Below are 451,445 nucleotides of genomic sequence, written 5' to 3'. Positions count from 1 at the left end.
GTCACCGCCAACGCCCCCGCCCGCGCCTTCTACGACCGCCTCGGCTTCCACGAGATCCCGGTCGCCGACCCGGGCCCCCTCACCTACCTCGGCCGGAGCACGGCCCGGGGGTGACGTCCCCGCACGACGACGGCGGCCCGGACGGGAATCCGTCCGGGCCGCCGCCGTTCCTCCCGGCCCGGGCCTGTCAGCCCTGGCCGTCGCGACCGGGGAAGGCCGCTAGAAAGCGATCTTCCAGCCGTTGAAGGTGCCGGTGTCACCGCGGAAGTAGTCGCCGACGCGCAGCGTCCACGTGCCGTTGCCGAGGCTGGCGGTGTTGTTCACCGTGAACTTCACCGGCCCGTTGTACGGCGTGCAGCTGCTGTACGACTCGTACTTCAGCACCCGCGTCGTCCCGTTCGGCTGGACCAGGGTCAGGCGCAGGTCCTGCGAGCAGGTGTGCCTGATGTCCGCCGTGACCTCGAACGTCGAGTTCGGGGAGCCGGAGAGGGCGACCGGGATGCTGGTCTCGTCCTGGTAGCCGTCCAGGATGTCGAAGGGCGTGTCGTTGGTGAAGACCCGGCCGTCACCGGTCCCGCCGACCGTCAGGGTGTAGACGACGGAGTGGCTGGCCGAGGCGCCGGTCCCCGTGAGGGTGATCGGGTAGGCGCCCGCCGGGGTGCTCGCGGAGGTCGTGATCCGCACCGAGGAGCTCTCGCCCGCCTTGACCGTCGCCGGGTCGAAGGCCACCGTGACCCCGGCCGGGGCGCCGGAGGCGGTGAGCGCGACGTCCTGGACCGCCCCGCGGGTGACCGCGGTGGCCAGCGTCGCGGTGAGCGAGCCGCCCGCCTGGACGGTGCCCGAGGACGGGTTCACCGAGACGGAGAAGTCGTCCTCCTCACCGCCGCCGTCGCCCACGGCCAGCTTCCAGATCCCGTACGCCGCGGCGTCGGAGGCCCGGTCCAGGACCGTGGTGCTGATGTTGCTGATGGTGTCGCAGGACCGGTGGTAGCAGGGGTCGTACGACTGCCCTGCCGTACCACCCCACTTGGACGCCTGCGCCGAGGTCTTGGTGGCGCTGGCGCCGGCGGCCACACCGGAGGTGGCGATGCCCGCGTTGCGGAAGGACGCGTCGTCGGAGCGGTTGGCGCCCTCGGTGTTCTCCTCGGGCCGGAGGTTCAGCCCGTCGTAGAACTCCTTGAGGTAGCGCGCGGCCTCGGTGTTGATGTTGTTGATGAAGTAGCCGCCGTTGGTCGAGCCCACCATGTCGTAGTTGTGGTAGAACTTGATCTTGCTCCGATCGGCGGCGCTGAGCGAGTTGACGTAGAACTCGGAGCCGTTGAGGCCCTGCTCCTCGTCGGTCCACCAGCCGAACCGCACGTGCTTGGCCATCTCCGGCTTCTTCTCCGCCAGGGTCAGCGCGACCTCCAGCAGGGCCGACGAGCCCGAGGCGTTGTCGTTGATGCCGGGGCCGGCCGAGACGCTGTCCAGGTGGGCGCCTGCCATGATGACCTGGTTCTCGTCACCGCCGGGCCAGTCCGCGATCAGGTTGGGCCCGGACCCGCTGGTGCAGCCCGAGGTGCAGGGCTGCCTGCGCACGGTGTAGCCGGCGGCGGTGAGCTTCTGCTCGATGTAGGAGACCGACGCGGTGTAGCCCGCTCCGGTGGACCTGCGGTTGCCGCCGTTGTTGGTGGCGATCGTCTGGAACTGCTGCAGGTGCGCCCTGACGTTGTCGATGCTGATGTCCGGCGGATCGACCGGGCCGGGCCCGCCGTCGTCACCGACGGTCAGGGCGAAGGTCGCGGTCTTGCTCGTGGAGGGGCTCGTGGCCTTCAGGGCGATCTGCGAGGTTCCCTCCGGGGTGCTCGCCGATGTGCTGATCGTCACCGTGGAGCTCTGGCCCGCCGTGATGGAGGTGGGGCTGAAGCTCACCTGGGTGCCCGCGGGCGCCCCGGTCGCCGACAGAGTCAGAGTCTCCGCGTTGCCCGAGACGACCGCGCTGGAGAGCGTGGCCGTGGCCGAGCCGCCCGGCTCGACGCTCCCGGAGGACGGGGCGACCGAGACCGAGAAGTCGTTGCCGGTGGGCTGGCAGGTCGGCTCGCCGCTCTGCGCCGGGACGTTGATCGCGCTCCAGGCCGCCTTGGTGGCGTTGAACTCCGTGCAGCTGCCCGGGAACAGCGTCTTGGCGGCGTTCAGCGTGGCCACCCGCGCCTTGGCGTGGTTCCAGGGGATGGTCTTGGTGTTCAGGCCGCCCATGAAGATCTGCCCGGCCTTCTGGATGCCGATGCCGGTCAGCGTCGACGGGCCGGAGCAGACGGTGCTGGCGGGCTTGCCGGGCGGGTTGGTGCCCTCGGCCAGCAGGTAGAACCAGTGGTTCTGCGGGCCGGCCGCGGCGTGCACCTCGGTGTTGGGGATCGAGGAGCTGTAGCAGTTGGGGTCGCCGAGCGCGCCCGGGTTGTACATGTTGCGGATCGGTCCCTGCCCGACCAGGTTGACCTCCTCACCGACCAGGTAGTCCGGCACGTCCCTGCCGTTGACGTAGTGCTCGGTCAGCGCGCCCAGGATGTCGCCGGTGGACTCGTTCAGGCCGCCGGTCTCGTTGCCGCTGCCCGCGCCGCCGCTGCCGGAGTGCTGGAAGACCGCGTGGCCGTACTCGTGGGCGACCACGTCGATCGGGGTGGCCTGTTTGGTGTTGGCCTGGTTGTGGCCGTAGTTGGTGTAGGAGCCGTTCCAGAAGGCGTTGACCTGGTTGAGCCCGACCCGCGCGGGGAAGGCGCCGCCGCTGCCGTTGAACCCGTTGCGTCCGAACCACTGGCGCAACATGTCCCATTCCTTCTGCGCCGCGTACATCGCGTCGACGCAGGCGGTCTCCAGGTCCGTGCCCGAGCCGTTGCCCCAGTTGTCGTCGGTGCCGGTGTAGGCCGAGCCGTTCTGGCCGCCGCAGCGCAGGCCCGGACGGGTGGTGTCCGTCATGGAGTAGGAGCTGCCGGAGCCGGAGGTGGTGAAGGTCACGTTGCCGTTGTAGTGGCCGTTGCCGGTGCCGGCCTTGACCTCGTCCACCTTGTCGATGACCGCGCCGGTCTTCGCGTCCACGTAGACGTGCAGCACGCTCGGGGCCTCTTCGCCCTGACCGGTGACCAGCACCTCCCAGGCGAGCCGGGGCTCGGCCGCGGCCGCGTGCACGACGAGGACCGGTTTGGCGGCGGTCTCGACACTTCTGAGCTCGCCGCGCGCGGTGGCGGTGGCGGTCCTGGCGCTCACCGCGGGCCGGGTGTCCACGGTGATCTCGGCACGCTGGCCCGAGGCGAGGCTCTCCACCGTCTCGCCGCTCTGGTCCGTCACGACGACCACGTCGCCGCCGTAGACCGGCAGGCCGTCGTAGACCCGCTTGTAGTGGATGTACTGCACCCCGCGCGTGCCCGCGGTGGTGCGCACCCGCTCGAACCTGTCCTCGGGTGCCCTGCGCAGCGTGGCGGACTGCGCCGCCAGTGCCTTGTCGGCGCTGGCGATCGCGCGCCTGCGCTCCTCGGGGTCCGGCGGCGCGAAGGCCTCCCTGGTCTCCTGCACGTCGCTGAGCGGCACCGGATCCGTCGCGTCCGGGCCGGGCGCGACGGATGTTCCGGCGGCGCCCGCCGTGCCCACGAGCATGGGCGTGGTCAGGGCTGCGAGGGCCAGTACCGCCGCAGCCCCCAACTTGACCTTGGTCTTCACTCTGGATGACTCCTTTCACGCGTCCCCTGGGGGGTGTCGGGGACGGAGGAGCCGTGGCCGGCCAGGGCGTGTCCAAGGTGACATCGACAGCACCTGACACAGAACCCCCCAGACCTCCATAGGTTCGGCCTATGGGCCTCCCACCGCGCAGGCGAAGGGGTCCTCCGCCGAGATGCGCCGTTCGAGCCACTCCGCGTACCGGGGGACCTTCGCGGCCTCGCTCCAGTAGGTGCGCATCACCGCGCTCACCAGCGAGACCACGGTCCCGGCCGGCAGGCCGTACGGGGTCCAGCCGAGGACGTTGCGCATCAGCAGCGGAGAGCCCGCCAGCGGCCGGATGACGATGCCCGGCTGCTCCCTGGAGGTGGGCAGGAACAACCCCACGCACTTGCCGGCCTTGATCAGGTCTCGGGCGAGAGGGCCGTTGACGGAGAAGGACAGGCGCGGGGTGAAGCCGTACCGGTGGCAGACCGCCCAGAAGTGCTCGCGGTACCCGATCTCGGCGTTCGGCTGCATCGCCCAGCTCTCCTCCGCCAGGTCCGCCAGGTCGATCTCCTCCCGCCCGGCCAGCGGATGCGAGGCCGCGAGGCCGACGAAGAGGGGCTCGACGGTGGACGCCTCGTACACCACGTCCGGAGACGAGACCAGCTCGTGACCGGGGTAGTCGGCCAGCACGGCCAGCTCCAGCCGCCCGGCCTCCAGGAGCGCGGGCAGGGTGTCGAGGCACTCCTCGGTGCGGATGGTGAAGTTCCCCTCGGGGAACAGGTCGTACATGCAGGTGCTGACGTGACCGGCCAGCGCCGTGTCCGCGCACCCCACCCGGATCACCGGGTTTCCGGCACCCCTCTCGACGTAGTGGCGGGCGTCGCGTTGCAGGGTGTCGAAGGCGTGGAGCATCGAGCTCGAACGCTCGATGATCCACTCACCCAGCGGCGTGGGGCGGCTCCCCTCGGGGACCCGCTCGAAGAGGCGTCCTCCGAGCATGCGCTCGATCCGCTGGAGCTGCCCGGCCAGGGACGGCTGGGACAGCCCGAGCGAGGAGGCCGCCTTGGAGATGCTGCCATGCCCGGCGATGGCATGGACGACCCGAAGATGGCGCACTTCCAAGTCCATGCGGCCATGGTAAAGAAACCCGTGACGCCGCCGAAGGTGAATGTGAATGACATTTTGACAACATCGAAAGTCCGATGTTAAGTCGGGATTAATAACCGTTCTCGTTGCCCGCCGACCATTCTTGGACCGTTCCCGATACCAGGATCAGGCAGGCCGACGACGTCGTGGAGGACCTCCGGCCGCCGCCCCGGCAGCGGATGAACGCATCGGGAGAGTGGGCCCGGCATCGGGAAACCCTTTTTATCGGAGGCCGCTTGTCAGTCCCGCAATAAAGCCCGTCCACCGCCTGCGCGGCCGGGGACGAGACGTCGGCCGCCATTTCAGGTAAGACGGGCGAACGGACCGGACAGCGCCGCCCACTGCAGCAGCATGATGGTCTTCCCATCGGCGATCTCCCCGGTCCCGATCATCTCCAGCGCCTTCGCGAACGGCAGCTCCACCACCTCGATGTCCTCGCCCTCACCGGCCACCCCGCCGCCCCGGGAGGTCCTGGAGTCCGCGTCGTACGGCGCCGCGAAGAAGTGCACGCGCTCGGTGATCGAGCCGGGGCTCATGTAGACGTCGAAGACGTGCTGGACCTCACCGATGTCGTATCCCGTCTCCTCGGCCGCCTCGCGCCGGATCGCGGTCTCCGGGTCGTCGTCGTCCAGCAGTCCCGCCGCGGTCTCCAGCAGCATGCCGTCGGGATGCCCGTTGACGTAGACCGGGTAGCGGAACTGCCGGGTCAGCAGCACGGTCTCCCGCTCGGCGTCGTAGAGCAGGACCGTGGCGCCGTTGCCCCGGTCGTAGGTCTCGCGCTCCTCGACGCTCCAGCTGCCGTCCGAGCGCCGGTAGTCGAACCTCGTCTTGCGAAGCACGTACCAGCTCGACGACAGGAGCTCCACCTCCCGCACCCTCACCCGGGGGTTGCCGGTCAGGTCCAGTCCCACCCGGTCCAGCCCGGTACGGCCCCGCCGGTCGGGCACGTCGACGCCGGGCGTCCCGCCGGACAAACGATCTTCTGCTCTCATGCCTCCAGCATCCCGCAGGGCGGGACCCGGGGAACTCGTCCGCTCCGGATCAGGCGGCGCCCTCCGGCGGGATCCTCTCGGCCGCCGCGTCGCGGCGGGAACCCGGCGGGCTTCATCTCACGTGCAGGAGGGAGACCCCGGGGACCCTGTCCCGCCACGGCATGGCCTCCTCCAGCCGGGCTGCGACCCGCAGGAGCAGGTCCTCCCGTCCGTAGGCGGCCACCAGCTGCACCCCGATCGGCAGCCCGTTCCCGCTCCACCCCAGCGGCAGGCTGATCGCCGGGTGCCCCGAGACGTTGAACGCCATCGTGAACGGCCCGTAGTCGAAGATCTTCGCCAGCCGCTCGTCCAGCGCGGGGTGGTTCTCCTCCTCGTACCGGAACGTCCCGTGCGGCACCGGCAGCTGCGCCAGCGTAGGCGTGACGAGCAGGTCGTGCCCGGTGAAGAACGCGCCCACCGAGCGCGTGACCTGGTTCTGGGCGTGGAAGCCGACGATCAGGTCGAGCGCGCCGGTCTCCCTCGCGGCCTGGAGCAGGTGCCGGGTCGGGATCTCCAGCATGGCCGGGTCCGGCTCCCTCGGAGCCAGCAGCATCGTGGAGGCGATCGCGACCCGCTGGGCCGCCATGGCCCGCACCGTGGCCGGCCAGTCGACCGCCGGGCTCCCCTCGGAGACCTGGTGCCCCATCCCCTCCAGCACGGCCGCGACGGCGGTCGTCGCGGCGGCCACCTCCGGATCCACCGGCGAGCCCGACCACGAGGCGGTGGTCACCGCGACCCGCAGCCTGCCGGGGTCCGCTCCGGGCTCCGAGACGTACGGCCGCAGCGGCGGCGGCGCGGTGTACTTGTCGCCCACGCCCGGCCCGTGCACGGCGTCGAGCAGATGGGCGGTGTCCCGGACCGTCCTGGTCAGACCGAACTCGTAGGCCATCCCGAACATCGGCTCGCCCATGTCCGGGCCGCTGGTGACGCGCCCCCGGCTCGGTTTGAGGCCCACCAGGCCGCAGCAGGAGGCCGGGATGCGGATCGAGCCCGCGCCGTCGCTCGCGTGGGCGAGCGGTACGGCACCGGCCGCCACCAACGCCGCCGCCCCGCCGCTGGACCCGCCCGGCGTGCGCTCCAGGTCCCACGGGTTCCGGGTGATGCCGTACCTGGCCGACTCGGTGACGAAGTCCACCACCATCTCCGGCACCGTGGTCACCCCCAGGGTGGCCAGTCCGGCGGCCCTGAACCTCTTCATCAGGTCGGTGTCGTACGGGGCCGCGATCCCCTGCAGGGCGCGGCTGCCGACGGAGAACGGCACGCCCTCGGCGACCGGGCCGTGATCCTTGATCAGGAAGGGCACCCCGCCGAACGGGCCGTCGGCGGCGTGGTCGAGCGCGGACGCGAACACCGGCACGGTCAGGCCGTTGACCCTGGCGTCGGCCCATTCGAGCGCCCGCCGCGCGGTGGACTCGACCTCCGCTGCGGTGACCTCGCCCTTGCCGATCAGCTCGCGGAGCCCGACGGCGTCGTACTGCGCGTACTCGTGAAGTCTCATGGCGCGTTTCCCGTCCGCCGGAGAACCCGGCCTGGTCTCGCGGGACGCCGGCGCCGGGGAACCCCCCGCACCGGGGGCCGCGGCCTCCGCGCCGGACGGCCTTCTCCGCGCATCATGCTCGCCCGGCGGAGAGCGCGTCCAATGGTTTATCCCGCGGCGCTCACCGCCGTCAGTGAGCATGACGCCGGAAATGCGCGCCTCGCACTTCGGGCTGGGCGCGGGCTCTCGTACCATGACGTGGTGCACCCCCTCATCCGTTCCCTGTGGAACGAGCCACGTCCCCCCGACCCTCCGCTGCGGGTGTGGCGGGACTGGGTGCTCGTGGGAGCGCTCGTGCCGATCGCCGTGCTCGAAGGAGTGCTGCGGCCGGATCTTCCATGGCGGGTCGTCTCCGTGGCGGTCACCGTCGGACTGGTGCCCACGTTGCTGTGGCGCCGGACCAGGCCGCTGCTGGTGGTCGCGATCGTCTTCGGCACCACGAGCCTGGCCCCGCTGGTGACGGGCGGCGAGTCTCCGGAGACGTACACGATGGTGTACCTCCTGATCCTGGTGTACTCGTTGTTCCGCTGGGGTTCCGGACGCGAGGCCGCGATCGGTCTGTCGGTCATGCTCGTCGCGGTCTTCCTGTCGATCGTCTCCGGCCGCCTCGTCTCCGCCGACGCGGTCGCCTCGTTCGCCGTCGTGTTCTCGGCCGTCGCCCTGGGCGTGGCGTTCCGGTATCGGGCCGGGGCGAGGATGCGCGAGCTCGACCAGGTCAAGCTGCTCGAACGCGAACAGCTCGCCCGCGACCTGCACGACACCGTCGCCCATCACGTCTCGGCGATGGCGATCCGCGCACAGGCGGGTCTCGCCACCGCGGCGTCACGCCCCGACGCCGCGGCCGAGGCGCTCCACGTGATCGAGGCCGAGGCGGCACGGGCCCTCGCCGAGATGAACACCATGGTCCGCGTCCTGCGCCAGAATCGGCCGGCGGACCTGGCTCCCGGCCGGCGCATCACCGATCTCGGACAGCTCGCGAGCCGAGGCCAGTCCGGTCCGTCCGTCGACGTGGAGATCTCGGGCGACCTCGACGACCTCCCCCCGTCGGTCGGAGCCGCGATCTACCGCCTCGCCCAGGAGTCGATCACCAACGCCCGGCGGCACGCGCGTCACGCCACCCGCATCGAGGTCCGCGTCTCCGCCGACGACACGTCGGTGCACCTGCGCGTGAGCGACGACGGCGACAGCGGCCTCATCCGCCAGGCGGCGTCGCCGGGATACGGGCTCATCGGCATGATCGAACGCGCCGATCTCCTCGGCGGTACCTGCGTCGCCGGCCCCGGCCCCGACCGAGGCTGGACAGTGACCGCCGTGCTGCCCCGGACCGGGGCCGCGACGTGAGCATCCGGGTGATCGTCGCCGACGACCAGGAGATCGTCCGTACCGGGCTCGTGATGATCCTCGGTGCCCAGCCGGGCATCGAGGTCGTCGGCGAGGCCGCCGACGGGCGGCGGGCCGTCGAGCTCGCCCGTCGCCTGCGTCCCGACGTGTGCCTGTTCGACATCCGCATGCCCGGCATCGACGGCATCGAGGCCACCCGCGCCCTCGCCGGACCGGCCGTCGACGATCCCCTCGCCGTCGTCGTCATCACCACTTTCGACCTCGACGACTACGTCTACGCCGCCCTGAGGGCCGGCGCCCGGGGTTTCCTGCTCAAGAACGCCGGCGCCGACCTGCTCTCCCAGGCCGTCCGCGCCGCCGCCGACGGCGACGCGCTCATCGCCCCGAGCATCACCGCCCGGCTCCTCGGGGCCTTCGCCCGCACCGGGCCCGCCTCAGCGCTGGGGCAACCCGTCGAGGCGCTCACGGACCGGGAGGAACAGATCCTCGCCACCGTGGCACGCGGACGGACCAACAGCGAGATCGCCGACGAGCTTCACATCTCTCTCAGCACCGTCAAATCCCACATCGCCAGCCTGATGGCCAAGCTCGGCGCCCGCAACCGCGTCGAGATCGCCATGTGGGCCTACGAGACCAACCGCGTCTAGGACGTCTCCGGCGGGTCGGCGTCCGCTGAGCCGCCGGAGACGCCTCGGCGCCGGTGGAAGCGGTCCTGCGCCGCCAGTACGTCATTGCCGTAGGCCGCCGCACACGGCGGCCTCACCGAGGCGGCGGGGTACGGCCAAGGCCGTACTGCTCGCCGTACCCGCTGACGCCGCACCGCAGTCGGCCGAGGAGCTGGCCCCGGGGCTCGCCGGACGGACCGTCCGGCCGGTCACGCGACCCCTCGGACAGTCCTCGGAACCGCCCCGGCCGGTCTCCTTCGGATGATCCACTCCGCCACGATGAGGTTGATCAGCCAGCCGGCGCCCATGAGCAGCGCCCGGGGGAACTCACCGGGCGTGCCGACGATCATGAACCAGGGCGCATGGGTCAGCACCTGCGTGCCCGCGCCCATGCCGATCGCGTAGCCGCGAATCATCCAGGCGCGGTGCCGGGCGATGTCCCGTCGCCGGATCGCGGCGAGGCCGAGGGCGATGGACAGGACCATGGCCGTGCCGAACACGAGCCGGAAGGCGGTGAGGAGATCGCCGTCACCCTCGATGCGGGGATAGAACAGGGTCATCCACAGGCCCGTGAACGCCGCGACGAGTCCGCACGGGACCAGCAGCCGCCCGGAGGCGCGGTGCCAGCCGGGCCTCCGGCGGCGGAACCCGGCAGCGAACTGGAAGGCGCCCAGGACGCTGTACAGCACGACACTGATGATGTGCAGCACCACGGGAAGGGGCGCCGCGAAGAACCGCGCGTTCTCCGGTGTGATCGCCGCACCGCCGGTCAGCTCGGTCATGCGTACGGCACCGGCGACCATGGGAACGGCGCTGAGCACGATCAGCGCGGCGGGAACGAGCCACCCCGCCCTTGCGGAGGAGGCCGTGGCGGGAGTCCCCGCCCTGCCCCGGTCATCCGTCAGCAGGCCGCCTCGCGGGGACGGCGGGGACTGCGGGGACACGGTGCGCCCCGTCGTGCTCTCGTCGGTCATGACTCGATCGTGACGGCTGAGGCGCCGGCGGTTCATCGATAGAACGGTCCGATCCGAACCCGCCGGTCGTCCATCAATCAGGCGTACTTTCGGCTGATGAGCTCTTTGTGCAGGCCTTTTACGCTGATTTCCGTGCCACGCCGTCGATGGCGAGTGCGGCGGTCCCGATGGACCCGCGCCACGGCTGACACCCGCAGTTGATGAGGAGAATGTGATGAAGGCGTTCGTCCTGCGCTCGTACGGCTCACCCGACGCTTTGGAGCTCACCGACATCGACGATCCCGTCCCCGGCGACGACGAAGTGCTGGTCCGGGTGCGCGCCACCTCCGTCCAGCCCTATGACTGGCACCTCATGAGAGGGCAGCCGTACGTCGCGCGTCTGATGCCCGGCGGCCTGGGGCTGCGCAGGCCGAGCATCAGCATCCTGGGCGCCGACGTGGCGGGGCAGGTGGAGGCGGTCGGCAAGGACGTGACGCGGTTCCGCCCCGGCGACGAGGTGTTCGCGATGCCCAAGCAGGGCGGCTTCGCCGAGTACGTATGCGTCCGGGAAGACGAACTGGCGCCGAAACCGAAGAATCTGTCGTTCGAGCAGGCCGCGGCGGTGCCGCTGGCGGCCAACACCGCCCTGGTGGGCCTGCGCGACCGGGGACGGATCCAGCCGGGGCAGAAAGTCCTGGTCAACGGAGCCTCGGGAGGCGTGGGCACCTTCGCCGTACAGATCGCCAAGGCGTTCGGCGCGGAGGTCACCGGCGTCTGCAGCACGCGGAACGTGGACCTGGTCCGGTCGATCGGCGCGGACGAGGTCATCGACTACACCGAAGGCGACTTCACCCGGAACGGGCAACGCTACGATCTCCTGCTGGACGTCGCGGGAAGCCACTCGGGATCGGCGTGCCGGCGGGCGTTGACCCCCAAGGGGACCTGCGTCACCGTCGGAGGACCGGCCGGCCGATGGCTGAAGCCCGTCGACCGCATATTCCTGAAGCTCGCGGCGTCGCCGTTCGTGTCCCAGACAATGGTCATGGCGGACGTGGTCCGGTGCACGGGGAACGAGAACAGGCAGAACCTGATGACGCTGACCGGGTTCATCGAAGACGGAAAGATCCATCCGGTCATCGACCGGAGCTATCCGTTCGCGGAGATTCCGGCGGCCATCGGATATCAGGAAGAGGGGCACGCCCCGGGGAAGGTCGTCATCACGATCTGAGCACCCCGGACCCGGAGGAAGTCCCTGAGGCCGGCCAGGTCCCGTCGACGTCGGTCACGACGGGTGGTCCGGCCAAAGGCCCGACCGCGGCGTGCTCCACAGCCGCACCGTGCCGTTCGTTCCGGGAGCGGCCAGCAGGTGACCCTCGGGGTGGAAGGCCAGCGAAGGGACGTAGGTGGAGCCGCTCAGTGGTCGCCTGACCGGCCGGACGGTCCCGGTGTCCCACAACCGCACCGTGAAGTCGTCACCGCTGGTCGCGAAGAACCGGCCGCTGGGGTGGAAGGCCACCCCCCACACGTAGTCCCCGAGGTGGCCGGTCAGCGGTTCCCCCACGGGACAACCGGTCGTGACGTCCCACAGCATCACCTGGTTCTCGTCGTAGCCGACACTGGCCAGCAGGCGTCCGCCGGGGTGGAAGGCCACTCCGTGGAAGGGCCCGCTGCGCCGGTTCGGCAGGTGGCCGAGGAGCCGGCCGGTGGCACAGTCCCACAGCTGCAGGGCGAGTCTTGCGGTGGTGGCCAGCAGATGCCCGTCGGGATGGAGGGCCATCGGGCCGGCACCGTCCAGCGGTTCACCGGCGGGTTGGAGCGTGTCGGTGTGCCACAACCGCGTCGTACCGCCTGCGCTGGCCAGTAAGCGGCCGCCGGGGTGGAAGGCCAGTTCGGTGACGCCGTCGGTGCGGCTGTGCAGGAGCCGGCCGGCGGGCCGGCCGGTGGCGGTGTGGCACATCCGGATGGTGCCGTCCGACCAGCCGGTGGCGATCAGGTGGCCGTCGGGATGGAAGGCCACCGCCCAGGCCTGCTCCGCGGGGTCGGTCACGGGCCGGCCGACGGCACGGCCCGTGGCGGTGTCCCACAGCCGTACCTCGCCGTTGTAGTCGGCGACGGCGAAGCAACGGCCATCGGGATGGAAGGCCACATCTGCAGGGTTGCAGGGGCCGATCTGAAGATCCCGGTAGGCAGGGGTCATACCGACCAGAGGATAGCCCCGGCCCGGCCGGTATGACGGGCCGCCGTCCACCGGAGCCGGTGTACCGGCCGTCCCCGCCGGCGGGCCTGCGCCTGCGCCATGAGCGTGTCGTGGCCTACCTGCGCGACTCGAGGCGGCTGATGGACGTGAGCATCTCGGTCTCGCCGGGGCGGTAGCCGAGGTCCTGGAACAGGGTCAGGGCCTGGGTGAAGTGGCCTGCCGCCTGGGCGTAGTCCCCCTCCTGTTCGTATGCCGTGCCCAGGTTGCCGAGGACGGTGGCTTCGCCGGCACGGGTTCCGAGGTCGCGGAAGAGGGTCAGAGCCTGGTGGAGGACCTGGCGGGCTTGGTCGTGGCGATCCCGGCGGCTGTGGACCAGGCCCAGGTTGCCGAGGACTATGGCCTCGCCCCGCCGTTCGCCCGTCTCGCGGTAGAGGGACAGGGCCTGGTCGTAGTGGGCGTGGGCTTGATCGATGTCTCCTGAGTCCCAGGCGACGTCGCCGAGACTGCAGAGGGCGCGGGCCTCGGCATGGCGGTCGCCCGCCTGGCGGGCGAGGGCCAGGGCTCTCGGGGTGTGGAGATGGGCCTGATCGTGACGGCCGAGTCTCGCATGCATGACGCCCTGGTTGAGGAGGGCCTGGGCCTGGGTGGACGGGTCGTGGGCGGCGTGGACGGCGGCATCGTAGAGGGGCAGGGCCTCGGCGTGGTGGATGTGGCCGTCCAGGTACGCGTAGAGGGTCGTGGCCAGGTCGGTGGTGTGATGCGGCCGGTCGGCGGCGGCGTGGATACCGGAGGCGATCAGGTTGGCGCGTTCGGCGTCCAGCCAGGTGGCCGCAGTGGCGGGATCCTCCAGGAGGGGGCCGTCCGCACGCGGCGCGGACGGCCGGAGGTGCCGGGAGTACGGGAAGAGCTGGTCCATCGCCATGATCGCGGTGCGGAGGTAGTGCTCGGACAGGCGGCTCAGCGCGTCAGAGGCTTCGTCCGGTGCGGCCAGAGCACGGGCGTGGTCGCGGAGCAGGTCGTGGAAGGTGTACCTGCCGGGCTCGCGCTGCAGGAGCATGTGGGCGTCGAGGAGTTCCTCGAGGAGTTCCTCCGCCTCGTAGACGTCCGTTCCGGCGAGGGCCGCCGCGGCGTACGGGTCGAAGTCGCGCCCGGCGTGGACGCCCAGCAGGCGGAACATCCGCTGCCCGTCCGGGGCGAGCTGCTGGTAGGAGAGGGTGAAGGCGGCGGCGACTCCCCTCTCGCCGGTGGAGAGCTCCGCGAGTCTGCGGCGCTCGACGCGTAGACGGCCCGCCAGGTACTCGACCGTCCACTGCGAGCGATGGTGGAGGCGGGCCGCGGCGATGCGGACCGCCAGGGGCAGGAACCCGCAGAGCTGGAGCACGTCCAGGACGGCGAGGGGCTCCTTGCCGGCGCGTTCGCCGACGATGCCGCCGAACATGGCGATGGCGTCCGCCGCGGGGAAGACGTCCATGGACAGGGCGCGGGCGCCGTCCAGATCGGTGAGACGGCGCCTGCTGGTGATCAAGGTGAGGCTCCCGGGCGTGCCGGGAAGCAGGTGCCGCACGTGTTCGGCGTCGGCCGCGTTGTCGAGGATCAGCAGGACCCTGCGGCCGGTGAGTTCTGTACGCCAGAGAGCGGACCGCCCGGCCAGGTCGGCGGGGATGCGGTCGGCGGGAACGCCGATCTGGCGCAGCAGGATCTCCAGCGCCGCGATCGGGTCGAGCGGCGGCTGCCCCACCGTGTGGGCGCGGAGATCGACGAACAGCCGGCCGTCGGGGTAGAGCTCGGCGAGCCGGTGAGCGGTGTGGACCGCCAGCGTCGTCTTGCCGATGCCGGCCATCCCGTCGATCGCGTAGATCGTCCCCTCGCGGGCCTCACGGGTCAGATGGTCGAGCTCGCTGTCGCGTCCGGCGAAGTCGGGGAGGTCGTAGGGCAGGAACGACGCCTGCTTCGCCGGTGCCTGGGGCGCGTCGTCGGTCAGGATCGCCTGTTCCAGAGCGGTGAAGGCACGGCTCGGGTCGAGGCCCTGCTCGTCGGCGAGTCTCGCGCGGAAGGCGCGGGCGACGGCGAGCGCGTCGGGCTGCCTTCCGGCGAGGTGGAGGGCGCGCATGAGATGGCAGGTGAGCTTCTCGCGCAGCGGGTGATCGACGATCTGCGCCGCCAGATCGTCGATCACGCCCTCGTGACGGCCGAGGGAGAGTTCGAGCTCGGCGAGCCGCTCGAACGCCGACAGGCGCCGCTCCGTCAGCAGAGCCCGGGCGTCGGCGGCATAGTCCGCGGTGACGTCGGCGAACGGCTCACCACGCCACAGGGCGAGGGCGGCGCGGATCCGCTGCGGGTCCTCGACGGCTGACAGCGCCCCGGTGAACTCGTCCAGGTCGAGCTGTCCCGCCTTCGGGACGATCACGTACCCGGCTTCCCGGGTCTGCAACACGTCCGCGGCCCCGGCCTGACGGAGCACCCGCCGGATCGCGGTGATGGCCGCGTGGATCTGGGAGCGGGCCGTCTCCGGGGGCGTCGGCCCCCACATGGCGTCGATCAGGCGGTCGCGGCTGAGCACGGCCCTGGCGTGGAGCAGCAGATAGGCCAGCACCGCACGGTGCCGAGGCGCCAGCCCGGCCAGCCGGACTCCGTCAACGGTGACCTCGACCGGGCCGAGGACCGTGAATCGCACCCCCACGCCCCAACCCCGATCCTGCGTGCATCGCGAACGAATCGCGAATCTATCAGTCCGCTCCCGAAGGATTCAGGGCATGCAAGGACTGCCGCTGATCGATCCGGAAAACGCCGCAGGCGCGGCGCGAGCCCAGCTCACCGCCGCCCGGCGGGTGCTGGGCATCACACCGAACCTCACCAAGGCGATGGCCCACAGTCCCGTGGTCCTCGCCGGCTACCTGGCCGCCGTGGACGGACTGCGGAACGGCCGCCTGACACCGGGCGACCAGGCGGGGCTCGCGCTGCTCGCCGCCCAGCACCATCGAAGCGAGTACGCGCTCTCGATGCACACGTTCCTGGCCGGCAAGGTCATCGGCCTGACCAAGTCCGAGCTCGCCGCCGCCCGGCACGGTGAAGGCTCCCCCGTCCTGGCGTACGCCGCCGCGCTGCTGCGCGGCGGCACCGTCCCCCAGGCGCATGGCCTCTCCCCCGCCCAGGCCGTGGAGGTCATCGCCCACCTGGCGGTCAACCACTTCACGTCCTGCTTCACCACCGCGGCACGCGTCCCTCTCGACTGGCCGCTTGTCACCCTCTGAGACGCGGTACCCCGCGCCTCCCCTACCCTCGTCGCGACAAGAGGAGGACACACCCATGCCAGCACCCAGAACCCCGCAACAGCGGCTGAAGGACACCCTGCACCGCCTCGAGAACGACATCGACGTCTGGGTAGCCACCGCCGATCCCGAAACCGGCGCGCCGTACCTGGTCCCCCTGTCGTTCCTGTGGGACGGCGAGACGCTGCTCATCTCCACTCCCACGTCCAGCCGTACGGCTCGCAACCTCTCCGCCACCGGCGAGGTCCGCCTCGGCCTGGGGCCCACCCGTGACGTGGTCATGATCGACGCGACTGCCACTCCACTGCCGGCGGCCGACCTCCCCACCGGCACAGGCGACGCCTTCGCCGCCAAAACCGGCTTCGACCCCCGCCGGCTCAAAACCCCCTACCTCTACTTCCGCATCGAGCCCCGTCGCGTGCAGGCCTGGCGCGAAGAGAACGAGCTCGAGGGCCGCGGCCTCATGAGCGACGGAGACTGGATCGTCCCCTGACCCGGGCGTTCGGTTCCGTGCGACGGCGCAGGAGGCCAGGCCGTCATCGGCGGCGGACGGCGCCGCCGATGACGGGCGGAGGCCCGGCGGAAAATCACGCGGACTCTGATCGGAGCCTGACGCCTTCGGCTGAACCGCCGGTAACGGGAGCCCTCGAAGACCCTCCGGCTGTCCTGCGGCTCCGTCGGAGGGAGTGAAGGCGATGCCGGTCCCCGGACGGGAAACCGTATGCGGCCGGGGCGGTCAGCGGTTCGATGAGCCGATGCTCTGGCCGTAGCGGAAGACGCCGTCCGGGTCGTACCGGTGTTTGATCCGTACCAGGCGCTGGTAGTTGTCGCCGTAGTAGGCGCGCGCCCAGTCGGACAGGGTGGGGTCGGGGAAGTTGACGTAGGCCGATGAGGTGTCCAGTTCGGTGCGGAGCCTGCGGTATACGGCGCCGGCCTGACGGCGCAGGCGTCGTGCCGTCTCCCGCGGGGTGGCCGGGGTCCATTCGGCGCCGATGTCGATCACGAAGGTGGCGTCGCGATGGGCGAAGGCGGTTTCCCTGGGGGCGACGTCGCCGACCCGGCCGCCCATGGCGAACAAGGTGACATACCCGCCGGTGCCCGAGCCGCCGGGTTGCCAGTCGGTGACGGCCTCGGCGATGGTCCGCACCGTCCGGTCGGGCAGCCAGCGGCCGGGCATCAGCGAGTGGGAGATCATGGCGGTCCGTTCGGGCCGCATCATCAGGTAGTCCTGTGCGGACCAGAACTGGCGCTGCTCGATGAAACGCCGGGACGGAGCGAGGTTCAGCAGCGGTGCCAGCAGGTGGCGTGTCGTCGCCTCGGTGCCCAGATACTGGCCCAGCAGCGTGATCGAGGCCGGGTCGGTGCCGGATCGGGAGAAGCCGATCCGGCAGTCGAAGCGGCCGGCCCGGTCCTGCTGCAGGATCTCCTGCACCGCGTCCATCACTGCGACGGCGTGGCGGGGGTCGATGGTCAGATCGAAGACGGTGGCGGTCTGATCGGTCACCGGGACCGCGTCGAAGACGAAGGAGGTGTTGATGCCGAAGTTGCCGCCGGCGCCGCCGCGGCAGGCCCACCACAGATCGGCGTGCTCGCGCTCGCTGGCTCGCACCAGGGATCCGTCGGCCAGCACCACCTCGGTCTCCACCATCCGGTCGCACGTCAGGCCCCATCTGCGGTCGTTGAAGCCCAGCCCGCCTCCCAGGGCCAGCCCGGCCACGCCCACGCCGGGGCAGCGGCCACCGGGGAAGTACAGGCCGCTGGCCCGGGCGCGGTAGACGTCGGAGTTGGTCGCCCCGCCCCCCACCAGCAGGCGGCGGTCACGGGCGCGGACCCCGTCGATGCGGCGCAGGCTGATCAGCAGGCCGGTCGTGGTGGAGTATCCGGCGTAGTTGTGGCCGCCCGAGCGCGCCGCCAGCGGCATGCCGTGGGCGGTGGCCCAGCGCAGGGCCGCCTGCACGTCGGCGGAGGTGGCGCAGGCGACGACGCCGGCCGGGAGGACGTCGGCATAGCGCAGGTTCCACGGTGTGGACAGGCGGGTGTAGGCATTGCCGTGGGGCCGGTACAGATCCGCTCCGGGGCCGAGGGCGCGGCCCAGCGCGCGCCAGGCGGCCTCGTCGACCGGCGGTGGTGCGGGTGCCGGCCGAAGAGGTGATGCGGCGGTGGCCCGGGCGGGGACCAACGTCGCGGCGAGGCCGGCGGTGGCGGCGGCTCCCCAGCGTAGAAGATCGCGTCGGTTGTACATCATTCTCCCTGTAAGTGGTCGTGTCCTGTCCATGCGTCCGCGTCCGGCCGGCGCCGGGAGGCGGCCGGGGGCCGGGGGAGCAGAAGGGCTGGGACGCGGCGACGAGCAGGGCGCGGCGCGCTCGGTGACGGGCGGACATGGTGTAGCCGTATCAAGACCTCAGTCCACGCGGACACTCCTTGTCATGGATTGACTACTGTAAGTGACTAACATGTGACCGGATCGATCAGATGCCCGATGCCGCCGGGGCTGTTGAAAAGATGCTGCCGGTGCTGGCGGTCCGCCTCCCGCAACGGCTCCGAAGCCTCCGCCCGCCCCCTCAAGCCGTCTCGGACAGAGACCACCCGCACCGCTTTCCCGCACAGTTCGCCCATGTCGTCCCCATCGGACGTCAGGACGACGGCCGGGCGTACCGAGCGCAGTGCGGTGGCCGCGACCACAGCGTCACGACCACAGCGTCAATGGCGTACTCGCGACCGTGCACGCGCGCATCTCGAAGAAGCTCGATCGCTCGCGAGGAGATGCCCTCCGCCACCGGCTCGATCTTCAGCCGGGACAGATGCCGGTCGGCCCCGCACCACTCCGCGAGCCCCCGCAATCGAGAACGACGGTGGCTGAGCTCGAAGACACGTTGACCTTGGCAACCGGTCCGTCTCCCGGGGCGAAATCTCGCTCAGGCACGCCCGCAGGAGCGGTTTGCCACTCCAGGCGGCAAACTGCTGATCCTCGCTCCAGGCGACAACCGGCCGCCTACGCGGGCCTACCCGTCGCCGGACGTCAACCCCACCGGACAGGAGACGCCGGTGCCGCCGACTCCGCAGCGGCCGCCGGGCTTTCGAACAAGTACGGCCGGTGGCGGTAGGGGCACTTCGCGGAGGAAAGCCGGGCGGCGATGTCTCTATCCGGCTCGGAGGGCGGCGACAGACTCGACGAGCCCCGCCCTCTCCGATGCGTCAAGCACGTCGTCCACGGTTTCCGGTGGGTTGACCCGCGAGTCTGCGATCTGTTGCACGCAGGCCCATACAACCCTTCCGTCGAGATCGATTTGATCCAGAACGAAGTCATCGGGCGACCTGGCCTCAATGCCCCACGCGACCAGGTTCTCTGCGGGGAAGTCCTTGAGGTTCGATGCGACGATGATCTGCGCTCCCGATTTGATCGCCGCGGCCAGCGCGTGCCGATCATCGGGATCGGGCAGCTTCAGCCCTTCGATCAGCGGCTCATGCCCTTCCACCAGGCAGTCCCGGACAGCCGCGTTCATCAGAAGGCGGAGCTGGGCGAACTTCTCCGCCGGGATGTCGGGGCGGTTGGCGGCGAGGTTGCGCTGCATCTCGTCGAGGATCCCGGTGGCCCATCTGGCCTGCAACCGTCCGGCCATGGCGAGCCGGATGAGCAGGTCGCGCAGCGTGTTGCCGTACAACACGTTCGCGTCGTAGACCACCGTGAAGGTCCTGGTCAGATGCCCAGCTCTTGCCCCAGCGCGGCAAGCTGATCAGCGGCCGCCCGGCGCTTGGCGTCGTCGCGGCGCTTGTACTCCTGGAGGTCTTCGTAGGTGATGCGCCGATGCTTGCCGATCAGCCGGAAGGGGATCTCCCCCGTCTCCAGGAGCTTGATCAGGTAGGGACGTGAGACGTTCAGCATGTCCGCCGCCTGCTGTGTCGTCAGCTCGACGTGGGACGGGATGACCGTCACTCCGCGTCCTTCGGCCGCTTGGGCGAGGATGAAGGCGAGCAGGCTCACGGCCTCGCGCGGCAGGATCAGCGGATCCTCCCCGCCGTGCTCGCCAGCGACGCGAACGGTCGGCTGCTCGGGATGGCGCATGAGATGGTCCTTGATCCTCCGCACGGAGTTGGGATTTTTCCCGAACACCGAGGCACTGGAGAGCACCAAAGGAGGCCAGGCCGCAGCCTCAGACCGAGGTTGAAGTCTTGCGAGCCGGGATGGATGTGCTAGGTGACCGGCTGTCGGCCGGGTGGGACATCCAACCGCTGAGCCGCAGACTGCCCGATGCTCGCTTCGATGCTCTCTGGAAGGTGACAGCACCGGACGGAACCTCTGTCGTGCTGGTCGTGGAAGCCAAGCGCGCGGTGGAGAGGCGTGACACCGCTACGCTGCTCCAGCAGTTGAATGCCGCGACGGACGAGCATCCAGGCAGCCGTGGGGTTGTCGTCTCCCGATACCTGTCGCCACCCGTGCGTAAGCGGCTCTCGGAGGCCGGCCTGTCCTACATAGACGCGACAGGGAACATCACCCTGAACGTCTCTCAGCCCGGTCTATACGTTGCAGGTCGAGGGGCCGACCATGATCCGTGGCGCGGTCCCGGAAGACCGCGCGGCACGTTGAAGGGCGCTTCCGCGGCGAAGATCGTGCGTGCACTGTTGGACCATGAAAGAACGTGGGTGATCCGTGAGCTGATCGACGCCGCTGACGTATCCACTGGGTCGACCTACCGGGTGATCGAGTTTCTCGAGAGCGAGAACCTGGCAACGCGGACCAACTCGGGTGCAGTCGTAGTTCCCAACTGGTTCCTTCTAAGGAACTGATCTACTCACCTGCCGACACGATGCCCACGGGGCAGGAGACCCCGGTGCCGCCAAGACCGCGATCGCCATCCTCAGGAGTCGGTGTCTTTAGGGTGGCGGGGCGAGGCGTAGACGACCCAGACGGTGCGGGTGTCGTCATCGATGACGTAGCGGACGCGCCCGCCGCTGGTGACTTCGAATTCCCACTGCTCCAGGTCGTGGCCGTTATGGCGATGGGTTGCCAGGTCCCCGCGAAGCCGGTGCCGATGTTCGTGGTCTGCCCGGGAGCGGGGGTCGGCGCGCAGCGCCTCGAAGCAGCGGCGGGTGTTGGCCAGGGCGTGTCGGCACAGCTCCTCCCAGCCTTTAACCGCATCACCGGTGCCGAACCGGATGTCCCATTCGCCGTCGGGTGGCGGGACCGTGACCCGGTCGCCGCGTTTGGGACTCATGCGGTGACCTCGACCGCTCCGAAGTCGCCGCTGGTGGGTTTACGGGCCTGGGCGTAGCGCGTGGGGTCGGCTTTGATGCGGGCGGTGGCCCGCCAGCCCGCGATGACTTCCTGGGCGGTGGCATCGACCTCCAGTTCCGCGGCGTCGGAGAGGGCCTCGACCAGTTCCAGGGTGAAGGAGCGCAGTTCGTCGGAGGTCAGGTGGCGGACCCAGGGGAAGACGTCGGGCATGGCGATGACCAGAGTGCGGGCGGTCGGGTCGTGCTTGAGAAAGGCCAGGAACAGACGTGAGGCCGTGGCCAGGGTTTGTCCGCGCTGGTCTTCGCGGTCGGCGGCGGTCAGGTAGAAGTCCGGGGCGTCGCGGTGGGTGATGCGCACGCGGCCCAGGCGGGCGGCGCGTTCGGCGACGGCGCGGGGGTTTCTGGACAGGTCCGAGAAGGTGACGGCGTCGGCGTTCTGAGAACTCACCTCACCATCGTAGGTCAGAACACATTCTGATAAGCGGTGAAGCATGCAGCGTGCACTGACGGTCTCGCCTACCAACGCGCCAAGAGTTGTCAGAAGTCGGAGGCAGGTCTGTTGAGATACCTGAGCCGTACGGCCCGGCTGTCTCATAGAGGGGTCACATAGCTTGACGTTGGTGCCACCGATGCCGCAGCGACCCATGTCAACCGGCTTCGAGGCCGTGTCCCGACCTGTGAGCACGAGTACGGCTACCGCGGGTTCGAGCGGAACTCCGCCCAGAGATCGACAGCTTTCTCCAGATCGAGCGCCGCCACCTCCTCGCGGGTCATGCCCACTGTGTAGATCAACCGATCGGCGAGCCAGCCGGGAACCGGCTCCCGTGCGGGCGACTCGTCGACATGAAGGTGATCGGTCAGGGCTCCGAGACGGTCGACGACCTCGCCGAGACGGACAACTTCAGGGCGTGAGCCACCCGCTGCCCGAACCCGCGCCTTGGCTTCGGCGTACACCTCGGCGTCGGCCCTCTCCCCGACGGCCCAGATCTCGCAGACCTCGATCACCTTGTCATCGGTGATCCGATAGACGACCCGCCAGGTGTTCCGGCCGACGACGAGCTTGCGGAATCCAGTCAGCTCCCCGCCGAGCGGGTAACCAGCCTCGGGGTTCTCCAACAGCAGGAGGATCTTCTTGAGGATTCTGGGTACGACGTCCGGGCCGATTCTACGGAGATCGTCGATGGCCGGATCGGTGAATACGACGTCGGACACCGTCAGTCGTCCTCATCCGGGATCGCGGCCAGCGACTCCCGGGTGTGACCGAAGGCGGAGAGCACGTCGTCGATCGGCGTCCGCCGCCCGGTGCCCGTGGCCGCCCGCACGAGCACCAGCGCCAGATCACGCAGGTCCGCCGCGGCCTCCTCCAACTCGTTGAGACGCCGCATGCTCACGACGGCGGCAACCGGCTGATGTCGGCGGGTCACTATCAGATCGGCTCCCTGTTCTGCGTCCGCCACCAGCCGGGCTACTCCGCGTTGCGTGGCCTCGGTGACGGAGAGTTCAGCCGCATGGTGGAGAGCAGTCATACAAAAACTATATAGAAAACTATACAGGATAGCCAATGCTGCGGACAGAGCCTCGATGGGCGAGCGCAGACAGGAGATCAGACTCTCGCGACCGCTTCGACATCAGCCCCCTCGACACCCGGAAAACGAACGAGACCCTCACACAGCCCTGAGGCCGTACGAGGGTCTCCCTCTTACCGTGCTTACTGCTCCGAGCTCGTCAGGCCCGTCTGGCAGGCCCACTCGGATGGGTCCCCTAGCTTGACGTTGGTCCCGCCGATGCCGCAGTAGCCGCCGGGGTTCTTGAAAAGATATTGCTGGTGATACTCCTCGGCGAAGAAGTAGTCGCCGGCCGGGGCGATCTCGGTGGTGATGCGGCCGTAGCCGGATTCGGCGAGCACCTTCTCGTAGGCGTCCCGCGAGGCGAGGGCGGCCTTCTCCTGCTCGGGAGAGTGGGTGTAGACCGCCGAGCGGTACTGGGTGCCGACGTCGTTGCCCTGGCGCATGCCCTGGGTGGGGTCGTGGGCCTCCCAGAAGACGCGCAGCAGCTCCTCGTAGGAGACCTCGGCCGGGTCGAAGACGACGCGGACGACCTCGGTGTGGCCGGTCAGGCCGGTGCAGACCTCTTCGTAGGTGGGGTTGGGGGTGTATCCGCCCGCGTAGCCGACCGAGGTGGACACGACGCCCGGGGTCTGCCAGAACTTCCGCTCGGCGCCCCAGAAACAGCCCAGGCCGAAGTCGGCGACCTCGGTGCCGTCGGGGTACGGCGGCGCCAGCGGGGCGTCGAGCACCGCGTGCCGCGCGGGCACCGGCATCACCGCCTCGCGACCCGGGAGCGCGTTCTCCGGGGACACCATGGAAGTCTTGTCCTTGCCGAACAACCAGCCCATCGCGAACCTCCTCCTGACACCTTCTCAGACCTGCACAACCGTGCCCAGCCTCCTGGTGTTCCCGTTAGCAGTGCTAAATTATTGAAGAAGCATTGCTAACTTGTGTTAAATAAGGTAAGCAGTAAAAATAGGTGACATGCCTGAATCGCGCCGAGGTGTCCTGTACGGCATCGCCGCCTACGCCATGTGGGGCCTGTTCCCGCTGTACTGGCCGCTCCTGAAGCCCTCCAGCGCTCTGGAGATCCTGGCCCACCGCATGGCGTGGTCGCTCGTCGCCGTCATCGCCATCCTCGCGGTCCGGCGGCACTGGTCCTGGGTCCGGGAGCTCCTGCGCACCCCTCGCAAGCTCGGCCTGCTGGCTCTCGCGGCGGCGATCATCACGGTCAACTGGGGCGTCTACATCTACGCCGTCAACACCGGGAATGTCGTCGAGAGCGCTCTGGGCTACTTCATCAATCCGCTGGTCAGCGTGCTCTTCGGCGTCTTCCTGCTCAAGGAGCGGCTGCGCCGCCGGCAGTGGGTCGCGGTCGGCCTGGGCGCCCTGGCCGTCGTCGTGCTCACCCTCGACTACGGCCGGCTGCCGTGGATCGCGCTGGTGCTGGCCGTCAGCTTCGGCACCTACGGCCTGGTCAAGAAGACCGCCCGGGTCGGTGCGGCGGAGAGCATGGCGGTCGAGACGCTCGTCCTGCTGCTCCCGGCGCTGGGGTACATCCTCTACCTCGGGCAGCAGGGCACGAGCACCTTCGGCTCCGCGGGCACGGGGCACGCGCTGCTGCTGGCGGGGGCCGGGGTGGTCACCGCCATCCCGCTGCTCGCCTTCACCGCCGCCGCGATCCGGGTGCCGCTCACCACGATCGGCCTGCTGCAGTACATCGCCCCGGTGCTCCAGTTCCTCTGCGGCGTGCTCGTCGTGCACGAGACCATGCCGGCGAGTCGCTGGGCCGGGTTCGCCATCGTCTGGCTGGCCCTGTCGGTCTTCACCTGGGACAGCCTGAGCACCGCACGTGAGGCCCGCCGTACCGAGCGGAAGCAGCCGGAGCCCGTCCCCGCCTGACCCCGGAGAGGTCAGCCGGAGCGCTCGACCACGTAGTCGCAGAGGGCGAGGTAGGCCGCGCGGGCCGGGATGTCCGGCAGGCCGGACAGGTCGGCGCGGGCGCGGTCGGCCCAGGAGACCAGCTCGGCGCGGGCCCGGTCCATGGCGGGGTTGGCGCGCAGCAGGCGGAGGGCCTCCTCGACGTCCTCCTCCGCCACCGGGCCGGACAGCAGCTCCCGCAGGCGGGCGTCCTGCGGGTCGTCCCCCGACAGCACGTACAGCACCGGAAGCGTGGGGATGCCCTCGCGCAGGTCCGTGCCGGGCGTCTTGCCCGACTCGGCCGACTCCGAGGCGACGTCCAGCAGATCGTCGCTGAGCTGCCAGGCGACGCCGATGGCCTCGCAGGCGCTGGTCAGCCGGGCGACCACGTCGGGCGAGGCGCCGCTCAGCATCGCGCCGAAACGGCCGGAGGTGGCGATGAGGGAACCGGTCTTGTCGGCCAGCACATCGATGTAGTGCCGGACCGGGTCCTGGTCGCGGGGGCCGACGGTCTCGCGGATCTGGCCGCGGACCAGGCGGGAGAAGGTCTGGGCCTGGATCCGGATGATGTCCGCGCCGAGGTCGGCGAGGATCTCGGAGGCCTGAGCGAACAGGTAGTCACCGGTCAGGATGGCCACGGTGTTGTCCCAGCGGGCGTTGGCCGAGGGAGAGCCCCGGCGGACCGGGGCCTCGTCCATGACGTCGTCGTGGTACAGCGTCGCCAGGTGGGTCAGCTCGATCACCACCGCCCCGGGCACCACGCCCGGGGCGTCCGGCGAGCCGAACTGGGCGGCGAGCAGCACGAGCATGGCCCGGAACCGCTTGCCGCCCGCCTCGATGAGGTGTTTGGACGTCTCCGTGACGAAGGCGTCCTCGCTCTCCACCGAGGAGCGGAGCAGCTTCTCGACCTGGGCCAGGCCGGTGGCCAGGTCCTGCGCCAGCCGCTCGTCGACGAGCGGCAGATCAACAACCGGTGGCGCAGCCATGAGTTCTAACTCCCTAGCGAATGAACAGTGCGGAGGCGGCCTGGTCAGCCAGGTTCAGCACGGGCTCCGGGAAGACGCCCAGCACTACGGTAGCCGCTGCCGCGAGGGCGACCACAGCCGAGGTGCCGATGGTGGGCACCGCGACGGTCGGGCCGTCTGCGGCCGGCTCGCTGAAGAACATCAGCACGATCACGCGGACGTAGAAGAACGCGGCGATGGCCGAGGTGACCACGCCCACGACGACCAGAGGCAGCGCGTCTCCGGCGACCGCGGCCGAGAACACCGCGTACTTTCCGAAGAAACCACTGGTCAGCGGGATGCCCGCGAAGGCCAGCAGGAAGAACGCGAAGATGCCCGCCAGCACCGGGGCCCGCTTGCCGAGCCCGGCCCACCGGGACAGGTGCCCGGCCTCGCCGCCCGCGTCGCGGACCATGGTGACGACCGCGAAGGCGCCGACCGTGGTGAAACCGTAGGCGGCCAGGTAGAACAGGATGGCCGACAGCGCCTCCCGGTTCTGCGTGGCGGCACCCGTGGCGATCACACCGGTGAGCAGGAAGCCCGCGTGCGCGATCGACGAGTAGGCGAGCATGCGCTTGATCTCGGTCTGGGTGATGGCCAGGATCGCGCCGACGACCATCGTGAGGATCGCCACGCCCCACATGACCGGCCGCCAGTGCCAGTCGAGGTTGCCCAGGGCGACCCAGAAGACCCGGAGCACGGCACCGAAGGCGGCCACCAGGACGGTGGAGGCCATCAGGGCGGTGACCGCGGTGGGCGCGCCCTGGTAGACGTCGGGCTTCCAGGCCTGGAACGGCGCGGCACCGATCTTGAACAGCAGGCCGACCCCGATCATCGCCATGCCGATGAACAGCAGGGTGTCCTGGCCGGCGACCGTGCCCAGCGAGGCGCTGATGGCCCTCAGGTCGATCGAACCGGCGTAGCCGTACACCAGGGCCGTGCCGTACAGGAAGAAGGCCGAGGAGAACGAGCCGAGCAGGAAGTACTTGACCGAGGCCTCCTGCGAGAGCAGGCGGCGACGGCGGGCCAGACCGCAGAGCAGGTACAGCGGGAGGGACAGGACCTCCAGGGCCACGAACATGACCAGCAGGTCGTTGGCGGCCGGGAAGAGCAGCATGCCGCCGACGGAGAAGAGCAGCAGCGGGTAGACCTCGGTCTGCTCGTAACCGTGGCGGACCGCGTCCTCCTCGTCGCTGCTCCCCGGTACGGCCGCCGCCTGCGCGACGAACTGCTCGTCGTCGTTGATCAGCAGTGTGCTGACGAAGGCCAGGATGAGGATGATGCCCCAGATGAACAGGGCGGGACCGTCCACCGCGACCGCGCCCATGGCCGCGGGCGTGGTGGGGACGCCGTCCCGGACGGCCTGGAGGATCGTCAGCAGGAACGCGCCGACCAGCGCCAGCAGCGTCAGCGGCACGTGAATCGACTTGCGCAGGTAGCGAGGTGCGAACGCCTCGACCAGCACGCCGATGACCGCCGCGCCGAAGACGATCAGCATCGGCGCGAGCAGGGCGTACTCGATCGTTGGCGCCTCGATGGTGCCGCCGTTCACTGGCCGGCCCCCTTCTTCTCAGCGACGGTGGGGGCGGGGCGCTTGTCCAGCACCTGGGCGCTGTCGAGCGTCTTGTCCACCGCGGGGTTGATCACGTCGAGCACCGGCTTGGGGAAGAACCCGAGTGCGATGATCACCGCGATCAGCGGGGCCACCACCCACTTCTCCCGCCCGTCGAGGTCGGTGAAGCCCTTGACCGGTTCGGCCGTGGGACCGTTCATCGTGCGCTTGTACATCCACAGGATGTAGATGGCCGCCAGGATCACGCCGAGCGCCCCGATGATCGCCGGGATCGCGTAGCGCTCGTAGGTGCCGTTCAGGACCATGAACTCGCTGACGAACGAGGACAGGCCGGGCAGCGAGAGGCCGGAGAGTCCCGCGATCAGGAAGGAGCCCGCCAGCAGCGGGGCGATCTTCTGCACGCCGCCGTAGTCGGCGATCTGGGCGGAACCGCGGCGGTAGATCAGGAACCCGGCGATCAGGAACAGCGCGCCGGTCGAGAAGCCGTGGTTGACCATGTAGAGCGTGGCGCCCGCCTGCGCGTTCTGGGTCATCGCGAAGACGCCCATGGCGATGAAGCCGAAGTGCGAGATCGAGGTGTAGGCGATCAGGCGCTTCATGTCGGTCTGGCCGATGGCCACGACCGCGCCGTAGATGATGCCGATCACCGAGAGCGCGATCACCAGCGGGGTGAAGAACTTCGACGCGTCCGGGAACAGCTCCAGGCAGAAGCGGAGCATGCCGTAGGTGCCGACCTTGTCCAGCACGCCCACCAGCAGGACCGCGGCACCGGCCGGGGCCTGCGCCGCGGCGTCGGGCAGCCAGGTGTGGAAGGGCCAGAGCGGGGCCTTGACCGCGAAGGCGATGAAGAAGCCGGCGAACAGCCACTTCTGCGTGGTCGGGTCCTGGATGACCCCGACCAGCTCGGGGTACATGAAGGTGTTCTTCTCGGCGATCACGTAGAGCGCGATCACCGCGACCAGCATGAGCAGGCCGCCGAAGAGCGAGTAGAGCAGGAACTTGACGGCCGCGTAGGACCGCTGCACGCCGCCGTACGACCCGATCATGAAGTACATCGGGATCAGCATGGCCTCGAAGAAGACATAGAACAGGAAGACGTCGGTCGCCGCGAAGACGCCGATCATCATGGCCTCCAGCACCAGCAGCAGCGCGAAGTAGGTCTTCGCGGAGCGCCGGGGCGGGATGGCCTCGCTCTTGAGGTCGCGCGCCTGGATGACGCCGTCGGCGTCGTGCCAGGAGGCGAGGACGACGATCGGCACGAGGACCGCGGAGAGCGCGATCAGCACGAGCGCGATGCCGTCCACGGCGACGCCGTAGTGGACCCCGAAGCTGGGGATCCAGGCGTACTTCTCCTCGAACTGGAAGCGGTTGCCGTTGGGGCTGAACTGGACCGCCATCGCGATGGTCAGTGCCAGCACGACCAGCGAGACCAGCAGCGCCACTTGTTTGGCGAGCTTGTCACTGCCCTTGGGGAGCAGCGCCACCCCGACCGCGCCCACTGCGGGCACGGCCATCAGGATCGAGAGCCAGGGCATCACATGTTCCCTACGTAGAGCAGCGCGCCAACGACGGCGGCGGCACCGAAGAGGATGGACAGCGCGTACGACCGGACGTACCCGGTCTGCACGCGGCGCAGCCGCCCGGAGGTCCCGCCGATCCCCGCGGCCAGCCCGTTCACCAGGCCGTCGACGCCCCGGTTGTCGAAGAACACCGCGATCCGGGTCAGCCACTGGCCGGGGCGCATGAGCAGCGCCTCGTTCAGGGCGTCACCGTACAGGTCGCGGCGGGCGAAGGCGGTGAGGAACGAGCCGCGCGGGGCAAGGGCGGGCACCTCGGCGGCGCCGTACCGGAACCAGGCGAAGGCGGCGCCGACGGCGACCAGCGCGAGCGTGGCCAGGGCGGCGGTGCCGACGCCGAAGACGTGGGGCGTCGGCACCGGGTCGGGCAGGCCGACCGCCGGGCTCAGGAAGGTCATGAACCGGTTGCCCAGGACCAGGAACGCGCCCAGGCCGATCGAGCCGACGGACAGGATGATCAGCGGCCAGGTCATCACCGCGGGCGACTCGTGCGGGTGGGCGTCGTCGGCCCAGCGCTTCTTGCCGAAGAAGGTCATGAAGACCATCCGCGACATGTAGAAGCCGGTCAGACCGGCGCCCAGGACGGCGAGCCAGCCCAGCACCGGGTTGTGGTGCATGGCCGTCTCGATGATGCCTTCCTTGGTGTAGTAACCGGACAGCAGCGGGAAACCGATGATCGCCAGGTAGCCGATGACGAACGTCACGGCGGTGATCTTCATGACGGAGAACAGCCCGCCGTACCGGCGCATGTCGACCTCGTCGTTCATGGCGTGCATGACCGAGCCCGCCCCGAGGAACATGTTGGCCTTGAAGAAGCCGTGCGTGATCAGGTGGCCGATGGCGAAGGCGTAACCCGCCGGGCCGAGGCCCGCGCCCAGCATCATGTAGCCGATCTGCGACATCGTCGAACCGGCCAGGCCCTTCTTGATGTCGTCCTTGGCACAACCGATGATCGCACCGGCGAGCAGCGTGGCGACGCCGACGATGGTGACGGCCAGCTGCGCGGTCGGGGCGGCCTCGAAGAAGGCGCCGGACCGGACGACCAGGTAGACGCCTGCGGTGACCATGGTCGCGGCGTGGATGAGGGCCGAGACCGGGGTCGGGCCCTCCATCGCGTCCAGGAGCCAGGACTGCAGCGGGAGCTGGGCGGACTTGCCGCAGGCGCCGAGCAGGAGCAGCAGGCCGACGGCGGTCAGCGTGCCCTGCGAGGCCTGGCCGGTCACGTCGGCGGTGAGGTCGCGGAAGGCCAGCGAGCCGAACGTCGTCCAGATCGTGAAGATCGCGATCAGCAGGCCGAAGTCGCCGACCCGGTTGACGATGAACGCCTTCTGGGCGGCGGTGGCGGCGGTGGGCTTGAACTGCCAGAACCCGATCAGCAGGTAGGAGGCGAGACCCACGCCCTCCCAGCCGATGAACAGCCCGATGTAGTTGTCCGACAGGACCAGCAGGAGCATGGCCGCGACGAACAGGTTGAGGTAGGCGAAGAACCGGCGGCGGTCGTGGTCGTGCGACATGTAGCCGATCGAGTAGATGTGGATCAGCGATCCCACACCCGTGATCAGCAGGGCGAAGCTGATCGACAGCGGGTCGACCAGCATGCCCAGGTCCACCATGCCGGGGATGAACTCGTACAGGCTCATCCCGCGGCGGCGCTCGCCTTCGGGCAGGCCGAGCAGCTCCACGAAGGAGGCGACGGCCACCGCGAACGCGCCCAGCGACATCAGCACGCCGAGGAGGTGGCCCCACTTGTCGGTACGGCGCCCGCCCAGCAGCAGGATCGCGGCACCGAGCAGCGGCAGCGCGATCATCAGCCAGGAGACCCCGATCACCCCACCGGAGTGCTGGACGATCTCAGCAGGAGATTGCACCGGGCACCCCTCAGTACTTCAGCAGGTTGGCGTCGTCCACGGACGCCGACCTGCGGGTTCGGAAGATCATCACAATGATGGCGAGGCCGATCACGACCTCCGCCGCGGCCACCACCATCACGAAGAACGCGATGAGCTGGCCGTCCAGGTTGCCGTGCTGCCGGGCGAAGGTGACGAACGCCAGGTTGCACGCGTTGAGCATGAGCTCCACGCACATGAACACCACGATCGCGTTGCGCCGCAGCAGCACGCCGACGCCGCCGATCGCGAACAGCAGCGCGGAGAGCACCAGGTAGTGGGTCGTCACTTGCCGTCCTCCTCCTGAAGCGCGTTCTCGTCCTGGAGCGCGTCCTTCACCTGGATGGGCTTGTCGCCCTCGACCGGATCCGCGTCCCTGGCCGCGTCCTTCTCCAGGACCTGCCTGATGAGCGCGGCCTTCTCCGGGTCGGTCGGCGCGAAGCCCTCCTCCAGCTCGTGCCGGGCGAGCACCCTGTTGATGGAGGTGGCGGCCACCGAGCCGTCCGGCAGCAGGGCCGGCATGTCGATGGCGTTGTGCAGGGCGTAGGTGCCGGGGCCGGGCAGCGGCGAGGGCTGCGGACCGGCGAAGCGGGCGCGGGCCAGGTCGCGCTGGGTAGCCTTGGGCCGGACCCGCTCGCGGTGGGCCAGCACCATCGCGCCGAGCGCGGCGGTGATCAGCAGCGCCGAGGTGACTTCGAAGGCGAAGACGTGCCTGGTGAAGATCTCCGCGGCCAGCGCGGGCATGTAGCCGTCCCTGCCGGTCACGACCCCGCCCATGCCCGCCGCCGGGCCGAACACCACGTTGCCGATCGCCAGGGCCAGCAGGAGCGCGAAGCCCAGTCCCGCGACGATCGCCCAGAAGCGCTGTCCCCTGATCGTCTCGACCAGGGAGTCGGAGGAGTCCACGCCGACGAGCATCAGCACGAACAGGAAGAGCATCATGACCGCGCCGGTGTAGACGATGATCTGCACCGCGGCGAGGAAGGGCGCCTCCTGGACGGCGTAGAGCACGGCCAGCGAGAGCATGACCACACCCAGCATCAGGGCCGAGTAGACCGCCTTGCGGCTGAAGACGAGCCCGAGGGCGGCGGATACGGAAACGACCGCCAGCACCCAGAACGTGATGGTCTCACCCATTGTTGCGTCCCAGCCGGTAGTAGTCCTCTTCGGTCTCGCCGAGACGCATGGCGTGGGGCGGCGCCTCCATACCCGGACCGAGCGGCGCGAGGAGCATCTCCTTGGTGTAGATGAGGCTCTCACGGGTCGAGTCGGCGAGCTCGTATTCGTTGGTCATGGTCAGCGCACGGGTCGGGCAAGCCTCGATGCACAGGCCGCACAGGATGCACCGCAGATAGTTGATCTGGTAGGTGCGCCCGTAGCGCTCGCCCGGCGAGAAGCGCTCGGTCTCGGTGTTGTCGGCGCCCTCGACGTAGATCGCGTCGGCCGGGCACGCCCAGGCGCACAGCTCGCAGCCGACGCACTTCTCCAGACCGTCGGGCCAGCGGTTGAGCTGGTGCCGGCCGTGGAAGCGCGGAGCCGTGGGCCGCTTCTCCTCGGGGTAGTTGACCGTCTCGACCTTCTTGAACATCGTGTGGAAGGTCACGCCGAACCCCTTGATGGGGTTGAGCCAATCAGTTGCTCCCACTGGGAACCTCCGCTGTCTTGTTTGCGCGCGTCTCCGCAATGGCCGCCGCCGCCCCGCGGTAGTGCGGCAGGTCCAGCGGAGGCACCGGGAAGCCGCCGGCGGCCGGCTCGGCCTGGAGTTGCTCGAACTCGGCCTCGACCTGCGCGGCCCTGCTCTCCTTGCGCCGCTGCAGGACGGTGTCGAAGCGCAGCCAGATCGCGAAGCACCCGACGACGACCAGGGCGCCCAGGATCATCACCATGGTCCGGTCGACGCCCTCGATCTGCAGGGCGCGCACGGTGGCGACCAGCAGGATCCAGCCCAGGTTGACCGGGATGAGGATCTTCCAGCCGAGGGCCATGAGCTGGTCGTAGCGCACACGCGGCAGCGAGGCGCGGCACCAGATGAAGAAGGCGAACAGGAGCACCATCTTCAGGAAGAACCACAGCAGCGGCCAGTAGCCGGTGTTGGCCTCCGGCCAGAAGGTGGTGATCGGAGCCGGGGCCCGCCAGCCGCCCATGAACAGGGTGATCGACACGGCCGAGACCACGAAGACGTTGACGTACTCGGCGAGCATGATGACCGCGAACTTCAGCGAGTTGGAGTACTCGGTCTGGAAGCCGCCGACCAGCTCGCCCTCACCCTCGGGCAGGTCGAACGGGACGCGGTTGGTCTCGCCCAGCATCGTCACGATGTAGATCAGGAAGGACGGGAGCAGCAGGATCATGTACCACGAGGGCATCGGGATGTCGAGGCCGCCCAGCGAGAGCGTGTTCCCGCTCGCCTGCGCGGCGACGATGCCCGAGGTGGACAGGGTGCCCGCGAACAGGAACACGCCCACGAACGACAGGCCCATCGCGATCTCGTAGGAGACCACCTGCGCGCTCGCGCGCAGGCCGCCCAGCATCGAGTACGGCGAGCGGGAGCCCCACCCGGCGAGCACGATGCCGTAGACGCCGATGGAGGCCATGGCCAGCACCAGCAGCACCGCGACCGGCAGGTCGGTCAGCTGCAGCGGCGTCTCGGTGCCGAACAGGTTGACCTTCGGACCCATCGGGATGACCGAGAAGGCCATGAAGGCGGGGACCGAGAGCACGACCGGGGCGATGAAGTAGATCACCTTGTCCACGGTCCGCGGCATCAGGTCTTCCTTCAGACCCATCTTCAGGCCGTCGGCCACCGACTGGAGCAGGCCGAACTTGCCCGCCCGGTTGGGGCCGTACCGGTTCTGCATGCGGGAGATGAGCTTGCGCTCGAACCACACGCCGAAGAGCACGCCCAGCATCAGGACGATGAAGATGACCGCGGACTTGAAGATGACGATCCCGATGGGATCCTTGCCGAAGTCGTCGAGGGTCGGATCGGCCGGCGCGGCCGCGAGAAGAGACCATGCGTTCATAGGTCGCTCACCACTCCCCGTTCGCTGCGCGGGCCGCTCGCACCTCGCGGACCGCTTCGCTCACTGCGTCGGGTTCTCTCCCGCCCATGCTCATGAGGCACTTCCGATCTTGACGATGTCACCGGCGACGGCGCGCAGGTCGCGGGTGACCGAGCAGCCGCCGGAGTTGGCCGGCAGCCACACCACCCGGTCGGGCAGGTCGGCGATCCGCACCGGCAGGCTCAGCGAGCCCCGCCCGGAGGTAACAGTGATCTTGTCGCCGTCGGCGACGCCCGCCTCGGCCGCGGTGGCCGCCGACAGCAGCGCCTCGGCCACGGGAGCGGTGCCCGCGAGGTACGGCTCGCCGACCTGGAGGCGGCCGTCGTCGAGCAGCCGGTGCCAGGTGGCGAGGACGGCCTCGCCGGCCTGCGCGGTGGCGCCCGCCCGGAAGCTCACCCGCGGGGCCTCGGCCCGCGCGCCGCGCCATGCGCCGATCGAGGCGAGCTCGCGGCGGGCGGCGGCCGGGTCCGGCAGTCCCAGGTGCACGTCCATGTGGTCGGCGATCGCGGAGATCGCCCGCAGGTCGCTCATCACCCCGGGGACCGGCAGGGCCTCCTCGAAGGTACGGCCGCGTCCCTCCCAGTTGACGAACGTGCCGGACTTCTCTGCCACGGCGGCGATCGGCAGCACCACGTCGGCGCGGTCGGTGACCGCGCTGGCGCGCTGCTCCAGGCTGACGATGAACGGCGTGTTCTCCAGGGCCGCCAGGGCGGCCTCGGGGTCGGCCAGGTCGTAGGGGTCGAACCCGGCGATGACGAGGGCGTCGAGGTCCTCGTGCAGCGCCGCCGCCAGGATGGCGGAGGTGTCGCGCCCCGGGATGTCGGGCAGCGAGGCGACGTTCCAGGCCCGGGCCACCTCGGCGCGGGCGGCCTCGTCCGCGACCGGACGGCCGATCGGGAGCAGGTTCGGCATCGCCCCGGCCTCGACGGCCCCGCGCTCGCCGGCTCGACGCGGAACCCAGGCCAGCCGGGCGCCGCTCGCCTCGGCGAGCCTCAGGAGGGCGGAGAGCGCACCCGGGGCGGTGGCGAGCCGCTCGCCGACGAGGATGACCGCGCCGGGCTGCTTGAGCGCCTCGGCGGCGGGCGAGTCACCGGAGATCAGGGCTCCGATCGCCTCGGCCTCGGCACCGGGCACCGCCGGGACGAGCGTGCCGCTCACCTTGGCCAGCGCGGGGGTGGCGAACGGCGCGACGGCGAAGACCTTCAGCCCCTTCTTCCGCCACGCCTTGCGCAGCCGCAGGAAGACGATCGGCGACTCCTCCTCGGGCTCGAAACCGGCCAGGAGCACGGCCGGGGCCGCCTCCAGGTCGCGGTAGCGCACCTCGATGCCCTTGCCCGCGACGGCGTGCGCGAGGAACTGCGTCTCCTCGGCGGAGTGCGGCCGGGCACGGAAGTCGACGTCGTTGGTGTGGAGGGCGATCCGGGCGAACTTGGCGTAGCCGTACGCCTCCTCGACCGTGGCCCGCCCGCCGACCAGCACGCCCGCGCGACCGCGGGCCGCCGCGAGCCCCTTGGCCGCGGCGGCGAGCGCCTCGGGCCAGGAGGCCGGGACGAGGAAGCCGTCCTCGTCACGGATGAGCGGGGTCTTGAGCCGGTCGGGCTGGGTGGCGTAGGTGAAGGCCCAGCGTCCCTTGTCGCAGTTCCACTCCTCGTTGACATCCGGGTCGTTGCCGGCCAGGCGGCGGGTGACCCGGCCGCGGCGGTGGTCGGTCCGGAGCGAGCAGCCGCTGGCGCAGTGCTCGCAGGCGGTGGGGGTGGAGACCAGGTCGAACGGGCGGGCCTGGAACCGGTAGGAGGAGCCGGTCAGCGCGCCCACCGGGCAGATCTGGATGGTGTTGCCGGAGAAGTAGGACTCGAACGGCCTGCCGTCGGCGGTGCCGACCTGCTCCTTGGCCCCGCGCTCGAAGAACTCGATGAGCGGGTCACCGGCGATCTCGTCGGAGAAGCGCAGGCAGCGGGCGCACTGCACGCAGCGCTCGCGGTCCAGCAGCACCTGGGTCGAGAGCGGAACCGGCTTGGCGAAGACGCGCTTCTTCTCCTCGAAGCGGCTCTCGCCCTGGCCGTTGGACATGGCCTGGTTCTGCAGCGGGCACTCGCCGCCCTTGTCGCAGACGGGACAGTCGAGCGGGTGGTTCATGAGCAGCAGCTCCATGACACCGCGCTGCGCCTTCTCCGCGACCGGGGAGGTGAGCTGGGTCTGGACCACCATGCCGGGGGCGACCTCGATGGCGCAGGAGGGCTGCGGCTTCGGGAAGCCGCGGCCGTTGCCCGCGTCCGGGATCTCCACCAGGCACTGGCGGCAGTTGGCGGCCGGCTCCAGCAACGGGTGGTCGCAGAAGCGCGGGATCTGGATGCCGAGCAGCTCCGCCGCCCGGATGATCAGCGTTCCCTTCGGGACGCTCACCTGGAACCCGTCGATGGTCAGGGTGACCAGGTCCACCGGCGCCTGCGCCGGGGTCGTCGCTTCCACCGTCATGGCGCCTCCTCCGTCGGCCCCATGACCGAGGTGCTGTGCATATTGGCTCCCTCGCTCCGCTCGCTCATACGATCTCCCCGCCTGACGGCTCGGAGTCCGCATTCGCGAACGCTGCTGTGCCCGTTGGCTCGCTCGCTCCGCTCGCTCATACGACCTCCTCGCCTGACGGCTCGGAGTCCGCATTCGCGAACGCTGCTGTGCCCGTTGGCTCGCTCGCTCCGCTCGCTCACTTGTACCCCCACGCCGTGGAGGGAGCGTGATCGAACGGGCAGCCGCCGATCTCGAAGTGCTTGAGGTACTCGTCGCGGAAGTACTTCACCGACGAGTGGATGGGGCTGGTGGCGCCGTCGCCCAGGGCGCAGAAGGAGCGGCCCAGGATGTTGTCGGCGATGTCGGTGATCGTGGTCAGGTCCTCCTCGGTGCCCTGACCCTTCTCCAGCCTCTTGAGCACCTGCTTGAGCCAGTAGGTGCCCTCCCGGCAGGGAGTGCACTTGCCGCAGGACTCGTGCGCGTAGAACTCGGTCCACCGCATCACCGCACGGACCACGCAGGTCGTCTCGTCGAAGATCTGCAGGGCCCGGGTGCCGAGCATGGAGCCCTTGGCGCCGACCGACTCGAAGTCGAGCGGCACGTCCAGGTGCTCGTCGGTGAAGATCGGGGTGCTCGACCCGCCGGGGGTCCAGAACTTCAGCCGGTGGCCGGCGCGGATGCCGCCCGCCATGTCGAGGAGCTCGCGCAGCGTGATGCCGAGCGGGGCCTCGTACTGGCCGGGGCGGGTGACGTGGCCGGAGAGCGAGAAGATGCCGAACCCGGCCGACTTCTCGGTGCCCATGCCCGCGAACCACTCGGCGCCGTTGGCGACGATCGAGGGAACACTCGCGACCGACTCGACGTTGTTGATCACAGTGGGGCAGGCGTAGAGGCCCGCCACCGCCGGGAACGGAGGCTTGAGACGGGGCTGACCGCGATACCCCTCCAGCGAGTCGAGGAGAGCCGTCTCCTCGCCGCAGATGTAGGCGCCCGCGCCCGCGTGCACGACCAGCTCGAGGTCGTAGCCGGTGCCGAAGATGTTCTTGCCGAGGTAACCGGCCTCGTAGGCCTCGCGCACGGCCGCGTGCAGGCGGCGGATGACGTGCAGGACCTCGCCGCGCACGTAGATGAAGGCCTGGTTGGCACGGATGGCGTAGGACGTGATGATCACGCCCTCCACCAGCGAGTGCGGGTTGGCCATCATCAGCGGGATGTCCTTGCACGTACCCGGCTCGGACTCGTCGGCGTTGACCACCAGGTAGTGCGGCTTGCCGTCGCCCTGCGGGATGAAGCCCCACTTCATGCCGGTGGGGAAGCCCGCGCCGCCGCGGCCGCGCAGCCCGGAGTCCTTGACCGTCTGGATGACGGCGTCGGGGTCCATGCCCAGCGCCTTCTTCGCGGCTTCGTACTCCCCGTAGCCCGAGAGCTTGAAGGAGTCGGGCCGGTCCCAGTTCGCGGTGAGGACCGGAGTGAGAGTCGTCATGCCTCAGGGGCCTTCCATCCGTTGGCCTTGGCGACCTTCAGGCCCTCCAGGGAGGCTCCGGCCGCCGAGGGGCCGTCACCGGCCAGGTCGTCGGTCAGACCGGACAGCACCCGGGAGGCCTCCTTGAAGGTGCACAGCTTCTTCGGGCCGCGGGTCGGCGACACGTCCTTGCCGTCGCGGAGGTCGTCGACGAGCTGCTTGGCCGAGGCGGGGGTCTGGTTGTCGAAGAACTCCCAGTTGACCATCATCACCGGGGCGAAGTCGCAGGCGGCGTTGCACTCCAGCCGCTCCAGCGAGATCTTGCCGTCCGGGGTCGCCTCGTCGTGGCCGACGCCGACGTGCTCGGAGAGCTCCTCCCAGATCTGGTCGCCGCCCATGACCGCGCAGAGCGTGTTGATGCACACGCCGACGTGGTAGTCGCCCATCGGCCTGCGCTTGTACATCGTGTAGAACGTGGACACGCCCACGACCTCGGCCTTGGTCAGGCCGAGCATCTCGGCGCAGAACTCCTGGCCCCGGTCCGAGACGTAGCCGTCCTCCGACTGCACCAGGTGCAGCAGGGGCAGCAGGGCCGACCGCGTCCTGGGATAGCGGACGATGATCTCCTTGGCGTCCTGTTCCAGACGGGCACGGACCTCCGGCGGGTAGCTCCCGCCTGCGGTCACGCTCCCCTCCTCGCCCGGGCTCAGGACCGCGACCCCCTTCTCAGCGGGGTCCAGGGTCGCGCTCCCCCCGTGACTCGCGAAGCTCACGGCACTCTTCTCGGACTCGCCACCCGTCTCCAAGGTCGCGCTCCCCTCCTCGCTCGCTCCGCGGGCCGCCTCGTCCCTCGGCTGACCGCTCCGCTCACTCGTCGGCTCGCCGCCCGTTCCCAGGGTCGCGCTCCCCTCCTCGCTCGCTCCGCGGGCCGCCTCGTCCCTCGGCTGACCGCTCCGCTCACTCGTCGGCTCGCCGCTCATCGGTCCACACCTCCCATGACCGGGTCGATCGAGGCCACGGCGGAGATGACGTCGGCGACCATGCCGCCCTCGCACGTCGCCGGTACGGCCTGCAGGTTCGTGAACGACGGGTCGCGGAAGTGCACGCGGTACGGCTTGGTGCCGCCGTCGCTGACCACGTGGGCGCCCAGCTCGCCGCGCGGGGACTCCACGCTCGCGTAGGCCTGCCCCGCCGGGACCCGGAAGCCCTCGGTCACCAGCTTGAAGTGGTGGATCAGCGCTTCCATCGAACCGCCCATGATGTGCGCGATGTGGTCGGGCGAGTTGCCGAAGCCGTCGGGACCGAGAGCGAGCTGCGCGGGCCAGCCGATCTTCTTGTCGTCCACCATCACGCGGCCGCCCTTGAGCGGGCCGGAGAGCCGGTCGAGGGCCTGCTCAATGATCTTGAGCGACTCCTCCATCTCGGCGATCCGGACGAGGTACCGGCCGTAGACGTCGGCGGTCTTCTCCGTCGGGACGTCGAAGTCGTAGGTCTCGTACCCGCAGTAGGGCTGCGACTTGCGCAGGTCCCAGGGCAGGCCCGCGGCCCGGAGCATCGGGCCGGTGATGCCCAGCGCCATGCAGCCGGTGAGGTCGAGGTAGGCGACATCCTTGGTCCGGGCCAGGTAGACCGGGTTGGCGTCGAGCATCTTGCGCATGTCCTTGATGCGCTTCGGCATGACCTTGAGCAGCTCGGCGACCTTGTCCACGGCGCCGGCCGGCAGGTCGACGGAGACCCCGCCGGGCCGGATGTAGGCCATGTTCATCCGCAGGCCGGTGATGTACTCCATCACGTCGAGCACCATCTCGCGCTCGCGGGAGCCGAAGAGGAACGGCGTGGTGGCGCCCAGCTCCATGCCGAAGGTGCCGATGGCCACCATGTGCGAGGAGATGCGGGTGAGCTCCATCGTCATCACGCGGATGGCCTGGGCGCGCTCGGGGATCTGCTCGGTGATGCCCAGCAGCCTCTCCACGGCCATGCAGTAGGCGGTCTCGTTGAAGATCGGCGAGAGGTAGTCCATCCGGGTGACCAGCGTGGTCCCCTGCGTCCAGGTCCGGTACTCGCAGGTCTTCTCGATGCCGGTGTGCAGGTAGCCGATGACCGTGCGGGCCTCGGTGACCGTCTCGCCGTCCAGGTTCAGGACCAGGCGGAGCACACCGTGCGTCGACGGGTGCTGCGGGCCCATGTTGACGACGAGCTGCTCGTCCTGCTGGCCGCTGAGCGTGCCGACCAGTTCGGTCCAGTCGTTGCCTGAGACCGTGTACACCTTGCCCTCGGTCGCCTCGTCGTAGGGGGCGCTCACTTGTAGGTCCTCCTCTGGTCCGGCGGGGGGATCTCGGCGCCGCGGTAGTCGACCGGGATGCCACCGAGCGGGTAGTCCTTGCGCTGCGGGTGGCCGTCCCAGTCGTCCGGCATCATGATCCGGGTCAGCGCCGGGTGGCCGTCGAAGACGATCCCGAAGAAGTCCCAGGTCTCTCGCTCGTGCCAGTCGTGCGTCGGGTAGATCGACACGGTCGACGGGATGTGCGGATCGGCGTCCGGGCAGGACGCCTCGACGCGCAGGCGCCGGTTGTGCGTGATCGAGCACAGGTGGTACACCGCGTGCAGCTCCTCCCCCTCCAGGTGGGGGTAGTGCACGCCGGAGACGCCCAGCGAGAGCTCGAAGCGGAGCGCGGGGTCGTCACGCAGGTGCCGCATGACCTCCGGCAGGCGCTCGCGCTTGACGTGGAAGGTCAGCTCGCCGCGGTCCACGACCACGCGCTCGACCGCGTCGGCGAGCTCCTCGCCGAGGGCGCGCTCCAGCGCGTCCGCGACCGCGTCGAAGTAGCCGCCGTAGGGGCGGGGGGTGGACAGCCGGGGCGCCCGCCGTACGACCAGGCCGCCGTAACCGGAGGTGTCACCGGAGTCCTGGGCCCCGAACATGCCCAGGCGGGCGACCGGCTCCTCCGGCACGCCGGGGAGGTTGTCGGTGCTCATCGGTCGCTCACCACTCCTCATTCGCTGCGCGGGCCGCTCGTGCCTCGCGGACGGCCCCGCTCATCGCGCCGGGGCTCATTTGGCGTTCCCCTGGTCGATCAGCGGCAGCGTCCGGAGCGCCTGCAGTTCGAGCTCGTCGATCTGCTTGGCGCGGTGCGCGCCGAACTTCATGTTCTGGATCTTGTCGTGCAGTTTGACGATCGAGTCGATGAGCATCTCGGGCCGCGGCGGACAGCCCGGCAGGTAGATGTCGACCGGGACGACGTGGTCCACGCCCTGCACGATCGCGTAGTTGTTGAACATGCCCCCGCTGGAGGCGCAGACACCCATGGCGATGACCCACTTGGGCTCGGCCATCTGGTCGTAGATCTGGCGCAGGACCGGGGCCATCTTCTGGGAGAGCCGGCCGGCGACGATCATCAGGTCCGCCTGACGCGGAGAGGCCGAGGCGCGCTCCATGCCGAAGCGGGCCAGGTCGTGCTTGGGACCGCCGGTCGACATCAGCTCGATCGCGCAGCAGGCCAGACCGAAGGTGGCCGGCCAGACCGAGTTCTTGCGCGCCCAGCCGGCCACCTGCTCGACCGTGCTCAGCAGGAAACCACTCGGGAGTTTCTCTTCAAGTCCCATAGTCCTAATCCCAGTCCAGGCCCTTGCGGCGCCACACGTACGCGTACGCCACGAGCACGGTGACGATGAACAGCACCATCTCGACCAGCCCGAACATCCCGAGCTGGTCGAAGGCGACCGCCCACGGGTAGAGGAAGATGATCTCGATGTCGAACACGATGAAGAGCATCGCGGTGATCATGTACTTCAGCGGGAAGCGCCCGCCGCCGACCGGCTGGGGGGTGGGCTCGATGCCGCATTCGTAGGCGTCGAGTTTCGCGCGGTTCCAGCGCTTGGGTCCGGTGAAGGGCGCGATCGTCACCGAGAAGATCGCGAATCCCGCCGCGAGAACGGCGAGCACCAGGATGGGTGCGTACAGCTCCATCGCTACGCCTCCTCTCCCATCTCCACGCGCGCCGGCGCGTAGCTCGTCACAGTGGTGTGTTTCACAAGTCTAGGCAGGGCGATCATCTCTGCTCGCTCCGGGTTTGCATGTTTTGTGAGGTCATGCCGGTGGCGCGACCTTGGACAGAGCGTTGATGATCCTGTCGGACGCATCGCCTCGCCGGTCGGTGAGATTAGCAAGCAGCTTGAGAGCGAAACGCATCAGCGAGGGATGCGGCAGGGCGTGGCGGGTGGCGAAGTTCATCACCCCGCGCCGCCCGATGAGCTCCACGAAGCCCCGGCCGAGCGTGAAGTAGCCGCCGTAGGCGTCCTTGAGGATCTGCGGGTAGGCCCGCAGCACCCGCTCGCGCTGGGCCGGTGTGGGCCTGGCCAGCGCCTGGACGATGGTCTCGGCCGCGATCTGGCCGGTCTCCATCGCGTACGCGATGCCCTCCCCGTTGAACGGGTTGATCATCCCGCCCGCGTCTCCGACCAGCACCAGGCCCCGCGTGTAGTGCGGCTGGCGGTTGAAGGCCATCGGCAGCGCGGCACCCCGGATCGGGGTGGTCATGTTCTCCTCGGTGTAACCCCACTCCGGAGGCATGTTCTTGACCCAACGTTTGAGCAGGTCACGGTAGTCCATGCCCTTGAAGGAATCGCTGGTGTTCAGCAGTCCCAGGCCCACGTTGGAGGTGCCGTCGCCGACCCCGAAGATCCACCCGTAGCCGGGCAGCAGCTGGTCGCCGTCCCACAGCTCCAGCCATGTCTCCAGGTAGTCGTCGTCATGGCGCGGACTGGTGAAATAGGTCCGTACGGCGACGCCCATCGGGCGGTCCTCGCGCTTGTGCAGCCCCATCGCCAGGGAGACCCGGGTGGAGTTGCCGTCGGCCGCGACCACGAGGCGGGAGCGGTAGGTTACGGTGCGGCCCGCTGACGGACCATCGCTTCCGTCCGCGACACGGGCCGTCACGCCCACGATGTGCCCGCTGCGCTCGTCGAGGATCGGGCCGGTGACGTTGACGCCCTGCAGCAGCCGGACCCCGCCCCGCACGGCGTTGTCCGCCAGGATCTCGTCGAAGTCCTGGCGGGTGCGGACCAGGCCGAAATCGGGATAGCTCGACAGCTCCGGCCAGTCGAGCTCGAAGCGGAGCCCGCCGCCGACGACGCGCAGGCCCTTGTTCCTGACCCAGCCGGGGGCGTTGATGTCGATCCCCATCGCGATGAGCTGCTTGACCGCTCGGGGCGTCAGCCCGTCGCCGCAGACCTTCTCACGGGGGAATGTGGTCTTCTCGAGCAACAGGACGTTCAGTCCGGCCTGTGCGAGATGAAAAGCGGTCGTCGACCCGGCGGGCCCGGCGCCGACGACGATGACGTCGGCGTCAGCCTCAGCGAGACTCCGCTGTGGGGCGGCTGGCACGGTCACGGGACCTGTCCTGTCCTACACGCTTTGACGGCCTCGGGGTAAGGGGCCTTTCGTTCCTTTGTGAAGGTCTTCACAAACTTGTCGGGCGGCAGTCTAACGCCTTCCGGGGGCCTGATGTCAGGCGGGTTCAGCGATCACTTACCTTCATCGCCTCCCCCTCTTCGATCTCCTCGCCGCTGCCCAGGCCGGGCGCACGAAAACCCCCGCCGGCCGCTGAACGGCTGCGGGGGTTTTCGGTCGAGCGGGTCTCAGACGTCGAACTCGGCGTTCCGCACTCCTGCCAGGAACGCCCGCCACTCACCCGGCGCGAAGGCCAGCACGGGACCGGCCGGGTCCTTGGAATCCCGGACGAACACAGGCCCGCCGGTGGAACGGGCGACCTCCACGCACTCGTTGTTCGTGGAGCTGAGGCTGCTCTTCACCCAGGAGACGTCGTCCGGGCTGTACATGGTCACGCGGTCTCCACAGGTGGTCGGAGCCTGCTCGGCAGTGGTGCGCTGAAAGAAACCCTTCTCTTCTACACGAGCCGAGCCTCACTCCGAGCATGATCCATAACACTCGGTGTAACATATCAGCAACGGAGGGGTAACTTTATGGATTCCCTCGTTGTGAAGCGTGAGACGCCAGGTACCTCACGCCCTGATTCAGGCTGATTGGAGATGTTTAAGGAAATTACTCCATGTTCCGGGGGACAGAATGAGAAACGGCCCTTCCGGATCCTTCGAGTCGCGTACGGCGACGCGCCCGTCCACCAGGACGCCGACCTCGACACACTCGTTGCTCATGCCACTGAGACTGCTCTTGCGCCACACGATCTCTACAGAGGTCGCCGACTCCATCACCACTCCTTGCTCTGAGAGCAAGGAGGACATACCCCGGCCGGAAGGTCAAAAATCATTCACGTTCAGTTCTCGCGGTGCGCCTCCCTCGCGATCAAGGCGAGAGATTCCTCCGGGGACAGGGCCTCCTCCATCATCTGCCGGAAGAGCTGATCGAAGTAGTAGGTCTCATCCTCGTCCTCCCTGAAGGAGGCGTCATAGGCGTTCTCTATGAAGACGACATCACCGTGCAGGCTCCCCAGCCGCTCCCTCTCCGGAAACCTCAGAAGCACGAAGCGGTCGGGTATCGCCCGGTGATCGGCGCTGAGGGGGAGCACGCGCACGGCGACGTGAGGGCGGTTCGCGAGTTCGAGAATGTACTGCAACTGCTGTCGCATCACCTCTTCGCTGCCGTACCGGCGCCGGAGAGCCGATTCGTCGATCAGCGCGGAGAAATGCAACGGCGGATCATCGTCCAGCAAACTCTGCCGGTGTATCCGGACATCGACCAGCCGTGAGATCATCCGGTTCGCCTTACCCGGTGACAGGGTGACGAAAGGCAGTCCCCCCCTCATCGTCGCCCTCGCGTAGGCGGAAGTCTGCAGTAGTCCGGGCAGAACGAGACTCTGCCAGGTCACCATCGAAGCCGCGCCCGCCTCCAGGCCGATATACGTCGAGTAGGACTCCGACAGCACGTCCGCATAGCCTTCCCACCATCCCCGCTCCTCCGCCTCGAGCGACAGGGCGAGCAGGAGGTCGCGCCATTCCGGAGGCGAGCCGTAGAGGTCGGCCAGAGCGGCGACATCGTCCTTCTGCGCCCCCACTTGCGCATTCTCGATCCGGGAGATCTTGGATGTCGACCAGCCCAGACTCCTGGCCACCTGGCCGCCGGTGAGATGGGCGTCCTCGCGGAGTCGACGCAACTCTGCGGCGAGCCGGCGTCGGCTGACGGTGGGGCTGACTTCGCGCGCCACTCAGCTCTCCTCACGAACAGTCATCAAGTGGTACCCGCTGCGCAAGCTCACAACCCTCACCGACAGGGTTGAAACAACTTCCGGAGGGCATTCCTTAAGTAATCCCAGCGGGAATTGCATCGAACATCCCTGAGGGACACCCTCACAGTAGTACCCCGGACCGATACAAGAGGTGCACGTGGCCAAGAGGGGCGAGAAATCTTCGATCGGGGGAGCCGCACGGTCCTCACGCGGCCGGGATCCTCCCCGCCCCGGGCCCGCCTCGGACCAGGCCCCTCCGGATCGAGCCTCGGACCGGGCCCCGCCTCGGACCGGGCACCCACGCGAACGGGCGGATGGCTGCGACCCATCCGCCCGGAATCCCGCAGCCCCCTCATCTCATCAGCGACGGGAACAGGAGCCGTGGAACATGTCCAACGCTACTCCATCACCACAGCCCCGCAAGGGGTTACTGAACCGCCTCACCGAGGCGGCCGACCAGAGGATCTGGGACGAGGACGACGGATTCGCCGAGCGCAACGGCTGGAAGGCGACCAGGGCGAGCCTCTTCGTCCGCCGGTACCGGGACCCGCGGTTCAACCGGCCCGCCCAGGACCCGGACAGCGGCAAGGAGGAGATCCCGATCCTGCCGAGCGGCGAGGGTGGCACCCCCCTCACCGCGACGGGGAGGACCGGCAGGAAAGGCGTTCTCACCGGGAACCGCCTCACCCGGACCGGAAGCCGCAGAGGGAAGGCCCTTCTCGCGGGGACGGCCGGAGGCCCGCGGCTCGCGGGCGGCTTCCATGGTTAGCGGCCCGCCCCACCGGCCGGGCCACCGTCACTACCCGCCCGTCCTCCCGGCGCGGGGCCCGCTGGCCTGGACCGGGCGGATCATCCGCTGGCGCGTCGAGATCATCACCGGCTCCGGGCTCCTCTCCCTGGTCTCCCTGCTGCCCGACCGGCCCGGGTGGATCCCCGTCTACCTGCTGCCGCTCGTCGCCGCGGTCGGCTGCCCGCCGGCCCGCCGGGCGGCGGGAGAGCGGGTGCGCGGCCTGGTCGTCAGGCATCGTTTCCAGAGGCTGTGCCTGACGGCCCCGCTCAGGACCCCGCAGGGCCGGCTGCCGCTGGTGCTCGGCACCATCCCGCACCGAGACGGCCGGGTGGAGATGTATCTGTGGTGCAGGACGGGGATGAGCCTCGAACTGTTCGCGGACCACATCCCCGAGATCAAGGTCGCCTGCTTCGCCACCGAGGTGACCGTCCGCCCCCACGGACGCTGGGGGCACGTCCTCATCATCGAGTTCCGGCGGTAGCCACAGAAGAGGACCCGAGGCAACGGCGCCTCGGGTCGGACCCGACGGGCCTCCTGACGCCCGAACCCGTCGGACGCTCCCGGACTCAGGCGCCGGGCTTGTAACCCCGGTGCAGGGCGACGATGCCGAGCGAGAGGTTGCGCCAGGCGACCCTCTCCCAGCCCGCCCGCTGGATGATCCGCGCGAACTCCGCCTGGTCCGGCCAGGCCCTGATCGACTCGGCGAGATACTCGTAGGAGTCGGGGTTGGAGCTGACCGCCCTGGCCGCGACGGGGAGCATCCTCATCAGGTACTGCGTGTAGACCACGTCGAAGGACTTGACCGTCGGGCGGGAGAACTCGCAGACCACCAGACGGGCACCGGGCCTGGCCACACGCAGCATCTCGCGCAGCGCCTGCTCGGTGTCGCTGACGTTGCGGATCGCGAAGGAGATCGTCACCGCGTCGAAGCTGTCGTCGGCGAACGGAAGGCGCAGCGCGTCCCCCGCGACGAAGGTGACCCCGCGCACCCCGCCACCGGACAGGCCCGACCCGCCACGCCTCTCGACCCCGGTGCGGAGCATGCCCAGCGAGAAGTCGGAGGCGATGGCCCGTGCGCCGAGCGTGGTGAAGGCGTCGGTCGAGGTGCCGGTGCCCGCGCCCAGGTCGAGCACGAGCTCACCGGGGCCGGCGTCGACCGCGGCCGCGGTGGCCTTGCGCCAGAACCGGTCCTGCCCCAGGGAGAGAAGGTCGTTCATCAGGTCGTAGCGCCGGGCCGTGCGATCGAACATCGAGGCGACCTCGTGCGGTTGCTTGTCCAGCGAAGCGCGCGTCATGAGGACAAGCCTAGGGCTGACAGGACAATCCACGGAAAGTAGCGACGTGACTACCAGGAGTCTGCTAGAACTTGGCGAATGTTTGCCAGAACCGTTCCCGTCCTGGCCGCGACCCTGCTCCTGACGGTCCCCGGCGGCGTCGCCGCAGCCGGCTCCGTCGAACACCCCAGCGTCGTCTCGGCCAATCCGGTGGACACCACCCCCCATGTTCTCGACGGGATCGTCAACGCCATCGCCCTGGTGGGCGGCACGGTGGTGGTCGGCGGATCTTTCAGTGAGGTGAGCGACGCCGGCAACTCCGAGGTCCTGATGCGCGACAACATCTTCGCCTACGACCTGGCCACGGGGCGGGTCCTGCAGAACTTCGCACCGGAGCTCAACGGCCCCGTCCACGCCCTCGCCCCGGGCACCGGCGGCACCGTCTACGCCGGTGGCGGGTTCACGGCGACCGACGGGAGCACGACACGCAAGCTGGTCCGTCTGCGGCTGGCCGACGGCGCCCCGGTGCCGACCTTCGGCGCCCACGCCTTCGGCGGCTCGGTCACGAGCATGCTCCGGCACGGCTCCCGGCTCTATCTGGGAGGGGACTTCACCCACATCGGCCGGGTCTCCCGTACGGCTCTCGCCCGGGTGGACGCCGTCACCGGCGCCGTGGACCCGAACTTCACGATCAAACCGGGAGCACCGAGGAGCGCCCGGGTCAAGGTGTACGCGATGGCGCTCAGCCGAGGGCGGCTGGCGGTCGACGGCAGTTTCACCACCCTCGACGGACTCTCCCGCCCCCAGCTCGGCCTCGTCGACGTGAGCGCCTCGCGCGCGCGGGTCGCCGGCTGGCGGACCGACGCGTACGCGGCGGACTGCATGCCCGCCTTCCCCAGCTACGTCAGGGGTCTGGACTTCTCCCCCGACGGCAGCTACTTCGTGGTCGTCACGAGCGGCGGCCCCGGCGGGCCGCGGAAGATGTGCGACACCGCCGCACGCTTCGAGACCCGCGGCCGGGGCACCGTCCGGCCCACCTGGGTGAACTTCACCGGCGGCGACTCGCTCTACTCGGTCGCGGTGACCGGGACGGCCGTCTACGTGGGCGGGCACCAGCGCTGGCTCGACAACCCGCGGGGCAGCGACTCCGCAGGACCGGGCGCAGTGGAACGGCAGGGGATCGGGGCGATCCATCCGGTCACCGGTCGGGCCCTGCCATGGAATCCCACCAGGGAGCGCGGAATCGGCGTCAAAGCCTTTCTCGCCCATCCAGGTGGATTACTGGTCGGTAGTGACACAATCCAGCTCGGCCGCGAGTACCATGCCCGGATCGGCATGTTCCCGTTGCCGTGATCACTCCCGATTCTTGGCGATCCGCGCGCTCAGTGCGTCGCGCTGCTTGGACAGCAGGACATAGCTGACCACGCCGCTGACGAGGAAGGCCGCGACCAGCAGGATGAAGGGTTCACGCAGGCCCAGCAGGTAGAGCACGCCGATGCTCACAAGCAGCAGGCCGAGCCGAGATGCGCTGTAGACGAAAGCGGGATGCACGCATCGAGGCTACGGCACGCCGTCCACGGTGTGGGCAGCACGACGCGGAGCAGTGGGCTCTTCGCATCCGGCACGAGCGCTGCTAGTGTTCCCAACACATCAGTTACGTAAAGAAACACCCACGAGAGTCTCAAAGAGGCTCTATCATATAACAATCGGGCAGTCAGTCGATAACAACCCGTGATCTTTGATGGAAAGCACGGATAAATCAGGCTTCGCTCGGCACACTGGTTACCTGTCCGCCCGCTGGCAGGAAGCGGGATGCGAGGGGGAGAGATTGTGGAGAGTAGCAGCGAGCGTCTGCTGACACCTGGAGAGGTTGCCGCCCTCTTCCGGGTTGACCCAAAGACGGTTACGCGCTGGGCCGCGGCAGGCCGCATCAGCAGCATCCGTACCCCCGGAGGGCACCGGCGCTTCCGCGAGTCGGAAGTGCACGCCCTTCTTCGCGGTGAGGACGTCCTGACGGCCGAAAGGCCGGCGGGCGAGTCTCCCCGCGTCTGACGGCTCATGACGTCACACCATCGGTGATCCTGCGCGCCTTACCCGGAAGCCGCAGGGTCACCGTGGAGTCACCCGGCGTTCCCGGCTGCCCTGTTCGGCTCCGGCCGTCCTGCTCGCCGGTCCGCCCTAGCCGTCCCGTTCGGCCTTGAAGGCCAGGAACTCCCGTTCCAGCTCGTCGTTGTCGTCGTGCCACCTGCGGCGTCGTTCTGCCATCTCCTCCTCCGTGAGCGACTCGGGCAGCCAGCGGTCGTACTCCGGGTCCCCCGGGGAGATCTCCACGTACGCGTTGCCGATCAGACGCCCGTCATCGCTGGACAGGCTCTGCGGCACGCGCAGGGTCCCGTCAGCGAGCCGGATGACGTACATCCCAGATCACCTAGATTCCGTAGCGCCGATTGAAGAACAGCATGACATCGAGTGCCGTCCGGGTGTCCCCGCCCAGCATGTCCACGAGGGCGGGACGCTGACGGGAGGCGATGGCGGCGAAGGCGTCGGCGAAGAACTCCCTGCGGCCCAGAGTCCCCGGCTGCAGGTGGAAGGACGAGGCCAGGACGGGAGCGCAGCGCTCGTAGAGGGCGACGAACTCCGGGGAGTCCGAGACCCAGTCCTCGTGCGGTGCGTCCACGTCGTCCAGGGCGTGGCCGATCTCGTGCATCATCACGTCGGGAGTGGGTGAGGGCCGGTCTCCCACCACGACCTTGCGGTCGCCGTACGCTCCCGCGCAGATGTCCCAGGTCGCCCGGCCCGAGGGCAGCGGCGCACCGCGGAGGTAGCCCATGTCGTCCAGGTCGGGCACGCCGCCCTCGCCGACGTAGATCCCGTCGAGCCCCTGGGCCAGTCTGGCCTTCAGCCCGTCGGGCAGCCGGGCGAGACTCTCCACCGCCCGCACGACCTCCGGAGGCGGCGGCCCCTTCCGGACGTCCCACTGGCGGTGCAGGATGCGCTCCAGCATCCCGCAGTGCCGCAGGCCGTCGCCCAGGTCCGGGGTGTCGGGGGAATTGGGCTGGGCCCGGGGGCGCTCGTCGACGAGTTCGAAGTCGCGCCAGGTGTACTGGGGGCGGTCTCCCTGCGGAGCCGCCACGGCCCGCATCCGCCGCTCCGGATCACGCGGGACCTCGCGCGGAGCCTCCCTGACGGCGCCGTCCGTCCGGTGCGCCGGCCCTCGCTGCCACCATCGCCGCCGGTGACGGCCCCTGTCGGTGGTCATCGCGTCTGATCACACGGCTGCGTCATCACGCCCCCTGGGAAAGCGGCACCGGGTTCCACCGTACGGGGTGGATCTCCACACGTCATCCCGAATGCCGGTCACGGACGCACCTGTTCCCGGAATGGCTTACAGTTCGGGCATGTCCGTGCTTCTCGGTCTGGCTCTGCTCGCTTTCTGGCTCTACTGCCTGTTCGACGTCATCACCACGCCGGACGAGGACACCAGGAACCTTCCCAAGATCCTTTGGGTGCTCATCGTGGTGCTGACGCCCCTTGTCGGCGGCCTGTTCTGGTTGCTGCTCGGCCGTCCCCTCGGTCCGCGCGCCCCACGCGCGGTCTTCCGTGACGGCACCGCCCCGAAACCGCGCCCCCAGGCCCCGAAGGGCCCGGACGACGACCCCGACTTCCTCAAGGACCTCGACCGCCGCCTGCGCGACGAGGACTGAACCTCCGGGCGGAACCCCGGCCGAAGCGCCGGCCCGGCTCCCTGCTGCGCGCCCGCCGACTCGCCGCGGGCTCAACGCCGGACCGCGCACACGTCCCGGTAGGCCAGGCCCGGGAGATGCGTCCGCCACTCGTCGGGGGTCAGTGTCCGTCCGGCCCGCGCGCAGACCGCCGCCGCCACCGGCTCGGGATCGACCGGATGCTCGATCCGGGTACCGTCACGGTCCAAGGTGACGAGCCGGGAGCCGTCCGCGGTGAAGGTCATGCCGACCAGCTCCCCGCTCCCCACGGCGAGCGCCCCGCCCAGCCGCCTGCCGGTGGCGATGTGCCACAGCCCCACCGTCCGGGGGCCGGACATCACCGCGATCACGTCTCCCGCGGGGGAGAAGGCGGCCGACGCCTCCACGTCCTCCTCGACGCGGACCCGGATCACCGGCCCCATCCGTCTCCTGCTCCCGGTCCCCCACACCGAGACGCGCCCCACGGAGTCGATGACGGCGAAGCGTGAACCCGTCCGGTCGAAGGTGAGCGAGCTGCTGCGCATGCTGACCGGCGGGCCGTACGGCGCGCCGGTCGAGGTGTCCAGCAGCCTCCGGTCGCCGAAGGTGACCGCCAGGGCCCGGCCGTCCGGGGTGAACACCATCTCGTCGGAATCCTGCTCGCGCCGGACCCAGCGCTGCCGGCCGCCGGGCACCTCCCACAGCCGGACCTCGCCGCGCATCGGCTCGTCGATGAATCCGCTGATCTGGGCGGCCACCATGGTTCCGGTGACGTCCACCGCCAGCGCCCCCACGGCGAGTTCCTCCCCCGCGGACAGGACGGCGAGCCGCCGGAAGGTCGCGGTGTCCCAGACGGTGATCTCGCCCGTCGTCCCCGCGCTGACCACCAGGCGCCTGCCGTCGCCGCTGAAGACCATCGTGGCGAACTCGTCCGTCGTTCCCTTCCCCAGCTCCAGGGTGGCGACAGGGGTGCGCTCGTGCGCGTCCAGGAGCTGGACCCGGCTCTCGCCGTACTCCTTGACGGCGGCCAGGCGCCAGTCGGGGCTCAGCACCGCCTCTCCGGGCAGTGCCCGCCCCCGGGTGGCGGCACCGGTCACAGAAGAGAGGTCCAAGGCCGTGACGCCGTCCTCGACGAGATAGCGCAGCGTGTGCCCGTCCGGGTCGAATGCCGTCGAAGGCCGTTCCTCCGTACCGGTCCTGTGCGTCAGCAGCAGCCGCCGGTCCTCCAGCCGCCAGATCCTGATGTCGCCGGCCGAGTCCACCGCCGTCAGGAACCGTCCGTCGGCGCTGAACCGCAGGGGCCCGCCGTCCCCCCGGCCGGAGAGGTGAGCCGTCATCGCCCCGGTGGCCGTGTCGTACAGCTCCACCCGCTTGGCCTTGCCGAGCGCGACGGTCCGGCCGTCCGGGCTGTAGGCGACCGGCGAGGAGCACTGGCAGTCGGCGCCCAGCGGGGTGGCTCGCAGCGTGCCGAGGTCGACGATCGCCGGCCGGCTCTGGAAGCCGCCCGTGACGAGGTGGCGCCCGTCGGAAGAGATGTCGGCGTATGTCCCGAGGACGGACGCCGACGTCTCCCGCGCCTCACCGGTCCCGGTGTGCAGGACGCCCGACAGCCCCTGCCCGCCGTAGACGGCGACCCAGTCCTCGGAGTGGCCGAAGGAGACGCCGAGGTCGAGGTCCGCCTGGCCGGGATAGACGCGTGCGGGACCGTGCGGCCTGCCGGTCGCCACGTCCCAGCTCCGGATCTCCTCCCTGCCCACCGTGACCAGAAGCCTGCCGCCCGGGCCGAGCACGATCTGACGCAGGTCGTCGTCCACGCCGGAGAAGCTCGTGATCTGCCGGCCGGACCGCACGTCCCAGAGGCGGACCCGGCCCTCGCTCGCGCTGGCGAGGATGCGCCCGTCGCGGCTGAGCGCCCGCACCGTCCGCACCGAGGTGGACGGGTCCCGGAACGCGGCGATCTCCCTCCGGGAGAGCGAGCCGGTCAGCGCCGCCCGGGCCTCGACCACATCCGGGTCCAGCCGCCAGGCGGCCACGCTCAGCAGCATCGCCCGCACCGGGTCCGACACCCGCAGCGACTCGGCCGTGGCCGCCAGCTGGCGGGCCTGGGCCTCATCGCGCTGGGCGGCGATGGTGACGGCGCGCTCGTCGGCCATCCTGCTCTGCCGTACGGCGATCGCCCCCGCGACCAGGGCGGTCACCAGCAGCACGGCCAGCGCCGAGGCGACCAGGCGGCTGCGGCGGGCCCGGCGCCGGGTCAGGGCGACCCCGGCCTCCAGGAAGTCCCGCTCGACCGCGCTGAGCGTGATGTTGCGGCGGCCGGTGGCCGCCCAGCTCATGGCGCTCTCCAGGGTGCCGCCCTGGAACAGGTCGCCGACCTGGCGGCCCTGGGCGTGCCAGCGCCACGCGGCGGCGAGGATGTCCCGGTGCGCCGCCAGGCCGTCCCAGTTGGCCCGCACCCACTGCCGCAGCCGGGGCCAGGCGAGCGGGAGCGCCGGTCGCGACAGCCACAGCTCCTCCTCGTCGTGGGCGATCAGGTAGGCGAAGGTCTCCACCAGCCGCCGGATCCCGGCCGCCTCGTGCTCCGGACGCCCGTCCAGCAGCTCGGCCCAGCGCGCCCGCCGTGGGATCTGCTGACCGTCCTGGGTGACCGTCACCAGCCGCAGGAAAAGCTCGGGAGCCAGCTCGCGCTCGGCCGGGCCGAGGGCGGCGTAGGAATCCTCGGCGAGGACCCCCAGCCCGGGATCGGCGGAGTCCGCACGGACCAGGGCGCCGGCGTCGCTGCCCGCCATGAGCAACCGGGAGGTGTCGAGCCTGCCGTCCTGACTGGTCAGCGCGAGCAGCAGGTCTCTGGCGGTCGGCCGGGTCTGGGGATCCTTGGCGAGCGCGGCGGCGACCAGCGGGCGCAGCATCTCGGGCAGCGCGTCCAGCCTCGGCTGGACCGACAGCACCCGGTGCATCACGGCGCCCAGCGTCTCCGCCTGGAACGGGTCCGCCCCCGTCGCGGCGAACAGCACGATCCCGCCCCAGGCGAACACGTCGGCCGCGGTCCCCGCCCGCTCTCCCGTGAACACCTCGGGAGCCATGTAGGTCGGCGTGCCCGACACCACCCCGGTCGCGGTCAGCGACATGTCCGCCGTCCGGGCCACCCCGAAGTCGATCACCCGTGGACCGTCCGGGCCCAGCAGCACGTTGTCCGGCTTCAGGTCACGGTGGATCACCTCCGCGTCGTGGATCGCCGTCAGCGCCGTGGCTATCGCCGTCGCCAGCCGGTGCAGATCGCCCCCGCCGAACAGGCGCCCCTCGTTCACGGCCCTGCGCAGGCTGGGGCCCTCCACGTACTCGGAGACGATGTACGGCCGCGCCCCGTCCAGATCGGCGTCGATCACACCCGCCGTGCAGAACGAGGCGACCTTCCGCGCGGCCGCCGCCTCGCGGCCGAAGCGGTGCCGCAGCTCGGCGTCGGTCCCCGCGTCACCGTGCAGTACCTTGATCGCCACGCGCCGTCCCCCGGCGTCGTAGGCCTCGTACACCACTCCCTGGCCGCCGGCGCCCAGCCGGCCGGCCAGCCAGTAACCGCCCAGCCGCTGCGGATCCCCGTCGATCAGACCACCGCTCATCGCACGCTCCGTTCCCACGCTCTTCGATGAGCCGGCGAGCCGTATGGTTCGCCCGGAACCGGGATTTTCGAAGACGTCCGCGGACGGCCGGCGGAACGGGGTCCGTCCGGCTCGCGCGTGCGGGGCGGATCCGCAGCCTGGTGATCCGAACCTCGGACAGGCCCTAGTCGGGGAGTTCGGCGTAGGAGTGCAGGCCCTCGAAGAAGATGTTCACGCCGATGAGGTTGAACAGCAGGCTGGCGAAGGCGACGAGCTGCACGGCCGTGGCGGCCTTGCCCTTCCAGCCGGCGGTGGCGCGGGCGTGCAGGTAACCGGCGTAGACGATCCAGGTGATGAACGCCCAGATCTCCTTGGGGTCCCAGCCCCAGTAGCGGCCCCACGCCTTGTCCGCCCAGAGCGCACCGGCGATCACGGCGAAGGTCCAGATCGGGAAACCGATCACGATGGCCCGGTGCGCGACCCGCTCCAGCTCCTGCCGGGTCGGCAGGTGGTCGGCGGCGTCGTGCCTGATGAGGAAGATGACCCCGCAGGCCCCCGCGACGATGAACAGGCCGCTGGCGATGATGGCCGCCGAGACGTGGATCGCGATCCAGTAGGAGTTCAGCGCGACCATGGCGGGCCCCGCCTCCACGTGCAGGGAGTGCACGGCGTAGCCGAGCCCGAGCCCCGCGGCGGCCGAGACGGAGGCGCCCAGGAACCGCACCGGGTAGCGCAGCTGCATCAGCAGGAACGCGCCCATGGCCGCCAGGCACATCGCCACCACGAACTCGTACATGTTGCCCCAGGGCCACCGGCCCGTCGCCAGCCCCCGGGTGAGGACGGAGCCGAGGTGCACGGCGAAGCCGATCCAGGCCAGGACGGTCGCGACCGCTCCGGCCCGCATCACCCAGGAGGGCGGGGCCTTCTCCGCTCCGCTCCCCGCGCCGCCGCTCCGGCCCGCCTCCGCGGGGGCGGCGGCCGTACCCGTCCCGGCGGATGCGGCGGCCGCACCGGCCGCGACGAGCGCGGGCTCGGCCGCCTGCGCCTCCGAGCGCTCCTCCGTCTTCGCCGGGGAGGCGGACCGGGCCCGGCCGAAGGCGAGGTCCAGCGCGTAACCGATCATCGCGATGGCGTAGAGAACCACCGTCGCCAGGATGAGCTGGTCGCTCAGCGCGGCGAGACCGGGATCGACCTCAGCGGGCATCCTTCACTCCAGGGTTCGAGCCGTGATTCAGGGCGGCGACGATCCCGGCGAACTCCTCGCCGAAGTCACCGCCTTCGGTGCGGGTGAGCCCGCCCGCCTCCGCTCCGCCGTCCCCGACCCGCACCCAGACCCGGCGGCGGCGGATGGTCAGGGAGAACACCACGGCGACGGTGGCCAGGCCGGCGGCGATCAGCGCGGGCAGGCGCCCGGGGTCGTGGGTGATCTGGAGGGCGATCCACTCCTTGACGCCGGTGAACTCGATCGAGCCCGCCCCGCCCGGCAGGTCGAGCTTCTCGCCCACGGCCAGCGGGTCGGCCTTCATGGTCAGCGGCTTCATCTTCTTCAGGATCTCGGCCGGGATCTCGTAGACCGACTGCGGGACGCCGTTGCGCATGCCGAGGTCGCCGGCGAACGCGCCGTACACCTGCACGGTCGGGTTGGCGGTGCCGGGGAAGATCGAGGTCCATTCCCCGCCCGCGGTCGGCACGGTGGTGGGCAGGAAGGCGGCCAGGATGCCGAGCTGCTCCGGCCGGGCGTCCGGGATCTTGATGACGCACTCGGAGGCGAAGGTGGCCGGCTGGACGACCAGGCACGGCACCGCTCCCTCCAGGACGACCTGCCCGCTGCCGTCGGTGATCCGGAAGGTGGGGGCGTACCCGTGGTCGATCAGGTAGGTCAAGGTGCCGTTCACGTCGAGCGGCTCGTTGACCTTGAGTTCGTACTTCCGCTCGGGGGCCCCCGGGCTGTCGGTCACCGCGAGCGTCGCCGCGTAGTCGAGCGCCTGGCCCCGCTTCTCGCCCTTGGCGATGTAGGTGGCCTGGAAGTCCTCGAGCGTGAACGAGAACGGCTCCAGCGACTCGGCGTTCACCTGCTGGCCGGGTGTGTACCGGTCGTAGGTGGCGACGGTGTTGGCGAAGCCGTCGCCCTCCACGACGAGCACGTTGCCGCGGTAGCCGTACAGCGCGCCGATCCCGACCGCGACCAGCAGCCCGACCAGCGCGACGTGGAACAGCAGGTTGCCGGTCTCCTTCAGGTATCCCTTCTCCGCGGCCACCCAGCCGGGTCCGGTGACGACCCGGAAGCGGAGCCTGCGCAGCCGCCCGGCCGCCTCCTCGACGGTCAGGTCCGCGTCGAGTACGGCGTGCTGGGGCAGGCGGGAGAGGTTGCGCGGCGCTGCGGGCGGCTTCCTGCGCATCTCGCGCAGGTGGGCCGTGGTGCGCGGGAGCACGCAGCCGATCAGCGAGACGAACAGCAGCAGGTAGATCGCCGCGAACCAGGGCGCCTTGAAGACGTCGAACAGCCAGAACCGGTCCAGCCACTCGGCGAGCTCGGGGCTGTCGGAGTAGTACTGCGCGACCTTGCCGTCGGAGACGCCGCGCTGCGGCCAGATCGAACCCGGGATCGAGGCGAGGGCGAACAGGAAGAGCAGGATCAGCGCGGTACGCATCGAGGTGAGCGTGCGCCAGAACCAGCGCGCCCAGCCCACGGCGCCCAGCTTCACGGGCCGGACCTCGTCCGGCCTGGTCTCGGTATCGGTAGCAGTCATCAGATCACCGGCTGGAATCCGCCGATCCACCCCTGCATCGTCGCGACGAGCTCCGTCCAGAGACCGGTGACGAGCAGCAGGCCGACGGCGACCAGCATGGCCCCGCCCACCCGGGTGATCAGCTGTGAGTGGCGGCGGACCGCCTTGAACGCGTGCAGCGCCCTGCGGTAGGCCAGCCCCGCGGCCACGAACGGCAGGCCGAGCCCGAGCGCGTAACCGAAGGCGAGGAGCGCGCCGCGCCCGGCGCTGCCCTCGGTCACACCGAGGGTGAGCACGACCCCGAGGGTGGGGCCGATGCAGGGGGTCCAGCCGAGGCCGAACACCACGCCCAGCAGCGGCGCCCCGGCGAGCCCGGCGGCCGGGAGCCGGTGGACGCGGACGTCCCGCTGGAGGCCCGGGACGAATCCCATGAAGGCGAGCCCCAGCACGATCGTGAGCGCCCCGAGCACCCGGGTGATGCCGTCGATGTTGCCGAACAGCACCGCGCCCAGTCCTCCGAGAAGCGCCCCCTGGGCCACGAACACGGCGGCGAAGCCGAGGACGAACAGCACCATGCCCAGGGTCATCCGGCCCCGGCGGGGGTCGGTGCTCATCCCGGTGACGTAGGACAGGTATCCGGGGACCAGCGGCAGCACGCACGGCGACAGGAACGACACCAGCCCGGCGGCGAGTGCGATCGGCAGCGCGAGGGCGAGCGAGCCGCTCGCCACCGTGCCCACCAGGTCGGCGCTCATCGCGGCGGCTCCGCTCGGCGGCGTCGGAACGGCTCCGGCCTACTTCTCATCGCTGATCCTGGTGACCGCGTCGAGCAGGTCGGTGTATCTGACCGCGCCGAGGGCACGCGCGGCGATGCGGCCCTGGCGGTCGATGATCAGGGTCGAGGGGATGGCCGCCGGGGGGACCGTGCCCTGGAAGGCCAGTGCGACCTTGCCCGGCTGGTCGAAGATGCTGGGATAGCCGGGCTTCTGGTTCTTCTCGAAGGCGAGCGCCCTGGCCTTGTCGTCCTTGAAGTCGACGCCGAGGAACTCCACGCCGTCCGCCTTGGTCCTGGCGGCGACGTCCGCCAGGACGGGGGCCTCGGCCCGGCAGGGCGCGCACCAGGAGGCCCAGAAGTTGATCACGACGACCTTGCCCTTGTGCGCGGCGAGCGAGGCGGTGCCCTCGGTGAGGGTCGGCCCCTCCACCGCGGGGGCGGCCTTGCGGTCGGCGGCGGCGAACACGGTGATCTTCCCGTCCCCCGCCACGAAGCGGGTGTCCCCCGCCTGAGGCTGCGACGCCTGGCTCCCGGCGCACCCGGCCGTGGCGGCGGCGACGACGAGCAGCGCGGCGGCGGCGAACGGTTTGGCGCGCATCGGTGGAAGGATCTCCCTGTACTACAGCCGGTAGAGCAGTCACTCTACCGGCGGGGTCACGCGCCCGGCACAGTGGGGCGCTTGACGAGCGCGGCCGCCGGCTCGCCGTACCCCACGCTGGCCAGGCGGTCTCCTTCGAAGGTGAAGCTGGTCAGACTGGCGAGCCCGCACTGCCTGCGGCGCGGGTCGTGCACCAGGCGCCGGCCCTCCGCGGCGAGCCGGATGATCCAGATGGGGAGCTGGTGACTGACCAGCACCGCCTCGTGGCCGCGCGCCGCGGCGCGGGCGGCGAGGACCGCCCCGCGCATCCGCGCGACCACCTCGGCGTACGGCTCGCCCCAGGAGGGGCGGAGCGGGTTCCACAGGTGACGGTAGTGGCGCGGGTTGCGGAACACCCCGTCGCCGTTGCCCACGCAGACGCCCTCGAAGACGTTGGCGGCCTCGATGAGCCGCTCGTCGAGGCCGACCTCCAGGCCGAAGGCCGCGGCGAGCGGGGCCGCGGTCTCCTGGGCCCGCTCCAGCGGGGAGGAGAAGAGGGCGACGACGTCGCGTCCGGCGATCGACTTGGCGACGGTCTCCGCCATCAGCCTGCCGTTCTCCGACAAGTGGTAGTCCGGCAGCCTGCCGTACAGAACGTTGGCGGGGTTGTGCACCTCGCCGTGGCGCAGGAGATGAACGACAGTGGTCTCAGCCATGGTGCCGACAGCCTACCCATTGGTAGGGAGCACCGACACGGAGACCGGCCCGCCCGCGCGGTCCGGGGCCGGCTGGGGCTGGAAACCGGCCGAGACCGCCTTGAGCGCGTCGACGGCGGCGCGGATCGCCGGGCGGCGGGCCGCGTCGCTCCGCCAGACCGCATAGATCCTGCGGATCGGGCGGGGCCGGACCGCGACGGCCCGCACTCCCTCGGGGAAGACACCCCGCCCGAGGCGGGGGACGATCGCGCATCCCTGTCCGGCGGCGACGAGGGCGAGCTGGGTCGGATATTCGTCGGCCATGCAGGTGATCTCCGGCTCCAGTTCGGCCGCGCGGAGCGTGTAGACCAGCCAGTCGTGGCAGACCGTGCCGGGCGAGCCGCTGATCCAGCGGTCCCCGTACAGCTCGTGCAGCTCGATCTCGGCGCGGTCGGCCAGGGGGTGGCCCGCGGGCAGGATCACGTCGGCCACGTCGTCGAAGAGCGTCGCGCGGGACAGGCCCTCGGGAACGGCCATCGGCCGGTTCACCCAGTCCTGGATCACCGCCAGGTCGAGCTCGCCCCGGGACACCTCGCGGAGCTGCCGCTCGGGCTCCCGCTCGTGGAGCCGGAGCCCCAGGTCGGGGTGGCGCTCCTGCAGCCGCATCAGGGCCTGCGGGAGCAGCCCCCGGGCGGCCGTGGGGAACGCGCCGATGCTCAACCGCCCCACCACCGCTCCGCGCAGCGCCTCGAAGTCCGCCTCGGCGGTCTCGACCAGGGCGAGGATGCGCTCGGCGTGGTCGGCCAGCAGTCCTGCCGCGTCGGTCAGCCGCACCCCGCGCCCGTTGCGCTCCAGCAGGGTCGCGCCGGTCTCCCGCTCCAGCTTGGCGAGCTGCTGCGAGACCGCGGAGGGGGTCACCATGAGCGCGTCGGCCGCCGCGCCCACCGATCCGTAGACGGCCACGGCATGCAGGGCCTTCAGCCGGTTGAGATCCAACATGTAAGCGATCCTAAACGGTGGGACGAAGGAATTCTTGCTTGTGCTGAACTATCCAGAAAAATCATGCTGAGAGGATGCAGACCCGCCACCTCGCGCTCGCCATCGGCCTCGCCGCCGTCTGGGGATTCAACTTCGTCGTCATGGAGGCCGGCCTCAGGCACTTCCCGCCGCTGCTCTACGTCGCGCTCCGGTTCGGCCTGGCGGCCTTCCCCGCCCTGCTGTTCACCGGCGGGCCCGGGGTGCCCTGGCGCAGGGTCCTCGCCGCCGGGGCCACGCTCGGCGTGGCCCAGTACGGCCTGCTGCTCCTGGGAATGCGCGCCGGCATGCCCGCCGGGCTCACCTCGCTCGTCGTCCAGGTCCAGGCCGTCTTCACGGTGGTGCTCGCGGCCGCCCTGCTGAAGGAGCGGATCACCGCCCGCAGGGTGACCGGGATGGCGGTGGCGTTCGCCGGGCTGGCGCTGGTCGCGGCCGACCTGGGCGGCGGCGGACCGGTCGGCGCATTCCTCCTGGTCGTCGGGGCGGCCTTCGCCTGGGGCGCCGGGAACATCGCGGTCAGGAAGGCCGCACCGCCCGACTCCTTCCGCTTCATGGTCTGGCTGAGCGCGGTCGCCGCGGTGCCCATGGCGGTGCTGTCCCTGCTGGTCGAGGGCGTGCCCCGGCTGGAGTTCTCCGTCGAGGGCAGCCTCTCGGTGCTCTACGTGGCGCTGGTCTCCACCCTCGGCGGTTTCGGCGTCTGGGGATTCCTGCTCAAGCGCTACGACGCCTCGGTGGTCGCCCCGTACAGCCTGCTCGTCCCGGTCTTCGGCATGTCCTCGGCCGCCCTGGCCACCGGCGAACCGGTCTCGGCGGCCAAGCTCGCCGCCGCCGTCCTGATCCTCTCCGGCGTGCTGTACGCCGGCACCCGCTCGCGCCGTACCGTTTCCCTTGGGAGCAGGCGGAGAGACAATGCGGAGAGGGCAACGGAAGCGGTCTGAATGAACACTCAGGGTGACGGAGACGATGCTACGGTGACCGACGTGAGCAGCGCGCTTGAATACTGGCCGGCCCCGCCCCCATGGGGATGGACCGCCGACGACCTGGACCGGCTCCCGCCGGAGGGACCGAACGGCGAGCCCGACTTCTTCAAGCACGTCGAGTTGATCGATGGAGCCCTCGTCTTCATATCCCCCCAGAAACGCTTCCACCAGCGCATGATCCGTGGTCTCACCGCGGCCCTCGGCGACCTGGCCCCCGAGCAGATGTCCGCCGTGGACCAGATGGACGTCAAACTCGGCCACCGTACGCGTCCCTGCCCCGACGTGCTGGTCGTCGACGCGGCGGCGGCCGACGACGACGAGCACACCTGCTACACCCCCGACGAGGTCCGCCTCGTCGTCGAGGTGGTCTCCCCCGAGTCGGAGGAGCGCGACCGCAAGACCAAGCCGGCCCGCTACGCCGAGGCCGGCATCGCCCATCTGTGGCGGGTCGAGAACAACGACGGCAAGCCCGTCGTCTACGTCTACGAGCTCGACCCGGCCACGTGCGCGTACGGCCTCACCGGCATCCACCACGGCCGGCTGACCGTCCCGGTCCCGTTCCCGATCGACATCGACCTGGACGCGCTGCCCCGCTAGGAGACCCGCGCCCCGACCGTCCGCCGCGAGCGACCGGCGGAACCGTCACCGGGCGGGGGCCGGGGTGATCTGGAACAGCGCGGCCTTCCACTCGCCGTCCCGGCGGACGAACGCGGTGGTGGCGAAGACCCTCATGGTCTGCTTCTCGGTGCCGTTCATCAGCACGTCGATCTCCACGGTGCTGGTGTGCACCGCACCGTCCTCGCCGAGCGCGACCACCCGGTGGTCGCTCTGCTCCGTCCGGGTGTAGGGATTCCGGTTCTCGGCGAAACCCCGCAGGATCGCCTCGCGGTCGTCCACCAGACCCCACTGCGAGACGCTCAGCGGAGCCTCGACGAGGAAGCGGGCGTAGAACTCGGCGTCGCCGTTCCGGTTGGCCTCCCACGCCTTCTCGCTCAGCTCGATCAGTGTGCTCTCCAGGCTCATGGCGTTCCCCTTCTCGCTGACACCGGTTTAACCGGTGTCAAGTGTTACACTGGGCACGTGGACATGGCAAGCGGCATGGAACTCACCGCCCTCGACGGACAGCGCTTCAGGTTCGACGCCGGGACCCTGAGCCTGGAGTTCCTCCTCACCGGGGGTGAGGGCGAGCTGGCGAGATGGGAGCAGCTCCACCGGCCCGAGGACCTCGCCGCCTGGATCCCCCGGTCCAGGCTCGGCGTCGGCGGCCCGGTCGAGGTCTCCGCAGAGGAGCTGGCCGCCGCCCGGCGGTTGCGGGCTGCCGTCCGGCGGCTCGCCGCCGGGGCGGCCGGGGGTTCGCGCTCCTTCGCGGCGGCCGACCTTGCCGCCCTGAACGAGGCCGCCGCCGCACCGCCGCCCGCTCCGGTCATCGAGCCCGATCTCACCCGCTCCTGGGCTCCGCCCGTGACCGGGGCGCAGTTCCTGTCCGCGGTCGCCCGCGACGCCATCGCACTGTTCGCAGGCCCCGCCCTGGACCGGGTGCGGATGTGCGAAGGCGACCGCTGCTATCTGCTGTTCCTCGACACCTCCCGCCCCGGGGCACGGCGCTGGTGCTCGATGGACCGCTGCGGGAACCGCCACAAGCTCCGCACCCGCCGCGACAGGAATCCGCCCGGCTGAGAGACCGGCCGGCCCCTCCCCACCGTCGCAGGACGGCACGCCGGCGATCACGCTCGGGAGCGGATCGGAAATCTCTCGCGGTGAATGCTAAGCAGGCCCGGCAGGCGGCCGATGAGAACGGTGCGCTGACCGGCCCCCGCCGGAACGGTCCGCGCATGGCTTGTCACCGGACCATGGAGGGTCTGCCATGCCAGCCGTCATTCGCGCGCTGAGTACGCTCACCGTGGCCGCCGCGGTGGTCACCGCCGGCCTCGTCGTCTGCTCCCCCGGCACCCCGGCCGCCCGTACGGCCGCCGCACCGGCCCCCGTCGCACCGACTCCCTCCGCTCGGACTCCGGACGCCCGTCCGGTGAGCGCGCCTCCCCCCGCCGGAACCCGTCCTCCGACGCCGGAGGACGGCCCGGTGAGCGCACCCGCCACCACGGCCGTCCCTCCCCGCGGCGGGCAGCCGGCACCGCCCGGACCTCGTCCCCGCCCCCGCCCCCGCGAGGACTGGAAGCCGCGGGACCGGGCCGGCCTGACCGGCCCGGTCTCCGAGGTCGTCGCCGACGCGCCGGAGCGCGGGCCGGTCCGCGTCGTCACCCTGACCTCCGACTCCGCCGGACGACCGAAGATCACCGTTACCACCGCCGAGGACCGCCGGCAGGCCACCGGAGCGGTGCTCGACGCCCGCACCGCGCCCGACGTGCTCGCCGTCACCGTCGACTCGAAAGTCTCCGTCGCGGACGAGCCCCGCCCGGTCACCGCCGCCGACCCCGCCGAGGGCACCGCCGCCGACCCGACCGAGGGCGCCGCCGGCACCGCCGCACCCGGACCGACGGCGGCGGCGGCCGCGACCGCCAACGACACGTTCCGCTACGTCCAGTGGCCGCTGGACCGGCTGTCCGCAGAGGCCGCGTGGACGTCGGCGACCGGCACGGGACAGACCGTGGCCGTCGTCGACACCGGTGTGGACGGCTCCCACCCGGACCTGACCGGGGCCGTCCTGCCCGGCGCCGACCTCGTGACGAGCGGCGGCGACGGGCGCACCGACCCGAACGGGCACGGCACCCATGTCGCCGGCACCATCGCCGCGAGAGCGGGCAACGGCCTGGGGGTCGCCGGTCTCGCGCCCGGTGCCAGGATCCTGCCGGTCCGGGTGCTCGACTCGGAGGGTAGCGGCTGGAACTCCGACGTCGCCCAGGGGATCGCCTACGCCGTGGACCACGGGGCGACCGTCGTCAACCTGTCGCTGGGCGGTCCCCAGGACGACCCCATGCTGAAGGCCGCGATCGACTACGCCCTCGGCAAGGACGTCGTCGTGGTCGCCGCCGCGGGCAACTCCGGGCGGGACTGCGCGACGCTCTCCAGCCCGATGCCCGGGGTGAACTGCGGCAACCCGACGGAGTACCCGGCCGCCTACCCCGATCTCATCACGGTCGCGGCCACCGACGAGACCGATGCCCGCGCGGTGTTCTCCGGGTACAAACCCTACGTCGACCTGGCCGCCCCTGGCGTGGACGTCGCGTCCACCTACCCCTCGGGCCGGTACGTCTACATGGACGGCACCTCGATGGCCACCCCGCACGTCGCCGCCGCCGCGGCGCTGATCCGCGCGAGGTTCCCGGCGATGGGGGTCTCCGAGGTGGCCGCCCGGCTCGTGGGCACCGCGCACGACCTCGGCGCGGCCGGCCGAGACGACTTCTTCGGCGCCGGCCTGATCCAGCCGCTCACCGCGGTCACCGCGGCCGACTCCGGCCAGCCGACCCCCACCCCCGATGCGCCGGAGGAGCCTGCTCCCCCGGCGGTCACCGACACCGAGCTGAGCGTGTCCGGCACCACTCTGGCCCCCGGACAGGCCGTGAAGATGACCGTGACCGTCCAGACCGCCTCCGGCGCCCCGGTCACCGGTCCCGCCCGGCTGTGCATCCGCAGGATCAGCGCCTCCGCCCACACCTGCGCGAACGTGGCCGTCCACGACGGCACCGCCGCCATCTCACTGCGCGTGAACGCCGGGATCCTCGCATACGCGCGGTTCACCGGTACCGCGATCGCGCAGGCCAGCACCAGCCCGACCGCAACGGTCCTGGTCCGGCCGAGGGTGACGGCGGCGGGCGGAAAGCAGCGGCTGGCCTTCAGGGTCGACTCGCCGCAGAAGCAGCGCGTGCGGGTGCAGCAGTACTCCCGCGGCGGGTGGCGCACCGTGAGAACGGTGACCGTCTCACACGGCGCGTACCACACCGTCGGCAGGCTGTCCCGCGGCACGTACCAGGTCGTGGTGCCCGCCACCGCCGACCTGCTCCCGGTGACGTCCGCGAAGATCAGCGTCCGGTGACCATCCGCGACGCCGGGAGAGAACGCCCCCGGCCCATGGGGCCGGGGACCGGGTCCGCCGAACCCGCTCAGAGCGCCTGGGCGGCGGCTTTGGCGGCGATGGGGAGGGCCTCGGCGATCCGTGACAGGGCCTCGTCGTCATGGGCGGCCGACAGGAACCACGCCTCGTAGGCCGACGGGGGCAGGTAGACGCCCTGCTCCAGCATGGCGTGGAAGAAGGCCCGGTAGGCGGCGGTGTTCTGGGTCTGCGCCGTGGCGAAGTCGGTGACCCGGTCCTCGGTGAAGAAGACCGAGAACAGGCTGCCCGCGCGCTGCAGGCGGTGCGGCACCCCGGCGGCGGCCAGCGCGTCGGCGGCGGCGCGGCCGATCACCAGGGCGGAGGCGTCCACCCGGTCGTAGACCTCGTCGTCGCAGGCGCGCAGCGTGGCCAGACCTGCGGCGCACGCCAGCGGATTGCCGGACAGAGTGCCCGCCTGGTAGACCGGGCCCTCGGGGGCGAGATGGGCCATCACGTCGGCCCTGCCGCCGAACGCCGCGGCGGGCAGGCCGCCGCCCATGACCTTGCCGAAGGTCATCAGGTCGGCGTCCACCGGGTCGAGGCCGTACCATCCTGACCTCGACACCCGGAAGCCGGTCAGCACCTCGTCGACGATCAGCAGCGCGCCGTGCGCGGTGCACAGCTCGCGAAGCTTGGCGTTGAACCCGTCCACCGGCGGGACGACGCCCATGTTGGCCGGGCACGCCTCGGTGATCACGCAGGCGATCTCGCCGCCGAACGCGGCGAACGCCTCGGCCACGGCCTCGACGGAGTTGTACGGCAGGACCACGGTGTCGGCGGCCGAGGCGCCGGTCACCCCGGGGGTGTCGGGCAGGCCGAAGGTGACCAGGCCGGATCCGGCCGAGGCGAGCAGGGCGTCCACATGGCCGTGGTAGCAGCCGGCGAACTTGACCACCTTGGAGCGGCCGGTGAAGCCGCGCGCCAGCCGTACCGCGGACATGGTGGCCTCGGTACCGGAGCTGACCAGCCGGACCTTCTCCACCGGGGCCATCCGCGCGACGATCTCCTCGGCGAGCTCGACCTCGCCGGGCGTGGCGGTGCCGAACGAGGTGCCCTGGGCGAGCGCCTCCTGCAGGGCCTCGACCACGTCCGGGTGCCGGTGCCCGAGGATCATCGGCCCCCATGAGCAGACCAGGTCGACGTAGCGGTTGCCGTCGACGTCGGTGATGTACGGCCCCTGGCCGGAGGCCATGAACCGGGGCGTGCCGCCGACGGCGCCGAAGGCGCGGACCGGGGAGTTGACACCTCCCGGGACGATCTCGCGGGCGCGGGCGAACAGGTCCTCGGAGTTCTCAGTACGGCTCACCGTCCCAGATTACGGGCCGGAGGGCCGGGTTCCCGTCACGGGTTCACAGTGACGGCGCGGCCGGCCCATGGAACGGGAGGACCGCCGGTAACGGGAGAGGAGAGCTCAACCTCGGCGAGGCGCTCGCAGGCGTCGGCCGGGTCACTCGCAGGCGTCGGCGAGAACGTCGAGGATGCGAAGCGGGTCGGGCAGCGGGCGGCCGTCCGGGGCGCGGAGCCAGGAGACCGGCTGGCCGGTCGGCAGGACGGAGGGCGGAGCGAGGACGTAGCTGTCTCGGCAGTGCCAGCGCAGGCCGGGCATGTCCTCGATGGCCGAGGGCCCGTAGTCGAGGGAGCAGGACCACCACTCGTCCTCGTCCTCGGAGGTGTTGCGGGTGGCCACATAGAACAGGACCCGGTCACCGTTTGCGGCGACCGGGCCCGAGGCCGCTCCGGCGGAGTCCATGGCCGCCAGGGCGGTGAGCCCGGCGGCCAGCGGTACGTCGAAGACGTCGAAGACGCGTCCCGTGGGAAGGACCACGTTCGCCTCGGGCTCGCTCTGCCACCAGTGGGTGAGCAGGGCGGGGTCGGTCGTGGCCTGCATCTGCCAGGCGCGCGAGAGCGGATGGTTGCCCGCGTCGGGACAGCCGACCCGGTCGCAGGAGCAGGCGCGCGGACCGTTCCTGAGCGGCCGCGCGCCCAGGCAGCTCGCCCAGCCCAGCGAGGCGTACTCCAGCACAGACGTGATCATCTGTTGTTTCGGATGAGCCCGTCGTCTGGTGCGACGAGCCAGCGGTACCCCCACCATTGCGTCCTCCGTCGTCCGCGTTCCCGCGTCATACCCGGATGCGGTGACATATCCGTCTTTTGGTTGACAAAGGGAGACACTCAGAGGTCTACGCCACCTAGGACACATCCGCACCGGTCTTCGCACTCTAACGCACGCTTCCCACCGACAGGTGGCAAACCCCCAGTTCTGGGCATGTGCGAAGCATCTCACCCCTCTCCCAGAGAGCGCCCGCAGCCCGCTCGGGGGCGCCAGCGTCGCCATGAACACAATCCCCGAGCCGGCCGTGCGCAGCACGCCCCATCAACACAGCCTGCGCGCCGCCTCGGTCGCCCAGTAGGTGAGGATCATGTCGGCGCCGGCGCGGCGGATCGCGACCAGCGACTCCATGATCGCCCTGTCCCGGTCGATCCAGCCGTTCGCCGCCGCGGCCTCGATCATGGCGTACTCTCCGCTGACCTGGTAGGCCGCCACCGGCACGTCCACCAGGTCGCGAACCTGGCGCAGGATGTCGAGGTAGAGCAGGGCGGGCTTGACCATCACCGCGTCGGCGCCCTCGGCCAGGTCGAGCCGGACCTCCCGCAGCGCCTCGCCGACCGGGCCGGCGGGGTCCTGCTGGTAGGCGCTGCGGTCACCGAACTGCGGCGCGCACTCGGCGGCGTCGCGGAACGGGCCGTAGAGCGCGGAGGCGTACTTCGCCGAATAGGCCAGGACCGGGACCTGCTCGAAGCCGTTGCCGTCCAGCGCCGCTCGGATGGCGGCGACCTGGCCGTCCATCATCCCGCTCGGCGCGATGACCTGCGAGCCCGCCCGTGCCTGGGCCACCGCGACGGCCGCGTAACGCTCCAGGGTGGCGTCGTTGTCGACCTCGCCCGCGGCCGTCAGGATTCCGCAGTGGCCGTGGTCGGTGAACTCGTCCAGGCAGGTGTCGGTCATCACGACCATCGTGTCGCCGACGTCGGAGACCAGGTCCGCCACCGCCTGCTGGACGATCCCTGCCGGGTCGTCGCCGGCCGAACCCCGCGCGTCCTTCACCGCGGGGATGCCGAACAGGATCAGCCCGCCGACCCCCGCCTCGGCCGCCTCGTGGGCGGCCTTGCGCAGCGAGTCACGGGTGTGCTGGAACACGCCGGGCATCGAGCCGATCGGGTTGGGCTCGCCGATGCCCTCCTTCACGAACATCGGCAGCACCAGCTCCGCCGGGTGCAACCGGGTTCCGGCCGCCATCCGGCGCATCGGCGCGGTACGGCGGAGCCTGCGGGGACGCGCAGCGGGGAACTGGGCGGTCATGACGGTCTCTCCCCTGGGATCATGTGGCGCGACGGCCGCCTGGCGCGGCCGTCACTTGGCGCGGCGTCGGGCTCCTCGCCTGTTCTGGGAGGGCCTGCGTGGGACGTCTCCGGCGGCCAGTGCGGCCTGCCGCTGCTTGGCACCATACTCGGCCAGCGCGGCTGCGAGGGCCGAAGCCGACGCCTTGTCGGCCATCACGTCGACGCGCAGGCCGAACTCCTCGGCCGTCTTGGCGGTCTGCGGGCCGATCGCGGCGATGACCGTGACGTTGTGCGGCTTGCCGGCGATCCCCACCAGGTTGCGCACCGTGCTGGAGGAGGTGAACAGCACCGCGTCGAAGCCGCCGCTCTTGATCGCCTCGCGGATCGGGGCGGGCGGCGGGGCCGCGCGCACGGTCCGGTAGGCGGTGACGTCGTCGCACTCCCAGCCGAGCTCGGTGAGGCCCGCGACCAGCGCCTCGGTGGCGATGTCGGCACGCGGCAGCAGGACCCGGTTGATCGGGTCCAGCATGGAGTCGTACGGCGGCCACTCGGCCAGCAGGCCCTCCGACGACTGCTCACCCGAGGGCATCAGATCCGGCTTCACACCGAACTCCACCAGGGCGCGAGCGGTGGCCTCGCCCACGGCGGCGACCTTCAGCCCGGCGAAGGCGCGGGCGTCCAGGCCGTACTCCTCGAACTTCTCGCGGACGGCCTTGACCGCGTTGGCACTGGTGAACGCCACCCACTCGTAGCGGCCGGTGACCAGTCCCTTGATCGCCCGGTCCATCTGCTGCGGGGTCCTGGGCGGCTCCACGGAGATCGTCGGAACCTCCTCGGGCACGGCGCCGTAGGAGCGCAGCTGCTCGACCAGGCCCGCGGACTGCTCCTTGGTCCTGGGCACCAGCACCCGCCAGCCGAACAGCGGCTTGGTCTCGAACCACGAGAGCCGGTCGCGCATGCCGACGGCCTCGCCGACCACGATCAGCGCGGGCTCGGTCATCCCGGCGTGCTTGAGGTCGGGCGCCATCCGGCCGAGCGTGGTCACCACGGTGTACTGCTCCGTCGTGGTGCCCGCGCTGCTGATCGCGACCGGAGTGGAGTCCGGACGGCCCGCGGCGACGAGCGCCTTGCCGATCGCCACCGCTTCGGCGACCCCGTTGTAGATCACCAGGGTGCCCGCCCCGGCCGCGTGCGCGCTCCAGTCGTCGACCATCGTCGCGTCCACGACCCTGAACTCGGGCACCGACACCGCCGCGGGGATGCCCGCGTAGGTGAGCACCGCCGTCGCCGGCGGAACCCCCGGCACGATCTCGAAGTCCACCTCCGCCCTGACGCAGGACGCGACCTCCTCGGTGATCGAGGAGAAGAACATCGGGTCGCCTGCGCACAGCCGTACGACGCCGCGTCCCGCCTTGGCCGCGTCGACGGCCCTCAGCGAGACCGCGCCTTCCTCGGCCGCGTCGACGATCTCGACGCCCTCCCGGCAGTGGCGCAGCAGCGGGCCGTACGCCTCCTGGTCGAGCACGACGGCATCGGCCTTCGCCAGCAGGTCGGCCCCGCGCAGCGTGAGCAGGCCCTCGTCACCCGGTCCCGCGCCCACGAAGGCGACGAACCCGGCGGGGTGCTCGAAGGTGGTGCTTCCGGAGCTCAATGTGCTTGCTCCCCTATCAACGTGCCTGCCCCTTCGGCGATCATCTCGGCCGCGAGGTCGCGACCGAGATCCATGGGCGCCGAAGAGGTCCCGGCGGTGGACTTGCGCACCGCGTGACCGCCGTCGATGGCGACGACGGCCGCGGTCAGGTTCAGATCTTGCCCGTTGACGGTCGCGTACGCACCCACCGGAGCGGCGCAACCCGCCTCCAGGGCGTTGAGCACGGCGCGCTCGGCGGCGACGGCGGCGCGGGTGACGGGGTCGTCGAGCACGCCCAGCAGCTCCAGGAGGTCGGCCCGGTCGGCCCTGACCTCCACGGCCAGCGCACCCTGCCCGGGGGCCGGCAGCATCTCGTCGACCTCGAAGAGCTGGGCGACCTCGCTCTCCCGGCCGAGTCGCCGGAGCCCGGCCGCGGCCAGGACGACCCCGTGCAGCTCGCCGGAGGTCACCTTGCCGATCCGGGTCTCACCGTTGCCCCGGATCGGGACGCACTCGATATCAGGACGGAGCATGCGAAGCTGGGCGATTCTTCGCGGTGATCCCGTGCCGATCCTCGCACCGGGCGGCAGATCGGCCAGCTTCGCCCCGGCGACCAGGGCGTCCCGGTGGTCGTCGCGCGGCGGGATCGCGGCGATGACCACGCGCGGATCGGGCGTGGTGGGCAGGTCCTTCAGCGAGTGCACCGCGAAGTCGACCTCGCCCTCGATCAGCTTGTCGCGCAGTGCGCTGACGAAGACGCCGGTCCCGCCGAGCTGCGTGAGGTCGGCCTTGGTCACGTCGCCGAAGGTGGTCACGCCGACGAGCTCCACCGCCCGGCCGGTCAGCTCGGTGAGGCGGGCCGCGACCAGTCCCGACTGCGTCGTCGCCATGAGGCTCCGGCGCGTTCCCATTCGCAGGGCCCCCGTCACCGGTCCACCTCCATGTCGATCGTCTCGACGCGTCTGACCGCGTCGGGCACCTTCGGGTTCAGATTGAACAGCTCTCGCAACGCTTCCGCATAATGATCGCCCGCAGGGGACTCCGCGAGCTGTTTGACACGCACGGTGGGCTCGTGGAGCAGCTTGTCGACCACGCGCCTGACGGTCTGCGCGACCTCGTCGCGGATCCGCCCGTCGATCTCCGGGACCCGTCCGACGAGCCGCCCGAGCTCCGCCTCCACCACCTCGGCCGCCTTGCTCCGCAGCGCGATCACGGTCGGCGTCACCCGCGCGGCCCGCTCGGCCGACAGGTAGGCCGCGACCTCCTCGGCGACGATCCCGCGCACCGCGGTCACCGCCTCGGCGCGGCCGCCGTCGTCGGCCCCGGTGTCGGCCGCCCCCTCCTGCATGGACTCCAGGTCCACGAGGGTGACGCCGGGCAGCCGTCGTACCGCGGGGTCCACGTCCCGGGGCAGGGCGAGGTCGAGCAGGAACGTCTCTCCGGGCGTGACCATGTCCGCCGTGATGACCACGTCGGTGGCACCGGTGCAGGAGATGACCAGGTCGGCCTCGGCGAGCTCCGCGGCCAGGTCGCCGAAACCGGCCGCCCGGCCGCCGACCGTCTGCGCCAGCCGTACGGCGCGCTCGTGGGTCCGGTTGACCACCACGATGTCGGTGACGCCCGCCCGCTGCAGGGTCGCGGCCGACAGGGCGCTCATCGAGCCGGCGCCGACCACCAGGGCCCGCCGGTCCCGGAGCGGGCCGAGGACGCGCTCGGCGAGGGTCAGGCCCACGCCGACGAGGGACGCGCCGGCGCGGTCGATGCCCGTCTCGGCGTGGGAGCGCTTGCCCACCCGCAGCGCCTGCTGGACGAGCTCGTTGAGTGTCGTGCCGAGCGTGCCCTGCTCCTGGGCGAGCCTGAGCGCCTGGCGGATCTGGCCGAGGATCTGCCCCTCGCCGACGACCATGGAGTCCAGGCCGGCGGCGACCGAGAACAGGTGCTCGACGGCGCGGTCCTCGTAGTGCACGTACAGGTGGGGCGCGAGCTGCTCCACCGGAACGCCCGAGTGCACGCTGAGCAGCGTGGAGACCTCGGTGACCACGGCGTGGAAGCGGTCCACGACGGCGTAGACCTCGACCCGGTTGCAGGTCGAGACGACCATGGTCTCCGCGACGCACCCGGTCTGCTGGACGTCGTGGAGCAGCTTGGCCAGCGCGTCGCCGGAGACGGACACCCGCTCCAGCAGGGCCACCGGGGCCGTCCGGTGGCTCAGCCCGACAACGATCACGCTCATACGGCCTCGCTCTCCTCGGCCTGCGGCTCGGAACCCGCGCTCGCGAACACGCCGCCGGGCACCCCGCACCCGTCCGGCACGCGGCGGCCTTCTCTCGCCCTGTGTGAGATCACAGGTCCACCGCCTCGGGCCATTCCTCGGCCATCGCGGGCCCCCCAGTCATCCGATCCGTCTTGCGTTGCTCGTGGAACGCGAGGATCTGCAGTTCAATCGATAGGTCGACCTTACGGATATCGACGCCTTCGGGCACGGAAAGCACGACGGGGGCGAAGTTCAAGATGCTGGTGATCCCCGCGGCGACGACCCGGTCGGCCACCTGCTGGGCCGCCGCGGCCGGCGTCGCGAGCACCACGATCGACACTCCCCGCCGCCTGATCACGGCTTCCAGCTCGTCGATGTGCTCCACATTCAATCCCGCGATACGGTCGCCCACCACTTCGGGGTCGGCGTCGAGGAGCGCGGCGACCCGGAATCCGCGGGAGACGAAGCCCCCGTAGTTGGCCAGGGCCCGCCCGAGGTTGCCGACCCCGACGATGGCCACGGCCCAGTCCTGGGTCAGGCCCAGCTCGCGGGAGATCTGGTAGATCAGATACTCGACGTCGTAGCCGACTCCGCGCGTGCCGTAGGAACCCAGGTGGGAGAGGTCCTTGCGGAGCTTGGCCGAGTTCACGCCCGCGGCGACGGCCAGGTCCTCGGAGCTCACGGTCGCCAGACCCCGCTCGGCCATGCCGTTCAACGCCCGCAGGTAGAGCGGCAGCCGGGCGACGGTCGCCTCGGGGATGCCACGTTCACGGGCTTGGGACAGACGGCGGATCACGTGCCGGAGCTCCAGGGGGACAGGCGACCGGCGCGGCCCGGACGCGACGGATGACGAGGTGAGGCCACTGTCATCCAGGTTAGTCCCTTTGTGAACCGATGCACAAAGTGAGTGTTCAGTGGCCGGTGCTCGTACGGCCGTGCACGCGACGGCAGGTGCGACGCCGGGCGGTCCCTCACCGCGCTAGCGTTGCGGGCATGGCACCGCAGGACCACCGCATCACTTTGCTCGGAAAGCCCGGCTGTCACCTGTGCGACGACGCGCGGGCCGTGATCGAGCGGGTCGCCACGGATCTGGGCGTCCCCTGGGAGGAGCGCGACATCACCGCCTCCGAGGAGGACCAGGAGAAATACTGGGAGATGATTCCCGTCACTCTCGTCGACGGCGTCCAGCACGACTTCTGGCGCGTCGACGAGAAGCGCCTGCGCGCCGCGCTCGGCGCCTGACACCGGCCTCGCGGATCCCGGGCGGGATCCGCGAGGCCGGTGTCAGATCTTGAAGGCCATCGGCAGCGGGAGCACCTTCGCCGCGTTCACGTTGAGCTCGATGACGTTGGTGGCGAGCACCATGTTCTGCCGCTCGGCGACGAACCGCTCCACGTGGGCCTGGCGCTGGTGGTCGGCGTAGGCGACCTCGTCACGGTAGATCTCGTAGACGATGCGCTGGAGCGGGGCGGACTTCACCGAGTGGCAGGTGTAGACGAGGGTGTCGGGCTCGCCCTGGCGGACGGCGTCGACCGTCTCCTCGGCCAGCCGGTCGAACATCTCTCCGGTGCCGTCGATCAGGGTGAACACGGTCAGCAGGCCGAAGATGCTCGGCGACGGCCGGCTGGAGCCGTTCGCGCCGCCGGGCCGCTCGGCGACCGGCCCCGGATAGGCCGCGGCCGGCGAGGTGCCGAACGCCTGGTCCGCGGGCATCGGGCGGAGGCTGGCCGCGGGCTGGACGCCCGGCTGGGCACCGGGCTGGACGCCCGGCTGGACGCCGTAGCCCTGCTCGCGCCTGCCGTACTCACCGGAGGCGATGTCGGGAATGCCGTACTCGCCGGTCACCGGACCGTTGAGGGGCGGGTCGGCGGGCGGCATGCCGAACTGACCGGTCATCGGGAGGTTCCGGCCGCGGTCGTCGCCGCCGGCCGGATGGCCGGCGGACGGCATGCCGTACTCACCGGCCATGAAGGTGCCGGTGGCGGGGCCGCCGAACGGGTCGTCGCGTGGCGGGTCCCCCTGCATGCGCGCCGCGTAGTCGACGTTCTGCTCTCCTGCGCGGTACTCGGCGACGAGGTCGCCGAGGCCGGAACGGCGGGCGGACTGCTCGGGCACCAGCTGCGGGGAGGGCTCGACCGGCATGCTGCGGCCCGCGACCTGGACGTCTCGGGCGGGGTCGGGCATCGGACGGCGGCTCGGGCGCTGGTCGTCCCAGTCGTCGTCGAGGTCGTCCTCGTCCTCGTCCTCGTAGGGCGCGAGAGGGCGGAGCACGGCGTACCAGACGGCGGCGGCGGTGACGAGGAGCAGCAGCACCGTCAGCATCCCCGCCACGGGGAAGCTGACGGCTCCGGCCAGTGCGAGACCCGTGGGGCCGAGGACCAGGAGCGCGTGCATGTTGTCGGCGTCGTAGTCGTCCCCGCTGCGCCAGCGCATGACGGCCAGCACGAGACCGCCCAGCAGGATCAGCGCGACGACCGCGTGGGCGACCAGGAGCAGGTAGGCCGGCGGGACGCCCCAGTGCTGGCCGGCGACCGGAAGGGTCTTGGCGAAGCTCGCCTCCCGCAGCACCGGGTCGACCATCATGATCACCAGGGCGATGACGGTGAAGGCACCCCCGAACAGCCACGAGATCAGGCGGACCGTGAACGTCCGCGCCAGCAGCTGCATCACTCCGGCCGCCAGCCACACCGGGGCCAGCAACGAACCGGACAACTGGTAGACGCGGAATGTGACTGTCCCGAATCCGCTCAGGTGACCTGCGGCGACTACGCCGAGTGACACGCACAGCGACGCGGTGGCGACGCTCCAGGCGGCCAGCCAGCCTCTGGGCTCACCGCGGAACCTGCTGAGCAGAGCGACCGTGGCGATGGCGGCGAGCAGGGCTCCGACGGACGCGATAACGGCGACGAGGACTTCCATGGTGTCTCCAATGCTGCCGGACATTGCCCCTCGACCGGTAGCCGAACCGGTGACCGCGCCCCCGCGACCCGGATCCGGACACATCCGGCGTCACACCGTATATGCCGACTACCCGCAGTCACGACAGCACCAAGTGGATTGTGGAATTTCCTGATGATTTCTAGAGTGGGCGGGCACGCCGCACCCTTTCTCCCCAGGGACACCGGATGCCAGACACGTGGCCGATCGCCGGGCCGCTCCCCACCACCGCCGGGGTGACCCAACCCGTCCGCAGCGTCGACCTCCTCGTGCACGAGGACACCTCGGAGGAACTGCGCACCCTCGTCCTCCGCGCCAAGACAGGAGACACGGAGGCGTTCGGCACGCTCTACGACCGGTATCTCGACCTGGTCTACCGCTATATCCTTCTCCGGGTCGGATCCCACCCGCTCGCCGAGGATCTCACGAGCGAGACCTTCCTCCGCGCCCTTCGCCGAATCGCCGACTTCACTTGGCAAGGACGTGACTTCGGGGCCTGGCTCGTGACCATCGCCAGGAATCTCGTCACCGACCATTTCAAGTCCGGTCGCTACCGGCTGGAGGTCTCGACCGCCGAGGTGTTCGAGACGCCGCTCGACGGTCCGCACATCCCCGAGAACGCCGTCGTCACCGCGATGGTCAACCACCGGGTGCTCAGCGCCGTCCGCACCCTCCGCCCCGAGCAGCAGGAGTGCGTGGTCCTGCGCTTCCTGCACGGCATGTCCCTGGCCGAGACCGCGCTCATCATGGGGAAGAAGAGTGGCGCCATCAAGGCACTGCAGTTCCGCGCCATCCGAGCGCTCGCCCGGGTGCTGGACTCGGACCTCGACTGACCTCGTCGTCGGCGTGCCGGCGGCGGGGTCCCGCGTAACCTCGATGGCGAGCCGTCGTTAGGCAGATAGCACCGATGGATCATCGTCCTGGGGCAGCAGGGAGTGCTCATGGGTAAGTGGCTGCCCGGAATCTCTCGGAGGTCGCGGACACGCGTCCAGCGCCGCGTGTCGCAGCTCGGCGCCCATGTGCCCGGAGCCGCGCCCCGTCCGGAGTTCCGGGCCGAGCTGCGGGAACGCCTCGTGAATGCGCCGCGCGAGGAGACGGGCTCCGTCCCCGGCGCCGCTCCCGCCGCCGATCTCACCGCCGATCTCACCGCCGAGGCCGCGGCCGGGCGGGGCGGGCCCCGCGCACGCCTGTCGTTCCTCCCCCGGCTGCTGAGTCTGGGGCTGGCCGTCGGCATGGTGGCCGCGGGCCTGGCCACCTACCGGTCGGTTCCCGGCGACACGCTCTACCCGCTCAAGCGCGCCGCCGAGAACACCATGCTCAGCCTGAGCGCCACCGAGGCCGAGCGGGCCGACCGCGAACTCAGCTCCGCCTCCACGCGGGCCGACGAGGTCGAGGAGCTGCTCGGCTCCGCCACCCGCTCCGACAGCCGGCTGGTGGGCCAGACCCTCAAGGAGATGGAGGACACCACCCGGTCCGCGGTCACCGCCCTCACCCGGGTGCGGCGCGACGACGCGAAGGCCACCGGGAACCTCAAGCGCTTCGTCCAGAAGCAGCGCAACCAGATCGAGGGGATGCTCCCCAAGATGGACGAGGAGGACCAGCGCAGGGCCAGCGGGTACCTCAACTACATCGAGGGCCTGGCCCCACCCGGGTGAGGGATACGCGAAACGTCACATCGCGCTAACGTGACGTATACCGATTTCACCCACCTGTGCCAGTTAAGCTGAGATGCTATGAAGCGGCTGATGCGACGACGGAGCGAGGCACAGGCGGCCGGAGAGGTGGCGGCCGCGGCGGCCGTCGCCATGCCGATGGCCGATCCCGATCCGACCGCCGCCGCCTTCTTCGACGTCGACAACACCATGATGCGCGGCGCCTCGATCTACCACTTCGCCCGCGGCCTGGCTTCCCGGGGCCTGTTCACCACCAAGGATCTGGTGAGGTTCGCGCTCGGCCAGGCGCTCTTCCGCGTCCGCGGCGACGAGAACCCCGATCACATCGCCAAGGCGCGGGAGACCGCGCTGGCGTTCGTGGCGGGCAACCGGGTGGAGGACATCGTCCGCCTCGGCGAGGAGATCTACGACGAGGCCATGGCCGACCGCATCTGGGCCGGCACCCGCGCCCTCGCTCAGAGCCACCTGGACGCCGGCCAGCGCGTCTGGCTGGTCACCGCCACGCCAGTCGAGCTCGCCCGCGTGATCGCCCAGCGGCTCGGTCTCACCGGTGCGCTCGGCACCGTCTCCGAGACCGTGGACGGCGTCTACACCGGCCGCCTGGTCGGCGACCTGCTGCACGGCCCGGCCAAGGCGGAGGCCGTACGGGCGCTGGCCCGCCGGGAGGGGCTCGACCTGACGCGCTGCTCGGCCTACAGCGACTCCGCCAACGACCTGCCGCTGCTCTCCCTGGTCGGCCACCCCACCGCGATCAACCCCGACGCGGAGCTGCGGGAGCACGCCAGGGACAGCAAGTGGGAGATCAGGGATTTCAGGACCGGCCGCAAGGCCACGATGGTCGGCCTTCCCATCGCCGCCGGGGCCGGAGCCGTGGCGGGCGGCGTGGCCGCCGCCATCGCCCTGCGCCGCCACTACCGCTCGCTCTGACCCGCGGTCGGCGCCCAGCCGGACAGGGCCCGGTCGAACAGGCCGGACAGGGCCCGGTTGACGGCCTCGGGGTGCTCCAGGCCGATCATGTGGCCGGCGCCGGGGATGACCTGGAGGCGGGCCCCGGGCACCGCCTCAGCGATGCGGTCGCTGTGCACCCGGGGCGTCATGCGGTCGCGTGAGCCGACCATGACCAGGGTCTCCACCGAGCCGAGGGCGGCCAGCGCCTTGAGCTTGTCGTGGACGAGGAAGTCGTTGAAGAAGCCGACCATCACCTCGGTCGGCGTGGCGGCTGCCATGGCGTTGACGAACCGCACGTGCTCGCGGCGGGCGCCGGGCCCGAAGGCGACGTAGCGGGTCACCGGCAGGTTGGTGCGCGTCTTGATCGCGGTTCTGCGGTCGATGAGCGCGGCACGGGCCAGCATGCGATCGAACACGACCGGGGTGACGACCGGCGCGAGGCGCCCGATCGGCCCCGGCAGCCCGAACGTGCTCTCCCGCAGTTGCCCGGAGGACGTGCTGAGCAGCGCCACCCCGGCCACCCGCGCGGCCAGCACCTCGGGGTGCCGCCCGGCGAAGGCCATGATCGTCATCCCGCCCATCGAGTGTCCGACCAGCACCACCGGCAGCCCTTCGGGCACGGCCTGTTCGATCACGGCGGCGAGGTCGTCCCCCAGCCGGTCGACGGTGCAGGCGTCGAACGCCCCGGCCGACGAGGCTCCGTGCCCGCGCTGGTCGTAGAAGACGAGAGTCGCCTCGCCCTTGAACGCCTCCCGCTGGAAGTGCCAGCAGTGCCGGTTCATCACCCAGCCGTGCGCGAACACCACGGCGAACTCGGGTGACCCGGCCTCCTCGACGTCCACCGCGAGCTGGACGCCGTCGTCGGTGACGACGGTGACCGGCCGTCCGCGGTGCCCGCCGAGCGCCGCACCGGACCGCCCCCGCTCCCGTCGCCGCCGGGCGACGCCCAGCGCCACCCCTGCCGCCAGCCCGGCGATCGCGGCCCTCGTCGCGGTACGGCGTGCGCCCATGCCCCACTCCCCCTGCTCGGAAGCTCAGTGCTGACCACACCATACCGACCGAAAGCACTCGTTGTTAGACTCTGCGGCTAATAAAAATCGCCCGGGAAAGGCGCGAGCGAGGCGAGCCGGCAGCCCGGACGAGCGGTCGCGGCCGTGACGACGGGGGCGACCGGCGGGGACGGGCGTTCAGAAGAACGGGGGGAAGGCGTGCCCCCGCCGCAGGCGCAGCTCGTTCAGCTGCTGCTGGATGACCTCCCGGACCTGGTCGGTGAGGTTGAAGACCAGCATCGGGTCGTCGGCGTCGGACGGGTCGTACTCGTCGGTGCGGATGGGCTCGCCGAAGCCGATCATCCACTTGGACGGGAGCGGGACCAGACCGAGCGGGCCGAGCCAGGGGAACAGCGGGGTGACCGGCAGGTACGGCAGGCCCAGGGCCCGGGCGAGGAAGCGCAGGTCGCCGATCTTCGGATAGATCTCCTCGGCTCCCACGATCGCACAGGGGACGATCGGGACCCCGGCCCGGATCGCCGAGGCGACGAACCCCCCGCGGCCGAACCTCTGGAGCTTGTACCGTTCCGAGAACGGCTTGCCGACGCCCTTGAACCCCTCGGGGAAGACCCCGACGAGCTCGCCCTTGCGCAGGAGCCGGTCGGCGTCCTCCCGGCAGGCCAGGGTGTGGCCGGTCTTGCGCGCCAGGTGGCCGAGCAGCGGGAGCTGGTAGACCAGGTCGGCGCCGAGCAGGCGCAGCGCGCGGCGGCCGGGGTGGTCGTCGTGCAGGGCCACCTGGAGCATGAGCGCGTCCACCGGAACGGTGCCCGAGTGGTTGGCGACGACGAGGGCCCCGGAGTCGCCCGGCACGTTCTCGACGCCGACGGTCTCGACGCGGAACCAGTGCCGGTAGAGCGGGCGGATGAGCTCCAGGAGCACCTTGTCGGTGAGCTCCGCGTCGAAGCCGAACTCGTCGACCTCGTACTCCCCGGTGAGGCGGCGCCGCAGGAACGCCAGCAGCTCGGCGAGGCGGTCGTCGCCGTCCGGGCCGGACGGCGGGTCGTACGAGGAGCGGGCCCGGTCGATGGGGATCACCTGGGCCTCGCGGGACTCCTCGCCGGTGCCGGCCGTCTCTCTCATCTCGCCACCATATGGGACAGCGTGTCCAGTACGCCGGAGGGAAACCCTCCGGCCAGGCCGCGGGCGCGGAGGAAGTCCTCGAAGGCGGCACCCGTGGAGAACTTGGGCTTCCAGCCCAGGACGGCGGTCAGCCGGGTGGTGTCCACCACGCGGCCGTGGCACATCAGGCGGAGTTGCTCGGGGGAGAAGTTCGCCATCCCGACCCCGCGGGCGAGGTCGCCCAGGAGGCCGAAAGCCTGAGCGGGCAGCGGCAGCGAGAGCAGGCCGGCCCGCCGTACGCACTGTGACAGGAGCAGCACACCGTCCCCGGCCACGTTGAACGTGCCGGGGTGGTCCTCCATCGCCATCCGGCGCAGCACCTCGACCGCGTCGTCCTCGTGGACGAACTGCAGCCGGGGATCGAACCCGAGCACCCTCGGCAGCACCGGCTGGGAGAAGTAGCGGGTCAGCGGCGAGTCGACCCCCGGCCCCATGAAGTTGGCGAACCTGAGCGTCGACACGCTGACGTCCCGGCGCCGCCTGGCGAAGCCTCGGACGTAGCCCTCCACCTCGGAGGCGTCCTTGGCGTAGCCGTGGGTGGGGGACTCGCCGGGCTCGGCGTCCTCGGTGAAGACCGCCGGGTCGCGCGGCGAGGAGCCGTACACCGCGGTGGTGGAACGCACGACGACCCGGCGGATCGTCGCGGACCGCTGACAGGCACCGAGCAGTTGCATGGTGCCGATGACGTTGTGCTCCTTCATGAGCGCGCGGCCACCGCTCCTCGGGGGAGCGCTCACCAGGCTCATGTGAACGACGGTGTCGATGTCGGCGGCCGCGATCACCTGGGCGATGTCGGGACTGCGCAGATCGACGCGGACGAACTCCGTCCGGCCGAGAGGGACGCCGCCATCACGTGAGAGCGAAGGCGGCGGCACCGTGTCCACTCCGATGACCCGGTCGACATCCGGGTCAGCCGCGAGAACGCTCGCCACTCGGGCGCCGATGTGGCGCGAGACCCCGGTGACAAGCACGGTATGGGTCATCGACGCCTCGCAGATCCGCGTTGCTACTTCTTGTTACGCCGCTGAATACGGGTCTTCTTGAGAAGCTTGCGGTGCTTCTTCTTCGCCATACGCTTGCGGCGCTTCTTGATCACAGAGCCCACGGGACCCCCAGGTAGCTGGTAGCGGAGATTGTCGAACCGGCGCGCGTAGCACACCGGTTCAACAGACTACCGGCGATCCGCTGTGGATCGCCCCCGGCCCTGCCCCTCGCGTCTTCCGCCCGCGCCGGAGCAGGGCCATGGAGCCCTGGCACTCGAACTCACGACGTGACCGGCACGTCGCTACCCCAGTGAAGCGTGAGTCCTTCGCACACCGGATCCGCCGGAGGACCCGGACTCATGGATCGCTTCAACCCGCCTCGATGTAGGCATCCCTGAGATAGTCGTGGACCGCCTGCTCGGGCACTCTGAAGGACCGGCCGACACGGATGGCCGGCAGCTCGCCCGAGTGCACGAGCCGGTACACCGTCATCTTGGACACCCTCATGACCGTGGCCACTTCTGCCACCGTCAGGAACTTCACCTCGCTGAGAGGTCTTTCGCCTGCACCCATCGGACGCCTCTTCCGCACGTGTTTCCGGGTTATCCCCACTGGTGCCATCGCTCACGCACGTCTACTGCCGTCAGCGTAAGGCGGGACTCCGAGCGCGCAAACCCCCTATTTTCTCAGTCTTCGCAGTCCCATGTCAGCAAAACGCAGAAACTTGCTGGCCAGCGGCTGGTCCGCACCCCTCGCACTGATCTTGGAACGGACCAACTGTCTCTCATTAGAGTCGCCCACAAACCCCAAAAAGTTGGCAAACGCTCGTCGGGGTTCGCGGAATACAGGCGCGAAAAGGACGTATAGGGACAGCCGGATTGGCGTCACCCACGTCTCAGAGGCCGCTCACGACCCTCTCGACCAGGTGCCGGATAAGTGGAGAGTAATCGCGCGGCAACACGTTGTCATCGAGGGGGACGGTCACCGCGATCTTGCCCTCCGCCTCGCCGACGAACAGGGCCGGGTCGTTGCTGTCGGCGAATCCCACAGTGAGGATCCCGGCCTCTCCGGCGGCTCCCGCCCAGCCGTGGTCGGCGATCACCAGGTCGGGACGGTCGTCGCCCATCTCGGCGATCATGGCCTCCATCGGGGCCGGGTCATGGGTGTGCACGAAGGCGCCCTTGTCGTCCAGCATGGCCACATCGTCGAGATACCGGATCTTGCGCTTGCGGCCGAACCCGGAGCCCCAGTAGGACCAGTTCTCGGCGGGGCCCATCAGGGTCGCCCCCCTCTCCCGAACCAGTCTGGCCAGCGCCAGGTGGATGGTGAGCAAGCCGGTGGGGTGCCCGGTGGCCAGGAGGATCTTCGGGCTCCCCGCGCGGAGCACCCTGGCGATCACGTCACCCATGGCCTCGGTCGCCTCGATCGTGCGCTCCGGGTCGATGGTGTCCTGGCCCGCGCGGTGGCCGGGGTCGGCGACCACCCCCGCGGACTTGGCCATCAGCTCCAGCACGTCCCGGTAGGGCCAGTCCCTCTCCAAGGTCAGCCCGAACAGGTGGTGCGGATCCCGGTTGGCCAGCGACCGGTAGTGGTCGAGGTTGTTCTCCCTGCTGGTCGCCACGTCACCGGCGATCCGCGTGCGGACCAGGTGGTTTTTGAGTTCGTCGCGGGACGGCGGGGTCGCGGGGGTCGGCGCGGTCACGGCAGCGGGTCCAGTCCGTGGAAGGGGAACACGGCCTTCCTGGTGGCCAGGATGGCCCGGTCTATGGGGTCTGCTGGGTCATAACCAGCAGAGAAATCTTGAAATTCCGGATCTCTTCCGTCAGTCATCGAGAGCGGCGGCGTCTCGCCGGTCCGCTCCCTGACCAGCCCCCGCCACGTCTGCGGGGTGGCCGTCGCCGGGTCGAGCGGGTGCCCGGCGACCTCGGCGAGCAGGTGGGTCCAGGCCCGGGGCACCACCTGGACCAGTTCGTAGCCCCCGCCCCCGGTCACGATCCACCGCCCGCCCGCGGTCTCGTGGGCCAGCTCGTGCAGGGCGGCGTAGGTGGCGCGCTGGCCGTCCAGGCTCAGCATCAGGTGGGCCAGCGGGTCCAGCGCGTGGCCGTCGCAGCCGTGCTGGGTCACCAGGACCTCGGGGGCGAACTCCCGCAGCAGCGGCGGCACCACCGCGTGGAAGGCCCTCAACCAGCCGGCGTCGCCGCACCCGGCGGGCAGCGCCACGTTGACCGCGGTGCCCTCCGCCCCGCGCTCCTCGGGGAAGCCCGTACCCGGGAAGAGCGTGCGCGGGCTCTCGTGGAGGCTGATCGTCAGCACCCTGGGGTCGTCGTAGAACAGCGCCTGCACACCGTCCCCGTGGTGCACGTCCACGTCCACGTAGGCGACCCGGGTGGCCCCCTGGGTCAGCAGCCAGGCGATGGCCGCCGCCGGGTCGTTGTAGACGCAGAAACCGCTCGCGGTGGCCGCCATGGCGTGGTGGAGGCCGCCCGCGACGTTCACCGCGTGCTCCGCCTCGCCGCTCCACACCGCGCGGGCGGCGGCCAGGGTCGCCCCGGTGATGAGCGCCGAGGCCTCGTGCACCCCGGCGAAGGCGGGGTTGTCCTCGGTGCCGAGTCCGGCGGAACGGTCGGGCCGTCCGGTCGCGGAGACCCGCTTGACCGCCTCGATGTAGTCGCGCTTGTGGACCAGTGCGAGCTCTTCGTCGGTGGCCGGCACGCAGCCGGTCACCTTGACGCCGTCGAGTACGCCCAGCTCCCGGGCGAGCGCCATGGTCAGTTCGACCCGTACGGGCGCGAGCGGATGCCCCGGGCCGAAGTCGTAGGAGATGAGCGCGTCGTCCCAGACAACCCGCACCGACCGGCTCATCCGCACTCTCCTCGGTTCGCTCCTTTTTCCGCGACGTTACCGTACGGCTACCACCCGATCTCCGCCCCGTCGGCGATCACACCGGCGCCCGGCCGATGAGATCCGTCGGTGAGGCGACGGCCGGTGGGACCGCACCCTCGCCGGCCCGATCCGCACCTTCGTGCCCGGCAGCCGGGCCTCCGCGCGGCACTCGCACCGCGGGAGACCGCCGGGCTCCTCCCGCACTCCCGCGAAGGATGCGAATTCAGTTACAAGTGTGCTCTACCTGGGCACATGTCATATGACCGACAGTGATTTACATATCGCTAAATGTAATGACTTGGTAATCGGCGGGGGTCCGGACATGTCAGATCTACGACGTCCGGCAGCCCTGGCCGTCGCGTTCCTCCTGTGCTTTCCGGCGGCCGCATGCGGCGGTGGCGGAGCAGGAGGAGACCTCCCGGATGTCTCGAACGGCAGGAACACCACAGAAGGACAGAACGGGCAGGACGGGCAGGACGGGCGAGGACAGCAAGACGGCCAGGGAGAGCAGGACGGGCAGGACGAGCAAGACGGCCAGGGGGAACAGAACGGCCAGGGGGAGCAGGGCGGCCAGGACGAGGGTGATCAGGACGGCCAGAACGGTCAAGCAGACGGTCAGGACGGTCAGGACGGCGACCCCAACGCCGGCGGACAGGTGCCGATCTCGCCGGTCAACGTGCCCGACATCCCGAATCCGGGAACGGGTTTCGACAGCCTCGACGAGATACGCGGCATCGTCGCCGAAGAGGTCAGGAGCAACTGCGACGACGACACCGTCTGCCTCACCCTGGACGTCGAGGTGCAGGAGGACGAGGCGGACTCCTCGTGCACGTTCCTCGGCTTCGATCCGGAGGCGGGCCGGCAGGTGGACCGGGGAACGACCCTGACCATCCTGGTGTCCGGGGCGGGTTGCCTGGCCGGTGAGAACGGCAACGGCGGCGAGCCGACGCCGGTCGAGCCGGAGCCCGAACCGGAGCCCGAGCCCGAGCCCGAGCCCGAGCCCTACGAGCCCCAGCCCGATGAGCCGGCGCCCGGCGAGGAGGAGCCGCCCCCGTCATGACCGCACCGGATCCTGGGGAACCGCAGGCCGCGCAGGCGGCGGGGCTGGGAACGCTGGCGCAGCTCCTGGGCGCCGTCGTCGCGCCGACGAGCCTGCTGACCGCCCTGCTGTACTTCTTCGGCTGGAACCACACCTACTGGCTCTTCCACGAGTTCGGGGTCAACGCCACGGTGTTCGGCTTCTCCACCGCCGACTACCTCGTGAGCAGCCAGAACGTGCTGTTCATCCCCATCACGGTGGCCGCTCTGGTCGGGCTCGTCGCCCTGTGGGCGCATGCCGCGCTGCGCGCCCGCCTCACCGCCGGGGCCGGTTCCCGCCTGCTGCGCTACGCGGTCCCGGCGATGGTTCTGATCGGCCTCGTCCTCATGCTGGCCGGGGTCGCGAGCATCTTCACCGTCACCACGCTGGAGCGCTATCTGGCGGTCCCGCCGCTCTGCCTGGCGCTGGGAGTCCTCCTCCTCGCCTACGCCAGGGTGCTGAACTCCGCCCCGGCCGCCGGCAGGCCCGGTGCCGCCGCGATCGCCGAATGGGCGGTCGTGTTCGTCCTGGTCTCCATGAGCCTGTTCTGGGCCGTAGGCGACTACGCCGCCGCCGCCGGAAGCACGAGGGCCCACCGGCTGGCGGCCCGCCTGGACCAGCAGCCCAGCTCCGTCCTCTACAGCGAGAGCAGCCTCAGCCTGACCGCCCCCGGCGTCCGCGAGACCCGCTGCCGCGACGACAAGGCCGCCTACCGGTTCCGCTACGACGGGTTGAAGCTCATCGTGCAGTCCGCGGACCAGTACGTCTTCCTGCCCGCGACGTGGAACTTCACCGACGGCGTGGCGATCCTCCTGCCGCGTAGCCCGAAACTGCGGCTGGAGTTCATGCGCGCCGACCGCACGGCGCCCCTCGCCCCCTGCTGAGCCCGCATCCTCCGACAGCCCGGCCGCGGCATCGCGCTCGCCGTACTGCTCCGGCGCCGGGACTCCTGACACGCGGGCATCTGCGAGGACCTGAATGGGCCGGGGGGATTGCTGAGCGCAATAGTCATTGCGCTCAGCAATCCCCCCGGACGTGGCGGGGTACCGGTCAGGTCCGCCATGCCGGACGTCACTTATCCGCCGGTACGGACATCACCCGGGCCGCCGTGGCAGCCGGCGCGTCCGGGGCGGCCAACGGAGGAGGTCTTCGGAGTGGACGCGGTCACCGGAACGGTCGCCGTCCGGCACGACGAGGAAGGATGGGGGGTCCTGACCTCTCCGAACGCCCGGGGGAGGTGTGGGCGCACTTCTCCGCGGTGGAGGCCCCGACCGGCCGGTACCGCTCTCCAGCCTGGACATCACCTTCGGCTGATCCCGCTTCTCGGGCCGTGCTCCAGGTCGGGCCGTCGGGTTCGCCGGCCGTACGGGAGCAGGGCCCTATGCGGCGACGCCTGCCGTAACAGGGCGATGCCCGATGGGTTCACGCGTAAGTTGACCCCATGAATCCTTATCTCGAGGTGCATGTGACCGCCGGAAGCCGGGAGGAGGCGGAGGAGATCGGTGCCGTCGCCGTACGGGAGCGCGTGGCGGCGTGCGCGCAGATCGTCGGGCCGGTCAGTTCCGTCTACCGCTGGAAGGGCGAGGTCCGGCGAGACGAAGAGTTCCTGATCCTCATGAAGACGAGCAAGGACCGGCTGGACGAACTCGTCTCCGCGGTGAAGGCCGCGCACTCCTACGAAACACCGGAGATCGTCGCCGTCCCGATCGAGGGCGGATCGGCGGACTACTTGCACTGGATCGGCACGGAGACGGCGGAGCCGCGCCAGGCCGGGTAACGCGGCCTATTCGGCACGCAGTGCGACGACCGGATCGAGCCGCCCCGCCCGGCGGGCGGGGGCGACCCCGAAGAACACCCCGACCGCGACCGAGACGCCGAAGGCCAGCGCGACCGACCACCACGTGACGGCCGCCGGGACCGGGGAGAGCGCCGCGATGAGCAGCGCCCCGCCGACGCCGAGCAGGATGCCGGTCACCCCGCCGATCGTGGTCAGCAGCACGGCCTCGATCAGGAACTGCGCCAGCACGTCGCGCTGGCGGGCGCCCAGGGCCTTGCGCAGGCCGATCTCCCGGGTCCGCTCCCGGACGCTCACCAGCATGATGTTGGAGACCCCGACCCCGCCGACGAGCAGCGAGATGCCCGCGATGGCGGCGAGCACGCCGGTCAGCATGCCGAGCACGGTGCCGATCGTGCCGAGCAGCTGGGTCTGGGTGACGGCGGAGAAGCGCTCCCCCGGATACCGCTCGGCCAGCGCGTCCACCACCCGCTGCTGCAGGGGCTCGATCTGGTCGGGCCCGGACGCGCCGACCGCGATCCCGTTGATCCGCGTGACGCCGAGCAGGCGCTGCGCCGTGGTGACCGGGACGTGGATCTCCTGGTCGCGGGCGACCCCGAAGGTCGCCCCGACCGCCTCGTAGACCCCGACGACCCGGAACCTGGCCCCCGAGACCGTCATCTGCCTGCCGATGGGATCGACGTCGCCGAACAGTTTCACGGCCACCTCCGAGCCGAGCACCGCCACCCGGCGGCGGGTGTCCACGTCGGTCTCGCTCAGGTACCGCCCGCGGCGCAGCGGCCGGTCGAAGATGTTCGGCAGGTTCTCGTCGGTGCCGACGACCGTGACGAACGCCTCGGTCCTGCCGACCCGGACCGTCTCCCCCGAGTTGACCGAGACCGTGACCTTCCCGGGGTCGCCGACCACCCGGCGCACGTAGGCCACGTCGGCGAGGTCGAGGCGGCTCTGGGTGGGCAGCGCGCCGACCCCGAGCCGGCCGGGGACGACCAGGATGATGTTGCTTCCGAGCCCGGAGATCTCGCTCTCCACCGCGTTCTTGGCGCCGGTGCCGACCGCGACCAGGACCACCACGGCCGAGACCCCGATGATCACGCCCAGCATGGTGAGGGTGCTGCGCAGCCGGTTGACCCGCAGCGCCTCCAGCGCCATCCGGAACGCCTCCGCCGCCCTCACACCGCCTCCGCCGATCCGGTACGGCCGGCGCCTTCTCCGGCCGCCGGTCCGGTACGGCTCCCGCCCGGCTCCGCCGGGCCGCCCGCCGTACCGGAGTCGAACTCGATGAGGCCGTCGCGCACCTGGATCTGGCGGCGGGCGCGGGCGGCCACCTCGGGCTCGTGGGTGACCAGGACGATCGCGACGCCGCGCTCGGCGTTGAGCCGGTCGAGGATGGCCATCACCTCCGCGCCGTTGCGGGTGTCGAGGTTCCCCGTCGGCTCGTCGGCCAGGACGACCTGGGGATCGCCGACCAGGGCCCGTGCGATGGCCACCCGCTGCTGCTCTCCGCCGGACATCTGCGAGGGCCGGTGGTCCAGCCGGTGCCTGAGCCCCACGGACTCCAGCGCCCTGCGCGCGCGCTCGCGCCGCTCGGCCCTCGGCACCCCCCGGTAGATCAGCGGAAGCGCCACGTTGTCGACGGCCGCGGTCCTGGCCAGCAGGTGGAACGACTGGAAGACGAACCCCACGGCCCGGTTGCGCAGCTCGGCCAGCTCGGTGTCGGAGAGCGTCGAGACGTCCGTCCCGTTCACCCGCAGCGTCCCCGCGGTCGGCCGGTCGAGGCAGCCGAGCAGGTGCATCAGCGTGGACTTCCCCGACCCCGAGGGCCCGATGATCGCCACGAACTCCCCCGGCTCGATCCGCAGGTCCACCCCGCGCAGCGCGTCCACCGAGACCCCTTCGAGCTGGTACGACCTGGCCAGCCCCACCGCCTCGAACGCAGCCGTCGTCATGGGAGGGGCTGGCCCTGCCGTACGGTGTCCGCGCCCCGGACGACGACGCGTTCACCCGGCGAGAGCCCGGAGAGGATCTCCACCATGGACTCGCCCTGGGCCCCGAGCCTGACCACCCGCCGCTCGGCCGCGCCGCCGCGGACCACCCAGACGACGCTGTCGCGCCCGCTGGTGACGATCGCGGAGGACGGCACGGCGACCGCGTCCGGGGACTCGCGGACCGTCAGGCGGACGACCGCGCTCATACCGGGCTTGGGCGCGGGGGCTCTGCTGCCGTCGTCGAACCTCCCGGCGCCGAGGGAGAGCTGGACCGGGTAGCTCGCCCCTCCGGTGGCGCCCTCCAGCGGCGTGACCCCGACCCCCGTCACCTCGGCCGGGTAGACGCCCCCGGGAACCGCGTCGAACTCCGCCTCGGCCTTCGCCTCCCGCTCGACCAGCAGCACGTCGGTCTCGTCCACGTCCGCCGAGAGGGTCAGCTCGGAGACGTCCGTGACGGTGACGACCGTGTCCCCGGCCGCCACCGGGACTCCGACGGCGATCGCGGTCCCGGAGCCGGACCGGCCCGAGGACCCGGAGCCGGGGAGCTGCGCGGCGCCGGCGATCCCCTGCGGCAGCAGGGCGCTCAGGTCGGGGGCCCCGCCGCCGGAGGCGCGGCCGAGGGTGACGATCCCGCCGAACGGCGCCTTGACCGTCAGCCCGTCCACGGTCCTGCGGGCGACCGCGACGGCGGCCTTCGCCTGCGCGCGGGACGCCTTCTGGAGGGACGCCATGGAGGCGCTCAGCCCGCCGAGGCCCGCGCTCAACTGGCTCGTCACCTGGCTGAGCGCCTGGCCGAGCGAGCGGTTGAGCGAGTCGGTGAGGCCGCGGGCGGCCTTGGCGAGCGCCTCCTGGTGGGCCCGGTGCTGGGCCTCGGCGGCGTCCAGCGCGGCCAGCAACTGCTTGCGGACCTTCGGGTCCCCGACCTCGCGGGCCGCGGCGCGCGCCTTCGCGAAGCCTCGCCGTACCCGCGGATCGCTCCTCACCTCCAGCCCCGAGGCGAGCCGGAAGGCGGGAGCACCGCCCAGCCGGACCGGGGGCCCGCTCCTGGAGGCCGTCCTCGACGCCTCGCGGGCCTGCCGCAACTGGTCCTCGGCCTGCGGGGAACTGATTTTGGCGAGGATCTGCCCCTTGTCGACCCGCTGGCCGTCCCGGACGTACAGCTTCCTGACCGTGCCCTGGGCCGGTGAGCGAAGGGTTGCCGTCGCACGGGCGGCGACCGTGGCGGGGGCCTCGACCACCTCGGTGACCGGGGCGCGCCGCACCGTGTCGAGCCGCACCGGGGAGGGCTCATCCGCGGTGCAGGAGGTGAGCAGGAGGACCGTGAGCAGGAGGACGGGGACCAGCGGGGGGATTCCGCGACGGATGGTCACATGACCCATCGTAGGAGGATGGTGATCGCCTTGCCGGGAATCCGGGTAGCGCGGTCCACGGGCTCCGGCCGCGGGTCAGGCGGTCGCGGCCCTGCGCAGGCCCCGGACGGCGGGGATCAGGAGCAGGCACAGGCAGCCGCCCACCGCCACGGCCGAGGAGACGGCCAGCACCTCCCGGGATCCCACCAGCGCGGCCACCGGGCCGGCGATCGCCTGGCCGATCGGGACGGCGACGGTCGACCCGCCGACCTCGTAGGCGGTGACCCGGTTGAGCGCCTCCGGCGGCACCTGAGTCTGGATGCTGGTGGCCCACATGACCGACCAGAACGCCCATCCGGCGCCGCCGACCACGTGGGCGGCCATCATGACCTCCAGCGGCATCGCGGCGGCGATGGACAGCGGCTCGAGCGCGAAGCCGAACAGGCCCGTCGCCCCGGCCGCCAGCGGCCTGGCGGGCCGGACCCGCATCGCGACCAGGCCGCCGACGATGGTGCCCGCGCCGGAGGCGGACATGACCAGGCCGTACGCCGCCTTGCCCAGGTCCTCGCTGACGAGCACGGAGCCGAGCGGGATCATCGGCCCGAACAGGGTGAGGCCGAAGATCACCCAGATGAGGATCACGCTCCACATCCAGGTCCGGGAGCGGAACTCGTGCCAGCCGCCGCGCAGGTTGCGCCACATCGACTCCCCCGCGGCCCCGCCCCCGGCGGGGAGCGGCGGCAGGCGGAGGGCCAGCAGGCAGCACGCGCTGATCGCGAAGCCCACGGCCTCGACCGCGAACACCGCCCCGACTCCGGAGAGCACGACCACGCCCCCGGCGATCGCCGGGCCCATCAGCATCATGATCGCCTCGGAGACCCGCAGGGTGGCATTGCCCTTCTGCACGTCCGCGGCCACCCGGGGGACTGTGCTGGAGACGCCGGGCTGGTACATCGCCGCGGCCACGCCGGCGACGGCCGACAGCACCAGGATCTGCCAGAGCGGGGGGTGGGTGAAGATGTAGAGCACCGCGAGGGCGCCCTGGGTGACGGTCCTGACGACGTCGGCGCCGATCATCATCCGGCGCGGCGTGAACTTGTCGGCGAACACGCCGCCGAAGAGGATGAGCACGGCGAACGGCCCCATCCACGCGGCCAGCGCCAGCCCGACGCCGGTCGCGCCGTAGCCCAGGTCGTTCACCCCGATCGCGGTCGCGAAGGGGACCATCGCGGCGCCGAGCGTGGAGACGGAGCGCGCGGTGAAGAAGAGCGTGAAGTTCCTCGACCAGACCTCGGGCCCCGTCCGTCGTTCCCGCTCACCGGCTTGTACGGCCTGCGACACCTCGGCCCTCGCTTCCCTTTCGGCACCGACGGAAATGATGCCTTAAAACAGGAAGGTTTCCTAAAGGATAATCGGGACCCCCGGGGCGGACGGGTGCCTACGGGGTCGTCCGGCGGGACGTCACCCGGCGGCGAGCTCGCGGCCCCGGTCCCGGGCGGCCTCGATGGCGGCCAGGAAGGCGGCTCGCACGCTGTGCCGCTCCAGCTCAGCGATGGCGGAGATGGTGGTCCCGCCCGGGGAGGTGACGGCCTCGCGCAGGATGACCGGGTGCTCGCCGGAGTCACGGAGCATGACGGCGGCGCCGACGATCGACTGGATCACCATGTCGAGGGCGGCGGCGCGGGGCATGCCGAGCAGGATGCCCGCGTCGACCATGGCCTCGACCAGGTAGAAGAAGTAGGCCGGGCCGCTGCCGGAGAGCGCGGTGGCGGCGTCCTGCTGGGACTCGGGGATGCGCAGCACCTTGCCGACCGGCTTGAGCAGGTCCTCGGTGCGCCGCAGGTGCTCCTCCCCGGCGTACGCGCCGGCCGAGATCACGCTCATCGCCTCGTCGAAGCGGATCGGCGTGTTGGACATCACCCGGACCACCGGGATCTCCCCGGCCAGGTGCGACTCCACGAAGGCGGTCGTGATGCCGGCCGCGGCCGAGATCACCAGCTGGTCCCCGCGGACGTGATCGGCGATCTCCGCCAGCAGCGAGGCCATGTCCTGCGGCTTGACCGCGAGGATCACCGTCTCGGCGCTCTTGACGGCCTCGGAGTTGGACAGCACCCGCACGCCGTACCGTTCCCGCAGCGCCTCGGCCCGCTCGGCGCGGCGCGCGGTCGCGATCACGTCACCGGGTTTGAACCCGGCCCGCAGCAACCCGGACAGCAGTGCCTCGCCCATTTTGCCGGTCCCGAGAATCGCGATCATGTCGGCACACCTTGCCTAGGGGATGGAGGCGACCAGCCTACGGGGTCCGTCTGCGGAGGGTGGCGGCGCCGAGGACCAGGGCCAGGACCGCCGAGCCCGCCACCACGGCCATGTCGCGCCAGAAGTCACCCCCCGCGCCGGCCACGGCCAGCTTCATGGCCTCGATCGCGTAGGACATCGGAAGCACGTTGGAGATCCACTCCAGCACTGTGGCCATCCGGTCGCGCGGCACCAGGATCCCGCCGAGCAGGAGCTGCGGGATCATCACGACCGGCATGAACTGCACCGCCTGGAACTCGGTCCTGGCGAAGGCGCTGCACAGCAGGCCGAGCGCGATGCCCAGCAGCGCGTTGCCGAGCGCCACCACGACCAGCGGCCAGACCGGCCCGCCGAGCTCGAACCCGAGCCAGGTCAGCGAGACCGCCAGCACCAGCGCGACCTGGACCGCCGCCATCAGCCCGAACGCCAGGCCGTACCCCAGCAGCAGGTCCAGCTTGCCCAGCGGTGAGGCCATGAGGCGCTCCAGGGTCCCCGACGTACGCTCGCGCAGCGTGGCGACCGAGGTGACCAGGAACATCACCAGGAAGGGGAAGACGCACAGCAGGACCGGCGTCCAGGCGTTGAACGACCGCTGATCGCCGATCACGTAGTACAGCAGGGCCATCACCAGCGTCGGCACCAGGACCATCATCCCGACCGTGCGCCGGTCATGCCTGAGCTGGGTCAGGATGCGCCTCGCCGTGGCGAGGGTGATCGGAATGCTCACGGTCGCTCACCCGCCCCGTTCCCCGGGCCGGGCCGCTCCGCCCCGTCGGCCGCCCTCTCCCGCTCCGCGACGAGCCGCAGGAACGCCTTCTCCAGGTCGTCCGTCCCGGTACGGCGCCGCAGCGCGCCGGGCGAGTCATCGGCGAGGATCTCCCCCTCGCGCATCAGCAGCAGGCGGTCGCACCGGGACGCCTCGTCCATGACGTGGCTGGAGACCATGAGCGTCATGCCCCGCTCGGCCGTCAGCCGGTGGAACAGCTCCCACAACTCGTTGCGGAGCACCGGGTCGAGCCCGACCGTGGGCTCGTCGAGCACGAGCAGCTCGGGGCTGCCGAGCAGGGCCACCGCGAGGCCGGCCCGGCTGCGCTGACCGCCCGAGAGGGTCCTGGCCACCTGCCCGGCGGCTCCGCCGAGCCCGACCTCGCCGAGGACCCTGCCGACGTCGCCCCTCGGCGCGCCGAGCACCGAGGCGAAGTAGGCCAGGTTCTCGGCCACGGTCAGATCGTCGTAGACGGCGGGGCTCTGCGTGGAGTAACCCACCTTCGCCCGCAGCCCGGGGCCGCCCGCCGGCTCGCCGAGAACCGTGACCGTCCCGCCCGCGACCACCTGCACCCCCACGACCGAGCGCATCAGCGTGGTCTTCCCGCACCCGCTGGGTCCGAGCAGGCCGAGGATCATCCCCCGCGGGACCTCGAAGGAGACCCCGTGCAGCACCTCCCGGCGGCCGCGCTCCACCCGGAGATCCCGTACGGCGACGACACAACTCACCATATGTTGAATTTAGCCCTCCGGACAGGCCCCGTCAACGACCCTGAACCACCCCGGGGGCCGGTCCGTCATAGAGGTATGCGTAGGATCGCGACCCCGCTTCTGACGGGGACCCTGCTTCTGGCCATGGGCTGCGGGACCGGGTCCGTCACCGCTCCGAGCGCCGGTCCGGGCTCCACGGCGACGGAGACCGGCCCCTCCCAGCCGGTGAGCCACACCGTGCCGCCCCGGGTCGAGCCCACCCAGGGCCCCAAACCGACCAAGCCCACGGGCGACGCCGACAACCCCCGGAAGATCCGGTGGCTGACGGCCAAGCCCTCCAAGGACCGCCGGAGCCTGCGGGTCGTCTGGTGGTCGGGGGTGGAGCCCTGCCACGTGCTCGACCGCGTGGCCGTGAAGGAGACGGCCAGGAAGGTGACCGTCACCCTCTGGGAGGGACCGAGCAGCAAGGTCCAGAACGTCGCCTGCATCGAGATCGCCATCCAGAAGGTGACGACCGTCAAGCTCAAGAAGCCTCTCGGCGCGCGCAAGGTCGTCGACGGCGCGAGGCGCTGACGGCCGCCGAGATCCAGGCCGACGCGAACACCCCGATCGATTGAGCCCCGCCGACCCGGTACGGCCCGCAGGCCGTACCGGGTTCTTTGCATTCCGAATATGAGGAATACAGACACGCCCACAGAGGGTTGAGCCGAGTAGACTCAAGTCGTTTGACAAGCACAAGCCGATGCCCGACTATGAGTCAGACCGACTCAACTTTGACTACAAGGACGTACTCATGGCACGTGCGGTAGGTATCGACCTGGGGACGACCAACTCCGTCGTCTCCATCCTCGAGGGCGGTGAGCCCACCGTCATCGCCAACGCCCAGGGTTCGCGGACCACCCCGTCCGTGGTCGCCTTCGCGAAGAACGGCGAGGTCCTCGTCGGCGAGGTCGCCAAGCGGCAGGCCGTCACCAACGTCGACCGGACGATCCGCTCGGTCAAGCGGGAGATGGGCACCAACTGGTCCACCGAGATCGACGGCAAGAAGTTCTCCCCGCAGCAGATCAGCGCCTTCGTCCTGCAGAAGCTGAAGCAGGACGCGGAGGCCTACCTCGGCGAGAAGATCACCGACGCCGTGATCACCGTTCCGGCCTACTTCAACGACGCCCAGCGCCAGGCGACCCAGGAGGCGGGCACCATCGCGGGCCTCAACGTCCTGCGCATCATCAACGAGCCCACGGCGGCGGCTCTCGCCTACGGTCTCGACAAGGAGAAGGACGAGACCATCCTCGTCTTCGACCTCGGCGGCGGCACCTTCGACGTGTCCCTGCTCGACGTCGGCCAGGAGGACGGCCACGGCTTCGTCGAGGTCAAGGCCACCAGCGGCGACAACCACCTCGGTGGCGACGACTGGGACCAGCGCGTCGTCGACGAGCTCGCCACCCGGTTCAAGAACGCCCACGGCGTCGACCTGACCAAGGACAAGATGGCCCTCCAGCGCCTGCGCGAGGCGGCGGAGAAGGCCAAGATCGAGCTCTCCAGCCAGTCGGAGACCTCCGTCAACCTGCCCTACATCACCGCCTCCGCCGAGGGCCCCCTCCACCTGGAGGAGAAGCTCACCCGCGCCGAGTTCCAGCGGATCACCGCCGACCTGCTCGAGCGGTGCAAGGGCCCGTTCAACCAGGTCGTCAAGGACGCCGGGATCAAGGTCTCCGACATCGCCCACGTGGTGCTCGTCGGCGGCTCGACCCGCATGCCCGCCGTGGCGGACCTGGTCAAGGAGATGACCGGCAAGGAGCCCAACAAGGGCGTCAACCCGGACGAGGTCGTGGCCATCGGCGCCGCCCTCCAGGCCGGTGTGCTCAAGGGCGAGGTCAAGGACGTCCTGCTGCTCGACGTGACCCCGCTCTCGCTGGGCATCGAGACCAAGGGCGGCATCTTCACCAAGATCATCGAGCGCAACACCACGATCCCGACCAAGCGCTCGGAGGTCTTCACCACGGCCGAGGACAACCAGCCGTCGGTGCAGATCCAGGTCTACCAGGGTGAGCGCGAGATCGCGGCCTACAACAAGAAGCTGGCCACCTTCGAGCTGACCGGCATCGCCCCGGCGCCGCGCGGCATCCCGCAGATCGAGGTCACCTTCGACATCGACGCCAACGGCATCGTCAACGTCTCCGCCAAGGACCTCGGCACCGGCAAGGAGCAGACGATGACCATCACCGGCGGCTCCGCGCTGCCGAAGGAGGACATCGAGCGCATGATGCGCGAGGCCGAGTCCTACGCCGAGGAGGACAAGAAGCGCCGCGAGGACGCCGAGACGCGCAACAACGCCGACGCGCTCGTCTACCAGACCGAGAAGTTCGTCGCCGACAACGGCGAGAAGATCCCGGACGACATCAAGACCGAGGTCAACGAGGCCGTCGCCGACCTGAAGAAGACCCTGGAGGGCACCGACTCGGCGGCGATCCGCGCCGCCGCGGAGAAGCTCGCCACGGTCAGCCAGAAGATGGGCTCGGCGATCTACGCCCAGTCGCAGGGCTCCGAGGCCCCGGGCGGCGCGCCCGGCGCCGAAGACGCGACCGGTGGCCAGAAGACCGACGACGACGTGGTCGAGGCCGAGATCGTCGACGACGAGCCGAAGCGCGACGAAGGCAAGTGACGGCCCTGAAGAGCCGAGGGGAGCACGAGCGTGAACACGCGTGAGAACGGCTCCGGGGAGGAGCCGGTGATCCGCGACAACCGCAAGATCGATCCGGAGACCGGAGAGGCTCGCGAGACGGACAAGGGGCAGCAGGAGCAGGCCGCCGAGGCGGCCGGCTCCGCCCCGGCCGCCGCCTCCGCCGCCGCAGGTTCCGACCTCGCCTCGGTCGAGCTGGCCGCCCAGCTCGCCGAGCGCACGGCGGACCTGCAGCGCCTCCAGGCCGAGTACTCCAACTACCGCAAGCGGGTCGAGCGGGACCGGGTCGCGGTCAAGGAGCAGGCGGTGGCCGGCGTGCTGGCCGAGCTGCTGCCGGTCCTCGACGACATCGGCCGGGCACGTGACCACGGGGAGCTCACCGGCGGCTTCGCCAAGGTCGGCGAGTCGCTGGAGGCGGCCACCGGCAAGCTGGGGCTGAGCCCGTTCGGCACCAAGGGCGAGCCCTTCGACCCGACGGTTCACGAGGCGCTGATGCACAGCTACTCGCCCGACGTCGCGGAGCCGACCTGCGTGGAGATCCTGCAGCCCGGCTACCGGATCGGCGAGCGCGTGCTCCGCCCCGCGCGGGTCGCGGTCGCCGAACCCGAAGATCCCGCCCCGGCCGACAACTGATCCGTCCCACCCCTGGAGAAGGAAGATAGATGAGCACCAAGGACTACCTGGAGAAGGACTACTACGCCGTCCTTGGTGTGCCCAAGTCCGCCACCGCCGAAGAGATCAAGAAGGCGTACCGGAAGCTGGCCAGGCAGTACCACCCGGACGCCAACCCCGGGGACTCGGGCAACTCCGAGAGCACGGCGAAGTTCAAGGAGGTCTCCGAGGCCTACGACGTCCTGTCCGACGCCAAGCGCCGCAAGGAGTACGACGAGGCGCGGGCTCTGTTCGGTTCGGGACTCGGCGGTTACGCGGGAGCCGGGGGGGCTCCCCGCGCGGGCGGGTTCCCCTTCGACCTGGGGGACCTGTTCGGCGGCACGGGCCAGCAGCCGGGCGCCGGGGATCGCATCGGCGACATCTTCGGCGGCCTGTTCAACCGAGGCGGGGGCCGTGCCGGCGGGACCACCACCCGGGCGCGGCGCGGCCAGGACATCGAGTCCGAGGTCACGCTCTCCTTCACCGAGGCGGTGGAGGGCGCCACCGTCTCGCTCCGGCTGACCAGTTCCTCGGCCTGCACGGTGTGCTCCGGAACCGGCGCCAAGGCCGGGACCACCCCGCGGGTCTGCCCGACCTGCGAGGGCACCGGCGCGGCCAGCCGGAACCTGGGCAACTTCGCCTTCTCCGAGCCGTGCCGCGACTGCAAGGGCCGCGGCCTGCTGGTGGACGACCCCTGCCCGGTGTGCGAGGGGAGCGGCCGCGGCAAGAGCACCCGCACCATCCAGGCACGCATCCCGGCCGGGGTCGGCGACGGCCAGCGCATCAAGCTCAAGGCGAAGGGCGCACCGGGCGAGAACGGTGGCCCCGCGGGCGACCTGTACGTGCAGATCCACGTCAAGCCGCACGCGGTGTTCGGCCGCTCGGGCGAGAATCTCACGATCACGGTCCCGGTCACCTTCACCGAGGCCGCGCTCGGCGCCGAGATCAAGGTGCCGATCCTCAAGGGCATGCCGGTGACGCTGCGCATTCCGGAAGGCACCCCGAACGGCCGTACCTTCCGGGTACGGGGCCGCGGCGTGCCCCGCAAGGACGGCACCAAGGGCGACCTGCTGGCCACGGTCGAGGTGCTGGTGCCGCAGCGGCTCGACGACAAGGCCCGCGGCGCCCTGGAGGACTTCCGTGAGGCCACCGCGGGTGGTGACCCGCGGGCCGAGCTGATCCAACAGGCCAGAAGCGAGTAGCCATGGACGCCAACTACTTCGAACTGTCGGACGACACCCCGGTCTACGTGATCTCCGTCGCCGCCCAGCTCTCCGGGCTGCACCCGCAGACCCTGCGGCAGTACGACCGTCTCGGCCTGGTCAGCCCGGGCCGTACGGCGGGGCGGGGACGGCTCTACTCCACCCGGGACATCGTGATGCTCCGCGAGGTCCAGCGGCTCTCCCAGGAGGAGGGCATCAACCTCGCGGGCATCAAACGGATCCTCTCCCTGGAGACCGAGGCCCTGCGCCTGCGCGAGGAGAACCACCGGCTGCGCGCCGAGATGGCCACGATCCGCGCCCTGCTCCGCTACCAGCTCCCACCCGCCTGACAACCGCAGCCGCCCGGGGACGGCCCGCGAGGGGACGGCGGTGAACCGACGGAGGAACGCCCGCAGCCCGCGAGGGGGCGCCGGTGAACCAACCGAGGAACGCCCGCAAGCGAAGCGAGGACGTGACGAGGGCGGGAGCCGGTCACCAGCCCCCGAGCCGCGACGCGCAGCGTCGCAGTGGACACAGCGAGGACGTGACGAGCGAGCCGGCCGTGCGCAGCACGGCCCGTCACCACAGCCCTCGAGCCGCCGAACGAAGTGAGGCATAGAGACATGGACTACAAGCTCACGCAGAAGAGCCAGGAGGCGGTCTCCTCCGCCATCCGTCGTGCCGCCGCCGAGGGCAACCCCGAAGTCGCACCTGTTCACCTGTTCACCTCGCTGCTCGCCCAGCCCAGCGGCACCGCCGTACCCCTGCTGGAGGCCGTCGGCGCCGACTGGAAGCAGCTGCGCACCGAGGCCGAGCAGCAGCTCGCCGCCCTGCCGAAGGCGCAGGGCGCCACGGTCGGCGCCCCGTCGAGCTCCCGTCAGCTCCTCACCTCGCTGAACACCGCGGCCCAGCGGGCCCGGCAGCTCCAGGACGAGTACGTCTCGACCGAGCATCTGCTGGTCGGCCTCGCCGCCGACGGCGGCCCGGTGGCGCAGCTTCTGAAGTCGCGCGGGGCCACCCCGGAGGCGCTGCTGGAGGCGTTCGAGAAGGTCCGCGGGCACGCCCGGGTGACCAGTGCGACCCCGGAGGACACCTACAAGGCGCTGGAGAAGTACGGCGTCGACCTGACCGATCGGGCCCGCGCGGGCAAGCTCGACCCGGTGATCGGCCGTGACTCGGAGATCCGGCGGGTCATCCAGGTGCTCAGCCGCCGGACCAAGAACAACCCGGTGCTCATCGGCGAGCCCGGCGTGGGCAAGACCGCCGTCGTGGAGGGCCTGGCCCAGCGGATCGTCGCGGGCGACGTGCCCTCCAGCCTCCGGGACAAGCGCCTGGTCGCCCTCGACCTGAGCGCGATGGTCGCGGGTGCGAAGTTCCGCGGCGAGTTCGAGGAGCGGCTCAAGGCCGTGCTCACCGAGATCAAGGAGAGCGAGGGCCAGGTCGTCACCTTCATCGACGAGCTGCACACCATGGTCGGCGCGGGCGCGGGCGAGGGCGCGATGGACGCGGGCAACATGCTCAAGCCCATGCTGGCCCGGGGCGAGCTGCGGATGATCGGCGCCACCACCCTCGACGAGTACCGCGAGCGCATCGAGAAGGACCCCGCGCTGGAGCGCCGTTTCCAGCAGGTCTACGTGGGCGAGCCGAGCGTCGAGGACACCATCGCGATCCTGCGCGGCCTCAAGGGCCGCTACGAGGCGCACCACCAGGTGCAGATCTCCGACGGCGCGCTGGTCGCCGCCGCCGCGCTCTCCGACCGCTACATCACCTCCCGCTTCCTCCCGGACAAGGCGATCGACCTCGTCGACGAGGCCGCCTCCCGGCTCCGCATGGAGATCGACTCCCGGCCCGTGGAGATCGACCAGCTCCAGCGGAACGTCGACCGGATGAAGATGGAGGAGCTCGCGCTCGCCAAGGAGACCGACGAGAGCAGCATCCAGCGGCTGGAGCGGCTCCGCCAGGAGCTCGCGGACCGGCAGGAGGAGCTCAACGGCCTGGTGGGCCGCTGGGAACGCGAGAAGGCCGGCCTCAACCGGCTCGGCGACCTGAAGAAGCAGCTCGACGAGGCGCGGATCGCCGCCGAGCGCGCCCAGCGCGACGGCGACTTCGAGGCCGCCTCCCGGCTGATGTACGGCGAGGTGCCCAAGCTGGAGGCCGAGCTGGCCGCGGCCAGTGCCGCGGCCCAGCCCGAGGAGGCCATGGTCAAGGAGGAGGTCGGCTCCGACGACATCGCCCAGGTGATCTCCGCCTGGACCGGCATCCCCGCGGGCCGCCTGCTGGAGGGTGAGACCGCGAAGCTGCTGCGCATGGAGGAGGAGCTCGGCCGGCGGCTGATCGGCCAGCACGAGGCCGTCCAGGCCGTCTCCGACGCGGTGCGGCGGGCCCGCGCGGGCATCGCCGATCCCGACCGGCCGACCGGAAGCTTCCTGTTCCTCGGTCCCACCGGCGTCGGCAAGACCGAGCTGGCCAAGGCGCTGGCGGACTTCCTGTTCGACGACGAGCGGGCGATGGCCCGCATCGACATGAGCGAGTACTCCGAGAAGCACAGCGTGGCCCGGCTGGTCGGCGCCCCGCCCGGTTACATCGGGTACGAGGAGGGCGGCCAGCTCACCGAGGCCGTGCGGCGCAGGCCGTACACCGTGGTGCTGCTGGACGAGGTCGAGAAGGCCCACCCGGAGGTCTTCGACATCCTGCTCCAGGTCCTGGACGACGGGCGGCTCACCGACGGGCAGGGCCGTACGGTCGACTTCCGCAACACCATCCTGATCCTCACCTCCAACCTCGGCTCGCAGTTCCTGGTGGACCCGAAGCTGAGCAAGGAGACCCAGCGCGACTCCGTGATGGACGCGGTGCGGGGGCGGTTCAAGCCGGAGTTCCTGAACCGGCTCGACGACGTGATCCTGTTCGAGGCGCTCGGCACCGAGGAGCTGTCCAGGATCGTGGATCTCCAGGTGGCGCATCTGGCGAAGCGCCTGGCCGACCGGCGGCTCACCCTCACCGTGTGCCCGGCGGCGCGCGAGTGGCTGGCCCTGACGGGTTACGACGCCCTGTACGGCGCGCGGCCGCTGCGCCGGCTGGTGCAGTCGGCGATCGGCGACCCGCTGGCCAGGAAGGTGCTCTCCGGTGAGATCCAGGACGGCGACGAGGTCGTGGTGGACCTGGACGACGCGAGGGACTCGCTTTCCATTCGCCCAGCAAGGGATTGACCAGCATAAAGTCAAGAGCACCCCGGGAAAGCCTCCGAATGTTACGTTCGGCAGTCGGCGGACTGCCAAAGGCGACAGGGGGGTGCGCGTGTCGAACGCATCGAAGAACATCCGGGAAGTCCTCGCGACCGTGACGCTCACGACGCTCGCGGCCGGAGCCGGCTGGGCCGCGACCGGCCCGGCCGCGCTCGCCGACGGAGCGAGCCGGGCGGTGTCCGCTTCCGCGGCGCTCGCCGCCGGTGCGGGGCTCTCCCGTGACGGCGTGCCGTCGGTGGCGGAGCGGCTCGCACACCTCGCCGACCTGCGCGGTCTCTCCCGGGCTTCGGCCGTCATCAGCATGGCCGACGCGGGCGGGGTCGCGGCGGGCATCGGCTTTCCCGCCCTGCCGTTCGGACTGCCCGGCTACCCCGGCCTGACCGGGGTGGAGATCCTCTCGCCCATCCCCGACCTGCCCGGCCTGCCCGGCCTGCCGGGGCCCCGCGCCCTCTTCCGCTCCGGGGTTCCGTCGGTCCCGGCGCTGCGGGACGCGGCCGGGGTGATGTCGACCGGCACGGTCCTGTCCCTGCCTGCGCCGCGATCGGCCCCCAGGCCTTCGGCCAGGCCGGTCCCCCGCCCGGTCGTGCGGGAAGGCGAGGTCCGGCCGGCGCCACCCGCCTCCACGGCCATGCCGAAGCAGGAGACCGAGCAGCCTCCCCGGCCGGTCCTGGGCCGGGTGCTCCCCGACCTGCCCCTCGGCTGAGCCCGGCGCGGCGGTCAGGGCCGCGCAGAGCAGCCCTCGCGGCTCAGAGTGACACGTCGAGCAGCGCGTCCAGCTCATCCTCCGGAAGCCCGAGATCCACCCGGATCAGGTACCGGGTGCGGAGCAGCGCGGCGCGTTCCTCGCTGCCCTGCGCCGCCGCGCGGGCCCCGTCCGTGGCCCAGACGTGGGCCTCGCCCAGGTCGCCGTAGGCGGCGAGGGTCTCGGCGACGGTGAGCGCGGTGGCCGGGGAGACCTCGCCGTCGCCTCGGAGCTCACTGATCATTTCACGGGCCTCATCCGGCCGTTCGAGTTCGAACAGGGTGTCGGCGATCCCCGCCCGCGGATCGACGCCCGTCTCCCCGCCGTCGTCCACCGCCCGCTGGAAGCAGTCGAGAGCGCGGGCCGGCTGCTCGGCCTGCCGCCATGCTTCCGCGGCCAGCACGAGGATCGCCGCCCGCGGAACGTCACCGGACACGTAGGCCTCGACCAGCGCTTCCAGCCGCCGGGCAAGGCTTTCGTGGTCGTCGGCCAGCAGTGCCCGCTCAAGCAGCCGATCAAGGTGCTCACGTGTCACATACGCCACAGCGTGAGCGTACCGAGCGAGGCTCTACTCGTCCGCCCAATAACAGGTATCGGTTAAGCAACCACATGTCCGCAATTGACTGTGCTGTGCGTCTCCCCTCCGGCAGGCGGGCATATGAGGGGCGTCTCCCGTCGGCGGAGGCGTGTCGTGCGAAGGAGCTGCGATGGGCATGTCCAGGCAGGCGACCTTCACCCTGGCCTGCGTGACCCTTCTGTCGGGCATCGTCCCCGGCTGCGCCGGGTATCTCTCCGCGAGGATGGACGCGCTCGATGAGGCCCACCGCAGGCTCTCGGCGCTGGAGGACCGGCTGCACGAGACGCACCTCGCCACCCGGGCCCAGCTGGCCGTGACACCCGTCCCGATGCCGTGCGAGATCTCGCCCCGCCCCCGGCCGACGCCGCCGCTCACCGAGCTCGTCTCCACCGCGGCCGGCGCCCGCGAGCGCGAGACCAGGGCGGCGGACCGCGAGCGCAGGCGCAGGATCCGTGACGAGCTCGTCGCCTCGGTGCGGGAACCCATCCGGGGCACCGTCGTCAGGGAACACGAGATCCGGGGCACCGTCGCCGGGGAGCACGAGGGCAGGGCGGACCGCGTCAGAAGGCCTCCGGGAAGGCCGCTGGCGGAGATCTCCGGAGAGTTCCGCCGCTCCGGCGGCACGCTGGGCTGACGGCCGTCCGGAGACCTTCAGCCCGAGGCCCCGGCGAACTGCCGGTTCAGGTAGCCGCGGATCAGCCGCTTGGCCTCCGCCACGATCTGCGGGGCGCCGTCCGGATCGTGACGGAAGGCCAGCTTCAGCACGGCGTCCCCGGCCTCGACCGCGACCATGATGGCCAGGTCGAACTCCTCGCTGTCGGCCAGGCCGTACTCCTGCAGGAGCAGCCCGCGCAGCCGTCCGGCGATCACCGTGTTGTTGTCGGACACCCCGTCGAGCAGGTGGAGATCGACCACGTCGCCGAAGTGCATGGACCGGAAGCCCGGCACCGTCCGGTGCATCTCGACGTACTCGTCGATGATCGCGTCGACCGCGTCCCACCAGCCGCCGTAGTCCTCCGACAGGAAGCGTGCGCCGATCCGGGACATGAACCGCTCCACGTGACGCCGGGTCACCGCCTGGGTGATGGCCCGCTTGTCCGGGAAGAACTGGTAGACCGAACCGATCGCGACACCGGCGCGCTCGGCGATCCGCGTGGTGGACAGCGCCTCGTAGCCGATCTCGTCCAGCAGATCGGCGCAGGCGTCGAGCATCCGCTCGACGCGCCGCGCACTCCGCCGCTGGGTGGGCTGACGCCGCAGTGGAACCTCACCGGGTTCCTCGACAGGCAGGGTGGACACCCCACCATCTTGCCTGCCTATTCCTTCCAGGTCAGGCCCTACGGATCAATCAGTGGATTTGCCCGGCTTCGCGCTCAGTCCGGTGCACCCGCGCAGCGCCTTCCAGCCCGTGACGGCCTGCTGCCGGTCGGCCCCGGTGAGCGGCACCGGCACACCGCCCTGGATGACGGCCGGAGTCCACTGGTCCTTGAGCACGTCGCGACCGTTGATCGTCAGCGTGAGCACACCGGTCCTGCCGGTGTCCGGCCCCCAGTTGTAGAAGACGAAGTTGCCCAGGCCGTAGTTGACGTAGGCCTTCTTCAGGTAACCGCCGCCGAGCAGGATGTGCGCGTGCCCGCCCACCACCACGTCGGCCCCGGCCTCGACCAGCTTGGGCGCCAGGCCGCGCTGCGCCTCGTTCGGGCACTTCTGCAGCTCGGTGCCCCAGTGCAGGTGGACGATGACGGTGTCGGAGTTCCTGCGCGCCCTGCGCACCTCCTGGATGAGCCGCGCCTCGTTCTTGGCCGAGGCCAGCCCGCCCTTGCTCCCGGAGGCGGTCCAGGCGGAGATGAACTCGGCGTCGAGCACCTGGGTGGCGCCGATGATCGCCACCCGGTTGCCGTTGACGGTCGTCCGCCACGGCCGGTACGCGTCGGCCTCGTTCTTGCCCACGCCCACGATCGGGAACTTCGAGCGCTTGATCGCGGCCAGCGAGTCGGCCAGCCCGCTCTCCATGTAGTCCATGCCGTGGTTGTTGGCCATGGACGCCACGTCCACCCCGGCCGCCTTCAGCGCGGTGAGCGCGCTGGCGGGGGCCCGGAAGGTGTACTGCTTGCCGGGGGCGGGCGTGCCACCGGTGGTGATCGCGGTCTCCAGGTTCACCATGGCGAGGTCGGCCTTGCGCAGCACCTTGGCGATCGGGCCCATGGCGGTGCGCGGATCGGCGTTGAGCCTGGTCCGCAGGATCCCCTCGAAGTGCACGTCGCCGCCGAAGGAGATGGTGTACGGCCTGCGTTCCGGAGTGGGGGTCGCCTCGGCCGAGGCGGTCGGCTTCTCCGCGACGTCCGGCGCCGCCTCCGGGGCGGAGGACTCGGCCGCCGTACAGGCCGCGGCGAGCAGGACGGAGACGGCTGCGGCGGAGGCCACTCCGAGGCGGCGGGTATACGTGTTCATCGCTATCCGAGCATGCCATCTGGGGAGCGGTGCGTGGGACGACTCGCCCAGAGGCACGACCTGCGCCCTGTCCGTGAGGTGCGGGCCGTGCCCCGTTTCCGCTCCCGGAGCGGACCGGGAAGAACTCAGCCGGATAGGAGAGACGTACGGCGCGGCATCCGCGGTGCTTTCGGCTTTCGCGCCGACAGGGACGCTCTCTTTTCCTCCGAGTCCGCGAGACCCGGGCCGCACGAATCGAATCCAGGAGGGGACATCACGCCCAGCCGATGGAGACGTCTCTCAACGACCCCGCCTTGATGGAACGCCGGGGCCTCGCGCTGGAAAAGCGCTCGGCCGGTGGCGCCCGCCGCCAGATCTGCATCAATCTCACACTCCCACACCGGGAGATTGAGCCGGGGAATCCACCCGATACGGTTCTCCGAGAATGCGTCCGAGAGAAGATATCCGCGGCAGCGCCGGGCCGCGAATTCCGGGAGAGGCTGCGCCGGCGCCGCGAGGCGGGGCGGGCGAGAAGCAGGCGGCCTTTCACCGGGTCGCCTACCAGGATTACCTCCTGGTCGCGTCATCCGGCCGCGCCGTCCAGAGGACTCGACGGTCACCCGGGTGGAAAAGCCCGCATCCGGCGCGGGTGCCGCCGGCGATTGCGGGCGCGATGGCCGGGGCGGCCGCCGGCCGGCTCCTCAGCCGGCGGCCGCCCAGGCGGAATGCGCCGACATCAGGGCACACAAAAGGGCGGATCCGAAGGATCCGCCCTTGTCACAGGTCGAACTCGCCGTCCTTGACGCCTCCGACGAAGGCGTCCCACTCGCCGGGGGTGAAGATCAGGACCGGGCCCTTGCGGTTCTTGCTGTCCCGGACGCCGACTTTTCCATCAGAAAGGTGGGCGATCTCGACGCACTGCCCGTTCGCGGCGCTGCGAGTGCTCTTCTTCCACACGACATCAGAGATCTCGGCTTCATGCATGTTAATTGTCTCCTTTAACGGGAAGCTCCTTCGATTCCCGTTGGGACAGCCACTCGAAACCGAGAGGACTGTCATCTCCAACGTTCTTCGATAGTTTTCTGGATTATTTCCCGTGATGCGTCGACACCGAACGCCTCCGACTGAAGGTATTGGAAAGCGATCTCGTAGTCGTAAGCCTTCTCCTCCTCGTCCACGAATCGCGCACTATGGAGCATCTCCACGTACACGACATCATGGAAATCCGGAAACTTCAGATGGAAGAAAGAACCCGTGTTGACCGGATGCTCGTTGTTCAAAGAAAGAACCTGCACCCGGATATTCGGCAGCTTCGACAACTCGATCAGACGTTCGAGCTGGTCACGCATCACCGTCGCCCCGCCGAAGCGGCGCAGCAATACCGACTCGTCCAGCACCACCCAGAGCCTCAGCGGCTCCACGCTTCGGTGGATGAGCTCCTGCCGAGCCATTCGCGCCTTGACCCGGCTACGGAACTCTCCCGGCGGGATCCGCGTGATCGCCTGCGTGGCACGGATGACCTCTCGAGCGTAGTCCTCGGTCTGGAGAAGGCCGGGCACGATCTGGGGTTCCCAGTTCAGGGCCGAGGTGGCCTCCACCTCCAGCCCCAGAAGGGTGGTGTACTCCTGAGGCAGGGTGTCAGAATAGTCCTCCCACCATCCTTTTCGTGCTGCATCCTGGTGAAGGCCGAGTAACTCCTGCTCTCGGGCTTCGCCTACCTCGTACAGCTTGGCGAGAGCCTCGACGTCGCTTCTCCGAGGCATGGTCTTGGCGTTCTCGATCCGACTGACCTTGGACGCCGACCACTTCAACTTCGTCGCGACCTCCTCACCGCTCAGGTCGCGACGCTCGCGCCACCGGCGCAACTCCTGGCCAAGCCTGAGCCGGCGAACGGTTGGACTCCCGCCTTCGGGCACCGTCCGACCCCCTCACGGATATGAAGGTGTATCGCCACAGGGCTGTTCAAGACCCTCGATCGGAGACTCTCGCGCTCATCGTACACTGCAAGTTGCACGGAATGCTGCGCCCGTTCTCTCAAGGATTGCTCTTTAGAACTTGCCACAAGGCTTTCGGGAGAAGAGGGTTGTCGGCAGAGCCCTCGCACAGCTCACGGCGGTCTCCCGTGAGGATTTTCCGCGAATCCGGCGTCCCGTTCGCCACAGGAGCCCTCCCTTCTCCCCGCCGCCACTCCGGGGTCCTGCGGTCACGCACCCGCCTTCCCGTACGTGCAACTTGCACGAAGGCTTGCACTCGAATTTTTCTGATATTTCCAGCGGAGCTATTGCAGCATTTGACATCCGGGGGGAACATCTGCTTAGAGCCTGTTGCGGCGCCCGTTCCGCCACGTGACAGGAGGGCGGAGTCCCGCAAAAGGCTCTCAGGGAGGGTCCGCTCGCGCCGTGACCACGGGGGCGTCCCGGATCCGCCGGCGACTTCCGGGGAGGCGGACGTTCAGGGAGACGAGAAGAGAAAAGCAGGCGACGGCTCACGGTCGCGCGCATCGCAAGGAGCCCTCAACGGGCGAAAAATGCACCGGGCCGGCGGCCACCAGCCCGACTGCCACAAGAGCTCCGCATCGACGCCACGGAAGGAGCCTCCCATGTACGTCCACGGTATCAATGGGATCTCCGGAGTCAGAACATGGATCGCCCGCCTGGTCGACCGGGCGGACCGAGAACTCTGCATCGACCAGGACGAATGGGCCTACCGGTTGGGCTGGACCGTGAAAAGAACCGGTTTCGGGGCCCGCTACTACCACAATCCCCTGTTCGACCTGCAGAAGGCCGAACGCATCTACTCGGGGGACGTGGAGAATGTCCTCGCATAATTATCGCGACGACCGCCACCGGCCGCTGGGCGACGCTGGATCGCTCCAGCGGCCGACGCTTCTGGTACGGCTCTGGCGATGGCGGACGGAGATCGTCCTCACGGCCGTCGTCACCGCTGTCACGGTCCTGGTGGCCGCCGCCGCCCTGCGCGAGGGCGGCTGGTGGCCGTTCCTCGCGCTGACGAGCACCGTCTCGGCCTCCGCCGCCACCCGCTCGGGGCGCCGCCGGGCCCGCGCCCACTTCGGCTTCCCGGCCTCCCGCCACCGGATCCGCCGGGTGCGCGCGGAGACGCCCGCGCGCACCCGGACCGGACAGGACCCGCCGGACGGCCCGCACCTGCCGCGACCCGCCTGACCGCCTTCGCGGAAGCCCCGGAGGGGGGATCCGGGGCTTCCTTTCCTCTCGGCTCCCAGGTAATGATGAGTCCATTCGTCGAACCCAGGAGTCCCGATGAGAACCGCGCACCGGACCTGTCCCCTCTGCGAGGCCGTCTGCGGCCTCCGGCTCACGCTCGACGACGCCGGGCGCGTCACCTCGGTCAAGGGCGACCCCGACGACCCGTTCTCCAAGGGCTTCATCTGTCCCAAGGGGGCGAGCCTCGGCGCCCTCGACGAGGATCCCGACCGGCTGCGCGCCCCGATGGTCCGCACCGGCGGCGAATGGCGCGAGACCGGCTGGGAGGAGGCCTTCCAGGCCGTCGAGCGCGGCCTCACCGCCGTGATCGAGGCCCACGGCCGCCAGGCCCTCGCGGTCTACCTTGGCAACCCGAACGCGCACACGATGGCGGGGGCCCTGTACAATGCTCCGCTGATCAAGGCCCTCGGCACGCGCAACGTCTTCTCCGCCAGCACCTCCGACCAGATGCCCAAGCACGTCTCCTGCGGCCTGATGTTCGGCGACCCGCTGGCCATCCCGGTCCCGGACCTGGACCGCACCGACTACCTGCTGATGCTCGGCGCCAACCCGCTGGAGTCCAACGGCTCGCTGTGCACCGCCCCCGACTTCCCCGGCAGGCTCAAGGCGCTGCGCAGGCGCGGCGGCCGGTTCGTGGTCGTCGACCCCCGCCGCACCCGCACCGCGGCCCTCGCCGACGAGCACCTGTTCGTACGGCCCGGCACCGACGCCTACCTGCTGTTCGGCATCGTCCACACGCTCTTCGCGGAGGACCTCACCGCGGTCGGGGTCGAGGTCGAGGGCCTGACGGAGGTCCGCGCGCTGGCCGAGGACTTCTCTCCCAAGGCGGTGGCGGAGGTCTGCGGCGTGCCCGCCGAGGTCACCGTACGGCTGGCGCGGGAACTGGCCGCCGCTCCCACCGCCGCCGTGTACGCCCGCATCGGCACCTGCACGGCCGAGTTCGGCACCGTCGCGCAGTGGCTGGTCGACGTGATCAACGTCTTGACCGGGAACCTCGACCGCCCCGGTGGCGTCATGTTCGCCAAAACCGCGACCGAGACCGGCCGCAGGAGCAGGCCGTACACCACGGGGCGCTGGCACAGCCGCGTGCGCGGGCTGCCGGAGGCCAACGGCGAGCTGCCGGTGGCCACCCTCGCCGACGAGATCGAGACCCCGGGAGAGGGACAGGTCAGGGCGCTGGTCACGGTGGCGGGCAACCCGGTGCTGTCGGCCCCGAACGGCGTCCGGCTGGACCGGGCCTTCGGCGGGCTGGAGTTCATGGTCTGCGTCGACCCCTACCTCAACGAGACCACCCGGCACGCGCACGTCATCCTTCCCCCTCCGCCGGTGCTGCGTTCGCCGCACTACGACTTCGCGCTCCTGTCCTTCGCGGTGCGCAACTACGCCAGGTTCTCCCCGCCGGTGCTACCGCCGGAGCCGGGACGGCCGTCGGAGGCGGAGATCATCGCCAGGCTGGCGATGATCGCCTCGGGGCAGGGGGCGGAGGCCGACCCCGCCCTGCTGGACGAGCTGATCCTCGACCAGATGCTGCGCAGGGCCGTCGAGACGCCCGGCTCGCCCGTCGAGGGCCGTGACGTGGATGAGCTCCGCGCCGGCCTGGAGGGCGGCAGCGGGGCGGAGCTGCGCCTGGACGCCATGCTCAAGCTCGGCCCCTACGGGTTGTCGCTGGCCGCGCTCCGGGAGCACCCGCACGGGATCGACCTCGGCCCGCTGGAGCCCCGGCTGGCCGAGATGCTGCGCACCGTCTCGGGGCGGGTGGAGCTGGCCCCGCCGCAACTGGTCGCCGACGCCGTACGGCTGCGCGAGCGGCTGGCCGTACCGCCGGCGGAGATCGTGCTGATCGGGCGGCGGCACCTGCGTTCCAACAACAGCTGGCTGCACAACGTGGGACCGCTGGTCGGCGGGAGCAACCGGTGCACGCTGCAGATCAACCCCCAGGACGTGGCCCGGCTCGGGCTCGACGGGCACGCTGTGGTCCGCAGCTCCACCGGGGAGCTGACCGTGCCGCTGGAGCCGACCGACTCGATCATGCCCGGGGTGGTGAGCCTGCCGCACGGCTGGGGACACGCCGGAACCACGCAGCGGACCGCGGCCGAGCACGCGGGGGTGAACGCCAACGCGCTGACGGACGAGTCGAAGGTCGACCTGCCGTCGGGCAACGCGGTGTTCAACGGGGTGCCGGTCACGCTCGCTCCGGCGTGACCGCATGGCCGATCGGGAAGGAACCCCCGGCTCGGACTAGGCTTGCGCGGGTGACCACCCCTCCAGAACAGGACCGCCTGCACGCCCAGCTCGCCTTCGCCATGGAAATCGACAAGCTCAGGCGCATCGTCCGCCGCAACACCCTGATGGACGGGTCGCGGCGGGAGAACGACGCCGAGCATTCGTGGTACGTCGGCATGCTCGCGATGGTGCTGGCCGAGCACGCTCCGCCGGGGACCGACCTGGACAGGGTCGTCGCGATGCTGCTCGTCCATGACATCGTCGAGATCGACGCCGGGGACACGTTCATCTACGACAGCCCGGCCGTGGAGGCCCAGCTCGGCATAGAGCGCAAGGCCGCCGACCGGATCTTCGGGTTGCTCCCCGAGGACCAGGCGAAGCGGCTGCGCGCGCTCTGGGACGAGTTCGAGGAGCGCGTGACGCCCGAGGCCCGGTTCGCCAAGGCGCTGGACCGGATCGCGCCGATCATGGCCAACCATCACAACGAGGGCGGTACCTGGTCGCTCTACAAGGTCACGGCCGAGCAGGTGCTGGAGAAGGTGAAGATCATCGAGGAGGGCTCGCCGACGCTCGGCGCCTATGCCACCGAGATCATCGAGCTCTCCGTCAGGCGTGGACATCTGGCGCGTGCATAACGCGCTTCGGGGGTAGGTCCCTATTGCTTGAGAGGGGGCGATGGTGAAGGAAACAGTGAATACGGGGCGCCGGAGCCTCAGACAACTGGTGCCCCCGATCGATCTCCCGGGCCGGATCGAGAGATCGTCGCGGATCGACCGGCCGATCCGCGGGCTCGCCAAGGCCGTGCGCCGGAGACTCGGTCCGGGGAAGCTGCGCGACGCGCTGCACGGGGTCCCGCTCGGCAAACCCCTCCATCCCCCGCTCGCCACCTTCAGCCTGGGCTGCCTGCTGGCCACCGCCGTGCTGGACCTGGCCAAGGTCGAGCCCCGCGCGGCGCGGGTGATGCTCGCCACGGGGCTCGGCGGGGTGCTGCCCACCGCGGCGGCCGGGATCACCGACTGGTCCTCGCTCCACCGCGAGCAGCAACGGGTCGGGTTCGTGCACGCGCTCGCCAACCTGACCGCGGTCGGGCTCTACGCCGGCTCGCTGGCGCTGCGGCTGACCGGCCGCGAACGCACGGGGCGGAGCCTGTCGTTCGCCGGGCTGGCCGCGGCGGGCCTGGGCGGATACCTCGGCGGGCACCTGTCCTACCGGCAGGCGGCCGGGGCCAACCACGCGGAGTCGGTCACCCACCTGGTCCCGCTGGGCTGGCACGACCTGTGCGCTCTGAAGGACCTGCCGGACGGCCGTCCGGTGGCCCGGCGGCTGGGTTACATCGACCTGTTCGTGCTCCGGGTCGGCGACACGGTGAACGTGCTCGCCGACCGCTGCTCGCACCTGGCCGGCCCGCTCCATCAGGGGCGGCTGATCTCCGAGAACGGGACCACCTGTGTGGTCTGCCCGTGGCACGGGAGCACCTTCCGGCTCTCGGACGGGGCCGTCGTGCACGGTCCCGGCACGGCCCCGCAGCCGTCCTTCGAGACGCGGGTCCGCCGCGACGGCATCATCCAGGTCCGTCCCGCGCAGGCCTGACCTCCGGACATGACCGCGCCCCTCCGGGCGTGACCGTGCCCCGGGGCCGGTTCCCGCTCGCCGGGCGGGTTCGCGGTGCGCTCCTCCGGCGTGCCCGGACGACCGCCGACGGCGTCAGTCGTCCGAGGCGCCGTCGGCGGGATGTTCCACGAGGGCGAGGATCCGGCTCGACATGAACCTGGCGGTGCGCACCGCCGTACCGCTCCGCGTGACCTCGCTCACCTCGACCACGCCGCCACGTTGGTTGGCGACCTCCACCCGGCGGCCCGCCTTGGTCGCGGCGACCTCGTACGTGCGTGACGTGTCTCCAGCATCGATGACGATCTCTACCCTGTCGCCTTTCACGCCGGATTTATACCCATAGCTGATTGTTTTACCCGTACACCAGTTTGACTATGGCGGCGACGCCGACGCAGACGATGAACCCTCGCAGCACCGGGGCCGGCAGCTTCCGGCCCACCTTCGCGCCCAGGAACCCGCCGATCGTCGCCCCTGCCGCCACCAGGAGCACCGCCGTCCAGTCCACCTCGGCCGCGGCGAACAGGTCCAGGGCGTCGGCGAGGATGAACAGCACCGCGGCGATCGTGTTGACCAGCAGCGAGAGCACGTTCTTGGCGGCGTTCACCCGTTGCAGGTCATCGGCGAGGAAGATGCCGAGCAGTCCGATGAGCAGCACGCCCTGGGCCGCGCCGAAGTAGCCGCCGTAGATCCCGGCCGCGAAGACGCCGAGCCAGAGCCAGGGGCCGCCGTGCGGGTGGTCGTGCTCGCGCCAGGCGCTCACCCACGCGCTGAGCTTCGGCTGGAGCAGGACCAGCAGGCAGGCCAGCCCGATCAGGACCGACACGACCACGGTGAAGGTGCGCTCGGGAAGGGAGAGCAGGAGCACGCCGCCGATGAGGGAGCCGAGAAGCGACCCCAGACCCAGCCGGACCAGCCGGGCGCGCTGCCCCTTCAGCTCGGCGCGGTAACCCAGCGCCCCGGTCAGCGATCCGGGCACCAGGCCGATGTTGTTGGAGACGTTGGCCACGATCGGCGGCAGTCCCACCGCCACCATCGTGGGGAACGTGATCAGCGATCCCGAGCCGACGACGGCGTTGATGCCTCCGGCTCCGACCCCGGCCGCGAAGATCGCGGCCGCCTCCCACGGCGTCATTGCGCCCTCCTCGCTCGTACGGCTCGCGCCCGTGAACGGTGCACGGCACTCCACCGCACCTTAGGAGGGGTCCGCTCCTACCCGACGGCCGGGGTGTCCTTTCCGTGGGCGTCCCGACCGGGAAGATCGGCCCGATCGATGCCGTTGGCACCGCCGGAGGCCCGCGGAGCCCCCGGCGGGGACACCGGGGCCCCGGTGCTTCCGGCGGCCTCGTCACCGCCGGTCGCACCGGCCGCCCCGGCTGCGCTCCCGGCGGGGTTCGCGAACAGGCCGCCCAACCCCTCCAGGACCCTGCCCATCTCCGAGGGCACGATCCACAGCTTGTTGGCGTCGCCCCGGGCGATCTGCGGGAGCATCTGGAGGTACTGGTAGGCGAGGAGCTGCTGGTCGGGCTTTCCCTCGTGGATGGCCCGGAACACCATCGCGATCGCGTCGGCCTCGCCCTTGGCCCGCATCGCCTTGGCCTCGGCCTCGGCCTGGGCCCTGAGCACCGCGGCCTCGGCGTCACCGCGCGCCTTGAGGACCACGGCCTGCTTCTGCCCCTCGGCGGTGAGGATGGCCGCCTGCTTCTGTCCCTCGGCGGCGAGTACGGCGGCGCGCTTGTCGCGGTCGGCGCGCATCTGCTTCTCCATCGAGTCCTGGATGGAGGCCGGCGGGTCGATCGCCTTGAGCTCGACCCGGTTGACCCGGATGCCCCACTTGCCGGTGGCGTCGTCGAGGACCCCGCGGAGCTCGGTGTTGATCTCCTCGCGGGAGGTCAGCGTACGCTCCAGGTCCATGCCGCCGACCACGTTGCGCAGCGTCGTCACGGTGAGCTGCTCGACGCCGATCAGGAAATTGGCGATCTCGTAGGTGGCGGCCCGCGGGTCGACGACCTGGAAGTAGATCACCGTGTCGATGGAGACCACGAGGTTGTCGGAGGTGATGACCGGCTGCGGCGGGAACGAGACCACCTGCTCGCGCAGGTCGATCGTGCCCTTGATCCGGTCGATGAACGGGACCACCAGGTTGAGGCCGGGCAGGAGGGTGCGGTGGTAGCGCCCGAGCCGCTCCACGATCCCCGCCGTGGCCTGTGGCACGATGCGGATCGTCCGGATCAGCGCCAGCCCTGCGATGGCCACCACGATGAGGGCGGCGATGAGCGATGGTCCCATGTGGCCACTCCGGACGGTCGAGTCAAATGGATCTCTCGTCCCCGAAATGATATTTCGTTTTACTTTTCTTTACTCCTGATGAGCCATAACGACTCAGAACTGATGCGCCCGTGCGTACCAGCGGCCGTCGGACCCGCGCTCCAGGCCGAGCGGGATGCCGAAGGTGCGGGCGAGGTTGTCGGCGGTCATCACGTGCTCGATCGGCCCCTGGGCGACCACGGAGCCGTGCCGCAGCAGCAGCGCGTGGGTGAACCCCAGGGGCACCTCCTCCACATGGTGGGTGACCAGCACCATCGTCGGCGCCTTGGGGTCGTTGGCGAAGACCGACAGGCGGCGGACGAGGTCCTCCCGGCCGCCCAGGTCCAGCCCGGCGGCGGGCTCGTCCAGCAGGAGCAGCTCCGGGTCCGGCATCAGCGCCCTGGCGATCTGCACGCGCTTGCGCTCACCCTCCGAGAGGGTGCCGAACCGGCGCCGGATCAGGTGGGCGCAGCCGAGCTGGTCGATCAGCTCGACGGCCCGGGTGACGTCGCCGGAGTCGTATTCCTCCGTCCAGCGGCCGAGGATCGCGTAGGAGGCGGTGAGCACCAGGTCGATGACCTTCTCCTCCGGCGGCACCTTCTCCGCCAGCGCCGCGCTCGCCAGCCCGATCCGGGGCCGCAGGTCGAACACGTCGGTCTGGCCGAGCCGCTCGCCCAGGATCTCCACGACGCCCTCGGTGGGGAACAGCATCGCCCCGACGACCTGCAGCAGCGTGGTCTTGCCCGCACCGTTGGGACCGATGACGACCCATCGTTCATCCTCGTGGACGGTCCAGTCGATGTCCCTCAGCAGGGCCGCCCCGTCTCTGCGGACGGTGACGTCCTGTAGCCGAAGCACCTGACCGCCCATGCCCCACCCTCCTTGAATCGCTCGTACAAACTTATTGCAGGGCGAGGACATATCGTGGACCGGTGCACCCTGATTCACCGATCTCGGCCACCCTGGTCTGCTGGGGGAACGCCTGGCTCACCGGGCAGGCCGGTCTCGACGAGGCCGCCGACCGCGCTGAGCGGCGGGCCGGCCCCCAGCTCGTCGCCGCGGACGCCGGCGACGTCCCGCTCCGAAGCTTTCTCGCCGACCTGCGCGGTGAGGGCATGACCTCACTGCGGCTGGCCCTCCCCGTCGCGGGCGACCCGCTCGGGCTCACCGGACCGCCCCCCTTCAACGCCGCGGCCATCGAGGCCGGGCAGGCCGCGGTGGCCGTACTTCCCAGCAGGTGCCTCGGGCTGGTCCCGGTACGGGACCGCCGCGGATCATCGTACGCCGGAGTGCGCTGGAGCGTGTTCGAAGCCTCCGCCGCCGTTCCCGACGTGCCCTCCCTCGCCGAGGCCGAGCGCGACCTGGCCCTCACCATGCGCGCGGCGACCGACGCCCTGCTCGGCGTGGAGGGGCCGGCCCAGGGCCACCGGCGGGCGACCGCGGACGACGAGGGCCTCGCTCCCGGTTACCCCGCCCGCGCCCACCGGGTCGCCGCGCTGGCCGCCCGGCTGGCCGCCGCGCTCCGGGTCGCCGACGACCGGGGACTCACCTCGGGGCAGGTCGCCGTGCGGGGCCAGGCCCTGCGCGACCTCGACCGCGCGGTACGGCGGGCCCGGGTGGCCGCCCACCACGCCATCACCGAGCTCGTCTGATCAGTTCGGCGCCAGCCTCCAGATCTTGACGGTCCGGTCCTTGCCCGCCGAGACGACGGCCGGCCGTCCGTCCACGGTGACGACGTCGACCGAGTAGACGCCGCCCTTGTGTGCCTTGACGGCCTTGCCGAGCGGTTCACGGGCCGCCGGGTCCCAGAGCCTGACGGTCCCGTCGGTGCTGCCGGAGACCAGCACGGTGCGGCCGTCCACCTCGCCGAAGGCGAGGGAGTAGACGTTGCCCTTGTGGCCCTTGAGCGGTTTGCCGATGGTCTTGGCCGTCTTCGGGTCCCAGATCCTGATCTGCTTGTCCTTGCCGCCGGAGGCGACCACCGGGCGGTCGCCCACCGTGCCCACGGCGACGGAGAAGACCGCCTTGCCGTGGCCCCTGTAGGCCTTGCCGTACTGCTTCTTGCGGGTCAGGTCCCAGACCTTCAGGGACTCGTCGGCGCTGGCGGACACGACCACGGTACGGTCGCCGACCTTGCCGAAGGCCAGCCAGTTGACGTCGTTGCGGTGCGCCTGGATCGTCTTGATCTGCCTGCGGCTCTTCAGGTTCCAGATCTGCAGCACGCCGTCGCCGTCCCCGGTGACGGCCACCGGTGCGCCGTTGACCTGACCGGCCGCGACCGCGAAGACCGCGATCGGGTGGTAGCCCAGCCGCTTGCCCTTGCGCGTCTTCAGGTTCCACAGCCGGACGGTGTGGTCGTAGCCGCCGGTCACCGCGTACGGCGTGCCGCCGACGGTGACGGTGGCGACCGCGTAGATCTCACCGCGGTGACCGCGCAGCCGGTGCAGCGTCTTGTGCTTGGCCGGGTCCCAGATCCGCAGCGTCCCGTCCTGCCCGCCGGAGACCACGACCCGCCGGTCACCGATCTTGGCGTCGGCGAGCGACTGGACGGCCTTGCCGTGACCCTTCAGCGCCTTGCCGTCCTGCCCGTCGAAGGTCACCGTCGCGGGGGGCCGCGGTGGAGCGGGCGTCTGCTCGGGGGGCGGGGTGGAGGCGCGGACCGGGGCGGGGGTGGGCGTGGCCTGCGAGGTCTGCACCGGGACCTGCTGTTGCGCCGGGCTCCCGGCCAGAGCGCTCTGCCCGGGAACGGGATCCCCGGGCCGGTCCAGCGCGTTCGGCACGGCCACCAGGACTCCGGCGGCGAGGACCAGCGCGCCCGCGAGCACCCCGATCACCAGGAGGGCCCGCGCGCGCCGCGACCTTCCTTCCCCTGGGGCTTCGGGAACCGCTCCGGGAAGGATCCCGGGGGCCGGGGGACGGAACGCGCCCGGCGGGGGCCCGGCGGGGGCGTTCGCCGGGTAGGCGGAAGGGGACGCGAAGGGGACGCCGGCAGGCGGGGCGCTCCGGTCTCCACCGGAGTCGAAGGCGCTCACCGGGTCCACGCCGGAGGGCCGTACCCAGCGGGTCTCCTCCACGGGCGGCTCCCCGTGCGGCGGGGCGGGCGACGGAACGGGCGGGAGGGCGGACCCCGGACCGGACCCCGGAGCGGGGGGCGACCCGGCCGCGGCCCGGGAGCCGGCGTCCAGGGAGCGGTCGAGGTCGGCCTCCCCGTGCTCGGCGTCCGCCTCCTCCTCCGCCTGGCTTCCCAGGAGGGTGAACAGCACCTCGGACGCGCTCGGCCGCTCCTCGGCCCGCTTGTTCAGGCAGGCGGTCACGACGGGCCGCAGGTTGTCCGGGAGCGCGGACAGGTCCGGTTCCTCGTTCATCACCCGGTAGATGACGGCGGGCAGGCTGTCCTGGCCGAAGGCGGGCCGCCCGGTCGCGGCGAACGCCATGGTCAGGCCCCAGCTGAACATGTCGGAGGAGGGCTCCACCCGCTGCCCGGCGACCTGTTCGGGCGACATGTACGCGGGGGTGCCCACCACGCCGCTCGTCATGGTCAGCGCCGAGTCCAGCGCCCTGGCGATGCCGAAGTCGATGACCCGGGGACCGTCGGAGCCGAGCAGCACGTTGCTCGGTTTGAAGTCGCGGTGCACGATCCCGGCCCGGTGGATCGCGGCCAGCGCGGTGACCGTGCCGACCGCCAGCCGGTACAGGGCGTTGCCGGTGCGCGGCCCCTCGGTCTGCACCACCTTCTGCAGGGAGACGCCCTCGACGAGCTCGCTCACGATGTAGGGGCTGTCGTCCTCCATGTGGGCGCCGATGACCTGGGCCGTGCAGAACTGGGCCACCCGGCGGGCCGCGGCGACCTCGCGGAGGAAGCGGTCGCCGTCGATCCCGGTGTTGCTCAGGCGGGGATGGAGCAGCTTGATCGCGACCATCGTGCCGTCGGGGGCCCGCCCGGCGTAGACGATGCCCTGGGCGCCCTCGCCCAGCCGTCCGACCAGCCGGTAGGCGCCCAGAACCTGCGGGTCCCCCTGGCGCAGCGGCTGCGTTTCCGGCACGTGAACCTCCCGTGGCTGAGCCGCTGGTCGCCGGAGTCCCCTGAGGACCCCGAATGTACGCGAAGCAGTAAAGCCCAGGTAGATCATCCTATCTTTGAGATCGTCAGGCTTAAGTGATACTTCTCCTTGCAAATGATGACTTCCATCGCTCCCTAACCCGCGCGGAGACGCCCATGCGCCGAACGTCCGGCATGCTCTTAGGCCTCGGCCTGCTCGTCCCCCTGTCCGTCGCGCCCGCCGTACCGGCGGCGGCCTCCGCCACCGCGGCGCCCTCCTCGGTGTCCTCTCAGACGAAGCTGGACAAGCCCTGGTCCTCCTTCAAGGTCTCGGTCAAGGCCCCGAAGCGGGTCCGCAACGGCCAGGAGTTCATGTACGAGATCAAGGTCACCAACCTGGGGCCCCAGAAGGCCGACTACTTCTACGTCGGCGGGACCGGCCTGCCCAGGGGGATCAACGACACGGTCTACTACAAGGGCCCCAAGGGCACCGAGTGCGACTTCTACGAGGACGGTTTCTGGTGCGTGACGCCCTGGATCCTCGATGAGGGCGAATCGGAGACGGTGAAGGTCTGGGTCAAGCTCAAGAAGAGGACCAAGGGCACCGCCGTCGCCAGGCTCGGCGTGGACACCTGGAACGTCCCCTCCGGCGGCGAGAACCTGGACCGCTCGGAGTGGAAGCGCCTGGCCTTCCCGCACTGGTACATCACCAAGACGGTGAAGACCAAGATCGTTCACCCGTCCCCCCCGCGGCGCAGAAGCGGCGGCGGCACCTACACGCCGCCCCCGCCGCCCCCGCCCCCGCCGCCGGCGGACCGGCGCGAGGAGAAGAAGGACACCTGAGCCGCGAGGAGCTCAGGCCAGGCCGTGCCGTACGGCGTACAGCGCGGCCTGGGTCCTGTCCTGCACGCCGAGCTTCATCAGCACGTTGGAGACGTGGGTCTTCACCGTCTTCTCCGCCACCGCCAGGTCCCTGGCGATCTCGCGGTTGGAACGGCCGGAGGCGATCAGCGTGAGCACCTCGCGCTCCCGGTCGGTCAGCGGCGCCACCGGCGCACCCGGCGTGGCCGCTCCCTGCGCGGGACCGGCCAGCACGGCCTCGGCGGCCTCCGGGGCCAGCAGCACCTGCCCGCCGTGGACCGCGCGGATGGCCCGGACGAGCGCGCCGGGCTCGACGTCCTTGTAGAGGAATCCGGCGGCGCCGGCGCGCATGGCCGGGACCACGTCCTGGCGGTCGCTGAACGAGGTCAGCACCAGCACGCGCGGCGACGGTTCCCGCTCCGACAGCCGCAGCAGCGTGCCGATGCCGTCGAGGACCGGCATCTTCAGGTCGAGCAGCAGCACGTCCGGGGAGAGCGACTCCACCAGCGCCACCGCTTCCGCCCCGTCGGAGGCCTCCCCCACCACCTCGAGGTCGTCCTGCAGGTCCAGGAACGTGCGCAGCCCCTGCCGGACGACCGGATGGTCGTCCGCGATCAGCACCCGGATCATCCCGTCACCCTCTCCGCCGCCGGCTCGTCCCGTCGGCTCATCCCCCGGGCCCGTCCCACCGGCTCCGGCCGGCCGCCCGCCCGCCGCACCGCCGTACGGCCTCACGCCGGAACCTCCATCCGCACCAGCGTGCCGCGCCGGGGTCCCGACGTCACCGAGGTCACCGAGACGCTCCCGCCCAGCGCCTGCGCCCGGTCGCTCATCGAAGCGATGCCCAGCCCGCGCCCCGCGGCGGCGGCCACGTCGAACCCGGTCCCGTCGTCGCGCACCTCGAGGACGAGGCGCCCCTCCTCGCAGCCGAGCCGTACGGCCACCCTCTCCGCCCCCGCGTGCCGGGCGGCGTTGTGCAGCGCCTCCTGGGCCACCCGCAGGACCGCCACCTCCGTCGCCGGGCCGGGCACTCCCACCGGGTGCTCCTCGAACGCGAACGACGCCGGGTGCAGCCGGTCGAGCAGGCGGACCTGCTTGCGGAGCGTCTCGGCCAGGCCGTGCCGGTCGAGCTCCGCCGGACGCAGCTCCACGATCACCGCACGGAGCTCGGCCAGGGCCTCACCGGCCAGCCGCTCCACCCGCTCCAGCTCCCCCAGCGCCCTGTCCGGATCCCGGGTGACCAGGGAGGCCGCCGCCTGGGCGGTGAGCCGCAGGGAGAACAGCTTCTGGGTCACCGCGTCGTGCAGTTCCCGCGCCATCCGGGTGCGCTCCTCCACCAGGGCGAGCTCCCTGCTGCGCTCGTAGAGGCGGGCGTTGGTGAGGGCGATGGCGGCGTGCGCGGCGAACATCGTCAGCAACCGCTGGTCGGCCTCGGTGAACCCGCCGGGGGTCCGCTTGTTGGACAGGAAGATGATGCCCAGGACCCGGTCGCCGTCGTGGATCGGCACCCCGAGGAAGTCCTTCAGCACCGGGTGCTCGCGCGGCCAGTACTCGAACCGGGAGTCCCGGCGGATGTCGGGCAGCCGGACCGGGGTCCCCTCCCTGAGCATCGCCCCGAGCATCCCGTGCTGGCGGGGCGTCGGGCCGATGGCCTCCCACTCCTCGTCGGAGATGCCCTCGGCGACGAACTCCGCGAACGCGCCCTCCTCGTCGGGCACGCCGAGCGCCGCGTAGCGGGCGTCCAGGAGCCGCTGCGCCGAGCGGACGATCACCTGGAGCACCTCGCGGACCGACAGGTGCCTGGTCACCGCGAGCACGGCGGAACTCACCGCGTGCAGGACGCCGTCACGGTCCTCGTTCATGGGACTCACGGACAAACTCTAGGCAGCGGGGCCGGTGGCCGTACCGCGCCATCGGTCCTAGGCCCCGGCCCGCGCGTCCTAGGCCCATCAGCCCGGGCCGGCACCGGTCCTCGGGCCGATGCGCGCCGGGCGCGCGGTTCCTAGCGTCGCAAGCATGACGAAGACGGCACTCATCACCGGAGCCTCCCGCGGGCTCGGCCTGGCGCTGGCCCGCGCCCTGGCCGCCCGCGACTGGCGGCTCATCCTCACCGCGCGGGGCGCCGACGCGCTCAAACCCGTCGCGGACGAGCTCGGCGCCCTCGCCCTGGCCGGCGACGTCGCCGACCCCGCCCACCAGGACCGGCTGGCGCGGGCCGCGCAGGACCGCGGCGGGCTGGACCTGCTGGTCAACAACGCCTCCGGGCTGGGCGCGGTACCGCTCCCGCCGCTCGCCTCCTATCCTCTGGACGTCCTGGCGGACCTGTTCCGCGCCAACGTGCTGGCCCCGCTGGCGCTGGTCCAGGCGGTCCTCCCCGGTCTGCGGGAGCGGGGCGGCGCGGTCGTCAACATCTCCTCCGACGCCGCCGTGGGCGCCTACGAGGGCTGGGGCGGGTACGGCGCGACCAAGGCCGCGCTGGACCAGATCTCCAACGTGCTCGCCGCGGAGGAGCCCGCGGTCGCGGTCTGGTGGGTGGACCCGGGCGAGATGGACACCGCCATGCTGGCCGACGCGGTGGGCGCCCAGGAGGCCGCGGCGGCTCCCGGGCCCGAGACGGTCGTCCCCACGCTGCTCCGGCTGATCGAGACCCGTCCGGCCAGCGGCCGGGTGAGCCACCCGTGAGCACGGGCGGGCGGGCGGAAGGCGGCCCGTGAACGGCATCCTGGACGGCGGCTTCGTGCTCCCGCCCGCGCTGGAGGCGCACGAGCCGCCGGAGGTGCGGGGACCGGCCCGCGACGCGGTCCGCCTGCTGGTCTCGCACGGCGGCACCGGGGAGGTCGGGCACCACCCGTTCACCGATCTGCCGGACCTGCTCCGCCCCGGCGACCTGCTCGTGGTCAACAACTCCGCCACGCTCCCCGCCGCGGTCCGGCTGGACCGGCTCGCCGTGCACTTCTCGACCGAGCGCGAGGACGGCACGTGGCTGGTGGAGCTGCGCCGCCGTACGGGCTCGGCCACCGAGCCCTACCCCGGCGGCGCCGACGGCGAGTGGCTCCCGCTGCCCGGCGGGGCCACCCTGCGGCTGCTGGAGCGCCGTACGCCGCGCCTGTGGCGGGCCCGGCTGGACCGCCCGGTCCCCGCCTACCTGGGCCGGTACGGCGTGCCGATCCGGTACTCCTACGTGGAGCGGGACTGGCCGCTGGCCGACTACCAGACCGTGTTCGGGGTGGTTCCCGGGAGCGCGGAGATGCCCAGCGCCGGACGGCCGTTCACCGCCGGGCTGGTGACCGGCCTGGTCTCGCGCGGCATCGGCGTCGCGCCGATCACGCTGCACACGGGGGTGGCCTCACCGGAGAAGGACGAGCCGCCGTACCCGGAACGCTTCGAGGTCCCGGAGTCCACCGCGCGGCAGGCGAACCTCGCCCGGGAGACGGGCGGCCGGGTGGTCGCGGTGGGCACGACCGTGGTGCGGGCACTGGAGACGGCCGCCCTGTCCGGCGGCGGGGTGCGGCCCGCGAGCGGCTGGACCTCGCACGTCGTCACTCCGGCGGCCGGGGTGAGGGCGGTGGACGGGCTGATCACCGGGTTGCACGAGCCGCGCTCCAGCCATCTGCTCATGCTCTCGGCGATCGCCGGCGACGAGCTGCTCGCCCGGTCCTACCGGGAGGCGCTGCGGGAGCGGTACCTCTGGCACGAGTTCGGCGACCTCCATCTGATCCTGCCCTAGGGAGGGCGCCCACGACGCCTCCGGTATGGCCGCCTTCCAGGCAACTCGCAACAAAAAGATCGAAAGATATAAATTTACTTTCTTCTGCGAATCATGATAAAACGCTGCGGACTTTATCGGGGGACAGTCGCAGCGTTCCCCGGAGACCCTCAACTGGGAGACGTTGATGCGCCACCCGATCTCCAAGATCGCCGCTCTTGCCCTGGTCGCTCCTCTCGCGGGCAGCATGCTGTTCGCTCCCGCGGCCTCGGCCGCTCCCGCGAAGGCCCCCGCCGCCGCCGTCGTCGCCAAGAAGGCCGACGACCCCTTCTCGATCTTCGCTGTCACGGCCTCGGCCACCAAGAAGGTCCGTCCGGGCGGGAAGATCACCTTCACCGTCAAGGCCAAGAACACCGGCCCGCACCTCGCCACCGCGGGCACCTACTTCATCGTGGGCTACCTGCCCAAGGGCGTCGACATCAGCAAGGCGACCTTCTCCGGTCCCAAGGACAGCTTCTGCGACGCCGACGCGAAGCTCTTCGCCTGCGCCGCCCCCTACGACCTGGAGGTCGACGACTACGTGACCTTCCAGATCAAGGTCAAGGCGAAGAAGACCGCCAAGGGCACCCTCAAGACCGCTCTCGGCGTGGTCTCCTACGACGTGCCCACCGGTGCGGAGAACCTCGACCGCGACGAGCTCGAGCGCATGGGCATCAAGTCCTGGTTCTTCGGCAAGGAGCACAAGATCAAGGTCGTGCGCTAGCCGTCCCGCCGAGAAGCCTCCGCCCGGTCGCCGGGCGGAGGCTTCTCGTCTCCGCGCCCGGGCTTTGGGAGGACGACCCGTTCTCCGGACCCGGGGGCACCTGAGCCTCACGCGACGACCGTGGCCGTCACCGGCCTGCGCCGCCCCGCCCTTGCGGGATCATGCTGGTCGCGACCCTGGACCGGCTCTCATGACACGGGACGGTCTTCAGCCGCTCGGCGGGATGCGGTAGACGGACACGTGGGAACGCGACTCGGCCGTGAAGGCGGCTCCGGCCCAATCGGCGTGCCTGCCCTCCAACTCGAATCCGGCCAACTGGGCCATGAGGTCGAGCTCGGCCGGCCAGATGTAGCGGTGCGGGCTGCGGGACAGCCGGGCCTGCCTGCTCTCGTCGAAGCTGAAGTGGTGCGATACGACGTGCTGGCGCAGAACGTCGTAGGTGTCCAGGCCGATGTAGCCGGGCTCGCAATGCCAGACCATGGCCTGCTGTCCAGGGGGGAGCTTGCGTAGCTCGGGCACCCAGAGCTCGATCACGAACCGGCCGCCGGATGTGAGGTGGCGGGCGGCGTTGCGGAAGCATTCGATCTGCTCGGCCTGAGTGAGCAGGTTGGAGATCGTGTTGTAGACGAGGTAGACGAGCGCGTACTCTCCCGGGGCGGTGGCCGTGGCCATGTCACCGATGATCACGGGGATCGTCGCCTCGTTCGCCTTCGTCCGTAGTTGATCGACCATCGGCTGCGACAGCTCGATGCCGGTGACGGGCACCCCTCTCCCGGCGAGCGGCACGGCGACGCGACCGGTTCCGATGGCGAACTCGAGCGCCCGTCCGTCGCCCGCGAGCTCGGCGAGGCGCTCCACGACCGGTTCGAGGACCTCGGGCGCGAACATGCCGGTGCCCGGTGTGTCGTAACGCCGGGCTGTTTCGGCGTCCCAGATCTCATCTCGTCGCATGCCGGCAACGGTGGCAGCGAGCGTATGCATTGTCCAACGATTTGATCTTGCAGTCGCGACCGGCGTCCGCCCCGGCCCGGCACCTGATCGAGCTCACCGACGAGCCGGGCCCGCGCCCGCCGACGCCACAGGTCTTAGGCCGCGGCCGGAACACGGTGCCCGGCCGGAGCCACGACCACGGAGGCGACCGCGGACTCCGCCGCCCAGGCCAGCGTCCTGCGGTCGTGAGCCGCCACCTGGGGGAGCAGCGTCACCTCCACGGTCAGCCGCCGGACCGCGACCACCCGGCGGATGGAGGCCAGGAGGGTGTCGTCGCCGACGAAGGCGGGGCCGGTCGCCGGAGCGCGGTACGCGTCCAGGTAGCGGATCGCCACCGGCCGGACCGGAGCCCCGGCGTCCAGTGCCGCCTGGAAGACCGCGGGCCGGAAGGCGCCCATCTCCCGGCCGCACCAGGTCGTGCCCTCCGGGAAGGCCGCCACCGGATGTCCCTGTGCCAGCGCTCCCGCCACACCGGCGACGGCCCCGGGCAGCATCGACAACCGGTCCCTGTCGATGAACAGCGCACCCGACCCGGCCGCCAGCCCGCCGACCACCGGCCAGGCCAGGACCTCCCGCTTGGCCAGCAGCCGGCACGGCAGCACGGCGGCCATGACGAGCGGGTCGAGCCAGGACACGTGATTGGCCACGAACAGCGGGGCCGCGCCGCAGACCCCGGCGTCGGTCGCGGAGACGGCCCGGGATCCGGGGACGGCGGGTCCGGCCCGGCGCTCCGCGGAAGCGTCACGGGCCGCGGGAGCGATCCGGAGACCCGTCGCCGAACCGGCCAGGAAGGCGAAGCCCTGCCGCACCTCGACCCGGACGCCGAGGGCCCGCAGCAGCAGGCGCGACCAGACGCTCACCAGCCGGATCCGCCGCGCCGTACCGAGCCCCCGCGCGGCGAGTGCGAGCACCGCCCCGGCGAGCATCAGCAGCACGGCGGCCAGCAGACGCAGCGCCCGGCGCGGCCGGGCCACCGGCGTGGCGGCAGGGACGACGCAGGCGGCCGGGGTACAGGGCGCCGCCGGGAGCCACTGATCCGTCCGGCCGCTCCCGGAGAGCACCGCGAAGAGCGGATCCGCCCCAGCGGTCCCGGGCAGCGGACCCGGCCCGGCATGCCCGGGGAGCGGACCCGGCCCGGCGCTCTGCGGAAGCGCCGCGGACCGCGGGTCCGTCCCGATGCTCTCGTGAAGTGCCGCAGACGGCGGGTTCATTCCGGCGCTCCCAGGAAGTGCCGCAGGTAGCGGGGGTCCACGCCGGCCATCGGGAGCAGGACGAAGAAGTCGGCGACGCCGAACTCCCGATCGTCCGCGGGCGGGCCGCAGACCCACGCGCCCAGCCGCAGGTATCCCCGCAGCAACGGTGGCAGGCCGGCCCGGCCGGGACGCGCGGATCCCGGCCGCGCACCGCCCGGCGCCCCTCCGGCACCGTCCGGCCTCGACGGGCCGGTGTCGGGGAGCGGGCGCGCGGTCCGGGCGGGTTCCCCTCCCCGCCAGGGCCGGAGCGGGGCCACCCGGTACTCCGGGGGGCCGAGCGGGACCCGCCGCACGACCTCTGCCGCCTGGGACACCGGCACCGAGCAGCATCCGGCCAGCCAGTCGTACCCGCGCTCCACCATGTAGCGCGCGATGCCCGCCCACATCAGCCCGACCACCGCCCCGCCCCGATGACCGGCGTGCACACAGGCCCGGCCCGCCTCGACCAGGCCCGGCCGGATACCGGCCAGCGCGCCCAGGTCGAACGCGGAGTCCGCGTAGAGCCGATCGGCCCTGCCGGGGGCCAGCAGCCGGTAGGTCCCGACGACCTCGCCCGTCTCGCCGTGCCGTACCAGCAGGTGGTCGCAGTAGGCGTCGAGCGGGTCGGCGTCCAGGCCGTTGACGGGGGTGTCCAGCCGGGCGCCCATCTCCTCGGCGAACACCCGGTGGCGCAGGCTCTGGGCCTCCCGCAGCTCTGCGGCGGTACGGGCCAGCCCGACGGTGTAGCGCGCGACGCGCGGCTCTGCGGGAATGGTCGTCATGATGCCATGAAGCCAGCCGCGGGTAACGCCGGGGCGGGGAGGACCGCGAACGTCGGGCGTCCGGATGATGAACCGCATTCACGGTCGTTTCCGGGGCCAAGTAGCGTAGGACGTGATGAACCAGCGCACGCTTCTGATCACGTTGACCGGCCCCGACCGACCGGGCGTCACCTCCCGGCTCTTCGCCGTCCTGGCCGGCTTCCCCGTCGTCGTCGCCGACATCGAGCAGGTCGTCATCCGCGGCCGGCTGACCCTCGGCGTCCTCGTCGCCTACGCCGGTGACACCCCGACCGGGACCGGCGGCACCCTCGGCGCCCTGTGGACCGCCGTCGAGCGGACGGCCGAGGACCTGGGGCTGGAGGTGGAGCTGTCCACCAGCTCCACCACCAAGGAGAAGGAGAAGCGGCGGCGCGGGCGCCTGCACGTCACCGTGCTGGGCTCGCCCCTGCAGCCCGCCGCGATGGCGGGCATCGCCGGCCGGATCGCCGCCGCCGGAGCCAACATCGACCGGATCGAGCGGCTGTCCAGCTACCCGGTGACCTGCATCGAGCTCGCCGTCTCCGGTGCCGACCCGGACGCCCTCCGCGCCGAACTGGCCGCCGAGGCGCACGCCCAGCAGGTCGACGTGGCCGTGCAGCGGGCCGGCCTGCACCGCAGGGCCAAGCGGCTGATCGTGATGGACGTGGACTCCACGCTCATCCAGGCCGAGGTGATCGAGCTGCTGGCCGCGCACGCGGGCTGCCTGGAGGAGGTCGCCCGGGTCACCGAGGAGGCCATGCGCGGCGAGCTCGACTTCGCCGAGTCGCTCCGCCGGCGGGTGGCGCTGCTGGAGGGCCTGTCCGAGGAGGTCTTCGAGAAGGTCCGCAAGGAGGTCGTGCTCACTCCCGGGGCCCGCACGCTCGTGCGCACGCTCAAGCGGCTCGACTACCGCTTCGCGATCGTCAGCGGTGGGTTCACCCAGCTCACCGACGCTCTCGTGGACGACCTCGGGATCGACTACTCCGCGGCCAACACCCTGGAGGTCGTCGACGGCGTGCTCACCGGCCGGGTCATCGGCGAGATCGTGGACCGCCCCGGCAAGGCCCGGGCGCTGGAGCGTTTCGCCCGCGAGGCGGGCATCCCGATCAGCCAGACCGTGGCCATCGGCGACGGCGCCAACGACCTGGACATGATCGCGACAGCCGGGCTGGGCATCGCGTTCAACGCCAAGCCGGTGGTGCGCCAGGCTGCCGACACCGCGGTCAGCGTGCCCTATCTCGACTCGATCCTGTACCTGCTCGGCATCTCCCGCGCCGAGGTCGAGGCCGCCGACGCCGAGGACGGCGTCATCGCCCCGGAGCGCTGAGTCCCGCCCGGGTCAGCGGTCCTTCGGGCTCCACCTGGTGACCGCGCGCCCCGACTCCAGCTCGGCCCACTCGTCGCCGGTCTCGATGACGGCGAACGCGCCGGGCGGGAACCCGGAGTCGCCGGCGCGCGTGGTGAGCTCCAGGACGAGCTCGTGGACGGCGGGGTTGTGGCCGACCAGGAGCAGCGTGCGCACCTCGGGATCGGTCCGGCGCAGCAGCGTGAGCAGCTCGTCCGCGTAGGCCTCGTAGATGTCCCGCTCGAACTCGACGGGCTCTCCGGGCAGGGCCAGCTCGGCCGTGCGCCGGGTCCGTACGGCCGGCGAGCAGAGCACCAGATCGGGCCGGAGCCCCAGGGCGGCGAAGGTCTCGCCCACCCGGCGGGCGTCGTTCTCGCCCCGTTCGGTGAGCGGGCGCTCGGCATCGGCGAGACCGGGGGTGTGGGCCGCTTTGGCATGCCGCAGCACGATCAGCGTGCGCGTCGTCATCTCGCCGCCCATATGGCGACCCCGACGATCACCGCGAACACCGCGGCCATCGCCAGCAGGATCATGACGAGCGTCTTTCCCCCGGAGGGCTGCTGTTCCATGCCCGACAGTTTCCCACCGGCATGGCCCGCACACGCCGAAGGGGTGCACGGCCGGTCGCCGCGCACCCCTTCAGCGGGTTCTACCGGACTCAGCCCGCGATCGGCTCGGGCTCGGGTTCCGGCTCGCGGTCCTGGTTGTTGTCCTCACTCGGGGAGGAGCCGGCCGAGCGGCGCTTGGAGACGATCACCGCGCCGACCACCACGACCAGAGCGAACAGCGCGATGCCGAGCCGCAGCGCCACGTTGTCGGCGTACGCCACGACCGCAGGAGCGATCAGCAGCGCCACGAGGTTCATCACCTTGATCAGCGGGTTGATCGCCGGGCCCGCGGTGTCCTTGAAGGGGTCGCCGACGGTGTCACCGATGACGGTGGCCGCGTGGGCTTCCGACCCCTTGCCCCCGTGGTAGCCGTCCTCGACCAGCTTCTTGGCGTTGTCCCAGGCGCCACCGGAGTTGGCGAGGAACACCGCCATGAGCGTGCCGCAGGCGATAGCGCCGGCGAGGAAGGCCCCCAGCGGCGCGTAGCCGAGGGCGAAGCCCACCGCGATCGGCGTCATCACCGCGAGCAGGCCGGGGGTGGCCAGCTCGCGCAGCGAGTCGCGGGTGCAGATGTCCACGACCCGTCCGTAGTCCGGCAGCTCTGTGCCGGCCATGATGCCCGGCTTGGTGCGGAACTGCTCGCGCACCTCGAAGACGACCCGCATGGCCGCCCGCCCGACCGCCATGATCGCCAGTCCGGAGAACATGAACACGACCGCCGCCCCGATCATCAGGCCGACGAGCACGTTCGGCGAATCCACGCCGAGGCTGAACGTGCTGAACGTGCCCAGCGCGTCCTTCACCGCCTGCGTGGCCCCGGTCAGCTCGGTCTCCACCGCTGTCCGGAAGGCGCCGAACAGCGCCGTCGCGGCGAGCACGGCCGTGGCGATCGCGATGCCCTTGGTGATGGCCTTGGTGGTGTTGCCGACGGCGTCCAGGGAGGTGAGCACCATGGCGCCCTCGCCCTCGACGTCGCCCGACATCTCGGCGATGCCCTGGGCGTTGTCGGAGACCGGGCCGAAGGTGTCCATGGACACGATCACGCCCACCGTGGTCAGCAGGCCGGTGCCCGCCAGGGCGACGGCGAACAGGGCGATGGTGACGTTGCCGAAGCCCAGCAGGAAGGCGCCGTAGACCGCACCGCCGATGATCAGAGCCGAGTAGACCGCGGATTCCAGGCCGACGCTGATGCCGGCCAGGATGACCGTGGCCGGGCCGGTCATGGAGCTCTCGCCGATCTCCTTCACCGGACGCCGGTTGGTCTCGGTGAAGTAGCCGGTGAGGACCTGGATCGCGCTGGCCAGGACCAGGCCGATCAGCACCGCGCCGATGGCGATGAGCCGGGGGTCGGAGGTGACGGCCGCGATCTCCGGGCTCACCCCGGTCAGCCCGGCGAAGCTGTCCGGCAGGTAGAGGAAGGCGGCCGCGGCGACCAGGACCGCCGAGATCGCGGCGGAGATGAAGAACCCGCGGTTGATGGCGGCCATGCCGTTGCGGTCACCGGTGCGCGGGGCGGTGACGAAGATGCCGATGATCGCGGTGAGCACGCCGATCATCGGGACGATCAGCGGGAACACCAGTCCCTCGGTGCCGAAGGCCACCTTGCCCAGGATCAGGCTGGCGACCAGCATGACCGCGTAGGACTCGAACAGGTCGGCGGCCATGCCGGCGCAGTCGCCGACGTTGTCGCCCACGTTGTCGGCGATGGTGGCCGCGTTGCGCGGGTCGTCCTCCGGGATGCCCTGCTCGATCTTGCCGACCAGGTCGGCGCCGACGTCGGCCGCCTTGGTGAAGATGCCGCCGCCGACCCGCATGAACATCGCGAGCAGCGCGGCGCCGAAGCCGAAACCCTCCAGCACCGCGGGAGCGTCGCCCTTGTAGACGAAGACGACGATGGCGGCGCCGAGCAGGCCCAGGCCCACGGTGAACATGCCCGCCACGCCGCCGGTGCGGAAGGCGATGCGCATGGCGACCTTCTCACCCGACGTGCGGGCTGCGGCGGCGACGCGGACGTTCCCGCGGACCGCCAGCCACATTCCCATGAACCCGGTCAGCGCGGAGAACAGCGCGCCGACCACGAAGAAGACGGATCGGCCGATCTGCACCCCGGTCGAAGGAGCCGGGAGCAGGAGCAGCAGGAAGGGAATCAGGACGACGAACAGGGCGAGTGTCCGGAACTGCCGCGCCAGATATGCCGCGGCTCCTTCCTGGACGGCTCGCGAGATGTTTCGCATGCGCTCGGTGCCTTGGTCGGCGGCGAGCACCTCCCGCACGAGCCCTCCGGCGACGGCGAGAGCGAGCAGGGCGACGGCGGCGACCACGATCACGATCGTGAGATGGGAACCGCTCAGGGGTACCGCTGTTTCATCGACAGCGGCGAGATGGAACACAGGCATCCGACTCTCCTCGGCAAGACGGGATCACGTCCTGCCCGGAGTGCGCTGCGATAGGTGGGTCGGCGGGCTGCGGCGCACATCCGGGTGGTTGGCAGTGCCGCTTCCGGTTACGTCCGCAGACTTCCCCCGCAATCAGGCCTTTTACGGCCCGTTCCGAAGGACAAACCTTGGCCGGTGCCGGGAGTCTACGCAGCGACGACGCGGATATGAAGCCTCTGCACGCGTCCAATTAATGACGTGTCCGCTAATCCCCGGACAGCCGGTCTCCTTTAGTGGCATTTAGGCCAGCACTTCGGACATCTAAACTTCTATTCCGCCCATATTTCGGCTCGTGTGTATCCGGGGAAGAAGTCGTCCGGAAGGCTGTCCGCGCGGGCGGCCGGGCACGCCCTCATGGGCGTGCCCGGCCGCAGGAAGCATGGAAGACCCGCGTCCCGGGCCGCTCGCCGTTGCCCGCCACGCGGGTACGGCGCAGCCTCGGGCCCGCGTCGCGGAAGGACCGCGGCACTCGCCGGGGCCGGCCCGGCCGGGAGACCGCCCAGCCGGCGGAAGGGGGTCAGACGGGGGACAGCCCGCCCGCCGCGGCGGGCCAGCTCATGCGGATGCGCATGCCCTTCTGGCTCGGGTAGACCTCGACGTCGTCGGCCAATCCCGCGATGACCGCGATTCCGAACCCGGACATCAGCGTGCCGGACCCCTGACCGAGCAGGTCCTCGAAGCTCGGTGTGCCGAGCACCGGCCCGCGGTCCAGCTCGTCACTGGGGGCGGAGTCCGTGACGATCACCTCGAACCGCCCCGAGTCGTCGCACAGCTCGATGCGGATCGGCTCTCCCGGGCAGTGGAGGCGATGCGCCTCGACCGCCCGGGAACAGGCCTCACCGACGGCGAGCCGTACCTCGTCCAGCAACGACTCCTCCACCCCGGTGCGCCGTGCGATCGCCGTGGCGAGCAGGCGTGCCGTACGCACGTGGGCGGGAAGGGCGCTGAACGTCAGCTCGACGGTAGCCATGACTACTTGTCTCGACCGTGCGCTTCCTTGGCCTCGTCGACCGAGGCGTAGATACCGAAGACCTTGGTCAGACCGGTGATCCGGAAGATCTTCAGGATGCGCTCCTGGGTGCACACGAGTTCCAGGGAGCCGTCGTGCGCCCGGACCCGCTTGAGCCCGCCGACCAGGACGCCCAGACCCGTGGAGTCGAGGAAGTCGACCTTCTCCATGTTGACGAGAAGATGGAAGTTGCCCTTGTTGACGAGGTCGATCAAGAGCTCACGCAACCTGGGCGCGGTGTAGACATCGATCTCACCCTCGACCTCGACGATGGTGAGACGATCCTCGGAATGGTGGTCCAACTTCAGATCCACAGATCCTCCAGCGCCTTGCCTGCGAAAGTACCGATTCGGGCGTGACTTCTGGGACCTGACGGTCCCGCGACGACAAGCCCCGACGCGCGGCATTCAACCATGCGTACGCTCAGTGTCTATACGAAATCACGATTCCCGGCGACTCTGCCCAGAGATACGAGACTGAAAACCAGTGAGTCCGTCCTCTTCCTCACCGATGCGCCCCAGCCCCTCCTTGGCCTGTCTGCTCGGTGTTCCCGCACGTCGGGAGCGCGTCACTCATGTGGAGCATGTTCCAGCACGTCAGGCCGGTCAAGTCCGGTGGCCGGAATGGGTCGCGGAACCGCTGGTTACGCGCTGGGCGAACCAGGGCGTCCAGGGCCTCTGGCCCCACCAGGCCGAGACCGCCGAGCTGGTCCACCGTGGCCAAAACGTGATCATCGCCACCGGCACCGCCTCCGGGAAGTCCCTGGCCTACCAGGTCCCCGCGATCACCTCGGTCCTCGACGGCGGCACGGTCCTCTACCTGACGCCCACCAAGGCCCTGGCCGCCGACCAGCTCCGCGCCCTGCAGGCGCTCGGCGTGCCCGAACTCCGCGCGGCGACCTTCGACGGCGACACCCCGTTCGAGGAGCGGGACTGGGTCCGGCAACACGCCAACTACATCCTGACAAATCCCGACATGCTGCACCGCACGCTTCTGCCGCGTCACTCCCGCTGGTCATCCTTCTGGCGACGCCTGCGCATGGTCGTGGTGGACGAGTGCCACGGCTACCGCGGCGTCTTCGGCTCCCATGTGGCGCAGATCCTGCGCCGCCTGCGCCGGATCTGCCACCGGTACGGCTCCCGCCCGGTCTTCCTTCTCTCCTCCGCGACCGCCAGCGAGCCCAAGGCCTTCGCGATGCGCCTGACAGGCCTCCAGATGGCCGAGGTGACCACGGACGCCTCTCCCCGGGGAGCAGTCACCTTTGCCCTCTGGGAGCCGCCCTTGACCGACCTGAGGGGCGAGCGCGGCGCTCCCCTGCGCCGTCCCGCCACGGCCGAGGCCGCGGACCTCCTCGCCGACCTCGTCCTGGCCGATGTGCGCACCCTCGCCTTCGTGCGTTCGCGCCGTGCCGCCGAGTCCGTGGCGCTCTCCACGCGGGCCAGGCTCTCCGACCTCGCCGCCGACGCGGGCCTCCCAGGGGAGATAGAGGACAAAGTAGATGCCTATCGCGCCGGCTACCTGGCGGAGGAGCGCCGGGAACTGGAGAAGGCGCTGCGCTCCGGAGACCTCCTCGGGCTGGCCACGACCAACGCCCTGGAGCTCGGCGTCGACGTGTCAGGGCTGGACGCCGTACTCATCGCCGGCTGGCCGGGGACCCGCGCGTCGCTCTGGCAGCAGGCGGGGCGGGCGGGCCGGGCCGGGCAGGACGCCCTGGCGGTGCTGATCGCCAGGGACGACCCTCTCGACACCTATCTGGTCCATCACCCCGAAGCCCTGTTCGGCCGTCCGGTCGAGGCGATCGTCCTCGACCCCGACAATCCGTACGTCCTCGGGCCGCATCTGTGCGCGGCGGCCGCCGAGGTCCCCCTCACCGAGGACGACCTGGAGGTCTTCGGCCCCGCCGCCAAGGACGTGCTCACCGGGCTGGTCGGCGAGGGCCTGCTCAGGCAGCGCCCCGCGGGGTGGTTCTGGACCAGGCGGGAGCGGGCCGTCGACCTCACCGACATCCGGGGCGCCGGCGGCTCGCCGGTCCAGGTCGTCGAGTCGTCCACCGGGCGCTTGCTGGGCACCGTGGACGAGGCCGCCTCGCACACGACCGTGCACACCGGTGCCGTCTACCTCCACCGGGGAGAGACCTTCATGGTGGAGGAGCTCGACCTGGAGGCGGGGGTGGCCCTGGTCGAGGCGGGCACACCCGACTACACGACCTTCGCCAGGGACGTCACCGAGATCTCCGTCCTGGAGTCCCTCCGTTCCCGACCGCTCGGACCGGGAGAGCTCCACTTCGGCTCGGTGGAGGTCACCCGCCAGGTCGTGTCCTATCTCAAACGCCGTCTGCAGAGCGGCGAACCGCTCGGAGACGAGGACCTCGACCTGCCCCCGCGCACGCTGCGCACCCGGGCGGTCTGGTGGACCCTGCCCGCCCCGGCGGTCACGTCCCTGGCCGAGGAGGGGCTTGACCTGGGCGGGGCGGCGCACGCGGCCGAGCACGCCTCCATCGGCCTGCTCCCGCTCTTCGCGACCTGCGACCGCTGGGACATCGGTGGTGTCTCCACCGAGCTCCACGCCGACACCGGCCTGCTCACCGTCTTCGTCTACGACGGCCACGAGGGCGGCGCGGGCTTCGCAGAGCGCGGCTACGCCCGCGCCCTCGACTGGCTCACCGCCACGCGGGAGGCCATCGCCTCCTGCGAGTGCGAGCGAGGCTGCCCCTCGTGCATCCAGTCGCCCAAGTGCGGCAACGGCAACGAACCACTGGACAAGGCCGGGGCGCTCCGGCTGCTGGCCGTGCTGCTCTCCCTCGATCCCGGCTGACCTCGTTCTCCGGGCCGGCCGGCTCCTCGGGCCGGCCTCCCCACGCCGCCGGTCAGCCGCCCTCGGGGTGATGACGGCGCGCGTATGCGGAGTCGTCCTCGTCTGCGGCCCAGAAGTCCGCCGCGCCGGGCTGCGGCCGCTCCCAGAACCCGCTGTCCTCCATGGAGCGGGGTGCGGGCGGGAGGTAGTCGTCCCAGCGGTCACCGGCTCGGACCGCTACCGGCGTGACGACGCTCACTTCGGCGATCGGGGCCGCAGCGGGCAGCGCCAGCCGCATGGAGTCGGCGCGCACGGCGCTCACCGGCTGATCCACCGTGTGCAGCGGGGCCGGCGAGGACGGAGGGAGCGGGCGGTCCGCAGTGTGCGCGCCCACCGGCGAGGACGGGAGGAGCGTCCCTCCCGCCTCCGGCGGGGGAGCCGCGGGCCCGGGGCGGGCGGCGGAGGGTTTCTCCGGTGCCGGCTGGATATGAGGAGTCTTGGACACCGCGAGGATGACCGCGGGACGGCGCGCGGCCACCGGGGCCGTGCCGGCCGCGGGAGGGAGGTCTCCACCGTCCCGCGGCGCGGAACCGTCACGGAGCGCGGAACCGTCACGGGGACTCCTGTCCGCAGGCATGGCCGCGGAGCCGCCGGGGACCGCGGCCGGCTTCTTGCGGCGGAGCCAGGCGCCGAAGTGCGCGCCGAGGATCAGCAGGATCAGTCCGCCCGCGATGGAGAGTCCCTGGCTCACCCCGCCGGCCGGTGACTCGGCCGACCGCGCCGTGATGGTGGTGTTCACTGCCGGCGCGACATCCGTGCCGGTCCCTGCGGTCTGCGGGTCGAGCGGTGGCGCCGTGTCCTCCCCGCCGCCTCCGCGGTCGTTCCCGGCGTCGTCCCGGGAGTTGTTCCCGGTTCCCGGCCCGGCCGTGGAGGGCGCGGTGTCCTCCCGGACCTCCTTGGGGAGCTTGGGCACCTTCGTCGGAACGACCGCCGTCCTCGGCGGCCGGGTCGGCGCCGCCGTCGGCTTCTTCGGCGGCAGCTGGGGCAGGCTCTCGACCCCGCTCTGCCGGTCGTTCTTCTTGCCGCCGCTCTGGTCGCCCTGCCGGGTTCCGGTGCTCTTGCCCGTGCCCTGCCGGGACGTGCCGCTCTTCTCGGTGTCCGTGGCCTGCGGCGCTTTGGCGGGGATGCTCACCGTGGCGGCGGCGGACTGGCCGGAGGCCAGGGTCCCCCCACCGCCGTCACTCCGCAGCGCCTGCACCGTGAACCCGATCCGCTGACCGGCGGCCTTGGCGGGAACGGCCAGGGTCGCCTTGCACGAGCCGCCGCCGCACGCGCTGTCCGCCTGCACGCCGCCGACCCTGCCGGTCTGGCTCGTGGAGATCTCGTAGCCCCGCAGATCGGGCTCGGAGCCCTTGTCCCAGGTCACCACGGCCTGGTCTCCCTGCAGGCGGACGGCGACCCCGCCGGGGGTGGCCGGGGGAACCGCCTGGACGAGAGTCTCGGAGGTCTCGTCCCACTTGCTCCCCAGCAGTTTGCCGCGCTGGACGAGTTTGATCTCGTAGCTGCCGTTCGGGCGGTCGCCGGGATCCCAGGTGTAGGTGACGCTGTGGTCGCCCTTGGCGACCTCCTGGCCGTTGACGTAGAGGATGGCGTCGAACGCGAAGTCGACTTTCCCGGAGATCGTCACTCCCTGGCCGGAAGTGACCCGTGACGGCATGTCCAGGCGTGCCTGGGCTTGTGCCGGACCCGCCGAGGCGAGCACCGCGGACATGGACACGATGGGCGCGATCGCCGCCGCGGCGACCACCCTGCGAACCGTCGTCACGACGTTTCCCTTCGTCGAGAGCCGCCCGCCCCCGGCCGCCCATCACGAGCGCCCGGACGCGCCAGTCCTCCGGACCGGCTCTCACCGGCCCGGACCTCCCGGCCCCGCTTCCGCGAACGGACCTGCCACCGAGGGAGCCCGGCCGGACGGCGCGCGGCCCGCCTTCCCGGGTCCCGAGCGCGGGACTGCGGGGGCGGAAGGTAAGTGGAACCTTATGAGAGACGGCCAGCTCTTGGACATGTCGTCCAAGAAGTCGTGATTTGATTGCGACCTTGCCTTTCGGGTGACCATCCCGGGCTTCCGCGGGGCGAAAACGCGAGCGCCCGGGCCGACCCCGCCCGTCAGCGTCCGTCCTCCCCGGCCACAGCCTCATCCGGCGGGCCGTCGATGTGAACGGGCCCGGCCCGCGCGTATGCCGCCACCTCCCGCCCGCCCACCATCGGCAGGGAGAACCGGGCGACTGCCCCGACGACGACGATGCCGTCATCGCCGACGGCGCATCGCATGAGCCTGGCTCCGTTGTCCACCACGAGTGAAGCCGCCTCGGCGCATCCGCGAGCGGGATCGGCGAAGGCCAGCCGGGCCGCGGCGAGCGCGCCGAGGTCGGCGGCGGCCTGCACCCGGTGACGCGCCACCCTGGCGGTGCCGGCGAACACCACCGCCACCGCCGCAGTGAAGATCACCGCTGATATCCCGATCATCCAGATCGTCGCCGAACCCCGGTCTCCCCCGCCCCGCAACGGCCTCACCGCTCCCCGCCGGGCTGTCCCGTGGGCGGCCGTCCCTCGCCCGGCTCGAGCACGGAGACGGCGGCCGAGCGGACGGTCACCGCCGGAAGGGCTCCGCCCCAGCGGGGCCTGACTCCCGCGGAGACCTCCACTCGGACGCGCTCACCGTCTTTGACCACCTCCACACGGGCTCCCGCCGGGGCAACGGCGAGGACACCGCTTCGCACGAGATCCAGAGGATCTCCTCTGGACGCCGCCCGCGCCCCCGCCCTGGCCGCGTCGACACACTCCAGCTGAGCCTCCACGGCCGCCACCGCCCACAGGCCGGCGGCCAGCACCACCACGAGAGCGGGCAGCACCGCCACGGTCTCCGCGGTCACCGACCCCCGCGAGAAGCACGGGCCCGATGGACGAGTCGCCCGTCCCAGGAAGGAGCGGAGAACCGGCGAAGAAGCCGGTGATCTCCAGGAGGGGCGCGGGGCCCATGGCCGGATCACCGGTCCGAGGGAGGGGCGGGGCGCGTGCGACCGGCTCGCCGGTCCGCGCGGACGGATCACCCGGCTCACCCCGCCACGTTCAGCGCCCGGTTGATGAGGCCAGTGATCATCTCCTGCACCTCCGGACTGGTCACGACCTTGAAGAGCAGGGCGGCGAACGCGCAGGCGGCGATCGTGCCCACGGCGTATTCAGCGGTGGACATGCCACGCTCCCGTCCTGGACCGGCGGTCAACCGGGTCCAGCGGCTCCGCCACCACCCCGGCAGGGCACGCCGGAGACCGTCGGTGCTCGATCCAGCCATCGTTTCTCCTCCTTGCGGTCAGCGCCGGGCCCCTGTGCCCGGCACCGGTCGGACCAGATTTCCTGACGGGCACATGACCCTGTGGATATGAGCGGCGTTCTGTGGATAACTTTCCGCGAAGCCGTCAGTCCTGTGGATAACCTATGGAAGCAAGATCTCTCCGGCGAGACCGGCCACGACGGGAACGATGCCCAGGAGCACGAAGGCGGGCAGGAAGCACAACCCCAGTGGCGCGACGGCCCGGATGCCGACCCGGCGGGCCGCGGCTGCCGACAATGCTCGGGCCGCGTGCCGGGAGTCGTCGGCCACCCGGGCCAGCACGTCGGCCACGGGAGCGCCGCTGAGCGCGGCCCGGCTCATGGTGCGGGCGATCGGGGCGAGTTCGCGCCCGGCTGCGAGAGCGGACCATGCGCTCTCGGGGTCGGCTCCCAGCTTCAGCTGCCCGCTCACCCACGCGAGGCGGTCTCCGAGCGGTCCGCCGATCGCCTGAGAGGTGACGTCGAGGGCCCCGGTGATCGGCTGCCCGGCGCGCAGACAGGCCACCATGAGGTCGGCCGCCAGCGGCAGGTCCGCGGTGACCCGTTCGCGTTCCCGGCGCAGCGCCGGGGGCTCTCTCCTCCGGAGGATCAGCGGCACGGCCACGGACCCGATCACGCCCGCCACGATCCCGGCGACGTCGCCCATCGCGAGGAAGAGCGTCAATCCCGTGACGGCCGCGATCGCGGTCTCCCTCCTGCCGGGCCGCGCTCCACCGGCGCCCCCGGCCGCCCCGGTCACCGCGCCACCCTGCGCGGTTCTGTACGGCGCTGTCCGGCCAGGTCCGCGCGGTCTCGCCGTGATCGGAGGGTGCGGCCCTGCCCTGCGGAGCCTGCGGGCGGGGTCGCCGGAGGACGCCCACAGCCATGCGGCGGCCCCGGCGAGCAGTACGGCCAGCACACCGGCCGGCGATGTGTCCATGAACTCCTCCAGAGGGGGAACCCGGTCCTCAGGTCTGTTCGGCCCGAGTGACCAGGCAGTGGGTCCACCACAGGCCGCAGCCGTCGAGCGCGACCCCCGCCACCAGGCAGGCCGCACCCGCCGGACCGCCGAAAAGGAAGCTGAAGGGGCGCATGCCGAGCCCTGCGGCCATCAGCAGGCCCAGCACCGGCAGTCCGGCGAGCAGGCGGGCGGTCGCACGGGCCCCGGCGAGTTGGGTGGCGACGTCCCGCCGGTGGGCCTCGGCCTCCCGGAGAGAGGCGGCCACACGGTCGACGAGGATCGAGAGCCCTCCTCCGGCGGTAACGCTCGCCCGCCAGCACGCCGCCAGTCGGCGAAGCCCCTCGCCTCCCCGCTCCGGAGCCGCGGCCAGCAGTGCCGCGGGGACGTCACCCCCGTCCCTCGCCGCCGCGATCACGGGACGGAACGCCACCGGGTCGGGAAAGGCCGCCGTCCGCACGGCCCGGATCAGCGCTTCGCTCGCGGTGCGCCCCCCGGCCAGCTCGGCGGCGAGCCCCTGGCACAGCTCCGCGGAGGCCGCCCGCCACGCCTCCGCCCGCCGGGACGGCAAGGAGGAGAGGCTCGGCCACCTTCGAGGAGGGGGCGCCTTCGCACGGCCGTTCCCCAGCAACCGCTCCAGCCGGAGCGTCCCCGGATCGGGCCCCGTCCACAACCAGACCGCCAGCAGGGCGAGGAGGGCGGCCGTCACCATCATGGCCGCACGCGGGCGCCGGGGGCGCGGGCGACGAGCGCGGCCAGGCCCGGACCCGGGACCGCGGAACCGTCCGGGGGGAAGGTGAGCGCCGGTTCGGCCTCGACCAGGCCCGAGGCGCGGCGGATCATCATGCAGATCTCGGCTACCCGGCGGCGGCCGTCGGCCTGGTCGCGGGCGAGGTGGATGACGACGTCCAGCGCCGCGGCGATCTGGCTGTGGACCGCCTCCCGGCTGAGCCCGGCGGCGCAGGCCAGAGCCTCCAGGCGAGGCGGCACGTCGGCCGCCGCGTTGGCGTGCAGGGTGCCGCAGCCGCCCTCGTGGCCGGTGTTGAGGGCGGCCAGGAGATCGACGACCTCGGCGCCTCTGACCTCCCCGACGACGAGACGGTCCGGGCGCATGCGCAACGCCTGGCGGACGAGGTCGCGCAGGCCCACGCCGCCGGCTCCTTCCAGGTTGGCCGGGCGGGACTCCAGCCGCACCACATGAGGGTGCAGGGGCCTCAGTTCGGCGGAGTCCTCCACGAGAAGGAGGCGCTCCCCGGACCCTGCCAGGGAGAGCAGACTCGACAGGAGCGTCGTCTTGCCGGTGCCGGTGCCGCCCGAGACGAGGAAGGAGAGCCTCGACTCGACCACCGCGGTGAGCACCGGGACCGCGTCGGTCCTGATCATGCCCGTCTCGACCAGTTCGGGGAGCGCGAACGTGCGGCGCGGCGGGAGCCGCAACGACAGACAGGTGCCGCCGGGGGCCACCGGGGGCAGCACGGCGTGCAGCCGGACGCCGCCGGCGAGCCTGGCGTCCACGTAGGGGCTGGCGTCGTCGAGACGCCTGCCCGCCGCCGCGGCCAGGCGCTGGGCGAGCCGTCTGACCGCGTCCTCGTCGGGGAAGGTCACCGAGGTCCGGCGCAGGCCCAGGCCGTCCTCGACCCACACTTCACGCGGGCCGTTCACCAGCACATCGGTGATCTCGGCCTCCGCCAGCAGCGGCTCCAGCGGACCCGCGCCGATCAGGTCGGCGCAGAGGGCACGGGCCACCGCCAGGACCTCCGCGTCGCCCAGCACCGCCCGCTCGGCCCGGAGCGCGGCGGCGACATGCGCGGCGCTGGGCTCGACCCCGGTCCGCCCCAGCCGCACCCGGACCGCTTCGACGAGGTCGGGGGAGACCGCACCGCCCGGCACGGACCGGCTCACCTCCCGGTCCCGGACGGCGATGGCGCGGCCCCGGGAACGGAGCTCAGGAATGCTCCGCAGAACCGGCCCAGCGGAGTCCGGCGGCCGAGTGGGGGGATGTCGCCGCGGTTCAGAGCGGAGGCGAGCCGGGGCTGGTCGGGCAGGGTTCCGGCGCACCGGACTCCGAGGGAGGCGGAGACCACCTCCTCGTCCAGGACGCCCGTGCGGACGGCCGCCCGGATCTCACCGGTGTGCTCCCGCAGCCCGGTGAGCACCTGGGCCGCGGCGAGCACGCCGCGCACGTCGGCGGTCACCACCAGAAGGGTGACGGCGGCACGGCCCAGCGCCTCCGCCGCGGCGGGATCGGGATGGCGGGGCAGGTCGGCGACCACGAGGTCGAAACCGCGCCGGCCCGCGTCGAGGACCGAACGCATCGCCTCGGCCGGGATGGCCTCGGCACCGCCCCGGTGGAAGGAGAGCAGGGTCAGCCCGGAGACGCTGGGAAGAGCCGCCCGGAGCGCGGTGAAGCTGACCCTGCCCTCCCGGGCGACCAGGTCGGACCAGCGAGCGCCCTCGGCCTCCTCCTGACCCAGCAGGAGGTCGAGGCCGCCGCCGAGCGGATCGGCGTCGACGAGGAGGGTGCGCAGGCTCCTGCGCGAGGCGGTCAACGCGAGCGACGCGGCGAGGACGCTGGCTCCGGCCCCGCCCCGCCCGCCGACGACGCAGACGACGAGACCGGCCCTCACCGCGGGCTCCACGGCGTCGGCGAACTCGTCGACCAGCTGTCGTTCGGCGGAGGGCAGTTCCAGCACGGCCTGGGCCCCGACCGCGACGCACCGCCGCCAGGCATCGGGATCGCCCGGAGTGCGCGTGACCAGCATGACCCGATGACGAGGCGGCGGCCCGGTCGCCGCCAGGGCGTCGGCCACGTCGCTGCCGACGACGACCATCGGGGCGCGGGTCCAGTAGGGCCGGGCGTGCGCGGGCGCATGGGCCACATCGAGCTCCGCCCCGGCGGCGGCGGCGACGCGGAGCAGGTCGTCGAGCAGGTCGTGGTCTTCGGTGATGACCAGAGGGCGGTCCAAGGGTGCCTCCCGAAAGCGTGGGAGACCAACCTTTCGGGAGGAGCCGCCCTCGCCGGGGCGCCGAGCGGCACTCTGTGGACGACCGGGCCACCCGCCGGTCCGCCTGTGGAGAAGCGGCCTGTGGAGAAGTGAATGGCGACCCCCGCTGGGGGGGGAGAGCGGGGGTCGCCGACCGGTCCGGCTCCGGGGGGGTAGAGCCGGTCCCGTTTCAGAAGAAAGCTTTCAACAGATGAGTCGCGTGTGGCAAGGGACCGGCAAAGCGGACCGCGCGCAATACCCCGACTCGTGGAGATACAACCGTATGCTGCCCCATGACCTGGATTTAGTCGAGGAGTAATCCCCGGTTTTCGCCGGTTTTTTTTCGAATAACGATCTGGCCACCATGGGGAGCGCAGACCATCGCCATCCGGGCGGGGAAGCCGACAGCGCCCGGACCGGCGGCCCGCCGATCACAGACTGTGATCATCCTGAGTGCCCTTGATCGTCACGCAGACCGATGCCGTACGGCCGTGCGGCATTCGGGATGACTTGTCCGGGAATGTTCCTCAATCCGTAAAGGTCTTGGTCCCAGGGGTTCCCATCAGCCCGGATTCGTCGTACAAAGGTTGCACGGACCTAGTGTCCGGGCACGGCCATCGGGCACCCACGCGCGACCAGCCGCGGGAGGCGCGTCGAAACGGGCTTGTCCCGTCCGACGAATACAGGTGCACGCTTGGTAACCCGATGAGACGTGTCGGTGACGGCGCCCCCTTGTTGGGGCGCCGTCCGCTTTGTGCTCACGAGGTGTCCGTAATTCCCCTTCGGCTGCCGCACCCCCGAGACGCGCCGGACCGGCGTCCCCGCCGGGAGCGCCGGTCGCCCGCAGCACCCCGCGCCCACGCCGGCGACGCCCTCGCCGCCGGACCCGGCCGCGGGAGGGATCGACCGCCTCACGGGTCAGCCGCGCTGCATGGCCTCGCAGATCGCCGTGGCCTCCCGCACCCCGAGCACGACCGCCGAGGCGCAGTGCCGCACCCAGGTCGCGACCCCGTCGGGAGTGCCGGTCAGGTAGGCCCTCAGGCTCTCACCGTAGGCCGCCCCGAGTTCCAGGTGGCCCAGTTCCACCGCGGACAGCGACTTCGGGTCCAGCCCGAACTCCACCAGCGTCAGCCGCTCCGCCGCCCGTGCGACGACCCCGTCCGCCGAGCCGAACGGCCGCAGCACGGCCAGCTCGGCGTGCACGATGGCGGCGAGCACCAGCGCGGGGGCCTTGGACTCCCCCGTCACCAGGCCGACCAGCCCGTCCACCCGCGCCACGGTCGCCTCGGGTCCTGGCGCGGGACCCAGCCCGAGGAGATCGGGCGCCGCGGCGGAGGTCCGGGGGCGGCCGAGGTCCTCGGTCAGACCGGCGGCGGCCAGCGTGTGGAGCCTGGCCAGCACCTGGCGGGGCGCCGTACGCCAGGTCGGCCCCAGCCGTCCCAGCTCGGCGGAGACCCGCAGCGCGCCCTGGACGACGGGATCGGTGGCCTCGGGGATGGCCTCGAGCGGGACGTCCACGCCGTCCAGCGCGGCCGACGCCCGGGCCCCGCGCAGGGCGGACCTGGCCGACACCTCCGGGCTCTTGCGCCGCAGAACGCGATGTCCGTAGAGGCGGTCCACGGCCTTGCGCATGTCGGCCACCGCCTCCGGCACTCCCGGCAGGTCGGCGATGGCAGCCAATGGGTCGCTCACGTTCCCCGACCCTACCGGCCGGTCACCAGGCTCCCGACGCCGCCGTGGAATCCGCCGGGGAAATGACCGCCGGACCGTTCACCGAACGCATCAGGCCATCCGGCGCACCGCCGTACCAGATGCCCTGGAATAACGCCTTCCACATTTCTATGGTGTCGGAATCGCAACGTTTCTGCCGTGATGACTACTGAGCGTCAGGAATGATGCCGCGTCACATGTCTCGCATCACCGATTGGTACAGACCTGTCTAGACCTCTTGTGGCGGGCCCCTCCGGGCTGGTGAAGTGGGACACATCCAAAGCTGACAGGCAGTACGAGAAGGAGTGCGTAGTGGCCCCGGAGACCCCTGGTTCCGAACCGCGTGAGACCCAGGAGACGCTGTCGAACCTGCTGCACGAGACCCGGCGGTTCGCCCCTCCTGCCGAGCTGGCCGCGGCCGCGAACGTGACCGCGCAGGACTACACCGAGGCCGAGGCCGACCGCCTCGCGTTCTGGGAGAAGCAGGCGGACCGGCTGAGCTGGTCCACGCGCTGGGACACCGTCCTCGAATGGAACCCGCCCTTCGCCAAGTGGTTCGTCGGCGGCGAGCTGAACGTGGCCTACAACTGCGTCGACCGCCACGTCGAGGCGGGGCTGGGCGAGAAGGTCGCCTACCACTGGGAGGGCGAGCCCGAAGGCGACAGCCGTACGATCACCTACGCCGACCTGCAGAGAGAGGTCTGCAAGGCGGCGAACGCGCTGACCGCGCTGGGGGTCGGCAAGGGCGACCGGGTCGCGATCTACATGCCGATGATCCCCGAGCTGCCAATCACGATGCTCGCCTGCGCCCGCATCGGCGCGATCCACTCGGTGGTCTTCGGCGGGTTCTCCGCGAGCGCGCTCAGCGGCCGGATCAAGGACGCCGACGCCAAGCTCGTGGTCACCGCCGACGGCGGCTACCGCCGCGGCGCGCCCAGCGCGCTCAAGCCGACCGTGGACGAGGCGGTCAAGGAGTGCCCCGGCATCGAGCGCGTGCTCGTGGTCCGGCGGACCGGCCAGGAGGTGGACTGGACCGACAAGGACGTCTGGTGGCACGACCTGGTGGACGGACAGAGCGCCGAGCACGCGCCGGTCCCGCACGACGCCGAGCACCCGCTCTACATCCTCTACACCAGCGGCACGACCGGTAGGCCCAAGGGCATCCTGCACACCACGGGCGGCTATCTCACCCAGGCCGCCTACACCCACCACGCGGTCTTCGACCTCAAGCCGGAGACCGACATCTACTGGTGCACCGCCGACATCGGCTGGGTGACCGGTCACTCCTACATCGTGTACGGCCCGCTCGCCAACGGTGCGACCAGCGTCATCTACGAAGGCACCCCGGACACCCCGCACCGCGGCCGGTTCTGGGAGATCGTGCAGAAGTACGAGGTCACGATCCTCTACACCGCGCCGACGGCGATCCGCACGTTCATGAAGTGGGGCGACGACATCCCCGCCAAGTACGACATGTCGTCCCTGCGCATCCTGGGCAGCGTCGGCGAGCCGATCAACCCCGAGGCCTACGTCTGGTACCGCGAGCACATCGGCGGGAACCGCACCCCCGTGGTGGACACCTGGTGGCAGACCGAGACCGGCGCCATCATGATCAGCCCGCTCCCCGGCGTGACCAGCGGCAAGCCCGGTGCGGCCATGCGCCCCCTGCCCGGCATCACCGCCGACGTGGTCGACGACCAGGGCGAGAGCGTCGGCAACGGCGGCGGGGGGTTCCTGGCGATCCGCGATCCGTGGCCGTCGATGCTCCGCACGATCTGGGGTGACGACCAGCGTTACATCGACACCTACTGGTCCCGTTTCGAGGGGATGTACTTCGCCGGTGACGGCGCCAAGCGGGACGAGGACGGCGACCTCTGGCTGCTCGGCCGGGTCGACGACGTCATGCTCGTCTCGGGCCACAACATCTCCACCACCGAGGTGGAGTCGGCGCTGGTCTCCCACCCGAAGGTCGCCGAGGCGGCCGTGGTCGGCGCGACCGACCCGGTGACCGGCCAGGCCATCGTCTCGTTCGTGATCCTGCGCGGCAGCGCGGAGGAGGGCGAGGACATCGCCGCCGAGCTGCGTGCCCACGTGGCCAAGACGCTCGGCCCGATCGCCAAGCCCCGGCAGATCCTGGTCGTCCCCGAACTGCCGAAGACCCGTTCGGGCAAGATCATGCGCCGCCTCCTCCGTGACGTCGCGGAGAACCGCAGCGTCGGCGACGTCACCACGCTGGCCGACAGCACGGTGATGAACCTCATCTCCGAGAAGCTGCCCAGCGCCAAGAGCGAGGACTGACCACCGATCGCCGGACAAGGGCGCGGACCCGCGGGTCCGCGCCCTTTCGCGTTCCGCCGGTCGGCCGCATGCCCGGCGGTCCCTCTTCCGGCGCCCCGTGGAGCTCGGCGGTGTTCAGGGAGCCGCCGCCGGGGTAGCCCCCGGCCCCATGATCCCCATTCCCGGCGGCCCCGATGACCGGGTCGTCCCCGGTGTGATCGCCGGTCTGGTCGCAGGAAAGTTCCCCGGCGTCCTCGGCGGGGCGTGGCCGGCCGTACGGCCCGGCCTGGCCAGACTGTCGGACGAACCGCACTGGCGGGACACGGCCGCGGTGTCGATACTGGCCGGGGTCGGGTTCACCGTGTCACTGCCCATCGGCGGTCTCGCCTTCGGCGATGATCGTGAGAGGGCGGCCGCGGTGACCACCGGCGTGCCCGCGTCAAGCCTCATCGCCTCGGTCCTGCTCGGGGTGCGCGTGCGCAAACACCTCAACGCGCAGGATGATGTTGTCACCCGCGCTCGATAGGAGACCGTTCATGACGCAGAATCCGGCCACGGAGCCGCAGCAGGAGTCGCTGGGCGCGCTGGTCGCCGCGGCCAGCGGCCAGATCTCCACCCTGGTCCGCGCCGAGATCGAGCTGGCCAAGGCCGAGTTCAGGTTCGACGCCAAGCGGGTCGGCATGGCGGTGGGGCTGTTCGCCGCCGCGGCGTTCATCGCCCACCTGTGCCTGATCCTCATCTCCTTCGTCATCGCCTACGCACTGGTGGCCCTGTTCGACTGGCCGGAGGTCGCGGCCTTCGGCGCCGTCACCGGTTTCTACGTGATCCTCGCCGGCCTGCTGATCTTCATCGGCGCTCGGCGGTTCAAGGGCCTGACCGGAATGAAGCGGACGATCCGTTCGCTGAAGCACCTCAAGAGCGGTGAGAGCGAACTCGCCCCCGCCGCCGTCCCCGCGCCGCCCACCGCCGGTCGGCTCGGCTCACACCGAGAGTCGGTGAGACCAGAGAAGTGAACCAGTCCGAGGAGTCCGTGATCCGGGCCGAGGGCCCGTGGACCCACCGCTCCGTGCACGCCCGCGGCACCCGCTTCCACGTCGTGGAGGCCGGCGAGGGCCCGCTCGTGCTGCTGCTGCACGGCTTCCCCCAGTTCTGGTGGAGCTGGCGCCACCAGCTCGTCTCCCTGCCCGCGGCGGGATACCGCGCCGTGGCCGTCGACCTTCGCGGCTACGGCGGGAGCGACAAGCCGCCGCGCGGCTACGACCTGCCCGCCCTGGCGGCCGACGCCGCCGGGCTGATCCGCGCGCTGGGCGAGACCGGCGCCGTCGTCGTCGGCCACGACTGGGGCGGCCTGGTGGCCTGGACGATGGCCGTGCTGGACCCCAAGGCGGTCCGGCGGCTGGTCCCGGTCTCGGCCCCGCACCCGCTCCGGCTGCGCTCGGCCCTGCGCTCCGACCTGTTCGGCCAGCTCCGGGCGAGCGGCCACGCGCTCGGCTTCCAGCTGCCGATCCTGCCCGAGCGCCGGCTGACCGCCGACGGCGCCGCCCTGGTCGGCAGGTTCCTGCGGGAGTGGTCGGGACCCGGGTGGCCGGAGGAGGAGGTGTCGCAGACCTACCGCGAGGCTTTCCGCGTCCCCAACGTCTCGCACTGCGCGCTGGAGTACCACCGCTGGTTCGCCCGCTCCCAGCTCCGCCCGGACGGGTTGCGCTACGCCAGGACCATGCACGCGGAGATCGAGACGCCCACGCTGCAGTTGCACGGCGCGCTCGACGGGCACATGCTGCCGCGCACCGCCCAGGGATCCGGCCGCTACGTGACCGCCCCCTACCGCTGGCGGCTGGTCGAGGGCGCCGGGCACTTCCCGCACGAGGAACGGCCCGAGGCCTTCGACGCCGAGCTGATCGGCTGGCTCGCCGACGAGGAGCCCGACCGGTGACCCCCGGCGAACCCGGCACCCGCGCGGACGGCGCCGGCGGCACCCGTCCGGTCCCCAGGGACCGCGATCCGGAAGGGCGGGCCCGCAACCAGCGCCCCCGCGACGCGTTCGGCCGCCCGCTGCCGCACGGGGCCGAGGGCGTGGAGCGCGTTCCCGACGACTACGCCCCGGATTCCGCGGAGGCCCTCGCCGAGGCGCGCCGCCTGCTCGGCGAGGAGCGGCCCTTCCACGCGCACGAGGTGCTGGAGGCCCGCTGGAAGACCGGCCCGGCCGAGGAGCGCGAGCTGTGGCAGGGGCTGGCGCAGATCTGCGTCGGCCTCACCCATCTCCAGCGCGGCAATCCGCGCGGCGCCTCAGCCCTGCTGGCACGCGGCGCCGACAGGATCGACCGGTACGGCGCGCCGTACGAAACGGTCGCCCTGGCCGCCCGGGAGCTGGCCGCCCGGGAGCCGGGCGGTCAGGACGCGGCGGCGGCGATCGCGAAGATCAGGGCCCTGCTCTGACGCGCATCCCCCGCCGCGGAGGTCACAGGTCGCACTGCTGGGTGTCCACCCGGTTGAACAGCCGGGAGCCGTCCTCGGCGTCCGGGGCGACCTCGCCGGCGGTGAGGACGTAGCCGGTCTCCCGCTGGTCGAGCGCGGCGGCGAAGACCACCCCGTAGACCCGGCCGTCGGGGGTGAGCAGCGGCCCGCCGGAGTTGCCCGGGCGGACCCGGCCGCGAATCGAGTAGACGTCGCGGTTGACGGTCTTGCTCTCGTAGATGTCGGAGCCCACCGCCCGCTGGCGGATCCGGATGCGGGAGGGGTCGAGGGTGTAGCCCTCCCCGTGCGGGAAGCCCGCCACGATCGCGTCGTCGCCCTTCTTGGCGGTGCCGTCGAACCGGAGGATCGGCAGGTCCAGGCCGGAGACGTGCAGGATCGCGATGTCCCGGTCGGGGTTGTAGAGCACGACCTTGGCCGGATGGACGTTGTTGCGGTAGTCGACGACCTCGAGATCCTGGTTGACCCCGGCGACCACGTGGGCGTTGGTCATGATCTTGTTCTGCGCGTAGACGAACCCGGTGCCCTCGATGTGCCTGCGGCAGCTCGTCGCGACCCCCTGGACCTTGACGATGCCCCGGCGGGCCCGCTCCAGTTGCGGGGTCTTGGAGGTGCTCCGGTCGGGCGGGGGCACGTCGACGAACTGGGCGGACCCGATGTTCTCGAACACCTGGGGGAAGCCCGAGGTGTCGATGAAGTTCTTGATCGGCTTCTGGATGTCCTTGGCCGCCTGCGGGATCGCCTGGTCGACGGCGCCCAGCAGCAGCGACCTGTTGACCTGCTCGCTGATCAGCGTGAACGGTGAGGAGACGAACAGCGAGCCGATGAACCAGGCGACGATCAGCACCGCCAGGGCGCTGGCGAACGTGCCGCCGACCGCGTCGACGACCTTCGCCGGCTCCCAGGTGACGTGGCTGCGGACCACCGCGCCGATCGTCGAGGACGCGAACTGGCTGATGATCGCGGTGAGGAACACGATCACGATGGCGAGCAGCGCCCGCTCGGTGTTGCCGTCGATGACGGCCTCGGCGATCGGGGGGGCGATGAAGACGCCCAGCAGCACGCCGCCGACGAACCCGACGAAGCTCATGGCGCCGATGATGAACCCCTGCCGGTATCCCGACACGGCGAAGGCCACCATCAGCGCGATCAGGATAAGGTCGAGGAGATCACCGCTCACCCCTTAAAGGTATCCAGTCGCCGCCTCTCGCGTGCATCCCTTCTCCTGGCCGCGTGCGGTTTTCGTGACCGGCCGGGCCTGTCCGGTGGCGGCCGCCGGGCGGCTCCGCCTATCCGCGAGCGGCGAGGTTCAGGACGTCGGGGGGGAGGTCCTCGACCCGTGAGGTGTCCCAGGGGCGCGCGAAACCGGAGTCGGCGAGCACCCCGTCGAGCACGCCCGCGGTGAACCCCCACACCAGCAGGTTCCGCACCCGGAAGGCGGGCCCGGAGTAGCCGCTCGGGTGGCGCAGCCTGAGCCGGTTGGCCGGATCGACCAGCTCGGCGACCGGGACCCGCTCCACCGCCTCCACCTCGTCGGGCGAGGCGGCGTGCACGGCCGAAGGGGTGTGCCACCAGCCGATGACCGGGGTCACCCGGTTGTCGCTGCGCCAGACGTACAGCTCGGGCATCGTGCCGACCACGTGGACGCCGGCCGGGTCGAGGCCGGTCTCCTCCTCCGCCTCGCGCAGCGCGGCGGCGATCGGGCCGTCGTCGGTGGGGTCGACTCCTCCACCGGGGAAGGCCGGCTGCCCGGCGTGCCGCCGCCCGCGCGAGCTGCGCTGGATCAGCAGCACGTCGGGACCGAGCGGCCCCTCCCCGAACAGCAGCAGCACCGCGGCCGGACGCCCTCCGGACCGGGGCGGGCGCAGCTCCGCGGGGACCTTCGCCCTCGCGGCCCGCTCGGCCAGCGTCTCCAACCATCCAGGCACTTCCACGGCCACACCTCCGATCCTCTCCAACGCGGCACCGCCCGCCCGTGCTTCCCGGCCACCGGGTCCCGAATCCGTTGGTCCGGCCGGTATCGGGCCCACTACGAGAAGGGGCCGGGACGGACCAGTTTCGCGGCCTCCGCAGGGTCGGCGGGGCCGGTGCCGTACGACGGGCAGAGGGCGGCCAGCGGGCAGGCGCCGCAGGCGGGCCTGCGCGCGTGGCAGATGCGGCGGCCGTGCCAGATCAGGCGGTGGGACATCATCGTCCACTCCCGCCTCGGGATCAACTCGCCGACGACGTGCTCGATCTTGACCGGGTCCGTCTCCGCGGTCCAGCCGAAGCGCCGGGTGAGCCGCTGGAAGTGGGTGTCCACGGTGATCCCGGGGACGCCGAACGCGTTGCCGAGGACCACGTTGGCGGTCTTGCGGCCGACGCCCGGCAGCGTCACCAGATCTTTCAGCTTTCCCGGGACCTCTCCGCCGTAGCGCTCGCACAGGGTCTGGGCCATGCCGATGATGCTGTTGGCCTTGGCCCGGAAGAACCCGGTGGACCGGATGATCCCCTCCAGCTCGGCCCGGTTCGCCCCGGCGTAGTCTTCTGCGGACTGATATTTCGCAAAAAGCGCGGGTGTGACCATGTTGACCCGCTTGTCAGTGCACTGGGCGGACAGGATCGTGGCGACGAGCAACTGGAGCGGGTCGCCGAAGTCGAGCTCGCAGTGGGCGTCGGGGTAGGTCTCCGCCAGGATCCGGTCCATCCGCCGGGCGCGGCGGACCAGCGCCAGCCGGGACTCGCCCGCCGGACTGTCTTCACGGGGCATCCCGACAGCCTATGCGCACCCGTCCGTTCCCACGGGGCCCTTGGAGGGCGGGCGGTGGGATAGGTCACAATGGCTGTTGCGGATACCGGAGACGAAGAATGCGGCGTTCGTGACAGCACCACACGAGTGCGGCGAACCGGCCGACGATGGGTGAGCCGTGAACAAGGAGGCATCGTGAACACCGAAGACGTGCTGGGCAAGGCCCCTCTCTTCGCCGCGCTCGACCGCGAGAGCGCGGCCGCCCTGCGCACGAGCATCTCCGAGGTCCGGCTCTCCAAGGGACAGACCCTCTTCAGCGAGAACGAGACCGGCGACCGGCTCTACGTCGTTCTCGAAGGCAAGATCAAGCTCTCCAGGACCGCGCCCGACGGCCGGGAGAACCTGCTCAGCGTGCTCGGCCCGAGCGAGATGTTCGGTGAGCTGTCGCTGTTCGACCCCCGTCCCCGTACGGCCTCCGCCATCGCCCTGACCGACGTCCGGCTCGCCGGGCTCGGCCACGACGACCTGCGCCCCTGGCTGACCGGCCGCCCCGAGGTCGCCCTGCACCTGCTGCGCGCCCTGGCCCAGCGGCTGCGCCGTACCAACGACGTGCTGGCCGACCTGGTCTTCACCGACGTTCCCGGACGGGTCGCCAAGGCCCTGATCGACCTGGCCGACCGGTTCGGCCAGAAGGTCGACGACGGCGTCCGGGTCCACCACGACCTCACCCAGGAGGAGCTGGCTCAGCTGGTCGGGGCCTCGCGCGAGACCGTGAACAAGGCCCTGGCCGACTTCGCCCAGCGCGGCTGGTTGCGCATCGAGGCCAAGGCCGTGGTCATCATGGACATGGAGCGCCTGCACAACCGTTCGCGCTGAGCCCGTCGAGATACTCCAGCTGGGCCCGGACCGACATCTCGGCCGCGGGCCAGAGCGAGCGGTCCACGTCCGCGTAGACGATCTCGACGATCTCCAGCGGCGTGGCGGCGCCCTGCCCGCGCGCCCGCCGGATCTGGTCCAGGCGCTGCCTGCGGTGCGCGACGTACCCGTCCAGGGCGGCGATCGGGTCCGGCAGCACCGGGCCGTGACCGGGCAGCAGCGCTTCGGCTCCGACCCGCTCGGCGGTGGCGCGCAGCCGGTCCAGGGAACGGAGATAGTCGGCCAGGTCGCCGTCCGGGGCGATCACGGTGGTGCCCCGGCCGAGCACGGTGTCCCCGGTGAGCATCGCCCGGTCCTCCGGCAGCCAGAAGCAGAGCGAGTCGAACGAGTGGCCGGGCGTGCCGACCACGTGGAGCTCGACCCCGCCCGCGACGACCACGTCGCCGTCGGCGAGCCCCTCGTCGCCGAGCCGGTGCCGCGGGTCCAGCGCCCGCACCGGCGCTCCGACCAGGCCGGCGAAGGCCCGGGCGCCCCCGCTGTGGTCGTGGTGACCGTGGGTGAGCAGGATCGCGACGACCCTGCGGTCCCGCAGGTGCCCCGCGACCCGGGCCAGGTGCCCCTCGTCGTCAGGCCCGGGGTCGACGACCAGCACCTCCTCGCCCTGCCCGACCACCCAGGTGTTGGTGCCGTCCAGGGTCATCGGCGACGGGTTCGGGGCGAGCAGGTTGAGCGTGTGCGGCGTGCCCGCCCCGTCCGGCCCCTCCAGCGGAATCCGCAGCCCGCTCATGCGGTCCCCTCGTCCGGCGGCCCGGGCACTCCGCGCCCACCGCTCCGCCCGCTCACGCCGCGCCGAACCTGTAGTCGTCGTCGAGCACGATGTGCATCTCGCCGTCCACCTCGGCGATCCTCGGCATCAAGGTGACGATCTCCCGCTCGGTCTCCAGCACGTCGGCGACCTTCTCGTAGGAGGCCAGCTCTTTCAGGGTCCGGTAGGTCGGCGGCATCAGGAAGATCTGGCCGGCCTTGGCCTGCTCGACCGCCTCCGCCGGCCGTATCCAGGCCACCTGGTCGGCCTCGCCGCCGACGTCGCGGGTGCGCTGGCCGGGCGGGAGCGCGGCGACGAAGAACCGGGTGTCGAACCGCTTGGCCTCGACCTCGGGGGTGATCCAGTGCGCCCAGGGGCGCAGCAGGTCGGCGCGGAGGACCAGGCCGCGCTTGTCCAGGAAGTCGGCGAAGGAGAGGCTCCGGCCGATCAGCGCGAGCCGGTCGGCCTCCCAGTCGTCGCCGGTGGTGTCGGCCACGACGGACTCCGGTGACGGCCCGGCGAGCAGCACGCCCGACTCCTCGAACGTCTCGCGTACGGCCGCGCAGACCAGGCCCCGCGCGGTCTTCTCGTCGGCGCCGAAGACCTCACCCCATCTGGCCGGCGAGGGCCCGGTCCAGGCGATCGCGTGGTCGGTGTCCCGCGGGTCCACCGAGCCGCCGGGGAAGACGTAGGCCCCCGCCGCGAAGGCCATGCTCGCCTTCCTCCGGAGCAGGTAGACCTTGACGCCCTCGCGGAGGACGGCCACGGTGGCGGCATCCCTGGCCGGGACGGGCTTCACCCGCCCGGCCAGAATGTCGCGCGCACGCTCGCCGAACTCCCCCGGGAGCGGAATTCCACCCATATCCGAACCTTTCACCCGAACATAACTCGGTTTCCGGGTCCATCATGTGGTACGGCTCACGTCCCGGACAATCACCCGTCAGCGGACCTCAGCGATCAGCTCGACCTCGACCGGCGCGTCCAGCGGGAGGACCGCGACGCCCACCGCGCTGCGGGCGTGCTTGCCCGCCTCGCCGAACACCTCGCCGAGCAGCTCGCTGGCCCCGTTGACGACCTGCGGGTGGCCGGTGAAGTCGGGGGTGCTGGCCACGAAGCCGACGACCTTGACGATCCGGACCACGTTCGACAGGCCGCCGGCCACCGACGCGACCGCGGCCAGGGCGTTGAGCGCGCAGATCCTGGCGAGGTCGCGGGCCTCGTCGGCGCCCACTTCCGCGCCGACCTTGCCGGTGGCCGCGAGCTTGCCGTCCACCATCGGGATCTGGCCCGAGGTGTAGACGTGGTCACCCGAACGGACCGCCGGGACGTACGACGCCAGCGGCACCACGACCTCGGGCAGGGTCAGGCCCAGCTCGGCGAGCCTCTCCTCCGGAGACACCCGCCTACTCCTTCGGGCGCTTCAGGTAGGCGACCAGCTGCTCGGGGTTCGGCCCCGGCACGACCTGGACGAGCTCCCAGCCGTCCTGGCCCCAGTTGTCGAGAATCTGCTTGGTCGCATGGACCAGCAGCGGCACAGTCGAGTACTCCCATTTCGTCATGCGAGACAGATTAGCGAGCGGGCCGGGCACGGACCCCGGCGGTGTGAGCCGCGTCCCAAACGGCGGCCACCGCGAATCGCCAAGTAACCGTTGGGTAGCCTTCGAAACGTGAGTTCGCACGATACCGACTGGGACGGTGTACGGCTCCACGTCGTCACCGGCAAGGGCGGCACCGGCAAGACCACGGTGGCCGCCGCACTGGCCCTCGCCCTGGCCGCGGAGGGCCGGAAGGTGCTCCTGGTCGAGGTCGAGGGGCGGCAGGGCATCGCCCAGGTCTTCGACCTGCCGCCGCTGCCGTACGAGGAGCGGCGGATCGCCGTCGCGCCCGGCGGCGGGGACGTCCACGCCCTGGCCATCGATCCCGAAGAGGCCATGCTCGAATACCTCGAGATGTTCTACGGCATGCGCCGGGCGGGCCGGGCGCTGAGCAAGATGGGCATCGTCGACTTCGCCACCACGATCGCCCCGGGCTTCCGCGACGTCCTCGTGACGGGCAAGACCAGTGAGGCCGTCCGGCGCAGGGGCAAGGACGGCCGGAGGGTCTACGACGCGGTCGTGCTCGACGCGCCGCCGACCGGCCGGATCGTGCGCTTCCTGAACGTCACCAACGAGGTCGCCGGCCTGGCCAGGGTGGGGCCGATCAAGAACCACGCCGACCTCGTGAACGGGGTCGTGTCCTCTCCCGAGACCGCCGTGCACTTCGTCACGCTCCTGGAGGAGATGCCGGTGCAGGAGACCCTCGACGGGATCACCGAGCTCCGCGAGGCGGGCCTGCCGGCCGGCGGCGTCTTCATCAACATGATCCGGACCTCCGAGCTGCCCCAGGCGGTCCTCGACGCCGCCTCCGCCGGACGGTTCGACCCGACGGAGCTGAGCCTGGGCCTCAAGGCGGCCGGGCTGACCGACGGCGGCCCGAACGCCGCCGCCCTGGCCGAGGCCCTCGCCGGGGAGATCACCGAGCATGCGCGCCGTACCGAGCTGGAGCGCCAGGAGCGTGTCTCCCTCGACGCCTCCGGCCGCCCCCGCTACGAGCTGCCGCTGCTGACGGACGGGGTGGACCTGGCGGGGCTGTACGAGCTGGCCGAGTCGATCCGCGCACAGGGGGCGGCATGAGCGAGCAGGCCACGGGCGCGGCGGCATCGCGAACGCCGCGGGCGGAGGAGGACCGCGCTCGCGGCACCCGCCGGACGGAGACCCCGTGAACAGGATCCGGAGAACCACGACCCAGGGAGCATGGTGAAGAACGTCCCGGTTCTCGACCTCGACGCGATCATTGACGACCCGGACACCCGGATCATCGTCTGCTGCGGCGCCGGCGGCGTCGGCAAGACCACCACCGCGGCCGCCCTGGGCCTGCGCGCCGCCGAACGCGGCCGGAGCGCGGTCGTCCTCACCGTGGACCCGGCGCGGCGGCTGGCCCAGTCGATGGGCCTGTCCGAGCTCGACAACACGCCCCGGCCCGTCGCGGGAGTGGAGGGCGAGGGCACGCTGCACGCCATGATGCTCGACATGAAGCGGACCTTCGATGAGATCATCGAGGCGCACGCAGACCCGGAGCGAGCCCGCCAGATTCTGACAAATCCCTTTTATCAGTCTCTTTCATCCAGCTTCTCCGGCACGCAGGAATACATGGCGATGGAGAAGCTCGGCCAGCTCCGCCGGTCGGGCGAATGGGACCTGATCATCGTGGACACTCCGCCGTCCCGCTCCGCGCTGGACTTCCTGGACGCGCCGGAACGGCTCGGCCGCTTCCTCGACGGCCGTTTCATCCGCATGCTGACCGCCCCCGCCAAGGCGGGCGGGCGCAGCGCCTTCAAACTGCTCAACGCGGGGTTCGGGCTCGTCGCCGGAGCGATGACCAAACTGCTGGGCGCGCAGGTCCTCAAGGACCTGCAGACGTTCGTCTCCGCCCTGGACGCCGTCTTCGGCGGGTTCCGGGCCAGGGCCGAGCAGACCTACAACCTGCTGCAGGCGCCCGGGACCGCGTTCGTGGTCGTCGCCGCCCCCGAGAGGGACGCGATGCGCGAGGCGTCGTACTTCGTGGAACGGCTGGCCGAGGAGCGCATGCCCCTGGCCGGGCTCGTGGTCAACCGGGTGCACCGCTCGCCCGCGAGCGCGCTGTCGGCCGCACGGAGCACGGCCGCGGCGGAAGACCTGGAGACACGCGGCGAGCACGAGCTGACCGCCGCGGTGCTGCGGCTGCACGCCGGACGCATGCAGCTGGCCGCGCGCGAGCATCGCCAGCAGGAGCACTTCGTCTCCGCCCACCCCACGGTGCCGGTGGCACAGGTCCCCGCGATGCCCGCGGACGTGCACGACCTGGAGGGACTGCGCCAGGTGGGCGCGTTGCTGGCCGCCCAGTAGCCCGGCCACCGGTGATCAGGCGGCGCTCCGCCCGACCCGCCCGCGAACGGAGGAAGCGGTTCGCGGGGCGGGGCGTCGCAGGGAGCGCGGGCCCGGACTCAGCCGGCGATCAGCTCGTTCGTCCGCTCGTACTCTTCCTTGGCGAACTCCAGAAGCTCCCGCCAGGAGTCGACATCCGGCCGCCGGCGCAGCAGGGCCCGGCGCTCGCGCTCCGTCATCCCGCCCCACACCCCGAACTCGATGCGGTTGTCCAGCGCGTCGGCGAGGCACTCGGTACGGACCGGGCACCCCCGGCAGATCAGCTTCGCCCGGTTCTGGGCAGCGCCCTGAACGAACAGAGCGTCAGGATCCGCACCCTTACAAGCCGCATTGGAGGTCCAATCCGTGATCCACATTCGACCCCACTCCCCTTAGGTGGTCAGTCGTGACTTGGGGGCCGACGGGCGCGGTCGTCGAGCCTTGTATTCAGTTGCCGCAGAAAGAGACCGTACGCAATCAGACGTTGGGGCGGACAGACCCCGGCGGGACCAATTTCCCACATGGTCATGGGCGGTCATGTGGCCGGGAATGACTAGTTACCTCTTGCCCGGGCAGAGGTACGGAGAGGTACGGCAAGCGTAAATAGTGCTCCGTTACCGTTTGGACCATCCGCCCGACGTACTCTTGGACTCGTGCAAGCTCAAGGCAAAGATCAGAGATCGGCAGTCGGAAGCGTGCTGCGGCTGGGCGCCGCGGCCGCTGCCGCAGGTGTGCTGGTCGCTGCCATCGCGCTACCGGCGGTGGGCGGCGCGGGCGTGACCGTGAAGTCCGCGACGGAGGAGCTGAACCTGAAGGCGGAGGAGCTCAAGGAGCCCCCGCTCCCCGAGCGGACCATCCTCCTCGACAAGGACGGCAAGGAGTTCGCCCAGTTCTACTTCGAGAACCGCGAGTCGGTGAAGCTCGACCAGATCGCCGACGTCATGAAGACCGCGATCGTCGCGATCGAGGACTACCGGTTCTACGAGCACGGGGCGCTCGACCTGGAGGGCACCTTCCGCGCGGCCATGAAGAACCTCGCCGGCGGCGGCGTCGTGCAGGGCGGCTCCTCGATCACGCAGCAGTACGTCAAGCTCGTCCTGGTCAACAGCGCCGACACCAAGGAGGAGCAGGCCGCCGCCCAGGCGCCGACGCTCTCCCGCAAGCTCAACGAGCTGCGGTACGCGATGGCCATCGAGCAGAAGTACACCAAGTCCGAGATCCTTGAGCGCTACCTCAACATTTCCTACTTCGGGGCGGGGGCCCACGGCATCCAGGCCGCCGCCAGGCGGTTCTTCAAGAAGGACGCCTCCGAGCTGAACCTCTCGGAGGCCGCCACACTGGCGGGAGCCGTGCAGAACCCCAGCCGGACCGATCCCAACGCCGGCAAGGCGGCCCGCCAGCTCCTGCTGGAGCGGCGCAACATCGTGCTGAGCCGGATGGCCGAACTCGGCAAGATCACGCCGCAGGAGGCCGCGGAGGCCAAGGCCAAGAAACTCGGGTTCAAGGACGTCGAGGCCCCCGGCGGCTGCGAGGAGAGCAAGTACCCCTACTTCTGCCTCTACGCCCAGTACGAGATCCTCAACAACGAGGACTTCGGCAAGACCCCCGAGGCGCGCAAGAAGTTCCTCCAGCGCGGCGGCCTGACGATCAAGACGACGCTCGACCCGCAGGCCCAGGAGGCCTCGGAGAAGGCCATCCGCACCTACGTGAAGACGACCGACAAGCCGGTCGCCGCGCAGGCGATGGTCGTCCCCGGCACCGGTGCCATCAAGGCGATGGCCGCCAGCCGGAACTTCGGGCAGAACAAGAAGAAGAACGAGATGAGCTACAACCTCGCGGCCGACGTGCTCCACGGCGGCGGCGCGGGGTTCCAGGCCGGCTCCACGTTCAAGCCGTTCACCCTGCTCACCGCACTCGACCAGGGGATGAAGCTGAACGACGGCTTCAACACCGGCTCGGGATACCGGGCGCCGAGCGAGAGCGCGTTCCGCGACTGCAAGGGCAACCGGGTCGGCGAGCCCTCCCACGAGGTGCGCAACTCCAGCGAGGGCGGCGGCGGCTTCAGGACCCTGACCACCGGCACCCTCGGCTCGGTGAACACCTTCTTCATGAAGCTCGAAGAAGAGGTCGGGCTCTGCGAGACCATCAAGATGGCCAAGAACCTCGGCATCAAGCGGGCCGACGGGCAGCCGCTGAAGGAGTTCGAGACCTTCACCCTCGGCATCAACGAGATGGACCCGGTGACGGTCGCCGCCGCCTACGCGACGATCGGCGCCCGCGGCGCCTACTGCAAGCCGATGGCCATCACCGAGATCCGCGACCGGTACGGCAAGGCCACGCCGTACAAGCCGAAGTGCAAGCAGGTGCTGGACGAGGAGGTCGCCGACGCGGCCAGCCACATCATGTCCCGGGTCTTCACCGAGGGCACGATGAGGGAGGTCGGCGGCATCGGCCGGCCCGCCGCGGGCAAGACCGGCACCACCGACGCCTACACCGCCGCCTGGTTCGCCGGGTTCACCCCGGATCTGGCCTCCGCGGTCAGCATCGGCGACCCCCGGGGAGCCTTCGAGCACGACCTGGTCGGCGTGACCATCGGCGGGAAGTACTACCCCTACGTGTACGGCGCGACGATCTCCGGCCGGATCTGGAAGCAGTCCATGGTGGGCGCGTTGAAGGGCGTCGAGCCGACCTCGTTCACTCCGGTGAACGCCGAGCGCTTCGGCGGCTGCTCGGCCGGCCGGTGCGCGCCCAAGCCTCCCAAGAAGCCTGACACGGGCGGCGACGGCGGGGACAACGGCGGCGACGGCGGAGACGATGGCGGCGATGACGGCGGCGACGAGCCGCCGCCGGGCTGGGGCGAGGAGAACGGCGGCACGCCCATCGTTCCCTGACGACGCGAGAGCCCTCCCCACGTGTGGGGAGGGCTCTCGCGTTTCCCGCGGCCCGGACGTCGCCGGGGCCGCGGACGGGTGACCGGCGCCGGGGGTGGTTCAGGCGCTCAGGCGGGCCCGCACGGCCTGGGCCACCCGGCCGCCCTCGGCACGCCCGGCGACCTTGGGGTTGAGGACCTTCATGACCTGGCCCATCGCCTGCGGCCCGGAGGCCCCGCTCTCGGCGATGGCCTCGTCCACGAGGGCGCCGAGCTCGGCGTCGGAGAGCTGGGCCGGGAGGTACTCGTCCAGTACGGCCTGCTCGTCCACCTCGGCCTGCGCCTGCTCCGTGCGCCCGGCGGCGCTGAAGGCCTCGGCCGCCTCGCGACGCTTCTTGGCCTCCTTCGTCAGCACCTTGACGATCTCGTCGTCGGTCAGCTCGCGCGCCGTCTTGCCCGAGACCTCCTCGACGTTCACGGCCGCCAGGGCCATGCGGATCGTCCGGGTGCGGATCTCGTCCTTGCTCTTCATCGAGGCCGTGAGATCGGCCTTCAGCTTGTCCTTCAATGCGCTCATGCGGTCCATCTTGCCGTCTCACCAGCCCGCTTGTATCCCGGGTTTCCCGCCGCGGCCGGATGCCCGACACAACTCGGGCATGATGGAACGGTGAGGAAAGCAGCTGCGGTACCCCTGTCCCTGCTCGGCGCCGGCCTGGCCGGTCTCGCCTACGCCTCGGTCATCGAGCGCAACGCGTTCCGCCTGCGGCGCTTCGACGTGCCCGTGCTGGAGCCCGGCCAGCGTCCCGTGCGCATCCTCCAGCTCTCCGATCTGCACCTGACCCCCGGCAGGCGGCTGCTCATCAACTGGGTCCGCTCCCTGGGCGACCTCAAGCCCGACCTGGTGGTCAACACCGGCGACTCCATCGCCCACCCCGAGGCGGTCCCGGCGCTCCTGCACGCGCTGGAGCCCCTGCTCTCCCGCCCGGGACTGTTCGTGTACGGCTCCAACGACCTCTACGCCCCCACGCCCAAGAACCCCGCCCGCTACCTGTGGCGGACCTCCAAGGGCGACACCCGCCAGCACACCCCCAGCCTCCCCTGGCAGGAGCTCGGCGCCGGGATGACCGCCGCGGGCTGGCTGGACATGAACAACACCACCGCCCGCATCAAGGTCGGCGACCTCGACGTGGCCGTGGGCGGCATCCACGACTCCCACATCGACCGCGACCGCTACGACCTCATCGCCGGTCCCGCCCCCGCCGACGCCGACCTCCGCCTGGGGGTGATGCACTCCCCCGAACCCCGCAACATGACCCTGTTCGCCGCCGACGGCTACCAGCTCCTGCTCGCCGGTCACACCCACGGGGGCCAGCTCTGCATCCCGTTCTACGGCGCCCTGGTCACCAACTGCGGCATCGACCGGGCCCGCGTCAAGGGGCTGAGCCGGCACGACTCCGCCTACCTCCACGTCTCCGCCGGCCTCGGCACCAGCCCCTACGCCCCGGTGCGTTTCGCCTGCTTCCCCGAGGCGTCGCTCCTCACCCTGGTGCCCCGCCGCCGGGGTGAGGGTCAGGGTGACACAAGCACCCACGAAGTCCGCTAGACTTTCCCAAGCACGAGCAAGACGGCGTGCACCGGGGTGTGGCGCAGCTTGGTAGCGCGCTTCGTTCGGGACGAAGAGGTCGCAGGTTCAAATCCTGTCACCCCGACGCTGAACTTCCCGAGTTCGAGGGCCTGGCCGCTGGAGACAGCGACCAGGCCCTCGATCGTTTGGTCGCCCGACCCTCACCGCACCTCTCCCCGACGACCAAGGGCGAGGGGCCCGTGGTCGGGCGGGCCGGCGAACGATCCCGGCAGCGCGTGCCGCCGGCCACGGTCCGGATCCCGGACGGGCCGCGTATCCGGACCGTGGCCGGAGGAGACGCTCTCATGCAGGTGCCGGGGAGCGTTCCCGGCCGTCAGCCGCCGGCCGCCTCGGCGGGCAGGGTGATGGTGAAGGCGGAGCCCTGGCCGAGGGTGCTGGTGGCGGTCAGGGTGCCGCCGTGGGCCTCGACGATGGACTTGGCGATGCTCAGGCCCAGCCCGGCGCCCTGGACCGCCCGGTCGGCGGCCATGCGGGTGCGGTAGAACCGGTCGAAGATCCGGGGCAGTTCCTCCGCGGTGATGCCGATGCCCACGTCGGTGACGATGATCGAGATCACCCCGCCGGTCACCGAGGCCCGCACGGTGACCGGTGTGTGCGGCTCGGAGAACTTGATCGCGTTGGACAGCAGGGCCCGCAGCGCGCGGACGATGTGGCCGACGTCGACGTTGACGGACCCGACGTCGGTGTCGACGTGGACGTGGACGGTGTGGCCACGGGTCTGGGCGATCTCCGCGATGGCCTGGACGGCCCGGTCGACGAGGTCACGGGCCGGGACCCGGATGGGAGACATGACGGGCCGGCTGCCGCCTACGCTGCTGATGGTCAGCAGGTCCTCGACCAGATCCTGCAGGCGCATGGTGTTGCGCGTCATCGTCCGCAGCATCCGGTCCTGATGGGCGGGAAGCGGCCCGGCGTCACCGCTGGTGAGCACCTCCAGATAGCCGACGATGGTGGTCAGCGGGGTGCGCAGCTCGTGTGAGACGGTGTCGATGAAGTCGTTCTTGGCCTGGTCGAGCTCCTGGAGCCGGGCGACGGTGCTCTGCTCCCGCTCGTAGGCGACCCGCAGCGCCTCTTCCGCGTTGCGACGGTCGGTGATGTCGTGCAGGAAGGCGTTGAACACCCACTCGCCGTCGTCCTGAACGGGCCAGATCGCCAGCTCGATCGGGAATTCGCTGCCGTCGGAGCGCCAGGCGGTGATCTCGAACCGCTGGTTGAGCACTTTCGGCTCCCCGGTGAAGAGGAAGCGGTCCAGGCCCTGCCGATGGGCGGCCCGGTGGCGGGGCGGCACGATCGTGTCGGCCAGCGGCCGGCCCAGCGCCTGCTCGCGCGAGAGACGGAACATGCGCTCGGCGGCGGCGTTCCAGCCGGCGATGCGCCCGGAGGCGTCCATCGCCACGAACGCCTCCACCGACGTCTCGATCATCTGCTCCAGCCGCCGGCGGCCGGCCTCCATCGCCCGCTGAGCCTGCTGCCGCTCGACCACCCGCCCGAGCTGGTGGCCCAGGTTCGCCATCACCCGCATCAGCGGCGCGTCCGGCGGCGTCACCTCGTGGGAGAAGAACTCCAGCACCGCCGCCACCTTGCCGGCGACCATGACGGGGAACGCGAACGCCGCCCCCACCCCGAGGTCGAACCCCTCCTGCGCCCGGACGAAGAGAGGGTCACGGGTCACGTCGAGGGACCACACCGGCTCCCCGGTGACCGCGACCCGGCCGACGATGCCCACCCCGGGCCTGAACCTGGCGCGGGAGGTCACCTCGCGCAGCACCGGGAACTCCTCCTCGGCGCCCACCCACACCCCGGAGGAGACGAACCCCCCACCGGAGCCGTCGGGCACGCACAGGTGACTCAGCGGCCATCCGGTCAGCTCGCACACCGCCGACATCATCGCCCGCGCCGCCGACTCGAGGCCTTCCGTCGTGTTCGCCACCACGGTGACGCTGTCGAGCAGCGCCACCAGCGCCGCCTCACGATCCGCTCCCCGCACAGACCGTCTCCCCCCGCCCGACGATCGTGTTCCGTCACAACGGTCGGAACACCGGACCCGTCAACACTAACCATCGGTGACAGGGCCGTTACGGTTCGCGCCCCGATTATGCCAATCGATGTTCATACGCGGACGGATCGTTTCTGCTCGCCCCGCTCGGCCGGGGAGGGCCGGGCCCCGGAGGCGGGCCGTACGGCTCCGGCGCCTGAGCCCGGCCGCTTCCGGGAGAGGTATGACTTCTGGCGCGCCGGGTAACGGACGGAAGGATGGGGGAAAGGAAGTGATGCCTCATGCCTCGTCCCGGTAGCCATTCATATGACACCGAACGTGCCCGGCGCCGCAAGGACCTGGAGGGGAAAGGGCTCAGCGAGCAGGAGCTGGGGGAACGGGTCAACAAGGGCCTCCAGTCCGACCCGGCGAAACGCCCGCAGAAGACCGGCGGCGACCGTGCCGCGGGCCCCAAGTCCGAGCGGCCGACGCGGGGACGGGAGGGGGAGTGACATGACGCGAGAAACGGATCCCGAGCTGGTCCGCCGTGCCCTCCTCAGCCTGGACTATCCGGCGGACAAGCAGGAGGTGGTGCGGCATGCGGCCGGCGCCGGAGCGGAGGAGGCGGTGACCCGCGTGCTGTCCGCCCTGCCGTTGGGGACGTATGACAACCTCGATGAGATCCTGCGCTCGATCCCGAGAGACCCCGCGGAAGGCGAGGAGCTCTCCACGACGAGCAGGCAGGGCGGTCCCAGGCTCAGACCGTAGGGGGCGGGGCCGGATCGCCGAGCACCGGCGGTAGCCCGCAAGGAGCGCGCTCGCACCGGGCCGTGACCCGGTGCGAGCGCGACTCGCCCGACCGCCCCGCCCGGCCGCCGGTACGGCTCAGCCGTGGCGGTGCGAGCCCGCGACCAGGCGGGTCGTCACGCCGATCCGGTTCCACGCGTTGATCGTGGCGATCGCGACCACCAGCGCGGCCAGCGTCTCCTCGTCGTAGTGCCGGGCCGCCTCCTCCCACACCGGGTCGGGTACGGCCTCGCCCCGGTCGGCCAGGCGGGTGGCCTCCTCGGTCAGGGCGAGAGCGGCCCGCTCCGCATCGGTGAAGTACGGCGCCTCCCGCCAGGCCGCCACCGCGAAGATCCGCTCATCGCTCTCCCCGGCCTGCTTCATGTCGTGGCCGTGCATGTCCACGCAGAAACTGCAGCCGTTGATCTGGCTGGCGCGCAGCTTCACCAGCTCCAGGGTGCTGTGCGGCAGGCTGCTCTTGCGCAGGAACCGCTCCAGGCCCAGCAGCGCCGTGTACGCCTCCGGGGCGAGTTCGGCGAGGTTGATGCGTGCCTTCACTTGAGTCTCCTCAGCTTCTCGGGGTTCATCACAACGTCGATCTCGGTGATCCGGCCGCCGGCCACGGTCAGCCCCAGCACGCCGACCAGCTCGCCCCTGCGGAAGCGCAGCAGTCCTGGCCAGCCGTTGACCGTCGAGTGCCGCAGGTCGTCGGCGGCACCGAACCGCTCGGCCACGCCGAGCATGAAGCGGGCCACCTTGTCCGCGCCCAGGACCGGCCTCCGGGCGGAGCTCACGATCCCGCCGCCGTCGCCCCGCATCACCACGTCCGGGTCGAGCAGCGCCAGCAGGGCGGGGAGGTCGCGCCCCGCCGACGCCTCGGCGAAGGCGGCCACCACCCTGCGGTGCTCGGCGGCGTCCACGTCGAACCGGGGAGCGCGGGCCGAGACGTGCTTCCTCGCCCGGGCCGCGAGCTGGCGGCAGGCCGCGGGCGTGCGCCCGACCGCCTGCCCCACCTCGGCGAACGAGAGGCCGAACACGTCGTGCAGCACGAACGCGGTGCGCTCGGCCGGGCTGAGCGACTCCAGCACGACCAGCATGGCCATGTTCATCGACTCGTCCAGCGTCACGCGCTCGGCCGGGTCGCCGCCCGCCGCGCCGCCGTCCGTCACGACGGGTTCGGGCAGCCACGGCCCCACGTACTGCTCCCGGCGCACGCGCGCCGAGCGCAGCACGTCCAGGGCGAGCCGGGAGACCGTGACCACCAGCCACCCGGTGACGTCCTGGATCGCGTCCCGATCGGCCCGGACCAGGCGCAGCCACGCGTCCTGGACCACGTCGTCGGCCTCGTCCACGCTGCCGAGCAGCCCGTAGGCCACCCCGACGAGCCGGGGCCGGATCGCGGCGAACTCGGTCGCGAGATCTTCGTCGCTGTTCACGTCAGGAGGACGGGACAGCCCCCGGTCATGTGACATCTGGAGTGATCCTCCCGGTCCGGCGCATGCTCGGCGATCGCAGGCACGCGCCCGCGGCACCCGCCGGGAAGGGCGTCGGCGCCTCGGCGGTTACCGGGCGCCCTCCAGCAGCTTCTCGGTGGCGACGAGGAGCACGCAGACGGTCAGGCCGGTGATGGCCTGCTCCAGCTCCTCCAGGCCGGGGTAGCTGGGGGCGATGCGGATGGTGCTGTCGCGGGGGTCGTTCCCGTGGGGGTGGGTGGCTCCGGCGGGGGTCAGGGCGATGCCCGCCTCGGCCGCCCGGCGCACCACCTCGCGGGCGCAGCCCTCCAGCACGTCGAGGCTGACGAAGTAGCCGCCCGCCGGGCTGGACCAGGAGGCCAGGCCGGTCCCGTCCAGTTCCTTGGCCAGGATCGTCTGCACCATGTCGAACTTCGGCTGGAGCAGCTCGCGGTGGCGGCGCATGTGCTCGACGACGCCGGCCTCGTCGCGGAGGAACTCCGCGTGGCGGAGCTGGTTGATCTTGTCGGGGCCGATGGTGCCCTTGGCCATGTGGCCGAGCAGCCAGGCCACGTTGGCCGGGGACGAGCCGAAGAAGGCGACGCCGGCACCGGCAAAAGTGATCTTCGAGGTGGAGCCGTAGACGAAGGCCCGGTCGGGGTTACCGCTCTCGGCGCACAACGCCAGCAGGTCGGCGATCTCCACGGGGGTGTCGGTCAGGTGGTGGACGGCATACGCGTTGTCCCAGAAGATCCGGAAGTCGGGGGCGGCGGTGGCCATGCCCGCCAGGCGGCGCACGGTCTCGTCGCTGTAGCAGACGCCGTCCGGGTTGCTGTACTTCGGCACGCACCAGATGCCCTTGATCTGGGAGTCTTCGGCGACCAGGCGCTCCACGACGTCCATGTCGGGACCGTCGGCGGTCATCGGCACCGGGATCAGCTCGATCCCGAACCGCTCGCACAGGGCGAAGTGCCGGTCGTACCCGGGCACCGGGCAGAGGAACGCCACCCGCGGCTCGTCCGCCCACCGGCGCCCGGCGCCCGGCAGCGGGCTGAGCATCGCGTGGACGACGGAGTCGTGCATCAGGGCGAGACTGGAGTTCCCCGCGGCGATCAGCTGGGCCGCCGGGACCTGGAGCAGGCCGCTGAAGATCTCGCGGAGCTCGGTGAGTCCCTGCAGGCCGCCGTAGTTGCGGGTGTCGGTCCCGTCGGCGGCGCGGTGGCCTCCGGCCGGCAGCGTCAGCAGCTCGGCGGCGAGGTCGAGCTGGTGCGGCGACGGCTTGCCCCGCGTGAGATCGAGGGAGAGACCGCGCTCGACCAGCGCGGCGTAGTCGCGCCGGGCGCGGTCACGCAGGGCGGTCAGCTCGGCGGCGTTCAGGGCCGGGGAGACGGACGGGGCCGAAGATGTCACGAGGGTTCCTTCGCCTGCCGGATCAGGGGATTCGACTAGGAAGGATAGAAGACCCGTCCACGCGCCGCGGGACCCGCCCCCCGTGGCCGGATCGTGCGAAGGAGCACCCGCTCGCGCACGGGCCCGCCCCCGGAAGGACCCGCTCTCGCGGCGGGGAGCCCTGCGGGGATCGCGGTGACCTCCGTACTCGGTGTCCGCATAAGATCGGAATATGGCTGAGGTCATGGTTCGTGATGGAACATGGACGTTCGACGGCGAGATCGTGCGGATCGTGCCCGGCCGCGACCGGAGCGTGAACAAGCTGCGCCAGCTCCTGGGCGAGCTGGCCGTCCCGCTGTCCGCGGTGGCCGGGGTGTCCTACGAGCCGGGCAAGAAGGGCGGGCGGCTCCGGCTGCGCCTGAGGGAGGGCGCCGACCCCCTCACCCAGGCCTCGCGCGGCCGGATCTCCGAGGCCGCGGACCCCTACCAGCTCTCCGTCGATCCCGACCGCGGCGGTGTCGCCGAGTACTTCGTGACCGAGGTGCGCAACGCCCTGGTGATCGAGCAGGTGCCGAGCGGTCCGGCCGACCGCTACCTCATGCCGGGGCCGAGCGTGCCGCTGACGGTGGCGGCGGGAGACGGGACCGCGACGTTCGACGGCGACGTGATCCGCATCGAGTGGAACTGGTCGGTGGAGGGCTCCAAGAAGGCCGCCGGCCCGCAGCGGTTCACGATGAAGGACCTCACCGGCGTGGAGTGGATCCCGGCCGCCGGGCTGGAGAACGGCTACGTCCGCTTCCAGGTCAGGGGCGCGACGCACAACCTCGCTCCCAAGCACGACCCGCACTGCCTGGTGCTGTGGGGGCTGGAGAAGGAGACCCGGACCACCGCCCTGTTCCTCGCGGCCCTGCTCGCCCGGCTGCCCCACCCGTCGGCCGCGCTCGCCCCGCCGCCCGTTCCCGAGGAGCCCTCCCCGCTCGCCGATCGGCCCGCCGTACCCGCCGGGGAGCAGGGTGACCACGACGCATTCCTGCGCCGCCTGCGCGAGCTCGGCGACCTCCACCGGGACGGCGTGCTCACCGACGAGGAGTTCGCCCTGGCCAAGCAGGCGATCCTGAAGCGCTTCTGACCGCTCTCCGGCGCCGCGCTAACGGCACTGGGCGAGCATGGCGGCCTTGTCCGCCCGGGTGACCGGAAGGCCGTACTTCAGGGCGACCTGGGCGAACCGGACGACGTAGGCGCAGCGGACCGCCCTCCGCGGCGGGAGCCACCTGGCCGGACCCAGCCCGCCCTTGGCCTCGTTGACGTCGCCGTCCACCGGGAGGAGGTTGAGCGGGTCGTTGGCGATCCGCGCCCGCTTGGCCGCGGACCACCGCCGGGCGCCCATCCGCCATTCGTAGGAGAGCGGGACGACGTGGTCGACCTGGACCTCGTCCGCGCGCTTCTTGCTCCAGCGGATGACCTTCCCGGTGTAGGGGTCGCGCAGGTTCATCGCGATCACGACGCAGCGTGACCCCCTGCGGTATCTGAGGTTCTCGCCGTCCCTGGCGAGCAGGTCGTCACGGGTGCGGCAGCCGTTGCGCGCGTACGGCACGCCGGAGACGACGTCCGTCCAGTTCTTGCCGAAGCGGGCCCGCGTGTAGCCCGTCTTCGGACCCATCGGCGCGACCCTCAGCCCGGCGATCAGCCTCACCGCCTCGGCCCTGTCCGCCCTGGCGGTGACGGGGGCCAGCCCCGGCCGCACCCCCGCGGGGTTGTCCAGGGGAGCCGCCCGCGCCCGGGCCTCCCCTCTGGCCGTCGCCCCGGTGTCCTCCCGGTTCGCCAGGGAGAACAGCACAAGGGCGCCCAGCAGGGCGGCGGCCACCCCCCGCGTGCTCACCGGCGCCCTCCACAACGGTCCGCTGACCCAGGTTTGACTGATTCCCGGGATTCTCCCGGTTGACACCGGCCCGGACGCCCGCGCCTTCCGCGCGGAGCGAAGACCCCGGGAGGTGTCCTCAGAGCCAGTCGCGCTTCTTGAAGATGCGGTAGAGCAGGAGGCTGCCCGCGACGATCATCGCGGTCGAGGACCAGAAGCCGGACGGCTCGCCGGAACCGGGATAGGGCACGTTCTGCCCGTAGAAACCGGTGACCAGCGTGGGAAGCGCGATGATCGCGGCCCAGCTGGTGACCTTCTTCATGATCTCGTTGAGCTTGAAGCCCTGGTGGTTCTGGTAGGCCTCGCGGATGTTGCCCACCATCTCCCGGAGCGAGTCGGTCCACTCCGCGGCGCGCAGGGTGTGGTCGTAGACGTCCTGGTAGTACGGGACCAGCACGGGATCGATCACCTCCCCGCCCCGGCGGAGCAGGCTCCCGACGATCTCACGCATCGGTATCGCCATCCGCCGGAACGCGACCAGGTTCTTGCGCAGCTGGAAGGTCTCGCGGTGCCGGTCGCGCAGGTCGCCGGTCACGTCGCCGAAGAGCTCGTCCTCCAGCGCCTCGATCTGGTCGTCCAGCGGCTGCAGCACCTCGAAGTAGCCGTCGACGACGTGGTCGAGCAGCCCGTGCAGCAGGTACGACACGCCGTGCCTGGCCATCTCCGCGCCCGCGTCCCAGCGCCGGACCACCCCCTCGATGTCGAAGTCCGGGCTCTCCCTCACCGTGACCAGGGCGTTCTTCGTCACGAAGATCGAAAGCTCGACGAGCTCGATCCGCCGGTCCACGAGCCTGGCGGCGTAGGCCGTGATGAACAGGTGGCTGTCGTAGCTGTCCAGCTTGGGCCGCTGGCGGTTGTGCAGGGCGTCCTCGACGGCCAGCTCGTGCAGGCCGAGCTCCTCGCCGATCCTCGCCAGGTCCCCGTTGGTGGGCGCGCAGATGTCGAACCACACGACGGCTCCCGGATCACCGACGCACTCCGACACGTCGTCGATCGGGAAGTTCTCCTTCACCAGGACGCCGTTGCGGTAGAGGCGGGTTCGGTCCATCAGGTCAGGTTAGATGCCCCGACCTCTTCCCGGAATGCCGTTCAGCCGTCCGGCCCCGATCATCGCGGTCCCGACCACCGCGGCGCCGGTTCCCCGCCGCGTCCCTCCGCCGACGGGTCCGCCCGTGCATAATCCGGTCCTCCCCGGGCAGCGGAGTTTCCACGACATACACATCCGAGGTGAGTAAAGATGATTGTGCTGGGACTTCTCCTGATCGTGCTCGCGGGCGCGGCCGTGATCGCGGTCTCCTGGGACGAAACCGCCGCATCCACCGCCACCGCGTCGTTCACGGTCTTCGACCGCACCTTCCAGTTCACCCAGCTGGAGTTCTTCTTCGCCGGCGTCGCCACCGGTGCGGTCTTCCTGCTCGGCCTGGCCATGCTCCTGGCGGGGATGCGCCGTTCCGCCGTCCACCGCAAGCGGCTCCGCGACTCCCGGCTGGAGGCGCGTGACCGCGTCGCCCGGCTGGAGGAGGAGAAGCGCGAGCTGGAGCGCAAGCTCGAAACCGCTCCGGCTCCGGCGGTGGACCGTGATCGTGACGGCATCGACGACCGGAACGAGGACACCGGCCCCCACCCGCGGGTCGACGTCCCCCGCCAGGGCAACGACCAGCTCGTGGCCGGCCGCCACCAGCGCACGATGGACGGCCGGTAGCCGCAGGCGGCCGGGCGCACCTCGCCCGCCCGCCGGCACCTCGAGGCCGCACAGCGCACGATCGCGGCAACACCTGACCTCCGCCGGTACGGTCCGCGCCCCGTACCGGCGGAAGCGCTGTGCGCGGGGGGCTGCACGAAGGCCGTCGGGTCGGGCCGCCGCAACCGGGCTGCCGGACCCCGCCGACGGTCCGGGAAATCATCTTCTCTATGCTCCGGAAGCATGATCCGATCGGACGGCCGATAGCCGTGCTCCGCCGTACCGGATCGCAGCCCTGGGGGATCGTCGCCGCCCTCGCCGTCACCTCGACCGTCGGCTACGGGGTGATGTTCTACTCCTTCGCCGTCTTCCTCGGCCCGGTGGCCCGTGATCTGCACACCGGTTCCGCGCAGGTCACGGGTGCTTTCGCACTGGCCATCGCGGTCAACGCCGCGGTCGCGCCGTTCGCCGGCCGCCTGCTCGACCGGTACGGCGGGCGCTGGCTGATGACGGCCGGCTCGGTGCTCGCGACCCTCACCGTCCTGGGCTGGTCGCAGGTGGAGAGCCTGGCCGCCCTGTACGCGGTGTTCGCGTGCATGGGGGTGGCGATGGCGCTGACCCTGTACGAGCCGGCCTTCGCCGTGGTGGTGAGCTGGTTCGACGGCGGGAGGCGGGCCACGGCACTGCTCGCGGTGACCGTGGTGGCCGGGTTCGCCACGACGATCTTCTCGCCGCTGGCCGGGCTGCTCGGCGAGTGGTACGGCTGGCGCCACGCCCTGGTCGTGCTGGCCGTCGTCCTCGGGGCGGTCACCGTGCCGCTGCACCTGATCGCCGTCCGGCGCGGGCCGGGCGACGCGCACCCGCCGAAGACCGGGGCGGTCGGCGACGCCCTGAAGGACCCCTCGTTCTGGCTGCTGACCGGGGCGTTCGTGGCGCAGAGCGGCGCGGTCTACACCCTCGCCGTGCACCTGGTCTCCTACCTGACCTCGCTCGGCCACCCCGTCCCCTTCGCCTCCCTGGTGACCGGCCTGGTCGGCGTGCTCTCGGTGACCGGCCGCCTGGCCACCACCGGCATGCAGCGGCGCTGGCCGGCCGCGGCGGTCTCGGCCGCGATGTTCACCGTGCAGGCCGCGGGCGTCGCCCTGCTTCCCGTGCTGGGCGGAACGGCGGCCGGCGCGATCGCGTGCGTCCTGCTGTTCGGCCTCGGGTACGGGGTGGGCACGATCGCCCGCCCCGTGCTGTTCGCCGAGCACTTCGGCACCGCGAACTACGGCGCGATCGCGGGCGCCGCCACCCTGCCGATCGCACTGATGACCGCCCTCGGCCCGCTGGCCGGGGCCGGGTTGGAGCAGGCCGTCGGCTACACGTCCGTGATGGTCACGCTGGCCGTCCTGTGCGTCCTCGCCGCGGTGACCCTGATCCTCCATCACCGCCGGGTCAGGGTCGTCCCCTAGATCTCAGGGAGGACCCCCCTAGCCGCCGGGGACGAGCCGCAAGCGGTTCTTCACGCCGATGCCCCCCGCCCTGCCGACCCCTAATTTCGTAAGTAAAAACGATCAGGGAGCAGGGAATCAGGGAAATGGCACGCCGGAGGAATATCGCCGCCTCGATGGGCGGCTGGAGCGCGCGCCATCGCTGGGCCGCGTTGGTGATCTGGGTGGGGTTCGTCGTGGTGGCGACACTGGCGGGCAACGCGGTCGGCACCAAGGGGATGGACCCGTGGGAGGACGACAACGGGGAGTCGCGCAAGGCCGCGATGGTTCTGGATGCGGCCGGGTTCCCGGACATCGCCGGGGAGACGGTGCTGATCCAGGCCAGGGGTTCCGCCGCCCCCGCCGACTTCCGGGCGGTGACCGCGGCCGTCAGGCAGGCGGTGCTCGCCACCGGCCAGGTGGAGAACGTGCGCACGCCGTACGACGCGCAGGAGCCCTCCCCGATCAGCCAGGACCGGCGCTCGGCGCTGGTGACCTTCGACATGAAGGGTGAGGGGAAGACGGCCAAGGAGCGGGTCCAGCCCGTGATCGACGCCGTGACCGGGGTCCAGCGGGCCCATCCCTCTCTGAGGATCGGCCAGGGGGGTGAGGCGAGCGCCGGGTTGATGATCGGTGACGTGCTCGATGACGACCTGGTCCGCGCCGAACTCCTCTCCCTTCCGCTGACCTTCGGCATCCTGCTGGCCGCCTTCGGCGCGCTGCTGGCCGCCGTGGTCCCGCTGGTGGTCGCGTTCACCGCCTATCTCGCCTCGGTCGGGCTTCTCGCGTTGACCAGCCAGCTGCTGCACGTCGACTCGGCCACGACCAACCTCATGCTGCTGATCGGCCTGGCCGTCGGCGTCGACTACTCGTTGTTCTACATCCGCCGTGAGCGCGAGGAGCGGGCCAAGGGCCGCGGCAGGGAGAGGGCCCTGGAGATCGCGGCGGCGACTTCGGGGCGGGCGGTGCTGATCTCCGGCGTCACCGTGATCGTCGCCATGGCGGGCATGTTCCTGACCGGCAACGGCGTGTTCATGGGCTTCGCCCAGGGCACCATCCTGGTGGTCCTGACCGCGATGGTCGGCTCCGTGACCGTGCTTCCCGCGATCCTGTCGCTGATCGGCGACAGGATCGACGCCCGGGTCGTCCACGGCACCGTCCGCAAGCTCACCGGCCGCACGTGGCGCCGGGTGCTCGGTGGGCGTGAAGGCGGCGGGCGGGCGTGGAACGCCATCCTCACCGCGGTGCTGCGCCGCCCGGTCATCTCGGTGCTGCTGGCCGGGGGCCTGCTGGCCGGCCTGGCGGTCCCCGCCTTCGACCTGCGCACCGGTGAGCCCGGCTCCAACGACGTGCAGGGCGACCACCCGGTCGCGGACACCTTCCGCCGCATCGAGGCGGCCTTCCCCGGCAACAAGGCCCCGGCCGCCGTCGTGCTGAAGGCCGACGACGTGACCGCCCCGCACATCCGCAAGGAGGTCGAGCGCTTCCGGGAACTGGCGATCGGCACCGGCGAGGTCGATCCCGCCTTCTTCGGCGTCAGCGTGAACCCGGACAAGACCGTGGGGGTCATCCGCATCGGGTTGAAGGGCGGCGGACCCTCCGACGAGGTCTCCGAGCACGCGGTGCGCACGCTCAGGGAGAAGGTGGTCCCGCCGACCGTCGGGCTGGTCGCCGAGACCTACGTCTACGGCAGTGTGGCCGGGGTGATGGACTTCAACGCCCAGCTCGGCCGTACCGTTCCGCTGGTCTTCACCTTCGTGCTGCTGCTGGCCTTCGTGCTGCTGCTGGCGTCGTTCCGGTCGCTGGTGGTCGCGGTGACGGCGATCGTGCTGAACCTGCTCTCGGTGGCCGCGGCCTACGGCGTGCTGGTCATGGTCTTCCAGTACGGCTGGGGCGAGAACCTGCTGAACTTCGAGTCGACCGGCTCGATCGTGAGCTGGCTGCCGCTGTTCCTGTTCGTGATCCTCTTCGGGCTCTCGATGGACTACCACGTGTTCATCCTGAGCCGGATCCGCGAGGCCTTCGACCGGGGCATGCCCACCGAGCAGGCGGTGACCCACGGGATCAGGACGACCGCCGGGGTCGTGACCAGCGCGGCGTTCATCATGGTCGGAGTGTTCGCGATCTTCGGCACGATGTCGATGCTCAGTTTCAAGGAGATGGGCATCGGTCTGGCGGCCGCCATCCTGATCGACGCCACGATCGTCCGGGCCGTGCTGCTGCCCGCGACGATGAAGCTGCTCGGCGAGGCCAACTGGTACCTGCCCCGCTGGCTCGGCTGGCTGCCGGTCCTGGAGCACGAGGCCGGTGAGGGGGACGGCCCGGACGAGCCGGACGCCGTCCCCGGCGAGCGGGTGCCGGTCGCCGTCGGCTGAACCATCCGGGTCCCGGAGGGCGGCGCCGCCGCCCTCCGGGACACCGCGTTTCCCGGACACCGTGCTTGCGGGGACACCGTGCTTGCGGGGACCGGCGGGGTGAGCGCCGCGGACCGGCCGCGAGAAGCCACGGCGGTCCCGGGCCCGCACGTCAGGCGGTGCGCAGACCGCCGGTGTCGTACAGCAGCACGTCGTTTCCCATGGCCACCGCCAGGACGGCCCCGTCGCCGCTGAAGGCCACAGTCTGGATCTGGCCCTCGCCCAGGGGCTGCCGGAGCCGGCGGCGGGTGGCGACGTCCCACAGCAGGACGCCGTGCTCGTTGGTTCCGGCGACGAGGAGGGTCCCGTCGGGACTGCACGCCATGGTGTTGACCGTCGATTCCGCGCCTTTGAACGTCTCCCCCCTGAGCTTGCGGGAGGCCACGTCCCAGACCCGGACGGCCTTGTCGTATCCCGCGCTCGCCAGGGTCGCGCCGTCGAGGAACACCACGGAGTTGACGTCGTCCTTGTGCCCGGTCAGCGGGGCGCCGGCCGCGCTGCCGTCGGAGGTGCGCCAGAGCCGAACCGTGTCGTCCCATCCGGCGGTGGCCAGCAGGCGCCCGTCGGGGCTGAACGCCGCGTTGCGGACGAACTCGGTGTGGCGCATGGAGGCGCCCGCCTGCTTGCGGCTGGAGGTCCGCCACAACCGGACCCACTCGAACCCGCTCCCGGTGACGAACAGCGTGCCGTCGGGGCTGAACCTCGCGAAGACGGCGCCGACCACGGATTTCGACACGCGCCGCCGGGAGGCGACGTCCCACACGTGCGCCTTGGTGTCCCGCACGCCGCCGACACTGACCAGGGTCCGGCCGTCCGGGCTCAGTGCCAGCCCTTCGACGTAGAACTTGCGGTCGTCGATCTCGCCGACCATCTCGCCGGTGGGGACCTCCCACAGCCGGATTCTGCCGTCCCAGCATCCGGCGGCCACCGTACGGCCGTCGGCGGAGACCGCGAGGCCCTGCACCAGTTGACCGTTGCGGAGCACCAGAGGCGCGCGATCCGGCGGGATCAGCCCCGAGCCGTTCGGGGTGGCGGACGGCGAGACCGAGGGGGAGGCCGACGGCCCTCCCGTGGGCGAGGCCGCCGAGGTGGCAGGGGACGAGGGGGTGGCCGCCCCGGGGCTCCGCCCGGGCTGGGCCCCGGCCGTCCCGTCGCGCTCCCGCAGATACCGGGGGAGCAGGATCGCGGCCCCCGCCACCGCACCGGTGGCCAGCGCGGCGCCCCCGCCGATCAGCAGGCCCCTGCGGGAGATCCCGCCGGGCGGCGCCGCCCGCCCCCCGGACGGATCGGTGGCCGGCGGCACCGCCGGATGCCCGGACGGACCGGTCGGGGGCGATGCCCACCCGGAAGGGCCGGCCACCGGCGGTGCCCATCCGGAAGGGCCGGTGGAGGACCACGGCGCCTGGAACGCCCCGCTGACCGGCGCGAAGCCCGCAGGAGGCGGTGCCGTACCGGGACGGTCCCCGGTGAACGGCCCGTCGGGAGAGGGGTGCGTGCCTGGTGCGATCGGCTGCGCCATCTGCCCCATGGCTGTGGTCAGCAGGTCACCGGTGGGGGCGACCGCCCCGGGACGCGCCGTCCCGGAGCCGGTGATGAGGTCCAGCAGGACCTCCTCGGCCGTGGGACGCTGCCCGGGAACCTTGGCCAGGCACCGCCCGACGATCGTTCGCAGATCGTCCGGGAGTCCGGTGAGGTCGCACTCCTGGTGCAGGATCCGGTAGACCAGGACCGCGATGGCGAGATCACGGCCGAACGGGGTCCTGCCCGTCCCGGCGAACAGGATGGTCCCCGCCCAGCTGAACAGATCGGAGGGCGGGCCCACCTCCTCCCCGGAGAGCTGCTCGGGCGACATGTACGGCGGGGTGCCGGCCACGCTGGCGGAGGTGGTGGCCAGGGTCGTGCTGCGCGCGATGCCGAAGTCGACCACCCGCGGCCCGTCCGGGCCGAGCAGCACGTTGGCGGGCTTGAAGTCACGGTGGACGATCCCCGCGCGGTGGATCGCGGCCAGGGCGGTGGCCGTGCCGACCGCGAGCCGCTGCAGGTCGCGCGGGTCGAGCGGCCCGCGCGAGCCGACCCGCTGCTCCAGCGACTCCCCCTCGATGAACTCGCTCACCACGTACGGCCGGTCGCCCGCCGTACCGGCGTCCAGGACGCGCGCCGTACAGAACGGGGGCACCCGGCGGGCCGCCTCCACCTCGCGGAGGAAGCGCTTGCCGACCTTGGGATCACCGGCGACGTGGTCGTGCAGGATCTTGACCGCTACCCGTGCCCCCGAGGGCGACTCCCCGAGGTACACGGCCCCCTGCCCGCCCCTGCCCACGCATCCGAGCAGCCGGTACTCTCCCAGCCTGGACGGCTCGTCCGGACGCAGCGGGCGCGGTTCCGACACGTGGGCCTCCCGGCGTCTCGCGGTCTCTGGATCGATACGGGCGGTACGGCGGGCGATGCCCGGCTCGATCACATTCCAGAATAGGGAACCCCGGGGGAGCCGGGGCCCCGCTCCAGAACCGGCCTCAGCTCCGGGCCGTGTCCAGGTCCTGGTCCTGTGCGCGCCCCTGCTCCTGGGCACGGCCCCGGTCCCGCTCGTGGTCCCGCTCGTGGTCCCCCTCGTGGTCCCGGCCCTGCTCCTGGTCCGGTACGGCCTGCGGAACCTTTCTCCTCCGGTGCAGCAGCGTCATCAGCCCGCCCGCGACGAGCCCCCAGAAGGCCGCTCCCACGCCGAGCAGCGTCATGCCCGAGACGGTGACCACGAAGGTGACCACGGCGGCCTCCCTGCCCTCGGGCTCGGCGACGGCCGCGGTGACCGCCGAGGCGAGCGCGCCGAGCAGGGCGAGCCCGGCGACGGCCTCGATGAGCACCGGCGGGGAGAGCAGCACGAGGGCCGTGGCCAGCCCGGCCCCGATCCCCAGGGCGATCATCGAGATCCCGGCGGTGACGGAGGCGATCCACCGGCGGGCGGGGTCGGGCCCGGCGTCGGGTCCGGCGGCGAGGGCGGCGCTGATCGCGGCCAGGTTCACCGCATGCCCGCCCAGGGGCGCGGCGGCGGCGCTCGCCAGACCGGTGCCGAGGAGGAGGCCGCGCAGCGGCGGGCGGTAGCCGTACCCGGCGAGGACCGCCATGCCCGGCACGTTCTGCGCGGCCATCGTGACCAGGAACAGCGGCAGGGCGATGCTGATCATCGCGGGGAGGCTCCAGGACGGCGCCGTCGGCTCGACCACCGGGCGCAGGTCCACCGTCTCCAGGCCCGGTCCGGTCAGCGCGATGGCCACGACCGCGGCCAGCAGCGCCCCCGGCACCGCCCAGATCCGGGCGAACCGGCTGAGCAGCGCCCAGATCAGCACGACAGGAACGGCCAGCTGCGGCACCTCGACCAGCGCTCTGACCGGCGCGACGCACAGGTCGAGCAGGATCCCGGCGAGCATCGCGCCGGCGATCGGGGCGGGGATGGCCGCGATCCAGCGACCGAGGGCGGGGAAGAGGCCCGTGACCGTGATGAGCAGCCCGCAGGCGGCGAACGCGCCGACCGCGGCCGGGAAGCCGCCCTCGACCGTGCCGGTGGAGACGAGCAGCGCCGCGCCGGGTGTGGACCAGGCGATGGCGATCGGCATCCGCAGCCGCAGGCTCAGCCAGACCGCCGTCCCGCCCACGGCCAGGCAGAGCGCGAGCAGCCCGGAGGCGGCCTGGCCCCGGTCGGCGCCGACCGCCCGGAGCCCGGCCAGCACGACGGTGAAGGAGCTGGCGAAGCCGACCAGCGCGGTCACCACACCGGCCAGCACCGGCTGCAGGCGGTTCATCCGTCGTCCTCCGCATGGTGGGGGCCCGCTCCGTCGGGCAGGCGTCCTGCACGTCCCGCCGGGCGCGTCCCGGAGCACGCGACCGTCCGCGGTTCCGTCGCGCTCCGTCCGGGCATTCCTCCGGTCGTTCCGTAAACGGAACAACCGCCTGTTGCACGATAGCCCTATGAAGCCCGGCGCACAAAACTCCCGTCCGACCACGGATCCCGACACCTCAGACGTGGGACGGCGGATCCGCAGGTTGCGGGAGGAACGCGGCATCTCCCTCTCGGAGCTCGCCCGGCGGGCGGGGGTCGGCAAGGCCACGCTCTCCGGCCTGGAGAACGGGACCCGCAATCCGACGCTGGAGACCCTCTGGGCGGTGACCGCCCAGCTCGGCGTGGGCCTGGCCGCCGTCGTCGACACCGGCCCCGTGGTGCACGGCACCGCCGTGCAGGGCGTGCTGCTGCAGGCGTTCGAGGAGGAGGGCGCCACGTACGAGCTCTACCGCCTGTTCTTCCCCGCGGGCTCCGCCCAGACCTCCCCCGCCCACCCCGAGGGCGTCACCGAGCACCTCACCGTCTTCGCCGGAACCCTGCGCGCGGGCCCGGCCGACACGCCGCTGACGGCCGGGCCCGGTGAGTACGTCACCTGGCGTTCGGACGTCCCGCACACCTACGCCGCCCTCGGCGAGCACGACGTCCACGCCAGCCTGCTGATCCGCTATCCCCGGTGACGGGACGGGCGAGCGGGCCACGCCCGGCGGAGAGTCCCCCTCCCTTCTCCGGGCGGGACGGGTCAGCCCTCCAGGAGCTTCTTCAGGACGGCGACGCGCTCGCGCCAGTAGGCCTTCAGCTCGGCGGCCGACCCGGCGTCGGGGAGCTTGGCGTGCTGGACGGCGAGCTGGGTCTTCCCCTCGCCCTTGGCGACCAGGCCGACCGTGACGGCGGCCCGGCCCTCCCAGTTGGCGGTGACGGACTTGCCGGGACGCGAGGTACGGATCTCGAAGGGGGCGTCCGGCAGCCACCGGGCGCGCAGGTCCTCGTCGGTGAAGGCCTCGGTGACCCGCTCGGCCGGGACGTCGATCGTCTTGCTCGCGCTGACCGAGAAGTCGCCGCCGCGCGACTGGCCCGGCGCCCGCAGGCCGCGCGCCCGCTCGTAGGCGACGGTGACGCTCTGCGCCCACCAGCCGCCGACGCCGTGCTCCTCGACGAGCCATCGGGCGATCTCCGTGTGCGGGCGGGTGGCGGCGCCCCATTCGTCCAGGAGCGCGAACCACTCGTCGTGGGAGCGGCCCGTCCGCGCGGCCACCGTGTCGTCGGAGATCATCACGTCCCCGCCGGCCTGCGGCTCGCCGGGGACGGAGGCCGCCCGCTCCTCGGGAGCGGAAGCCGTACGGGAATCGGCGGTGGCCGCCTCGTCGGCGGGAACGAGGTGACGGCGGGCGGCGGAGTAGCTCTCACCGGTCTTGGCCATGCGGGCGCGGACACGGCTCTTGAAGGATTTGTTGCTGGTCATCTCATGCTCCTGGACACGGCGTCGCGCCGGGACTCACGCTCCCGCCGCCCCGCCGGATCTGGGGCATGTGCAACCGGCGTCCCGAGAACTCCAGGGTCCCCTCTACCTCCGCGAGCCGGTGGCGTGAGCACCGGTGAAGGAGGTCGGGCGCGGGACCGCGCCTGATTCAAAGCTACCTCCAGGCACCGACACGGGCCACCCCCCGGCCGTTCCATAAAGTTCGCAAACGTAATATTCAGCTCATGACGCCACGGTCCAAAGCCATGATCTTCTGGACTACAGGTGTCCTGGCCTACGTCATCGCCGTCTTCCACCGGCAGTCCCTGGGCGTCGCGAGCATCGAGGCCGCCGCCCGGCTCGGGGTGGGCGCGGCCGGGCTCTCCCTCCTGGCGATGCTCCAGCTCCTGGTCTACGCGGGCATGCAGGTGCCCGTCGGCGTGCTGGTCGACCGGCTCGGCTCCAAGCGCATGCTGGTCATCGGGGCCGCGGTGATGGCCTGCGGCGAGCTCGTCTTCGCCTTCGCCGGCGGGCTGCTGCCCGGCGTCGCGGGCCGGACGCTGATCGGATGCGGTGACGCGATGACGTTCATCAGCGTGATCCGGCTGGTGAACCTGCACTTCCCCGCGCGCCGCAACCCGGTGATGGTCCAGCTCACCGGCCTGATCGGACAGCTCGGCGCGATCGCCTCGGCGGTGCCGCTGATCCACTCCCTGCGCGCGTACGGCTGGACGCCGACCTTCCTGGGCGCCGCGCTCCTCGGCGGGGTGGCCGTGGTCCTGCTCCTGGCGGTCCTGCGCGACTCGCGGCCGCACCACGCCGCGGAGCGGCCGGGACTGAAGGCCGCGTGGGCCGAGCCGGGCACCCGCCTGGGCATGTGGACCCACGCGGCCACCCAGTGCTCGGCCGCGGCCTTCCTGCTGCTGTGGGGATATCCGTTCCTCGTCCAGGGTCAGGGACTCGACCCGTCGACGGCCGGCGTGCTGCTGTCCGTCCTGACCCTGTGCGGCATGGTGTGCGGACCGCTGCTCGGCTATCTCGCCGGGCGGTTCCCGTTCCACCGTTCGCGGATGGTCCTGATCGTGATCGGCACCACCGCCGGAGCCTGGACCGCCGTGCTGGCCTGGCCCGGCCGGGCTCCGCTCTGGGTGCTCGTCCTGCTCGTGGTGGTCCTGGCGGCCAACGGCCCGGGTTCGATGATCGGCTTCGACTACGCCAGGACGTTCAACCCGGCCGCCCGGATCGGCACCGCGACCGGCATCGTCAACGGCGGCGGCTTCGTGGCGTCCATGTCGGTCATCGCCATGATCGGCCTCACCCTCGACCTGTCCGGCGGGACGGGCCTGGACGCCTTCCGCTGGGCCTTCGCCGTGCAGTACCCCGTCTGGCTGCTCGGCGCCGTACAGGTGCTGCGCTACCGGACCATCACCCGCCGCCTGCTGGCCGCTCAGCCGAGCACCTGAAGTGTCCCGGCCGGGGTGACGCCCACGAGCGGGCCGCCCGTCTCCACACGGTCAGGGTGTGGAGACGGGCGGCCTCCCCCGCGATGCCGCGGCCTCCAGCCGGCGACCGCTACGGGATCAGGTCCGCACCGGCCGCACCGGCGCCCGCGGACGGCGGGGCCGAGGACGCGGAACCGGCCGAGTAGGCGTACGGCGGCGGCGGAACGCTCCCGTCGGCGCGCAGCCAGTCGCTCATGGTCTTGCCGCTGTCCTGCGCCCGGCGGATCGTGGCCGGGTCGTAGAAGTTGCTGCTCGCCCAGGTCAGCCTCGTGTCGCCGAAGTCCTCAGTGATCGTCTTCGCGCCCTTCACGTGGTTGCTCTCGGCGTAGACCTGGCCGCCGACGCCCAGACCGATGAAGTAGTCCTCGACGTCCACGTAGTTGGCGAACACGTGGGCGTACCCGAACCGCACCCGCGGGTGGCGGGTGTTCGACCCGTCGAACCAGTTGTGGTGGTAGGTGACGCGCAGGTAGCCCTTGTCCTGGGCGCCGTTGCCGTCGCTGTGGCCCAGCAGCATCGACTTGTCCGTGGCGACGAACCGGTTGTAGGAGACCGTCACGAGGTCGGAGCCGCGCTTGACGTCCACCGAGCCGTCGGCGGAGGTGTGGAAGGTGTTGTGGTCCACCCACACGTGGTGCGAGTAGCACTGCACGTTGACCGAGTCGTCGGTGGAGTTCCTGAACGTCAGGTTCCGGATGATCACGTTCTGGGTGTGCGTGAACCTGTCCTTCTCGGCGGGGTCGCAGAGGTCACCGCCCCACGCGACCTCGTCCGGGCCCCAGCCGTTGACGTCGAACCCGAACCCGCTGATCGTCGCGGCTGTCCCGACGCCGATGATGGTCTTGTTCGAGCCGACGTCCAGCATCTTGGCGCCGGTGCCGGTGATCGTGCCCGACACCCGGACGATCCGCGGCGCGTCGTCGGAGACGGCCGCCGCGAGCTGCGCGTAACTGCTGACGGTCACCGTCTCGCCGCCGGCCCCGCCGCTCGTGCCGGTGCGGCCGTACCCGTTCACGGTCGCGAAGCCCACCAGACCGGCGGCGTTGCCGGGGGAACCGGTCGGGGTCGCTGTGGGCGTCACCGTCGGAGTGGGGGTGGGGGTCGCTGTGGGCGTCGCTGTGGGCGTCGGAGTGGGGGTGGGCGTCACCGTCGGAGTGGGGGTGGCGGAGCCGGCCGGGAGCAGTCTCCACTGCTTGGTGGAGGCCGAGTCGCAGGAGTTCTGCTGGACCAGCGCGCCGGAGGCGGTGGAGTTGTCCTTGATGTTGAGGCACTTGCCGCCGTTGGCGTTGACGACCTGCCAGTTGGCCCCGGAGGCGGTCGGCTTCCAGGTCTGGGAGGCGGCGCCGGTGCAGCTCTCCTGCTGGACGGCTTTCCCGGCGGAGGTGCTCGCGCCCGCGACTCCGGCGCACTTGCCGCTGTGCGCGGCCTTGAGCTGGAAACCGCCGCTGACGGCGACCAGGTTCCAGGTCTGGCCGGGGGCGCCGTCGCAGGCGGACTGCGCGAGCTGCACGGCGTCGGAGGCGCTGGCGCCGGGGACCTCCATGCACAGGCCGCTGCCCACGTTGACGAGCGTGTACGCGCCGGGTGCCGGGGCTGCGGCGGCGGCCGCCGAGGCTCCGGCCGCCCACCCGGAGGCGGCGACCGCGCCGACGATGGCCGCGGTGGCCGCCCTCCTGCTGAATCTGCTCTTCACTGCCGAGCTCCTTGCTGGTCCAGCGGGTCCTGGGACCCGCGTTCTGGATTCCCCCCAGCGAGTACTCACCGTTCACATGAGTGAACGCATGCGTGCGGGCATGCAGGGGACACCATAGGAAAGCGTTTTCCCAGTGTCAATGGACCGTGAAATCTCCATGACGGAACCGGGTTCGGAGCGTCGGCCGGACGGGTGCGGAGCGTCAGGGAAGCCGGGTGAACGGCTCCGGGAAGTGGGCGGTGCCGATCAGGCCGCCCTCCGCTCTGACCCGGTCCAGCACCTCGATACGCGTCCTGGCGGCGAGTTCGGGATCGTCGTCGTAGAGGTAGGGCACCTTCGGGTCGGCGAGCTGGGAGGGATGGAGCAGCAGGTCACCGGTGAGGGTCAGCTCGCCCACCCGGACGATCTGGTGGCCCGGGGTGTGGCCCGGCGTGTGGAGCACCCGGATGCCGGAGAACAGCCCCACATCCCCGTCGACCACCCGGATCCGCTCGCCCAGCGGCCGGACGATGTGGCCGAGGACCGCCTCGGACGCGGTGTCGATCTCGGCGCGCTGCAGGACGTATTCGGCGTTCGGGAAGGCGGGCGCGCCGTCGGCCACGGCCCCGCCCGCGTGGTCGCTGTGCAGGTGGGTGATGATCACCGCCTCCACGTCCCCCGGCGCGGCCCCGACCCGTGCGAGCTCGGCCATCAGCTCGCCCGGCACCGGAGCCCAGCTCGCCGCCGGCGAGTCGTCCGCCCCGATGCCGGTGTCCACCAGCACGGTCCGGCCCGCCGCGTCGCGCAGCAGGTAGCAGCGGAAGTGCAGGACCCAGTCACCGTCGTGGTGGCAACCGCCGGGGAACATCTCCGGCAGCGGCCGCCGGATGCTCTCCCCCATCGGCCCCACGGCGTCCCGCAGCGGGAACACCTCGACACCCGCGACGGTCATGGGCTGGTACGGCATGTGATCTCCTTGCGGCGGCGAACGGGCGTGTTACTGTGATAGCGGGTGTGACGCACTGCCGGCCAGGCCGCGTGCGATCGATCCACCCCTTTTCTCCCATGACCGCGCCTGTCACGGCATGCGGTTTTCCACCCGCGCACCCGGCGCGTCCACGTCCGACGCGATGCCCCGGGACGGCTCCCGTCCCCGCGCCGCGGTGTTCTCCGGGATCCCCGGCTCTGCGTTCCCCGGGCTCCCCGAGCTCCCCCATCCCGAAAGGCCACCCATGACCACGGAAACCATCCCCAGGGAAACCACCGTCAAGAGCGCCCCGCGCTCCCGTAAGCGCGGCGCCTCCGTCCCCGCTCCCGCTCCCGCTCCCGCTCCCGCTCCCGCTCCCGCTCCCGCTCCCGCTCCCGCTCCCGCCGAGACCGTGTCAGGTCTCCTCGACGTCCGCGACAAGGCCGCCTACCTCAGAACCGGCGGGTTCCTCCCCGGCCCCCATGACGTGAAGGTCCCGCTCTCCCAGGTCGGGCAGTACGGCCTGCGTCCCGGGGACCACCTCGTCGCCACCGCGCGCAGGCCGTACGACCGGCTGATCGAGGTGCGGGCCGTGAACGGCGCCGAGACCGGCGCGGGGCCCGGACCGCGCCCGCACTTCGCGGACATGACCCCGGTCCACCCCAGCGACCGACTCCGCCTGGAGACCGAGTCGGTGACCAGCCGGGTCGTCGACCTGTTCGCCCCGGTCGGCAGGGGCCAGCGCGGCCTGATCGTCGCCCCGCCGAAGGCGGGCAAGACCATGGTCCTGCGGGACCTGGCCGCCGCGATCTCCCGCAACCACCCGGACGTCCACCTCATGGTCGTTCTCGTCGGCGAGCGGCCGGAGGAGGTGACCGAGATGCGCGAGTCGATCCGGGGCGAGGTCGCCGCCTCCACCTTCGACCGCGCCGACCGCGACCACACGGCCGTCGCCGAGTTGGCGATCGAGCGCGCCAGGCGCCTGGCCGAGTCCGGCCGGGACGTGGTCGTGCTCCTGGACTCGCTGACCCGTCTGGCCCGCGCCTACAACAACCTCGCCCCGGGCGGCGGCCGTACCCTCTCCGGAGGTCTGGACGCCGCCGCGCTCCTGCCCCCGCGCAGATTCTTCGGCACCGCCCGCAACCTCCGCGACGGCGGCTCGCTGACCATCCTGGCCACCGTCCTCGTGGAGACCGGCTCCCGGCTGGACGACGCCCTCTTCGAGGAGTTCAAGGGCACCGGCAACATGGAGCTGCGGCTCCGCCGCGACCTCGCCGACCGGCGGCTCTACCCCGCCGTGGACCTGGACGCCTCCGGCACCCGCCGCGAGGAGATCCTCCTCGACCCCCTGGAGCGGCAGCTCACCTGGCGGCTGCGCCGCACGCTCGGCGGCCTGGACAGGCAGCAGGCGCTGGAGCTCCTCGTCGACCGCCTCCGCGAGACGCCTTCCAACGCCGCCTTCCTCCAGCAGGTCCGCCAGACCACCTGACCGGCCGCCCATCCGTCTTCTCACCCGCGCCCGGATAGACCATGACCGGGACCTCCTCGGGGGTGAAGGGCCTCCCTCAGTCCTCCGACCGCTGTACGCCCCGTCGCCCGGAGCGGAGCGCGAGCACCATCATGAGCACCGCGACGAGCTGGCAGAGGTCCCCGATGGTCCTAGAGAAGAGCTGGACCATCCCGTGGATGTCGTCCGAATCGCCGTACTCCTCCGGCGGGGCCAGCAGCTCCTGAATCCAGGCCAACAGGTCCAGGATCCACGGACAGACGGCCGGAGCCGCCGACCAGAACACGGCGAGGGCCCAGAGCCACCGAGATCGTCGCGTCACGACGGGCGACTCTAGGGACGCGAGGCGACGATCCGATCACGTCCCGGCGGGGCCCCGAGCCGACTCAACCCCTTGGCGCAACGGCCCGCCGGAGATCCTTGATCCTGAGAATCAGGTGGAGAGGATCAGCCAGACTACTCTCGAATCGGGCCAGGCACAGGTAGAAGTCCCGAGCCGACTCGTCCTCACAGTGGATCAGGAGGGCACGTACGCCGATCTGATCCGCTACCGATATCACTCTGCGCATCGCATCCGTGACCAGCGCCCGGCCGAGCCCTCTGCCCTGAGCACGGAGATCGACGCCCAGCCGGGCCAGGAGCACCATGGGCTGGGAGTACAGCCCAACACCTTTCAGCCATCTCGCCGGGACCTCATCCGGCCTGATCTGCCCCGCCGCCAACGCGTAGTAGCCCATCACCTCGTCAGCGTCCACATCGCGAACCACGTAGACCCGTGACATCTCCGCAAACTGGGATTGCAACGCGTGACGCCGCAACCAGTCATTCTGCGCCTGCGAACCGCAGTCGAACTCCTCCAGCCGATGCTCCCGGTCGAGGAGCTCGACGGCCGTGAGCTTCATTCGAGCTCATCGAGGATGGTCGGCGTGTTGAGCAGCTCACGGAGCCCGGGCACATCCCGAGCCGGCTCGTTCAACATGGCGTCGAAGGCCGCCCACTGCTCCGCGTTCAGCCGGAAGACCGTACGGTCGGCCAGCGTGTGATGGGCCGCGAGGGTCGCGGCGTTAAGGATGAACGCCGACGCGGACATGCCCACCTCTTCGCTCGCGGCTTCGAGCAACCGCTTCGTCTTGGCGTCCACGCGCAGGCTGATGCGCTCATCCTTGGTCACGGCCTCAGCGTACGTACATTGTGCGGTCACGGAAAGCACAATACATCGGCGTTGACCTTAAAGTGAACGCGCTGTTACTGTCCGCTATTAGCCCGCCTGCTGCTCCCCGTCACCCCGTGAAGGCGGCGCCGGGTCACTGGGGCCAGTTGGCGACGGTGGAGGCCTTGATCGCATCGGTGTGGCAGCTGAAGATCCCGTTGGTCCTGTAGCTGACCAGGCAGACCCGCACGTCCGCCCGGGTGACCTCGCCGTCCGAGGACAGCTTGAAGGACTTGCCCTTGGCGGAGCAGGTGTAGCGGACCTGCGACCAGCCGGTGCCGCCGCTCTTGTAGTGGAACCGCACCCGCATGTAGGCGCAGTGGCCGGAGTGGCTGTCGCGGTCGTACAGCGTGCCGGAGACGACGAACCGCTCGGATTTGAAGTCGCTCAGCCACACGTCGGCCTTGGCGTAGCCGCCGTGGCCGCTCTTGGACTGGACCGGGCCCCAGTGGTGCACGCGGTCCCCGGCGGCGGCCTGCGCCGTCCCGGTCAGTCCGCCCGCGAGCACGAGCGCCAGCAGTCCTCCGCCGATGACAGTTCTCTTCCTCATGGGCACCATGTGTACCGGCAGCCACTTGAAAGCGACTTGCGTCCTACTTATCACCTCTTAGCCGGATAAGCCATGATGAGGAACTGCTCCAGATCTCCCTTCTCCGACCAGCCTTCGGCCCGCTCGCTGCCGCGCACGTGGACCCGGACCCGGTAGTCGCCCTTGCCCGCGACGGTGAGGCCGACGAGCCTCCGGCCGCCGTAGAAGTCGACGAACGTCAGGTTCCCGCGGGTGCTCCGATAGGGAATCTCCTTCACCGCCTCCCAGCCGCGCCGCTCCAGCGGGGGCCTGCGGTCGTAAGCCTCAGCCGTGACGCAGACGGTCGCGAACTCGTTGGCGACCGACACCTGCAGAACCCCGGGCTCGGCCCCGGCCAGTCCCTCCACCCAGAGCGGGCTGGCCTCGATCAGTTCGAACTCGTCGTCCTCCAGGGCGACGAGCGCGTTGTAGTCGGTGTGCACGGCGCCCACCCCCCGTCGTATCGGCCGGATCAGCGGGCGGTGCCGGGGATAGGCCGCGCACTTGGCGTTCAACGCCGCCTGCTTGCGCTCCTCGGCCAGACGCGCCCGCTCCGCCTTGGCCTTCTCCACGGCGACCACCTGCGGGCAGATCATCTTGAGCGACTCGGCCAGCTCCACGCTGTACGACAGCCTCAACGACTCGTACGGCGCGCGATCGTGCGCGTCTCCGCCGGCCCGCACCACCGCGGCGCAGAGATGGCGGCCGTAGGCGAGCACCTGCTCGTCGGGCATGCCGGCGAACTCGGCGACTCCCCCCTGCCCCCACGGACCGCTGCGTGCCGTGCAGACGAACCGCTTTTCGTGGTCCCCTCCAGCCGATTCGAGATCGTCGGGGAACCCGAGGCCGGCGGAGAAGCACTCCTCGCCGCTGGACACCCTGCCCGGAACGACGTCCGAGACCGGGAGGAAGGCCAGCGGCAGGATCATGAGCAGGCCCAGCGCCACCCGGACCGCGGCGGAGCTGCGGGCGTGCGGCACACGCGCGGCACACAGCATGAGCAGCACGGAGACGAGAGCGGTCAGGCCCGGGACGATGCTGATGAGGACGATGGAGGGCCCGCCCCACAGCTCCAGGCAGCTGACGTCCAGAGCGGCGAGCCGCCGAACCCGAGGAAGGGCACCTCGTAGACGACGCCGAGAATCCCGTAGCCGTGGTCGTCCATGAACTCGTTGCCCGCACACCTGGCCGGGTCGCCGGCTATGAGGTAGCCGTAGCTGTAGGAATCGGGGCCGATGAACGTCCAGTAGAGGGTCGGCGCGGCCGCGATGGCGAAGGCGGCGATCCACTGGAACCACGCCGACCTCCGGGGCCGGGACCGCACCGCGTCCACTGTGGAGACGGCCGGGGGGCCTCCGGGCATGACGGGCTCCTTCCGGGACAGGCCATGATCGACTCGCTGTACGGCGAGCCATCGTAGGGGTGCGGGGCGACAGTCCGATCACGCCGCCGCGAGGCGGGATGATGGGGACATGCTGGCTGACATCGTCGAACACCTCATCTGCCCGGTCTGCGGAGACGGGCTGGCCCTCGGCGAGCGGGCGCTGGGCTGCCCCCGGGGACACGCGTTCGACCTCGCCCGGCAGGGGTACGTCAGCCTCCTGACCGGCTCGCAGGCCCCGGGTACGGCCGACAGCGCGGCCATGGTGGCCGCCCGGGCCGACTTCCTCGGGGCGGGGCATTTCGCCCCCCTCGCGGACGCGGTCGCCGACGCCTGCCACACGGCCCCGCGGGCGGGGAAGGTGATCGCGGACGCGGGGGCGGGGACGGGTTACTACCTGGCCCGGGTGCTCGACCGCCTGCCGTACGCCGCCGGGATCGCCCTGGACGTCTCCAAGCATGCGGCCAGGCGGGCCGCGCGGGCGCACGCCAGGCTGGGGGCGGTGGTGGCCGACGTCTGGCGGCCGCTCCCCCTCCGCGGCGGTTCCGTCGACGTCCTGCTCAATGTTTTCGCCCCCCGCAACGGGGCAGAGTTCGCGCGTGTGCTGCGGCGCGACGGCACGCTCGTCGTGGTGACCCCCACACCACGGCATCTGGAGCCACTGGTGGAGCGGCTGGGGCTGCTGTCGGTGGACGAGTCGAAGGAGCGCCGGATGGCCGAGAGCCTCAGTGGCCATTTCACCGAGACCGGGCGGAGGACGTACGAATTCCCGATGGCTCTGGACCGTGCCGCGGTCGAGGCCGTCGTGGGCATGGGACCGAGCGCCTGGCATACGGAATCGGATGACATTCGCAGGAAAATCACAGAATTAGCTGAAAGTAGCGAAGTGACCGCTTCTTTTCACCTGTCTACATTTGAATCACGCTCCTGATCAAGGGCCCTCCTTGACACCTGCCTTCAGGACGCATGTTACTGAAGTGGCACTTAGTTCGAAATTCCTACATTTCCAGAGCAAATCACGTCTCGAAGCGACATACTGGACGGCGATCCGGCGGGCCCGCGCTCGCCCGTGCACAACCGATGCCTTGACGGAGGGACGCGCCATATGAAGGCGGAGGAACGCTGGCAGGCCAGGTTCCGGGCGCCGCGCGTGACGCTCCCCGTGTGGGCGCGGCAGGCCCCCGCCCGAGCCGTCTACCGCAGCAACGCCTCCGGCGCCTGGGAGGTCTACGCCTGGGACCGCTCCGGGGGCGGCGCCCGCCAGGCGACCTCGCGCCCCAAGGGCACCTCGCACGGCACGATCGACCCCACCGGCCAGTGGATCTGGTGGTTCTGCGACACCGACGGCGACGAGTGGGGCCGCTGGGTGCGCCAGCCCTTCACCGGAGGCCCGGACGAGCCGATCGACCTCGAACCCGGTCACCCCGCCGGCATCGCGCTCTCCGCGACGGGCGACGCGATCATCGGCATGGCCCGGCCCGGCAGCGGCTTCACCGTCTACGTCGTACGGCCCGGCACCCCCGCGAAGGTGATCTACGAGCACGCCGAGGCCGCCTCCGTGGCCGCCGTCTCCCTCGACGGCGCCCTGATCGCGATCAACCACAGCGAGCACGGCGACGCCCGGCACCCCTCGCTGAAGGTCGTGCGGCAGTGCGGAGAGGCGGTCGGGGAACTGCACGACGGCCCCGGTCGCGGCGTCGTCGGCCTGCGCTTCGCGCCCGTCTCCGGAGACCGCCGCCTGCTCGCCCTGCACGAGCGCCGGGGCCGCCGCGAACCGCTGGTCTGGGACCCGGTCAGCGACGAGCAGCGGGAGATCTGGCTGCCCGACCCCGGCGAGATCACCGCGGACTGGTACGACGACGGCCGCTCCCTGCTGGTGGTCCGGGCCAACCGCGGCCGCACCCACCTGCACCGGTACGACCTGGCCGGGGGCGTGCTCACCCCGATCGAGACCAAGCACGGCGTGATCGACGCCGCCATGCCCCGCCCGGACGGCTCGGTCGAGTACTCCTGGTCCAGCGGTGCCCACCCGCAGGTGATCCGGTCGAGCAACGGCCAGGTGGTGGTGAACCACGCCGGACCGTCCTCGCCGCCGTCGGTCCCGGCCGAGGACATCGACGTGGAGGGGCCCGGCGGGCGCATCCACGCCCTGGTCTCGCGCCCCGAACGCGGCGCGGGGCCGTACCCGACGGTCTTCCTCCTGCACGGCGGGCCGTCCTCGCAGGACGACGACTCCTTCGTGCCGCAGGTGGCGGCCTGGGTGGACCACGGCTTCGCGGTCGTGCGGGTCAACTACCGGGGCTCCACCGGGTACGGCTCCGCCTGGCGGGACGCCCTGGCCGGCGAGGTGGGCCACATCGAGCTGGCCGACGTGACCGCGGTCCGCGAGGCGATGGTCCGGCGGGGTCTGGCCGACCCGGAGCGGCTGGTGCTGGCCGGGACCTCGTGGGGCGGCTATCTCACGCTGCTGGGCCTGGGCACGCAGCCGGAGGTGTGGGCCGCGGGCATCGCGGCGGTGCCGATCGCCGACCACCTGGTGGCGTACGAGGACGAGCCCGAGTCGCTGAGGGCCTACCACCGCGCGCTGCTCGGCGGATCCCCGGCCGAGCAGCCGGAGCGCTACGCGAACTGCTCGCCGATCGCCTATGTCGACCGGGTCGAGGCGCCGCTGCTGATCCTCGCCGGGGAGAACGACCCGCGCTGCTCGATCCGCCAGATCGAGAGCTACGTGGCCCGGCTCGCCGAACGCGGGCACGAGCACGAGGTCTACCGGTACGACGCCGGTCACGGCTCGCTGGTCGTCTCCGAGCGCATCGCCCAGATGGCGGCCCAGCTCGACTTCGCCCGCAGGCACCTGAAGCCGCACGACTGATCCGGCGGACGGCGCCGGGCGGGCACGGCGGCCCGAGAGCCCGGCGGGCGCCCGGAACCGGGAGCGGGCGCGCGGAGAGCTCAGCGGGCGCGCAGGACCACGATCGCCATGTCGTCGGCGCTCGGCTCGGGGGCGAACTCCTGCACCGCCCGGCGGATCCGCGCGGCGACCGCGCCGGCCGACAGGCCCACGCACTCGGCGAGCAGCTTGGCCAGGCCCCCGTCGTCATCGAGCAGCCTGCTGCCCTGGCGCCGCTCGGTCACTCCGTCGGTCACCGCGAGAAGGACGTCGCCGTGGTCGAGGTGGACCAGGTCCGCCTCGAACGTCGCCTCGGGGAAGACGCCCAGCAGCGACTGGGAGGTCACCACCGACTCCACCACGCCGCTGGGCTTCAGCCGCAGGGCCTCCGGATGGCCGGCCGAGACCAGCCGCAGTTCCAGGCCGGTGGGCACGGGCGTGATCTCCCCGTGCAGCAGGGTGAGGAACCGCGCCCGGTCACCCTCCTCCAGGATCGCCTGGTTGAGGCGGCCCAGGACCGCGGCCACGCCGTACCCCTCCCGGGCGAGCAGCCGCAGCGTGTGGCGGGCCAGCCCGGTGACCGCGGCCGCCACCGGCCCGGTCCCGCAGACGTCGCCGACCGCGAACCGCCAGCTGCCGTCGCCGGCCGCGAACAGGTCGTAGAAGTCGCCGCCGACCTCGTTGGTCTCACCCGCCGGCTCGTAGACCACGGCGGAGTCGAGCCCCGGGATCTCACCGGGCTCGTCGGGCGGGAGCAGACTGCGCTGGAGCGCCCGGTTGGCCTCCGCCTGCTGGGCGTAGAGCAGGGCGTTGTCCAGGGAGAGCGCGGCCCGGCGGCCGATGTCCCCGGCGTACTGGATGACGTCCTCGGCGAACCGGTCGGAACGGCCCAGGCACATCGCGCCGAGCGCCCGCCCGCGCGCGCGGAGGGGGACGACGAGCACGTGCGACTCGCCGAACTGCATCGAGCCGCCGGTCTCCGGGATCCGGACGCCGGCCAGCTCGTCGCGCAGCTCGTCGATGCGCGCCTCGTCGGTGTGCCACAGGTAGGCCGGATGCTGCGGCCCGCCGCTGTCGTTCCACATGTAGACCGCGCACCAGGCGGCCAGCCGGGGCACCGCGATCTGCGCGATGATCGCGGGCACCATGTCCGGGTTGAGGGTGCCCGCGAGCAGGTCGCTGGCGTCGGCGAGGAAGCGCAGCCAGCCGCTCGGCCCGCGGCCCGGTTCCTCCTCGGTCCACTCCGTGGTCACGTGCCCGTGCGTCCCGGGCAGCGCGATCCGGGCCCAGTGCGTGCGGTGCTGCCCCGCGAAGGACACCCCCCACTCCTCGACCGCCATGCTCGGGCTGCCGGGGCTCGTCTCCTGGGCGTTCTTCTGGCGCACCTCGACCTGCACGCCGTTACCCAGGTGGTTCCAGACCACCTCGAACGGCCCGTCGAGGGCCTGGGCGGAGAGCTCGGCCGCCAACCGCTCGGCCACGTCCAGCACGGACGCGGCAGCCCAGGCGGTCATCACCTCCCTGGTGAACCGCCTGGTCGCGGGCACGGCCGTGTCTCCTGGAGCGAATGTCGCCGCCAGGACGGCCCGGGGAACGCTGGTCACTACTCCGTGACTACCACACTTCACGCTGACATGGGGTAAATCGAAGGCGGGACTCCGAGTTGCGCACCGTGACAGACTGGTATTGCCCGCGGTTGCCCCCCACGGGAGTCAAGGAGGTCTAATGACCACGGCCGACGCGATGCCCGACGTCGAGGAGAGGCGCTACAGCGAGTCCGACCTGCAGCCGATTCTCCAAACCCTCATCACATGGCGGGACGGAGACTTCCGGCGGCGGGTCCCGCACGCGCCCCCCGGAGTGCTGAGCGAGATCCGCCTGCTCCTCAACGAGGTCGCCGACCGACGCGAGCATCTGGCCAACGAGCTCCACCGGGTCCGCCGCGAGGTGGTCAGGGAGGGCCGGTTCGGCGAGCGCCTCTCCCCCGGCCCCGGCGTGGGCTCGTGGACCGAGAGCGTCGACTCGGTCAACTCCCTGATCGACGCCCTGGTCGGGCCGGTCTCCGGTGCGGCGGACGTGATCGACGCGGTGGCCAAGGGGGACCTGTCGCGCCGGATCGACCTCGACCGCGGCTCCCGGGGCGAGGTGCGCCGCCTCGGCAAGGCGATCAACGGCATGGTGGACCAGCTCTCCCTGTTCACCTCCGAGGTGACGCGGGTGGCGCGCGAGGTCGGCACCGAGGGCCGGCTGGGCGGCCGGGCCAACGTGCGGGGCATGTCGGGCAGCTGGCGCGACCTCACCGAGGCCGTGAACACCATGTCGAGCCGCGTCTCGGCCCAGGTCCGCGACATCGCGCTGGTCACCACCGCGGTCGCGCGGGGCGACCTGAGCCGGAAGGTCACCGTCGACGCGGTCGGCGAGATGTTCGAGCTGAAGAACACCGTGAACACGATGGTGGACCAGCTCTCCGCCTTCGCCGAGGAGGTCACCCGCGTGGCCCGCGAGGTCGGCACCGAGGGCCAGCTCGGCGGCCAGGCGCAGGTGCGGGGGGTCAGCGGGGTCTGGAAGGACCTCACCGACAACGTCAACGTCATGGCGGGCAACCTGACCACCCAGGTCCGGGCCATCGCGGCGGTCTCCACCGCGGTCGCCCAGGGCGACCTGAGCAAGAAGATCACCGCCGACGCGCAAGGCGAGATCCTCCAGCTCAAGGACACCCTCAACACGATGGTGGACCAGCTCTCGCTGTTCGCCGACGAGGTCACCCGCGTGGCCCGCGAGGTCGGCACCGAGGGCCAGCTCGGCGGCCAGGCCCGCGTGCGCGGCGTCTCCGGGGTCTGGAAGGACCTCACCGACAACGTCAACTTCATGGCCAACAACCTGACCTACCAGGTCCGCAACATCGCCGAGGTCACCACCGCCGTCGCCAACGGCGACCTGACCCGCAAGATCGACGTGGACGCGCAGGGCGAGATCCTCGCGCTGAAGACCACCATCAACACCATGGTCGACCAGCTCTCCTCGTTCGCCTCCGAGGTGAGCCGGGTCGCCCGCGAGGTCGGCTCGGAGGGCCAGCTCGGCGGCCAGGCGCAGGTGCGCGGCGTCTCCGGCACCTGGAAGGACCTCACCGACAACGTCAACTTCATGGCCAACAACCTGACCACCCAGGTGCGCCAGATCGCGGCGGTCTCCACCGCGGTCGCCCAGGGCAACCTGAGCAAGAAGATCACCGCCGACGCACAGGGCGAGATCCTCCAGCTCAAGGACACCCTCAACACGATGGTGGACCAGCTCTCGATGTTCGCCGACGAGGTCACCCGCGTGGCCCGCGAGGTCGGCACCGAGGGCCAGCTCGGCGGCCAGGCCCGCGTGCGCGGCGTCTCCGGGGTCTGGAAGGACCTCACCGACAACGTCAACGTCATGGCCAACAACCTGACCACCCAGGTCCGCAACATCGCCGAGGTCACCACCGCCGTGGCGAAGGGAAACCTGACCCGCAAGATCGACGTGAACGCGCAGGGCGAGATCCTCGCGCTGAAGACCACCATCAACACCATGGTCGACCAGCTCTCCTCGTTCGCCGCGGAGGTCACCCGCGTGGCCCGCGAGGTCGGCTCGGAGGGCAAGCTCGGCGGCCAGGCCCGGGTGGAGGGCGCCGAGGGCATCTGGAAGCGCCTCACCGAGAACGTCAACGAGCTCGCCGGCCGCCTCACCACCCAGGTCCGCGCGATCGCCGAGGTCACCACCGCCGTCGCCCAGGGCGACCTGACCCGCTCGATCACCGTCGACGCCGGCGGCGAGATCGGCGAGCTCAAGGACAACATCAACACGATGGTGTCCGTGCTGCGCGACACCACCATCGCCAACCAGGAACAGGACTGGCTCAAGTCCAACCTGGCCCGGATCTCCCGCCTCATGCAGGGGCACCGCGACCTGATGGAGGTCGCCAAGCTCATCATGAGCGAGCTGACCCCGCTGGTCTCCGCCCACTACGGCGCCTTCTACCTCGCCGAGCCCACCGGCGACCACGACCTGCACCTCATCGCCGGGTACGGCGCCCGAGCCGGGACCGGCCCCCGTCAGCGCTTCGCCACCGGCCAGGGGATCGTCGGGCAGGCCGCGCTGGAGGGCAGGCGGATCATCCTGAGGAACGTCCCCGCCCGCTACCTCACCGTGGACACCGGCCTGAGCACCTCGGTCCCGGCGCAGATCGTCGTGCTGCCGGTCCTGTTCGAGGACCAGGTGCTGGGCGTGCTGGAGCTGGCCTCGTTCGAGGAGTTCAGCGAGGTCCACCACGACTTCCTGACCCAGCTCGTCGAGACCATCGGTGTCACGATGAACACGATCATCGCCAACTCCCGCACGGAGGACCTGCTCACCGAGTCCCAGCGCCTCACCATCGAGCTACGGGAACGCTCCGAGGAGCTCCAGCGCCAGCAGGAGGAGCTGCGCCGCTCCAACGCCGAACTGGAGGACAAGGCCGCCCTGCTGGCCAAGCAGAACCGCGCCATCGAGATCCAGAACTTCCAGATCGAGCAGGCCCGCCGTACGCTGGAGGAGCGGGCCGAGCAGCTCGCGGTCTCCTCGCGTTACAAGTCCGAGTTCGTCGCCAACATGTCGCACGAGCTGCGCACCCCGCTGAACAGCCTGCTGGTGCTGGCCAAGCTGCTGACCGAGAACGCCGAGGGCAACCTCACCCCCCAGCAGGTGGAGTTCGCCAGGACCATCCACGGAGCCGGCTCCGCGCTGCTCCAGCTGATCAACGACATCCTCGACGTGTCCAAGGTCGAGGCCGGGCGGATGGACATCCATCCCCAGCAGATCTCCCTGCCCAAGCTGGTCGACTACTTCGAGGCCACCTTCACCCCGCTCGCCCAGGACAAGGGCCTGTCGTTCACGGTCGAGGTGGACCCGTCGGTCCCGCAGGAGCTGCGCACCGACGAGCAGCGCCTCCAGCAGGTGCTGCGCAACCTGCTCTCCAACGCGATCAAGTTCACCCCCAAGGGCGAGGTACGGCTCCGCGTGATCCACGCCCAGCGGGACATCCCGTTCGTGGACGAGACCCTCCGCGGATCCGACGGCCTGCTGGCCTTCGAGGTGGTGGACACCGGCATCGGCATCGCGGCCGACAAGCTGGATGTCATCTTCGAGGCGTTCAGGCAGGCCGACGGGACCACCAGCCGCAAGTACGGCGGGACCGGCCTGGGCCTGTCCATCTGCCGCGAGATCGCCCGCCTGCTCGGCGGCGAGGTCCACGTGGTCAGCGAGGTCGGGCAGGGCAGCACGTTCACCCTGTACCTGCCGCAGTCCTACGCAGGGCCGCTGGCCGCCCGCGGCGACGGCGCCATCACGAACTCCGGCGGCCCCTACGACCAGATCGTCATCGGCGCGCGGGAGGACGTCATCGAGCTGCCGCAAGTCCCGGCGGCGCCGGAGGCGTCCCAGCCGCTGCCGAACCTGATGGAGAGCAGTGAACAGAACTGGACGGGCGAGGATCCGCTCAACGGTGCAAAAATCTTGATCGTGGACGATGACATCCGAAACGTCTTCGCGCTGACCAGCGTGCTGGAGCGGCACGGTTCCACCGTGGTGTTCGCCGAGAACGGCCGCGAGGGCATCGAGCAGCTGGAGCGGAACGAGGACGTCTCCCTGGTCCTGATGGACATCATGATGCCGGAGATGGACGGCTGGGCGACCACTTCCGCGATCCGCCGGATGCCGCAGTTCGCCGATCTGCCGATCATCGCGCTGACCGCCAAGGTGATGCAGGGCGACCGGGAGAAGAGCATCGCCTCCGGCGCCTCCGACTACGTGCCCAAACCCGTCGACGTCGACCGCCTGCTCGAACGCCTGCGGGGCTGGCTCTCCCGCGGCCGGGCGATGACCGGCGACTCCCACGAAGGGGCATGATCGATGCCCGACCGCGCAAAAATCCTCCTGGTCGACGACCGGGAGGAGAATCTGATCGCCCTCGAGGCCATCCTCAGCTCCCTCGACCTGGTCCCGGTGCGGGCGCGGTCCGGCGAGGAGGCTCTGAAGGCCCTGCTCAGCAGCGATTTCGCGCTGATCCTGCTGGACGTGCGGATGCCGGGCATGGACGGGTTCGAGACCGCCTCGCACATCAAGCGCCGCGAGCGGACGCGCAACATCCCCATCATCTTCCTGACCGTGGTCGACAGCGCTCCCGACTACGCCTTCCGCAGCTACGCCGCGGGGGCGGTCGACTACCTCACCAAGCCGTTCGACCCCTGGGTGCTGAGGGCCAAGGTCTCGGTCTTCGTCGAGCTGTACAACATGAACCGCCGTCTGGCCGAGCAGGCCTCACTGCTCCGCGAGCGGCTGTCCACCGAGCTTCCCCCGGGCAGGGCCGGTGACCATGCGGCCGTGCTCCCCGAGCTGTCCAGCCGCCTGACCGCCGTCGAGAACGAGCTCGTCCGGGTCCGCGAACTCGCCCGCAAGGCGAGTGATCCCTCCCTCGTCGCTCCTCTCTCCGACCTCGCCGACTGCGTCAGCCACCTCCGCTCCGGCTTCGACGCGCTCACCTGAGCGTCCGCGCGCGGCCGGGGCGGGGGTGCGCCGTCGCCGAAGCCGGCGACGGCGGGGAAGGGCTCGGGACGGGCCGCCGCAGGACCGGCCCCGCCGAGGGCCTCCTCAGAGGTCCCAGACCTTCAGCGTCTTGTCCTGGCCGCCGGAGACGAGGACCGGGCGGCCCCCGCGCTCTGTCACCAGCAGCGATACGACTCCGCCCGTGTGGCCGGTGAAAGGAGCGCCGAGCGGTTCGCCGGTGACCGGATCCCAGATGCGGATGCTGCGGTCGTGGCCGCCGGAGACGACCACCGGACGGCCGCCCACCTGCGCGGCCGTGACCGTCATGACATCGCGGGAGTGGCCGGTGAAGGGGGCGCCGACCGGCTCGCCGGTGGCCGGGTCCCAGACCCGGACCGTGTGGTCACGGCTCCCCGAGACGACCACCGGGCGGCCGTCCAGCTCGGTCACCGCCACGGTGTGGACCTCGTGGGTGTGGCCGGCGAGGGGAGCGCCGACCGGCTCGCCGGTGAGCAGGTCCCAGACCCGGACCGTGTGGTCGCGGCTCCCCGCCACGATGACCTGCCGGCCGTCCAGCTCGGTCACCGCCACCGACTCGACCCCGGCCGGGTGGTCGATCGGCGTGCCGACCGGCTTGCGGGTGACCAGATCCCACGCCAGCACGGAGCCCTTGTAGCCGCCGGAGACGACGACCGGATGGCCGTTCAGCTCGGTCACCGCGACCGACTCGACCCAGCCCGTGTGGCCGGTGAAGGGGGCGCCGAGCTGGTCTCCGGTGGCCAGGTCCCAGACCCGGACCGTGCGGTCGTCGCTGCCCGAGACGACCACCGGGCGCTCCCCCAGCCGGGCCACCGCGACCGACGAGACACCGTCGACGTGGCCGGTGATCGGCGCGCCGACCGGCTCGCCCGTGGTGAGGTCCCACACGCGCATCGTGCTCCCGTCACCCGAGACGAGGACGGGGCGGTCGCGCAGCCGGGCCGTCGCCACCGTCCAGACCGAGTCGGAGTGCGCCAGCGACAGGCCGGCGGGACCGGCGCCCTCCGAGGAGGAGGCTCCGGCCGAGGGCTGCGCGGAAGGAGGTGCGGGCTTCCCCGGGACGTCCGGTCCCCGGAGCCAGAAGGCCGCGACGAGCAGGAGGACGGCGGCGGATACGGCGACCGCGGCGGAGCGCACGCGGCGGACGACGGACCGGGGCCCGGCCGGCCCGTTCCCTGGCCGCGCCCCCGGGCCGGTCAGGGGTTCGTCCCGGACGGGTGATCCTCGCCCGGTGAGAGTGGCGAGCATGCCGGTGACGGTGGGCCGGGCACCGGGGTCCTTGTCCAGGCAGGCGGCGAGCAGCGGCCGCAGGTGGGCGGGGACGCCGGACAGGTCGGGCTCACGGGTCAGGATGGCGTTCATGACGGCCGCCTGGATGTTCCCGGGAAAGGCCGGGTGCCCGGTGGCGGCGTAGACCATCGTGGCCGCCCAGCTGAACACGTCCGACGCCGGACCGGCTTCCCGCCCGTCGAGCAGCTCGGGCGCCAGATAGGCCGGGGAGCCGACGAGCTCCGACGTCGTGGCGGTCCGCTCCATCGCGCGGGCGATGCCGAAGTCGATGACCACCGGGCCTTCCGGACCCATGATCACATTTCTGGGCTTGAAGTCACGGTGGATGATGCCGGCCTGGTGGATCGCGGCCAGCGCCGTCAGGGTGGTGACCGCGAGGCGGTCCAGGCCGCTGCCGGCCCGCGGCCCGTCATCGGCGACCAGGTCGTGCAGGGACGGCCCGGGGATGTACTCGCTGACCATGTAGAGCCGGTCTCCGGCGACGCCCGCGTCGAGGACCCTGGCCGTGCAGAAGGCCGCGACCCGGCGGCCGACCTCCGCCTCCCGCAGGAACCGCTCCCGGACCATGGGGTCGGCCGCCATCCGGGCGTGCAGCATCTTGACCGCCACCCGGCGGCCATGCGGCGCATGGGCGAGGTAGACGACCCCCTGACCGCCCTCGCCCAGCACCCCGGTCAGCCGGTAACCGCCGACCTGTTCGGGATCGCCTGTGGTCAGCGGGCCGGGGTCAGGCACCGAGCATCCCTTCTCACCACTCCGCCGGCGCTTTCCCGGCTCTCCTCACGACCGCGCCGCCCGGCGGCGTGGTCACTCCGGTCCGAAGAATGACGACGAGCGCCATCCTGCCAGAGCGGAGGCGACACGCTCCCGCCCACTCCGCGGCTGGTCGCCCGTCCCGTGGTGGAGCGCCGGACGATGCGGAACTCCTCGCGATCCGTGTTGACGGAGGGCGTCAGAACGGAGAAGTTGAGACATGGACGATTGGCGGCGTGCCCGGCTGACCGCGGTGGTCTACGACGTCGGGGTCGAGCACGAGCGGATCGGCAGGATCGGCGGCCGTCTGCTGTGGGGAGCGGATCTGGACCGCTACTACCGCGACATCGACGACCTGCGGACGCTGGTGGACGGCTGCCGGGTGCTCGACGTCCCCTGTGGGGGCGGGATCGCCTTTCGCGGGCTGCCCGAGGACGGCTCCTACCGCTACGCGGCCCTCGACCTGTCGCCGGTGATGCTGCGGCGGTCACGGGCCAACGCGGCGCGGCACGGGCTGCGGGAGATCGAGTTCGTGCAGGCGAGCGCGACCGCGCTGCCGTACAGGGAGGGCGGCTTCGATCTGTGCCTCAGTTACTTCGGCCTGCACTGCTTCCCCGCCCCGGCGGCGGCCCTGGCGGAGATGGCCCGCGTCCTGCGCCCGGGCGGGCGGCTGCGGGGAAGCTCGGTCGTGCGCGGGAGCGGCCGGCGACAGGACATGGTGATCTCGCTGTTCCGGCGGATCGGGGTGTTCGGCACCGGGGGAACCGCCGACGACCTGTCGTCCTGGCTGGCCGCGGCCGGTCTCGACGAGATCAGCGTCGAACGCGACGGGGCCGTGGCGTTCTTCTCGGCCCGCCGGAGCCCGGCCCCGCACTCCACGGGGTGAGCGGCCGGCGATGGTACGGCCGGCCGCTCCCGCCCTTCGGGTCACCAGGGCCCGCGGGCGATCCGCACGATCACCCGGGCGTGGCCCGTCGGCCTAGTAGTAGAACTTCGTCGTGCTGCGGCCGATGCGGTCGCTCCGGCTGATCAGGCTGGTGTAGTCGCGGATCGACCCGCCGCCGAGATCCACCGCGCGCCAGTAGTGGTCGGCGATGAGGCTGGAGTATCCGCGCTGCCACACCTTGAAGCTCATGTAGAACTTCTTCCAGTCCTCCGGGTTGTGGAGGATGCAGTAGATGTTGTAGTCGGAGCCGTCCTTCTGCACGCCGCAGCGGCCGCCCGGGGCCTTCCGCGTAATGCGGATCTTGCTGATGCCCTTCCGGTTCAGCCGGGTGTACATGACGAGCTCGGAGCCCGCGAGCTGGTGGCTGTCGGTCACCCGCCAGTTGTAGGTGACCGGGTTGCCGTACCGGGTGCGCTTCTGCCAGGTGATCTTGGCGTAGGGCCGTGCGGCGGTGGCGGCGGACGCGGCGGTAGCCGTCGAGGAGGGCGCAGCCTCGGCGGGCGCGGCCACGAAGGTCAAGGCCGAGAAGGTCAGGGTCGTCGCCAGCGCGGACACCGCGACCGGCCGGAAGTTGAATCGGGACACGAGCGACTCCATTCAGGATCAACACAAGGCGGTCCCGCCCGGGGTTTCGTCGTACATGCCCCGCAGACGCATTACGGTCCCCCCGACCCCGCCCGTGGCTGAGCATCCTCCCATTTATTGAAATATCCTGCAAAACCCCTGCATAACGGCTGGCTAGCACCCCAAATCGCCCCATATGGGCCTATTGCACGGTTTGTCCCCAGGGGAAAATCGAGAAGATCGAGAAGGCTTCCCGCGAGGCGCGCCCCGCACCGGCCGGAGGACGCCCGGCCGCACATCAGTGACGGGCCTGCTCCAGCGCGTCCCAGAAGCCGCGGCGCAGGGCGTGCCGGACCTCGTCGTGCAACAGGAAGTCGATCGGCAGGGAGGAACCCTGCAGCAGCCGCGCCTCCAGGTCGGAGGGCATCCGGGGCTTGCGGGCCAGGACGGCCTCCAGCCACAGCGCCGGGGCGTCCTTGGCCACGGACTCGCCGAAGTCGTGACCCTCTTTGTGCGCGGCCTTCACCGCGTCCGACAGCGTGGTCGCGCCTCCGGTGGCCGCGCCCTGGACCGGCACCGGGGCCGCCTGCGGGCCGGTGTAGCCGCCGACCGACTGCGGACCCGTGTAGGAGCCGACGGGCTGGTAGCTCGGCATGCCTCCGGTGCCGCCCGAGGCGTACTGCGGAGTGGCACCGGTCGGGCCGTTGGGCGCCACGGAGGACGAGGACGGCGCCGGGGAGGACGGCGGAAGGGCCTGGGCGGGGGAGGTGCTCGGCGACTCCTGCGCGTAGCTCGCGTAGACGGGCAGCGCGGGCTGGGACTGGCCGGCGCGGGAGGGCTGGGGCTGGGACGCGGATCCACCCGCAGAGGCCCCGCCGCCCGACGTCGTGGAGCCGCCCTGCGCCGCGCCGTTGCCCGAGGCGGCCTGGCCGCCCGAGGCGGGGCTCCCGCTCTGTGCGGCGTAGCCGCCGGTCGGGAGGCTCCCACTCGACGTGGCGTGGGCGCCCGACGAGGAGCCGCCCGAAACGGCGTAGCTCCCCGTCCCCCCCGGCGGGAGGCCGTTGCCGAGCGGCACGGGAACGCCGCCCTGCACCGCGCCGTTGCCGGAGGCGGCCCCGTTGCTCAGGGCCGGGAGCTCGGTCGTCCCGGTGGTCAGACCGGCGTACGGCCGCAGGTGGCCGCCGCCTATCTCGATCAGGTCGTCGCACTCCTGGCGGAGCGAGCGGGAGACCGCCCAGCCGCCGTCGGCGGCGATGTGCACCACCGTGATCCGGATGCCGAGGTCCTGGGCGTCGCAGACCACCTGGGCCAGGTCCTCGTCGCCGCTGACCACGACCGCGTCGCAGATCGCGTTGTTGCGCGCGAGCGTCATCAGGTCGCGGTGGACCTGGGCGTCCACGCCCTCGCGGCGACCGGGGCGGATGCGCGACAGGCGGAGCTTGAGCCCGGGGATGTCGGCCAGCGCGTCGTGCTCGGGGGTGTGCCGGCCCTCGACGGTCGCCTCGTACCAGTAGCAGCGCAGCAACGGCAGCCCGGTGCGCTCCCTGGACAGGTTGGTGAGCAACTGCAGCAGGCCCGTGTAGTCCCACGAGACCGCCTCACGACGGCGGGTCCCGTGCGCGGCCATGGCGCCGTCTGCCAGAAGGTAGCCAGCGTCCACGAACAGCGCGCAGCGATCCACGCGACACCGCCCTTCCTACGTGGGCCCGACCGTACGGCTCAGACACGCCTGAAAGCGCCCTGAGAGACCGGACAGGCGGCCCTGTCTCAGGGTAATCAAGCAACTGATCATCCGGGGGTGAATCCCGACGATTCCACCCTCGTCCGACCATCCGCCGGAGCGTTTACGCAGACCGTACCAGTTTGTCCCGTTCCTGAGGCCGTTCATTACGAACGGGCCTGCACGTTGACGACGGCCACTCCGAAGATCACGGATCCGCGCCGGGCGCTCACCTTGAGCACGGGCCTCCCGCCGAGGAGCGCGCGGAACCCGTCGACGTCCACGCCGAGGGTGGCGCCCGTTCCCAGCGCCCCGGTCGCCGAGCCGTCGAAGGCGTCGCCCGGGTCCCGCCCGCCGCTCACCGGCCGGAGCGCGCGGCCTCGTCCGAGCTTCACCCGGTCGCCCCTGACCCCGGCCGCGCCGCCCCAGGCCACCAGATCCATCCGGGCGGGTGCGGCGGCGGGCGTCAGTCCGTCCAGCGGGATCCGCGCCGGGCTTCCCCGATCCACCACGGTGACGGTGTCGACGACGACGGTCCGGCTGTACGGCCGGCGCGGGTCGGCCGCGATGACCACCAGGCTCCATCCGGCGTGCCGGGCGGGCCCCTTGCCCATCGGCACGTCGGCCACCCAGTAACGCCCCCGGAGCCGGCTCACCAGCCGGGTCACCTCGGCGAACGCCTGGTACACCCGGCCGGACGGCAGCCTTCCCTCCGCCGTCCGCGAGGCCCTCACCAGCCGGTAGCCCTCTTTCCCGGGAACCCTGAACTTGACCGGCCCGGCGGCGGGCGCGCCCCCCGACCAGTAGAGCCCCGCCCAGACGATCCGGCTCCGCGCCGGCAGCGCCAGCCGCGCCGCGCTCGAACTCCCCGTGGACGGGTCCCGGTCCTGGTCGAGGAGGCGCGGCGCCTGCGGCCCGTCGCCTGCCTGCCGCCCCGCCCCCCCGGGCCGGCGGTGGGCGGGCGGGCCCTCAGGCGCCAGAAGGGTGTTGCCGATCGCCGAGGTGACCACCCGGCCGTCGGTGGCGAAGCGCGCCGGGGCTCCGGCGTCCTGCACCCCGCTCGCCGACGTGGCGGTCACCTTCGCGCCCGCGCCGCTGACCCGGACCGAGAGCGGCGCGCCCTCGGCCGCCCGGGGCGAGACCATGACCCTGAGGAAGACCGCGGTGGACCGGCCGGGGGGCAGCGGGCCGCGGAAGCAGCGCGCGCCCACCTTCACGGCCCGGCAGGACCAGCCGTCGACCGTGCCGGCGGGTCGCCCCCCACCGGCGGCTCCCGCCATCGGGACGGGCGCGGTCGCGGCGGACGCCCGGCCCCTGCGCGCGGCGGGCGGCAGCATCACTCCCGGCGGCAGGCCGATCCGCGCGACGATCTCCGCGCTCTGACCGCTCCCGGCGTTGCGCAGCCGTACCGCCACCATGCCGGGCTCGGACCTGACCAGCGCGCCGAGCGCGTTGATGCTGGCGACCAGGCGCGGCACGGGCGCGGGACCGCGCGCCGGCCTCGTGTTCCGCTCGGGCGGCGGGATCGCGACCGCGGATCTGCGCGGCTCCGGCACGGGTGGCGGGGCCTCGGGGAGGGGGTCGGGCTGCGCGACGATCGGAGCGGGTATCGGGGTGGGGTCCGTAACGGGCCCGCGGATCACCGGATCGGCCACCATCATCAGCACGAGCGCCACCGCCGTGGCGAACGCGACGACGGCCCCGGCCGACGCGGCGAACCGCCCGCGTCTTTCCGGTTCCCGCCCCCAGCCGATCACCGTGCCGAGGAACCCGCCCGCCAGGCCGCCCCTGTTCAGCGCCATGAGGTACACGCCCAGGGCCGGGCCGGCGATGAGAGGGCCGACGATCACGCGCATGCCCTGGCTGACGTCGGCCAGCTCCATGAACACGACGCGGCAGTCGGTGCAGCCTTCCACGTGCCGCTCGACGAGCTTGCTCTCCCGCTTGGCCAGGCCGCCCCGGACGTAGGCGCCCATCTTGGCCAGCACCGAACGGCAGTCCTCCGCGGGCGTCTCTGCCAGGTGCGTGCGCAGGCAGGCCTGGCGCAGCGCCTCCAGCGCCTGGTACGAGACCGCCTCCACGCTGTCGGCCGGCGCGCCGAGCATCGGGGCGACCTCGGCGAACCCGGCTTCCTCGACCTCGACGTGCCACAGGACGAGCTGCCACCGCTCGGACAACGACAGGAAGGACCGGGCGACCAGCGAGCGCTCCAGACCGGTCAGCGCGGGGTCGACGAAGGGCACTCCGGGGTCGAACAGCTCGATCTCCGCCTCGCCGCCCCTGCCGCCCCGGCTGCGTTCGTGGACCGTACGGCGGAGCGCGGTCAGCAGGTGGACGCGGAACGCCTCCCGGGGACCTCCGTCCCGCCTGATCAGGTCGAGCATCCTGGTGAACGTCTCCGCCACGACGTCCTCGGCCTCGGCCGGGTCATGGACGAGCGCCCGGGCCAGGGCCCGGGCCGCGGAGGCGTGCCGCTCGTAGAGGCCGACGTAGGCCGCCGCGTTCCCGCTCCGGATCGCCGCGAGCAGCCCTGCGTCGCCTTGGGGCACTTCCATACTCATTGTGACCTCATAATTACTCACCGTTGCCACGCCGGTTCATTCCGCACTCCGGTGCGTGGCTAAACCGGAGTCCGGCCTTTACCTGTGGCGACGGCGCGACCCCGGTGCGGCCCGGCGGTCCCCGCGGGCCGGGGAGCCGTCCGGCCGGGCCGGATCGGGGGTACGGCGGGGCGGTCCTAACCTTGGTCCCATGAGCGATCGCGAGAACCTGCTGACCCAGATCAAGAACAAGGGCGTCGTCCACGGCAAGGTCGTGCTCTCCTCGGGCAAGGAGGCGGACTTCTACATCGACCTGCGCAGGGTGACCCTGGACGGTCAGGCCGCGCCGCTGGTGGGCCGGGTCATGCTGGACCTCACCGAGGATCTCGACTACGACGCCGTGGGCGGGCTGACCCTGGGCGCCGACCCGGTGGCCACGGCCATGCTGCACGCCGCGGCGGCGCGGGGCCGCACGCTCGACGCGTTCGTGGTGCGCAAGGCGGCCAAGGCCCACGGCATGCAGCGCCGGATCGAAGGACCGGACGTCGCCGGGCGCCGGGTGCTGGCGGTGGAGGACACCTCCACGACCGGGGGCTCTCCGCTGACCGCGGTGGAGGCCCTGCGCGAGGCGGGCGCGGAGGTCGTGGCGGTGGCCACGATCGTGGACCGGGGCGCCGCCTCCGCCATCGCCGGGGCCGGGCTGCCGTACCTGACCGCCTACACCCTGAAGGACCTCGACCTGGACTGACCGCCCGGGCGGGCCCGCCTACTTCCGGGTGACCGCCTACTTCCGGGTGACCGTGAACTCCTGCCGTTCCCCGGCCTTCCCCGGGGGACGCGCGGCGCCGTTCTCCTGCACCTGGACGGCCGAGGAGTCGGTCAGCACGACGTCCACCTTCTCCTCGGACGACTGGGCCACCTCCCCGCGGGTCATCTCCCGGTCGAACAGCACGTCGCCGCCGGCGACCTTGAGGAAGACCTTGGGGCAGCGCTCCTGGGCGCACTCGACGCGCACCGTGGGAGCCCCCCCGCCCCCGGCGGGGGGGCCGGACGCGGCGGAAGAGGATCCGGACGCGGGCGCGGCGGAGGAACCCTGCTCGGGCTCCGCGTCGAGCGCGCCGACCAGCGAGAGGATCCCGAGCACGATCAGGGAGAGCAGCGCCAGTACCGCCAGCACGGCGAGCGCGAGGCGTGCGATACCCATCGGATCAGACCTGTGGCGTCCCACACAGTGGAGGTTAGCGGTAGGTGAAGGAATTTCACGACCACCCCATCGTTTCGCCCGGGTCGAACCTGCGGCGCAGCTACCGGGCCGGGAGGGAACCAGGAATACTGGCCGCAGGGCTGTGCCCTGCCAGGCTCCGTCCGCCCTACTGACCCGCACCAGCCGTCTCAGGGAGATGACACCGATGCCCATCGCCACTCCAGAGGTCTACGCCGAGATGCTCGACCGCGCCAAGGCGGGCGGTTTCGCCTATCCGGCGATCAACGTGACCTCGTCCCAGACCCTGAACGCCGCGCTGCGCGGCTTCGCCGAGGCGGAGAGCGACGGCATCGTCCAGGTTTCCACCGGAGGCGCCGAGTTCCTCTCGGGCACCACGGTGAAGGACATGGTGACCGGTTCCGTGGCGCTGGCGGAGTACGCCCGCATCGTCGCGGAGAAATACCCCGTGACGGTCGCGCTGCACACCGACCACTGCCCCAAGGACAGGCTCGACGGCTTCATGCGGCCGCTGATCGACATCTCCCTGGAGCGGGTGGCGAAGGGGCAGGACCCGCTCTTCCAGTCCCACATGTGGGACGGCTCCGCCGTACCGCTGGAGGAGAACCTTGAGATCGCCAAGGAGCTCCTGGAGAAGTGCGCGCGGGCGAAGATCATCATGGAGATGGAGATCGGCGTCGTCGGCGGCGAGGAGGACGGCGTCGTCGGGGAGATCAACGAGAAGCTCTACACCACCGCCGAGGACGCCATCGCGACCGCCGAGGCCGTGGGCGTCGGCGACCAGGGCCGTTACATGCTCGCCGCGACCTTCGGCAACGTGCACGGCGTCTACAAGCCGGGTCACGTCAAGCTCCGCCCGAGTGTGCTCAAGGAGATCCAGGACGCCGTCGGCGCCAAGTACGGCAAGGAGAAGCCGTTCGACCTGGTCTTCCACGGCGGCTCCGGCTCGCTGCTGGAGGAGATCCACGAGGCGATCTCCTACGGTGTGATCAAGATGAACATCGACACCGACACCCAGTACGCCTTCACCCGCCCGATCGCCGCGCACATGTTCGCCAACTACGACGGCGTGCTCAAGGTGGACGGCGAGGTCGGCAACAAGAAGGCCTACGACCCCCGCTCGTACGGCAAGGCCGCCGAGGCGTCCATGGCTGCCCGTGTCGTGGAGGCGTGCCGGCACCTGAAGTCCGCGGGCACCAAGCTCGCCTGAGCCGCGCCTTCCGGTCCCGGGCGTCCCGGGACCGGTCCGGGTGCACAGGACAAGACACGACCGCGGCGCGGCGACGGCCCTCGCCGCGGTGAACCCGGCAGTCCCCTCGCTAGGAGAATGATGGATTCGCACGAGAACCTGCTCGCCGGACCGCCGCCCACCCGGCTGCCGGACATGGCCGAGGCCAGGGAGGCGATGGAGGCCGGCGCCCAGGCCTCCGACGTCGCCGCGCGCTTCCCCGCCTATCCCGCGGCCTGGGCCACGCTCGCGGACGAGTACTTCGCCGCCGGGCACGCCGTGACGTCGTACGCGTTCGCCCGCACCGGCTACCACCGGGGGCTGGACCAGTTGCGCCGCGCCGGGTGGAAGGGCCACGGCCCGATCCCCTGGGATCACGAGCCCAACCGCGGCTTCCTGCGCTGCCTGTTCGCGCTCTTCCGGGCCGCCCAGGCCATCGGCGAGAAGGACGAGGCCGAGCGCTGCATGTCGTTCCTGCGCGACTCCAGCACCGACGCCGCGGACGAGCTGGCCGGCCGCTGACCTGGCGGGATCTCCTCCCGGGAGGGGGGAGATCCCCGCTCCCGGCCCGGTCGGGTATTCTCTCCACGCAAGAGCCCCTGTCGCGATTGCGCCAGGGGTTTTCGTTTTTGCAGTGGGAGACTAACGATGCCGGCTGTCGTTCTCTTCGGCGCCCAGTGGGGCGACGAGGGCAAGGGTAAGGCCACCGACCTGCTCGGCGACCAGGTTGACTACGTCGTCAGATACCAGGGCGGCAACAACGCGGGCCACACGGTCGTCATCGGCGACCAGAAGTACGCCCTGCACCTCCTGCCGACGGGAGTGCTCTCGCCGAACGTCATCCCGGTCATCGGCAACGGCGTCGTCGTCGACCCCGGCGTGCTGCTGAGCGAGATCGAGGGCCTCGAGGCCCGCGGGGTCTCCTCCGAGCGGCTGCTGATCTCCGCCAACGCGCACCTGATCATGCCCCACCACAAGGCCATCGACAAGGTCAGCGAGCGCTACCTCGGCAAGGCCAAGATCGGCACGACGGGCCGGGGCATCGGCCCCGCCTACGGCGACAAGATCTACCGGATGGGCGTGCGGGTGCAGGACCTGCTCGACCCGGGCATCCTGCAGAAGAAGATCGAGGTCGCCCTCAACGAGAAGAACCAGATCCTCACCAAGATCTACAACCGCCGCGGGCTCGACCCGGCCCAGGTCCTGGAGGAGTACCTCGGCTACGCCGAGCGCCTGCGCCCGCACATCGCCGACACCTCGCTGATCCTGAGCCGGGCGCTGGACGAGGGCAAGGTCGTGCTGCTGGAGGGCGGTCAGGGCAACCTGCTCGACATCGACCACGGCACCTACCCGTTCGTCACCTCCTCCTCGCCCACCTCGGGCGGCGCCTGCTCCGGCGCGGGCATCCCGCCGACCCGCCTCACCCGCGTGATCGGCATCCTCAAGGCGTACACCACCCGCGTCGGCTCCGGCCCGTTCCCCACCGAGCTGGAGGACGAGATGGGCGACTGGCTGCGCACCACCGGCGGCGAGTACGGCGTGACCACCGGCCGCAACCGCCGCTGCGGCTGGTTCGACGCGGTCATCGCCCGCTACGCCACCCGGATCAACGGCGTCACCGACTTCTTCCTCACCAAGCTGGACGTGCTGTCCGGCCTGGAGAAGATCCCCGTCTGCGTCGCCTACGAGGTCGACGGCGTGCGCCACGACGAGATCCCGATGACCCAGACGGACTTCCACCACGCCACGCCGGTCTACGAGGAGTTCCCCGGCTGGCAGGAGGACATCTCCGGCGCGAAGTCCTTCGAGGACCTGCCCGCCAACGCCCGCGCCTACGTCAAGGCGCTGGAGGAGATGAGCGGCGCCCCGATCTCCGCCATCGGCGTCGGCCCCGGCCGCACGGAGACCCTCCAGCTCCGCCCGCTGATCTGACCCGATCCCCCGGTACGGCCCGCTCCCGGGCGAGCCGTACCGGGGGATCGGCGCCCGGTGTCGGTATGGTCCCTGTGTGCATGTCGAGATTCACGGTCACCGGGGAGCCCGCGGGCTCCGTCCGGAGAACACGCTGCCCGGTCTCACCCACGCGCTCGAGCTGGGTGTCGACGCGCTGGAGTTCGACGTCGCGCTGACGGCCGACCGGCGTCTGGTGCTCACCCACGACCTCACCGTCTCCGCGGTGACCAGCGCCGACACCCGCCCGGCCTTCCCCGGCGACCCGCTCTACCCCTATGTGGGCCTGCCGGTCGGCCAGCTCACCCTGGCCCAGCTGCGCACCCTCGAGTGCGGCGTACGGCTGCCGCAACACCCCGACGACCGCTTCGCCGCGACCCAGGTCCCGGTCCCCGACACCCGGATGCCGACGCTGGGGGCCGTGCTCGGCCTGGTGGACGCCTACGGGGCCGACGGCGTGCGGCTGCACGTGGAGCTCAAGTCCGACCCGACCCGGCCGGACCTCTCGGCCGACCCGCGCGAGCTCACCGAGATGGTGGTCGCCGAGCTCGACCTGTACGGCCGGCTCGGCGGCGCGGCGATCCTCAGCTTCGACTGGCGCATCCTGCGGATCGCACGGGAGCTGGCCCCGGCGACCCAGCGCTACGCCCTGATCGAGTCGGACACGATGGACAGCGTCTGGCTGGACGGCCTCCGCCTCGAGGACTTCGGCGGCGACGTCCCGGCCGCCGCGGCGGCGGCCGGAGGCACCACGGTCTCGCCCGAGCACGTGCTGGTCGACGAGCTCTTCGTACGGCGCGCGCAGGCGGCCGGGCTCCCGGTGGCCGCCTGGACGGTCAACGAGGCCGACCGGGCGGCGGAGCTGCTGGACCTGGGCGTGGCCGGGATCGTCACCGACTACCCCGACCGGCTGCGCGCCCTCTGGGCGGACCGGGGCCTGCCCCTGCCCGCCCCGGTCAGGGCGCGGCGTCCCGCCGGCGTCTGAGCTCCCCGCGGATCTCCTCTCCGCGGCTGCCGGAACGGCGCCGCCGCGTTTCCACGAAGACCTTTATCGGCATTTATGTAGAATTATCACTTATTTCGGATAGGCCATTAAATATTCACCTGGCCGTCAAGCAGATCACAAGTGATTTGCAAGAACGCTCGACAAACGTCAGGGCCGAGGTCAGCGAGACCCGCCGGACACCCCTGACGGGACTCGCCTGCTCTTAACGTCCCGCGCGGCAGAACCGCGCCGACCGAGAGTGAGCCCAGGTGAAAGCCCGTCCGCAGGACCCTTCCGTATTGCGCGACATCGTGACCGCCGAACTCGGCCGCATGAGTACGCGGAACTGGTCGGTCACCGAGGACGGCTTCTGGTGCAAACTCGCCCCGGAGGCTTATCCGCTGCCCGACCAGGGCTGGAAGCTCCACGTGTCGGCGACCATGCTCTCCGCTCCCGTGGTGCTCTCCCGCGTCGCGCACGTGCTGATCGCCGCCGGTTGCGCCTTCAAGTTCCCCGCCCGGCTGGACGACTACTGGACCCTCCTCGAACCGCACTGTGGTCGCGCACAGGCCGGAAAGTTCGTCACCGCCTACCCGCGCGACGACGCCGAGTCGGTGCGCCTGGCCGCCCTCCTGGACGAGGCGACTCTGGGCCTGCCCGGACCCGTGATCCTCTCCGACCGGCCTTTCCGGGCCGGCGGAATCGTGCACTACCGCTACGGCGCCTTCGGCGGGCACAGAGTGCTCGGCAACGACGGATTCTACGAGATCCGGCTGCTCTCCCCCGAGGGTGCGCTCCTCCTCGACGAACGGCAGCCGCGCTTCTCCCCGCCACCGTTCGCGGTCTGCCCGTTCGAGGCTCCGGCGAAGGGCCGGCGCCCCGGAGCGGCCGCGGTCATGCTGAACGACCGGTTCATCGTGCGGGAAGCCGTACGGCATGCCAACCGCGGCGGGGTGTATCTCGCCGAGGACACCAGGACCGGGCACCGGGTGGCCGTCAAGGAAGGCCGCCCGCACGCGTGCGCCGATCTGAGCGGCCGGGACGCGCGGGACCGGATAGCGGAAGAGCGCTCCTGCCTGGAGGGACTCGCGGGCACCGGCGCCGTGCCGGCCGTGGTGGACTTCTTCGAGCAGGGCGGGCACGCCTTCCTCGTCGAGGAGTTCCTCCCCGGAATCACCCTGCAGCGATGGTCGGACCGGGGCGCCGGACCGCTGGGCGACAGCGGGTTCGGCAACGGAGCGCCGGCGGTCCTGCCGATCGCCCGGCGGCTGGTCGGACTGCTGAAGGCGGTCCACGGCCGGGGATACGTGTTCCGCGACCTCTCCCCGAACAACGTGATGCTGCTGCCGGACGGCGAACTCCGGCTCATCGACCTGGAGCACGCGACCGCGCCGGGCGCCGTGATCATGGTGGGCGGTACCAGGGGTTACCTGGCGCCGGAGTCGGCCGGGCACGTCGGAGAGCTCCGGCCCGCGCCGGATCCGGGTGCCGACCTCTACAGCCTCGGCGCGATGATGTACTTCCTGGCGGTCGGCGCCCACCTGGAACCGCCGGGCCCCAGCGGGGTCGCGGCGGTGGCCGCGTCCAACCCCACGCTCTCCCTGCTGCGGCCCCTCGTGGAAGGACTGCTCGCGGCGGAACCGGAGCGGCGCTGGTCGCTGGAGCGGTGCGAGCGGTTCCTCTCCGGTCTCCCCTCGGACCTGGCCTTCCACGAGGGTGCGGCCCCGCCCCCGCACCGGACCGACCGGTTGATCGGCGACGGGATCGCGCACCTGGTGGCGGCCGTGGACCGGCGCGGCGGCGGCTCCTCGCCCTGGTCCGATCCCGCCGACGGGATCGAGGTGGACCCGTGCTCGGTGAACGGCGGCGCGGCGGGATTCCTCGCCGTCCTGACCCAGGCCCTGTCCGCGGCGGAGCCGTCCGCCGCGGACGCCGTTCCCCCCGCGGCCGCGGTGGCCACCGCGGTCACCGCGCTCTCCGGCTGGCTGCGGCGGCGGCTGGAGGAGGAGAACCTGTGGCGGCCCGGCCTGTACTTCGGGCGCTCCGGAGCGGTCTGGGCGCTGCACGACGCGGCGACGGCCGTGGGCGACACCGAACTGGCACGGTTCGCGGTGCGGGCCGCGGCCCTGCTTCCGACGGACCATCCCAGCCCCGACGTCACCCACGGGCTGGCCGGGTGCGGCATGGCGGTCCTGCGGGTCGCGCTGCGGTCGGGAGACCCCGCGCTCCGGGAACGCGCCGCCGAGACGTTCCAGAACCTGCACGACGCCCGGTCCCACCTGGACGGACACCCGCGGTGGCCGACGCCGGAGACGTTCGACTCCGGCCTCGCCGGAGCCGACCACGTCGGCTTCGCGCACGGCATCGCCGGGATCGGGACCGCGCTGCTGCACGCGAGCCGGGAGTTCGACCGGCCGGACTGGGCGGCGACCGTGGACGAGATCGCCCGCGCCCTGTGCGCGTACGCGGAGCAGGACGGGGACACCGCCTGGTGGCCGACCCTGCGCGGCGACCCGGAGACGGCGCGCCCGCGCAGGCCGCACTGGTGCAGCGGATCGTCCGGAGTCGGCTCCTTTCTCGTGCGGTACTGGAACGCCACCGGCGACCCGCTCGCCCTGGACCTCGCGCGCCGGGCGGCGACGGCGGTGCACCGCACCCGGTGGCAGTCCGGCACGGTGCCGTGCCACGGACTCTCCGGCGACGGCGAGTTCCTGCTCGACATGGCCGCCTTCACCGGTGAGGACCGCTACCGCCGGTGGGCGCGGGACCTGGCGGGCTGCCTGGAGCTCCGGGCGGCCGACCACTCCGGCCGGCTGCTCGTCCCCGGGCTCGACGACCGCTTCTCCCCCACCTTCCTCGGAGGAACGGCGGGCACCCTCGCCTTCCTCCTCCGGCTGCGTCACCGCCTCCCACGGCTGTGGATGACGGATGACGCCCCCAGACTCGCCGCTCCCATCCGGGACGGCGACGGCGACGGGGACCGCACAGAGCGGCTCCCGGCATCTCACCAGGAGGTGAACGACCATGTCCTTCGACGTTGAGGACCTGCAGGCGCTCCAGGAGCTCGAGCCCTCGGTCAACGAGGCGCTCCGGCTGTCCCACTGCATCAAGCACTTCGGCTGCACCGACAACTGAGGTGGGGCCCCGCCCGTCCGGCTCCGGGCGGGCGGGGCTCCTCCCCGTCACCAGACAAGGACAGGTCCGGCCGTGCGCGATCGTCCCCGCTCCGATCCGAAGCCCTCCTCCGCCCCCGGGACCTGGCGCAGGGTCGTACGGCTGTTCCTGCCGTACAAACCGGCCGTCTGCGTCATCACCGCGCTCATCGTGGCCTACTCCGCGCTGAACGCCGCGCTCCCGCTGCTCACCCAGCTGGTCTTCGACCGGGCGCTGTTCGGCGCGGACGGGCCGGACCTGCCGCTGCTGGCCGCGACCGCCGGGCTGGCGGCGACGGCGGCCTGTGCGGTGGGCGCCGTCGATCTCGGGCAGACCTGGGTGTCGGCCCGCGTCGCGCAGCGGGTGGTGCACTCGTTGCGGGTGGAGATGTTCGGCCTCCTGCAGCGCATGCCGCTCGCCTTCTTCGCCGCCGAACGGGGCGGCGAGATCCAGTCCCGGCTCGCCGGCGACACCGCTCAAATCGAGAACGCGGTCAAGGACACCCTGCCCGGGGTGCTCGCCGGCGCGTTCGGATTCGTGGCCGCGGCGGGTGCCATGGTGGTCCTGTCCCCGGTGCTCGCGAGCGTCGCCCTGGTGCTCTCACCCCTCGTCCTCCTGGTCGCCTCCCGATCGGGGCGGGCGCTGGAGAACCTGTCGGCCGCCGGCCAGCGCGTCCGGGCCGAGCTGGCCTCCATCGTCGCCGAGCGGTTGTCCCTGGGCGGCGTCACCATGGCCAGGGTGCACGGCAGGCGTGACGGCGAGGTCGCCCGTTTCGGCGCGGAGAGCGAGCGGCTGGCGGGGCTGGGAGTGCGCTCCGGGCTGGTGGCGCAGGGGGTGCTGAGCGCGGGACACGTCTTCTTCGTGCTGACCCCCTACCTGGTGTTCCTGACGGCGGGCCTGACGGACGGCGTGACTCCGGGCACGCTCGCCGCCTTCACCGTGCTGCAGGCGCGGATCTATCAGCCCTTGTGGCAGATCCTGAACATCTCCACCGAGATCCGGTCCGTCCGGGGCGCCTTCGCCCGGGTCTTCGAGTATCTCGACCTTCAGCCGGAGAGCGAGCCGCAGCGGAGTCCCGGCCCCGGGCCCGGCGCGCTCACCGTCCGCCGGGCCGGCTTCCGCTATCCGGGAACGGACCGCACGGAGCGCCCGGCGTTGTGCGACGTGAGCATCGACATCCCGGCCGGCTCCGCCACGCTCGTCATCGGCCCGAGCGGGTCCGGCAAGACGACCCTCGGCCATCTTCTCGCCGGACTGCACCCACCGGCCGAGGGATCGGTGCAGGTGGACGGCGCGGAGATCAGGGCGCCCGTACCCGAGCGGGTCTGCATCGCCGTACAGGAGCCCTTCCTCTTCCAGGGGTCGGTCGCCGACAACCTCAGATACGCAGCCCCCGCGGCCACAAAGGACGAGCTCGTCCGCGTCTGCGAGATCACCCGGATCCACGACCGGATCACCGAACTCCCCGGCGGCTACGACGCGTCGGTGGGCGAGCGGGGAGCGCTGCTGTCCGGCGGCGAGCGGCAGCGCGTCGCCCTCGCCCGCGCGCTCCTGGCCGACGCGCCCGTGCTGGTGCTCGACGAGGCGACCTCCGCGCTCGATCCGCTGACCGAGGCGGCGGTCGTCGAGGCGGTCCTGGCCGACCGGGAGGGGCGCACGACCGTGATGATCACTCACAGGTTCGGCATGATCGACGCGTTCGACACCGTCATCGCCCTGGAGGGAGGCCGGGTCGTGGAGCAGGGCACCCGCCCGGACCTGCTCCGCGACCGGGACGGGCTGTACACGCGGATGGTCCGCGCGCAGACCGGGAGCGGCTAGCCGTACCGCGCCCGAGGGACGGAGGGTCCGGCGCGAGACCGGCTCCGCCCCTCGACCGGCCTCCCGCTACATCCAGCCGTTGCGGCGGAAGCCCCGGTAGAGCAGCGAGCAGGCGATCACCATGACGCCGATCACGATCGGGTAGCCGTAGACGGAGTCGATCTCCGGCATGTGCGTGAAGTTCATCCCGTAGATTCCGGCGATCATCGTGGGGACCGCCATGATCGCGACCCACGAGGAGATCTTCCGCATGTCCTCGTTGGCGAGGGCGTTGGAGCGGGCGAGCGCGGCCTGCAGGACGGAGTTGCACAGCTCGTTGGAGGACTCGACCTGCTCGCAGACCCGGGCGAGGTGGTCGACGATGTCGCGGAAGTATTCGCGCATCTCGGAGGGGATCATCCGGCGCTGGGCGAGCGTGGACATCGGGGCCTGGAGCGGGGTCACGGCCCGCTTCATCTCGATCATCTCGCGCTTGAGGTTGTAGATGCGGCTGATGTCGCGGGCGCTGACGTCGGCGAAGACCATGGCCTCCACCTCCTCCAGCTCGGCCTGCATCTCGTCGGCCACGTGCAGGTACTTGTCCACGACGTGGTCGGCGATGGCGTGCAGCACGCCGGTCGGGCCGCGGCTGAGCAGCTTGGGCTTGTCCTCCAGGCGCTCGCGCACCTCCGAGAGCGGGCAGTATCTGCCGTGCCGCACGGTCACCACGAAGTCGGGGCCGACGAACGCCATGATCTCGCCGGTGCCGATGATCTCGCTGGTCGCGGTCAGCTCCGGGTGCTCCAGATAGGCGATGGTCTTCAGGACCACGAAGAGCGAGTCGTCGTAGCGTTCGACCTTGGGGCGCTGGTGGGCCTTGACGGCGTCCTCGACGGCGAGCGGGTGCAGGTCGAAGACCTCGGCCAGCCACTCGACCTCGGGGGCGTCGGGCTCGTGCAGGCCGACCCAGACGAAGCCGTCGGCGCCCTCGCGGGTCGCGTTGTGCGCCCGGACGAGCTCCAGGGCGTCGGGGATGCCCAGGGCCTCGACCTTCTTGCCGCCGATGTAGGCGGCGTACTCGACGAGGGAGTCGCTCGGCGCGACGCAGGTGCCGTTCAGCCGGTCGCGGAGCGAACTGGCGGGGGCGTGCGGGGCGCGAACAGTACGTGCGTGCTTAATGCGGGGAAAAAGGAGCGAGGAGCGCATGTCATGCCTTCCCGCCCGATTCGGCCTTTCCCACGCGCGACGTGATGTCACCTCAGTTCGAACAGGAATGCGCGCGGGGCCGATCGGGCACCGATGTGGAGTGGTTGAGAGTGCGCACAGGCAGCGTGCGCGAGCACGTACTGCTGGGATCGCCAGAGGACATCCCAAACCACCTCCAATCAGCAGGAGACACGCAAAGCCGTCCGAATTTACCACAGGAAAGCGGGGACGGCTTCCAGCGTACCCCCGGCTTCACGACGATCACACGGAACCCGCCGCGCCGGCAGGCGGCCGCTCCTCCGCGCGGACGACCGGAATCTTTTTCCACAGCCTGTGGACGAACTCGGCGCGACCGGGGCCGATAGGCTCTCCCGCGTGCGCGTTCTTGTGATTGGATCCGGCGGGCGTGAGCATGCCCTGTGCCGGTCGCTGGCGGCAGACCCCCAGGTCACCGAGGTCCACTGTGCTCCCGGAAACGCCGGGATCGCGCAGGTGGCGACCCTCCACCCGGTGACCCCGACCGATCCGGCGGCGGTCACCGCCCTGGCCGTGGAGCTGGGGGCGGACCTGGTCGTGGTCGGCCCCGAGGCGCCGCTGGTGGCCGGGGTCGCCGACGCGGTCAGGCAGGCGGGCCTGCCCTGCTTCGGGCCGTCCGCGCAGGCCGCGCGGATCGAGGGCTCCAAGTCCTTCGCCAAGGACGTCATGACCGCCGCGGGCGTGCCCACCGCCCGCTCCCGCACCTGCCTCACCCCGGAGGAGACCGCGGCCGCACTGGACGAGTTCGGTGCGCCGTACGTGGTCAAGGACGACGGGCTGGCGGCGGGCAAGGGCGTGGTGGTCACCGGCGACCGCGACGAGGCGCTCCGGCACGCCGCCGCCTGCGGGCGGGTCGTCGTCGAGGAGTTCCTCGACGGCCCGGAGGTCTCGCTGTTCGCGCTCTGCGACGGGACCACCGCCGTCCCGCTCCAGCCCGCCCAGGACCACAAGCGCGCCTACGACGGCGACGAGGGCCCCAACACCGGCGGCATGGGCGCCTACACCCCGCTGCCGTGGGCTCCCGAGGGCCTGACCGAGCAGGTCATGGCCGAGACGGTCTTCCCGACCGTGACCGAGCTGGCCCGGCGCGGCACGCCGTACACCGGAGTGCTCTACGTGGGCCTGGCCCTCACCTCCAAGGGCCCGAAGGTGATCGAGTTCAACGCCCGGTTCGGCGACCCGGAGACCCAGGTCGTGCTGGACCGTCTCGAGACCCCGCTCGCCGGCCTCCTGCTCGCCTGCGCCGACGGCACGCTCGGCGCGTTCGGGCCGATCTCCTACCGCGACGGAGCGGCGGTGACCGTGGTGATCGCCGCCGAGGACTACCCGGCCGACCCGGTGAAGGGCGACGTGATCGAGGGCTTGGCCGACGAGGTCGAGGGGGCTTACGTGCTGCACGCCGGGACCGCCTTCGACGGCGACCGGGTGGTCTCCAGCGGCGGGCGCGTGCTCAGCGTGGTCGGCACCGGTCGCGACGTGGCCGCGGCCCGCGCCGCCGCCTACGAGCTGGTCGGCCGCATCCGGCTGCGCGGTTCCCACCACCGCACCGACATCGCCGCCCAGGCGCTCTGAGGCGGCCGGCGGTCGCCCGCGCGGCACGGCGACGGCCGCGCGGGCGACCGGCCCGCAGTCCCGTTCGCGGGCCCGTCCGCCGGAAAGGTCCAGACCACCTGGCAGACTTGGCCTGTGAAGCACCTGCACTCCGGCAAGGTCCGCGACCTGTACCAGACCGACGACGGCCTGCTGCTGATGGTCGCCTCGGACCGCATCTCGGCCTTCGACCATGTCCTGACCCCCGACATCCCGGACAAGGGCACGATCCTCACCCAGATGTCGCTGTGGTGGTTCGAGCAGCTCTCCGACGTGGTCCCCAACCACGTGGTGGGCCCCGGACCCGACGGGCGCAGCGTGTTGTGCAAACCCCTGCGGATGGTCCCGGTGGAGTGCGTCGCGCGGGGTTACCTGACCGGCTCCGGTCTGCTCGACTACCGCCGCGACGGCGAGGTCTCCGGCCTGCGGCTGGCGCCCGGCCTGGTGGACGGCTCCCGGCTCCCCGAGCCGATCTTCACCCCCTCGACCAAGGCCGCCGTCGGCGAGCACGACGAGCCGATCAGCTTCGAGCGGGTCGTGGACGAGGTCGGCGCCGACGTGGCCGAGGAGCTGCGCCGGATCACCCTGGCGGTCTACCGGCGCGGCGCCGAGATCGCCCTGGAGCGGGGCATCATCCTGGCCGACACCAAGATCGAGCTGGGCTGGGACGCCGACGGCGCGCTGACCCTCGGCGACGAGGTCCTGACCCCCGACTCCTCGCGGTTCTGGCCGCTGGACCAGTGGGAGCCCGGCCGCCAGCAGCCCTCCTTCGACAAGCAGTACGTCCGTGACTGGCTCACCTCCCCCGCCTCCGACTGGGACCGCGCCTCCGGCGAGGCCCCGCCGCCCCTGCCCGACGAAGTGGTCGAGCGCACCCGAGCCCGGTACGTGGAGGCTTATGAGAAGCTGACTGGTCAGTCCTTCCCGGGGTAGTTGCTCCCCGAAGTGCCAGGTCCGAAAGGTGCGTAACGGCTACTGTTGGCCCGACGCTCCGGCTGCCGTCCCGGCGTACGAATCACACCTCTCCATCTCCAAGGAGCATGACGCATGGTCCGTTACCGCGTGCACGGTGGCAACGCACTGCGTGGAACCGCCTTCATCCAAGGCGCGAAGAACGCCGTGCTGCCCATGATCGGTGCGGCTCTGCTCGCCGCCAAGGGCCGCACGGTGCTGCGCAACGTCCCCATCATCGAGGACGTCCGGCGCGCGGTGGAGCTGGCCGAGGCCATCGGCGCCAGGGTCGAGCTCCACGAGAAGGAGCGCACCCTGGTCATCGACGCCTCCGGCCTGAGCAGCCCGATCCTGCCCGCCGAGATCGCCCGCCGCTTCCGCGGCTCCGTCCTGTTCGTCCCCGCGCTGCTGCACCGCCTCGGCGAGGCGATCATCGAGGGCGTGGGCGGCTGCAACCTGGGCAGCCGCAACCTGGACTTCCACTACCTGGGTTACAAGCGCCTGGGCGCCGTGGTGAACGAGGGCGACGCCGTCATCCACGTCAAGGCCGCCGGGTTCACCGGCGCCACCCTGTACCTGGACACCCCCTCGCACACCGGCACCGAGAACCTGATCATGGCGGCCGCCCTCGCGCGCGGCACCACCGTGATCGAGAACGCCGCCCTGGAGCCGGAGGTCCTCGACGTCATCGAGATGCTCACCCGGATGGGCGCGAAGATCAGCGGCGGCGGCACCGGGTTCATCACCGTGGAGGGCGTGGAGGAGCTGCACGCCGTCGAGCACACCGTGATGCCCGACCGGCTCGACGCGGGCGTGTTCGCCATGGCCGCGGCCATGACCGGCGGCGAGGTCAACCTGGTCGGCGCCGATCTGGACCACCTCGGCGTGGTCCGCTACAAGCTGGAGCAGATGGGGGTGGAGTTCGCCGACCACGGCGCGGTGCTCCACGTACGGCGGGACCGCCCGCTCCGCCCGATCAACGTGATCACCGACACCTACCCCGGCTTCGCCACCGACCTGCAGTCGCCGATCATGGCGGTCGCCTGCCTCGCCGACGGCGCCAGCTACATCCACGAGCGCATCTTCGACGGCCGGTTCGCGCTGGCCTCGGAGCTCAACAAGATGGGCGCCGACATCGAGGTCAAGGAGAACAGCGCGGTCGTGCGCGGCGCGACCCCGCTGCGGGGCACCGAGGTGACCGCGCACGACCTGCGCTCCGGAATCGCCCTCGTGCTCGCCGCCCTCGCCGCGGAGGGCGAAACGGTGATCGAGTCGGGTTATCTCATCGACCGCGGCCACGCATATCTGGCCGAGCGCATGCAGGCGCTGGGCGCCGATGTGACGCAGGAGATTTCACCGTCATAATGAACCGGTTTCAACCCGGCGGTAACTGTCCCGACCAGTGTAAACAGAGGAGTTAAGGGTTAACTCCCGGAAGTTGGCCGCGGATTGACATCAAATCGGGCGTGACATTATGGCCCCAACGCGCGATCGTTCCAAAAGAGAGCCGAAATCAACAGACGGCAGGATGGGAACGAACATTGGTCGAGCGGGCCGAAGAAGCTCCACGAGTGTCACGCCCGGGTGCCATGACACCGGACCTCACTATCGGTGTGGTGGGCCCCCATGACCTCGTCGAGCGAGTGATGCTGATGGGTCATGCGGCGGCGCCCCTGCCCTGCCGCCTCGTGGCCGCCGCCTACCGTGATGAGCAGGAAGCCGCGGACAAGGTCACCCGGCTGGGGTCGGGCGTGGACGCCTGCCTGTTCGCCAGCCCGGTCCCCTACGACCTCGCCCGGAGGTCGGGGGTGCTGACGATGCCGGCGACGTACGTCCAGCTCGGCGGGGCCGCGCTGATCGCCGCGCTGGCGAAGGCGGCGATGGACGACCGGATCGACCCGCGCCGGGTCAGCGTGGACGTGCTGAACCGGGCGGACGTCGAGGAGGCCTACACCGATCTGGGTCTGCCGGTCGAACACGTGCACAGCCGCGACGAGCCGGGCGCCACGGGCACGATCGCGGCCTTCCACGAGCGGCTGGCCCGGCAGGGCAGCACCACCGGGGCGCTCACCTGCCTCCCCGCGGTCGCCGACCGCCTGCGCGCGACGGAGGTCCCGGTGGTCAGGATCCGCCCGACCTCCGCGGCGGTCCGCACGGCGCTGCACACCGCCGCCCTCCTCGGCGCGCACCACCGGCTGGAGGAGTCGCAGCTGACCGTGGTCCTGGTGGAGGTGCCGACGCTGCGCGAGCCGGTCCGCCGGGCCGCGCCGCGGCACTGGCGCGACGAGCTCCGGCTCTCGCTGCACCGCCTCCTGGTCCAGGAGGCCAACCGGATCAACGCGACGGTGACCGCGGTCGACGACCACAGTTACATGATCACCGCGACCCGGGGCTCGGTGGCCTCGGCCACCGAGGGCTTCCGGGTGCTCCCGTTCGCCGCGCGGGTGCGCGACGAGCTCGGCCTGGCGGTGGAGGTCGGCGTCGGCATGGGCCGCACCACCCACGACGCCGAGGCGCACGCCAGGGCCGCGCTGGCCCGCACCCAGGCGGGCAAGCAGGCCCAGGGCTTCGCCGTGGACCGTGAGGGCCGGGCGCTGATCCCGGCCCCCCGGATGCCTCCCCACGGCACCGGGCCGGTGAAGCCCAAGGGTGTGGAGGTGCTGGCCCGGCTGGCGGCCAAGCTGGAGAGCGGGGACACGGTGGTGGACGCGGAGAGCGCGGGCAAGATGCTCGGCGTCACCTCACGTACGGCACGGCGACTGCTGCGCACGCTGGTAGACGAGGGACTCGCGTGGCCGCTTCCGCCGAACCGCACCCCCCAGCCGGGCCGCCCGCGGCAGCTCTACCGGCTGATCGTGGAGAAGCTCGGCAGCCGCTGACGGGGCTCGGGACCCGGTGTCGCGCCGGGTCCCGGAAGCCGTCCCACGGATCGATACCCCCGAGCGGAATGTCCGACCTGGCCTGTATTGTCATGGGCTATGAGTCCGGACACTGCTGACAGGCGCACATCACTCCTTGTCTGGGGAGCTCTGTCGATTGTTTACGTGGTGTGGGGTTCCACGTACCTCGGCATCATGATCACGATCGAGACGATCCCCCCGCTGTCCAGCGGTGCCATGCGGTTCACCGTGGCGGCGCTGGTCCTCACCGCCGCGATCTTCCTGCTCCGGGGACGGGACGCCCTGCGGATGACCGCGAAGGAGTTCGGCGGGGCGGCGCTGGTCGGCCTGCTCCTGCTGACCGCGGGCAACGGCATGGTCGCGGTGGCCGAGCAGCACATCTCCAGCGGGCTGGCGGCGCTGCTGGTGGCCTCGGTCCCGCTGTGGCTGGTGGTCCTGCGGATCCTCGCCCGCGACCGGCCCAGGGTGCTCACCCTGACCGGGGTGCTCATCGGCTTCGCCGGAGTCGCGGTGCTCTCGCTGACCGGCGGGAGCGGCGCGGGGGACGCCGCCGGCATCGTGACCATCCTGCTGGCGTCGCTGTCGTGGTCGGTCGGGTCGTTCCTGTCCGCCCGGATCCCGATGCCCGCCAACCCCTTCACCGCGAGCGCGGTCGAGATGCTGGCCGGCGGCGTCGGGCTGGCGTTGACCGCCACGGTCCTGGGCGAGCGCCTGGACCTCGACGCCGTCTCCGGACGCTCCTGGGCGGCCCTGGCCTACCTGATCGTGATGGGCTCGCTGGTCGCCTTCACCTCCTACGTGTGGCTGCTCGGCACGGCGCCGATCTCCCTGATCTCCACCTACGCCTACGTCAACCCGGTCGTGGCGGTCGCCCTGGGCGCGCTGATCCTCGGCGAGCCGGTGACCGGGTCGATGGTCGCGGCCGGCCTGGTGATCGTCGTCGGCGTCGCGCTGGTGGTCTCCACCGAGCGCCGCAGGCAGGTCGTGCCGGAGGAGAAGGAGCCCGCGGTCGCGGAGGTCGCGGGATCGGCCTGAGAGCCGGGGCGGCTCTCCGCCGCCCCGGCCCGCCGGATCGGGCGCCCCGAGGGCGTCAGGCCTTCTTGAAGGCCGCTGCGGCGGCCAGGAAGGCGTCGTTGGCCTCCGGGCTCCCGATGGAGATCCGGGCGCCCTCGTCGGCGAAGGGCCGCACCGCGACGCCCTCGGCCGCGCACGCCCCGGCGAAGTCGAGCGTGCGCTCGCCCAGCCGGAGCCAGACGAAGTTGGCCTCGGTGGCGGGCACCGTCCAGCCCTGGGCGATCAGCGCCTCGCGGACCCGGGTGCGCTCCTTGACCACGGCCTCGACCCGCTCCAGCAGCTCGTCCTCCGCCTCCAGGGAGGCGACCGCGGCGGCCTGGGCGAGGTGGTTGACCGCGAAGGGCACCATCGTCTTCCGCACCGCGGCGGCCACCGGCTCGTTCGCGATCAGGTAGCCGACCCGGAGCCCGGCCAGGCCGTACGCCTTGGAGAACGTGCGCAGGACCGCCACGTTCGGCCGGTCGCGGTAGACCGTCAGGCCGTCGGTGACGTCGGCGTCCCTGACGTACTCCCGGTAGGCCTCGTCGAGCACGACGAGCACGTCCTCCGGGACCCGGTTCAGGAAGGCCTCCAGCTCGGCCGCGTGCACGACCGTGCCGGTGGGGTTGTTCGGGTTGCAGACGAAGATCATACGGGTGTTCGGGGTGATCGCCTCGGCCATCGCCTCCAGGTGGTGGGTCTCCTCCACCAGGGGGACCCGGACCGAGGTCGCCCCGGCCAGGTCGGCCAGGAGCGGGTAGGCCTCGAACGACCGCCAGGCGTAGACCACCTCGGCGCCCGGCTCGCTGACGGTCTCGAAGAGCTGCTGGGCCACGGTGACCGAGCCCGCGCCGAGCGCGACGTGCTCGGGCGGCACGCCGTACCGCTCGGCGAGCGCGTTGGCGAGCCCGGTCGCCGCCGGATCGGGATAGCGGTGGATCTCCGTCGCGGCCTTCGCCACCGCCTCGACGACCGAGGGCAGCGGGTCGTACGGAGACTCGTTGGATGACAGCTTGAAGGACCGGCCGTCGGCGGACACCACGGCCTTGCCCGCCTTGTAAGCAGGCATTGTGTCCAGGATCGCACGGAAACGAGGCATGGCCTTACCTTATGAGGAGCGGGCGGATGGGGCATCATCCTGGGACACCGGAGGCGAGAGCCTGCCCGACCGGGAGGGCGGGCGGTCAGTGCGGCTAGTCCTTGAGCGAGCGGAGCATCGGGGGGTGCAGCAGCTCGGCGCGGCCCCGGCGGTAGAGCTTGGCGGGACGGCCGCCGTCGCGGGTGGTGGTGCGGCCGGTCGGGATCAGGAAGCCGTCGGCCTTGGTGACCTTGCGGTGGAAGTTTCGCGGGTCCAGGGGACGGCCCCAGACGATCTCGTAGACCCGGCGCAGGTCGGCGACGGTGAACTCGGACGGGCAGAAGGCCGAGCCCAGCGTGCTGTACTCCAGCTTGGCGCGGGCCCGCTCGATGCCGTCGACCATGATCCTGCGGTGGTCGAAGGCCATGGACGTGAGGGCCGCGACCGGCTGCCAGCTCATGTGGGCCTCGGTGGAGGCGGGCAGGTCGGGGGCGAGGCCCAGATAGGCGACGCTCAGGACCCGCTGGCGGGGGTCGCGGTCGGGGTAGCCGTAGGTCTGGAGCTGCTCCAGATGGACCGGGGCGCCGGGCAGACCGGCACGCTCGGCCAGGACCCGGGCCGCGGCGGCGGGCAGGTCCTCGTCGAGTTGGATGAAGCCGCCGGACAGGGCCCAGTGTCCTTCGTAGGGCGGCCTGTCCCGCAGCCAGACGAGCGCGCTCAGCTCCTGGCCCCGCACCGTGAGGACGACCAGGTCCACGCTGACGGGGATCCGCGGAACCGGAGGAGTCACGGCAGGCACGTTACACCGGTCAGGCGGAGATGCGGACGTGCAACGGCTCGGCCGCGCTCCGCCCGTCGGCCGCGACGACCTCGACGCGCACCCAGGTCTCCGGGGGCACCTGGCTCCAGTCGAACGGAACCCAGGCCGTCCCCATCCCGGTGGGCGTGTCGGGAGGCGGCGGCGCGAGGTCCACTCCGGCGATGCCGACGGTCTTGGGCTCGTCCCGCCCCTCCCAGGTGATGGCCACTTTGTCGCCCCCGGACAGGTTGTAGCCGCGGATCTCGATGCCGTCCCGGATGTCACGCGGGAGCCGTACGGCATCCACCGGGATGGGCCGGTCGTGGTCCCGGGCGACCTCGTCGGCCAGGGAGGGGGTGCCGCAGGTGAAGAAGTCGCTCCACATGTAGGAGACGACCTTGGAGACGTACCGGCCGACCTGGGTGACGGCCTGGTCGAGCCTGTCCTTGGAGGTCCTGCCGCGCGTCCCCGTGCGGGGGCCGCAGGGCTGCGCGCCGGAGGGCTCGAACGCCTCCACGTTGGCCCAGAGCTGCACGTCGTGGCCCTGCTCCAGCATCCGGGCCCGGGCCGCGGCCATCTCCCGGTAGTAGTCGCGGGTCGAGCCGTGGTAGGCGTCGCCGTTGGTCACGCCCTCCCCCACGACCGGGCGGAGCAGGTCCTCCACCGGCTCGTCGCGCTCGTCCGGCCAGAACAGCCCGACCTTGCCGGTGCCCCGGCTGTCCTGCGGCGCGATGATCCCGACCCCGGTCCTGGCCAGGGCCTCGAAGCCCGCGGCCACCTGCTTGGGCGTGGCACTGAACGCCTTCTTCTTGCGCGCCTCCAGGTAGGGGCTGACCAGGACGGGCTTGTCCGGCATCACCTGCTCGACGATCTCGTGCTGCGAGGCGTAGACCCTGAGCGTCGGGTTGTCCTTCTCGGCGACCTCCGGGTCGTCCGAGCCGGTGTAGACCATGTCGCGCATCTGGAGCTCGAACGGCTGGTAGAAGCCGCCGAGCGAGGCCCGGCCCCGGAAGCGGGCGCCGTAGTCCTGCAGGATGCGCCGGGTGAGCGTGGTGAGCGTTTCGACGCCCCGTTCGGAGGCCCGGGTGCGCTGGGCCGGGTCGCGCGGGGCCAGCGGGAGGGCGGGGAAGACCTTCATCTTGAACCGGTCGCCGAGGTCCAGCAGCTCGGTGAGGCTGTCCGTCTCCGCCGCGGCGACCAGGACCATGTGGTAGTCGCGCCCCCGGGTGCTGAGGTTCCCGCAGGTGGCGTCGTCGCTGCCGTCGGCCGGAGCGATGATCCGGTAGAAGACCGTACGGCCCGCCTGGATCTTCTTCTCCACCGAGGGGCAGCGGAAGATGTCCGGTCCGAACGCCTCGTCGGTCCGGTAGACGAACGTCCACCTGATCCGGTTGCCCGGGTTCAGCGCCTTCAGGTCGCGCTCGGCCGCGGCCACGCAGGACAGCCCGTCGTCCTCGCACGGCGCGTACTTGGGATCGATCTCGCCTTCGGAGTCGAGGATCCGGCCGTCGCCGTCGACCCTCCGGGCCTGCAGACCCCAGCCGATCCGGATCACGGTGTCGCCGCCGACCTCGTGGATGGCGCGGAACTGCCGACGCCAGGTGCAGTGGTCGGCGGTCGGGATGAGCCAGTAACCGGTCACCGCGTACGGCGCGGTCACCCCCGTGTCGAACGTTCCACACGGATCGGTGAACTTGCCGGTCCCGGAAGTGGCGGCGGGGGCGGCGGCCGCGACCGGCGGGGTCTCCCGGGGCGGAGCCGAGCCGTCGGAGGGCAGGACCAGCGCGACGGCCGCCGCCACGGCGAGGATCGCCACGCCGAGGAGAGCGGTGAGCCAGCGCACGTTCAGGACACTACCGTTCCGGTGATCAGGCAGGCGTAAGGAAACGCGCCGTACGGGACGTGCGCGGCCTCAGTCCTTGACACCTGCCCACGTCTCCAGCTGGGCGACGAAACGGCGGGCCGAGTTCGGCCAGTGGTGGTTCGCACGGGCCGCCGCATACCCGCGGGCGCCCTGGGCATGCCGCTCCCGGACATCGTCACGGAGGGTGAGCACGGCCTGCGCCACGGCCTTGGGGTCCCGCCAGGGGACGACCACGCCGCTGTTGTAACGCTCGACCAGCTCCACGGCGCGCGGCGACGGAGTCGTGATGACCGGGATGCCGTGGGCCATGTACTCCACGATCTTCGTGGGCATGGAGTGGCGGTAGTTGGGCTCGTCGTGCAGGAGCGAGAGACCGGCCAGCGCGCCGTCGAGCCGCTTGAGCGCCTCGTCGTTCGGCATGAAGTCACGCCACTCCAGCAGGCCCTCGGTCACCGCCTCGTTGAGCAACGGCCGCGACTGCGGGTCGGCGTAGCCGATCAGCTCGACCGCCACCCGGTACGGCTGGAGCAGGCGGGCCACCTCGATGGCCTCGTGCACCCCGCGGGCCTCCGAGAGCCAGCCGAGATAGACGATCCGGTCGTCGCCCGGCTCGGTGACCCCGTCGGGCACCCACGTCTCGTTCGGCACCACCAGGTGGGCCTGGCGGAACCGCCCGGCGTAGGCGGTCTCGGCCAGGAGCAGGTGCAGGTGGCGCTCGGCCGTGCCCTCCAGCAGGCGGGCGAGGAAACGCACCGGCGGGCGGAGGAAGGCGGGCAGCCAGGGCTTGAGCGAGAGCGTCGCCGGGGTGTCCTCGTGCACGTCCCAGACCACCGGGGGACGCCTGCGCACGCCCGCCACCGCGAGCAGCAGCTCGGGGTCGTGGATGACCACCAGGTCGACCTGGTCGCGCATGCTCTTGAACACCTTGCGGGCGGCGCGCACGGCCGAGAGCCGCCTGCGCTCCGCCGCGCGGGGCAGGTCGACGCCGTTGACCCAGGACCGTGCCATGACACCCCGCGCGGTGTACGGCGCGGCATACGTGACCTCATGACCGGCATCCACGAGCGCGCGGATCTGCCGGTGCAGGATCCGGGCGTCCTCGGGGTGATGCACCACCGTCATGACGAGCACGTGCACTGCGCGCAGCCCTCCGTCGCTAGAGCCGCTCGACGCGTTCACCCTCGGCGAGCACGCCTCGGGTGTCGAGCACGAGCGTGCCGTGGTCTTCGACGGTCGTCAGGTCGAAGGCTGCGTGCTGCTGCAGCAGCAACGTGATGTCCGCTTCGGCGACCGCCTTGGCGAGGTTCTCCTCGCGTGGCACCGAAGTGCCGTCCACCTGCCATTCCTTGACGTAGGGATCGGCGAAGACCAGGTCGGCGCCGAGCTCCAGCAGCGCCCGGGCCACCGGCAGGGCCGGGGTCTCGCGCTCGTCGGCGATGTCGGGCTTGTAGGTGACGCCCAGCAGCAGCACCTTGGAGCCGTTGACGGCCTTCTTGTGCCGGTTGAGCAGCCGCTGCGCACGGGCCACCACGTAGGACGGCATCCGCTCGTTGATCTCCTGGGCCAGCTCCACGAACCGGAACGGGTAGCCCAGCTTGCGCACGGTGTAGGACAGGTAGGACGGGTCGACCGGGATGCAGTGGCCGCCGACGCCCGGGCCGGGCAGGAACTTCTGGAAACCGAACGGCTTGGTGGCCGCGGCCTCGATCGACTCCCAGAGGTTGATGCCGAGCTCGTCGCAGAAGATCGCCATCTCGTTGACGAGGGCGATGTTGACGTGCCGATAGGTGTTCTCCAGGAGCTTGGCCATCTCGGCCTCGCGGGTGCCGCTGACCGAGACGACCTGCTCGATGAACTGCGCGTAGAAAGCGGCGGCGACGTCGCGGCAGGCGTCGGTGTAACCGCCGACGACCTTGGGCGTGTTGCGCAGGCCGAACTTGGGGTTGCCCGGGTCGATGCGCTCGGGGGAGAAGGCGAGGTGGAAGTCCTTGCCCGCGACGAGCCCGGAGGACTCCAGCAGGGGACGGGCGACCTCGTCGGTGGTGCCGGGCCACGTGGTGGACTCCAGGACCACCAGCGAGCCGGCCGAGAGGTTGCGCGCGACCGTGGAGGTCGCGCCCTCCACCGCGGACAGGTCGGGCCGGTGGTCCTCATCCAGCGGGGTGGGGACGCAGATGACGATGGTGCGGCTCTCCGCCAGCACCTTCTCGTCCAGCGTCGCGCTGAAGCCGCTGACCAGCATGTGCTCGAGGTCGGCGTCGGTCAGGTCGTCGATGTAGGAGCGCCCGGCGTTGAGGGCGTCCACCTTGCGGGAGTCGACCTCGAAACCGACGACGCGCAGCCCTGCGGCCGTGGCCTCCTTGGCCAGCGGCATGCCGACGTAGCCCAGACCGATCACGGCCAGGTCGTAGCCGGTCACTGGGAGACCCTGGGGAGCCGGAAACAACACTTCATGGTCGCAAAGGTTATCTCAACTCGGCACAAGCCACGCCTGATGCAACCAAACGCATGGCAAACGTGAAGGATGTCCGTGATTGTCACCTGACAGTCAGCCGGCAATCGAGCGGTAGAGGTCACGATACGTCTCCGCGACCCGGCTCCACGTACGTTTCGCGGCGACCTCGGCCCTGCCGGCCTCACCCATCAGCGCCCGCCGTTCCGGGTCGTCGCGCAGTCCCGCGACCGCCTTGGCGAGCGCCTCGGGGTCCCCGGGGGCGACCAGCAGCCCCGCGCCGTCCGTGCCCACGAGCTCCGACAGAGCAGGCAGATCGCTGAGTACGACGGCCTTTCCGAGCGCCATCGCCTCGACAGGTTTCAATGGCGTAACAAGTCGGCAAACCCGCAGGTCCTCGCGGGGGCAGACGAAGATGTCGATCGCCGCCTGGGCCTGCAGGGCCTCTTCGGGACCGACCCTCCCGGGCAGGATCGCGATGTCCGACAGACCGAGGCTCTCGACCTGCTCCAGCAGGGCGGGCCTCTCCGCGCCGTCGCCGACGAGCAGCACCTTGACCGGGGTGCCCCGGTCGCGCAGGAGCGCCGCGGCGCTGATCATCGTCGCGAAGCCCTCGTAGGCCACGATGCTCGACACCGAACCCATGACGATCTCGTCGTCGCCGATGCCGTACGCCGCGCGGAACGCCGAACCGTCGTAGGAAGCGGTCAGCAGGGAGTCGTCCACCGCGTTGGGCGCCAGATAGATCTTCTCCCGGGGCACCCCCCGCTCGACGATCTCGGCGGCCATGGTCTCCGCGAGGGTGACCACGGCGTCGGCCGAGCGCATGATGAACGCCTCGCGGTCGCGCTGGAGCACGTGCCGCTGGCTGCCGACCCGCTTGGGGTCGCGGGAGGCCCAGGTCTCCTCCAGGAAACCCCGGACCTCGTAGACCATGGGCGTGCCGGTCCGCTCCCGCACCGCCAGCGCCACCGAGCCGTTGCGGTGGTCGGTCGCGGCGTGGATCACCTGCGGCCGGAGCGTCCTGACCAGCTCGGTCACCTCGCCGGCGCCGCGGATCATCCGCCCCTGGCTCTCGAACGGCACCTCGCCGCTGGGCAGCAGCCGGTGGTAGGGGATCCCGTCGAGCTCCTCGTACGGCGTGGCGTCGGCGTGGCCCTGCATCATCGGCCAGCCCCAGCTGGTGACGACGTGCGGGTCCAGGCCCGCGGCCTTCTGCGCGGTGACGATCCGGTGCGTGCGGACGGTGTAGCCGGCCTGGGTGTACGGCAGCGCGTTGGTGACGCAGTGCAGCACGCGGCCCTCGACCCGCTCGCCCACGATCACCTTGGACTTGGGCGGGATGGGGTTGGGCTGGATGGAGGCCAGCTCTCCGGCGTAGTAGGCGGCCCTGCGCTTGATGAAGGGGTACCTGGAGTGCGCCCTGAGCACCTCGGCGGCCTCGGTCATCCGGCCGGCGTCGAAGTGCTCCTTGGCCTCGTTCCACGGCCCCTGGACCATGCGCATGCCCAGCTTGCGCACGGTGCGCCTGAGGCGGCGCGCGACGGGCCAGGCGACGCTGCCCACGACGGGGCGCAGGCGCGGCGGAAGTGCCTCCGCGGCGGCCTGGGCGACACGCACGGGGTCGCTCTTGACCTTGGTCGCGACGACCCGGGAAACGATGATCGGATGCTGGGCGAACCCCTTGAGGAGTCCGCGCAAACCGGCACGCGCCGACTTCGCGGAAACCGTCGAGGGTGCTGAGGAGTCCGGCCGACTGGCGTCAGGTACCACGGTCGTGACCGTACCATAGGCAACGTTTGCCCCACTCCTCCACGAAAGGCGAGGTCAATGCGGGACTCAGCCCCGTCGCAGGCGGCCCCGGCCCCCGAGAAGGCCCCCGAAAATCCCCTCGTCCTGCACGTGTTGGGCGCCCGTCCCAACTTCGTGAAGGCCGCCCCCGTCGTGCGCGGCCTCGCCGAACTGGGGGTGCGGCAGGGCATCGTCCACACCGGTCAGCACTACGACGCGCTGATGTCGGACGTCTTCTTCGCCGACCTCGGGCTCCCCGACCCGATCGCCAACCTGGGCGTCGGCTCCGGCTCGCACGCCCGCCAGACGGCGGCCCTGCTCACCGGCCTGGAGGAGGTCGTGCTGGAGCACGGCCCCGCGCTGGTCGTCGTCTACGGCGACGTGAACTCGACGCTCGCCGCGATCCTGGTCTGCGCCAAGCTCGGCGTGCCGACCGCGCACGTCGAGGCGGGCCTGCGCTCCTTCGACCGCGGCATGCCCGAGGAGGTCAACCGGGTCGTCACCGACGCCCTGTCCGACATCCTCTTCGCCACCTCGCCGGACGCCCTGTCCCACCTGTCGAACGAGGGCGTGGACCCGGCGCGCGTCCACCTCGTCGGCAACCCGATGATCGACAGCCTGTTCTCCGCGCTCGACCGCCTCGACCCGGCCCCGGTGCGCGAGCGGCTGGGCCTGCCCGAGCGGTACGGCGTGGCCACCCTGCACCGCCCGGCCAACGTCGATGACCCGGCCGCCGCCGAGGAACTGGTCGACGCGGTCCTGCAGGTGAGCGAGCGCCTGCCGATCGTGGTCCCGATCCACCCGCGCGGGCGGGAGCGCCTGGCCGCGGCCGGGCTGGTGACCGGCGGCAACCTGCTGATCGTCGACCCGCTGGGCTACGTGGACTTCCTCTCCCTGGTCCGGGGCGCGTCCCTGGTCGTCACCGACTCCGGCGGGGTGCAGGAGGAGACGACCATGCTCGGCGTGCCCTGCCTGACCGTCCGGCCCAACACCGAGCGGCCGGTCACCGTCACCCACGGGACCAACCGCCTGGTCACCCCGGCCTTGCTCCCGGCCGCCGCCGACAAGGCCCTGGCCGACGGCGCGGCGACGCCCTCGGGGGAGCTGCCCCCGCTCTGGGACGGCAAGGCCGGCCCCCGGATCGCCCGGGTGATCACCTCCTGGCTGGAGGGGGAGAACCTCTCCCCGGCGTCTCAGGCCGTACCGCCCAAATCCCTGTAAAACGGCTCTTTCTGTACGGCGCACGCCGTACGCTGGCACGACCCCGGACGAAGGCGATCCCCATGACTTCCCCCGCGAGCGAAGAGACCCCCGAAGAGCCGGCGTTCCAGCGCCTGGGACCCGTCAACTGGCTGCCCGAGGACCGCAAGGTCATCGAGCGCTTCGAGGAGCGCGTCCGGGACCTGGAGCGGCGCCTGGCGATCGCCGAGGCCCGCGCGGACTACGCCCAGTGGAAGCTGGAGTCGACCAAGGTCCAGCGGCCGTACCGGGTGGCCGAGGCGCTGACCGGGTCGAAGGGGACCCCGGGGCTGGTCCGGCTGCCGGGGAAGCTGAAGGCCGCGATGCGGCCCCGCAAGGGACCCGCGGCGCCGCGGCCGGTGGCGGAGGTCGTCGCCGAGCTCGACAGCCGGGGACCGGCCGTGGACGTGCCCCAGGTGAAATGGCCGGACGGGCCGATCGTGCGGCCGGACATGAAGGTCGCGGTCATCCTGGACGACTTCTCCCGGATGGCGTTCAAGTACGAGTGGGACCAGATCGAGTTCGGGCTGCGCGACTGGCCGGAGATCTTCGCCGAGCGCCGGCCCGAGCTGCTGTTCGTGGAGTCGGCCTGGCACGGCAACCAGGGCCGCTGGCGCTACCAGATGACCGGGACCAACGCGCCCAAGCCGGAGCTGCGCGCACTGATCGACTGGTGCCGTGCGGAGGGGATCCCGACGGTCTTCTGGAACAAGGAGGACCCGCCGAACTTCGACTTCTTCATCGACACGGCCAAGCTGTTCGACTACGTGTTCACGTGTGACGGCGACATGGTGCCGAAATATCGCGAGATTCTGGGACACGATCGGATCGACGTCCTGCAGTTCGCGGCCCAGCCCCGGGTGCACAACCCGATCCAGGACAAGCAGGGCCGCCTGCACGACGTCGTCTTCGCGGGCATGTACTTCCGGGACAAGCACCCCGAGCGCCGCGAGCAGATGGAGACCGTCCTCGACCCGATCCGCGAGCTGGGCCTGCACATCTTCGCCCGCAACGGCACGGTCGACGAGAAGTACGCCTGGCCGGAGAAGTACGTCCCCCACATCGTGGGCGAGCTGCCGTACGACCGGATGCTGGCCGCGTACAAGATGTACAAGGTCTTCCTCAACGTGAACTCGGTGCTCGACTCGCCGACCATGTGCGCCCGCCGCGTCTTCGAGCTGTCGGCCTGCGCGACCTCGGTCGTCTCCGGCTGGTCCCGGGCCATCGAGGAGACCTTCGGGGAGCTGATCCCGATCGCCCGCGACGGGCTGGAGTCCTACAACCAGGTCCTGCACCTGATCAACAGCCCCGAGCTCCGCGCCCGCCAGGGTCACCTGGCCATGCGCGAGGTCTTCGACAAGCACCTGTTCTCGCACCGCGTGGACCAGATCCTCCAGCTCCTCGGCAAGCCCGTCACGCCGAGGACCCGCTCGGTCTCCGTGGTGCTGCCCACCAACCGGCCCTCCCAGATCGAGCACGCCATCTCCTCGGTGGCCCGGCAGATCCACCGGCCCCTGCAACTGGTGATGGTCCTGCACGGCATGGACATCGACCCGGTGGTCGTCGCAGACAAGGCCCGGATGGCCGGGATCTCCGACGTGGTGGTGCTCCCGGCCGACCCGTCGATGTCCCTGGGCGCCTGCATGAACATGGGCATCGCCGCCGCCGAGGGCGAGCTGATCGCCAAGATGGACGACGACAACCTCTACGGCGCGCACTACCTGTCGGACCTGGTCCGCGCGTTCGACTACTCCGACGCCGAGCTGGTCGGCAAGGGCGCCCACTACGCCTACTTCGAGAGCCGCAACACCACGATGCTCCGCATGCCCGGCCTGGAGCACCGTTACGCCTGGCTGGTCCAGGGCGGCACGTTCCTCGGCAAGGCCGACATGTTCCGCCACTACGGCTTCGAGGACGTCACCCGCGGCGAGGACACCCGCCTGGTCCGCCGGCTGAAGGAGGACCGCGTCAAGATCTACTCTGCCGACCGGTTCAACTTCGTCTACTGGCGCAGCGGCGACCCGGCGATGCACACCTGGCAGCCCGACGACCACAAGCTCACCCGCGGCGCGCAGTTCTCCTTCGTCGGCCACCCCGAGGCCCACGTGATGATCTGACGCCCGTACGGCATGCCGCCGCCCGGGGCCCGCGGGGAGTCCCGACCCCGGGCGGGCACGTCACATCGATGTCCGGAAGCTTCCACAATGGGACGTCTGATTCCCGCAAGTCCTCGGGAGGCGCCCCAACTACCTTCGTGATCACAACGATCGCGAAGGGAACACCGCTTATGGATCTGCAGCTTTCCGGCAAGGTGGCCGTCGTCACCGGCGCCTCCAAGGGCATCGGGCTGGCCGTGGTGCGCACACTGCTGGCGGAGGGCGCCCGTGTGGTGGCCGCCTCCCGCAAGACCGGCGCCGAACTGGACGCGCTGACCGGCGCGGACCTGGTGCACGTGCCGGTCGACCTGATGGACCCCGAGGCGCCCGGCCGGGTCGTGGCCCGCGCGGAGGAGGAGTTCGGGGGACTGGACATCCTGGTCAACAACGCCGGCGGCCCGCCGCCCGGGGTGAGCCTGCCGCGCTTCGGCTTCCTGACCCCTGACGACGCCGACTGGCGGGAGATGTTCGAGTTCAACCTCTTCTCCGTCGTCCGCGCGGTCCGGGCCGCCGTCCCGCTCATGCTCCGGCGCGGCGGCGGCGCGATCGTCAACGTCTCCTCCGTCCTCGCCCGCCAGCCCGCTCCCATGAACGTCGACTACAACGCGGCCAAGGCCGGCCTGAACAACCTCACCAAGGCGCTGTCGGAGGAGTTCGGCCCCCAGGGCATCCGGGTGAACACGGTCTCCCCCGGCCCCGCGCGCACGGCGTGGTGGACCGAGGGGGGCGGCGCGGCCGACATCCTGGCCGCCGCGACGGGCGCCGACCGCGACGCCGTGATGGACAGCGTGGCGCCGGAGATGATGAAGCTGACCACCGGCCGCCTGGCGGATCCGCAGGAGATCGCCGACGTGGTCGCCCTGCTCGTCTCGCCGCGCTCGGCCAGCACCACCGGCGCGGAGTTCGCCGTCGACTCGGGCTTCCTCAAAGCCGTCTGAGCCGACCGGCCGGATGTCGTCCCGCGGGGCTCCGGCCCGGTGGCGGACGCGGCAGGCGGGGTCAGGCGGTGGGGAAGGGACCGGTGTACTCGGTGTAGTCGGAGACGCCGTCGCCGTTGAGGTCGACGCGGACCTCGTCGGCGTAGCCGTCGCCGTCGTGGTCGAGGTAGACCACGTCGGTGACGCCGTCGCCGTCGGTGTCGTAGCGCTCCTCGTCGGCCACGTTGTCGCCGTCGGTGTCGATGAGCTGGGCGTCGGTGCCGCCGTCGCCGTCGGTGTCGTAGTAGTCGGTGGCGGTGACGTCGAAGTCGCTCATCTGCTTTTCCATTCTGTTCGGTGGGTTCGTCAGATAAGAGGGGCGATCCCGGGGGTTTGTTACAGCGACTTCCAAGATTTTCCCGGGCTTCTTCGGAGGCGTCGCCGTGCACCCCTTCCCAGTGCTGCGGTGTGCGCCCTTCTCCGGCCGGTGCGGGCCCGCCTCCTGCCGTGCCGGCGGGGATATCTGTCGGGAGCCGGCGGCGGCGGGCGACGCCGCCCTCGGCTCGATGTCCGCGTGAGGGGTGTCGCGCGTTCCCCAGGGGGCAGATGAGGAGTGAGCCGTCCGGGGACCTCCTGGCCGACCCGAGAAGCGCCTCTCGCACTTCCGCTCCTTCGTAGCTTCCGCATCGAGAACCCGGCACGCCGCCGCTCCGGCGGGCCGTTCCGGGGCCGGGGCCGTCCACCGCCTCCGCCGTCCCGGAAGGGCCGGAGACACCACGGCGAACGCCGGGATCACCGGACCCGCCGACCGCGGCCACCGCCGGCCCGACCGGCCGGAAGGCCGCCGCGGTCCGGCCGGCCAGGTCGCGGAGACGCGCTTCGCCGACATCCCGGAGAACCCGAGGCAGGTGACGCATCATGACGATGACCCAGGCGCCGATGATCGAACATCGGCAGGCGGCGGCCCTGACCGCCACCGAGAACGAGCGCTTCGTCGACCTCGTCCGCTCGCTGGGGCCCGATGACTGGTCCAAGCCGACCGACTGCCCCGCGTGGGACGTCCGCGCGATGGTCGGCCACGTGCTCGGGATGATGGAGTTCACCTGCTCGGTGCGGGAGTTCGTGCACGTCGTCCGGGCCGGGGGCACGGCGGCCGGAGAGCGGCCCGCCATCGACTGCATGACCGAGGTGCAGGTCGCCGATCGCGCCCACCTGACCCACCGGCAGCTCCTCGACCGGCTGGCCGCCGCGGCGCCGCGCACCTCCCGGATCCGCCGCAGGATGCCCGCGCCGCTGCGGCAGGTCACGATGCCGCAGGAGATCGAGGGGGTCACGGAGAACTGGCGACTGGGCTACCTGTTCGACGTGATCCTGACCCGCGACACCTGGATGCACCGCGCCGACATCTCCCGCGCCACCGGGCGCGAGATGGTGCTCACCCCCGACCACGACGGCCTCCTCGTGGCCGACGTGGTCGCCGAGTGGGCGCGCCGCCACGGCCGGCCGTACGTCCTCACCCTGTACGGCCCGGCGGGAGGCCACTTCCGCGGCGGTGGCGGCGGCGAGGAGATCACCCTCGACGCCGTCGAGTTCTGCCGGATCCTGTCCGGCCGCGGCACCGGCGCCGGGCTGCTCGGCCAGCCGGTGCCCTTCTGATCAGCCTGACCGTCCGAGGAGGGCGAGTCCATGCGAATCCACCGCCTCACATCCGACATCAGCGTCCTGAGCGATCCGCTCCCCGTGCCCGGAATCGGCTTCCTGGCCGTGAACTGCTTCGTCCTGCACGCCGCCGAGCCCGTCGTCGTCGACACCGGCCTCAGCCTGCCCGACCGGGGCTTCCTCGACGCGCTCGGCTCGGTCGTCGATCCGGGTGATGTGCGCTGGATCTGGCTGACCCACCCCGACCGGGACCATACCGGAGGGCTGTTCGACCTGCTCCGGGCCGCTCCGAGAGCGAAGGTGGTGACCACCTTCCTCAGCGTGGGAATCATGACGACCGAGCGACCGCTCCCGCTGGACCGGGTTCACCTGCTCAACCCGGGACAGTCCTTCGACGTGGGCGACCGCATGCTGACCGCTTTCCGCCCGCCGCTGTACGACAGCCCTGCCACAATGGGCTTCTTCGACCACGCGTCACGGGCCTGCTTCAGCTCGGACTGCTTCGGCGCGCCCCTGCCCTCGGCGGAGCTGGCCGAGAGCGACGAGGCCGGGAACGTCCCGGCCGACGAGCTGCGCTCCGCCCAGCTGCTCTGGGCCGCGGTCGACAGCCCCTGGGTGCACATGGTCGACCGGCAGACCTACCTCGCCACCCTGCGCCCCCTGCACGCCGCCGACCCCGACGTCATCCTCAGCACCCACCTCCCGCCCGCGGCAGGCCGTACATCGCAGTTCCTCGACACGCTCGCCGCGGCGCCCGCCGCCGACGCGTTCGTCGGTCCCGACCAGCAGGCCCTGGAGAAGATGCTCGCCGAGTTCGAACCGGTGGGCTGAGCCGCCGTACGGGAGCCCCGGTCACCACGGGGCGACCGGGGCTCCCAGGGGAGGTCAGGACGCGGTGTCCACGGCCTTCTGCGTGACGTCGGGCGCGGAGCCGTTGGGAACCGGAGCGGCGGGGGCGCCGCCGTTCAGGAGGGACCGGGCGAGGCCGAGCCCGGTGCCCCCGAGGGTCAGAGCCTTGGCCAGCATCTCCTCGATGCCCTGGGCGCCGTTCAGGACGACCATGTGATCGACGTTGCCGAACGCCTTCGAGCCCGCCTCCACGATCCTGGGCCAGTTCTCGGCGAGCTGCTGGGCGATGACCGCCTCCTGGTTCTCGGCCAGGGCCTCGGAGCGGGCGCGGATCGCCTCGGCCTCGGCCAGGCCCTTCGCCTTGGCCGCCTCGGCCTCCGCGAGTCCCTGCGCCTTCGCCGCCTCGGCTGCGGCCAGGCCGCGGGCCTTGGCGGCCTCGGCCTCGCCGAGACCGGTCGCCTTGGTCGCCGCCGCGGAGGCCTCACCGCGCAGCCGTACCGACTCCGCCTCGGCTGCGGCGGCCTGCTTGACCTGGGAGGCCTGGGCCGCGGCGCGCAGCTCGGTCTCGCGGGCCTCGGCCTCGGCCTGGGCGATGCGGGCGTCGCGCTCGGCCTGCGAGAGCGTCACGGTCTCGTAGGCCTTGGCGTCGGCGGGCTTGCGGACCTGCGCCTGGAGCCGCTGTTCGGCCAGGGCGGCCTCCAGCTCGGCGGCGCGGGTCTCCTGGACCACGACCTCCTGGCGGGCCGAGGCCTCCGAGAGAGGCCCGGCCTGGCGGGAGCGAGCCTGGGCCTCGTCGATCTCGGCCTGGTAGGAGGCCTGCTTGATCTGGGCGTCGCGCCAGGCGGCGGCCTTGTTGGCGGCGGCGATCTGCTCGGCCTCGGTGGCCTCCTGGTCGCGCTGGGCCTCGGCGATGCGGGCGGCGGCGGCGATCCTGGCGGCGTGCGGCTTGCCGAGGTTGGTGATGTAACCGGTCTCGTCGTCGATCTCCTGGATCTGCAGGGAGTCGACGATCAGGCCGAGCTTGATCATTTCGTCGGCGGCCGAGGCCCGGGTCTCGCCGGTCAGGCGCTCGCGGTTGAGGATGAGGTCCTCGACGGTCAGGTTGCCGATGATCGAGCGCAGGTGGCCGGTGAACAGCTCGTGGATCGCTCCGTTCATCGAGTCCTGCTGGTCGAGGAAGCGCCGGGCGGCGTTGGCGATGGAGTGCAGGTCGTCGCCGACCTTGTAGATCACCACGCCCTTCACGACCACCGGGATGCCCTGCTGCGTGACGCAGGAGACCTGGAGGTTGGCGGCGCGGCTGTCCAGCCGGAGCCGGCGGGCGGTCTGGAAGCCGGGGAGCACGGCCGTGCCCTTGCCTGTGACGATCTTGAATCCCAGGCTGTCGGCCAGTTCGGACTTCCCGCGGGCGCCCAGCCCGGAGATGATCAACGCCTCGTTCGGCTCGGCCACCCGCCAGATCGCCTTGAACAACAGGATGAGAACGAGGACGGCGGCGACGGCCATCCCGCCGATGACGAGGAATTCCGTAGGCATCGTGACCTCCACGGTGCGGGAGAGGGGGAGTCAGGCGAGCGCGCGGGCGACGTAGACGGTCCGGGGCGGAAAGTACTCCACGACGACGATGATGGAGCCCACGGAGATCTCCTCGTCGGGGACGGTGGGGTGCGCGTAGAAGGCCTCGACGCCCCCGCGGACCTGGAGCATCACCTCACCGACCAGACCAGGGCCGATCCTGCCGGTGACCCTGCCCTGCTTTCCGACCACGCGCACCCCCGGACCGTCACCGAGCGGAATCCTGCATGCGGACGCTACTCCGACGGGTCCGGCTCCACCACCCGCCGGGGGCGGGCCGGACGCCACCGGCCCCCGTCGCGGCCCGCGCCGTTCGTCCCGCCCCGGCAACGAACGGGCCCGGCACCGCGTTCCCGCGGCCGTTTCCCGCACCCTTCCCGTTTCCGTTCCCGCTTCCGGTGCCCCGGTCTCCGCCCGCCGCACACCCCGCACCCCGCGCCCGCCACCCCGGCCCGGCGAGCGCGGTCCGCTCACGCGGGACGCCTCAGCCTGGTGAAGGCCCAGCTCATCCGGGGCTCGACCGCCCAGCGGGCCGCCCTCCGCACCGGCGGCGTGCACAGCAGCGCGGCGAGCCCGACCCCGAAGGCCGCGACGACGGCCACTCCCGGCACGGTCGCGGCCCAGTCGCCGTAGAACCGCTCGGCGACCTTCACCACGAACCCGTGGAGCAGGTAGGCGTACATGGTCGCCGCGCCCAGGCCGGAGTACCAGGTCCGGCGGGACGGGGTCACGGCCAGGAACGCCGCGACCAGGAGCGCGCCCGCGGCCAGCAGGCCCAGCCGGATCAGGCTCCCGGTGAGGTCGTCCACCCCGATCGCCTCGTTCGCGTGCCGCCAGCGGATCCACTCGGTCTTCACCTCGGCGTGCACGGCCAGCGCGAGCGCGGCCCCGGCCGCCAGCGTGACCGCTCCGGCGATCCGGACCGCGCGCCGCCTGAGCCCGGCGAAGTGCTCGGGCCGGAGCATCAGGCCGAGCACGTAGAACGGGAGCAGGCCGAGCGTGCGGTTCATCGACAGCTCGTCGGGCAGGGCGCTCGTCCCCGACAGCAGCGAGAGCCCCACCGCGACCGCCAGCGGCCACCTGAGCTGCTGCCAGACCGGCGTGGACAGCCTCCACAGGAACAACGACATCAGGAACCAGGTCAGGTAGTACGGGTCGAGGAGGCTGATGTCGAGCCTGCCGTACATGATCAGCCGGGGCAGGGTGTAGGCCAGCTCGAAGATCACGTACGGCACGGCGAGCGTACTGATCAGCTTGCGCGCCTTGCCGGGAGAGAAGGTGAAATTCCGCGACAGGTAACCGCTGAGCACGATGAACAGCGGCATGTGGAACAGGTAGACGTAGAAGTACGCCGCACGCGCCACCCCCACGTCCCTCAGGTCCTCGATCAGATGCCCGGAGACCACCAGCACGATCGCCAGGAACTTGGCGTTGTCGAAGAACGGATCGCGGCCGGCCTCCCCGGGCAAGGCCGTCCGGACGGGGGCGGCGACGCTCACAGGCCCTCCTCCGTCGGACCTGCGAGCAAGCTGCTGTACTCATCGGCTCGCTCGCTGCGCTCACTCACAAGCCCTCCTCCGTCGGACCTGCGAGCAAGCTGCTGTACTCATCGGCTCGCTCGCTGCGCTCACTCACAAGCCCTCCTCCGTCGGACCTGCGAGCAAGCTGCCGTACCCATCGGCTCGCTGCGCTCACTCACAAGCCCCGGACTCTAACGAGGCCGCCGCGAACCTCCGGCCAACGCCGGGTGAAACCCGAAGGAACTCCGCACCCCACGGATACACCGGCGGTAGGGACACTGCCAGCGGAAACAGGACAGATGCGGATCCTCCACTGCGCCAAAACGTTAATCGGTGCTAGTCTCCTGTCCGATCTTCCGGAGGCGCATTTCATCCCCGAACAGCGCAAGCCTCCACACACTCAGAGGTTGGGACGAGTGGGCATGGGCTCTGGAAACCGCTCGATTCGGTTCAAGATCTTCTTGCTGCTGCTCCTGCCCCTGCTCTCCCTGAGCGCGCTGTGGGGCTTCGTGCTCAACCTCACCGTCGGCGACGGCACCGCCCTGCTCAGGGCCGACGCCCTCTACGAGATGGTCGGCGCGGCCTCCACCGAGCTGGGGAGCCAGCTCCAGGCCGAGCGGTCCCAGTCGTCGGTGGCGATCACCTCGCGGGTCCTCACCAGCGGCATCGGCGAGCAGCGCAGCCGTACCGACCTGGCGGTCAGGCGGTTCCGGGACGCCGCGCGAGGGTACCGGCCGGCCACCGCCGAACTCCGCGTCTCCGTGAACGAGACGCTCGGCAAACTCGACGGGCTCCGGGAGATCCGGGCCGGGATCGACGACGGGCAGAGCACCCGGCTGAGCGTGCTGTCGAGCTACAACCAGATCCTCGACTCGGTCTTCCTGCTGTACAGCCAGCTCGTCGCCGTCCCCGACCTGATGGTCTTCCAGCAGGCCACGGCGATGCAGGTGATGGGCAACGCCCGGGAGATGATGGCCAGGGAGAGCGCTCTGATCAGCGGCGCGCTGATCGACTCCCGGCTCTCCCCCGAGGAGCGCACCGCCTTCGCCGAGTACGCCGCCACCCGCGAGTTCCTGCACGCGCGCGGCCTGTCCGCGCTGGACGTCACCCTCGGCAGGCCCTACCGGGAGACCCTCAGCTCCACCGCCTTCGAGAAGTTCACCGCCATGGAGCGGGCCATCGTCTCGGGGACCGGGGACCGGCTGCCCGCCGAGGCCGGGCGCTGGTCGGAAGTCGTGAACCCCCTGGCGAACTGGCTCGACCGGCTCGGCGCCGCCTCCGGAACCGCGCTGGCCGAGCAGTCCGGGTCGCTGGCCACCGGCATCGTGATCCGGATCGCCGTCGCGGGCGGCGCCGGCCTGGTCGCGGTGATCGCCTCGATCGTCATCTCGGTCCGCTTCGGCCGCCGCCTCGCCGGCGAGCTGGCCGGCCTCCGCTCCACCGCGCTCGACCTGGCGGACGTACGGCTCCCGCGGCTGGTCACACGGCTCCGGCACGGCGAGGAGGTGGACGTGGAAGCCGAGGCCCCGGCCATCGAGCCGAGGGGCTCCGCCGAGATCCGCGACGTGGCCCGCGCCTTCGGCTCGGTGCAGCGCACCGCGGTCGAGGCCGCCGTCGGCCAGGCGCGCCTGCGCCGCGGCGTCAGCCAGGTCTTCGTCAACCTCGCCCGCCGCAAGCAGGGTCTGCTCCACCGCCAGCTCGCCCTGCTGGACAGCATGCAGCGCCGGGCGACCGACCCCGACAGCCTCGACGACCTGTTCCGGCTGGACCACCTGACCACGCGCATGCGCCGCCACGCGGAGGGACTCATCATCCTGTCCGGGGCCGCGCCCGGCCGGGTCTGGCACAGGCCGGTGCCGGTGGTCGACGCCGTCCGGGCGGCCATCGCCGAGGTGGAGGACTACAAGCGGGTCAACGTGGCGCCGCTGCCCGACGTCATGCTCGACGGGGGGGCCGTCGCCGACATCGCCCACCTCATCGCCGAGCTGATCGAGAACGCCACGGTCTACTCTCCGCCGCAGACCATGGTCACCGTGCGCGGTGAGATGGTGGCCAACGGCTTCGCCGTCGAGGTGGAGGACCGGGGGCTCGGCCTGGGCTCGGCGGAGTACGCGGAGATCAACGCGCGGCTGGCCGACCCGCCGGAGTTCGACCTGGCCGACAGCGACCGGCTGGGCCTGTTCGTGGTGGGGCGGCTCGCCGCCCGGCACGGGATCCAGATCGTCCTGCGCGCGTCCTCGTTCGGCGGCACCACGGCCATCGTGCTCATCCCACGCGGCGTGATCGCCGAGGCCGCCCCCGTCTCCGTCACCGCCGAGCGGCTCACCGGGCGTGCCGAGCTCCCCGAGGCCGCCTCCACGGCCGCGCTGGCTCCGGCCCCTTCCGCCGGCACCGGCCTGCCCCGCCGTACCAGGACGGTTCCCCGTAACCCCGAACCGGCCTCCCCGCCCCTCGCGGCGCCGACGCTCACCGTGGTCGCCGACCCGAGCCGCGCGGCGGGCACGGGCGGCACGAGCCGTACGGACGACGCGGAAGCGCCGGTTCGCGAGACCACCGGCCCCGGGAACCTGCCCCGCCGCGTACGGCAGGCGAACCTCGCCCCCCAGCTCCGCCAGGACGACCCCGCCCCGGACGGACCCGGCGGGTCCACCGGACCCGCCGGGCGGGAGCCGGAACCCGAACCGGCCGGACGCCGGCCGGAGGAGGCCCGTGCGCTGTTCTCCGCCTTCCAGGCGGGCACGCGACGCGGGCGCGAGGACCACGGAAACGACTTCGCATCCGACAAGAGCGGCGAAAAGGAGGACACGTGACCGGGCGGAGCGAGGACACCAGACACGGCATCATGGTCACAAGTCCTACAGAGGAGGTCACATGGCCGGGAAACTAAGCAACACCGGCGAACTCAACTGGCTCCTCGACGACCTGATCAGCAGGGTGGGCGCGGTACGGCAGGCGGTGATCCTGTCCACCGACGGGCTCGCCGTCGGCTTCTCCCAGGGTCTCAACCGGGAGGACGCCGAGCATCTCTCCGCCGTCGCCGCCGGTTTCCAGAGCCTTGCGCGCGGGGCCGGACGCCATTTCGGCGGCGGCGACGTCCGCCAGACCATCGTGGAGATGGAGTCGGCGTTCCTGTTCGTCACGGCCGCCGGGCAGGGAACCTGCCTCGCCGTGCTGAGCAACTCCGACGCCGACGTCGGCCACATCGCCTACGAGATGGCGATGCTGGTCAAGAGGGTCGGACAGCACATATCGGCCAATCCACGCCAAGGCTTGTCATGACCCACTGGATGGATGAGGAGGCCGGACCCGTGGTCCGGCCCTACGCGCTCGTCGGAGGCCGCACCCGGTCCTCCGGCGACGCGTTGGACCTGGTCGCCCTGGTCACCGCGACCGGGGCCGCGCCGTCCGGAGGGTTCGTCCCCGGACCGGAACAGGAACGCATCCTCGCCCTGGTCACCACCGCGACCTCGGTCGCAGACGTCGCCTCGGAGCTCGGCCTGCCGCTCGGCGTGGTCCGCGTCCTCCTGGGCGATCTGCAGGACCACGGCCTCATATCCATCGGACGCGCCTCGGCGAGTGAGCGCATTCTCAAGGAAGTGATCAATGGACTTCGAGCCCTCTGACGAACCCGTCGCGCTCAAGATCCTCATCGCGGGCGGCTTCGGTGTGGGCAAGACCACGCTCGTCGGCGCGATCAGCGAGATCCGTCCCCTCCGCACCGAGGAGGTGCTCTCCGACCGCGGCATCGGCATCGACGACACCGACGGCGTGGAGGGCAAGACCACCACCACGGTCGCGATGGACTTCGGCCGCATCACGATCAGGGAGGGCCTGGTCGTCTACCTGTTCGGAACGCCCGGCCAGGAACGCTTCTGGTTCATGTGGGACGAGCTGTCCTACGGCGCGCTGGGCGCGGTCGTGCTGGCCGACACCCGGCGGCTGACCGACTGCTTCCCCTCGATCGACTACTTCGAGCAGCGCGGCACGCCGTTCATCGTCGCGGTCAACTGCTTCGACGACGCCGACCGCTACGACACCGAGGACGTGCGCTCCGCCCTGGACCTGGACCCCGACGTCCCGGTGCTCATGTGCGACGTACGGCGCCGCGCGTCGGCCAAGACCGTGCTGATCACGCTCGTGGAGCACTCCCTGAAGGTGCTGACCGCGAGCCAGTCCTAGCACACGCCCGCCGCGGGGCTCCTTCCCTCTTCCCCGAGGGAGGGAGCCCCGTGAAGGCTCACCGCGGCGTCACAGGGCGCGCAACCCGTTGATCACTTCCTGCAGGAGGCTCTGCGCGGGCGAGGCGGTCGCGGGCATCGGCTGCCGGACCAGGATCAGACCCTGATCCAGGAGGTCGCCCAGCAGGACCCTGATCACCCCGATCGGCAGCTGCACGTCCGAGGCGATCTCCGCGATCGGCCGGGCCCGGCCGACCAGGCTGAGCAGCCGCCGGTGCTGCGAGCCGAGGTGCGCCCTGGGAGAGATCTCCGCTCCGGTCGCCACCACCATCGAGAGCAGGTCGAACGCGGTCGAGGACGGCTTGGTCCGGCCGCCGGTCATGGCGTAGGGGCGGACGACCGGTCCCGCCTCCTCGTCGATCCACTCGATCTCGTCGCTCATTGTCCCGCCGCCCTGGGGCCGGTGGCCAGATGCTGCCCGACCCGGCCGACCAGCCTGGCCATCTCGTAGGCGATCAGCCCGACGTCCGCGGCCCCCGTCGTCATGACGCACAGGCAACTGCCCTGCCCGGCCGAGGTGACGAACAGGAACGCGGAGTCCATCTCCACCATGGTCTGCCGTACGGATCCACCGCCGAACTGCAGGCTCGTTCCCTTGGCCAGGCTCTGGAAGCCAGAGGCCACCGCCGACAGATGATCGGCGTCCTCCTTGCTCAGTCCTCTCGACGAGGCCATCATCAGTCCGTCGTTGGACAGGATCAGCGCGTGTGAGACGTCCGCCACGCTCGTGACGAAGTCGTCCAACAGCCAATACAGCTCACCCGGCACGTGGTCAAGCCCCTTCCCCACCGTTGTGTTCGCTCTCCGACCGCCCGCGCCGCCACCCCGACTGCAGCGAGCTCAGCAACGCCCTCGCCTCCTCCGGCGATCTCTCCTCGTTCCTGGAAGTCTCCGCTCCGGCCGTGGATCCGGCCGCCGCCGGGGATCCGGTCCCCGCCAGGGGTCCGGTCTCCGGCCCGGCCGCCGGAACCGCCTCGGGTTCCTGCCGCAGCCGCGGCGACATGTTCGTCTGGCGCACCCTGCGGGGCAGGCCGCCGTTGCGCCGCTGCGACGTCCTCCACACGTCCGTGGCCGCGTGCGCCCGCGCCGGCACCTGCCCGGTGGACCGAGCGGGCTCGGCGGTGTCACCGGGCGCGCTCGCACCGGCGAGCTCGGCCACCGCGCCGGCCTTCGGCCGCGGCGGCTGCACCGGCTCCGGCTCGCCCAGCAGCGTCTCGGGGATCAGGACGACCACCCCGGTCCCCCCGTACGGCGAGGACCTCAGCACCACGTTGATCCCGTACCGCGCGGCCAGGATGCCGATCACCGCGAAACCGAGCCGATCGGTCTCCGCCGGGTCGAACTCCGGCGGGCTGGCCAGCCGCGCGTTGATCGCATCGCGCTTCTCCGGGGCGAGGCCGAGTCCCCGGTCCTCGATCTCGACCGCGAACCCCCGGCCCACGAGCTCGCCCCGGACCGACACCTCTGCGCCGGGCGGGGAGAAGACCGTCGCGTTCTCGATGATCTCGGCGAACAGGTGCATCAGGTCCGCCACCGCGCCACCGGTCAGCGTGCTGCCCGGCATCGGGTAGATCCGCACCCGGGCGTAGTCCTCGACCTGGGCGGCCGCGCCGCGCAGCACGTCCTCCATCGGGACCGCCGAGCGCCACTTGCGGCCCGCCGCCCCGCCGGACAGGATCACCAGGCCCTCGGCGTGGCGCCGCATGCGGGTGGTGAGGTGGTCGAGCTTGAAGAGGGCCTCCAGCGTCTCGGGGTCCTCGGTCTGCTTCTGCATCCCGTCGAGGAGCTTGAGCTGGCGCTGCAGCAGGCTCTGCTTGCGCCGGGCGAGGTTGCGGAAGGACTGGGCGACGCCCTCGCGCAGCCTGGCCTGCTCCACCGCGGCGTCCAGCGCGCGGCGCCGGACGCTGTCGAACGCGGCCGTGACGGCGTGGACCTCGGCGGTGCTGCCCAGCGGTTCCAGCGGGGGCGCCTCCGCCGCCGCGTCCACCGCCTGGCCCCGGCGCAGCCGCTCCATGACCCGGGGGAGCCGGACCTCCGCCACCTCCGTGGCCGCCTGCCGTACCCCGCCCAGCTCCCGGGTGAGGCCGCGGCCCACCCGGTAGGAGACGACCAGCGAGGCGATGACCGCCAGGAGCCCGACGAAGCCCGCGACGCCGGCCTTGACGAAGATGGTGATGGCGGGAGGACCGGCCCGTTCGACCAGGATGACGGTGGCCGCGGTGACCTTGGTCTGGAAGGCGGCCTCCAGTTGGTCCGTGACGGACCGCCACTCGCTGTGCGGCACGGTGGCGCCGGACAGCAGCCGCTCCTCCATCGCCATGAAACGGTCGTGCAACGGCGAGGCCGCCACCTCTGCGAAGGGGGCGCGCAGTTCCTCGGAGCTCAGGTCCGCCAGGCCCTGCTTCATGAGGAAGGAGTGCGTGGCGGCGAAGCGGGAGAACAGGCGCAGCTCCTCGGGCGAGAGCGGCCGCTCCACCGCCAGTGCCCCGGCGGCGATCGCGCGCTGCCGGGTGAGGAAGTCCTTGGAGTAGCCGAGCATGATCACGCCGCGCGTCTCGGGATCGTTGTCGATCGCCATGCTCTGGGTGAGCCGCTGGAACACGTCGGGCATCAGCGCGAACTTCTCGGTCAGCTCGGTGATCCCGATCCGGTCCTCGTCGATCCTGGCGCGGAGCGCGTCGAGCTGCTCGATGCGGGTCATCATCGAGTCGAACAGGACCTTCATCTCCGGGGTCAGGGCCGACTGCACGGAGTCGGCGGCCGACTCCTCGCGGAGCCTGGCCCTGGCCTGGTCGGTCACGGTGCGCTGGCCGATCAGCGTGGAACGGTCCGCCTCCGAACGGGTGGCCAGATATTCGGCGGAGAGGAGATGCTCGCGCTGGAGGTTGCCCAGGAGCGCGTCACCGGGCCTGATGATCGCCTCGTCCAGCGTGGCGACGTTGAGCATGCCGACCGCGTCGCCCACGGTCGTGACGGCGGAGAAGCCCCACAACGCCACCAGCGAGGTGAGGGGAATCGCCAGGAGCACGGAGACCTTGAACCGGATGGACCTGCTCGATGCCATGTCACCTCGACGGTTCGCTCCGGGGGCGCCAGAGGAGAGGACCCCTCCGGGCGATCGCTAGACCGGCGACGAGGATAGCACTGCCTGGTCCAGATATCCGTGTCCTATTCGTGACATGTCATGAAATAGTCATGCACAGTGACAAGTCAGCCCACTGTGACCTGTGCGGCGCGGGTGCCCCGGACCCAGGTCAGCTGGAGCAGCCGGACGGCCAGCAGCCCGACCAGCGCGACCTCTGCTCCCAGCAGCAGCCGCTCGACCAACCCGATCAGCACCCGGTCCCCGGGCAGGGCGACATAGGTGATCGCCAGCAGCCCGAACCCGCCGGCCAGGGCCAGCCACTCCACCGGCCTGGCCACCGCCCGCCACCGCTCGTCCCGGTCGAAGCGCGAGACCATCAGCGCCCCCGCCAGGGGCATCGCGACGAACGCGGCGACCGAGACGTACCGGTGCACCTGAGCGCCGGCGTCCAGCACCAGCCCGGGCGCGGTGGTCGGCACGACCGCGATGAGCACCAGCGCCCCGCTCCACGCCAGCATCAGCCGCTCCGCCGCCGCCCCCACCGGCGCCTTCGCCACCCGCAGCCCCGCGACCAGCGCGAGCGACGCGATCCCCAGCGAGACCATGGCGAACTCGGTCGCACCGCCCCGGTCCAGGACGGCGTACTCGCTGATCGTCAGGTTGAGCGGGTCCAGGTACGGGTCGGGGTCGAGCTGGCCGATCACGGCGACGACGGCCGCCACCAGGATTCCCGCGCAGGCGATCAGGGGGTAGAGCATCTTCAACCGGAGCATGTCCCAACCCTCTCCCCGGCGGCCCGTCCGGGCATCCGGATCGACCCCTGACCCGACCCTGACCCGTCCCTGAGTCCCGGGCACCCGCACGCCTGCCCCGCCGTCCCCCGCGCAATCCACCCCTCGCGGTTCGTCTCCCCGCACCGGGGGCGGCGGAGTCCGGCGGCCGCCCGCGCCCCCCGGGGCGCGGCGCTCAGCCCCGGCTTCGGACCTCGGCGTAGCGGGCCCTCACCGAGTCCGCGAGGCCGGCCTCGTGGCGCTCGGAGGCGCCGGTCTCCCAGGCGGGGGGCTCCGCGGAGCCGGCGAGCAGCCAGGCGGCCTGCCGGGCCGCCCCGTCGGCGACGTACTCCCCCGGTTCCGGGACGACCACCGGCCGCCCGAAGACCGCCGGGGCGATCCGCCGCACCGCCTGGGACCTCGCCCCGCCCCCGACGAGCAGCACCCTGGCCGGGTCCAGCCCCAGGGCGTCGAACGCGTCGGCCAGGTGGCAGAGCATGCCCTCGACCGCGGCCCTGGCCAGGTGGGCGGGGGTCGCGGTCGCCAGAGTCAGCCCGTGCAGCGAGCCGGTGGCGTCCGGCAGGTTGGGGGTCCGTTCCCCTTCCAGGTACGGCACGCAGACCAGCCCGCCGGCGCCCGGGGGCGCGGAGAGCGCCAGCTCGTCCAGGCGGTCGAGACCGACTCCGAGCATCCGGGCGGCGGCGTCGAGCACCCGGGCCGCGTTGAGCGTGCACACCAGGGGCAGGAACCGTCCGGTCGCGTCGGCGAACCCGGCGACGGCCCCGCCGGGGTCCGCGCTCGGCTCCTCCGCGACCGCGAACGCCGTCCCCGACGTCCCGATCGAGACCACCACGTCTCCCGGCCGCGCCCCCACACCGAGGGCGGCCGCCATGTTGTCCCCGGTCCCGGGCGCGAGCCGTATCCCGTCCGGGACCGGGACGGTTCCGGTGGAGCCCGGGACCGGGGAGCGGGCGAGGCGGACCTCGCCCGCGCCGTCCCGGGGGCCCAGCACCCGGGGGAGCTGCGGTACGGAGCCGAAGGCGGCCTGGAGCAGGTCCTCGCGGTACGAACCGGTCGCGGGGGACCAGTAGCCGGTGCCGGAGGCGTCACCCCGGTCGGTGACGAGCTCTCCGGCCGCCCCGCCCAGCCGCCAGGTCAGCCAGTCGTGCGGCAGGCAGACCGAAGCGGTGCGGCGGGCGCTGTCCGGCTCGTGCTCGGCCAGCCAGCGCAACTTGCTCACCGTGAACGAGGCGACCGGCACGCTGCCGACGGCCTCGGCCCACGCCTGCGGTCCGCCCAGCTCGTCCACCAGGTCCGCGGCGGCCCGCGCCGACCGGGTGTCGTTCCAGAGCAGCGCCTTTCTGACGACTTCTCCGGACTCGTCGAGGCAGACCATGCCGTGCTGCTGCGCCGCCACGCTCAGCGCCGCCACGTCGTCCAACCCGCCCGCCGCCTCGACCGCCTCGTGCAGCGCCGCCCACCAGGCCTCGGGATCGACCTCGGTCCCCTCCGGATGGGCCGCCCGGCCCTGCCGGACCAGGGCGCCCGTCCCGGCGTCCCTGATCACCACCTTGCAGCTCTGGGTGGAGGAGTCCACCCCGGCCACGAGCGTCATCCCCGCACTCCGAGCAGGTGCTCCAGGGCGAGCTGGTTCAGCCGCGTGAAGTGGAAACCGCGCTCGGCGGCGGCGTCCAGGTCGAAGTCGTCGCGGGTCAGGTCGTCGAGGGTCTCGCCGGGGGCGAGCGTGGGCTCCGACAGCTCGCCGACGCGGCTGGCGGCCAGCGCCTCCCGCACCTCCGGGTCGGCGCGGAAGGCCGTGGACTTCTCCTTGAGGATCAGGTAGGTCCGCATGTTGGCGGCGGCCGAGTCCCACACGTCGGCGGCGTCGTCGGTGCGCAGCGGCTTGTAGTCGAAGTGCCGGGGGCCGTCGTAGCCGCCGTTCTCCAGCAGGTCGACCAGGAAGAACGCGCTCTTCACGTCGCCGTGGCCGAAGATGAGGTCCTGGTCGTACTTGGGACCGTGCTGGCCGTTCAGGTCGATGTGGAAGAGCTTGCCGTGCCACAGAGCCTGGGCGACGCCGTGCACGAAGTTCAGCCCGGCCATCTGCTCGTGGCCCACCTCGGGGTTGAGACCGACCCGCTCGGGGTGCTCCAGCTCGTTGATGAAGGCCAGGGCGTGACCGACGGTCGGGAGCAGGATGTCGCCGCGCGGCTCGTTCGGCTTGGGCTCCAGGGCGAACCGGATGTCGTAGCCCTTGTCGATCACGTAGGAGGTCAGCAGGTCCATGCCCTCCTTGTAGCGGGCGAGCGCGGCCCGGACGTCCTTGGCCGCGTCGGACTCGGCGCCCTCCCGGCCGCCCCAGCAGACGTAGGTGGTCGCGCCCAGCTCGGCGGCCAGATCGATGTTGCGGATCACCTTGCGCAGCGCGTGGCGCCGGACGTCTCGGTCGTTGCTGGTGAACGCGCCGTCCTTGAAGACCGGGTGGGTGAACAGGTTGGTGGTGGCCATGGGGACCTTCAGCCCGGTCTCCGCCAGGGCGCCCTTGAAGCGCTCGATCGCCTTGTCCCGGTCGGGCTCGACGGCCAGCAGGTCGTCGTCGTGGAAGGTCACTCCGTACGCGCCGAGCTCGGCGAGCCTGTGGACGGTCTCCACCGGGTCGAGCGCGGCCCGGGTGGCGTCGCCGAACGGGTCGCGGGCCTGCCATCCGACGGTCCACAGGCCGAAGGTGAAGCGGTCCTGCGGGGTGGGCGTGTAGGCGTTCATGGACGGTCCTCCGATTTAATCCACTTAATGGACTTAATATGTGCCCAGGAGATGAGAACGTCAAGGGGTGGATGTGCCATGACGCAGGCCGTACGCCATGACTCGATGCGCGCCCGCAACCTCGGGGTGGTCCTCGGCGAGGTCCGCCGGAGCGGGCCGGTCACCCGGGCCGCGCTCTCCGAGATCACCGGCCTGACCAAGACCACCGTCTCCAAGATGATCGGCGACCTGATCGGGGCGGGCATGGTGGCCGAGACGGGGACATTGCGGGACGGCGAGCGAGGCCGGCCCGGCACCGCGGTCAGCCTGAGCGGCGAGCGGGTCGCGGCGCTCGGGCTGGAGATCAACGTCGACTACCTCTCCGCGTGCATCGTGGATCTCACGCTCGCCGTACGGGCGCGTTGTACACAGGCTGTGGACAACCGGTCCGCATCGCCTGTGGAAACCCTTGCCCGCCTGCGAAAACTTATCCACAGGGCTGTGGACGAAGCGCGTTCGGCCGGGCTGGTGATCGCCGGCTCCGCCCTCGCGGTCCCCGGCCCGGTGGACGGCGGCCTGCTGCACAGCGCCCCGAACCTCGGCTGGCGCGACGTCCGCTTCGACGACCTGCCCGGGACGGGTTCCACGGCCCTTCCCCTGGCCGTGGAGAACGAGGCCAACCTCGCCGCCCTGGGCGAGCTGTGGTTCGGCGCCGGACACGACGACTTCCTGCACGTCTCGGGGGAGATCGGCGTCGGCGCCGGCCTGGTGGTCGGCGGCGCGCTCTTCCGGGGCGCCCGCGGCCTGGCCGGAGAGCTGGGCCACGTGGTGGTCTCCCCTGACGGTCCCGCCTGCCGCTGCGGGGGCCGGGGCTGCCTGGAGCAGTACGCCGGACAGGAGGCCCTGCTCCGCGCCGCGGGCCTGGACGCCCCGGAGATCGGGGCCCCGCAGACCGCCTCCCGCGACCCCGCCTCCGCGGAGGCGGGGTCGCCCGGCACCGCCGGGCAGACGTCCCCGCCCGGGATGCCCGGAGCCGTCGCCGAGCTGATCCGCCGGCTCCGTGACGGCGACCCGGCGGCGCTGCGGGCCTGCGAGAACGCCGGCCGCGCACTGGGGACCGCCCTCACCTCCGCGGTCCATCTGCTCGACCCCGGCACGATCGTGCTGGGCGGCGTCTTCGCTCCGCTGTTCCCCTGGATCTCCGGTCCCGCCCGCGACACCATGGCCGAGCGGCTGTCGGCGATGCGCCACGCCGTGCCCGAACTCGCCGTCTCCCGGCTCGGCGGCGACGCGGCGACGCTGGGCGCCGCCGGGCAGGTCATCCACCGGATCATCGCCGACCCGGGGGCCTACCTGAGCGCGACCGCACCGCGGCGTGCGGGAACCCGCTCCCCGGGGAATTCATCTCCTGTGGACGGAGTTCCTGCTAGTTAAACATTCAATATTCCTCTGGGGGAATCATGCCGGTCCAGCGGCTCAACCACGCGGTCCTGTTCGTGCGCGACCTCGAGCGCAGCGTCGCCTTCTACCGGGAGGCCCTCGGCTTCACGGTCGTCATGGGCATGCCGGGCGCGGCGTTCCTACAGGCCTCCGGCTCGACCAACGACCACGACCTCGGCCTGTTCGAGGTCGGCGCCCAGGCGGGACCGTCCGGAGCCGGCCGGTCCACCGTGGGCCTCTACCACCTCGCCTGGGAGGTGGACACCCTGGAGGAGCTGGAGCGGATCGCCGCCACGCTGGGCGGGCTCGGCGCGCTGGCCGGCGCCTCCGACCACTCCACCACCAAGGCCCTGTACGCCAAGGACCCCGACGGCCTGGAGTTCGAGGTCTCCTGGATCGTCCCCGCCGACCTCCTCACCGAGGAGGTGCTCGCGGGACGCACGAGCATCAAGCCGCTCGACCTCGCCAAGGAGAAGGAGCGGTACGGCGCGCGGACCCGGGGCGGTCTTGGGGTTTCGATTCCCGTTCCATAACTCACCGCAACAAGACAGACACGCTCGGTTATGAATAATGGAGGCATGGTCGAGGCCGAATTCCTGGAGAGGCTCCGCTGCCACCTGGTCGAACGCGGGGTTCCCGCCGACCTGCGGGGGGAGGCCCTGCTCGTCCATCCCAGCCAGTCACACCTGCCCGTCTGGGTGTTCGTCGGATACGGGGGCCGGTTCTTCTCCTGGCAGCACGCCGAGAGGCGCCACCCCGTGACCGACATCCCCGGCGCCGCCGACGCGCTGGCCGCCTACATCTCCTCTCCGGTCTCCCTGTTCGGAGGATCCGCGAGGCCGTAGCCTGGGATCACCGCAGACCGCCAGGAGGTGCCGTGGAGCAGGACCGGTCCGAGCGGTGGCGCCGTCTCCCCCAGCGGATCACGTTCGACCAGATGACCACGGCGCAACCGGCCGGGGAGGCGCGCGACCCCGAGATGGGACGCGACGCGGACCAGGAGTTCATGCTCCGCTACGCGGCGGGCTGACGCCGGCGCGCAGGCCGCGGGCGCCTCATCCCACCGGCACCGGCCGGGGCTCCTGCTCCGCGCGGAGGTCGTAGGCGTCCCGCGCCGTCAGGATCTCGCCCACGTGCTCCTCCGACCAGCGCTTGATCCCCTCCATCAGCCCGACCACGCTCCGCCCCAGGTCGCTGAGCTCGTACTCCACCCGGGGCGGAATCGTCGGATAGACCGTGCGGATCACCATCCCGTCGCGCTCCATGGCCCGCAGCGTCTGGGTGAGGCTCTTCTGGGTGATCCCGTCGAGCTTGCGGCGCAGCGCGCCGAACCGGACCGGACCGTGCTGCAGGGCGTCCACCAGCAGGCAGGTCCACTTGTTGGCGATCGCCTCCAGGACCGTCCGCGAGGCACAGCCTCTCAGGTACGCGTCGACGTCGAATCGGCTCACGTCACAGGTGGTATCCATAAGGTACCTATATATCTTAAAGGTGCCTTCTTTCCAAGGGATACCGGGTTCCCGCACGATTGATCTCCACAAGGTCCTATCGAGGAGATCATGATGCGTTCCGTCACCCAGTCCGCCTTCGGCGGCCCGTCCGTGCTCGAGCTCGCCGAGGTGGAGCGCCCGGCGCCCGGCTACGGGGAGGTGCTGGTCAAGGTCGGGGCGGCCGGCGTCAACCCGGTCGACGTGGCCGTCCGGGCGGGTCACTACCCGCTGCTCGGCGAGCCGCCGTTCACGCTCGGCTGGGACCTCGCGGGCACGGTCGAGGCCGCGGGCCCCGGGGTGTCGGCGTTCGCCCCCGGCGACGAGGTGCTGGGCATGCCCGCCTTCCCCGCCGAGGCCAAGGTCTACGCCGACTACGTCCTGGTCTCGCCCAACGAGATCGTCCACCGCCCCACTGGGCTGACCGTGGAGGAGGCGGGCGCGCTCCCGCTGGCCGGTCTGACCGCGTGGCAGGCGCTCGTCGGCATCGCGCGCCTCCAGGCGGGCCAGAGCGTGCTCATCCACCGCGCCGCCGGCGGCGTCGGCCACCTGGCCGTGCAGATCGCCAAGGCGCGTGGCGCCCGCGTCATCGGCACAGCCCGGGCCGCCAACCACGCCTTCCTCCGCGGACTCGGCGCGGACGTGTTGATCGACTACACCGTCGCGGACTTCGTGACGGAGGCCGGCCCGGTGGATGTGGTCTTCGACCTGCTCGGCGGTGAGTACGGCGAGCGCTCCGCCGCCGCCCTCAGACCCGGCGGCCTGCTCGTCGGCGCGCTCGGCGGCGCCATGGGGGGCATCACCCCGGAGCGCGCGGCCGAGCTGGGAGTCCGGCTGGAGGTGGTGTCCGTGCGGCCCTCGGCCGCCGACCTGGGGCGGCTGGTCGAGCTGGTGGAGTCCGGGAGGCTCAGGGTCCACGTGGACCAGGTGCTGCCGCTGGCGGAGGCGGCCAAGGCGCACGAGCTCATGGCGGGCGGCCACACCAGGGGCAAGATCGTCCTGGTCCCGTGACGCCCGGCGGACCCCGGGCGTCCTGGCCCGCGGCGTCTGCGGCGGCGTCCGGGGCGGGCCCGGTCAGACGGCCCGGTGGTACTGGTCGGGCCAGCGACCCCCGGCGCCGAGCTCGCGCGCGGCGAGGTTCGGCCAGTACGGGTTGCGCAGCAGCTCCCGGCCGAGGAGCACCGCGTCGGCCTGCCCCGAGGAGACGATCTCCTCCGCCTGCCGGGCCCCGGTGATCAGGCCGACGGCGGCCACGGGGAGGTCGGTCTCGGCCTTCACCCGGGCCGCGAACGGGACCTGGTAGCCGGGGCCGGAGATGACGCGCGCCCCCGCCGCGACGCCGCCGGTGGAGGTGTCCAGCAGGTCGACGCCGTGCGCGAGCAGGTCCTTGGCGAAGCGCACCGTGTCGTCGGCGGTCCAGCCCTCGCGGCCGTCCTCCGGGTTCTCGGTCAGCCAGTCGGTGGCCGAGATGCGGAAGAAGACCGGCAGTTCGTCCGGCCAGACCGCGCGGACCGCGTCCACGACCTCCAGGGCGAAGCGGGTTCGGTTCTCGTAGGAGCCGCCGTAGGCGTCGGTGCGGTGGTTGCTGTGCGGGGAGAGGAACTCGTTGACGAGATAGCCGTGCGCGCCGTGCACCTCGGCCACCTGGAATCCCGCGGCCAGCGCCCGCCGGGCCGCGGCGCCGAACGCCTCGACGAGCCGGTGGATCTCCTCGACGCTCAGCTCGGTCGGGACGGGATAGTCCTCGGCGAAGGGGACGGCGCTCGGGGCGACCGGCTGCCAGCCGTACTGGTCGGGGCCGACGGGGGCGTCGCCGAGCCAGGGCTGGCTGGTGGAGGCCTTGCGCCCGGCGTGCGCGAGCTGGATGCCGGGCACCGCGCCGTGCTCGCGCAGGAAGCGGGCGATCCGGGCGAACCCCTCCTGCTGGCGGTCGTTCCAGAGCCCGAGGTCGGCGGGGCTGATCCGGCCCTCGGGGGAGACCGCGGTGGCCTCGGTGAGGATCAGCCCGGCCCCGCCCACCGCCCTGGCGCCCAGGTGGGACAGGTGCCAGTCGGTCGGGACCCCCCGCTCGGGGCCGTCGACCGCCGCGCAGTACTGGCACATCGGGGCCATCCAGACCCGGTTGGGAATGGTCAGGTCCCGCAGCGTCAGGGGATCGAACAACGCGCTCACGGCCGCACTCCTTCGTCGGGGGAGCGGATGCCCGGGACGCATCCGCCGTCGCCTAATACGATAAACACCGTACTACGGTAGATGTCAAACTACGAAGGTCATCGTACAATTGGAGGATGCAACGGGAGGAAACCGCCGTGTCGACCGCATCCGCCAGAACCCTGGACCACCCGGAGCGCACAGAGATCCGCCTGGAGGCCGTGCTCCACGCGCTCTCCGACCCGATGCGCCTGCAGGTGGTGCGCTTCCTCGCCGAACTGGGCGAGGGCGAGGGGGCGGCGTGCTCGGCGATCGAGCTGGCGGTCAGCAAGTCGACCACCACCCACCACTTCCGGGTGCTGCGCGAGGCCGGCGTGATCAGCCAGGTCTACCGGGGCACGGCGAAGATGAACGCGCTGCGCCGGAGCGACCTCGACGCGCTCTTCCCCGGCCTGCTCGACAGCGTGCTGGACGCCGACACCGCGCAGCGGCGGCGCACCGGCTGACCTCCGGAGAGGTCGCCGCCCTTCCGCACCGCGTTCCCGCACCCGCCGCGTAGCCGTGGAGTGATCAGAAGTCGGATGGCCACCTGTGCTATTTTTTGGCCATGCGGCCAAAAAGAAAGGCGAGCGGTCAGGACCGTTCGTTCATCGAGACGGCTCGTCGAGGCCAGATCGTCCAGTGCGCGATCGACGTGATCGCCGAGGTGGGCTACGCCCAGGCGTCCCTGGCCCGCATCGCCGAACGCGCCGGGATCAGCAAGGGCGTCATCTCCTACCACTTCGACAGCAAAGACGAGCTCGTCCAGCAGATCGTCGATGACGCGGCCGTCGCCGGGGACGCCTTCGTCCGCCCGCGCACCGAGGCGCAGACCACGGCCGCCGGGATGCTACGGGCCTACATCGAGGCGAGCGTGGAGTTCTACCGCTCCCACCAGCGGCACATGCGGGCCCTGCTGGACATCTGGACGAGCTTCCGCACCGAGGACGGCCGGCAGCGTCTCGGCGTGCGGGACAACGAGGCCGAGATGACCATCGTCGAGCAGATCCTGCAGCTCGGCCAGGCCACCGGAGAGTTCGGCGCCTTCTCCACGCGGGTGATGGCCGTCACCGTCAAACAGGCGGTCGACGGCGTGCTCATCCTGATGTCGGCCTACGACGACCTCGACTTCGACACCTACGCCCGGGAGCTGGCCGACCTGTTCGACCGGGCGACCCGGAAGGAGCCATGATGGAAATGGAGCTGCGGCCCCCTCGACACCGCGTCGCCCCGCGGGCGATCCGCTGGTGGACGGCGCAGGCTCTGGTTCCGACGATGCCGCCGGCGCTCGTGCTGGCCCTGCTGGCGCTGCTGATCGCGCCCGCCCGGCCGTGGCTGCTGCTGGCGCTGCTCATCGTCGCCGTGCCCGGCCTGGCCTACGTGCTGCTCATGCCGCGTCAGCGGTACCGGGTCCACCGCTGGGAGGTCACCGACGACGCGGTCTACGCCGCCTCCGGCTGGTTGTGGCACAAGTGGCGGGTGGCCCCGATGTCGCGCATCCAGACCGTCGACACCCTGCGCGGCCCGCTCCAGCAGATCTTCAACCTGTCCGGGGTGAAGGTCACCACGGCCTCGGCCGCCGGATCGATCAAGATCCAGGGACTGGACCGCCGCCTGGCCGCCGATCTCGTCGAGCAGCTGGCGGCCAGGGCGCAGGCCGTACCCGGAGACGCGACGTGAGCCGCGGCCTCGTGCACGGAGGCGACGGGTGGGAACGGCTCGACGCGCGGACGGTCGCGATCGCGCTGAGCTGGTCGGTCGCCCCCTCGGTCCCCGCGGTGGCCGCCGTCGTCACCATGGGACCGAGCCTGCGGACCGTCATCCCGCTCGTCGCCGTGCTGGCCGTCCTCACCGGAATCGCCGCGTACGGCCTGCTGCGATATGCCACCACCCGGTACCGCGTCACCGGCGAGCGCGTCGAGGTCCGCTCCGGCCTGCTGTTCCGGCGGCACCGCTCGGTCCCGCGTGACCGGGTGCGCGCCGTCGACGTGACGGCCGGACCGGTGCACCGCCTGCTCGGCGTGGCCGTGGTGCGCATCGGCGCCGGCGAGCATGAGTCCGGGCTGCGTCTCGACGCGGTCTCACGGTCCCGGGCCGGGAGCCTGCGTCTGCTGCTCGGCCGTGAGAACGCGACGTCCGCGCCGGCGGCCCTGGCCGAACTGCGCCCGGCATGGATCGCCTTCGCCCTGCTGAGCAGCTGGACGCCGCTCATCGGCCTGGCGCCGTTCGGCGCGCTCTTCCGCGTGCTGGAGATCTTCGGCGTCGAGCCGGCCGAGGTGGGGTTCCTGCGAGACGTCTGGGAGCAGGCGACCCGGTCCTCTCCGGCGGTGGTGGCCGTGGCCGCCACTTCGACCGTTCTGGCGATCGGGGTGCTGGGGGCGCTGCTGTTGCACGTGGAGGTGTGGTGGGGGTTCCGGCTGACCCGTGAGCCCGGCGGCGCCTACAGGATGCGGCGCGGGCTGCTCACCACCCGATCGTTGTCGCTGCAGGCCGACCGGCTGCGCGGCGCCGAGCTGTCGGAGCCGCTGCCGTTGCGCTGGGGCGGTGGGGCCCGGCTCCGGGCGCTCGTCGCCGGCATCGACCCCGACGACCGGGAAGAGCGGACCTCCGCCGCGCTGCTGCCACCCGCGCCCCGGCGGACGGCGCTGAAGGTGGCCGCACAGGTGCTCGGCGACCCCGCGCTGACGGCTCACCTGCGCCCGCATCCGCGCGCCGCCCTGCGACTGCGGCTGTCGCGAGCCGTCTGGCCGCCGGCGTTCCTGGCCGTGTCGCTGGCCGGGCTGGGGGCCTGGCTGAGCTGGGTCCCGGACACGCTGTGGCTGCTCGCCCCGGCCTGCGTGCCCGTCGCCCTGCTGCTGGCCGCCGACGCCCACCGCAGCCTCGGCCACGGCCTGACCGGCCGCTACCTGCTCACCAGGTACGGCACGGCCAGACGCAGGACGGTGGCACTGCGCAGGGACGCCGTCATCGGCTGGACGGTCGGCCGGTCCCCGGCGCAGCGCCGCCGAGGGCTGATGACCCTCACCGCGGCGACGGCCGCGGGCGCCTACCGGGTCAGAGACGTCCACGTCGGGCAGGGGCTCGCGTTCGCCGAGGAAGCGGTTCCCAGCCTGCTGGAGCCCTTCATCGTGCCGAGCGCGCCGCCGGTACCGGCCGGCTCCTGACGCCGGTCGGCTCAGGGCATCTCGCCGGTCCCGGTCCCGGTGTCGGCGTCGGTGTCGGCGTCGGCGTCGGCCGCCAGCATGCGCTGCAGGAGATCCCGGAGCTGGACCCGCTCGGGCTCGGTCAGCGCGGCCAGCGGAGCCGCCGCGAACCCGAGAGAGTGCCGGAGCTCCCGCACGGCCTGACGGCCCTCCGGGGTGAGCGTGATGTTCTTCACCCTGCGGTCGGCCGGATCCGGCTCGCGCCGGACGAAGCCCCGCCCCTCCAGCCGATCCACGATGCCGGTGACGTTGGAGGGGTCGCAGTTGAACAGGCGCGCCATCCGCCGCATGGGCAGCGGCTCCGCGGCGACCAGCATGAGGGCCTTGGCCTGCAGGGCGGTGAGCTGGTGCCGGGTGGCGGCCTCCTCGTAGCTCCTGTTGTAGCGGACCGCGATCTCTCCCATGAGGGCCACCACTTCACCGGTCACATTCATACCGTTGAGTATAGTTGAGACACATCAACATTTGAGGAGCATCATCGTGTCTCGGCAGATCAACCTCGCGTCACGTCCCTCCGGCTGGCCGGCCGCGGACAACTTCGACCTGGTGGAGGTGGCACCACCGGCCCTGCAGGACGGCCAGGTGCTGGTCCGCAACCTGTTCATGTCGGTCGATCCGTACATGCGCGGACGCATGAACGACGTGAAGTCGTACGTGCCGCCGTTCCAGCTCGGCGAGCCGCTGGACGGCGGGGCGGTCGGCGAGGTCGTCGAGTCGCGTGCCCCCGGCTTCGCCGAGGGCGACCTCGTCCTGCACGGCCTCGGCTGGCGCGAGCAGGCCGTCCTCGACCCCACCCGGGCTCGCAAGGTCGAGCGGATCGAGGGCGTCTCCCCCTCCGCGTACCTCGGCGTGCTCGGCATGCCGGGCCTCACCGCCTACGCCGGCCTGCTCGACGTGGCCTCGTTCAAGGAAGGCGACGCGGTCTTCGTCTCGGGCGCCGCCGGAGCGGTGGGCAGCCTCGTGGGCCAGATCGCCAAGCTCAAGGGCGCCTCCCTGGTCGTCGGCAGCGCGGGCTCCGACGAGAAGGTCGCCCACCTGCGCGAGATCGGTTTCGACGCGGCCTTCAACTACAGGAACGGCCCGGTCGCCGAGCAGCTGCGGCAGGCGGCCCCCGACGGCATCGACGTCTACTTCGACAACGTCGGCGCCGACCACCTGGAGGCCGCCATCGGCTCGCTCAACACCGGAGGCCGGGTCGCCATGTGCGGCGCGATCGCGGTCTACAACTCCACCGAGCCCTCCCCCGCGCCGCGGAACCTCTTCCTCGCCGTCGGCAAGCGGCTCACCCTGCGCGGCTTCATCGTCGGCGACCATTCCGCGCGGATGCCCGACATGATCGCCGAGGTCGGCGGCTGGCTGCGGGAGGGCCGGATCACCGCGCGGGAGACCGTGGTCGACGGGCTGGAGAACGCCCCGGCCGCGTTCATCGGCCTGCTCCGCGGCGACAACACGGGCAAGATGGTCGTGCGTCTCTAGTCCCGTGTCAAGCGGCGTCCGCGCTCCTGCCGACGTCGCACCGGAGACGGACGACGTCGGGATCCCGGGCCGAGGACGTCCAGGCCGACCGGCGCGGGCCGGCCTGGACGCCGTGATCAGACGAGGTCGAACCGGTCGAGGTTCATGACCTTGTCCCATGCCGCGACGAAGTCCTTCACGAACTTCTCCTTCGCGTCGTCGCTCGCGTAGACCTCCGCGAGCGCACGCAGCTCGGAGTTCGCCCCGAAGACGAGGTCGGCGCGGGTGCCGGTCCACTCGATCGAGCCGGCGGCGTCGCGGCCCTCGAACGTGCTCGCGTCCTCGGACGCCGACGTCCACTCCGTGCCCAGGTCGAGCAGGTTGACGAAGAAGTCGTTGGTCAGGACCCCGGGCGTCTTGGTGAAGACGCCGAACGGCGACTGCTTGTGGTTGGCGTTCAGGACGCGCAGGCCGCCGACGAGGACCGTCAGCTCGGGGGCGCTCAGGGTCAGCAGGTTCGCCCGGTCGAGCAGCAGGTATTCGGCCGGCAGCCGGTTGCCCTTCCCGAGGTAGTTGCGGAACCCGTCGGCCGTCGGCTCGAGCGCGGCGAACGACTCCACGTCGGTCTGCTCCTGCGAGGCGTCCACGCGGCCCGGCGTGAAGGGGACCTCGACGTCGAAACCGGCGTCCTTGGCGGCCTGCTCGACGGCCGCGCAGCCGCCGAGCACGATCAGGTCGGCGAGCGAGATCCGCTTGCCGCCGGTCTGGGCGGTGTTGAAGGCCTCCTGGACGCCCTCCAGGGTGCGCAGCACCGGCGCGAGCCGGTCGGGGTCGTTGACCTCCCACCCGTTCTGCGGCTCGAGGCGGATGCGCGCACCGTTGGCGCCGCCGCGCTTGTCGCTGCCGCGGAAGGACGAGGCCGACGCCCACGCGGTGAACACGAGGTCGGACACCGTCAGGCCCGAGGCGAGGATCTTGCCCTTGAGGGAGGCGATGTCGGCGGCGTCGACGAGCTCGTGGGTCCGCTCCGGGAGCGGGTCCTGCCAGATCAGCACCTCGCTCGGGACCTCCGGGCCGAGGTAGCGCACGACCGGGCCCATGTCGCGGTGGGTCAGCTTGAACCACGCGCGGGCGAAGGCGTCCGCGAACTCGTCGGGGTTCTCGAGGAAGCGCCGCGAGATCTGCTCGTAGACCGGGTCGAACCGGAGCGCGAGGTCGGCCGTCGTCATCCCGGGGGCGTGGCGCTTCGACGGGTCGTGGGCGCCGGGGACGGCGTCGGCCCCTGCGCCGTCCTTCGGCATCCACTGGTGCGCGCCGGCGGGGCTCTTGACCAGCTCCCACTCATAGCCGAAGAGGGTCTCGAAGAAGCTGTTGTCCCACTGCGTCGGGGTGGGCGTCCAGGTGACCTCGATACCGCTGGTGATGGCGTCGCCGCCCTTGCCGGTGCCGAAGGTGTTCTTCCAGCCCAGGCCCTGCTGCTCGATCGGGGCGGCCTCGGGGTCGGGACCGACGTGGTCCGCCGGGCCCGCGCCGTGGGTCTTGCCGAAGGTGTGACCGCCCGCGATCAGGGCGACCGTCTCCTCGTCGTTCATCGCCATCCGGCGGAACGTCTCACGGATGTCGCGGGCCGAGGCGAGGGGGTCCGGGTTGCCGTTCGGGCCCTCCGGGTTGACGTAGATGAGGCCCATCTGGACCGCGGCGAGGGGGCTCTCGAGCTCCCGGTCGCCGCTGTAGCGCTCGTCTCCGAGCCAGGTGGACTCGGGACCCCAGTAGACGTCCTCGTCGGGCTCCCAGACGTCCGCGCGGCCGCCGCCGAAGCCGAAGGTCTTGAAGCCCATCGACTCAAGGGCGACGTTGCCGGTGAGGATCATGAGGTCGGCCCACGAGAGCTTCTGGCCGTACTTCTTCTTGACCGGCCACAGCAGGCGGCGCGCCTTGTCGAGGTTGCCGTTGTCCGGCCAGCTGTTGAGGGGCGCGAAGCGCTGCTGGCCGGCCCCGGCGCCGCCGCGGCCGTCGCTGATCCGGTAGGTGCCCGCGCTGTGCCACGCCATCCGGATCATGAGCGGGCCGTAGTGGCCGTAGTCGGCCGGCCACCAGTCCTGCGAGGTCGTCAGCACCTCGGCGATGTCCCGCTTCACGGCCGCGAGGTCGAGGGTCTTGAACGCCTCGGCGTAGTCGAACTCCCCGCCGAGAGGGTTGGCCACGGCGGGGTTCTTGGCGAGGATCTTCAGGTTGAGCCGCTCCGGCCACCATCGGTGGTTTCCGCCGCCCTGAGTCGGGTGCGAGGAGCGCCCGTGCGCGACCGGGCAGCCACCGCCGCCCTCCGCCTTCGCGTCGGTGACGATTGCATCATGGTTCTCGGACATGGGAATCCTTCGGGGCTCGGGGATCGGAGTGCTCAGGAACTGCGGGTGGTGGAACAGCCGGGGCACAGACCCCAGTAGATGACCTCGGCCTCGTCGATCGAGAAGCCGTGGTCGTCGGACGCGTCCAGGCAGGGCGCCTCGCCGACCGCGCAATCGACGTCGGCGACGGCACCGCACGACCGGCACACGACGTGGTGATGGTTGTCGCCGACGCGTCCCTCGAACCGGGCCGGGCTGCCGGCCGGTTCGATGCGGCGTACGAGTCCCGCCGCGGTGAGCGCGTAGAGGGCCTCGTACACGGCTTGCAGCGAGACATGGCCTACGCGGTCACGCACCCCGGAGGCGATCGACTCGACGTCGAGGTGGTCGCCGTCCCGGACGGTGTCGAGCAGCGCGACACGGGCGGCCGTCACCCGCAGGCCGGCGCCGCGCAGCTCCTCGGCGGTGGTCGAGGGCTGGGATGCGGTCATGGCGCCAAACCTACCTTCATAAACCTGAATCATTCAAGAGAACGAACAACCCAAGTTTAACCCCGTGCCACGGTGAAACCGTCCCGGCTGCGGACCGTGGCGCCCACCTCCTCCGGCGTGGAGCCGGAGGTCCTGCGCCTGGCCACCGAGGGCGTGCCCGGCGCCGGGGAGCGTACGTAGATCTGCGTACGGCGGAGCCTCCGGTGAGCGGACGACCGGCCGCCGCCGCGCGGACAGACTCGGTCCATGCCGACCATGCTCATCCGCGCCTTCCGCGTGCCCGACCTCCGGAAGAAGATCCTCTTCACTCTGGGGGTGGTCGCGCTGTTCCGGTTCGGGCAGATCCTGCCGGCGCCCGGCGTGAACGTGGTCGCGGTGCGCGAGTGCCTGCGCGGGACCGGCGGCGGGCTCGTCGACATGCTGCAGCTGTTCAGCGGCGGGGCGATGCTGAAGCTCTCGGTGTTCGCCCTCGGGATCATTCCGTACATCACCGCGAGCATCCTGGTCCAGCTGCTCACCGTGATGATCCCCAGGCTGGCGGCGCTCAGGAAGGAGGGGTCGCGCGGGCAGGCGAAGATCACCCAGTACACCAGGTACCTGACGGTGGCGCTGGCCGTGCTGCAGGCCACCACGGTCGTCTCACTGGCCCGCACGGGCGGGATCTTCCCCAACTGCCGCCGGCAGGTGCTGTACGACCAGGGTCCGGCGGCGGCCGCGGTGCTCGTGGTCACCATGGTGGCGGGAACCTGCATGGTCATGTGGCTGGGAGAGCTGGTCACCGATCGGGGGATCGGGAACGGCATGTCCATCCTGATCTTCGTGCAGGTGGTCGCCGCGTTCCCCTCCTACGTCTCGACCATCTTCGTGCTCAGCCCGTTCGCACTGGCCGCGATGCTGCTCACGGGCGTCTTCCTGGTGGCGGCGGTGGTGTTCATGGAGCAGGCGCAGCGGCGGATCCCGGTGCAGTACGCCAAGCGGATGGTCGGGCGCAGGATGTACGGCGGGACCTCGACCTACCTGCCGCTCAAGGTCAACCAGGCCGGGATCGTCCCCGTCATCTTCGCCTCGTCCCTGCTCTACCTGCCGCAACTGGCGATGCAGCTGACGGGCGGCACGGGGCCGGTCGCGGAGTGGGTCGGGTACTACCTCGCGGGCGACCACCCGGTCTATGTGACGGTGTACCTGTCGCTGATCGTGGCCTTCACCTACTTCTACGTGTCGATCACCTTCGACCCTGCGGAGGTGGCCGACACCATGAAGCGGTACGGCGGCTTCGTGCCCGGCATCCGCCCCGGGCGGCCCACCGCGGAGTACCTCCGGTTCGCGCTCTCCCGGCTGATCGCGCCGGGAGCGGCCTACCTCGCCGTGCTCTCGCTGATCCCGATCATCGCGTTCGTGATCCTGCGCGATCCGGCGACCCAGCAGAACTTCCCCTTCGGCGGGACCACCGTCCTCATCATGGTGGGGGTGGGCCTGGACACGGTGAAGAACATCGAGGCGCAGCTGGAGCAGCGCGCCTACACGGGCTTCCTCAGGGAATCGCGAGCCCGGACCTGACCGCGAAGACGACCAGCTGGGCGCGGTCGCGGGCGCGCAGCTTGACCATGGCCCGGCTGACATGGGTGCGGACCGTGTCGGGGCTGATGACCAGTTCCGCGGCGATCTCGTCGTTCGACCGGCCGGTGGCCACCCAGGCGACCATCTCGCGCTCCCGGGGGGTGAGGGTGTCGAGCCCCTCGACCGGGGCGACGTCGTGACGGCCGAACAGGCCGATGACCTTCCTGGTGACGGAGGGCGAGAGCAGCGCCTCCCCCGACGCGACGACCCGGATCGCGTGGGCGAGCTCCTCGGGGGCGCTGTCCTTGAGGACGAACCCGCTGGCTCCGGCCTGGAGCGCGGCGAAGACGTACCGGTCGACCTCGAAGGTGGTGACGACGATCACCCGGGTGCCGAGCGCGGGGTCGGCGGCGATGGCCCGCAGCGTGTCGATGCCGTCCATGCCGGGCATGCGGATGTCGAGCAGGAGGACGTCCGGCCGGGTCTCGCCCAGGAGCCGGAGGGCCGCGGCGCCGTCGGCGGCCTCACCGGCGAACTCCAGATCGGGCTCGCGGTCGATGAGGGCCCTGAGCCCCATGCGCACGACGGCCTGGTCGTCGGCGAGAGCCACCCGGATCGCACCCGGCGCGGCGCTCATGCGCCGTCCGCGGGGAAACGCGCCACGACGCGGAAACCGCCGCCCTCGCGGGGGCCCGCGCTGAAGGTGCCGCCGGCCTCCGCCACCCGGGCCCGCATCCCGGCCATCCCCCGTCCCTCGGCCGTACCTGACGGGCCGCTCCCCCGGTCGGCGACCTCCAGGACGAACTGGCGCGGGTCACCGGTGGCGCGCACCAGGGCCCTGGTCGGGCCGGCATGCCGCAGGACGTTGGTCAGCGACTCGCGTACGACCCGGTAGACCGCGCCTTCGAGACGGGCGGGGACGACCGGCTCGGCGGGTTCCACGTCGACGGGCAGCCCCGCCGCGCGCACTCCGTCGATCAGCCGGGACAGATCGTGGTCGGCGCTCTGAGGTCCGTCGATGAGGTCGAGCGCGGAACGGAGCCGGCCGAGCGCCTGCGCGCTGGTCGAGCGGATCGCCTCCAGCGACTCGCGGACCCGGTCGGGCCGCTCGTCGAGCATGAGCAGGGCGATCCCGGCCTGCATGGCGATGGTCGCGAAGCCGTGCCCGGCGACGTCGTGCACCTCACCGGCGATGCGTGCCCGCTCCGCGTCGATCAGCTCCTGCAGGTCTGCCCGCCCCGGGAGACCGGTCCTCTGCGTCCCCGCCCATGCCGGGGCGTCCGTGCTCAGGGACTGGCCGGCCGTACCGCGGGCCTGGGCGAGACCGCTGGACGGCCACGGGACGGCCAGCCAGCCCACCCACACCAGCATCAGGATGACCGGCAGGTCGCGCAGGCGCCCGAGCCGGGACAGCGCGGTCCCGGCCGCCGCGAGGGAACTGCGCGGGCGGCCCTCCGGGCGCGGGTGCTCGGTCACCGTCCTCCGTCGGAACAGGCTCGTGTGCCCCGATCCTAGCCAGTGCCGGGCGGTTCCCGCCGGTGCCCTCGTCCCGCGCGGGCGCCCGCCCCGCGGCGGGCGCCCGTCACCCGGTCAGGCCCGGAAGGCGTCGGCGTGCTCGGCGGCCCACTGGGCGAACGTGCGTGCCGGGCGGCCGGTGACCTTCTCGATGGTGGAGTTGACGGTGTTGGCCTCTTCCGGCACGTTGCCGAAGACGTCGAGGAGGAACTCGATCATCTCTTCCGGCTGCCCCTCGGCCGCCATCTTCTCCCGTGCCTGCTCCACGGTGAGCTCGACGAACTCGATCTCCCTGCCGACCGCCTCGCCGAGGATGCGGACCTTGTCGCGCGTGGACAGCCTCTCGGGACCGGTCAGGGCGTAGGTGAGACCCGCGTGGCCGTCCTCCATCAGCGCCGTGGCCGCCACGGCCCCGATGTCGGCCTCGTGGACCATGGCGGTGGTCGCGTCGCCGAAGGGCTCGCGCACCACCCCTTCGGCCCGGATGCTCCCGGCCCACCCCATCGCGTTGGACATGAACTCCGTCGGGTAGACGAAGGTCCAGGCCAGGCTGCCGGCCCGTACGGCCGGCTCCAGCGTCCCCTCGTCCCAGCCGCCCAGGACCGTGACCTTGCGCACCCCGGTCTCGGTCAGCAGCTCGACGATCTCCCGGCCGTTGCGCAGCACCCCGTAGTCGTCCCCGCCGAAGGTGATCAGATGGACCGCGGTGACGCCGTCCAGCGCGGGCACGAGGCTGTCGGTCAGGGTGAGATCGCCCGCCACGACCTCCACTCCGGCGGGAAGGTTCGCACCGGCCGGGTTACGGGTCAGCGCGCGCACCCGCTGACCGGCGCGGATGAGTTCGCCGACCACGTGACGGCCGACGGTTCCGGTCGCTCCGGTCACAAGAATCGTCATGGGGATCCCTCCGCTCGTTCGGGTTACAAGAGAACGGTACGGAGCAATGCGGCAAGGTTCTTTCCTTGATCGACGATCGAGCTCTCCCCTTCCGCCGGAATCTCCGGCCATCCCCCGTGCACCGGCGCGGTCACAGGATCGCCGGTGCGGCCGCCCCGGCGACCGCCTCATCCCGCCCGGAGCAGGGGCAGGAGGATCTCGTCCACGGTGCGGGTGACGAACCCCTCGTCGAGCGCCTCGCCGGTCAGCAGCAGCCGGTGCCAGAGCAGGGCCTTGGTGACCTCGACGAGCACCGTCACGCCGGGCCCGCCGCCGAGTTCCCCGCGCGCCCGGGCGCGGTCCAGCAGCTCGACCACCTCGTCCGCGCCGGACTTCAGCATGTGCTCGTGGAGCAGCCGTCCGAGTGCCGGGTCGCTGCGGATGGCCGGAAGCAGGCCGAGCACGATGGCGTGCTTGCGCTCGTAGATCCGGCAGAACACCGACAGCCCCGCGGCCAGGTCGCCGCGCAGGGTCCCGGTGTCGGGCAGCGGCTGGTGCTCCACCACCAGCCCGTGCATGGCGGCGGCGACCATCTCGGCCTTCCCCGCCCAGCGACGGTAGATGGTCGCCTTGCTGGCCCGGGCCAGGCGGGCCACCTGGTCGATGGACATCCGGTCGTAGCCGACCTCCGCCAGGAGCTCCAAGGTGGCGTCCAGGATCGCCCGTTCCCGCCCGGGGTTGAGGTTCCGCGCGGAACCCGTGCCGTCCGGCGCCCGGCCGGATGCCCGTGCCGCCATCCTGGGTCCTCCTACGTCCGGTCCGCCCGCGGACGGGGATCAGGGGCGCACCTCGCCCCGATCGAACGCAGAGAAGCGTACTCCGGTCAGCTCCTCGGACATCTCCCACAGCCGGCGCGCCGCGACCCGGTCGTACGCCTGGGCGGCCGGGCGGATCCGGGTGGGGTGTCCCCGCCGCTCGGCGAACCCATCCGGGCCGAACGCCTCTCCGCCGGCGACGCCGGGGGCGGTGGCGGCGTACAACGACGGCAGCGCGCCCATGGCGGCCGACTGGGCCGGCAGCTTGACCAGGGCGACCAGCAGCCCCCGCAGGCGGCTGCCGTTCCGGGCCAGGCCGGTGCGGGCGACCCCGGGGTGGGCGACGGCGCTGACCAGGGTCGCGCCCGCGGCCGTGACGCGCCGGTGAAGCTCCAGGGCGAAGAGCACGTTCGCCAGTTTCGACTGCGTGTAGGCCCGGAATCGACCGTAACGGCGCTCTCCCATCAGGTCGTCGAAGTCCATCCGCCCCGAGCGGTGCAGCCCGCTGGTCACGGTCACCACCCGGGCGCCGGGCCGGGAGAGCAGTTCCGGCAGCAGCAGCCCGGTGAGCGCGAAGTGCCCTAGGTGGTTGACGCCGAACTGGCGCTCGAACCCGTCCGCGGTCAGCTGCCGGGGCAGCGCCATCACACCCCCGTTGTTGACCAGCAGGTCGAGCCCGTCATCCGCGGCGGAGACGCCCTCCGCGAACCGGCCGACCGAGGCGAGATCCCCCAGGTCGAGCGGGAGCCACTCGGCGGACTCCCCGCCGGTCTCCGCGCGGATCCGCGCCGCCGCGGCCTCGCCCTTGCCCCGGTCCCGGCTCCCGAGCACGACGCGGGCGCCGCGCCGGGCCAGTTCGAGCGCGGTGTGGAGACCCACTCCCTCGCTGGCTCCGGTGACCACTGCATTCCGCCCGCTCAGATCAGGGATCTCCGCGGCAGTCCAGCGCGCCATCCCGCACCTCCACTTCGAGTGTACGAAACCGTTCCGTACACTTAATGACCATAGCCACGCGCGCCCGGCCGGACAAGCCCGCGGCGGTCCGGCGGGAACCGGCCTCCCCGCCGGGCGGCGACCAGGGAAGCGTCACACCGGACTCCTGCCACCCGCCGAGGAAATGTCAATAAACATAGACATGATGTAAGCTGTGCCATACATTGACCTGTGCCGGCAATCCTTGACAGGGGAGAAGCGATGTCGCGCGAAGAGCGCCGCCCCGCATCCGAGGCCGACGACGATCGCGTCGCCATGACCTACGCGGAGCGCAACACCTGGCTGTACGCCGTCCTCGTGCCCGTCACCTCGCTCGCGTACTTCGGCGTGGTCGTCCCCCACCTGTTCGAGCGGCCCGCGGCGGAGGTGTCCTGGACGGTGCCGATGTTGTGGGCGATCGGCGCGACGATCGCCGGCGGCATCGTCGGCTCGATCGTGCTGGCCGTCGCCGCCCGGGACCACCGGGTCGAGTCGGACGTGCGCGACCGGCAGATCGAGCGCTACGGCGACCGCGTCGCCCAGGCGATCACCGCCTTCGGCGCCGCGGTGGTGCTCGCGCTCGCGATGCTCGAGGTGGACCACTTCTGGATCGGCAACGCTTTGTTCCTCATCGGCGCCGTCGGCGCGACGTGGGGTGCGGTCATGAAGATCCGCGCCTACCGCGGGGCGTTCCATGGGTAAGCCCACCCGCGTCACCAACCGGATCCGCGCCCTGCGGTTCGCGCACGACGAGATGACCCAGGCCGAGCTGGCCAGGCGCGTCGGCGTCACCCGCCAGACCGTCATCGCCATCGAGCAGGGGCGCTACTCCCCGTCCCTGGAGATGGCGTTCCAGATCGCGCGGGCGTTCGGGGTACCGCTCGACGACGTCTTCCAGTACCCCGAGGACCAGGACGGGACGGCCGCGTCCTCCGGGTCGCGTGCCGTGGACGCGTGACCTCCGTTCAGCGCGCCCGAGGACGGGCCGCCGGGTCGGGGCCTCCCGGTTCCGCGCAGAAGAGCTCACCGTCGGCGCTCACCGTGAAGGCCGGTTCCCCCGCCGGGACGAAGATCGACTGCCCTTGCCGCAGCCGGAGGGATCCGGCCTGAGCCGTCCCTTCGGTGCACAGCAGGATCCGCGGGACCCCGCCCGCCAACTCGCGAGCGCCGCCACGCCTGATGCGGCTGAGCCGGAACTCCGGTGCCGGCGTCTCGTACTCACCGTCCGCGGACGGCGCCACGCGCAGGGCAGGGGTTGCGGGCTCGACGATGCGCACGAGCTCGTCCTCGTCGACGGGCTTGCCGGTGAGCCCCGCGCGCACGACGTTGTCGGAGCCGGCCATGATCTCCACGCCGAATCCGCCGATGTAGCAGTGCAGGACGCCGGCGCCCAGGAACAGCGCCTGGCCGGGCTCCAGCTCGTACCGCTGCAGCAGGAGCGGCGCCAGGCACGCGGGGTCACCCGGGTGGCGCCGGGCGAGCCGTGCGACCAGGGCGTAGTCGGGGTGGTGGACGGCGGAGGCCGCCCACGCCACCCGCTCGCCGAGCGGGCGCCTGCCGAGCAGCCGGCGCAGGCCCTCACGGACCGTCCCGGCCTCCAGCGACTCCACCACCTCGTCCAGTTCGGGTACGCCGAGCCGGCCCACGAGCATCGCGGCCTGCGCGGCGGGACGGAACCCGGCCAGGGCCGTGAACGGCGTGAGCGCGCACACCAGCTCGGGCTTCGGCCATGGATCACCGTAGACGCCCCGCCGATGGCCCTCGGCGGCCTGGTCCGCCGAGGGGTGCGCCTGCAGGGACAGCGGTTCCGCCACCGAGATGAGCTTCATCAGGTACGGCAGGCGTTCCCCGTACCGCTCCAGCGTCGTGGCGCCGAGCTGGCCGAGCGGGTCGGCGGCGATGGCCTCCACCAGGGAACGGCCGCTTCCCGCGAGCGACGACGAGCCGGAGGGGTGGGCGCCGAACCACATCTCGGCTTCGAGCACCGAGGCGGGGACAGGCCTGCCGGTGAGCGTGGCGATGTCCGTCCGCGACCCCCAGGCGTAGTTCTTGATGGGATTGTCCAGAAGATGCATGTGGGCTCCTTGACCGGGACCGGGTGTCCCGCGAGCGCGACGCCCGGTCCCGGGCGCGTTCAGCGCGGATGCGATCGGGGCGGAAGGTTCCGGGTGTCCTGGAGCAGGACGAGGGCCGCGGCGCCGAGCAGGCCGGCGTCGCGTCCCAGGCGGGTGGGATCCACCCGCAGACGGCGCAGGAAGCCGAGACCGGTGTTCTCGCCGATCGCCTGCCGGAGCGGGTCGAACAGGGTCGGGCCCGCGGCGGCCACGCCTCCTCCGATGACGACGCGGTCGAGGTCGAACAACGCGGCCGAGGTGAGGATCGCGATCGCCAGCGCGCCGGCGGCACGCCGGAAGGCCAGGTTCGCGACGGCGTCGCCGGCGGCGGCCGCGGCGGCGAGCGCCTTGGCGTCGTCTCCGGCCCATCCGTGGTCGCGGGCCCAGCGCACCATGCTCGGGCCGCTGGCGATCGTCTCGACGCATCCGATCGCACCGCACGGGCACGGGGAACCGCCCGGGTCCACGGTGATGTGGCCGATGTGCCCGGCGTTGCCGCTCTGACCGAGGTACGGCGCGCCGTCGAAGACGAATCCCCCGCCGACGCCGGTGGAGACGACCATGCCGAGCATCGCCCGGGACGGCGCCGAACCGGGCGACCCGCGCCACCACTCGCCGAGCGCCATGCACTGCCCGTCGCCCGCCAGCCGTACCGGACGGCCGGGCAGCATGCGCTCCAGGGTCCCGGTCAGCGGGAAGCCCCGCCAGCCCGGGATGTTGACCGGGCTGACCGTGCCCGCCACGGGGTCGAGCGGGCCCGCCGAGCCCACGCCGATCCCTTCGATACGGCCGACCGGCACGCGCGCGGTGATCTCGGCGACCACGTCGTGCAGCGTCTGCTCCGCCGGACCGGAACCGCTCAGGGGGATCTCGGCCCGGGCGTGCACGACGCCGCCGGCGTCGATCGCCGCCGCCGCGAACTTGGTGCCGCCGATGTCCACGGCCAGGGCGATCACGGCCGTGCCTCGTTCACGCACCGCAGCACCGGACGGCTCACCAGCGCGGCCGGGTCGAGCTCGTGCTCCGTGACGACGCGGAAGGTGGCGCTCTCACCGGGAAGCAGGGTGACCAGCATGTCGTCGACGACGGCGGCGGGGTCGAGGCGGTCGGGGAAGAGCGCGAGCTCCCGCACCACGGTCCGGGCGGTGACGGTGACGGTCAGCCCGTCGCCGGACGGGGTCACCTCCGTGTCGTACGCGGCCGCGGGAAAGGCCACCCGCGTGTCCTCCGCGAAGAACCGCAGCGCGCGCTCCCCGTCCAGGCGGGCGACGATCAGCTCGGCGACCGGGTCGCCCGGTGCCGCGACGGCGGCGGGCAGCCGGACCACCGCCGTGGAGCGGGGCGCCACGTCGACCCGGACGGCCTCCTTGGCGAGGGGCGTGCCGGCCAGGTCCGTCCGCACCAGTTCGAGCTCCCCGGCCCAGCCGCCGGACGAGTCGTTGACCACCGTGACGGCCCCGTCCTGGATCGTGAGCAGGCGGTCGGCGTAGACGCGGCGCAGCGCGTACCACAGCGGCTTGCGCCGTCCGTCGCCGTCGACGGCGGCCCAGGAGACGACCGGCCAGCAGTCGTTGAGCTGCCACACGACGGTGCCCGCGCAGTACGGCGCGAGCGCGCGGAACCGCTCGATGCCGAAGGTCACCGCGCGCGCCTGGTTGAGCTGGGTGAAGTAGTGCCAGTCGTCGAAGTCGCGCGGCCGGGGCAGGTGCTCGCCCAGTCCGCGCAGCAGCTTGGCGTCGCCGTCGGCGGCCTTCTGGTGCTGGCGCAGCAGCGGGGAGCCGGCGGACAGCTCGCCGCCGACGGCCCGTCGCAGGGTGGCGTGGGCCGGTGGGCCCTGGAAGCCGAACTCGGCCACGAAACGGGGCCGGTAGGCCGCGTAGTGCGTGTAGTCCTCACGGTTCCACACGTCCCAGATGTGGACGGTGCCCCGCGCGGGGTCGTTGGGCGGCAGGTCGGGCGCGCCGGAGTAGGGACTGCCCGGCCAGTAGGGGCGGGTGGGGTCGAGCTCGGCGACGATCGAGGGGAGCAGCTCGTAGTAGAAGCCCGCACCCCAGGTGCGCCCCTCCAGTTCCGCCTGCCAGCCCCAGTCGGCGTGGCCCTCGATGTTCTCGTTGTTGCCGCACCACAGCACCAGGGAGGGCCGCCACGACAGCCGGGTGACGTGCTCACGGGCCTCGGCCGCCACCTCGGTGGCGAAGGGCTCCTCCTCGGGATAGGCGGCGCAGGCGAAGAGGAAGTCCTGCCAGACCAGCAGGCCCAGCTCGTCGGCCAGGTCGTAGAAGTCGTCGCTCTCGTACCGGCCCCCGCCCCACACGCGCAGCAGGTTGACGTTGGCCTCGGCGGCCTGGGTGAAGCGCTCGGCCAGCCGCTCGCGGGTCACCCTGGAGGGGAAGCAGTCGTCGGGGATCCAGTTGACGCCGCGCACGTGGACCGGCACGCCGTTGACCACGATCGTGAAGCCGCCGTCGCGCTGGTCCAGGCGGACGTCGCGGAAGCCGATCCGCCGGGCCCAGGACTCCTCTCCCATCCGGACGGTCAGGTCGTAACGGTGCTGCTCGCCGTACCCGCGCGGCCACCACAGCTCCGGCTCGGGCACCCGCACCTCCACCACGGCCTCCCGGTCGCCGGGCTCCAGCAGCGCCCGCGCGGCGACCCCGGCGACCTCGGCGGTCACCGTGAGCGGCGCGGGAGCCGAGCCCCCGACGGTCACGTGCACCTCGACCCGGCCGTCCCCGTGCACCAGCGGCCGCACCGACGCCAGCCGGGCCCCGCTCCAGCTCTCCAGCCCGATCGGCTGCCAGATGCCGGCGGTGACCAGCGTGGGGCCCCAGTCCCAGCCGAAGTTGCAGGCCATCTTCCTGATGAACGGGTACGGCTCGGCGTAGGCGGCCGGGCGGGCTCCGAGCTCGGCCCGCCGTTCCTCCGCATAGCCGTACGGTGCCGCGAAGTGCACGGCCAGGGTGTTCTCGCCCTCCCGGAGCAGGTGGCGTACCGCGAAGCGGTAGGAACGGTGCTGGTTGGCGGTGTCCCCCACCTCGACGCCGTTCAGGACGACCTTCGCGACGGTGTCGAGCCCTTCGCAGACCAGGTCGGTGTGCTCGTGCCCGTCACCGGCCCAGGTGAAGGCGGTCTCGTAGACCCAGTCGGTCCGGCCGATCCAGGTCAGCCGGTTCTCGTTGTCGTCCAGGTACGGGTCTTCGATGAGACCGGCGGTCAGCAGGTCGGTGTGCACGCATCCGGGTACGGCGGCGGGCACTCCGGTGATCTGGACGTCCTCCGAGACGGCCGTGAGGGTCCAGCCGTCGTGCAGCGGACGGTAGGTGCTCAAGTCGGTTCTCCTTGACGAGGGGGTACGGCCCGGGCAGGTCAGCCCTTGAGGCCGGACATGGCGATGCCGCGGGTGAAGTGCTTCTGGAAGAGCAGGAAGAAGACGACCGTCGGCAGGGAGGCGAGCAGCGACGCGGCCATGATCACACCCATGTGCTGGGCGCCGGTGAAGGCGGAGTTGAGCCGGGCCAGCGCCACGGGCAGGTTGGCCATCTGGTCGCTCTCCACGATGATCAGCGGCCAGAGGAAGTTGTTCCACTCGCCGAGCATCACGAAGATCGACATCGCGGCGAGGGCGGGGCGCAGGAGCGGCATGACGACCTGCCACCAGATGCGCCACTCCCCCGCGCCGTCGATCCTGGCCGCCTCGATGAGGTCGTTGGGGATCGACTGCAGGTACTGCACGAGGAAGAAGACCACGAACGCCTTGGGGATCGCCGGGACGATGTAGCCGAGGTAGCTGTCGATCCAGCCGAGGTTGCGCACCACCAGGTAGTTCGGGACCAGCGTGGCCTGCCAGGGGATCATCATGGAGCCGAGGATCATCAGGAAGATCACCCTGCGTCCCCTGACGGCGTGCTTGGTGATGACGTAGGCGGCCAGGGAGGCGGCGAGCAGGGCGAGAACGGTGATCGCCGTGGCGACGACGACGCTGTTGACCGCGAACCGCCAGAAGCCGAGATCGACCTCGGTGAAGCGCTGGAACAGCCCGGCCACGCGACCGGGGTTGTCGGTGGCGGGGTCCCATCCGGGGTCGCTGAAGCCGACGGTCGTCGGGCTCTCCGGGACGAACGACGGGGGGTTGCGCGTGATCTCCGAGACCGGCTTGAAGGCGGTGATGACCATCCAGTAGAACGGGACGATCATGGTGATCGCGAGCAGGTAGAGCGGCGCCCTGGCCCGGCGGGCGCGGGAGCCGCGCCGGGCGGGAGGGGTGCTTCCGGGCACCACGCGCAGGGCCGGCCGCTCGGTCTGGACGGTCATCACAGCTCCCTCGTGGTACGGCCGATGCGCAGCTGCACCAGGCTGATGACGAAGATGATCAGGAACAGCGCCCAGGCGATCGCGGAGGCGTAGCCGAGCTGGAACTTCGTGAAGCCCATGTCGTAGAGGTAGGGAACGATCATGAGCCCCGAGTCGAGCACGCCGCCGACGTTGCTGACCTGGCGGAAGACGATGTAGACCGCCTCGAAGACCTGGAAGGCCGAGATCATCGTGGTGACGACGACATAGGTGGTGACCGGCCGCAGCAGCGGCAGGGTGATGCCCGTGAACTGCTGCCAGGTGGTGGCCCCGTCGATCCTCGCCGCCTCGTAGTACTCCTCGGGGATGGTGTTGAGGCCGGCGACGAAGATGACCATGGCGTAGCCCATGCCGGACCAGGCGGCCATCAGGACCATGATCGGGATCGTGAGCGACGGGGTCGCCAGCCAGGCCACGGGAGCGCCCCCGAACCAGCCGAGCACCGTGTTGGCGAGGCCGTAGTCCTCGGCGGCGAAGATCCAGCGCCACATCAGGAACAGCGCGATCGTGGAGGTCACCGAAGGCAGGAAGAAGATCGTCCGCATGATGCGGTCGCCCCAGCCCTGGCCGCGGAACGCCAGCGCCAGCACCAGCGCGAAGGCGGTGGTGAGCACCACCGCGGCGAGCACGTAGACCAGGGTGTTGGACAGGGCGTGCAGGAAGCGCTCGTCCTCCAGCAGCCGCTGGAAGTTGGCCGGCCCGACGAACTCCGGCGGCCTGACGCCGTTGAACCTGGTGAGGCTCAGGTAGAGGGAGTTGAGCAGGGGCCAGATCAGGAAGCCCGCGAACAGCGCCAGGAACGGCAGGAGCATCACGTAGGACGTCATGGTCCGCCGCACGCGCCGGGCACCGGTGCCGGCGTGACGCCCCTTGCGGTGATCGACGGCAGCGGTGGCCATCGGGTCCCCTTTCGGTGGGTCGAAGCGGCCGGCCGCGCGCCGGGGCGCGGCCGGCCCGGAGAGGGGGAGCGGCGGTCAGCCCGCGTTCTGCTCCATGATCTTGGCGGCGGCGTCCAGCGCGGTCTTGGCGTCGGACTTGCCGTAGATGACCTCCTGCAGCTTCTTGGTCACCTCGGCCTGGCTGGTCTCCCAGCCCGGGCAGTTCGGCGGCCCGTAGCCGGAGGCGAAGGCAGCCTTGATCGCTTCGATCTGGTCGGGCGTGGCGGGCAGGTCGCCGATGTTGTCGGTGAGCGGCGAGATCCACAGCACGCCGCGCGCGGCGGCGGTCTCGGTGATCGCCTTCACCGCCTCGGGGGTGTACAGGGACTTGATGAAGTCCGCGGCCTGGGCGGTGTGCTTGCTGTAGGACATGACGCCGACGATGCGGCCGCCGATGAAGGCCCCCGGTCCGGCGGGGCCGGCCGGCAGCGGAGCGGTCGCCCACTTGCCCTTCATCTCGGGCTGGGCGGTGTCGACGGCCTTGATCTGCCAGCTGCCGCCCGACACCATCGCCACACCGTTGGCGAGCGCGGCGGGCACTTCGGCCGTCTGGGTCGGGGCCTTGTGCTCGGTGTACAGGCCGGCCCAGTAGTCGAGGGCGGCGACGCCCGCGTCGCTGTTCAGGGCGGGCTTGCACTCCGGCGTGTACAGCGTGCCGCCGGCCTGGCGCAGGAAGTTGAAGTACTGCAGCCAGTCGATGTTGCCCCAGTCCATCGAGTACGGCACCTTGACGCCGTCCGCCCGGAGCCTGCCCAGCGCGGCGGTGAGCTCGTCCCAGGTCGCGGGCGGCCGGACGCCGGACTTCTCCAACAGGTCCTTGCGGTAGTAGGTGAGGTAGACCGTCATGTCGAGCGGCGTGCCGTACACCGCCCCGTCGCGGGAGGTGATGGACTCCCACACGCCCTGCTGGGTCCTGCCCTTGATGGCGTCGGGAACCCCCTGCTCGCGCAGGTCCACCATCCCGCCGAGAGCGCCGAACTCGATGCCCCAGGACAGGCCGCCGGAGACGATGTCGGGACCGTTCTTGCCCGTGGCCGCGGCCAGGACCTTGGCGTGCCCGTCGTCCCAGCTCAGCGCCGAGACCTTGATCTTCACGTTCGGGTGCTTCCGCGTATAGAGGTCCGCGGCCTTCTGCACGGCCAGAGCCTCGTCTTCTGAACCGGTCATCCAGAACGTGAGGTTGGCGGGACCCTCGGCGGGGGCCTGCTCCGCCGCGGGGGCCGTACTGGTCGCACATGCGCTGGCCAGCAGACCCATGGCGACGGCGGTCACCGCAGCCGTGAGGCGCTTGTTCACGGTGTCCTCCTGGACATCGGGGGGGTGAACGATTGCTTAACCGGATAAGTGCGGTCAATCTAGGTCGCCTATGACATCGTTGTCAATGGCACGTCAGCGGGCACCCGCTCCGTAACGAGGACTGCTCGAACGCCTCCGAGGGGAAGACGTCGCCCGGAAACGCGGGCGTCTTGGTAAAGTCGCACTTGGAAGATCCCGTGGGATAACCGGTTCAGCGAGAAGGTTCGGTGAAGCGACCAACCATTACCGACATCGCCCGGCGAGCCGGAGTGTCCAAGGTGGCCGTCTCCTACGCCCTCAACGGGCAGCCCGGGGTGTCGGAGACGACCCGGAACATGATCATGACGATCGCCGAGGAGATCGGCTGGCGCCCGAACAGCGCCGCGCGGGCGCTGAACGGGGCGCATGCCCACTCGATCGGCCTGGTCCTGCGACGGCCCGCCCGCATCCTGGGCGTGGAACCGTTCTTCATGGAACTCATCAGCGGGATCCAGGACGAGCTGTCCGCCCGGTCCTACGCCCTCATGCTGCAGATGGTCGAGAGCCATTCCGAGGAGATCGAGCTGTACCGCCGGTGGTGGGGCGAGAGGCGCATCGACGGGGCGATCCTCGTCGACCTGCACGTCGCCGACCCGCGTGTGGCCGTGGTGGAGTCCCTCCGCATGCCGGCCGTCGTGGTCGGCCACCCCTCCGAATCCGGCTCGCTCACGTCGGTCTGGTCCGACGACAGCGCCACCGTCCGCGAGACGGTGCGCTACCTCGCCGCCCTGGGCCATCGCCGTATCGCACGCGTCGCCGGGCTGCCCAAGCTGGTCCACACGGTCCTGCGCGACCTCGCCTTCATCGAGATCTGCACGGAGCTGGGACTCGACGGCCACCCCGTCGAGCACACCGACTACACCGGCGAGCAGGGCGCCCGCGCCACCCGCCGCATGCTCGCCTCGCCGGACCGGCCCTCGGCGATCGTCTACGACAACGACATCATGGCCGTGGCGGGCATGTCGGTCGCCCAGGAACTGCGGCTCGCCGTCCCCGCGGACCTGTCCATCGTGGGCTGGGACGACTCGCCGCTCTCCCAGGTGGTGCGACCGGCGCTCACCGCGGTGACCCGCGACATCCCCGCCTACGGAGCCCGTGCCGCGCGGACGCTCATGTCCCTGATCGCCGGAGAGCGCGTGCACGACGTCGAGGACGCCGCGGCCCAGCTCACGCCCCGGGGCAGCACGGGAGCACCGGCGGCCCCTCTCCCCGGCGAGGCGGGGACGCCGGCCGGTGTCGTGTGATCAGGCGCCGCGGCCGGTGAAGGACCCCGATAAGACCTCTTGCGGATAATCCCGAACGGAACTAGCTATTACGCTAGAGGGATGACCGCCATGGCACCCGCCCGCACCGAGCCTGACCTGTCGTTCTTCCTCGACCACGCCGGCCACTCCCTGAGAACCCGGATGGCGGCGGCGCTCGCCGCGATCGGGCTGACGCCGCGCATGCACTGCGTGCTGGTCCACGCCCTGGAGGAGGAGCGCACCCAGATCCAGCTCGCCGAACTCGGCGACATGGACAAGACCACGATGGTGGTCACCGTCGACGCCCTGGAGGAGGCGGGCCTCGCCGAGCGCCGGCCCTCCAGCACGGACCGGCGAGCCCGGATCATCGCGGTCACCGAGAAGGGTGCGGAAGTCGCGAAACGGAGCCAGGAGATCGTTGACGGTGTGCACAGGACGGCCCTGGGCGCGCTCCCCGAAGATGAGCGCGAGGTGTTCGTGCGAGCCATGAACCGCCTGGTCACCGGCCACCTGGCCACGCCCGTCGAGGTGCCGCAGACGGTCCGGCGGGCACGGCAGCGCACAAAATAAATCTCTAAGGGATCGTCTATAACAAAACCATCTGCTACGGTCACTCCTGTTCCCTTCCGAACAGGAGACGACCATGTCGCGCACCGCGCCTTCCCCCCTGCCGACCCGCACCGGCACGCCCCGATCGCGATGGCTGGCGCTCACCGTGCTGTCCGCCGCGATGTTGATGACGATCCTGGACGGCAGCATCGTGACCGTGGCGATGCCGGCCATCCAGCGGGATCTGGGTTTCTCGCCCGCCGGGCTCAGCTGGACGGTCAACGCCTACCTGATCGCTTTCGGCGGGCTGCTGCTGCTGGCCGGCCGGCTGGGCGACCTCATCGGCCGCAAGGTCATGTTCCTGGCGGGGAACGCGGTATTCACCGCCGCGTCGCTGCTGGCCGGGGCCGCCAGCGGGCCCGGCATGCTGATCGCCGCCCGGTTCGCCCAGGGCGTCGGCAGCGCCATGGCCTCCGCGGTCGTGCTGGGCATCCTGGTGACGTTGTTCACCGAGCCCGGGGAGCGCGCGAAGGCGATCGGCGTCTTCAGCTTCACCGGCGCCGCCGGAGCCTCGATCGGCCAGGTTCTGGGCGGCGTCCTCACCGACGTGTTCAGCTGGAACTGGATCTTCTTCATCAACCTGCCGATCGGGCTGGCCACGATCGCGCTGGCGGTCCGGGCGCTGCCGGACGACCGCGGGATCGGACTCGCCGCCGGGGCCGACGTCATCGGTGCCGTGCTGGTCACCAGCGGGCTGATGCTGGGCATCTACACCGTGGTCAAGATCGAGCAGTACGGCTGGCTCGCGGCGCACACCCTCGGCCTCGGCGCGGTGTCCCTCGCCCTGCTGGCTGCGTTCGCCGTCCGGCAGGCGACCGCCGCGACCCCGCTGATGCCACTGAGGATCCTCCGCTCGCGCAGCGTCTCCGGCGCCAACCTGGTCCAGATGCTGACGCTGTCGGCCATGTTCGCCTTCCAGATCCTCGTCGCGCTCTACATGCAGAAGGTCCTCGGCTACGGTGCGCTCGACACCGGCCTGGCGATGCTCCCCGCAGCGGTGGCCATCGGCGGCGTGTCCCTGTTCGTCTCGGCCCGCCTCAACACCCGCTTCGGCGAGCGGGCCGTCCTGCTGGCGGGCCTGGCGCTGCTGCTCGGGGCGATGGGCTGGCTCACCCGCGTCCCGGTGAACGCGGACTACGTCACCGACCTGCTGCCGGTCATGCTGCTCATCGCGGGCGGCGGACTGGTGCTCCCGGCGCTGACCACGCTCGGCATGTCCGGAGCGCGGGCCGACGACGCGGGCCTGGCCTCGGGGCTGTTCAACACCACCCAGCAGGTCGGCATGGCCGTCGGCGTCGCGGTGCTGTCCACACTGGCCGCCTCGCGCACCGAAGGACTGCTGTCGGCCGGAGCCGACAAGGCGGTCGCGTTGACCGGGGGTTACCACCTCGCCTTCGGCATCGCCGCCGCCCTGCTCGTGGCCGCCTTCACCGTCACGCTCATCGTGCTGCGGCAGCCCGGATCGGACACGGCCCCCCGGAATGCGGCCCCCGCCGATCCGGCGGCCCGGCAGGCCGTCTGACCGACGCGAGAACCGACCGGCGCAGGCCCCCGGGACGATCCCGGAGGGCCTGCGAGCCGTTGCGCAGCCGGGAGACGGCGCCGTCGAGGCCGGCCCCGTCGTCACGCCCTCGGCCCGTCGAGGCTCCCGCCGGATGCCGGATGAAAGAAGAACCCCTGCTTTCAGGCGTTGCGGCAGCACCTCCGCCGCGAGCCGGCCACCCTTTTGACATATTCGCTCCACCGGTCCTACGGTGCGGAGATCTCGGACGGCGTCCCGCCGATGGCGGGCCGGCTCCGACCACCGCCGCCGGCCGGGACAGTCCCGTTCGCATAAGGCGCGCCCGAAGGAGCGCAGATGCCCAGCCCCTCCATGGTCCGGCGACGACCGGCACGGCACGTCGCCGCGAGCGCGGCCCTGCTGATCGCCGTGCCCCTCGCGTCGATCGCCTTGGCCCCGCCCGCCCAGGCGGCGGTTCCGGCCGCAGGGTCGGCCTATCAGATCAGCGTCGTCAAGAGCGGCAAGTGCCTCGACGTGGTGAACGGCTCCAAGACCGCCGGCGCGCTCCTCCAGCAGTGGGAGTGCGCCTCCGGCGCGACCTGGCAGCGGTTCACTCTCAGGTCCGCGGGATCCGGTTCTTTCAACATTGTTAACGCTAACAGCGGCATGTGCGTCGACGTCCCCGGAGCCTCCGCCGCCTCGGGCACACGGCTCCAGCAATGGGGATGCGGCAGCGGCCAGACCAACCAGCAGTGGCGATTCACGGCCTCCGGCTCCGGCACGTACCAGATCGTCAACGTCGCCAGCGGCCTGTGCATGAGCGACCGGGGCGCCTCCACCGCCTCCGGAGCGGCCGTCATCCAGGAGACCTGCACCGCCAACAGCAACAAGCGGTGGCTGTTCACCCCCGTCTCCGGCAGCGGACGCACCTGGTCCGACAAGGCCGACGGGTTCGCCTCCACCAGCGGCATGGGCGACGCGACCACGACCGGCGGCGCGGCCGGCCCGACGGTCACCGTCACCACGTACGCGGATCTGGTGAAGTACGCCACCGCGAGCACGCCCTACGTCATCAAGGTCAACGGCGCGATCACCGCCGAGCCGTACGGCACCGAGATCAGGGTCGCCTCCGACAAGACCATCGTCGGCGTGGGCACCAGGGGCCACATCGTGGGCGGAGGTTTCTTCCTCGGCGCCGGCGTGCACAACGTGATCATCCGGAACCTCACGATCCGCGACACCCGGATGGCCGACGACGACCCCGACGACAAGACCTACGACTACGACGGCATCCAGATGGACGGCGCCCACCACGTCTGGATCGACCACAACACCATCACCCGGATGAACGACGGGCTCATCGACAGCCGCAAGGACACCACCCACCTGACCGTGTCCTGGAACGTCCTGTCGGAGAACAACAAGGCCTTCGGCATCGGCTGGACCGAGAACGCCACCGCGCGCATGACGATCCACCACAACTGGATCCGCGACAACAACCAGCGCAATCCCAGCACCGACAACGTCGCCTACGCGCACCTGTACAACAACTACATGCAGAACCTGCGCTCGTACGGCAACTACGCGCGCGGCGCGACGAAGATGGTGATCGAGAACAGCTACTACGAGAACGTCAAGGACCCCTATCACAGGGACGACGCCGCCCAGCTCCGCCAGACGGGCAGCGTCGTCGTCGACTCGACCGGACAGCAGGAGACCGGCGGCTCGGCGTTCACGCCCGGCTCGTTCTACTCCTACGCGCTCGACCCGGCGGCGGACGTCCCCGCCCTGCTCCGCACCTACGCCGGCCCGCAGGCCGACATCGGCCTCTGACCCCGAACCCTCTCGCGGCCCGGGGTCGACCGGCCCGGCGGTCTTCCCGCACGCACCGGCCGGTGGCCTCACGGCGGGAATGCACATCCCGAGGAATGACAAGCCATCTCGTGGCGAATTATCCGCCCGCCCGTTATTAATAATTTATTTTCATTTGCTATGATGGAAGATGTAATTGAATTTCGCATTTAGTATGTCGTTCCTGACGCCAGGAAAGGAACGACGCTTCATGCACGGAAACCAGCCGAGCCAGACCGCGGTCATGGCGGCGGCCGCCCGCGCGGCCCACCTCGTGGTGGACCAGGGGCCCTTCATCCTCCACGACACCGTGGCCGCGCCCCTGCTCGGCGAGCGCGCCGAGGAGCTCATCGGCTACCACCGGCAGTACGGTGACCACCTCATCCTGTCGGGCACCCGCGCCCAGGTGACGTCGCGCAGCCGCTACACCGAACGCCGCCTGGCCGACCTGACTCGCCGCGGCCTGGAGCAGTACGTGGTGCTCGGCGCGGGACTCGACACTTTCGCCTACCGGTCCGAACCGGGCGGCCGCGTCAAGGTCTTCGAGGTGGACCACCCCGCCACGCAACAGTGGAAACGCGGCCTGCTCGCGGCGGCGGGCATCGCCCACCCGGACGGGCTGACCTTCGCGCCCGCGGACTTCGAAGCCGACGATCTGATGCTCAACCTGGCCGGCGCAGGATTCGACCCGTCCAGGCCGGCCCTGGTGAGCTGGCTCGGGGTGTCCATGTACCTCACGGAAGACGCGGTGGACGCCACGCTGGCCACCATCGGCCGCCTCGCCCCCGGCACGGAGCTGGTCATGGAGTACGCCCTGCCTCCCTCCCTGCGCGACGAGCGGGGCAGCGCCTTCGCGGACTTCGCCCTTCCCGCCGCCGCCGAACGCGGCGAGCCCTGGCTGACCTTCTTCACCCCCGGCGATCTGTCGACCGTACTGAAACAGCACGGTCTTGAGACGGCTGACCACGTACGGCAGGCCGACAGCGTCGACCCCGCGCTATGGCGCCGCTCCGACACCCTGCGCCCCGCCGACCTGTGCCGCCTGGCCCGCGCGACCGTGCCCGGCTGACCACCGCCCCGAGGCGCACGCCTCCTCAGCCCGCCGCCACCGCCTCGATCTCCACCAACCAGCCGCTGGCGAGCGTCTGTGCCACGATCGCCGTCGTGGGCACCCGCCGTCCGCCCAAGGCGGCCACCCTGGCCTTCGCATTCGCCTCAGCGTAGGAGGGGTCGCGCAGGTAACTCGTGAGCCTCACGATGTTGTCCACACTCATCTCCGCCTCTGCGAGGATCACCCGAAGATTCGCCCAGATGAGCCCGAGCTGTTCGTCGAGCGTCGTGCCGGGGACGCCGTCGGCATCCAGCCCCATCGTTCCCGCGACGAACAGGAACCGAGACGGATTCCGCACCTCGATCGCGTGCACGAAGTCATCCGTGGCGGCGTAGACACCCTCGGCCGGGTTGTGGACGATCATCTCCATGCTGCTCATCCTGTCCTCCAGGGAGCTCGCTTCAAGAGCCAATCCGACGCGATTGGCCCCGGCTCAAGACGAGATATCCGGCGTCCTCATCGGGGATATGGAATGGCACCCGATGAATGTCCCCGTACCCGGAGTGCGATGATCACAGCACCGTTCTCCGAGAAAGGCAGCAGATGAACGACTGGTTCGAGGGTGACGCCGTGTCCGTCACCTACGTCCGCGATCTCTCTGCGGAGGAGGTCATCCTCCGCGTGGGCGCCACGGTCACTCCCGAAGCCGAAGGGGAGGAAGGCGAGATCGCAGCCTTCGAGGTCGATGGCGGAGTCGTGCTGGTCGAGCCGAACGGCTTCGCCGGGACCCTGGACGAGGTGATCGCACGCCTGTCCAAGGACACCGTGATGGCCACGGTCTTCCACAACGTCAATCTGGATCAGCAGTTCGTGTACGCCGAGGACGGCGTGGTCGTCACCGCCTTCGAGCCCGACCAGCCCGGCAGCCGCTCCGGCGGGGACCCCGACCGCCTGCTGGAGCACATGCGCGAGCTGGACATGGAAACGGAGGGCGATCTGGCCAAGGCCACCGAACTCGCCCAGATCGTCACCGGCGTGGAACTGCCTGACGACGACGCCGGACCCACCCTGGTCGGAGTCATGCCGGAGTACTACTGACCGCCCTCGATGCGGCGATCCGACGGGAGGATGCGGGCCGCCTCGCCGTACGGGCGGTTGCCCGCCTTGTTCTGCGGAAACCCATGGGCCGCTTCCGGTGATCGGGAGTGGCCCATGCGCTGCTGCGCGACCGCGAGGCCCCGGACCCCCGGCCATCTGATCCGCAGGTCCCCGAACGACGTCCAGGACCGTTGGTCATGGGCCAAGGCTGGCGGCGGACACCGCGCACTACCCATGATCAAGCCATGGCGACAAGTGCGCGATTCGATCGGATGGAGACCGAGCGGCTCATCATGCGACGCTGGCAGGAGTCCGACCGGGTGCCGTTCGCCGAGCTGAACGCCGACCCCGAGACCATGCGGTTCTTCCCGAACACGCTGGACCGCGCGGCCAGCGACGCGATGATCGAGGTGATCGAGACGCGTTTCGACCGGCAAGGGTTCGGATTCTGGGCTCTGGAAGTGGCCGCGACCGGCACGTTCATCGGGTTCACCGGCCTCAACCCTCTGCCGGAGGGCGTGCCCGGCGCCGGCGGCATGGAGGTCGGCTGGCGGCTGGCCAGGCACGCCTGGCATCACGGATACGCCACCGAGGCGGCCCGGGCCGCGCTCCGCGTCGCCTTCGGCAGCGTGGGCCTGCCCGGGATCTGGTCCATGACCGCGGTCCTCAACGAACCGTCCCAGGCCGTCATGCGCCGGCTGGGGCTGACGGAGGCGAGCCGGTTCGACCACCCCCGGATCCCGCCGGGCGATCCGCTCCGGCCGCATGTGGCCTATCACGGCACCCGTCCGGCCGCGTCCGAACTTCCGTGATCACGACCCGAGGCCGGCAGGGCGCCCGCACCCTCATCAGGAACGAAGCCGCGGAGCCGGTGATCACCTCGGTCCCGTGCGGTGATCCACCACCCGCAGGTGAGGGGAGGGGCGCGTGATCACTGTGAGGGATGGGGCTATTCGCCGGTGACGCCGTCGATCCGCTCGCGCAGCAGGTCGGCGTGGCCGTTGTGCCGGGCGTACTCCTCGATCATGTGGACGAGGATCCAGCGGTGGGAGCAGTCCCGCCCATGGCGCTTCCGCTTTCCGGCGGCGTCCAGCGGCACGTCGGCCGAGATCTTGCGGGCATGCTCGACCTCGGTCCGCCAGGTGGCGAAAGCCTCGTCGGCGGAGGCGGTGTCCACGTCGTTGAATTCGGCGTCGGGATCGTCGGTCTTGTAAAGGAGAGGGACGTCCTCACCGTTCAGCACGCGGCGGAACCAGGCGCGCTCCACGTGTGCCATGTGGCGGACCAGGCCGAGCAGCGACAAGGTCGACGGTGGCACGGAGCGCTCGCGGAGCCGCTCTTCCGAGAGCCCCGCGCACTTGACCGCCAGGGTCTCTCGGTGCCAGTCGAGCCAGCTGTTCAGCATGGCGCGCTCGTCGCCGACGAAGGGAGGGGGGACTCGGTTGTCGGTCATGGCTCACGATCCTCCCATCCGCGGGGTACCGCCCGATCGCGGCTGCGCGCTGGGGTCGCCGTACCGGCTCCGACTCGCCTTCCACCGATTGGAGAACTCGATGGCGGCTCGACTCGACGGCGGCTCGAAGCGACCCCATCCCGAGACGCGACGTCAGGAGGCTCGTGCGCCTGGCCGCCGGAACACGCGCTGCCCGTGCCCGATCACGACCCGCCGACTTTTTACGGCGTACCGTGTCGATCCGGCGGGAGGCCGTTCGTGTAGAGGGTGAGAGGCCGGCGAACGCCGGCCGCGACGTCCGACTCATCAAGGAGGCCAGGAAGATGAAGCACTACCTGCTCAGCATCCAGCAGCCCGACGGCGGCTCGCCCGCGCCCGAGGTCCTGGAGCCGATCATGCGGGACGTGAAGGCCTTCAACGACGAACTGCGGGCCGCCGGCGCGTGGGTCTTCGCCGGAGGGCTGCACGACCCGGCCACGGCCACCGTGGTGCGGGTTCGCGACGAGGAGATGCTCCTCACCGACGGTCCGTACGCCGAGGGCAAGGAGCACGTCGGCGGCATGTCCATCATCGCGGCACCCGACCTGGACGCGGCGCTGGAGTGGGGACGCAAGCTCGCCCGGGCGACCACGCTCCCGGTGGAGGTGCGCCCGTTCCAGGGCGAGCCGGGTGACCACCTGGCGTAGAGGCCGCATGCCCACCCCTTGCGAGGCCGCCTTCCCGGACCGCCGGCGGTCGCACCCGCGACCGCCGGCGTCGTACCGGCGGGGGCCGCGATGACGCCCGCCGCGCCGGGCCCGTCCACCGCGGAGGTCGAACGTGTCTTCCGCGAGGAGTACGGCCGTGCCGTCGCCGTCCTGGTCCGCCGCTTCGGTGACATCGACACCGCCGAGGAGGCGGTCCAGGAGGCGTTCGCCGCGGCTCTGCGGCGCTGGCCGATCGAAGGGCCGCCGCCGAGCCCGGCCGGCTGGATCATCACCACGGCCGTCAACCGGGCCGTCGACCGCCACCGCCGGGAAGCCTCGCGCGACGACCGGCACGCCCAGGCCGCCCTGCTGCACACCCGCGACGAACCGGCCGAGGAGGGTCCCGTGCGCGACGAGCGGTTGCGCCTGCTGTTCACCTGCTGCCATCCCGCGCTGGCCCCCGCCGCCCGCGTCGCGCTGACGCTGCGGCTGCTGGGCGGGCTGACCACGGCGCAGATCGCGCGCGCGTTCCTGGTGCCCGAGCCGACGATGGCCCAGCGGCTGGTCCGAGCCAAGAACAAGATCCGCGATGCCCGGATCCCCTACCGCGTCCCGCGTGAGGCCGACCTGCCGGACCGCCTGCGCTCGGTGCTGGCCGTGATCTACCTGATCTTCACCGAGGGCCACACGGCCAGCTCGGGCGAGCGGCTGGGCCGCGAGGACCTGTGCGCCGAGGCGATCCGCCTGGCCCGCCTGCTGGCCGAGCTCATGCCCGACGAACCGGAGGTCCTGGGGCTGCTGGCGCTCCTGCTGCTCACCGAGTCCCGGCGGGCCGCCCGTACCGGCCCGGACGGCCGCCTGGTGCCGTTGGCCGACCAGGACCGCGCCCGCTGGGACCGCGGCCTGATCGCCGAGGGCCAGGCCCTGGTGCGCAGATGCCTGCGGCGCGGCCGGCCCGGGCCGTACCAGGTCCAGGCGGCGATCAACGCCGTGCACAGCGACGCCCCGGAGGCCGCCACCACCGACTGGCGGCAGATCCTGCAGCTCTACGATCTGCTCCTGGCCCTGGACCCGAGCCCGATCGTGGCGCTCAACCGCGCGGTCGCCGTCGCCGAGGCCGACGGGCCGCAGGCGGCGCTGCCGCTCGTCGACGCGCTGGCCCGGGATCGGTCCCTGAAGCCGACCATGGACCGCTACCACCTGTACCACGCCGTCCGCGCCGACCTGCTGCGCCGCCTGGGCCGCGACGCCGAGGCGGCGCAGGCCTACGAGGCGGCGGCGGCCCGCACGCAGAACGCGGCCGAGCGCGCCTTCCTTCAACGCCGCCGTCAGGAGCTCATCCCCGACCTGTAACTGCGGCATGTCTCCGCTCCGGGCGGTGCGTCGTTCAGCCGATGCTCCGCCGGGAGCGGACTGACGTCGTCGCCCTCGGTCAGTTCCGGGCGGGGTCGAACCACGCCGTCACATCTTCCAACGAAGACCATGGATCGGGGTCGCTTCAGGCGGCCGAATGAGACTGGATGGAACCGCCCCGGTCAAGGCGGGGAAGAGACCGGGTGAGCACCGAAAGCAAGAAGGCCCTGAACGGCGTATTGCCTGTTCAAGGGCCTTCTTCGGGTGGCGCGGCCGAGAGGACTCGAACCCCTGACCTTCTGATCCGCAGGTCCCCGAACGGCGTGCAGGACCGTTCAGACTCGTTCGCCGTGCTGCTCGCCGGGACTCCTGCCGTTCAGACCCGTACGGCCCAGTTCGTGATCGTCCGTTCGAGTGGCTCCCAAAGTGGCTCCCAGCAAACCCTCTAGATCGCCTGCTTGCCTCCCCCCGCCCTGTACATCCCTTCTTCAGGGAGGCGCATAATCGCTTTGCGCCCGTCACCCGGTCACGACTAGGGTCCGCAAGCACGCGGAATGACGACACCATCGGAGAAGACCACTGACGCACCGCATCAGACTCGCCACGCAGCAAGACGCCCCGGCCCTGGCCAGTGTCCAGAGGACATCATGGCAGGCGGCCTTCCGTGGACTTCTGTCGGACGAGTATCTGGATGGCCTCGACCATGAGGCACTGACGAAGACATGGGAAGGCGTGCTGACCAGCTTCGGGGGGTCACTGGCCGGCACCCTGATCGCCGAGCAGGCGGACCACGTTGTCGGATACTCGCGCTTCTACCCTACGGACGACGAGGACGACGACTCCACGCAGGTGGGCATGATCGGCTCGCTCTACACGTCCCCCGATGTCTGGGGCACTGGCGTGGGCAAAGGACTGATCACCGCCGTCCTCGACGCCATGACGGCGGCCGGATATGCCGAGGCAACCCTCTGGGTCCTGGAAGGCAACACCCGAGCCCGCGCTTTCTATGAGCGAAACGGCTGGCATCACGACGGCGCGGTCGTTGTTGATCGCAGCGACGTCCTGCCCATCACCAAGTTGCGTCACCGCAAGAACCTCAACCGCTGACCGACAGGTGCACAACGCACTGCCCCTGGAGCGCCTGCTCCTCATCGTGAGAGGAGGAGGCGTTTCCGCCGGTGTACTCTCCGGGTTCGACGAGCTTTCTCGCCGGGTGTGTCCGGTTAACGTGTAACTCGATCTTCATCGGTTATCGGGAAGTCGGGGTCAGACGGCCTTCGAAGGTGACGGCGAAGGCGTTCAGGGCGTGTACCGCTTCAAAATCCATCGCGTAGGGCTTGAGCTGGGAGTTCTCCGGAGTGGCCACGCGGCTCGGTGGTACTCGTTGATCGGCCCTGCGACGACTTTTGAAGCGGTACAAGGTCAGGACGAGGTGTCTGTGCGCCGGATCAGCGAAGTTCTGAGGTGAGAACTTCCGGCGCACATGCGGCGCGATCAACCGGAGTCAACGGACGACGGCCGCACACTGTCGGACACCGGCGACTGATCCAGGACACGGGAAAGCCCAGGTCACCGGCTGATGACCTGGGCTTCCGTGTGGCGCGGCCGAGAGGACTCGAACCCCTAACCTTCTGATCCGTAGTCAGATGCTCTATCCATTGAGCTACGGCCGCTTGCCTGCCGCCTGGCACTGACGTGATCGGCGACAGAGAGAACTCTACCAGACCCGGCACGGGTGCTTGAGCCAACGAGATGGCACCCGCCTCACGGCCGCCGCCGACAGGACGATCATGCGCGCGAGTTCTCGATGACCTTCTCCGGGGACTCCTCGGTGACCTTCTTGGGGAACAGCGTGTAGCTCACCGGCCAGATGGCGGCGATCAACGGGATCTTGCTCATGCCCGACATGAACTGGCTCAGCGCCTCCGTCCTGAACGGGTCGTCGACCATCCAGATCAGCCCGGACAGCAGGCCGCACGCGATGCCGTACGCCACGACGATCCTGATCCACAGGATCCACTCGTAGCGCGCCCTGGCCATGCCGCCCGCCGGCGGCTTCCGGGGCTCGGGGCCTCCGGCGAAGCGGTGGGCGAACCGCGCGTCGGCCCACGTGAGCGTACGGTGGCCGAAGACGATGGAGTAGGCGAGGTAGGCGGCGGCCAGGCCGTGGCGCCAGCCGCCCTCGGCGCCGCCGCGCATGTCGATCACGGCGGCGGCCAGGAGGATGACGTCGAGCAGCGGCACCGAGATCAGCAACGCCGTGCTGAGCCGCTTGCTCCCCCACAGGTAGCGGCAGGCCAGGCCGAGGCCGAGCAGGATCCAGAACCCGATCTCGCAGGCGATGATTATCCCCAGAATCATGATCTCATCATCACCGGGCACTGCCGGGAGTTCGTCGTCTGCGCTAATGAACCGTCATACATCCTTGTATGTACGACGAACCGGACCCAGGCTGGACGAGCACGCCGTACCGGGATGATGAGATGGACCGCATGAGACGGGACGACGTGCTGTGGGCGGTGGCCTGCTTCGCCGGCGGCCTCGTCCTGCTCGCCGCCGGCGGCTACATCCACCGGGCGACAGCCGGCTACTTCCTCGTCGGTCCGCTGCTGGTCACCTGCCTGGGGGTCGCGGTACGGCGGAGCAGGCCGCTGCTCTGCCTCCCGCTGGGGATCGCGGCGCTCCTCGGTGACCTCGCACTGGGCCCGTCCCTGGGCACGGTCCTGATCGTCACCGACAACCTCTACGCGGTGGTCCTGTACGGCCCGCGCCCGCTGGGCCGGTGGATGCTCGGCGTCACCTCGGGCATCGCCGTCGTCGGCGGCGTGGTGGCCGCTTTCATCTTCCGCGACTTCGCGGCCTTCGCCATCGTCCTGGTCCAGATGGGCCTGGTCGGCATCACGCCCGTCATCACCGCGCTGTTCATGAGGCAGCTCCGGGAGCAGGCGGAGGCGGAGCGGGCCAGGGCCGAGCAGGTGGCGCGCCTGGCGGAGCTGGACCGCAGGACGGCGGTCCAGGCCGAGCGGACCAGGATGGCCCGGGAACTGCACGACATGATCGCCAATCACTTCAGCGCGATCGCCATCCAGTCCACGGCCGTGCTCTCTCGCAAGGACCTGGACGCAGAGGTCGTGAGGAAGGTGCTGGAGTCCGTCCGGGAGAACAGCGTCCAGGGGATGGCGGAGATGCGTTCCATGATCGGGCTGCTCCGGCAGGAGGACGAGGAGGTCGATGCGACCGAGGCGATCCGCCTGCGGCTGGCCGAGGCGGACCAGCTGGTGGAGCGGGCACGCGAGACGGGCCTGGCCGTACGGCTGCGCGTGGACGGCCGGGCCGGGGAACTGCCCGCCTCCGTGGACCTCGCCGGCTACCGGATCCTCCAGGAGGCGCTGACCAACGCGCTCAAGCACGGCGGCGGGACGGCCGCGGTGGAGATCGGCTACCGGGCCGCCGAGGTCGTGCTGACCGTGGACAACCCGGCCGGCGGGGCCCCGCGCGGGCTCCCCGGCGCGGGGGCGGGACTCATCGGCATGCGGGAGCGCGCCGCGCTCGTCGGCGGCCTCGTCGAGGCCGGGCCGCGGGACGGCGGCTGGCAGGTGCGTGCCGTACTCCCGACCACCGTCGTGCTCCCCGCCGCCGCTCCCCGCACCGGCTGAGCACCGTGAACATCCAGGAGGTTCCATGTCCATCCGCGTCCTGGTCGCCGACGACCACGCGGCGGTCCGTGCCGGGATCGTCCTCATCCTGGGCGGTCACGACGACATCGAGGTCGTCGGTGAGGCCGCGGACGGGGAGCAGGCCGTCGCGATGGCGGCGCGCGAGCGGCCCGACGTGGTGCTGATGGACGTCCGGATGCCGAAACTGGACGGGATCTCGGCCACGCGCGAGCTGAGCGGGATCGCCGACGTGCTGATCCTGACCACCTTCGACCTCGACGAGTACGTCTTCGGGGCGCTGCGCGCGGGGGCGGCCGGGTTCCTGCTCAAGAACACCGACGCCGACGCGCTGGTGGAGGCCGTCCGGGTGGTGGCCCGGGGCGACGGCCTCATCTCTCCTTCGGTCACCCGGCGGCTCATCTCGGCGTTCGGCGCGACCGTGCCGCAGCGGCGGCCGCCGGAGGTCGGGAGTCTGACGCCGCGCGAGCGCGAGGTGCTGGACTGCATCGGCCGGGGCCTGTCGAACGCGGAGATCGCCCGCGAGCTGGACATGGCGGAGGCGACGACGAAGACCCACGTCAGCCGGGTGTTGAACAAGCTGGGCCTGCGCAGCCGCGTGCAGGCCGCGATCCTCGCCCAGGAGCTCTCCCGTGAATCCGGGTGACGCGCGGAGGACAGCGTCCCGGCCCGGAGGACGTGCGGCGGGGCCGCCGGGCCTGCCCTGACGGGCTCACCCGGCGGCCCCGCCGGATGAGCGTCAGGTGGCGGGGACGTAGAGGGAGAGCGTGTCCGCGACGCAGGCGGGCTTCTCCTGGCCCTCGACCTCGACGGTCATCCGCATCTTCGACAGGTAACCCGCCGGCGTGCCCTTCAGGTCCACCAGCTCCGCCCCGGCCCGGACCCGCGCGCCGACCGGGACCGGCGCGGGGAAGCGGACCTTGTCGAGCCCGTAGTTGATGCCCATGGCCAGGCCGTCCACCCGCAGCAGCTCCATCATGAACGACGGCAGCAGCGACAGGCTCAGGTAGCCGTGGGCGATGGTGCCGCCGAACGGGCCCTTGGCCGCGGCCTCGACGTCGACGTGGATCCACTGGTGGTCGCCGGTGGCGTCGGCGAACAGGTTGACCTGCTCCTGGGTCACGGTCCGCCACTCGGTGCGGCCGAGGTGCTCGCCGACGGCGGCCTTGAGCTCCTGGACGTTCGCGAAAATCCTCATGTCCGGAACTTTATTCCGTTCTGGGGACCGCGAGAAGGTTCACGACCGTGAGTTCCTTCCCGCCGCCCTCGAACATCGTCTCGCAGTGCTTGATCTTGCCGGTGGGAGCGGGCATGTCCGAGGGCCCGGAGAGCTCCTCGGCCTCGACCATCCTGCATCTCTCCACGTTCCTCAGGCCCTCGTCCCAGTAGACGACCGCGGAAGGCGAGGAGGAGGTGCCGCGCCCGTAGGCTCCCCCGCCCTTCCCGTCGGACTGCCCGACCCCGGCCAGGGCCCCGGTCGCCGGGTCGTACAGCGCGGCCACGGGAACGGAGTGGTCCTCGATCTCCTCTCCCCTCTCGTCCGTGCCCACCACGCCGGAGACGCTGAACACCCCGAAGTCCCGGGCGAGCGTGAAGTCGCCGCCCGCGGTATGCAGGCCGGGCAGGATCCTGCGCTGCGAGCCGTCCACCCGCTCCGCGACGACTCTGTTCTCCTCGCTCTCCCCTGCTCCGAAGCACCACTCCAGACCGCAGCGGAACCCCTTCATCCCGTCCGGGGCGCGCACCTCGGCGACCTGCATCGTCTCCAGGTTGACCAGCTTGCCCTGGTTCTTCGCCCAGTCCCGCTCGCCGACGTCGACGGCCCACGGCCACGACAACAGGTGCAGCCCGTCGGTCCCCTCGATCCGCTCCGGAGTCCCGCCGCCCAGCGGCATGCGGTAGACCCCGCCGCTCCGCACCGACCAGACGACGGAGTCCGCGGTGGTGCCGACCGTCTCCACCTCGGCCTGATCCCCGGTCACCTCGCCGACCTGCCGGGCCGTACCGCCCGCCCGTGGCACGACCCAGAAGTCGGCCCACCTGTCGCCGTTGTTGGGCGTCTCGCCCCACCACGCGATGTACTCGGCCCCCACGTCCACGCTCTGCGCGAAGTACTCCTTCATCCCTTCCGGGCCGGGCGTCTCTGCGAGCACGGTACGGCTCCCGCGCGCGGTGTCGTAGACCTCCAGCCGGCCCGCCTTCTCGAACGACGACTCGGCGGAGAGCAGCAGCTCCGTGGCGCTCAGCGCGGTGATCGGGCGGTACTTCCAGCCGTCCGGCGCCTTCGCCGGGATCTTCGACACCGCCGCCGGCCAGACCTCGGCGGCCGGGCGGATCTGGGGGGCCTTCACCGGCGGGCGTTTCGTCTTCTGCGAAGAGGGGGTCGGCGTCCGCATCGCCGCCGTCGCCGTGGTGTCGGCGGCGATCGGGCCTTCCCCGCCCCTGTGGAGGAAGACCCCTCTCGCCACCGCCGTGCCGCCGCCGACCACCGCGATCACCGCGGCGACCGCGAGGACCGACTGCACCCGCCGCCGCGTCCGCCTGGTCCTGCGCGTCTCGATCACACCGAGCAGGTTCCCGCTCGGCTCGGGTGCCGCGTCCGCCGCCTTCGACAGCGTGCGGACGAGCTCCTCCTCGTTCCTGTCGTTCATCGAACACGCCCCGTTTCAAGATCGGCTACCCGTACCCTGAGCTTGTCCAGCGCCCTGGCCGCCTGGCTGCGCACCGTGCCCCGCGAGATGCCGAGCAGCTCGGCGATCTCCTGGTCCGGCAGTCCCTCGTAGTAGCGCAGGACCAGGACCGCCCTCTGCTTCGGCGGCAGGCCCTTCAGCTCGTTCCACAACCCGGTGTCGCCGTCGAAGCCGTCCTCGGTGTAAGGCTTCTCCGGCACCTCCGCGACCAGCCGCTCCCGGCGCAGCCGCCGCCAGGTGCTGATGTGCAGCCGGGCCATGGTCGTGCGGACGTACCCCTCGGGGTCGTCTCGCCTGCGCACCCTGGCCCATGAGTCCCCCAGGCGCATCAGTGCCTCCTGTGCCAGGTCTGCCGCGTCCTCGGCGTTGCCGGTGAGGACATAGCCGTACCGGTACAACGCACTTCCCCGTGCGGCAACGAACTCTGCGAACTCCACGAAGACAGGGACGTACGAGGGCCGTGTTCTGTTGCATGGCATCCGGAGGCGGCGTGGACGGAGGCTGCCGGGGTTGGTCGGGCTGCCGCATCGGACCTGCGGCGGTCCGTCACCGTACGGCCGCGCCTTTTCCCGCAGGCCTGCCCGGCCGCCACCGGGCTCGACCGGAAATCTCGCCGGCTGTTTTCGGAAACCATGAACTGCGGGAACCGATAAGGCCGCAGGGCGGTTGTACCGGTAACGAGACCGTCCTGATGCCGAGAGCGCTTATCCTCAAGGAACGCTCCAGATACTGACAAAGGGAACGGTTACGTCCATGTGGCCTCCATCATCTTCCCAGGACCCTCACGGCCAGCAGCCCCCCGGTGGGCCTGGACAGCCTCCCGCAGGTCCCTGGCAGCAGCCCAACCAGCCGCAGCAGCCTCCGTACGGCCAGCAACTGCCGCCCTTCCAGCAGTCGCAGCCGCAGCCGACCATCCCGTACCGCCCCCAGGACCAGCCCTTCAACCAGGGCCAGCAGCCGTACAACCCGCACGGCCAGCAACAGGGTCCGGGCGGTCCCTGGTATCCCCCGGCCGGGCCGCCCAAGCGCAAGCCCGTCTGGCCCTGGGTCGTCGGCGTGGTCGCCGCGGTCGTCGTCGCGCTGGTGGTGGTCGCCCTCATCGTGATCCCCGGTGACTCCAAGAAGCCCGTCGCGGGATCGACCCCGGCCCCGGACTCGACGACCTCGGCTCCGGCGGATCCCAGCGGGGAGCCCACGACGGCCCAGACCGAGCAGCCCACGGCCCCCGCGGTCCAGGACGGCCGGACCGTCACCTCCACCGACGGCAAGAGCCAGCTCACCATCCCCAATGACTGGGAGACGCTCTCCCTGCTGGCCGAGGCCGACGTCCAGGTGGGCAACCAGGTCAAAGAGCAGTACCTGATGGTCATCACGGAGGATCAGGCGAGCTTCGACCTCGACCTGGCCGGCTACGCCAAGCTGGTCATCGACCAGATGCAGACGAAGCTGACCAACACCTCCGCCGGCGAGCCTCAGCAGCTGACCGTCAACGGGGCTCCCGCGATCCAGTACGAGCTCCACGGCACCGCCCAGGGCGTCCGGATCACCTACTGGGTGACCCTCGTGGAGGGTGCGAAGGACTTCCACCAGGTCCTCACCTGGACGCTGGAGACCCGCGGGGAGGAGCACGGCCCGCTGCTGCGCGACGTCACCGCGACCTTCAAGGACCTGGGCGCGTAACACCCTTGATCCGTGGTTCTTTGAGCGGTTGACCGATACCCGGGTGCTGCGCGGCCTGGAGAAGCAGGGCCTGGTGGTCCGCCGTCCCGACGAGGCGGACGGCCGGGCCCGGCGGATCCGGGGCTGAAGGGTCGCACCGTCATCGTGACGGGCGGCCCCGGACTCCGCCGCCCCGGCGGCCGGGGCACTGGAGCGGACCGGCCAGGTCGACGTCCTGGTCAACAACGCCGTCCGCTGGGGCGGCCTTTGCCTCCTCCCGGGAGCACCGCGAGGATGAGGAGATGATCCGTTACACCGACGCCGTCGACGCCATCCGCGCCGAGCAGTTGCAGGGCTTCTTCGTCGGCTGGCCCCGGGCCGCCTCCCCCGAGCAGCACCTGGCGGTGCTGCGCGGCAGCCACCGCGCGGTCGTGGCGGTCGACGACGGCACGGACCGCGTCGTCGGCTTCGTCAACATGATCAGCGACGGGGTGCTGACCGCCTACATCCCCTGGCTGGAAGTGCTTCCCGACTACCAGGACCGGGGGATCGGCTCCGAGCTGATGCGCCGGATCCTCGACGGAGCCGAGCACCTCTATTCGGTCGACCTGCTCTGCGAGGCCTCGCTCCAGCCCTACTACGAGCGTTTCGGCATGCTCCCGGTCCCCGGCATGAGCCGCCTCGACCGCTCCGTCCTCCGCGGCCGGCCGGGGGCCTGACCCCCTTTCACCGGGATTCCCCAGCGGGCCCACCGGGCGATCGGATCCGTGTCCCGAGGCCGTGGAGGGGCACACCTTCCGGGACCCTCCCGGTTGACGCCGGACGGCGACGCCCTGACCATTGCCTGCATGATCAATCCTGGCCGGGTGGTGCCCGGCGGCGGCGGATACGTCCATTCGTACGAGATCACGACCCCCGCTCGCCTCGTGCACGTTAGCGGGCAGATCCCGGTGGCCCCGGACGGCACCCTCCCCGAGGGGTTCGAGGCGCAGTGCCGACAGGTGTGGACGAATGTGGCCTCGGCCCTGGCCCATCACGGCATGGAGCTGTCCGACCTGGTGAAGGTGACCACCTTCCTGTCGGACAGGGCCCACCGTGAGGCCAACTCCGCCATCCGGCGCGAGGTCCTCGGGGACCACGCGCCCGCGCTCACGGTCGTCATCACCGGCATCTACGACGACGCCTGGCTGCTGGAGATCGAGGCCATCGCCGCACGGTAGCCGTCGGCGTGCACACGGGCCCTCCTCGCGGGGAACCCTCCCCGCCGACCGCAGGATGACCGGGCGGCGGGAGGAGACTTCCGGCGGGCGCGCCTTGCCCGGCGCGCCCGCCGGCCGTCGTCTCGCGGTGCGGTTCTACGGCCTGCTGACGGACTCGCAGCCCACCGGGGCGTCGGCCGCGTCGACGGTCGCGGTGTCGGTTCCGGCGCCGCTGCTCCCGATGAGCGTGTCGGTGCGGACGGTGCCTCTCACGATCTCCACGTCACCGGTGACGTCGTCGCGGTCGACGGCCCGGCCGCTGGAGACCCTGCCGTCGGGCTGCGCGGCGTCGGCCTTGGTGACGACCACTCCGGTGCCGCTGGAGCCGTAGTCGACCGTGTCGCGCCCGATGCCGCCCCGGTAGGTGAGAACGGTCCCGCGGTCGCTCCGCCCGGCGAGGAAGGAGTCGTTCCCGGAACCGCCGTTGACGGTTCCGCCGATCTCCACCAGGGACGAGAAGCGGTCGTCGCCCGCTCCGAGGTCGGCGGAGATCCTGGTGACGCCGGTGCCGCAGTCGACCTCGTTGGCCGAGACGTGGGTGCAGCCGCCGCCCTGCACGGCCTGGATCCCCGAGCCGAACACGTGGATCCGCCCGCTGACCGTCTGCACGGTGATGTTGTCGTCGAGGGCCGCGGTCCCGGCCGCGACGGTCATCGTCCCCCCGGACCGGACGATCTGGAGCTCGCCGACGGCGGCGTTGCCCGCGGTCGGAGCCGCGGCCAGGATGCCGGCGAGCATGCCGCCGAGCAGGGACAGGCGAAGGGCGCCGTACGTGATGGTGTTCATTGTTCTTCCCCCTGTGGAGTTCGGCGGGCGCACTCGAGGCTCGCTCGCGTCCGACTCCATGGCTGGACAGAACATTGTTCTCTTCCGTGGATAAGTGCATACAGGAAGCCCTGATCGCGGCGGAAAAGTACACACTGGGCCCGCAGCGCTTCAGCCGCGCGCCGCGGCCTCGATCGCCTGCTTCATCTCCGCCGCGCCCCGTTCGACGCGAATGCGGATCTCGGCGGCGAGCGCGTGCGGCAAGACGTCGGTGGTCCAGATCAGCCGGCCCGCCCGGTCACCCTCAGGACGAACCTCGAATGCGGCATGGTGGTGCTCGATCGGCGGCCGCGCGCCCTCCACGACGGAGTAGGCCAGGCGGCGGGCGTCGTCGTCGATCGCGACGATCAGCTCGCGGACCACATGCCCGTCGGGGAAGGTCAGGAACCGCTGGTCGCCTTCGAGCCGGGTGCCGGTGACGCGGCCGGGCAGCAGGCGTTCGTGCACGGCGCCGACGTCGCGCAGCACGTCCCAGATGTGCTCGGGGGACGCGTCGATCACGATCTCGTGGCGGATGGAGGCCATGGCGCCGAGGCTCCTCTCAGGGCGGGACAAGTCATGATCAACCTAACCGGGGCCCGAGTCGCGATCGACCCGGAGCCGGGGCGCCCTCACCCGAGAAGCCTCCGTCTTACATACATTCAGAATGCATGTATGTTGGAGCCATGAAAACCGTGACCCTGCCCCAGGGAACCATCGCCTACCGAGAGGAGGGCACCGGAGCACCCGTCGTGTTCGTGCACGGACTGCTCACCAACGCCGCGCTCTGGCGGCACGAGGTGCCGCAGCTGGCCGCCGCGGGGCTGCGCTGCATCGTGCCGACCTGGCCGCTGGGTGCGCACGACCTGCCGATGCGCCCCGACGCCGACCTCGACCCGCCGGGCGTCGCCACTCTCATCAGCGCCTTCCTGGACGCACTCGATCTCCACGACGTGACGCTCGTGGCCAACGACACCGGCGGCGCGTTCGTCCAGGTCCTCATGGCCCGCATGCCCGAGCGCGTCGGCCGGGTCGTGCTCGTCTCCTGCGACACCCTGGAGGTGTTCTTCCCGCAGCCGTTCAAGCTCCTCGCCGACCTGGCACGGCTGCCCGGCACGACCTGGCTCATCGCCCAGGCCACCCGGCTGCGCGTGCTGCACCGGCTGCCGCTCGTCTTCGGCCTCGTCGCCAAACGGCCTCTCCCGGACGCGATCGCCGACTCCTACCTGACACCGATGCGGCGCAGCCGTGCGATCCGCCGGGATCTGGGCAAGGTCCTGCGCGGCGCCCACCGCCGCCACACCCTGGCCGCGTTCGAGAGGTTCGAGGACTTCGACCGGCCCGTCCTGCTCATCTGGGCGCAGGAGGAACGCCTGTTCCCCCTGTCCTTGGCCCACCGGCTGGCCGGGCGGCTCCCCGACGCTCGGCTGGAGCTGGTCACCGACTCCTACACCTTCGTCCCCGAGGACCGGCCCGGCGTGGTGGCCGGCCTCGTCAGGAAGTTCGCGCTGCCAGACTGACCGCGTGAGACGCACTCAGGAGGAACGCACCAGGGCGACCCGGGCCGCCCTGCTCGCCGCCGCCCGGTCCCTGTTCGCCGAGAAGGGGTACGCGGCGGTGCCCGCCGAGGAGATCGTCGCCGCGGCCGGGGTGACGCGCGGCGCCCTCCAGCACCAGTTCGGCGATAAACGCGCCCTCTTCCAGGCCGTCTTCGAGGAGTTGGAGGCCGAGCTGACCGCCCGGATCGCGGCGGTCACGGCACCCGGCACCTGGCCGGCCCTGGAAGAGGGTGTCGTGGTCTTTCTCGACGCCTGCGAACTGCCCGGCGTCCGGCGCATCGCCCTGCTGGACGCCCCCGCCGTACTCGGCTGGGAGACCTGGCGGCAGATCGAGTCCCGGCACGGTCTCGGCCTGATCGAGGCCGCCCTCGCCCAGGCCGTGGCCGAGGGCCTGATCCGCCCCCAGCCCGCCGACATCCTGGCCCGCCTCCTGCTGGGCGCCGCCATCGAGACCGCTCTCCTCATCGGCGCCGGCCGTTCCCGTCCCGAAGCCGAACAGGCCCTCCTCACCCTCATCCGCGGCCTGCGCACCTGACCGGCCGCCCCGCTGCGCGGGTCCAGCCCGGCTCGCCGGCACCCCGGAGGGTGAGCGCCGTGGGCCATGAGCGACATCTCACACTCGCCGTGGAAGAGGCGGTCTAACCCGACTGCCCGGCCACCAGAGCGGTGCGCAGCGCGCGGATGGTGGCGTCGGCCTGGTGGGCCACGGCACCGGCCAGGGCTGCGGCATTGCCCGCATCACCGGCGCTGGCGGCCTTTTCCAGGGCAGCGCAGGTGGCCGACAGCCGCCGTCCGGCGAAGGAGCCGCTGCTGCCGCGCAGTTTGTGCGCGAGCCGGGCCACCTCCTGCAGATCGCCGGAGCCGGCGGCGGTGACGATGTCGGCGGCGGCGGCGGCCGTGTTGCTCAGATAGGACGGCAGGATGCGTTCGATGAAGGCGGGCCCCAGTTCCCTCAGTTCGGCGAGTACGCCCGGATGGAGCAGGTCCTCGGAGTCGCCGGGCCGCCCCGCCGCGGTTCCCGGGGCGGGCGGCTCGGCACCGCCGGACCGCTCGGCCACGGCGGCGGGCCGCAACGTTTCCGGGCGCGCCGGACCGGTGCCACCGTTCCGGTCGGGCAGGGCGGTACGCAGGAAGGCGTCCAGTTGCTGCCTCCGCAACGGCTTGGACAGGAACGCGTCCATGCCGGCGTCCCGGCAGCGCTGCTCGTCCGAGGCCAGGGCGGAGGCGGTCAGGGCGATGATCGGAATGCTGTTCAGCGGTGCGGGCAGCCTCCGGATCCGCTCGGTCGCCTGGAAGCCGTCCAGCCGGGGCATCTGGCAGTCCATGAGAACGGCGTCGTAGTGATCGGTTTCCAGCATGAGCAACGCCTCCTCCCCGTCGCCGGCGATGTCGGCGTCGTAGCCGAGACTGGCGAGCATTTCGGCGGCGACCTGCTGGTTGACCTCGTTGTCCTCGGCCACCAGGATCCGCATGCCGTTCATGGCGCGGTCGCCGAGCGGCGACGGGGACGAACCCGCCTCCGGAGCGAGGGCCCCGTTCGAAGCCGCCGGCGCGGTGGTGGGCGCCTTGCCGAGCAGTTGGAGCAGGCCGGCGCGCAACTGGGCCGCGCGCACCGGCTTGGTCAGGTACGCCTCGATGCCGCACTCACGGGCGGCCTGCGCCTCGCCGACCTGGTTGGTGGAGGTCAGCATGGCCAGCCGGATGTCACCGAAGCCCGGACTGGCCGTGATGGCCTGGGCCAGTTGCAGCCCGTCGAGGTCGGGCATGTGCATGTCCAGCAGGGCGACGGTGAACGGATCACCGGCCTCGGCGGCCTGACGCAGCATCGTCAGGGCGGTGCGGGCGTCCGGTGCGGTGTGCGCCCGCATGCCCCATGTGGTGAGCAGGTCCTGCACCACCGTGCGGTTGGTGCGGTTGTCGTCGACGACCAGCACTCGCCTGCCGGCCAGGTCGGTGGTGGAGGGAGACGCGGGCAGCGGCGCGGTGGCATCCGGCAGGGGCAGGGTGAAGTGGAAACGGCTGCCCACACCCTCACGGCTGATCAGCCCGATCGTGCCGCCCATCAGCTCCACCAGCTGGCGGCTGATGGTCAGGCCGAGTCCGGTGCCGCCGTAGTGGCGGGTGGTGGAGGCGTCGGCTTGCGTGAAGGCGTCGAACAGGCTGGCCTGCCGGTCGGCGGGGATGCCGATGCCGGTGTCGACGACGGCGAAGTGCACCTGCCGGATCATGGAATGACCTTCGGGGGCACCGACGGCGACCTCGACGATGACCTCGCCGCGCTCGGTGAACTTGATGGCGTTGGAGACCATGTTGGTCAGTACCTGCCGGATGCGGTGAACGTCGCCGCGCAAGGCCGGCGGGATGGCCGGATGCACCACCGCGGTGATCTCCAGCCTCTTGGCCTGCGCAGGAGCCGCCATCAGGCTCACCACGTCCTCCACCAGCGCGCGCACGTCGAAGTCGACGGGGTCGATTTCGAGCTTCCCGGCTTCGATCTTGGAGAAGTCGAGGATGTCGTTGATGACGTTGAGCAGTGCGTCGGCGGAGTTCTGCACCGTCGTCAGGTAGTCGCGCTGGCGGACGTCGAGCTCGGTGTCCAGCAGCAGCGTGGTCAGGCCGATGACGCCGTTCATCGGGGTGCGGATCTCGTGGCTCATGTTGGCCACGAACTCCGATTTCATCCGTGAGGCCGTCAGGGCCTCGTCGCGGGCCACGGCGAGTTCGACCTCGTGGTGTTTACGCTCGGTGATGTCGCGGACGAACGCGCTGAAGGTCACCTCGTCACCGGCCGAGGACGTCCATACGGTCATCTCCGCCGGGAAGAGGGTGCCGTCGCGGCGGCTGGCCTCCACCTCTATCCGCCGGCCGAGCAGGTGCGGTCCGTCGCCGGCCTGCAGGCGCGCGAAGGTGCGCCGGTGCGCCTCCCGCTGCTCGTCCGGGACCGTCAGGTCGATCAGCGGCTTCCCCAGTGCCTCGTGGACGGGCCAGCCGAAGATCGCCTCCGCCTGGGAGTTCCATCGGATGACCCGGCCGGCGCCGTCGACCGCGATGAACGCGTCACTGGCCGCCTCCAGGATGGAGCTGACCTGATCTTCCCTGTGGGCGAGGATCGCTTCGGCGATGTGCCGGCGCCGTTCGGCGCAGGCCACCAGCACCAGCCCGGCCAGCAGTACCTGAGCCAGGGACAGGGTCACGGCGAGTATCCGGCCGGTGAACTGGTCAGCCTCGGCGTAGGCCTCATCGGTCGGCACTTCGGTGACCACCGCCCAGCCCAAGCTGGGAACGGGCCGGTAGGCCGTCATCAGGCCGATTCCGTTCTCCACCGCCTGGTCGCTGCCGCCGGCACCGGCCAGCGCGGCCCTGACGTGCTCGTCCTCAGTGCCCGACACCAGCGTGGATCCGCCGCTGCCGGTGCCCGCCAGCAGGATGCCGCGCTGGTCGGTCAGCTTCAGCCGCATCTGCTGGAGGCGGGCGAACCGGTCGACGAAAGCCGACAGGGCCTGCACCTGATAGCCGCCGACCAGAACCCCGACGGTGCGGCCTCCATTCTTGACCGGCACGGCGACCGCCACCACGTGGGGGTTGCCCGGCATGGCCGCGGCGAACGCCTCCGACACATGCGGCCGTCCACTCTGCAGTACGCCCCGGACGTAGTCGTGGGTGGTGAAGTTCCAACCGATGATCGCGGGCTGGGAGGGGCTGACGGCCAGCATCGCGCCGGAGGCGTCCAGCGCCCACGTGCCGGCGAACGCCGCATTGCGTGAGCGCAGCTCGGCCAGGTGCCGCTCCACTTCGGCGGAAGAGCCGGATCTCATCGCCTCCACCAGCAACCGCCGATCGGCGTAGGAGGTGATCAGATCCTGCAGTCCCTCCATGCGGTCGTTGACATGGGCGACGCTGACATCGGCACCGGAAGCCAGGCGCCGGGCGACCTCGCTGCTCACCGTGCTGGTGTTCTCACGCACCGACAAGTACGCCAGCCCGGCCAGCGGCAGCAACGCCAGCACCACGACTCCGGCACTCAGGCGCAGGAGCGAACGCCGCAGCGCCACCCGGGTGGGAGCGCACGTGAGCGGCCCCCGGAACGTGACCACGATCCAGGTCAGCGCGAGTACGGCCACCGCGACCGAGGCGGCGGCGACCAGCACCAGGTCATCGGAGGAGGCCTGGACTGCCCGCACCGCCGGCAGCACCAGCAGCGGCAGCGCCGTACACGCCAGCCAGATCGGCAGGAGACGCCCCGCCGGTGGGATCGGTTTCTGTCCATGACTCTTCATCGCGGTCTTCAACTCGACCGGAGGGCACCGGTACTGAAGAAAGTCACCATGACGCAACCAACATGAACCCTGCGCGGTATTCCGGGAACGCTCGATCGACGACCGATGCCCGGATCCATCGGCTGTTCGCGCCGGACGGGCAGCCGCGCATCGACCGGCGGATCCTCGCGGCCGAGGCGGAGGAGCCGGACGGCACGATCCGGGAGCTCTTCCGCCATCGGTCGCCGTTCCTGCTGTCGCCCGCGGGACGTGGGCGGAGCCGCCTCGGCGGCGCGCGGATGCGCGACGGTCCGCTCACGGTGGCCGCCCGCTCCTTCCGTCAGGGCCGAGGCTCTCCGCGGCGCAAGTAGGCGTCGAGGCCGTCGAGGCGACGTTCCCAGAGCCGCTGGTAGAACCTGATCCAGGACATGACGTCCTCCAACCGCTCGGTTCCCAGGCGGCATTGCCGCGATCGGCCGACCTTTTCCGTGGCGACCAGGCCGGCGTCCTCCAGGACGTGCACATGCTTCTTCATGCCTGTGAGCGACATGCCGAACGGTTCGGCCAACTCGCCGATCGAGGCGGGTCCCCGGCCGAGCCGGATAAGGATCTGCCGTCGCGTCGCGTCGCATCGGCGAGGGCGGCGAACGTACGATCAAGAACCTCTTGCTGAACCATATGGTTCACTGCAGTTCACTGAACCAGATGGTGCAATAAACGGCTCGGCTCCTACTGTCCCGATCGGTCCGGGGTCCGTCCGGCCAGCCACGCTTGGCGTGCGGAGGTCGTTCCCGCCGAGACTCGCCGCCGTCGCGGGCCCGGACCGGCGGCGCGGGCCAGATCCTCCAGGTGGGTGCGTTCGGCGTCGTCGAGCCGCAGCACGCGGGCCGGGGTGTCCGGCACCTGGCCGGAGACACCGGACAGGTCGCCGCGTTCCAGCCGGGAGTAGTACTCCACGCTCACTCCGGCCAGCTGGGTGACCTCGCCGCGGCGCAGGCCGGGCACCCGCCGGGTGCCGTCATCCGGCTGTCGGCGACCTGTGTCTGCGGCTCGGACCTGTGGCCCTGCGGGAAAATCGTGAGCCGCTGCAACTACGAGGACCTCGGAGATCGAAAAAGGCCCCCTCCCGGATTCGGGAGAGGGCCTCTGTCCTGCGGAGGCTCGGGGATTTGAACCCCGGATGGTGTTGCCACCAAACCGCATTAGCAGTGCGGCGCCATAGACCTGACTAGGCGAAGCCTCCTGGTAGCCATGTGGCTCAGCACAGAGTACCGGCCAGCGGGCGAGGCGGCAAAGTGATTGCCGGGCGCGTCGCCCAGGGGTTCGGTGGCCGAGTTATCCACTCCTGTGGATAACTTCGTCCACATCTGTGGACAGAGCTGAAGACTGCCTGTTGAAACCGGTGAAGAGCCTGTGGATTCCCGCTGTGCGAGACGTCAGGTCTCAACCTGCGGACATGCCGACGCCTCCACCCCGGGGGAGAGCGTTTCGGGGCGGGGGCGCCGGCGGATCACGGCGGTCAGGCGCGGTTGGCCTCGCCCTCGATCTCGATCTTGACCTTCTTGCCGACGAGGACGCCGCCGGCCTCCAGCGCCTGGTTCCAGGTCAGCCCGAACTCCTCGCGGTCGATCTCGGTCGTGATGGAGAAGCCCCAGACCTCCTGGCCCCAGGGGTTGGTGCCGGCACCGCCGTACTCGACGGTGAGCTCGACCTGCTTGGTGACGTCGCGGATGGTGAGGTCACCGAGGAGGGTGAACTCGTCACCGGAGTGGCCGACGACGCGGGTGCTGCGGAAGGTCAGCTCGGGGAACTTGTCGACGGCGAGGAAGTCGTCGCTGCGGAGGTGGCCGTCACGGTCGGCGACGCCGGTGGTGATGCTCTCCGTCTTGATCGTGAGTTCGGCGGAGGACTCCAGCGGGTTCTCGGCGATCGTGACTGTGCCGGAGAAATCAGCGAAGTTGCCGCGAACCTTGCTCACCATCATGTGCTTGACGACGAAGCCGATCCGGGTGTGGGCCACGTCGAGGCTGAAGGTGCCGGGGGCGGGGATCTGGAGGTTCTCCCAGGCGCGGACGGTCATGGATGCTCCCGTATAGAAGTTTGCCGCGAGGATGTTTGCTTGAGCATATTTCTACCTGAGGAATATTCCTCACGTCAACTACCATCGAATACAGTGGAAGAGTGCTCCCCTTTGACGACTCCCGGCTGACGGCCATGGGCCTGCTCGCGGAGGTCTCCAGCGGCCTTTCGGCGAAGACCCTGCCCACCCTCGCCACGGCAGGACTCTCGGAGGTCGACTTCGAGACCCTGCTCCGACTGGCGCGCTCACCTGGACAGCGACTTCGCATGAGTGACCTGGCCGCGCAGACCAACCTCTCCACCAGCGGGGTGACCCGCGTCGTGGACCGGCTGGAACGGGAAGGTCTCGTCGTACGGCAGGCGTGCGCCACCGACCGCCGGGCCTCCTACGCCGCGATCACCGAGGCGGGCACCGACCGGCTCGCCGCCGTGCTCCCCCAGCACCTGGCGGACATCGAGACCTGGTTCACCAGCCTGCTCGCCCCCGAACAGCTCTCGGCGTTCCTCGACGCGCTCAGGATCATCCGCGACGCCGTACGGCCGTGCGCCACGGCCGGCTCACACCCCGTTCCCGTCGAGTGATCCCGGCCCGCCGAGCGGTTCCGCCCGCCGCGTGGCGCCGGGTCGCACCGGGCCGGCCCGCAGCCCGTGGCCTGCGGTTCACGGACCTGTGACCCTCAGATCCGGGGCTCTCAGACCCGGGGCTCTCAGGACTGCGGTTCGAGGTGCCGCTGCTCCGGGAGGGCGAGGGCGCCACGGAGCTTGGCCATGCCCCGCGAGACCGTGCTCTTGACCGTGCCGACGCTGATGCCCAGCACCTTGGCGATCTCGGGCTCGGTCATGTCCTCGTAGTACCGCAGCACGATCGCGGCCCGCATCCTGGCGGGCAGGCGCTCCAGAGCCCGCTCCACCTGCTCGGGCAGCTCCCCGCGGCGTTCGGGCAGACCGCCGTGCGCCCCCGCCGGGACCGGCTCGGGGATCTCCTCCGACGGATACTCCTCCAGCTTGCGCCGGCGCCACCAGGAGATGTTGATGTTGACCATCGTCCGGCGCACGTAGCCGTCCAGGGCCGCGCGGTCCTCGATCCGCTCCCAGGCGAGATAGGTCTTGACCAGCGCCGCCTGGAGCAGATCCTCCGCGTCGTCGGGGTTGCCGGTGACCTGGCGGGCGGCGCGCAACAGCGCCGGTCCGCGAGCAACGACGTACTCGTGGAACTCGTCGTGGGTCCAGCCGCTCACCGCGATCACCAGCCTGTGGCCAAGGGGTGTCTCGTCGTCAGAATCGCAGCCGGAAGCTCCGATTCGGCTGAACCGGAATCCAGATTTCGTCCTCTCGAATGCAAAGATCGGTCCAGTCGGAGGACGAGCCGGCGAAGGGGAGTAAGGGCGGGTCTGTGGTGGCCTGGGAGACAAGGCGTTCTACCGGGGATGTGAATTTTGCTACCCAGTAGGGCCCCTGTCGGAATTATTCGCGGTAGTGGAACACGGGATGTCTCCGGACATGTGACGCTGACCTGGACACCTCGCCGAGAACAGGAGAGTGACGATGCTCTATCGGAGCGTTGACCGTCGCCGTGTACTGGCCGCGGCCGCGCTTGGCCGGACTCTCGAGGATCCCGGCCCGGTCTCCGACAAGGGTGAGCTGCTGCACGCCGTCAGCGGCGAGATCCTGGACGTCAGCCCCCATCTGATCATCCTCGAGACTCCGGAGGGCAGGGAGGAGCGGCTCGTCATCGCTCCGTGGGCGACCGCCTGGCGCGGCGACGTCACCGCTCCGGCCGACCTGCCGGTGGGCACCCGGGTGATGGTCAGGACGCTGCACGCCGGCCGGGTCGCCGAACGGATCTGGGGGGACATCACCCGGATCACGGGTGTGATCGAAAGAGTCGACGGCGGGTCCGGGGACCGCACGATGGAGATCTACTGCGGCCCGCACCGGGGACACCGCACCGTCGTCATCCCCTACGCCTCCTCGGGCCGGATCCAGGTCCGGCACCCGAAGCTCGAACCCGGATACCTGTTCGACGCCATCGGGGTCGTCGAGAACGGCGTCGCCCGCGCCCGGCTGCCCGCGACCTCCCAGCCGCCCTACCGCTGGACGGCCGTGCCCGAACCATCGGCGTACGGCGGCACGCAGTGGCCGATCTCGGCCACCGTGACCTGGTCGGACGTGTTCGACTCCGACGAGCGGGGAGCGGCCTACCCGATGCTGGAGCCCTCCGAATCGGGATGCGACGAGGCCGGGGCGTCCTGCGCCGGGCTGCCCTACCTCTCGCTGGGCTCGATCCTCAACGTGCGCAACACGTGCGCCGGCCGCACCTCGATCGTGCCGATCGTGACGTGCGGCTGCCTCGCCGGCCGGTTCTGCGACCGGTGCCTGGAGTGCGGCACCTCCCCGCGTGGCCGGATCGCCGAGCTGTCGCCCTCCTCCTTCGTGGAACTGGGCGGAGACCTGACCAAGGGCTGTTTCAACGCCCAGGTCGGATTGGGATGAGGAGATGACTCAGATGGCGCAGACGCAGGTGTGGGCCGCGATCGCTGCGGCCCAGCTTCCCGTCCTGGGCGTGCTCCTGGCACTGGGCACGGTGGCGAAGCTCAAGACCGTCGTGGACGGTTCGCAACCCGGCGGGATGAGCGGGCTCGGACCGGCGGTGCTGGTGGCCGAGCGGTGGCAGGCCCCCGCGATGCTCGGCTGCGCGGGCGGGGAGGCCGTCCTGCTGGCCGGGCTGACCGCCACCGGGCACCCGGTCTTCCGCTGGGGCACGACGGCGTTCTTCGCGGTCTCCACCTACGTCCTGTGGGAACTGCGGCGTCGCCGGCCGGATGTGGGCTGCGGCTGCTTCGGTGACGTCAGCGCGGTCCCGGTGGGCGTGCGCTCGCTCGCCCGCACGGTGGTGCTGACGGCCATGGCGGCGAGCACGCTCTGGGCCGGCCCGGTCACGGGATGGTCGGTGCTGGCCGGGATCTCCTGGATCGAGGGCCTGGCCATGGCGGGGGGACTGCTGCTGGTCGCCGCGCTCTCACCGGAGATCGGGGAGGTCGCCGCCCGGCTGCGCCACCGCACCCCGTGCGAGCGACGCCCGGCCAGTCCTGCGACGGCGGCCGCCCGGCTGCGCGCCAGCTCGGCCTGGCGGTCGCACCAGGAACTGCTGTCGGGCGCGGAACCGGTCGACAGCTGGCGGGAGCTCTGCTGGCGGTTCTTCGTCTATCCCGGACGGGGCCACGCGGGCGATGCGGTGGACGTGGTCTTCGCGGTCCGTCTCAGCGGGCGGCGCCCGGTGGTGCGGGTGGCCGTGGTCGGCGCCGACGGCCGGCCGGTCGCACCCTCGTCGAGGCCGGAACCCGTCCCGGTGCCCGTCGGCCGCTAGTGAGCCGGTCTTGAGCTGTGGTGTCACCACATGAGGTGAATTGTGTTTCAGGCCGCAGCGCGAGGTGACGAGACCTCCGCGCCGCGTTCTGCTGGAGGGATGAGTGATCCACGACTGGAGCCGCTGGTGCTGACCGAGCTCGAACGCTCGACGTTGCAGGGGTGGGTGAAACGCCGTACGACCGCGCAGGGCTTGGCACTGCGGGCACGGATCGTGCTGGCCTGCGCCGAGGGCGGCAGCAACATGGCGGTGGCCGGACGCTTACGGATCCACCGTAAAACCGTGGCCCGCTGGCGCAGCCGGTTCCTGTCCGCCCGGCTGAACGGACTGCATGACGAGCCCCGGCCCGGCGTGCCGCGCACCATCACCGACGCCCAGGTCGAGGAGGTGGTAGTGCGCACGCTGGAAGAAGTCCCTGCCGGAGCCACCCACTGGTCCAAACGCGAGCTGGCCCGGAAGGTGGGCATCTCCCCGACCAGTGTGCTGCGGATCTGGCGGGCGTTCGGCCTGCAACCGTGGCGGACCGAGGACTTCAAGATCTCCCCGGACCCGCTGCTGATCGACAAGATCCGGGACGTGGTCGGACTGTATCTGGCCCCGCCGGCCGGCGCGGTGGTGTTCTCGATGGATGAAAAACCCCAGATCCAGGCCCTGGAACGGACTGCGCCCGTCCTACCGATGCTGCCCGGGACCCCGGAGCGGCGCAGCTTCGACTACATCCGGCACGGCACTGTGGACCTGTTCGCCGCGCTGAACACCGCAACCGGCCAGGTGATCAGCAAACTGTCGGCCCGGCACCGCGCGATCGACTTCCGCGACTTCCTGGCCGAGATGGACCTGCAGGTCGAACCCGACCTGCAGGTCCATGTGATCTGCGACAACCTCGCGGCGCACAAGGCGCCGCTGGTGCACCGCTGGCTGCTGGCCCATCCACGCTTCACGCTGCATTTCACCCCAACCTATGCCTCGTGGATCAACCAGGTCGAACGTTGGTTCGCCGAGTTGCAGCGACGCTGCCTGGAGCGTGGGGTGTTCTGCTCCCTGGGGGCGCTGACGACCGCTCTGGAGGAATGGATCGCGTTCTGGAACGACAATGCCAAGCCGTTCCGGTGGACCAAGACTGCCGACCAGATCATCGACCGTATCTGCCGCTACTGCGACAGGATCTCAAGACCGGCTCACTAGGAGCTGCGTCAAAGCAGGTCACAGTCACGCGTCGTGCCCGGCGAGCTCGCCGCACCGGATGCGCCGCTCCCGCCGCGTTCCGCAACCGGGCGGTGCCAGCCCGGCGGGGATGCCCGGACTGTCACGCGGTCCGGGCCTTGGAGCAGGCTCGATTGAGCTCTATACGGCTCTCTAGCTTCCCCACTAGAGAGCCGTATAGAGGGCTAGGGGCCCACTGGAAGTATATCGAACATTTGTTCAGACGGGCTGGGAACGCAGGAACTTTCCGAAGTGCGGGACGGTGAACGCGATCAGCCCGCGCTCGGCGCTGTAGATCAGCCCCTTCTTGATGAGGCTGTCGCGGGCCGGGGAGAGGCTGGACGGCTTGCGGCCGAGGAGCTCGGCCACCTCGGCGGTGGCCACCGGCTCGTCACCGATCGAGGCGATGGCGTGCATGTAGTCGCGCTCGGCCGGGGTGGCCCGCTCGTAGCGGCTGCCGAAGAACCCGACCGCGAGCTCCTCCTCGGCCTCGGGCGCGGAGACCCTGACGTCGTCACCGGTGATCGGGCTGTGCAGCGCGAGATCCCATGCGACCTTGCCGTAGGCCTGGACGAAGTAGGGATAACCGTCGGCCGCCTCGTAGAGCGCGTCGAGGGCCTCCTGGGTGAACTCCACACCCTCGCTCTCGGCCGGGGCGATGAGCGCCAGATCGGCCGCCTCGCGGTCGAGCCGATCGATCCTGGCGTAGCGGAAGAGGCGCTCGGAGTAGCTCTTGCTGGCCGACAGCAGGCTGGGCAGGTGCGGCAGGCCCGCACCGACCACGATCAGCGGGCCGCCGCTCTGGGAGAGCTCGTGGCAGGCCGCGCAGAGCGCCGAGACGTCCTGGGCCTGCACGTCCTGCATCTCGTCGATGAACAGGGCGATCCCGACGCCCAGGTCGGTGGCGACCGCGGCGGCGTCGACGAACAGCTCGGTGAGGTCGATCTCCAGGTCACCGGAGTCGGCCCGGCCGCGGGCGGCGGGCACGTCGATTCCGGGCGACCAGTGGGAGGTGCCCTTGGCCGCGGAGGCGTCGCGCATCGCGAACGCCTTCAGCACGCCGAGGAACTCCTCGATGCGCTCGGGCGCGCGATGCCGGGGGGAGAGCTCGCGGATCGCCATGTGCAGGGCCGCGGCCACCGGCCGCCGGATCGACCGGTCGGGGCGGGCCTCGATCTTCCCGGTGCCCCACAGCCGCTGCATCGCCATCGACTTGAAGGTGTTGAGGAGGACGGTCTTGCCGACGCCGCGCAGGCCGGTGACGACCATGCTGCGCTCGGGGCGGCCCCGGGCCACCCGCTCCAGCACGACCTCGAACTGCTGCAGCTCGCGGTCACGCCCGGCGAGCTCCGGGGGGCGCTGCCCCGCGCCGGGGGCATAGGGATTGCGCACGGGGTCCACAGTCTCGGACTGTATGACGGGATATAGCGGCCGTCCTAGATTTCCGTAGAAAGCGCTACGGCGTGTCGCGTGCCGCCGCGCGGAGCCCCGCGGAGCGGACGTGCGGGGCGCCGGCGGCGTCTGGAGCATCACCATGGCCCACCCCTCACCTGGGCGGACGCCGCCCGAACCCGTGTTCGATCCGCTCCCCCAGACTGTAGCGCGGCATCGAACACAATGACGAGAGTTTCCGGAGAAAAGCTCTTCCAAAGGTCGGCCACCCGGCTCGTCAAGAGCGCGGGGGAACGCCGGAGCCGCCTGCCGGCTAGCCGGTGAAGCCCCACACCAGGGCGGCGAGGGCGGCGAGCGCGATCAGGGCGAGATACCCGAGCACGAGCCGGGTGTCGCGCAGCAGGCACTTGCTGCGGGTCAGCCCGGCCCTGCGCGCCCGGAGGTAGCCCGCGAAGCCCAGACCGGCGAAACCGAGCACCACCCACGCCCCGCCCAGCCACGCCAGCAGCGCCACGGTCGCGTAGACGCACAACCGGAGCGGGTCGTACGGCTCCGCGCCCGGACCCGAACCCGGTGCCGGGGCCGTCACGGGACCTCCACCGGCGGGAGCCGTACCCCGGGATCGGCCGAGGCGACGGCGGAGAGCCGCTGCCTGGAGAGCGCGGGCCAGGCCTGGACCGCGCAGAACGGGGCGCACTGGTCCTGGCCGGAGCGGGTGCCCACGTGGACGCAGCACTGGACGAGCCGTTCCTCCAGCATCGTCGCCATGTCCATGAACGGCTTCACCGTGATGCGGACCACCCGCTCGCCGAGCATCCGGCGGAGCCTGCGCCGCCGGCCGGGCAGCGCCGAGGAGGCCAGCGCCAGCAGGGTGGAGACCCCCAGGTCGCAGTTCTCGCAGATGTTCCGCCACAGCTCGCCGATCTGCGGGTGCGACAGCGACGACTGCTCCGACAGCAGGCCGAGCAGCGACTCCTGTACGGCCAGGCGCAGCTCGCGCGGGATCTCGCTGTCGGCGATCCGGTTGGAGACCAGTCCCAGGTTCTCCTTGAGCCGGTCGTGGCCGATGAGCGCGGCCAGCGACCGCCACCGTCCGGAGTCGTCGCGGATCATGTAGCCGACCGAGCAGCAGTGCGGGTGCGAGCAGGGCAGCGCGGTGAGGTCGCGCCAGGTGACGACGTCACCGGTCTGCGGGCCCAGGCGCCTGAGCACCCCGGTGTGGGTCAGCCGCTCCATCGGGTCGATCGTCCCCGACCGGCCGGAGCCGAACTGCGGCTGCAGGGACACCCCGCCCACGTAGGGCGTGTCGAGCGCCAGCCGTACGACGTCGCCGATCTCCGCGTCGTTGACGCCGAGCGCGGCCGTCATGACCAGCGTCGTGAAGATCTCCCGCTCCGACAGCCGGCGTACGGCGTCCGCCTTGATCCTGCGCAGGTCCCCGCCCCGGTGGTGGCGCGAGGCCTCGGCGGAGGCCCCGTCGTACTGCAGGTAGACCTCGACCCGGTCGCGGTGCGCGGCGAGCAGGTCGAGCAGGGCGTCGTCGCGGGCGACGAGGACGCCGTTGGTGTTGACCAGGATGCGGGTGATCGGCCGGGCCGCCAGTTCGGCCAGCAGGGTTTCCAGTCCCGGGTGGAGCGTGGGCTCCCCGCCGCTCAGCATGAGCACGTCCAGGCGGCCGTTCTCCCTGGCCAGGCGCTGGTCGACGTTGGCCAGCACGTCGGCGACCGGGACCACGCCGCCCAGATCGGGCGAGGAGCCGGCGAAGCAGGTGGGGCAGCGCAGGTTGCAGGTCTCGGCGATGTCCTCCAGCAGGATGCAGGTGTGCTGGGTCTGCGTCTCGGGGAGCCCGCGCAGGTAGGCGGACGGGACCGGGTCGAAGTTCCCCGGCACGTCGGGGAGGTGGGCCTTGGTGGGGGCGGTCCACTCCTCCAGGTAGGAGAGGATCTCCGGGTCCTCGTCGTACAGCGTGCGCACCAGGCCGTGCGTACGGCAGCCGCGCTCCAGGTAGACCCGGCCCTCGCGCTCGGCGAGGTAGCCGGTCAGGCGCGCCACGTCGGGCAGCGGGCGCTCGGGGTCCTCGTCGTGGCAACGCGGGCAGAACGCGTTGACGTAGCGGAGGATGCGGTCTCCCCGCAGGCCCATTCCGGTCATCGGTACAGCTCGGGGTTGAGACCGGTGCAGAACCCCGCCGAGACGATCGAGACCAGCGCCCAGCCGATCATCAGCCCGATCCCCAGCCCTTTGGCCACGGGCGCGCTGTTCCTGACGAGGAGGATCCCGCCGCCGAACGAGACCAGCGCCAGGAGCCCCGCGACCACGGCGAAGCCGGTCGAAGAGCCGGTCGCGAACGCGATGAAGGCGAACACGACGTTGATCACGATGTAGACGAGGACCCCGACGAACGCCAGCCCCACGATCGTGCCCGTCGAACCCGGCGGAGGAGGCGGTGACGGCGGCCCCCCGCCGGGCGGCCCCTGCGGCGGGGAACCCCACACGGGCGGCCCCTGAGGCGGATGAGGCGGAGGACCCCAACCGGGCGGCGGGCCCTGGGGTCCCGGTGCCGGGGGCGGGCCGGAGTGCGGGCCGTGGGGCGGGCCGGAGTGCGGCGGGTCCCCGGGCCGGGGGTCCCGGGAGTGCGGATCCTGCGGCGGGTCCCCTGGCGTGGTCATGCGCGGATCTCCTGTCTGCGGACGATCGGGTCGTAGAAGCCCCGGCGGTAGCCGTACCCCAATCTGGCGGCGACCAGGAGCAGGCCGGGGAGGAGGAACCACTGCGGGCGGGTGAGGTCCAGCCAGACCGTCTCGTTGGCCCGGGTGAACTCCACCAGGAATCGGAAGACGGCGTAGGCGGCGACGTAGAGGGTGAACAGCTCGCCCGGCCGGGTGATCCGGCTCCGCAGCCACCACAGCGCCCCGAACGCCGCCAGGTGGAAGGCGATCTCGTAGAGGAACGACGGGTGCATGGCCTGCCCGGCCAGGCAGCCCGGGCAGCCGGGCGTGGCGGCGGGGGCGTGCACACCCCACGGCAGGCCGGTGGGGCGGCCGGGAGCCTCGGTGAGGTGGCAGCCGATCCGGCCGACCGCCATGCCGATCGCGACCGCGGGCGCGAACAGGTCACCCGTCCTCTCCCGGTAGCCGATCAGCCGCTTGGCCACGAGCACGCCGGCGTAGGCGCCGGTGAGGCCGCCCAGGACGCTGCGGGAGCCGAACATCCAGGCTTCGAGCAGGGACGGGTTGAGCGCCGGGTCGAGGTGCTCGGCCCAGCCGGACAGCCGCATGCCGATCGCCCCGCCCACCAGCGCGCCCGCCACGGCGACCAGCGACTGCTCGGCCGGGGCGCCCCGGCGGCGGGCCTCCGCGACGAAGACCACGGCGGCGGCCGCCACCCCCAGACCGACGAAGAGGCCGTGTACCGGCACGGTCCACCATCCGACCACGACGACCGGCTCCATGCGGTTCACAGTAGAGGAGCGGTGGTGATTTCAGAATCGACGGCCGCACGTCGCCGGCGAGTCTCCGCTCCGGTCGCGTACGGGCGAGGTGTCTCAGCCCGTACGGCCAGGTCTGCCCGGTTCACGCGGACCGGATCGGGCAGAGAACGGACACCGCCGGGATGCGACTCCGGCGACTTTCCGTAGCGGGAAGACTACGCTGGGACCGGTGGATTCCTCCGGTGCGAGGAGTGGCAGGTGACAAGCTCCATGTTCGGAACGCGCCTCCGGGCCGCCGTCGTGATGACCGCGTGCCTGGCGGCGGCCGCATGCGGCACGTCCGACCCGGTCCCCCCGGCCGCGGAGGACCCGGCCCGGGACTCCGTACGGCCCAGCGCGTTCTCCCCGTCCCCGTCGCCGCCGTCCCCCTCCTCCTCGGCCCCGTCCTCTCCCGCGGTCTCTCCCACCTCCCCGTCCCCGCTCCCGCCGTCGGCGTCCCCGACCGCGGTCCCGTCGTCCCCGGCTCCGGCGGCGACGCCGTCCCCCGCCGGGCCGCCGGAGTTCTCCGCGGAGGTCACCCGGATCGCCCGCGAGCGGCTCAAGCACTCCTGGCGCTCGGGCTGCCCCGTGCCGGTGCGCGACCTGCGACTGGTCACGATGACCTACTGGGGGTTCGACGGCCGGCCGCACATCGGCGAGCTGGTCGTGCACGAGGACGTCGCCGGCGACGTGGTCACGGTGTTCCGGCGGCTGTACGGCTGGCGCTGGCCGATCTACCGGATGGAGCTCGTCGACGTCTACAAGGGCGACGACTTCGACTCGATCGACGCCGGCAACACCTCGGCGTTCAACTGCCGCCCGGCGACCGGGTCGAGCAGCTGGTCCCAGCACGCCTACGGCAGGGCCATCGACATCAACCCCCGGGAGAACCCCTACGTCTCCTCCGACGGATCGGTGGCGCACCGCAACGCCCGCAAGTTCGCCGAGCGCCCGGTGAGGTCCCCCGGCGTGATCAATCCGGGCGACCGGGTGGTCAGGGCCTTCGAGAGGCTCGGCTGGGAGTGGGGCGGCTACTGGTCCGGCATCAAGGACTACCAGCACTTCAGCAAGGGCGGCGGCTGAGACCCTGGCCGGCGAGGTGCCTCGCCACGAGAGGTGCGGCCGGGGCGGGGACGGCGGGCTCCTGGTGCTCGCCCGCCTCGCCGTAGGAGGTCAATGTGCCTGGGGCGGCCGGACCAGGCCGTGCCGGTAGGCGAGTGAGACGAGCTGCGCGCGGTCTCGCACGTCGAGTTTGCCGAGCGCCCGGCTCACGTGCGTCTTGGTGGTGGCCATGCTGATGCAGAGCCGCCGAGTGATCTGCTCGTTGTCCAGGCCTTGCGCGACCAGCGCCACCACCTCGCGTTCGCGGGCGGTGAGCGCGCCGAACACGGTGTCGTCGACGGCGACCGGCGGGGCGGCGAACCTGGCGATCAGCCTGCGCGTCAGGCCGGACGCGAGCAGTTCCTCCCCTCCGGCGACCAGTCGGATCCCGTGCAGCAACTGAGCCGGGTCGGTGCTCTTCAGCAGGAATCCGCTGGCGCCGGCGTTGATGCCCTCGACCGCGTAGGCGTCGTCGTCGAAGGTGGTGAGGATCAGGATCCGCACGGACTCCAGGTCGGCGTCCGCCATGATCCGGCGGATGCCCTCCAGGCCGTCGGTGCCGGGCATCTGGATGTCCATGAGGACCACGTCGGGCCGGGTGCCGCGGGCGAGTTCCGCGGCGGTCGCCCCGTCTCCGGCCTCACCGACCACCTCCATGTCCGGTTCGGAGTCGATGAGCATCCGAAACCCCGCGCGCACGAGCGACTGGTCGTCGGCGATGAGCACGCGGATCGGCCGGGGCATCAGGGACTCCCGTCGACCGGCAGCGAGCACCGCACCTCGAACGTCCCGTCCGGCCGGGCGTCCGCGCTCAGCGTTCCGCCCAGGGCGGCCGCTCGCGCGCGCATGCCGCCGATCCCGTTGCCGCCGACCGGCGTCGGCGGCCCGGCGTCGGTGACGCCGTCGTTGCGCACCACGATCTCCAGCATGTCCTCACCGTAGTCGAGCTTCACCTGGACGGAGGTGGCGCGTGCGTGCCTGCGCACGTTGGTGAGCGATTCCTGCACGATCCGGAACGCGGCGAGGTCGACCGGTGTGGGCAGCGGCCTGCGCTCGCCCCGGACGGTCAGCTCCACCGGCGTGCCGGTCGCACGGGTGACGTCCAGCAGCCTGTCCATGTGGGCGAGACCGCCGTGCGACGGCGTTCCCCCGTCGGCGCGCAGGGCCCCGAGCAGGATCTGCACTTCGGCCAGGCCCTCATCGCTGATCGTCTTGATGGTGGTCAGCGCGTTCGCCGCCTGGCCGGGGTGGCGGTTCATCAGGTGTACCGCCACCCCGGCCTGCACGCTGATCGTGGCCATGGTGTGGCCGAGGACGTCGTGCAGTTCGCGGGCGATCTCGAGTCGCTGCTCGGCCGCGCGTGCGCGGGCCTGTCCGGCGCGGATCTCGGCGGCCTGTTCCGCCCGCTCGCGGGCGCTCACCGCCGCCGCCCGGTGGTAGTGCACGGACGCGCCGAGTGCGACGGCGACGATCTCCAGGGACAAGGCGTTGACGGCCCGGTCGTCGAACCATCGAACGTCGAAAGCCGTGTGCACCACGACCGTCGACACCGCGGCGGTGATTCCCCAGCCCGCCAGACCCCACCACCGTCCGTGCTCGGCCGCCAGCGTGTAGCAGCCGATCAACACCGCGAGGGTGATCAGGCGGCCGGGGTAGTCGAGGAAGTACCACGCCGCAGTGATCGCGTTGGCGGCCAGGAGCACCGGGAACGGTGCGCTGCGCCGCGCGCTCAGCACTCCGGCGGCCGCACCGGCCAGAACGATCGCGCCGACGTCCAGCGATCCGGCGGGGCCGAGCGGGCCGAGCCCGGTCACCCCGGCGGCCAGCACGAGTACGGCGAGGCCCAGGCCGATCGCGGCGTCGGCGGCGGGAACGCGCAGTACGGGCACCGACATGATTCGGGACAACCGGGCCTCCGTCACGGAGTCGAAGCGTCGGCGGGAATGATATTCACCAGTTCACGCATCCCCTCCTGGGCGAACATCCGGCCGGTGCGCAGATTCCGGACCCAGGTGACCAGCGCGTACTCGCCGGGAGGCAGCGCGGCGGTCATGAGCGCGGCTCGCGAAGGCGACATCGGCACCACCCCGGTCGGCCTTTCGGTGAACGGGTAGCCGCCGGTTCCGGAGAAGAACGCGTCCAGATCCGCCAGAGTCGTACCGGGGCGCACCGGCATCAGCATGGCCTCGTTGAACTGGCTCGACCTGTTGACCACCAGTACCGGTGATCCCGAGGTGATCTGGCGGGGCGCCACGAAGCCGGAGTCGGTCGCCGTGATCACCTCGGGCGGTGAGGACGGCGTCCGCGGACCGGCGCCCGGACCGACGACCCGGAGCGGCCGGACGCGCTGGGCGAAGTCCGGCTCCTCGACGTCGCGGAAGTCGACCAGATGGTATTCGCCGGGCGTGACGACCGTGGTCACCGCTACGGGGACGTGCCCGGTGGCCGCCCCGCCCAGCATGACGACGTCCCTGGCGACCGCCCGGCCGCCGGCGACCGAGGTGGACGGGTCGTCGTCCATCGCCTGCTTGAGGTGCCCCAGATACCGGTCGAGCGGGACCCCCGGCCGTAGCCGCACCAGCCCGACCCAGGCGCCCTTCGGGTCCTGCGAGCGCACGGTGAGGGTGAGGGCGCCGGCGCGGACGCTCGCCGGCGCCGCGAACCCCGCGGGTGTCACCGTGATGTCGACCGTGCCTGCCGGTGGGGCTTCGGCATGCGCCGGACCGGCGATCACGGCCGCGGTGAGGACTGCAACGAACGCTGAAATGCGCAGATGTCGTTTCATGGGGACAACTGTCGCCTCCGGACGGGGTGCGCCGCGTCATGCCGGCGAGGTGACTTGGCGCGCCCGCCTCCGCGGTAGGCCTCTACCGTCACGGGATGACCGTACCGTCAGGGCGGTATCCCCGCCGGGTTCCGGGCCGCTTCTCGGCACCGCACCACCGCCGTGTCCGCGAGACGGTCGTGGTAGCACAGCCGTTTCCTGCTCCACAGCAGGTAGATCACGTTGACGAGCCCGACGAACCAGCCGAACACGGGGATCAGCAGGGTCGCCAGGAAGACCCCCGATCTGATCGCCGCCGCCTGGGACGACGGCGGCCGCCCGCTCTCCGTGGAGACGACCTTGATCCTCATGAGGCGTTTGCCGAGAGTCTGGCCGTTGTGGGCGTGGAGCAGCCAGAGGTAGAGGTGAGCGGAGACCAGGGCGACCAGGTGGCCCCAGGACGCGGTGAGGGTCTCGCCGACGTCTACGACGACGGCCAGCAGGGCGATGTCCAGGATCGCGGCGGGAACCCGTAGATGGAGGGGTGCTGTCCGGGTCACCTTGAGGATTGTGCCAGGCACCGTGCACGGCGTTCCGGCCGGCGACCGCCTCTTGTGGCGGGGCGCCGCGCGATCTGGCCGGTCGGCTGCGCCGCTGACGTCCGCCGCACGCGCCGACACGTCACGGACAGACGGCCCGTGCCCCTCCCGGGGCCACGGGCCGTCTGCGTCTCCGCGCAGCGAATTCCCGGCTGACAGGGATTCAGCCGCGCGTCGCGGGGGGCCAGCCGTGGCCCCACCCTCCCTGGACCATGGTCTGGAACGCCCACCCGTCCGCGGTGCGCACGAGGAGGTCCGCGTAGCGCATCGACTGCCGTTGCCCCTCCACGGTGACCGTGGCCTCCGTCTCGACGAGCACGAGGTTGGGGGTGAGGAAGCGCGGAGTCCGGACGGACTTCGTCTCCATGCCGGCCGTACCGCCGCCCATGACCTCTGTCATCACCCGCACGAACTCCTCACGGTCCCACTGGCTGACCGCGCCGAACCCGCCGGGCACGTCGGTGGCCAGGTTGAGCGGGAAGACCGCCAGGTCGGCGATCTCCTGGACGGCGCCCCGCGCGGCCAGTGCGTCGTATTCGGCGAACCATGCCTCGACACCGGCGAGGTCCTCGGCGCTCGGCGTGAACAGTTCGCTGCGCTCGTTGTCCTGCTGCATTACGGCTCCCTTCATCTCTTCTCCGTACAATGTACCGTACGTTGTACGGAAAGTGTGAGGGTGACGACGGCCGCTTCCGGGAGAAGACGACGGCCGCTTCCGGGAGAAACCGCGGACGGGGGAGGACCCGCCCCGCGGACCCGCGGACCTCGTTCCCGGAGATCCGCCCCGCGCGAGCCCTGGCCGTGGGAGGCGGGGTCCGGGCCGTGGTCGGTACGCTCACGGCGGGAAAGGGGGGTTTCCATGCTTTTCACCGTCGCGGCCGTGTTCGGGCTGACGTGGTGGCTCGGGCTGTACGTGATCGTGCGGGACCCGCGGGAGCGCGGACCGCGACGGGCCGGGCTGGGGCTGCTGGCCTACGGGCTCGCCCTGGCGGCCGGGCAGGTGCGCGCCGCCGCCGGGGGTCCCGGGGCCGAGGTGCTCGCCGCGGCCGAGATCGTGCTGATCCACTTGCCGGTGCTGCTGTGGGCCGGTGCCGTGCTGACCCTGGTTCCCGGAAGCGAACGGCTGGAGAGGACCTGGTCGAGAGGGCTCGTCCCGGTCACGCTCGCCGCGCTCGCGTGGCTGGTGGCCTCCGGCTGGGACGCGGAGGTGAGCACCGCGGCGCGGGCGGTGGCCGGCGTGCTGCTGCTGGCGCCGCTGGCCGGGGTGCTGGTGCTGCTGCTCCGGGCCAGGCCGCCGCGGGTCGGCCGGCTGGTGGCGGTCGCCACGCTGTTCTTCGGGCTGGGCGCGGCGCTGCTGGTGTTCCCGCTGCTCGGCCCGGCCCGCCTGTTCGCCGTACTGGCCATCGACGTGGACATGGCCATGCTGGGGGTGGCCATCGCGATGTCCAGCGCCTTCCAGGCGGGCGAGGCGCTCTGGCGCGACATGCTGCGCTCCCTGCTGGGGGCCGTGGTCGTGGCGGTCGCCTCGGGCGGCCAGGTGGCCCTGGCCGTGGCGCTCGGCGAACCCACCCCCGCACTGGCGGCGCTGCTGTTCGGCGTCGTCGCGGTCGCCGTCGCCGTACAGACGCTGGCCGGGCCGGTGCACCGGGCCCTGGACCGGATCGCCTTTCCCGGCGACCCGGGGATCCGCCGCGAGCGGTCCGAGCTGCGCGACTCCGCCGAGGCGCTGCCCCGCCGCGAGCAGGGCCCTCCTCCGATGGAGGAGGGCGAGTTCACCCGCCTGACGAGGCGCGCCCTGGCGGGCTACGGCGACCTGGGCAAGCTCGCCAGCAGCCCGCTCGCCAACCTGCCGGCGATCGACAAGCGGGTCACCGGCGACAGCCCCCTGGAGCGGGCCGCCGAGCTGCGGAACCTGCTGCTGGAGAGCATCCAGCGCCTCAAACCCCGCGACGGCGAGTTCGGCACCAGCGAGGAGTGGCGCTTCTACAACGTGCTCTACTTCCCGTACGTCCGGGGCCTGCGGCCGTACCGGCGCGGCGCGGGGCGCGACGGGCTCACCCCCGAGGAGCGGCAGGCCTTCGACTGGTTCCTCCGCGAAGTTCCCGAACGTACGCTCTACAACTGGCAGAACGCGGCGGCCAAACTCGTCGCCGACGACCTCCGCACAGAGAACTGGCAGTGAATGGCAGTGCCGTGTCTGCAGATGGCAGTGGGTGAGGCGGTGTGCTGAGGGCGTCGGAAGCCGACGCATCCGCAAAGACGCACCGCGAAGGAGAGACCCATGACCGCGACCGCCGCCGTCACCCCCCGCACCCCCCTGCTCGCCCGCGCGCTGCAGGCCGACGCGATCCTCACCGGAGGGTTCGCCGTCATCCTGGCCGCCGCCGCGGCCCCGCTCGCCGGCCTTCTCGGCCTTCCCGAGCCGCTGCTCCGCTGGGCCGGGATCGGCCTGCTGCCGTTCGTCGCGTTCCTCGCCTACCTGGCGACCCGTCCTGCCCCTGCCCGGCGGGGCGTCCAGGCGGTGATCGCCGTCAACGCGCTGTGGGTCGTCGACAGCATCGCCCTGCTGTTCACCGGCTGGGTCGACCCCAACCCGCTGGGTGTCGCCTTCGTCGTCGCCCAGGCCCTCCTGGTCGCCGCCTTCGCCGAGTTCCAGTACATGGGACTGCGCCGGAACTGAAACCCGGCCCGCCTCCGGGGGTCCCGTCGCACGAGCACCCGGCTCGCGCGGCGGGACCCCCGTCATGAGCGCGCCCTGATCGGCGTTCCCTGCGGACGGGGCCTGACGGTTCCGGGCGCAGGAACCATAATGGGAAGGCGATCTCCCTTGCCGGGTGAATCCGACAGTCCCCTCGACAGGAGGATGATGGCGGCCAAGGACGGGGACGGCTGGGCCCGTTGCGAGCGGGGGCACCGGCACTGGGGGGTGCACGGCGCCTCGGGACTGCTCGCCGTGCACCACGACGCCGGCGGCACGCCGCACATCCTGATGCAGAAACGCTCGTTCTGGAGCCACCACGGCGGCACATGGGGCCTGCCCGGCGGCGCCCGCGACAGTCACGAGGACTCGATCACCAGCGCGCTCCGCGAGGCCCGGGAGGAGGCCGCGCTGTACGGCGACGGCCTGCGGGTGCAGGGCGTCTACCTGGACGACCACGGCGGCTGGTCCTTCGAGACCGTGATCGCCGAGGCCGAGGGGCTGCTCCCCGCCGTCCCGGCCAACAGGGAGAGCGCCGACCTGCGATGGCTTCCCCTCGACGAGGTCGGAGCCAGGAGGCTCCATCCCGGCTTCGCCGAGACCTGGCCCGCGGTCAGCCGGGCGCTCCGCCCCCTGGTGGTCGTCCTGGACGCCGCCAACATCGTCGGCGCCCGGGCCGAGCACGGCTGGTGGCGGGATCGCGCCGGGGCCACCGCCCGGCTGGTCTCCGAGGTCGGCGCCCTCGCCGGCAGCGGGCTGCGCGCCGTCCCCGAGCGCTTCCCCGCCCTGGCCCGCTGGTTCCCCCGGGTCCTGATGGTCGTGGAGGGCGCCGCCCGCGAGGTGCCCCCGGTGCCCGGCGTCACCGTCCTGCCCGCCCCGGGCAGCGGCGACGACACCATCGTGCGCGCCGTGCGGAACGCCCCCGCCTGGGAACAGGTCCTCGTGGTCACCGCTGACCGCGCCCTCCGCGAGCGCGTCGCCGAGCACGGCGCCGAGGTCACCGGCCCCCGGTGGCTCCTCGCCCAGCTCTGAACGTCCCCGGTCCCGGCCCGCCGCCCGGGAGGCGGGCCGGGACCGCTCGAACCGGTGAATGTTCCACGTGGAACATTCACAGACCACATATGGCTTCTGCGAAATCTGAGACGATACGAACCATGTCCTCTCTCCAGACCGACCCCGAGCGGCCGTGGGTCGACGAGGACGGGCCGATCCCCCCGGACTCCTGGGGCCGCGGCGTCGCTCCGGGGCGGGCCCTGCCGTGGGGGTTCGTGCTCGTCATCGCGCTGCTCGTCGTAGGGCGGATCGCGCTCGCGCCGTACCTGACCTCGGCGGCTCTGCAGACCTGGGCCACGGTCTTCGTGGCGATCTGCGTGCAGGCGCTGCCGTTCCTCGTCTTCGGGGTCGCCCTGTCCGCGGCGATCACCGCGTTCGTCCCCGGCTCGTTCTGGACCAGGGCGCTGCCCCGGCACCCGGCGGCGGCGGTGCCCGTCGCGGGGGTGGCGGGAGCGGTGCTGCCGGGCTGCGAGTGCGCGTCCGTCCCGGTCGCGTCGGGGCTGATGGCCCGGGGGGTGACCCCGGCCGCCGCGCTGGCCTTCCTGCTCGCCTCCCCGGCGATCAACCCGATCGTGCTGGTCGCGACCGCCGTGGCCTTCCCGGGCCAGCCGCTGATGGTCGCGGCCAGGTTCGGCGCCTCTCTGGTCGTGGCGGTGCTGGCCGGCTGGCTGTGGCTGCGGTTCGGCAGGAGCGAGTGGCTGCGGATCCCGTCCCGCCCGCACGGCGAGGGCTCGAAGCTCGCCGCGTTCGGCGAGGCCATGCGGCACGACCTGCTGCACGCCGGCGGGTTCCTCATCGTCGGCGGGCTGGCCGCCGCCACGATCAACGTGCTGGTCCCCCGCGAGTGGCTGACCGCGGTGGCCGGGATCCCGTGGCTGGCGGTGCTGGTCATGGCGCTGCTCGCCGTACTGCTCTCGATCTGCTCGGAGGCGGACGCGTTCGTGGCCGCCTCGATGAGCGCGTTCTCGCCGACCGCCAAGCTGGCCTTCATGGTGGTCGGGCCGATGGTCGACCTCAAGCTGATCGCGCTGCAGACCGGCACGTTCGGCCGCGCCTTCGCGGTCAGGTTCGTCCCGCTGACCTTCGGGCTCGCCGTCCTGGCGAGTTCCCTGTTCGGATGGCTGCTGCTGTGAACCGCGTGACCCAGAACCTGATCCTGGCCCTGCTCGGCGGGGCCGTACTGCGGATCTCGGCGTTCTCCACGACCTACCTGAACTACGTGAAGCCCGGTTTCCGGCCCTTCCTGGTCGGGGCCGGGGTGGTGCTGGTGGTCCTCGGTATCGCCGGGCTGGTCCAGTCCCTGCGATCCGAGAAGGACGGTGCAGGGCGCGGTCACGCCGGCGGGCACGAGCGGCCGGATGAGGGCCCGGAGGGGCACGGCGGCGCGGACGGGCATGACCATGCGGACGGGCACGGTCACGGCGGTCCCCGGATCGCGTGGCTGATGTGCCTGCCGGTGTTCGCGATCTTCCTGATCGCGCCGCCGGCCCTGGGCTCGTTCGCCGCGTCCCGGGACGACACGCCTCCGCCCCGCTCGCAGGCGCTCAGCTCCTTCACCCCGCTGACCGGCGAGGGCCCGGTGGACATGAAGATCGGCGATTTCATCGCCAGGGCCTGGGACGACGAGAAGAAGTCCCTCACCGGCCGCCAGGTCAGGCTGACCGGGTTCGTCGTGCCGTCGAAGAAGAAGGGCCAGTGGTTCGTCACCCGCATGCAGCTCGCCTGCTGCGCCGCCGACGCGTTCCCGCTCAAGGTCGCGGTCAAGGGGGTCGCCGCGCCTCCTCCTGACACCTGGGTCGAGGTCACCGGCACCTGGGTTCCCCACGCGTTCGACAAGATGCCGGCCGGGGTCGTCCATCCCGAGCTCGCCGCCACGGACCTCATGGAGATCGACGCTCCCGCCGAGCCGTACGAGGACTGACGATCATGGCCAGCCCGGTCGCCGGACGTTACGATCACAGGAATCCTTTCCGACCGGCCCCGGAGACCGAACGTGGGCTATCCGCCGCAGCACGGCCCGCCACCGCCGAAGGGTGAGACGGGCCGAGGGCTGACCGTGATCGTCCTCACGGCCGTCGGCCTGTTCATCGGGGCGGCCGTGATCCTCCTCACGGTGCTGAACCCGCCGCCCGCGGCGCAGAGCTCCGCGCCGAGCCCCTCCGCCTCGGGCGCGGCCCGGACGGAGGAGTCGGTACGGCAGGCCGCCCAGACGGCGTTCGACGCCTACGCGAGCGGATCCTCCGGCGAGTTCTGGGATCTGTGGAGCAAGCGGGCCCAGGAACTGATCACGCGTGAGGAGTACGTGCGCCTGTTCCAGCTCTGCCCGCAGATCGCTTCCGGTATGACGTTCACCATCACCGACGTCATGATCACCGGGGACGCCGCCCTGGTCACCGCCACGCGTTCCGGCGATCCGACCGCCTACGACTACGACTTCGCCCACGAGAGCGGCTCATGGCGATATGTCCTGCCCCCGCAGGAGGAGCAGGAGTACCGTTCCAGGAACGTCGACCAGATCGTCCAGGCCCGCCAGGCCACCGGCACCTGCGGCGCACCCTCCGCCGCCCCGGCGCCCGGCGGCACGCCCCCCGTCGACCTGTTCCCCGGCGGCCTGTCCCTCCTCAACCCGCCGTCCCCCGTCGGCACGCCTCCCGTCTCGACGCCCGCCCCGTCCCCGCCCGGCTGACGAACGCGCCCGGCGGGCCCTCCCCGGGGTCGGCCGCCTCAACGGCCGCCCGGCTGGATGAGGCCGGACTCGTAGGCGGCGATGACCGCCTGCACCCGGTCGCGCAGGCCGAGCTTCATCAGCACGTTGCTCACGTGCGTCTTGACGGTGTGCTCGCTGACCAGCATCTCGGCGGCCACCTCCGCGTTGGACAGCCCTCGGCCCAGCAGGACCAGCGTCTCACGCTCGCGCTGGGTGAGCCCGTCCAGCCCGGTGGGGGCCGGGTTCTGCCGGAGCCGCCTGCGCACCATGTCGTCGATCAGCCGCCGGGTCACCGCCGGAGCCAGCAGGGAGTCCCCTGCGGCCACGACCCGGACCGCGTGGACCAGGTCGTCGCGGCGGACGTCCTTGAGCAGGAAGCCGCTGGCCCCGGCGTACAAGGCGTCGTAGACGTAGTCGTCCTGGTCGAACGTGGTGAGCATGAGAACTCTGGTGCCGGTCTCGGCGCACACCACGCGGGCGGCCTCGATGCCGTCCATCCGCGGCATCCGGATGTCGAGGAGCAGCACGTCCGGCCGGTGCAGGCGGACCGCCTCGACCGCCTGGACCCCGTCCCCGGCCTCGGCGACGACCGTGATGTCCGGCTGGGCGCCGAGGATCATGGCGAAGCCGCTGCGCACCAGCTCCTGGTCGTCGGCGACCACCACGTCGATGGTCACCGCTCCACCCCGGCGGACCCCGGCAGCGGAAGCCGTACCGACACCTGGAAGCCCCGGGCGTCCGGGGCGGGGCCGAAGGAGGCGGTGCCGCCGCAGGCCGCGGCCCGCTCGCGGATGCCGATCAGCCCGTCACCGCCGGAGAGCCGTGGATCGCGGGGGCGGCGGGCGGGGCCGGAGCCGTCGTCGGTGACGGTTATCACCAGCGCGTCGTCCTTCCAGTCGAGGCGGACCTCCGCCGTGGTGGCGTCGGCGTGCTTGACGATATTGGTCAGCGACTCCTGGACGATCCGGTAGGTCGCCACTTCCGCGTCGGCGGGAAGCCCCGCGGGTGTGCCGGTGACGGTCAGCGAGACCCGGGGTCCGCCGTCCCCCGCCCGGCCGACCAGCTCGGGGATCCGGTCGAGAGTGGGCTGCGGGTCCCTCGGCCCGCCCGACTCCTTGAGCAGGCCGAGCATGCGCCGCAGCTGCGCCATCGCCTCCCGGCCCGCGGCGCCGATCGCCTCGAAGGCCGCCTCCGCCCGTGCCGGGTCGGCCCGTACGGCCAGCGGACCGGCCTCGGCCTGGACCACCATGATGCTCACCGCGTGGGCGAGGATGTCGTGCATGTCACGGGCGATCCTGGCCCGCTCGCGCTCGGCCGCGCGCTCGGCCTCGATCTCACGCTCGCGCTCCAGTTGCACGGCCCGCTCCTCCAGCGCGGCGGCGTAGGCGCGGTGCACCGCGACGGCCCGGCCGAGCGCGTAGGCGGCGGCCCAGGTCACCGTCCCGCGCACGAATGTGGGGACCGACCCCACGGCGAGCAGGGAGCCGCCGAGGGTGATGACGGCCGCGGCGATCCGCAACCGCCGGGGCGAGCGCCCGGCGACGGTGTAGGTGGCGACGAGCAGGCTGTACCAGATGGGCTGTGAGGGGTTGTCCGGGTCGTTGAGGGAGTAGGCGCCCAGCGCCAGGAGGGACAGGACCAGCACGGCGAACGGGTGGCGTCGGCGCACGACCAACGGCAGCGCGGAGGCCAGGACGGGGAGGTAGTGCGCCACCGACCACGGCTCGTCGCTGAGGCGGCGGGTCTCGTACAGGAACGGCACCGACTGGGCGGCGAGCACCAGGACGGTCAGCGCCACGTCGGGCACGAGGGCAGGGAGCGCTCGCACCCGTGCGACGAGCGGGGAGAGGGACATGGCACCCGAGTATCGCCGACGGGCCCGGCCCGCCGTCTCCCTCGTGCGGGGGATGACCGGCATCGCCCGTGTCGGCGATGTGCGCGGTGCACGCGGTCCGGAGAATCGGGGTGTCCCCTCCGGAGGCAGGCCGGTACGGCTCCGGCCCCGCCGGACCGCCGGCTCACCGATCCGCCCGCCCGCCGGCGGGGACCGGCCTCCACCCGCCCCGCACCGATTCCCCGGGAGTCACGGAATGCATCCCCGCTTCGCCTTCGTCGCCGCCCCGCTGCTCGTCATGGCCTACGGGGTGATCCGGATCCTCGACGGCCTCGACGGCAGCCGGGGGCCCGGCCTCGCCTGGACCACCGGCCACCTCGCCTTCCTGGCCGCCCTCGCCCTCTTCATCCAGATATTTCTGGAGATGCGGAGAATGGCGGGCCGGAACGTCCTCTCCACGGTGAGCGCCACAGCCGGAATCGCCGGCGCCGCCGCCTTCATCGCACAGTTCGCCGTCGACATCGCGGTCGGTTTCATGGCCGCCGACCACGCCGGCATGGGTGTCCTGTTCGACCGGGTCCAAGCGGTTCCCGGCGTCTCCGTCGTGGTCTACGACGGCGGGCCCCTCCTGTTCTTCGCGGGCCAGCTCGCCCTCGTCGTCCAGCTCGCCGTCATCGGCCGGGTCAGGTTCTGGACGCCCGCCCTGGTCCTGGTGAACCTGCTCCTCCCTCTCGTCGACAAGGACCTGATCCCGGTCGGCGCCGTCTTCCTGCTCGTCTCCTTCGTCCCCCTCGCCCGTCAGGCCGCGACAGGTCCCGCCCCCGTCCCGGCGCCGGCCCCCGCCCGCGTGTGACACCGGGGGCCGTCAGAGAAGGCGGCCGAGCACACCGGATTCGACGACGATGACGGCCCCGATCACGATGAAGACGACGGGAACGAGCCAGTGCCCGGACCGCTCGACGGCGGCGACGACCGCCCGGTGCGAGCCGAGCCACGCCCCGGCCGCGCACCAGGCGCCGACCAGGACCGCGAAGACGGCCACGGTGACCAGGCTCGCGGTGAGACCGGCGGTGCGGAACACCGGGGTGTACACCGAGATGTTGTCCGCGCCGTTGGCGACGGTGACGCCGGCCACCGTCAGGAGCCCGGTGGCGGCCACGGGGGCCTCGTCCCCGCCCGGGGAACGTACGGCCCCGCCCAGACTCCACAGACCGAGGCCGAGCGGGACGAGGCCGAGGAGTCCGGTCCACTCGTCGGGAACGATGGTGAGGCCGAGCGCCGCGACGGCCGAGACCGCGACCAGCACGGCGATGCCCGCGTACTGGCCGGCGACGATCTGCCAGGGGCGCGGCCGTCCGGCGGCTCGGGCGGACAGGAACAGGACCGTCAGGACGATGAGGTCGTCGACGTTGGTCCCGGCGAAGACGGCGGCGGCCGTACCGATCATCGCGGGCAGACTGTCCATGGCGGATCACCCTAGACGGAGCCGGGCACCGCGGGAGACCGGCGTGACGCGGGGCGCCGAGCCGGGCCGTCCGCGAGGCGGGCCCGGTGGCTCCGTCAGGGGGCGTCGAACAGGGCGCTGACCGACTCGCCGTCGTGGATGCGGCGCATGGCCTCGGCGAGCGCGGGGGCGATCGACAGGACGCTGAGCTTCGAGCCGGGCTTGGCGTCGGGGACGGGCACGGTGTTGGTGCAGACGATCTCCTCGACGTCGGGCCGGTCGCCGAGGCGGTCGACGGCCCCGTCGGCGAAGAGGCCGTGGGTGCAGGCGATGCGCACCGAGCCGACCTTCCGCTCGCGGAGGCGGTCGAGCAGCTCGATGACCGTCGTACCCTTGGCGATCTCGTCGTCCAGGATGATGACGTCCTTGCCCTCGACCTCACCGATCACCGAGCCGATGATGACGCGGTCGTCGCTGATGCGCTGCTTGGCCCCCATGGCGACCCCGGTCCCCAGGATGCGGGCGAAGGCCGCGGCCTCCTTGGCGTTCCCCAGGTCGGGGGAGACGACGACCGTGTTGGAGAGGTCGTACTGCCGGAAGTGCGCGGCCAGCTCGCGCAGCGCGTGCAGGTGGTCGACGGGGACGCTGAAGAAGCCGTGCACCTGGGGTGAGTGCAGGGTCATGGTCAGCACCCTGCTGGCCCCGGCGGCCACCAGGAGGTCGGCGACCAGGCGTGCCCCGATGGAGATGCGCGGGGCGTCCTTCTTGTCCGACCGGGCGTAGGAGTAGTGCGGCATCACCACGGTCGTCCTGGCCGCGGAGGCTCCCCTGGCGGCGTCCAGCATGAGGAGCAGCTCGACGAGGTTCTCCTGCACCGGGGCGACGAGGGGCTGGATGAGGAAAACATCGCGTTCGCGGCAGTTGGCCTGCAGCTGCACTTCCAGGCAGTCGTTGGCGAAGCGCTTGACCCGGACCGGGTGGAGCGGCGTCCCCAGGTGCGAGCAGATCTCGGCTGCCAGCTCGGGGTGGGCACTACCGCTGAACACGGTGATGTCTCGCACGAGGCGCTCCTTGCTTGTGGACCGGCGCCGGACCGGCCGACCGAGCGGCATGTTACAGCGGACGTAGCGTGGACCGGTGGCCGGGAGGCGGCCACCGGGGACCACAGCCAGCCGGAGGACGCCATGGAGCGCGAGAAGATCACTCTCACCGGTGCCCAGGAGACCATGCTCGCCACCCTGTACGGCAGGGCGATGGACAGCCGCTCGCCCGACCCCGTCCTGGGCGATCACGAGGCCGACCGGGCGGTGCGGCGCATCGACTACGACTTCCGCAGGACCGGGATCACGGCCACGACCGCGGCCGGCGTCGCGATCCGCGCCCGGCAGCTCGACGACTGGACCGCCGGGTTCCTGGCCGACCACCCCGATGCCACCGTCCTGCACCTGGCCTGCGGCCTGGACACCCGCGTCCACCGGCTCGACCGCCCGCCCTCGGCCCGGTGGTTCGACGTCGACTATCCCGAGGTCATCGAACTGCGCGAGCGGCTGCTCCCGCCCCCGCCGGGTGACTACCGGATGATCGGCGCCTCGGTGACCGGTGAGGAATGGCTCGACGAGGTTCCCGCGGACCGCCCCGCCGTGGCCGTCTTCGAGGGTCTGACGATGTACCTGCGCAAGGAGGAGGGCAGAAGGCTGATCCGGCGGATCACCGGGCGCTTCCCCGGCGGGCAACTGCTCTTCGACTGCTACGGCACGCTGGGCATCCGGATGCAGAGACTGGTGCCCGCCGTACGCAACGCCGGTGCGACGCTGCACTGGGGCGTCGACGACCCGTCCGAGATCGAGGGCTGGCGCGAAGGGCTGGAGTGCCTCGACGCACTGCGCAGCGTCGACATGCCCGGCCTGGACAAGCTGCCCGCCGCCGGCCGGGCCCAGATGTGGGTGCTGGCCCGCATCCCGGGACTGCGGGATGTGGGCCGCATCCTGCGCTACCGGTTCCCCCCGCCGGATCAGCCGACGGAGCGGAGTCCCCGGTAGACGAGCGGCGGACAGCGCGTGCAGCCGGTTCTCCGCAGCGGGAGACGGGCCTCGGGAAGGGCCGTTAGGCGGATCACGGCCCTTCTGGGGGCTGTTCAGCCGGGGCAGGTGACGGAAAGCACCTTGGCGGTCTCGTTGGAGCTGACCTTCACCCAGCCGCCGTAGACGTGGTACTCACTGCCGGCGCGGACGGAGTACGCGGTGCGGCAGTTCTTGGGGGCGTAGAAGCCGTCGATGTCCCGCTTGGGGCGGTGCCAGTACCCGCCCATGCCCTGGCCGGGAGCGAGGCTGGCGTAGGACCACGGGTCGCTGTTGTCGTTCTTCCAGCGCACCCTGATGTAGGTGCCGGTCTTGTTCTCCACCCGCCCGCACGGCGGCGCCGAGCATCCGCTGGCCGCTGCGGGCCCAGCTGTGATGACGCTGAGGCCTGTGGCGACCAACGTCGCGGTGGCGAAGACGGCGATTCGCTGCCCGATGCGGGAGGTCATCAGAAATGCCCCTTCTGTTGAGTTTGCCGGTATTGGTGTTACAGCGGGACAGCGTATAGGCCGTTGCGGTCTGCGGGTCATGGGATCGGCGGTACCTCGTGTCGAGGAGGTCACGGGCCGTCGCACCGGCTGCGCCGGCCCCCCGCCGCAGAGGTTTCCCTGACGGGCTCCTTCGGAGCGTCGACGGCAGGCCGCTCAGGCGTCTGGCGGGGTTGCCGGGCGCGGCGCCCGGCCCGGGCCGGGCGGGCCTGCAGGACGGCGACGGAGGACAGCACGAGCAGGCCTCCGGCGAGCTGCACCGGGGTGAGGAACTCGGCCAGGGTGAGAGCGGCCAGCGCCGTGGTGACGACCGGTTCGAAGGTCGACAAGATGGCCGCGGTGGAGGGGCCGGTGCGGCGCAGGCCCGCGAAGAAGGTGAGCATCGCCACGACGGTGGACACCACCGCGATACACGCCAGCCACAGCCATCCCCGGAGACCGAAGCCGAGATCGACGCCGCCGGTGAGCAGGGCGCGGGCGGCCAGGGTGCAGGCGGCTCCGGTCATCACCAGCGTGGAGAGCAGCACCGGTGGCAGCCGGTGCACGACGGTGTCGGAGACCAGGATGTAGACGGTGTAGGTGATCGAGGCGCCGAAGGCCAGGAGCGCGCCGAGCGGGTCGAAGTCCAGCCCGCCGGTACCGAGCAGGACGAGCAGCGTTCCGCAGGACGCGGCCACCAGCGCGGCGACCCGTCCAGAAGTCAGGCGGTCGCGGCCGAGCAGGACGGCCGTCACGGTGACCAGCAGCGGATAGGTGTAGAAGACCAGCGACAGCAGCGAGGCGTCCATCACCTCCAGCGCCGAGAAGTACAGGCTCGCCTGCGCGGCGTACCCGATCGCACCCAGCCCGACGGCCGTCGCCAGCACGCCCGCGCCCGCGCCCGCGCGGGCAGGACGCGTCGGCGAGGCGGGAGGCGAAACGGGAGGCGAAACGGGAGGCGAAGGGCTGCGGCGCAGGCTCGGCCGCAGAAGGAGCAGCAGCATCAGCACGGCGGCCGCCAGGCCGAAGCGCACCAGCAGCAGCGCTGCGGGCGAGACGCCGGCGGAGTAGGCGAGCTTGCCGAAGATCGCCATGGCGCCGAAGCACGCCGCGGACACCAAGCACAGTGCGGGACCCATGCCCTCCAGCATCGGCCGCCCCGACTCATCGCGTCCAGCGACGATTACTGGACCTTATTCATTAGTATTTGTGAATGGTGATGTTCGATCTCCGTCGGCTCCGCCTGCTGCGCGAACTCGAGGAACGCGGGACGCTGGCCGCGGTCTCGGCAGCCCTCGACTACAGCCCGTCCGCGATCTCGCAGCAGTTGAGCGTTCTGGAGAAGGAAGCCGGCGCGCGCTTGCTGGAGAAGGCCGGGCGCGGGGTGCGGCTGACCGACGCCGGGCGTCTGCTGGCCCAGCACGCCCGGGTCCTGCTGACCGCGGCCGAGGCGGCGGCAGCGGACCTGGCGGCCCTGGGCGGTGAGGTCCGCGGCGCCGTGCGCGCCGGCGGCCTGCAGTCGGCGGCGCGTCGCCTGCTGGTACCCGCCGTGGCCCGCATGATGCTCCAGCACCCGCAGGTGCGGGTGGAGGTTTCGGAACTCGAGCTGGAGCAGGCGCTGCCGGAGCTGCGCCTGGGAGGGGTCGACCTGGTCATCAGCGACGAGTACGACGGCCACCCGCGCCCCCGGCCGGCGGGGCTGCGCTTCGCGCCGCTGCACGAGGAACCACTCAAGCTGGTGCTCTCACCGGCGCATCCGCTGGCCCGGCAGGACGGGCCCGTCACTTTGGCCTCGCTGCGCGAGGAGGTCTGGGTCGCCTCCGCCGCGGGCACCGGCCACCACGCCATGGTGGTGGGGACCTGCCGGTCCCTGGGCGGCTACGAACCCGACGTACGGCACCGCTCCAACGACGCGGAGATCCAGCTCGATCTCGTGCGCACCACGGGAGCCGTCGGACTGCTGCCGGTCTTGACGCTGCCGGCAGCCGACACGGCGCTGGTGATCCGTGACGTCGCCGAAGCCGACATCCGGCGTCGCCTCGTCGCCGTCACCCGGCAGGGCCCGACGGCTCCCGCGCTGAGAGCGCTCCTGGGGGCTGTGACCGACCAGGTGCACCGAGTCGGCTGACCCCCTCGAACCCGCGCCATCGCGGGCGCGGGGACGGCCCCCTAACGCGCTCCGGCCCCCAGCAGCCAGCGGCGCATCACCGCATAGGCGAGCGGCACCGGCACCGTGCCCGCGCCCAGGCCCACCTCGACCAGGAGGTCGAACACCTTCCCCTGCCGGGCGGCCACATCGATGGCGGCGTCGATGAAGCCCGGCGATTGGGCCAGCCGGGCCAGCACATCGGTGGTGCGCAGGTGCCGCCCCAGCGCCGCGCGCAAGGCCCGCCGGTAGGCCGGCAGGGGTGCGGCGGCGCGCATGGCGGCCTCCCCCGCCAGCCGGCCCGACAGCAACGCGTAATAGATGCCCTCACCGGTGAGCGGGTTGATCAGGCTGGCGGCGTCTCCGGCGAGCAGGACCCGGCCGCGGCCCGGCGTGGGCCGACCGGGGGAGAGCGGCAGATGGTGAGCGCGCAGATCCCGGGCCGCCAGGTGCGGCAGCAGCGCGTTCAACCGGCCGTGCAAGACCTGGCGGCCGGGCAGGCCGGTGGCGCGCAGGCGGGGCACGAGCATGCCGAAGCCGATGTTGGCGGTGCCGTCGCCGATGGGGAACGACCAGGTGTAGGCGGGCCAGCCGTCGTGCTGCATGGCGATGAACTGCACGTCGTCGTCCGGGGGCACCTCGGCGTAGCCCCGTACGGCGATCGCGGTATGGCGAGACGGACTGGCGGGCAGATCGAGCAGGCGCCGCACGGTGGAGTTGGCGCCGTCGGCGGCGATGACGGCGCGGGCGGCCACGCGCCCGTCGACAACGACGTGATCGCCGTGCTGGGTGAGCGTGCGGACCCGGTGGCGGCGCACGTGGGTTCCGCGGGCGCGGGCGGCCTCGACCAGGCGGGCGTCGAAGACGGTGCGGGGGACGACGTGATTGGGCCGGGCCACGGTGGCCGTGACGTGCGCCCCGCCCGGGGAGATCACCGACAGGTGTCGTGTGGGCCGGTAGTCGTCGATCAGGCCGGGCACGCCGAGCAACGCCAGTTCATCACTGCCGTGGGCGGCGATGCCGTCTCCGCAGGCCTTGTCGCGGGGAAAGGCATCGCGGTCCAGCAGCAGCACGCGGGCCTGGGGGCGTAGCTGCAGGGCGCGCAGAGCCGACGCCGAGCCGGCGGGGCCCGCCCCGATGATCACCAGGTCCCACATGTCTGTCACACGAGGACATCTGCCACGGCCGGTGTGAGGCAAACCGTTGATGTGGCGGCGATGTGTGGTGCGCTCCTCCTGGGATCGCCCCGTGGCGATGCCGCGCAACGACTGGTCTGTCCGGAGCGTTGCGGAGCAGAGATCGTCAGCCGGCGGGTCGAGACGGCCGGCACGGCTACACGTCGATCGGGACGTGGAAATGGGGCGTCACCAACTACGACAGCATCGTCCTGGCCAAGGACCTCATCACCTGAAGCGGTGCGGCAACCGCCGCCGGAGGGCGTGGGCCGGCCGCCATGGTGATCACGTCTCCCGGCTCGAGGTGTGGCCGGCGTTCAGGGGTGCGGGGAGGCAGCCGTACCGGTCCATCGGGCACACGGCGGGCACGGCCGCACCCTCACGAGGAGGGCCCCGCCGTGGCCTCCGTCCCGTAACCCGGCCGCCCCGGACGGCCGAGCTCTTACGAAAGTAAGGGAGCGAACAGGTCTTCCGGGAGTGTCGAGCGCAGCCGGGCCCTTCTTACGCTCCTACTCATGATCGGATCTCGCCGTGGAGTCACGGCCGCCTTCCTCACCCTGACGCTGCCCCTGTGGGGCGCGACGACCGTCTCGGCATCGGTTCCGGCCTCAGCCGCCTCCTCCCCGGAGGGTTCCGACCGGAGCCTCTCGATCCCCCGCCCCACCGGACGGTACGCGGTCGGGCGCGACATCCTGCATCTCGTCGACAAGGAGCGGCGCGACCCCTGGGTGGCCACAGCGGGCGGGCGAGAGTTGATGGTGTCGATGTACTACCCCGCGGTGAACGGTGGCAGCCCGGCCCCGTACATGACCACCGATGAGGCCGGACTCCTGCTCAAAGGGCTGAAACTCGACACCGCGTTCAAGGCCGAGCAGCTCACGGGCGTCCGTGTGAACGCCCGCGCCGGTGCTCCCCCCGTCGGAGGCAGGCATCCCCTGGTGGTCCTCTCACCGGGTTTCTCGCTCAACCGCGCCACTCTGACGATGCTCGCCGAGGAACTGGCTTCGAAGGGCTACGTCGTCGCGCTCGTGGATCACGCCTACGAGTCATTCGGCACCACGTTCCCGGGTGGCCGTACCCTGACCTGCATCGCCTGCGACACCATCGAGGAGGCTCCGTCCGATGAAGCGGAGAGGAAATTGCTGGGCGAGGCCGCCGACGGCCGAGGAGCCGACATCTCCTTCGTGGTGGACGAGCTGACCCGCACCGCCGGACACCCGTCCGGCTGGAAGCACCGGAAGATGATCGACCCGAAGCGCATCGGCGCCGCCGGCCACTCTCTGGGCGGCAACGCCGCCGCCGACGCCATGGCCGCCGACCCCCGCGTCCGCGCCGGCGTGAACCTGGACGGCACGTTCTTCTCACAGGTACCGCAGTCCGGCCTCGGCAGGCGGCCCTTCCTCATGCTCGGCACCAAGGCCCATCACTCGCCTGATTCCGTCGACAGGAGCTGGCTGCCGGCCTGGAAGCGTCTGAACGGCTGGAAGCGTTGGCTGACGGTCGCCGACTCCGGTCACTTCACCTTCATCGACCTGCCGGTCCTGGGCGGACAGGCCGGAGTCATCGACCCTTCCGCTCCACTCTCGGGAAAGCGGTCGGGCGAGATCACCACGGCCTATGTGGGCGCCTTCTTCGACCAGCACCTGCGCGGCAAGCGTCAGCCGCTGCTGGATGGCCCGTCCACCGCCAACCCCGAGGTGGCCTTCCACCGTCCCTGAGGGCCGGCCGTCAGGAACGCCGAGTCATGAAAGTGATGGGGCCCACGAGATCCGGGCCCTGAGCCCAACCTTGTCACCTCTTAGCATGCGAGCTTCCTATCCGACCGCACTGGCCGGCGGCAAACGGATATGAGCTCCTCTCCGGCGACGCCTCCAACGCCCATTGCGTCAGGACCTCCAACTGCAGATAGATCGAAAAGGCCGCCTCCGGTAGCCGGAGACGGCCTTCGGCCTGGGTGGAGATGAGGGGATTCAGACCCCTGACCCCTCCGATGCGAACGAAGTGTCCCTTCATGGGAAAACTCAGCCACACGTCGCCGCGGTCGAAGGTAAGAGCGGCCCGTGACCTCGTTCAGCGAACTGTGAGCACCTCATGTCCCCTGAGTCTCCCGATATCTCCGGTGAGCTCGTATCTCCCCTGACGCCGTCCGGGATCGAGTTCCTGTTCTTCCTCGCTCCGCTGATCAGCGGAGTCGTCATGTTCGTGACGATCTACCTGGCCGTATGGGCCGCGCTGGCCACCCACGACCGCCGCAAGGCACGCCGGCTCCAGCGGCCACCGTCATCGGACGGCGGTATCCATCACCACTGCGCCACCTGTGGTTCGGTCTGAGGTCCCGTGTCCGACGCCGAGGATCAGAGAGCAGGCAGCGCAGTAGGAGGGAGGACTGCGAGACCGGGATGTGGGTGTTCGTCTTCGGGCCGTTCTTCGTCCTCCACGGCGTTCACGACGTGATCACCCATGACGGCTGGATGGAGTACGCCTTCGGTCCCGTCTTCCTGATCTTCGAGGCCACCTCCTGGTGAAAACACACGAAGATCGCCTGGAGGCACGTGAAGGACTCCGTCACCGCTCGACCTGACCTGGGCGAACGCGACCGATTCCATCCCACAGATATCCCACGACCAGCGACATGCGGTGGCTCAGAGCGGCATACGGCTGCGCACCCCGGAAACGATCAACGGCGCCTCACCTGGACAGAAGTCCTGGTCAGACGCCGTTTCGCGTGCTCAGCGGAGAGCGTGGGATTCGAACCCACGAGGCCGGTCACCCGACCTAGCGGTTTTCAAGACCGCCGCCATCGTCCACTAGGCGAGCTCTCCTGGGCGACGCGTCCCTCGAGACGCGTCGGATTGAACCTTAGTCTCTCATGACCCGTACCGCGCGGCGCCTCGTCCCAACCGCCGGACGAGGCGCCTGCCGTACCGGGACTCAGGGTTGCACGGGAGCGAAGCCGTCTCCCACCGAGGCGGCCAGGCGGAGGTAGGACTCGCGGGTGGCGGGCTGCAGCCTCTCCAGGTCGATCTCGGCTCCCTCCTCCAGGTGGGGGTCGTAGGGCACGCGGATGACCGCGCGGCAGCGGGCGGCGAAGTGGGCTTCCAGCCGGTCGAGGTCGATCGTGGACTTCGACCGCGGGCGAACGCTGCACAGCACCACCGTGGCGGAGCGGACGAGGTGCTCGTAGTGGTGGGCCTCCAGCCAGTCGAGCGTGGCGGAGGCGGCCCTGGCGCCGTCCACGGACGGGGAGCTGACCAGGACGAGCTGGTCGGCCAGTCCGAGGACTCCGGACATCGCCGAGTGGAGCAGGCCGGTGCCGCAGTCGGTGATGCAGATCGAGTAGAAGTTCTCCAGGACCTGGGCCACCGACTGGTAGTCGGACGCGCTGAAGGCCTCCGACACCGACGGGTCGCGGTCGGAGGCGAGGATCTCCAGGCGGGACGGGGCCTGCGAGGTGAAGGCCCGGATGTCCACGTAGCGCTTGATCTGGCCGCGCTCGTTCAGCAGGTCGCGAACGGTCGCGGCGGTCTCCAGCTCGACCTTGTCCGACAGGGTGCCCCGGTCGGGGTTGGCGTCCACCGCGATCACCCGGTCGCCGCGGATCTGCGCGAGGGTGGCACCGAGGCCGACCGTGGTGGTGGTCTTTCCGACGCCGCCCTTCAGGCTCAGTACGGCGACGCGGTGGTGGCCGGTGGCCACGGGAGTGCGGGCCCGGGTGAGCAGTTCCCCGCGACGGCGGACCTCCGGGGACTCGCCGGGCTTGATCAGGCCGGCCGAGGCCTTGAAGACCAGTTTGCGCCAGCCGCCGGAGGGGCCGTTGCGGCGGCCCTTGAGCAGCGACTCGGGGTCCAGGCTGTCGGCCGACGGCCGGGGGGCGCCCGGGTCCTGCCGCCGGGCCGGAGATCCGAAGGCGGGCGTCGGGACCTGGCGACGGCGCGCCTGGTACGGCTCCCGCACGGACTCGGCCGCGTCCTGGTCGTCGACCGAGGGTGTCGTGCCCCGGCCCGTGCCGAAGGCCGCGGCCCGGACGGCTCCGACGGTGTCGTTCCGGCTGGTTTCGGAGTTGTCGTCGGGCTCGGGGGCCGTGTCCCAGCCGCGGTCGGGTTCGGGGGCCGCATCCCAGCCGCGGGGGCGGACCTTGGCGGTCTCGGAGAGGTCGGAGGCGAACGCACCGGGTGCGGAACGCTCCGGCGACGCGGCCGGGTCCTGCCGGTCGGCGCCGAAGGAGCCGGGGATCTCGGCGTTGAAGGGCTCGGCGGGCGCGGGCGGCGTGTCGGCCTCCGGCGCGGACCTGCCGCGCCCGGCCTCCGTGCCGCCGGACGCGAACCGGTTGTATCCGGGATCGGTCTCACCCCGGCTGAAGCGGTCAGCGTCCGGCTCGGCGCCGGGGGCGAACCTGCCGGTGTCGGACTCCGCGCTCCTGGGGCCGAAGGGCTCGGCGCCCGGGGCGGGCAGCCCGGCGGAGGGGAGGGTGAAGGAGTCGGCCGGCGCCTCGCCGCGCCGGGGCTCCTCGAACAGGCCCCTGGACGGCTCCCGCTCCGGTCCGGCGAGGTCGCCCAGGGCGTACTCGCCGGTCGTTCCGGAGCCGAAGCCCGGACCGGGACCACCGGAGCCGGGCTCCGGGCGGGGCAGCGGCTTGAGCGGCGCCAGGAAGCCGTCGTTGTCCTCCGGCGCGGGCGCGGAGGGCAGCGTGAAGGAGCTCGCGGCTCCTGCCGCCTCCGCCCACTCGGCCGCGTCGGCGGCCTCGGCCTGCTGTTCCACCGGCGGATCCGTGGCGGTCACGGGGGCGTCCGCGGACGCGTGCTCGGGCTCGGCGGCCGCGCGGAACAGCGGCGACGACGAGGTGTCGGGCTCCGCGGGCACCAGGCTCCACGGGTCTTGCGGGTATGGCGATATGACGGCGTCGTCCGTCGCCGCGGCGACGGTCACCGCAATGGCGGGTGCCTCCTCCTGCTCCTTGATGGCGTCGAGCCAAGCGAGCTGTTCCTCGAGAGATTCCTCACGATCGTGTCTTGCCACCGTGTTCCCCCTCGGGATGGGCTAAAGGGGCAGCAAACACATTGAAGATTAACGCCCCGTGTTCTCTTCGATGCAGGCAACCACCGAGTTGGGTTCCCCGATAGCGTTGACCGCATGCACGCCATCATGGTTGAAGGCCCCGGCGGGCCCGAGGTCCTCTCCTGGCAGGAGGTTCCCGACCCTCGTCCTGAACGGGGAGAAATCATCATCGATGTTGCCGCTTCGGCGGTCAACCGGGCCGACCTCCTGCAACGCCAGGGCCTGTACGACCCGCCCGCCGGCGCCCCTCCGTACCTGGGGCTGGAGTGCTCCGGAGTCGTCAGCGAGGTGGGCGCCGACGTCGAGGGCTTCGTCCCGGGCGACCGGGTGTGCGCCCTGCTGGCCGGCGGCGGGTACGCGCAGCGTGTCGCCGTCCCCTGGCAGCAGGTCATGCGCGTCCCCGACCGGGTGGACCTGGTCGAGGCCGCGGGGCTGCCCGAGGTCGCGTGCACGGTCTGGTCCAACGTGTTCATGACCGCGCGCCTGCGCAAGGGTGAGACACTCCTCGTCCACGGCGGCGCCAGCGGGATCGGCACGCTCGCCGTACAGCTCGCCAAGGCGTTCGGCTCGCACGTCGTCGTCACGGCGGGGTCGGCCGAGAAGATCGCCCGCTGCCTGGAGCTCGGCGCGGACGAGGGGATCGACTACCGCGAGGAGGACTTCGCGGAGAAGGTCCGGGCCGACGTGATCCTCGACATCATCGGCGGCAGCTACCTCGCCCGGAACGTGAGGGCCCTCAAGACCGGCGGCCGGCTCGTGGTGATCGGGATGCAGGGCGGCACCAAGGGTGAGCTGGACCTGGCGTCGCTGCTCGTCAAGCGCGCCTCGGTGCACGGCACCACGCTGCGCGCGCGTCCGGTCGACGAGAAGGGCGTCATCGTGCGCGGCGTCGTGGACAACGTCTGGCCGCTGGTCGACGCGGGTGCGATCCGCCCGGTGGTGCACGCGCGGGTGCCCATGAGCGATGCCGCGCAGGCGCACCGGATCGTGGAGGCCGGGGAGCACGTCGGCAAGGTCCTGCTGACGAACGCCCCGTGACACCCGTGGTACGGCCGCAGACCGGAGACCGTGTCCGCGCCCCGGACCGTCCCGCCACGTGGCGGCAGTGAGTAGGTTGATTCCATGAACGCTGAGGAGAACACCCCGCACATCGTGGTAGTGGGCCCCCAGGGCATGCAGCCCGCCGAGGAGAGCGACGAGCGGTCGATCACCGATCTCGTCGAGCAGCCCGCCAAGGTGATGCGCATCGGCAGCATGATCCGCCAGCTCCTCGAGGAGGTCCGCGCGGCTCCTCTGGACGACGCCAGCCGCAAGCGGCTCAAGGAGATCCACCAGAGCTCCATCAAGGAGCTCGAGGACGGCTTGGCGCCCGAGCTGGTGGAGGAGCTGGAGCGCCTGTCGCTTCCCTTCACCGAGGAGAACGGCACCCCGCCGAGCGATGCGGAGCTGCGGATCGCCCACGCCCAGTTGGTCGGCTGGCTGGAAGGGCTGTTCCACGGGATACAGACCACGCTGTTCGCCCAGCAGATGGCGGCCCGGGCCCAGTTGGAGAACATGCGCCGGGCGCTGCCCGGCGGCGCCTCCCTCCACCAGGAGGGGCCCCAGCAGGGAAGCTCCGGCCCCTACCTCTGAGGGCGGTCCGGGGGCCGGGCTCAGAAGAGTTCTTCGAGAACCCGGGCGACCCCGTCGTCGTCGTTGGCCGCGGTCACGTGGTGGACCGCGGCCAGCACCTCGGGGTGCGCGTTGGCCACCGCGTAGGCGGTCCCGGCCCACCGCAGCATCGGCAGGTCGTTCGGCATGTCGCCGAAGGCGACCACTCCGGCCGGCGTGATCTCCTGCGCCTCGGCGAGCTCGGCGAGGGCCGAGGCCTTGGTCACGCCGTGGGCGCTCATCTCGATCAGCGCCCGGCCGCTGGAGTGGGTGGGCGTGACCAGGTCCCCGACCAGCCCGCACACCGCCGCCTGGAGGATGTCGGGGTCCATCCGGGGATGCAGGGCCAGGAGCTTGGCGCACGGCCGCGAGGTGAGGGTGTCGGTGCCGACGCGGAGCCCGGCGACCGCCTTGCTGTCCCAGCCGCCGAGACGAAAGTCCGATTCGTGGGCGAAACCGCCCTCGTACTCCACAGAGAAGGAAAGCTCCGGAACTTTCTCCCGGAGCCTCCGCACCACCTCTTCGAGCACCTCCGGCTCGATGAGACGCGATTTCACGATCTGCTCGGTGTGAAGGTCGTACACGAGGGCGCCGTTGGCGCATATGGCCAGCCCGCGGTGGTGCACGGCGCCCGCGACGCTGTGCATCCACCGCGGCGGACGGCCGGTCACGAAGACCAGCGTGGCTCCGGCGTTCTCGACACGGGCGAACGCGGCGGCGGTACGGGGCGAGACGGTGCCGTCCGAGCGCAGGGCGGTACCATCGAGATCTGTGGCGACAAGCCGGGGACTTCCCATAACAGGTCCCAGTCTGCACTGTGACGCCCGCCGCGCCAGTCCCGGGATCGATCTGGAGAGAAATCTTCCCGATGGCGGGAACACGCGGAGGCGGGATAGTGTTAGATGTGATGGCGTTGTATTAGCTGATCCCGTAGTGCATGACCAGAGCATGAGATCTGAAGCCACCCGGGGCCCCGCTGTACGACACACGGGGGTTCACGAGGTGTGAATCCCATAGTTTCAAATCCTGAGGGAGAGCTTTAATGGCTCAGGGAACCGTCAAGTGGTTCAACGCTGAAAAGGGCTTCGGCTTCATCGCACCGGATGGCGGTGCACCGGACGTGTTCGTGCACTTCTCCGAGATCGTCGGCAACGGCTACCGTAGCCTCGAGGACGGCCAGCGCGTCGAATTCGAGATCACGCAGGGTCAGAAGGGTCCGCAGGCTTCGCAGGTCCGCGCCGTCTGACGCATAGACCACTAGATCACTAGGGCGGGGTTCGCTTTACGCGAACTCCGCCCTAGTGCTTTCCGGCCCCTCCGGTGGCGCTCAGCCCCTGTAGACCAGTCCCGAGAGCCGCCAGGCCAGGCTGCGGCGGAAGGCCGGGACCCGCGCCAGGGTCCGCAGGACCAGGTTGCGCACCGGGCGCAGGCGCCTGGGCGTGGTGGCGAGGCCGGTCAGGCGGCCCGCGAAGGCCACCACCTGTTCGGCGACCGGGCGCCGGGCGGCCGCGTAGGCGTCCACGGCCCCCTCCTCGCCCCTCAGAGCGGCTCCCAGCGCCTCACCGAGCGCCGTGGCGTCCTGGATGCCGGTGTTCATCCCCTGCCCTCCTGCGGGGCTGTGGACGTGGGCGGCGTCGCCCGCCAGGACGACCCGCCCCGCGCGGTAGGTGTCCGCCACCCGGTGGTGGACCCTGAACCGGGATCCCCACAGGACCTCGCGCACCACCGCCCGCTCCCGTTGCGGCCCCCGGCCGTCCAGCAGCGCCTGCACGAAGGCCGCGTCGGGTACGGCGGGCGCCGCGTCCACCGTGGCCACGATCCGGTGGATCCCGCCGGGCAGCGGGGCGACCACGACCAGCCCGGCGGGCGAGAAGTAGAGGACCACCTCGTCGTCGGGCACCCCGCCGGAGAGCCGGACGTCGGCCAGGCTGAACGACTCGCCGTACTGCCCGCCGGTGAAGCCGATGCCCGCCTGCTCGCGGACCGTGCTGTGCATGCCGTCCGCACCGACCGCGTACTTCGCCCGGACTGTGCTTCCGTCGGTCATGACCGCGGTGACCTCCTCGCCGTCCTGGGTGAGGCTCTCCAGCGTGTACGGCCTGGCGACCCGGCCGCCCAGCTCTTCGAGGCGTTCCAGGAGGGTCCGCTCGGTCTCGGCCTGGGAGATCATCAGCGTGTAGGGGTAGGCGGTCGGCAGGTCGTCGAACTCGACCGGGACGAGCACCCGGTCCCGGTCCCTGATCGTGAACCGGGGGGCGTGGATGCCCTGCCCGGCGAGCCGGCCGGAGACCCCCAGCGGCTCCAGCACCTCCAGCGTCCTGGCGTGCACCACGGCGGCCCGCGAGGTGTTGTCACCCGCGGCCTGGCTGTCGACGACGGTCACGTCACGGCCCTGCGCGCAGAGGGAGGCGGCGACGGTGAGCCCGGTCGGGCCGGCGCCGATGACGAGGACGTCCGTACGGGTGGGGAGCATCTCGGCCTCCATGAGGAATGTCAACGCTTGTTGGTCAACGTCTGTTGGCATAACGATGCGCCTTCCTCGCGGCGATGTCAACAGTTGTTGGCCTACACTTGTTGGCATGAGAAGGTCATCGGAGGACACCAAGGCGCTGATCCTGGCGGCGGCCCGCGAGCGATTCGCGGCCGACGGATACGAACGGGCCACCATCCGCGCCATCGCCGCGGACGTCGCGATCGACCCGTCGATGGTCATGCGCTACTTCGGCAACAAGGAGAAGCTGTTCGCCGCCGCGGCCGACGTCGACCTGCGTTTCCCGGATCTGACCGGGCTTCCCCGCGAGAGCGTGGGAACGGCGCTCGTCACCCACTTCCTCGACCGGTGGGAGGGCGACGAGGGCATGATGATCCTCCTGCGCACCGGCGTCACCAACGAGGCCGTCGCCGAACGCCTGCGCGGGATCTTCGCCGCCCAGCTCGGCCCGCTGATCGCCGCACTCCACGACGACCCCTCCCAGGCACCCTCCCGTGCCGGGCTCGCCGCCTCCCAGGTCCTCGGCATGGCCCTGTGCCGCTACGTGCTCCGCCTGCCCCCCGTCGTCGCCATGTCCCGCGAGGAGATCGTGCACTGGCTGGGCCCGACCCTCCAGCGCTACCTCGCCGAGTGACCGCGGCCCGCACCTGCGGAACCGCTCGAACGCGTCGAGACGGACCGCCGGGCGGTCATGGACGGGGAGAGCAGCGAGGGCCCGGCCTGAGCGGCCGGACCCCCGTCTGGGACGCGTGGGACCCCTGGGCCCTACTTGGCCGGCTCCAGGACCTCCAGGCCGACGTAGGGGCGCAGGGCCTCGGGGACGACGACCGAGCCGTCGGCCTGCTGGTGGTTCTCCAGGATGGCGACGATCCAGCGGGTCGTGGCCAGGGTGCCGTTCAGCGTGGCGGCGTGCCGGGGCTTGCCGCCGGAGTCGCGGAAGCGCACGGCCAGGCGGCGGGCCTGGAAGTCGGTGCAGTTGGAGGTCGAGGTGAGCTCGCGGTAGCGGCCCTGGGTGGGGATCCACGCCTCGCAGTCGAACTTGCGCGCGGCCGAGGTGCCCAGGTCGCCCGCGGCCGTGTCGATGACGCGGTAGGGAACCTCGATCTTGGCGAGCATCTCCTTCTCCCAGGCGAGCAGCCGCAGGTGCTCCTCGTGCGCGTCCTCGGGACGGCAGTAGGAGAACATCTCGACCTTGTCGAACTGGTGGACGCGGATGATGCCCCGGGTGTCCTTGCCGTACGAGCCCGCCTCGCGGCGGAAGCAGGACGACCAGCCCGCGTAGCGCAGCGGCAGCGCGGCGGCGTCGAGGATCTCGTCGGCGTGGTAGGCCGCGAGCGGCACCTCCGAGGTGCCGACCAGGTAGAGGTCGTCCTCGGGCAGACGGTAGATCTCCTTGTCGTGGGCCACGTGGAAGCCGGTGCCCTGCATCGCCTCGGGCTTCACCAGGACAGGGGTGATCATCGGTGTGAACCCGGCCCCGATCGCCTGCTGCATGGCCATGTTGAGCAGGCCGAGCTGGAGCCTGGCGCCGACGCCCTTGAGGAAGAAGAACCGCGAACCCGAGACTTTGGCCCCGCGCTCCATGTCGATGGCGCCGAGCAGCTCGCCCAGCTCCAGGTGGTCCTTGGGCTCGAAGTCGAAGACCCGCTTCTCGCCGACCTCCTCCAGCACGACGTAGTCGTCCTCGCCGCCGTGCGGGGCGCTCTCCTCGACGATGTTGGGCACCGTCTGCAGGACCGCGTCGAGCTCGGCCGCCAGCTTCTCGGCTTCGGCCTCCATCGCCTTGACCTGGGCGGCGAGGTCCTTGGCGCGGTTGAGCAGCGCCGTTTTCTCCTCTCCGGACGCCTTCGACACCGACTTGCCCATGGTTTTCTGCTCGGCGCGCAGGGACTCGAACGAGCTCAGCGCGGAGCGGCGGCGCTCGTCCAGGTCGAGCAGCGTCTCGACGACGGAGTCGTCTGCACCACGGGCACGCTGCGACGCCCGTAGCCGGTCGGGATCCTCACGAAGGGTACGCAGGTCAATCACAGACATAGGCTACCGACGTACGGCTCGCGCCCGCGCGGATATACCGCCTACCGGAGCGTCCGCAGGCCGAGGGCCCACGGGTTCCCGCCGGCGGCGGTCAGACCCGACCGGTCCTGATCCTGGACAGCCAGTCGCCGGCCTCGGCGAAGTCGGCGTCGGCCGTGCCCCGCTTGGGCCGCGGGGAGACGCCGTCCGCGCGCGGGTAGCTGCCGAGGAAGCGCACATCGGAGCAGACCCGGTGGAGACCGGAGATCGCCTCGCCGACCCGGGCCTCGGCGACGTGGCCCTCGAAGTCGAAGTGGAAGAAGTAGCGGCCGATGCCGTCACCGGTGGGTCTCGACTCGATGCGGGTCAGGTTGACCCCGCGCACCGAGAACTCGGTCAGCATCTCCAGCAGCGCGCCCGGGTGGTCGTCGGACAGGAAGACCACCAGGGAGGTCCGGTCGGCGCCGGTGGGCTCGGGCAGCGGGCCGGGGCGGGACACCTGGACGAAGCGGGTCACCGTGTCGGAGCGGTCGCCGATGCGGGCGGCCAGCTCGACGAGGCCGTAGTGCTCCCCGGCGATGCGCGCGCCGATGGCCGCGTCGTACGGCGAGGCGGGCAGGGACACCTCCTGGGCCGCGCCGGCGGTCGACGGGGCGGCGATGGTCACCGCGTCCGGCAGCTCGCGGGCGATGAAGCCGCGGCACTGGGTGAGGGCCGCCGGGTGGGAGAAGACCCGCTTGATCTGGCCGATCTCGGTGCCCGGACGGGCCAGCAGCGAGAACTCGACCGGCAGCAGCACCTCGGCGCCGATCAGCAGCGGGTCGCCCCAGGCGAGCTCGTCCAGGGTCGTGGCGATGGCGCCTTCGAGCGAGTTCTCCAGCGGGACGACGGCACCGTCGGCCTCACCTCGCCGGGCGGCGTCGAGCGCCGCGCTGACGTTGGCGCTCGGCAGGCGCTCGGCTTCCGGAGCCAGGATCCGCAGGGCCTCCTCCGCGAAGGTGCCCTCCGGTCCCAGATAGGCGAGTTTCGGCATACTCCCAGGTTATCCGGTGGGTGTCCGGAAGTGTGCGGAGAACTGCATACTGACCGCCTGTGAATTCCGGCCCCGCGGACGCCTCCGGGAGATCCCCCGGACCCGTCCCCGGCTCCGGGGGATCTCCCGGAGGCGGGGACGGGTCCGCCGAGGCGGGTTCAGGAGACCTCGGCCCGGGGGAGCCCGGCGCCGGGTTCCCGGAACGCCTCGCGCCGTCTCGGCAGCCAGACGCCGAGCAGCCACACCAGACCCAGCGCGCCGAGGCCGAACGCGTTCTGCACGACCTTGCCCAGCACCGGGCTGACGACCGGGACCTCCGCCGCCTTGATCGCCACGCCCCACCAGGGGATCGGCAGCACGTAGTAGAGCCACACCCCGGCCGCAACCCGGACCCGCACCGGGTCCCGCCCGTCGCCCGCGATCGCGCCGAGCACCACGACCGCCCAGGCCAGGTGGTGGATCCACGCCACCGGGGAGAGCAGCACCGCCATCAGCCCGACCAGGGCGACGGCGGTCGTCCCGTCGCCGCCGAGCAGGGCCCTGCGGGCGTGGCGGAAGCCGTACCAGCCGACCACCGCCACCAGGGCGACCCAGACCAGGCCGGTCAGCGCGTCGGGCATGTACAGGCGGATGAGCATGCCGCGCATCGACTGGTTGGTGGTCGCGGCGTTGGCGCCGAGCCGTTCGGGATCGAGCAGCGCGCGGAACCAGAAGTCTGCGGCGTCGGCCGGAATCACCAGGAACGGCAGCAGGGTCAGCAGCGTGGCCGTGAAGACGGCCATGAAGAAGGTCCTGCGCTGCTCCTCGCGTGCCCCGGGGCCGAATCCTGTGACGAGGAGGTAGATCAGGAAGACGCCCGGGGTGAGCTTGACCGCCGTGGCCAGCCCGATCAGCATGCCGCGCGGCCACACCGGCCGCCGGGCGGCGCAGTCGGCCAGGCAGAGCGCGACCAGGAGGATGTCCACCTGCCCGAAGCGGACCTGGTCCCTGATCGGCATCAGGTAGGTGCACATGACCGTCAGGAACGCGAACGCCACCGGCATCCGCACCTGCCGCGACACCCTCCGGAGCCGTCCCGCAGCGCCCGTGCCGCTCCCCGGAGCCCCCGGGCCGCCCGTGGCGGCCTCCGCGCCGTCCGGGGCCGCGCCGTCCGGGGCCGCGGCGGGCCGGTCGGCGCGGGCCAACAGCGCGCGGAAGCCGTACCCGACGGTGATCGCCAGCGTGACGAAGATCCCCGCCGTCCACACCCACTGCGCCGCCGGCCACGACATCACCGCCAGCGGCATGGCCAGCAGGGCCGCGATCGGCGGGTAGGTGAAGGGCAGCAGCTGCGGCGCGGGCGTGATGAAGTCGTAGACCGGCCGCCCCGAGAGGACCATCTCGCCGCCGGTGCGGTAAACGTCCAGATCGACCAGACGCTGGTCGTCGACGTTGCCCAGCCAGTGGAGCACCAGGGGCGCCGCGGCGGCCACGACGATCAGCGACGCCAGCGGCCACGCCCACGCCGGCCGCCTGCCCGCCGGCCGTCCCTCCATGGTCACCTCGCCACTCGTCACGACGAGGCAGGCTACCGTGAGCTCTCGGAAAACGAGGTCGGCGACGAGAATGAATGCGGGGAACGGATGGGCTCAGCATGCGGGCGTCACCGGTCGTCCGGTACGGCTCCGGCCTGGCCGTCCCCTTCGTCGCCCGGCGCCGCGGCGGCCCGGCGGGCCGGCGGGCTCTCCGCGGTCGCGGCCCGTCCGCCGTCTCTGGCGACCCCGCCGGGATCCGCGCCCCGGTCTCCTTCCTCCCAGGAAGGAGTGCCTTCCTGGAGGGGATTGCTGAGCGCAATATTCATTGCGCTCAGCAATCCCCTCCGCGAAGGAGCCGTCCTCCTGCTGCCTGCCGCCGTGCTCCTGGCCCTGTCCTGGCCGGGTACGGCGGCCGCCGCCACCGGCCCGTCCGCCCCAGTGCCCGCCGGGGATCGCGGGGCCGCCAGGGTCGTGGTGGTCGGGGTGCCGGGGCTGCTCTGGAGCGACCTGGACGAGGCGCGGACGCCGAACCTGTGGAGGCTGGTGGAGGCCGGGGGGTCGGCGTCGCTGTCCACCCGGGCGGCCCCGCCGAAGGGCCGGGGACTGACCTGCCCGATGGAGGGCTGGCTGACCGTCTCCGCCGGGCAGCGTGCGGGGACCCCGGGCATGGCCTGCGCCCTCCCCCCGGCCCCGCAGACCTCCGGCGCCGGGGCGAGCGTGCCGGGCTGGGCCGGGCTGCAGGGCTACAACCGGGACGAGATCTCTTATGAGCCCGTGCTCGGGCAGCTCGGGCAGCTCGTCGTGGAAGCCGGGGGGCAGGTCGCCGCCGTGGGGCCGGGAGCCGCACTCGGCGCCGCCGACAGATCAGGAAAAGTCGGGAAATACGCGGAAACCGTGGAGCAGCTCGGCGACCTGGCACCGTACCGGCTGATCGTGCTCGAGGCCGACGACCTCGCGCGGGCGTGGATCGCGGCCGGAACCGACGCGGACGGCAAGCACGCCTCCCTGACCGGCCAGGGCCGGCAGGACGCCGTGGCCGCGATCGACCGGCGGGTGGGCGCGGTCCTCGACCGGCTCCCGCCGGGCACGGCGCTCCTGGTCGGCGGGATCTCCGACACCGCGCCCGTGGCCCACCTGCACGTGGCGATCGCCTCCGGCCCGTCCCCCGACGGCACGCCGTACCCGCACGGCTACCTCACCGCCGCCTCCACCCGCCAGGGCGGCCTGGTGACCGTCACCGACCTGACCGCCACCGCGCTCGCCCTGCTCGGCCTGGACGCGCCGAACACCGTCGTCGGCCGCGCCTGGACCAGCGAGGGCCCGAGCGACGACCAGACCTCCGCCGTCGTAGCGGACCTGACCCGCGAGAACCTGGCCAGCCGGGTGCTGCACCAGGTGCGCGGGCCGTTCTTCACCGCCTTCGTGGCCGTGCAGGTCCTCTTCTACCTGCTGGCCGCCGCCGCGATCCGCCGGGGCTGGGGCGGCTCGCGGGCGCTGACGGCCGTCCAGGTGGTCGCCACGGTCAGCGGGGCGATCGCGGTCGCCACCTTCCTCGCCCAGCTCGTGCCCTGGTGGACGTTCCCGGTCCCGATGGCCGGGGTGGTCCTGACCATCCTCGGCATCGCCTGCGCGGTCGCCGGCCTCGCTTTCGCCGGACCGTGGCGGGCGCATGTGCTCGGCCCGCTGACCGTGGTCGCAGGCGCCACCTCGCTGGCCCTGCTGGCCGACGTGATGACCGGCTCCACGCTCCAGGTCAACGCCGTCACCGGCTACGAGCCCGTGACCGGCGGGCGCTTCTACGGCTTCGGCAACATCGCCTTCGCCGTCTACTCCGCCGGGACGATCCTGGCCCTGGCCGGGGTCGCCCAGTGGCTGCTGTCACGCGGCAGGCGCGGGCCCGCCCTGGCGGTCTGCGCGCTCTACGGAGGGCTCGCGGTGTTCGCCGACGGCTGGCCGGCGTGGGGAGCGGACTTCGGCGGGGTCCCGGCGTTCCTCGTCGGACTGTCCGTCTTCGTGATCCTGCTGTCCGGCCGGCGGGTCTCGGTGGCCAGGCTCGGCCTGGTGGGGCTGGCCGGAGCCGTGCTCATCGGCGCGATCGCGGTGGTCGACTGGCTGCGGCCCGCCGAGCGGCGCACGCACCTGGGCGCGTTCGTCCAGCAGGTGCTCGACGGCGAGGCCGGGACGGTGGTGGCCCGCAAGTTCAGCGCGATGGTCGGGGTCACGGTCGGGAACTGGTCGCTGACCCTGCTCTCCCTGGTCGCGCTGGCCTTCCTGTTCCTGGTGCTGAACCGGCCCTCCCGCTGGGGCGCCGCCGCGCTGGGCCGGGCCTACGCACTGGCCCCCGCCCTGCGCGCCGGTCTGATCGGCGCGCTGACCTGCGCGCTCATCGGATTCTTGATGAACGACTCGGGCATCGCGATCCCGGCGATGGCGCTCACGGTCGCGGTGCCGCTGACGTTGGCCGCCTGCGTGCGCGCGCTCCGGCTCTCGCCGCCCACCACGCCAGAGCGACCGTCAGAGCCAGCAGGGACCACGGCACCGCCTCCTGTCTGACGGCGGTCTTCAGCCAGAGCAGGTCCTCGGGGCGGAGCGCCTCCCTCGCCGGGAGGTAGCCCAGGGAGAGGATCGTCACCCTGGCGACCATGAACAGCTCCAGGGCGGGCCAGGAGGCCAGCGCCAGCAGCGCGAAGGCCAGCCCGTCGTACCAGGGCAGGGCGTACGGCGCGGCGAACAGCCAGGCCACCACGACCACCGCGGCCACCGCCGGGGCCCGCCCGGCGGACAGGGCCGAGGCCCCGGGCCGGCCGGCGGGCGGGACCGGGCCCCGGGACCCGTCCGCGGGCAGTGCCCGCAGCAGCAACCAGGCCAGCGTGGCGAGCAGGACCATGGAACCGAGCTGGATCCAGACCGTGTAGGCGCCGTCCCCGAGCAGCGCCTGCAGGCCGCGTTTGACCAGCTGCCACGGGGTGCCCAAGGAGACCTTCCTGCTGGCCTCGCCCACCTGGTCCAGCACGTGCGGCCCGGCGATCCCGTAGACCGCCGCCACCGTGGCGGTCGCGGTGCCCGCGACGACGGCGAGCCGTCCGGGCGAGCGCCGCAGCTCCCAGGCCGGCCCGAGGGCGACGAGGCCGGCGTTGAGCTTCACTCCGATCCCGGCCCCCAGCAGGAGCCCGGAGGCGACCAGCGACCGCCACGGCCCGCCAGGGCGCGTCTTCGGCCCGCTCGGGTGGTTCTCCGCCCCCGCGGCCGACGCCGTGTCCGGGCCGGGCCCGAGCCGCGCGGCTCCCAGGGCGGCCAGGGCGGCGACCATGCAGGCGACGGCCATGGTGTCGACGTGCATCCCGGCGGAGAGATGGTAGATCATCAGCGGATTCGCGGCCCAGAGCAGCGCGGCCCGGCACTGCAGGGCCCGGTCTCCGGCGGTGAACCGGTGGATCAGCAGGGCGGTCGCGATGAACGCGGCGGCGTTGAACAGCGCCATCGCGAAGACGGTCAGCCTGACCGAGTCGCCCCCCGCCAGGCTCGCCAGCGCCTGCACGGCGGTGGCCACCGGGCCGTAGACGCTCGTCGCCCCGGCCCACTCCTCGACCGCTCCGACGACCGGATCACCGGGGATCCCCGCGGGTGCGACGGTGTACGGATCGTGCCCGAGGACGGCCAGCCGGCCGTAGGCGGCGTAGTTCAGGTGATCGGCCGAGCCCGACGGCGGCAGGAAGGCCAGGACGGCGGCCGCGGCGGACCCCGCCGCCAGCGACCACCGCGGGTCCGGCCGCCACCGGGAGCGCAATGCCGCTCCCAGCCCGGCCCCGCCCAGCAGGATCGCGACGGCCGCCATGGCGATCACCAGGTGGGCGTCCGGCTCCGCGTCCAGTGAGTAGGGCGGCTGCCAGGACGGCCCGGCCAGCGCCGGCACCATGGCGGACGGCCCCAGCAGCCCGATCAGGACGGTCAGCGCGACCGACACGCCCATGGCCGCACGCGCGAAGGCGCCGAGACCGTCACGCGGGTCACGCACCGTGTTCTTCCCGGCCACCGCCGCTTCGAGGGTCACCCGCAAATTCCAGCACATCCGGCGGATCGCGCGACTCGTCGTCCACAGGTCCCCGGCGGCCGGCGGAGCGCAGCGGCGCCCCGTCCGGCCCGCCGCACCGCACTCCGTCAGGGACGCAGGACCTTGCGCGCCAGAAGGGCGCGGCCGACGTCGCGGAACTGCCTGGCCCGGTGGATCTGGGCTCTCCAGTCGGTGCCGGTGGCCCGGTGCGCCATCTCCACCTCGACCTCGCGGACCCGGAACCCCTTGCGGATCAGGTCGATCGTGAGACCCGTCTCCACGCCGAAGCCCCGCGCCAGCGGGCGCGCCGCCTCGAATGCGGCCCTGGTCAGGCAGCGCTGGCCGTTGAGAGGCTGGGCGGGTGCCCAGCCCGTGGCGCGCTCGATGCCCTCGCGGGCGAGCCTCACCACGAACCCGTGGCCGCCCAGCTTGACGCGGGTGGCGAAGACCGCGATGGTCATGTCCGCCTCACCCGCCCGGACCGGCTCGATCAGGGGCTCGGCCGTGTGCGCGGTCCTCCCCAGGTCGGCGTCCAGGAACAGCAGGTGCCGCGGGTTCTCACCCTCGCCGTCCAGCAGGCGCACGACCTCCGCGCCGCTCTCCATGGCGGCGGCCTTGCCCCGGTTGTGGCTGTGCCGTACGACACGGGCTCCCGCGGCCCTGGCCACGTGGCCCGTCCGGTCGGCCGAGCCGTCGTCCACGACCACGACGAGGTCCACGCCGGAGAGTGCCAGGGCCGCCGTCACGGTGGTGCCGATCCGGTCGGCCTCGTCCTTCGCCGGAATGATCACTGCGGTGCCGGTCACAGCCCTCGCCCCCGCGCTCTCCCCCGGCGAAGGCAACCCGTCCGGCGCCCGCCCCCCGGGTCCGCGCGGTGGGGACGGCTCACGCCTGGGGTTCCACCGTGAGCAGCTCCTCCGGAACCGCCTCGTGCACGGTGAACACCGAGTCGAGGCCGGTGACCTGGAGGATCTTGCGGACGGCGGGCCTGGGCCCGGCCACCTCCAGGGAGCCCCCGCGCTCGCGCAGCCGCTTGAGCGCGGAGAGCAGCACGTTCATCCCCGTGGAGTCGCAGAACTCCACTCCGGACATGTCGATGACCACGAAGGTCGTGGCGCTCTCGTCGAGCAGCCGAGTGAACTCGGCTTGCAGGCGAGGCGCGGTATATAGGTCGATTTCTCCGACAATGGCCATGACGTTGTGCCCGCCATGAGATCGAGTTGAGACTTTTAGCTCCACAGCGGGCACACTAGCGGCGCGAAGGCCCCGGGTCACGTTTCTCTCGCCTCGAGGGTGTCCGCCTCGGGCGGAGCGCGTCACGGGGCGGCCCCGGATCCGGCTCGCCCGTTTCTTTGTCCCCGTTCTCCCCTCACGAGAACCCTTGGTGCGCGAAGCTTGACCCTGTGCAACGCCGGCTCGGCCGGAAAGGGGGAGGCCCGGAACCTCCTGACCGCCGCTGCACGAACGGGCGACGGACGTCGAGAAGGAAACGGGCCTGACACATTCATGAACATCGATCTTCCCGAGGACTCCCAGCGGCAACGGCTCCGAGAGCGCCTGGAGGCCGCCATCACCCGCGCCGAGAGGTCGACGTCGTGGCGCGACGCGACCGCCTCGCTCCGCGGCCTGGTGAACCGCGACGGGGTCGTCCCCATCAGGGCCCGCCTGACCGGCGGCGACCTCGACTTCCTGGAGGCGGCGCGCGAGGAGCTGCTGGACTTCGCCAACCTCGGCGTCCGGCTCCTCGACCTTCACCAGCCCCGTGACGCCGGGGGCATCACCAGCGACACCGCGCATCCGATCCTGCGCTGCCGGAGCTGCATGTGGCGCTGGCCGTGCCCGACCTTCCGCGCGATGTCGGAGACCTTCTGCACCGCGCGGGAGCCCTGCGACGAGGCCGGAGACGGTGCCGCCGGCGTCTCCCGCCGCCCCATCGAGCCCGACGACGCCGAGCCGGACGGCGGGGACCCCGACGGGAGGCCCGGACACGTCCAGGTGACCGTCATGATCCCCGCTCAGCCGGAGGGCGGGACCTCGGCGCTAGGGGAAGGCGGATCTCGAAGCGGCAGCCGGGGCCTTCGTTGACGACGCCGATGACGCCCTCGTGGGCCTCCACGATGCCGCGGGCGATCGCCAGGCCGAGCCCGGCCCCCGCCCCGTCGGCGCGCGGGCTCCGGGCCGCCTCACCGCGGAAGGCGACGTCGAACACCCGGGGCAGGTCCTCCGGGGGGATGCCGCCGCAGCAGTCGGCCACCGACAGGCAGGCCAGGCCGTCCTCCACCGTCGCGCGGACCACGACCGTGCCGTCGGCCGGGGTGTGCCTGATCGCGTTGACCACCAGGTTGCGCACGGCCCGGGAGAGCTCTCCCGCGTCCGCCTCGACGGGCACCGCCGGCTCCACCTCGTCCGCCAGCCGCACGCCCTTGGCCCGGGCCAGCGGCTCCACCCCGGCCAGCGCCTCGGCGACCAGGTCGCCGAGGCCGATCCGGCCCCGTGACAGGCGCAGCGCCCCCGCGTGGATCCTGGACAGCTCGAACAGGTCGTCGACCATGCCCGAGAGGCGGTCCACCTCCAGCCTGATCTGGGTGTGATAGCGGCTCACGGTCTCCGGGTCGGCCACCACGCCGTCCTCCAGGGCCTCCGCCATGGCCCGCATCCCGGCCAGCGGGGTGCGCAGGTCGTGGCTGACCCAGGCGACGAGTTCGCGGCGGGCGCCCTCCAGCGCCCGCTCGCGCTCGTGACCGCGGCGGATGCGCCGGTATGCCTCGTCCAGCGCGCCGGCGATCGTGTCGAGTTCGGCGGGCAGCCCGCTCGGCGGAGTGAACTCGCCGGACGCCGGGACGTCGTGCACGGCGGCGACGAGCCTTCGGCTGGCGGCCACGACCCGCCGGGCGAGCACGGCCGCCACGCCCAGCCCGACCACGCCGCTGACCACGACCACGCTCAGCACGATGTCCCTGGGCGTGCCCTCGATGATCATTTTCAGGGTGATCGCCACCACGCCCGCCACCGTCGCCACGACGGGGACGACCGCGACCACGGCGAGCATCACCCCGATCGACCGCTCCCGCAGCATGCGCATCGCGCCCAGCCCGGTCAGCGCCACCACCAGGCCGAGCCCCGCGGTGACCGCCGCGATCTCCACGATCATGACGGGACCAGGGGCTCGTAGCGGTAACCGACGCCCCACACCGTGACGATGCGCCGGGGGACGGTCGGGTCGGCTTCGATCTTCTCCCGGAGGCGGCGGACGTGGACCGTCACGGTGGAGGAGTCGCCGAAGGACCAGCCCCAGACCTGGTCGAGCAGGTCCGAGCGGCTGAAGGCCTGGCGGGGGTTGCGCATCAGGTGGGCCAGGAGGTCGAACTCACGGGCGGTCAGCATGATCTCCTCCTCGCCGAGCCGGACCTCGTGGGCGCCCACGTCGACCACCAGCTCGCCGTCCCGCAGCACGCCCGTGCCCGCCGGGACCGAGGCCCCGCGGGCCCGCCGCAGCACCGACTGCACGCGCAGGGCCAGCTCGCGGGGGCTGAACGGCTTGGTGACGTAGTCGTCGGCGCCGGTCTCCAGGCCGACGACCCGGTCGATCTCCTCGCCGAGCGCGGTCAGCATGATCACGGGGACCGGCCAGCGCTCCCTGAGCTTCCTGCAGACCTGCAGGCCGTCCATCTTGGGCAGCATGAGGTCGAGCACGAGCAGGTCGGGAGGGCTGGACATGGCGCGTCTGAGCGCCTCGGCGCCGTCGCCGACGCACTCGACGGTGTGCCCGTCGCGTTCGAGGTAGCGGGCCACGACCTCGGCCACCGTCGGATCGTCGTCGACCACCAGAATCCGCGCGCTCATGCTTCACACGGTAGGCCCGGCGCGACCGGCCGCCGAATCCCGTCACCGGTCCGTAAGACCCGATCGTTATGCGTCCGGACATCTGCCGTACCGGCCACCGGCGTACGGTGGGCACATGGGTCGTACCGTGATGGCAGTCCTGGGTGGGATTCTCGCGCTCTACGTGGTTTTCGGGCTCGTGCTCCCCGCCCTGTTCGGGCTCTTCAAGTTCCTGTTCGTGCTGGCCTTCGTGGCGTTCCTGGTCGTCGCCGCGGTCACCGTCGCGGCCAGGCTCTCCAGGTAGCCGGATTCCCCGGACGGTCCGGGCCGAGGCATCCGCCCCGCCCTCGGGGCGGGCGCGTCCCGCGGACCGCCGCCGCGGCGGTCCGCAGGACGGCTCAGATGCACTCCGGCATGACGGCTTCGGGGGTGGGGCGGTGACCGTTTCCCAGATGGCCGTTTCCCGCGTGACCGTTCCCCAGATGGTCGTTGTGCGTCCGGCCGCTTCCCGCGTGGCCGACGCCGACCTGGCCGTTCCCCTCGTAGTCGGCGACCTCGTGACCGAGGGTCGTGACGATCGCCCAGACCGTGGTGATCTCGCCCTCGTGCCTGACTCCCCATCGGTCGGCCAGATATTCGACGATGCCGAGGCCCCGGCCCCCTAACGAGGAGAGCGGAGCCCTTCCGGCGCGTGGTTCGGTGGCGGCACCCCCGTCACTCACCGCTACCTCGACATGTCCATCGGTCCAGCGCCATGCCACTTTGATCTGCCCGGACGGCAGGGGGTGCGCATGCCGGAGAGCGTTGCTCAGCAGCTCGCTCACCACCAACACGGCGTCGTCTATCGCACTCTCGTAGACGCCCCATTCCTGCAGGTCAGAGCTGAGGCATTGACGCGCGACGGCGACGCTGGACGGTGCATACGGCAACAACACGACGCTCGACGGACCCACCTCCCCGTATCTCTGTTCCCCCTGAGGAACACACCCCAGATACGACCGAAATGCCCCGTTCTCCGTCTGCAGAAACCGTGACCCGATCACAGCTTGTGCACACTGGACGATAGATCGTCCCTACCGTTGCCGGTCCGTTACCGCCCCGGCGTGTCGGAGCCGCTAAGGGGTCCCGGCGTGTCGGCCCTCCGCAGCACCAACCGCATCCGGGTCCCCCCGCCCGGCCGGGGGTAGGCGGACACGTCGCCTCCCTGGGCTCGGGCGAGGCTGCGCACGATGTAGAGACCGAGGCCGACCCCGCCGAACCGGCGGCGGTTGCCGCTCTCCACCTGGACGAAGCGGTCGAAGACACGCTCCCGGTCGGCCGGTGCGATCCCCACACCCTCGTCGTCGACCACGAGGACCACGTGGTCGCCGTCCGGCCACGCCTCGACCCTGATCAGACCGCCGTCCGGTGAGTACTTGAACGCGTTCTCCAGGAGCTGGCCCAGCACGATGTCGGTGGCGAGCGCGTCGCCGGAGACCTCCGGCAGGCCGTCGGGGACGACCACCTCCATCCGGTGCACCTCGGACAGGACCGGCAGGCCCAGCGTGGCGGCCCGGATCAGCGCGCCGAGGTCGAAGCCCTCGATCTTGAGAGTGAGCTCGCCCGCCCCGGCGCGCGAGCCCAGCATCAGGTGGTCCATGAGCTGGCCGAGGGAGCGCGCCCGCTCGGCGATGGTGTGGACCGCGGAGCGGCGCTCGGCGTCGGTCAGGCTGTCCCAGCGCGTGTCGAGCATGCCGGCGAAGCCGCGGACCACGGTGATCGGGGTGCGCAGCTCGTGGCTGGTGGTGGCCAGGAACAGGTCCTTGGCCTCCTCCAGTTCCTTGGCCCTGGTGATGTCGCGGAAGTCGACCACGGTCTCCCCGGTCTCCACGATCTCCGCGCGGAGCACGTCCAGCCAGATGCCCGAGGGCAGCTGGAAGGTGAGCTTGTCCCCCGGGTCGGGCAGCGGGAACGGCGGCGGCTCACCGATCATCTCGGCGGCGTGGAAGCCGGTCAGCTCGGCGGCGGCCGGGTTCCACTGGATGACGCGGCCCATGCTGTCGAGGACCGCGATGCCGTCGGCGCTGGCGTCGAACACCGCGCGCTCGTGGGCGCGCTGCCGTACGGCCTCCTGGTAGGCCGTGGCGTTGTCCACGGCGATCCCCGCGTGCCCGGCGAGGAGCTCCAGCAGCTCCAGCTCGACGTGACCGGCCCTGCCGTTGGCGAACAGCGCGTAGAGGGCGCCGTACGGCCGGCCGCCCACCGCCGCGACGCCGAGCGCGATGGTGTGCAGACCGGGCAGCCACGACCAGGCCGGCTCGTCGGGCCGGGCCCGGTCGCCGGTCTCCATCATCACGGTCCGGCCGCCCCGCAGGAGCGTGCCCACCAGGCTCGTGCGCAGGTCGGCCGTGGTGCCGCGCAACGCGTCGGGGAGCCGGTGGCAGGCCACGAGGCGGAGCCGGTCGCCCTCGATGAGCACGAACCCGCCCGCGTCGGCGCCGGTCAGCTCGGTGAGGCTGGCGGCGATCCGGTCGAGCACGGTGGGCAGTTCCAGCTCGGCGTTGATGTCGGCGACCACGTCGATCAGCCTGCGGACGAGCTGGGCGCGGCGGAGGATCTTCTCGCTGGCGGTCTCGTCGTCCTGGGCCAGGTGGTAGACGCTGACGTAGCCGAGCAGCGTCCCGGCCTCCGAGCAGAGCGCGCCGGTGTCCACCCGGACGTCCAGCAGCCTGCCGTCCCGGCGGAACCGCTTGGTGCGCAACGAGACCTGGCCGCCGGTGCGGACCCGCTCCAGAACCGCGTTGTGCTCGGCGGTGAGCTCTTCGGGAACCAGCGGGAGGCGGCGTCCCAGGGCTTCCTCCGCAGGCCAGCCGAACAGGCGCTCCGCCGCGGGGTTCCAGGTGAGGATCGCCTGGTCCCGGTCGAGGGCGACGACCGCGTTGGGCGAGCTGGCGACGACCGTCCCGCCGATGGTCTCATCACTGATCGCGATCACATCATCACGCACGTACTCATAGTGCCGCCTCGGACGGCCGGATCTTGGCACTTTCATCCCGCATGTGCTGGCGCTCCCCGAGATGAGCCGTCCGATACGCTGCGGTCACCACACACCTGGACAGGAAAGGGTGGGGCCATGTCATCCGGTTCATCCGGCGACCTCGACGCACTGCTCCGAGCGACCTCGCCCACCTACATCGGGGACAGGCATCCCGACGTCGCGTTCGGCACCCACGACGGGCCGGTGGGCCGCATGATCCTCGCGGTGACCGGCCGGGGGGTGGTCTCCTGCGGCTACGAGGACGAGAGCGCCGTCTTCGGACGCCTCACCAGGGAGGTCAGCACGTTCATCGGGGCCGATCCCCGGCGGATCGACCCGGTCCGCAGGGAGCTGGACGCCTACTTCTCCGGCCGCCTGCGCACGTTCACCACCCCGGTCGACCTCCAGCTCGCCACCCCGTTCGCCAGGACCGTGCTGCAGATGATGCTCGCGGTGCCGTACGGGACCGCGACCACCTACCGCCAGATCGCCGAGCGGATCGGCAGGCCCCGCGCGCTGCGCGCGGTCGGCAACGCGCTCACCGGCAACCCGGTGTGCGTGATCGTGCCCTGCCACCGGGTCGTCGAGAGCGAGTCCGTCCTCGGCGGCTACGCGGGGGGCACGGCCGTCAAGGAGCGGCTCCTGCGGATCGAAGGGCTCCGCTGACGCCCCCGGCCTCCGCCGCCGCCTCGCGGGCGGATCCCGACCCGCGGGGCGGGCGGTGATCTCGTACGGCCCGCCCGCGCGCCTTCCGGGCTCCGCTAGCGGCGGCGCAGCATGCCCAGGCCGAGCGTGACCAGACCCGAGACGAGGAACGCGGCGAGGGCGGCACTCATCCACGACTGGGGGACGAACCCGATCAGCTCACGGGCGTCCGTCCAGAACCGCGTCCACCATCCCACTTCCTTGTCGATCGGCAGAGCGGCCAGCATCCACCAGGCCACGAAACCGAGCACCCACGGAACGATCATGAGCCAGCGCGAGGGCGCGTTCTCCGAGGTGTCCCAGCGGCGCGCCCCGCCGAGCAGGAAGTAGTCCACCACCAGGACGGCGAACATCGGGACGAAGACCGCGCCGATCAGGCTCAGGAACGCGATGTACTCGTCGGCCCCGTCGGCCCCGACATAGATCGCGATCAGCGTGACCACCACGCCGGTGGCGACGGAGATGACCCTGCGGTCCAGCCGGGGCAGCAGGTTCTGCAGCGACATCGTGGTGGAGTAGACGTTCACGAACGACTGGTCGGTCTCACGCAGCACGAGGATGCCGAAGAACAGCCAGCCGAGCGAGGCCGCCACGAACGGGTCCCACACCTTGCCGGTGTCGTTGCCGACCAGCGCGAGGGCGGCGATGCCCAGCGTCAGGCAGGCCACCTGCGCGATCGTGTAGCCGCCGACCACGCCGGCGAAGGCGGCCCTGCCGGAGCGGGAGAAGCGGGCGAAGTCGGCCGCCAGCGGCACCCAGGAGACCGACAGGGCGATCACGGAGTCGACCGCGGGGGTGAACGCCTCCCAGGTTCCCGCGCCGATCGCCGGTCCCCGGCTGAACAGCTCGAAGGCGAACCAGATCATCGAGATGATCACACCGGCGGTGACGTAGCGGCGGAGCAGCCGGACCGCGCCCAGCGGCCGGATGGTCAGCGCGGTGGTGATCACACCGCCGAGGACCACCCAGACGGCGTAGGGCACCTCGACCCCGAACGACCCGGCGATGGCCTGGGCGCCCTGGGCGATGACCCACAGCTCGAAGGCACCCCAGCCGAGCATCTGGACGATGTTGAGCACGGTCGGGACGTAGGACAGCCTGGCCCCGAACAGGCCGCGGAGCAGCACCATCGCCGGAGCGCCGGTCTGCTGGCCGGGGATCGCCGCCAGGGCGACCATCACGGTGCCGACGATGCTGCCGACGACGGCGGCGGCGATCGCGGCCAGGAAGCTCAGCGGCCGGTCGCGCAGGGGGTTGATCAGCGCGATGGCGCCGGAGAACCCGAGCAGGCTGACCCCGAGGTTGGCCCAGAGCGCGCCCTGGTCGAGCACGCCGAGCGTCTTCGGTGGCGCCTCATCGAGGGTGAGGGGGGCTTCGGCATGTTTGGACACGGCGACGTCGGACGCCATCACACACTCCCTACGCCGGCATTACCCGGACAGGTTCATGCGGTCGGCGGCGCGCCGGAGGGCCGTTCCCGGCCCTCTGCGTGGTTCCGCCCTCTCAGCCCGGTTGCGCCCGAGCTCCCGCGGTAAATGTTTCGCCCAGAAGTATGCCATCTGCCCCTTTCCTGGCAAGCAGCCGGTCAGGCAACGAACGGCTCCTGGCCGGTCTCGCTCACCATGGGGCGCCCGGCGAAGGCCCAGGACTGCATGCCCCCGCCGACGTTGACCGCGTCGCATCCGACCTGGTTGAGCCATGCCGCGGCGTGCGCGGAACGGCCTCCGACCCGGCAGACCACGTAGACGGGCACGTCCTTGGGCACCTCCGCCACCCGGGTCTGCAGCTCGCCGAGCGGTATGTGGACGGCTCCGGGCGCGTGCCCGGCGTGCCACTCGTCGTCTTCTCTCACATCCAGCAGGAACGCGTCATTGGGTACGGCCTGCGCTTCCACCTCAGGAACAGTCATGCACCCATTGTTTCAAGCCCGTCACCAGATGGGACGCAGAACCGCACGCCCTCCGGCCACCTCGTCCACATACGTCCGTAGATCTTCGTAGATGCGATCCAACCGCTCGGACCCGATCGCCTCGCCCCACCGGTCCTCGATGTCGGCCCACATCTCGTCGGCGTGCCGTACGTAGGCGTGCCCCCTGTCCGTGAGCGCCAGCACCCGGGCGCGGCCGTCGGTGGCGTGCGGGCGGCGTTCGACGTAGCCCCAGCCCTCCAGCTCCGACACGATCTTGGAGGCGGCCTGCTTGGTGACGCCCAGATGCTCGGCGAGCTCGACCGCGGTGACGTCGTCGTGGTCCACCAGCAGCCGGAAGGTGTAGCCGTGCGCGGGGCGCAGCGGCTCGCGCCCCTCCGCCGCCAGCCGGTCGTGGAACGCATCGGTCATCGCCCGGCACGTCATGGCCAGCAGCAAGGGGATCTCGCCCCGCCTGCGCGTCATATCGCCCGTCCCTTCGCCGTTGACGATGTAGTCAATCTGGTTTACCTTCTTCATACAGTCAATTGCGTTGACCATTTTAGGAGGACACCATGACCACCGCGACCCTGGCCGACGCTCCCGTCTTCGAGCTCGACGGCTTCACCTTCCGCCCGCTCGCCGTCCCTTCGCGGGGCTCCGCGGAGCTGGCCGTCTGGTCGATCGAGCTGGCGCCGGGCTCCTCCAGCCAGGAGCACACCGTCGACCGCGAGGAGGTCTTCGTCGCCCGTTCGGGCCGGATCGAGGGCGTCATCGGCGGTGTGGACCACGTGATCGAGGCCGGCGACGCCATGATCCTGCCGCCGCACACCGCGTTCTCGCTCCGCAACGCCTCGGCCACCGAACCGGCCACCGCCACCGTGTGCACCTCGGCCGGGATCAAGGCCACCCTCGACGGCCAGACCATCCTGCCGCCGTGGGCCCAGTGACCGCCTGAGCGGGCACGGCGGCCGAGCCACCCGCCCGGCCGCTGCGGGGCGCCGGACGCGGCCCCGCAGCGGCCGGAGGTCAGGGCACGTCCCAGAAGGCCAGCTCGTGGGCCATGCCCTCGGTGAACAGCTCCTTCGCCCGCTCCGGCGCGATGTCCACCTCGTCGAGCATCACCGCGACGCGCTCGGTCAGCGCGGTGAAGCCCGGGTCGGCGTAGGTGTCCACCCAGGCGCGGTAGCGCGGCTCCGCCGGGGGGTTCTCGGCCAGGATGCGGCCGAGCATGGAGTAGCCCCACATGCAGGGATAGAGCGCGGCCAGCCCTTCGGCGTAGTCCGCCGCCGCCTCCAGCAGGAACGAGGTGTAGGCGGCGCACGCCGGGCCCTTCACCGCGCCGTCGAGGTCGGCGCCGAACTCCGCCGACATGGACCGGTGCAGCTTCAGTTCCTCGTGGAAGGTGGAGTGCGCCAGGTCCACGAGATCGCCGAGGTGCCCGTCGGGGGCCTGCCAGGCCAGCCGGGAGAACACCCGGACGTAGTCCAGGAGGTACAGGTAGTCCTGCTCCAGCCACGACCGGAACACCGGCTCGGCCAGGTCGCCCCTGGCGATCCCCGCCACCGTGGGGTGGGTGAGCTGGGCGTCGAGCAGGGGACGGCCGATGGCGTGGAGTTCCTCAGAGATGCTCATAAGCCGGAGATTGTCGCAGGACTCGTACGGCGGAGCGCTCCCGCGGCCCGGCGGCCGGGTCTTCGCGGCGCCCGCGTGACGCCACCGCCCCCGTCCCGCGGCATAAGATCTGGAACGTGACGATCATCGCCGAAGAGGTCCTCCTTCTCGCCCACGAGGAGATCGAGGGCAAGCAGCTGGTCAGCTCCGCCCACCTGGACTCCGCCCTCGGCGGCGCGCTCCTGGCGGACCTCGCCGTCAACGGCCGGATCGCCCTGAACGGCAAGAAGGTCGTGGTCACGGACACCACCCCGGTCGGGAACGAGGAGCTCGACGCGGTGCTCGCCCGGATCGCCGGCGACCCCAAGGAGCGCAAGCCCGAGACGTGGGTCTACAAGCTCCAGTCCGGCAAGCTCCGCAAACGCCTGCTCGCCGGCCTGGCCGAACGCGGCGTGCTGAGCGAGAACCACCGCAGGATCCTGGGGATCTTCCCCAGCACCCGCTACCCGGAGCTCGACCCGAGCGTGGAGCGGGGCATCCGTGAGCACGTCCAGAGTGTGCTGGCCGGGGCCGCGCCCGACAGCCGCACGGCCGCGCTGATCGCCGTCCTGCGCGCCGCCAAGATCGACCGCAAGGCCTTCCCCGGCCTGGACAAGAAGCGGGTCAAGGAGATCACCGAGGAGGAGTGGATCGGCGAGGCCGTGGCCAAGCACATCGCCTCGATGAACGCGGCCGCCGCCGGAGGCGCGATCGCCGCCGCCACCTGACGCCGGGCGGCGGGCTCAGGTCAGTGCCGCGGCGCCGAAGGAGACGCTGAAGCGCTTGCACCAGATGGTGACGGTCTTCAGGGCGTCCAGGTCGGCTCCCGCCGGGACGGCGTAGTTGGCGTCGCCCTTGTTGCCCTTGAGGTCGCCCAGCTCCAGGTGCTTGCCGTCGTCGAGGTTGAACCACCCCGCCCGGCCCTCCTTGACGGGCTGGTCGCTCAGCCACACCCGCAGGTCGGGCCCGTCGGAGGTGTCCAGGTCCTCGATCCTGAGCACCCGGCTGCCGTCGGCCAGCTCCAGGAGCCTGGCCGTACCGGCCGTGTCGTGCTCGTGGGAGACGAAGGTGCCGGTGGCCAGCACCTTGGGGCCGCCCGCGGGCTCCCCGCCCGTGGTCTGCGGGGTCGCGCCGGGCGCCCGGGAGGCCGCGACCGCCGCCGGCGGGGCCTCGTTCACCTCCACCGTGGTGAACAGCCTCCACGGCTGGAACAGGTAGAGGGCGACGGCGAACGCGACGGCTCCGATTCCGAGGACCACCCAGGTGGCGGGATGGCGGAGCAGCTTCCTGATTCTCATGATGTCCTCCAGGCCTCGGAGCCCTGCGCGGAGCCCTCTCCGTCACGCGACGGGAGAGCGGAGTCCCGCGGATCGGCTCCCAGCTCGAAGGTATCGCCGCCGGCGGCCCCCGGCGCTTACGTGGTGCTTACGGCGTCAGGTCACTTGCCGAGGAGGTCCTTGGGGACCTGCTTGTCCTGGGCCAGGGCCTCGAACATGCGCAGGGCCTTCTCCCGGTCCCACTTGACCACGGACTGGCCGTTGATCGTGGGCAGGGAGCCGATCGGGACCACCGTGGTGACCGGGTTGCCGCCCATGGCCAGTCCGAGGGAGAGCAGGTCGAAGGCGCCACTCTCCTCGCCCACGGCCACGGAGTCGGTGGCGCTGAACGCGAGCGGGACGGACGTGAACGGGTTGAGCAGGACACCCGGGCTGGCGGCCTTCTTCACCACCGCCGAGAAGAACTGGCGCTGGCGCTGGGTCCGGTCGAAGTCGGGGATGGCCCCGGTGGCGCGGGTGCGGACGTAGCCGAGGGCGGTGCCGCCGTCCAGCGTCTGCACCCCCTTCTTCAGATCGATCCCGGCCTTGGGGTCCTTGATGTTCTGCTTGACGTCGATCTCGACGCCGCCGATGGCGTCCACGATGCCCACGAAGCCGCCGAAGCCGATCTCCATGTAGTTGTCGATGCGCAGGCCGGTGACCTTCTCCACCGTCCTGGCGAGCAGGTGGGGACCGCCGTCCTGGAAGGCGTAGGCGGCGTTGAGCTTGTCGCTGCCGTGGCCGTCGATGGGCACGTAGGAGTCGCGCGGCAGGCTCACCAGGGTGGGGCGCCCGTCGTTGTCGGGGATGTGCAGCAGCATCATCGTGTCGGTGCGCCGGCCGACGGAGCTGCCGGTGGCGAGCTTTCTGCGCTGAGCCTTGGTGAGCCCCGCGCGGCTGTCGGAGCCGACCAGCAGCCAGTTCGTGCCCGGTGTGTCGGCGGGACGCCCCTCGTAGTCGCGGAGGGCGTCGATCCGCTTCAACCGCGCATCGATGGTGAAATATCCCCCTACGGCGAGCACCAGAAGCAGGACGAGCAGGCCCGCGAGGATCCGCGCGACCGTCCTGCCCGGCCGCCTCGGACCCTTGGGAGCTCTCGGGCCCTTGGCACCCCAGGCCTTGTTCGACACGCCAGCGCCGCCTTTCCCTCCGGAGGGCTCACCGGGGAAGCCGGACGGGCCGCCGGAAGGGCCGCCGGAGGAGCCCTTCAGCGGCCGGGCCGGGCTCTTGCCCTGCCGCGCCTTGCCGTACACCGGCGAGACCGCCCGGGGCACGGTGTCGTCCCGTACGGCGCCGCCGGAGGCGGAGTCCGCAGAGGCCGTGGGGGGCCGCGGTCCGTCGCCCGGCGGCGGGCCGGGAGGAGGACCGCCCGCCTGGCCGCCCCGTCCCGGGACGGGGTGCGCGGGCTGGCCCGCGGACCGGGGCTGCGCGGGCTCGGGCGACCGGAGCGCACGCGTGCGGTCGTCGTCTTGCTGCCAGTCACCCACGTCGTATCTCCGCCACTTCCGGAAGTCGCTTACCAACCAACGGTGAAATCCTCACCATCGACGCTACTTCGTGGCTCACACCCGCGCAGACACGTCCCAAAGGTTTCCTTGAGTAAAAATACCGGGAGGTATCCGGCTACCGGTACCACGGTCACCACCCGAGCCGGAAACATCGGGCGTCACGTCGGTCGTTAGCGTAGAGGACGACCACCGCTCGAAAGGAAGATCGTGTCCAGTCCGGACCCGTGGAGTACCTGCCCGTGCGAACGCACGGGACCCACCGCTGAACCGACCGGGAGAGCCGACCGGTGAACACGGCTCTCGGCCTGCTGGCCGTACTGCTCCTCACCCTCGCCACCGGCTACTTCGTCGCCCAGGAGTTCGCCTTCGTGGCCGCCGACCGCGGCGTGCTGCGCGAACAGGCCGAGGCCGGCGACGCCGCCGCGAAACGGGCCCTGGAGGTGACGGGGCGGCTGTCCTTCATGCTCTCGGGCGCGCAGCTCGGCATCACCGTCACGGCCCTGCTGGTCGGCTTCATCGCCGAGCCCGCCATCGCCACCGTGATCCGCCCCTGGCTGGAGGCCGCGGGGGTGCCCGGGGGCGCCGTCCCCGGCGTCGCGGTCGCCCTGGCCGTGGCGGTCGCGACGGTCGTCCAGATGGTCATCGGCGAGCTGGCCCCCAAGAACCTCGGCATCGCCCGGCCCGAGCCGGTCGCCAAGTACCTCTCCCGCTCGACCCTGATCTACCTCAAGGTCGCCGGGCCGGTCATCCGGCTGTTCGACTCCGCCGCCACCGGTCTGCTGCGCAAGGTGGGCGTGGAGCCGGTCGAGGAGATCGAGCACGGCGCGAGCCCCGAGGAACTGTCCAGGATCATCGCCGAGTCCGGTGCGGCCGGCGACCTCCCCCCGCGCCTGTCCGAGCTGCTGGAGCGCGCGCTGGAGTTCGGCGACCGCACCGCGGAGGACGTCATGGTGCCGCGTCCCCGCGTGGTTCTGCTCCGCGACGACCGGCCGATCTCCGACCTGGTCGACGCCATCCGCGAGCACGGCCACTCCCGCTACCCGGTGCTCTGCACCGAGAACGGCGAGGACGTGGTCGGCGTCACCGGCGTGCGCGAGCTGATCGCCTCCCACCTGGTCGACGGCCCGCTGGAGAAGATCACCCGCCCGGCCCTGCTGGTCCCCGACTCCCTTCCGCTCCCGGTCGTGCTGGAGCGCATGCGGGCGGCCCGCGACAACCTCGCCTGCGTCATCGACGAGTTCGGCGGGCTGGCCGGAGTGGTCACCGTCGAGGACCTCGCCGAGGAACTCGTCGGCGAGCTGATGGACGAGAACGACCCCGAGCCCGCCGGGGTCGTCGCCAACGGCGACGGCACCTGGAATGTGCCCGGCACGCTCCGCGTCGACGAGGTCGAGCGGGCGACCGGGCTCGCGCTGCCCGAGAGCGACGACTACGACACCGTCGCCGGCCTGGTCCTGGCCACCATCGGCCGGATGGCCGAGCCCGGCGACGTGGCCACCGTCACGCTGACCCCGGAGAACGACCTCCTGGAGGACGAGCCGGACGAGACCGACGCGGTCCTGACCGTGCTGTCGGTGCACCGCAGGGTCCCCGAATGGGTACGGCTGGCGCCCGACCGCGACGGCGCGCCGCGCGCCTGGGAGGACGAGATGGACACGCCGGATGCGGCGGAGCACGACCACGGCAGCCCGGTGATCGGGCGGGGCCGGGTGAGCGGACGATGAGCACCGCCGGAGCCCTGCTGCTCGGCGTGGCCCTGCTGGCCGGCAACGCCTTCTTCGTCGCCGCCGAGTTCGCGGTCATCTCGGCCCGCAGGCACCGTTTGGAGGAGCTGGCGGGCAAGAGCGGCCGTCTCGCCCGCATCGCCGCCCGCGCCGCCGTACGCGGCGGGCGGGAGCTCTCCCTGATGCTCGCCGGAGCCCAGCTCGGCATCACCCTGTGCTCGCTCGGCCTGGGCATGGTGACCGAGCCCGCCATCGAGCACCTCCTGGAGCCGGTCTTCGGCGCCGTGGGCGTTCCGGAGTCCTTCCGGGTCCCGATCTCGCTGGTCATCGCGCTGGCCCTGGTCACCTTCCTGCACATGGTCGTCGGCGAGATGGCTCCCAAGTCGTGGGCGCTGACCCACCCGGAGACCGCGGCGATGGGCCTGGCCCTGCCGTTCCGCGGCTTCACCTGGCTCGTCCGGCCGGTGCTGGCCGCGCTCAACGGCCTCACCAACGCGCTGCTGCGGCTGTTCGGCGTGCGCGCGAGGGACGAGCTGGCCACCACCAGGACCCCGGTCCAGCTCGCCATGCTGGTCGGCGAGTCCGGCCGGATGGGCCTGCTCGACCGGGCCGAGCACGACCTGCTGACGCGGGCTCTGAGAGTCCACCAGCAGCCGGTCGAGCGCCTGATGCTGCCCATCGCGGAGGTCGTCTCCGTCACCTCGGGCGCGACGGGCGACGACGTGCGGCGGACCGCCGCCGGGAGCGGCCATCTCCGGCTGCTGGTGAACTCCGGCAGGCCCGGCGACGTCCTGGGCGTGCTGCACGTCCGGGACGCCCTGGTACGGCCCGCGGCGAGCCCCGCCGAGCTGGCCCGCCCGGTGCCCCGCCTGGCGAAGGGCACGACCGTCCCGGAGGCGGTCGCCGCCCTCCAGGACGCCCGCGCCCATGTGGGCCTCATCACGGACGACGGCGAGGTGGTCGGGATGGTCAGCCTCACCGACCTGCTCGGCGAGCTCCTGGACGTCAGAACCGTGCCCGCCCGCTGACCGGTCCGACGCCCGTATGACGGGGCCGGGGAGCCGTCTCCCCGGCCCCGCCCTGGTCAGCCCCCTGATTTCGCTGTCGGCGTAATCCCCGTTCACATGGGCCACTCCATGCAAGTCGCTCGAAAGCAACAAGCAAGTGGCCGGGGCTACAAAGGACACAGGCGCGTGCCGTACGAACCGGGTTCGTCGGCCCGCTCACACCAGGACTTCCCGGCGGCGAGGCAGACGGCTAGTTTGATCACGACCGCCCACCTCACCCCATTGGACGGCCCACATGACCTGTATCTTCAGGGACGCGCCCCACCACGGGCGCAGCAGGGGACGTGGGGCGCCCCCGCATCGGGGGCTCCAGGGGGTCGTCCCCCTGGGCGTCACAACGAAGAGGCCCCGGGGAAGAGGACTTCATCCTCAACCACACGGGACCGATTTGAGTGGGCGAGGAGGGATTTGAACCCTCACGTCCTTTCGGACACACGGACCTGAACCGTGCGCGTCTGCCGTTCCGCCACCCGCCCTTGTTGGGTGCGGTCGAAACATTAGCACGGATCAGCCGGTACCTACGAACCCGGATACGATCCTTCTAGATGCGGAGCGGAGGGGCCGGGTGCGAAAGCACGGGAAACGGGCCAACGAACACCCGAGCAGCCGCGACCATATGTACGGAGGAAGGGAGGTAGCCGGTGGGAGTCCTTCAGCGCTTCGAGCGAAGGCTTGAAGGCTTGGTTGAGGGGGCGTTTGCGCGGGCGTTCAAGTCTGACCTTCAGCCGGTCGAGGTCGCCAGCGCGGTCCAGCGGGAAATGGACGAGCGAGCCGCGATCGTCGCCCAGGGACGGACCCTCGTCCCGAACGACTTCGTGGTCGAGCTGTCCACGACCGACAGCGAGCGCCTGGAGGTCTACGCCGACAGCATCAGCCACGAACTGGCCAACCTCGCCCGGGAGTACGCCAAGGAGCAGGGCTACTCGTTCGTCGGGCCGGTCCGGGTGCGCTTCGAGACCGCCGACGACCTGGCGGTCGGCCTGTTCCGCATCCGCTCCGGCGTGATCCGCGGCGCGACGGTCGAGCAGGACGAGATCCGCCAGCCCGTCACCGACGTGCCCCAGGGCCGCCCGCAGGCCTTCGGCGGCCGTCCCCGGCTCCTGGTCTCCACCCAGGACGATCCGCAGGGCCAGCGGTCCTACGATCTGACCACTCCGGTGACCCTGCTCGGCAGGGGCACCGACTGCGATCTCCGGCTGGTGGACCCGGGTGTGTCCCGGCACCACGCCGAGCTGCGCGTGGAGGGCCCGCAGGTCGTGCTCGTCGACCTCGGCTCCACGAACGGCACCTTCGTCAACGGCCAGCCGGTTCGCCGGGTCGAGCTCCAGAACGGCACTCGTGTGACGCTGGGGCGGACGACTCTGGTTTTCCGGCGCGATTAAAGGTAAACAGACGGTCCATGTCCGAGCTCACGCTGCTGCTGATCCGGCTCGCGTTCCTCGCGGTGCTGTGGTTCTTCGTGATTGCCGCGGTCGGTGTGATCCGGACAGACTTGTTCGGATCCCGTACGGCCGCCGCCGCTCCCGCGCGCAAGGCGCCCAAGCCGGTCAAGGCCCCGGCCAAACCAAAGAAGGGGAAGGGGGAACCCCGGCAGATGGTGGTCACCGGTGGCCCCCTGCAGGGCACCACCATTACCCTCTCGGAAACGCCCATCACCATCGGCCGGGCGAACGACGCCACGCTGGTGGTCAGCGACGACTACGCCTCCAGCCGGCACGCCCGGCTCTTCCCCCAGGACGGTCAGTGGATCGTGGAAGATCTCGGTTCGACCAACGGCACCTATCTCGACCGTTCCAAAGTCACCCGTCCGACCCCGGTGCCGCTCGGTGTTCCGATCCGCATCGGTAAGACCGTCATCGAATTGCGCAAATGACCATCGCACTCCGTTACGCAGCCCGCTCCGACGTCGGCCTCCTCCGCGAGGGCAACGAGGACTCGGCGTACGCCAGCGGCCGTCTGCTCGCCGTCGCCGACGGCATGGGCGGGCACGCACACGGTGAGGTGGCCAGCTCGGTCGCCATCGCCGCCATGTCGTCCCTCGACGAGGACGCGTTCGGGGGCGACCTGCTCGGCGCCATCGAGGCCGCGGTCCGCGACGCCAACCGCCGGCTCCACGAGATGGTGGGGCGGGACCCCAGCCTCAAGGGCATGGGCACCACGCTGACCGCCATGTTGTGGTCCGGCACGAGGGTCGCCCTGGTCCATGTCGGCGACTCCCGCGCCTACCTGCTGCGTTCCGGTGAGCTCTACCAGATCACGCACGACCACACCCTCGTGCAGTCCCTGGTGGACGACGGCCGGATCACCCAGGAGGAGGCGGCCACCCATCCCCAGCGGTCGATCCTGCTGCGCGCGCTGGACGGCAGCGGTGAGGTCGACCCCGACCTGTCGCTGCGCGAGGCCCAGCTCGGCGACCGCTACCTGCTCTGCTCCGACGGCCTGTCCGGCGTGGTGAGCGCGGAGACGCTGCACCACACGCTCTCCACCATCGACGACCCCGAGACGGTCGTGCGCACGCTCATCGACCTGGCCAACCGCGGCGGCGGCCCGGACAACATCACCTGCGTGATCGCCGACGTGCTGGAGGTGGACGAGGGCGTCCCGCCCTCCGGCGAGGCGGCCGTGGTGGGGGCCGCGGGATCCACTCTCAGCCGCTCCCAGCAGGCGCCGGAGGCCCCGGGCGGCCGCGCCAACCCGGCCACCATGCCCCAGCCCGTCATCACCGACGACGATCTGGACGACGAGGAGCCGCGCGTCCGGGCCGCGGCACGACCGGTCCGGACGCGCCGGCTGTGGCCGCTGCTGGCCGCCGTGGGCGGCGTCGCCCTCGTCGGCGGCGGCCTAGGCTGGTATTTCGGCAACCAGTGGCTCGACGACCAGTATTTCGTGGGATTGCGAGGTGAGGAGATCGTGGTCTACCAGGGGGTGAACACCACGCTCGGCCCCTTCGAGCTCTTCGACCCGGTCCACCACTCCACCGTGTCCGTCGCCGCGCTGGGCCCCACCGAGCAGAAGCAGGTCCGCAACGGCATCCCCGTCGCCGACAAGGCTGCGGGCGTCAAGAAGGTCGAGGAGCTCAGGGTCGCGTCCGGGGAGAACACGGACGGCTCCACCGCGAGCCCCACGCCGACCCCCGCCGTGACCCCCAAACCCGGCGGCACCGCGACCCCGAAGTCCGGCGGCACCGCGACCCCGAGGCCCACGAACACATGAGTGCCCCCAGCGTCGAACCCGTCCCCCTGCCGGCCAAGCGGCGGATGGCGCAGCTGGTGATGCTCGCCTTCGCGGTCCTGGTCGTGATGGCCGCCTACGCCGCCGTCGGCATGGGCATCGACCAGAAGATCCCCTCGGGCATGCTCACCTACGGCCTCGGCCTGGGCGCCTTCATGCTCGCCGCCTACCTGGTGCTGGCGAAGTTCGCGCCCTGGGCCGACCCCCTGATCCTGCCCCTGGTGACGCTGATCAACGGCCTCGGCCTGGTGATGATCTACCGCCTGGAGGTGGGCGCGGGCGGCAAGGGCGGCGCCTCGGCCACCACCCAGCTGCTCTGGACCGCCGTCGGGGTGGTCGTCTTCACCGTGACGCTGATCGTGCTGCGCGACCACCGCGCGCTGCAGCGTCTGACCTACACCGCCGGCGCCCTCGGCCTGCTGCTGCTCATCTCGCCGCTGATCCCGTTCCTCGGCCAGGAGATCAACGGCGCCCGCATCTGGATCGGCGTCGCCGGCTTCACGCTGCAGCCGGCCGAGCTCGCCAAGCTCGCCCTGATCGTCTTCTTCGCCGGCTACCTGGTCGCCAAGCGCGACGTGCTGGCGCTGGCCGGGCGGCGGCTGCTCTTCATCGACCTGCCCCGGGCCCGCGACCTCGGCCCGATCCTCATCACCTGGGGGCTCAGCCTCGGCGTGCTGGTCCTGCAGAAGGACCTCGGCTCCTCGCTGCTGATCTTCGGCACGTTCATCGCGATGCTCTACATCGCCACCCAGCGCACCTCCTGGGTCCTGATCGGCGTCCTGCTCTTCGTCGGCGGCGCGATCCTGGCCGGTGCGCTCTTCGATCACGTCTACGCCCGGTGGGAGGTCTTCCAGAACCCCGAGGACCGCGCGCTGTTCGACCGTGAGCTGGGCGGCAGCGCGCAGCTCATGGAAGGCCTGTTCGGCATGAGCCAGGGCGGCATCCTCGGCACCGGGCTCGGCCAGGGCCACCCCGGGCTGATCCCGCTGGCCTTCTCCGACTTCATCTTCGCCGCGATCGGCGAGGAGCTGGGCCTGACCGGCCTGATGGCGCTGCTGATGATCTACGGGCTGCTGGTCGAGCGGGGCCTGCGCACCGCGCTCGCGGCCCGCGACCCGTTCTCCAAGCTGCTGGCGGGCGGCCTGTCGTTCATCCTCGCCTGGCAGATCTTCATCATCGTCGGCGGCGTCACCAACCTGATCCCGCTCACCGGCCTGGTCACCCCGTTCATGTCGCAGGGCGGCTCGGCGCTGCTGGCCAACTGGATCCTCATCGCCTTGCTGGTACGGATGTCGGACGCGGCCAGGAGGCCGCCGCCCCAGGCCATCCAGGACGAAGGAATGACGCAGGTGTTCCAGCGATGAACGGCACCCTCAAGCGCGCCGCCCTGGCCTGCATGGTCATGTTCGGCCTGCTCATGGTCAACGTCAACTACCTGCAGGCCGTACGGGCCGACGACCTGCGGAAGGACTCCCGCGACCGGCGCAACTTCTTCGCCCGCTACGAGGTCGAGCGCGGTCTGATCACCGCGGGCAAGAAGGTGCTCGCCGAGTCGGTCGACACCGGCGACCCGGAGACCCGGTTCGCGCGCCGCTATCCCGGCGGCGAGGTCTACGCGCCGGTCACCGGCTTCTTCGCCCCGGAGAGCGCCCGCGACATCGAGGGGGAGACGAACGACCTGCTCGACGGCTCCAGCGCCGACCTGGTCATCCGGCGCGGCATCGACCTGTTCACCGGCAAGACGACCAAGGGCGCCAACGTCGAGCTGACCATCAACCCCAAAGCGCAGGAGGCGGCCTACAAGGCGCTCGGCGCGAGCGGCAGGAAGGGCGCGCTGGTCGCGATCGAGCCGAAGACCGGCGCCGTCCTCGCGATGGTCTCCATCCCCACCTACGACCCCAACCTGCTCGCCCCCGCGGACAAGGCCAAGGTCAACGCGGCCTACAACAAGCTGGACAAGGACGAGGACAAGCCGCTGGTCAACCGGGCGATCGAGCGCACCTACCCGCCGGGCTCGACCTTCAAGGTCGTCACCATGGCGGCCTACCTGGAGAGCGACGACTCCCTCGGCCCGCAGTCCCAGGTGGACGCGCCGCAGCGGCTCGACCTGCCCAACACCACCGCGGACCTGCCCAACTACGGCGGCGCGGCGTGCGGCGCCGGCCGGGTGACGCTCTCGTTCGCGCTGGAGAAGTCCTGCAACACGCCGTTCGGCAAGATCGGCATGGACCTCGGCTACGAGACGATGAAGGACCAGGCGGCCAAGTTCGGCATCGGCGACGGGAACCCGCTGAAGATCCCGATGCCGGTCGCCGCCAGCAGCATCGGCCCGGAGGAGGACCAGGCCGCGCTCGCCCAGGCCTCGATCGGCCAGCGCAGCAACCAGATGACGCCGCTGCAGATGGCCATGATCGCCGCCGGGATCGCCAACGACGGCGTGGTCATGAAGCCGTACCTGGTGAAGAAGGTCGCCGACGCCGAGGGCGGCGAGATCGAGACCGCCGACCCCGAGGAGCTCGACACCGCGATCAGCGAGGAGAACGCGGCCAAGCTCCAGGAGATGATGGTCAACGTCGTCGAGCTCGGCACCGCCGGCGCTGCGAAGATCCCCGGGGTGAAGGTCGGCGGCAAGACCGGCACCGCGGAGACCGCCGAAGGCCGCGCCCCGCACGCGTGGTTCATCTCCTTCGCCCCGGCCGACGACCCGAAGATCGCGGTCGCGCTGATCGTCGAGTCCGGCAGCGCCGGCAACGACGCCTCCGGCGGCCAGACCGCGGCCCCCATCGCCAAGAGCGTGATGGAAGCGGTGCTGGGTAGATGACGTCGTTGCTCAGTGGCCGATACCGCCCGCTGGGGCGGATCGCCGCTGGCGGCATGGGCGAGGTCTGGCGGGCCAGGGACGAGCTGCTCGCCCGCGAGGTGGCCGTGAAGCTGCTGCGCACCCATGTGGCGGCCGACCCGCACTTCCGTGAGCGGTTCCGCACCGAGGCGAGGATCGCAGCCGGGCTGGCCGACCCCGGCATCGCCCAGGTCTACGACTACGGCGAGGACGGGGATGTCGCCTACCTCGTGATGGAGCTGGTCTCCGGGGAGTCGCTGGCGAACATCCTGGCCCGCAACGGCACGCTGGGCGCCGAGGTCACGCTCGACGTGGTCGCCCAGACCGCCAGGGCCCTGCACGCCGCGCACCGCTCGGGGATCATCCACCGGGACGTCAAGCCCGGGAACCTGCTGGTCACCGAGACCGGCACGGTCAAGATCACCGACTTCGGGATCGCCAGGGCGCTGGAGGCGGCACCGGTGACCCAGACCGGGACGGTCCTCGGCACCGCGCAGTACGTCAGCCCGGAGCAGGCCTCCGGGACCACGCTGACGCCCGCCACCGACCTCTACTCGCTGGGCGTCGTGGCCTACGAGTGCCTGGCCGGCCGTCCGCCGTTCGTCGCCGACAACCAGGTGGCGATCGCGCTGATGCACCTCAACGACCCGCCGCCGCCGCTGCCGGAGAGCGTCCCGGCCGCCGTGCGGGACCTGGTGACGGCGTGCCTGGCCAAGGATCCGGCCCGCCGCCCGGCCGGAGCCAGCGAGCTGGCGAACCGGGCCCACGTGCTGCGCGAGTCGCTCGTCACGGCGGGCGCGATGGAGCTGAGCATGCTCACCGACCCCGTCGGCCGGCCGGCGGCGCCCGGCTCCGTGCCGCCGGATGCCGCGTGGGCGGAGGACGTCACGCAGGACTCCCCGGCCCCCTACCCGGGGCCCGTGCCGGTCGGCGGCCCGGACTCCCCACCCCGTACGGCGGAGGCCGTACGGATGGCCCCGGGGCGCCGCGGGCTGCGGCGGGCGGGTGTGATCGTCGTGGTGACGGCCGGATGCGCCGCCGCCGTGGGGCTGGGCACGCTGGCGATCCAGGACCTGTCCGACCGGCGGGACGACGGCGGGTCCGCGGAGCCGTTCACGCCTCCCACTCCGGGGACGAGGTCGCCCACGGCCAAACCGGGCAGGAGCAAACCGGCGACGACCCGCCCCTCGGCCTCTCCCGCCAAGTCGCCCCGGTCCTCGCCGTCGCCGTCGGCTACGGTAAGTACGTCGGCCACGCCCACCGCCCGGCCGACGAAGCCTCCGACCCCGAGCCCCAGCCCGACCACCCAGACCCCGCCACCCCCGACCCCGACGGTGACACCGAGCCTGACACCGAGTGACACTCCCGACCCCGGGGACACAACCCCGCCGAACGGGGAGACGTGATGCGTCACGGGGTCGATGATGGACACCGGTGGCCCGAGAGCCCACCGGCACCCAAGATGAACGGTAAGGGACAGTGCAGGAAATGACTCAGCCCCGACGCCTCGGCGATCGCTACGAGCTTGACGGCGTCGTCGGCCGTGGCGGCATGGCCGAGGTCTATCGCGCCCGGGACATCCGGCTGGACCGAGTGGTCGCGATCAAGACCCTTCGCGCGGACCTGGCCAGGGACCACACCTTCCAGGCGCGGTTCCGCCGGGAGGCGCAGTCCGCCGCGTCACTGAACCACCCGTCCATCGTCGCGGTCTACGACACGGGCGAGGACACCTCGGAGGGGGCACCCGTCCCCTACATCGTGATGGAGTACGTCGACGGCAGCACCCTGCGCGACCTGCTCAGGGCCGACCGCCGGCTGTTGCCCGAGCGCGCGGCCGAGCTGGTCGACGGGATCCTGCGGGCGCTGGACTACAGCCACCGCGGCGGCATCGTGCACCGGGACATCAAACCGGCGAACATCATGATCACCCGCAACGGCGACGTCAAGGTCATGGACTTCGGCATCGCCCGCGCCATGGCCGACTCGGCCGCGACCATGACCCAGACCGCGCAGGTCATCGGGACCGCGCAGTACCTCTCGCCGGAGCAGGCCCGGGGCGAGCGGGTCGACGCCCGCAGCGACATCTACTCCACCGGCTGCGTGCTGTACGAGCTGCTGACCGGGCAGCCGCCGTTCACCGGCGACTCCCCGGTGGCCATCGCCTACCAGCACGTGCGCGAGGACCCGATCCCGCCGTCGCAGATCGACCCGGAGATCCCCAAGTGGGCCGACGCCATCGTGCTCAAGTCGATGGCGAAGGACCCGGCGCACCGCTACCAGAACGCCGGGGAGATGCGGGCCGACATCCAGCGGGCCATGTCGGGCATGCCGACGGACGCCCAGACGATGGCGATGACCGCAGGCGGCTACGGCGGGGCCACCCGGACCATGCAGCAGCAGCCGCCCGGTCCCGGCGGCCCTGTCACGCAGCGCACCACCGCCGTCCCGCCCTACGAGTACGGCCAGGAGGAGGGCGGGCGCGGCGAGCGCGGCCGCCGCCGCCAGCAGAGCGGCGGCAACGCCGCGGTCAAGACGGCCGCCTGGATCCTGATCCCGCTCCTGGTCATCGGCGCTTTCATCGGCGTCGGCTACATGTTCCTGAGCTCTCCCGGCACCACCACCGACGGGGGGAAGGTGACGATCCCGCCGCTGGCCTCCCAGACGGAGGCCTCGGCGATCAAGACCCTGGAGGGTATGGGACTGAAGGTCACGACGACCGAGGAGTTCAGCGACGAGCAGGACAAGGGCTCGGTCATCGAGACCCGGCCCCCCGCCAACACCGACGTCGCCAAGGGCAGCGAGGTGACGCTCGTCGTCTCCAAGGGCGTGGAGAAGATCGAGGTGCCCGTCCTGGTCGGCAAGACCGTGGAGGAGGCGACCCAGATCCTCGAGGACCTGGGCCTCAAGGCGACCGTGCAGACCAAGCCGTCCGCCCGCAAGCAGGGCGTCGTCTTCGAGAGCAACCCCGAGGCGGGCAAGAAGGTCAGCAAGGGCGGCTCGGTCCGGATCTACATCCCCGCGGAGGCCCAGGAGCTCCCCAACGTCCTCGGCTACAACGTCGACGACGCGAAGGCCCAGCTCGAGGACCTCGGATTCCGGGTCAGGATCAACGAGGAGCCGAGCACCCAGGCCAAGGGGACCGTGCTGAACCAGACGCCCGAGGCCGGCTCCAAGCTCCAGCCGAACACCACGATCGTGCTGACCGTGTCCACCGGGGAGCCTCCGGTCCCGACCGAGAACCCGACGTTCCCGACCGAGGACCCGACGGACCCGACGGAGGACCCGTTCCCGACCGAGGACCCGACGGAGACCGAGGACCCGTTCATCACCGATCCCCCGGGAGACAACGGCTGATCGACGAGACGTGAAAGAGCAGGGCCCCGCCGGTCGGCGGGGCCCTGCCGCGTACGTGGCCGCGCACAGGCGCACCGGGTGCGGGTCGCACGGGTTCGCCTGCGCATGCGAAGAGCCCCTCCGCCACTCGGGGGCAATGGCGGAAGGGCTCACTGGTTAGTCGGTCGGGACGCTCGCGGCGTTACACGATTCCGGCGAGCCAGTTTCCGAGCAACCGGTGGCCGTGCTCGGAGATCACCGACTCGGGGTGGAACTGCACGCCCTCCACCGGGGCCGTACGGTGCCGCAAACCCATGATCACCCCGTCGGCGGTGGTCGCGGTGACCTCCAGGACCTCGGGCACCGTCTCGGGCCGTACGGCCAGCGAGTGGTAGCGCGTCATGACGACCGGGGACGGCAACCCGGCGAAGAGACCCTTCCCGTCGTGGGAGATCGCGCTCGTCCGGCCGTGCATCAGCTCGGGAGCCCGCGCCACGGTCGCGCCGTGCGCCACCGCGATCGCCTGGTGCCCCAGGCAGACGCCGAGCAGCGGAAGCCCGCGGGCCTCGCAGTGCCCGACGAGCGGGACGCTCACCCCCGCCTCCTCGGGAGTGCCGGGCCCGGGGCTGATCAGGACCCCGTCGAAGCCGTCGGCGTCCTCGACCGCGACGTGGTCGCGGGGACGCACGTCGCAGTCGGCGCCGAGCTCACGGAGGTACTGGACGATGGTGTGGACGAAGCTGTCGTGGTTGTCCACGACGAGGACGCGGGTCATCGGCCCACGACCACGCGGCCGGAGGGACGATGACGAGCGCGCGGCTCGGACCAGGCGAACACGACATCCGAGGATACGGGCCCTGTGGAGGAGGCCGAGAGCCCGACACCCGGGGCGCCGGGACCCGTTCGGCGGAGAATGGGAGCGCCCGCGGGATCGCCATGTCCCGCATGCGCCGACTATCCTTACTCCGGTCGTCGCTCACCAGCGATTACGCTAGCTGACAGAACCTGCGCACGCTCCGGATCGCGCAGGGTTGACGCAGGAGAACCCCAGTGCCCAAGTCCAAGGCTCGCAAGAAGGCGGTCTACACCCCGCCGCAGATGTCCAAGCAGGTCAAGGTGAGCCCGCGCTGGCTGGCCCCGGTCATGGTGGCCTCGTGGATCATCGGGATCCTGTGGATCTCCGTTTACTACGTGGCGCCCAACGCGCCCTTCATCGGCACGCTCGAGAACTGGAACCTGCTGATCGGGTTTGCTTTCATCATCTTCGGTGTGGTGCTTTCCACCCGCTGGCGTTAGAAGTTTCCACAGACATATCCACACCCTGGGGACGCATCAGGGTGTGGATCAGCCACCGGACGTGATCAACGCGTCGAAGGCGAACGGCGGCAGCAAGAGGACCACGGCGACCAGCGCCAGCAGGACCGCCGCGCACCCGCCCCACTGGACCGCGTTCCGGCTCCTGGCCGGGGCGTAGACGAGGATCGCGCTGACCAGGGCGCCGGTGACGAGGCCGCCCAGGTGGCCCTGCCAGCTGATGCCGGGGATCACGAAGGTGAGCACCACGTTGATGCCGATCAGCCAGATCACGCCGCGGGCGTCGTAGCCGAGCTTGCGGGAGACCACGAACAGCGCGCCGAACATGCCGTAGATCGCGCCCGAGGCGCCCACCGCGGCGATGCCGAACAGGTAGACCGCGACGGACCCGCCGAACGCGGAGAGCAGGTAGAGCGCCAGGAACCGGGTGGAGCCGAGGCGCCGCTCCAGCTCCGGGCCGATGGTGTAGAGCGCCCACATGTTGAACAGGATGTGGGTGATCGAGAAACTGCTGCCCAGCGGGGCGTGCAGGAAGGCCCCGGTGAGCAGGCGCCACCACTCGCCGCCGTAGGCGACGTCGCCCGAGCTCATCGCGAAGTCGCCCAGCACCCGGTCGGCGGCGACCGTCTCCGCCAGATACGCCAGGACGTTGACGGCCAGCAGCGCCCAGGTGACCCGGGGCGCGGTGACCGCCCGGCCGCCGAAGACCGCCTTCGCCTGCCGTACTCCCCGGTTGCCCTCGGCCACGCACTCGGGGCACTGGAAACCGACCGCGGCGTCGCGCATGCAGTCGGGACAGATGGGCCGCTCGCACCGCTGGCAGCGCACGTAGGTCTCGCGGTCCGGATGGCGGTAGCAGGTGGGGACGGCCTGGGTGCCGGGCTCGCCGGGAGGCTGGGTGGTCATGGCGTCGTGATGGCCCTTTCGACCGTGCTTTCTTCCGTGCCCACCCTATGCAGAGTCCGGGGTGCGTGCGGCGGCCGCCGCCGGCGGTCAACAGGATGACCGCCGGCGGCGGCCGCCGTACGGACGGATCAGCCCTGGACGCGGTCGATGGTGACCGACTCCAGCACGACGTCGTCGATGGGACGGTCGCCGCGGGCGGTGGGGGTCTTGGCGATGGCGTCGACGACGTCCTGGCCCTCGACGACCTCCCCGAAGATGGTGTGCTTGCCGTTGAGGTGCGGCGTGGGCACCACGGTGATGAAGAACTGCGAGCCGTTGGTGCCCCGGCCCATCTGGATGCCGGCGTTGGCCATGGCGAGCAGGTAGGGGCGGTTGAAGTAGAGGTCCGGGTGGATCTCGTCGTCGAACTTGTAGCCCGGACCGCCGATGCCCTGGCCCAGCGGGTCGCCGCCCTGGATCATGAAGCCCGAGATGACCCGGTGGAAGATGGTGCCGTCGTAGAGCTTGGCGTTGGTCTTCTCGCCGGTCTCGGGGTGCGTCCACTCCCGGGTGCCCTCGGCCAGCTCGACGAAGTTGCGCACGGTCTTCGGCGCGTGGTCCGGGAAGAGCTGGACCTTCACGGCGCCGCGGTTGGTGTTGAGGGTCGCGATCAACTTCTCAGCCACGATCGGACTGCCCCCTTCAGATCATCTGGCAAAGCCTGTACAAGGCGCTGCGTTTGTGGTGTTTTGGGAACTGCGGCCGTCACCGGCCCATCCAGCATCCTCCCACGGCCGGTCATGATTGAGCCGCTTTCGAGCGGGAAGGGGTGCCTGCGGGGCCCCAACGACAGGGGAGGAGTTGCTGTGCCTCTTGCACTATTTGGAAAGCGCCGCACCACCACGGTGATGCCGGAAACACGCCTGCGCCTGGCGAAGACCCAGCTCATGCGAGCTGCCGAGCAGGTCGGCCCGATGGCCGCCCAAGCCCGTGAGACGGCCCGCCACGCGGCCGCCGAAAAGATCATCGATGCTCGTGGGTGGGCCGCACCAAGACTAGACGCCGCCGCCCACTCTTTCGAGGACCAACTCGCGCCACGGATAGCCGCGATGCTGTCCGAGGCCGCGGCGAAGGTCGATCCCGCCCCCCGGGGCAGGTCTCGCAACTGGCCGATGGTCCTGCTGCTCACCGGCGTCGCGGTCGGAGCCGCCGGCTTCGCGATGTACCGCAAGAACACCGATCAGTGGGCGGGTTCGGTGAAGGGCAGCGCGGCCGACGCGTCCCACTGGGTGAGCGACAAGGCCCGGACCGCGGCGGACAAGGTCTCCAGCGCCGCCGGAGGGGTGCGGAACCGGGCCGAGGAGTTCGGCCACAAGGCGGACCCCTCGTCGGACGAGTTCGGCAACAAGATCAGCACCGAGTCGTCCTCGACTTCCGCCACCAAACTGCCCTGACCGGGCGGAGCTTCACGGGTACGGCCCGCACCGCGACGGTGCGGGCCGTACCCCTTTGCGCGGCCGGGCCGGGTCCGCGGCGGTGTTGACGATTCCACCAAGCGCTTGTTAGAACGTGTTCCCCGGCCACTGAGGAGCACGGATGACGCTGTCACCGCTCGACGACCACCCCGTCCACCAGTCACCCGAGGTGATGCGGCACGTCACGACCTCGGACCGCAACTTCTACGACCGCTACTACTTCAACTGCCATGCCGGGTCCGACGAGCTGATGCTGATCATCGGCGTCGGCCAGTACCCGAACCTCGGCGTCACCGACGCCTTCGCCTGCGTGCGCCACCGGGACGTGCACCGGGTCGTCCGTGCCTCCCGGGAGCTGGGCGACGACCGGATGAACACCGAGATCGGCCCGTTCCGGGTCGAGGTGATCGAGGGCCTGCGGAGGCTCAGGGTCGTGCTCGACCCCACCGAGCACGGGCTCTCCTACGACCTGACCTGGGAGGGGACGGTCCCGGCCACCCTGGAGCCGCGCCACTTCCTGCGCTGGCAGGAGCGCGTCGTGTTCGACTCCGCGCGGATGGCCCAGACCGGGCGGTGGACCGGGCACATCATGATCGGTGACGAGCGGATCGAGGTCACCCCGGACCGGTGGCAGGGCACCCGCGACCGCTCCTGGGGCGTCCGGCCCGTGGGCGAGCCCGAACCCCCCGGCATCCAGGCGAAGAACGCCGGGACCTTCTACTGGCTCTACACGCCCATGCAGTTCGACGACCACGCCATCCTCTGCATCATCCAGGAGGACGAGAAGGGCCGCCGGGTGCTGGAGGAGGCCGTCCGGGTGTGGGGTTTCGGCTCCGACCGGGAGGGCGAGCAGGAGTATCTCGGACGCCCCGAGTACCGTCCGGTCTATCTGGAGGGCACCCGGGAGGTCCGGGAGGCGACGATCTCCTTCTCCCCGCCGGGCGGGAAGCCCTTCGACGTGCACTGCACCCCGATCCTCCCGGTCCACCTGATGGTGGGCACCGGGTATGGCCTGGAACCGGACTGGAAGCACGGCATGTACCAGGGCCCCGGCCCGGTGGTGCAGGGCGTCACCCACACCTTCCCGGAGGACGCCGCCCGCATGTGGGGCCTGGTCGACGCGGTCGGCCGCTTCGAGTACGACGATCCTTCGGGGGCCGCGCAGGGTCCGCAGGTCGGCCACGGCCTCTACGAGTACTGGGCGCTGGGCCCGCACCCGTCCTTCCCCGAGGACTGACCCGGCGTCCCGGGCCCCCGCCTCCGCCCTCCCGGAACGCGGGCCCGGGCCGCACGCCCGGGCCCGCGCCACCGGACCCGCGGAGCCGAGCCGCACGCCCGGATCCGCGGGTCCCGACCGGCCCGATCTCCGCCCGCCCGGCCTCCGGCCGCACGCCGGAGCCGAGGGCGGGAGCCGTACCGGTCCCCGTCAGGTACGGCCCGCGCCGCGCGCTACTCCTGCTTCTCGGCGCAGGCGGCGGCCGCCTCCTCGGGGGCCGGGACGACCTCCACCTTCATGTCCGGGTTGCCGGCTTCCCCGGGCTCGGCCGGAGCCGCCAGGGTCATCTCGATCGCCTCCGGCAGCTTCGCCAGCCGCTTCACGATGCCGTCCGGCCCGGTGACCACCACGTGTCCGGCCTGCGGAGTCCCCGGCGCGCCGCCCGGCCCGGCGGGGTCGGCCGGCACCGCCTGGACGCGCACGGTCATCTTCGGCCCCTCGGCCGCCAGTTCCTTCATCTCCTCGTCGGTGAGCTTGTGCGCCGTGATGTGGGGATGGTCCCCGCCCGCTTCGCAGACGATGGAGAAGCCCTTCTCGGCGGAGGGCGGAGGGCTGGGAGTGCCGGGGGTGTCGGGGGTGTCGGCGTTGGCCGCACCGGTCAGGGTCGCCATGAGGGCTCCCGCGGTGACCACGGCGGCGGCGAGGAAACGGATCCGCATGCTCGGTTCTCCTTGGTCGGTCGGAATCGGTCGAGGTCGTCCGGCGGCGCTCGTCCCGGCCGGTCGCGAGCCGGTCGGGACGAGCCGCCGGGCACACACTCCCGCCCGGCACCTGAAGAGGGCCTGAAGGCGCCCGAACCCGTCTTCAGGTTGGCTTTAGGTGGCGTGCGCCAGGCTGGAGGCATGCGCGTGCTGCTGGTGGAGGACGAGAAGCGCCTGGCCGACCTGCTGAGAAGCGGACTGACCGGCGAGGGGTTCGCGGTGGACGTCGCCCACGACGGGCGCGACGGGCTGTGGATGGCGACCGAGAACGCCTACGACGTGGTCATCCTCGACGTCATGCTGCCCCGGATGAACGGCTACACCGTCTGCGCCAGGCTCCGCGAGGCGGAGAACTGGACCCCCATCCTGATGCTCACCGCCAAGGACGGGGTGCACGACGAGGCGGAGGCCCTGGACACCGGAGCCGACGACTTCCTGTCCAAGCCGTTCTCCTACGTGGTGCTGCTGGCCCGGCTGCGCGCGCTGATCCGCCGGGGCGGCACGGCCCGCCCGGTCGCCCTCACGGTCGGCGACCTGGTCGTCGACCCGGCGGGGCTGCGCTGCCGCCGGGGCGGGACGGAGATCGCCCTCACCCCGAAGGAGTTCGCGGTCCTGCACGGCCTGGCCCGCCGGCAGGGCGAGGTGGTCTCCAAGAGCGAGCTGCTCGCCCAGGCCTGGGACTTCTCCTACGACGGCGACCCGAACATCGTCGAGGTCTACGTCAGCGCGCTCCGCCGGAAGATCGACGCCCCGTTCGGCCGGTCCTCCCTGGTGACCGTGCGCGGCGCCGGCTACCGGCTGGAGGCCTGAGATGTCACGGCTGTCGGTACGGGTCCGGGCCACCCTCGCGGCGACCGCGATCGTCGCGGTCGCGCTCGGGGTCGCCGCGGCCGTGCTGGCCGGCGTCCTCGGCGGGAGCCTGGCCGAGAGCGCCGTCGCCGAGGCCGGGCGGCGCGCCGACGTCACGGCCGGGATGCTCTCCTCTCTGACGCTCTCCTCCGACACGGTCAGCGGGGCCGTGGACCCCGACGTCCAGATCCTCAGAGAGGACGCACCGCTCACGAACGGATGGGTGACGGTCGTCCTGCGGAGCGGCGTGGAGAACCCCGATCCGGCCGCCTCGCTCGGCGGGAAGACCACCGCAGCGCCCGGCGGGAAGAGCACCACCGTGTCCGGTGACGGCGCTCCCGGCCTCACCGGCGCCCCCGCCGCGGAGTTCAGCGCCACCGTCGTGCCCGCCGTACCGGCCGCGCAGTGGGCCCCCGCGGGCGCCTATGTCACCGCGACGGCACCGGTCGACACCGCCGAAGGCCCGCTGCTCGTCCAGGCCAGGGCCTCCCTGGAACCGGCGCGCGCCGCGCTGGAGACGCTGAAGAGCGTGCTGCTGCCCGGCATCCCCGCGCTGCTGCTGCTGGTCGCCGCCCTCACCTGGCTCGCGGTCGGCCGGGCCCTCGCCCCGGTCTCGGCGATCCGCGCGGAGATGGCCGACATCACCGCCAGTGACCTGCACCGCCGGGTCCCCGTGCCGCGGGCCCGCGACGAGATCACCCGTCTGGCGGAGACCATGAACCGCACGCTCGACCGCCTGGAGTCGGCCGTCAGCCGTCACAAGCGCTTCGTCGCCGACGCCGCCCACGAGCTGCGCAGCCCGCTGGCGATCCTGCGCACCCGCATGGAACTGGCCCCGCCCGGGCCGCTGACCGCCGAGGCGCTGACGGACGTGGAGCGGATCCAGGCGCTCACCTCCGATCTGCTGCTCCTGGCCCGGCTGGACGCCGGTGAGCCGGACCGGCACGAGGAGGTGGACCTGGGCCAGGTCGCCGCGGAGGAGGCCGCCCGGTCCCGGCCCCGGCCGGAGGTGCGGGTCGGCCTGGAGGTCGCCGCCGATGTGGTCGTCCGCGGCTCGGCAGGGCAGCTGCGCCGCCTGGTGGCCAACCTGGTGGACAACGCCGTACGGCATGCGGACTCCGCGGTGACCGTCCGCCTGACCGCAGGCGAGAGCGGAGCCGTGCTGGAGGTGTGCGACGACGGGCCCGGCATCCCCGCCGAGCACCACGAGGCGGTCTTCGACCGGTTCACCCGGCTGGACGAGGCCAGGGACCGGGACGCGGGCGGCTCCGGGCTCGGGCTGGCGATCGCCAGGGACATCGCACGGCGGCACGGCGGCACTCTGGCGGTCGCCCCGGGACCGCCGGGAGCCCGCCTCCGCGCGCGCCTTCCGGCGGTGTGATCCCCGGGCTCGGCTCGGCGGCGGAACCCCGCCGTGCCGGGGCCGCCCGCGCGGCCGGAGGGTCGTCCGGCTCAGCCGAGCGGGAGCGCGTAGGTGATCTGGCGGTGCTCGATCTCGAACCCGGCGCGGGTGTAGATCCCGAGCGCGCCGGTCGGGTTGTCGGCGTCCACCCCCAGGCCCGCCCTGGCGTACCCCTGCTCTCGGAACTCGGCGAGGGCGTAGGCGATCAGCGCGCTCGCCACCCCTCGGCCCCGCCACTCGCGCAGGGTGCCGATGATCTGGATCCATGCCTCGCGGACACCCGTGGCCTCGGTGTCGGCCTCGTAGTGCTGCGTGAGCAGCACGCCCACGCACCTGCCGGAGCCGTCCACCGCGACGAACGAGCTCTCCGGGCGGAAGGACCGCGTCCCGACGAGCGCGGCCCGCCAGGTCTCCGCCGTGTGCGGGACACTGCCCCAGTGGTCGGAGAAGGAGGCGTTGCGCACCTCGCGGACGGCGTCCTCCAGGTCCTCGCGGTAGCCGGTGATCTTCAACTCCTCGGGGAGGAGCGACTCCGGCAGCTCGCGGGCCAGGTCCCGCCTCATGTCGTAGAACCACCGGACCTGGGTCATGCCTGCCGCGGCGGCCAGCGCCTTCGCGCCCTCGTTGCGGTCGTCGGTGTACAGGTGCAGTTCGAGCGGTTGCCCCGGGAACCGGCGCTCGTGGAGCACCGGCGCGGTCCGGGCGGCCCAGTCGAGCAGGTGCCGGCCCAGACCCCGGCGGCGGTGGGCGGGGTGGACGCCGCCCCAGAGGATCATCTGGTGGACCGGCTCGGCGGCGGGGCGGGACATGAGCACGGCGAAGGCCACCGGCCTGCCGTCGTCCCAGCAGGCCAGCGTGCCCTCCGCCAGGTCGACCAGCGGGTTGGCGAACTCCTCGGCGACGTCGTCGGCGCCGTGGTTCTCCCCGGTCCTGTCCTCGGCCTCGATCGCAGCCAGCAGTTCGGTCAGCGCGCCGGTGTCGTCCAGGGACAGCGGCACCCACTCAGGCCTCATGAACCCGGAGCATAGATTCCGGTTCGCCCGTACTGCGACTGGTTTTCCGGGCGCATGACCCCCGCTCCCGTCCGGCCGCCTCCGCCGTCGCACCGTCCGCCCCGCCGCGGCGTCATCCGGCTCGGGTGACCCGGCTCCGCCATGCCGGGTCACGCCAGGTGCGTCGCGCAGCCCAGCTCCCGCCCGATCCGCTCCAGCCCGGCCGCGAAGCCGTCCCTCGTGCTCTCGCCGAACCCCGCGAAGAAACGGTTGGCCAGCGGGACCGCCCAGCGCCCCCGGCTCGCGGCGTTGTAGACCCGGTGGGTCAGGAGCGTGCCCTCCGGGTGCGGTCCCACGGTGTACTCCCCCCGGTACCACCACCCGCCCTGGACCGCGAAGGTGCGGCCGGTGACGTCGACGGTCATCGAGTGTCCGGGCAGCCGGAGCGTGAACCGGCCCGGCCCGCCCCGCAGGACGCCGCCGTGGTCCGACAGCAGCCAGGCGTTGCCCGGACCGACCGTGCCCGGGCCGACCGTGAGCACCAGCTCCTCCACTCGCGCGACCGGGGCCGCGATCACTCCGGCGACCTCGCACAGCAGCGTCTTCCTCATCCCAGGTCTCCTGTCTCGCCGTCCAGCCGGTCGAGGAGGTCGCGCCCGAGGCTCCCGGACCAGGTGATCTCACCGGACTCCAGCCGGTCCAGCACGCCCCCGACCCAGTCGAGCTCGGCGCTCCGCAACGCGCGTTCGCACTCCAGCTCCAGCGTGAGCACGCGGGGAAGCCCGCCGTCCCCCAGCCCCCTCAGGTGGGCGTCGAAGCCGACGATCATGCCCTGGAGCGTGGCCGTACGGGCTCGCAGCGCCCGTACGGCCTGGGGCACCGGCAGGCACCCGATCAGTGAGATCGCGGCCAGGAAGCCCCGCGTGTCGGGTCCCGGTTCCTCCAGCAGCCGCCGCAACCGCGTCGCCAGCTCCGCCCTGCCCTCACCGGTCAGCTCGTAGACCGTGCGCTCGGGACGCCGCCCTTCCCTGCTCGTCTCCACCGGAACGATCAGCTCGTCGGCGGCCAGGCGATCGACCGCGTGGTAGAGGCTGCGGGGAAGCCCGGTCACGTAGTCCTTGTGCGTGTCGAGAATGAACCGGTGCATCTCGTAGGGGTGGCTCGGCTTGACCGAGAGCAGCGCGAGCACGGTCAGACCTGTCAGATCCAGGCCCCGGGCCATCGCTTCTCCTCATGCAGACTTCTTTATTGCATTCTGCACTATCAACGAGCCGTGCGGGATCGGCTCTCCCGTACGGGATCGGCTTCCGACCACTCACGGAAGGTCTGCCGGACGAGCTCGCCGATGGTCATGCCCTCGCCTCCCCGAAGATCGTGTACGGCTCGGGCGCGCGGAGCGTGGCCAGGGAGCGGTGGGTCCCGCTATGCCTCACCCTCGCCGCGGAGACGTCCGAGGCGCGCGACGATCTCTGCCACCGTCTCCTCCGGGAACGGGATGCGGGCGGGGTCGCCTCCGGCGGTGAGGATCTCGACGGCGGTGACGTGGTCGGCGTGCTGGCGCCGTACGAAGTCGCGGTCGACGACGGCGCCGTGGCCGGGCACGACCACCTCGCCCGGCAGGTCGAGCAGGCGGGCGAGCGTGCCGGGCCACTCCAGGGGGAAGCCGTCCCCGAACTGCGGCGGCGCCCCCTCTTCGACCAGGTCCCCCGCGAAGACCACCCCGGCGTCGGGCACCTCGGCCACGACGTCGTTGTCGGTGTGCCCCCGGCCGAGGTGGCGCAGCCGGACCGCGCGCCCGCCGAGGTCGAGGGTCACGGTGTCGGTGAACGTACGGCCCGGCGGGGTGATCTCCACCTCGGCCAGCTCCTCCGGGCCCTCGTGGGACCACTTCCGCCGCTGCGCCTCGCCGGTGGCCTCGGCCGTCTCGGCGCACCTGACGTGACCCCAGATGTCGGCGGGCAGGAAGACCGCGTTGCCGAAGAAGTGGTCGAAGTGGGCGTGGGTGTTGACCACGGTCCAGGGCAGGGCGGTGACCGTGCGGATCGCCGCGACCAGCTCGCGGGCCTGGCGGTGGGACATGCGCGTGTCGACGACCAGGCAGCCCTCGTCGCCGACGACCAGCCCGACGTTCAGGTCGAACGACTCGTGCCTGCGGGTGTAGACCCGATCACCGATTTCCCGCCACCGCTCAGCCATGCCTCCGAGCGTGCCAGATCGCGCTCGGGCGGGCACGCGGCGGCACGGTTTCCCCACCGGGGAGATGACCATGAGGGGGAGTGGCCGCACCGCCCGGCAAGCAGGGCGCGGCGGCGCCCGGGCTCACCGCGTCCTGGCGGTCAGGGTCAGGTTCACCGTGCCGACCGTGATCTTCATTCCCTTCGTCTCCGCCGTCGGCGCGGCGGGCCTGGTGACGATGGTCAGCCTCGTCGCCGCGCCGGGTGCCAGCCTGGCGATCGTGCAGCGCACCGCCGTACCGCTGAACCGGCACCCCTCGCCGACCTTGGCGATCTTCTGCCCGCCGAACGTGCGGCCGGAGACCTTGAGCGCCGTGACCGGCTTGCCGGTGGTGTTGGCGACCGTCACGGTGTAGGTGTTCCCGGTGACCCGGCCCGTCGCCTTGACCGCCGAGCGCGGCCTGGCGAGCAGCTTGAGCTGCGAGAGCGTGCCGTTGAAGGAGTTCTGCCCGCCGGGCAGGCCCCGCCCCCTGTCGGCCGACTGCCAGAAGGTGTGCCGGGTCCAGCCCGCCGGGAGCTCTCCCGGCTCGGCGCCCCACCGGGCCAGCCAGAGCGGGTGGCGGCCGAACGCGGGGGAGTCTCCGGTGCAGGTCCGCCACCAGCTGGTGGTGGTGTAGATGATCGCGTCCCGACCGGTCCGCTGCCGGTAGCGGCGGGTGAAGTCGCCGATCCAGGCGACCATCTTCTGCTTGTCGAGGCCGTAGCAGCTATTGAGGCCGTTGCGGTTGTTGTACGGGTTGTCCTCCACGTCCAGCACGCCCGGCAGGGTCTTCCCGTCGGGGGTCCAGGCGCCGCCGTTGTCGACGAAGAAGTCGGCCTGCGCGGTCCCGCCGGACTCGTGCGGCTGGGCGAAGTGGTAGGCCCCCCGCAGCAGCCCGGCCTCGGCGGCACCGCCGTACTGGGCCTCGAAGCGCTCGTTGACGTAGTCCAGCCCCTCGGAGGCGTACACGAACGCGAACGCCGTCCCGCTCCCCGCGACGCTCCCCCAGTCGATCTCCCCGGTCCAGTTGCTGACGTCCACCCCGGGAACGGCCGGCCCGTGCAGCGCCCCGACGGCCGCCGGAGCCGCGCGCACGTCCCCGACCGCGGCCCCCGCGGAGACGTCCGCCTGAGCGGTTCCGGTTCCTGAGGCCAGTGCCGCCGCGATGGCGGCAGCCGCCATGGGACGATGTTTCACGTGAATCCCCCGCTCTCCGCGTAACAACGGGGAAGATCCTGGCGGATTCGCCGCAGAGGCCGCAAGGGCGGTGCATGATTCCCCCATGGCACGTGATCTTGTCGAGCTGCGCGTCCGCGCCGGGGAACTGACCGGTTCCGGCTCCTGGATCTATGTCTGGCTGCTCGGCCCCCAGGTGATCTACGTCGGCACGACGGGCCTGCCTCCCGAGGTCAGGACATGGCTCCACCTGCACGACCCCGACCCCGCCGTCGGCCGCCTGAAGGCACGCCACCCCGGGATCGCCGTCGACGACCTCGACGTCCTCGCCTTCCGCCTGCCGGACGAGACGGACCGCCCCCGGGCCAAGGCGGCGCGCCCGCGTGACCGGACGCCGGGGACCGATCACTCCAAAGTGACAATACGGTCACTGGTCCCCCGCTAGCCTCGGCTCATGCGATTGCGGCGCAAGGCGCTCCTTGCCTCGGTGGTGTCGGGACTCACCGTCTCGACATGCGCGTGGACCGGCCAGTCTCCGGCCGTGGCGGCCCCGCCGCGCGCGGGCCTCCCAGCGGCCCTGCCGTACGCGGGTTCCGCGCAGACCGGGGCACCGCGGGAGGCGTCCGGCCCGGGGAACCCCGACGGCCGCGCGCCCGTCCCGGCGGAGGCCCGGCCGGTCGACACCTCCCGCCCGACCCGGGTCGTCGGCGACGGCACCCCCGGGAGCTGCACCTCGCAGGCCGTGGTGAGGGCCGTGGCCGCGGGCGGCGTCATCACCTTCTCCTGCGGCCCCAGGCCCGTGACCATCACGCTGACCGCCACCGCGAAGATCCGCAACACCAGCACGAGAGTCGTCATCGACGGCGGCGGGAAGGTGACGCTCAGCGGCGGGGGCAAACGCCGGATCCTCTACATGAACACCTGCGACAAGGCCCAGGTGTGGACCACGTCCCACTGCGACGACCAGAAGACTCCCCAGCTCACCGTCCAGAACCTGACGTTCGCCGACGGCAACGCCACCGGGGAGCGGCTCGACGGAGGAGGGGGCGGCGCCGTCTTCGTACGCGGGGGCCGGCTCAAAGTGGTCAACTCCCGGTTCGTCCGCAACCGCTGCGACCCCACCGGCCCCGACGTGGGAGGGGCGGCCGTCCGGGTGCTCGACCAGTCGCGGGACCTGCCGGTCTACGTCGTCAACAGCACGTTCGGCGGAGCCCCCGGCCAGGGCGGGGTGTGCTCCAACGGAGGCGCGCTCAGCGGCATCGGGGTGTCGTGGGAGGTGCTCAACAGCGTCTTCACCCACAACAGGGCCGTCGGGCGGGGCGCCAACCCGGCGAAGGCCGGCACCCCGGGCGGCGGCAGCGGCGGGGCCGTCTACGCCGACGGGAACAGGTTCACCGTACGGATCGCCGGTTCGGTCGTCCGCGACAACCACGCCCGCGAGGGCGGCGGAGCCGTCTTCTTCGTCAGCAACGACCGCACCGGCACCCTGCGCATCGAGCACTCGGCACTGCGCCGCAACCGCAGCGCCGCGTTCGAGACCAAGGGCTTCCCCGGCATCTTCTTCCTCGGCGCCGGCGGCAGACCGCTGGTGATCTCCTCCACGATCAGGTAAGGGGATCGCCCGGGTTCAGGACCCGCCGTGCGCGGAGAACCACGCCACCCACCGGCGCTGCCAGGGCGTCTCGACCGCGCGGTGGTGGTGGTGCTCGCGCGCCCACCCGACGGCCTCGTCCGGGGACAGACCCGTGCGAGTGGCCAGGCAGGCCATGACGGTGCCGGTCCGGCCGACGCCGCCGCCGCAGGCGACCTCGACGGCGAGCCCCGACCGCGCCTGCTCGTGCAGGCGGATGATGGAGCGGGCGGCCGCATGCCGGTCCAGGGGAAGCAGGAAGTCCGGCCAGGGGACCCATTCGCAGGGCCAGAGCAGCCCGGCCTGATGACGGCGCCGCAGCCGCGAGGAGCCGAGGTAGAGCCCGAAATCGGGAAGCGGCCCGCCGGGAGCGGGATCACGCAGTCCGCGACCTCGAACCCAGGCCCCGTCAGGAAGCCGGATCGCGCCGGTCAGTGATGCCGTCATGCGCTGATTGTCGCTCATCGCGATCACCGCTTCTCCCCTGTGACGATCCGGCGGCCGGCGGGGCCGGTCCGGCCCCGCCTCAGCCGCTCAGAGGTCCGGGGGCCGAGCGTCGTCCCGGAGCCGGAGCGCCCTCTCCGGAGGCAGGATCCCCGAGTGCCGGTCACCCGCCGCGGTGAAGGAGCGATGCCCGGGCTGCGGTCCTACGCCTCCTGAAGAACCGCCGGACGGTAGTCCAGCACGATGGCACCGGAGCTGAAGGCCTGGGTCCCGGCGAGCCGCCAGGTCTTGGTGTCGATGCCCTCGGGGAACAGGCGCCTGCCCTTGCCGACGATGACCGGGTGGAGGAAGAGCTTGAGCTCGTCGACGAGATCGTGCTTGATCAGGTAGTTGACCAGCTCGCCGCTGCCGTAGACCAGGAGGTCCTTGCCGTCCTCGGCCTTCAGCTCGGCGACGGCCCGGGCGACGTCGCCTTCGAGGACGGTGGCGTTCCACTGCGGGTCCTTGAGCGTGGTGGAGGCCACGTACTTCGGGATGCTGTTCATCTCGCCCACGTCCTCACCGGCCGCCTCCATCGCCGGCCAGGCCTGGGACATGCCGTCGTAGGTGACGCGGCCCAGGAGCAGGGCGCGGCTGTAGGAGAGCTGGCCGGCCTGGAACTTGCCGTGGTCGTCGTTCCAGAACGGCGCGGTCCAGGCGGGCTCCTCCACGACGCCGTCCATCGAGATGTAGATGACTGCGACGACCTTGCTCATGTTCCGCTCCTCAGAGGCGGCGGGCCCGTCCGGCCCGCTGTTTCGATGTGCCTTCAGCTTGGCGGACCCCGTTTACCGATTACTTACGGCTTCCTTCAGGCGCCGGGCCTTCCGGCCACCCGCCGCCGCTCCTCCTCGAAACGGGCGTAGAAGGCCTCGGGCGAGAGGCCGAACGCGCCTGCGAACGCCTCGCGCCACGGACGTCCCCGCGCGGTCTCCCGGCAGAACTCCAGGAGAGACCGGGGCCCTTCGGACTGCTCGACCAGTGAGCGGGTCGCCAGGTGGAACAGGGCGTAGGCCGGATCCCCCAGACCGGTCCCCGTGCGCTCGTAGTCCTGCAGCGGTCCCAGCTTCGGGTCGTCCACCCCCCATCGGCGGATCTGGTCGATCGCCTCCCCGTCCTTCCACCGGCCCTCGGCCACCATGGCCTGATAGGCCAGGTGGACGGCCATGCCCTCGAACAACCACAGCCATTCGTGCTCGCCGGAGGGCCGCACGCAGCCGACCTGTCCCTGCAGGTTGTGCACGTGCTCGTGGGCGATGATGCTCTGCGCCGCGGTGACGTCGCCGGCCATGACCTCACGCCAGGTGGGCGACATGGTGTTCACGCACAGGAAGTGCGACTCGGCCCAGGCGGTGGCAGGGCCGGTGGCGCTCATCGGCCACCGGCAACCCTGCTCGCGGGCGATGCGGACCTCCACCCGCTCGTCCGCTCCCCGGCCGAGGGCGGACCTGAGGTAGCGGTCGGCCGCGCGCAGGCCCCCCTTGACCGCCTCGACTTCCGCCGCGCTGACCCCCGGCTGGATCATGAGGTCGGCCGGTGGCCCGGTGAGGGCCTCATGACGCGCTTCGAACCGCGTCAGGTTCCACGCCACCCCGCCGCAGAGCGCCAGCAGCACCGCCGCCCCCGCCGCCCACACCGCGGCCCGTCGCCGCCGCGAACCTCGCAATCCGACCCCCCGGTCGTGTCCATCCCGGCATGACACCGGAAGCCGCGCCACGATCAGGACGACGGCGCATACATGATCGAAGATATCGGGAAAAACGGTGGTGTCCGCCCACCATCTGGACACCGCCGCCGAGCACGAGCGCCCGGGGCGCCGTCGATCAGGACACCGCCCCCGATGCGGCGTCTCGCCCGGATTCGCCCCGCCCGGTGCCCTGCATCTGAAGTAGCGTTGACCGCCGTGACCGACTTCATCTCCCTCCCCTTCTATGACCTCCTCCACGAGAGCGGGCACGTTCCGGAGATCCGCAAGAAGCTGCCCCCGCTTCTCTCCGGAGTACGGCGAAGCGTCCTGGAGATCGGCGCGGGAACCGGGCTGATCACCACGTCGCTGGCCGACTGGACACCGGCCGAGATCTTCGCTCTGGAGCCCTCGGCCGGCATGCGCGGGGTGCTGCTGTCCCGGCTGAGCGCGCGCCCGGAGCTGCTCAAGCGTGTGACCGTGCTCCCCTGCGACGCGCTGAGCGTGGACCTGGCCGAGCCGGTCGAGGCCATGGTGATGATCAACGTGATGTACGCCCTGGAGCCGGACTACCGCAAGCGGCTCTGGCCGGTGCTGGCGACCCGGCTGGAGCCCGGCGGCCTGCTGGTCTTCACCTGGCGCGACGGCGGGCCTCCGGCTCCGCGCCCCCTCCAGGAGCTGGAGTCGCGCCAGGTGGGCCGGCACACCTACACGGTCCTGTCGGAGATCCTCGACTCGGACGAGGAGTCGGCCAGGGCCCGCTACCTCTACCGCATCACCGAGGGCGACAAGGTGATCAACGAGGAGGAGGTCGCCGGCCACGCCTACCGCCCCCGGTGGGAGACGATCGAGGGGGAGCTGACCGGGGCGGGGTTCGTCCGGTCCGAGGCGCCCGAAGGACTCCTCGCCTGGCGGCTCGGCCGGTGAGGAGCCGTTGACCCCGGCCGCCTCACGTCCCGCCGCGGGGCGCCGGTCCGGACCCGCCTGAAGCCGGTCATCGTCAGCGGATCCTGCGCCGTTCGCCGGGTCCGGCTGCCGCGAGACCCGCATCGGCGAGCAGCGCAAGGTGGTCGGCGCCCATGCCGGGAGAGCGCGGCGGTGACCGACGGTGCCTGCGGACACGGGTGGGAGGCCTGCTCAGGTCTGGTCCGTGGAGTCACGAAGGTCCCGGCGGAGGCTGCCCGTGATGCATACCAGGCCGGTCGAGGCGGAGGTCTGACCGGTCAGCGTGGCGACCTCGAAGCCGCACTCCTCCACAACCGGTGCCACCATGGCGATGATCTCCCTCACCCGTCCCGCTCCCGGCGGCTCCCAGCACAGGTGGAGGCTCCCGCCGGGAGCAAGCCAGCGGCGCAAGGCGCCCAGCTCCCGCGCCGGCGCTCGCGTCCAGAACAGGTTGACGTTGATCGAGAAGATCCTGTCGAAGGAGCCGTCGGCGAACTCGACTTCCTCCAGCGCCGCCACCAGGAAGTTCGCCCTGCCGGCCGCCGCGTGCTCGCCGTTGCGCCGCCTGGCCGCCTCGATGGCCGTGTCCGACCGGTCGATCGCGGTGAGCGATCCCCCTTCGAGGCGGTCGAGAACGAGCGCGGCCGCGGCACCGCGACCGCATCCGATCTCCAGGACTCGATCGGACGGGGCGAGATCCAGCCTCTCCACCGCCCAGGAGAACCGCTCGGGAATCGATTTTCCAGCCATGGTCACATCATGGCTGACCATCGGGCTTGAAGATCGGTAGTCGCTCACGCCCGGTTCTCATGATCACGGAATGAGCGTTCCGCCCGGCGCAGCCCGGGAGATCCGAACTCCTGACATCCCGCTTGCGAACGGGCGCGGGCCACGGCGCGGAGAACTCCCGCCGTGCGGTCATGGCGGCCGGTGACCCTGCAGGAGCAGCCGTACGCCGACACCCGCGCCCGGGGGTTCAGGCGGACCCGTCGACGTCGGCGCTCAGCCTGGTCTGCAGGCCGTCCAGAACGCGTTCCAGGCCGTAGGCGAAGTTCTCGTCCCGCATCCGCTGCGGGTCCTCGTCCTGCCGGGCGGCGTATTCGGCTTGCAGCCGGGGGTGGTCCCGTACGGCCTGTTCGGCTGTGGCGCGCAGGCCGGCGGCCCACTCCTGTTCGGTTCGGCCACTGCGGGCGAGCATGGACAGGTACGCGGCCTCGCTGGTGGTCATGCCGACGACGTAGGCGATGAGGGCGTTCATGGCCCGGTCGGCTTCGCCGGGAGGGAAACCGGCCGTCTGGAAGGCGGCGAGCATGCGCTCGGACTGCCGCATCAGGTTGGGCCCGAGCTGGGCCAGCCCGACCTGGCCGAGCACGGAGGCGACCCACGGGTGGCGCAGCACCATCGCGCGCATGCTCCGGGCGCACTCGGTCATGGCACTCCGCCAGGCGTCGCGGTCCTCGGCTTCCGGCACCTCCATCTCGCCGTAGACCTCGTCCACGACCAGCTCGATCAACTCGTCCTTGCTGGTCACGTGCCGGTACAGCGAAGTGGCCCCGGCTCCCAGCCGGGCGCCCAGGGTGCGCATGCTCAGCGCCTCGACGCCTTCTTCGTCCAGCAGCCGGACGGCCTCAGCGACGATCCGGTCCAAGCTGAGAGCCGGCTGCTCCCGTTTGGCGTGCTTACGGGCCCAGACCGAGGTGACGGGCGGCTTCCGGGTAGGCATGGCGTCTCCTTTCCCCGTCACCGTAGCGCAGGCCGTACGCATCCGAACGAGGCGTGCGAACACTGTGCGCCGATTGCGTACACCAATCTCTGCGAGTACAGTGTTCGCAACTAGGGAACACTGTACGCAAGAGAGAGAGGGATCATGAGGGAGATCGGCGGCTGGGGCGCGGAGGCCATGGGGGCTGATGGAGACTGGCGTCCCCGTGGAAGCTGGGATCACCGGCCGCACAGCCTGTCGCGCGACGGGCTGGCTCGGATGCGGCGGGCGCTGGCCTCCCATGTGGACTCCGGAGCGGTCCCCGGCCTGGTGGCCCTGGTGAGCCGGGGCCATGACACGCACGTGGAGGCCATGGGCACGATGCACCTCGGCGCCGAGCAGCCGATGCGCCGGGACACCATCTTCCGGATGGCGTCCCTGAGCAAGCCGCTCACCGCCGCCGCCACGATGATCCTCGTCGAGGAGTGCCGGCTGCGGTTGGACGAGCAGGTGGACGAGTGGCTGCCCGAGCTGGCCGACCGGCGGGTGCTGACGCGCATCGACGCCCCGCTGGAGGAGACGGTGCCGGCGGTTCGGCCGATCACCGTACGCGACCTGCTGACCTTCACCTTCGGTTTCGGAGTGGTTCTGGCGCCTCCGGACACCTACCCGATCCAGACCGCCATCCGCGAGCTGGGCCTGGACACCACCTCGCCGGCGTTCGGGCCGGATGAGTGGATCGCCCGCCTGGGGCGGCTGCCCCTGATGCGCCAGCCCGGTGAGCTGTGGCAGTACCACGTGGGCTCCGACGTGCTCGGCGTGCTCATCTCCCGGGTCACCGGCCAGTCGCTGGAGGCGTTCCTGCGCGAACGCCTCCTGGACCCGCTGGGCATGACCGACACCGGCTTCAGCGTGCCCGCCGAGAAGATCAGCCGGCTGCCCACCAGCTACGCCCACGACCCTCAGACCGGTGCTCTCGTGCCGTGGGACGAGGCCGAAGGCGGCAAGTACAGCCGGCCTCCGGTGTTCCAAGCCGGAGGCGACGGGCTGGTCTCCACGGTGGACGACTACCACGCCTTCTACCGGATGCTGCTGAACAAGGGCGTCCACACCGGGCAGCGCGTCCTGTCCCGAGCCTCAGTGGAGCTGATGACCACCGACCGCCTCACACCCTCGCAGAAGGCCGAGAAGGACACCTTCTCCGACCACTTCGGCCACCACGGCGGCTACGGCTTCGGCATGGCGGTGCGCACCCACCGCCGCGACCTGGCCTCGGTCGGCCAGTTCGGCTGGGACGGGGGTCTGGGCACCACCGCCTACGCCGATCCCGCCGAAGGGCTCACCGGGATCCTGCTCACGCAGACCGCGATGGACTCCGCCGACATCACCCGGCTTCACCGCGACTTCTGGACCACCGCCTATCAGACGATCGACGGCTGACGGCATGCACTCCGGCCGCTCGGCTGGACGTCACAAGGTAATGACCCTTGGAAACACGAGGGCGCCCTCGATGACAGAAAGTGCGGTCCGTCGGTTTCTCGCGCCCTCATCCGATTCGTAGATGTCTCCCATCAGCACACCGTCCTGTCGCGACGTCCCCGTCCTTGACTCCGACGAGCCGGCCACCGGGCACGACGGGACCACGCCGCCCGCATGCTGGCCGACAATGAGGGTTCTGGCGGGCCGCAGCAGGTGCCCGGATGCGTTTCAGACGAAGGGCCGTGACCGTGTTCGAGGTGCTCACCGCGGTGTTTCTCGGGGCGGTCGGACTCGTCGTCCTCCTGGGATGCTTCCTGATGGGCTTCGCCGTCATAGCCGGCATCCGCCGCCGACGCGTGGTGCGCGTCGGCGAGCGCACCACGGCCCGCTGCATCCGTTCCCACCGGCCCGCTCATCCCGCGTCCACCCGATCGAGCGGGCCGCCTCGCTCCCGGCAGCGCTTCGTCCTCGAATTCCGCGGCCCTGACGGCGGCCTCGTACGTTTCGAGGACGACTCGACCCCCGCGACGACCCGTGAAGGCGACGAGCTGACCGTTGCCTATCTGCCTGCTCGGCCCGAGCGCGCCGTGGTCGTAATCGGAGACGAACAGACGAACTGGGCCGAGCCGGTGCAGATGCTTGCCGCCTTCTGCGTCTTCCTCATCGTGATGGCGGGCATCGCCTTCATCGGAGTGGAGGTTCTGCGGGACTATGCATCGGCCGCCTCCGATCCAGGCTTCTGGATCGAACCGTGAACCTCTGCCGAACTCTCCGCCGAGAGGCGATCACCCCGGGCTTGGAGGGGATCATGGCCTCCGGTCTCATGTGAGCGCGTGTGGCGGCCGTGGAGAAGGGCGGGTGCGCGGCCACGGACGGCGCGGAGGGGGTAGCGTACCGGCTGGGTCGTTGCGCACAACATCTGATCTGGACCTCCGAGGCCACCCCTTGGGATGTGATGTGAAACTGCTCATCGTCGTCGTGGTCGCGATCGCCGCGGTGATCCACTGGTCCGGCAGGGTCCGGCCGTACCGGATCGAGTCGTTCGCCCGACGCCAGTCCTTCGGGGTCACCCCGATCACCGAACCGGTCATCCGGCACTACCTGCGGCTGACCCGCAGGTGGCGGTCGGTGGGACTGGTGGCCGGAGCCCTCCTGCCCGTCGTGATGCTCGGCTCCGGTCTGCCGCCGGTCGATGATCGCCTGGCTTTCGCCGCCCTCCCGGTCAGCCCGTTCACCGGCTGGTTCCTCGGCGCGCTCGGCGCGGAGCTGACGCTGGCGTGCCGGCGCCGCACCGGTCCCGGTGCGACTCCGGCCTTCCTGCCCGCTCTCGTCTCCCCTGCGGCGACCTGGTCTTTGCGCGCCGGGCTCATCCTCGGCGGAGCATCCCTGGCGGTGTGGGCCGCCGGGGCGGTGTCCGGCACCGGCCTGCTGGACCCGCTGCCGGTCGGCCTGGGCATGGCGGGAGCGGGCCTGGCGGCGCTCCTGGTCCGTTCCCTGCGGGAGCGGCCGATCCCCTTGGCCCCGCTGCAGGTGGTCGCCGCGGTGTGCGCCACCCGGTCCCGCTCGGCGCATGTGCTGGCCGCCGCGGCCCCGGTCTTCGTCCTGTGCTGTGTGGAGCCCGTGGTGGACCCGCGGATCGGAGGCGAGCTCGCCCGGATCCTGATCATGGCTGCGGCGGCGATCGCCGTCCTGCGGGTCGGCACGCCGCCGTGGAGACTCTCCATGAGATACCCCCTGACTGTGGAGATGCTCGAGGCGTACGACCCGCCCGTTGCGAAGACGCCGGCCTCCACGCCGACCGGCGTAGACGAGCAGGAGCGGCGCAGACACGGTGAAGCCTGGCGGGGCGGGGCTGAGAAGGAGCCCGGGGAACCTACGGCAGAGGCTCCGACGACCGATCCGTAGGATCGCTCGGTGGGGCAGACGTGGACTCTCAGGGCGGCGAGCTTCCTCCAGCCGGGAATCGATCATCCGGGTGCCGCCGGTTTCCAGGTCGAAGCAACTCGTGAACACCCCCGTACAGACATGGGAGCGGCACGGAGAGCTCGCTGCCCGCGGTACTCCGACCCCATGCGGGATCAGCCGCCGTCAGGCGATCGTGAGAGCCGCAGTCACGCGGCGGCGCTCTGATCCCGATCGCCTGGCGGCTCGCTTGAGGCCGGGCCGTCCGGGGAGGAAAGCACTACCTTCTCCCCCATGGGTCTTGCGATATCTGTGGGAACGGCGTCGTGGGCGGGCGACGACGAAGGCCTCACTCACCACCGCGCGCGGTTCGACGGGCTGAGTGCGGCGCTGGCGCGGGAGGGGGTGGTCTGGCGGACTCCGGTCGACTTCGGCGACCCTGTCTTCCTGCCCGAGGAGAGCGGGGTGGCCGGAGCCGGCATGGTCGGTTCGAGCCATCGTCTCCTGGCCGAGGTGCGCGAGTGCGCACCGGCGATCGGCATCCGGCTGGAGCAGGACGGGTCCCTGTCGGACGCCGAGGCCGATCGGGTGTACGCGCTGCCGCAGAGCGCGCCTTTCGAGATCGAGTCCGTGGTGTGGCTCGCCCTCCACGAGGCGTGCCGCGCGAGCGTCTCCACCGGTCAGGCCATCATCTTCCACTGACGGCGGCGGGGACCGCGTCGTGGATCGCGATATCGGTGGGGCGATACGGGTGAGTTCGAGGACGCCCTGGCCGCCAGACCGGCCAGGGCGTCCGGACCGCCCGACATCGGCCCGCGGGAGCCGCCCGCCCGTGGCGGCTTCGCGGGTGGCGTGAACCAGTGCGGGTGAAAGCATTCTCACCGAAGTCGATCTTGATTGGTCTGTGAATACGCAGCCCAGCACACCGAGCGCGCTCCCCGTAAGTCCCCGCTGTTCCCCCTGGTTTCCCGCCTTGTCGAGCACGCGACGGGCGCGGCGTCGAACTGCCGACGGTTTTACAGCTCGTACTCGTTGGTGCTCAGACGCGGCTCCGACCCGGGGATGAGCTCACAAAGCCGTCCGATCAGCCATGATCATTGCGCGTTTACGCACAGTACCCTCGGAGAGTGCCCGGGTTGCCGCACCAGGCGACCGTGCGGCCGTAGGCGGCCGGCATCACCCCTGGCCACCCGCTCTTCGTCCACCGCTCTCCCCGGAGGAACTGCGTCGATGGCTCTCGAAATCATCCAACCCGAGGACCTGGACAGACCGAAGACCTATAGCCATGTGATCGTCGCGACCGGCACCCGCCTCGTGTTCATCGCCGGACAGATGTCCGACGACCTCGCGGGCAACCTTGTCGCTCCCGACGACCTGCCGGCCCAGGCCAGGCAGGTGTTCACCAATCTCGGCCGCGCCCTCGACGCCGCCGGAGCCCGACCGGATCAGGTCACCAAGATCGGAATCTACGTCGTCGATCACCGCCGAGAGTACCTGCCCATTATCGAAGAGGCCAGGGTCACGCTGTTCGGCGACCACAAACCTACTGACACTCTGATCGGTGTGGAGAAGCTGGCCGCGCCGGGCTATCTGATCGAGGTGGACGCGATCGCGGTCGTCGATTGAACCGGTTGTCCCGGCGACGATCCCACTGATGCACTGCGCTCAGGGACCGGGCAGGCGATACCGGCCAATGCCGTTCTTCGCCGTCAACTTGGGAACCGGCTACCGATCATGCCGTCCTGAGCCGGAAGAACCGGGGCGAAAGCAATGCTTGAGACCTGCGGATCGGCCGGGAAGGGGCGCACCTTCCCGGTGATCGTTTGAGGTCTCACACGCATGGCCGACGCGCCAACGTCGGCTGGGAAGCCACACCCATGCTCACCGTAGTCCCCGACCCCGCCGACGGTGACCGCCGCACGGCCCAGGGCCCCGTCTCCGCCGCGCTGATCGACGAGCTCGTCCGCGAAAGCGCCCGCCGTATGCTCGCCGAAGCGCTCAAGGCTGAGGTCGACGCCATCGCCGCCTTCGCCGACGAGCGCGCCGGTCCTGGCCGTCACCGACGGGGCGCTGGAGTTCTGGGGCGCGCTGGGCGAGGCGTTTCCGCAGGCCATAGCCCAGAGGTACTGGTTTCACTAGATCGCCGATGTGCTGGGGGCCCTGCCGGAGTTCGTGCGCCCGGGCGCGGAGAAGGCGCCGGCACAGATCTGGAACGCCGAGGACGAGACGCACGCGTTGACTGCGGTGGAGGCGTTCCGGGCCGCCTACGGCGCCGAGTACGGCGAGACGGTGGTCAAGGTCGCGGGTGATGTCGAGGAACTGCTGGCGTTCTACGATTTTCCGGCCGTCCCGCCGTACCAACTCTTCTTCCACGGTCCGGCTGCAGCGACGGCGTGACAACCACGTCGGAAGTCGGCGTTTCAGGCGCTTGGTAGTCCGCCGGTCGATTTTGCTTGAGCCGGCTTGGTGGGGGCCGACGCCGGCTCTGCCCGCGCCGTCCGTTCACATCGACGGCGTGGGCCTCTCATCTACCCGGTCCTGTCGGCTTCCCGCGAATGCGGCGAGGCGGGCGTTAAGGCCAGCCAGCAGCATCAGCTCGTCGATCAGTTCCATCAGGGGGCCGTTGTTGCGGTTGATCGTCTGCAAGAGGCTTCCGGCCATGGCCTCGTCCAGACCTTCGTCGTGGATGAGTTGCAGGTAGGCGCGCAGCGAGGTCAGCGGGGCGTGCAGGTCTCCGGTGACGCGACGCAGCAGCCGGACCTCCCGTCCGTTGATCTCCTGGAACTGCTTGAGTGCCTCAGCTTGGTGCTGGGCCTGCAACAGGTTGGCGGCGCTGGTGGCCAAGGTCGTCAAGGCACGACGTTGCGCGGAAATGAGCTCGCGCGGGGTGTGATCCATCACGCAGACGGCGCCCAGCGCATGACCGGCGGCGCTGATGATCGGCACGCCGGCGTAGAACCGTGCGTGCGGCTCGCGGGTCACGATCGGGTCGCCGCGGAAGCGCTCGTCGGCCAGGGCGTCGGGGACCTCAAGTAGCTTGCGGTTGGAGATGACATGGGGACAATACGACGACGTCTGGTGCTCCAAGCTGGTCGCTGCGATGCCGAAGTGGCCTTTGAAGTACTGGCGGTCCTCGCCGACCAGATTGACCAGCCCGATGGGCGTCTGGCAGGTGCGGGCGGCCAGCTCGGCGATGGCGGAGAAGTCCGGTTGCGGGAAGGTCTCCAGCGCGCCCAGGGCGTGCAGCTCGGCCAGCCGTTCGATCTCGTCACTCGGCCATGAGATGACTGCCAAGGTAATCCCCCTCGCGTACTGGCTGCGGTCCGTTAGCGGTCAGGGGGTGAGCGGACCAGGATCATGCCTGCCTCTCAGCCTAACCGCTGGTCATCGTCGTGCAGGAGGGAAGCCGCGCGGAGATCGGTTGACGAGGTGAACGCCTGGGGCGGTGTGGAAATAGCAGTCAGCGGGAAGGCATGCTGCCTGCGTCGCGCCGGTCTTCGATGGGCCTGGGCTGAGAGACGAAGCCTCGAACCGTCGATCGCCCCGGCCTGTATGGAGATCAGGCGACCGTGAGGGCGCACCCTGGTTTGTGGCTGGAAGGTGCCACGCGGCTCAGGAGCTGAGAGAGCGAGCGACCGGCGCCAATGCGAAGCACCCGAAGGGCCGCGAAGCGGTTGGGGCCGGTGGTCGAGCGGCGGGCGGCAGCGCGCCCCGGCCGGCGCGTTCGCTCGGTGCGGTGGCTGTTCGGTGCGGCGGGGCGGCGCGAAGCGCCGCCGCCCTTGATCAGCTCGACGATCCCAGCGGGGCCACCGCACGGCTGGTGTTCTGCACGAAGAACGGGACCGCGTTGAGCGCCGGTAACGTGCGGCGCGACTTCCGGAAGGTCGTCAAGAAGGCCGGACTCGCCGAGACCGAGTGGACGCCCAAGGAGATGCGGCACAGCTTCGTGTCCCTGCTGTCGGACTCCGGCGTTCCCATCGAGCACATCTCCCGCCCGGTGGGCCATGCCAACACGGTGGTGACGGAGACGGTCTGTCGCAGCCAGATCCGGCCCGTCCTGGGGGAGGGCGCGACGGCGATGGACGGGATCTTCGGAAAGGCCCTGGAGGCTTAGTCACCCAGTTAGTCACTCAGGCCCCGTTTTCATGATCGGGGAGAGAGTGTCTCCGCAGGTGGAGCCTAGGAGGCTCGAACTCCTGAGATCCTGCTTGAAAATCGGTCCGATCGCAGGCCGTACGGGCCGCGAGCCGGGCGGAGGGCTCCCCGCGAGTGACCATGACTGACCGCTGTTGACCGCCCTTAATGGCCCGCCAATGGCCCGGCGGTCACCCTGGCCGGCCTGCTCGGCGGCGGTCCCGGTCAGGCACACGACCAGCAGTAGAGCTGTTGACCGTGTTCCCTCGCACGACGGGACAACCCGACAAGATCCTCAGCCACGGACCTCAGATACTCCATGTCGACCGAGCTGAAGGCCGAGAACTCCTCGATCTTCGCCCAACGCTCCACCAGCATCGGCAGCCGTGCATCATCCGCGCCGGCGAGCAGGTCACGCACGTTCACCGACAGCTCTTCGATGCCCACGCTGCTCAGGTAGGGCGAGTCATCCGGCAGGGCGTCCCACTCCTCGTCGCTCTGCGGCGCCGGGGAGGGATACGAGGGATACAGCGCCACCGTGGTGACCAGCTTTGTGGAGAGGTCGGCATCAGCGATGATCGCCACGAGCTTGTTCAAGGTCCCCCACGTGTCGATCCACTTGGCCTCGACCACGTCGAAGCCGGAAACCCCATGGGGTTCTTCGATCGCACGCGAGGCCTCCGGCCGGACGAGTGCCGCCTCACGATCGGCAGCGCGGTAGTACTCGAAGAAGAGACCCATGTGAACGGTCCTGTTCAGGTAGTGAGAGACAAAGCCGGCGTCAAGCCTGACGGACAAGCTAGGGGGCGAAGCCGCCCCGCGAAAGAACACCTGATACCGATTCCGCCGAACGACGAGGTCATCTACCGACTGGACGACCGGTGCAGGCGGCTCTGCTTGGCGGAAGCCGGCACAGACGACCCATCCACCTCATAGCAACGGCCGGTCCTCACAGTCAAAGCAGCGGTTTCCAAGAAGACTACGTTCCGAGCGACAACGCCTGCGCTGACCAGGGCAGAAGCCTTCGTCGGCCCTCACCCACCAAAGATCATCCCGCACATATCCCACGCCCGGCCCGTTACCTTGGTGATGTGTCAGACGGCGAGCGTCACCTATCGGCCGAGGAGCAGGCTGTCATTCTGGCGTTGCTCACGCAGGACTTCCCCGGCGCACAAGAGCTTCGGGCTCAGGTCTCTTCGGCGGTCGTTGTCGGACGCTGCGGGTGCGGATGCGCGACCGTGGATCTCCGTCCGGGATCAGAACCTCCCGCTCTCGAGGCCCCCGTACAGGACGGCGTGCTCGTCTCCGCCCACACACGAACACGCGGTGACGGCGTACTGCTTTTCGTCGAAGACGGGCACCTCTCGTATCTGGAGGTCTACGCCACCGAAGACGAGCCAGCTCCGCTTCCCCACCCCGAAGACCTCACCGTGGAGCCCATAGGTTCCTGGTAATGACGCTTGCCAAGAGGGTCACGAGGGAACCGATGCACAGATCCAGCAGTCTGTACCGGCATGCGAACGGTGGGGTCTGGGCCTTCTGATCCATAGGTCCCCGAACGGCCTCCAGGATCATTCAGACCCGTTCGTCCTGCTGCTCGCCCAGACTCCGGCCGTTCAGATCCGCCCGACTCGGTTCGTGATCGTCCGTTCGGGCGGCTCCCAAGATGGCTCCTGAAACCGGATCGGTGCTGTTCCCTCCACCGGACCGTACTCGGCAACAGCGGCCCACTGAGAAACCCGCCTACAGCGCATAACGAGCACGTTCAGGGATGGCGGTCGATGACGACCATCATGTCCGGGTCGTCCGGCTTCCTCAGGACATCGTCGATCCACTCGTCCCCGGAGCGGATCTGGTGAAAGCGGAACACGACACAGGTGTCGGACGCACCGCCGATAACGCATCGGACGGGAACCGGCTCCGACAATGCTCGGATGAGGTCGAACACGCTGTCGGCGACGACCATGCCGAGTCGGAGCAACAGGACCTGATCGTCACGGCTGATCTGCGGCTGCCCATCGAGGTCCGTCACCTGTACCGGCGCGTAGTCCTCCAGATGGAAGGCGTTGACGTTCCACTCGTAGCCGGATAGGTCCTGCCAGCCCATCTTGGTGATCGCCGCCGAAGCGGAAGCCGGCGCGCCCACCCATTGGCCGACGTGCTCGGTGAATATCCAGGCGCCCTCGTTGCAGGTGAGTCCCGAGGCGAGTTTGTCGCGGAGCTCCTGGCTGAGAGCGGGAACGGTGGGTGGCGGATCGACGGCTGCCAGCGGTTGCAGCGCGGATGCCGCCGCCTCGTTCATCCGGATGGTGAGCACCTGGGCACGGTACCGGCCCCAACATCGGATCACCAGTTTGGAAGACTGCGGTACGGGATCGTGTGACCTGCTGCGGCGCTGGTCACGCGGCTGATCGCGTTCTCCGTGGTCCCGTGTGATTCCCCGTGGGTGACCGTCCTAACGGGCACGCAGCGGGCACAGATCCACCCGGCGGGAACCCGCACATTCCTCCCCTGCCTGATCTTCCCGTCTGCCTCGTCCCACCCGAAGGGCAGCGGGCCGACGACGGAGGATCAAGCCCGTCTTGGCGTGTCCGTTCACCGGTCGCCGTTCCTCGGTCATTGGATGCCAACGGGCACAGACGGGCTTGAGCCGGAGGAGTCGGGCTGCTGGGCTCTGCCTGGGACGTGGCAGGCGGGACGATCAGGCCCCACCTCAGCCCTTACAGTTCTACGGGCTCGTTCGGACGATCATCCCGGAGCCGAGCGCCCCCGCCGGAGGCGTCTTTTCCCTCGTCAAGCCGCGCGACAAGTGCAGACATGATCCCAGAGAGGACCGCGATGACTCCCCCGAGTGTGACGACGACTGCCATCGCAATCATGAACAGTGTTTGTGCGGTAACTGGCGCGTCTTCGTCGGGGAAGTTGGAGACCAGCAGGAAGCTGCTGATGGTCGGGAAGATCCAAGCTGTCATGGGAAGGAATTTGAGGCGGTCCTTCAGGGACGTCGTCATGGCGGTTGATCGTAGGACAAAGGGTTCCGGGGCAATAGATCTCCGACCGGAAGCGGAGCGGCCGGCGCCGATCCGAAGGACGCCGTAAGCGCCGCGTAGCGGTCGGGGCCGGTGGTCGAAGCGACCTTCCGGGCGGCGGTGCGGACCTCGGTGCGGCGAGTTGGTTGGGTACGGCGCGGCGGTCGTACGGCGGGCGGCCCCGCGGGCGGGTCCGGCCGGGACCGGCCCCCAGGCCGCATGCCCGGACGGATCCCGCAGAGGGGGAGCCGTGGCGGCGGCGCGACGCGCCGCCGCCCTTGACGCCGGAACCGTACGGGTGGAACGCCAGTTGATGCAGATCACCGGCAAGGGGCTCGTCTTCACCGAACCCAAGTCCGCGGCAGGCAGGCGGACGGTGGTGATCCCCGAGCTGATCATCGAGGACCTGCGGGAGCACGTGAAGGACTTCACCCAGGGCGGGGACAAGGGTCTGATCTTCGCGGGGCCGGATGACGGGCCGCTCCGCAACACCAACTTCAACCGTCGCGTCTGGACGCAGGCGCTCCAGGACACGGGCCTTCCGAAGATCCACTTTCACGACCTGCGGCACACCGGCAACACCCTCGCCGCGAGCGCCGGAGCGTCGATCCGGGAGCTGATGGAGCGCATGGGCCACTCCAGCACGCGCGCCGCGATGATCTATCAGCACTCGACGGACGAGCGGCAACGGGAGGTCGCCCGCAAGCTCGACGACCTCGCCCGTGGGGCACTTGGGGAGCGATCGGGCACGCAACGGGCACGGGAGCCGGACGAGGCCGAATGAAGATCAAAGCCCAGGCGAGGCGACCATGCCTGACCTGGGCTTTTTCATGTCGTAGAGGTGGTGGAGCCTAGGAGATTCGAACTCCTGACATCCTGCTTGCAAAGCAGGCGCTCTGCCAACTGAGCTAAGGCCCCGAGATCCACGCCGACGGCCTGCAACGATGCGGTACGGCGTGCTTCAGTCGTACACCGTAGCAACAGCCCGTGCCTTCTCGCCACTCGGTTCGGGCGGCGCCGTCTCCGGCAGCGGTCAGCGGGCGGAGGCGGAGACCGGGGAACCCACCTGGTCGCTGCCGAGGACGAGGGCGGGGAAGTCGGCGATGGACTCCAGGATGTGGGTGGCGCCGCCGTTGAGCAGACGGTCGCGGCTGTGGACGCCGGTCAGGACTCCGGCCACCACCGAGGCTCCGGCACGGCGGCCGCAGAGCATGTCGCTCTCCGAGTCGCCGGCGACCGCGACCTGGCGGACGTCCTCGATGCCCAGCCGCAGGACCGCGGTGAGGATCATGTCCGGCATGGGGCGGCCACGACCCGCGTCCTCCGGGCACAGGGCGAGGTCGATCTTGTCGGACCAGCTCAGGGCGGCCAGGACCCGGCCGAGGGTGGAGCGGCTGAAGCCGGTGACGAGGCAGATCTTCACGTCGGCGCCGCGGAGCTTGTCCAGCGCCTCGACGGTCCCCGGCAACGGGAGCAGCCCGGACCGCTCGATCACGCCCTCGTAGGAGCGCTCGAAGGTCAGGTTGGCCGCTTGGGCCTGGGCCTCGTTGTCGGGGAAGATGCCCCGGAAGACATCGATCTTGGGGCAGCCCCGGGACCGGTGCACGTGCACCATGGCACGCGCGTAAGCTCCGGTCCCGGGCACGATGCCCTGCGTGGCGATCGCCTCGGCGAACGCCCGTTCGACCATGGCGACGTCACCGATCGTGGTGCCTGCCAGATCCAGACAGGCAAGCTTGATGGGTGTCATTCCCCCAACCTTGCTAAGGATCATGCGGGCACCTCGGTCGGTGGACCCGCGTTGATCAGTTCTCGCTGCCGGTCGCCTCGGTCCAGAGATCGAGCTCGGCGCGGTCGGCCTGGACCTTGCGCCAGACCAGCAGCCCCCCAAGAGCGACAAGCGCCAGAACGAGCAGCTTCTTCACGGTGTGACCCCACTTCTCGACGGTCTCACCTGCCGGGGTGAGACAACGCCCGGTTCCAACGGTTCCTTGCAGCCTAGCAAGGGATCGAACGATGGCCCGGTATGCGCGTAATCCGAGAGTGGCGAATCCGAGTTTACCCCGTGATTTTCGTCACTACTCCGCACAGTTCGCTTCCACATGATCACGATCAGCCATGAGCTCGACCTCGAACCCGTCCTCGTTCCCCAGACGGCCCAGTCCCCACCGGCGTACGGGTGCCGGTGGGCGGACATCAGGCTCCACCCGTGTTCCGGCGCCGTCGCGGCCGGCGCGTCCACCCGTTCCGTCCGGCTCGGGCCGGTTCGATCAGGCTCCGCCGACCAGGTCGGCGTACTCGGGATGGCCGTCGATCCAGGACTTCACGAACGAGCAGCGGGGGACCACCTTCACTCCTTCGGCCCGCGCCGCGTCCAGGGCCGTGCGGACGAGCAGGCCGCCGATCCCCCTGCCCTCGAACGGGCCGTCCACCTCGGTGTGGGTATAGACGATCACGCCGTCCCTCCGGACGAACTCGATCTGGCCTGCGTGCTCACCGTCCACCTCGGCCTCGAAGAGGTTCTTCTCGGGCACGGCCGTGACCTCTACGGTCATCGCGGTCTCCTCCTGTCACCGGCTGTCCAGATCAGCCGATCGTGCACGCCGTTCATTCCCGGACCAACCCGGCGACCGGATCGCCGCAGATCGGCTCAGATCTCCCGCTGCCCGGACATCAGCCCGGCGAACAGCCTTTCCCACATCGGCATCACCCGGTCCGGGGCGTACCCCCGCACGGTCTCCAGGGCCGCAGCCCCCATCCGCCCGCGCAGTTCCCGGTCGGCGACGAGGCGGCCGAGGGCCTCGGCGAACGCGTCGACGTCGCCGGGTGGGACGAGCAGCCCGTCGATCCCGTGGGTCAGCACGTCGGCCGGGCCGGTCGGGCAGTCGAAGGCCACGACCGGAAGGGCGTGGGACATGGCCTCGATCATCACCATGGGCAGGCCCTCGAACCGGGAGCTGAGCGCGTACAGCGAGGCCTGCGCCAGTTCCTCTCCCAGCCGGTCGCTCTGGCCCATGAGCGCGACGTTCTCCCGGAGTCCGTGCTCCTCGATCAGCGCGTGCAGCTCGTCCTGCTTCTGGCCGGTGCCGTAGATCCGCAGCCGCCAGTCCCGGTGCTCGCGCACGACCTTCCCGAACGCCGGGATGAGCAGGTCGAAGCCCTTCTGCGCCACCAGCCGGCCCGCGGCGGCCACGACCCGGTTGTCGTGGGAGGACAGGCGCCTGCCGAGGGTGCCGACCGCGTTGGGGATCCGCACGACGGGGGTGTCGGGCAGCAGGCGCTGGTAGTCGGCGCGGTCGGTGCCGGTGAGCACGACGACCGCGTCCAGCTTCCCGTAGTGGCGGGCGATCTGCCGCCGGACGGGCTCGCGGTGGGTGCCCAGGTTCATGTGCTCCTGGGCCACCCGTACCACGCTCCGGGGGGTACGGCGGGCGGAGATGAGGTTCAGCGCGGGACGCGTGGTCACCAGGACCCCGTCGTCCAGCGCGGAGACGCAGTCGATGACGGCCTTCTCCACCCGTTCGGTGAAGTAGCCGGCGGCGGGCTCCCCCCGGGGGACGATGCGCCCGCGTACCCTGCGCCACGCCTTGCGCGCGACAGAGTCCGCCGTCGCCCCCCTGCGCTGGTCCACCAGGGCGGTGAGCCTGACGCGCGGATCGACGTCGAACCTCGGCTGCCTGCGGCGCCGTACCACGCTGATGATCTCGACGTCGTGTCCCGCCTCCGCCATCGCCCCGGCCTGGTTGATCACTGTCCGGATCGTCCCGCCCATGCCGTAGGCGTGCAGGAGCATGTAACGGATCTTCATGAGTCGTCCGCCAGATACCCCCAGCTCCGGCAGATCGCTTTCAGCGGTTCGGGGATCTCGTCCATTGCGGGGAGGTCACGGCCCCGCTGCACGGTGCCGGACCGGATCTTGTCCTTCCAGTCCCCCAGCCCTTTCCTGATCACGACCTGCTCACCGTACGAGATCATGCCCGGCTCCCACGGGACGGCCAGGAACTCGCAGAGCCGACGGGTCTGCGCCTCCGGCTCGGCGGTCAGGTCCTCGTAGCGGACGGTCAGGCCGGGCAGCGCGGTTCGGGCCCGCTGGACCGCCTTCATGTAGCGCAGGGCGTCCAGCGCCGCCTCCTCCGGAGTCCGCTTCTCCGGGCTGGCCTCGTGCCAGGAGGCGGCGACGGAGGCCGGATGACGCAGCAGGAAGACGAAGCGGGCGTCGGGCCAGCAGGTGGCGATGCGCTGGAAGGCGAAGGCGTTGGCGGGGGTCTTGTCCACGATGAAGGACTTGCCGCTGCGCACCAGCTCCCGGTGCAGCACCCGGTCCCAGAGCAGGTGTTCCAGGTCGGCCTGGTTGTGGCCGAGCGCCTCCATGGCCTGGCGCGAGAGCGAGGTGCCGAAGCCCACGGTCAGCCGGCGCACGTGCAGCTCGTGGGGGGCGTGCAGCATGGAGTGCGCGCCCAGCACCGCCCGCAGCAGGGTGGAGCCCGACCTGACCGGCGAGAGGATGAAGATCGGCGCGGTCAGCAGCCGGTCCGTCTCCGGATCGGCCGGCGGCCGGACGAGCTCACGAGCCGCGGTCTGCGCGGCGGCGGTGGCGGCGGCTCCACGTGCCAGGCGCGCCTCGTTCGCCCTGGTGATCCGGAATCCGGTGAACCTGACCAGGGCCTCGTTCACTGTGCGCTGCCAGTCCATGCCGAGGCACGCTACCCCGCTTTCCTGGCAGTTCACTGGGTGTGCGCACCGACATGCTCACAGGAAACTTCCGGGTACGGCTCAGGCCCGAGATGGCATGGAATGCACCCGTGCCCTCAGCCGACCAGTGCCTCCCCGGCAGGTTCCGCGGCCCGGAGCCCGCGCACGCCCGGGGAGAGCAGCGCGGCCAGAGACGACAGCACGACGATCGCGGCGCACCCGATCAGCGCGGGCCCGGGACCGATCAGGACGGCGGCCGGTCCCGCCACCAGCAGCCCGATCGGGCCGAACATCAGCGATCCCAGCGCGTCGTAGGAGCTCACCCGGGACAGCGACTCGGCCGGGACCTCCCGCTGCATCGTGGTGCTCCACAGCACGCCGAAGACGTCGAAGCAGACGCCCATCACGAACGCCCCGGCGACGACCGTCCACAGCGGGGCCTCCACCCCCAGCAGCAGGTACGGCAGAGCCGAGGGCAGCAGGACGACCGTGGCGAACAGGATGGGGCGCCCGGGCCGCAGTCGCAGCGCGACGACCACCCCGACGATCATGCCGATCGCCTCGCCCGCCAGAACCGCCGACCAGGCGAGCTCTCCGCCCAGGCGCTCCTTGGCGACCAGCGGGCCGAGCACGCCGTGCGCGGCCTGCACGGCCATCACCAGCACCGAGAACTGGGCGACGACCACCCACAGCCACTGCCGGGAGCGGAACTCACGCCAGCCCTCGCGCAGGTCGGCGAGGACCGAGCGGCTCTTCTGTACGGAACGTTCCACGGGGGTGAGACGCAGCATCGCGACGAGGAGCGCCGCCACGGCGAACATGGCGCCGCTGACGGCCAGCGCCCACCCTCCGCCGAGCAGCACCGCCGTGGCTCCGCCCATGACGAGCCCGGCGACACGCGCGGAGTTCGCGCCCAGCCCGAGCAGGGCGTTGGCGGTCTGCAGCCGGTCGGCGGCGACGACGTCGGGGATGATGCCGGTCAGCGTGGGATAGAGGACCGACATCGCGATCCCGGTGGCCGCCGCCGCCGTGGCCAGGGCGGGCAGCGGGGTCCACCCGGTGAGCAGCATCGCGGCGAGGGAGAAGAACGCCAGCGCGTTGAGCGTCTCGCTGGCCGTCATCACCCGGTTCCTGGGCAGCCGGTCCGCGATCACCCCGCCCACGAGCATGAACGCCACCATCGGCAGCGCCTCCGCGGCGAGGACCACCGAGAGCGTCGTGGCCGTCGCTCCCGGCAGTCCGAGCACGCCGAAGGCGAGGGCGACGGGGGCGAAGGAGGTGCCCAGCACCGAGATGGTCCGGGCGGCGAGCAGCAGGGAGAAGCGCCGGTCCCGGAGCATGGCGAGATCACTGCGGTAGCTCTGCACCGGACGGCTCCTTCGAAAGTTGCAAAGGAGTTTTATTTTGCCGTTCCGCCGGTGCGCTGTCGCTTCAATAAACCGCCCTCGGCGGCGGGTGAAACCCTCATGCCCGTCCTCCGCTCGTCGATGGATCCTCGACGGTGGCATCGAACTGTAGGAGTGGGACATGTCAGGAGATCGGGCGTTGCCCGCCGGGTCATCCGGTGGTGCCTCGATCCGAGCCTCGGCATGGCCCGTGTTCGCGATCGGCGTGATCGCCCTTTTCAGCGTGCTGTGGTTCGCCGCCGGCCTCACGCACACCGTTGACCCGGTCGTCGGCTGGGTGCCGGTGCCGGTGGGCCTCGCGCTCACCTCCTACACCTGCCTGCGCGTCGCCCGGCTCGGCACCCTCGACGTCCCGGTCCGGCTGCTCTGGCGGCGCTTCGCCCTGTCCCTGAGCCTGCTCGTCATCGGCGTGATCGGCGACGCGGTCGACGTCTCCGGAGGACGCGACACGGCGCCTTCGCACGTCAGGCTGCTGGCCACGGTCGTCTACTTCTGCGCCGTCCTGGTGATCTTCTGGGGGCTGCTGCGCACTCCCGTGGAGCGGCGCTCACGCGGTCAGTGGCTCCGGCTGGGTCTCGACGCCGGCATCGTCATGCTGGCCATCGGCATGTTCGTCCTGTACTACCTGCTGCTGGGCGGAGCGGAGCTGACGGCGGTCACCGGCTCGTGGTGGTCGTTGCTGACCATCTCCGCACTGGGCTGCTTCGTGATCCTGGCCGCGGTCAAGCTGGTGCTGACCGGCGCGGGCCCGCTGGACCGCGGCGCCCTGTGGCTGCTGGCCCTGGCGGTCCTCTCCGCGACCGCGCTCGGCGCCCTGCTCACTCCGCTGCTGACCGATCATCCGTACCTCTCCTCCGTGCAGATCGCCGTACCGGTCGGCTGCCTGTTCATGGCCCTGGCCGCCGAGCGGCAGCGGCGCGCCCCGGCCTCGCCGACCCGGACGGCCGGACGGCCGTTCAGCCTGCTGCCGTACGCCGCGGTCGTGTCCACCTATCTCCTGCTGCTGGTCGCCACGCGCGACGCCGACGGAGTGAGCCGGCTGGTCGTGATGGGCGTGATCGTCCTGACCGGCCTGGTGATGGTGCGGCAGATCGCAGCCCTCTACGACAACGCCCGCCTTCTGGCCCGGCTGGACTCCAGCATGCTGGAGCTGCGCCAGCGCGAGCGGCGTTTCCGCTCGCTGGTGCAGAACTCCTCCGACATCACCTCGATCACCGACGCCGACGACAGGCTGGTCTACACCAGCCAGAGCATCGAGCGGGTTCTCGGCATGCCGCCCGAGCACTGGTTCGGCCGGACGGTGACGGACGGCGTCCATCCGGACGACCTTCCGGTGATACGGGACCACCGCAGGCTCCTGCTGGCCCATCCCGGCGCCTCCTCCACCTGCCGGGTCCGCATGCGGCACGACGACGGCTCCTGGCGCTGGCTGGAGATCTTCGCCACGAACCGGCTCGACGATCCGAGCGTCGCCGGGATCGTCAGCAACTCCCACGACATCACCGAAGCCCTCCGTTTCCAGGACCAGCTCGCCTACCAGGCCAACCACGACGCCCTGACCCGGCTCGCCAACCGGGCGCTGTTCGCCGAGCGGACGTCGGAGGCTCTGGCCGCCGGTCGCGACGTCGTGGTGGCGTTGATCGACATCGACGACTTCAAGACCATCAACGACCGGCTCGGGCACGGCGTCGGCGACGCCCTCCTGATGGAGGTCGCCGACCGGCTGCGGGAGCGGGCCGAGCCCGGTGACACGGTCGCCCGGCTCGGCGGCGACGAGTTCGCCCTGCTGCTGTGCGACGTCCCGGACGGCGACGCCGACCGCGTCATGGAAGGCGTCCTCGCCGTGCTCGGCACCGCCGTACACGCAGCGGGTCACGAACTGCTCGTCCAGGCCAGCGCCGGCCTGGCCGCCGGCACCGCGGACACCGACGCCAACGAGCTGCTGCGCCGGGCCGACCTGGCCATGTACGCGGTCAAGGAGCGGGGCAAGAGCGGCTACCGGTGGTATGCCGAGAGCCTGGACGCCCAGGCGGTCGAGCACGCCCAGATGGGCGCCGAACTGCAGCGGGCCCTCGCCCGAGGTGAGCTGTTCCCCCTGTACCAGCCGGTGGTCACGCTGCCGGACGGCGACGTGCACGGGGTGGAGACGCTGGTGCGCTGGCGCCACCCCGAGCGGGGGATGATCTCGCCCGCGGAGTTCATCCCGGTCGCCGAGCGCAACGGCATGATCGTCCAGATCGGCGCGTGGGTGCTGCGGCAGGCATGCCTGCAGATGGTCGAGTGGCAGCAGACGTACGGCACCGCGGCTCCCATGCGGGTGGCGGTGAACGTCTCCGCCCGGCAGTTGCTGGAGCCGACCTTCGCGCAGACCGTCGCGGACGTGCTGGCGGAGAGCGGGCTGAGCCCGGACAACCTGCTGGTGGAGATCACCGAGACGGCGGTCTTCGACGGCGGCCCCGCGCTGGAGACGGTCCAGGCCATCCAGGCGCTCGGCGTCGCCATCGCCCTCGACGACTTCGGCACCGGCCATTCCTCACTCGGCCTGCTGCGCACCTGCCCGGTCGACATCCTCAAGGTGGACAAGCTGTTCGTCGACGGGGTGGCCGGCACGGTCGAGGAGGCGGCGATCGCCACCTCCATCGCGCAGATCGCCCAGGCGCTGCGGTTGGGCGCGGTGGCCGAGGGGGTGGAGACCCCGGCGCAGGCCCGGCGCCTGTACCAGCTGGGATACCGCCTCGCCCAGGGCTTCCTCTTCGCCCGGCCGCTCTCGCCCGAGGACGTGGGCGCCCTCCTGGCGGCCCGGGCCACGGGCCGCGGCACCGGTTCCGCGGAACCGCCCGCGCTCGCCGGCTGAGCACCGCCTCCCCGCAACGGCCCTCGTCACCGGCCGGCACCGGTGACGAGGGCCGTTGCGGTCCGATCACGGCCGGGGTGCGTCCCAGGCGGGGGAGAGACGCGCCCGCCAGCCACCGGGCAGCGTCACAGCGCGCCAGCCGGCGGCGTACCGGGGTGCTTCGACACCCGTGTAGACCAGCAGCAGCCGGTCTCCGGACTCGACGGCCTGCCGTACCCGCTCGGGCTGCCGACCGGGGAAGCGACGGACCAGCCCCTGCGATCGGCAGCCCAGCATGTAGCCGATCTGGACGCCCGACTGCCCGTAGACCATGCACGGTGCCCGAACGCCCATCCGGCGCAGTTCCTCGGTGGCGAGCCGCACCCGCTCGCGGCCCTCGTAGACGATGGCGGACATGCGGCAGGCGTAGCCGCCCTGGAGCACGAGGTGGGCCAGCACGCCGGAGACCGCGAACACCGCCGCGGCGCGCCGGACCGGCGGGCGGCCCCGTCCCATCAGCGTGATCACACCCGCGGCGACCGGCAGGGCGAGCAGCGCGTAGGCCGGCATGAGGAAGCGTGGGGCGGCGTAGTCCACGTAGAACAGGTACGGCGCCGCCACCGTCAGCGCGGTCACCGCCGCCAGCAGCAGGGGACCGGGACGGCTCCGGTCCCGCCAGGCGGCGTGCAGGCCGACCATCGCCACCAGCGGGATCGCCAGCCACCAGGTCAGCGCCAGCGGGGAGACGTCCCCGCAGTCGACGCCCCACCGGCACAGCGACGGGCCGTCCAGGGCGCGGGCGTGCTCGACGACGGAGAAGGTCAGGCCCGTCCGGTTGGCCTCCCCGGCGGCGTGCATCCGGGCGGCGGCGCCGCCGTATCTCAGCACCGCCTCGATCAGCCACTCGCCCCACCCGACGGCCGTCCCGGCGACGACGGCGGCGAACGCCCGGATGCGGCGCGGGCGCCGCAGCAGCGCCACGGCCGCCATGGGCGCGGCGACGACGAGCGCGTCCGAGGGACGCACCAGGGACACGGCGGCCAGCGTCCCGCCCAGGCCCGCGATCACCGCCCGGCCCCGGCCCGGCAGGCAGAACAGGCCGGTGGCGGCGACGGCGCCGAGCGCCACATAGAGGTTGGGCATGGCCTCGTTGCCGTAGAACAACGACAGCCAGCAGCCCGCGAACAGCAGCGCGGCCAGCGGGGCCGTGTACCCGGGGCGCACGCGGGTCCAGACCAGGAAGGCGCCGAACAGAGCGAGCGAGGAGAGCGCGGTGAGATAGAGGCGCAGCGCGACCACCGAGTCGGTCAGCGCGGTCACCGGTGCGACCAGCAGGGGGACGCCCTGCGCGCGCGGCGCGCTGAAATCGGCCGGCGGAGCGTGCGCGGAGAACTGGCTGGCGTAGATCGCCTCGTCCCAGCCGATCCCCATGCGGGCGGAGACGACCGTCAACTGGGCCGTCCCGTACAGCACGGCGACCAGCCCGAGCAGGACGGCCGGCCGGGTGAGCGGATGCCGCGGCGACCGCACCGGGGAAGGGGCCGCCCGCGCGAAGGTGCTCGTCATCGGGGTCCGCCCGGGCCGCACCGCCGGGCGGTCGTCATGGAGGTCGTCATGTCCGTTCTCTCTCCTGGTCGCTGTGGGTGACCACCGCGACGGCACCGCCGGAGGCGGGACGACGGAGGGGACGGCGGGATCCGGTGTGTCGGCGGGTCTCCGCCGGCGTGTTGTTCCGGCCGGCGGCCACGCCCTGTCCCTGGAGCCCCGCCCGGTTGCTCCGGGCGGCTCTGCCGGCGTCATGGCGGGACGGCCGTACCTGCTCAACCGGAGGTTGGGATACCCGGACCCGGCCTGGCCGAGTGCACCGCCCGCGTCAAGATTCGAGAAACCGGCCGAGACGATCGTTCGACCGGAGATCCAGCGGAGCCCTCAGCGGGCCGGGTGGCTGGTGTCCCCCTTCACCCGGCGGCCGGGGGAGCGGCCGGCCCGGCGGCGGGAAGGGTGACGGTGAAGCGGCTTCCCGGATCGGCGGGGGAATAGGAGACCTCTCCACCGTGGGCGTGGGTCAGCTCCCGAGTGATCCACAGTCCCAGGCCGACCGACTCGGGGGCGGTGTCGGCGCTGCTGAAACGGGAGAACAACAGCGACCGCTTGCTCTCGGGCACGCCGGAGCCGTGATCGCGCACATGTATGCCGATCATCGGGCCGACCGGCTCGGCGCTGATGACGATCGGCGGCGCGCCGTGCCGAATGGCGTTGGTCGCCAGGTTGATGAGGATCTGCTCCAGTCGCTCGGGGTCCGCCCGGACGTGCAGGCCGGCGGGCACATCGACGATCACCGGGGCGCTCAGGTAGCCGACGGCCTCGTCGACGGCGGCGCGCAGCTCGACGGGGCGCAGGTCCAGGCGCAGGCCGCCGTGGCTCTCCAGCCGTTCGGCGTCCAGCAGGCCGGTGGCCAGCCGCCGGATGCGGTTGATCTGCCGCAGGGCCATCGCGGCGATCTCCTGGCGCTGCTCGTCCACCAGGTCATCGCCGCCCTCGGCCAGTGTCTCGACCGCGAACTGCGCCGAGGTGAGCGGAGAGCGCACGTCGTGGGCCAGGGTGGCGGTCAGCGCCGCCCGCCAGCGCTCCATCCGGTGGATGGTGTCGCGGTCGCGCCGCTGGTGGTCGACCTGACGGGCGATCACCACCCCCACCCCCACCAGCACGAAGACGAACAACGCGGCGCTGATGAGCGTCCGTGCTTCCTCGCCTGCGGCGAACCGCGGAGGCAGGTAGACCAACGCCATCAGCGGTCCCAGCGCCAGGACGGCGCCGGCCGGGAAGTGCAGGCCCACCCAGACCACCAGCAGCATGAGGAACGGCGCCGTGCCCGCGGCGGACCCGCTGGAGTACCAGGCGGAGACGCCCAGGATCACCAGCACCGGCAGGCACAGCACCAGCGGGGACAGGGCGCCGAACCGCTGCCAGGGCAACCACCAGGTGACGGCGGTCAGGACCAGCGAGACCGCGAGGATGCCCGTCAGCAGCATCCTCTCCTGGGCCGGGGCCGACAGCAGTCCCGCCGCGGCCAGGACCACACCCAAGGCGAAGATCATCGCCATCTGCCGGGCGGCGGCTTGCGGGCCTTCGCCGAGCACGGACCACTGTCTGGTCATCATCACTCCTGAGGTGTGTCGCCACCCTCCACCATATCCACGAGTGATCGACTCCTTACGGAGAGTGGGGAGCGGCGGCCCTCCCGGACCCCGCGCCGGGCCGGCGAGACCGACGCCGTCGGCCGTACCCCGCAGGGCGGTCTCACCGTCGCCTCCCGAGCCCGCCGTCGCACGATTCGGCCGGCGACCGGCATGCCGGTCGAATGACGCCGCCCATCGGTCGGAACTGATTCCATGACGCGGGCGGGCGAATTGGAAACCGCCTCCTCACGACCGGCGCAGGGCGGAACGGTTTACCGGAAAAAATCACTTGGCGTCCCGGCGGGGATAACTTACTCTTGAAATACAGAGACCAGCCGACCGACCATAAGGACCGCCCATGAACGCATATGAGGCCATCGTGCCGCAGCGGCACGAGCCGCTTCTGCCGTGCGTCCCCGGCGGCGGGCTCGCTCCTCCCGGGGCATCCGTGTAAGCACTCCCTGCACGGAAGCCGCCCCGGGAAGCCCCCGACGGGCGGCTTCGTCGTTCTGCGGCGAATCCGGGAGCGGAGGCAGTCGACACGGGTGTGCGTCGCCGACGGCTCCGATAGGGAAAACCGGCGCATGAGGATCCGGCCCCGCCATTCACGCGGATAATTCTTCACGCCTGCGTGCGAAAGGGCCGGGTACGCGAACTTGACAATTCCACAGCGAACGAAAAGCGTTTTGGAGAGCTGCCTTTCCCGCCGCGACCGCGGCGGGCCTGCGCCGCATCGGCGGCGGAGGCGCGGCAGGGCCCGTGGGCCGCCCCGGCGTCGGAGCGGGCCGCGACGAGCACTTCCTCGGGCTGATGGTGAAACGGGATCACGCCTGCCTTGCAAGCAGGAGTTCAGGGTTCGATTCCCTGTCCGTCCACGAGGCACCTCACGCGCGGCGGCCGAGCCGCGCGACCTTCCCGAGTGTGGGGCAGTTTGGCAGCCCGTCTGCCTTGGGAGCAGAACGTCGCAGGTTCGAATCCTGCCACTCGGACCGGAGGTGCCCACGCCGCAGAAGCCGAACCGGTAAGGCGGCTGGCTTCCACCCAGCAGGACGGGGTTCGAGTCCCCGCTGCGGCTCTGCCCTGAAAGAAGAGGGCATCGGGTCACGTACTCGGCGACGGGAGTGGCGACCCCCGCCCGGTTCACGGCCCGTTCGCGTCCGTACGGCTCACGCCACCCGGATCGGACGCACGACTCGCGTGCCCAGCGCGAGCGGCGTGATGCCGGATCGTCCAATCGGCAGGACATCCGACTCTGGATCGGGAAACGGAGGTTCGATTCCTTCTCCGGCAGCCACGCACCCGTGGGTGAAGTGTCAGCGGAAGCACACGACCGTGCCAAGGTCGGAGGACGGGTTCGAGTCTCGTCACCCACTCGCCGCTCTGGCCCAATCAGGCAGAGGCGCCGCGCTCAGGACGCGGAGGTTCCGGGTTCGAGTCCCGGGGGCGGCACGACGGCTCGGGAAGGTCCGAGCCCGACCTCACCCCTCGATCCGGCGTGGTCCGCCGGACGGCCTGTAGCTCAGCGGAAGAGCGCCGGTCCTACCAACCGGGCGTCGCAGGTTCGAACCCCGCCGGGCCGACCGTGATGGTCCCGAAGCGGTCGGGGGGCCGGATCGCGACTCCGCAGGAACGGAGATCGCAGCCATCTGGACGATGAGAGCGTTCCGGGAGCAGAACCGGTCCTCACCCGAGCAGACCGCTGATCGCGGTCATCATCGGAATGGAGATCAGGGTGCTGATGAGTACGGCACGGCGGGCGAGCCGCTTGGCCGTGCCGTAGTGCACCGCGTAGACGTAGATGTTCTGCGCGGTCGGCAGGGCCGCGAGAAGCGTGGCCGCGAACAGGATCCCGCCGTCGAGCCCGAGGGCGAAGCGGCCGACGAGGTAGGCCACACCCGGTTGCGCGAAACACTTGAGGGCGACGGCCAGCACGACGTCACGGGCGTGGCCGTCCTCCTCGATCTGCCGGGCGCCGCTCAGGCTGAGGCCGTACGCGATCAGCGCCACCGGCACCGCGGCCGCCCCGACCAGCTCGATCGGGCGCATGAGCATGACCGGCAGCCGGACGCCGGTGAGCGCGACCCCCAGCCCGAGCAGCGTGGCGACGGTGAGCGGGTTGCGCAGCGGCCGGCTGAGCACCTCCCGCACGGATGTCATGCCCGAGGTGTCCCGGTCCAGCAGCAGGAACGCGACCGGTGCCATCACCAGCAGCTGGGTCAGCAGGATCGGCGCGATGAGGGCGCCGTCGCCGAGCACGTAGACGCTGACGGGGATGCCGAGGTTCCCCGCGTTGACGTAGGACGCCGAGAGCGTGCCGATGACCAGTTCCGACCGCTCCCGGCGCCAGACCAGACCCCCCACGACGAGGAACACCGTCTGGGCGAACAGCACGCCGGCGAGGTTCGTCACGAGCACCGGCGAGAAGATCGACCTCAGGTCGGCCGCGGCGATCGTGGTGAACAGCAGGGCGGGCGTGGCGACCATGAAGGCCAGCCGGGAGAGGACCAGCTCGTCCTGCGGGCGCAGGGCGCCGCCCACACCGGCCAGGTAACCGAGAACCGCGACCGCCACCAGTACGGCGAAAGCCCCGACGACCTCCGACATCCCCCAAGGACTCCGCTCGAACCTCGACGATCGACCGCGACCCCGACAGTCTGCACCAGCCACCCGGCTCAGCCGACGGCGGCCCTCAGGCTGTCGCGGACGGGAGACACCGGAGCGTGACGGCGCGCTTTCAGCCGGCGGGGCCGAAGGTCCGAGCCGGCGAGGGCCAGGGGTAGGCGGGATCCCTGGTGATCTTCACCTGCTGGGGCGCGTCACGGGGGAAGGCCCAGACACGGCCCAGGGTGCTGGTGGCGGTCACCGTGGTGGCATCCAAGGTGACGTCGGCGAACGGGTTGGACGCACAGGAGACCGCGAGCCATTCGAGGGTGTGGTGGTCGTCGTCCCGGGTCAGGGCGACCCAGCCGATGCTGCCGTGGTCGGATGACTCGCCGGCCAGGGCGCGGCTTCCGGCATCGGTGCACGAGGCGAGCGTCGTGTCGACGTCCATCCAGTCGTTGGGGGTCCACGCGGTGGCGCGGAGCAGCTCGCACCAGTGCCAGTCCTCTGCCTCCGCGTCGTGGAGCCGGTCGTACGGGGAGAACCGCATGAGGCTCATCACCGACACAGAGCCGTCGGAGAACACGATGAAGTCTCCATAAGGTGCCTTCCGGGCACGCCAGCGGTCATACACGTGATCTGGCCCCCTGCCGGGTGAGTCCGAACGGTGCGGCGTCCGCTGCAGCTTGAGTCCGCGTGCTGCAGGGATCACCCAGGTGGACCCTATGCTCCTGGAACGACGGCTGTTTTGTCGGGGACGCCTGCCACGATGATCCGCAATCGATGAGGGGAGTCACGGTGTCGGACATTCGAGGGAGCTTCGGCTGGCTCTCCATGGAGGACGGTCCGTTGGGCCAGATCTACGGCGTGTCCTTCGTCCGGGGTCTCTCCCCCCACGAGGTGTTCGCTCGTCTCGACGTGGACGTGGAGACGATCGAGGAGAAGACCTTCGAGGAGCTGGAGGACGACGCGTACGAATACGTGGAGGAGTCGAACGGTAGCTACGCCGGTTACGTCGGCGCCGTGGAAGTGGACGGCTGGACCGTGCTCATCGAGCCCTCCGACTGGAGGGTCGCCCTCGAACCCGGTGTGCTGGACCGCCTCTCGCGAGGGACCGAAGTCGTCTCGGTCGACCGGCACGCCTACGCCTCGGACAACTTCGTCCACGCGGTCGACGGTGATGTGGTCACACGCTTCGAGCCCTCGGCACCGCATCTCCGCTCAGGCGGCGATCCCGACCGCTGGGTGAGCCAGATGCGTGATGTCGGGCTCGGCCGCCGCACGTCCGACGACCCCGCTCCCGATGATCACATCGCAAGCACGTTCGCCCTGGTGAGCATCATCACGGGCATCGGCTTCTCTCCCGAGGTTCTGGACATGACGTTTCTGGGAGCAGCGATCAGGGAGCAGTGATCGCCTTGGGCCAGTTGCCGAGCTGGAGTCCGGTCATGCCGCTGCGGTGCGAACCTGACCGAACTGGCGCACCATCCGGAGGAGGAGACCCGGCTGGAGCACCAGCCCTGGCAACGCATCACGATGAACCGGGACCGCACTCCGTAGGCGGGCGTGGCGGCCTGGATCTGGAGGGACGGCGCCGCCACGCCTACCCTGCGGCTCCCTGCTCAAGCAGCGGAGAAGAACCGCGGTGAACGTCCCCTGAGGGATCTCACGCACGGCGTGACGCTCGCAGCCGTGCCGCCTCCTTCTCTGCTTCCTGGCCTCCTCGTTCGGCGACGCGCTCATACCAGCACAGGGCTTCTTCGCAGCGATCAGTTTCCGCCAAGAGAAGAGCGAGGTTGAACATGATCGCCGTATAGACCGGGTAGTCCTCGTCACTCGGCTCGTTCAGATCACCACCGTGATCGTCCAACGCTCGCCGGTACCACGCTTCGGCCTCCGCCTCACGGCCCGTCCGCTTGAGAAGGTCGGCCAGCCGGTTGCGCGCCTGGGGATAAACGCGTTCGGCGGCCTCCCGGTACCAGCGCTCCGCCTCCTCCCGCTGCCCGTCCTCTTCGAGGAAGACACCCAGGTTGTAGTGCGGCTCGACGGTGTCACCGACTTCGGCTGCGCGACGCATGAGGCGGATCGCCTCCTCACGGTCGTCGTCCTCGATGAGCAAGGCGAGGTTGACCATGGCGACCACCCAGTCTTGCTCCGCCGCTGATCGGTACCAGTGGATCGCCTCATCACGACGGCCGACGTCATGGCATAACGTGCCCAGCAGACTCGCGGCGTTGGCGTGTCCGGTCGCGGCCACCTGCTTCAACAGCGGTTCGGCTTTCTCGAAGTCGCCCTTGAAGAACAGATCCTCCGCTTGGCGGAACAACGTCATGCGATCCACACCGCAATCATGCCCGTACCATTCATGGACGTAGCGACCCGGGGCGCAGGGCCGCCAGGCGCGAGCACCGAAAGCGGGGCGGCGGCCGGCAGCACACACCCGTGGCGGCAGGTTCGGTAGGCGGGTGGCGGCTTGCGTGTGCCGGTCCGACGGCGCGGGCCGAATCTTCCCCCGCGAGGACGGGGAAACGCAGTAACCTAGAAGGTCAAAAAGGCACTTGCCGAATTGACAAGTGCCATTTGAGCTGGGTGGGGCTACCAGGACTTGAACCTGGGACCTCTTCCTTATCAGGACCATCCCGGCCGTGATCAGGGGTCCGCAACCCGGCCCTGAACAGTGCTGGACGGACGTGGATGTGAGCGGTTGTGTGCTTCTGTTGCAGTACTCGTTGCAGTACTGCTAGACCGTTGAAGATAAAACCAGCGGTCGACTGTGCTCAGGTCGGTCCGGTCGGGGCCGATGATAGCTTCGCCCACGCCGTCCGTTCACATCAGCGGCGTGGGCTTTTTTGCGTAGGTCCGTTGCCTGCCCGCTCTTGTCCGCTTTGCGTGAATGCGGCCAGGCGGGTGTTGAGGCTGGCCAGCAGCATCAGCTCGTCGATCAATTCCGCCAGGGGTCCGTTGTCACGCTTGATCGTCTGCACGAGGCTTCCGGCCGTGGTCTCGTCCAGGTGCCCGTCGTGGATGAGTTGCAGGTAGGCGCGCAGCGTGCTCAGCGGGGCGTTCAGGTCGCCGGTGACGCGACGCAGCAACCGGACTTCCCGCTTGCTGATCTCCTGGAACTGCTTGAGTGCCTCGGCCTGATGCTGGGCCTGTAGCAGGTTGGCGGCGCTGGTGGCCAAGGTCGTCAAGGCGCGACGTTGCGCGGGAATGAGCTCGCGCGGGGTGTGATCCATCACGCAGATGGCGCCCAGCGCATGACCGGCGGTGCTGATGATGGGCACACCGGCGTAGAACCGTGCGTGCGGCTCGCGGGTCACGATCGGGTCGTCACGGAAACGCTCGTCGGCCAGAGCATCGGGGACCTCAAGCAGCTCCCGGGTGGAGATGACATAGGGGCAATACGACGACGTCTGGTGCCCCCAACTGGTCGCGGCGATGCCGAAGTGGCCTTTGAAGTACTGCCGATCCTCGCCGACCAGATTGACCAGTCCGATGGGTGTCTGACAGGTGCGGGCCGCCAGCTCGGCGATGGCGGAGAAGTCCGGTTGCGGGAAGGTCTCCAACGCGCCCAGGGCGTGCAGCTCGGCCAGTCGTTCGATCTCGTCACTCGGCCATGGGATGACTGCCAAGGTGATCTCCCCCCTCGCCTACTGGCGGTGGTCCGTTAGCGGTCAGGGGGGTGAGCGGGCCAGAGCCGTGCCTGCCTCTCAGCCTAACCGCTGGTCACAATCGTGCAGGAGGGAGGCCGCACGGAGATCGGTTGACGAGGCGAACGTCTGGGATGGTGCGGAAACGGCAGTCAGCGGAAAGGCGTGCTGTCTGCGTCACGCTGGTCTCCGGTGGGCCGGGGCTGAGGCACGAAGCCTCGGACCGTCGATCGCCCCCAGCCCCGTATGGAGATCAGCCGTCATCAGGCGATCGTGAGGGAGCAACCTGGTTCGTGGCCTAGAAGGTGCAACGCGGTTCGGGAGCTGAGAGAGCGAGCGGCCGGCGCCAATGCGAAGCACCCGAAGGGCCTCGAAGAGGTTGGGGCCGGTGGTCGAAGCTCTCGCCCATGGGCGGCGGTGCGGACCCGGTACGGCGAGTTAGTTGGGTACGGCGCGGCGGTCGCACGGCGGGCGGCCCCGCGGGCGGGTCCGGCCGGGACCGGCCCCCAGGCCGCATGCCCGGACGGATCCCGCAGAGCGGGAGCCGTGGCGGCGGCGCGACGCGCCGCCGCCCTTGATACCCATAAGAACAATTCGGCAATGATCCACAGTGGTCTTGAGCCGGTGGCTAGTCCAGTAGTTCTGGGCGTCGGGTACTCAGAGCACGGCGGGCGGTCACGAAGCGCTCGTGGAACTCCTCAGCGAGGGCTTCACGCCGGTAGCGCTGGCGGAGTACTCGATCCAGGTCCGCGGCGCGGTTGACGAGGTCGGTAAGGGATCGGCGGTCGATGTCGAAGGCGGCCATGCCCTGTTCCACGGCGGCATCGAGGTCGCCGCGTCGGGCGTGGACGATACCGAGGTCAATATGGGCGTCGGCGACCCGCATAGGGGCGTTGGAGGTACCGTCCGGCCGAGTGTGCATCTGGATCGTGTCGCGGGCGTGTTCTTCGGCGCGGTCATTGTCTTCAAGCCAGGTGTAGGCGGTGGCGGCGTAGAAGACCCACTTGGCGTGGTCGAACACGAAGTGATGGTCAGGGTTCTCCGGGAGCGGGAGCCTGCCCAGGATGTCGGCTCCTCGGGTGAGGGCCTTGTCGGCTTCGCGGCGGTCGCCGATGCGGGCCAGTCCGCGGGCCTCTTGCAGGGTGAGTTGCACCATGGCGCTGGATTGGCCGGCGGCGGCCTGGCCCATACGGGCGGAGGTGACCACGTCCTCGTAGCGGCCCTCGACGAGAGCGAACCACGCCGACATCTCGTAAGCCCAGCCCATGAGTTCGCCGTGCCCGACCTGGCGGCCCATCTCGTATGCGGCGCGGCGGGCGGTCTCAGCCTCTTCCCGCTCGCCCAGGTCGTAATGGACGCAGCCGAGTAGTGCGGTCAGCCATCCGGTGATTACCAGGAGTTCCCGGTGCTGGTCGAGGGTGACCCGGCCGGACAGCAGGCGGGTGATCTGGGCGAGGCGCTTCTGTGTCCGGTCGCGCAACGTGGCGGCGGGTACGACCGGATAAGCGCGGCACAGCAGATCGACGGCCTCGGCGAGCGCTTCGAGCGTGCCGTTCCCGACGTCGGATGCCTGGAGCTGCTGGGCGAGCTCCATCGTGCCATACAGGTCGGCCTCGGCCCGGAGCGCGTCCGCAGGAGGCATCACGGTGGCCTCGATCAGGCGGCTCTGACCGCGCCGGTTCTGGCGGAACCCCAGGGCTTCGGGCTGCAAGCCGGTCAACTGGGCGAGGGCGAGCCGATAGGGCGTGTGCGGCCAGGAGACCTCGCCTGCTTCCCACCGCCGGATTCGCTCCTCATCGCAGTTCAGGCGTTCAGCGATACCGGCCGGGGTGGCGTTGATTCGGTCGGCCATATCGGCGCGGGTGAGCCGGTGCTCATTGCGCCATGCTCGGAGTTGGACGTTCGGGATGTTGTCGGGCATCTCGGGTCTTCCTCGCGGCTGGGGGACTCAAGAGGGGGGAAGAAGGGGGGCTTTTCGGGGGTCCTGCCATTCGGAGATTGCCGGTGGACTTGCCATCAAGCAACCACCGTACGACAGCCCGCCTTCCGCCGCAGGGAGCGCGGTTCACATTCAAGGAGATGGCGACGGTGACCCGGCCAGACGACAACAGCGCAACACGCCCCTGCCCCGCGTGCCGGGGTCGTGGAACCAAACTGCGCCGCTCGCGCCGTGGTCTTCTCCTCGGCGAGAGCAGCCCAGATCACGAGACGTACGGAGAAACAGAATGTCTCGACTGCCTCGCAAGCGGCCGGGTCGAAGGGAGCGCCAAATGAACTCGATCATGCAGGCCGCCGCCGCGTTCCAAGACCAGCAGATCCAGCAGCGCCGCACCCTGGCGCTGACGCGACTGCGCGATGAACTGCTCACCCTCGGCGTGCGCGCCGAGCTGCGCGACAACGACACCGCCCTCATGATCTCCCCGCCCGGTTCGGGGCTGCCGGTGTGGGTGTTCGTCGGCTACGGCGGCACCTCCTTCTCCTGGCAGTCGGCCGAGAAGCGCCACCCGATCAGCGACATCCCCGGAGCCGCCCAGGCGCTGGCCGACTACCTCGGCCGATAGACGGGCGCGGCGGGGCAGTGAGCCCGACGGCATCTGCGGGGAGCCGCGTGCGCGCCAACCCTGCCCCGTCGCGCCTTCCCACGCTCCGGCAGGTGAAAGACCATGGTCGCGTAGCCCACCCCTTGCGCGCCTTCCCCACTTCTTTCGCCTGCCGGGGCGTTTGTCGTGTCCGGCCTCCCGGCTCGCTTCGCCGAGTAGGGGGCGGGTGACAAGACGGCCGCGTACGGCTACGCTCAAACTTGGTAAAACAACCTGTCGGGTGCAGGACGGTCATGATGTCGCTTGAGTCCGTACCGCCGAAGTATGCACAGCTTGTGCAGACGATCCAACGGCGAATCGAGGCGGGAACCTACGGGCCCGGCTCGCTCCTTCCCAGCGAGAACCAGCTCATCCAGGAGTTCGGTGTCTCCCGGCCCACCGTGGTCGCGGCCCTGCGCATGCTGCGCGAACAGGGCTGGATCGACTCCCAGCAGGGCAAGGGCCGCTTCGTGCGCGGCCGTCCCGCGATGAGTTCAGCCGAACGGCCCCGGCCCGGACAGGCGTACCTGACCGCCCCGGAAACCACCTCCGAAGGGGAGGTGATCGAGGCCGCCGCGCTGGCCGCGCCCAACCGCATCACCGCCCTGCTCGGCCTGGCCTCGAAGAGCAAGGCGTTCCTGCGCCGGCGGCTGGTCAGCCGGGACGGGGAGCCGACCGAGATCGTCTCGTTGTGGGTGCCGGTGGAGTCGTCCGAAGGCACCGACCTGACCAGCGCCGAACCCCTCCCGCAGGGCCTGCGCGAGCATCTCCAGGCGCGCAAGGGCGTGCGGTTCGATCACGTGGTGGAGCAGATCACCGCGCGCATGCCCACGACTGAGGAGGCCAAGCGGCTCGGCATGCCGAAGAACACGCCGTTGCTGGCGGTCTACGGTGCGGTCCGAGACGCCTCGGGTACGGCTCTGGCCGTGGTGGAGGTCCTGCTCCCGGCCGACCGGCACGAGCTGGAAGACGCCTACCCGATCGGATAGCCCTTCGTCACTTCACCTCAGAGCCCGCTTAGGCACTTGACCTATCAAGCGGGCTCTTCTATCTTCAAAGTACTTGATAGGTTAAGTGTCTATCAGACGACAAGAGGAGTGCCGTTATGGCTCTGCAAGGCCCCATCCCCGTCACCTTCGCCCACGTCTTTCCGCACGGCTGCTACGTCGTCGGAGAGGTCGAGGCGGTCAAGGACTTCGACGCCTCGACCAACGGCCGCTTCGTCCAGGCCCGCGACAAGTCCACCGGAGAACTGGTGTGGCAGGTCGCCGTCATGGACGCCGACCCGACCGTCAAGCCCGGACAGAAGACCGTCGCCGTCAAGATCCTCGCCCCCATCCAGCCCGTGCCCCCGGCCCCCATGCCGGGCCTGCCCTTCACCCCGGTCGAGTTCGACCACGTCACCGTCACCCCCTACGTCAACGGCACCGGACGCCTCGCCTACTCGATCAAGGTCCGCGAGATGCGCGCCCCGCGCACCGGTCCCGCTCCCGCTCCCGCCAAGAACCCCGTCACCACTACCGCGAAGGACGCCGCCTGATGACCCGTCGTAGGAACCACCGCGTCAGCATCATCAACCTCAACACCGGCCGGGGCGCTCGCGCCACCAGCCACCCCTACCCGGCCCGCACGCCGGTCCTGGCCCTGGACTTCGGGGCCGTTTCGGTCCTGGTCACCACCTCGGCCAGCGACCAGGTGAGCGCCGCTGACGTCGAGTTCGCCCGCCAGCTCGCCCGCGAAGCCCACGCCTTCGCCCGCTCGGTCGAACGCTCCTTCCACCGCATGACCGCCGGCAACGGCGTCGCGGCCTGACAAGGAAACGGGGCCGCCGGAACTGGTCCTTCCGGCGGCCCCTCGTCTCCCCAGATGCGAATCACAGAGAGAGCTGAAGTCTAATGTTCAAGAAACTGCCCGGCGACGAGGCCCGAACCCTCGTCTCCACTACCCCTGATACCGCCGTGGTCTTCCGTCCGGCCGTCGTCCAGACTCCGGCGATCATCACGATTCTGATCTTCATTGGCCGCCTGGTCGTCGGACTCGTCCGTCTCACCTGGCGTCACCCCGTCGCGGTCTCCATCGTCGCCGGGTTCACTGCGGTGATCTGGCTGTACGGCTGGCGCGTCGCCCTGGTCGCCATCACGGTTCCCGTCTCGGTGCTCGCGTCCTGGCCGCTGGTCGATCGTGCCTCCTTCGCCCGCTGGGTCGGCTGGCCGCTGGTCGCCTTCTGGCGGCTGCTCTGGGTCTATGGGCGGCACTGGCAGGCGGTGATGTTCATCTCCGGCCTGGCCCGCTCCCACAAGGGCCGCGACTACCTGCCGAGCCTGGTCAAGGTCTCCTGCACCTCGTGGGCCGACCTGGTCACGGTGAAACTGCTCAAGGGCCAAGCGGTCAAGGACTGGGCCGACCGCATCGAGCACCTGGCCCACGGCTTCGGCGCGGCCTCCTGCCGGGTCGCGGTCCAACGCTCGGGCCGCCTGCTGCTGACCTTCCCCCGGCGTGACCCTCTGGCCGTGCCCTTACCGGCCGTGCCGCTGGCCGAGACGGTCTCGCTGGGGCCGGTCGAGATCGGCAAGCGCGAGGACGGCAGGCCGTACCGGCTCAAGGTCCATGGCACTCACGTCCTGATCGCCGGGGCCACTGGGGCGGGCAAGGGCTCGTTCCTGTGGTCCACGATCCGGGGTCTGATCCCGGCCATGTGGGTGGGCCTGGCTGAGGTCTGGGCGCTGGATCCCAAGCTCATGGAGCTGTCCTTCGGTCGCGACCTGTTCGGCAAGCGGTACGCCGCGACTCCGGCCGAGTGCGCCGATCTCCTCGACGAGGCCGTGAAGATCATGCAGGAGCGGGCTGCCCGCTTCGCCGGGGTCCAGCGCAACCACACCGCGACCCTGGAAGATCCGTTCATCCTGGTCATCGTCGATGAGGTCGCGTTCCTGACCGCCTACCAGCAGGACAAGGCCCTCAAGGCGCGCATCATGGCGGCGCTGGCCACCTTGACCACCCAGGGCCGCGCGGTCGGCATCGGCGTCATGGCGGCTCTCCAGGACCCCCGCAAGGACGTGCTCACCATCCGCAACCTGTTCCCCGACAAGATCGCGCTCCGGCTGGACGAGTCGGAACAGGTGGACATGGTCCTCGGGGACGGTGCCCGTGATCGCGGGGCGCTGGCCGATCACATCTCCTCCATCCCGGAGCAGGGCGCGGGCGTGGCGTACGTGCGGCTGGAGACCTCGCCCGACCCGATCCGGGTGCGCGCGGCCTATGTCTCTGATCCCGACATCCGTGACATGGCCGCCCTGTTCACCGGCGAACTCGCCGAGCCGATCCGGACGGAGGAGCGAGTCTGATGAAGATCACTATCGAGGGCACCCGCGCCGAGATCCACCGGATCCAGACACGCCCGATCATCGCCGCCGGGGGAGCGGAACCCTGTCAGCCCGTGCTCGCCTATCGGCTCGACGGGGTCCGCGTCTACCGGCACCCCTACAGCTCCACGTACCGGCTCCTGGCGGACCTGATCGACCACTCCGGGATCGATGACAGGGAGGCCATGTGACCGAAACCCCCGCCCTCCCTCCGGCCTCCGATCCCAAGCTCCCCCGCACCGTCCGCGACACCCTGCCCTTGGCTCTGGATGTCGCGGTGGAAGTCGCCAAACTCAACGGCGTCTGCATCCGGCCCATCGAACTCCGGCGACTCGACACCCACACCGGCAAGAGCGAACCGTTCGACATCCCATGCGGCACCACCCAAGAGGCCAAGTGCCCGCCGTGCGCCCAGCGCAACAAGCAGCTCCGCAAGGCCCAATGCCGGGAAGGCTGGCACCTGGATCACGAACCCATCGCCGAGCCCAACCCCTCCACCGAAGATCAGCGCTGGCTGATCGAGTTCCGGGCCGACACCCAAGTCAAGCGCGACGAAGCCGAACGCAACGGGGAAGACGTCGCCGACTGGGACGAGGCGATCGCCGAGATCGACGCGGAGATCAACACCGCCGGAATGCGGGGCAACGTCGTCGGCGGGCGGACGGTGCCCAAGCGCTCCCGCTCCACCCGGCGGCGGCAAGATGCCCCGGACCTGCCCCGGCGAGCCAAGGCAGACACCACCCTCGGGCGGACCTTCACCAGTTCGGACGGCAAGGTCTTTCGGCCGTCGATGTTCGTCACGCTCACCCTGCCCTCGTACGGCCGTGTCCGGGCCGGTCAGGGCGTGCCGGTCGATCCCTCGGCCTACGACTACGCGCGGGCCGCTCGCGATGCCCTGCACTTCTCCAAGCTGGTGGACCGCTTCGTGCAGAATCTCCGCCGGGTGGCTGGCTACGATGTGCAGTACTTCGCCACGGTGGAGCCTCAGAAGCGGCTCGCCCCGCATCTGCACATGGCCATTCGGGGCACGCTGCCCCGTACCGAGATGAAGCAGATCGCGGCGGCCACCTATCACCAGGTGTGGTGGCCTGCCGTTGATGACGTCCGCTTCGAGGGCGATCACCTGCCGGTCTGGTCTCCACGAGCCGACCTCGACGAGGGAGCCGCCTCCCCGGACGGGCAGAGCGGTGACTACCTCGACCCGGTCACCGGCGAAGTCCTGCCCACCTGGGATGAAGCCCTCGACCAGCTCGACCAGGACGAAACAGCCGAACCCCTGCACGTGCTCCGCTTCGGGGACCAGGTCGACGTTCAAGGCGTGCTCGCCGGCACCCCGGACGCCGATCAATGCATCCGCTACCTGTCCAAGTACCTGACCAAGAACCTGGGCGACACCCTCGACCCCGGCGACCCCCACTTCCAAGCGCGCCGCGATCATGCCGCCCGGATGGTGGAAGCGCTGCGCTACGAACCGTGCTCCCCGACCTGCGCCAACTGGCTGCGGTACGGCGTGCAGCCCAAGGACGCCAAGGCAGGCATGGTCCCGGGCCGGTGTCGGGGCAAGGCGCACAAGCCCGAACACCTCGGCTACGCCGGTCGCCGGGTCCTGGTCTCCCGCAAGTGGTCCAACAAGACGCTCCGGGAGCACAAGCAGGACCGCCGGGCCTGGGTCCTCGACGCCCTCGGCCTTGCCGACGACCCCGCCGAGAACGACCCCCACCGCTACATCTGGAACCCGGTCTCCAGCAAAGACCCGACCCGTACCCCGCTGGCCAAACGGCTACTGCGAAGCATCGCCGACCGGCAGAGAACACGGGCGCGACTGCTCGAACTCCAGGCCAGAGCCGAAGGAAGACCCATCTCGGATCTTTCGGCAACTCCTCCACTGGTGGAGGCCGCGTGATAAACGGCCCCGTTCTCTCAGTCGAAGAAGCCGCCGAACAGCTCCGCGTGAGCCGCTGGACGCTCTACAAGTTCATCCGCTCGGGCCAGCTCAAAACCTTCAAGGCCGGTCGGCGTCGCCTCGTGCCGGTCACCGCGATCACCGAACTTGTTGACCTACTCATGGAAGAAGCTGCCTGATGACCAAGACCCTGATCGGCACCCCCGACGAGGAACCGCGCAAGAGGAGTCGCCGCAAGCGGGCCAACAACGAAGGCACCGTGTACCAGCGGGCGGACGGCAAGTGGTGTGGGCAGGTCTACGTCCTCACCGCCGACGGTACCGAGAAGCGCAAGACCGTCTATGGCAAGACCGCCGACGAGGCACGGGCCAAGATCCAGGAAATGAAGCTCAAGTCTCGCCGGGGCGTGCCTGCGGCTGACCGTGCCTGGAAGGTCGGTGACTACCTGGATTACTGGTTGAACGATGTTGCCCGGCACTCGATCCGCAAGACCACGTTCGCCAAGTACGAGACGATCGTTCGTCTCTACCTCAAGCCGGGGCTCGGCCGGAAGAAGCTGGACCGGCTGACCGTCGCAGAGGTTCAGACCTTCCTCAACGGAAAGATCAACGGGGAAGATCATGCAATCGGAACCGTTCACGTCATGCGGAATGTCCTGAGCGCGGCCCTGACGCGAGCCATGCGGGAAGAGATCATCTCTCGCAACGTCGCGCGGCTGGCGACTCTTCCGGCAATCGACTCCAAGCGCAATCAGCCGTGGACGGCCGATGAGGCGCGGTCCTTCCTTCGGGCTGCGAGGTTCGATCCTCTGTACCCGGCCTTCGTGCTCCTGCTGCTGTACGGCTTGCGGCGGGGCGAAGCGCTCGGGCTCCGTTGGGTCGATGTGGACTTCGAGGAAGGACACGTCAACATCCGGCGGCAGCTTGTTCGGGTCGGTAAGGAGCTGCATCACGGGCCGGTGAAGACCAGGGCGGGCAACCGCTCGCTGCCGCTCCTCGGCATCGTCCGTGAGGCGTTGGAGATCCAGCGGGACGGGCAGGAGATCCTCAAGGAGGAGGCGGGTAAGGACTGGGCGAACACTGGGCTCGTGTTCACGACCAAGTCAGGACGGCCGATCGAGCCGCGTAACCTCGCGCGGTCCTTCGCTCGGATCGTGGAGACAAACGGGCTGCGACCGATCCGCGTTCACGACCTGCGGCACACCGCCGCATCACTGCTCAAGAAACTGGGCGTCGCACCACGTGACGCGATGGAGATCCTCGGGCACAGCCGGATCTCAGTCACGATGGAGATCTACACGCACGGAGACGGGGAGAGCCGAGAGGATGCCCTCAAGAAGGTGAACGGGCTGTTCGAGTGAGGCCGTTGCAGTACCCGTTGCAGCAAAATGCCCCGGAGCGTGATCGCTTCGGGGCGTTTATCGAGGTGGGGCTACCAGGACTTGAACCTGGGACCTCTTCCTTATCAGGGAAGCGCTCTAACCGACTGAGCTATAGCCCCTCACCGTGCGGAAACCGTATCGCATCCTTGGAGTGGAGGCGAACTCTTTCGCGCGGACAGGGAAAAGCTTACCGTGCTCCGGGACCTGCTCGCGCCATACGCGGGGCCGTGTTCCCCGGGTACGGCCCGGGGAACACGGCGGAGCACCTACTCGGCCTCGCTGAAGGTGACCTCGATCCCGCCGACCAGGTCGGAGGCGACGTTGTAGATCACCGCGCCGAGGGTCGACAGGGCCGTGATGAGCACCACGTTCACCGCACCGATCAGGGCCGTGTAGCCGAGGATGCGGACCGGCTCGAACCAGGGGGCGATGTCGAGCGAGGTCGCCGTGCTCTTGCCGTCCGGGTTGGTGAGCTGGTTCACCGTCTGGATGATCGAGTCGAAGACGCCCAGGCCGTTGAGCACCATGTACAGCACCGCGACCGCGACGAACAGCACCACGAAGCAGACCAGCGAGACCACGAAGCTGAACTTCATCGCCGACCAGGGCTCGATCCGGCGCAGCACCAGATGGGCCTTGCGCGGTGCCCTGGGGGCGGTGTCCGACTGCTTCTTGTTGCCGGTCATCTCCAGCGGAGGGGACGGCATGCCCAGCGGGGAGTTCCTGTCGGCGGTCTCCCGCGGAGGAGCGGACACGTTCGGCGGCGGGGGCGGCGAAGACGGGAGGTTCCCCGGCGCCCAGGACCTGTCCGTCTCGGCGGCGGCCGGGCGGATCCGCATTGTGGAGTCGCTCGGCTTGTCGGCCTCGGCAGAGACGGGACGGATCCGCCTCGTGGCGTCACCGACCGGCTTGTCGTCCTCGATCGACGTCACCTTGGACCCGCCCTTGAACTCGTCGGTCTTCGAGTCGTCGGTCTCCGGCGTAGGCGCGCTGGCGTCGGCCGGTGACTCGACCACCTCGACGACTTCCGCTTCAGTGGTCTTGTCCATCTTCTCCGTCACCTGCTTGCGTGTCGATGGGGAGACCGCTCGCGGACCAGATCCGGCCTGAGCGCTCACGGCCTACTCCCCTTCCCCGTTTTCCTCGGTTTCCAACGCCTCGGCGTTGCGGGCGAGCGCCACGACGCTGTCCCCCTCGGCGAGATTCATCAGCCGCACCCCCATCGTCTGGCGGCCCGACTGCTTGATCTCCCCGGCACTGGTCCGGATGACCCCACCGGCCGACGTGATCGCGAAGACCTCGTCCTCCGGCCTGACCATGACCGCGCCGACCAGCTTGCCACGAGCGCTGACGATCTTCGCCGTCAGCACGCCCTTGCCGCCTCGTCCCTGAACAGGGTATTGATCCGCGGGAGTGCGCTTGGCATACCCGCCTTCGGTCGCGACCAGAACGTCGTCGCCGTCGGCGATCCGGTTCATCGCGAGAAGCTCGTCCCCTTCGAGGAAGCGCATGCCGATCACACCGCTGGTCGCCCGCCCCATCGGACGCAGCGCCTCGTCGGTGGCGGTGAAGCGGATGGACTGGGCGCCTCGGGAGATCAGCAGGAGGTCGTCGTCCTCGGATACCAGCCGCGCTGCGATCACCTCGTCATCTTCGCGCAGATTGATGGCGATGAGGCCACCCGAGCGCGGCGAGTCGTATTCCGCCAGCCGGGTTTTCTTCACCATTCCGCTCCGCGTGGCCAGCACGAGGTACGGCGCGACGTCGTAGTCGCGCATGGCGAGCACCTCCATGACGACCTCGTCGGGCTGCATGGCCAGCAGGTTCGCCAGGTGCTGGCCGCGGGCGTCACGGCCGGAGTCGGGTAGCTCGTAGGCCTTGACGCGGTAGACCCGGCCCTTGTTCGTGAAGAACAGCAGCCAGTGGTGGGTCGTGGTCACGAAGAAGTGGTCGACGATGTCGTCCTGGCGTAGCTGCGCGCCGCGCACGCCCTTCCCGCCGCGCTTCTGCGCCCGGTACAGGTCGGTGTTGGTGCGCTTGGCGTAACCGCCGCGGGTGATCGTGACGACCATGTCCTCCTCGGCGAGGAGGTCCTCGATGGACATGTCGCCTTCGTAGGCGATGATCTCCGTCTTGCGCTCGTCGCCGTACCGTCCGGTGACCTCGGAGAGCTCGTCGAAGACGATCGTCCGCTGCCGCTCGGGCGAGGCGAGGATGGCCTGGTACTCGGTGATCTGGGTCATCAGGCTGTCGTGCTCGTCGGTGATCTGCTGACGCTCCAGGGCCGCCAGCTTGCGCAGCTGCATGTCGAGGATGGCCTGCGCCTGGATCTGGTCGATCTCCAGCAGGGTCATCAGGCCGCCCTGCGCCTCCGCGGCCGACGGCGAGCGACGGATGAGCGCGATGACCTCGTCCATGCGTTCGAGGGCCTTGAGCAGGGCACGCAGGATGTGGGCCCGCTCCTCGGCCTTGCGCAGCAGGTAGCGGGTCCGGCGGACCACGACCTCGATCTGGTGGTCGATGTAGTGGCGGACGAACTGGTCCAGCCTGAGCGTCCGAGGCACGCCGTCCACCAGGGCGAGCATGTTGGCGCCGAAGGTGGTCTGCAGTTGCGTGTGCTTGTAGAGGTTGTTCAGCACGACCTTGGCGACCGCGTCGCGCTTGAGCACGATCACCAGGCGCTGGCCGACCCGGGAGGAGCTCTCGTCACGGACGTCGGCGATGCCGCTGATCCGGCCGTCCTTGACCGACTCGGCGATCGACAGCGCCAGGTTGTCCGGGTTGACCATGTAGGGCAGCTCGGTGACGACCAGGCACTGGCGGCCCTTGGCGTCCTCCTCGACCTCGACGATCGCCCGCATGGTGATCGAGCCGCGCCCGGTCCGGTAGGCGTCGTCGATGCCGCGGCGGCCCACGATGAGCGCGCCGGTGGGGAAGTCGGGGCCCTTGACCCGCTCGATCAGCGCCTCGAGAAGCTCGTCGTCGCTCGCCTCGGGATTCTGCAGGGCCCACTTGACGCCCTCGGCCACCTCACGCAGGTTGTGCGGCGGGATGTTGGTCGCCATGCCGACCGCGATGCCGGCCGACCCGTTGACCAGGAGGTTCGGGAAGCGGGACGGAAGGACCAGCGGCTCCTGGGAGCGCCCGTCGTAGTTGGGCTGGAAGTCGACGGTGTCCTTGTCGATGTCACGGATCATTTCCATGGCGATCGGCGCGAGCTTGCACTCGGTGTACCGCATGGCGGCGGGCATGTCGTTGCCCGGCGACCCGAAGTTGCCCTGGCCGTCGACCAGCGTGTAGCGCAGCGCCCAGGGCTGCGCCAGCCGCACCACCGTGCCGTAGATCGAGCTGTCACCGTGCGGGTGGTAGGAGCCCATGACGTCGCCGACCACACGCGAGCACTTGAAGTATCCGCGGTCGGGACGGTAGCCGCCGTCGTACATGGCGTAGAGAACGCGGCGGTGCACCGGCTTGAGCCCGTCGCGGACGTCGGGCAGCGCGCGGGACACGATGACGGACATCGCGTAGTCCATGTAGCTGCGCTGCATCTCCGACTGGATGTCGACCGGCTCGATGCGCTCTGCGGGCGGAGTGTTCAGTTCCGTCACGAGTGGTGGGTCCTTTTCGAAAGTCGGGGAGGGTCCGTACGGCTGCCGCTACACATCGAGGAAACGCACGTCTCGTGCGTTCCTGATGATGAAGGAGCGGCGGGCCTCGACGTCCTCACCCATGAGAACGCTGAACAGGTCGTCGGCCTGGGCCGCGTCGTCGAGGGTGACCAGGCGGAGCACCCGGGTGTCCGGGTTCATCGTGGTCTCCCAGAGCTGGGAGGCGTTCATCTCGCCCAGACCCTTGAAGCGCTGGATGCCGTCGTGCAGGCGGGGGTCGCGCTTGCCCGCGGCGATGCCGGCCTCGATGATCGCGTCGCGCTCGGCGTCGGAGTACGCGTAGGAGGCGTCCTCGCCCCGGCGGTCCCACTTGATCTTGTAGAGCGGAGGCTGGGAGAGGTAGACGTGCCCGGCCTCGATCAGCGGCCGCATGAAGCGGAACAGCAGCGTCAGCAGCAGCGTGTTGATGTGCTGGCCGTCGACGTCGGCGTCGGCCATCAGGATGAGCTTGTGGTAGCGGAGCTTGGCGATGTCGAACTCGTCGTGCACGCCGGTGCCCATGGCCGTGATCAGTGCCTGGACCTCGGTGTTCTTCAGCACCTTGTCGATGCGTGCCTTCTCCACGTTCAGGATCTTGCCGCGGATGGGCAGGATGGCCTGGAACTTGGAGTCGCGCCCGCCCTTGGCAGAGCCGCCCGCCGAGTCGCCCTCGACGATGAACAGCTCGCACTTCTCCGGGTCGCTCCACTGGCAGTCGGCCAGCTTGCCGGGCAGGCCGGAACCGGACTCCAGCAGCGACTTGCGCCGGGTCAGGTCGCGGGCCTGGCGGGCGGCGATGCGCGCGCGGGAGGCCTGCAGCGACTTGCTGATGATCTCCTTGGCCTCGCCCGGGTTGCGCTCGAACCAGTCGCGCAGGTGGTCGTTGCAGGCCTTCTGGACGAACGACTTGGCCTCGGTGTTGCCCAGCTTGGTCTTGGTCTGGCCCTCGAACTGCGGGTCGGCCAGCTTCACCGAGATGATCGCGGTGAGACCCTCGCGGATGTCCTCACCGGTCAGGTTGTCGTCCTTGCCCTCCTTGAGGAACTTCTGCTCGCGCGCGTAGCGGTTGACGATCGACGTCAGCGCGGCGCGGAAGCCCTCCTCGTGGGTGCCGCCCTCGGCCGTGTTGATGGTGTTGGCGAAGGTGTAGACCGACTCGCTGTAGGAGTTGTTCCACTGCATGGCGATCTCGACGGAGATGCCGTCGCCGTGCTCCTCGAAGTCGATCACCGAGGCGTGGGCGGCGTCCTTCTTGGAGTTGAGGTGCCCGACGAAGTCGGACAGGCCGCCCTCGTAGTAGTAGACGACCTCGACGGCCTCGTCGTCGATGTGGTCGGGCCGCTCGTCCCGCAGGGAGATCGTCAGGCCCTTGTTGAGGAAGGCCATCTCCTGGAAGCGCCGGGAGAGGGTCTCGAAGTTCCACGTGGTGGTCTCGAAGATGGACTCGTCGGCCCAGAAGGTGATCGAGGTGCCGGTCTCGCCGGTCTCCTCGCCCTTGACCAGCGGGCCGGTGGGCCGGGTGTCGGCGTAGCTCTGCCGCCAGTAGTGCCCGTCGCGGCGGATCTCCACCTCCAACCTGGTGGACAGCGCGTTGACCACGGAGACGCCCACGCCGTGCAGGCCGCCGGAGACCGCGTAGGACTTGCTGTCGAACTTGCCGCCGGCGTGCAGGACGGTGAGGACGACCTCGACCGCGGGACGCTTCTCGACAGGGTGCATGCCGACGGGGATGCCGCGGCCGTTGTCGACGACCCGGACGCCGTTGTCGGCGAGGAGCGTGACCTCGATCCTGTCGGCGTGCCCGGCCAGGGCCTCGTCGACCGAGTTGTCCACGACCTCGTAGACGAGGTGGTGGAGGCCGCGTTCCCCGGTCGATCCGATGTACATACCCGGGCGCTTACGGACCGCCTCAAGTCCTTCGAGAACGGTGATTGAGCTAGCGTCGTAGGACAAGTGTGAAATCCTCCTGCCGAGGACACGCGGCGGGAGAACGCTCAGCCCCGCCGTCCGTCACCGTCGTGAATGCCCCGATGCGTTCACCCAGGGGAATCGGCTCACGGGCCGGGGTGACACGCAAACGGACGTGTCCGGAATCCGATTTCATTCTAGCGGTTCGCGGGGGATGATGCGGCATTCCAGGGCTCTGAAAGCCTCTCTCGCGCGTCGATCACCGCTTCCGGCATCCCCCTACGGGGACGGGGGTCATCGCGCCACAGTGCCCGCTGATCCGTTTTTTCGCCGTCCGGTCAGCCGTAAGTGTCGCCCGGGCCGCGACTTCCGGTCACCCGGAGACCACCGCTGGGCCGGGGGGCGTTCTGCGGCCCCTCCACCTTCACCCGCTGCACCGTCCCGTCGCCGAGCTCCTCGTTCAGCCGCCTGACCAGCGTCCCGGCCAGCAGCCGCAACTGGGTCGCCCAGGCCGTGGAGTCGGCGATCACCCGGACCTCGCCGTCGGCGAAGCTCTCCGGTCTGGTGTGCGCCGCCATGTCGGGGCCGACGATCTCATGCCAGCGCCCGAACACCCCGCCCACCGCGGCCGGTTCCTCCCATTTCCGGTCGGAGAGCAGGTCGGCGATGGCCCGGCCGAGGGGCTGGGGATCCCCCGAGGACCTGAGCGACCCGGCTGCCTTGCGCCGGGGCTCACGGCGGGGGAGCTGACCCCGCCTGGCCGCGTCGGCCTTGGCCTGGGCCAGCTTCTCCCTCGCCAGGGCGGCGCCCCTGGCCGCCACGCCCTTGACGCTCCCCGGCTCGGGGACCGGCCCGCCGGCCCCCCGCGCGGCACCGGGTTCGGCCTCAGGAGAGGACGGCGCGGTCCCGGGGGGCCGCGCGGCCTTCGCGCCCTGAGCCCGCCGGCTCGGGTCGCCCGCGAGGGTCGGGTCATCGGACACGGGCCACGCTCCCTTCGGTCACGTCGAACCGGGCCCCGGACAGCTCAGGCGGCACGTCGTCGGGGACCGCCGCGGTGATCAGCACCTGCTCGGCGGAGCCGACGAGCTCGGCCAGGCGGCGGCGGCGCTGGGCGTCGAGCTCGGCGAAGACGTCGTCGAGGATCAGCACCGGGTCGCCGCCGTCCGCCCGGAGCAGGTCGTAGGCGGCCAGCCGGAGCGCCAGGGCGAACGACCAGGACTCGCCGTGGCTGGCGTAGCCGCGGGCGGGCAGCTCCCCCAGGCCGAGGAACAGGTCGTCGCGGTGCGGGCCGACGAGGGTGACGCCGCGCTCCAGCTCCGCGTTCCTGACCTCCAGCAGGCCGGCGCGGAGCGCCTGTTCGAGCGCGGCCCGGTCGAAAGCCGCGGCGCCGGCCGCCACCGGATCTCCCGATCCGCCGGGCTGTACGGCGGGCGGGGGAGAACCGTCCGCGGCGGTGGACAGCGTGCCCCGGTATTCGAGACCGGCGGCGGCGGAGCCCGGCGCGAGGGCGGCGTAGGAGGCGGCGACCAGCGGGCGCAGCGCCTCGACCAGCTCCAGCCGCGCCGCCAGCAGCTCCGCGCCCTGCCGGGCCAGGTGCGCGTCCCACACCTCCAGGGTGCTCAGCACGTCTCCGGCCCCGGCCGCCGCGAACCCCGAGTCGCTCTCCGCCCGACGCCCGCTCCGGCTCCCCCGCCGGGCCTGGGCCGCGGTGCGCAGCAGGGCGCCGCGCTGCTTGAGCACCCGGTCGTAGTCGGCCCGGACTCCGGCGAACCGGGGCGTCCTGGCCACCAGCAGGTCGTCCAGGAAACGACGCCGCTCGGCGGGGTCGCCCTTGACCAGGGCCAGGTCCTCGGGGGCGAACAGCACCGTGCGCAGCAGCCCGATGACGTCGCGCGGCCGGGAGACGGGCGAGCGGTTCAGCCTGGCCCGGTTGGCCCTGCCCGGGTTGATCTCCAGCTCGACCAGGGCCCGCCGGTCGTCGCGCACGACCACCGAGCGCACGATGGCCCGCGCCGCGCCCTGCCGTACCAGCGGCGCGTCGGTGGCGACCCGGTGGCTCGACTGCGTCGCCACATAGCCCAGCGCCTCGACCAGGTTGGTCTTGCCCTGCCCGTTCGGGCCGACGAACGTCGTGACACCCGGTTCCAGACCGAGGTCGACCGTGTCGTAGGACCGGAAGTCGGTGAGCGAGAGGTGGGCTACGTGCACCCCGTTACGTTAGTACCTTCTCGTTCCTCCGGGGGCTGGAGAAGCACGCCTGTGGACGGGGCACGTCCCCTGTGGACGGAGGGCGCGGTACGGCCGGACCGTCCACAGACGGTCCCCACCCTGTGGACGGCCCACGGGTCGTGGGCCGTCCACAGGGTGGGGACCGCGGCCCGCGGGAACGCGCGGGCCGCGGCCGGTGCTACTTCTGGGCCTCGACCGGCGGGACGACGTCGGCGCCCGGGGCGTCGGCGCCCTTGTCGACCTCTCCGGCCTTGGAGGTGACGGCGTGGCCGCCGAACTGGTTGCGCAGGGCCGCCACGACCTTCATGGCCGGAGAGTCCTCCTGGCGCGAGGCGAACCGCGCGTACAGCGCGGCGGTGATGACGGGCAGCGGCACCGCGTGCTCCACGGCCGCCTGCACCGTCCACCGGCCCTCGCCGGAGTCCTGGGCGTAGCCGCGCAGCTCCGACAGGTCCTCGTCCTCCTCGAGCGCGCGGACCAGCAGGTCGAGCAGCCACGAGCGGATCACGGTGCCCGTCCGCCAGCTCTTGAACGCGCCGGGCACGTCGGTCACGATGTCGGCGGCCTCCAGCAGCTCCCAGCCCTCGGCGAAGGCCTGCATCATGCCGTACTCGACACCGTTGTGGACCATCTTGGCGAAGTGGCCCGCCCCGATCTGACCGGCGTGCACGAAGCCGTCCTCGCCCGGAGGCTTGAGGGTCTCGAAGATCGGCCTGAGCCGCTCGATGTCGCTCCCGGCCCCTCCTGTCATCAGGGCGTAGCCGTTCTCCAGGCCCCAGACGCCGCCGCTCACGCCGCAGTCGACGAAGCCGATCCCCTTGGTCGCGAGCTCCGCGCCGTGCCTCTGGTCGTCCACATAGTGGGAGTTGCCGCCGTCGACGACGATGTCCCCGGCCGAGAGCAGCTCCCCGAGCTCCTCGATCGTCGCCTGGGTCGGTGCTCCCGCGGGCACCATGACCCACACCGCCCGCGGCGCCTGGAGCCGGTCCACCAGCTCCTTCAGGCTCGAGACGTCGCTGACCGCCGGATCCCGGTCATAGCCCACGACGTCGTGGCCGCCGCGGCGCAGGCGCTCGGCCATGTTGCCGCCCATCTTCCCAAGCCCGACCATGCCGATCTGCATTCGAGCACCCCCTTCAGGGTTCCATCATCCACCCGGTGCCGGGCGGGCCCGCGCAAGCCGTACCGGCTCGGCGGTCCCTCCTGCGGGATCGCCCGAGGGGCCGGGGAGGGCGTCCTCCGGGCCGATGCGCGCGGCCGGCCCCGACCGTCCGGCCTCATCCACAAGTACCCACGCGGGGGCGTGCTCACCATGGATAGGCGTCGGGCCGGGAACGACCCGGTCGTCAAGGCCCCACCGGCCCCCGCGCCGAGCCGGTGGAGATCTTCCCACAGGTGTGGAGAACCCGCCTGTGGAGGTCCGGCCGTTCCTCCACAGGCGGGGATGACCGCCGCACCTCGCGTGTCCGCGTCCCCGCCGGTCGTCCCCGCCAGTTGTCCACAGGCGGTGCAGACCTCAGCCGGAGACGCGCTTCGCGACCGCGGCGGGGCGGGCGGCGCTGAGCGGCTCTGTGCCCGCCTCGCCGCGCGCTCGCACGGTTTCCCAGCCCGCACCCGTCCCGCCCGTCCCAGGGGTCACCTCAGCGGGCCGCAGGGGCTCCGGGGAACGGCTGCCGCACCCGGCGTGCCCGGATCAGCTCGACAGGCGGATCGGCATGATCAGGTAGCGGTAGTCGGGAACGCCCCCGTCCTCCACGGGCTTGCCGCCGGTGAGGATGGCGGGCTTGGTCGAGGTGGTCATCTGCAGGCGCGCGACGTCGGAGTCGATCGCTCCCAGGCCCTCCAGCAGGAACTGGTGGTTGAAGGCGATGTTGATGTCGTCGCCCTCGAAGTCCACCGGCAGGACCTCCACCGCCTGGGCCTCGTCGCCGCTGCCCGCCTCCAGGACGACCTCGCCGTCGCGGAAGGCCATCCGGATCGGGGTGTTGCGCTCGGCGACCAGGGCCACACGCTTGACGGCCTCGACGAAGCTGCCCACGGGCAGGTCCGCGCGGGCCGAGAACTCGGTGGGCAGCAACGAGCGGTACTTGGGGAACTCCGGGTCGAGGAGCCGGGTCGTGGTGCGCCGGCCGGCGCTGGAGAAACCGATCATCCCCTCCCCGGTGCCGCCGACGGAGCTCATCGCGATCTCCACCTCGGCGCCGGTCGCGCCCAGGGCCTTGGCCGCGTCCGCGAGGGTCTTGCCGGGGATCATGGCGATCGCCGAGATGTCGGGCTGCTCGGGCTGCCACTTCAGCTCGCGTACGGCGAGGCGGTAGCGGTCGGTGGCGGCGAGGGTGACCGTGTCGCCCTCGATCTCCACCCGCACGCCGGTCAGCATGGGCAGGGTGTCGTCCTTGCCGGTGGCGACCGCGACCTGGCCGACGGCCGAGGCGAACACGTCGCTGCCCACCCGGCCGGCGGCCGGGGGCATGACCGGCAGGGAGGGGTAGTCCTCCACAGGCATGGTGAGAAGTGTGAACCGGGCGCTGCCGCAGGTGACGACGGCCTTCATCCCGTCCACCACGAAATCCACAGGCTGTGCGGGGAGCGCGCGGGTGATCTCTGCGAGGAGCTTGCCGGAGACGAGGACCACGCCCGGCTCACCCGTCTGCGGTTCGAGGGTCACCTCGGCGGAGACCTCGTAGTCGAAGCCGGAGAGCTTGAGCTGGCCGCTCTCCGTGACCTCCAGACGCATGCCGGCCAGCACCGGCACGGAGGGACGCGCCGGCAGGCTGCGTGCCGTCCATGCGACCGCCTCGGCGAGTACGTCTCGGTCGACCCGGAACATCACGTGGATCTGCCTCCTGTGTGTCGAGCGCTGTCCGCTCGGTGCCTTCGCTGCCTTGGGTTCAAGTGTTCACTGTCCCGCACGTGCGCTCCCCGGGAACTCTTCTATGGGTCTTGAGTTTTCCCTTAGAGAGATAAGTGGAGTCATCACAGTAGGGGCTGTGGAAACTGTGGAAGACCAGTGTTTCCGCAGGTCGCCACCTGTTTTTTCATCCACCGGGGTTGTGGGTGAAGGGTGTGGGTAACTCGCCCGTCTGTGGATGCCCGGAGGATACCCACAGGCCGTCCCCAGACAGGGGCTCCGCTGTCCCCAACTTATCCACGAGTATCGGCGAGGTTTCCCCAGGTTATCCACGGGGTAGGAGTCCGTTTTGTGCCTGGGGATAAGTCCGCCCACAGGGCGTCCACACGTTATCCACGAGTTACCAACAGGTTCTCCCCAGGTTCTCCCCAGGGTTGTCCACATCTGCTGAAAACCGTTCACGTTCTCTGATCCGATGTTGATCATGGTCGGAGCCCCAGTCGATCTTCCGTCGCGGGCCGATCGGTGATCCACAAGGTTTTCCACAGGCTGTGCATCACCCGGGGAAAAGTCCTTCAGCCGTTGCGCGACTGCTGCTTGATCCGGGTGGTCAGCTCGTTGACCTGGTTGTAGATCGAGCGCCGCTCCGCCATGAGCGAGCGGATCTTCCTGTCGGCGTGCATGACCGTGGTGTGGTCACGGCCGCCGAACTGCTGGCCGATCTTGGGGAGCGACATGTCGGTGAGCTCCCGGCACAGGTACATCGCGATCTGACGGGCGGTGACCAGGACCCGCGAGCGGGAGGTGCCGCACAGGTCCTCGATCGACAGCCCGAAGTAGGTCGCGGTGGAGGCCATGATCGTGGCGATGGTGATCTCGGAGTCGGCGTCCTCGGTGATCAGATCCTTGAGCACGACCTCGGTGAGCTGCAGGTCCACCGACTGCCGGTTCAGGCTGGCGAACGCGGTCACCCTGATCAACGCGCCCTCGAGCTCGCGGATGTTGGTGGAGATGCGGCTGGCGATGTACTCGAGCACCTCGGGCGGGGCGGCCAGGCCCTCCTGGATCGCCTTCTTGCGCAGGATCGCGATGCGGGTCTCCAGCTCGGGCGGCTGGACGTCGGTGATCAGTCCCCACTCGAACCGGTTGCGCAGCCGGTCCTCCAGAGTGACGAGCTGCTTGGGCGCCCGGTCGCTGGAGATGACGATCTGCTTGTTGGCGTTGTGCAGGGTGTTGAAGGTGTGGAAGAACTCCTCCTGCGTCTGCTCCTTGCCCTCCAGGAACTGGATGTCGTCCACCAGCAGGATGTCCACAGCCCGGTACCGGCCCCGGAAGTTGTCGGCCTTGTGGTCGCGGATGGAGTTGATGAAGTCGTTGGTGAACTCCTCGGAGCTGACGTATCTCACCCGCGCGCCGTCGTAGAGGCTCTGCGCGTAGTGACCG

At 71.1% G+C, this 451,445-nt stretch carries 435 protein-coding genes, 14 tRNA genes and 1 pseudogene (2 of these 450 running past the window's edge); 193 read left to right on the top strand and 257 right to left on the bottom strand.

Features of this window, described 5'->3' with window-relative positions; all coding sequences use genetic code 11:
* Positions 1-114, top strand: the 3' portion of a protein-coding gene (locus tag HS041_RS06460; protein ID WP_196439566.1) for a GNAT family N-acetyltransferase. The gene continues 498 nt to the left of window position 1, outside the view; only the last 114 of its 612 coding nucleotides appear in the window; its start codon lies off the left edge, out of view; its stop codon occupies positions 112-114.
* A 105-nt stretch (positions 115-219) separates the two neighbouring features.
* Here HS041_RS06460 and HS041_RS06455 read toward each other — a convergent pair whose 3' ends face one another.
* The 4 genes from HS041_RS06455 to HS041_RS06440 all read right to left on the bottom strand — a co-directional run bounded on the left by HS041_RS06455 (position 220) and on the right by HS041_RS06440 (position 7,350).
* Complete coding sequence (locus HS041_RS06455; protein ID WP_196439565.1) at positions 220-3,690, bottom strand: M28 family peptidase; 3,471 nt, start codon at positions 3,688-3,690, stop codon at positions 220-222.
* Between the two features lie 129 nt (positions 3,691-3,819).
* A complete protein-coding gene (locus HS041_RS06450; protein WP_196439564.1) occupies positions 3,820-4,803 on the bottom strand; it encodes a LysR family transcriptional regulator in 984 nt (327 codons plus the stop codon).
* Between the two features lie 320 nt (positions 4,804-5,123).
* A complete protein-coding gene (locus HS041_RS06445) occupies positions 5,124-5,813 on the bottom strand; it encodes an NUDIX domain-containing protein (RefSeq protein WP_230878447.1) in 690 nt (229 codons plus the stop codon).
* Positions 5,814-5,925: 112 nt separating this feature from the next.
* Positions 5,926-7,350, bottom strand: a complete 1,425-nt coding sequence (locus tag HS041_RS06440; RefSeq protein WP_196439563.1) for an amidase — start codon at positions 7,348-7,350, stop codon at positions 5,926-5,928.
* 240 nt (positions 7,351-7,590) lie between these two features.
* Here HS041_RS06440 and HS041_RS06435 point away from each other — a divergent pair, with 240 nt between their 5' ends.
* Both HS041_RS06435 and HS041_RS06430 read left to right on the top strand, forming a co-directional pair.
* Complete coding sequence (locus HS041_RS06435) at positions 7,591-8,730, top strand: sensor histidine kinase (protein ID WP_307845192.1); 1,140 nt, start codon at positions 7,591-7,593, stop codon at positions 8,728-8,730.
* Positions 8,727-9,377 carry a response regulator gene (locus HS041_RS06430; protein WP_196439562.1) on the top strand — a complete coding sequence of 217 codons (651 nt, stop codon included), beginning with the start codon at positions 8,727-8,729 and terminating at the stop codon, positions 9,375-9,377. Before HS041_RS06435 ends, HS041_RS06430 begins: the two co-directional genes overlap by 4 nt.
* Before the next feature lie 227 nt (positions 9,378-9,604).
* On the opposite strand, the gene HS041_RS06425 is transcribed toward HS041_RS06430, so the two are convergent.
* Positions 9,605-10,369: a DUF2306 domain-containing protein gene (locus HS041_RS06425; RefSeq protein ID WP_196439561.1), complete on the bottom strand. Its 765-nt coding sequence runs from the start codon at positions 10,367-10,369 to the stop codon at positions 9,605-9,607.
* A 214-nt stretch (positions 10,370-10,583) separates the two neighbouring features.
* On the opposite strand from HS041_RS06425, the gene HS041_RS06420 reads away from it, so the two are divergent.
* Positions 10,584-11,576: an NAD(P)-dependent alcohol dehydrogenase gene (locus HS041_RS06420; protein ID WP_196439560.1), complete on the top strand. Its 993-nt coding sequence runs from the start codon at positions 10,584-10,586 to the stop codon at positions 11,574-11,576.
* Between the two features lie 54 nt (positions 11,577-11,630).
* Here HS041_RS06420 and HS041_RS06415 read toward each other — a convergent pair whose 3' ends face one another.
* Positions 11,631-12,545: a WD40 repeat domain-containing protein gene (locus HS041_RS06415; protein ID WP_196439559.1), complete on the bottom strand. Its 915-nt coding sequence runs from the start codon at positions 12,543-12,545 to the stop codon at positions 11,631-11,633.
* A gap of 115 nt (positions 12,546-12,660) precedes the next feature.
* On the bottom strand, positions 12,661-15,225 hold the full coding sequence (locus HS041_RS06410; protein WP_196439558.1) for an AfsR/SARP family transcriptional regulator: 2,565 nt from the start codon (positions 15,223-15,225) through the stop codon (positions 12,661-12,663).
* Between the two features lie 73 nt (positions 15,226-15,298).
* Between HS041_RS06410 and HS041_RS06405 the strand changes: the two genes are divergently transcribed.
* Together HS041_RS06405 and HS041_RS06400 are read left to right on the top strand one after the other, a co-directional pair.
* Entirely contained in the window at positions 15,299-15,796 is a 498-nt protein-coding gene (locus tag HS041_RS06405; protein WP_196439557.1) for a carboxymuconolactone decarboxylase family protein, read from the top strand.
* A 55-nt stretch (positions 15,797-15,851) separates the two neighbouring features.
* Positions 15,852-16,307, top strand: coding sequence for a pyridoxamine 5'-phosphate oxidase family protein (locus HS041_RS06400; RefSeq protein ID WP_196439556.1), 456 nt, complete (start codon positions 15,852-15,854; stop codon positions 16,305-16,307).
* Positions 16,308-16,550: 243 nt separating this feature from the next.
* Here HS041_RS06400 and HS041_RS06395 read toward each other — a convergent pair whose 3' ends face one another.
* The 3 genes from HS041_RS06395 to HS041_RS06385 all read right to left on the bottom strand — a co-directional run bounded on the left by HS041_RS06395 (position 16,551) and on the right by HS041_RS06385 (position 19,877).
* Complete coding sequence (locus HS041_RS06395) at positions 16,551-18,059, bottom strand: FAD-binding oxidoreductase (protein WP_196439555.1); 1,509 nt, start codon at positions 18,057-18,059, stop codon at positions 16,551-16,553.
* 895 nt (positions 18,060-18,954) lie between these two features.
* A complete protein-coding gene (locus tag HS041_RS06390) occupies positions 18,955-19,497 on the bottom strand; it encodes a VapC50 family PIN domain-containing toxin (protein WP_307845191.1) in 543 nt (180 codons plus the stop codon).
* Positions 19,498-19,511: 14 nt separating this feature from the next.
* On the bottom strand, positions 19,512-19,877 hold the full coding sequence (locus HS041_RS06385; RefSeq protein WP_196439554.1) for a helix-turn-helix domain-containing protein: 366 nt from the start codon (positions 19,875-19,877) through the stop codon (positions 19,512-19,514).
* Between the two features lie 119 nt (positions 19,878-19,996).
* On the opposite strand from HS041_RS06385, the gene HS041_RS06380 reads away from it, so the two are divergent.
* Positions 19,997-20,599, top strand: a complete 603-nt coding sequence (locus HS041_RS06380) for a hypothetical protein (RefSeq protein ID WP_230878446.1) — start codon at positions 19,997-19,999, stop codon at positions 20,597-20,599.
* 71 nt (positions 20,600-20,670) lie between these two features.
* Here the strand turns inward: HS041_RS06380 and HS041_RS06375 are convergent, their stop codons facing one another.
* From HS041_RS06375 to msrA, 5 genes are all read right to left on the bottom strand, one after another.
* Positions 20,671-21,027 carry a type II toxin-antitoxin system RelE family toxin gene (locus tag HS041_RS06375; protein WP_196439553.1) on the bottom strand — a complete coding sequence of 119 codons (357 nt, stop codon included), beginning with the start codon at positions 21,025-21,027 and terminating at the stop codon, positions 20,671-20,673.
* Complete coding sequence (locus tag HS041_RS06370; protein WP_196439552.1) at positions 21,024-21,494, bottom strand: hypothetical protein; 471 nt, start codon at positions 21,492-21,494, stop codon at positions 21,024-21,026. Before HS041_RS06370 ends, HS041_RS06375 begins: the two co-directional genes overlap by 4 nt.
* Positions 21,495-21,739: 245 nt before the next feature.
* Positions 21,740-22,258: a type II toxin-antitoxin system RelE family toxin gene (locus tag HS041_RS06365; protein WP_196439551.1), complete on the bottom strand. Its 519-nt coding sequence runs from the start codon at positions 22,256-22,258 to the stop codon at positions 21,740-21,742.
* 2 nt (positions 22,259-22,260) lie between these two features.
* The gene (locus tag HS041_RS40370; protein ID WP_374058828.1) at positions 22,261-22,431 is read right to left on the bottom strand and encodes a hypothetical protein; all 171 of its coding nucleotides are present in this window, start codon (positions 22,429-22,431) and stop codon (positions 22,261-22,263) included.
* Positions 22,432-22,754: 323 nt separating this feature from the next.
* Entirely contained in the window at positions 22,755-23,441 is a 687-nt protein-coding gene (gene msrA / locus HS041_RS06355) for a peptide-methionine (S)-S-oxide reductase MsrA (RefSeq protein WP_196439549.1), read from the bottom strand.
* A gap of 136 nt (positions 23,442-23,577) precedes the next feature.
* On the opposite strand from msrA, the gene rarD reads away from it, so the two are divergent.
* Positions 23,578-24,495, top strand: a complete 918-nt coding sequence (gene rarD / locus HS041_RS06350; RefSeq protein WP_196439548.1) for an EamA family transporter RarD — start codon at positions 23,578-23,580, stop codon at positions 24,493-24,495.
* Between the two features lie 11 nt (positions 24,496-24,506).
* Here the strand turns inward: rarD and HS041_RS06345 are convergent, their stop codons facing one another.
* From HS041_RS06345 to HS041_RS06255, 19 genes are all read right to left on the bottom strand, one after another.
* Entirely contained in the window at positions 24,507-25,499 is a 993-nt protein-coding gene (locus HS041_RS06345; RefSeq protein ID WP_196439547.1) for a polyprenyl synthetase family protein, read from the bottom strand.
* A gap of 13 nt (positions 25,500-25,512) precedes the next feature.
* Positions 25,513-27,069, bottom strand: a complete 1,557-nt coding sequence (nuoN, locus tag HS041_RS06340; protein ID WP_307845190.1) for an NADH-quinone oxidoreductase subunit NuoN — start codon at positions 27,067-27,069, stop codon at positions 25,513-25,515.
* Entirely contained in the window at positions 27,066-28,625 is a 1,560-nt protein-coding gene (locus HS041_RS06335) for an NADH-quinone oxidoreductase subunit M (protein ID WP_196439546.1), read from the bottom strand. Before HS041_RS06335 ends, nuoN begins: the two co-directional genes overlap by 4 nt.
* Entirely contained in the window at positions 28,625-30,475 is a 1,851-nt protein-coding gene (gene nuoL / locus HS041_RS06330; protein WP_196440803.1) for an NADH-quinone oxidoreductase subunit L, read from the bottom strand. Before nuoL ends, HS041_RS06335 begins: the two co-directional genes overlap by 1 nt.
* 70 nt (positions 30,476-30,545) lie before the next feature.
* A complete protein-coding gene (gene nuoK, locus HS041_RS06325) occupies positions 30,546-30,842 on the bottom strand; it encodes an NADH-quinone oxidoreductase subunit NuoK (protein WP_196439545.1) in 297 nt (98 codons plus the stop codon).
* Positions 30,839-31,690 (bottom strand): NADH-quinone oxidoreductase subunit J, encoded by an 852-nt coding sequence (locus tag HS041_RS06320; protein WP_196439544.1) that lies wholly within the window; start codon positions 31,688-31,690, stop codon positions 30,839-30,841. The genes nuoK and HS041_RS06320 overlap by 4 nt, the downstream gene beginning before the upstream one ends.
* Entirely contained in the window at positions 31,683-32,198 is a 516-nt protein-coding gene (nuoI, locus tag HS041_RS06315; protein ID WP_196439543.1) for an NADH-quinone oxidoreductase subunit NuoI, read from the bottom strand. Before nuoI ends, HS041_RS06320 begins: the two co-directional genes overlap by 8 nt.
* Entirely contained in the window at positions 32,185-33,576 is a 1,392-nt protein-coding gene (nuoH, locus tag HS041_RS06310) for an NADH-quinone oxidoreductase subunit NuoH (protein WP_196439542.1), read from the bottom strand. Before nuoH ends, nuoI begins: the two co-directional genes overlap by 14 nt.
* A gap of 90 nt (positions 33,577-33,666) precedes the next feature.
* Positions 33,667-36,090: an NADH-quinone oxidoreductase subunit G gene (locus HS041_RS06305; RefSeq protein ID WP_196439541.1), complete on the bottom strand. Its 2,424-nt coding sequence runs from the start codon at positions 36,088-36,090 to the stop codon at positions 33,667-33,669.
* Between the two features lie 226 nt (positions 36,091-36,316).
* Positions 36,317-37,603: an NADH-quinone oxidoreductase subunit NuoF gene (gene nuoF / locus HS041_RS06300; RefSeq protein ID WP_196439540.1), complete on the bottom strand. Its 1,287-nt coding sequence runs from the start codon at positions 37,601-37,603 to the stop codon at positions 36,317-36,319.
* Entirely contained in the window at positions 37,600-38,268 is a 669-nt protein-coding gene (gene nuoE / locus HS041_RS06295; protein WP_196440802.1) for an NADH-quinone oxidoreductase subunit NuoE, read from the bottom strand. The genes nuoF and nuoE overlap by 4 nt, the downstream gene beginning before the upstream one ends.
* Positions 38,269-38,558: 290 nt before the next feature.
* Positions 38,559-39,884 carry an NADH-quinone oxidoreductase subunit D gene (locus tag HS041_RS06290; RefSeq protein WP_196439539.1) on the bottom strand — a complete coding sequence of 442 codons (1,326 nt, stop codon included), beginning with the start codon at positions 39,882-39,884 and terminating at the stop codon, positions 38,559-38,561.
* On the bottom strand, positions 39,881-40,558 hold the full coding sequence (locus HS041_RS06285) for an NADH-quinone oxidoreductase subunit C (protein ID WP_196439538.1): 678 nt from the start codon (positions 40,556-40,558) through the stop codon (positions 39,881-39,883). Before HS041_RS06285 ends, HS041_RS06290 begins: the two co-directional genes overlap by 4 nt.
* Positions 40,559-40,633: 75 nt before the next feature.
* Complete coding sequence (locus HS041_RS06280) at positions 40,634-41,185, bottom strand: NuoB/complex I 20 kDa subunit family protein (RefSeq protein WP_184937870.1); 552 nt, start codon at positions 41,183-41,185, stop codon at positions 40,634-40,636.
* Positions 41,186-41,189: 4 nt separating this feature from the next.
* Positions 41,190-41,549: an NADH-quinone oxidoreductase subunit A gene (locus HS041_RS06275; protein ID WP_196439537.1), complete on the bottom strand. Its 360-nt coding sequence runs from the start codon at positions 41,547-41,549 to the stop codon at positions 41,190-41,192.
* 120 nt (positions 41,550-41,669) lie between these two features.
* Positions 41,670-42,971 carry a geranylgeranyl reductase family protein gene (locus HS041_RS06270; protein ID WP_196439536.1) on the bottom strand — a complete coding sequence of 434 codons (1,302 nt, stop codon included), beginning with the start codon at positions 42,969-42,971 and terminating at the stop codon, positions 41,670-41,672.
* Between the two features lie 248 nt (positions 42,972-43,219).
* Complete coding sequence (locus HS041_RS06265) at positions 43,220-43,420, bottom strand: DUF397 domain-containing protein (protein WP_196440801.1); 201 nt, start codon at positions 43,418-43,420, stop codon at positions 43,220-43,222.
* Positions 43,421-43,615: 195 nt separating this feature from the next.
* Complete coding sequence (locus HS041_RS06260; protein ID WP_196439535.1) at positions 43,616-43,810, bottom strand: DUF397 domain-containing protein; 195 nt, start codon at positions 43,808-43,810, stop codon at positions 43,616-43,618.
* A 65-nt stretch (positions 43,811-43,875) separates the two neighbouring features.
* Complete coding sequence (locus tag HS041_RS06255) at positions 43,876-44,763, bottom strand: helix-turn-helix domain-containing protein (protein WP_196439534.1); 888 nt, start codon at positions 44,761-44,763, stop codon at positions 43,876-43,878.
* Between the two features lie 409 nt (positions 44,764-45,172).
* Here HS041_RS06255 and HS041_RS06250 point away from each other — a divergent pair, with 409 nt between their 5' ends.
* Both HS041_RS06250 and HS041_RS06245 read left to right on the top strand, forming a co-directional pair.
* A complete protein-coding gene (locus HS041_RS06250) occupies positions 45,173-45,553 on the top strand; it encodes a hypothetical protein (RefSeq protein WP_196439533.1) in 381 nt (126 codons plus the stop codon).
* A complete protein-coding gene (locus HS041_RS06245; protein ID WP_196439532.1) occupies positions 45,546-46,055 on the top strand; it encodes a hypothetical protein in 510 nt (169 codons plus the stop codon). The genes HS041_RS06250 and HS041_RS06245 overlap by 8 nt, the downstream gene beginning before the upstream one ends.
* 85 nt (positions 46,056-46,140) lie before the next feature.
* On the opposite strand, the gene HS041_RS06240 is transcribed toward HS041_RS06245, so the two are convergent.
* The gene (locus tag HS041_RS06240; protein WP_196439531.1) at positions 46,141-46,869 is read right to left on the bottom strand and encodes a demethylmenaquinone methyltransferase; all 729 of its coding nucleotides are present in this window, start codon (positions 46,867-46,869) and stop codon (positions 46,141-46,143) included.
* 78 nt (positions 46,870-46,947) lie between these two features.
* Between HS041_RS06240 and HS041_RS06235 the strand changes: the two genes are divergently transcribed.
* Positions 46,948-48,201 (top strand): hypothetical protein, encoded by a 1,254-nt coding sequence (locus HS041_RS06235; protein ID WP_230878445.1) that lies wholly within the window; start codon positions 46,948-46,950, stop codon positions 48,199-48,201.
* Here HS041_RS06235 and HS041_RS06230 read toward each other — a convergent pair whose 3' ends face one another.
* A complete protein-coding gene (locus HS041_RS06230; RefSeq protein ID WP_196439530.1) occupies positions 48,202-48,399 on the bottom strand; it encodes a DUF4229 domain-containing protein in 198 nt (65 codons plus the stop codon).
* 261 nt (positions 48,400-48,660) lie between these two features.
* Between HS041_RS06230 and HS041_RS06225 the strand changes: the two genes are divergently transcribed.
* Positions 48,661-48,900 (top strand): BldC family transcriptional regulator, encoded by a 240-nt coding sequence (locus tag HS041_RS06225; protein ID WP_012887349.1) that lies wholly within the window; start codon positions 48,661-48,663, stop codon positions 48,898-48,900.
* Between the two features lie 126 nt (positions 48,901-49,026).
* Here HS041_RS06225 and HS041_RS06220 read toward each other — a convergent pair whose 3' ends face one another.
* Both HS041_RS06220 and HS041_RS06215 read right to left on the bottom strand, forming a co-directional pair.
* A complete protein-coding gene (locus tag HS041_RS06220) occupies positions 49,027-49,266 on the bottom strand; it encodes a hypothetical protein (RefSeq protein WP_196439529.1) in 240 nt (79 codons plus the stop codon).
* A gap of 10 nt (positions 49,267-49,276) precedes the next feature.
* The gene (locus HS041_RS06215) at positions 49,277-50,107 is read right to left on the bottom strand and encodes a hypothetical protein (RefSeq protein WP_196439528.1); all 831 of its coding nucleotides are present in this window, start codon (positions 50,105-50,107) and stop codon (positions 49,277-49,279) included.
* A 139-nt stretch (positions 50,108-50,246) separates the two neighbouring features.
* On the opposite strand from HS041_RS06215, the gene HS041_RS06210 reads away from it, so the two are divergent.
* A complete protein-coding gene (locus tag HS041_RS06210) occupies positions 50,247-50,552 on the top strand; it encodes a PLD nuclease N-terminal domain-containing protein (RefSeq protein WP_230878444.1) in 306 nt (101 codons plus the stop codon).
* A 71-nt stretch (positions 50,553-50,623) separates the two neighbouring features.
* Here the strand turns inward: HS041_RS06210 and HS041_RS06205 are convergent, their stop codons facing one another.
* The 7 genes from HS041_RS06205 to HS041_RS06175 all read right to left on the bottom strand — a co-directional run bounded on the left by HS041_RS06205 (position 50,624) and on the right by HS041_RS06175 (position 59,920).
* Entirely contained in the window at positions 50,624-54,166 is a 3,543-nt protein-coding gene (locus HS041_RS06205; protein ID WP_196439526.1) for a serine/threonine-protein kinase, read from the bottom strand.
* A 163-nt stretch (positions 54,167-54,329) separates the two neighbouring features.
* Positions 54,330-55,349: a cytochrome c biogenesis protein CcsA gene (gene ccsA / locus HS041_RS06200; RefSeq protein ID WP_196439525.1), complete on the bottom strand. Its 1,020-nt coding sequence runs from the start codon at positions 55,347-55,349 to the stop codon at positions 54,330-54,332.
* A complete protein-coding gene (gene resB / locus HS041_RS06195) occupies positions 55,339-56,895 on the bottom strand; it encodes a cytochrome c biogenesis protein ResB (RefSeq protein ID WP_196439524.1) in 1,557 nt (518 codons plus the stop codon). Before resB ends, ccsA begins: the two co-directional genes overlap by 11 nt.
* The gene (locus HS041_RS06190) at positions 56,895-57,629 is read right to left on the bottom strand and encodes a cytochrome c biogenesis CcdA family protein (protein WP_196439523.1); all 735 of its coding nucleotides are present in this window, start codon (positions 57,627-57,629) and stop codon (positions 56,895-56,897) included. The genes resB and HS041_RS06190 overlap by 1 nt, the downstream gene beginning before the upstream one ends.
* Positions 57,630-57,668: 39 nt before the next feature.
* A complete protein-coding gene (locus tag HS041_RS06185) occupies positions 57,669-58,247 on the bottom strand; it encodes a TlpA family protein disulfide reductase (RefSeq protein WP_196439522.1) in 579 nt (192 codons plus the stop codon).
* Positions 58,248-58,303: 56 nt separating this feature from the next.
* Complete coding sequence (locus HS041_RS06180; protein ID WP_196439521.1) at positions 58,304-58,942, bottom strand: histidine phosphatase family protein; 639 nt, start codon at positions 58,940-58,942, stop codon at positions 58,304-58,306.
* A gap of 12 nt (positions 58,943-58,954) precedes the next feature.
* Positions 58,955-59,920, bottom strand: coding sequence for a LysR family transcriptional regulator (locus HS041_RS06175; RefSeq protein WP_196439520.1), 966 nt, complete (start codon positions 59,918-59,920; stop codon positions 58,955-58,957).
* A gap of 74 nt (positions 59,921-59,994) precedes the next feature.
* Between HS041_RS06175 and HS041_RS06170 the strand changes: the two genes are divergently transcribed.
* Positions 59,995-60,894: an EamA family transporter gene (locus tag HS041_RS06170; RefSeq protein ID WP_196439519.1), complete on the top strand. Its 900-nt coding sequence runs from the start codon at positions 59,995-59,997 to the stop codon at positions 60,892-60,894.
* A gap of 42 nt (positions 60,895-60,936) precedes the next feature.
* Entirely contained in the window at positions 60,937-61,533 is a 597-nt protein-coding gene (locus tag HS041_RS06165; RefSeq protein ID WP_307845189.1) for a Uma2 family endonuclease, read from the top strand.
* Between the two features lie 45 nt (positions 61,534-61,578).
* On the opposite strand, the gene HS041_RS06160 is transcribed toward HS041_RS06165, so the two are convergent.
* Positions 61,579-61,959 (bottom strand): nuclear transport factor 2 family protein, encoded by a 381-nt coding sequence (locus tag HS041_RS06160; RefSeq protein ID WP_196439517.1) that lies wholly within the window; start codon positions 61,957-61,959, stop codon positions 61,579-61,581.
* Positions 61,960-62,022: 63 nt separating this feature from the next.
* On the opposite strand from HS041_RS06160, the gene HS041_RS06155 reads away from it, so the two are divergent.
* Both HS041_RS06155 and mycP read left to right on the top strand, forming a co-directional pair.
* Positions 62,023-62,613 carry a CGNR zinc finger domain-containing protein gene (locus HS041_RS06155; RefSeq protein ID WP_230878793.1) on the top strand — a complete coding sequence of 197 codons (591 nt, stop codon included), beginning with the start codon at positions 62,023-62,025 and terminating at the stop codon, positions 62,611-62,613.
* Positions 62,614-62,800: 187 nt separating this feature from the next.
* A complete protein-coding gene (gene mycP / locus HS041_RS06150) occupies positions 62,801-64,927 on the top strand; it encodes a type VII secretion-associated serine protease mycosin (protein WP_196439516.1) in 2,127 nt (708 codons plus the stop codon).
* 67 nt (positions 64,928-64,994) lie between these two features.
* Here mycP and hemL read toward each other — a convergent pair whose 3' ends face one another.
* From hemL to HS041_RS06115, 7 genes are all read right to left on the bottom strand, one after another.
* Positions 64,995-66,290: a glutamate-1-semialdehyde 2,1-aminomutase gene (gene hemL, locus HS041_RS06145; protein ID WP_196439515.1), complete on the bottom strand. Its 1,296-nt coding sequence runs from the start codon at positions 66,288-66,290 to the stop codon at positions 64,995-64,997.
* A gap of 141 nt (positions 66,291-66,431) precedes the next feature.
* Complete coding sequence (locus HS041_RS06140) at positions 66,432-67,076, bottom strand: bifunctional DNA primase/polymerase (RefSeq protein WP_196439514.1); 645 nt, start codon at positions 67,074-67,076, stop codon at positions 66,432-66,434.
* Between the two features lie 282 nt (positions 67,077-67,358).
* Positions 67,359-68,345 (bottom strand): porphobilinogen synthase, encoded by a 987-nt coding sequence (gene hemB, locus HS041_RS06135; RefSeq protein WP_196439513.1) that lies wholly within the window; start codon positions 68,343-68,345, stop codon positions 67,359-67,361.
* A gap of 51 nt (positions 68,346-68,396) precedes the next feature.
* Positions 68,397-69,977 carry a bifunctional uroporphyrinogen-III C-methyltransferase/uroporphyrinogen-III synthase gene (locus tag HS041_RS06130; RefSeq protein WP_196439512.1) on the bottom strand — a complete coding sequence of 527 codons (1,581 nt, stop codon included), beginning with the start codon at positions 69,975-69,977 and terminating at the stop codon, positions 68,397-68,399.
* Positions 69,974-70,846, bottom strand: a complete 873-nt coding sequence (hemC, locus tag HS041_RS06125) for a hydroxymethylbilane synthase (protein WP_230878443.1) — start codon at positions 70,844-70,846, stop codon at positions 69,974-69,976. The genes HS041_RS06130 and hemC overlap by 4 nt, the downstream gene beginning before the upstream one ends.
* A 35-nt stretch (positions 70,847-70,881) precedes the next feature.
* Positions 70,882-72,189: a glutamyl-tRNA reductase gene (locus HS041_RS06120; protein ID WP_196439511.1), complete on the bottom strand. Its 1,308-nt coding sequence runs from the start codon at positions 72,187-72,189 to the stop codon at positions 70,882-70,884.
* Positions 72,190-72,298: 109 nt separating this feature from the next.
* Positions 72,299-73,006: a redox-sensing transcriptional repressor Rex gene (locus HS041_RS06115; RefSeq protein ID WP_196439510.1), complete on the bottom strand. Its 708-nt coding sequence runs from the start codon at positions 73,004-73,006 to the stop codon at positions 72,299-72,301.
* A gap of 197 nt (positions 73,007-73,203) precedes the next feature.
* Here HS041_RS06115 and HS041_RS06110 point away from each other — a divergent pair, with 197 nt between their 5' ends.
* Complete coding sequence (locus HS041_RS06110; RefSeq protein WP_196439509.1) at positions 73,204-73,452, top strand: glutaredoxin family protein; 249 nt, start codon at positions 73,204-73,206, stop codon at positions 73,450-73,452.
* A gap of 42 nt (positions 73,453-73,494) precedes the next feature.
* Here the strand turns inward: HS041_RS06110 and HS041_RS06105 are convergent, their stop codons facing one another.
* Entirely contained in the window at positions 73,495-75,129 is a 1,635-nt protein-coding gene (locus tag HS041_RS06105; protein WP_196439508.1) for an antibiotic biosynthesis monooxygenase, read from the bottom strand.
* Between the two features lie 206 nt (positions 75,130-75,335).
* Here HS041_RS06105 and HS041_RS06100 point away from each other — a divergent pair, with 206 nt between their 5' ends.
* From HS041_RS06100 to HS041_RS06090, 3 genes are all read left to right on the top strand, one after another.
* Positions 75,336-75,980, top strand: coding sequence for a sigma-70 family RNA polymerase sigma factor (locus HS041_RS06100; RefSeq protein WP_196439507.1), 645 nt, complete (start codon positions 75,336-75,338; stop codon positions 75,978-75,980).
* A 108-nt stretch (positions 75,981-76,088) separates the two neighbouring features.
* The gene (locus HS041_RS06095; RefSeq protein ID WP_196439506.1) at positions 76,089-76,802 is read left to right on the top strand and encodes a DUF5667 domain-containing protein; all 714 of its coding nucleotides are present in this window, start codon (positions 76,089-76,091) and stop codon (positions 76,800-76,802) included.
* Between the two features lie 78 nt (positions 76,803-76,880).
* Positions 76,881-77,747: an HAD family hydrolase gene (locus HS041_RS06090; protein ID WP_196439505.1), complete on the top strand. Its 867-nt coding sequence runs from the start codon at positions 76,881-76,883 to the stop codon at positions 77,745-77,747.
* Here the strand turns inward: HS041_RS06090 and HS041_RS06085 are convergent.
* From HS041_RS06085 to HS041_RS06050, 8 genes are all read right to left on the bottom strand, one after another.
* Positions 77,732-78,778, bottom strand: a complete 1,047-nt coding sequence (locus tag HS041_RS06085) for an alpha/beta fold hydrolase (RefSeq protein ID WP_196439504.1) — start codon at positions 78,776-78,778, stop codon at positions 77,732-77,734. The genes HS041_RS06090 and HS041_RS06085 overlap by 16 nt on opposite strands.
* A 177-nt stretch (positions 78,779-78,955) precedes the next feature.
* The gene (locus HS041_RS06080) at positions 78,956-79,897 is read right to left on the bottom strand and encodes a lysophospholipid acyltransferase family protein (protein WP_196439503.1); all 942 of its coding nucleotides are present in this window, start codon (positions 79,895-79,897) and stop codon (positions 78,956-78,958) included.
* Positions 79,894-80,919 carry an NAD-dependent epimerase/dehydratase family protein gene (locus HS041_RS06075; RefSeq protein WP_196439502.1) on the bottom strand — a complete coding sequence of 342 codons (1,026 nt, stop codon included), beginning with the start codon at positions 80,917-80,919 and terminating at the stop codon, positions 79,894-79,896. The genes HS041_RS06080 and HS041_RS06075 overlap by 4 nt, the downstream gene beginning before the upstream one ends.
* 23 nt (positions 80,920-80,942) lie before the next feature.
* The gene (locus HS041_RS06070) at positions 80,943-81,041 is read right to left on the bottom strand and encodes a 30S ribosomal protein bS22 (protein WP_018654693.1); all 99 of its coding nucleotides are present in this window, start codon (positions 81,039-81,041) and stop codon (positions 80,943-80,945) included.
* Between the two features lie 247 nt (positions 81,042-81,288).
* Positions 81,289-81,492: a helix-turn-helix domain-containing protein gene (locus tag HS041_RS06065; RefSeq protein WP_012887307.1), complete on the bottom strand. Its 204-nt coding sequence runs from the start codon at positions 81,490-81,492 to the stop codon at positions 81,289-81,291.
* A 322-nt stretch (positions 81,493-81,814) separates the two neighbouring features.
* Positions 81,815-82,621 carry a phosphatase gene (locus tag HS041_RS06060; protein ID WP_196439501.1) on the bottom strand — a complete coding sequence of 269 codons (807 nt, stop codon included), beginning with the start codon at positions 82,619-82,621 and terminating at the stop codon, positions 81,815-81,817.
* The gene (locus HS041_RS06055) at positions 82,618-83,781 is read right to left on the bottom strand and encodes an acetoin utilization protein AcuC (RefSeq protein WP_196439500.1); all 1,164 of its coding nucleotides are present in this window, start codon (positions 83,779-83,781) and stop codon (positions 82,618-82,620) included. The genes HS041_RS06060 and HS041_RS06055 overlap by 4 nt, the downstream gene beginning before the upstream one ends.
* A 352-nt stretch (positions 83,782-84,133) precedes the next feature.
* Entirely contained in the window at positions 84,134-84,409 is a 276-nt protein-coding gene (locus HS041_RS06050) for a hypothetical protein (RefSeq protein ID WP_196439499.1), read from the bottom strand.
* 48 nt (positions 84,410-84,457) lie between these two features.
* Here HS041_RS06050 and HS041_RS06045 point away from each other — a divergent pair, with 48 nt between their 5' ends.
* From HS041_RS06045 to cutA, 3 genes are all read left to right on the top strand, one after another.
* Entirely contained in the window at positions 84,458-84,862 is a 405-nt protein-coding gene (locus HS041_RS06045) for a hypothetical protein (protein ID WP_196439498.1), read from the top strand.
* Positions 84,859-85,764, top strand: coding sequence for a hypothetical protein (locus HS041_RS06040; protein ID WP_196439497.1), 906 nt, complete (start codon positions 84,859-84,861; stop codon positions 85,762-85,764). Before HS041_RS06045 ends, HS041_RS06040 begins: the two co-directional genes overlap by 4 nt.
* A gap of 557 nt (positions 85,765-86,321) precedes the next feature.
* Positions 86,322-86,657 (top strand): divalent-cation tolerance protein CutA, encoded by a 336-nt coding sequence (cutA, locus tag HS041_RS06035; RefSeq protein ID WP_196439496.1) that lies wholly within the window; start codon positions 86,322-86,324, stop codon positions 86,655-86,657.
* A gap of 6 nt (positions 86,658-86,663) precedes the next feature.
* On the opposite strand, the gene HS041_RS06030 is transcribed toward cutA, so the two are convergent.
* The 7 genes from HS041_RS06030 to HS041_RS06000 all read right to left on the bottom strand — a co-directional run bounded on the left by HS041_RS06030 (position 86,664) and on the right by HS041_RS06000 (position 93,801).
* On the bottom strand, positions 86,664-87,848 hold the full coding sequence (locus HS041_RS06030; RefSeq protein WP_196439495.1) for an ABC transporter permease: 1,185 nt from the start codon (positions 87,846-87,848) through the stop codon (positions 86,664-86,666).
* A complete protein-coding gene (locus tag HS041_RS06025; RefSeq protein WP_196439494.1) occupies positions 87,845-88,621 on the bottom strand; it encodes an ABC transporter ATP-binding protein in 777 nt (258 codons plus the stop codon). Before HS041_RS06025 ends, HS041_RS06030 begins: the two co-directional genes overlap by 4 nt.
* Positions 88,618-90,030: an efflux RND transporter periplasmic adaptor subunit gene (locus HS041_RS06020; RefSeq protein ID WP_196439493.1), complete on the bottom strand. Its 1,413-nt coding sequence runs from the start codon at positions 90,028-90,030 to the stop codon at positions 88,618-88,620. The genes HS041_RS06025 and HS041_RS06020 overlap by 4 nt, the downstream gene beginning before the upstream one ends.
* A gap of 75 nt (positions 90,031-90,105) precedes the next feature.
* Positions 90,106-91,350: an MFS transporter gene (locus tag HS041_RS06015; protein ID WP_196439492.1), complete on the bottom strand. Its 1,245-nt coding sequence runs from the start codon at positions 91,348-91,350 to the stop codon at positions 90,106-90,108.
* Between the two features lie 120 nt (positions 91,351-91,470).
* The gene (gene proC / locus HS041_RS06010) at positions 91,471-92,265 is read right to left on the bottom strand and encodes a pyrroline-5-carboxylate reductase (protein WP_196439491.1); all 795 of its coding nucleotides are present in this window, start codon (positions 92,263-92,265) and stop codon (positions 91,471-91,473) included.
* Positions 92,266-92,302: 37 nt separating this feature from the next.
* Entirely contained in the window at positions 92,303-93,031 is a 729-nt protein-coding gene (locus HS041_RS06005) for an ABC transporter permease (protein ID WP_196439490.1), read from the bottom strand.
* Complete coding sequence (locus HS041_RS06000) at positions 93,028-93,801, bottom strand: ABC transporter ATP-binding protein (RefSeq protein ID WP_196439489.1); 774 nt, start codon at positions 93,799-93,801, stop codon at positions 93,028-93,030. Before HS041_RS06000 ends, HS041_RS06005 begins: the two co-directional genes overlap by 4 nt.
* Positions 93,802-93,876: 75 nt before the next feature.
* Here HS041_RS06000 and HS041_RS05995 point away from each other — a divergent pair, with 75 nt between their 5' ends.
* The 7 genes from HS041_RS05995 (at position 93,877) to HS041_RS05965 (ending at position 102,258) form a co-directional block, all read left to right on the top strand.
* A complete protein-coding gene (locus HS041_RS05995) occupies positions 93,877-94,353 on the top strand; it encodes a hypothetical protein (RefSeq protein WP_196439488.1) in 477 nt (158 codons plus the stop codon).
* A 220-nt stretch (positions 94,354-94,573) separates the two neighbouring features.
* A complete protein-coding gene (gene dnaK, locus HS041_RS05990; protein ID WP_196439487.1) occupies positions 94,574-96,442 on the top strand; it encodes a molecular chaperone DnaK in 1,869 nt (622 codons plus the stop codon).
* Between the two features lie 30 nt (positions 96,443-96,472).
* Positions 96,473-97,093, top strand: a complete 621-nt coding sequence (gene grpE, locus HS041_RS05985) for a nucleotide exchange factor GrpE (protein ID WP_196439486.1) — start codon at positions 96,473-96,475, stop codon at positions 97,091-97,093.
* A gap of 29 nt (positions 97,094-97,122) precedes the next feature.
* The gene (gene dnaJ / locus HS041_RS05980; RefSeq protein ID WP_196439485.1) at positions 97,123-98,313 is read left to right on the top strand and encodes a molecular chaperone DnaJ; all 1,191 of its coding nucleotides are present in this window, start codon (positions 97,123-97,125) and stop codon (positions 98,311-98,313) included.
* A gap of 2 nt (positions 98,314-98,315) precedes the next feature.
* Positions 98,316-98,663, top strand: coding sequence for a heat shock protein transcriptional repressor HspR (locus tag HS041_RS05975; protein WP_196439484.1), 348 nt, complete (start codon positions 98,316-98,318; stop codon positions 98,661-98,663).
* A 273-nt stretch (positions 98,664-98,936) separates the two neighbouring features.
* The gene (clpB, locus tag HS041_RS05970) at positions 98,937-101,519 is read left to right on the top strand and encodes an ATP-dependent chaperone ClpB (RefSeq protein ID WP_196439483.1); all 2,583 of its coding nucleotides are present in this window, start codon (positions 98,937-98,939) and stop codon (positions 101,517-101,519) included.
* Between the two features lie 88 nt (positions 101,520-101,607).
* Positions 101,608-102,258 (top strand): hypothetical protein, encoded by a 651-nt coding sequence (locus HS041_RS05965; RefSeq protein ID WP_196439482.1) that lies wholly within the window; start codon positions 101,608-101,610, stop codon positions 102,256-102,258.
* A gap of 43 nt (positions 102,259-102,301) precedes the next feature.
* Here HS041_RS05965 and HS041_RS05960 read toward each other — a convergent pair whose 3' ends face one another.
* Positions 102,302-102,841 (bottom strand): hypothetical protein, encoded by a 540-nt coding sequence (locus HS041_RS05960; RefSeq protein WP_196439481.1) that lies wholly within the window; start codon positions 102,839-102,841, stop codon positions 102,302-102,304.
* Positions 102,842-103,004: 163 nt separating this feature from the next.
* Between HS041_RS05960 and HS041_RS05955 the strand changes: the two genes are divergently transcribed.
* Positions 103,005-103,508 carry a hypothetical protein gene (locus tag HS041_RS05955; RefSeq protein WP_196439480.1) on the top strand — a complete coding sequence of 168 codons (504 nt, stop codon included), beginning with the start codon at positions 103,005-103,007 and terminating at the stop codon, positions 103,506-103,508.
* 17 nt (positions 103,509-103,525) lie between these two features.
* Here the strand turns inward: HS041_RS05955 and HS041_RS05950 are convergent, their stop codons facing one another.
* The 4 genes from HS041_RS05950 to HS041_RS39935 form a co-directional block, all read right to left on the bottom strand.
* Entirely contained in the window at positions 103,526-104,173 is a 648-nt protein-coding gene (locus HS041_RS05950; protein ID WP_196439479.1) for a TetR/AcrR family transcriptional regulator, read from the bottom strand.
* A 45-nt stretch (positions 104,174-104,218) separates the two neighbouring features.
* Positions 104,219-105,325, bottom strand: a complete 1,107-nt coding sequence (locus HS041_RS05945; RefSeq protein ID WP_196439478.1) for a CapA family protein — start codon at positions 105,323-105,325, stop codon at positions 104,219-104,221.
* Between the two features lie 756 nt (positions 105,326-106,081).
* A complete protein-coding gene (locus HS041_RS05940; RefSeq protein WP_196439477.1) occupies positions 106,082-106,288 on the bottom strand; it encodes a DUF397 domain-containing protein in 207 nt (68 codons plus the stop codon).
* Positions 106,289-106,359: 71 nt separating this feature from the next.
* Positions 106,360-107,220: a helix-turn-helix domain-containing protein gene (locus HS041_RS39935; protein ID WP_196439476.1), complete on the bottom strand. Its 861-nt coding sequence runs from the start codon at positions 107,218-107,220 to the stop codon at positions 106,360-106,362.
* 683 nt (positions 107,221-107,903) lie between these two features.
* On the opposite strand from HS041_RS39935, the gene HS041_RS05930 reads away from it, so the two are divergent.
* The 5 genes from HS041_RS05930 to HS041_RS05910 all read left to right on the top strand — a co-directional run bounded on the left by HS041_RS05930 (position 107,904) and on the right by HS041_RS05910 (position 112,359).
* A complete protein-coding gene (locus HS041_RS05930) occupies positions 107,904-108,131 on the top strand; it encodes a hypothetical protein (protein ID WP_196439475.1) in 228 nt (75 codons plus the stop codon).
* The gene (locus tag HS041_RS05925) at positions 108,118-108,486 is read left to right on the top strand and encodes a hypothetical protein (protein ID WP_196439474.1); all 369 of its coding nucleotides are present in this window, start codon (positions 108,118-108,120) and stop codon (positions 108,484-108,486) included. Before HS041_RS05930 ends, HS041_RS05925 begins: the two co-directional genes overlap by 14 nt.
* Before the next feature lie 96 nt (positions 108,487-108,582).
* Positions 108,583-110,748, top strand: a complete 2,166-nt coding sequence (locus HS041_RS05920; protein WP_196439473.1) for a molybdopterin-dependent oxidoreductase — start codon at positions 108,583-108,585, stop codon at positions 110,746-110,748.
* Positions 110,749-110,849: 101 nt separating this feature from the next.
* Complete coding sequence (locus HS041_RS05915; protein ID WP_230878783.1) at positions 110,850-111,404, top strand: HD domain-containing protein; 555 nt, start codon at positions 110,850-110,852, stop codon at positions 111,402-111,404.
* Positions 111,405-111,492: 88 nt separating this feature from the next.
* Positions 111,493-112,359: a Rieske (2Fe-2S) protein gene (locus HS041_RS05910; RefSeq protein WP_307845188.1), complete on the top strand. Its 867-nt coding sequence runs from the start codon at positions 111,493-111,495 to the stop codon at positions 112,357-112,359.
* Between the two features lie 114 nt (positions 112,360-112,473).
* Here the strand turns inward: HS041_RS05910 and HS041_RS05905 are convergent, their stop codons facing one another.
* The 4 genes from HS041_RS05905 to HS041_RS05890 form a co-directional block, all read right to left on the bottom strand.
* Positions 112,474-112,704 (bottom strand): DUF8836 family protein, encoded by a 231-nt coding sequence (locus tag HS041_RS05905; protein WP_196439470.1) that lies wholly within the window; start codon positions 112,702-112,704, stop codon positions 112,474-112,476.
* A 28-nt stretch (positions 112,705-112,732) separates the two neighbouring features.
* Positions 112,733-113,512: a sulfite exporter TauE/SafE family protein gene (locus HS041_RS05900; protein WP_196439469.1), complete on the bottom strand. Its 780-nt coding sequence runs from the start codon at positions 113,510-113,512 to the stop codon at positions 112,733-112,735.
* A gap of 77 nt (positions 113,513-113,589) precedes the next feature.
* A complete protein-coding gene (locus HS041_RS05895; protein ID WP_196439468.1) occupies positions 113,590-114,666 on the bottom strand; it encodes an SPFH domain-containing protein in 1,077 nt (358 codons plus the stop codon).
* A 93-nt stretch (positions 114,667-114,759) separates the two neighbouring features.
* The gene (locus HS041_RS05890; protein ID WP_196439467.1) at positions 114,760-115,554 is read right to left on the bottom strand and encodes an ABC transporter ATP-binding protein; all 795 of its coding nucleotides are present in this window, start codon (positions 115,552-115,554) and stop codon (positions 114,760-114,762) included.
* Between the two features lie 62 nt (positions 115,555-115,616).
* Here HS041_RS05890 and HS041_RS05885 point away from each other — a divergent pair, with 62 nt between their 5' ends.
* The gene (locus HS041_RS05885) at positions 115,617-116,336 is read left to right on the top strand and encodes an Rv1486c family protein (RefSeq protein ID WP_196439466.1); all 720 of its coding nucleotides are present in this window, start codon (positions 115,617-115,619) and stop codon (positions 116,334-116,336) included.
* On the opposite strand, the gene HS041_RS05880 is transcribed toward HS041_RS05885, so the two are convergent.
* Positions 116,337-118,727 carry a protein kinase domain-containing protein gene (locus HS041_RS05880; RefSeq protein WP_196439465.1) on the bottom strand — a complete coding sequence of 797 codons (2,391 nt, stop codon included), beginning with the start codon at positions 118,725-118,727 and terminating at the stop codon, positions 116,337-116,339.
* Positions 118,728-118,900: 173 nt separating this feature from the next.
* Between HS041_RS05880 and HS041_RS05875 the strand changes: the two genes are divergently transcribed.
* On the top strand, positions 118,901-119,566 hold the full coding sequence (locus HS041_RS05875; protein ID WP_196439464.1) for a DUF11 domain-containing protein: 666 nt from the start codon (positions 118,901-118,903) through the stop codon (positions 119,564-119,566).
* Between the two features lie 12 nt (positions 119,567-119,578).
* On the opposite strand, the gene HS041_RS05870 is transcribed toward HS041_RS05875, so the two are convergent.
* The gene (locus HS041_RS05870) at positions 119,579-120,214 is read right to left on the bottom strand and encodes a response regulator (RefSeq protein ID WP_196439463.1); all 636 of its coding nucleotides are present in this window, start codon (positions 120,212-120,214) and stop codon (positions 119,579-119,581) included.
* Between the two features lie 101 nt (positions 120,215-120,315).
* Positions 120,316-121,446, bottom strand: a complete 1,131-nt coding sequence (locus HS041_RS05865) for a GAF domain-containing sensor histidine kinase (protein WP_196440797.1) — start codon at positions 121,444-121,446, stop codon at positions 120,316-120,318.
* 154 nt (positions 121,447-121,600) lie between these two features.
* Between HS041_RS05865 and HS041_RS05860 the strand changes: the two genes are divergently transcribed.
* The 3 genes from HS041_RS05860 to HS041_RS05850 all read left to right on the top strand — a co-directional run bounded on the left by HS041_RS05860 (position 121,601) and on the right by HS041_RS05850 (position 124,053).
* Positions 121,601-122,266, top strand: a complete 666-nt coding sequence (locus HS041_RS05860) for an SDR family NAD(P)-dependent oxidoreductase (protein WP_196439462.1) — start codon at positions 121,601-121,603, stop codon at positions 122,264-122,266.
* A gap of 28 nt (positions 122,267-122,294) precedes the next feature.
* Positions 122,295-123,311 carry an S-adenosylmethionine:tRNA ribosyltransferase-isomerase gene (locus tag HS041_RS05855; RefSeq protein WP_307845187.1) on the top strand — a complete coding sequence of 339 codons (1,017 nt, stop codon included), beginning with the start codon at positions 122,295-122,297 and terminating at the stop codon, positions 123,309-123,311.
* A 166-nt stretch (positions 123,312-123,477) separates the two neighbouring features.
* Positions 123,478-124,053, top strand: a complete 576-nt coding sequence (locus HS041_RS05850; RefSeq protein ID WP_196439461.1) for a DUF11 domain-containing protein — start codon at positions 123,478-123,480, stop codon at positions 124,051-124,053.
* A 207-nt stretch (positions 124,054-124,260) separates the two neighbouring features.
* Here the strand turns inward: HS041_RS05850 and HS041_RS05845 are convergent, their stop codons facing one another.
* The 3 genes from HS041_RS05845 to HS041_RS05835 all read right to left on the bottom strand — a co-directional run bounded on the left by HS041_RS05845 (position 124,261) and on the right by HS041_RS05835 (position 127,057).
* Positions 124,261-125,004: a class I SAM-dependent DNA methyltransferase gene (locus HS041_RS05845; RefSeq protein ID WP_196439460.1), complete on the bottom strand. Its 744-nt coding sequence runs from the start codon at positions 125,002-125,004 to the stop codon at positions 124,261-124,263.
* Positions 125,005-125,138: 134 nt separating this feature from the next.
* Positions 125,139-126,104 carry a lysophospholipid acyltransferase family protein gene (locus HS041_RS39180; RefSeq protein ID WP_196439459.1) on the bottom strand — a complete coding sequence of 322 codons (966 nt, stop codon included), beginning with the start codon at positions 126,102-126,104 and terminating at the stop codon, positions 125,139-125,141.
* Between the two features lie 146 nt (positions 126,105-126,250).
* Entirely contained in the window at positions 126,251-127,057 is an 807-nt protein-coding gene (locus HS041_RS05835) for a GNAT family N-acetyltransferase (RefSeq protein WP_196439458.1), read from the bottom strand.
* Positions 127,058-127,172: 115 nt separating this feature from the next.
* On the opposite strand from HS041_RS05835, the gene serB reads away from it, so the two are divergent.
* Positions 127,173-128,402, top strand: a complete 1,230-nt coding sequence (gene serB, locus HS041_RS05830) for a phosphoserine phosphatase SerB (protein WP_196439457.1) — start codon at positions 127,173-127,175, stop codon at positions 128,400-128,402.
* A gap of 12 nt (positions 128,403-128,414) precedes the next feature.
* On the opposite strand, the gene HS041_RS05825 is transcribed toward serB, so the two are convergent.
* The 4 genes from HS041_RS05825 to HS041_RS05810 form a co-directional block, all read right to left on the bottom strand.
* Positions 128,415-128,888: a SixA phosphatase family protein gene (locus HS041_RS05825; RefSeq protein WP_230878440.1), complete on the bottom strand. Its 474-nt coding sequence runs from the start codon at positions 128,886-128,888 to the stop codon at positions 128,415-128,417.
* Positions 128,889-129,078: 190 nt separating this feature from the next.
* A complete protein-coding gene (locus HS041_RS05820; RefSeq protein WP_196439455.1) occupies positions 129,079-131,424 on the bottom strand; it encodes a sodium-translocating pyrophosphatase in 2,346 nt (781 codons plus the stop codon).
* Positions 131,425-131,980: 556 nt separating this feature from the next.
* Complete coding sequence (locus HS041_RS05815; RefSeq protein WP_196439454.1) at positions 131,981-132,433, bottom strand: ATP-binding protein; 453 nt, start codon at positions 132,431-132,433, stop codon at positions 131,981-131,983.
* A gap of 2 nt (positions 132,434-132,435) precedes the next feature.
* Positions 132,436-132,786, bottom strand: a complete 351-nt coding sequence (locus HS041_RS05810; RefSeq protein ID WP_030916965.1) for an STAS domain-containing protein — start codon at positions 132,784-132,786, stop codon at positions 132,436-132,438.
* 196 nt (positions 132,787-132,982) lie between these two features.
* Here HS041_RS05810 and HS041_RS05805 point away from each other — a divergent pair, with 196 nt between their 5' ends.
* Positions 132,983-135,286 (top strand): DEAD/DEAH box helicase, encoded by a 2,304-nt coding sequence (locus HS041_RS05805; RefSeq protein WP_196439453.1) that lies wholly within the window; start codon positions 132,983-132,985, stop codon positions 135,284-135,286.
* 52 nt (positions 135,287-135,338) lie between these two features.
* Here the strand turns inward: HS041_RS05805 and HS041_RS05800 are convergent, their stop codons facing one another.
* The 9 genes from HS041_RS05800 to HS041_RS05760 form a co-directional block, all read right to left on the bottom strand.
* A complete protein-coding gene (locus HS041_RS05800) occupies positions 135,339-137,090 on the bottom strand; it encodes a phage tail protein (RefSeq protein ID WP_196439452.1) in 1,752 nt (583 codons plus the stop codon).
* A gap of 341 nt (positions 137,091-137,431) precedes the next feature.
* The gene (locus HS041_RS05795; RefSeq protein WP_307845186.1) at positions 137,432-137,839 is read right to left on the bottom strand and encodes an Rv3654c family TadE-like protein; all 408 of its coding nucleotides are present in this window, start codon (positions 137,837-137,839) and stop codon (positions 137,432-137,434) included.
* The gene (locus HS041_RS05790; protein ID WP_307845185.1) at positions 137,836-138,198 is read right to left on the bottom strand and encodes a TadE family type IV pilus minor pilin; all 363 of its coding nucleotides are present in this window, start codon (positions 138,196-138,198) and stop codon (positions 137,836-137,838) included. The genes HS041_RS05795 and HS041_RS05790 overlap by 4 nt, the downstream gene beginning before the upstream one ends.
* 182 nt (positions 138,199-138,380) lie before the next feature.
* Positions 138,381-138,617 carry a DUF4244 domain-containing protein gene (locus tag HS041_RS39175; protein ID WP_196439450.1) on the bottom strand — a complete coding sequence of 79 codons (237 nt, stop codon included), beginning with the start codon at positions 138,615-138,617 and terminating at the stop codon, positions 138,381-138,383.
* A 141-nt stretch (positions 138,618-138,758) separates the two neighbouring features.
* Positions 138,759-139,574, bottom strand: a complete 816-nt coding sequence (locus HS041_RS05780) for a type II secretion system F family protein (RefSeq protein ID WP_230878438.1) — start codon at positions 139,572-139,574, stop codon at positions 138,759-138,761.
* Positions 139,575-139,602: 28 nt separating this feature from the next.
* Positions 139,603-140,307, bottom strand: a complete 705-nt coding sequence (locus HS041_RS05775) for a type II secretion system F family protein (protein WP_196439449.1) — start codon at positions 140,305-140,307, stop codon at positions 139,603-139,605.
* Positions 140,304-141,494, bottom strand: coding sequence for a TadA family conjugal transfer-associated ATPase (locus HS041_RS05770; RefSeq protein ID WP_196439448.1), 1,191 nt, complete (start codon positions 141,492-141,494; stop codon positions 140,304-140,306). The genes HS041_RS05775 and HS041_RS05770 overlap by 4 nt, the downstream gene beginning before the upstream one ends.
* Positions 141,491-142,558: a septum site-determining protein Ssd gene (gene ssd, locus HS041_RS05765; protein WP_196439447.1), complete on the bottom strand. Its 1,068-nt coding sequence runs from the start codon at positions 142,556-142,558 to the stop codon at positions 141,491-141,493. The genes HS041_RS05770 and ssd overlap by 4 nt, the downstream gene beginning before the upstream one ends.
* 936 nt (positions 142,559-143,494) lie before the next feature.
* Entirely contained in the window at positions 143,495-144,268 is a 774-nt protein-coding gene (locus HS041_RS05760; RefSeq protein WP_196439446.1) for a Fic family protein, read from the bottom strand.
* 330 nt (positions 144,269-144,598) lie between these two features.
* Here HS041_RS05760 and acs point away from each other — a divergent pair, with 330 nt between their 5' ends.
* From acs to HS041_RS05735, 5 genes are all read left to right on the top strand, one after another.
* Positions 144,599-146,584, top strand: coding sequence for an acetate--CoA ligase (gene acs, locus HS041_RS05755; RefSeq protein WP_196439445.1), 1,986 nt, complete (start codon positions 144,599-144,601; stop codon positions 146,582-146,584).
* A 148-nt stretch (positions 146,585-146,732) separates the two neighbouring features.
* Positions 146,733-147,089, top strand: a complete 357-nt coding sequence (locus tag HS041_RS05750; RefSeq protein ID WP_196439444.1) for a Na+/H+ antiporter NhaA — start codon at positions 146,733-146,735, stop codon at positions 147,087-147,089.
* A 10-nt stretch (positions 147,090-147,099) separates the two neighbouring features.
* Positions 147,100-147,576 carry a phage holin family protein gene (locus HS041_RS05745; protein ID WP_196439443.1) on the top strand — a complete coding sequence of 159 codons (477 nt, stop codon included), beginning with the start codon at positions 147,100-147,102 and terminating at the stop codon, positions 147,574-147,576.
* Positions 147,573-148,496 carry an alpha/beta fold hydrolase gene (locus tag HS041_RS05740; RefSeq protein ID WP_196439442.1) on the top strand — a complete coding sequence of 308 codons (924 nt, stop codon included), beginning with the start codon at positions 147,573-147,575 and terminating at the stop codon, positions 148,494-148,496. The genes HS041_RS05745 and HS041_RS05740 overlap by 4 nt, the downstream gene beginning before the upstream one ends.
* Positions 148,493-148,999 (top strand): DUF309 domain-containing protein, encoded by a 507-nt coding sequence (locus tag HS041_RS05735; protein WP_196439441.1) that lies wholly within the window; start codon positions 148,493-148,495, stop codon positions 148,997-148,999. The genes HS041_RS05740 and HS041_RS05735 overlap by 4 nt, the downstream gene beginning before the upstream one ends.
* Positions 149,000-149,021: 22 nt before the next feature.
* On the opposite strand, the gene HS041_RS05730 is transcribed toward HS041_RS05735, so the two are convergent.
* The 3 genes from HS041_RS05730 to nth all read right to left on the bottom strand — a co-directional run bounded on the left by HS041_RS05730 (position 149,022) and on the right by nth (position 151,784).
* Positions 149,022-150,215 (bottom strand): MarP family serine protease, encoded by a 1,194-nt coding sequence (locus tag HS041_RS05730; RefSeq protein ID WP_196439440.1) that lies wholly within the window; start codon positions 150,213-150,215, stop codon positions 149,022-149,024.
* Between the two features lie 109 nt (positions 150,216-150,324).
* Positions 150,325-150,969 carry an NUDIX hydrolase gene (locus HS041_RS05725; RefSeq protein ID WP_196439439.1) on the bottom strand — a complete coding sequence of 215 codons (645 nt, stop codon included), beginning with the start codon at positions 150,967-150,969 and terminating at the stop codon, positions 150,325-150,327.
* A gap of 95 nt (positions 150,970-151,064) precedes the next feature.
* Positions 151,065-151,784, bottom strand: coding sequence for an endonuclease III (gene nth / locus HS041_RS05720; RefSeq protein WP_196439438.1), 720 nt, complete (start codon positions 151,782-151,784; stop codon positions 151,065-151,067).
* 174 nt (positions 151,785-151,958) lie between these two features.
* Between nth and HS041_RS05715 the strand changes: the two genes are divergently transcribed.
* Positions 151,959-152,639 (top strand): Crp/Fnr family transcriptional regulator, encoded by a 681-nt coding sequence (locus HS041_RS05715; RefSeq protein ID WP_374058827.1) that lies wholly within the window; start codon positions 151,959-151,961, stop codon positions 152,637-152,639.
* Here the strand turns inward: HS041_RS05715 and HS041_RS05710 are convergent.
* The 4 genes from HS041_RS05710 to sp36 form a co-directional block, all read right to left on the bottom strand.
* Complete coding sequence (locus HS041_RS05710) at positions 152,602-153,426, bottom strand: MBL fold metallo-hydrolase (RefSeq protein WP_196439437.1); 825 nt, start codon at positions 153,424-153,426, stop codon at positions 152,602-152,604. The genes HS041_RS05715 and HS041_RS05710 overlap by 38 nt on opposite strands.
* A gap of 52 nt (positions 153,427-153,478) precedes the next feature.
* A complete protein-coding gene (locus HS041_RS05705) occupies positions 153,479-154,306 on the bottom strand; it encodes an NUDIX hydrolase (protein ID WP_196439436.1) in 828 nt (275 codons plus the stop codon).
* A 78-nt stretch (positions 154,307-154,384) separates the two neighbouring features.
* On the bottom strand, positions 154,385-154,843 hold the full coding sequence (locus HS041_RS05700; RefSeq protein WP_196439435.1) for a RidA family protein: 459 nt from the start codon (positions 154,841-154,843) through the stop codon (positions 154,385-154,387).
* Between the two features lie 4 nt (positions 154,844-154,847).
* Positions 154,848-155,003 carry a Sp36 family protein gene (gene sp36, locus HS041_RS05695; RefSeq protein ID WP_141703503.1) on the bottom strand — a complete coding sequence of 52 codons (156 nt, stop codon included), beginning with the start codon at positions 155,001-155,003 and terminating at the stop codon, positions 154,848-154,850.
* A 108-nt stretch (positions 155,004-155,111) separates the two neighbouring features.
* Here sp36 and bagA point away from each other — a divergent pair, with 108 nt between their 5' ends.
* Both bagA and bagB read left to right on the top strand, forming a co-directional pair.
* Positions 155,112-156,116 (top strand): ATPase BagA, encoded by a 1,005-nt coding sequence (gene bagA / locus HS041_RS05690; protein WP_196439434.1) that lies wholly within the window; start codon positions 155,112-155,114, stop codon positions 156,114-156,116.
* Between the two features lie 120 nt (positions 156,117-156,236).
* Entirely contained in the window at positions 156,237-157,367 is a 1,131-nt protein-coding gene (bagB, locus tag HS041_RS05685) for an ATPase BagB (RefSeq protein ID WP_196439433.1), read from the top strand.
* A 98-nt stretch (positions 157,368-157,465) separates the two neighbouring features.
* On the opposite strand, the gene HS041_RS05680 is transcribed toward bagB, so the two are convergent.
* On the bottom strand, positions 157,466-157,762 hold the full coding sequence (locus tag HS041_RS05680) for a WhiB family transcriptional regulator (RefSeq protein ID WP_196439432.1): 297 nt from the start codon (positions 157,760-157,762) through the stop codon (positions 157,466-157,468).
* 318 nt (positions 157,763-158,080) lie between these two features.
* Between HS041_RS05680 and HS041_RS05675 the strand changes: the two genes are divergently transcribed.
* The gene (locus HS041_RS05675) at positions 158,081-160,276 is read left to right on the top strand and encodes a transglycosylase domain-containing protein (RefSeq protein WP_307845184.1); all 2,196 of its coding nucleotides are present in this window, start codon (positions 158,081-158,083) and stop codon (positions 160,274-160,276) included.
* 99 nt (positions 160,277-160,375) lie between these two features.
* Here the strand turns inward: HS041_RS05675 and HS041_RS05670 are convergent, their stop codons facing one another.
* The gene (locus tag HS041_RS05670; protein ID WP_196439430.1) at positions 160,376-160,831 is read right to left on the bottom strand and encodes a GatB/YqeY domain-containing protein; all 456 of its coding nucleotides are present in this window, start codon (positions 160,829-160,831) and stop codon (positions 160,376-160,378) included.
* Positions 160,832-160,921: 90 nt separating this feature from the next.
* Here HS041_RS05670 and HS041_RS05665 point away from each other — a divergent pair, with 90 nt between their 5' ends.
* Both HS041_RS05665 and HS041_RS05660 read left to right on the top strand, forming a co-directional pair.
* Positions 160,922-161,857 carry a metallophosphoesterase gene (locus HS041_RS05665; protein ID WP_196439429.1) on the top strand — a complete coding sequence of 312 codons (936 nt, stop codon included), beginning with the start codon at positions 160,922-160,924 and terminating at the stop codon, positions 161,855-161,857.
* 32 nt (positions 161,858-161,889) lie between these two features.
* Positions 161,890-161,963, top strand: a tRNA-Pro gene (locus HS041_RS05660).
* Between the two features lie 249 nt (positions 161,964-162,212).
* Here the strand turns inward: HS041_RS05660 and HS041_RS05655 are convergent.
* Entirely contained in the window at positions 162,213-163,886 is a 1,674-nt protein-coding gene (locus HS041_RS05655) for an ATP-binding protein (RefSeq protein ID WP_196439428.1), read from the bottom strand.
* A gap of 290 nt (positions 163,887-164,176) precedes the next feature.
* Between HS041_RS05655 and HS041_RS05650 the strand changes: the two genes are divergently transcribed.
* Both HS041_RS05650 and HS041_RS05645 read left to right on the top strand, forming a co-directional pair.
* A complete protein-coding gene (locus tag HS041_RS05650; protein ID WP_196439427.1) occupies positions 164,177-164,386 on the top strand; it encodes a hypothetical protein in 210 nt (69 codons plus the stop codon).
* Between the two features lies 1 nt (position 164,387).
* On the top strand, positions 164,388-164,642 hold the full coding sequence (locus HS041_RS05645) for a DUF2795 domain-containing protein (RefSeq protein WP_196439426.1): 255 nt from the start codon (positions 164,388-164,390) through the stop codon (positions 164,640-164,642).
* 117 nt (positions 164,643-164,759) lie between these two features.
* Here the strand turns inward: HS041_RS05645 and HS041_RS05640 are convergent, their stop codons facing one another.
* From HS041_RS05640 to HS041_RS05630, 3 genes are all read right to left on the bottom strand, one after another.
* Complete coding sequence (locus HS041_RS05640; protein ID WP_196439425.1) at positions 164,760-165,218, bottom strand: carboxymuconolactone decarboxylase family protein; 459 nt, start codon at positions 165,216-165,218, stop codon at positions 164,760-164,762.
* Positions 165,215-166,096: an RNA polymerase sigma factor SigJ gene (gene sigJ, locus HS041_RS05635; RefSeq protein WP_307845183.1), complete on the bottom strand. Its 882-nt coding sequence runs from the start codon at positions 166,094-166,096 to the stop codon at positions 165,215-165,217. Before sigJ ends, HS041_RS05640 begins: the two co-directional genes overlap by 4 nt.
* Positions 166,097-166,222: 126 nt before the next feature.
* Complete coding sequence (locus HS041_RS05630; protein ID WP_501224824.1) at positions 166,223-167,521, bottom strand: aspartate aminotransferase type Ic; 1,299 nt, start codon at positions 167,519-167,521, stop codon at positions 166,223-166,225.
* A 211-nt stretch (positions 167,522-167,732) separates the two neighbouring features.
* Here HS041_RS05630 and HS041_RS05625 point away from each other — a divergent pair, with 211 nt between their 5' ends.
* Positions 167,733-168,629 (top strand): DUF4429 domain-containing protein, encoded by an 897-nt coding sequence (locus tag HS041_RS05625; RefSeq protein WP_196439423.1) that lies wholly within the window; start codon positions 167,733-167,735, stop codon positions 168,627-168,629.
* Positions 168,630-168,647: 18 nt separating this feature from the next.
* Here the strand turns inward: HS041_RS05625 and HS041_RS05620 are convergent, their stop codons facing one another.
* Together HS041_RS05620 and HS041_RS05615 are read right to left on the bottom strand one after the other, a co-directional pair.
* The gene (locus tag HS041_RS05620; RefSeq protein ID WP_196439422.1) at positions 168,648-169,379 is read right to left on the bottom strand and encodes an HNH endonuclease family protein; all 732 of its coding nucleotides are present in this window, start codon (positions 169,377-169,379) and stop codon (positions 168,648-168,650) included.
* 118 nt (positions 169,380-169,497) lie between these two features.
* Positions 169,498-170,466, bottom strand: a complete 969-nt coding sequence (locus tag HS041_RS05615; protein ID WP_196439421.1) for a magnesium transporter CorA family protein — start codon at positions 170,464-170,466, stop codon at positions 169,498-169,500.
* 189 nt (positions 170,467-170,655) lie between these two features.
* On the opposite strand from HS041_RS05615, the gene HS041_RS05610 reads away from it, so the two are divergent.
* From HS041_RS05610 to HS041_RS05600, 3 genes are all read left to right on the top strand, one after another.
* Positions 170,656-171,120 carry a hypothetical protein gene (locus HS041_RS05610; RefSeq protein ID WP_196439420.1) on the top strand — a complete coding sequence of 155 codons (465 nt, stop codon included), beginning with the start codon at positions 170,656-170,658 and terminating at the stop codon, positions 171,118-171,120.
* 209 nt (positions 171,121-171,329) lie between these two features.
* On the top strand, positions 171,330-172,553 hold the full coding sequence (locus HS041_RS05605) for an MFS transporter (RefSeq protein WP_196439419.1): 1,224 nt from the start codon (positions 171,330-171,332) through the stop codon (positions 172,551-172,553).
* Between the two features lie 125 nt (positions 172,554-172,678).
* Positions 172,679-174,946 carry an MMPL family transporter gene (locus HS041_RS05600; protein ID WP_196439418.1) on the top strand — a complete coding sequence of 756 codons (2,268 nt, stop codon included), beginning with the start codon at positions 172,679-172,681 and terminating at the stop codon, positions 174,944-174,946.
* 151 nt (positions 174,947-175,097) lie between these two features.
* Here HS041_RS05600 and HS041_RS05595 read toward each other — a convergent pair whose 3' ends face one another.
* Entirely contained in the window at positions 175,098-177,374 is a 2,277-nt protein-coding gene (locus tag HS041_RS05595; RefSeq protein WP_196439417.1) for a protein kinase domain-containing protein, read from the bottom strand.
* Between the two features lie 124 nt (positions 177,375-177,498).
* Positions 177,499-178,779 (bottom strand): benzoate/H(+) symporter BenE family transporter, encoded by a 1,281-nt coding sequence (locus HS041_RS05590; RefSeq protein WP_196439416.1) that lies wholly within the window; start codon positions 178,777-178,779, stop codon positions 177,499-177,501.
* A 220-nt stretch (positions 178,780-178,999) separates the two neighbouring features.
* Here HS041_RS05590 and HS041_RS05585 point away from each other — a divergent pair, with 220 nt between their 5' ends.
* Complete coding sequence (locus tag HS041_RS05585; RefSeq protein WP_307845182.1) at positions 179,000-179,494, top strand: helix-turn-helix domain-containing protein; 495 nt, start codon at positions 179,000-179,002, stop codon at positions 179,492-179,494.
* Positions 179,495-179,556: 62 nt separating this feature from the next.
* Here HS041_RS05585 and HS041_RS05580 read toward each other — a convergent pair whose 3' ends face one another.
* A complete protein-coding gene (locus HS041_RS05580; RefSeq protein WP_196439415.1) occupies positions 179,557-180,276 on the bottom strand; it encodes a DUF4287 domain-containing protein in 720 nt (239 codons plus the stop codon).
* Between the two features lie 242 nt (positions 180,277-180,518).
* On the opposite strand from HS041_RS05580, the gene HS041_RS05575 reads away from it, so the two are divergent.
* Positions 180,519-181,736, top strand: a complete 1,218-nt coding sequence (locus tag HS041_RS05575; RefSeq protein WP_230878434.1) for an MFS transporter — start codon at positions 180,519-180,521, stop codon at positions 181,734-181,736.
* A 109-nt stretch (positions 181,737-181,845) separates the two neighbouring features.
* Here the strand turns inward: HS041_RS05575 and HS041_RS39930 are convergent, their stop codons facing one another.
* Complete coding sequence (locus tag HS041_RS39930; protein ID WP_196439414.1) at positions 181,846-183,468, bottom strand: pectate lyase family protein; 1,623 nt, start codon at positions 183,466-183,468, stop codon at positions 181,846-181,848.
* A 202-nt stretch (positions 183,469-183,670) separates the two neighbouring features.
* Positions 183,671-184,414, bottom strand: a complete 744-nt coding sequence (locus tag HS041_RS05565; RefSeq protein ID WP_196439413.1) for an MBL fold metallo-hydrolase — start codon at positions 184,412-184,414, stop codon at positions 183,671-183,673.
* Positions 184,415-184,679: 265 nt separating this feature from the next.
* Between HS041_RS05565 and rho the strand changes: the two genes are divergently transcribed.
* The gene (rho, locus tag HS041_RS05560; protein WP_196439412.1) at positions 184,680-185,903 is read left to right on the top strand and encodes a transcription termination factor Rho; all 1,224 of its coding nucleotides are present in this window, start codon (positions 184,680-184,682) and stop codon (positions 185,901-185,903) included.
* 76 nt (positions 185,904-185,979) lie between these two features.
* On the opposite strand, the gene HS041_RS05555 is transcribed toward rho, so the two are convergent.
* The 6 genes from HS041_RS05555 to HS041_RS05530 form a co-directional block, all read right to left on the bottom strand.
* A complete protein-coding gene (locus tag HS041_RS05555; protein WP_196439411.1) occupies positions 185,980-186,243 on the bottom strand; it encodes a hypothetical protein in 264 nt (87 codons plus the stop codon).
* Between the two features lie 64 nt (positions 186,244-186,307).
* Entirely contained in the window at positions 186,308-186,823 is a 516-nt protein-coding gene (locus HS041_RS05550; RefSeq protein WP_196439410.1) for a GNAT family N-acetyltransferase, read from the bottom strand.
* Positions 186,820-187,092 carry a type II toxin-antitoxin system TacA family antitoxin gene (locus HS041_RS05545; RefSeq protein WP_196439409.1) on the bottom strand — a complete coding sequence of 91 codons (273 nt, stop codon included), beginning with the start codon at positions 187,090-187,092 and terminating at the stop codon, positions 186,820-186,822. Before HS041_RS05545 ends, HS041_RS05550 begins: the two co-directional genes overlap by 4 nt.
* Positions 187,093-187,225: 133 nt before the next feature.
* Positions 187,226-187,681, bottom strand: a complete 456-nt coding sequence (locus HS041_RS05540; protein WP_196439408.1) for a hypothetical protein — start codon at positions 187,679-187,681, stop codon at positions 187,226-187,228.
* 50 nt (positions 187,682-187,731) lie between these two features.
* Positions 187,732-188,706, bottom strand: a complete 975-nt coding sequence (locus HS041_RS05535; protein WP_196439407.1) for a hypothetical protein — start codon at positions 188,704-188,706, stop codon at positions 187,732-187,734.
* Between the two features lie 14 nt (positions 188,707-188,720).
* Entirely contained in the window at positions 188,721-189,062 is a 342-nt protein-coding gene (locus tag HS041_RS05530; RefSeq protein ID WP_196439406.1) for a hypothetical protein, read from the bottom strand.
* A gap of 109 nt (positions 189,063-189,171) precedes the next feature.
* Between HS041_RS05530 and HS041_RS05525 the strand changes: the two genes are divergently transcribed.
* The gene (locus HS041_RS05525) at positions 189,172-190,011 is read left to right on the top strand and encodes a putative RNA methyltransferase (RefSeq protein ID WP_196439405.1); all 840 of its coding nucleotides are present in this window, start codon (positions 189,172-189,174) and stop codon (positions 190,009-190,011) included.
* Positions 190,012-190,185: 174 nt separating this feature from the next.
* A complete protein-coding gene (locus HS041_RS05520) occupies positions 190,186-191,952 on the top strand; it encodes a S9 family peptidase (RefSeq protein WP_196439404.1) in 1,767 nt (588 codons plus the stop codon).
* Positions 191,953-192,032: 80 nt separating this feature from the next.
* On the opposite strand, the gene HS041_RS05515 is transcribed toward HS041_RS05520, so the two are convergent.
* Positions 192,033-193,517 carry a PP2C family protein-serine/threonine phosphatase gene (locus tag HS041_RS05515; RefSeq protein WP_307845181.1) on the bottom strand — a complete coding sequence of 495 codons (1,485 nt, stop codon included), beginning with the start codon at positions 193,515-193,517 and terminating at the stop codon, positions 192,033-192,035.
* 178 nt (positions 193,518-193,695) lie between these two features.
* Here HS041_RS05515 and HS041_RS05510 point away from each other — a divergent pair, with 178 nt between their 5' ends.
* A complete protein-coding gene (locus HS041_RS05510) occupies positions 193,696-197,880 on the top strand; it encodes a HAMP domain-containing protein (RefSeq protein WP_196439403.1) in 4,185 nt (1,394 codons plus the stop codon).
* Between the two features lie 3 nt (positions 197,881-197,883).
* The gene (locus HS041_RS05505) at positions 197,884-198,516 is read left to right on the top strand and encodes a response regulator (protein ID WP_196439402.1); all 633 of its coding nucleotides are present in this window, start codon (positions 197,884-197,886) and stop codon (positions 198,514-198,516) included.
* 105 nt (positions 198,517-198,621) lie between these two features.
* On the opposite strand, the gene HS041_RS05500 is transcribed toward HS041_RS05505, so the two are convergent.
* Positions 198,622-200,580: a WD40 repeat domain-containing serine/threonine protein kinase gene (locus HS041_RS05500; RefSeq protein WP_196439401.1), complete on the bottom strand. Its 1,959-nt coding sequence runs from the start codon at positions 200,578-200,580 to the stop codon at positions 198,622-198,624.
* Between the two features lie 238 nt (positions 200,581-200,818).
* On the opposite strand from HS041_RS05500, the gene HS041_RS05495 reads away from it, so the two are divergent.
* Positions 200,819-201,484: a class I SAM-dependent methyltransferase gene (locus HS041_RS05495; protein WP_196439400.1), complete on the top strand. Its 666-nt coding sequence runs from the start codon at positions 200,819-200,821 to the stop codon at positions 201,482-201,484.
* A gap of 93 nt (positions 201,485-201,577) precedes the next feature.
* Here the strand turns inward: HS041_RS05495 and HS041_RS05490 are convergent, their stop codons facing one another.
* From HS041_RS05490 to HS041_RS05480, 3 genes are all read right to left on the bottom strand, one after another.
* Positions 201,578-202,129: a hypothetical protein gene (locus HS041_RS05490; RefSeq protein ID WP_196439399.1), complete on the bottom strand. Its 552-nt coding sequence runs from the start codon at positions 202,127-202,129 to the stop codon at positions 201,578-201,580.
* Positions 202,130-202,406: 277 nt separating this feature from the next.
* The gene (locus HS041_RS05485; protein WP_196439398.1) at positions 202,407-203,789 is read right to left on the bottom strand and encodes an NYN domain-containing protein; all 1,383 of its coding nucleotides are present in this window, start codon (positions 203,787-203,789) and stop codon (positions 202,407-202,409) included.
* A gap of 206 nt (positions 203,790-203,995) precedes the next feature.
* Entirely contained in the window at positions 203,996-206,383 is a 2,388-nt protein-coding gene (locus HS041_RS05480; RefSeq protein WP_196439397.1) for a sigma factor, read from the bottom strand.
* Between the two features lie 196 nt (positions 206,384-206,579).
* On the opposite strand from HS041_RS05480, the gene pyrE reads away from it, so the two are divergent.
* Positions 206,580-207,116, top strand: coding sequence for an orotate phosphoribosyltransferase (gene pyrE / locus HS041_RS05475; RefSeq protein ID WP_196439396.1), 537 nt, complete (start codon positions 206,580-206,582; stop codon positions 207,114-207,116).
* Positions 207,117-207,152: 36 nt separating this feature from the next.
* Here the strand turns inward: pyrE and HS041_RS05470 are convergent, their stop codons facing one another.
* Positions 207,153-207,572 (bottom strand): hypothetical protein, encoded by a 420-nt coding sequence (locus HS041_RS05470; RefSeq protein ID WP_196439395.1) that lies wholly within the window; start codon positions 207,570-207,572, stop codon positions 207,153-207,155.
* A 196-nt stretch (positions 207,573-207,768) separates the two neighbouring features.
* Between HS041_RS05470 and fbaA the strand changes: the two genes are divergently transcribed.
* The 6 genes from fbaA to HS041_RS05440 all read left to right on the top strand — a co-directional run bounded on the left by fbaA (position 207,769) and on the right by HS041_RS05440 (position 216,727).
* A complete protein-coding gene (gene fbaA, locus HS041_RS05465) occupies positions 207,769-208,800 on the top strand; it encodes a class II fructose-bisphosphate aldolase (protein ID WP_255529545.1) in 1,032 nt (343 codons plus the stop codon).
* 120 nt (positions 208,801-208,920) lie between these two features.
* Positions 208,921-209,340 carry a DUF3151 domain-containing protein gene (locus HS041_RS05460; protein ID WP_196440788.1) on the top strand — a complete coding sequence of 140 codons (420 nt, stop codon included), beginning with the start codon at positions 208,921-208,923 and terminating at the stop codon, positions 209,338-209,340.
* A gap of 126 nt (positions 209,341-209,466) precedes the next feature.
* The gene (locus HS041_RS05455) at positions 209,467-210,750 is read left to right on the top strand and encodes an adenylosuccinate synthase (RefSeq protein ID WP_196439393.1); all 1,284 of its coding nucleotides are present in this window, start codon (positions 209,467-209,469) and stop codon (positions 210,748-210,750) included.
* A gap of 76 nt (positions 210,751-210,826) precedes the next feature.
* Positions 210,827-211,753: a glycerophosphodiester phosphodiesterase family protein gene (locus HS041_RS05450; protein WP_196439392.1), complete on the top strand. Its 927-nt coding sequence runs from the start codon at positions 210,827-210,829 to the stop codon at positions 211,751-211,753.
* A 332-nt stretch (positions 211,754-212,085) separates the two neighbouring features.
* Positions 212,086-214,794, top strand: coding sequence for a class IV lanthionine synthetase LanL (gene lanL, locus HS041_RS05445; protein WP_196439391.1), 2,709 nt, complete (start codon positions 212,086-212,088; stop codon positions 214,792-214,794).
* 166 nt (positions 214,795-214,960) lie between these two features.
* On the top strand, positions 214,961-216,727 hold the full coding sequence (locus tag HS041_RS05440) for an ABC transporter ATP-binding protein (protein WP_196439390.1): 1,767 nt from the start codon (positions 214,961-214,963) through the stop codon (positions 216,725-216,727).
* 66 nt (positions 216,728-216,793) lie between these two features.
* Here HS041_RS05440 and corA read toward each other — a convergent pair whose 3' ends face one another.
* Positions 216,794-217,912 carry a magnesium/cobalt transporter CorA gene (gene corA / locus HS041_RS05435; RefSeq protein ID WP_196439389.1) on the bottom strand — a complete coding sequence of 373 codons (1,119 nt, stop codon included), beginning with the start codon at positions 217,910-217,912 and terminating at the stop codon, positions 216,794-216,796.
* 375 nt (positions 217,913-218,287) lie between these two features.
* Here corA and purD point away from each other — a divergent pair, with 375 nt between their 5' ends.
* From purD to HS041_RS05410, 5 genes and pseudogenes are all read left to right on the top strand, one after another.
* Positions 218,288-219,520 carry a phosphoribosylamine--glycine ligase gene (purD, locus tag HS041_RS05430; protein WP_196439388.1) on the top strand — a complete coding sequence of 411 codons (1,233 nt, stop codon included), beginning with the start codon at positions 218,288-218,290 and terminating at the stop codon, positions 219,518-219,520.
* Between the two features lie 111 nt (positions 219,521-219,631).
* Positions 219,632-220,471 (top strand): annotated as a pseudogene (locus HS041_RS05425) (phosphoribosylaminoimidazolesuccinocarboxamide synthase); the annotation flags it as partial.
* A 114-nt stretch (positions 220,472-220,585) separates the two neighbouring features.
* A complete protein-coding gene (gene murA / locus HS041_RS05420) occupies positions 220,586-221,854 on the top strand; it encodes a UDP-N-acetylglucosamine 1-carboxyvinyltransferase (protein ID WP_196439386.1) in 1,269 nt (422 codons plus the stop codon).
* A gap of 224 nt (positions 221,855-222,078) precedes the next feature.
* Complete coding sequence (locus HS041_RS05415) at positions 222,079-223,368, top strand: GTP cyclohydrolase IIa (protein WP_196439385.1); 1,290 nt, start codon at positions 222,079-222,081, stop codon at positions 223,366-223,368.
* 168 nt (positions 223,369-223,536) lie between these two features.
* Positions 223,537-224,424: an EamA family transporter gene (locus HS041_RS05410; RefSeq protein WP_307845180.1), complete on the top strand. Its 888-nt coding sequence runs from the start codon at positions 223,537-223,539 to the stop codon at positions 224,422-224,424.
* Positions 224,425-224,479: 55 nt separating this feature from the next.
* Here HS041_RS05410 and hisC read toward each other — a convergent pair whose 3' ends face one another.
* The 6 genes from hisC to HS041_RS05380 all read right to left on the bottom strand — a co-directional run bounded on the left by hisC (position 224,480) and on the right by HS041_RS05380 (position 232,336).
* Positions 224,480-225,541, bottom strand: a complete 1,062-nt coding sequence (gene hisC / locus HS041_RS05405) for a histidinol-phosphate transaminase (protein WP_196439383.1) — start codon at positions 225,539-225,541, stop codon at positions 224,480-224,482.
* Positions 225,542-225,635: 94 nt separating this feature from the next.
* Positions 225,636-226,310: an NUDIX hydrolase gene (locus tag HS041_RS05400; protein WP_307845179.1), complete on the bottom strand. Its 675-nt coding sequence runs from the start codon at positions 226,308-226,310 to the stop codon at positions 225,636-225,638.
* A 19-nt stretch (positions 226,311-226,329) separates the two neighbouring features.
* Complete coding sequence (locus tag HS041_RS05395; RefSeq protein ID WP_196439381.1) at positions 226,330-228,162, bottom strand: DUF4434 domain-containing protein; 1,833 nt, start codon at positions 228,160-228,162, stop codon at positions 226,330-226,332.
* 69 nt (positions 228,163-228,231) lie between these two features.
* Positions 228,232-229,320, bottom strand: coding sequence for a glycosyltransferase (locus HS041_RS05390; protein WP_196439380.1), 1,089 nt, complete (start codon positions 229,318-229,320; stop codon positions 228,232-228,234).
* Positions 229,321-229,339: 19 nt separating this feature from the next.
* Entirely contained in the window at positions 229,340-230,602 is a 1,263-nt protein-coding gene (locus tag HS041_RS05385) for a nucleotide sugar dehydrogenase (RefSeq protein WP_196439379.1), read from the bottom strand.
* Between the two features lie 129 nt (positions 230,603-230,731).
* Positions 230,732-232,336 carry a glycosyltransferase family 4 protein gene (locus HS041_RS05380; RefSeq protein WP_230878433.1) on the bottom strand — a complete coding sequence of 535 codons (1,605 nt, stop codon included), beginning with the start codon at positions 232,334-232,336 and terminating at the stop codon, positions 230,732-230,734.
* Between the two features lie 129 nt (positions 232,337-232,465).
* Between HS041_RS05380 and wecB the strand changes: the two genes are divergently transcribed.
* The 3 genes from wecB (at position 232,466) to HS041_RS05365 (ending at position 236,759) form a co-directional block, all read left to right on the top strand.
* Positions 232,466-233,647 (top strand): non-hydrolyzing UDP-N-acetylglucosamine 2-epimerase, encoded by a 1,182-nt coding sequence (wecB, locus tag HS041_RS05375; protein ID WP_230878432.1) that lies wholly within the window; start codon positions 232,466-232,468, stop codon positions 233,645-233,647.
* A 62-nt stretch (positions 233,648-233,709) separates the two neighbouring features.
* Positions 233,710-235,782, top strand: a complete 2,073-nt coding sequence (locus HS041_RS05370) for a glycosyltransferase family protein (protein WP_196439377.1) — start codon at positions 233,710-233,712, stop codon at positions 235,780-235,782.
* 170 nt (positions 235,783-235,952) lie between these two features.
* The gene (locus tag HS041_RS05365; protein WP_196439376.1) at positions 235,953-236,759 is read left to right on the top strand and encodes an SDR family NAD(P)-dependent oxidoreductase; all 807 of its coding nucleotides are present in this window, start codon (positions 235,953-235,955) and stop codon (positions 236,757-236,759) included.
* A gap of 61 nt (positions 236,760-236,820) precedes the next feature.
* Here the strand turns inward: HS041_RS05365 and HS041_RS05360 are convergent, their stop codons facing one another.
* Complete coding sequence (locus tag HS041_RS05360; protein WP_196439174.1) at positions 236,821-237,075, bottom strand: hypothetical protein; 255 nt, start codon at positions 237,073-237,075, stop codon at positions 236,821-236,823.
* Positions 237,076-237,656: 581 nt separating this feature from the next.
* Between HS041_RS05360 and HS041_RS05355 the strand changes: the two genes are divergently transcribed.
* Complete coding sequence (locus HS041_RS05355; RefSeq protein ID WP_196439375.1) at positions 237,657-238,394, top strand: maleylpyruvate isomerase family mycothiol-dependent enzyme; 738 nt, start codon at positions 237,657-237,659, stop codon at positions 238,392-238,394.
* A gap of 30 nt (positions 238,395-238,424) precedes the next feature.
* Positions 238,425-239,228: an MBL fold metallo-hydrolase gene (locus tag HS041_RS05350; protein WP_196439374.1), complete on the top strand. Its 804-nt coding sequence runs from the start codon at positions 238,425-238,427 to the stop codon at positions 239,226-239,228.
* Between the two features lie 54 nt (positions 239,229-239,282).
* Here the strand turns inward: HS041_RS05350 and HS041_RS39160 are convergent, their stop codons facing one another.
* The 3 genes from HS041_RS39160 to HS041_RS05335 form a co-directional block, all read right to left on the bottom strand.
* Positions 239,283-240,782, bottom strand: a complete 1,500-nt coding sequence (locus HS041_RS39160; protein WP_196439373.1) for an SPFH domain-containing protein — start codon at positions 240,780-240,782, stop codon at positions 239,283-239,285.
* Between the two features lie 30 nt (positions 240,783-240,812).
* Complete coding sequence (locus HS041_RS05340) at positions 240,813-241,019, bottom strand: NfeD C-terminal domain-containing protein (protein ID WP_230879048.1); 207 nt, start codon at positions 241,017-241,019, stop codon at positions 240,813-240,815.
* A gap of 272 nt (positions 241,020-241,291) precedes the next feature.
* Positions 241,292-242,320 carry an acyltransferase family protein gene (locus tag HS041_RS05335; protein WP_196439372.1) on the bottom strand — a complete coding sequence of 343 codons (1,029 nt, stop codon included), beginning with the start codon at positions 242,318-242,320 and terminating at the stop codon, positions 241,292-241,294.
* A 443-nt stretch (positions 242,321-242,763) separates the two neighbouring features.
* Between HS041_RS05335 and HS041_RS05330 the strand changes: the two genes are divergently transcribed.
* The 4 genes from HS041_RS05330 (at position 242,764) to HS041_RS05315 (ending at position 246,520) form a co-directional block, all read left to right on the top strand.
* Positions 242,764-245,151, top strand: a complete 2,388-nt coding sequence (locus tag HS041_RS05330) for a sensor histidine kinase (protein WP_196439371.1) — start codon at positions 242,764-242,766, stop codon at positions 245,149-245,151.
* 61 nt (positions 245,152-245,212) lie between these two features.
* Positions 245,213-245,620, top strand: coding sequence for a roadblock/LC7 domain-containing protein (locus HS041_RS05325; RefSeq protein WP_196439370.1), 408 nt, complete (start codon positions 245,213-245,215; stop codon positions 245,618-245,620).
* Positions 245,617-245,964, top strand: a complete 348-nt coding sequence (locus HS041_RS05320) for a DUF742 domain-containing protein (protein ID WP_196439369.1) — start codon at positions 245,617-245,619, stop codon at positions 245,962-245,964. Before HS041_RS05325 ends, HS041_RS05320 begins: the two co-directional genes overlap by 4 nt.
* A complete protein-coding gene (locus tag HS041_RS05315) occupies positions 245,945-246,520 on the top strand; it encodes a GTP-binding protein (RefSeq protein ID WP_196439368.1) in 576 nt (191 codons plus the stop codon). The genes HS041_RS05320 and HS041_RS05315 overlap by 20 nt, the downstream gene beginning before the upstream one ends.
* 69 nt (positions 246,521-246,589) lie before the next feature.
* Here HS041_RS05315 and HS041_RS05310 read toward each other — a convergent pair whose 3' ends face one another.
* The 6 genes from HS041_RS05310 to xylA form a co-directional block, all read right to left on the bottom strand.
* Positions 246,590-246,961: a DUF742 domain-containing protein gene (locus HS041_RS05310; RefSeq protein ID WP_196439367.1), complete on the bottom strand. Its 372-nt coding sequence runs from the start codon at positions 246,959-246,961 to the stop codon at positions 246,590-246,592.
* A complete protein-coding gene (locus HS041_RS05305; protein ID WP_196439366.1) occupies positions 246,958-247,347 on the bottom strand; it encodes a roadblock/LC7 domain-containing protein in 390 nt (129 codons plus the stop codon). Before HS041_RS05305 ends, HS041_RS05310 begins: the two co-directional genes overlap by 4 nt.
* Positions 247,348-247,351: 4 nt before the next feature.
* Entirely contained in the window at positions 247,352-249,643 is a 2,292-nt protein-coding gene (locus HS041_RS05300) for a sensor histidine kinase (protein ID WP_196439365.1), read from the bottom strand.
* 146 nt (positions 249,644-249,789) lie between these two features.
* Positions 249,790-250,437, bottom strand: coding sequence for a DUF998 domain-containing protein (locus tag HS041_RS05295; RefSeq protein ID WP_196439364.1), 648 nt, complete (start codon positions 250,435-250,437; stop codon positions 249,790-249,792).
* Positions 250,438-250,630: 193 nt separating this feature from the next.
* A complete protein-coding gene (gene xylB, locus HS041_RS05290) occupies positions 250,631-252,049 on the bottom strand; it encodes a xylulokinase (RefSeq protein WP_196439363.1) in 1,419 nt (472 codons plus the stop codon).
* Positions 252,046-253,197: a xylose isomerase gene (xylA, locus tag HS041_RS05285; protein WP_196439362.1), complete on the bottom strand. Its 1,152-nt coding sequence runs from the start codon at positions 253,195-253,197 to the stop codon at positions 252,046-252,048. The genes xylB and xylA overlap by 4 nt, the downstream gene beginning before the upstream one ends.
* Before the next feature lie 78 nt (positions 253,198-253,275).
* Between xylA and HS041_RS05280 the strand changes: the two genes are divergently transcribed.
* The 4 genes from HS041_RS05280 to HS041_RS05265 are packed head-to-tail and all read left to right on the top strand — an operon-like array spanning position 253,276 to position 255,646.
* A complete protein-coding gene (locus HS041_RS05280; protein WP_196439361.1) occupies positions 253,276-254,610 on the top strand; it encodes an ROK family transcriptional regulator in 1,335 nt (444 codons plus the stop codon).
* 26 nt (positions 254,611-254,636) lie between these two features.
* Positions 254,637-255,149: a VOC family protein gene (locus tag HS041_RS05275; protein WP_196439360.1), complete on the top strand. Its 513-nt coding sequence runs from the start codon at positions 254,637-254,639 to the stop codon at positions 255,147-255,149.
* Positions 255,150-255,194: 45 nt separating this feature from the next.
* Positions 255,195-255,461, top strand: a complete 267-nt coding sequence (locus HS041_RS05270; protein ID WP_196439359.1) for a hypothetical protein — start codon at positions 255,195-255,197, stop codon at positions 255,459-255,461.
* Between the two features lie 32 nt (positions 255,462-255,493).
* A complete protein-coding gene (locus HS041_RS05265; protein WP_196439358.1) occupies positions 255,494-255,646 on the top strand; it encodes a hypothetical protein in 153 nt (50 codons plus the stop codon).
* A 25-nt stretch (positions 255,647-255,671) separates the two neighbouring features.
* Here HS041_RS05265 and HS041_RS05260 read toward each other — a convergent pair whose 3' ends face one another.
* Entirely contained in the window at positions 255,672-256,067 is a 396-nt protein-coding gene (locus tag HS041_RS05260; RefSeq protein ID WP_307845178.1) for a winged helix-turn-helix transcriptional regulator, read from the bottom strand.
* Between the two features lie 108 nt (positions 256,068-256,175).
* On the opposite strand from HS041_RS05260, the gene HS041_RS05255 reads away from it, so the two are divergent.
* Entirely contained in the window at positions 256,176-257,114 is a 939-nt protein-coding gene (locus tag HS041_RS05255; protein WP_307845177.1) for an NADP-dependent oxidoreductase, read from the top strand.
* Between the two features lie 63 nt (positions 257,115-257,177).
* Here HS041_RS05255 and HS041_RS05250 read toward each other — a convergent pair whose 3' ends face one another.
* Positions 257,178-258,275, bottom strand: a complete 1,098-nt coding sequence (locus HS041_RS05250; RefSeq protein ID WP_196439356.1) for an NADH:flavin oxidoreductase/NADH oxidase — start codon at positions 258,273-258,275, stop codon at positions 257,178-257,180.
* A gap of 116 nt (positions 258,276-258,391) precedes the next feature.
* Here HS041_RS05250 and HS041_RS05245 point away from each other — a divergent pair, with 116 nt between their 5' ends.
* From HS041_RS05245 to HS041_RS05230, 4 genes are all read left to right on the top strand, one after another.
* The gene (locus HS041_RS05245) at positions 258,392-258,760 is read left to right on the top strand and encodes an ArsR/SmtB family transcription factor (protein WP_196439355.1); all 369 of its coding nucleotides are present in this window, start codon (positions 258,392-258,394) and stop codon (positions 258,758-258,760) included.
* 101 nt (positions 258,761-258,861) lie between these two features.
* Positions 258,862-259,485, top strand: coding sequence for a TetR/AcrR family transcriptional regulator (locus HS041_RS05240; protein WP_196439354.1), 624 nt, complete (start codon positions 258,862-258,864; stop codon positions 259,483-259,485).
* The gene (locus HS041_RS05235) at positions 259,482-259,973 is read left to right on the top strand and encodes a PH domain-containing protein (RefSeq protein WP_196439353.1); all 492 of its coding nucleotides are present in this window, start codon (positions 259,482-259,484) and stop codon (positions 259,971-259,973) included. Before HS041_RS05240 ends, HS041_RS05235 begins: the two co-directional genes overlap by 4 nt.
* Complete coding sequence (locus tag HS041_RS05230; protein WP_196439352.1) at positions 259,970-261,457, top strand: PH domain-containing protein; 1,488 nt, start codon at positions 259,970-259,972, stop codon at positions 261,455-261,457. Before HS041_RS05235 ends, HS041_RS05230 begins: the two co-directional genes overlap by 4 nt.
* A gap of 11 nt (positions 261,458-261,468) precedes the next feature.
* On the opposite strand, the gene HS041_RS05225 is transcribed toward HS041_RS05230, so the two are convergent.
* The gene (locus HS041_RS05225) at positions 261,469-261,930 is read right to left on the bottom strand and encodes a MarR family winged helix-turn-helix transcriptional regulator (RefSeq protein WP_196439351.1); all 462 of its coding nucleotides are present in this window, start codon (positions 261,928-261,930) and stop codon (positions 261,469-261,471) included.
* Between the two features lie 40 nt (positions 261,931-261,970).
* On the opposite strand from HS041_RS05225, the gene HS041_RS05220 reads away from it, so the two are divergent.
* Entirely contained in the window at positions 261,971-262,972 is a 1,002-nt protein-coding gene (locus HS041_RS05220) for an NADP-dependent oxidoreductase (RefSeq protein ID WP_501224827.1), read from the top strand.
* A gap of 116 nt (positions 262,973-263,088) precedes the next feature.
* On the opposite strand, the gene katG is transcribed toward HS041_RS05220, so the two are convergent.
* Positions 263,089-265,317 carry a catalase/peroxidase HPI gene (katG, locus tag HS041_RS05215; RefSeq protein WP_196439349.1) on the bottom strand — a complete coding sequence of 743 codons (2,229 nt, stop codon included), beginning with the start codon at positions 265,315-265,317 and terminating at the stop codon, positions 263,089-263,091.
* 32 nt (positions 265,318-265,349) lie between these two features.
* The gene (locus HS041_RS05210; protein WP_196439348.1) at positions 265,350-265,787 is read right to left on the bottom strand and encodes a Fur family transcriptional regulator; all 438 of its coding nucleotides are present in this window, start codon (positions 265,785-265,787) and stop codon (positions 265,350-265,352) included.
* Positions 265,788-266,033: 246 nt separating this feature from the next.
* Between HS041_RS05210 and secY the strand changes: the two genes are divergently transcribed.
* Positions 266,034-267,344, top strand: coding sequence for a preprotein translocase subunit SecY (secY, locus tag HS041_RS05205; protein ID WP_196439347.1), 1,311 nt, complete (start codon positions 266,034-266,036; stop codon positions 267,342-267,344).
* Here the strand turns inward: secY and HS041_RS05200 are convergent.
* The 5 genes from HS041_RS05200 to HS041_RS05180 all read right to left on the bottom strand — a co-directional run bounded on the left by HS041_RS05200 (position 267,319) and on the right by HS041_RS05180 (position 271,504).
* Positions 267,319-267,981 (bottom strand): response regulator, encoded by a 663-nt coding sequence (locus tag HS041_RS05200; protein WP_196439346.1) that lies wholly within the window; start codon positions 267,979-267,981, stop codon positions 267,319-267,321. The two genes, secY and HS041_RS05200, sit on opposite strands and share 26 nt — an antisense overlap.
* The gene (locus HS041_RS05195) at positions 267,978-268,820 is read right to left on the bottom strand and encodes a sensor histidine kinase (RefSeq protein WP_196439345.1); all 843 of its coding nucleotides are present in this window, start codon (positions 268,818-268,820) and stop codon (positions 267,978-267,980) included. Before HS041_RS05195 ends, HS041_RS05200 begins: the two co-directional genes overlap by 4 nt.
* A 114-nt stretch (positions 268,821-268,934) precedes the next feature.
* Positions 268,935-269,756 (bottom strand): NmrA family NAD(P)-binding protein, encoded by an 822-nt coding sequence (locus HS041_RS05190; RefSeq protein WP_196439344.1) that lies wholly within the window; start codon positions 269,754-269,756, stop codon positions 268,935-268,937.
* Between the two features lie 167 nt (positions 269,757-269,923).
* On the bottom strand, positions 269,924-270,532 hold the full coding sequence (locus HS041_RS05185; RefSeq protein WP_196439343.1) for a TetR/AcrR family transcriptional regulator: 609 nt from the start codon (positions 270,530-270,532) through the stop codon (positions 269,924-269,926).
* Between the two features lie 39 nt (positions 270,533-270,571).
* Entirely contained in the window at positions 270,572-271,504 is a 933-nt protein-coding gene (locus tag HS041_RS05180) for an oxidoreductase (protein WP_196439342.1), read from the bottom strand.
* 240 nt (positions 271,505-271,744) lie between these two features.
* Between HS041_RS05180 and HS041_RS05175 the strand changes: the two genes are divergently transcribed.
* On the top strand, positions 271,745-272,224 hold the full coding sequence (locus tag HS041_RS05175; RefSeq protein ID WP_196439341.1) for a hypothetical protein: 480 nt from the start codon (positions 271,745-271,747) through the stop codon (positions 272,222-272,224).
* Complete coding sequence (locus HS041_RS05170; protein WP_196439340.1) at positions 272,217-272,480, top strand: helix-turn-helix transcriptional regulator; 264 nt, start codon at positions 272,217-272,219, stop codon at positions 272,478-272,480. The genes HS041_RS05175 and HS041_RS05170 overlap by 8 nt, the downstream gene beginning before the upstream one ends.
* A gap of 7 nt (positions 272,481-272,487) precedes the next feature.
* On the opposite strand, the gene manA is transcribed toward HS041_RS05170, so the two are convergent.
* The 6 genes from manA to HS041_RS05140 all read right to left on the bottom strand — a co-directional run bounded on the left by manA (position 272,488) and on the right by HS041_RS05140 (position 280,220).
* Positions 272,488-273,597, bottom strand: a complete 1,110-nt coding sequence (gene manA / locus HS041_RS05165) for a mannose-6-phosphate isomerase, class I (RefSeq protein ID WP_196439339.1) — start codon at positions 273,595-273,597, stop codon at positions 272,488-272,490.
* A 59-nt stretch (positions 273,598-273,656) separates the two neighbouring features.
* Entirely contained in the window at positions 273,657-274,613 is a 957-nt protein-coding gene (locus HS041_RS05160) for an ROK family protein (RefSeq protein ID WP_307845176.1), read from the bottom strand.
* Positions 274,589-276,964: a glycoside hydrolase family 2 protein gene (locus HS041_RS05155; RefSeq protein ID WP_196439338.1), complete on the bottom strand. Its 2,376-nt coding sequence runs from the start codon at positions 276,962-276,964 to the stop codon at positions 274,589-274,591. Before HS041_RS05155 ends, HS041_RS05160 begins: the two co-directional genes overlap by 25 nt.
* 38 nt (positions 276,965-277,002) lie before the next feature.
* Positions 277,003-277,947 (bottom strand): carbohydrate ABC transporter permease, encoded by a 945-nt coding sequence (locus HS041_RS05150; RefSeq protein ID WP_196439337.1) that lies wholly within the window; start codon positions 277,945-277,947, stop codon positions 277,003-277,005.
* Entirely contained in the window at positions 277,947-278,885 is a 939-nt protein-coding gene (locus HS041_RS05145; protein WP_196439336.1) for a carbohydrate ABC transporter permease, read from the bottom strand. The genes HS041_RS05150 and HS041_RS05145 overlap by 1 nt, the downstream gene beginning before the upstream one ends.
* 75 nt (positions 278,886-278,960) lie before the next feature.
* Positions 278,961-280,220, bottom strand: a complete 1,260-nt coding sequence (locus tag HS041_RS05140) for an extracellular solute-binding protein (protein WP_196439335.1) — start codon at positions 280,218-280,220, stop codon at positions 278,961-278,963.
* Positions 280,221-280,447: 227 nt separating this feature from the next.
* Here HS041_RS05140 and HS041_RS05135 point away from each other — a divergent pair, with 227 nt between their 5' ends.
* The 5 genes from HS041_RS05135 (at position 280,448) to HS041_RS05115 (ending at position 286,533) form a co-directional block, all read left to right on the top strand.
* A complete protein-coding gene (locus HS041_RS05135) occupies positions 280,448-281,503 on the top strand; it encodes a LacI family DNA-binding transcriptional regulator (RefSeq protein ID WP_196439334.1) in 1,056 nt (351 codons plus the stop codon).
* Positions 281,504-281,584: 81 nt separating this feature from the next.
* Entirely contained in the window at positions 281,585-282,073 is a 489-nt protein-coding gene (locus HS041_RS05130; protein ID WP_196439333.1) for a MarR family winged helix-turn-helix transcriptional regulator, read from the top strand.
* A gap of 73 nt (positions 282,074-282,146) precedes the next feature.
* Complete coding sequence (locus tag HS041_RS05125; protein ID WP_196439332.1) at positions 282,147-283,634, top strand: MFS transporter; 1,488 nt, start codon at positions 282,147-282,149, stop codon at positions 283,632-283,634.
* Positions 283,635-283,970: 336 nt separating this feature from the next.
* On the top strand, positions 283,971-285,446 hold the full coding sequence (locus HS041_RS05120) for an RICIN domain-containing protein (RefSeq protein ID WP_196439331.1): 1,476 nt from the start codon (positions 283,971-283,973) through the stop codon (positions 285,444-285,446).
* 229 nt (positions 285,447-285,675) lie between these two features.
* Positions 285,676-286,533 (top strand): class I SAM-dependent methyltransferase, encoded by an 858-nt coding sequence (locus tag HS041_RS05115; RefSeq protein WP_196439330.1) that lies wholly within the window; start codon positions 285,676-285,678, stop codon positions 286,531-286,533.
* Between the two features lie 25 nt (positions 286,534-286,558).
* On the opposite strand, the gene HS041_RS05110 is transcribed toward HS041_RS05115, so the two are convergent.
* Positions 286,559-286,945: a RidA family protein gene (locus HS041_RS05110; RefSeq protein ID WP_196439329.1), complete on the bottom strand. Its 387-nt coding sequence runs from the start codon at positions 286,943-286,945 to the stop codon at positions 286,559-286,561.
* 173 nt (positions 286,946-287,118) lie between these two features.
* Here HS041_RS05110 and HS041_RS05105 point away from each other — a divergent pair, with 173 nt between their 5' ends.
* Positions 287,119-287,613 (top strand): DUF6461 domain-containing protein, encoded by a 495-nt coding sequence (locus tag HS041_RS05105; RefSeq protein WP_196439328.1) that lies wholly within the window; start codon positions 287,119-287,121, stop codon positions 287,611-287,613.
* A gap of 245 nt (positions 287,614-287,858) precedes the next feature.
* Positions 287,859-288,425: a GNAT family N-acetyltransferase gene (locus HS041_RS05100; RefSeq protein WP_230878430.1), complete on the top strand. Its 567-nt coding sequence runs from the start codon at positions 287,859-287,861 to the stop codon at positions 288,423-288,425.
* Between the two features lie 137 nt (positions 288,426-288,562).
* Here HS041_RS05100 and HS041_RS05095 read toward each other — a convergent pair whose 3' ends face one another.
* A complete protein-coding gene (locus tag HS041_RS05095; protein WP_196439327.1) occupies positions 288,563-289,066 on the bottom strand; it encodes a DinB family protein in 504 nt (167 codons plus the stop codon).
* Positions 289,067-289,389: 323 nt separating this feature from the next.
* Between HS041_RS05095 and HS041_RS05090 the strand changes: the two genes are divergently transcribed.
* The 3 genes from HS041_RS05090 to HS041_RS05080 all read left to right on the top strand — a co-directional run bounded on the left by HS041_RS05090 (position 289,390) and on the right by HS041_RS05080 (position 292,212).
* On the top strand, positions 289,390-289,752 hold the full coding sequence (locus HS041_RS05090; protein WP_196439326.1) for a YciI family protein: 363 nt from the start codon (positions 289,390-289,392) through the stop codon (positions 289,750-289,752).
* 90 nt (positions 289,753-289,842) lie between these two features.
* Positions 289,843-291,105 (top strand): RNA polymerase sigma factor, encoded by a 1,263-nt coding sequence (locus HS041_RS05085; protein ID WP_196439325.1) that lies wholly within the window; start codon positions 289,843-289,845, stop codon positions 291,103-291,105.
* Positions 291,106-291,684: 579 nt separating this feature from the next.
* Complete coding sequence (locus HS041_RS05080; protein WP_196440782.1) at positions 291,685-292,212, top strand: GNAT family N-acetyltransferase; 528 nt, start codon at positions 291,685-291,687, stop codon at positions 292,210-292,212.
* A gap of 490 nt (positions 292,213-292,702) precedes the next feature.
* Here the strand turns inward: HS041_RS05080 and HS041_RS05075 are convergent.
* Positions 292,703-292,778: transfer RNA gene (locus tag HS041_RS05075), tRNA-Arg, on the bottom strand.
* Between the two features lie 115 nt (positions 292,779-292,893).
* Positions 292,894-293,466: a hypothetical protein gene (locus HS041_RS05070; RefSeq protein WP_196439324.1), complete on the bottom strand. Its 573-nt coding sequence runs from the start codon at positions 293,464-293,466 to the stop codon at positions 292,894-292,896.
* A gap of 122 nt (positions 293,467-293,588) precedes the next feature.
* Between HS041_RS05070 and HS041_RS05065 the strand changes: the two genes are divergently transcribed.
* Entirely contained in the window at positions 293,589-294,761 is a 1,173-nt protein-coding gene (locus HS041_RS05065; RefSeq protein WP_196439323.1) for a sensor histidine kinase, read from the top strand.
* Positions 294,762-294,786: 25 nt separating this feature from the next.
* A complete protein-coding gene (locus HS041_RS05060) occupies positions 294,787-295,425 on the top strand; it encodes a response regulator (RefSeq protein ID WP_196439322.1) in 639 nt (212 codons plus the stop codon).
* A 93-nt stretch (positions 295,426-295,518) separates the two neighbouring features.
* Here the strand turns inward: HS041_RS05060 and HS041_RS05055 are convergent, their stop codons facing one another.
* From HS041_RS05055 to HS041_RS05045, 3 genes are read right to left on the bottom strand one after another with little or no spacing between them, the layout of a single operon-like run.
* The gene (locus HS041_RS05055) at positions 295,519-295,977 is read right to left on the bottom strand and encodes a MaoC family dehydratase (RefSeq protein ID WP_196439321.1); all 459 of its coding nucleotides are present in this window, start codon (positions 295,975-295,977) and stop codon (positions 295,519-295,521) included.
* 10 nt (positions 295,978-295,987) lie between these two features.
* Positions 295,988-297,430, bottom strand: a complete 1,443-nt coding sequence (locus HS041_RS05050; RefSeq protein WP_196439320.1) for a TolB-like translocation protein — start codon at positions 297,428-297,430, stop codon at positions 295,988-295,990.
* Complete coding sequence (locus tag HS041_RS05045) at positions 297,427-297,906, bottom strand: SigE family RNA polymerase sigma factor (protein WP_307845175.1); 480 nt, start codon at positions 297,904-297,906, stop codon at positions 297,427-297,429. The genes HS041_RS05050 and HS041_RS05045 overlap by 4 nt, the downstream gene beginning before the upstream one ends.
* Before the next feature lie 316 nt (positions 297,907-298,222).
* On the opposite strand from HS041_RS05045, the gene HS041_RS05040 reads away from it, so the two are divergent.
* The 4 genes from HS041_RS05040 to HS041_RS05025 all read left to right on the top strand — a co-directional run bounded on the left by HS041_RS05040 (position 298,223) and on the right by HS041_RS05025 (position 300,348).
* Positions 298,223-299,149: a hypothetical protein gene (locus tag HS041_RS05040; protein ID WP_196439318.1), complete on the top strand. Its 927-nt coding sequence runs from the start codon at positions 298,223-298,225 to the stop codon at positions 299,147-299,149.
* A 28-nt stretch (positions 299,150-299,177) separates the two neighbouring features.
* On the top strand, positions 299,178-299,276 hold the full coding sequence (locus HS041_RS05035; protein ID WP_196439317.1) for a MarR family transcriptional regulator: 99 nt from the start codon (positions 299,178-299,180) through the stop codon (positions 299,274-299,276).
* A gap of 154 nt (positions 299,277-299,430) precedes the next feature.
* Entirely contained in the window at positions 299,431-299,847 is a 417-nt protein-coding gene (locus tag HS041_RS05030) for a GNAT family N-acetyltransferase (RefSeq protein ID WP_196439316.1), read from the top strand.
* A 129-nt stretch (positions 299,848-299,976) separates the two neighbouring features.
* Entirely contained in the window at positions 299,977-300,348 is a 372-nt protein-coding gene (locus tag HS041_RS05025) for a RidA family protein (protein WP_196439315.1), read from the top strand.
* 135 nt (positions 300,349-300,483) lie between these two features.
* On the opposite strand, the gene HS041_RS05020 is transcribed toward HS041_RS05025, so the two are convergent.
* Both HS041_RS05020 and HS041_RS05015 read right to left on the bottom strand, forming a co-directional pair.
* Complete coding sequence (locus HS041_RS05020; protein ID WP_196439314.1) at positions 300,484-301,173, bottom strand: hypothetical protein; 690 nt, start codon at positions 301,171-301,173, stop codon at positions 300,484-300,486.
* 150 nt (positions 301,174-301,323) lie between these two features.
* Positions 301,324-301,737 carry an SRPBCC family protein gene (locus tag HS041_RS05015; protein ID WP_196439313.1) on the bottom strand — a complete coding sequence of 138 codons (414 nt, stop codon included), beginning with the start codon at positions 301,735-301,737 and terminating at the stop codon, positions 301,324-301,326.
* Between the two features lie 140 nt (positions 301,738-301,877).
* On the opposite strand from HS041_RS05015, the gene HS041_RS05010 reads away from it, so the two are divergent.
* Both HS041_RS05010 and HS041_RS05005 read left to right on the top strand, forming a co-directional pair.
* A complete protein-coding gene (locus HS041_RS05010; protein ID WP_230878429.1) occupies positions 301,878-302,711 on the top strand; it encodes an alpha/beta fold hydrolase in 834 nt (277 codons plus the stop codon).
* Positions 302,712-302,715: 4 nt separating this feature from the next.
* On the top strand, positions 302,716-303,285 hold the full coding sequence (locus HS041_RS05005; protein ID WP_196439311.1) for a TetR/AcrR family transcriptional regulator: 570 nt from the start codon (positions 302,716-302,718) through the stop codon (positions 303,283-303,285).
* A 103-nt stretch (positions 303,286-303,388) separates the two neighbouring features.
* On the opposite strand, the gene HS041_RS05000 is transcribed toward HS041_RS05005, so the two are convergent.
* From HS041_RS05000 to HS041_RS04980, 5 genes are all read right to left on the bottom strand, one after another.
* Entirely contained in the window at positions 303,389-307,027 is a 3,639-nt protein-coding gene (locus HS041_RS05000; protein WP_196439310.1) for a response regulator, read from the bottom strand.
* A gap of 319 nt (positions 307,028-307,346) precedes the next feature.
* On the bottom strand, positions 307,347-307,541 hold the full coding sequence (locus HS041_RS04995) for a hypothetical protein (RefSeq protein ID WP_374058842.1): 195 nt from the start codon (positions 307,539-307,541) through the stop codon (positions 307,347-307,349).
* A gap of 194 nt (positions 307,542-307,735) precedes the next feature.
* Entirely contained in the window at positions 307,736-308,011 is a 276-nt protein-coding gene (locus tag HS041_RS38080; RefSeq protein WP_374058825.1) for a helix-turn-helix domain-containing protein, read from the bottom strand.
* A 149-nt stretch (positions 308,012-308,160) separates the two neighbouring features.
* Positions 308,161-308,249 (bottom strand) — tRNA-Ser (locus HS041_RS04985).
* A 276-nt stretch (positions 308,250-308,525) separates the two neighbouring features.
* A complete protein-coding gene (locus HS041_RS04980) occupies positions 308,526-309,086 on the bottom strand; it encodes a YceI family protein (protein WP_196439309.1) in 561 nt (186 codons plus the stop codon).
* A 101-nt stretch (positions 309,087-309,187) separates the two neighbouring features.
* Here HS041_RS04980 and HS041_RS04975 point away from each other — a divergent pair, with 101 nt between their 5' ends.
* Positions 309,188-309,667 carry a MarR family winged helix-turn-helix transcriptional regulator gene (locus tag HS041_RS04975; RefSeq protein ID WP_307845174.1) on the top strand — a complete coding sequence of 160 codons (480 nt, stop codon included), beginning with the start codon at positions 309,188-309,190 and terminating at the stop codon, positions 309,665-309,667.
* Between the two features lie 125 nt (positions 309,668-309,792).
* Here the strand turns inward: HS041_RS04975 and HS041_RS04970 are convergent, their stop codons facing one another.
* On the bottom strand, positions 309,793-310,332 hold the full coding sequence (locus HS041_RS04970; RefSeq protein WP_196439308.1) for a SigE family RNA polymerase sigma factor: 540 nt from the start codon (positions 310,330-310,332) through the stop codon (positions 309,793-309,795).
* Positions 310,333-310,630: 298 nt separating this feature from the next.
* Between HS041_RS04970 and HS041_RS04965 the strand changes: the two genes are divergently transcribed.
* The 3 genes from HS041_RS04965 to HS041_RS04955 all read left to right on the top strand — a co-directional run bounded on the left by HS041_RS04965 (position 310,631) and on the right by HS041_RS04955 (position 313,637).
* A complete protein-coding gene (locus HS041_RS04965) occupies positions 310,631-311,578 on the top strand; it encodes a hypothetical protein (protein ID WP_196439307.1) in 948 nt (315 codons plus the stop codon).
* Between the two features lie 13 nt (positions 311,579-311,591).
* Positions 311,592-312,452, top strand: a complete 861-nt coding sequence (locus HS041_RS04960) for a MauE/DoxX family redox-associated membrane protein (protein WP_230878427.1) — start codon at positions 311,592-311,594, stop codon at positions 312,450-312,452.
* A 99-nt stretch (positions 312,453-312,551) separates the two neighbouring features.
* The gene (locus HS041_RS04955) at positions 312,552-313,637 is read left to right on the top strand and encodes an IS630 family transposase (RefSeq protein WP_196438539.1); all 1,086 of its coding nucleotides are present in this window, start codon (positions 312,552-312,554) and stop codon (positions 313,635-313,637) included.
* 237 nt (positions 313,638-313,874) lie between these two features.
* On the opposite strand, the gene HS041_RS04950 is transcribed toward HS041_RS04955, so the two are convergent.
* From HS041_RS04950 to HS041_RS04930, 5 genes are all read right to left on the bottom strand, one after another.
* Positions 313,875-315,047, bottom strand: a complete 1,173-nt coding sequence (locus tag HS041_RS04950) for a DUF8462 domain-containing protein (protein ID WP_501224823.1) — start codon at positions 315,045-315,047, stop codon at positions 313,875-313,877.
* Positions 315,048-315,360: 313 nt separating this feature from the next.
* A complete protein-coding gene (locus tag HS041_RS04945; protein ID WP_196439305.1) occupies positions 315,361-315,636 on the bottom strand; it encodes a hypothetical protein in 276 nt (91 codons plus the stop codon).
* On the bottom strand, positions 315,633-317,198 hold the full coding sequence (locus HS041_RS04940; protein ID WP_230878426.1) for a radical SAM protein: 1,566 nt from the start codon (positions 317,196-317,198) through the stop codon (positions 315,633-315,635). The genes HS041_RS04945 and HS041_RS04940 overlap by 4 nt, the downstream gene beginning before the upstream one ends.
* On the bottom strand, positions 317,195-317,461 hold the full coding sequence (locus HS041_RS04935) for a hypothetical protein (protein WP_196439304.1): 267 nt from the start codon (positions 317,459-317,461) through the stop codon (positions 317,195-317,197). Before HS041_RS04935 ends, HS041_RS04940 begins: the two co-directional genes overlap by 4 nt.
* 251 nt (positions 317,462-317,712) lie before the next feature.
* Positions 317,713-318,498, bottom strand: coding sequence for a prolipoprotein diacylglyceryl transferase (locus HS041_RS04930; protein WP_196439303.1), 786 nt, complete (start codon positions 318,496-318,498; stop codon positions 317,713-317,715).
* A 237-nt stretch (positions 318,499-318,735) separates the two neighbouring features.
* Between HS041_RS04930 and HS041_RS04925 the strand changes: the two genes are divergently transcribed.
* Positions 318,736-319,599: a M15 family metallopeptidase gene (locus HS041_RS04925; RefSeq protein ID WP_307845173.1), complete on the top strand. Its 864-nt coding sequence runs from the start codon at positions 318,736-318,738 to the stop codon at positions 319,597-319,599.
* Between the two features lie 90 nt (positions 319,600-319,689).
* On the opposite strand, the gene HS041_RS04920 is transcribed toward HS041_RS04925, so the two are convergent.
* The 5 genes from HS041_RS04920 to HS041_RS04900 all read right to left on the bottom strand — a co-directional run bounded on the left by HS041_RS04920 (position 319,690) and on the right by HS041_RS04900 (position 323,611).
* Positions 319,690-320,361, bottom strand: a complete 672-nt coding sequence (locus HS041_RS04920) for a response regulator (RefSeq protein WP_196439302.1) — start codon at positions 320,359-320,361, stop codon at positions 319,690-319,692.
* Positions 320,361-321,524, bottom strand: a complete 1,164-nt coding sequence (locus HS041_RS04915; RefSeq protein ID WP_196439301.1) for a sensor histidine kinase — start codon at positions 321,522-321,524, stop codon at positions 320,361-320,363. The genes HS041_RS04920 and HS041_RS04915 overlap by 1 nt, the downstream gene beginning before the upstream one ends.
* 11 nt (positions 321,525-321,535) lie before the next feature.
* Positions 321,536-322,402, bottom strand: a complete 867-nt coding sequence (locus HS041_RS04910; protein WP_196439300.1) for a hypothetical protein — start codon at positions 322,400-322,402, stop codon at positions 321,536-321,538.
* 107 nt (positions 322,403-322,509) lie between these two features.
* Positions 322,510-322,941: an RDD family protein gene (locus HS041_RS04905; RefSeq protein WP_196439299.1), complete on the bottom strand. Its 432-nt coding sequence runs from the start codon at positions 322,939-322,941 to the stop codon at positions 322,510-322,512.
* 202 nt (positions 322,942-323,143) lie between these two features.
* Positions 323,144-323,611, bottom strand: coding sequence for a nuclear transport factor 2 family protein (locus HS041_RS04900; protein ID WP_230878425.1), 468 nt, complete (start codon positions 323,609-323,611; stop codon positions 323,144-323,146).
* Between the two features lie 228 nt (positions 323,612-323,839).
* On the opposite strand from HS041_RS04900, the gene HS041_RS04895 reads away from it, so the two are divergent.
* The 6 genes from HS041_RS04895 to HS041_RS04870 all read left to right on the top strand — a co-directional run bounded on the left by HS041_RS04895 (position 323,840) and on the right by HS041_RS04870 (position 329,417).
* A complete protein-coding gene (locus tag HS041_RS04895; RefSeq protein WP_196439298.1) occupies positions 323,840-325,162 on the top strand; it encodes a hypothetical protein in 1,323 nt (440 codons plus the stop codon).
* 99 nt (positions 325,163-325,261) lie between these two features.
* The gene (locus HS041_RS04890) at positions 325,262-325,660 is read left to right on the top strand and encodes a hypothetical protein (protein ID WP_196439297.1); all 399 of its coding nucleotides are present in this window, start codon (positions 325,262-325,264) and stop codon (positions 325,658-325,660) included.
* Positions 325,661-325,807: 147 nt separating this feature from the next.
* Positions 325,808-326,710, top strand: a complete 903-nt coding sequence (locus tag HS041_RS04885) for an NUDIX hydrolase (protein ID WP_230878424.1) — start codon at positions 325,808-325,810, stop codon at positions 326,708-326,710.
* 122 nt (positions 326,711-326,832) lie between these two features.
* Complete coding sequence (locus HS041_RS04880) at positions 326,833-327,864, top strand: permease (protein ID WP_196439296.1); 1,032 nt, start codon at positions 326,833-326,835, stop codon at positions 327,862-327,864.
* Positions 327,849-328,652 (top strand): TIGR03943 family putative permease subunit, encoded by an 804-nt coding sequence (locus HS041_RS04875; protein ID WP_196439295.1) that lies wholly within the window; start codon positions 327,849-327,851, stop codon positions 328,650-328,652. The genes HS041_RS04880 and HS041_RS04875 overlap by 16 nt, the downstream gene beginning before the upstream one ends.
* A 135-nt stretch (positions 328,653-328,787) precedes the next feature.
* Positions 328,788-329,417, top strand: coding sequence for a nuclear transport factor 2-like protein (locus HS041_RS04870; protein ID WP_196439294.1), 630 nt, complete (start codon positions 328,788-328,790; stop codon positions 329,415-329,417).
* Positions 329,418-329,455: 38 nt separating this feature from the next.
* Here the strand turns inward: HS041_RS04870 and HS041_RS04865 are convergent, their stop codons facing one another.
* Together HS041_RS04865 and HS041_RS04860 are read right to left on the bottom strand one after the other, a co-directional pair.
* Positions 329,456-330,115 carry a response regulator gene (locus HS041_RS04865; protein WP_196439293.1) on the bottom strand — a complete coding sequence of 220 codons (660 nt, stop codon included), beginning with the start codon at positions 330,113-330,115 and terminating at the stop codon, positions 329,456-329,458.
* Positions 330,112-331,293 (bottom strand): sensor histidine kinase, encoded by a 1,182-nt coding sequence (locus tag HS041_RS04860; RefSeq protein WP_196439292.1) that lies wholly within the window; start codon positions 331,291-331,293, stop codon positions 330,112-330,114. The genes HS041_RS04865 and HS041_RS04860 overlap by 4 nt, the downstream gene beginning before the upstream one ends.
* A 235-nt stretch (positions 331,294-331,528) precedes the next feature.
* Here HS041_RS04860 and HS041_RS04855 point away from each other — a divergent pair, with 235 nt between their 5' ends.
* Positions 331,529-332,125 (top strand): hypothetical protein, encoded by a 597-nt coding sequence (locus HS041_RS04855; protein ID WP_196439291.1) that lies wholly within the window; start codon positions 331,529-331,531, stop codon positions 332,123-332,125.
* Between the two features lie 12 nt (positions 332,126-332,137).
* Here the strand turns inward: HS041_RS04855 and HS041_RS04850 are convergent, their stop codons facing one another.
* Positions 332,138-332,737 carry a cadmium resistance transporter gene (locus HS041_RS04850; RefSeq protein WP_230878423.1) on the bottom strand — a complete coding sequence of 200 codons (600 nt, stop codon included), beginning with the start codon at positions 332,735-332,737 and terminating at the stop codon, positions 332,138-332,140.
* Between the two features lie 95 nt (positions 332,738-332,832).
* The gene (locus HS041_RS04845) at positions 332,833-333,777 is read right to left on the bottom strand and encodes a ribose-phosphate diphosphokinase (RefSeq protein ID WP_196439290.1); all 945 of its coding nucleotides are present in this window, start codon (positions 333,775-333,777) and stop codon (positions 332,833-332,835) included.
* A 123-nt stretch (positions 333,778-333,900) separates the two neighbouring features.
* Here HS041_RS04845 and HS041_RS04840 point away from each other — a divergent pair, with 123 nt between their 5' ends.
* Positions 333,901-334,755 (top strand): class I SAM-dependent methyltransferase, encoded by an 855-nt coding sequence (locus HS041_RS04840; RefSeq protein ID WP_196439289.1) that lies wholly within the window; start codon positions 333,901-333,903, stop codon positions 334,753-334,755.
* 95 nt (positions 334,756-334,850) lie between these two features.
* Here HS041_RS04840 and HS041_RS04835 read toward each other — a convergent pair whose 3' ends face one another.
* Positions 334,851-335,243, bottom strand: coding sequence for a hypothetical protein (locus HS041_RS04835; protein ID WP_196439288.1), 393 nt, complete (start codon positions 335,241-335,243; stop codon positions 334,851-334,853).
* A 110-nt stretch (positions 335,244-335,353) separates the two neighbouring features.
* Positions 335,354-336,400, bottom strand: coding sequence for a DMT family transporter (locus tag HS041_RS04830; RefSeq protein ID WP_196439287.1), 1,047 nt, complete (start codon positions 336,398-336,400; stop codon positions 335,354-335,356).
* Between the two features lie 74 nt (positions 336,401-336,474).
* Here HS041_RS04830 and HS041_RS04825 point away from each other — a divergent pair, with 74 nt between their 5' ends.
* Positions 336,475-337,389 (top strand): LysR family transcriptional regulator, encoded by a 915-nt coding sequence (locus HS041_RS04825; RefSeq protein WP_196439286.1) that lies wholly within the window; start codon positions 336,475-336,477, stop codon positions 337,387-337,389.
* 41 nt (positions 337,390-337,430) lie between these two features.
* Here the strand turns inward: HS041_RS04825 and HS041_RS04820 are convergent, their stop codons facing one another.
* Positions 337,431-338,564 (bottom strand): geranylgeranyl reductase family protein, encoded by a 1,134-nt coding sequence (locus tag HS041_RS04820; protein WP_196440773.1) that lies wholly within the window; start codon positions 338,562-338,564, stop codon positions 337,431-337,433.
* A gap of 128 nt (positions 338,565-338,692) precedes the next feature.
* On the opposite strand from HS041_RS04820, the gene HS041_RS39155 reads away from it, so the two are divergent.
* From HS041_RS39155 to HS041_RS39150, 4 genes are all read left to right on the top strand, one after another.
* On the top strand, positions 338,693-338,818 hold the full coding sequence (locus HS041_RS39155) for a hypothetical protein (protein WP_255529543.1): 126 nt from the start codon (positions 338,693-338,695) through the stop codon (positions 338,816-338,818).
* 279 nt (positions 338,819-339,097) lie between these two features.
* Positions 339,098-340,300 carry an alpha/beta hydrolase family protein gene (locus tag HS041_RS04815; RefSeq protein WP_196439285.1) on the top strand — a complete coding sequence of 401 codons (1,203 nt, stop codon included), beginning with the start codon at positions 339,098-339,100 and terminating at the stop codon, positions 340,298-340,300.
* Between the two features lie 373 nt (positions 340,301-340,673).
* Positions 340,674-340,913, top strand: a complete 240-nt coding sequence (locus tag HS041_RS04810; RefSeq protein WP_196439284.1) for a hypothetical protein — start codon at positions 340,674-340,676, stop codon at positions 340,911-340,913.
* A 68-nt stretch (positions 340,914-340,981) separates the two neighbouring features.
* Positions 340,982-341,107 carry a hypothetical protein gene (locus HS041_RS39150; RefSeq protein ID WP_255529542.1) on the top strand — a complete coding sequence of 42 codons (126 nt, stop codon included), beginning with the start codon at positions 340,982-340,984 and terminating at the stop codon, positions 341,105-341,107.
* A gap of 208 nt (positions 341,108-341,315) precedes the next feature.
* Here the strand turns inward: HS041_RS39150 and HS041_RS04805 are convergent.
* Together HS041_RS04805 and HS041_RS04800 are read right to left on the bottom strand one after the other, a co-directional pair.
* A tRNA-Ser gene (locus HS041_RS04805) sits at positions 341,316-341,404 on the bottom strand.
* A 109-nt stretch (positions 341,405-341,513) separates the two neighbouring features.
* Positions 341,514-343,598 carry a nucleotide-binding protein gene (locus tag HS041_RS04800; protein ID WP_307845172.1) on the bottom strand — a complete coding sequence of 695 codons (2,085 nt, stop codon included), beginning with the start codon at positions 343,596-343,598 and terminating at the stop codon, positions 341,514-341,516.
* A gap of 114 nt (positions 343,599-343,712) precedes the next feature.
* On the opposite strand from HS041_RS04800, the gene HS041_RS04795 reads away from it, so the two are divergent.
* Positions 343,713-344,675 carry an NAD(P)H-quinone oxidoreductase gene (locus tag HS041_RS04795; protein ID WP_196439283.1) on the top strand — a complete coding sequence of 321 codons (963 nt, stop codon included), beginning with the start codon at positions 343,713-343,715 and terminating at the stop codon, positions 344,673-344,675.
* Positions 344,676-344,759: 84 nt separating this feature from the next.
* Positions 344,760-345,269, top strand: coding sequence for a bacterial proteasome activator family protein (locus HS041_RS04790; RefSeq protein ID WP_196439282.1), 510 nt, complete (start codon positions 344,760-344,762; stop codon positions 345,267-345,269).
* Positions 345,270-345,289: 20 nt separating this feature from the next.
* On the opposite strand, the gene HS041_RS04785 is transcribed toward HS041_RS04790, so the two are convergent.
* Positions 345,290-346,084, bottom strand: coding sequence for an HAD family hydrolase (locus tag HS041_RS04785; RefSeq protein ID WP_196439281.1), 795 nt, complete (start codon positions 346,082-346,084; stop codon positions 345,290-345,292).
* Between the two features lie 245 nt (positions 346,085-346,329).
* On the opposite strand from HS041_RS04785, the gene HS041_RS04780 reads away from it, so the two are divergent.
* A complete protein-coding gene (locus tag HS041_RS04780) occupies positions 346,330-346,533 on the top strand; it encodes a cold-shock protein (RefSeq protein ID WP_196439280.1) in 204 nt (67 codons plus the stop codon).
* Positions 346,534-346,614: 81 nt separating this feature from the next.
* Here the strand turns inward: HS041_RS04780 and HS041_RS04775 are convergent, their stop codons facing one another.
* On the bottom strand, positions 346,615-347,784 hold the full coding sequence (locus HS041_RS04775; RefSeq protein ID WP_230878421.1) for an FAD-dependent oxidoreductase: 1,170 nt from the start codon (positions 347,782-347,784) through the stop codon (positions 346,615-346,617).
* Positions 347,785-347,866: 82 nt separating this feature from the next.
* Here HS041_RS04775 and HS041_RS04770 point away from each other — a divergent pair, with 82 nt between their 5' ends.
* The gene (locus tag HS041_RS04770; protein ID WP_196439279.1) at positions 347,867-348,412 is read left to right on the top strand and encodes a TetR/AcrR family transcriptional regulator; all 546 of its coding nucleotides are present in this window, start codon (positions 347,867-347,869) and stop codon (positions 348,410-348,412) included.
* A gap of 131 nt (positions 348,413-348,543) precedes the next feature.
* On the opposite strand, the gene serS is transcribed toward HS041_RS04770, so the two are convergent.
* From serS to HS041_RS04755, 3 genes are all read right to left on the bottom strand, one after another.
* Complete coding sequence (gene serS / locus HS041_RS04765) at positions 348,544-349,806, bottom strand: serine--tRNA ligase (RefSeq protein WP_196439278.1); 1,263 nt, start codon at positions 349,804-349,806, stop codon at positions 348,544-348,546.
* Positions 349,807-349,903: 97 nt separating this feature from the next.
* On the bottom strand, positions 349,904-350,824 hold the full coding sequence (gene pheA, locus HS041_RS04760; protein ID WP_196439277.1) for a prephenate dehydratase: 921 nt from the start codon (positions 350,822-350,824) through the stop codon (positions 349,904-349,906).
* Positions 350,825-350,982: 158 nt separating this feature from the next.
* Positions 350,983-352,380, bottom strand: a complete 1,398-nt coding sequence (locus HS041_RS04755) for a glycosyltransferase 87 family protein (protein ID WP_307845171.1) — start codon at positions 352,378-352,380, stop codon at positions 350,983-350,985.
* Positions 352,381-352,644: 264 nt separating this feature from the next.
* Between HS041_RS04755 and HS041_RS04750 the strand changes: the two genes are divergently transcribed.
* Positions 352,645-354,891 carry a hypothetical protein gene (locus HS041_RS04750; RefSeq protein ID WP_230878419.1) on the top strand — a complete coding sequence of 749 codons (2,247 nt, stop codon included), beginning with the start codon at positions 352,645-352,647 and terminating at the stop codon, positions 354,889-354,891.
* On the opposite strand, the gene HS041_RS04745 is transcribed toward HS041_RS04750, so the two are convergent.
* The 3 genes from HS041_RS04745 to HS041_RS04735 form a co-directional block, all read right to left on the bottom strand.
* Entirely contained in the window at positions 354,773-356,389 is a 1,617-nt protein-coding gene (locus HS041_RS04745; RefSeq protein WP_196439276.1) for an MptA/MptB family glycosyltransferase, read from the bottom strand. The two genes, HS041_RS04750 and HS041_RS04745, sit on opposite strands and share 119 nt — an antisense overlap.
* 107 nt (positions 356,390-356,496) lie before the next feature.
* Positions 356,497-357,195 carry a glycosyltransferase family 2 protein gene (locus HS041_RS04740; RefSeq protein WP_307845170.1) on the bottom strand — a complete coding sequence of 233 codons (699 nt, stop codon included), beginning with the start codon at positions 357,193-357,195 and terminating at the stop codon, positions 356,497-356,499.
* A 79-nt stretch (positions 357,196-357,274) separates the two neighbouring features.
* The gene (locus HS041_RS04735; protein WP_196439275.1) at positions 357,275-357,628 is read right to left on the bottom strand and encodes an STAS domain-containing protein; all 354 of its coding nucleotides are present in this window, start codon (positions 357,626-357,628) and stop codon (positions 357,275-357,277) included.
* A gap of 267 nt (positions 357,629-357,895) precedes the next feature.
* Between HS041_RS04735 and HS041_RS38075 the strand changes: the two genes are divergently transcribed.
* The gene (locus HS041_RS38075; protein WP_230878417.1) at positions 357,896-358,474 is read left to right on the top strand and encodes a hypothetical protein; all 579 of its coding nucleotides are present in this window, start codon (positions 357,896-357,898) and stop codon (positions 358,472-358,474) included.
* Here the strand turns inward: HS041_RS38075 and HS041_RS04725 are convergent.
* Both HS041_RS04725 and HS041_RS04720 read right to left on the bottom strand, forming a co-directional pair.
* Entirely contained in the window at positions 358,392-359,540 is a 1,149-nt protein-coding gene (locus tag HS041_RS04725; protein WP_196439274.1) for a sensor histidine kinase, read from the bottom strand. The genes HS041_RS38075 and HS041_RS04725 overlap by 83 nt on opposite strands.
* Positions 359,537-360,232: a response regulator transcription factor gene (locus HS041_RS04720; protein WP_196439273.1), complete on the bottom strand. Its 696-nt coding sequence runs from the start codon at positions 360,230-360,232 to the stop codon at positions 359,537-359,539. Before HS041_RS04720 ends, HS041_RS04725 begins: the two co-directional genes overlap by 4 nt.
* A gap of 115 nt (positions 360,233-360,347) precedes the next feature.
* Here HS041_RS04720 and HS041_RS04715 point away from each other — a divergent pair, with 115 nt between their 5' ends.
* Complete coding sequence (locus tag HS041_RS04715; protein WP_196440910.1) at positions 360,348-360,515, top strand: hypothetical protein; 168 nt, start codon at positions 360,348-360,350, stop codon at positions 360,513-360,515.
* Between the two features lie 94 nt (positions 360,516-360,609).
* On the opposite strand, the gene HS041_RS04710 is transcribed toward HS041_RS04715, so the two are convergent.
* Positions 360,610-361,146 (bottom strand): ATP-binding protein, encoded by a 537-nt coding sequence (locus tag HS041_RS04710; protein ID WP_307845260.1) that lies wholly within the window; start codon positions 361,144-361,146, stop codon positions 360,610-360,612.
* Positions 361,147-361,301: 155 nt separating this feature from the next.
* On the bottom strand, positions 361,302-363,242 hold the full coding sequence (locus tag HS041_RS04705) for a PAS domain-containing sensor histidine kinase (RefSeq protein ID WP_196439271.1): 1,941 nt from the start codon (positions 363,240-363,242) through the stop codon (positions 361,302-361,304).
* An 81-nt stretch (positions 363,243-363,323) separates the two neighbouring features.
* Between HS041_RS04705 and HS041_RS04700 the strand changes: the two genes are divergently transcribed.
* Positions 363,324-363,893, top strand: coding sequence for a methylated-DNA--[protein]-cysteine S-methyltransferase (locus HS041_RS04700; RefSeq protein WP_196439270.1), 570 nt, complete (start codon positions 363,324-363,326; stop codon positions 363,891-363,893).
* 95 nt (positions 363,894-363,988) lie between these two features.
* Here HS041_RS04700 and HS041_RS04695 read toward each other — a convergent pair whose 3' ends face one another.
* The 3 genes from HS041_RS04695 to HS041_RS04685 form a co-directional block, all read right to left on the bottom strand.
* The gene (locus tag HS041_RS04695) at positions 363,989-365,341 is read right to left on the bottom strand and encodes a purine-cytosine permease family protein (RefSeq protein WP_196439269.1); all 1,353 of its coding nucleotides are present in this window, start codon (positions 365,339-365,341) and stop codon (positions 363,989-363,991) included.
* Between the two features lie 176 nt (positions 365,342-365,517).
* Positions 365,518-365,841 carry a rhodanese-like domain-containing protein gene (locus HS041_RS04690; RefSeq protein ID WP_196439268.1) on the bottom strand — a complete coding sequence of 108 codons (324 nt, stop codon included), beginning with the start codon at positions 365,839-365,841 and terminating at the stop codon, positions 365,518-365,520.
* A 21-nt stretch (positions 365,842-365,862) separates the two neighbouring features.
* Positions 365,863-366,378 carry a MarR family winged helix-turn-helix transcriptional regulator gene (locus HS041_RS04685; protein ID WP_196439267.1) on the bottom strand — a complete coding sequence of 172 codons (516 nt, stop codon included), beginning with the start codon at positions 366,376-366,378 and terminating at the stop codon, positions 365,863-365,865.
* A 35-nt stretch (positions 366,379-366,413) separates the two neighbouring features.
* Between HS041_RS04685 and HS041_RS04680 the strand changes: the two genes are divergently transcribed.
* Positions 366,414-366,788: a cupin domain-containing protein gene (locus tag HS041_RS04680; protein ID WP_196439266.1), complete on the top strand. Its 375-nt coding sequence runs from the start codon at positions 366,414-366,416 to the stop codon at positions 366,786-366,788.
* Positions 366,789-366,867: 79 nt separating this feature from the next.
* Here the strand turns inward: HS041_RS04680 and HS041_RS04675 are convergent, their stop codons facing one another.
* Entirely contained in the window at positions 366,868-367,473 is a 606-nt protein-coding gene (locus HS041_RS04675) for a TenA family protein (RefSeq protein WP_196439265.1), read from the bottom strand.
* Positions 367,474-367,589: 116 nt separating this feature from the next.
* Between HS041_RS04675 and HS041_RS04670 the strand changes: the two genes are divergently transcribed.
* Positions 367,590-368,219 (top strand): GOLPH3/VPS74 family protein, encoded by a 630-nt coding sequence (locus HS041_RS04670; RefSeq protein WP_196439264.1) that lies wholly within the window; start codon positions 367,590-367,592, stop codon positions 368,217-368,219.
* A gap of 15 nt (positions 368,220-368,234) precedes the next feature.
* Here HS041_RS04670 and HS041_RS04665 read toward each other — a convergent pair whose 3' ends face one another.
* Positions 368,235-368,789 carry a DM13 domain-containing protein gene (locus HS041_RS04665; protein ID WP_196439263.1) on the bottom strand — a complete coding sequence of 185 codons (555 nt, stop codon included), beginning with the start codon at positions 368,787-368,789 and terminating at the stop codon, positions 368,235-368,237.
* A 140-nt stretch (positions 368,790-368,929) separates the two neighbouring features.
* Positions 368,930-370,294 (bottom strand): LCP family protein, encoded by a 1,365-nt coding sequence (locus HS041_RS39925; protein ID WP_307845169.1) that lies wholly within the window; start codon positions 370,292-370,294, stop codon positions 368,930-368,932.
* Positions 370,295-370,602: 308 nt separating this feature from the next.
* On the opposite strand from HS041_RS39925, the gene HS041_RS04655 reads away from it, so the two are divergent.
* Together HS041_RS04655 and HS041_RS04650 are read left to right on the top strand one after the other, a co-directional pair.
* Positions 370,603-372,039 (top strand): hemolysin family protein, encoded by a 1,437-nt coding sequence (locus HS041_RS04655; RefSeq protein WP_196439262.1) that lies wholly within the window; start codon positions 370,603-370,605, stop codon positions 372,037-372,039.
* A complete protein-coding gene (locus HS041_RS04650) occupies positions 372,036-373,067 on the top strand; it encodes a hemolysin family protein (RefSeq protein ID WP_196439261.1) in 1,032 nt (343 codons plus the stop codon). Before HS041_RS04655 ends, HS041_RS04650 begins: the two co-directional genes overlap by 4 nt.
* A 432-nt stretch (positions 373,068-373,499) precedes the next feature.
* On the opposite strand, the gene HS041_RS04645 is transcribed toward HS041_RS04650, so the two are convergent.
* Positions 373,500-373,582: transfer RNA gene (locus HS041_RS04645), tRNA-Leu, on the bottom strand.
* A 165-nt stretch (positions 373,583-373,747) separates the two neighbouring features.
* On the opposite strand from HS041_RS04645, the gene HS041_RS04640 reads away from it, so the two are divergent.
* From HS041_RS04640 to pknB, 7 genes are all read left to right on the top strand, one after another.
* Positions 373,748-374,488: an FHA domain-containing protein gene (locus HS041_RS04640; RefSeq protein WP_184937228.1), complete on the top strand. Its 741-nt coding sequence runs from the start codon at positions 373,748-373,750 to the stop codon at positions 374,486-374,488.
* A 17-nt stretch (positions 374,489-374,505) separates the two neighbouring features.
* Complete coding sequence (locus HS041_RS04635; RefSeq protein WP_184937225.1) at positions 374,506-374,979, top strand: FHA domain-containing protein FhaB/FipA; 474 nt, start codon at positions 374,506-374,508, stop codon at positions 374,977-374,979.
* A complete protein-coding gene (locus HS041_RS04630; RefSeq protein ID WP_196439260.1) occupies positions 374,976-376,319 on the top strand; it encodes a PP2C family protein-serine/threonine phosphatase in 1,344 nt (447 codons plus the stop codon). Before HS041_RS04635 ends, HS041_RS04630 begins: the two co-directional genes overlap by 4 nt.
* Entirely contained in the window at positions 376,316-377,701 is a 1,386-nt protein-coding gene (locus tag HS041_RS04625) for an FtsW/RodA/SpoVE family cell cycle protein (RefSeq protein ID WP_196439259.1), read from the top strand. The genes HS041_RS04630 and HS041_RS04625 overlap by 4 nt, the downstream gene beginning before the upstream one ends.
* Positions 377,698-379,158, top strand: a complete 1,461-nt coding sequence (locus HS041_RS04620) for a peptidoglycan D,D-transpeptidase FtsI family protein (protein ID WP_196439258.1) — start codon at positions 377,698-377,700, stop codon at positions 379,156-379,158. The genes HS041_RS04625 and HS041_RS04620 overlap by 4 nt, the downstream gene beginning before the upstream one ends.
* Positions 379,155-380,582, top strand: a complete 1,428-nt coding sequence (locus HS041_RS04615; RefSeq protein ID WP_196439257.1) for a protein kinase domain-containing protein — start codon at positions 379,155-379,157, stop codon at positions 380,580-380,582. Before HS041_RS04620 ends, HS041_RS04615 begins: the two co-directional genes overlap by 4 nt.
* 82 nt (positions 380,583-380,664) lie before the next feature.
* Positions 380,665-382,530 (top strand): Stk1 family PASTA domain-containing Ser/Thr kinase, encoded by a 1,866-nt coding sequence (gene pknB / locus HS041_RS04610; RefSeq protein WP_196439256.1) that lies wholly within the window; start codon positions 380,665-380,667, stop codon positions 382,528-382,530.
* Positions 382,531-382,711: 181 nt separating this feature from the next.
* Here pknB and HS041_RS04605 read toward each other — a convergent pair whose 3' ends face one another.
* Positions 382,712-383,284 (bottom strand): anthranilate synthase component II, encoded by a 573-nt coding sequence (locus tag HS041_RS04605; protein WP_196439255.1) that lies wholly within the window; start codon positions 383,282-383,284, stop codon positions 382,712-382,714.
* 275 nt (positions 383,285-383,559) lie between these two features.
* On the opposite strand from HS041_RS04605, the gene HS041_RS04600 reads away from it, so the two are divergent.
* A complete protein-coding gene (locus tag HS041_RS04600) occupies positions 383,560-383,805 on the top strand; it encodes a cell division protein CrgA (protein ID WP_196439254.1) in 246 nt (81 codons plus the stop codon).
* A gap of 48 nt (positions 383,806-383,853) precedes the next feature.
* Here HS041_RS04600 and HS041_RS04595 read toward each other — a convergent pair whose 3' ends face one another.
* Positions 383,854-384,729 (bottom strand): rhomboid family intramembrane serine protease, encoded by an 876-nt coding sequence (locus HS041_RS04595; protein WP_196439253.1) that lies wholly within the window; start codon positions 384,727-384,729, stop codon positions 383,854-383,856.
* Between the two features lie 128 nt (positions 384,730-384,857).
* A complete protein-coding gene (locus HS041_RS04590) occupies positions 384,858-385,394 on the bottom strand; it encodes a peptidylprolyl isomerase (RefSeq protein WP_196439252.1) in 537 nt (178 codons plus the stop codon).
* Between the two features lie 222 nt (positions 385,395-385,616).
* Here HS041_RS04590 and HS041_RS04585 point away from each other — a divergent pair, with 222 nt between their 5' ends.
* Both HS041_RS04585 and HS041_RS04580 read left to right on the top strand, forming a co-directional pair.
* The gene (locus HS041_RS04585) at positions 385,617-386,162 is read left to right on the top strand and encodes a hypothetical protein (RefSeq protein WP_196439251.1); all 546 of its coding nucleotides are present in this window, start codon (positions 385,617-385,619) and stop codon (positions 386,160-386,162) included.
* A 142-nt stretch (positions 386,163-386,304) separates the two neighbouring features.
* Positions 386,305-387,420, top strand: a complete 1,116-nt coding sequence (locus tag HS041_RS04580) for an Rv3169 family protein (protein ID WP_196439250.1) — start codon at positions 386,305-386,307, stop codon at positions 387,418-387,420.
* 212 nt (positions 387,421-387,632) lie between these two features.
* Here the strand turns inward: HS041_RS04580 and HS041_RS04575 are convergent, their stop codons facing one another.
* Positions 387,633-388,118, bottom strand: a complete 486-nt coding sequence (locus HS041_RS04575; RefSeq protein WP_196439249.1) for a hypothetical protein — start codon at positions 388,116-388,118, stop codon at positions 387,633-387,635.
* Between the two features lie 183 nt (positions 388,119-388,301).
* On the opposite strand from HS041_RS04575, the gene HS041_RS04570 reads away from it, so the two are divergent.
* Positions 388,302-388,970, top strand: a complete 669-nt coding sequence (locus HS041_RS04570) for a response regulator transcription factor (protein ID WP_196439248.1) — start codon at positions 388,302-388,304, stop codon at positions 388,968-388,970.
* 1 nt (position 388,971) lies between these two features.
* Complete coding sequence (locus HS041_RS04565) at positions 388,972-390,390, top strand: sensor histidine kinase (protein ID WP_196439247.1); 1,419 nt, start codon at positions 388,972-388,974, stop codon at positions 390,388-390,390.
* A 71-nt stretch (positions 390,391-390,461) separates the two neighbouring features.
* Here HS041_RS04565 and HS041_RS04560 read toward each other — a convergent pair whose 3' ends face one another.
* From HS041_RS04560 to HS041_RS04540, 5 genes are all read right to left on the bottom strand, one after another.
* Entirely contained in the window at positions 390,462-391,424 is a 963-nt protein-coding gene (locus tag HS041_RS04560) for a GNAT family N-acetyltransferase (RefSeq protein WP_196439246.1), read from the bottom strand.
* Positions 391,425-391,573: 149 nt separating this feature from the next.
* A complete protein-coding gene (locus tag HS041_RS04555; RefSeq protein ID WP_196439245.1) occupies positions 391,574-392,014 on the bottom strand; it encodes a hypothetical protein in 441 nt (146 codons plus the stop codon).
* Positions 392,011-392,625 carry a PadR family transcriptional regulator gene (locus HS041_RS04550; RefSeq protein ID WP_196439244.1) on the bottom strand — a complete coding sequence of 205 codons (615 nt, stop codon included), beginning with the start codon at positions 392,623-392,625 and terminating at the stop codon, positions 392,011-392,013. Before HS041_RS04550 ends, HS041_RS04555 begins: the two co-directional genes overlap by 4 nt.
* Before the next feature lie 200 nt (positions 392,626-392,825).
* On the bottom strand, positions 392,826-393,599 hold the full coding sequence (locus tag HS041_RS04545; RefSeq protein WP_196439243.1) for an MBL fold metallo-hydrolase: 774 nt from the start codon (positions 393,597-393,599) through the stop codon (positions 392,826-392,828).
* Between the two features lie 123 nt (positions 393,600-393,722).
* Positions 393,723-394,799, bottom strand: coding sequence for a lysozyme (locus HS041_RS04540; RefSeq protein WP_196439242.1), 1,077 nt, complete (start codon positions 394,797-394,799; stop codon positions 393,723-393,725).
* 100 nt (positions 394,800-394,899) lie between these two features.
* On the opposite strand from HS041_RS04540, the gene HS041_RS04535 reads away from it, so the two are divergent.
* Complete coding sequence (locus tag HS041_RS04535) at positions 394,900-395,238, top strand: hypothetical protein (protein ID WP_196439241.1); 339 nt, start codon at positions 394,900-394,902, stop codon at positions 395,236-395,238.
* Positions 395,239-395,247: 9 nt separating this feature from the next.
* Complete coding sequence (locus HS041_RS04530; protein ID WP_196439240.1) at positions 395,248-396,405, top strand: hypothetical protein; 1,158 nt, start codon at positions 395,248-395,250, stop codon at positions 396,403-396,405.
* Between the two features lie 15 nt (positions 396,406-396,420).
* On the opposite strand, the gene HS041_RS04525 is transcribed toward HS041_RS04530, so the two are convergent.
* From HS041_RS04525 to HS041_RS04515, 3 genes are all read right to left on the bottom strand, one after another.
* Positions 396,421-396,870 (bottom strand): phosphatase domain-containing protein, encoded by a 450-nt coding sequence (locus HS041_RS04525; protein ID WP_196439239.1) that lies wholly within the window; start codon positions 396,868-396,870, stop codon positions 396,421-396,423.
* 200 nt (positions 396,871-397,070) lie between these two features.
* Positions 397,071-397,622: a dihydrofolate reductase family protein gene (locus HS041_RS04520; protein ID WP_196439238.1), complete on the bottom strand. Its 552-nt coding sequence runs from the start codon at positions 397,620-397,622 to the stop codon at positions 397,071-397,073.
* A 95-nt stretch (positions 397,623-397,717) separates the two neighbouring features.
* A complete protein-coding gene (locus HS041_RS04515; protein WP_196439237.1) occupies positions 397,718-398,572 on the bottom strand; it encodes a hypothetical protein in 855 nt (284 codons plus the stop codon).
* A gap of 237 nt (positions 398,573-398,809) precedes the next feature.
* Here HS041_RS04515 and HS041_RS04510 point away from each other — a divergent pair, with 237 nt between their 5' ends.
* Positions 398,810-399,517 carry a class I SAM-dependent methyltransferase gene (locus tag HS041_RS04510; protein ID WP_196439236.1) on the top strand — a complete coding sequence of 236 codons (708 nt, stop codon included), beginning with the start codon at positions 398,810-398,812 and terminating at the stop codon, positions 399,515-399,517.
* 210 nt (positions 399,518-399,727) lie between these two features.
* Here the strand turns inward: HS041_RS04510 and HS041_RS04505 are convergent, their stop codons facing one another.
* On the bottom strand, positions 399,728-400,306 hold the full coding sequence (locus tag HS041_RS04505; protein WP_196440766.1) for a class I SAM-dependent methyltransferase: 579 nt from the start codon (positions 400,304-400,306) through the stop codon (positions 399,728-399,730).
* A gap of 205 nt (positions 400,307-400,511) precedes the next feature.
* Positions 400,512-401,258, bottom strand: a complete 747-nt coding sequence (locus HS041_RS04500) for a TetR/AcrR family transcriptional regulator (protein WP_196439235.1) — start codon at positions 401,256-401,258, stop codon at positions 400,512-400,514.
* A 144-nt stretch (positions 401,259-401,402) separates the two neighbouring features.
* On the opposite strand from HS041_RS04500, the gene HS041_RS04495 reads away from it, so the two are divergent.
* The 5 genes from HS041_RS04495 (at position 401,403) to HS041_RS04475 (ending at position 406,244) form a co-directional block, all read left to right on the top strand.
* Positions 401,403-402,677 carry a serine hydrolase domain-containing protein gene (locus HS041_RS04495; RefSeq protein ID WP_230878413.1) on the top strand — a complete coding sequence of 425 codons (1,275 nt, stop codon included), beginning with the start codon at positions 401,403-401,405 and terminating at the stop codon, positions 402,675-402,677.
* Positions 402,678-402,958: 281 nt separating this feature from the next.
* Positions 402,959-403,471, top strand: coding sequence for a DUF3592 domain-containing protein (locus tag HS041_RS04490; protein ID WP_196439234.1), 513 nt, complete (start codon positions 402,959-402,961; stop codon positions 403,469-403,471).
* A gap of 202 nt (positions 403,472-403,673) precedes the next feature.
* Entirely contained in the window at positions 403,674-404,621 is a 948-nt protein-coding gene (locus tag HS041_RS04485) for a hypothetical protein (protein WP_196439233.1), read from the top strand.
* A gap of 291 nt (positions 404,622-404,912) precedes the next feature.
* Entirely contained in the window at positions 404,913-405,320 is a 408-nt protein-coding gene (locus HS041_RS04480) for a putative DNA-mimic protein (RefSeq protein WP_196439232.1), read from the top strand.
* 528 nt (positions 405,321-405,848) lie between these two features.
* Positions 405,849-406,244 (top strand): RidA family protein, encoded by a 396-nt coding sequence (locus HS041_RS04475; protein WP_196439231.1) that lies wholly within the window; start codon positions 405,849-405,851, stop codon positions 406,242-406,244.
* Between the two features lie 83 nt (positions 406,245-406,327).
* Here HS041_RS04475 and HS041_RS04470 read toward each other — a convergent pair whose 3' ends face one another.
* On the bottom strand, positions 406,328-406,678 hold the full coding sequence (locus HS041_RS04470) for a hypothetical protein (RefSeq protein WP_196439230.1): 351 nt from the start codon (positions 406,676-406,678) through the stop codon (positions 406,328-406,330).
* Positions 406,679-406,766: 88 nt separating this feature from the next.
* On the opposite strand from HS041_RS04470, the gene HS041_RS04465 reads away from it, so the two are divergent.
* Entirely contained in the window at positions 406,767-407,015 is a 249-nt protein-coding gene (locus HS041_RS04465; RefSeq protein ID WP_196439229.1) for a hypothetical protein, read from the top strand.
* A gap of 105 nt (positions 407,016-407,120) precedes the next feature.
* Here the strand turns inward: HS041_RS04465 and HS041_RS04460 are convergent, their stop codons facing one another.
* Complete coding sequence (locus HS041_RS04460; protein ID WP_196439228.1) at positions 407,121-407,912, bottom strand: GAF domain-containing protein; 792 nt, start codon at positions 407,910-407,912, stop codon at positions 407,121-407,123.
* A 442-nt stretch (positions 407,913-408,354) separates the two neighbouring features.
* Here HS041_RS04460 and HS041_RS04455 point away from each other — a divergent pair, with 442 nt between their 5' ends.
* Positions 408,355-408,732: a tyrosine-type recombinase/integrase gene (locus HS041_RS04455; RefSeq protein WP_307845168.1), complete on the top strand. Its 378-nt coding sequence runs from the start codon at positions 408,355-408,357 to the stop codon at positions 408,730-408,732.
* Between the two features lie 245 nt (positions 408,733-408,977).
* On the opposite strand, the gene HS041_RS04450 is transcribed toward HS041_RS04455, so the two are convergent.
* Complete coding sequence (locus tag HS041_RS04450; RefSeq protein WP_196439227.1) at positions 408,978-409,493, bottom strand: hypothetical protein; 516 nt, start codon at positions 409,491-409,493, stop codon at positions 408,978-408,980.
* Positions 409,494-409,843: 350 nt separating this feature from the next.
* Here HS041_RS04450 and HS041_RS04445 point away from each other — a divergent pair, with 350 nt between their 5' ends.
* On the top strand, positions 409,844-410,206 hold the full coding sequence (locus HS041_RS04445) for a hypothetical protein (RefSeq protein ID WP_196439226.1): 363 nt from the start codon (positions 409,844-409,846) through the stop codon (positions 410,204-410,206).
* Positions 410,207-410,517: 311 nt separating this feature from the next.
* On the opposite strand, the gene HS041_RS04440 is transcribed toward HS041_RS04445, so the two are convergent.
* Both HS041_RS04440 and HS041_RS04435 read right to left on the bottom strand, forming a co-directional pair.
* On the bottom strand, positions 410,518-411,069 hold the full coding sequence (locus tag HS041_RS04440) for a PM0498 family protein (RefSeq protein WP_196439225.1): 552 nt from the start codon (positions 411,067-411,069) through the stop codon (positions 410,518-410,520).
* 403 nt (positions 411,070-411,472) lie between these two features.
* Positions 411,473-411,763 carry a hypothetical protein gene (locus HS041_RS04435; RefSeq protein WP_196439224.1) on the bottom strand — a complete coding sequence of 97 codons (291 nt, stop codon included), beginning with the start codon at positions 411,761-411,763 and terminating at the stop codon, positions 411,473-411,475.
* 268 nt (positions 411,764-412,031) lie between these two features.
* Between HS041_RS04435 and HS041_RS04430 the strand changes: the two genes are divergently transcribed.
* Complete coding sequence (locus HS041_RS04430) at positions 412,032-412,565, top strand: site-specific integrase (RefSeq protein ID WP_196439223.1); 534 nt, start codon at positions 412,032-412,034, stop codon at positions 412,563-412,565.
* A 58-nt stretch (positions 412,566-412,623) separates the two neighbouring features.
* Here HS041_RS04430 and HS041_RS04425 read toward each other — a convergent pair.
* From HS041_RS04425 to HS041_RS04400, 7 genes are all read right to left on the bottom strand, one after another.
* A tRNA-Ala gene (locus HS041_RS04425) sits at positions 412,624-412,699 on the bottom strand.
* A 115-nt stretch (positions 412,700-412,814) separates the two neighbouring features.
* Positions 412,815-413,531 carry an HAD-IA family hydrolase gene (locus HS041_RS04420; protein WP_230878412.1) on the bottom strand — a complete coding sequence of 239 codons (717 nt, stop codon included), beginning with the start codon at positions 413,529-413,531 and terminating at the stop codon, positions 412,815-412,817.
* Between the two features lie 55 nt (positions 413,532-413,586).
* On the bottom strand, positions 413,587-413,706 hold the full coding sequence (locus tag HS041_RS38070; protein WP_211264163.1) for a DLW-39 family protein: 120 nt from the start codon (positions 413,704-413,706) through the stop codon (positions 413,587-413,589).
* Between the two features lie 345 nt (positions 413,707-414,051).
* Positions 414,052-414,336: a GNAT family N-acetyltransferase gene (locus tag HS041_RS04415; RefSeq protein ID WP_196439221.1), complete on the bottom strand. Its 285-nt coding sequence runs from the start codon at positions 414,334-414,336 to the stop codon at positions 414,052-414,054.
* A gap of 95 nt (positions 414,337-414,431) precedes the next feature.
* Positions 414,432-415,589: a glycosyltransferase family 4 protein gene (locus tag HS041_RS04410; protein ID WP_196439220.1), complete on the bottom strand. Its 1,158-nt coding sequence runs from the start codon at positions 415,587-415,589 to the stop codon at positions 414,432-414,434.
* On the bottom strand, positions 415,586-416,473 hold the full coding sequence (locus tag HS041_RS04405; protein ID WP_196439219.1) for a sulfotransferase family protein: 888 nt from the start codon (positions 416,471-416,473) through the stop codon (positions 415,586-415,588). Before HS041_RS04405 ends, HS041_RS04410 begins: the two co-directional genes overlap by 4 nt.
* A gap of 116 nt (positions 416,474-416,589) precedes the next feature.
* On the bottom strand, positions 416,590-417,840 hold the full coding sequence (locus tag HS041_RS04400; protein WP_196439218.1) for an MFS transporter: 1,251 nt from the start codon (positions 417,838-417,840) through the stop codon (positions 416,590-416,592).
* A gap of 229 nt (positions 417,841-418,069) precedes the next feature.
* Between HS041_RS04400 and HS041_RS39920 the strand changes: the two genes are divergently transcribed.
* Positions 418,070-420,733, top strand: coding sequence for a putative bifunctional diguanylate cyclase/phosphodiesterase (locus HS041_RS39920; RefSeq protein WP_196439217.1), 2,664 nt, complete (start codon positions 418,070-418,072; stop codon positions 420,731-420,733).
* Positions 420,734-420,799: 66 nt separating this feature from the next.
* Here the strand turns inward: HS041_RS39920 and HS041_RS04390 are convergent, their stop codons facing one another.
* Together HS041_RS04390 and HS041_RS04385 are read right to left on the bottom strand one after the other, a co-directional pair.
* The gene (locus tag HS041_RS04390; RefSeq protein WP_196439216.1) at positions 420,800-422,278 is read right to left on the bottom strand and encodes a hypothetical protein; all 1,479 of its coding nucleotides are present in this window, start codon (positions 422,276-422,278) and stop codon (positions 420,800-420,802) included.
* 392 nt (positions 422,279-422,670) lie between these two features.
* Positions 422,671-423,873, bottom strand: coding sequence for a sensor histidine kinase (locus HS041_RS04385; RefSeq protein ID WP_196439215.1), 1,203 nt, complete (start codon positions 423,871-423,873; stop codon positions 422,671-422,673).
* Positions 423,874-424,695: 822 nt separating this feature from the next.
* Here HS041_RS04385 and HS041_RS04380 point away from each other — a divergent pair.
* The 7 genes from HS041_RS04380 to HS041_RS04350 all read left to right on the top strand — a co-directional run bounded on the left by HS041_RS04380 (position 424,696) and on the right by HS041_RS04350 (position 425,471).
* A tRNA-Ala gene (locus tag HS041_RS04380) sits at positions 424,696-424,766 on the top strand.
* A gap of 40 nt (positions 424,767-424,806) precedes the next feature.
* Positions 424,807-424,880: transfer RNA gene (locus HS041_RS04375), tRNA-Pro, on the top strand.
* Between the two features lie 14 nt (positions 424,881-424,894).
* Positions 424,895-424,966 (top strand) — tRNA-Gly (locus HS041_RS04370).
* 144 nt (positions 424,967-425,110) lie between these two features.
* A tRNA-Gln gene (locus tag HS041_RS04365) sits at positions 425,111-425,185 on the top strand.
* A 7-nt stretch (positions 425,186-425,192) separates the two neighbouring features.
* Positions 425,193-425,264: transfer RNA gene (locus HS041_RS04360), tRNA-Gly, on the top strand.
* 1 nt (position 425,265) lies between these two features.
* Positions 425,266-425,340, top strand: a tRNA-Leu gene (locus tag HS041_RS04355).
* A gap of 59 nt (positions 425,341-425,399) precedes the next feature.
* A tRNA-Val gene (locus HS041_RS04350) sits at positions 425,400-425,471 on the top strand.
* A gap of 103 nt (positions 425,472-425,574) precedes the next feature.
* Here the strand turns inward: HS041_RS04350 and HS041_RS04345 are convergent.
* The gene (locus tag HS041_RS04345) at positions 425,575-426,495 is read right to left on the bottom strand and encodes an AEC family transporter (RefSeq protein ID WP_196439214.1); all 921 of its coding nucleotides are present in this window, start codon (positions 426,493-426,495) and stop codon (positions 425,575-425,577) included.
* A gap of 130 nt (positions 426,496-426,625) precedes the next feature.
* Positions 426,626-427,042 carry a hypothetical protein gene (locus HS041_RS04340; protein ID WP_196439213.1) on the bottom strand — a complete coding sequence of 139 codons (417 nt, stop codon included), beginning with the start codon at positions 427,040-427,042 and terminating at the stop codon, positions 426,626-426,628.
* Positions 427,043-427,290: 248 nt separating this feature from the next.
* On the opposite strand from HS041_RS04340, the gene HS041_RS04335 reads away from it, so the two are divergent.
* Positions 427,291-427,905, top strand: a complete 615-nt coding sequence (locus HS041_RS04335; protein WP_196439212.1) for a DUF6461 domain-containing protein — start codon at positions 427,291-427,293, stop codon at positions 427,903-427,905.
* 253 nt (positions 427,906-428,158) lie between these two features.
* Here HS041_RS04335 and HS041_RS04330 read toward each other — a convergent pair whose 3' ends face one another.
* From HS041_RS04330 to HS041_RS04320, 3 genes are all read right to left on the bottom strand, one after another.
* A complete protein-coding gene (locus HS041_RS04330) occupies positions 428,159-428,824 on the bottom strand; it encodes an SEL1-like repeat protein (protein ID WP_230878723.1) in 666 nt (221 codons plus the stop codon).
* Between the two features lie 499 nt (positions 428,825-429,323).
* Positions 429,324-430,124, bottom strand: a complete 801-nt coding sequence (locus HS041_RS04325) for a GAF domain-containing protein (RefSeq protein WP_196439210.1) — start codon at positions 430,122-430,124, stop codon at positions 429,324-429,326.
* Positions 430,125-430,770: 646 nt separating this feature from the next.
* Entirely contained in the window at positions 430,771-432,063 is a 1,293-nt protein-coding gene (locus HS041_RS04320) for an NsdA family TPR-like regulatory protein (RefSeq protein ID WP_196439209.1), read from the bottom strand.
* A gap of 349 nt (positions 432,064-432,412) precedes the next feature.
* Here HS041_RS04320 and HS041_RS04315 point away from each other — a divergent pair, with 349 nt between their 5' ends.
* The 9 genes from HS041_RS04315 to HS041_RS04275 all read left to right on the top strand — a co-directional run bounded on the left by HS041_RS04315 (position 432,413) and on the right by HS041_RS04275 (position 439,346).
* The gene (locus HS041_RS04315; protein WP_196439208.1) at positions 432,413-432,703 is read left to right on the top strand and encodes a hypothetical protein; all 291 of its coding nucleotides are present in this window, start codon (positions 432,413-432,415) and stop codon (positions 432,701-432,703) included.
* 314 nt (positions 432,704-433,017) lie between these two features.
* Positions 433,018-433,710: a GntR family transcriptional regulator gene (locus HS041_RS04310; protein WP_196439207.1), complete on the top strand. Its 693-nt coding sequence runs from the start codon at positions 433,018-433,020 to the stop codon at positions 433,708-433,710.
* Between the two features lie 116 nt (positions 433,711-433,826).
* Positions 433,827-434,261: an LSm family protein gene (locus HS041_RS04305; RefSeq protein WP_196439206.1), complete on the top strand. Its 435-nt coding sequence runs from the start codon at positions 433,827-433,829 to the stop codon at positions 434,259-434,261.
* Entirely contained in the window at positions 434,261-434,533 is a 273-nt protein-coding gene (locus HS041_RS04300) for a hypothetical protein (protein ID WP_196439205.1), read from the top strand. The genes HS041_RS04305 and HS041_RS04300 overlap by 1 nt, the downstream gene beginning before the upstream one ends.
* 83 nt (positions 434,534-434,616) lie before the next feature.
* Positions 434,617-436,065 carry an FtsK/SpoIIIE domain-containing protein gene (locus HS041_RS04295; RefSeq protein ID WP_196439204.1) on the top strand — a complete coding sequence of 483 codons (1,449 nt, stop codon included), beginning with the start codon at positions 434,617-434,619 and terminating at the stop codon, positions 436,063-436,065.
* Positions 436,065-436,274: a hypothetical protein gene (locus tag HS041_RS04290; protein ID WP_196439203.1), complete on the top strand. Its 210-nt coding sequence runs from the start codon at positions 436,065-436,067 to the stop codon at positions 436,272-436,274. The genes HS041_RS04295 and HS041_RS04290 overlap by 1 nt, the downstream gene beginning before the upstream one ends.
* Positions 436,271-437,986 carry a replication initiator gene (locus HS041_RS04285; RefSeq protein WP_374058823.1) on the top strand — a complete coding sequence of 572 codons (1,716 nt, stop codon included), beginning with the start codon at positions 436,271-436,273 and terminating at the stop codon, positions 437,984-437,986. The genes HS041_RS04290 and HS041_RS04285 overlap by 4 nt, the downstream gene beginning before the upstream one ends.
* Positions 437,983-438,165 carry a helix-turn-helix domain-containing protein gene (locus HS041_RS38060; RefSeq protein ID WP_307845167.1) on the top strand — a complete coding sequence of 61 codons (183 nt, stop codon included), beginning with the start codon at positions 437,983-437,985 and terminating at the stop codon, positions 438,163-438,165. The genes HS041_RS04285 and HS041_RS38060 overlap by 4 nt, the downstream gene beginning before the upstream one ends.
* Positions 438,165-439,346 carry a tyrosine-type recombinase/integrase gene (locus tag HS041_RS04275; RefSeq protein ID WP_196439202.1) on the top strand — a complete coding sequence of 394 codons (1,182 nt, stop codon included), beginning with the start codon at positions 438,165-438,167 and terminating at the stop codon, positions 439,344-439,346. Before HS041_RS38060 ends, HS041_RS04275 begins: the two co-directional genes overlap by 1 nt.
* A 66-nt stretch (positions 439,347-439,412) precedes the next feature.
* On the opposite strand, the gene HS041_RS04270 is transcribed toward HS041_RS04275, so the two are convergent.
* From HS041_RS04270 to dnaA, 9 genes are all read right to left on the bottom strand, one after another.
* Positions 439,413-439,486: transfer RNA gene (locus HS041_RS04270), tRNA-Ile, on the bottom strand.
* Positions 439,487-439,633: 147 nt separating this feature from the next.
* Entirely contained in the window at positions 439,634-440,416 is a 783-nt protein-coding gene (locus HS041_RS04265) for a DUF3566 domain-containing protein (RefSeq protein WP_196439201.1), read from the bottom strand.
* Between the two features lie 72 nt (positions 440,417-440,488).
* On the bottom strand, positions 440,489-442,975 hold the full coding sequence (gyrA, locus tag HS041_RS04260; RefSeq protein ID WP_196439200.1) for a DNA gyrase subunit A: 2,487 nt from the start codon (positions 442,973-442,975) through the stop codon (positions 440,489-440,491).
* Between the two features lie 48 nt (positions 442,976-443,023).
* Positions 443,024-444,967, bottom strand: a complete 1,944-nt coding sequence (gene gyrB, locus HS041_RS04255) for a DNA topoisomerase (ATP-hydrolyzing) subunit B (RefSeq protein ID WP_196439199.1) — start codon at positions 444,965-444,967, stop codon at positions 443,024-443,026.
* Between the two features lie 293 nt (positions 444,968-445,260).
* Positions 445,261-445,902, bottom strand: a complete 642-nt coding sequence (locus HS041_RS04250) for a DciA family protein (protein ID WP_307845166.1) — start codon at positions 445,900-445,902, stop codon at positions 445,261-445,263.
* Positions 445,892-447,130: a DNA replication/repair protein RecF gene (gene recF / locus HS041_RS04245; RefSeq protein WP_196439198.1), complete on the bottom strand. Its 1,239-nt coding sequence runs from the start codon at positions 447,128-447,130 to the stop codon at positions 445,892-445,894. The genes HS041_RS04250 and recF overlap by 11 nt, the downstream gene beginning before the upstream one ends.
* Positions 447,131-447,329: 199 nt before the next feature.
* Positions 447,330-448,274 carry a phosphogluconate dehydrogenase (NAD(+)-dependent, decarboxylating) gene (gene gnd / locus HS041_RS04240; protein ID WP_196439197.1) on the bottom strand — a complete coding sequence of 315 codons (945 nt, stop codon included), beginning with the start codon at positions 448,272-448,274 and terminating at the stop codon, positions 447,330-447,332.
* Positions 448,275-448,844: 570 nt separating this feature from the next.
* Complete coding sequence (gene dnaN / locus HS041_RS04235; RefSeq protein WP_196439196.1) at positions 448,845-449,984, bottom strand: DNA polymerase III subunit beta; 1,140 nt, start codon at positions 449,982-449,984, stop codon at positions 448,845-448,847.
* Between the two features lie 593 nt (positions 449,985-450,577).
* A protein-coding gene (gene dnaA / locus HS041_RS04230) for a chromosomal replication initiator protein DnaA (protein ID WP_196439195.1) crosses the window boundary here: on the bottom strand, positions 450,578-451,445 show its 3' end. The gene runs 896 nt beyond the window's last position; only the last 868 of its 1,764 coding nucleotides appear in the window; the start codon falls outside the window, past its right edge; its stop codon occupies positions 450,578-450,580.

It is taken from the genome of Planomonospora sp. ID67723, from assembly GCF_015711605.1.
Taxonomy (GTDB): Bacteria; Actinomycetota; Actinomycetes; order Streptosporangiales; family Streptosporangiaceae; genus Planomonospora_A.
Note: the sequence above shows the minus strand (reverse complement) of the source record. Positions and strands in the feature narration are given on the sequence as shown.

Coding starts and splice junctions, on each gene's coding strand:
- HS041_RS06000 (WP_196439489.1), bottom strand. CDS start 93,801: ATGGTGAGTTGTGTCGTCGCCGTACGGGATCTCCGGGTGGAGCGCGGC.
- serB (WP_196439457.1), top strand. CDS start 127,173: ATGAACCAGCGCACGCTTCTGATCACGTTGACCGGCCCCGACCGACCG.
- HS041_RS05825 (WP_230878440.1), bottom strand. CDS start 128,888: ATGACGACGCGCACGCTGATCGTGCTGCGGCATGCCAAAGCGGCCCAC.
- HS041_RS05000 (WP_196439310.1), bottom strand. CDS start 307,027: ATGAAGAGTCATGGACAGAAACCGATCCCACCGGCGGGGCGTCTCCTG.
- HS041_RS04320 (WP_196439209.1), bottom strand. CDS start 432,063: ATGCCCGACAACATCCCGAACGTCCAACTCCGAGCATGGCGCAATGAG.
- HS041_RS06275 (WP_196439537.1), bottom strand. CDS start 41,549: ATGGAGCTGTACGCACCCATCCTGGTGCTCGCCGTTCTCGCGGCGGGA.
- HS041_RS06080 (WP_196439503.1), bottom strand. CDS start 79,897: ATGAGAGAGACGGCCGGCACCGGCGAGGAGTCCCGCGAGGCCCAGGTG.
- HS041_RS06055 (WP_196439500.1), bottom strand. CDS start 83,781: ATGAGCCGGTCGGTGCGGGTTGTCTGGGACGACGCGCTCATCTCCTAC.
- HS041_RS04520 (WP_196439238.1), bottom strand. CDS start 397,622: ATGAGCAAGGTCGTCGCAGTCATCTACATCTCGATGGACGGCGTCGTG.
- HS041_RS05495 (WP_196439400.1), top strand. CDS start 200,819: ATGGACGATTGGCGGCGTGCCCGGCTGACCGCGGTGGTCTACGACGTC.
- HS041_RS04420 (WP_230878412.1), bottom strand. CDS start 413,531: ATGACACCCATCAAGCTTGCCTGTCTGGATCTGGCAGGCACCACGATC.
- HS041_RS05030 (WP_196439316.1), top strand. CDS start 299,431: ATGATCCGTTACACCGACGCCGTCGACGCCATCCGCGCCGAGCAGTTG.
- HS041_RS04385 (WP_196439215.1), bottom strand. CDS start 423,873: ATGATGACCAGACAGTGGTCCGTGCTCGGCGAAGGCCCGCAAGCCGCC.
- HS041_RS05820 (WP_196439455.1), bottom strand. CDS start 131,424: ATGCCTGTGTTCCATCTCGCCGCTGTCGATGAAACAGCGGTACCCCTG.
- manA (WP_196439339.1), bottom strand. CDS start 273,597: ATGCATCTTCTGGACAATCCCATCAAGAACTACGCCTGGGGGTCGCGG.
- HS041_RS04450 (WP_196439227.1), bottom strand. CDS start 409,493: ATGGGTCTCTTCTTCGAGTACTACCGCGCTGCCGATCGTGAGGCGGCA.
- HS041_RS06280 (WP_184937870.1), bottom strand. CDS start 41,185: ATGGGACTTGAAGAGAAACTCCCGAGTGGTTTCCTGCTGAGCACGGTC.
- HS041_RS05170 (WP_196439340.1), top strand. CDS start 272,217: ATGGGTAAGCCCACCCGCGTCACCAACCGGATCCGCGCCCTGCGGTTC.
- HS041_RS05185 (WP_196439343.1), bottom strand. CDS start 270,532: ATGGCGGCACGGGCATCCGGCCGGGCGCCGGACGGCACGGGTTCCGCG.
- HS041_RS04770 (WP_196439279.1), top strand. CDS start 347,867: ATGAGAAGGTCATCGGAGGACACCAAGGCGCTGATCCTGGCGGCGGCC.
- HS041_RS05845 (WP_196439460.1), bottom strand. CDS start 125,004: ATGCGACGAGATGAGATCTGGGACGCCGAAACAGCCCGGCGTTACGAC.
- HS041_RS04595 (WP_196439253.1), bottom strand. CDS start 384,729: ATGACCACCCAGCCTCCCGGCGAGCCCGGCACCCAGGCCGTCCCCACC.
- HS041_RS05085 (WP_196439325.1), top strand. CDS start 289,843: ATGACGCCCGCCGCGCCGGGCCCGTCCACCGCGGAGGTCGAACGTGTC.
- HS041_RS04855 (WP_196439291.1), top strand. CDS start 331,529: ATGCATCCCCGCTTCGCCTTCGTCGCCGCCCCGCTGCTCGTCATGGCC.
- HS041_RS06075 (WP_196439502.1), bottom strand. CDS start 80,919: ATGACCCATACCGTGCTTGTCACCGGGGTCTCGCGCCACATCGGCGCC.
- HS041_RS40370 (WP_374058828.1), bottom strand. CDS start 22,431: ATGCGGCGTCTCAACGAGTTGGAGGAGGCCGCGGCGGACCTGCGTGAT.
- HS041_RS04405 (WP_196439219.1), bottom strand. CDS start 416,473: ATGGACTGGCAGCGCACAGTGAACGAGGCCCTGGTCAGGTTCACCGGA.
- HS041_RS04785 (WP_196439281.1), bottom strand. CDS start 346,084: ATGGGAAGTCCCCGGCTTGTCGCCACAGATCTCGATGGTACCGCCCTG.
- HS041_RS06320 (WP_196439544.1), bottom strand. CDS start 31,690: ATGGGTGAGACCATCACGTTCTGGGTGCTGGCGGTCGTTTCCGTATCC.
- HS041_RS04390 (WP_196439216.1), bottom strand. CDS start 422,278: ATGACGAGCACCTTCGCGCGGGCGGCCCCTTCCCCGGTGCGGTCGCCG.
- HS041_RS05025 (WP_196439315.1), top strand. CDS start 299,977: ATGATCAATCCTGGCCGGGTGGTGCCCGGCGGCGGCGGATACGTCCAT.
- HS041_RS05645 (WP_196439426.1), top strand. CDS start 164,388: ATGACGCGAGAAACGGATCCCGAGCTGGTCCGCCGTGCCCTCCTCAGC.
- HS041_RS05460 (WP_196440788.1), top strand. CDS start 208,921: ATGGATTCGCACGAGAACCTGCTCGCCGGACCGCCGCCCACCCGGCTG.
- HS041_RS05625 (WP_196439423.1), top strand. CDS start 167,733: ATGGCTGAGGTCATGGTTCGTGATGGAACATGGACGTTCGACGGCGAG.
- HS041_RS06225 (WP_012887349.1), top strand. CDS start 48,661: ATGCGAGGGGGAGAGATTGTGGAGAGTAGCAGCGAGCGTCTGCTGACA.
- wecB (WP_230878432.1), top strand. CDS start 232,466: ATGCGGGACTCAGCCCCGTCGCAGGCGGCCCCGGCCCCCGAGAAGGCC.
- HS041_RS05110 (WP_196439329.1), bottom strand. CDS start 286,945: ATGGAGATGATCGTCCACAACCCGGCCGAGGGTGTCTACGCCGCCACG.
- HS041_RS04910 (WP_196439300.1), bottom strand. CDS start 322,402: ATGAAACGACATCTGCGCATTTCAGCGTTCGTTGCAGTCCTCACCGCG.
- HS041_RS05275 (WP_196439360.1), top strand. CDS start 254,637: ATGCCGGTCCAGCGGCTCAACCACGCGGTCCTGTTCGTGCGCGACCTC.
- HS041_RS05210 (WP_196439348.1), bottom strand. CDS start 265,787: ATGACCGCATCCCAGCCCTCGACCACCGCCGAGGAGCTGCGCGGCGCC.
- clpB (WP_196439483.1), top strand. CDS start 98,937: ATGGACTACAAGCTCACGCAGAAGAGCCAGGAGGCGGTCTCCTCCGCC.
- HS041_RS05975 (WP_196439484.1), top strand. CDS start 98,316: ATGGACGCCAACTACTTCGAACTGTCGGACGACACCCCGGTCTACGTG.
- HS041_RS05315 (WP_196439368.1), top strand. CDS start 245,945: ATGGACTTCGAGCCCTCTGACGAACCCGTCGCGCTCAAGATCCTCATC.
- HS041_RS06235 (WP_230878445.1), top strand. CDS start 46,948: ATGTTTGCCAGAACCGTTCCCGTCCTGGCCGCGACCCTGCTCCTGACG.
- HS041_RS05900 (WP_196439469.1), bottom strand. CDS start 113,512: ATGACGCCGTGGGAGGCGGCCGCGATCTTCGCGGCCGGGGTCGGAGCC.
- HS041_RS04300 (WP_196439205.1), top strand. CDS start 434,261: ATGACCCGTCGTAGGAACCACCGCGTCAGCATCATCAACCTCAACACC.
- nth (WP_196439438.1), bottom strand. CDS start 151,784: ATGCCCCGTGAAGACAGTCCGGCGGGCGAGTCCCGGCTGGCGCTGGTC.
- fbaA (WP_255529545.1), top strand. CDS start 207,769: ATGACACCGATGCCCATCGCCACTCCAGAGGTCTACGCCGAGATGCTC.
- HS041_RS39175 (WP_196439450.1), bottom strand. CDS start 138,617: ATGGCTGGATCGAGCACCGACGGTCTCCGGCGTGCCCTGCCGGGGTGG.
- HS041_RS05190 (WP_196439344.1), bottom strand. CDS start 269,756: ATGACGATTCTTGTGACCGGAGCGACCGGAACCGTCGGCCGTCACGTG.
- murA (WP_196439386.1), top strand. CDS start 220,586: ATGGTCCGTTACCGCGTGCACGGTGGCAACGCACTGCGTGGAACCGCC.
- HS041_RS05870 (WP_196439463.1), bottom strand. CDS start 120,214: ATGATCCGGGTGCTGATCGCGGACGACCATCCGGTCGTCCGGCAGGGG.
- HS041_RS05200 (WP_196439346.1), bottom strand. CDS start 267,981: ATGAGCGCCGCGCCGGGTGCGATCCGGGTGGCTCTCGCCGACGACCAG.
- HS041_RS05020 (WP_196439314.1), bottom strand. CDS start 301,173: ATGAACACCATCACGTACGGCGCCCTTCGCCTGTCCCTGCTCGGCGGC.
- HS041_RS04565 (WP_196439247.1), top strand. CDS start 388,972: ATGTCACGGCTGTCGGTACGGGTCCGGGCCACCCTCGCGGCGACCGCG.
- HS041_RS06065 (WP_012887307.1), bottom strand. CDS start 81,492: ATGGGTGCAGGCGAAAGACCTCTCAGCGAGGTGAAGTTCCTGACGGTG.
- HS041_RS05575 (WP_230878434.1), top strand. CDS start 180,519: ATGACGCCACGGTCCAAAGCCATGATCTTCTGGACTACAGGTGTCCTG.
- HS041_RS04955 (WP_196438539.1), top strand. CDS start 312,552: ATGAGTGATCCACGACTGGAGCCGCTGGTGCTGACCGAGCTCGAACGC.
- HS041_RS05055 (WP_196439321.1), bottom strand. CDS start 295,977: ATGAGGATTTTCGCGAACGTCCAGGAGCTCAAGGCCGCCGTCGGCGAG.
- HS041_RS04550 (WP_196439244.1), bottom strand. CDS start 392,625: ATGGCCCGGGGCCTGGATCTGACAGGTCTGACCGTGCTCGCGCTGCTC.
- HS041_RS04495 (WP_230878413.1), top strand. CDS start 401,403: ATGAGGGAGATCGGCGGCTGGGGCGCGGAGGCCATGGGGGCTGATGGA.
- HS041_RS05360 (WP_196439174.1), bottom strand. CDS start 237,075: ATGAGCGACTTCGACGTCACCGCCACCGACTACTACGACACCGACGGC.
- HS041_RS05680 (WP_196439432.1), bottom strand. CDS start 157,762: ATGTGGATCACGGATTGGACCTCCAATGCGGCTTGTAAGGGTGCGGAT.
- HS041_RS05480 (WP_196439397.1), bottom strand. CDS start 206,383: ATGGAAGTGCCCCAAGGCGACGCAGGGCTGCTCGCGGCGATCCGGAGC.
- HS041_RS06040 (WP_196439497.1), top strand. CDS start 84,859: ATGACCGCACCGGATCCTGGGGAACCGCAGGCCGCGCAGGCGGCGGGG.
- HS041_RS06450 (WP_196439564.1), bottom strand. CDS start 4,803: ATGGACTTGGAAGTGCGCCATCTTCGGGTCGTCCATGCCATCGCCGGG.
- HS041_RS04585 (WP_196439251.1), top strand. CDS start 385,617: ATGCCGGAAACACGCCTGCGCCTGGCGAAGACCCAGCTCATGCGAGCT.
- xylB (WP_196439363.1), bottom strand. CDS start 252,049: ATGACGCTCGTGGCCGGGGTGGACTCCTCCACCCAGAGCTGCAAGGTG.
- pheA (WP_196439277.1), bottom strand. CDS start 350,824: ATGCCGAAACTCGCCTATCTGGGACCGGAGGGCACCTTCGCGGAGGAG.
- HS041_RS05895 (WP_196439468.1), bottom strand. CDS start 114,666: ATGGGACCATCGCTCATCGCCGCCCTCATCGTGGTGGCCATCGCAGGG.
- HS041_RS05240 (WP_196439354.1), top strand. CDS start 258,862: ATGCGGCCAAAAAGAAAGGCGAGCGGTCAGGACCGTTCGTTCATCGAG.
- HS041_RS04630 (WP_196439260.1), top strand. CDS start 374,976: ATGACCATCGCACTCCGTTACGCAGCCCGCTCCGACGTCGGCCTCCTC.
- HS041_RS05130 (WP_196439333.1), top strand. CDS start 281,585: ATGACCGCCATGGCACCCGCCCGCACCGAGCCTGACCTGTCGTTCTTC.
- HS041_RS04685 (WP_196439267.1), bottom strand. CDS start 366,378: ATGAAGAAGGTAAACCAGATTGACTACATCGTCAACGGCGAAGGGACG.
- HS041_RS04570 (WP_196439248.1), top strand. CDS start 388,302: ATGCGCGTGCTGCTGGTGGAGGACGAGAAGCGCCTGGCCGACCTGCTG.
- HS041_RS05650 (WP_196439427.1), top strand. CDS start 164,177: ATGCCTCGTCCCGGTAGCCATTCATATGACACCGAACGTGCCCGGCGC.
- HS041_RS05050 (WP_196439320.1), bottom strand. CDS start 297,430: ATGAACGACAGGAACGAGGAGGAGCTCGTCCGCACGCTGTCGAAGGCG.
- HS041_RS04880 (WP_196439296.1), top strand. CDS start 326,833: ATGTCCTCTCTCCAGACCGACCCCGAGCGGCCGTGGGTCGACGAGGAC.
- HS041_RS05610 (WP_196439420.1), top strand. CDS start 170,656: ATGATTGTGCTGGGACTTCTCCTGATCGTGCTCGCGGGCGCGGCCGTG.
- HS041_RS05295 (WP_196439364.1), bottom strand. CDS start 250,437: ATGCTCCGGTTGAAGATGCTCTACCCCCTGATCGCCTGCGCGGGAATC.
- HS041_RS05280 (WP_196439361.1), top strand. CDS start 253,276: ATGACGCAGGCCGTACGCCATGACTCGATGCGCGCCCGCAACCTCGGG.
- HS041_RS05780 (WP_230878438.1), bottom strand. CDS start 139,574: ATGGACACATCGCCGGCCGGTGTGCTGGCCGTACTGCTCGCCGGGGCC.
- hemB (WP_196439513.1), bottom strand. CDS start 68,345: ATGACCGCCCAGTTCCCCGCTGCGCGTCCCCGCAGGCTCCGCCGTACC.
- HS041_RS04650 (WP_196439261.1), top strand. CDS start 372,036: ATGAGCACCGCCGGAGCCCTGCTGCTCGGCGTGGCCCTGCTGGCCGGC.
- HS041_RS05775 (WP_196439449.1), bottom strand. CDS start 140,307: ATGATGGTGACGGCCGCCCTCCTCGCCCTGCTGGCGGTCTGGTTGTGG.
- bagB (WP_196439433.1), top strand. CDS start 156,237: ATGGTGAAGAACGTCCCGGTTCTCGACCTCGACGCGATCATTGACGAC.
- HS041_RS04920 (WP_196439302.1), bottom strand. CDS start 320,361: ATGCCCCGGCCGATCCGCGTGCTCATCGCCGACGACCAGTCGCTCGTG.
- HS041_RS05040 (WP_196439318.1), top strand. CDS start 298,223: ATGTGGCCTCCATCATCTTCCCAGGACCCTCACGGCCAGCAGCCCCCC.
- HS041_RS04835 (WP_196439288.1), bottom strand. CDS start 335,243: ATGACCTCCCGCATCGGGCAGCGAATCGCCGTCTTCGCCACCGCGACG.
- HS041_RS05915 (WP_230878783.1), top strand. CDS start 110,850: ATGGAAATCGACAAGCTCAGGCGCATCGTCCGCCGCAACACCCTGATG.
- HS041_RS05890 (WP_196439467.1), bottom strand. CDS start 115,554: ATGGGCGGTCAGGTGCTTCGGCTACAGGACGTCACCGTCCGCAGAGAC.
- HS041_RS05105 (WP_196439328.1), top strand. CDS start 287,119: ATGAACGACTGGTTCGAGGGTGACGCCGTGTCCGTCACCTACGTCCGC.
- HS041_RS05940 (WP_196439477.1), bottom strand. CDS start 106,288: ATGCATGAAGCCGAGATCTCTGATGTCGTGTGGAAGAAGAGCACTCGC.
- HS041_RS04475 (WP_196439231.1), top strand. CDS start 405,849: ATGGCTCTCGAAATCATCCAACCCGAGGACCTGGACAGACCGAAGACC.
- HS041_RS39150 (WP_255529542.1), top strand. CDS start 340,982: ATGTGGGTGTTCGTCTTCGGGCCGTTCTTCGTCCTCCACGGCGTTCAC.
- HS041_RS06245 (WP_196439532.1), top strand. CDS start 45,546: ATGGTTAGCGGCCCGCCCCACCGGCCGGGCCACCGTCACTACCCGCCC.
- HS041_RS05860 (WP_196439462.1), top strand. CDS start 121,601: ATGACGAAGACGGCACTCATCACCGGAGCCTCCCGCGGGCTCGGCCTG.
- HS041_RS06140 (WP_196439514.1), bottom strand. CDS start 67,076: ATGGTGGGGGTACCGCTGGCTCGTCGCACCAGACGACGGGCTCATCCG.
- hisC (WP_196439383.1), bottom strand. CDS start 225,541: ATGCCTCGTTTCCGTGCGATCCTGGACACAATGCCTGCTTACAAGGCG.
- HS041_RS04790 (WP_196439282.1), top strand. CDS start 344,760: ATGAACGCTGAGGAGAACACCCCGCACATCGTGGTAGTGGGCCCCCAG.
- HS041_RS04705 (WP_196439271.1), bottom strand. CDS start 363,242: ATGAAAGTGCCAAGATCCGGCCGTCCGAGGCGGCACTATGAGTACGTG.
- HS041_RS04815 (WP_196439285.1), top strand. CDS start 339,098: ATGATCGGATCTCGCCGTGGAGTCACGGCCGCCTTCCTCACCCTGACG.
- HS041_RS06100 (WP_196439507.1), top strand. CDS start 75,336: ATGCCAGACACGTGGCCGATCGCCGGGCCGCTCCCCACCACCGCCGGG.
- nuoH (WP_196439542.1), bottom strand. CDS start 33,576: ATGAACGCATGGTCTCTTCTCGCGGCCGCGCCGGCCGATCCGACCCTC.
- HS041_RS04345 (WP_196439214.1), bottom strand. CDS start 426,495: ATGTCGGAGGTCGTCGGGGCTTTCGCCGTACTGGTGGCGGTCGCGGTT.
- HS041_RS04715 (WP_196440910.1), top strand. CDS start 360,348: ATGGGTCGTACCGTGATGGCAGTCCTGGGTGGGATTCTCGCGCTCTAC.
- HS041_RS04625 (WP_196439259.1), top strand. CDS start 376,316: ATGAGTGCCCCCAGCGTCGAACCCGTCCCCCTGCCGGCCAAGCGGCGG.
- HS041_RS04665 (WP_196439263.1), bottom strand. CDS start 368,789: ATGAGAATCAGGAAGCTGCTCCGCCATCCCGCCACCTGGGTGGTCCTC.
- HS041_RS04525 (WP_196439239.1), bottom strand. CDS start 396,870: ATGACGGCATCACTGACCGGCGCGATCCGGCTTCCTGACGGGGCCTGG.
- HS041_RS05615 (WP_196439421.1), bottom strand. CDS start 170,466: ATGGACCGAACCCGCCTCTACCGCAACGGCGTCCTGGTGAAGGAGAAC.
- lanL (WP_196439391.1), top strand. CDS start 212,086: ATGAGTACGCGGAACTGGTCGGTCACCGAGGACGGCTTCTGGTGCAAA.
- HS041_RS06400 (WP_196439556.1), top strand. CDS start 15,852: ATGCCAGCACCCAGAACCCCGCAACAGCGGCTGAAGGACACCCTGCAC.
- pyrE (WP_196439396.1), top strand. CDS start 206,580: ATGAGCGATCGCGAGAACCTGCTGACCCAGATCAAGAACAAGGGCGTC.
- HS041_RS06170 (WP_196439519.1), top strand. CDS start 59,995: ATGCAGACCCGCCACCTCGCGCTCGCCATCGGCCTCGCCGCCGTCTGG.
- HS041_RS05180 (WP_196439342.1), bottom strand. CDS start 271,504: ATGGCGCGCTGGACTGCCGCGGAGATCCCTGATCTGAGCGGGCGGAAT.
- HS041_RS05510 (WP_196439403.1), top strand. CDS start 193,696: ATGACCACGGCCGACGCGATGCCCGACGTCGAGGAGAGGCGCTACAGC.
- HS041_RS04725 (WP_196439274.1), bottom strand. CDS start 359,540: ATGATCGTGGAGATCGCGGCGGTCACCGCGGGGCTCGGCCTGGTGGTG.
- HS041_RS04290 (WP_196439203.1), top strand. CDS start 436,065: ATGAAGATCACTATCGAGGGCACCCGCGCCGAGATCCACCGGATCCAG.
- HS041_RS04635 (WP_184937225.1), top strand. CDS start 374,506: ATGTCCGAGCTCACGCTGCTGCTGATCCGGCTCGCGTTCCTCGCGGTG.
- HS041_RS04700 (WP_196439270.1), top strand. CDS start 363,324: ATGTCATCCGGTTCATCCGGCGACCTCGACGCACTGCTCCGAGCGACC.
- HS041_RS04890 (WP_196439297.1), top strand. CDS start 325,262: ATGACCGCGACCGCCGCCGTCACCCCCCGCACCCCCCTGCTCGCCCGC.
- HS041_RS04620 (WP_196439258.1), top strand. CDS start 377,698: ATGAACGGCACCCTCAAGCGCGCCGCCCTGGCCTGCATGGTCATGTTC.
- HS041_RS06240 (WP_196439531.1), bottom strand. CDS start 46,869: ATGACGCGCGCTTCGCTGGACAAGCAACCGCACGAGGTCGCCTCGATG.
- HS041_RS04540 (WP_196439242.1), bottom strand. CDS start 394,799: ATGGCGGCTGCCGCCATCGCGGCGGCACTGGCCTCAGGAACCGGAACC.
- HS041_RS04930 (WP_196439303.1), bottom strand. CDS start 318,498: ATGGAGCCGGTCGTCGTGGTCGGATGGTGGACCGTGCCGGTACACGGC.
- HS041_RS06425 (WP_196439561.1), bottom strand. CDS start 10,369: ATGACCGACGAGAGCACGACGGGGCGCACCGTGTCCCCGCAGTCCCCG.
- HS041_RS04795 (WP_196439283.1), top strand. CDS start 343,713: ATGCACGCCATCATGGTTGAAGGCCCCGGCGGGCCCGAGGTCCTCTCC.
- HS041_RS04900 (WP_230878425.1), bottom strand. CDS start 323,611: ATGAAGGGAGCCGTAATGCAGCAGGACAACGAGCGCAGCGAACTGTTC.
- HS041_RS06185 (WP_196439522.1), bottom strand. CDS start 58,247: ATGCGCGCCAAACCGTTCGCCGCCGCCGCGCTGCTCGTCGTCGCCGCC.
- HS041_RS05065 (WP_196439323.1), top strand. CDS start 293,589: ATGGACCGCATGAGACGGGACGACGTGCTGTGGGCGGTGGCCTGCTTC.
- HS041_RS05945 (WP_196439478.1), bottom strand. CDS start 105,325: ATGAACACGTATACCCGCCGCCTCGGAGTGGCCTCCGCCGCAGCCGTC.
- HS041_RS05540 (WP_196439408.1), bottom strand. CDS start 187,681: ATGAGGAAGAGAACTGTCATCGGCGGAGGACTGCTGGCGCTCGTGCTC.
- HS041_RS05255 (WP_307845177.1), top strand. CDS start 256,176: ATGATGCGTTCCGTCACCCAGTCCGCCTTCGGCGGCCCGTCCGTGCTC.
- HS041_RS05125 (WP_196439332.1), top strand. CDS start 282,147: ATGTCGCGCACCGCGCCTTCCCCCCTGCCGACCCGCACCGGCACGCCC.
- HS041_RS04840 (WP_196439289.1), top strand. CDS start 333,901: ATGGAGCGCGAGAAGATCACTCTCACCGGTGCCCAGGAGACCATGCTC.
- HS041_RS04295 (WP_196439204.1), top strand. CDS start 434,617: ATGTTCAAGAAACTGCCCGGCGACGAGGCCCGAACCCTCGTCTCCACT.
- HS041_RS04780 (WP_196439280.1), top strand. CDS start 346,330: ATGGCTCAGGGAACCGTCAAGTGGTTCAACGCTGAAAAGGGCTTCGGC.
- HS041_RS04810 (WP_196439284.1), top strand. CDS start 340,674: ATGTCCCCTGAGTCTCCCGATATCTCCGGTGAGCTCGTATCTCCCCTG.
- HS041_RS06380 (WP_230878446.1), top strand. CDS start 19,997: ATGGATGTGCTAGGTGACCGGCTGTCGGCCGGGTGGGACATCCAACCG.
- HS041_RS06250 (WP_196439533.1), top strand. CDS start 45,173: ATGTCCAACGCTACTCCATCACCACAGCCCCGCAAGGGGTTACTGAAC.
- HS041_RS05330 (WP_196439371.1), top strand. CDS start 242,764: ATGGGCTCTGGAAACCGCTCGATTCGGTTCAAGATCTTCTTGCTGCTG.
- HS041_RS05710 (WP_196439437.1), bottom strand. CDS start 153,426: ATGAGCGGGCTGCGGATTCCGCTGGAGGGGCCGGACGGGGCGGGCACG.
- HS041_RS04605 (WP_196439255.1), bottom strand. CDS start 383,284: ATGACCCGCGTCCTCGTCGTGGACAACCACGACAGCTTCGTCCACACC.
- HS041_RS06205 (WP_196439526.1), bottom strand. CDS start 54,166: ATGAGCGGTGGTCTGATCGACGGGGATCCGCAGCGGCTGGGCGGTTAC.
- cutA (WP_196439496.1), top strand. CDS start 86,322: ATGAATCCTTATCTCGAGGTGCATGTGACCGCCGGAAGCCGGGAGGAG.
- HS041_RS05320 (WP_196439369.1), top strand. CDS start 245,617: ATGACCCACTGGATGGATGAGGAGGCCGGACCCGTGGTCCGGCCCTAC.
- HS041_RS06260 (WP_196439535.1), bottom strand. CDS start 43,810: ATGGAGTCGGCGACCTCTGTAGAGATCGTGTGGCGCAAGAGCAGTCTC.
- HS041_RS04555 (WP_196439245.1), bottom strand. CDS start 392,014: ATGAGGAAGACGCTGCTGTGCGAGGTCGCCGGAGTGATCGCGGCCCCG.
- HS041_RS05245 (WP_196439355.1), top strand. CDS start 258,392: ATGCAACGGGAGGAAACCGCCGTGTCGACCGCATCCGCCAGAACCCTG.
- HS041_RS05580 (WP_196439415.1), bottom strand. CDS start 180,276: ATGACCAGCAACAAATCCTTCAAGAGCCGTGTCCGCGCCCGCATGGCC.
- HS041_RS05060 (WP_196439322.1), top strand. CDS start 294,787: ATGTCCATCCGCGTCCTGGTCGCCGACGACCACGCGGCGGTCCGTGCC.
- HS041_RS04940 (WP_230878426.1), bottom strand. CDS start 317,198: ATGACCGGAATGGGCCTGCGGGGAGACCGCATCCTCCGCTACGTCAAC.
- pknB (WP_196439256.1), top strand. CDS start 380,665: ATGACTCAGCCCCGACGCCTCGGCGATCGCTACGAGCTTGACGGCGTC.
- HS041_RS06160 (WP_196439517.1), bottom strand. CDS start 61,959: ATGAGCCTGGAGAGCACACTGATCGAGCTGAGCGAGAAGGCGTGGGAG.
- corA (WP_196439389.1), bottom strand. CDS start 217,912: ATGCGCTCCTCGCTCCTTTTTCCCCGCATTAAGCACGCACGTACTGTT.
- hemC (WP_230878443.1), bottom strand. CDS start 70,846: ATGGCGACGACGCAGTCGGGACTGGTCGCGGCCCGCCTCACCGAGCTG.
- HS041_RS04330 (WP_230878723.1), bottom strand. CDS start 428,824: ATGACGTTGTTCCGCCAAGCGGAGGATCTGTTCTTCAAGGGCGACTTC.
- HS041_RS06385 (WP_196439554.1), bottom strand. CDS start 19,877: ATGCGCCATCCCGAGCAGCCGACCGTTCGCGTCGCTGGCGAGCACGGC.
- HS041_RS05115 (WP_196439330.1), top strand. CDS start 285,676: ATGCACGGAAACCAGCCGAGCCAGACCGCGGTCATGGCGGCGGCCGCC.
- HS041_RS06220 (WP_196439529.1), bottom strand. CDS start 49,266: ATGTACGTCATCCGGCTCGCTGACGGGACCCTGCGCGTGCCGCAGAGC.
- HS041_RS05920 (WP_196439473.1), top strand. CDS start 108,583: ATGAGAACCGCGCACCGGACCTGTCCCCTCTGCGAGGCCGTCTGCGGC.
- HS041_RS04575 (WP_196439249.1), bottom strand. CDS start 388,118: ATGCGGATCCGTTTCCTCGCCGCCGCCGTGGTCACCGCGGGAGCCCTC.
- HS041_RS05745 (WP_196439443.1), top strand. CDS start 147,100: ATGACGCAGAATCCGGCCACGGAGCCGCAGCAGGAGTCGCTGGGCGCG.
- HS041_RS04560 (WP_196439246.1), bottom strand. CDS start 391,424: ATGAGGCCTGAGTGGGTGCCGCTGTCCCTGGACGACACCGGCGCGCTG.
- HS041_RS06175 (WP_196439520.1), bottom strand. CDS start 59,920: ATGTTGGATCTCAACCGGCTGAAGGCCCTGCATGCCGTGGCCGTCTAC.
- proC (WP_196439491.1), bottom strand. CDS start 92,265: ATGATCGCGATTCTCGGGACCGGCAAAATGGGCGAGGCACTGCTGTCC.
- HS041_RS04680 (WP_196439266.1), top strand. CDS start 366,414: ATGACCACCGCGACCCTGGCCGACGCTCCCGTCTTCGAGCTCGACGGC.
- HS041_RS05705 (WP_196439436.1), bottom strand. CDS start 154,306: ATGGGTGGAATTCCGCTCCCGGGGGAGTTCGGCGAGCGTGCGCGCGAC.
- HS041_RS05175 (WP_196439341.1), top strand. CDS start 271,745: ATGTCGCGCGAAGAGCGCCGCCCCGCATCCGAGGCCGACGACGATCGC.
- HS041_RS06085 (WP_196439504.1), bottom strand. CDS start 78,778: ATGGGCGCACGCCGTACCGCGACGAGGGCCGCGATCGCCGGGCTGGCG.
- gnd (WP_196439197.1), bottom strand. CDS start 448,274: ATGCAGATCGGCATGGTCGGGCTTGGGAAGATGGGCGGCAACATGGCC.
- HS041_RS05590 (WP_196439416.1), bottom strand. CDS start 178,779: ATGAACCGCCTGCAGCCGGTGCTGGCCGGTGTGGTGACCGCGCTGGTC.
- HS041_RS05530 (WP_196439406.1), bottom strand. CDS start 189,062: ATGCCCGGAGGCCCCCCGGCCGTCTCCACAGTGGACGCGGTGCGGTCC.
- nuoL (WP_196440803.1), bottom strand. CDS start 30,475: ATGATCGCGCTGCCGCTGCTCGGTGCCGCGATCCTGCTGCTGGGCGGG.
- HS041_RS04875 (WP_196439295.1), top strand. CDS start 327,849: ATGGCTGCTGCTGTGAACCGCGTGACCCAGAACCTGATCCTGGCCCTG.
- HS041_RS05550 (WP_196439410.1), bottom strand. CDS start 186,823: ATGAAGCTCACGGCCGTCGAGCTCCTCGACCGGGAGCATCGGCTGGAG.
- HS041_RS06155 (WP_230878793.1), top strand. CDS start 62,023: ATGGCAAGCGGCATGGAACTCACCGCCCTCGACGGACAGCGCTTCAGG.
- HS041_RS05565 (WP_196439413.1), bottom strand. CDS start 184,414: ATGCCGTACCAGCCCATGACCGTCGCGGGTGTCGAGGTGTTCCCGCTG.
- HS041_RS06405 (WP_196439557.1), top strand. CDS start 15,299: ATGCAAGGACTGCCGCTGATCGATCCGGAAAACGCCGCAGGCGCGGCG.
- HS041_RS04480 (WP_196439232.1), top strand. CDS start 404,913: ATGGGTCTTGCGATATCTGTGGGAACGGCGTCGTGGGCGGGCGACGAC.
- HS041_RS04580 (WP_196439250.1), top strand. CDS start 386,305: ATGACGCTGTCACCGCTCGACGACCACCCCGTCCACCAGTCACCCGAG.
- HS041_RS04505 (WP_196440766.1), bottom strand. CDS start 400,306: ATGGTCAGCCATGATGTGACCATGGCTGGAAAATCGATTCCCGAGCGG.
- HS041_RS04315 (WP_196439208.1), top strand. CDS start 432,413: ATGAACTCGATCATGCAGGCCGCCGCCGCGTTCCAAGACCAGCAGATC.
- HS041_RS05300 (WP_196439365.1), bottom strand. CDS start 249,643: ATGGCATCGAGCAGGTCCATCCGGTTCAAGGTCTCCGTGCTCCTGGCG.
- HS041_RS05455 (WP_196439393.1), top strand. CDS start 209,467: ATGCCGGCTGTCGTTCTCTTCGGCGCCCAGTGGGGCGACGAGGGCAAG.
- HS041_RS04720 (WP_196439273.1), bottom strand. CDS start 360,232: ATGAGCGCGCGGATTCTGGTGGTCGACGACGATCCGACGGTGGCCGAG.
- HS041_RS04690 (WP_196439268.1), bottom strand. CDS start 365,841: ATGACTGTTCCTGAGGTGGAAGCGCAGGCCGTACCCAATGACGCGTTC.
- HS041_RS04860 (WP_196439292.1), bottom strand. CDS start 331,293: ATGTCCCTCTCCCCGCTCGTCGCACGGGTGCGAGCGCTCCCTGCCCTC.
- HS041_RS39160 (WP_196439373.1), bottom strand. CDS start 240,782: ATGCCTACGGAATTCCTCGTCATCGGCGGGATGGCCGTCGCCGCCGTC.
- HS041_RS05350 (WP_196439374.1), top strand. CDS start 238,425: ATGCGAATCCACCGCCTCACATCCGACATCAGCGTCCTGAGCGATCCG.
- HS041_RS05415 (WP_196439385.1), top strand. CDS start 222,079: ATGACACCGGACCTCACTATCGGTGTGGTGGGCCCCCATGACCTCGTC.
- HS041_RS05995 (WP_196439488.1), top strand. CDS start 93,877: ATGCGTAGGATCGCGACCCCGCTTCTGACGGGGACCCTGCTTCTGGCC.
- HS041_RS05815 (WP_196439454.1), bottom strand. CDS start 132,433: ATGGCTACCGTCGAGCTGACGTTCAGCGCCCTTCCCGCCCACGTGCGT.
- HS041_RS04825 (WP_196439286.1), top strand. CDS start 336,475: ATGGTGATGTTCGATCTCCGTCGGCTCCGCCTGCTGCGCGAACTCGAG.
- HS041_RS04995 (WP_374058842.1), bottom strand. CDS start 307,541: ATGAAGAAGCATGTGCACGTCCTGGAGGACGCCGGCCTGGTCGCCACG.
- HS041_RS06180 (WP_196439521.1), bottom strand. CDS start 58,942: ATGGCTGAGACCACTGTCGTTCATCTCCTGCGCCACGGCGAGGTGCAC.
- HS041_RS04615 (WP_196439257.1), top strand. CDS start 379,155: ATGACGTCGTTGCTCAGTGGCCGATACCGCCCGCTGGGGCGGATCGCC.
- HS041_RS05750 (WP_196439444.1), top strand. CDS start 146,733: ATGATCCCCATTCCCGGCGGCCCCGATGACCGGGTCGTCCCCGGTGTG.
- HS041_RS05090 (WP_196439326.1), top strand. CDS start 289,390: ATGAAGCACTACCTGCTCAGCATCCAGCAGCCCGACGGCGGCTCGCCC.
- HS041_RS05930 (WP_196439475.1), top strand. CDS start 107,904: ATGTACGTCCACGGTATCAATGGGATCTCCGGAGTCAGAACATGGATC.
- HS041_RS05235 (WP_196439353.1), top strand. CDS start 259,482: ATGATGGAAATGGAGCTGCGGCCCCCTCGACACCGCGTCGCCCCGCGG.
- HS041_RS05835 (WP_196439458.1), bottom strand. CDS start 127,057: ATGACGACCATTCCCGCAGAGCCGCGCGTCGCGCGCTACACCGTCGGG.
- HS041_RS06095 (WP_196439506.1), top strand. CDS start 76,089: ATGGGTAAGTGGCTGCCCGGAATCTCTCGGAGGTCGCGGACACGCGTC.
- HS041_RS04535 (WP_196439241.1), top strand. CDS start 394,900: ATGGCACGTGATCTTGTCGAGCTGCGCGTCCGCGCCGGGGAACTGACC.
- HS041_RS04275 (WP_196439202.1), top strand. CDS start 438,165: ATGACCAAGACCCTGATCGGCACCCCCGACGAGGAACCGCGCAAGAGG.
- xylA (WP_196439362.1), bottom strand. CDS start 253,197: ATGAACGCCTACACGCCCACCCCGCAGGACCGCTTCACCTTCGGCCTG.
- HS041_RS06215 (WP_196439528.1), bottom strand. CDS start 50,107: ATGACCACCGACAGGGGCCGTCACCGGCGGCGATGGTGGCAGCGAGGG.
- HS041_RS05925 (WP_196439474.1), top strand. CDS start 108,118: ATGTCCTCGCATAATTATCGCGACGACCGCCACCGGCCGCTGGGCGAC.
- HS041_RS04265 (WP_196439201.1), bottom strand. CDS start 440,416: ATGGACAAGACCACTGAAGCGGAAGTCGTCGAGGTGGTCGAGTCACCG.
- HS041_RS05525 (WP_196439405.1), top strand. CDS start 189,172: ATGCTGGCTGACATCGTCGAACACCTCATCTGCCCGGTCTGCGGAGAC.
- HS041_RS05600 (WP_196439418.1), top strand. CDS start 172,679: ATGGCACGCCGGAGGAATATCGCCGCCTCGATGGGCGGCTGGAGCGCG.
- HS041_RS05070 (WP_196439324.1), bottom strand. CDS start 293,466: ATGATTCTGGGGATAATCATCGCCTGCGAGATCGGGTTCTGGATCCTG.
- HS041_RS06345 (WP_196439547.1), bottom strand. CDS start 25,499: ATGGCTGCGCCACCGGTTGTTGATCTGCCGCTCGTCGACGAGCGGCTG.
- HS041_RS05100 (WP_230878430.1), top strand. CDS start 287,859: ATGGCGACAAGTGCGCGATTCGATCGGATGGAGACCGAGCGGCTCATC.
- HS041_RS06105 (WP_196439508.1), bottom strand. CDS start 75,129: ATGGAAGTCCTCGTCGCCGTTATCGCGTCCGTCGGAGCCCTGCTCGCC.
- rho (WP_196439412.1), top strand. CDS start 184,680: ATGACCACGGAAACCATCCCCAGGGAAACCACCGTCAAGAGCGCCCCG.
- HS041_RS05470 (WP_196439395.1), bottom strand. CDS start 207,572: ATGGGTATCGCACGCCTCGCGCTCGCCGTGCTGGCGGTACTGGCGCTG.
- HS041_RS05955 (WP_196439480.1), top strand. CDS start 103,005: ATGGGCATGTCCAGGCAGGCGACCTTCACCCTGGCCTGCGTGACCCTT.
- HS041_RS05150 (WP_196439337.1), bottom strand. CDS start 277,947: ATGACCGTCCAGACCGAGCGGCCGGCCCTGCGCGTGGTGCCCGGAAGC.
- HS041_RS04435 (WP_196439224.1), bottom strand. CDS start 411,763: ATGACGACGTCCCTGAAGGACCGCCTCAAATTCCTTCCCATGACAGCT.
- HS041_RS06120 (WP_196439511.1), bottom strand. CDS start 72,189: ATGAGCGTGATCGTTGTCGGGCTGAGCCACCGGACGGCCCCGGTGGCC.
- HS041_RS05145 (WP_196439336.1), bottom strand. CDS start 278,885: ATGGCCACCGCTGCCGTCGATCACCGCAAGGGGCGTCACGCCGGCACC.
- HS041_RS04850 (WP_230878423.1), bottom strand. CDS start 332,737: ATGGACAGTCTGCCCGCGATGATCGGTACGGCCGCCGCCGTCTTCGCC.
- HS041_RS04695 (WP_196439269.1), bottom strand. CDS start 365,341: ATGGCGTCCGACGTCGCCGTGTCCAAACATGCCGAAGCCCCCCTCACC.
- HS041_RS05505 (WP_196439402.1), top strand. CDS start 197,884: ATGCCCGACCGCGCAAAAATCCTCCTGGTCGACGACCGGGAGGAGAAT.
- HS041_RS05310 (WP_196439367.1), bottom strand. CDS start 246,961: ATGAGCGACGAGATCGAGTGGATCGACGAGGAGGCGGGACCGGTCGTC.
- HS041_RS05865 (WP_196440797.1), bottom strand. CDS start 121,446: ATGAACGAGGACCGTGACGGCGTCCTGCACGCGGTGAGTTCCGCCGTG.
- katG (WP_196439349.1), bottom strand. CDS start 265,317: ATGTCCGAGAACCATGATGCAATCGTCACCGACGCGAAGGCGGAGGGC.
- HS041_RS05325 (WP_196439370.1), top strand. CDS start 245,213: ATGGCCGGGAAACTAAGCAACACCGGCGAACTCAACTGGCTCCTCGAC.
- HS041_RS05095 (WP_196439327.1), bottom strand. CDS start 289,066: ATGACCGACAACCGAGTCCCCCCTCCCTTCGTCGGCGACGAGCGCGCC.
- HS041_RS05850 (WP_196439461.1), top strand. CDS start 123,478: ATGCGCCACCCGATCTCCAAGATCGCCGCTCTTGCCCTGGTCGCTCCT.
- HS041_RS05605 (WP_196439419.1), top strand. CDS start 171,330: ATGCTCCGGAAGCATGATCCGATCGGACGGCCGATAGCCGTGCTCCGC.
- rarD (WP_196439548.1), top strand. CDS start 23,578: ATGCCTGAATCGCGCCGAGGTGTCCTGTACGGCATCGCCGCCTACGCC.
- HS041_RS06420 (WP_196439560.1), top strand. CDS start 10,584: ATGAAGGCGTTCGTCCTGCGCTCGTACGGCTCACCCGACGCTTTGGAG.
- HS041_RS04545 (WP_196439243.1), bottom strand. CDS start 393,599: ATGGCTGAGCGGTGGCGGGAAATCGGTGATCGGGTCTACACCCGCAGG.
- HS041_RS04340 (WP_196439213.1), bottom strand. CDS start 427,042: ATGCGGTTCTCCCCGTACGACCGGCTCCACGACGCGGAGGCAGAGGAC.
- HS041_RS05365 (WP_196439376.1), top strand. CDS start 235,953: ATGGATCTGCAGCTTTCCGGCAAGGTGGCCGTCGTCACCGGCGCCTCC.
- sp36 (WP_141703503.1), bottom strand. CDS start 155,003: ATGACGAAATGGGAGTACTCGACTGTGCCGCTGCTGGTCCATGCGACC.
- HS041_RS06415 (WP_196439559.1), bottom strand. CDS start 12,545: ATGACCCCTGCCTACCGGGATCTTCAGATCGGCCCCTGCAACCCTGCA.
- HS041_RS04675 (WP_196439265.1), bottom strand. CDS start 367,473: ATGAGCATCTCTGAGGAACTCCACGCCATCGGCCGTCCCCTGCTCGAC.
- nuoF (WP_196439540.1), bottom strand. CDS start 37,603: ATGACGACTCTCACTCCGGTCCTCACCGCGAACTGGGACCGGCCCGAC.
- resB (WP_196439524.1), bottom strand. CDS start 56,895: ATGACTGCTACCGATACCGAGACCAGGCCGGACGAGGTCCGGCCCGTG.
- HS041_RS05015 (WP_196439313.1), bottom strand. CDS start 301,737: ATGGCCTCCATCCGCCACGAGATCGTGATCGACGCGTCCCCCGAGCAC.
- msrA (WP_196439549.1), bottom strand. CDS start 23,441: ATGGGCTGGTTGTTCGGCAAGGACAAGACTTCCATGGTGTCCCCGGAG.
- HS041_RS04980 (WP_196439309.1), bottom strand. CDS start 309,086: ATGACCGTCCGCGCCTGGGAGAACCTCCAGATCCCCGCCCCCGGCACC.
- HS041_RS04960 (WP_230878427.1), top strand. CDS start 311,592: ATGGCGCAGACGCAGGTGTGGGCCGCGATCGCTGCGGCCCAGCTTCCC.
- HS041_RS04895 (WP_196439298.1), top strand. CDS start 323,840: ATGCTTTTCACCGTCGCGGCCGTGTTCGGGCTGACGTGGTGGCTCGGG.
- HS041_RS06285 (WP_196439538.1), bottom strand. CDS start 40,558: ATGAGCACCGACAACCTCCCCGGCGTGCCGGAGGAGCCGGTCGCCCGC.
- HS041_RS06210 (WP_230878444.1), top strand. CDS start 50,247: ATGTCCGTGCTTCTCGGTCTGGCTCTGCTCGCTTTCTGGCTCTACTGC.
- HS041_RS38075 (WP_230878417.1), top strand. CDS start 357,896: ATGAACATCGATCTTCCCGAGGACTCCCAGCGGCAACGGCTCCGAGAG.
- HS041_RS05520 (WP_196439404.1), top strand. CDS start 190,186: ATGAAGGCGGAGGAACGCTGGCAGGCCAGGTTCCGGGCGCCGCGCGTG.
- HS041_RS05010 (WP_230878429.1), top strand. CDS start 301,878: ATGAAAACCGTGACCCTGCCCCAGGGAACCATCGCCTACCGAGAGGAG.
- HS041_RS04305 (WP_196439206.1), top strand. CDS start 433,827: ATGGCTCTGCAAGGCCCCATCCCCGTCACCTTCGCCCACGTCTTTCCG.
- HS041_RS06445 (WP_230878447.1), bottom strand. CDS start 5,813: ATGAGAGCAGAAGATCGTTTGTCCGGCGGGACGCCCGGCGTCGACGTG.
- HS041_RS06025 (WP_196439494.1), bottom strand. CDS start 88,621: ATGACGACGGCTGCGTTCGAGGCGGTGGGGCTGGCCAGGTCGTACCAG.
- HS041_RS06375 (WP_196439553.1), bottom strand. CDS start 21,027: ATGAGTCCCAAACGCGGCGACCGGGTCACGGTCCCGCCACCCGACGGC.
- HS041_RS06395 (WP_196439555.1), bottom strand. CDS start 18,059: ATGATGTACAACCGACGCGATCTTCTACGCTGGGGAGCCGCCGCCACC.
- HS041_RS06190 (WP_196439523.1), bottom strand. CDS start 57,629: ATGAGCGCCGACCTGGTGGGCACGGTGGCGAGCGGCTCGCTCGCCCTC.
- HS041_RS05120 (WP_196439331.1), top strand. CDS start 283,971: ATGCCCAGCCCCTCCATGGTCCGGCGACGACCGGCACGGCACGTCGCC.
- ccsA (WP_196439525.1), bottom strand. CDS start 55,349: ATGCCCGCTGAGGTCGATCCCGGTCTCGCCGCGCTGAGCGACCAGCTC.
- HS041_RS05805 (WP_196439453.1), top strand. CDS start 132,983: ATGCGCCCCAGCCCCTCCTTGGCCTGTCTGCTCGGTGTTCCCGCACGT.
- mycP (WP_196439516.1), top strand. CDS start 62,801: ATGCCAGCCGTCATTCGCGCGCTGAGTACGCTCACCGTGGCCGCCGCG.
- HS041_RS05270 (WP_196439359.1), top strand. CDS start 255,195: ATGGTCGAGGCCGAATTCCTGGAGAGGCTCCGCTGCCACCTGGTCGAA.
- HS041_RS05670 (WP_196439430.1), bottom strand. CDS start 160,831: ATGAGCGCATTGAAGGACAAGCTGAAGGCCGATCTCACGGCCTCGATG.
- dnaK (WP_196439487.1), top strand. CDS start 94,574: ATGGCACGTGCGGTAGGTATCGACCTGGGGACGACCAACTCCGTCGTC.
- HS041_RS06335 (WP_196439546.1), bottom strand. CDS start 28,625: ATGCCCTGGCTCTCGATCCTGATGGCCGTGCCCGCAGTGGGCGCGGTC.
- HS041_RS04415 (WP_196439221.1), bottom strand. CDS start 414,336: ATGACCGTAGAGGTCACGGCCGTGCCCGAGAAGAACCTCTTCGAGGCC.
- HS041_RS06090 (WP_196439505.1), top strand. CDS start 76,881: ATGAAGCGGCTGATGCGACGACGGAGCGAGGCACAGGCGGCCGGAGAG.
- HS041_RS05370 (WP_196439377.1), top strand. CDS start 233,710: ATGACTTCCCCCGCGAGCGAAGAGACCCCCGAAGAGCCGGCGTTCCAG.
- HS041_RS06440 (WP_196439563.1), bottom strand. CDS start 7,350: ATGAGACTTCACGAGTACGCGCAGTACGACGCCGTCGGGCTCCGCGAG.
- HS041_RS04820 (WP_196440773.1), bottom strand. CDS start 338,564: ATGTGGGACCTGGTGATCATCGGGGCGGGCCCCGCCGGCTCGGCGTCG.
- secY (WP_196439347.1), top strand. CDS start 266,034: ATGCCGACCATGCTCATCCGCGCCTTCCGCGTGCCCGACCTCCGGAAG.
- HS041_RS04965 (WP_196439307.1), top strand. CDS start 310,631: ATGCTCTATCGGAGCGTTGACCGTCGCCGTGTACTGGCCGCGGCCGCG.
- HS041_RS04410 (WP_196439220.1), bottom strand. CDS start 415,589: ATGAAGATCCGTTACATGCTCCTGCACGCCTACGGCATGGGCGGGACG.
- HS041_RS05355 (WP_196439375.1), top strand. CDS start 237,657: ATGACGATGACCCAGGCGCCGATGATCGAACATCGGCAGGCGGCGGCC.
- HS041_RS06305 (WP_196439541.1), bottom strand. CDS start 36,090: ATGACGGTGGAAGCGACGACCCCGGCGCAGGCGCCGGTGGACCTGGTC.
- HS041_RS04530 (WP_196439240.1), top strand. CDS start 395,248: ATGCGATTGCGGCGCAAGGCGCTCCTTGCCTCGGTGGTGTCGGGACTC.
- HS041_RS05225 (WP_196439351.1), bottom strand. CDS start 261,930: ATGAATGTGACCGGTGAAGTGGTGGCCCTCATGGGAGAGATCGCGGTC.
- HS041_RS05875 (WP_196439464.1), top strand. CDS start 118,901: ATGCGCCGAACGTCCGGCATGCTCTTAGGCCTCGGCCTGCTCGTCCCC.
- HS041_RS04830 (WP_196439287.1), bottom strand. CDS start 336,400: ATGGGTCCCGCACTGTGCTTGGTGTCCGCGGCGTGCTTCGGCGCCATG.
- HS041_RS06110 (WP_196439509.1), top strand. CDS start 73,204: ATGGCACCGCAGGACCACCGCATCACTTTGCTCGGAAAGCCCGGCTGT.
- HS041_RS06265 (WP_196440801.1), bottom strand. CDS start 43,420: ATGTACAGCCCGGACGACGTCTCCTGGGTGAAGAGCAGCCTCAGCTCC.
- dnaJ (WP_196439485.1), top strand. CDS start 97,123: ATGAGCACCAAGGACTACCTGGAGAAGGACTACTACGCCGTCCTTGGT.
- HS041_RS04500 (WP_196439235.1), bottom strand. CDS start 401,258: ATGCCTACCCGGAAGCCGCCCGTCACCTCGGTCTGGGCCCGTAAGCAC.